Source organism: Ralstonia sp. VS2407 (genome assembly GCF_052950655.1).
Genome location: NZ_JBRFVG010000001.1, coordinates 1 through 454272 on the forward strand (window position 1 = coordinate 1; position 454272 = coordinate 454272).

The following is a 454272-nucleotide window of genomic DNA, read 5'->3' on the forward strand; positions in this document are numbered from 1 at the left end:
CAACTACATCGAGATGTTCTACAACCCAACACGGCGCCATTCGAGCGCCAACGGACTATCACCGGTAGAGTTCGAACAACGTCATTCCCAACGGCTCGGGGGTGTCTAGGAAAGTCGGGGCGATTCACTCTCAGCATCCAAGCGTGGAGCGCGAGGCCCAGACCGTGGAGTTCGAGTGTTGGAGAGTGAAGCTCGACTCGCGAACCGTGGAGGGCGATCTTCAGACAGTGACGCTCCACTGTGTGAGCTTCAGGCGCCAGTCTCAAACCGTCGAAGGGCCACGCTTTGACACTGACGCTCGACCCTCGAACGGTGGAACGCCAGTGTTTGACCCTGACGTTCGACTGTTTGAGGGTGACACTCCACTGTCTGAGAGTGGAGCGTGACCTTCCGACTGTCGCTGCCTGCGAATCAATAATCCAACTTTCGCCGCTGCCCCCATCGCTATAATCCATCCCGCTGCCGCACCAACGGAAGCCGGGTTTGGCGACCTGCATAGCAGTTCTTAGAGAGGCTATCGCGCAAGCGATGGTCCGCTCCTGCTCGCATGCGTTTTTTATGGCGGGCCGGGCGGGGAGACCTTCGGGTCTGCCGGTCGTTCTCTAAGGGCCGGTTCGCCAGCCCCGCCGTCAGGCCCGCCACCCCTCGTCTGGCGACGAATGGCGTGCCTCCACTGCAACTTAGAGAGGCCGACATGCCACCTGTCGAAAGCGGGCACCGCCCCGCGTCTTACCCATCTCCACCCGCACCACCCACGCCCACGTCATCCGACACAGGCAGGCTCACCAAAAACCGCACCTACCTGAACGGCGCCATCGCAGCGCAGGCGTATCTCAAGCGCACGCGCACCGCCATGTGCACACACGGCCAATGCCGGCCGGGCATGCTGCGTGAGCAGCTTCAGCACCTGTCCGCACATGCATTTCCGCCGGCCTTCATCAAAGGCTTTGTGGATGCGATTGATGCGTACGTATCAATGTCGCTCGGGGGCCGCGAAGTCGATCCGCAGACGTGGGACGTGCTAGCCGCCATAGAGCGGCGTGGCTACAGCCAATAACAACAGATTGACGCATTCCCGGGACGGGCGGGAATGCCCAGGCCAGCCGGGCGGAACCATCGTGTCAGTCGGGCAAGCACGTACGCAACGTTTGAGCGAGTCGGGCCGCTTCACCTGCATCGGCAATGTTGGCGAAGCCGATCACAAGACCGCGCGGCACATGGGGTGTCCGACCATTCGCGTACCAAATTGAAAGTGGCAGCACGGCGAGCCCGGCCTCACGCGCACGCGCGGCTACGGCAACATCGTCGACCGGCCCGTCTGCCCCGTCGGTGAAGTGCACCGCGAACTGGACGCCGCCGGGCGGCAATTCGACGCGCAATCGCGGGCCGAACGCATGCTCCATCGCGTGCGCGATCAGCATGCGGCGCTGCGCGTACAACGCACGCATGCGCTTTACATGGCGCGCGAAATGTCCTTCGTCCATGAAATCTGCAACGGCCGCCTGCAACAGCGTTGGCGAGCCGGCGTTCATGCTGCACGCCACCCGCCCGACGCGCTCGATGGCGCGCTCCGGCACGACCGCATACGCGAGCCGCAAACCGGGAAACATCATCTTGCTGAACGTGCCGCAATAGATAACGTGATCATGGCGGTCAAGGCTCTTCAATGCCGGCAATGGCCGGCCCTGATAACGGAACTCGCTGTCGTAGTCGTCTTCAACAATCCAGCGAGACCCTTTCTCGGCCCAATCCAGCAGCGCCATGCGTCTGGCGAGCGAAAGCGTGTGCCCCAGCGGGCTCTGATGAGACGGCGTCACCAACGCGAAGCGCGCTTGCGCGTCCAGTGCGATACCGCGTTCGACGTTGAGGCCTTCTTCATCCACCGGCACCGGCACAAGTTGGATGCCCGTTTCGGCAAGAAAGCTGCGCGCGAGCAGGTAGCCAGGGTCTTCAAACCATACGCGATCGTTCGGTTGCGCGAGACTGCGCAGCACGAGTTCCAGCGTTGCGCGATAGCCGCCGGTGACGAACACCTGCTCGGGCAAGCAGGTGACGCCGCGTGCCAGCCCGAGATAGGTGGCGATGTGTTCGCGCAGCGGCCGGTAGCCAGCCGGATCGGGGTACGCAAGCACGGCACGTTCGCCGCTGCGCGCGCGGCGCGATACGAGCCGATTCCATACCTTGCGCGGAAAGGCGTCCAGCGCGGGCAGGCCGGGTTGCAACGGGCGCGGCTCGCCGCTCATTGCGACGGCGATTGTCAATGGGCGCGCGGGGGTTTGCGGCATCCGATCTGACGCGTCGGACGTCTTTTGTGCGCGCGTTTTTCCCACGCCCCGCTTGCCGCTTGCATCTTCCGGCGCGGCCCGACGTGATGAGCGCACCACCGCGGCCGGCAGCGACGGCGACACAAACGTGCCGGCCGCCCCGCGCATCTGCAGGTAGCCTTCATCAACAAGGATCGTATAGGCCAACTCGACGGTGCCGCGCGCCGTGTTCAGTTGTGCCGCCAAGCCCCGCAATGCGGGCACGCGATCGCCGGGGCGCAGATGCCCAGCCGCGATCGCCGTCCTGAAGCGCTCGCAAATCTGCTGATAGACGGGCAATGCCTCTTGCCGATCGATTTCGATGGTCAGCGCGGGTGTGGGAGCGGTCATGGCGGCCTCGTCTGCAAGAGAGGTGGAAACGACTTGGACTAGTCATTTCGACAATTCTTGGCCCTTATTCATAGGGCGTGATTGTTCCACACTGGGTCTCAAGCGATGCGACGACAGCGACATGTTCGGACGGCGCCGCGCCCCCCCCCAGCGCCTCGGGCGTTCACTGACTCTTATCCGGAGAAGTTGCCATGAAGATTGTCGTCATCGGTGGTTCGGGCCTCATCGGCTCACGTGTTGTCACGCTGCTCAGCGAAGCAGGTCATGCGGTGCTTGCCGCCTCGCCGCGCAACGGCGTGAATTCGGTCACAGGCGAGGGCCTGAGCGACGCACTCACCGACGCGGATGTCGTTGTTGATGTGACGAATGCACCGTCGTGGGAGCCGCAAGCGGTGCTCGACTTCTTCCGCAGCTCGGCGCGCAATCTTGGCAAGGCAGAAGTTGCCGCGGGCGTGCGCCATCACGTCGCGCTGTCCATCGTCGGCACGGATCGGATGGCGGACAACGCCTATTTCACCGCCAAAGTCGCGCAGGAAGAGGCGATCGAAGCGGCCGGCGTGCCGTACACGATCGTGCGTGCGACGCAGTTCATGGAGTTCATCGGCGGCATTGCCGACTTCAGCACGGTCGCAGGCACGGTACGCGTGGGCGACGGCCTGTTCCAGCCGATCGCGGCGGACGATATTGCGGCAATCCTCGCGCAGGTGGCACTCGCGGCACCGCTGAACGGCACGGTCGACATTGCCGGACCGGACCGCGCGCCCTTCGCCCAGATCATCGCGCGCTATCTGGAATCCATTGGCGACGCACGCCAAGTGGTGACCGAGCCCGACGCGCGGTACTACGGCGGCCTGGTCGAGCAACTGTCGCTCGTGCCGCTCGGCGAGGCTCGGATCGGACGCACCGGTCTCGATCAATGGCTTGGCACGCAGGCAAAAGACCGTTGATCAGCGACTGACATATTCCACACAACAAGCCCAGGGCGGCCCATCTCGCCGTTGCCGGGCACGACCACTCGGTCTTCTCCACTGGAGCGCTTCATGACGCAACGCCTCAACTACTTTCAGCAATCCCCGGAACTGAGCAAGAAGCTCGTGGAACTCAACACGCTGCTTCAGAAAACCACAATCGAGACGCACATCCGTGAGCTTGTCGAACTGCGCGTGTCGCAAATCAACGGCTGCGCATTCTGCGTCGACATGCACGTCAAGATGGCGAAGATCCACGGCGAGCGTGAACTGCGCCTGTACCACGTGGCGATCTGGCGGGAGTCGACGCTGTTCTCGCCGCGCGAGCGTGCTGCGCTGGCGTGGGCTGAAGTGCTGACCCAGATTCCCGCCTTGGGCGTGTCGGACGACATTTACGACAGCGTGCGCGCGCAGTACTCCGAAAAGGAGCTGGCCGATCTCACGTTCCTGGTGGGCGCGATCAACAGCTGGAACCGGCTGAACGTGGCGTTCCGCATGGTGCCCGGTTCGTCGGACAAGGCATTTGGCCTGGACAAGGCCCACCTGGAGTAATGCCATGAAAAATCCAGTGTGCTTCGCTGCAGCCGTGGTGTGTTCGTGCCTGCTGATGGCGCAGTTGGTCAAGGCGGCGCCAGAAGCAAGCGTGACGCCGTTGCGCTCGGAATCGTTGCCCGAGTTCCCGGGCAAGGAGGCCGAGATGATCGTGGTGGACTATCCGCCGGGCGCGGTCGACCCCGTGCATCGTCATGACGCGCACGCCTTTGTCTATGTGCTCGAAGGCAGCATCGTCATGAGTTTGAACGGCGGCAAGGAGGTCACGCTCAAGGCCGGCGATACGTTCCACGAAGGTCCCAACGATATCCACACCGTCGGGCGCAACGCCAGCGCCACGCAGCCGGCCAAGTTTGTGGTGTTCCTGATCAAGAAGAAAGGCGCGCCGATTCTGACGCCGGTGAAGTAGGGCTGTCGCCTACGCGGGCCTTGGCGATCCAGGTGTCGGTTGTGGTGTCGCCCCCATGACAAATCGAATGGAGCGCGAATCTTGAGCTATCTCAACGGATAAGCAGAACAGCCGCCTAGCATGAAAGGGACGGCGTGCGTAACAAGCGCATGGCGCTCATCCACTGCTTGCATCGCGCTGGGAAGCAAGATGCAAGCGGGTTGCTCACGGAGATTGTCATGCGAGGCTGGCTTATCCCCATCATGCTTGCGGCGACGCTGAGCGGCTGCGCGTCTACCGAGTCCGTCAAGGCGTCGCAGCAAGAAAGTGTGCATCGGGTCTACGCGGCACCCTACAACTCGGTCTACGCTGCCACGCTTGCTGCCGCGAAAGCGCAGAAACTCGAACTCGTGGAAAGTGACCCGGCGGCAGGGCGCATTGTTGTCTCCCACGGCATCTCCTTGTGGAGCTGGGGCGAACGCATTGCGATATGGCTGCATCGGCTGAACGAGTCGAACACGGACGTGGCGATCGTGAGCAAGCCGATCCTCGCGCCGCTCAACTTTCCGCCGGACTGGACATCGAAGCTGTTCGAGCAGATCGCGACTGAGCTAAAGGCTCCGGCAACCTAGTAAGGTTGTGCTCCACCATCGTCCCGGCACCGTTCGGAAGTGGGACCGCTCTGCCGTATAAGTTCGCAGGGCCTTCTACGGTTGCGCTTGTAAAACCTCGGCGTTTGCGCCCATCTTTGGCAATGGGCGATGCGCAATCTCTTCGGCTTCTGTGTGGCTCAAGGCCAAGTGCTGGCCGTCAACAAGACGCAGATCAACGTGAAGCCGGTCGTCTTCAGCCTGAATGTTGGATACCGGTTCTAGTGGATCGAGAATGGAAGGCCAATAGCCAGCGTCGAAACTCTGCGGGCGGCATGCGGCCTTCAAACAGTCGCATTCCACTGTCTGAGCTCCAAATTTTCGACCTCCGGGGCGACTCAGGCCAGCCTGTTTCACGGTTGAATCCGTTTCGGCGTTTTTTTTGAAGAAGCGCCATCGCCAAAGCTCTCAGGTGTAGTGCGTTCGAGCCTTTAGCCGACTTGGTGTGATTTTTGCACGGCTCATACGACCTCAGCGCCATCAGCCCTTTACATAGCGCGGTCAGAACGTTCGACAAGTGGCATCGAGAGGGAATGGCACGAGGGCCGTCAAATCTCGTTGTTGCGGCAGTGTTTGGAAAACCGGGACGAGCGCTTCCCTGAGGTGAGGGAGGCACGTTTGGTCAAGGGGACAAATCATGACTTCCAAACATTGCGCGCCAGCGTGGGCATGCACGGGCCTGCTGGTAGCCGTGATCGGGCTTGTGGGGACAGCAGAGGCGGCGGGGCCGACAAGCGTACCCAACAATGCCGGCTTGAACCCGCCGCATATGCAGAACGGCAAGGTGGTTCCGCCGCCGCGCCCGAGTGTGCCGACGGTGATCGTGCCGGGCATGCCGCGTTCGCTCATGCGTGAGGCAGAGCACGGCCATAGCACGGGCGGCACGATCGCCTCTCCGGCGTCGGTACATCGCCAGGACGGCAAGGTCTGGGTCGACTAAGGGGCACGATCATGAAAAAAGTCATCCTGGCGTGCCTACTCGCGCTCAGTCTTCTTATCGTGTATCGGCCGATCACGATGCCATCGGCGCAGGCCGCAACGACCTTGAAGGTGCTGGTGCTGTATGACGCACCGCCAAACGACCCCTACAGCAATCTGGGGTTTGCCTACGCAATCATGCTGCGTAACCTGCTCGGGCACTGGAATACGACGGTCAGTCTGGTGCCGATCCAGAACTACACCGCTGGCTCGGTGCAAGCCAACCAGGCCACGTTCTATCTGGGCGATTACTACAACAACACCATCCCCGCCGCGTTCCTCAAGGACGTAATGTCGACCACCTCCACGGTGGTGTGGTTCAAGTACAACCTGTGGGAACTGGCTTGGGACACGGTCGATTACACCAATCCGACCTTCACCCAGAAATTCGGAATAGCCTTCGACCAGGTCTTCGGCTTCAACGGCAACGTCTATCCGTCGTCGAGCAATCCGAATCCGGGATTCTTCGATACCGTGACGTACAAGGGCATGTCGATGGTGAAGTACTACAGCTTCAATGCCACGACAGGTGCCGTCAGCGCTGACCCGGACATCGGCATCACGCAGGTGACGGACGCCACCAAAGCACAGGTGCTAGTGAACATCACTGACAGCCAGAGCGGGGCGGTTGCGCCCTATGTGGTTCGCTCGGGCAACTTCTGGTATTTCGCCGATCAACCGTTTTCATATATCGGCCCGCGTGACCGCTACCTGGCGTTTTGTGATCTGTTGCACGACATTCTGGGGGACAGCGCGTCAACGGCGTACACCCACCGGGCCATGGTGCGCTTTGAAGACATGAACGCTTATACGAGTACCAGTTCGATGAAGAAGCTCACGGACTATCTGTACAGCAAGCACATTCCGTTTTCGATGGCGACCATCCCCGTCTATACAGACCCGAACGGGTACTACAACAACGGCGTGCCGGAGACGATTACGCTCGCTAACGCGACCGGGTTGAAATCTGCAATCAACTACGCGCTCAAGCGCGGGGGTAAGGTGATGATGCACGGCTACACGCATCAGTACGAGAACATTCCCAATATCGACAACGCAGTGAGTGGCAATGATTTCGAGTTCTGGTATGCGACCGCCAATACCCCGACCGACGACGACTCACTTCAGTGGGCTGGAGGGCGGCTGGATGCGGGCCTCCAGCAGTTCACCAATAACGGTTACAAGCCGTTTGCGTGGGAAGCCCCACACTACGAATCGTCGCCGCTGTCGATCGCTGCAGTGCCGCCACGCTTCAACTCAACGTACCAGCGCGTGGTGTATTTCGCCTGCACCAATAACACCACGAGTAGCGTCACCAATACCAATACCATTTGTAGCAATGGCGATCTGTACACGCTCAATTCAACGGCCAACAACCATGCGTTTGCGGTCGGGCAGTTCTTTCCGTACGTGATCTATTCCGATTACTACGGCCAACGCATCATTCCTGAAAACCTGGGCAACATCGAATACAACATCTGCAATATCGATCCGTTCTCGTGCCTGACCTACACTTGGCAAGATATTTACCTGAATGCTCAATATGCTCGGGTGGTACGCGACGGTTTTGCCTCGTTCTTCTTTCACCCGTTCTGGCTGGACTCCGATATGTCAGGCACGGCTGCTTCCAACGCGTTCCAGGATTTCCAGAGCCTAGTGAGCGGCATTACTGGCCTGGGATACCAGTGGGCGGATGCAAGCACGCTTAAATAGGGTGCCTGGATGTAAACCGGCAAGGCGGCGGAGACCACACCACCGCCTTGCAGGGGCGCGAAAAGCCGTTGCTATAGCCAGTCCGCGAGTTTCACCGAGGCCGGTTTGCCGTCAATCATCGTTGCCGGTCGGTCGGGGCAATTGTCGGTGGTTAGTCGGGTATGGTTGTCGCTAGATGGTTGTCGGCGGCGCCCGGTCTGTTTGTCGCTGGCGGGGTGCTTCCAAGTATCTCGCGCCAGGAGTTCGAGACCTCCTGCATGCAAGACGTCATGCCGGGCCGCCTCGTTATCTGCAAAGACGAGGTGACCGAATCGGTGGACCCGGAAGCCTTCTAGCTGCGGCTGTGGAACATGTTCATCCAGCCGCTCCACTGCCTGCTTGAACTGCCGCAGATCGACCGCATCCGCTGGCACCTCTTTACCGATGTGCGCATCGTCAGCCGGCAAGGCAGCCCGTTTGAGGCGGATGACCGGTCGCGATGACCGGGCGGACGTTACGCCTTAGCAAGCCGCTCCTTGGCCAGTCTCGTGCCTTCTGCCAGCGCTTCCAGCTTGCGCCACGCCACGTCCCGCGCCATCGGCGCCAGGCCGCAGTTCGTGCACGGGAACAGTCGCTCCTTCGGCACGAACGCCAGCGCCCGGCCGATGGTGTCAGCCACTTCCTCAGGTGTCTCTACCACGTCGCTGGCCACATCGATCACGCCGACCAGCACGTCCTTGCCGACCAGCAACTTCATCAGGTCGGGCGGCACATGGGAGTGGATGCATTCCAGGCTCACCTGGTCGATGCGGCTGCGGGCAAGCGCGGGGAATACCGTCTCGTACTGACGCCATTCGTCGCCCAGGGTGCGCTTCCAGTCGGTATTGGCCTTGATGCCGTAGCCGTAGCAGATGTGCACCGCCGTCGTACAGGTCAAGCCCTGCGCCGCGCGCTCGAGCGCCTGCACGCCCCAGTCAGCGGCGTCCTTCATGTAGACATTGAACGCGGGTTCGTCGAACTGGATGATGTCCACGCCATCGGCTTGCAGTGCGAGCGCTTCCTGGTTGAGCAATTCCGCAAACGCGAAGGCCATCTTGACCTTGTCGCCGTAGAAGCGGTCTGCCACGGTGTCGACAATGGTCATGGGGCCGGGCAGCGTAAACTTCAGCTTCTTCTTCGTGTGGGCGCGCGCCAACTGGGCTTCGAAAGCGTGCACGCGGCCCTTCAGGCGCAGGGCAGCAACCACCTGCGGCACCATCGCGTCGTAGCGGTTGTCGCGGATGCCCATCTTCACCTTGTGCTCGAAGTCGATGCCCTCAACCTGCTCCAGGAAGCCGTGTACGAAGTGCTGGCGCGATTGCTCGCCGTCGCACACGATGTCCAGGCCTGCGTCTTCCTGGGCTTTGATCCACAGCAGCGTCGCGTCGGCCTTGGCCTGGAGCAGCGCATCGCCTTCAGCCTTCCACTGAGGCCAGAGTTTGTTGGTTTCAGCCAGCCAGGCAGGCTTCGGCAGGCTGCCGGCGATGGAGGTTTCAAACATCGGAGGATTCCTTTCAAGAAAGATGGGTGTGGCAAACGTGCTTCGGGACCGTTTTGCCAGAGCAGCCGCGGGATGGTGTGTTATGTGGGGCAGGACTGCCGGCAGCGCCGATGCGAGTGCCGCTAGACAGCGATATTCGCTTTGGCAAGCCTGGTCAACGAGATGTCGGAAGAGTGGCCTATGTATTTTGGCCAGTCAGAGCGCGAAATCGGTCGCCCATTGTTCAAGGACGCGCTTATAGGGCTTGATGAAATGCTCCTCTGCAAACTTCCCTTGTTTGACAGCCAGCTGGCTGCGTTCTTCCCGGTCATAGACAATCTGCGTCACCGAGTAATCCTGATGCTTCAGGCTCGGTTGATAGCGTTTTCCTGCTGCAGCATTGGCGTTATAAATTTCCGGACGATAAATCTTTTGAAAGGTCTCCATGGTGCTGATGGTGCCGATCAATTCGAGATTCGTGTAATCACCCAGCAGGTCGCCTTGAAAGTAGAAAGCCAAGGGTGCAACGCCATTCGGCGGCATGAAAAACCGAACCTGCATCCCCATCTTTGCGAAATACTGGTCAGTTGAGGACAGTGCATTCTGTTGGTACTCCACACCCAGTACGGGATGCTGGTTCCCGGTCCGCCGATAGGTCTTGCTGGTCGAGGCGCTGATGCAGATGACAGGCGGCTTGCTGAAGCGCTCCTTGTAAGCGCGCGAGTTGACAAATTGCTGGAACAGCTTGCCATGCAAGTCGCCAAAATCGTCTGGAGTGCTGAATTCCGCTCGATGGGCGTTGTACTCCGGAAGCAGGACGCTGAAGTCGTAATCGCGCACATAGGAAGAAAAATTGTTTCCCGCGATGCCGTCGATGCGCTTGTTCGTTGTCCTGTCGAGAATGCTGGTTTTCAGTATCTCGATCAGCGGAAATACATCGTTGCTGCTTTGGGCGTCAAGGTTCATCTCGACAGAGATGATCTCGAGTTCGACAGCGTAGCGATCTCCCGTGGGATTGTCCCAATGCGCCAAATCATTGAAGCGATTGTCAATCATCCGCAGTGTGTTGCGCAGGTTCTGCTGCCGATTCTTCCCACGGGCCAGGTTGGCAAAGTTTGTGGTGATGCGAGTGCTGTCCGATGGCTGATAGTTTTCATCGAAACAAATGCTTTTGAGGCTAAAGGTGAGTTCTTGGTTCATTGTGATCCCGTGACCTAATTTCGCAGAGAAAAGCCAATTCGTGTTTCAGGCCACAACCACCGCATCGGCCAGAGACGACCTGGCGTGGTGCGTCAATTCGACCAATGGCAATGCCCGTTGGACGGCCAGTCTTGCCCGCTCAATCAGGGCCTCGTCCTGCAGGCGGTAATCCACGAAATCCTTGTCGGTCGCATAGACGCCCAGCGGCAATGTGCGTGCTTGGAAAAAGCTGAACAGCGGCCGCAACTGGTGGTCGATCACCAGGGCATGGCGCTCACTGCCGCCGGTGGCTGCCAACAGAACGGGTTTGTCGATCAGGGCGTCCTGGTGGATGAAGTCGAAGAAATGCTTGAACAGCCCGGTGTAAGAGCCGCGGTAGACCGGCGTTGCCACCACCAGGACGTCAGCTTGCTCGACCGCCGCGAGCTCCCGCTCCACCGTATCGGGCAGTTGGGATCGCCAGACCGCGCCGGCAAGCCGTGGTGCGAGTTGGCCCAGTTCGATCAGGCGTTGTTGGCACGGAACTTCGTCGGCGATCAGATCCAGCAGGTGCTCTGCCAGGGCTGCAGCCTTGGAGGGGCGTTGCAGTCCGCCGGAAACCGCTACTACTCGAAGTGGACGTGTCATTTTTGCTTTCAGATGGCTGCGATCGAACAATCGGAACGCATGGTATTGATGTGGATCAATGAAGTAAAATGGTTTTATTTCACAAATTCATGAATAGGAATCATGTGAATGCTTGAGCGCATCCACCTCAGCATCGTTCAGCAAGTCGAGAAGCAAGGGTCGTTGACGGCCGCCGCCGGCGTACTGAACCTGACCCAGTCAGCCCTGAGCCACAGCATGAAGAAACTAGAGCTTCAGCTGGGCACCGACATTTGGCTGCGCGAAGGACGAAGCCTGCGCCTGACGCAGGCCGGCCAATATCTGTTGGCCGTGGCGAACCGGGTGCTGCCGCAACTGGACTTGGCCGAAGAGCGCCTCGGCCAATTCGCGCAGGGCGAGCGCGGGGCGCTGCGTATCGGCATGGAATGCCATCCCTGCTACCAGTGGCTGCTCAAAGTGGTGTCTCCCTATCTGGCCGCATGGCCCGACGTGGATGTGGACGTCAAGCAGAAGTTTCAGTTCGGCGGGATCGGTGCGTTGTTCGGCTATGAGATCGACCTGCTGGTCACGCCGGACCCGTTGTTCAAGCCGGGGCTGAAGTTCGAACCCGTATTCGACTACGAGCAGGTGCTGGTCGTGGCCCGGGGCCATGCCCTGGCTTCGGCGGCCTATGTGAAACCCCAGCAGTTGACCGGGGAAGTGCTCATCAGCTACCCCGTGGACATCGAGCGCCTGGACATATACAGCCAGTTCCTGTTGCCGGCCGGTGTAACGCCCAGGCGCCACAAAGCCATCGAAACCACCGACATCATGCTGCAGATGGTGGCCAGCGGCCGCGGCGTGGCCGCCCTGCCGCGCTGGCTGGTCGAGGAATACGCGGCCAAGATCGACGTGGTGCCCGTGCGGCTGGGCGCGCGCGGCATCGCCAAGCAAATCTTCCTGGGCGCACGCGAAGCGGACACCGCCATTGACTACGTGCGGGCCTTTATTGAACTGGCCCGCGAGCCAGCAATTGCTACCAACACTGCCATTGCCCAAGGAGCCAAGGGATGAGCACCGATCGGCAAGCTGGGTGGTCACCGGGCGCGCTTGCCGTCTGTCGAGATTCACGCAACCCTGAACCGGCAGGTCACGATTCATAGGCGTTTCCGGCGGAGGTGCTCTGCCAACTTTGAACTCTTGGTTCGCTTAACTTTGAACTATCCGCGTTTTGGTTCACGTAACTCTGAACTTTCCGGGAGCGCCGCACCGCAAGCGCAACACGCGATGCTTCCTGCACTCGGTTTGCGCATCAAAGGATGCCGACATCCTGCAGCGCCTTCCGAGTCGAGTCTAGGCAGTCCTGGGTTTCATCATCGGGTCCGTTGATCGGACTGGCCAGGATGACGTTGTTGAGCTCTAAGACGTGTTGTTGCCACTCAGGGTCCGCCCCGCCGGATTGCGTCATGTCGAGCAAGGCATCGAGCTTTGCGAGTATCAATTCGAAATAGTCATCGAAGTTACTGTTGCTTCGAGTGCGCCGCACGGCGACGAGTCGAGCGCGCGCACTGTACAGTGCGCTGTCAAAGGACTCGGCGTTACAGCACAACGGCAATCTCATCGACGTCTCGATCGTCGGCCGGCCTGTTGGGCAGTGTTCCAAACAAGCGTTCCAGTACCACATCCAGATTGTCGAGCACTTCGAACCGGCGTCGATGGACTACCCGATGGCCAGCTCGTAGCTGCTTGACGCCGGCGGAGGTTGCACGCGTATGCCGGGCGGGTGGGCCGTCCCTCAAGTCTGGTAGCGGTTCTCCTGGCCGGGCGCCAAGCCAGCGATAGGAGCGCAGGTTCAGAGCGTGGTCAACCACGATCCAAAGAACACAGCCGCTGGGCTTTTGCGCGAGCTTCAGATTGATAATGACACTGACCGCTTTGCCGCCGTCAACGATGGACTTGAGCTGCAGATGACGAACCACTGCGCCGCGACTCAACACCAGGTCGTATCCGCCGGCGTCGAACTCCGAACGCAGCACCTCCACATCGGTGACGCCGCGCTGCCACAATCGGCGAAGAACCTCACCCACAAAGACGTGTTCGACGATGCGCTCGCGCAGCACGGACCGGACAGAGTGCAGGTCTGCCTGTGACGTCATACGTTTGGAACTGGCGGGCGTTGCCATCCTGCGCCTTTCTTCTACGTCGTCTTGATATACGCGCCGACCTCGATGTCGGCGCTGTCGCATTGCGGGCAACGCGGCCGCTGGTCGTTCGGCGCGGCTCGCTTGCGGCCCGCCTCGGTAGCGCTTGGGGCGGCAGTGATAAAGCCGGGGTAGGTGGTCTCGCAGCGATTCCAATCATCGGATGACCGAATGCATTCGCCTTCGTGGCCACATGCACGGCAGATCGCCTTATAGTGGTTGTGTTCCCAGGACATGATGCGCTCCGCCAAAATATGCACTGGTGTATTCGGATACTAGTCGATTGCCGAGGGGCGTTCGAGCTGGAAATTGCCAAAGAATGCGTTCAGCAATTCTGGACTACTGGCGGTTCCATGCACTTGGCGCAGCTTGAATGCGCTGATGGACTGCTGCGATCTCAGCAACGTACGGAATGACTTCTTCAGAGAAGAACTCGCGCGCGTTGTTGAGTCGAAACGGTGCGAGCAGCTTGTGCAAAGCGCTTTCTAACAGGTCGTAGTTGTCAACCCGGTAGGATGCCAACTCTTCGAATTTGAACATGGCCCCTGTCGTATAGAGCTGGCGAATACGGGCGGCCAGATCTTGCGTGGTGTATCCGATCTTGACGATGTGCTTTCCGTCCTTGGTATAGACACCAGTCCCAAGCACGTACACGATGCCAGTCTCCTGCTCTGGATTCTCTCCAGCTTCTGCGTCGATGTTGTCATCTAGCTCTGTGCCGGCCTCCAAGGAAACCCGAAAAGGTTTCACGCTGCGGTCAATCACGTAGCGCTCATCCTTCTTGACCGCGGTGTAGATCGCAGCGAGCAATGCGTGCCCGATGTCGTTGTAATGCCCTGCCTCTACGCTTTTGTGTTGCGCCGAGGTGCCGTAGAGATAAGGGTATGCCACTTTGATCTGATCTCGCAGTTGTTGCGGTGTCATGCCGCCTACTGCTTGCGAAAGAAGACGAAAAATGGCTTCGGGCAGCTTGAATCGGAGTATCGGTTCCATGTCGCGTGTGGTGGTGAGGGTTGTCAGTCGGCATAGACCATCGTGATGCTGTCGGCGCGCGTGGCAAACAGGTTGTCGACCAACAGAGGCTAAAAATGAAAATTGCCGGGATTGCTCTCCTTCCACACCAGCATGCCTTCGTGCTCGCCGTCATGGCACCCGTGATGTCGCAGGCTGGCGAGAACGGTCAGGTCCAGGACGGTCAAATCCCAAGACACACCCCGACAGCACACCTTAGTTTCCTTCCTGTCGAGAAAGGGTAAAGCGAATGCCACTCGGGCCTGTCAGTGAAGCAGACGTTGATCCCAACGTCTCTTCGTTCCATGGTGATTGGACAGTATGCGTCCGCGTTCGAACTGATGCGTTCTCTGAGTCCTGTGACCTGACGCGAACACGTCGCTTTTCTCGCCGACTCTTGGCTCGTTTAACGATAAGTTGATCGGCTTGGTTGCGCGCTCCGCCTCGGTCCATATCGAGCACCTCGCGAGTAAAAGCAACCGTGTCGAAGGGTACTTCTAGCCTCAAAGAAGTCAGTCGCTGGTACACCTCCTCTCCCCCATTGAATGTTGGCTCAATAGGGTCCACCTCGATGGACCGATACTGGATAGCGCGTTGCCACGTCTGATCGGGCGCAGAAAATCCAGCGCGCGGCAATTCGTCAGCAATAACACTGCCGTCGGATTCCCGGTGGTCGCCAGGTTGTTTGCCTCCGTCAATGGAAGATGCTGTTTGCCACAGTCCTGCAGCCATCAGTTCTTTGGCGAAGGATATCCGGTAGATACCGGCCTCAATCACGTCGGGAGATAGAGTTTCCAGCTTTTGAATTCTCGAGTCTGGTTTAGGATCTATATACATTAACAAGGCGTCTTCTTTGCTTGCATGCTGAGGGACATAGATCCCTCCCACCATGCTCGATGTGAATATCGTTCCGTTGGAAAAATTGTTCTTCTGGTCGATACCCGTCTCGAGGGCCGTAATCAAATAGTCAGTTGAAGCTTGCGTACCTTTACATTCGAGCACATGCAATCGGCCTTTGGCATCGATGCCGATGAAATCTGGGCTTTTGGCAGGTCCTCGCTTACTCGGTCGCAGTGAGGAAACTCCGACGAGTGAATCTAGCAGATAGCTAGTATTCGCGAACGCTTGTATGCCGTGTTGTTCGGCCAAGTAGTGGCAAGCGAAACCCATGCCAAAATCATCGGACATCACGGACATTTGATGCGTATCAATTTCCGACCAGACAGGTTTGAGACGCAAGCCGGAATAGCGCTCCGAAATGGCACTGGCATACCTAAGCCATGCCCAGAAGGTAGACAGATCGATTCCTGTATACCGAGGGGGCGACGTCAATACTCCCACCCATAACAACGTCGTTAGGACATTGCATTGCCATGTGGCGGTGTAGGGAAGGCCCGGCAATAGCCCAGCGGAGCCGTATTTATGACTTACACGAACTTGAATTTCCTTTTGCATTAATCCGCCCTCGTTGCTACTTGCTTCATCAGGGGCCCGTTAACCTGGGCGTATAGATCAACCGCTGCACGAGTTTGGTCAGTGACCTTCAGCCGCTTTCTCAAATCGCGTCTGCTGGAATACCGTTTTCGCGCAGCCGCGCCTGCAATAGCGTGCTGCGATCTTGAGCTAGATTGAACAGCCGTGATGCGGTCGTCGGCTCAGATAGGATCTCCCGGTGCGAAAGACTGGGCTTTGTCCACGACGATCGGGGGTTGCCAATCCATTTCTTCAATGCGTGGCTGAGCGTTTGATCGTCATGTCCCGACGACAGCCCCAGCGCCGCAATGAGCGCGATGCAAGCAAGGCTATCCCACTCGTTCCGCGCGCAAACTGCCATTGCGGCGTGGCAATCGCCGCGCTCAACGAGCAGCGTCTTAACTTGCTCAAAAGGCACGAACGCTCCTAGCGCGCATAAGCGGGCGCCCAATTTTCGAACCCTCCGTATTGGATCGAACAGAGCGCGCAGTGCGATCTCGTCCTTCAGAGAAGGCGAAATTTTGACCTGCAAAGCCATGGCATGCGCACGGATATCTGAGCGTCTGTCTTTGGCGAACTGTGCTAGACGCGCGCCAACGTCAGGCGCGCGCCTCTCTACTAGGAGGGATAGCGCCGCTCGAATTTGCGTGCCGGACAACTGGCCAGATTCCAGCATCGCGACGCAGTGCGAGATGACATCTAGGCCCCTGTCGTGTAGCAATCTCGCCGCCGCCGAACGCAAACTCGCTTGGACATCAAAGATCGCGGGCCAAAGAAGCGGCTCAATATCAGCGTCCGACTGATTTTCTGCCACATGCATGAATGCCGCATGGCGAACGGGGCCAAAAGGAGAGGTGGCTGCCAGTGCAGTGCACAAGGGACGCTCCTGGCGTGGTATGCGGCCAAGCAAGGTAACTGCCCTTCTTGCGACCATGATGTCGCCAGATTTGAGGCCAATGGTTGCCAGTTCAGTGATTGGGAGGAGCTCGTGGTCTAGTGCGACAAAATATGCAGCACGCCTGAGTCGGAAATCAGCGCCCGCCATTGCGGCGATGATCGCAGTGGCGCCGCCGACCTGGACGAGTTGCTGTTCAAACTCGAGTAACCAGGAACGATGGTCCGTACGCGTAGCCGCTGCGAGGCTGCGAATTTTTGGAAGGAGCGAAACAAAATGCTCCGATGGGACTGTGAAAAGAAGTGCAAGCAGCCCTTGTCGCGCGATTTTGCGAACCTCCAGAACCCAGTCGTTCACACGCTCAATGATCAGTTCGAGGCAGGAGCTGCCGCCAAGATCAATCGCTCGTGTAATCGCAGCCTCTCTGACATAGCCTGAATAGTGGGATATGCATAGCGCGACAAATTGCCGATCCTCGCTGGCCGAGATCATTTCAACGGCCACACGCAATGGCATTGGCTCGCCGTGCCTCAGATAGACGGTGTGCGCAGGGAGGGCCCTCGACGGTGGGGTGCTGGAGGTGATCGAGACGGAGTGCATATTGGTAGTCAATGCCTAACCTGTGTGGGATGGACCCACGGTGACCATGCGGCCGTTTGACAGCGTGAGGCGGTTGCCCTTTTGCCGTCGACCGAAATCAGCATGCCAAGCTTTGCGAGTCAGAATCACTGGGCTAATCTGCCGGCAGCTCCGGTGGTGGTTCGGGCTGGTTCGTACCAGCGCTTTGCTCGATTGCTCGGCGGGCGCGGTGGCGGTTGCGCATTTCAGGAAACTCGACAAGGGTGACGAATAACAACACAGTCGTCAGAACCGCGATGCAGGAGCAGGACCGGCACTGCCAAGGCTCGCCATCCATCAGGTTCGCCACAGTTCGGACCGGCGCGCTGCAGGTCCTATAGACCCCGACCAGATTCTCGTGCGGCATCTGCTGGCTTCGTTCAGCGCAGCGCAGCGATAGCACATTCGCCATACGCCCTCGGGCATAGATGCTCCTTCTGCGCATAAGAATAGGGGTTCTGAAATCCTAGCGTGCCGTAGCAGCCTAGCGTTCGCCCTCAAGCACGTAGTGATTGACCGGGTGTGGGCTTGTTCTGTATTCGACCCAATTCACGTGATGTACATCCATGGATTCCCGATCGGCTTGCAGCGTGATATCGCGTGGATCTACTTCGCCGCTTGACGGGGTCATCAAAAACGGGGCTAGCCAGTAATCGATAGCCGCATTGGCCTCAGGTTCCAACTGGGGGGGGACGTGTTCCATCACTGAATAATCGCTCTCCCAGCCGTCCTCTGTGTCGTGGCCGCAATATGCGTCAAACTTTGTGCCTTTGAGCACCGGCAGTGTGTCCACCCGCGCTGCCTTTTGAAAGAGGACGACATTGCGCCCCCCTTTTGACTGAACCGATCTGAAGATGATCCCGTCCAGCAACGGCTCATTCTCTGTGGCCAGGAAATCAGCGATTGCCTGTGTTGCTAAATACTCGAATGCCTCATCGTCCGGCATGACGGGTTTTGTCATGCGTTGCCCGAGAGTTTGCAGGAATGCGACTCGTTCAAGGCGCTCTAGAAAGGTTGGATCGAAGATGCTCCCGGTGACGTGAACATCTTCAATGATGGTGAGATCCAGCAGGCATAGGGGCCGAACGATATTGAATTTTGCGACCACAACCTTGCTTCCGACAGGGGGTCTGACCTCTGCGATTGCGACCTTGGGCTGGGTTGCGCCATAGAAGACAGATATGCCACGAGCATTCATGCGTCCAGCATTCGCGAGTCTAGCGGGCGGTGATCCAATGTGAAGATCCGGACGACACAAGGCTTCTTCCAACTTATCGTCGGCCTGAAAAACGCGGGCGCGATATAGCTTGCTAAGTCTTGACTGCGGTCCCGCATGTGCTACCAATGAGCGCCCTCGCCTTGTTTTGAATTTGTCGATCCCACCAAAGATTGATGCTAAATGTTGCGCAGCTGATCGACTGAAGAACCTCGCTTCAGTCTGCAGCGATTGCTCAAAGGTGTTCCACTGCAAGTGCCAACCAAGCGTGCTCGCACCTCGCTCCTCATAGTAGGATTCAGCCGAAAACTCTGTTTCCTCCCCCATTGCCGCCCGCTCGATGTCCTCGTGTTGCGTATCCAGCACGGTTTGGACATCTTTGGCAGCTGCATGGGGTATCTGGGCAGCATCTTCGATTGCCTCGATGACAGGAGTGCCATCCCTTTCCCAGTCGTAGTCGGACTCTCGATCGCCAAGTAACGACTGCTGCCAAGCATTTGGCTGATCTGAAGTCCGGACATAATGCTGTTCGAACGCGATCTCGATGCGATTCGCGAGCTCGCCGATGGTGTGCGACTGTAATATCTGCTCGCAATACGAACACTGCGCGATGTGACCTGTCGCCCTGATCTCTGCTGCAAGATACTCTTCACCCACGCAGTCAAAGCAGATGTGTTTGATCTCAATGTCGTCGACATCGATGTCGTTCTGCACTGTGCCCCCGCCGTCCCGCAAGATTCGAACTCAAACCATCAAACACGCCTAAGCTGGATTTCTTACCACTGTTCGTGTACCCGCATGCCAAGAATATGTGCGAGCGAGTGCGGCAAGTGTTCTCGGCTTAAGCGCTCGCCGGTGGCTTACTACTGCGCCGCACCGTGCTTTTGGGAGCTGTCGCTTCCACAAAACGATCGACGAACTTGTCGTTCCCACGCTCACTACACCGGCGACACGCTCTCTGATAAAAGCGCAGAGAATGGAGTCGCTGTGGTTTCATCGTGGTGTTTCCGCTTCAGAGCGGGATGGAGCCAATATTCTTCTTCAGCAAGGCTTGCGTGCGTGGGCGCCCGGCTGCCGAGGTGTCGAAACCCAGCCCGTACCGATAAATTTCCGGTAGGAACAGCCGCTCCTCACCGAAGTTTCCGTCGCCGTCTTCATAGATTACGCCGATCTCCTGCAAGGCACCAAGAAGGCTCGCATTGAGCTGCGCCTGCTCCATGCTAAACGGCACTTTAAGGTTGCGAATGTGCTGCTGCTCCATCAGTTCCGTCCATCGTTTAAGAGGCGCGATCTCTGATTTAGCTTCGTTCACCTTCTCGACACTGCAGAAGGGGATAGCCTTGCGCATTGACTCTGGCGCAAGGATACGATCCGGCCACGTTTGTCCAGTTCGCGTTGACTCCAACTCCGCAGCGAACTTCAGGAAGCGAACCAAGTCACGCGCCTGCACATTGCCCTTCAAATCGCACAACGCCGCGTACACCCATCGCGCAGAGTGCGCCTCTTTGGATTTTTCGCCGCCGAGCTTTTTCCCCCAAACGCGCTCCAGCTCCATCTTCAGTTCCTCGACACGCAGGGATTCTGCTGACTTGGGTTCATTCGGATGAATGCTTGCCTGGCAGCTCAGCATGAAGGCTAGACGCAAGAAGCTCTCGGGATTCCATTGCAAACGAAATGGCTGGAAGCGCTGCAACCACTGGCCTAGGTTTTGGCGGATTGTTGCTTGCACGTAATCGGCTCGCGCAAACACTATGGCACCTACGTGCCGATTGTCGAGCTCGCTGATGCGATTAGGCAAACGAAGCAACGCGTGAATTGCCTCAGGGGCGTGTCCTTCATTCGCGTCTTTGAACGCATCCTCGATGCCGTCGAAGACGAACACGACGCGAGTGGAGCGTGTCGTCAGAAATTGATTCACTGCGCGCAGGCCGCCTTCCGTGATGCCGAGCTGCCGGGCGATGACGCTGTCCCAAAAGTCCTCCCAGTGGTCAGGAGGGGACTTGAGCGATTCCTCAATCAGCCGCCGCACCGCACTGGCACTAAGCAACAGCTGTTTGTCGCTTTGAGTCAGGTCAAGTGTGCGCCCTTGTGCCAACTTGATCTCCCCATTTGGCTTGTCCTCGATGTTGTCGGACCAAAGCACCGGAAAGATCGCCGCGTCGGTCGTGCTTGACGGCTTGAATCCCAACTTGTCCAAGAAGCGCTGCCATGACCCCACCCCCACCAATTGACGGAAGGTGAACGTCTTGCCAGCACCTTTGGCACCGATCATCAATAGGTTGGGCAACTCATTGGCGTAATGTTTGCCAAGATTGAGCAGTGGTTCCGTAGCGAGAATGGCGCTCGTGGTGCTGCTATCCGCAAACTCTGCCGCCTTGCAAACGTCATGCAGTTTCTTTGCTTGATCCTGCCTTGAGGAAGCTCCCGCGCCTACGTCGTCAATAGGTGCAGCCGGCACTGCCAATGTGCTTGTGGAGTAGAGGGCCTTAGCCCATTCGCTCGCACTGGAAAACAAGCGACTGGACTGAGGTAAGGCGTCCAACGCCTCGCGCACCGACCCGATAGACATCAGGGTACTCAGGAACTCGGCTTCCAGCCATTGCACTCCTGGGTTCAGCGCGTCATCCGATGGATAGGCTTCGCCCAATGCCTTCAAGGCCTGTTCATAGTGGGCCGCATCTCGCAACTCCTTGGTCAGCAGGCTCAGCACTACGGTGGGGCGCGCCTCCCCCTGTCGCTCTGACGGTAACTGTCGATTGACGGCATAGAGTCGGCGCAGCACCTCAGCCATCCCCTGCACCGACTGTGGCGCCACCGTACTGACAAAGAAGTGATCCACTCTCGGATCGAAGAGGATGGGACTTGCCAGTTCGCTTAAGCCTGCCCGCAGATCGATGAACACCGCGTCTACACCAAGACGCTGGCCCAGGGCATGCAAGTGATCCGACAATTGCCAGGGATTGGTCGGGTTGCGAGCTAGGTGTTCGGGCGTCACCGGCATGTCCTGAATCTCGGTCAGGTCCGAAGCCGCCGGCAACACAAACAATTCGCGCTGCAGCCCTCCCACGCTGAGCGATGTCTTGCGCAACTCTTGCGCGAAGAAGTCCAATGTGGTTTGAAGTCCAGCAGGCGGGTAGTGCAGTGCCTCCAGAAGCTTAACGAACGATACCGTGGGTCGATTGACATCATCCAGCCAGAAGCTAACGCCAGGGGCCTCAAGATCTGCATCCACCACGAGGATCTTCTTGGGGCCGGAACCAGGATCCTGCATGCAAGCAGCAACGTAGGTCATGAGCGCAGTCGTTCGCCCAACGCCACCTTTGAAGGAATGGAACGAGACCAAGTCTGGGCCTGTTCCCCATGCTGTCGGTGTGCTTGCTAAGCGGCGAACCAGGGGGTGCACGCCAGAAGGTTCTGTGACAGCCTCATCGGTAGGTAGGTAGGTGACATCGCGCCATAGGGGGTAGTTCTGCCCTACGGATACTGAAGCAGCTTCAGTGTCTAGCATCAACACCACTGGGTAGCTGCTCTCGCCGATGCGCAAGCCAATGGATCTATGCTCCCGTTGATATGCGGAGCCAAATATGTTGCTCAACCAGTCGTCGATCTTCTTGGCATCGGAAAAATAATGCACCTCCATGCCGTCGGCAAAGCAATCGACACTCAGTACTCCCTCGGGCAATTGAGTCCATAGCGCAGTGTGCTGCTTAATCAGGCGCTCAACGTCCAGCCAAGTCAGAAGACGCTCGACCGCATCTGCTTGTCGGCTCATTTGAGTTCTCCCTGAATCCACTTCAGTACCTGTTCCAACTGGTGTTCGCAATCGTTGTTTGTCGGGGCAGAGCAGTCTCCGCCGTAGCGCCACGCTTGATGCAGGATGCTGATGTCGCCGTTCCTAGGCTCTAGTGTGCCGTTGCGCATAACTGGCTTAAGTTGCAAATTTTCAGGTAGCGACAAATCTGTCCCTACCTTCAACTCTTTGAGCACCTGTCGCAGATTGTGCCCCGTCTTGTCGATGTCTTCTTGGTCGAACAGGCTACGGTTCTGGCGTTTAAGCCACACTGCCTTCAAGCCACACTCTACGGCATAAAACAACAGCAGGCGGTGTGGGTTCTTACGAGTATTGGCGGCTATTGGCATAGCGATGGCGGAGAGCTCTCGCCACGCATTCCTTAGTTCCCGGTCGGTAAATGGGATCGCGCTCATTGCCGCGCTTCCGGGATGAAGGGATCCAACGGGTGCCATACCGACCCGCCCGCCGGACTCTTGCCGAAGACCGCAAGAATTGGCATCAGATCGCGATTACCAACGATCGACAGCACATTTTGGTGAGGGTTCGCCCAATTCCAGACCGAACGCGACGTGTATTGCCTTTCGACCAATCGAGTCTCCATTTGCTCTATCAACAGGGGGCTATGCCCTCAGCAGGAGGATACTTTAAGCGATGGCTACTGCGCTCTGGGGTCATTGCAAGTCTTTGGCTGTCCCTACCACCTTGTCACGTACCAGCGTCATCCGATGGAGTGCTTGACGAGGCCGTCGTATCTTGCCGGCGTTAGGGTGAATCCTTGCATAGACTGCGGCGTCATCGAGCAATGATGGCGAGAGGAATGGATAGGCAGCATGTAGCGTTGCGAAAGGAATGCCGTCGGCCACCGCAGCAAGAGCGTTTCCAATTGGTAGCCGTGTTCCCTTGAAGCAGGCCGTGCCGCCTAGGATTCCTGGGTCCTCCACGATACGGCGCACCGCCCGGCGAGCTTGCAGCGCGTGCTTGATGGCAGCAAGCACGTATGGCGCCAGCGCTATTGTGATGCAGCCAAAGGACACCGACCAGTCAAACTTCGTCTTTCGCGACAGCCCGTTTAGAGCCAGGAATATCTGGCAATCGGAGTGTTCAAGTACCCTCCTGCACAACATAGCGATGGCATGTTTTCGCGCTACTGGAGTCAGCTCTTGGTGTGCCTGGAAATAGAACGCAGCAAAGGCTGCCGCCAGTGGCGCGAAGCGCCGATTCCGAGTGTCCACGACTAGCGCTCCTGGCAGTGCACCAATGCGAACCAAATTGTGAACTTGTTTTGTAGTCACGCCGGCTATGAAGGCGATCTCGGCCGCGGGGACGGTCTGCGCGTCTGTTGACATGACTTTCTCCGCAGGCGTTAGTCACTTGGAGCGTTGCTGGGCTTTTGGCTTTGACTTCTGGTCCAGTTCTCCGCGGTTCTTCACCTTTGGCGTCCTCAGCGGGTGCAGTGCACTGTATTTCACTGTGCGCTCGACCGGCTTCGGGGGCGGCGCCCATTGACGTCCTTTGAGACTGGCCTCAGTACACTTTTCCACCCACCTGTCCCACTCCGGGTTGCGTCGCTTCCGTGGCCGCTTGAGCAGCATCGTCAGGTCTATCTTGAATGATCGTTCCAGGCAGTACGCGCTGACTAGGCTGTCGACGCCATAGTGATCGCGTTCATGTCTCCGATACTCCGCGAACGACGCAAACACGAGCCGTCTGACCACTTCCGGGTTGGCTTTCAGCCATAGCAGGAATTCCACGCTCAAACCGTTGCGATACCCCTTCATACCAAACACTCCCCTTTGCGCCGCAGAGAGGAATGTCTGTTGGATGCGCAATCTGGTGGGAGACAGCCACACTTCGGGGTAATTTTCTGATGGGGTAGCCAGTGGGTGACGGCAGGCAGCACAGTGATCGATACCAAGCACCGTTTCGCCAGACATGCCAAGGCACGGCTCGGTAGCACGGATCTTTGCCTTGCAGGCAGGACAGCGCTCCAGCATCTTGACGCGATGGTCCGGACAGATCTTCCATTCCTTTACCCGCCACGACGTGCGCAGATACGGAATCCGATCTGTGACAAAACACTTCGGACAGAATCGATAGGCGGGGTTCTTTCCATCAAAATTGAGCAACTGCCTTATGGAAGGGCGAATGCGAGCGGCTTTGAATGAATCGGCGAGAGGTTCAATAACCTTGAACGGTATCCCGGTTCCCTCGGCGATCCGACACAGGTGCTTTCGAGTGGCGGTAAGGTCTGGATCAAAGCATCGCTTCATGCCGAGGGACGCGGCCAAGTCCTTGTATGTCACTCCGTGCAACTGACAAGTTCGCTGGATCCAAGACGCTGCAGACTCGTTGGGTAACGGATCCGGCACGATCATGATGCTAGAGCTATGGTTCATCGGCGACTCCAAACAGGGAAAGCTGTGGGTCAATGCAGGCCAGGCGATGTAGCTGCGGAGAGGGGAAGCGTTTTTGCAAGCGCGCGATCAGGCATCCGATGAATCGCACATCCGCGGTCGAGGTACATTCGTCGTAGAGAGCCTGTAGCGCAGGCATCGGAACGCGTAGAGGTTCCTTTGATGGCCGGTTCGCGATGACTGGGACGAGTCGATCAAAAGCGCGGCAGACGACGTCTGCGGCTTCAGCCGTTGGCAAACGACGACTCGCGCATCTGGGATGATCCTTTGACTGGCCGGGTCCAACGATGCCAAAGATCCAAAACAACCTCAGGAAGGTATCGACGGAAAGGCCCTCGAGGCCACAGGGAAGGAGCTTCGCCAGACACTGGCTGATCTGATTAGGTGCCGGCTCCAACAGAGAGGCAATCTGGCAGCTCACGGCAAGTTCACGTGGATCCGCTCTGGTGACTCTCTGCTCGGCTGTTCTCAGGCGTCGACCGCACTCGCAGGTGTCGAGCGCGGGCCGGCGCCAGCGTGTCGGGCGGCCACATTGACACCGATCCAGGAGTCGGTTGCCGTGCAGAGGACAGCTCGTGACGAGGCACACGGACCATATGGCCCGAGCGATGCGGTCTTCGGTGAGACAGGCCGGGCACACTTGCGGACTACCTTGCCTCAAGTGATAGGGCCGCAGAAAGCGGTGGCCAAGAAAATCCGCTGTTTGCGTTCCGCGGTGACATTGCCGTACCACGAAGGCATTCTTCAGCCGCGACGGAGTGCATCCGAACATGAAGGCGACGGTGTCGCTCGCATGCGCAGGAAGATAGAGGTGCCCGGGGGACGCCAAGTGCTCCGCCAACTCGCGGAAGGAAAGCCCGTTGGCCGTGGCCATACGCAAAGCAAATCCAACGCCATCCTCGTCCGGGGCAATTTCGTCCTGCCGCGGAAACGGCGTGGTTTCCGTGCGCAGCATCATGCGAACGGGTTGCCCCGGCTGGAGGCCGGCCCAACCAGGCGTTGAAACGCAAGGGAGAGGTGCTTTCGCTCGACTTTATTGTCATTGGCGTCCACCGCAATCATTGCGACTTCCATGATGAGCGTCTTCAGAGTTCGCATGACGCCCTGAGTGGCTTTGAAGATCAGGGTGGCGTACGCTGGAAGCTCCGACAGGTCTACGTCTTTGGCAGCAGCGACGTAGGTCGCAATCACTCCCCGCCAGTTCTCGTCGTTTGAAAAAACGGGTAGGCGGAAGATAGACGAAACTCGCGTCGTCACCTGAGAGTCTCCGTGTTCAAAGTTGTCTAGCAACTCTGTGCCGACTAACAGGACAGGCCGACATGTTTGGGTCATCAGACGTTTGACCCAGTCGTTAATACCGGAGTGAGCAACGCCATTCTTATCAGCGCGGAAGACATGCTGATACTCGTCGAGAGCGATCAGTTGAATGTCGTGCTGCTCGATTGCCCGAACCAGCATGCCAAAATGCGCCGCGTTGGTCCTCGTTCCAGCCTTTGGAGAGATGGCATAGTTGAAGTCGGCCAGTAGGTCCTGCTGGATTTGGCCAACCGTTGGGGCCTCTTTCAGGGATGCGACGAGCACGCTGTGGGGTCGCAGAAAGGGCCAGTTGCAGATGTTGCGTCGGACGGATTCGATTAAGAGGGATTTGCCAGCGCCACCGGGTGCAATCACGCAAGCGCCAAACGGATGCTGGAGACTGTTCCCCAACTGAATGACACGACCGATACCTTCCAACGTCTCCTTGAATGCTAGGTGGTTCACCCGTATCTGGTCGATGTTCTTGCCTACCTGGATCGCTTTCGCGCTGTAGCTCATAGCTCGTCCCTCATGAACACGTCGAAGGTCGGAATCGCGCCGATGCCGGGTTCCAGTGCGTCGGTATCTGCCACCAGGGCAGTTGCTCGCGCGCCTGCGGTCCGCTGGGGTGCGTTGATTCGCGATAGAGAGCTCACTCCTTGAAACAGAGCTAGCTCCCGGGAGCCGCGCTTTAGTTTTCGTCCGCCTCTTATGGCTTGCGACCAATGGTCTTGCAACTCCAGGCGAGTTCGCCTGAGGACGGGTTCGGCGTTCTTTTCCGTCAGCTTCTCGGTTGCTGCGCTTCGTATGAGCTTGTGCTGTGTTGCTGTTAGTCCGGAGGCATATTCTTGGTCGCGCGCTTCCACTGCCATCCACATACCGCTGCGGGGATGCTGCACGAAAACGCTGCCAAGGTCATACGGGTTGTACTTGATCGTCGTTTTGAACTTTGCGCCTACCTCTTTGCGCATCGACGCAAGGTCGTCGTTGGTATATCGAATCCACTTGTGAACGAGACCGCTGTGATCGATCGTGACCGAACCGTGCAGGCCAGCAATGACGTCAAGGCTGGTTGCATCATCGATGAGCGTAGGTGCAGGACAGGCATCGAGCCCTTCGAGAAAGAGGTCGATCGGTCGTGCCAGTTTCCGATCGTTGATCTCAAACGGATGAACATCGACCACCCACTTGAGGATGCCGGCACACAGATCACTGAAGGTGATGCACGCACTTTTGTTCGGATCGATCGGATCGGGTCCGGAGCCCGGCTTTTTGGGGCGCCCGGCGGCGGGGAGCTGTCGGGTGAGTTCACCAAGATGTCGTTCCACGCATGGCTTGAACCACGGCATGCGTACCGGGCAGTATTCGACATCCATGCAAAGTTCGCTTGCAACATGGCGCACTTGCCCGGCATGAAACGCCAAAGAATTGTCGAGTACGGCCGCTTCCCACGTTCCCATCGCATACCAAGGGTTCGACAGCCCTTGCCCGGCGGTAATGATGTCCTTGGGTTGCACGGCTACCTTGATACTCTGCACAACACGACCAATGGTCTCGCCTTCAAATGAAATAAAGAAGCCGAGGATGTAGCCGCTGAAGCTGCAGACGGCAAGGGTGATGACGGGCCGGCCTAGCGGTATGCCGAGTACGTCATCAAGGACCACGATATCCAGGATGGTGTGATCCATCTCGACTCGCTCAAGCGGACGAGTGGCGTAGCCTCCTGGCTTGGAAAATCGCCATTTAGCGCGTGCTTGCCCGGGCCCCAAGCGCGCTCTGTCCCGATCGAAAGGCGTTGTCTCATATGCGATTCGTCGAACGGTCGATAAGCTCACGGAGTCACAGGCTTCCGCGGCTGCGTTGTTCTGCGCCGCCCGTTCCAGTTCACGGAGGACCTTGTCATGTGCCTCACGCAACGTGCATCCGTTGCGGATGAAGTAGTAGCGCTTCAACACTTTGGTCACTGCGGCCATAACCTCCGACTGCAGTCGTCTTGGCGCGCGCCGCTTTACGTTGCGAGACAGCAAGCTGGTTGGGTTTTGCCCGGTCGTTTCATAGTCACGCATCCACCGCATGACCGCTGAGGAGCTGGGCGGGTACTCATCACCAAGAGTTATAGCGACAGAGGCGATGGCCTCGGAGATTCGTGTACGTTGCCCTTTGCTGATACCGCGCTTGCGCATTTGTCGGACATAGTCGTACACCCGTTCAAATTGGGCCTTGTGCTTTGGCGCCAAAGTGGCGGTGCACATGACCGAGTTGCTATTGGTCTGATGGCTCTCACGCGCCCCGCCTTCATTGGCCCTAACGACGGTCAGCTTGCCGCAAGCGATATCGCTGGCGAGCTTGCTTATCTTCATCTGACGCATGCCTGCAGTGGCTTGGTTTTCGAGTTGGACATGTTGAGCATCCAGTACTCGATGAAGTCGCCATTGCGCATCTCCGTTTTGTACGACGAGGTCGGTATCAAGCGTGTAGACGGACATCATCGCCTCCGCTCGGGTAGACCAATTGGTTGTCGTCAAAGTGGAGCGCACTATTGATGCGCAAGTGCCGGCGGCCAACCAGATGCAACACCGTCTCGATTGATGTCTGGGCCTCTGCAGCCAGCTTGCGAATTTGGATGCCCTCTGGAAGGGTGGAGGCGATCACGATGACTCGACTCGTTAGCTCGGCAGCGATTCGACTTCTGGCGTGCCTCAGTAGGATCGATGCGCGCACGTGGCGTTTGCCTTGATGCACGAGCTTGTCCGTGGCGACCATGAAATGAAAGCCCTGTTCTCGCAGCAGCCCTTGTGCGCGAGCCAACCGGGGCTTGTTCCTGGTGCTCCTGGCATGTTCTTCGGGCTTCACTTCAACAACGAGCCGCCGGTTGCGTCCCATCAAAAGGAAGTCCGGCACGTAGTTGCCGAGTTCTCCAAGATCCAGAGAAAAAGGTTGGTGGGAAATCGAGGAATTTTCTGGGTCTAGAAGCGCAAGACGCACGAAGTCTCGCTCAAGCAAGCTCTCGTACTCGATGACGTTTGGCTGAAACCACGGACATGCAATCAAGCCCACTCGTCGATGAGGCGAGCGGGTGACAACCTTTCTAGCGGCAGGCATGAGGACTCTCCAAGCGAAGGGGTTCCCTCTTCCCGAGAGGGAAGGCTTGAAGAGGACTTGACAGGTGGGATAGTGCGTTCGATACTGATCGTGCCATCGAGGTATCGAGAGATATCTCCACGCCGCCTAGTCCTCCTGGATTTAGGTGGCGTTTTTATTTTCTACATTGGTTTCTCCTCTGCGTCGGTCGACACGGGTCTCGTACAGCCCGGGAGGCGCTTGCCGCGTTGGAAGACATCCAGCATGGCCGACAAGGCCTTTGATTCGGCTGGCGAGAGCGTCGGAAGAATTTCGGAGAACTGGGCGCACAGCCTGTACGCGGCTGCTGGTGCACCGGGTGGAGGGAGGTTGAAGTGTCTCGATGCTTCGAAGGCTTCCTGCAAGCTTGCCTCGTCTGACGAGTCCAGATCCAAGGCATCGACGATCTTGCGCACCAACTCCGCTTCCTTTGGAAGCTTCGTGCCGCATTCGAGAGCTGAGACGTATGCCTGGCGATAGCCCAACCGAGCGGCGAATTCTCCCTGCGCGAGTTCGAACCGCGCGCGCAACGTTCGCAGAGCTATTGAGAACGGACTCATGGGAAAACGGCGAGAATGATCTCCGATGAGACTAAGAAACAATTTCTACGTTTTCAAGAATTATGTGAACTTTATTGCGTTAGTTAATTTTAATCATGATTTTTACATGGTATTCCATGATTTAAATTAAATTTGCGTAGCCCGGAGCCGGGTATTTTGCATTTGATGATGTAGTTGATGATTTTTTTATTCCTCGTTTACCGTCGCGAGCCTTTCACCAATCCGTCGCGGCCTGAGAGGTCGAGCGACGGCGCGATGGAGTTCAGAGTTGAGTGAACCGGTGCCCTAGGTTCTACGGGCCGTCCGGGCGAAGTCGCTCGGCCAACTTTGAACTCGTGGTTCGCTTAACTTTGAACTATCCGCGTTTGGGTCACGAACTCTGAACTTTCGCGGGTACCCGGTACGCCATGACTCATGGGACATCCTGGAGAACTGCTTTTCGGCGCGATCCGTCTCGCGGCCGACACCGGCCTTCACTCACATGGGCGGCACCGATCAGAGGCGTATGGTCGCAAGGGTCCCGATTGAGAATGGCGGCGCCACGCGGAAGACATGAACAACCGGGCTCACCACTACTTCTGCTACCAGCTGGGTCGGGTGTGCGAATCAATCACTGCGCTTCGCGATTTTTCCGACGATAACAACATCGCCGTCATGTCCGATTATGGAGAGCCGAGCGATTCGCATTTAGCCCCGGGAGGACGCCACGGAAACACCCGTCACCCCATGCCGCTGCAAGGCCTCCGCAACGAAGCCCAATTCCTTCATCGCTTCAACAAAGCCGGCGACATACGCCGCGGCTTCAGCGCCACGGCTTGTCGGCACGCCCATCGCCTGGCGGATCACCATGAATCGCTCGTCCAGCAGGCGCAACCCGGGCACGTGCGCGGCATCGGCTTCGAGCTGCTGCTTCACACCTGCCGCCACCTCGCACTGCGTCTCCAGGAAGGTCTTCACCACTGAGGGCGACGTCGGTGCGCGTACGATCTCCGCTTGCTGCAGCTCACGCGTGAGGAACAGGTCGTATGCGCTGCCTTTGCCCACGACGACGCGATTACCCGCGCGGTCCACATCGGCATTGGTGCGGACGGGCGAATCGTCACGCACAAGGTAGTAGCCCTCGATCAGCACGTAAGGTTCGGTGAACGAGATGCTTGCCGCGCGGCGCGGGTCGATAGCGAAGAAACCGATGTCGGCTTGTTCCTGCGACACCACGTCGACGGACTTGCCAGCCGCATCGACCACGACCAGTTCCAATTCGACGCCCAGCTTGTCCGCCAGCGAGCGCGCCAGATCAACCGACACGCCAATGGCCTGTCCTCGGGCGTCCAATCCGGCGAGGATCGGGTTGCCGGTGTTGATAGAAGCGCGCAGGACGCCCGTTGGGGCAAGTGCAGCAAGCAGCGTCGAATCGATGGACATGGTGCGTTCGTTGGCTAAGGGGTGAGGATGTTCGAGATCTTGGAAATGGCGTCGAGCGTGTGGCGCAGGTGCGCCCGCATCATGTTCGAGGCCTCTTCGTTGCGCTCGCGTTCGAGCAGTTCGAGGATGTAAAGGTGCTGCTTGGCGTGTTCGGGATAGCGCTCGCGATGCTGCATCGAACGATACGACAACAGGCGGCGCACGCGATTGACGCGACGGATGGTGTCGATGAAGAACGCGTTGCCCGAGGCCTCCACCAGCGATTCATGGAAGCGAACGCCACGGTCGTGGAGTTGGTCGGCGGTGTCGGTTTCGATGCCGCCGTCGAGCAGGTGGTTCTCTGCGGCACGCAGCCGTTCGATGACGCGTTCGTCCAGCCGATACGTCGGCTCCAGCAATGCCGCCGGCTCAAGTGCCAGGCGCAGGCGATACGACTGCAGCAGGCTGTCCGGCGTGGTCAGCATGGTTGAGAACTGCCAGCCGTAACCCGGCTTGCGCTCGGCCCACCCCTCCTGCGCGATGCGGCCGAGCACGCTGTTGAGCTGCGTGGTCGTCAGCCCATAGCGCGTGCGGATGGCCTGCTCGGCAAACTCATCGGGCAGCAGACCCTTGAGGCGGTCGTCGGCAATCTGGAAATACGCGCGGGTCACCACGTCGTCTTCATCCAGGCCCAGCTCGGTGGCGACCACCGAAGCCGGCGCCGTGACCGGCTTGGCGACAAAGTAGCCGCGGTTCTTCTCACGCGCGAGGATGCCCTTTTCATGTAGCAGCGCCAGCGCCTCGTTGACGGGCGAGCGCGACACGCGCAGCCGGTCGGCAATCATCTGCGCGGGCAGGTGCGAGCCGACCTCCATGCCCTCGGCCTGGATCAGATCGACGATTTGCGTAGCGATGGGGCGGTCGTGCTTCATGGCGTGTGGGGCATGGGGCACGGGCATCTGCGGATTACGCCGAGGCGGTCGCGTGTTGTCCCGCCAGCGTGTCCCCCAAGATAGAGGGGATCACGCCGCCACGACGGAGCAGCGCGGTTTCGAGCTGCGTTTCCACAGCGGCGGTCGCTTCGAACGTTTCCACACGGCCATCGGCGCGATGAATGCGGACCGGGACAGTGCAGCGCGGTTCGATCCGCCCGGGCGGCGCAGAGATGTGAACCGTATCGCCCGGCTGAATGGCCAGCGCCTGCGGATTCATCCCTACCGGAAACCGCAGCGGCAAGATGCCCATGCCAATCAAATTGGAACGGTGAATGCGCTCGAAGCTTACCGCAATGACCGCCCGGATACCGAGCAGCCGCTGCCCCTTGGCCGCCCAGTCGCGCGACGAGCCGGTGCCGTAGCGCGCACCCGCCAGGAGCACAACTGAAGCACCTTCATCGTGATAGCGCTGCGCGGCTTCGTGGATCGGCATGACATCGCCGCTGGGTGCGTGCACGGTGTGGGCGACAGGCGCACCAGGTGCCAGCAAGTTCACCAGCGTCTTGTTGTAAAACGCGGCGCGCACCATCACCTCCCAGTTGCCGCGGCGCGATGCGAAGACGTTCAAGTCGTTGCGATCGTCCCCGCGCTCCACAAGGAAATCGGCGACGAAGCTGTCCTTCGGAATCGCGCTGGCCGGCGAGATGTGGTCGGTCGTGATGTCGTCGCCCAGTACGAGCAGCGGGTGCGCGTCGAACTCGCCGAGCTGGCTGCCCGCGTCCAGCGCCGCGAACGGCGGGCGGCGCAGCGCGGTGGACTGCGCATCCCACGGGTAGCGTGCAGTCGTGGGGGCATCGATGGAGGCCCACATCGGGTTGCCGGTTGCAACGGCGAAAGCACGGCGGTAGTCCGCTGGCGATGTGCCAAGTTGGACCAGCGCGTCGATTTCCTCACGCGTCGGCCACAAGTCGCGCAGGTAGATAGGGGTGCCGTCTGCGGTGGTTTGCAACGGCTGCTCGTTCAGGTCGAGCGCGGCATCGCCCGCCAGCGCAAACGCAATCACCAGCGGCGGCGACATGATGAAGCCCAGGCTCAGATCCGGGTGCACGCGCCCCGGAAAGTTGCGGTTGCCCGACAGCACCGCAACTGGTGCGGTCTCGCCAAGAGCAATGGCCTGCTGGATGGGCGCCGTGAGTGAGCCGGAATTGCCGATGCAGGTCGTGCAGCCGAAGCCGACGATGTCGAAGCCGACCGCCGACAAATCCTCAATCAAGCCAGCGCGCTGCAGATACTCGGCCGCCGCAGGCGAACCCGGCCCGAGCGACGTCTTTACCCACGCCGGCACGCACAATCCACGTTCACGTGCACGGCGTGCGACCAGTCCTGCCGCAATCAACTGAGCAGGGTCCGACGTGTTGGTGCAACTCGTGATGGCCGCAATGGCGACAGGGTGCGCGGGCAGCGTTGCGCTCGGTTGCGCGTTCGCGGCGGCGGCGGACAACGCGCGCCCCGTCTGCGTATAAGGCAGTAGGTCCTGCGGCCGGCGCGGCCCCGCCACGTGCAGATGCACGGTGCTCAGGTCGATTTCGAGCACGCGGGTGTAGCGCGGTGTGTTGTCCGGGTCGAACCACAGACCGGAGCGGCGGTGTAGCGCCTCGATCTGTGCAATGGCGTCTTCCGATCGGCCAGTCGCGCGCAGGTACGCCAGCGTTTTTGCGTCCACAGGGAAGAAGCCCGTGGTCGCACCGTACTCGGGTGCCATGTTGGCGACGACGGAACGCTCGCCTGCCGTGAGCGTCGCCACGCCCGGCCCGAAGAACTCCACAAACTCGCCCGACACGCCGATGTCGCGCAGCGCCTTCGTCACCGTCAGCGCCAGATCGGTGGCCGATGAGCCCGCCGGCAGCGCGCCACGCAGCCGCACGCCAATCACATCCGGAATGCGCTGCATGACCGGCATGCCAAACATCACCGTCTGCGCTTCCAGCCCGCCCACGCCCCAGCCCAGCACGCCGATGCCGTTGATCATCGGGGTATGGCTGTCGGTGCCGATCAGGGTATCGGGCACCAGCCACTGCGCACCGTCGATGGTCTGCACGGTGGCCACCGTGGCCAACTGCTCCAGGTTGATGGTGTGCATGATCCCCGTGCCCGGCGGGTGGATGCGCACGCCGCGCAGTGTGTTCGATGCCCAGCGCAGGAAGTGGTAGCGCTCGGCATTGCGACGCATTTCGATCTGCAGGTTGCGCGTGGCGGCATCGGGTTGCGCGTAGGCCTCGACGGCCAGCGAGTGGTCGACCGACACATCCACAGGCAGCACAGGGTTGAGCGCGGCTGGGTCAGCGCCAGCTTCGGCCAGTGCGTCGCGCATTGCTGCGATGTCCACCAGCGCGGGCGTGCTCGTCGTGTCGTGCATTAGCACGCGGTTCGGCTGGAAGGCGATCTCTTCCTCGCTGGTGCCGGTGTCCAGCCAGCGCAGCACGCCGTTCACCGCGCGCTGGCGCTCTACACCTTGCGTGTTGCGGATGACGTTCTCGAGCAACAGGCGCAGCACGACCGGCAGCCGCGTGAGCACGCTACCGAACATCGTGGGCAGATCGACATAGCGATAAGTGGCGCCATCAACACTTACCGACGCTTCGGGTGGGGTGTAGGTGTTTTCCATGACTGTATTTTTGCACGTGTATACGAAAAAATGCAATCAAGTGGAAACCCGAATCACCATAACGACACACGGAGACAGCATGAAACCGGACCCCGCCCTTATTGCGCCTAGCCCTTCGCGACGGCGCCTGCTGCAGGCCGCGCTGTCGGGCGGCGCGCTGGCGTCCGTCGGCATGTCTGCCCGAAACGCCGCGGCCGACGCCACATCGCACCTCACCTCAACAACTTCGAAGCCCATGACTATGTATGCCTACGTTGGCTCGCGCACCACGCGCGAACGCAACGCCCGCGGCGACGGGATCAGCGTGTTCCGCGTCAACACGCACACGGCGGCGCTTGAGCCCGTGCAAATCGTTAAAGACCTGGTGAACCCGTCGTTCCTGGCGATTAACCGCTCGGGCGACCGCCTCTACACCGTGCATGGCGACCTGAGCGACATCAGCGCCTTTGCCGTCGACCGCGTTAGCGGCAAGCTCACCTTCATCAACAAACAAAGCACGCAGGGCAAGAACCCGGTGCACTTGGCGATCGACCCGTCGGGCCAGTTCATGGTGGTGACCAACCACATTGGCGCGAGCTTGGCGGTGCTGCCGATTGGCGGTGATGGTGCGCTGGGGGAGGTCACTCAACTGGTCAAGCTCGACGGTCCCATCGGCCCACACCGCGTCGAGCAGAAGCAGGCCAAGCCGCACTTCAACCCGTTTGACCCGACAGGCCGCTTTGTCATCGTGCCGGACAAGGGGCTGGACCGCACGTTCGCCTTCCGTTTTGCCGATGGCCGCCTCACGCCCGCCGCGCCCAGCTTTGTGGAAGCGCGCGAAGGCGCCGGCCCGCGCCACGTGGCGTTTCACCCCAACGGCCGCTTTGCCTACGTCGTCAACGAGCTGGATTCGACCGTCACCACTTACGGCTACGACGCCACCACCGCGACGTTCACACCGCGACAGGTGCTGTCATCCCTGCCGGACACCTTTACCGGCAACAGCCGTGCATCCGAGATCGAGGTCGACGCGGCCGGCCGCTTTGTCTACGCATCCAACCGCGGCGACGACAGCATCGCCGTATTCCGCATCGACTCCGCAACAGGGCTGCTGCATTTCGTGGCCGCTGACAAGACGAGCGGCCGCACGCCGCGCTTCTTCACCATCGCGCCGGGCGGCCGCTTCCTGTACGCGCTGAACGAAGACAGCGACACCATCGTTGCCTTCGGCATTGACCCACATAGCGGGCGCCTGCGCCCGACCGGCCACAGCGTGCAGAGCGGCAGCCCCGTCTGCATGGTGTTCTCGCATCCGGCTTGAAGAAGGTGAACAACGTGTCTAATCCCACTGTCTCAACACACGCCAACACGATGGCCACAGCACTGCCGGACGAACAGGCAATCGTGCGCAAGATCACCTGGCGCATCATTCCGTTCGTGTTCGTGCTGTACATCATTTCATATCTCGATCGCGCCAACATCGGCTATGCGGCGCTGCAGATGAATAAGGAACTGGCGCTCAGCAGCGAGGCTTTCGGCTTCGTCTCGGGCATCTTCTTCATCGGCTATTTCCTGTTCGAGGTCCCGAGCAACGTCATGCTGAACCGCTTCGGCGCGAGACGCTGGATCGCGCGCATCCTCGTCACGTGGGGCATCGTGGCGATGGCGTCCGCTTTTGTGCAAAGCGCGACGCAGTTGTACGTGCTGCGCTTTCTGCTGGGCGTGGCGGAAGCCGGCTTCTTCCCTGGCATCATCGTCTACCTGACGTACTGGTTCCGTGCGCGCGAGCTGGCGACCACCGTATCGCTCTTCACTGCCGCGATTCCCGTGTCGTACATCATCGGTGCGCCGCTTTCCACGTGGATCATGGACAACGTCCACTGGCTGCAATGGAGCGGCTGGCGCTGGATGCTGTTGCTCGAAGGCGCGCCCGCGGTGATTGGCGGCGTGCTGTGCTACCTGTACCTGGCCGACCGCCCGAAAGATGCGCGCTGGCTATCCGAAGCCGAACGCGACTGGCTGCTCGCTGAACTGGAGCGTGACAAAAAGGCCCGCCCCGCTGCCGCACACCTCGGCACGCTCCAGGTGATGTCGAATCCGAAGGTGCTGTACCTGTCGTTCATCTACTTCGTCTATCAGTGCGGCAGTCTTGGCATCGGTTACTGGATGCCGCAGATCATCAAGGGCTTCTCGGCCAAGCTGTCGCACACGCAGGTCGGGCTGATCGCAATGCTGCCGTATGTGGTTGCAACGGCCGCGATGATCTGGTGGTCGCGCCGCTCCGACAAGCGTGCCGAGCGTCGTCTGCATTCGGCCATTCCGCTGGGCGTGGCGGCGCTCGCGTTCGTGGGCGCGGGCTTCATCGGCAATCCCGTCATTGCCATGGTGATGATCTGCCTGAGCCTGGCGGGCCTGTATGCATTCAAGTCGCCGTTCTGGGCGCTGCCCACGCTGTTCCTCACGCGCTCCACCGCAGCCGTGTCGATTGCCGTCATCAACTCCATCGGCAACCTTGGCGGCTTTGTCGGGCCGTTCGCCATCGGCTACCTGAAAGGCCAGACGCATAGCACCACGACGGGACTGCTGTTCCTGTCAGCACTGCTAGCCATCTCCTTTGTCATGACGCTACTCGTGCGCGTGACGGAGGCGGCTTCGTCTCAGCCCTCGTAAGGCGGCAGAGCCCCCCGTCCTTTTTGTTGTTCTTCTCCGGCTTCCGGGCATCGAGCCGCCCGGCGGCCGGGTGCTGCCTGCTTACCTACAAATAGACCTAGGAGGAATCATGAAACGTCATCTGCAACTGGCCGCATTGGCCGTCGGCATGACCGCTGGCTTCGCGCACGCGCAATCGAGTGTCACGCTCTACGGCGTGGCCGACATCGGCATCGAGGTCATTAACAACGTGCCCAAAACAGGCGGCGGCAGCGCATCCGTCGTGCGCATGCAGCCAGGCAACCAGTCGGGCTCACGCTTCGGCCTGCGCGGCGTGGAGGACCTCGGCGGCGGTATGAAGGCGCTGTTCCTACTGGAGAACGGCACCAACCTCGACACGGGCACGCTCGCCAACGGCACCGGCAGCACTTCGCGCCTGTTCGGCCGCAGCGCCTATGTCGGGCTACAGGGCAGCGCCGGCACCGTCACGCTCGGCCGCCAGGATGCGCCTATCTATGACTTTGCCAAGACGTACGACCTGATGGGCGTTGCAGCGCGCTATTCGATTACGTCGATGGACCCGGTGTTTTCCCAGCGCATCGACAATTCCATCAAGTACCTCGGCCAGTTCGGCGGCCTGACGGTCGAAGCCACTTACAGCACGGGCTGGGATGCGGGCTTCGGCGGGGAAATCGCGGGCGCCAGCAAGGCCGGCCGAGAGATCGGCGGGCAACTCGCCTATGCCCTGGGCGCGACTAGCTTGGCCTTGGCGTATGACCAGACGCAGGGTTCCAGCGTCGCTTCACAGGACCTGTCCAACAAGAACCTCGCCTTTGGTGCAGCGACCGCACTGGGGCCGGTCAAATTGGTGGCGGGGTATCGCTGGGCGCGTTCGCAGTACGGTGGTTCGGCCGGTAGCACGGCCCTGACCACGGCGCTGCGATCCAACATGTACTGGCTCGGCGCCACGTACAACTTCACACCCGCCTGGTCTGTGACCGGCTCGGCCTACTACCTGGACATCCGTGCAAACAACCAGGACCCGTGGCTCTTCATCGTGCAGGCCGATTACGCGCTCTCCAAGCGCACCGACCTGTACTTCACTGCCGCCCGCGCGCTGAATCGGAACGGCTCGTCACTCGCGCTGGGCAGCGGCGGCACGGTGCTGGCCGGTATTGGCCAGACGGGCGCACTGATTGGCATGCGCCACAAGTTCTAGGGAGTAGACGTCCGGATTACAAAGGCGCCCTCAACGGAGTTGGGGGGCGCCTCATCCTATTACTCGCATCTCCGGACCAGCTATTTGGATACGAAAAACGGGGAGGTGAAGCGCTACCCACACGTTAAGCGTGCTTCCACAGCGAAGCCAAATAGAGGATAAGAAATATCGCTCCCAACAAGGCGAAGTACACAGCGGGGAAGGCGTATGTGTCCCACAACCGCAGAGGCTTGGGCTTACGAATGTGATCTATTTCCGGCATTGATTCCCTCCTAGTCTAAAATCGAACCGATCAGTTCGATTTTGAAGTGTACCATCGCTCGGGCAAAATCGAACTCATGAGTTCGACAAAGGGGGAGCAGTGCGGACTAAGACGGAACAGAAGCGGCTGCAGTTACTGAGCGCCGCCACGGAAGTGTTTTTCGAACAGGGTTATGAGCGAACCCTAATGTCCCACGTCAGCGAGCGCGCCAAGTGTTCCAAGGGCACGCTGTATAGCTACTTCGAGTCGAAGGAAGAGCTGTACTACGAAGTCATCATTGCCGCTACAGCACAGGAAACAGGCGGAGTTCTGGAACAGCTGGATGCCTCAGCAGAATGCATAGAAGACTTGTTGTTCGCGTTTGGAGTACGGTTGCTCCAAACGGTGTATTCGTCGCGCTTTCAGGCGCTTCGCAGGCTGGTCTTTTCCACCCCGGCCGATAGCAAGTTGGGGGCAACGATATATGCGCGGACAGTGAAGCCGTACATGGACCTGACAACGCAATTTCTGGCCTCGGCCATGGAAAGAGGGCAACTGCGTCGCGATGACCCTGAAGTGGCTGCTGCGCATCTGTGCGGGCTACTGGAGTCGGAGCTGTTACTGAAGTTTCTGCTGCATGCACTCGACAACGTGCCTCCAACCCAACTCGAATCTATCGCAAGGCGCGCTATGAAGGCATTCGTCGCTGCCTATCACGCATGAAAGGCCCAGCGCCCGCTTGGCTACACCAAACGGTGGGATGTCGTCCGGAAGCCGCAGTCAGAGTATTTCGGCTCCGCCATGCCCTTCGTCGGCACATAAGGGGCTCCAAGGTCGTCTCGCTGCAGTCGGCGTTAGGGCAGCAACTCGTGCAGTCACCGATGTGTTGCATCAACCGGTTGAACAGCAGCACTGCAGGCCGGACGTTCAGGCCTTCTAAGCGGCCGCCCGCAATGGAACGGACGCGGTGTGACTGGACGGTGGCGGCCCTAGAGCCCGCATGTTTATCCGAATGTCGACAGTCGCCCGGGACTGAACGTGCGGATATCCCTTTTTTGTGAATCATAATTCACATAGTTGATATCCCGGAAAGAGGTGCAAACTTGGGTGAGCTTGCTTTGTGGCGCGTTCCGCAGCGTTTTCGGCGCCCGGCATTTGTCTCGCCGCATCCAGCAACCTGTTGACGGAAAAGGGATTCTTCGAGGGCAGCCGGGCGGCGACGCGAGGGAGTTCATAGTTGAGTGAACAAAGTTCAGCGTTGAGTGAATCTCGACACCGTCATCGACATCTCGACATGAATTTCAGCGCCCGTTCTTGAAATCGTAATACCCCGTCCCTATAATTAGCACTCGCTGGGCAGGAGTGCTAACAACGCCTCCGGTCCCCGATGCTTTCCCGATGCGCCGCGTTCTGCGGCGCGTTTTGTGAATAAACACTCACTTTGCATTGAGGAGTTGTGTATGAACCTGCGTCCTTTGCACGACCGCGTGATCGTGAAGCGCCTGGACAACGAAACCAAGACCGCTTCGGGCATCGTCATTCCTGACGCCGCCGCTGAAAAGCCGGATCAAGGCGAAGTGCTGGCCGTCGGCCCGGGCAAGAAAGACGACAAGGGCAATGCGATCGCGCTGGACGTGAAGGTCGGCGACCGCGTGCTGTTCGGCAAGTACGCCGGCCAGGGCGTCAAGGTGGATGGTCAGGAAGTCCTGGTCATGCGCGAAGAAGACATCATGGCCGTGGTGCAAAAGTAAGCACGCGCTCTGTCGCATCGCTTACCTGTAACCCAATCCTCATTGCCGGCGCCGCTGACTGAGCGCGCGGGCAACATCCAAAGATTTCGGAGATTCTCAAGATGGCAGCTAAAGACGTAGTGTTCGGCGACGCCGCACGTGCCAAGATGGTCGAAGGCGTGAACATTCTCGCCAACGCAGTCAAGGTGACCCTGGGCCCGAAGGGCCGTAACGTGGTGCTGGAGCGCAGCTTCGGTGGCCCGACCGTGACCAAGGACGGTGTGTCGGTCGCCAAGGAAATCGAGCTGAAGGACAAGCTGCAGAACATGGGCGCGCAAATGGTCAAGGAAGTTGCTTCCAAGACCAGCGACAACGCCGGTGACGGCACCACCACCGCAACGGTGCTGGCCCAGTCGATCGTGCGCGAAGGCATGAAGTACGTTGCCGCCGGCATGAACCCGATGGACCTGAAGCGCGGCATCGACAAGGCTGTGACGGCCGCCGTCGAAGAGCTGAAGAAGATCAGCAAGCCGACGACCACCAGCAAGGAAATCGCTCAAGTTGGCGCCATCTCGGCCAACAGCGATGAATCCATCGGCCAGCGCATCGCTGAAGCCATGGACAAGGTTGGCAAGGAAGGCGTGATCACCGTGGAAGACGGCAAGTCGCTGGCCGACGAGCTGGACGTCGTGGAAGGCATGCAGTTCGACCGCGGCTACCTGTCGCCGTACTTCATCAACAACCCGGAAAAGCAAGTTGTCCAGCTGGACAACCCGTTCGTGCTGCTGTTCGACAAGAAGATCAGCAACATCCGCGACCTGCTGCCGGTGCTGGAGCAAGTGGCCAAGGCTGGCCGTCCGCTGCTGATCATCGCTGAAGACGTCGAAGGCGAAGCCCTGGCAACGCTGGTGGTCAACAACATCCGTGGCATCCTGAAGACCGCCGCCGTCAAGGCTCCGGGCTTCGGCGACCGCCGCAAGGCCATGCTGGAAGACATCGCCATCCTGACGGGCGGCCAAGTCATCGCTGAAGAAGTTGGCCTGACGCTGGAAAAGGCGACCCTGAACGACCTGGGCCAAGCCAAGCGCGTTGAAATCGGCAAGGAAAACACCACGATCATCGATGGCGCAGGCGACGCCCGCAACATCGAAGCCCGTGTGAAGCAAGTGCGTGCCCAGATCGAAGAAGCGACTTCGGACTACGACCGTGAGAAGCTGCAAGAGCGCGTGGCCAAGCTGGCCGGCGGTGTTGCCGTGATCAAGGTTGGCGCTGCCACCGAAGTCGAAATGAAGGAAAAGAAGGCTCGCGTGGAAGATGCGCTGCACGCAACGCGCGCTGCCGTGGAAGAAGGCATCGTGGCTGGCGGCGGTGTTGCACTGCTGCGCGCCCGTGCACTGATCTCCGGTCTGAAGGGTTCCAACCCTGATCAAGACGCCGGCATCAAGATCGTGCTGCGCGCCATGGAAGAGCCGCTGCGCCAGATCGTCACCAACGCTGGCGACGAGGCTTCGGTTGTGGTGTCGAAGGTGATCGAAGGCAAGGGCAACTACGGCTACAACGCCGCCACCGGCGAGTACGGTGACCTGGTGGAAATGGGCGTGCTGGACCCGACCAAGGTGACCCGCACCGCGCTGCAGAACGCCGCTTCGGTTGCTTCGCTGATGCTGACCACGGATTGCGCCGTGGCAGAACTGCCGAAGGACGATGCAGCTCCGGCAATGCCGGGCGGCATGGGTGGCATGGGCGGCATGGACGGCATGATGTAATTTGCCGCACCGGCCCTGGCCCGGCCATCCTCCAGGATGGCTGTTCCAAACAAAAAACCCCGTGGGTGCGAGCCCGCGGGGTTTTTTGTTGCCTGCTTTGTTAAGGCGACGTTAACGCTGCAACGCAGTGGGCTTGGCTACAATCGGCCCACCCGCGAGCCTCAGCGTCGTTGAATATCGATACGCGTCCTGAAGCGGGGCACGACAACAAATCAGGGAAGGGAAAAACAGATGAACGACATCGCACGCGAGTCCATCCTGGGCAGCGCCCCCGCTCCAGCAGCGCCGCAACCCTTGCGACTGCGCTTTATCGGCAGCGGCTCGGAATACTTCCGTATCTGGATCGTCAACCTGCTGCTGACCATCGTCACGCTGGGCGTCTACTCGGCATGGGCAAAGGTGCGCACGCTGCAGTATTTCTATCGCAACACCCAACTGGCCGGATCGAGCTTCGATTATCACGGCAGCCCGATTGCCATTCTCAAGGGTCGCGCGATCATTTTCGTGCTGGCGCTTGCGTTCAACCTGCTCGGCCATTCGTCAGCTGCGGTGGGGCTGGTACTGCTTGCGCTGATGGCCGCTGCGTTTCCGTGGCTGCTCGTACGGTCGCTGCGCTTTCGCATGGCCAACTCCAGCTACCGTGGGCTGCGCTTCGCCTTTACGGGCAAGGATGCCGAGGGCTATATGGTGTTCCTGGTGTGGCCGATCCTGAGCGTTTTCTCGCTCTACCTGTTGGCGCCGCTGGCGCATCAGCGCTTCAAGCGCTATCAGCACAAGAACACGCGCTTCGGTACCGCGCCGTTTGATTTCTCGGCCACGCCGGGCAACTTCTACGGTGTGTATCTGCGCACATTCGGCTTGGCAGTGCTGGCCGTTGTGGTGGCTGGTGTGCTGTCGCTGTTGCTGGGGGTGTCGTTCCATCGTGCGCCGGGCATCGGCCAGATCTTCGGCTTCATCGTCATCGGCTTGTTCATGTATGCGGCGATGCTGTTCCTGACGCCGTACGTCCTGTCGCGCCTGCAGAACCTGGTGTGGAGCAACACGACGCTTGGCGCGCACCGTTTTCAGAGCCATGTCGGTGCTGGCAAGCTGTTCTGGATCTTCGTGTCGAACGCGGTGATGATCGTGATCACCGTCGGCCTGTTCACGCCGTTTGCACGTGTGCGTACTGCACGCTACAAGCTCGAATCCGTGACGATGTTTGCATCGGGCTCACTCGACACCTTCGTGGCTGGCGAGACCACCAAGGTGAGCGCCCTGGGCGACGCCACCGTGGACTGGTACGACATCGATATCGCGCTGTAACCGCGCTGCAAGGCAAAGGCACCCGCTGTGATTCTCGCGACCTACTTCGACGGCCGTACCTCGCGTGCGCAACCGGTGCGCCTTGCTGTCGAGGCGGGCGAGGCGGTGTTGTTTGACCCCGAGGGCACGCCACTGCGCCGTGCACCGCTGTCTACGCTGCGGGTGTCGGAACGCGTCAAGCATGCACCGCGCCTGATTACGTTCGAAGACGGCGCGTTTTGCGAGATCACCGACCTTGCGGAGCAGACGTCGTTGAACGCGCTGCTGCATCGCACCGGCTATCGCGAGGGGTGGGTCGTGCTGGCGCAGAACAGCTGGAAGCTGGCGCTGGGCGCGCTGCTGGCCATGGTGGTGGTGCTGGCACTGGGGTATCGCTACGGCTTGCCATGGGGTGCCAAGGTGGTGGCCAACATGGTGCCGCAGCGCGCCGAAGCACAGCTCGGGCGCAGCACGCTCAAAGCTATGGATGAACGCTGGCTCCGGCCAAGCAAGTTGCCCGTCGCGCAGCAGGACCGCATCCGCGCACGGTTTGCCGCGCTGCACCGGCCCCCGCAGGCCACGCACACGTATCACATCGTCTTTCGGGATGCCGACATCGGCGCCAATGCCTTTGCGCTGCCGGGCGGGGACATTGTCGTGACCGATGCGCTGGTGAAGCTGGTGGGTGAGGGCGATGGTCTGACGGGTGTGCTGGCGCACGAGGCTGGTCACGTGGAATATCGCCATGGGCTGCGACAGGTGATTCAGTCGTCGGCCATTGGCGCAACGGCGGCGCTGTTGTTTGGCGATGTCTCGACGATCCTGTCGGGTGTGCCGGCGGCGCTGCTCACGCTGCGCTATTCGCGTGACTACGAGCGCGACGCCGACCGCTATGCCGCGCTGCTGCTGCAGGAGAACGGCTTGTCTGTCGGCGCGTTTGCCGACGTGCTGCAGGCGCTGGAAGACACGCATGGCGGTACGCGCAAGGCCGATGCCGCCAAGAAGGGCGACGCCGCCAGCGATGACGATGCTTCGGCGTTCTTCTCATCGCACCCGCTCACGCGCGAGCGCATCGACACGCTGCGCCGCTTTGACCGCACGCACGGCGGCAGTGACAGCGGCGACGCGGACTGAGGTGTCGCGCACTCCGCTCATCAAGCTCGTCCAATTCCTGACAGCTTCGTCATCCGTTTGATCGATTTCCCCCCTGCCTCGTGCCACCAAGAATGGTGACAGAGGGACGGGGGACATCATGCGACACGCTGAAACGGGCGTCATGAACGCATTGGCAGGTCTGCTGCCGCCAACGCTTGCGCAGCGGCTGCCGGACCGCATGATGGTGATCCGAGTGCTGCGCTTCGGGGTCTCGGGTGTTGCGGCCACCGGCATGCACGTTGCCATCGCCACCACGCTCATCAACGGCTTTTCTGCCTCCCAGGTGACGGCCAACGGCGTAGCGTTCGTCTGCGCCAACGTCTGCTCGTACCTGCTCAACGCGCTGTGGAGCTTCTCGGCCAAGCCGGGGCGCGCCAATTTCCTGCGCTTCTACGCCGTCTCACTGCTCTGCTTGGCGCTGACGCTTGCGATCTCGTGGCTGGCGCAGACGTTGGGCCTGAGCTACTGGGCCGGGCTTGCGGCCATTCTGTCGGTGGTGCCGCCGCTCACCTTTTTATTGCATCGGTTCTGGACGTTCCGCTAGCGGAGGGCAACATGGGCTGCCTGCACAAACCGCCCGCTATGCAAGCCACCAAGCGGCTTCGCGTTTCATCGCTGAATCATACCTACGGCCAGTTTCGGACTGCGTCCGTGGCGGCTACAACTGACGATAAGGGACGGGGAGATCTGCAAGCGACCGGCGAGCCGCGGCAGGTAGTCGATACAACGCCCGATAGCCATTCACACCGGCGGAGGCGAAGGCATATGCGCACGCATACCAAACAGAGAGAACGAGGGGCGGTGCTCCCGATGGTTGGCCTGATCCTTGCCGTGTTGCTGGGAATGGCAGGCCTGGTCATCGACTTGAGCGGCCTGTTCGTGGCCAAGACGGAGCTTCAGTCAGCGGTGGATAGCTGCGCCTTGTCGGCAGCGCAGGAACTGGACGGTGCATCAGATGCGCTGACCCGGGCAACGAATGCGGGGCTGACAGCGGGCAACGCCAACCGCGTCGTCTATCAAGCGTCGTCGGCGTCGTTGGCGAATGCGGATGTCACATTCAGCACGGCACTGAACGGTACCTACAGCGCAGCCGGCGTGGCGTCGAGTTCGTCGAGCTACGTCAAATGCACTCATACCAAGAGCGGGATCACGGCGCGTCTGATCAAGTTCGTTGGCGGCGCCACAAGCAATGCTGTTGCCGCACTGGCGGTGGCCACGCGTGTACATGCGCAGAGCACGTGCCCCATTCCCGTGGCCCTGGTCCCGAAAGCCGGTGGGACCGCCCCCAACTATGGCTTCCAGATTGGTGAGTGGGTCAGCATGCTGTATGCCGGTGGCTCCCCCACGCCTGGGGAGATGGGTTGGTACAACCTCGACGGCTCCACCAATGCCAACGAGACGAAAACCGAAATGGATCAGGGCTACTGCAATTCCAAGATCGGTGACCAGCTTGGTACACCGGGTGCGAAGGTGTCCGTTGACGACAACTGGAATGCACGCTTTGGCATCTACAAGAACAAGTCAAATGCATCGCAACTGCAGCCGGATTTCACGGGCTACTCCTATACATCGACCAACTGGACGAACGCAGTGCCGCAGAACGCCTACAGCGGCACACCAGCATCGGGCTCGGACACGAGCGCTGCAAATTTCAAGAACAAACGGCTTGCCTATGCCAACTACGACGATACCGGGACGAGTGTCACCGGCGGCGACAAGATCACCGGGCTCAACGTCAAGGGCGGCTACAAAAGTCTTGCGACAAGCGGAAGCAGCGGAGATCTTGCCACCTATGGGGCGAACCGGCGTGTCGTCCTGGTGCCCGTCATCTCCTCCGCGTCAAAGATCATCGACTACGCCTGCATGCTGATGTTGCAGCCCATTGACGGTGTCCACAATACGCCGCAGTTCGAGTTCCTCGGCAACGCAGGGTCCGCCAGCAGCCCGTGTTCACCCAGTGGTCTGGCTGGCGGCAGCAAGGGCCCCTTGGTTCCAGCATTGGTGCAGTAGGAGCGAACCATGAAGACACGACAACGACAACATGGTGTGGCGCTGGTCGAACTGGCCATCATGCTCAGCCTGCTGCTGGCCATCACCTTTGGGATAACGGAGTTCGGCCGGGCGATCTACACCTACAACACCCTGGCAAAGGCCACGCGAGACGCCACCCGTTACCTGAGCACGCAGGCCGCCGGCAACGCGACCTCCTATACGACGGCAACCAATCTGGCGGTCTACGGCACGCCGACTGTCGGCAGCACGCAAGCGCCCCTGGCACCAGGGCTGACGTCCAGCATGGTTTCCATTTGCGATGCGTCCAACACGAGCTGCACGTCCAACATCGCACAAGGGACCAACCCGGCCATCAATACCGTCACCGTCACGATCTCGGGCTACACGTTCAACCCGGTAATCGACATGATGGCGTTCCTGCGCTTCTATGCGGGCGGCAGCGGGTCGATCACCTCGTTCCCGTTTGGGAACATCTCAGTGACCATGAGGCAGTCCTATGAATAAGCATCAGAAAGGTACGACGGCGGTTGAGTTCGCCATTGTGGTGGCGCTCTTTCTGACGGTGCTGCTTGGCATCCTCGACTTTGGGCGCATTCTATTTACCTGGAACGCCGTGGGAGAAGCGACGCGCTGGGGCGCGCGACAGGCGGTGGTTTGCGGTCAGGGCTCGACATCTGTGTTGAGCAAGATGCAGACCATTCTGCCGACGCTCACGTCCGCGAATGTGTCGGTGCAGTGGTACGACACCAGTGGGGCGGTGAGCACCAGCTGTGATGCTACGAGCTGCGGTGGTGTTGCCGTCAGCGTGACCGGTATGACAGTGGCGCCTTATTCGCCTGCTACCTGGATTGGCTTTTCTCAACTCGCTGTGCCGGGGTTTTCGACTTACTTGCCGCGAGAGGTCATGGGGCAGGATCCAAATAGCAGTAGCGTTTGCTCTTGAGGGTACTTTTCTCGCTGCTGGTTGGATTCATTTTTTTTCTTGAGGGATGGGCTTTGGGGTCTGTCCCTTTTTCGTTTTCTGCAGGGGTGTTTTTTTGTTCTCGGTGCATCCCTAGTTTCATCCCCTGCCGGGGCTCAATCGCTTTCTCTGTCTTGCCAAAGAAGTAAGCAATGAAAGACACGCCCGAGATGGCGACTCCCTCCTAGGATTTTTGCCGCGGGGAGGGGGGTGAGCCAAACTCGCTTCGCTCAGACAAGGCTCCTTTCTTGATCCTCCTCGCAACGAAAATCGAAGGCGCCATCAAGGGCAGGAACATCAACGGCCACACCAACGGTGTGCTGGCCCAGGTGGCGCCTATTTTTGCTGTTGTTGCTCGCCTTGCTTCGCGTTGTGTTGTTGGTTCCTGCTGCGCCGGTGATCGATGGTTTGGCCTTTCCCTGCCCTATGCGGCGCCTTGATTTTCTGTGAGCGGGCGGAAAAAGGAAGGAGCCTTGTCTGAGCGCAGCGAGTTTGCCTCCTTCCCCGCGCGGTCACATAAATTCAAGGGGAAGTCGCTGCATCGGGCGTGCCTTTCTTTGCTTACGTCTTTGGCAAGACAAAGAAAGCGCGTCAGCCCCGGCAGGAAATGAAGCAGGGGTGGAACACAAAGGTCTGCACCGGCAGAGGATGCAAGGGAGGCAAACCACCGGGCTCAATCCCCAAGCAGAAGCACCACTAACCCCAACCGCTCGAGATACAAAGGAAAAAACCCGGCGCGCGTCCGGGAACTGGACCACCGCGCTAGCACATACGCCAGGTGATAGTCCGGGGGCCTTTACTACCAGCTATGGTTGCGCGCGCATGTCAGCCTCCCGAGCCTGTCATGGTCGGCAGCAGCACACGGTAGATCTGGATGAATGCAGGGCCGAGCAACACCAGCAGCAGCGTCGGGAAGATGAAGAAGATCAGCGGGAAGAGCAACTTCAGCGCGATCTTGGCGGCTTGTTCTTCCGCACGCATCCGGCGCTTGGTGCGCAGCATGTCGGACAACACGCGCAGCGAGTCGGCAAGGCTGGTACCGAAACGGTCTGCCTGGATCAGCATCGATGCAAACCGGTCGACGTCTTCCACACCGGTGCGCAGCGCCAGGTTGGTGAGTGCTTTTTCCTTGGGAAACCCCGAACGCAGTTCCAGCAGCGTGAGTTCCATTTCTTCAGCCATGACGGGGCAGCGCAGTGCGAGTTCGTCCGACACGCGCATCATGGCGGCGTCCAAGCCAAGCCCGGCTTCTACACACACCGTGAGCAGGTCGAGCATATCGGGAAACTCCTCAAACACATCGCGCTGACGATGCTCGACCTTGCGTGCCAGTGCCGCATTGGGCAGGTAATAGCCGATGGCGCTCAGTAGCCCCAGCACAGCGAGGACCACCTCTTGATCGTGATGTTCCGGCCGGCTGCTCAGCACCAGCAATGCCGTCAGCGGGAAGAGGATTGCCAGCACCGTCTTCACACCAAAGTACAGCGACGGCGCCCACGGTTGCCGCCAGCCGGCATTCATGAAGCGGGTGCGCAGTTGCGAGTTCTCCCAGCCGTCTTTGGGCAACGACAGTTGCGAGACCGGCTTGGCCCAGGTGGCCAGTTTCTCTACCCAGGCATGGTCCGGGCCGCCGGCCAGGTCTGTGCCCACGGTCTGGCCGCCGATCTGTTGCATCCGGCCGCGTGCGCGGTTCGGAGAGAACAGGTGCAGTAGCCCAAGTGCACCGCCAAAGGCGGCCACGAAGATCAGGACCAGGATGAAATATTGATTGGAATAGAGCGCTTGCATGATCGTCTCCCCCCAAGAAAACGAAATCACGTTGTCAGGTCAGGTCACCGTGCTGGATATCGCACGTCCGTCAGACCCGAATGCGGATGATCTTGCGCATCCAGATCAGCCCCATCACCATGTTGAACAGCGCCAGGCCGATCATCTTCAGGCCCATCGGGTCTGTCCATAGCACCTTCATGAAGTCCGGATTGACGAAGAGGATCATGCCGGCCGTGCCGAAGGGCAGCAGCCCGAGAATCCATGCCGACAAACGCCCTTCGGCTGAAAGCACGCGGATCTTGTCGTACAGCTTCAGGCGCTCGCGCACAAGGTTGCCGATGGTGTCGAGAATTTCCGCCAGGTTGCCGCCGCTCTCGCGCTGGATGAGCACGGCAATCACGAAGTAGCGAAGGTCATTGACGGGCACTCGCTTGGCGAGGTTGGTCAAGGCTTCATCGAGCGACACGCCGTAGTTGATCTCTTCGAATGTGGTGCGGAACTCGGGGCCCATCGGCTCCTTGATCTCCTGCCCGACCATGCCCAGCGCGCTGGCGAAGGAGTGGCCGGCGCGCAGTGCACGGGCGATCATGTCTACCGCGTCGGGAAGCTGTGCCTCCAGCTTCTTCAGGCGCTTGCGCCGCTGCGATGCGATGTGCAAGACCGGCAGCGCAGACAAGAGCAGCGCGCAGGCCGTCACGATGCCAAACGGGAACGGCAGCAACGCACCTACTGCCAGCACTCCAACGCCAATCAGGATGGTGTATCCCAGGAGCTGCGCGACAGACCAGGCGCTGCCGGATTGCTCCAGCCAACGGTCGATCGTGCTCACGCGAGGCAGATTCATCAACCAGCGCTGGAACTGCGGTGACTCGCTCAGCAGGCGTTTCTTGAGAATCGAGAGCTGTTCGGTGCCGATGTGTCCGCCCGCGGACAGTGCACGGATGCGGGCATCAACACGCTTGGCCTCGGGGCCGTGGTAGTTGTTCCACCACTGGTAGACCCCCTCGATGCAGAGTACGACGGCCGCGAACAGCAGGATTGCGAACGCGTAGAAGATTTCGTTCATTTAGGGTGCCCCCGTTTCTAGATCGCGCCTGGGCCACACTGGCGGTGGCTTTGGCTTCAAGCCTTTAGACCTCAAAGTGCCTTTGCGGGTCAAAGGTCTCGTCTGGCAAGCCCACCCCGAATACGCGCAGCCGCTCGGCAAATTTCGGATAGACCCCCGTGGCGCGGAAGTGCCCCTTGACGGATCCGTCTTGCGCGATGCCCGTGCGCTGGAAGGTGAAGATTTCCTGCATGTTGATGACATCACCTTCCATGCCGGTGATCTCCTGGATGCTGATGACTTTGCGGCGCCCATCCGTCAAACGCGCCACTTGAATGATCACGGTGATGGCCGAGGCGATCTGCTGCCGGATCGTCTTGGGTGGCAGGTTCAGGCCTGCCATGTTCACCATGTTTTCCATGCGCGTCAGCGCATCGCGCGGGGTGTTGGCGTGCACGGTAGTGAGTGACCCTTCGTGACCGGTATTCATGGCGTTCAGCATGTCCAGGGCCTCGCCGCCCCGCACTTCGCCCAGGAGGATGCGGTCTGGCCGCATGCGCAGGGCGTTGCGCACCAGTGCACGCTGCGTGATCTCGCCTTTACCCTCGATGTTGGGCGGGCGCGTTTCCAGGCGCAGCACGTGCGGTTGGCGCAGTTGCAGTTCTGCGGCATCTTCAATGGTGACCATCCGCTCGTCCGCCGGGATGAAGCCTGAAAGGATGTTCAGGAGTGTGGTTTTGCCGCTGCCCGTGCCGCCAGACACCAGCACGTTCACCTTGGCCTGTGCCAAGGCTTGCATCAGCTTGGCCATGGGGGGCGTGAGTGTCTTGAGATCAATCAGGTCCGACACCTGCAGCGGGTTGGTCGCAAACCGGCGGATCGAGAGCAGCGGACCATCGATGGCCGAGGGCGGAATGATGGCATTCACCCGCGAGCCGTCGGGCAGGCGCGCGTCCACCATCGGGCTGGTTTCATCAATGCGACGACCCACGCGCGAGACGATCTTCTCGATCACCTTCATCAGGTGTGCATCGTCGTAGAAGGTGACGTCGGTGAGCTCCAGCTTGCCACGCCGTTCGACGTAGACTTGCTTTGCCGTGTTGACCAGGATGTCAGACACGGTCGGGTCCTGCAGCAGCGGCTCGAGCGGGCCGAAGCCGAACATCTCGTCATACACATCGGTGGTCATCTGCCGGCGCTCGGTGTCGTTGAGCAGCAGCTTTTCCTCGTCGATGATGTTGTTGACCAGGGTGCCGATCTCGTGGCGCACCTGCTCGGTCGGGAAGCGGGCCAGCCGTTCCAGATCCACGCGGTCCAGGACCACTTCGTGCACGGTTTTCTTGAAGTCCCGATAGGCCGGATGGCCCGCCACCTTGTGGTGGTATGGCGCGTGCCCGTTCATGGACATCGGCGCGTGGTCCGGGCGGGAGAGTTGGTCGCGGATCGACATGATGGGCTCCGTCTGACTGGCGAAATGGACAGGAGAAACTCAGGCAATGTTCGGAGACGACGTCTTGGCCCGCGAGAAGAACTTGCTCAAGGAGAAGCCTTTCTCTTGCGATGCGTGACGATCGTTCTCGCGCGCTGTGGCGAAGACGTTGGCTAATGCCGTGAGTGCCTTGGCCATGGCGCTGCTGCGGTGATGCTGGGCAATGGGCATGCCCTGGCAGATGGAGTCATCCACCGAGGCCGCATCTTCGGGAAGCACATGGAAGAGCTTCTGTCCGAAGACTTGCTCCAGCGTGCTGCGCGGCAGCTCGTCGCGCTTGCCATGCCGGTTGACCAGGATGCGCAGCTTTTCGGCGGGGTAATGCAGGCCGTGCAGGATATCCAGCAGGCGCCGCCCCGTGCGGGCAAAGGCAATGGTCGGCTGGACCACGACGCAGATCTGGTCGCAGTGGTCGAGCACCGCAATCGACAGCGGGTTGATCGCCTGCCCGACGTCCACCAGGATGAAGTCGTAGATCGGTGACACCAGCGAGAGTACGTACTCGATCTTGTCCTTCTTGATCTCGCCCGCCTTGATGGGGTCGCTGGCGCCGGCCAGGACGTCAAAGTCCTTGGCCACGCGTGTCAGACACGCTTCCAGGAAGGCATCGTCCAGGCGGTCGACCTGTGCGCACACTTCGGACAGCGTGGCGGGTGGTGTCTTGTTGCTCACCAGAAAGTGCGTGTCGCTGAACTGCGTGTTCAGGTCGATCAACAGCACGCGCTTGTGTTCCTGTGCGGCCAGCGTGTAGCCGACGTTGCTGGCGATGAAGCTGGAACCGGCGCCGCCCTTGCTGGAGATGAAGGCAATCACGCGCGCTTCCTCGCGTGTTCTCGGGATGTGGTTGGTTTCCAGCCGCGTGAGCGCTGTCGTCAGTTGGGCGCGTTCCAGCGGCCAAGTCAGTATGTCGCTGACGCCGGCGCGCAGTGCGCGAATCAGGTCGTCGCGCTCCTGGGTTTGCGTGACGAGGATGCAGGGCAGGTCAGTGAACTGCTGCCGCAGCAGTTCGATGCTCAGCATCTGGCTCGGGCCACCGCTTGGCTGGTCGATGATGAGCGCATCCGCGCCGCGCAGTTGGCAGGCATGCGTGGACAGGCTGCCCGGTGCAGCATGCAGGTGCATGACCTGGTAGCTGCCGGCGGCGGCTACCAGGCGTGCAAGGTCCGCCAGGCGTTCACCGTCTTCGGAGGCAATCAAGATCTTGAGCATGGCAAAGCTCCCCGTTCGATCGTGTGTTCTGTATGTCGTTGCATCGCGCCGTGACAGGGCTGGCCTGGTATCAGGCTGGCGATGGCGGATGCTGTTTGGGCACCCGCCAAGTGCTGTCAGCGCGAGAAGCTGCCGGACATCCCGCTACCGCCGTACCCACTGCTGCCGAATCCGCCGTACCCACCGCTGCCCGTGCCAGTACCCCCAGCGGGGAAGCGGGTCATCGAACGGTCATAGTTGCTCATGGCGGCTACCGCGGCTTTGCCGTCATAGCCATTCAGCGCGGGCAACCCGGCAGGTGCGTCGGGATTGATCACCTGTGCTTGCTTGACGCTGGTGACGGCCTCACCGAAGTGCTTGTCCCAGTTGGGTGTCGTGGTCATGCAGGCAGTCAGGGCCTGGCAAGCCAGGATCGCGAGTGCGGCGCGTTGCAAGTATTTGAGATTGGTGTTCATGGCATTTCTCCACATGGTTCCCGGGTTAGCGTGTCTGCGGGGTTGTGGTCGTGTCGGCCACTGCCGTCTGCCGGCCCTGCGTCTTGGTTCTGGCCTGGGCCAGCCGTGCTGCGGTGGCTTCGATTCGGGCGACACGCGCGGCGTTGTCGTCCGTGGGCGCCGTGGCCGAGGTTGTGGCGGACGCGGGCTCCACAACCGGTTGCGTGGCCGCTGGTTTCTCGGGCATGGCGTTTGCCGGTTGCGTGGGCGGGGCGATGCTCACCTCAGTGCGTGGTGCAGGGGTGGCCGGGGCCACCGGGGCGGGCGCAACCGGAGCCGGCATCGGCGCCTGCGAGCTGGGCGCAGCGGGTGCGCTCGGTACCTGCGCAGGTGCCTGCGGTGCCGTTGCAGGTGCGGCAGCCGTTGCTGGTTTGGCCGTACGGTTCTTGGCGCCGGAGCCTTCCATGTTGCCCGTCAGGTAGACGGCAAGGTCGCTGGGCGTCGAGAAGCTGTCAGTCGGCAGCGGATACGAGGCTGTCTGCATTGGCTGCACCAGGCGCGGCGTGATGACGATGACCAGCTCCGTCAGATCATGCTGGAACTGCGTGCTGCGGAAGAGCGTGCCCAGGACGGGGATTTCACCCGCGCCAGGCAGTGCCTTCAGCGAGCCGCGTGCGTTGTCTTGCAGCAGCCCACCGATGGCGAAGCTCTCGCCGTCACGCATCTGCACGGTGGTGGAGGCGCGCCGCGTGGTAATGAGCGGCAGGATGGTCTGGCCATTCGTGTTGGCACCGGTAACAGTTGCGCCCGTGGGTGAGAGTTCCGACACCTCCGGTGCCACCTTGAGGTTGATGCGGCCATTGGCCATCACGGTCGGCGTGAACTTCAGGCCAACGCCGTATTCCTCCTCTTGCAGCGTGATGGTGGGTGCACCACCTGAGCTGCTGCTCTGCGCAACCGGGATGTAGATCTTGCCGCCTGCCAGGAAGCTGGCTTCCTGGCCACTGAGCGTGACGAGATTCGGCTCGGCAAGAATCTTCACCAGGCTATCGTTCTTTTGCGCATCCAACTCAACCTGGAAGGGCCGGTTGTTCGCCTTGTTGGCAAAGAGCGCGGTAGACGATCCGGTTAGCAGGGAGGTCAAGAGGCCGCCGCCCCAAGAGCCGAATCCGCCTTGGATATTGAGTGCCGAGCCCAGCTGGTTCAGCAGGGTCTTCGACACTTCCGCCACCTTCACTTCCAGCATGACCTGCTGCGGTGTATCTACGATCATCATGTTGATGACGCTGGCACCGCCGGCGGCACCACCACCGCCGAGTGCACCTGCCGCGCCGCCGCCCTTGTCCGCACCGCTTTGTGCAGAGGCTGCATAGGCGTGGGCGATTTCCATGGCTTGCTGTGCCGCCTGTGCGCTCGACACGTTGCCGGCCAGTACCAGGCTGTCTGCCGCGGTCATCACGCGAATCTTGCTTTCACTCGGCATCAGTTGCGCGAGCGAAGTCTGCAGGCCACCGGCATCGGCGTTGACCACCACATTGACGATGCTGCAGGCGCCGCTGCGACCCTGCACGATCATGTTGGTGGTGCCGACACTGCGGCCCAGCAGATACATGGATTGCGGCGACACCATGGTGGCTTGCACCACGGCTGGGTTGCCGAGGGTGCGATTGCGCACCGGCTCCGGCAGCGAGATGAGCGAAGACTTTCCAACAGGCACCACCACGCTGCTTTCGCCGCGCACGGCGCCTGTGCAGTTTGGGCCCCGTACGTCAGCGACCGGCGCGGTCGCCAGCGCCGGGTTCATGCTGATCGTCATCTGCACCGGCGCGATTGCCCCGGCACGAGACTGCACCACGACCGGTGCTGTGGTGGACTTGGCTACGGCGCCTGCTTCCATGGCCGTTTGTGCTGTCGCGTGCGTTGGCATGCAGAGCATGGCACCGGCGGCACTTGCCAGGACGAGCATGCGCGTGCTGCCGAGGATCTGTCCGCTACGTAGCGCGACAGTGGCGACATTGGTTTTTTGGTTCGTATTCATATCTCCCCCCCCGAGGGTCTGCTGCACAGGATGAAAATGCGGTTGATACGCTGTGGCTGGTTAACCTCTACGTTGCAATGCGTGTTGAAGGACTGTCAGGTGTAGCGGGTCAGAAGCACTCCATGCTGCCTTGCACGCCAGCCAGTACACCGATGCAGTCGCGTTGCCGGCTCGGACCCGAGGCAACGTGGCGCACCTTGGCGGTTGCACGCGTCGCGCTGACCATCACCACCTTGGGTGTGGGCTCGGCTGCGGGCGTGCCCAGCAACGTGCCCTTGGTGGCGCCGCCGGTTGCCGTGGCGGCCACGTCGACCTGATTGCGCAGCACCAGCGAGAGCGTTCCGACGCTGCGTGCCACATCGAGCTTCTCTGCCTGCTCGGGTGTGACCTCCAGCGTGACCGCGTTGACGACCTTGGGTTGCGTGTCGTCCCGGCTGACTTGCTGTGCGACTGCCAGCACCAGGATCTTTTCCAGCACGATCTTGGAGATGCTGTTGTTATTGTTGTTCGCGCTCTTCGCGTCTTCATTGGTGTTGACGATCACGTCGACCAGGTTGCCTGGCAATGCGAAGCCCGCTACGCCCACCACGTCATTCACACGCACGGTGATGGCGCGCTTGCCTTCGGCGATGACGGCGGAAAGGCCGCCCTTGGTACCGATGGGTGCGAGCTTGCTCTCCAGGATCGGTTCGCCTTTCTGCAGGCTCGCGCGCACCACGCGCCCTTGCAGCGCCTTGGGATCGTCAAACGTGCCCGGCGGCAAGCTGCCGGCAGGCCAACTGACCATGCGCAATTGCTCATTGCCCAGCGGTTGGCCAAGATCCATGTCGCTGGCGGCCACTGCGACTTGTTTGACGGAGCTGGATGACTGCTGAGACAGCCAGCGTGATGCAGAGACAACGGCCGCGATCCCTGCCACCAATGCGACGACCAGCATCACGATTGCACGCGCGTTTTTCATGATGAGTTCCCCCTTCTGAGATCAATAGAGCGGATCGGATCGGCAAGGCTCAGGTGCGAGCCTGCTTGTCCTGCCGCCAGCCCATGCCCGCACTCATGGAGTCGGTTGTCTTGAAATCTGTGTGCGAACAGAAGTAGATGTCCCACGCCCGGCGCAGTGCCTCTGGGGTTACCTCGGACGGCCCGCCGTGGTACTGGACGGCCGAGGCCACCAAGCGCAGCAGATCGCGTGGAATGCAGGCCAGCAATGGCTTGCCGCTGACTTCGTGCAGCGCTTCGCGCAGATAATCGAAGGCGGCATCTGCGTTCTCCAGGCCGAGTTCCTGCGCAGCGCGCAGATAAACCTCCCGGTAGTCGGCCACCGAGAGCGGGCCTACGTAAAGCTTGCTGCCGAGCCGGCGCAGGAAGGCGTCGTCGCCCAGCTGAGCCGGTTCAAGGTTGGTCGAGAAGATCGGCCAAACATCGAACGGCACGGAGAACCGCACGCCATTGCGCAGCGAGAACATGTCGACGCGGCGGTCCAGTGGCACGATCCATCGGTTGAGCAGCTCGCTCACGCCCACTTGCTGGCGGCCAAGGTCATCGACGATGTAGATGCCGCAGTTGGCCTTCATGTGAGGGGGCGCTTGATAGAAGCCGGTCGTGCCGTCATAGCGCAACTCGAGCATCTCCAGCGTCAGCTCGCCCCCGGAGAGCACTGCGGGCCGATGGCACATCTGCCAGCGGCGGTCCAGTGGACGTCGGGCCACGGGGCTCTGTTCATCTTCCTGCGCTACGTGCACGAGGGGGTCGAAGATCTGGATGATCTCGCCCGCGATCGTGATGGCGTGCGGCACTGGCACGGCGCCGGGCAGCAGCATCCCGAGGTGCTGGGCGAGATAGGTCTTGCCGCCGCCGGCAGGGCCGTAGAGCATCAGCGCGCGGCTCGTGTTCAGTGCGACGCCGACATCGTCGAGCAGGTCCGGCGGCATCACGAACGTGCTGAAGGCCGCGGTGACATCAGACTTGGACAACGAGGCGAACTGGATGGAGTGCCGTTGAACGGATTCAACATAGGCTTCCAGCGTGACGGGTGCGGCGCCGACATAGCTGCAGCGCGCGGTGAACTCAGCCGCGCGCACATAGCCGGCGTCGGTCAGGTGAAAGCGCACGTCCAGGTCGTTGGCGCCACGGTGGGCGACTTCCAGCATGCGCTCGCGCACGGCGTAGGCCGCCACTTCATTGATGACCATGGCGGGCAGCTTGATGGTGTCCATCAGCATGACCAGCGTGGCGCTGCGATGCAGGTAGGCCACTTTCATGAGCAGGCCGAGCAGCAACGAGATGTCCAGGCCCGTTTCGGCCACGGTGCGCGGCAGGATGTGCCAAGGGGCAGCGGGCTCGCGACGGGAGGCGTCCAGCCCGGTGGGCGATGGCACAGCTTCCAGCGAGCGCGGCGCATGTTGGACGCCCCCGAATTCTGTGTGCTCGATTTTTTGGTCCCCGATCATCTTCATCACCATTTGGCTGTGTGAATACGAAGTGCGTGCCCAGATGTGCAAATTGCGCGCATCAAGCCGATGCAAACAGGACTGCAATCGTGCCGGCGGCAATCGCAACGCCGTACGGCAACGTGCCCACCGACCAAGAGGCATCGGCTTGCGGCGTTGGTGCGCCGGCTTCCCTGCTGATCTGCCCCGACGTCAACAGGACGTCGCGCAGGTTGCGGCGCAACTGCGCCATGCGCTTATGTCGAAGGGTAAATACCAGCGCCCAGATGCCACCGATCACGAACGTGGCCATTGCAATCTCAAAAGCCATGAACGCACCAAGCCAGGCGCCCACGGCCGCCATGAGCTTCACGTCGCCCGCAGCCATGCCGCGCAGCAGATAGAAAGGAAGGAAGATCGCCAGGCCCGTAAGCCAGCCGCACGTCCACTCCAGGGCGCCGTTGCCGAAGCCATGGATTGCTACCTGCAACGGCAGCGCCGCAAGCCATGCACCGAAGGTCAGCCAGTTCGGGATGCGGCGATGCTGCGCGTCGATGGCCGCCGCTATCAGCGCTACGCCCATGGCAACGGGGCCAATCATTGACGAGAGCAGGGTGGCGTCGTTCATGGTGTCCTCGGGTTCTTTGGTGCGACTGCGTGTTCAGTTCAATGAGGTCGGGACTCGCAAGCGTTGTTGCTATTCGGTGCGGAGCAACATCACGGGATGGCCGCAGCGATCATTTCGTAGAGAGACTTCACACTGCTACCCAGCGCCACGACGGAGCCGAGAATGACGATCGCGATAAGTGAACCCAGCAGTGCGTACTCGATCGAGGTAACGCCTTGATCGTCGCGCAGCCACTTCCTGGGGTTGATTGGCTTATGCATGCTGGTCTCCTGCGTAGCGCTGGTAGCTGACCGTGTTGGCAGTCCGCTAGAGCGCGGCTGCAATGTTGGAAAACACCGTACTCAGGTTCGTGCCGACGAGTTGAACTGAGGCGATGATCACCACGGCGATCAATGCCGCGATCAGGCCATATTCGATTGCAGTGACGGCTTGTTCGTCGTACAGGAACTGCTGTAGAAGCGTGCTGTAGCGGTTCATGACAATCTCCCTTTGCCTAAGGCAGAAGTTCTGCCGGTTGTTGCTGGAGCGTGGGTTGCCACGTTCATGGCGACCCACGCTTGCACTTGCTTGGCATGCATTGCTGGGCAGCAATGCGGTGAGCCTCGCGTTTGCAACATCAGCGCGTTAAAGCGCGTTTGCGATGTTGTTGAACACGGTGCTCAGGTTGGTGCCGACCAGCTTGACCGAGGCGATGATCACGACAGCGATCAGGGCGGCGATCAGGCCGTATTCGATGGCGGTCACACCATCTTCGTCACGGGCGAATTGCTTGAGTGCGTTGAGGTAGTTCATGACAATCTCCTTCAGTGGAAAAAATGCGCGTTCGAAAAGCCAGAGTGAGGGAGGTCATGTCGGCGGCGCACAGATGGCACAAGCATGAAACGGCCAGCAGCCCTTGCTGCCGTCACCTGCCCGCAGGAACTCACGTGACACGCACCGGGCGGCGTCGCGCAGGGTGCTGTCCCGTATGGGCGATGTGAGCGTGTTGTTGGTCGGCATTTCTCTCGATCCCTTTTTCAATTCGTTGCTTTGAATTGGAGATTCCGTTTCGCTTCGCCGTCTGCTGTGAACTTGCTGCTCCCCGTTCAAGGCGGCGGTGACGATGTCCTGCGATCTGGCATAGGCAAAAGCCGGGCCACCCCCGTGCACTTCCATGTGCGACAAGGCTTTGCGGGCGATTGGCTGAATTCGAGGGCGCGTGCCTGACACTTGGTTCCGGCGTTCTCGGGGGCGGAGTTGCCAGGGGGAAACGCGTAGCGAGGCCCGTCGATTTGGATGAGGCTACGTAGGGATGACGCAGCGCAGGGGTGTCCTCATTCAAACGGACAGGTTGGGGGGTAGCGTAGTGGATGGTGGAAATCGCCGCTGGGTAGGCTGGGGGTCTGCGTGAGGCTCTTCGCCGCGCCCCAGTTGGCGGTGTGCCAATGGCCGGGCGACGTTTCCGGATGGAAACGTTGATGGATCCTCCTTGCGTAGCGCTTGGATGGTTGCGCGTAGCAAGGCCGCAGCAACAACGCATCGCGGGAAATGTCCCCGTGCTTCAGTGCTGAAACGTCGATGCAATTTCGACGCTTGGGCGGCGCTCAACACAGACCGCAGGCGCGTGCCGTCCCTTGCCTTATCCGAGTGAGCGAACAAGACTGGGCTCTAAGACCCGCACGCGGCGTGAAGCCGTCGCGCGCGTGACGAAGCCCCACTCAGCGCAGCGCAGACATCGTGTGCCGCGCATCACCCGGAACCGACGCGAGGAGCAGCATGAGCCAGAGATCTGTGCGTCTGCCAGCCACGCGCAGTGCCGCTGCAGCAATTCGTGCAACCGGTGAGGATGCTGCCGGCCACTGGATCGATCTGGCCCGAGTGCAGGCGTACAGCGGTGCGCTGCTGGTTCTGTTCTGCGTGCTGCTGCTTGGCTGGGCCTGGACGAGCAATGGCTTTACCGATGTGACGATGGCGCGTCCTGGAACGGATTTCTCGGCGTTCTGGGGGGCCTCCCATCTCGCGCTGACGCAGGGGCCCCTGCATGCATATGACGTGCGCGAACTGACTGCGGTGATTGCCGAGCATGGAACGTTGGGAAAGGGGGCTGAGCTGATCCTTCCCTGGCTCTATCCGCCGACCTTTCTGCTGATGGTCTTGCCGCTGTCGTTGTTGCCGCTGACTTTGAGCTACCTGCTGTTCCTGGCCGGCACGGGGCTCGTCTATTTCAAATCGATCGGCATGTTGACGCGGGCACAGCACCCCTGGCGCCAAGGGTTGTGGTTGCCTGTGCTGGCCGCTCCGGCAACGCTTATCACCATTCTTGCTGGCCAAAACGCGCTGTTGACAGCCGGTGTGGCAGGTGCTGCGATGTATCACCTGAACAAGCGCCCCGTACTTGCCGGTGTGCTGATCGGCTTGCTTGCCATCAAGCCGCAGCTGGCGCTGTTGTTCCCGCTGGCCCTGGTGATCTCGCGTGCATGGACGGCGCTGGCCAGCGCGCTGCTGACAACCGCGGCGTTTGCGAGTGTCAGCGTGCTGGTCTGCGGCTGGCGCACGGTGCCGGCGTTCCTTGCCAACGCGCAATGGGTGCGGGCGAGCTTCATCGAGGGCGGCGCCAACCTGTGGTGGGGCATGCCAACACCTATTGCAGCCGCCCGGCTGGCCGGGGCGAGCGTGAACGGTGCGTACGCCGTACAGGTGCTGACAGCGCTGACGATGGCCGCCGCGATGGCCTATGTCTGGCGGCGGACGACGGCGTTTGAGTTACGTGCTGCGGCGCTGGCGATTGCCACGCTGATGGTGTCGCCATATCTGCGTGACTACGAGTTGACATGGTTGGGGCTGGCCATTGCCGGTTTGGTTGGCGACGGTGTGCATGAGGACAGTGGCCATGGCCTGGCGAGCGGCGAGCGGGCGCTACTCGTTGTGGCCTGGCTGCTGCCGATCTATGAGCACGCCAATCCTTATCTGAAACTGCCGCAGATCGGGCCCCTGGTTCTGATCGCCATGATGGCGCTTGTTGTGCGGCGTGTGGCAAAGTGGGTGTGAGGGTGCCATGTCCATCGCCTTGAACCTTCTAAAGCACAGGGCGCCTGAGGTATCGGCGGCGTCTCCAGTGGCCGCCGCGGGTGCTCGCCACTGGTTGGGCGCGGACCGCCTGCGCGTGTACTCGATGGCTGCGCTGGCCTGCTACGTCGCGTACTTTGTAATCTGGGCCGTTCGCGCCAGTGTGTTGAGGGTCGCGGGTGTCTTTCCGCTTGGCGGCGATTTTCTGGTGTTCTGGAGCGCCGCGCAGTTGGTGCTGCAAGGGCACCCACTCGCTGCCTACGATGTGGCTGCGCTGCATAACGTGGAGCTGGCAACCGTCCCGCTGGTGGCGACAACCCAGGGGTTGTTGCCCTGGTTCTATCCGCCAACCTTTCTGCCCTTCGTCGCCCCCTTCGGGCTGCTGCCGTACTGGCTTGCCGTGCTCGTCTTCCTGAGTATGAGCGTCGGGTGCTTCCTGTGGGTTGTCGGCCGGATCGTGCCATTGCGGCAGGCATGGCTGCCGTGCGGGGCGTTTCCGGGGATTGCGGTCGTGCTTGCAACCGGGCAGAACGCGTTGCTCTTGGCGGCGTGTGCTGGTTTGGCGCTCACGTTGCTGCATTCCCCTCGCCCCAAGCGGCCCGCAAGCCCGATCGCCGCGGGCATGTTGCTGGCTCTGCTGACAGTGAAACCGCAATTGGCGGTGATGTTTCCGGTGGCGCTGATGTGCGCCAGAGCCTGGAAAGCGTTGATTGCAATGGCGCTGACCTCGCTCGCATTGGTAGTGCTGGCGCTGATGGCGTTCGGGCCGCAGTCGTTCATTGCCTTTCTTCAGAACGCGGCGTTTGCACGGTCGGCGGTGGAATCCGGTGCAGTCCATCTGGAGCGCATGCCCACCCTCTTTGCCATGGTCAAGATGCTGCACGGCAGCGTGATGCTGGCCTACGTGCTGCATCTGATGGGGGCCTTCACGGCCTGTGCCGCAGTCGCCTATGCCTGGAGTCGGCCTTGCAGCTTTGCACTGCGCGCTGCAGCCGTGCTGACGGCAAGCATGCTCGCCAGCCCCTACCTGTACGACTACGACTTGGCCTTCCTCGGTCTGGCCATTGCCTGGCTGGCCTCCTACGCGTTGCGGGATGGGTGGCTGCCCGGTGAACGTGAAGGGCTCATCCTGCTGTGGCTTCTGCCGCTGGGCGGAATGCTCTTGATTGACCGACTCGGCTTTCAACTGATGCCGCTTGTATTGCTGTTTGCACTCGCGCATATCGCGCGCCGTATTCATCTTGAGCGCACACGCAACGCGTCACGCAGCCGCGTGCCAAGGCGCCTTGGACGGGGAGAACAATGATGTTGGATTACAAGAGAAACCAACTCCTTTCGCTGGTCGTACCGTTCTATAACGAAGCCGAGGCGCTAGAGTCCTTCTTTGCACGGGTCGTGCCGATCCTGGAGTCGATCGAGTTCACGCAGTTCGAGATCGTGTGCGTGAACGACGGTAGCAAGGACGACACCCTGCAGAAGTTGATCGCCGTGTCACGCACGGACGAGCGTGTACGGGTGATCGATCTGACACGCAACTTCGGCAAGGAAGCCGCGTTGACGGCCGGCATTGACGAGGCACTTGGTGATGCCGTCATCCCAATCGATGCTGATCTGCAAGACCCGCCGGAACTGATTCCCACTCTGGTAGCGCACTGGCAGAAGGGGGCGGAAGTGGTCCTTGCACAGCGCGCCAGCCGTGCCTGCGACACCTTTCTCAAGCGGGTGACTGCCGCCGCGTATTACCGCGTCCACAACACGTTGTCCGACCTGAAGCTGCCGGAGAATGTTGGCGATTTCCGCTTGATGGATCGTGCGGTCGTCAATGCGCTCAAGCAGTTGCCCGAGCGGCACCGGTTTATGAAGGGCCTGTTTGCGTGGGTGGGTTTCAACACCGTGATCGTTCCGTACGAGCGCGAGGCACGCAGCGCAGGTCAGTCGAAGTTCTCCGGCTGGCGCCTGTGGAACTTCGCGCTGGAAGGCATCACCAGTTTCAGTACCTGGCCGCTGCGGAGCTGGACGTATATCGGTTTGGCCATTGCAAGCCTGGCATTCGTGTACGGCAGCTACATCATCGCTCGCACCATGGTCCTGGGTGTGGATGTGCCGGGCTATGCCTCGCTGCTGTCGCTGCTGCTGTTTTTTGGTGGCTTGCAATTGATCGGGCTGGGCGTGGTGGGCGAATACATTGGCCGTATCTACGACGAGGCCAAGGGGCGCCCGATCTACCTGGTGAAGCGCCGCTATCAGGAGCGCCGACTACGCAACCGGTTCACGGGTGAGCGGCGCGTCATTCAGATGGTGCGAGGTCAGCGCGGGTAGGCGTGTTCCAGCGAGAGAGGCGCGTCATGTCGGCAATGGATTCTGGGCGCCTGGCCCGTCGCCTGACCATCTACGCGATGGCAGCATTGGCGCTCCAGATCCTGGCGTTGATGATCTGGGGGATCCGGTTTTACCTGCTGCACGACTGGACAGCGCCAATGCTCGGCTACGACTTTTCGGTATTCTGGTCTGCCGCCCGGGTGACGATGGAGCACAACGCAACAGCCGTGTTTTCTGCGCAATGGATGCAGCCGCTGGAAGAGTCGTTGCGACACCAGATCGGCTACTCCCCATGGCCTTATCCGCCCACCTTCTTGCTGGCAGTCATTCTCTTCGGACTGCTGCCATTCGGGGCTGCCCTCATCCTTTACTTTGTGCTCGGCTTGTCCGCTTATGGCGCGATGCTTGTGCGTATCAATCGCAACGTCGACCGTGCATGGTCGCCTTGGTTCGCCGCGTTCCCGGGGGTGCCTGTCGCGCTGGGGTTGGGCCAAAACTCGCTTCTGACAGTGTCTGCAGCGGGTGCCGCGCTTGTCTTGCTTGAGGCAAACGCGGGCGTTGCCGGACTGTGTATCGCGATACTGGTGATCAAGCCGCAATTTGGCGTGCTGTTTCCGCTGGCGCTTGCGTGCGGTCGGCAATGGAAGGCGCTTGTTGTGGCGGGTCTGTGCACCTTGGCCTTCGTTGGAGGCAGCGTTGCCGTCTTCGGAGTTGACGCATGGCGCGCGTTTGCAGCGTATCTTCCCGAGTTCAGCCGGATCGCGGTCGAGCACGGCGGCCGTGAAATGTGGCTCGGCATGCCAACCGTGTTCGCCGTGAGCCGCAGCGTGGATCTACCCGTGAGCGTGGCTTATGTTGTGCATGGCTTGGTCGCTGCGCCTGCCGTGATCGTCATGACCTTCCTGTGGGCCAAGCGCGCGAGGTTCGAGCTTCGCGCAACGGCCTTCGTCGTGGCCACGCTATTGATGCAGCCCTACATCATGTTCTACGACCTGGTCTGGTTGATCCTGCCGATCGTCTTTCTGATGCGCGATGCCAAGGTCCAAGCGTTGAATCGTCTGGAGTGGATTCTGCTGATTGCGGCGTGGCTGGCACCTGTGCAGGGCGTTGTTGCGGCCTATGTCGGCCGCTATCTTCAGGTGCTTCCTGCGGTGCTGGTTGCGTTACTGCTGATGGTAATGCGGCGTCATTTTGCATCCATTGCAGGAAGCACGCATTCTGCTGACTGTCTTGCCGACCATGTGGCAGGCGTATCCCGCGTCGTTTAAGTGTTTGTTGCCGAGTAAGTTGCGCCCCCATGCGTTAGCGTTGCGGCACCTGCGATGACGTTGCACGCGAGAGCATTTGAGACCACGCATTGAACCGGTTACGAAACGGCAGCTCGACGTAGTTGTGCAGCACATGGGCGGCGGCAAACGCCCAGAAGAGAAACAGCGCGTAAGTGACAAGTTGATCCGCGAGCCCGACGTCCGCCGGCATGCTCACGACAAGCGGCAGCATGACGCCATGTGCCAGATACAGCGGATATGACACCTTGCCAAGATACTGCGCCGCTGGCGTTTGGAGGATGTGCGAGACGGGGCCGCGATCACTGATGAGCGCACCGATCAGCGCGCCGAACGTCAATGGCGCGGTCAGTGCAGACCCGGGAAGGGCATCTGCCGAAATGAGCAGGAACAGCGCTGCTGAAAATGCCGTCACCTGAAAGACGGGGCGGCTCGCCCAGGTAATAAGGCGATCTCGGAACTCATAAAGGAGGGCGCCGATGAAGAAGCCTGCAATACACCGCAGCCAGCCGAATTGGTGAACCAACTTACTGAGGCAGCCGCCCTGGAGAAGGCAGGCTCGGTCGATCTCGATCCAGGCGGCCAGCGCCCACGCGGTCAAGCCTAACGCTGCGAATACCACCCTGCGGGTGCGGCCGCGCATCAGGATGCAACCCGCACCGAACACAAAGTAGACGTACATTTCGTCGCTGGCGCTCCAGCTCACGGCGTTGCCGATGCCGGCCTGGAAGACGTTTAGGCCCTGCGACATGGTGGCGAGTGCCAGCGCCTCGCCAAACGCCGGCAGATGGCGGGCCACAATGAGGGCCAGGACCGTGGTTGCGATGTGCGTTGGCCACAGACGGCCAATGCGGCGGATCATGAACGTGCGCAGCGATGCAAGATTCGACAGCTGCGGGCCACACGCGCTGCTGATGACGAAGCCGCTCAAGACAAAGAAGAGGTCCACAGCAAGATAGGCGTTGGCAGAAAGCGGGTGCGGCCATGCGCAGAACATGTGATGCACAACGACAAACAAGGCCGCGATGCCGCGCAGGCCCTCAAAGCTTCTGTTCACGCCGTTGTCCCCTGCGCAGGGTTGGATGCGTGTGCGCCAATCGCGGCTGCGGGTGGTGTTGCAGCGTCAGAGCATTCGCGTCGTGCGATCACGCGTTGTGGTGCCCGCGCCCGCCGCACGATGATGGCGAGCAACGCCACCAGCACGATCGGCGCCCATTGCCCTGTCCGGTGCGAAAGCACGGCGAACAGGCCTTGTGCAGGTACCAGCCAGGCGGCAAGCAGCACCGCATTTTCGAAGCGGTTGCTGCTGTGGCGCACGAAATCGACCGCAAGCCAGGCCATCGGCAAAGCGAGCCAGGCGAGGTCGTAGTAGATGAGATAGGGCTGCACCATCAGCGTTGCAACGGGCAGTGAGGCAGCGCGCAACTCAAAGCGGCAGGCGCTGCGCCATAACCAAACGCAGACGGCAATCACGAGCATCGCCACGCCGGCGTGAGCCGCATATGACACCGTGGTCGAGCACCCGGCAGATCGCAGCGTGCCGAATACCGTCGGCGCGCCATACAGGATCACACCACCATTCTCGACAATGGCGTGGCGGAACATGGCCATGCTTCTTGCGGCGGCTACAAAGGTGGCTGTGCCAAATGCGAGCCAACTCACCGCCAAAGTCAGCACCGAGAAGAACGCTGCCGATGCAAGCGCGCGCCACTGGCGCTCGCAGAGCAGGTATAGCGGGAACAGGATGCCCAGTTGCGGTTTGATGCACAACATGGCGATGCAAGCACCTGCCGCCACCGGAGATCGCCGCAGCAGCACCAGCGCCGCACCCGCTGCCGCTGCGGTGAAGAGCGAATTCTGCCCCGTGACCAGCGTGACCCACACGCCTGGGAACGCAACCGCCGGAATGAGCCAGGGCAGCCGCAGCGAGTCTGGCACCGACCGCAGCGTTTTGTTGAGTATCCCCAGAAAAAGCGCAATGCCGCAGCCTGAGAAAACCACCGTGGCTGCACCAAACGACAACGCGCCAATCGGGTAGATCAGCAGCAGAAACGTTGGAGGATAGGAGAACGGCCCAAAGATGTCGGGCGGCAGGATGGCGGCTTCCGCAGCGCGCAACAACCCCCAGTCATAAGCTGCTGCCGCGCCGTGCGTGATGGCCAGGTTGGCGGCACTCCAGAAGACAGCCAGATCCCACCCCGGCGACGGAATGGTGGTGTTCTGCAGGATGTGGTGGCCCCACCACCACATGCCGAGCAGGAAGTACTCAAGGAAGAGCAGGGCCCCGCCATAAACATACAGCCGGCGGGACCCCTGCCAACTTCCCCCCCTCGCTCCCCTCGACTTCGGCGCTGGTTCAACCCGCGCCGTATCCTGCTGGCTGACTGACATGGTCCGCCCCTATTATTTTTTCTGCCCCCGCCTTTCCCCCTTGCCTTTACCCCTGTACGCACACCATCCCAAGTTCGCCCTTGCGGATCTGCAGTTTGTGCTCGCGCATCATCCGGAACAGCGTGACGCGTGAGATGCCGAGCTCTTCAGCTACGTCGATGAGCCGTTCATGATTGCGTTGCAGGGCTTCTTTTACGGCACAACGTTCGGCTGCTTCCCGGGCCTCAGCCAGGGTAGGCGGGCGCGACGGCTCGACGGGCGGCTGCAGGTCGAGATCGGCCGGCTTGATGATGCCGTCTTCGCACATGGCTGCGGCGTGCCGGATGCGGTTGATCAGCTCCCGCACATTGCCCGGCCATGTGTGCGCGCTGAGGGCGCGCAGCGCCGCTGGTGAAAACCCCTTGATGTGTTCGGGCGAATGGCTGCGCACGCTGTTGAGGATGTGTTCGGCCAGCAGCAGGATGTCGGTGTCGCGCTCGCGCAGTGCGGGTTGCTTGACGCGCAGCACGCACAGGCGGTGATAGAGATCGCCGCGAAAGCGTTCCGCCGCAATGGCTGCTTCCAGGTCGACATGCGTGGCTGAGATGACGCGCACGTCGACGGCAACCGACTCTGTGCCGCCCAGTCGTTCGATGCAGCCGGTTTCCAGAAAGCGCAGCAGGCTGGTCTGGCTTTCTAGCGGCATGTCGCCGATTTCATCCAGGAAGAGGGTGCCCCCGTGCGCCATCTCGATGCGGCCGAGTTTGCGCTTGACCGCGCCAGTGAAGGCACCGCGTTCATAGCCGAACAGCTCGGACATCAGCAGCGTGGGCGGAATCGCCGCGCAGTTGACGGCAATGAATGGCTGGCCGGCGCGCCGCGAGGCACAGTGGATTGCGCGTGCTGCGAGTTCTTTGCCTGTTCCCGATTCACCTGAGATCAGAACTGGGGTATCCCATTTCGAGACTTTCTCGATGCCGCGGAACAGGTTCTGCATGGCGGGACAGTTACCGATCATGCCATCGGGGCGCAGCGCATCGCGTGTGAGCGTTGCCGCCGGGCGCAGGCTTGCCATGCCGACTGCGTGCCCCAGTGCGTGTGCCAATTCGGCGCTGTCGCACGGGATGTTGTAGTAGTCGACAAAGTACAGGCCGAGCAGCTTGCGCATCGGGTCAGACAACATGTCGCCGTTGCCGACCACTCCGATCCAGCCAATGTTCTGCCGAGTAAGCCAGGGTTCCAGTTCTTCCAATTCGGCGTCGGAGTAACCGCAATCCAGATCCAGCAGACCGCCCAGGACGGGCTCATCGCACAGGTTCAGCGCTTCAAGGTCGCGGCGGTTGTTGGCGAAGAGCAGTTGCCAACCCTGTTGAGCCAGGTAGCGGCAACGCGTTGCATCGTGACGCAGTGAAACATAGAGCAATGGGCGGTTGATGTACGCGTTCATGTTTTCCCCCAACGTTTTTCTATGGGGCCGCGCATTGCTGTTGCGGCCACCAATGGACTGCCAAGTCAACCGTCGGACAAGGGCGGAAAGCCGTCCGTCCGCAAATGCAGTCTGGGGGAGGAACCTCTATGCACCATGCGGCTGTCGGCGTGCGGTGCATGCCTGGCAACCTGGCGGTCTCGTTTGTTCGAGACTGGCTTTGACGTCGGTTCGTACCGACGTTACCCCCGGACAACTTCTAATTCGACTTTCACTGCTACGAGTGGACTCCCCTCGCATTGCCCGAGGCCGTTATGAATGGCTGTATCAGGCGTGTTCTCGGGTGCTTGGCCATCTGGTGTGGCCGCTGCACCGCCTTTGTTCTGAGCTTCCCCTCGGAGTGCCGTTGGATTTGCACTCCGTCTTGAATCTGTCCTGCGGTCTCGGCGGCGGCGTTTCACGCTGCTCTGGTTTGATTGCCGAGCCTCCGGATCACTGGTTGGCCTTGCTGGCCCGGACAGTAGAGCGACGACCATGCCACGGCGGATAAACCGTTGAGCCACAACGATTCCAGCGCGAATCAAGGTATTTGCAGTGGCAGGCGCTGGTCGGATGTTTCGTATTGGATACGTGCCGGATACCGGCAGTGGGCACTGAAAATCGCCTCAGATGGAGGTGATTTGTGCGCGATACATCGCGCAAACGGACGCAAAAAGTGACGTTAAATTCCTGTTGCGGTGCAAAGGTTCGGGGGTAACCAGAGGGGCCCCGAATGGTTGCATTCATGAAACATGGGTCGCAAATCTGGCAATGCGGAGCCACCGTAGCAGGTGCCTTCGTATCGCACGACGCACATGTCCGTCGCGGAAAGGTGTAACGGCTTCTCGGCGATGTGGGTGACGGCACCGCAGAACATGAAGCAGACGCCTGAGGTGCAGCGCCCGTCAGGTCATCCTAAAAGATGAGGCGCCTGATTGCCTGGGCGTGTTGCTCATGCGTTCCATCGCGCGTGCGCTTTCGTACCAAAACTGAAACACGTGCGGTGGAGGTGCACGTGCAGTCGGATCTTTGCGAAACAACGCTACGGATGTGGCGGCAGATCCGGCTTGGGACGCTGCTTGGCAGCCTCACTCAACGTAGCGCCGTTACAGTACGACCGGCCGGTCGCTCAGCTCATTGGTGCGCGGCGTGCCATCGGAAGGCACGTGTGTGGCGAGGAGGTCGTTGATCTGCGCCAGCGCATCGAGCACCGGCGTCATGCTCACGCGCTGCGCGAAGCCGCGCGTGATGGTCTCGCAGATGGTGCGCCACGTGTGCGCGTCCACCTTGGCGGCGATCCCGTGGTCGGCCAGGATCTCAACCGCGTGGTCGGCCAGGTTGATGTAGAGCAGCACGCCCACGTGCTCGCGCGTGTTCCACACCTCCAGCAGCCCGAACAGCATCCGTGCCCGGTGACGCGGCGACACACCGGCCCACGCATCGCGCACCGGCAGCGAGCTTTCGATGACGACCCGCACTTCACCGCGATGGCGTTGTTCGCCTTCGCGCACGGCGGCTTCGAGTTTTTGCAGATCCGCCGGCGGAAACGCACGCCTGGCGTGCGACGACGTCGTCAGCAGGTGGGTGATGGCACGGCGAGCGCCGTGGGGGTGTCGGGTCGTGGATGCCATGGATGCGTTCACCGGTTACCAGTTGCCGGAGGCGCCACCGCCACCGAAATCACCACCGCCGCCACCGCCAAAGCCGCCGCCTCCACCGCCACCGAAGTCGCCCCGGTCGCGTCCCCATTCGCCGCCCAGGCCTCCGCCAAGGCCGCCAATCGTGCCCGGGCCCCAGCCGCGGTTGCCCATCATCACGCGCGAGCCCGGCCGCCCGGGCAGGCTGCCGGTCACGCGCCCGCCCGAGCGCATGGCCGCACTCAGCACGAAGAACACGATGATCGCCAGCGGAAACAGCACGGGCAGCCAGTCGCCGAAGCCGCCGCCGGATTGCTGATGCTTTGCCCGCTCAGCCGGCGGCAGGCTCTCTTGCGCAATGACAGTCTGGATGGCCGAGATGCCAGCCGACAGCCCGCCGTAAAAATCGCCCTGGCGGAAGTGCGGCGCCATCACGTCCTGCAGGACACGCTTGGACTGCGCATCCGTCAGCGCCCCTTCCAGCCCGCGCCCGACCTCGATACGCATCTTGCGCAGCGACGCCGGGTTGTCCTTGGCGATGAGGATGATCGCGCCGTCGTCCACGCCCTTGCGGCCGGCCTTCCACGCATCGGCCACACGAATGCCGTACGCCTCGATAGGCTCCGGCGCGGTGGACGGCACCATCAGCACGAAGATCTGGCTGCCGCGTTGCTGTTCGTAGTCGGCCAGCACCTGTTCGAGCGCGCTCTTCTGTTCGGCGCTGAGCGTGCCGGTCAGGTCGGTCACGCGTGCAGCCAGCGGCGGCACGGCCACCATGTCGCTTTGCGCGCGCGCGGGCAGCGCACTGGCCAGCCACAGGGCCGCAGTCAGCAGGAAGGCCAAGCAGGCACGCGCACGCATCGACATGATCGTCAGCTCGTCAGAACTTCACCGCCGGGGCGGTGGAAATACCTTTCTCATTCTCGACCGTGAAGTTCGGCTTGACCTGATAGCCCATCACCTTGGCCGTCAGGTTGGTCGGGAAGCTACGGGCCAGCACGTTGTACTCCTGCACTGATTTGATGTACCGCTGACGCGCTACCGTAATGCGGTTCTCGGTGCCTTCCAGCTGCGATTGCAGATCGCGGAACGACTGGTCAGCCTTGAGCTGCGGATAGTTCTCCGACACCGCCATCAAGCGCGACAGCGCGCTCGAAAGCTCGCCCTGCACCTGCTGGAATTTCTGGAACGCAACCGGATCGTTCAGCACCTCCGGCGTGATCTGGAAACTGGTGGCCGCGGCGCGGGCCTTGGTCACGGCTTCCAGCGTGTCCTTCTCGTGGGAGGCATAGCCCTTGACCGTATTCACCAGGTTCGGAATCAGGTCGGCACGGCGCTGGTATTGGTTGACCACCTCGGCCCAGGCAGCCTTGGTGGCTTCGTCCTTCGCCTGGAAATCGTTATAGCCGCACGCAGACAGGAACGGCGCAGCCAGCACGGCCAGCGACAGTGCCAGCCAGCGCAGCACCGAAAAACGCGTCGAACGGAAGGTCAGGGCAGGGGTCATGAAGTCCTCTAGATCTGAGTCTGAAAAGAATGTGGCATGAGACTGACATCGCCTCATGTCGATTCAGCGCACTTTAGCTTATGCGCTTGACGCTCCAGTCACACATCAGTACGGTATGGGGACTTTTTTGACAATTTCCATGCGCGCGATTTCCCGTTCCTCGTCGATCTGCTCGGCACCGGCATTCAGCCTGTCGGTCGTGTCGACGCTCGCGCGCGCCAAAAAAGCCACCAAACAGCCGCTCGTCTGACCGGAGCGCTGTTCCGTCAGATGAGCGACGGAGCAGCGGTTGACCGATACGTTAGACACGGTTGCCTCACACCCGCATCTCGCGGGGCCGCATTCCCGAAGCGCTCCTGACGGTTCTTGACCGGTCGTTGATTCGTCCAGGAGTGTTGTCGTGCTTGAAAATTCATCCACCAATTTGTCCACCAGCGAACGTCCGTCTTATGCGGGCATCTGGGTGCCCATCGTGACGCCGTTTGCCGATGATGCGGCGCGGTCCGTCGACTACGGCGCGCTGTATACATTAGTGGCGCGGTACCGAGCGTTGGGCGTCGCTGGCTTTGTTCCGTGCAGCAGCACCGGCGAGGCCATTGCGCTGTCCGAGCAGGAGCAGGCCGACGTGCTGGATACGGTACGTGCCGCCGCCGGTGGCCTGCCGGTGATGATGGGCTTGCCCGGCAGCATATTGACGCCGGTGCGCGAGCGCATGCTGCGGCTGGCCGAGCACAGCCCCACAGCGTTCCTGGTGTCGGCGCCTTCCTACATTCGTCCGTCGCAGCGCGGGATCATCGAATACTTCAGCGCATTGGCCGACGCCTCGCCCGTGCCCGTGCTGCTGTATGACATTCCGTATCGCACCGGCGCAAACATCGACACCGAAACGCTGCTTGCGCTGGCGGCGCATCCGAACATCCACGGCATCAAGGATTGTGGTGGCGATGCGGACAAGACGCAGCGCGTGATTGCCGATGGGCGGTTACAGGTGCTGGCCGGGGAGGACGCGCAGGTGTTCGGCACGCTATGCGCGGGCGGCGTCGGGGCGATCATTGCTGCCGCGCATGTCCGCACGGAGCTCTTTGTTGAGATGGCAAGGGCGGTGCAAGAGCAGCGGTTGAATGATGCGCGACGGTTGCATCATGCGCTGGCGCCGGTGATCCGGTTGCTGTTTGCCGAGACGAATCCGGGGCCCTTGAAGGCCTGGCTTGCCGCCGAGGGGCTGATTCGGAATGTGTTGCGGGCGCCGATGATGGCGGCTTCTGAGGGGTTGGGGCGGGAGTTGGGGGAAGTGGTTGGACGGGTTTGATTTTGTTGTTGTTGGTCCATCCCTGTTTCAGCCCCGGCAGGGGGTGAAACAGGGGACGCACCACTAACCCCCATCCCCAAAATACAAAAAAACTCAAACAGCCTTAAACGCCTTCCGAGCTGCCTCAAACGTCGCATCCAAAATCGCATCATCGTGCGTGGAAGACACAAATCCGGCCTCGAACGCTGACGGGGCCAGATACACACCCTGATCCAGCATTGCGTGGAAGAACGCATTGAAGCGCCCAACATCGCTCTTGGTCACTTCAGCAAAGCTCGTCGGCACGCCTTCGAGGAAGTAGATGCCGAACATGCCGCCCACGCTGTCAGCGGCAAAGGGCACACCAGCCTCCCGGGCGATGTCCGCCAGGCCATCGACCAGCTTGCGTGTCTGCGCCGCCAGTCGGTCATGGAACCCCTCCGCAGCGATCAGCCGCAGCGTGGTGAGCCCGGCCGCCACGGCCAGCGGATTTCCCGATAGGGTGCCCGCCTGGTACACGTTGCCCAGCGGTGCCAGGAACCCCATGATGTCTCGGCGGCCGCCAAACGCAGCGGCCGGCATGCCGCCGCCAATCACCTTGCCCAGGCACGTCAGATCCGGCTTGATGCCGTACAGCGCCTGCGCGCAACCGAGCGCCACGCGGAAGCCCGTCATCACCTCGTCAAAGATCAGTACGGCGCCGTGTTCGGTACAAAGGGCGCGCATGGCCTGATGGAATTCGGTGCTGCCACGCACGAGGTTCATGTTGCCGGCCACCGGCTCGACGATCACGGCGGCGATTTCCTTGCCGTGGCGGGCAAAGGCCTCGCGCAGCGCGGTGACGTCGTTATACGGCAGCACCATCGTGTGCTTGACCACGTCTTCCGGCACGCCGGCGGAAGAGGGCGCGTTCTGCGTCGTATCGGCAAACGTCAGCAGGCCCGAGCCGGCCTTGACCAGCAGGCTGTCGGCATGACCGTGGTAGCAGCCTTCGAACTTGACGATCAGGTCACGCCCGGTAAAGCCGCGCGCCAGACGCAGGGCGCTCATGGTGGCTTCGGTGCCCGACGACACGAGCCGCACCTGCTCGATCGACGGCACGAGCTTGCAGATTTCCTCGGCCATGACGACTTCGGCCTCGGTGGGCGCGCCGAACGAGAAGCTGTCGGCCGCCACTTCCTGCACGGCGCGGACGACATCCGGATCCGCGTGTCCAACGATCATCGGGCCCCAGGAGCCCACGTAGTCGATGTAGCGGGTGCCGTCGGCGTCCCACAGGTGCGGGCCAGCTGCCTTGGCAATGAAGCGCGGCGTGCCACCCACCGAGCGGAAGGCGCGTACCGGGGAGTTCACCCCACCTGGGATGGTCTTCTGGGCACGTTCAAACAGGGCAGCGCTGCGGGAGGGTGTCGACATGGATGCGGTTGAGAGCAATAGGCGCCGCGCAGAACGCCGCTGCGGCAAGGTTGAAAGGCACTTTTGAGGCGATTATGTGGTGGTTTGCCGCAGATACGGGTTGAATGCAATCAAACACCGTGTCTGCCCGGCGCGTGTTCTGGCGCACCCGGGCGTGATTCGGTACCATCTGGCCTGCCATTTTAATAGACGGAACCCACCGAAGCTTTGCCCTATGGAACAACAGATTGAATACAAGACGTGGATGTGCCTGATTTGCGGCTGGATCTACGACGAAGAACAAGGCGCCCCGGACGACGGCATTGCGCCCGGCACGAAGTGGGAAGACGTGCCCATCAACTGGACGTGCCCCGAGTGCGGCGCGCGCAAGGAAGACTTCGAAATGGTGCAGATCTGATCCGGATCTGACCTGTCTCCCGTCAGCAAGTGAGCGTTTGCCCTCTTGCTGACAGCCAAGTATCAGGAAGTGACGGTTCGATGAAATGGGCTCGTCGCTTCCATGCCACAAGCGCTCGGCGGACAGCCGACGCCATTGACGGCGAATAGGTGACTTGTCACACTTCGTCAAATTCTGAGCTTCACACTTCATAAGCGGGCCGGGGGGCGTAGTTTTGAAGTCGTCGCCAGCGTGGGCCTTTTCCGTTTGGAGGGCACGCTGCGTGGCGATTTGCCGCGATCCATCCGGTCAGAATGTCGTGGCGACCCGTGGTCGCGCACTGCGAGAACATGATGCAATCCGCGCGGGTGGAACAACTGGCTGACTCCCAACCGCTGGCGAACTCTCCGCTGGCGCATTCCCTGACAGGCTGCAAGGTGCTGGTAATCGACGATTCCAGCACCATTCGCCGTACCGCGCAGATTTTCCTCACCCAAGCCGGGTGCCAGGTCATGCTGGCCGAAGACGGCTTCGACGCACTGGCCAAGGTGGGTGACCTGAAGCCCGATCTCGTGTTCTGCGACATCCTGATGCCGAATCTCGACGGCTACCAGACCTGCTCGCTGATCAAGAAAAGCCCAAAGTTTCATGCCACGCCTGTGATCATGCTGTCTTCGCGCGACGGAATTTTCGACCGTGCGCGGGGCAAGTCGGTCGGGGCGGTGGACCACCTTGCCAAGCCGTTCTCGAAGGAAGCGCTGCTGGAGGCGGTCCAGACGCATTTGCCGGTGGCGCCAGCTGCCGCGCAGTGATGGCATCTCTCTTAACGAAGGACTGTTTGTATGGCAATCAAGAAAGTGTTGGTGGTCGATGATTCTCCGACCGAAGCGCTGCATCTGTCGGAGATCCTCGGCAAGAACGGTTTCAAGGTGACGGTCGCTGCCGATAGCGAGCAGGCCATGACCAAGCTCGAAGCCGAAACGTTCGACCTGATCCTGATGGACGTGGTGATGCCGGGCCAGAACGGCTACCAGGCGACCCGCGCCATCAAGAAGGACGAGCGCTTCCAGGGCATCCCCGTGATCATGTGCACGACCAAGGGCCTGGAGACCGATCGCGTGTGGGGCATGCGTCAGGGCGCATCGGACTACATCGTCAAGCCGGTCAAGGCCGAAGAGCTGCTCGAGAAGATCGCCAAGCTGGCGCAGTGATCCTGCGGCAGTTCGTTTAGAAGCGCGACGTCGAGACCGCGCGCAGCAAAGAACCAGCACCGGACATGAGCCAGACGTGAACGAACAGCGCACCAACCTGACCTCCCGCCAGCGCCTGCACGAATACCAGGCGATGCTGGCCCGCCGCCTGCAAGAGGCGCGCGCCAAGTCGTCGACGGAAGGCTTTCTGGGCGTGCAGATCGGCGAGCACCACTGGCTGCTGTCCCTGACGGAAACCGGCGAGGTGCTGGACTACCAGCCGCCCGCACGCGTGCCGCTCACGCAGCCGTGGTACCTCGGTCTCGTGAATGCGCGCGGCAACCTGCTGGGCGTGATCGATTTCGGCCTGTTCTGCGGTGAAGCGCCGACGGGTAGTGGCGCGGGCGCCAAGATCGTGGTGCTGTCCAAAGACCCGCAGCGGGCGTGCGCAATCGTTGTGCCGCGCGTGGCGGGGCTGCGCAGCCTGAGCGACCTGCAGCCTGCGGAAGCCACCGTGGAAGAGGGGCGTCCTTGGCTGGGCCGTGCCTGGCGCGACGTGCACGGCACGCAGTGGCGTGAACTGGACGTGCGGCAGTTGCTGGCCGATCCGGCGTTCCTGCAGGTTGGCCGCAGCCGCGCATAAAGCGATTGGGGAATCAGGCCGTAGAGCCGTAGAGCAAACAAGAAAAGATTGGGCACGCCGCAACGGGAGCGGGGTGCGCAGGGGCAAGAGGCGGTGCATGGCGCGCGCAACAGGGCGCGCCAGGTGGCCAAGTGTATTCACAGGCACCGCCGAAGGTGCGTACCACGCCGGTTAGAACAAGGCGCGGACGCGGACGGGAAATCCATGCGGCTGATCTCGATAGAACGAGACGGCAGCATCGACAAGACAAGAGGGTCCTATGGGGTTCAAGTGGTTCAACGCAGGTCGCCGTGCCGCAGAGGCAGGGGCGCCGGAGGTTGCAGTGGAGGGCGCATCGGCGGCTTCCGTGCAGTTGGCGCAGTTGGACAATGCGCCCCATACGGATGACGACAATCCCGCTGGGCCGCCCACGCAACTGGGCCGCTCGCCCATGGATGCCGTGGTTGGCTGGATGGAGCGCGTGCCGTTTGCCGCGCAGCAGCGTGTCTTCACGATCGGCCTGGTGGTTGGTCTGCTGGCCCTGCTGATCTCGGTGTACCTGGATAACCGCCAGGCCAACAACGGTTCGGTGCAGATTGAAATTGCCGGTGACACGCTGATGCACTCGCAGCGTCTGGCCAAGGCAGTGCCGGTGGCGCTGCTGGGTAACGCCAACGCATTCACCCAGCTCAAGGAGAGCCGTGCGCGCTTGCAGGAGAACCTCGAGGCGTTGAAGAACGGCAGCTCCGAGCGCGGCGTGCGCGCCTCGGGTGGCGAGGCCGAAGCGCTGCTCGACAAGTCGATCGAAGAGTGGAAGCGCAGCGACAAGAGTGCCCAGGCCATCCTGGCGCAGGAAAAGACGCTGGTGGCGGTGGGTAAGACGCTGAACGTGTTCAACGCGTCGAACCCCGAGCTGCTGGAAGAAGCCGAGCAGATCTCGTCGATGAAGCTGCAGACCAACGCGCCGGCCCGTGAAGTGGCCGCCTCGTCGCAGCTGGTGATGTTGACGCAGCGTCTGGGTAAGAACATGAACGAGTTCCTGGCCGGCGAAGGCGTGAACCCGGAAACGGCGTTCCTGCTCGGTAAGGACACCAACACCTTCCGCGAAACCCTGAACGGCCTGCTCAACGGCTCGGAAGCGCTGCGCCTGTCGGCCGCCACCGATGCCGAGACGAAGGGCTACCTGCAAGAGCTGTCGACCCGCTTCGACAACGTGCAGAAGACCACACAGATCATTCTTGAAAACCTGCCGGGCCTGATTGCCGCCAAGCGCGCCCAGCAGCAGATCTTCAACGACAACGAAAAGCTCCGTGCCGACCTGTCGGACCTGCAGTCGGCCTATGCCGGCAGCGTGCGCAGCCGTCCGGTGACGCTCGGTGCGGTGGTGCTGTCGGCCATTCTGACCGTGGTCTGCCTGGCCGGCCTAGCCGCCCTGTACCTGCGCGATTCGCGCGTGCGTACGATGGAAGCAGAAGCCCGTCAGCGTGAGGCTGAAGAGCGCCGGATGGTGGAAAAGCGCAACAACGATTCCACCCAGGCTGCAATTTTGCGTCTGATGAACGAGCTGCAGGACATTGCAGACGGTGACTTGACCAAGCAGGCCACCGTGTCGGAAGACATCACCGGCGCCATTGCCGACTCGGTGAACTACACCGTGGAAGAACTGCGCGAGCTGGTCGGCCGGGTGCAGCAGACGGCCGAGCAGGTGACGCAGGCATCGTCGGCGGTGCAGACCACGTCGGAAAGCCTGGTGGCCGCATCGGAAGAACAATCGCGCCAGATTCGCCAGACCGGCCAGTCGGTGGTGGAGATGGCAGACCGCATTACGCAGGTCTCGCGCGGCGCAGCCGAATCGGCCAACGTTGCACGCGCCTCGCTGGCCGCTGCCGAGCAAGGCCAGCAGGCCGTGCAGAACGCCATCACGGGCATGAACGACATCCGTGACCAGATTCAGGAAACCTCGAAGCGGATCAAGCGCCTGGGCGAATCGTCGCAGGAGATTGGTGAAATCGTTGAGCTGATCTCGGACATTACCGAGCAGACCAACGTGCTGGCACTGAACGCGGCCATCCAGGCGGCATCGGCGGGTGAAGCCGGTCGCGGCTTCTCGGTGGTGGCAGAGGAAGTGCAGCGCCTGGCAGAACGTTCGGCCGAGGCAGCCAAGCAGATCGGCGCGCTGATCCGCACGATTCAGACCGACACGCAAGACGCGGTGCACGCCATGGAGCGCAGCACGGCGGGTGTGGTGGAAGGGGCGAAACTGTCCGATAACGCCGGTGCCGCACTGGTGGAGATCGGCCGCGTGTCGCGCCAGCTTGCCGAACTGATTGAGAGCATTTCGCAGACGACGTCGCACGAAGCGACGCTGGCTTCGGACGTTGCGCAGAACATCGAACAGATCCTGCACATCACGGAACAGACGTCGACGGGTACGCGCCAGACCGCACAGTCGGTGCGCCAGCTCACGCAGCTTGCTGAAGAACTGCGTGACTCGGTGGCGCGGTTCCGCATCGCCTGATCTCGTCACCACTGGATTTCGGGCGGGAGCGCCGAAGGGGCCACCCCGGGGCAATCGCGGCAACCGCCACCTGCTTTTTGGAAGCACACATGCGTCATCAATCTGCCGCCGAGCCCGCCCAGTCCCATCCTGTCTCGCTTGAGGCGATCGGGGCCCCTGCGGTTCGTCCGAAAGCTGCCGTGCCCGCGCGTGACCTCTCCGCACTGGCGTGGGTCGCGCCCAACATGCGCGCTGCGCTGGACGATGCAGTGCGCGAGTTCGGCGAATACGCGGCCGAGGTCATCGCCAATCCGGAAGTCATCGGTGCGCGCGATACGACCTCGCTGCGTCTGGCTGGCCAGTATCTGCACCAGGCTGCCGGCGCGCTGCTGATCGTCGGCCTGCGTGGTGTCGACGTGTATTGCCAGGCCGCCAAGCGCCTGCTCGAAGCCGTTGATGCCGGCTCTGTAGCCGCCGATGTGCAGACGTTGGACGTGTTCTCGCGCGCGGTGCAGGCTTTGCAGGAATACGTGGCCGACCTGATGGCCGGCATGGCCGAAGAGCCGCTGCGCCTGTTCCAACCGTATCAAGCCGTGCTCGCCCGTCTGGGCGAAGAGCGCATCCACCCGGCTGACCTGTGGGCTGATGAACTGCGCCATCTCCCGGCGCTGCTGCTGCCCTCGCGCGATCTGCCAGGGCTGGCACGCCTGCGCCGCAAGTTCGAACTCGCGTTGCTGACCGCGCTGCGCGCACCGGCTTCCAACGCCGATGGTGCGCAGGTGGACCCGTCCGCCGCTGCTGCTGCCTATGCGCCGCTGGAAGAGCTGCTGCATGGCATTCGCGCGCTCGAGCGCGAGCCGCGCCGCACCGGAGATGATCTGCAGCGTGATCTGTGGCTGGTGCTTGCCCTGACCTTTGGCGCCTTGCGTGCCGGCCTGGTGCCGGCCGACATGACCGCCAAGCGTTTGGCGGCACGCGTCAACCTGCTGCTGCGCCAGTACTCGCACAACAACGTCCACCTGCCGCAAGGCCTGCTGACCGACGCGCTTTACCTGCTGGCCGGCATGGCCTACAGCAACGCGCCCGCAACGCCGGTGGGCGACGACACGCTCGGCCCGGATATCGTGGCCTGTGTTGAGGCCTTTGCGATTCCGCCCACGCACGCACCGGCTGGCGCACTGCATACGCGCCAGTATTACGCGCTGCTGCCGACGGACGCCAGCGACACGCTGCAACGCGTTGGCCGCTCGCTCGAAACGCTCAGTCAACAGCCCGCACCGGCTGCGGACGAACTCGATGCCGCGCTGCAGACGCTTGCGCTGCATGCCGATGCGCTCGGCCAGCCGGCCCTGTCTGACCTGTCGAACCGACTGACCGAGACTGCCGGGCAGGACGTTGCACCCACGCTGCAATTCCTCTCGCGCATGCTTGCACGCCCGTGGGCCGTGCATGGTGAATCCGGCGACTTGCGCAGCGCGTGGTTTGCCGCCCGCTGCAGCGAACTGGCCGAACGCACCCGCGCCACACAAGACGGTCACGCCGTGCCGGCACCCGCATGGCTCACGCTGCTGGCCGAAGAGGCCGCACAACGCCGCGTGCGCGCCGAGCAGGTTCGCGCACTGCAAACACTCCTGGCCTCTGCCGAAACGCACCTCGACGCGTTCGAGCGTGAGGGCGAAGAAAGCGGCGGCCTGCAAGAAGCCACGCGCCTGTTTGGCGAAATGCAAAGTGCGTTTGCCGCGCTCGACGCCTATGAGGCTGTGCACGCCACCGAAGCTGCGCAATCGACCATCAACGCGTTGCAGGCCGCGGGCGACGGCGCAACTGCCGATCGCGAACGCTACCTGGCTGCGCTGGCTGCCAACGTCAGTGGCCTGCAGGCATTGCTCGACGCGCTGTCGGCCGGCACGGAACTGACCGGCGGCCAGGTCGACGAGATCGTCATCGAAGGGCAGCTAACGCCGACCGAGCGCGAAACCGCATGGCGCGAGTTCGCCTTCGATACCGAATCCGGGATGCTGGCCCGGCGCGAGCCGCAATCCGAAACGCTTGCCGGCGCGGACGTGGCCAATGCCGATGCCGCATCGCCGCTGCAATCGCTGCTCGATCGTCTGCTGGCCAAGCAACCGGTCGACCCGACCGACCCGCTGGCTGCCGAGTTGCGCAGCGCGCTGCAGGAGGCGCGCGACGCCGCCGCCATCGACGACGATCCGGCTCGCCGCCGTCGCCTGGAAGAGGCGCTGGCCCAGTTCGATGCCTGGCAGGTCGGCAGTGCCGGCGCGCTGGAGCGCATGCAGGCTGCATTGGCGGCACCGGCTGCCGTGCCTGCCGCCGCAGCCGCCGCCGCGCCTGCAGCCGTGCGGGATACCCAATCCATCGATGCCGAGCTGCTCGACATCTTCCTGTCTGAGGCCGAAGAAGTGCTGGCCGGCGTGCGTGCCGATCTGCATGGCCTGCAGGCCGCTGCCGACATGGGCACGGGCGGTTTGGCTGCCGGCCCCGACCTGGACTTGCTTACGCAACTGCGCCGCGCGTTCCACACGCTCAAGGGCTCGGGCCGCATGGTTGGCCTCACGCGCTATGGCGAAGCCGCCTGGGCCATCGAGCAGGTGATGAACGTCTGGCTGGCCGAGAGCCGCGTGCCGACGCATGACCTGGCAGCGCTGCTCACGCGCGCTGAGTCGGAGCTGTCGACGTGGGCCGCCGCGATTGCGCAATCGCCGCAAGCCGATCACGCCATCGAACCGCTGGTCGCGGCCGCCGAGCGTGTGCGCCATGGCGGCCCGTTCGTGTGGCTGGAAGCCGTGCCTGAAGCGCAGGCCGCTCCCGAGCACGTTGAGCCGCAAACACCTGAAGCACCGGCTGCGGAACCCACATTGCAGGACACCCACGCGGTGCAGCCGATGGAGTCGGCTGCACCGGATGCGCCTGTTGCAGAAGCCGAAGAAGCCGTCGCGCTCACGTGGGATGACGAACCTGCACTGCCCGAAGTCGACGCGCCAATGCCCGAGGCCATCGCACCGGCGGTCGAGCATGAGGCAGTCGAGCCGGTCGCAGGGCACGTCGAAGCGTCCCATCAGGAAGCTGCCGCTGAACCGGTTGCCGCCGATGCCGATGCCGACGCCAAGGTGATCCCGTTCCCGTTCGCGCAGACCGGCGAACCGGAGGAAGCCCCGCACGACGACGGCGTGAAGGAGATTGGTCCGGTCCGCATCAGCGTGGCGCTGTACAACGTCTACCTGCAGGAAGCCGACGATCTGATTCGCCGCCTGGGCGTGGATTTCTCGGAGTGGCGCCATGAAGGCCGCACGCCGCCGAGCGAGCTGGCACTGCGCGCCGCGCACACGCTGCAAGGCAGCTCCGCCGTGGTCGAACTGGAGCCCGTGCGCCAGTTGGCTGGTGCGCTGGAGCAGGTGCTGCTGAACCTGAATAGCCGACCGGTGGCGATGCATCCGGGCGACTTCCGCCTGCTCGATCAATCCATCGAGCGCATGCGCGGCATGCTGCATCAATTCGCCGCCAGCCTCTGGCCGGAAGCTGACGAGGCGATGCGCCGCAGCCTCGACGAACTGTGCGAGCGCCTGCTCGTGCGTCCGCGCCTGCCGCTGGAGCCGGCGCCCGCCGCCTTTGCCGAAGCCGAACAGGCCGAGAACGAAACCGCTGGACTGGCCGGCGAGCCCGGGTTTGAGCCAGCGGAAGTCACACCGACGTTCGTGCGGTCTCTGGTGCCGGTGCACGAGTCGCCGGTTGCCGAGCCGGCCGTGGGTGAGCTGGTTCGCCAGGCACCGGCCGACGCGCTCGACCCGGCGCTGCTGGAAATCTTCCTGGAGGAAGCGCACGTTGCGCTGCCCGAGCTGGGCCAGCACCTGCGCGCGTGGGAAGCCGCGCCGCAGGACCGCAATGCCGCTGGCTTGCTGCTGCGCAATCTGCACACCGTCAAGGGCAGTGCGCGCATGGCCGGTGCCATGACGCTGGGTCAGGCCGCGCACGAAATGGAAAGCACCATTGAAGGCGGCCTGCGCCAGAACCGCGTGGACGACGCGCTGTTCCGCAAGCTCTACGTCTGGTTTGACCGCATTCAGGCGCACGTCGATGCACTGGGCGCGGGCAACCTGCTACCGCTCGATGCCGGCCTTGCCGACGCAGCCGATGCGCAGCAGACGGCCGCCGACGCGCAGGCATCGTCCTCCGCATCGATGCTGCCGGCGGTTGCGGTCTCGACGAGCGTGGATCTGACCGGCACGCGCAGCCCAGAAGCCGAAGCGCTGGAAGTGGCCGAACGCCAGCGCGCGATGGTGCGCGTGCAGGCGCGTGCGCTTGATTCGCTCATCAACGATGCGGGTGAAGTCGGTGCGGCGCGTGCGCGTCTGGAGTCGGAAGTCGATGCGCTCAAGACCTATCTGTCGGAACTGAACGACAACGTGGCGCGTTTGCGCTCGCAGGTGCGCGAGATCGAGATTCAGGCCGAAACGCAGATGGAGTCGCGCATTGCCGATGCGGCTGCCCACGACGAGTCGTTCGATCCGCTGGAGTTCGACCGATTCACGCGCTTGCAGGAACTCACGCGGATGATGGCCGAGTCCGTCAATGACGTGGCAACGGTGCAGCAGAACTTGTTCCGTGGTTTCGATCAGGCATCGCTCGATCTGGAAACGCAGGCGCGCCTCACGCGCGGCCTGCAGCGCAGCCTGATGCGCGCGCGCATGGTGCAGTTCGATACCGTGGCCGACCGTCTGTATCGCGTGGCCCGCCAGGCCGCGTCGGAAACCGGCAAGGAAGTCCGGCTGTTCATCAAGGGCGGTACGGTGGAACTGGATCGCAGCGTGCTGGATCGCATGGGCGGCCCGCTGGAACACATGATCCGCAACGCCGTCGCACATGGCATTGAATCCGCCGACGAGCGCCGCGCCAAGGGCAAGAATCCCGCTGGCGAACTGACGCTTGAAGTGCAGCAGGAAGGCAACGAAGTCGTGCTGCATTTCGTCGACGATGGTGCCGGGCTGAACCTCGACCGCATTCGCGCCCGCGCACTGGAGCGCCAGCTTCTGGCGCCCGACGAGGAGGCCAGCGACGCGCGCCTCACCGAGATGATCTTCACGCCGGGCTTCTCCACGGCGGATCAGGTGTCCGAGCTGGCCGGCCGTGGCGTCGGCATGGACGTGGTGCGTGCCGAAACCGTCGCCCTGGGCGGCCGGATTTCGTTGCAGACCACGCCGGAAGTCGGCACGCGTTTCACCATCCACTTGCCGCTGACCACTGCCATTACGCAGGTGCTGCTGGTGCGTGTGAGCGAGCGCGTGTATGCGATTCCGTCGGGCATGATCGACCACGTGCAGCAACTGCGTCCGCAGGCGCTGGCCGAGGCGTACAACGCAGCTGCATTGCAATTGCCGACCGGCCCCGTGCCGTTCCACTACTTTGGCGCGCTGCTCGAAGAAGCGAAGTCCGTCACGGGCGGGCGCAAGTACTCGCCGGCCGTGGTGGTGCGCAACGGTGCCGAGCGCGCCGCCGTGCACGTCGACGAAGTGATCGGCAACCGCGAAGTGGTGGTCAAGCACATCGGCCCGCACCTTGCGCGTCTGGAGGGTATTGCCGGTGCGACCACGCTGGGCGACGGCGAGATCGTGCTGATCTACAACCCCGTGGTGCTCACGCAGCGCTTCGAGCGCGAAGCCGCTGTGCGTGGCCTGTCCGATCAGGAAGCGACGGGCGCCGTAGCCGAGCTGCACCGCGACGGCAGCACCGACGCCGTGCCGGGCTTGGCCACACAGCCAATCGTCATGGTGGTCGACGATTCGCTCACGGTGCGCAAGGTCACGCAGCGTCTGCTCACGCGCTCCGGCTACCAGGCCGTGCTCGCGCGCGACGGTGTGGACGCGCTGCGCCAGTTGCAGGAGGTCACGCCCGACGCGATGCTCGTCGACATCGAAATGCCGCACATGGACGGCTTCGACCTTACGCGCAACGTGCGTGCGGACGAACGTATCGGCGCCACGCCGATCATCATGATCACCTCGCGTACTGCGGACAAACATCGCCGCTACGCCGCGGAGATTGGTGTGAACGTCTACCTGGGCAAGCCGTACAACGAAGAGGAATTGCTTCGGCATCTGCGCAACCTCATCGGCGAGCGTGCGCCGGCGGCCAACGCAGGCTGACGCGCATCGCAGAAACAATAACGGGCCGGTAGAACACCGGCCCGTTGTCGTTGGTGCGTGGCGATCTTCAATCGCCTTCGCTGTCTTTGCTCAGTGCCGCCGCCTCGGCGCCGGATGTGCGATGCACCTTGGTGACGGCATAGCGGTCGAGCGTCGCTGCGCGCGCGGCGGCATGATCGACGATCGGCAAGGGATACGTCTCGCCCAACGCAACGCCCGCGTCCCTCAGCACATTGGCGGGTGCCGTCCATGGCGCGTGGATGTACTTGTCAGGCAGCTTTGCCAGCTGCGGCAGGTACTTGCGGATGAAGCGGCCCTGCGGGTCGAACTTCTCCGATTGCGTGACGGGGTTGAAGATGCGGAACCACGGTTGTGCGTCACACCCGCTGGAGGCCGCCCATTGCCAGCCGCCGTTGTTGGCGGAGAAGTCGAAATCGTTGAGCACGTCGGCAAAATACTGCTCGCCGCGTCGCCAGTCGATGCCAAGGTCCTTGATGAGAAAACTGGCCGCCACCATGCGCAGGCGGTTGTGCATGTAGCCGCTCTGGAAGATTTGCAGCATGGCGGCGTCCACCAGCGGGTAACCGGTGCGCGCGGCCTTCCAGGCTTCGAAGCGCGCGTCGCCGGTGTCGCCGTCTACCCAGCGGATGCGATCGAATTCCGGGTGGAATGCGGCGCCGTCGGCCAAGTCCGGCCGGTGGTGCAGGATCATGAAATAGAAGTCGCGCCAGACCAGCTCCGACAGCCACGTCGCCGCCCCTCGGCTGCCGCGCAGCATGGCGGCGTGGGCACGCGCTGCCAGCGTGCGGATCGATACGGTGCCAAAGCGCAGATGCGTTGACAGATAGCTTGGGCCGCGCACGGCCGGAAAGTCGCGGCGCGCATGGTAGTCGTCCATGCGCTCCTCAAACTCGTCGAGCAAAGCCTGGCCGCCCGACATGCCGGTGGGCAGGGCAATCTCCGACAAATTGGTAGGCGCAAAGCCCATCGCTTCCAGCGCAGGCGTGGCGTACGCAAGCGCCTGCGGCGGCTTGGCCAGCGCACTGAAGTACGGCTCTGTCGGATACGCGCGCAAGTCGAACGGCGTCAGCGCGGCTAACCACGCGTTCTTGTAAGGCGTGAAAACGCCGTACGGTTTGCCTTGTCCGTTCAGGATTTCGTCGCGCTCGAAGATCACCTGATCCTTGAAGTCGAACCAGGCGCACGGCTGCTGGGCCAGCACTTTGCGCACGGCTTCATCGCGGGCCTGTGCGGAAGGCTCTTCATCGTGGTTAGCGAAGACGGCTTCGATATTGAGCTCGCGCGCGATCTCGGGAATCGCCTGGCGGGGGTGGTCATGCACGACGATGAGGTCGCCGCCGGCCTCGCGCAAGGCGCTGCGCAGTTCCTCGATGGACGCGCGGATGAACTCGATACGGCGGTCGGCCTTGAGCCCCCGCGCAAGCGGCGCGTCGAGGATGTCGCGGTCGAATACGAACACGCAATAGACTTCGCGGCAGTGGCGCAAGGCATAATGCAGCGCCGCGTGGTCGAAGTGCCGCAGATCGCGCCGGAACCACACCAGACCGCGCTGGAAGTGTGCTCCGATGTTGTACGGCTGGCGGATTGGGGCGGTGGAGGGCATCGGCTGGAATCGGTTGCTCTTTTGACCGGCCGAGCGTATCGCAAAAATCGCCCCTTTTTGTCTTGTTCACGTTGTTGTCATGGCTGATTCTTCTCGTCTTCCGCTGTATCGCATCCTGCAATCCCAGGGCTTCGGCACGCGCCGCTATTGCAAGGACCTCGTGCTCGCGGGGTTGGTATTCATCAACGGCGTCGAGATGGAAAGCCCTGACGCGCTCGTGGATACGGCTGGCTTGGTGCTGGATGTCGACGGCGAGCGCTGGGCATACCATGCCCGCGCCTATTTGATGCTCAACAAGCCGGCCGGCGTGGAGTGCTCGCAAAAGCCGAAACACCATCCGAGCGTGTACACGCTGCTGCCGGTGCCGCTGCGCGAGCGCGCTGTGCAATGCGTCGGGCGGCTTGACCAGGACACCACGGGCCTGCTGCTGCTCACCGACGACGGCCAGTTCGTTCACACCATCACGAGCCCGCGCCACCAGGTGCCCAAGGTGTACGAGATCACCACCGCCGAGCCCGTAGCCGATGCGCAGATCGCCCAGTTGTGCGCCGGCGTGCTGCTGGCTGACGAGAATGAAAACGTTGCCGCCGCCTGGGCGGAGCGTGTCGATACGCACCACCTGCGCATGGCGCTCACGCAAGGCAAATACCACCAAGTGAAACGCATGGTGGCGGCCGCCGGTAACCACGTGGCCGGATTGCACCGCAGCGCCATCGGCGGGTTGTCGCTGGGCGATCTGGCACCAGGTGAATGGCGCTGGCTGGAAGCCGCAGATCTGGAGGCGCTGAACACCACGCCGCCGCACGCAGGCGCGGCGAGTGCCTAAAGCGCCACAATGCGCACACGCAAAAAACCTTGCGCCGAGGGTCGATTCCTCCAAATGAGAGGGGCGGCGGCCGGGGGCTTTTGGTAAACTCCTCCCATGGCCTCGCCTGACGCACTTATCAATCTCACGAATCAGTTCCTGATCGCTATGCCCGGCATGGCGGATTCCACGTTTTCGGGCGCGGTCGTGTACATGTGCGAGCACAACGAGCGCGGTGCGCTCGGGCTCGTGATCAACCGCCCCATCGACATCGACCTGGCGACGCTGTTCGACAAGATCGATCTCAAGCTCGAAATCCATCCCCTCGCAGAGCAATCCGTGTATTACGGCGGCCCGGTGCAGACCGAGCGCGGCTTCGTGCTGCACGACGCCACGGGCGCGTATTCGTCGTCGCTGGCGGTGCCGGGCGGGCTGGAAATGACCACCTCCAAGGATGTCCTCGAAGCCGTCGCCCAAGGTGCCGGCCCGCACCGCTTCATCCTCACCCTCGGGTATGCCGGCTGGAGCGCCGGCCAACTGGAAGACGAAATCAGCCGCAACGGCTGGCTGACCGTCCAGGCGGATCCCGAGATCATCTTCAACGTGCCTGCCGAAGAGCGGTTTGCCGCGGCGCTGAACCTGCTCGGTATCAACCCCGCCATGCTGTCGGGCGAGGCCGGGCATGCCTGAGCCGGCGCGTCCGGCCACCCCTTCCGTGCCCGCAGAGGGCACCTTGCTGGCATTCGATTACGGCGAAAAACGCATCGGCGTGGCGCTGGGTAACTCCATCACGCGCTCTGCACGGGCGCTGGAAACCATTCCGAACCGCTCGATCGATTTCCGGTTCGCACAGATCAGCCGGCTGGTGGGCGAATGGCAGCCGGTTGGCTTCGTGGTCGGCATGCCTGTTCACCCCGACGGTGAAGAGCAGCCGATGATCAAGCTTGCCAAGCGCTTCGGCAATCAATTGCACGGCCGCTATGGCCTGCCGGTTACCTGGGTGGACGAGCGTTATTCGTCGATCGCCGCGCAGGACGCCGGTGCCTCCGACGATGTGCTCGACGCAGAAGCCGCGCGCATCATCCTCCAACAGTTTTTCGACGAACACGCATGACATCGCAACAGATCGATGCCGAGGCGCTGTACCAGAGCCTCGTTGCACAACTGCGCACGCGGCTGGCAGACGGCCATACCTGGTCGGTGGCCGGCATTGTCAGCGGCGGCGCCTGGATCGCCAAGCGGCTGGCACATGACCTTGGTCTGCCCGAATACGGCGTCGTCAACGTTGCGATGCACCGCGACGACTACGCCAAGAAGGGCCTGCACGCCAAGGCGCAGCCGACCACGCTGCCGTTCGACGTGAACGAGCGCCGCATCCTGCTGGTGGACGACGTGCTGGCCAGCGGCCGCACCATCCGCGCGGCCATCAACGAACTGTTCGACTACGGGCGTCCGGCGGCGGTCGAGCTGGCCGTGCTGGTCGATCGCGGTGAACGTCAACTGCCCGTTGCCCCCGATTACATCGGTGAACGCATCACGCTGCCGCCCGACGAATCGCTCGTGCTGAGCGAAACCGGCGAGGGCGCTTCCGCCCGCTTCACCTTCACGCGCGAGCCCAAGGGCGCTTGAGTTCGCGCCCCGCACCGCGCCCGCTTTGACCGGACCTGTACTGACCTCGTCGCCCTTCGTTTCTCATGCCCAAGACTTTTGCCAACCCGCAGCTCACGAAAAACGGCGAGCTCAAGCATCTGCTGTCGATCGAGGGGCTGTCGCGCGACATCCTCACGCACGTGCTGGACACCGCGCAGCAGTTCGTCTCCGTATCGGATTCCGACCGCGAAGTGAAGAAGGTGCCGCTGCTGCGCGGCAAGAGTGTGTTCAACCTGTTCTTCGAGAACTCCACGCGCACGCGCACCACGTTCGAGATCGCGGCCAAGCGGCTGTCGGCAGACGTGATCAACCTGAACATCAATGCGTCGTCCACCAGCAAGGGTGAATCGCTGCTCGACACGATCAACAATCTGTCGGCGATGCAGGCGGACATGTTTGTCGTCCGGCATGCCAGTTCGGGTGCGCCGTACCTGATCGCCGAGCACGTCGCACCGCACGTGCACGTCATCAATGCTGGCGATGGCCGTCATGCGCACCCCACGCAGGGGCTGCTCGACATGTACACCATCCGCCACTACAAGAAGGATTTCTCCAATCTGACGGTGGCGATCGTCGGCGACATCCTGCATTCGCGCGTCGCACGCTCCGACATCCATGCGTTGACGACGCTGGGCTGCGCGGAAGTGCGCGCCATCGGCCCGCGCACGCTGCTGCCGGGCGGGCTGGAGCACATGGGGGTGCGCGTCTTCCACAACATGGAAGAAGGCCTGAAGGGCGTGGACGTGGTCATCATGTTGCGCCTGCAGAACGAGCGCATGAGCGGTGCGCTGTTGCCCTCCGCGCACGAATACTTCAAGGCTTACGGTCTCACGCAGGACCGCCTGGCGCTGGCCAAGCCGGACGCCATCGTCATGCACCCTGGCCCGATGAACCGTGGCGTGGAGATCGACTCCGCCGTGGCAGACGGCGTGCAATCGGTGATCCTGAATCAGGTGACGTTCGGCATTGCGGTCCGTATGGCGGTCATGGGCATCGTGGCGGGCAACAACGACTGAGATCGATGAAAAACGATTCTGGCGGCCCGGCGCCGACTTGCCGTACTTTTTGTACTGTCTGCGTCGGCGCCGAACCGCCAGAACCGCTTCGCTTCGTTTTGCATCAATCTCAAAAAAACTTGAAACGATGAAACTGCATATCAAAGGCGGCCGCCTGATCGACCCGGCCAACGGTATCGACGCACAACAGGATCTGTACATCGCGGCGAGCAAGGTAGTCGGTGTCGGCCACGCGCCGGCGGATTTCCATGCCAACAAGACCATCGACGCGACGGGCCTGGTTGTTTGCCCAGGCCTGATTGACCTGTCCGCACGCCTGCGTGAGCCGGGCTTCGAATACAAAGCCACCCTCGAATCGGAGATGGCGGCGGCGATGGCCGGCGGCGTAACCTCGCTGGTGTGCCCGCCAGATACCGATCCGGTGCTGGACGAACCCGGCCTGGTGGAGATGCTGAAGTTTCGCGCGCGCAACCTGAACCAAGCGCACGTGTATCCGCTCGGCGCGCTGACCGTCGGCCTGAAGGGCGCGGTGCTGACCGAGATGGCCGAATTGACCGAATCGGGCTGCGTGGGCTTCTCGCAAGCCGACTCGCCGATCATCGATACGCAGGTGCTCATGCGTGCCATGCAGTACGCGCAGACCTTCGGCTTTACCGTCTGGCTGCGCCCGGAAGATCCGTATCTGGGCAAGGGTGGCGTGGCTGCAAGCGGCCCGCTGGCTTCGCGCCTGGGCCTGTCGGGGGTGCCGGTGATGGCCGAGACCGTACGCCTGCACACCATTTTTGAGCTGATGCGCAGCACGGGCGCGCGTGTGCATCTTTGCCGCCTGTCGTCGGCGGCCGGCATTGATCTCGTGCGCCGCGCCAAGGCCGAAGGTTTGCCGGTCACGTGTGACGTGAACGTCCACCATATCTCCCTGACCGACGTCGACATCGGCTACTTCAATTCGCAGATGCGCTTTGTGCCGCCGCTGCGCTCGGGCCGCGATCGTGATGGCATCGTACGTGCGCTCGCCGACGGCACCATCGACGCGATCTGCTCCGATCACACGCCCGTGGACGACGACGAAAAGCTGCTGCCGTTTGCCGAGGCCACCCCCGGCGCCACCGGCCTCGAAACCCTCCTGCCGCTCACGCTGCGCTGGGCTGCCGAGCACAAGGTGGATCTGCCGAAGGCGCTGGCGCGCATCACCAGCGAGCCCGCCCGCGTATTGGGCCTGCAGGCAGGCTCGCTGGAAGTGGGTGCGATGGCGGATGTGTGCGTGTTCGATCCGGATGCGACCTGGAAACTCGAGCCGCGCACCCTGCGCAGCCAAGGCAAGAACTCGCCGTACCTGGGCTTTGAGCTGGCCGGTCGCGTACGTGCCACGATGGTTGCTGGCCATCTCGCCTATGACGGGCATTGATCAGGACATGGCAGGCGTGCCCGCAGAGGGAAACGCGCCGCAGCGCAAGCATGTGCTGCGCAAGCTGCGATTGCTCGTGCATCTGGCAGAAGGTCTGATCACGTGCGCGCTACTGTTCTGGTGGGTCAAGCTTGAGACCAAGCAGAGGCTGATCCAGCGCTGGTCGCGCAAGCTGCTTGCGTTGTTCCGGGTCTCGCTCGTTGTGCATGGCGAGACGGTCGCCGGCAAGGAACTGGCGGGCTCCATGCTGGTGTCCAACCATGTCTCATGGATCGACATCTATGCGATCAACAGCTGGTATCCGCCGCGCTTCGTCGCCAAATCGGAGATTCGCAACTGGCCGGTGATTGGCTGGCTGTGTGCGCAGACCGGCGTGCTGTTCGTCGAGCGCGCCCGTAAGCGCGACGCGCATCGCATCATGCACGTCATTGCCGATGCGATGCGTTCGGGCGATGTCATTTGCGTGTTTCCCGAGGGCACGACGTCTGACGGGCTGCAGCTGCTGCCGTTCCACGCCAACCTGTTTCAGGCGCCCGTCAGTGCTGGCGCACCAATCCGCCCACTGGCGCTGCGGTATCGCATTGCCGAGACGGGCGCGTTGACGACCATTCCCGCGTACATCGGCGATCTATCGATGATGGACACGATCAACGCCATGCTGAACGGGCCGCCGTTGGTGGTCGAGGTATTCGTAGGCCCCGCCGTGGCTCCGGAGATGGACCGCCGTGCGCTGGCCGCACATAGCCACGACGCCGTTGCGACCCTGATCGCTCGCGCGGGCTAGGTCAAACGGCTACTTCTTTTTGTGCGCGAGCGGGTCCTGCGCCTGCTCGCAATCCACTTGGACCACGTCACGACCGGCCGGCGCCAACGACAGCTTCGCCGCTGTCAGCTTGCCCCCCCACACGCAGCCGGTGTCCAAGCCCATCACATCGTCGCGCATCACGAGCCCGCGTGTGGACCAATGCCCAAACACGATGGGTGTGCCGCGTGTGCGGCGGCCCGGCACGTCGAACCACGGCATGTGGCCATCCGGCGCGCCATCGGCATCCGTCGTTTCGAACTCCATCGTGCCATCTGGCTTGCAGAAGCGTAGGCGCGTGAGAGCATTGATGGTCAGACGCAGCCGATCCATGCCGACGAGATCGTTGCTCCACTTGGCCGGATGGTTGCCGAAGGCATCGGCCAGGAAGGTTTTCCAATGTGGGCTACGCAACTCGCGCTCCACCGCGCTGGCTAGCTCCAGCACATCGCCTGTTGTCCACTGAGGCAGGACGCCGGCGTGCACCATCAGGAAGCTGTTTTCGAAGATGGCCAGCGGCTGGTGTCGTAGCCAGGTGATGAGTTGGTCGCTATCGGGGGCGGAGAGGATGTCGGCGATGGTGTCTCGCTTGCCGGGTCTCCGTACGCCTGCCGCCACCGCAAGCAGATGGATGTCGTGGTTGCCGAGGACGGTGTGTGCGCGTCCTGATTCGCAAAGGGCGATGACCTGACGTAGCGTAGCCAGCGAGTCGGGGCCGCGGTTGATGAGGTCGCCGACGAAGCGGAGCGGGGCGTTGGCGGGGAGAGAGGCCAGCAGCGACTGGAGGGGGGAGCAGCAGCCTTGGAGGTCGCCGATGGCGTGGGGGGTGATAGACACTGTGCTTTTAGAGGCAGGTCACCGCCCAGCGAACCGCCGGGCCGAAGACTTCAATTGTGTTACAGCATGCTACAAAAAGATGACGCCTATCGGCGGGGCTTACCTTGGGGTCGGATAGAATACGGCACTTCCAATCGTCTGTAATATTCCGTGCCCTCCGATGGGGATATTGCGCGGAACGGCAATGCGCGTGGCTGGGCCCGCAACAAGGAGCACAGAGTTTTGTCTCACATCCTCGTCACCGGCGGTGCCGGTTTCATCGGCGGCAACTTTGTCCTGAATTGGCTGGCGAATCCTGACGCGGACGAAGTCGTGAATGTCGACAAGCTGACCTATGCGGCTACCCCCAAAACGCTGGCGTCGTTAGAAGGCGATCGGAGGCACGTGTTTTTGCAAGCGGACATATGCGATCGTTCCGCGCTCGATGGTCTTTTCGCGCAGTACAGACCGCGCGCCGTCGTCCATCTCGCGGCAGAGAGTCACGTGGACCGGTCAATCGATAGCCCAGGTGATTTCATCCGGACGAACGTAATCGGCACATTTAATCTGCTCGAAGCTGCCCGCACCTACTGGGTCGAGCTCGACGTCGCCAGCAAGGCTCAATTTCGGTTCTTGCACGTCTCGACTGACGAAGTCTTCGGCTCACTGGGACCCGGCGATCCGCCGTTTTCTGAAACCAGGCCGTATGCGCCCACAAATCCGTATTCAGCGTCCAAAGCGTCGGCAGATCATTTGGTGCGTGCGTGTCACCATACATATGGCTTGCCAATCCTGATAACGAACTGCTCCAACAACTTCGGTCCCTATCAGTTCCCGGAGAAGTTGGTGCCGCTGATGATTGCCAACGCGCTCGGAGGTAGACCGCTGCCGGTCTATGGGGACGGACAAAACGTGCGCGACTGGCTATATGTGGACGATCATTGTGCTGCCCTCCGCGGGGTGCTGGCGCGCGGCCGTGTAGGCGAGACGTATAACGTTGGAGGCTGGAACGAGAAGACCACTCTGGCAGTGGTTCAGGCACTGTGCGATCTGCTGGATCGCTTCAAACCGCGAGCTGCGGGCTCGTACCACGACCAGATCAAGTTTGTGAAGGACCGACCGGGCCACGATCGTCGCTACGCGGTCGACTGCCGCAAGCTGGAACGCGAAATCGGCTGGAAGCCCAGCGAGACGTTCGAAACCGGGCTCCGCAAGACGGTGCGGTGGTATCTGGATAACCAAGCCTGGGTGCAGGATGTGATGTCCGGTGAGTATCGAATCTGGATGGCGAAGCAATATGCATCTTAGTGGGGATGCCATTCCGAAGTTTCTGATCACAGGATCCGACGGCCAAGTCGGTTTTGAACTTCGCCGTAGTTTTGCTCCGCTGGGGGAGGTTATCGCGCTTGATCGGACGGGCTGTGATTTGAGCAAGCCCGACGTGCTGCGCCAATTGATTCGCGAGCATCGTCCCGGCGTGATCGTCAATGCGGCTGCTTATACTGCGGTGGACAGGGCAGAAAGTGATTCGGACGCTGCTTTCGCGGTCAACGGCGTAGCCGTAGGCATACTGGCCGAAGAGGCGCACGCCTTGGGCAGCTTGCTGGTGCATTACAGTACTGACCACGTTTTTGACGGTGCCAAAGCTGACGCCTATGTTGAGACAGATGCCGTCAATCCGTTGTCCGTCTACGGCAGAAGCAAGCTCGCAGGCGAGCGGGCGATTGCGGCTACGGGCGCCACCGCGTTGGTGCTGCGGACCTCGTGGGTGGCTGGCGCTCATGGCGACAATTTCGCCAAGACCATGTTGAGGCTCGGCCGCGAACAGAAAAATCTGCGTGTGATCTCTGATCATTTCGGTGCGCCGACCACTGCGGGACTGATCGCCGACGTGACGGCACAGATCGTCGCGCGCCGTTGGCTCGCAGCCGACCGATCGAGTTTCCCCTGCGGCACTTATCACTTAGCGGCTGGTGGCGAGACAACATGGTACGGCTATGCAACCGAAGTGCTGCGCTATGCGGCTATGCGGGGCGTCGAATTGAAAGTCGATATTTCGGACATCGAAGCCATTCCCTCATCCGCATATCCGCAGGCGGCCGTACGTCCGGCAAACTCGCGCCTGAATACGCATAAACTGCGCAAAGCATTTGATCTCTACCTTCCGGACTGGCACCTCGGCATCTGCCACTTGCTTGACCAACTTCTTTCTTGAATTAGAGATTGGTTAACTCACGGACCAAAGACGGACGGTATCAATACATATGCTTGCTGACGGGCGACGGAATTCTAGATGAAGGCGGTATCTACAGAAATCGACGGTGTACTGATTATTGAGCCTAAAGTCTTTGAGGACGCGCGCGGTTTCTTTTTTGAGAGTTTCAACCAGAGGATTTTTGGTGATCTCACTGGCGTCACGGAGTTATTCGTCCAAGACAATCATAGTCAAAGCGCTAAGGGTGTGCTGCGGGGCCTCCACTATCAAATTGAGCAACCGCAGGGAAAGCTTGTCCGAGTAATGCGAGGCGCTGTTTTTGACGTGGTCGTGGATATCCGAGTGGATTCTCCGACTCTGGGTCGCTGGGTTGCGACTGAACTCACCGAAGAGAATCGTCGTCAAGTATGGGCCCCTGCCGGCGTTGCACATGGTTATCTCGTTCTCTCTGAAATCGCCGATTTGATCTACAAGACTACCGACTACTACGCGCCCCAATTCGAGCGTTGCATTCGATGGGATGATATAAGTCTCGATATCGCCTGGCCGCTGCAAAAACATGGAATACTGGCTCCGCTGCTGTCGGAGAAAGATAAGAGAGGCTTGAGCTTCCTTGAACAGCTATCCGCGAGATGAATCCCCTTTTTTTTGGGGTGTGCCGCTATAGGGAAGAATCGATATGGCATAAGGCATGGTTTGATGATGATTGGGGGGGGAATTAGATGGAATTGCTCATGATGATTAAATTTGATTCGAGGGAAGGGTGATTAATTTAATTGTTGCTTTTGCGCTTTCTTTTGTTTGTACCATGATGCTGGTTCGGCATGCGCATCTTCATGAACATTTCTCCGCAGACTGGGATCTCGGAGGAGTGCAAAAGAATCATGCGCATCCGGTACCACGTGTTGGAGGGATTGGTATTTTCCTAGGCATTGTGAGCGCTATCGGAACCTGCCTAGTCCGAGGGCAGCCAGGTCTCGCTTGGGATATGGCGCTATTGGTGATATGCGCTTCAGTAGCCTTTCTTGCTGGACTGATAGAGGACTTAACGAAGAAAGTTTCGCCAAGAGAGAGGCTGCTCGCTACAATGGTTGCCGGCTTGCTGGCGAGCTGGTTGCTTCACGCATGGATTCCGCGTGTTGATATCGCATGGGTGGACGCTTATCTCGCGATTCCGATTGTGGCAATTGTTCTGACGTCCGTTGCCGTTGCTGGGCTTGCCAATGCAGTAAATATCATTGATGGGTTCAATGGACTCGCGTCGATGGTGGCAATGTTGATGCTGTTGTCGATAGCGTATGTTGCGTTTCAGGTTGGGGATGTGCTGGTTTTGACGATTGCGTTCGCAGTTGTTGGTGCTATTCTAGGATTCTTTATTTGGAACTATCCTGCCGGAACGATTTTCCTGGGGGATGGTGGGGCTTATCTCATTGGATTCATGATGGCGGAGCTCTCAGTTCTTGTAATTATGAGAAATCCGACGGTTTCTGCGTGGTATCCGGTGCTGATGTTCATTTACCCGATATTTGAGACCCTCTTTTCGATCTATCGGAGGCGAGTGTTGAGAGGGCGCCCTGCAGGGTATCCTGATGGGGTACATCTGCATACACTCGTGTACAAGAGACTGATGCGGTGGGCCATTGGAAGTCGAGATGCCAAACATCTGTTGCGGCGTAATTCGATGACAGCGCCATATTTGTGGCTTTTAAGTTTGTTGGCGGTCATTCCCGCGACGATTTTTTGGAATAACAGATTGGTATTGAACGTATTCACTTCGATGTTCGTTGTGGTCTATGTTTGGCTTTATTGGAGTATCGTTCGATTCAAATCTCCGCGATGGATGATTATTAAAAAGGGCCGGTGAGTCACACGCTGCACTGGCATGCACGCCGGGACGGCCTGCAACCATTGCATTGATATTGTGCGTGGACGCTGTGAGTGACCGGCCGCGCCGGGGAAACGCTTGGATGCGGCTTCCCCTCGAGTGGCCGTTCCCGTCTGCTGGGTTTGGTCGTGCGTTCGTGGTGCTGCGGACCGATCACAGGTGGTTATGCATCATTAATCGTCCCGGGTGCGCCGAAGAGCACTACCTTCTAAGTTGGTCATTGCGCGTCGCATAGGAAACGTCGGCAGTGCACCCGCTGATGCTGGGAGTTCAGCGATGCAGCACGCATTCGAACTAACGCGAAACATTCCGTAATTCGGTATAGACCCTGCAGTCTCGCGTTAGTACAATGTTCAAGTTCTTACAGAACCTTACTTTGTGGCCGCCGCCGCTTGTGGGGCGTGATGTGGCTCCATGATGGCGTGCCCGCAAATTTCCATCGCATCTTACAGAAGACGCTCGTCTATCTCATGACAAGTCGCCAAGCAAAACTGCAGGAAGACACCTATTTCCGGGTTATGCACATCCTGCAAGAAAACCCGGATATCACTCAGCGCGAATTGGCAGAGAGATTGGGAATCAGCGTTGGCGGACTGAACTACTGCCTCAAAGCCCTCACGGAGAAAGGGTTGGTGAAAATGAAGAATTTTGCCCATTCGAAAAACAAGTTTGGCTATGTCTATGTGCTGACGCCAAGTGGTTTGGCTGAAAAGGCAGCCATTACTCATCGCTTCCTGCAGCGTAAGATGGAAGAGTATGAGGCGTTGAGGGCGGAAATCGAGGCGCTCAAAAGCGAATTTGAGGCGAATTAAGATGCTTCTGTGCAGAATGGTGAGCCAGGCGATTTTTCCAAGTCAATAAAATCGAATAATTTCGGGCAGAAAAAGGACATCGATCATATGAAAACTGTTTTAGTTACCGGGGCTGACGGATTTATCGGATCTCATCTCACGGAGCTGCTTGTCACACAAGGCTACAAGGTCAAGGCTCTGTGTCAGTACAACTCCTTCAATTATTGGGGCTGGCTTGAAGATGTTAATTGCCGCGCCAAAATCGAGGTGTTAAACGGAGATGTACGTGACCCGCACTATTGTAAGTACATCACGAAAGGTGTTGACACCGTCTTTCACCTCGCTGCATTAATTGCTATCCCGTATTCCTATGTGGCGCCTGATAGCTACGTTGATACTAACGTTAAGGGAACGCTCAATATTTGCCAAGCGGCGCTGGAAAACGGGGTGAAGCGCGTAATTCACACATCAACTAGTGAAGTGTACGGCACGGCGCAGTACGTGCCTATAGATGAAAAGCATCCGTTGCAGCCGCAGTCACCTTACAGCGCCTCCAAGATCGGAGCTGACGCGATGGCAATGAGCTTCTTCAACGCGTTTGATCTGCCGCTGACCATTGCGCGGCCGTTTAACACCTATGGCCCGCGTCAGTCCGCACGCGCGGTGATTCCTACCATCATTACCCAGATCGCTAGCGGCAAGAAACAGATACAGCTTGGCGACGTAACCCCGACTCGCGATTTCAACTACGTGGCGGATACTTGTCGCGGCTTCGTATCGCTTGCAGCGTGTGATGAAGCGATCGGCCAGACCGTGAATATCGGCTCGAATTTCGAGATTTCAGTTGGCGATACCCTGAATCTGATCCGTGAACTCATGAACAGCGATGTGGAGTTTTTGACTGACGATCAGCGGATTCGTCCTGGCAAATCGGAAGTGTTTCGCTTGTGGTGTGATAACACGAAAATTCGCGAGCTGACAGGGTTCGAGCCCCAATACAGTATTCGCGATGGCCTTGCAGCGACGATCGCCTGGTTTACTCGTCCCGAGAATTTCGCTAAGTACAAGGCTGACATCTATAACGTTTGATTTCCGGCCCACACCATGTTTGACGCTCTCATTCACTTCATCCGTGAGCATTACCACAGCAACGACTTTATTCCGTTACACGCTCCGGTGTTTACTGGCCGTGAGCGAGAGTATGTTACGGAGACAATCGACTCGACATTCGTTTCGAGTGTCGGGGCGTTTGTGGACCGTTTCGAGTCGGACATGGCGAGCTATACGGGAAGCCAGCGGGCCGTTGCAACCGTCAACGGTACTGCAGCTCTACATGTCTCCCTATTGTTGGCTGGTGTGCAGCCTGGTGACTTGGTTGTTACTCAACCACTGACGTTTGTGGCCACGTGCAATGCGATAGCGTATTGCAATGCAGAACCTCTCTTTGTCGATGTTGATCGCCATACGCTTGGCTTGTCGCCGTCGGCTCTGGAGGGTTGGCTCGAGGAACATGCTTCTCGTGATGATATTGGAGTTTGCCGAGCAAAGAGTTCTGGGAAGGCGATCAGAGCCTGCGTGCCCATGCATACCTTTGGTCACCCCGTGGATCTCGACGGCCTGATGGCCGTCTGTTCCCGCTGGAATCTGGTTCTCGTCGAGGATGCGGCGGAATCCCTGGGCAGCTTCTACAAAGGTCGCCATACCGGCACTTTTGGTCGTCTTGGCACCCTCAGCTTTAATGGCAACAAGATCATCACCACCGGTGGTGGCGGCATGATCTTGGCGGATGACGAGCTTGGTGTTCGCGCCAAACACCTCACGACCACCGCCAAACGACCGCACCCTTACGAGTATGTCCACGACGAGGTGGGGTACAACTATCGATTGCCAAACATCAATGCAGCTCTTGGTTGCGCCCAGCTCGAACAGCTAGACGGGTTCGTTGCACTGAAGCGGCAGTTGGCAGCGCGCTATCAAGAGTTATTGAAGGACAGTGGTCTGCGGTTTGTCACTGAACCGGAGGGATGCCGTTCCAATTATTGGCTTAACGCCGTTATCTGTGATGATCGCGCGCAGCGCGATACCCTTCTCAAGACGACCAACGAGCAGGGTGTGATGACACGACCGATTTGGGCGTTGATGAGTCGGCTACCGGCCTACGCGCACTGTTGCAAGGGCGATCTGACCAATGCGGAATGGCTTGAAGCACGGGTGGTGAATTTGCCGAGCAGCGTCTTGTCGGAGAGCAAGCCGTGACGCGCCGGATTGCCGTTTTCACTGGGACACGAGCTGAATATGGCTTGCTGTACTGGCTGATGAAGGATATTCAGGCCAGCCCGTTGCTCGATTTGCAGGTCATTGTCAGCGGCATGCATCTTTCGCCTGAATTCGGCGAGACCTGGAAGCTTGTAGAGGCGGACGGTTTCCCGGTAGATGCGAAGGTGGAGATGCTTCTGTCTTCGGATACCTCGGTCGGCGTGGTCAAATCAATGGGTCTTGGCACGATCGGCTTTGCCGATGCGCTCGATCGCCTCAAGCCCGATATGCTGGTCGTTCTTGGTGACCGTTTCGAGGCCTTGGCTGTAGTCCAGGCTGCGCTCATCATGCGTGTGCCGGTCGCTCACTTGCACGGCGGGGAAATCACCGAAGGTGCCTATGATGACGCCATCAGGCATGCCATCACCAAGATGGCCAGTCTGCACTTCACCGCTGCAGAAGCATATCGGCGGCGCGTGATTCAGATGGGGGAGCTTCCCAGTACCGTTTTCAATGTTGGTGCGCTAGGACTTGATCATCTGGTTCGTACTCAGCCGATGAGTTGCGACGAACTGGTTGCGAGCTTGGGTTTTCCGTTGCATCAGCCCTATTTCCTGGTCACGTACCACCCGGTCACCCTTGCCGAAGAAGACCCCGTGGTGAGCTTCAAGGCCCTGTTGGCGGCGATTGATCATTTCCCCGATCATCACGTCATCCTTACCTATCCGAACGCGGATAACGGTGGCCGCGCCCTGATCCCGATTTTGGAGGATTATGCCCTTCGCCACCCTGACCGGGTCTTGGCAATCCCTTCACTGGGTTTTCGTCGCTATCAATCCGCGCTCAGTCGAGCCGCGGCCGTAATCGGCAATTCATCCAGTGGAATCATTGAAGCGCCGGCGTTTGGTGTGCCAACGGTGAATATCGGCGCCCGTCAGACTGGGCGCTTGGCAGCAGAGTCGGTGCTGAATTGTTCTCCTGACGTTCAGTCGATATGCCAAGCGATCTCCAGAGCGTTGTCAGTTGACTTTAAGGCAAGTTGCCATGGCGTCGCCAATCCCTATGGTGGGGGCAATGCTGCGCAGCAAGTCGTGCGTCTCCTAGAGGAGACACACGGTCCTTTCCATAAGCATTTCCATGACGTGGAGTTTCGGCCATGAGGGCAAACAGCGTTTATGTCATTGCCGAAGCCGGCGTCAACCATAACGGTCAGCGTGACTTGGCGTTTGCTCTTGTAGATGCTGCCGCCGAAGCCGGTGCTGACGCCGTCAAATTCCAGACATTCGATGCGGAGAAGCTCGCATCCAGAAGCGCCCCGAAGGCTGCGTATCAGAAGCAAACCACTGACGCCGCTGAAAGCCAGCTCGCCATGCTGAAGAAGCTTGAGCTACAGCGTGACTGGCATGTTGAGCTACAGGAGCACGCTCACAGCAAAGGGATTGATTTTCTGTCCACCGCGTTCGATCTGGATAGCCTCGCTTTTCTGGTCGAGCTCGGGATGCCTCTATTCAAGGTTCCATCCGGCGAACTGACCAATGGTCCATTGCTTTGGCATTTTGCGCGCACGGGCAAGCCGATCGTTTTGTCAACGGGTATGGCGACGCTTTCTGAAGTTGAGCAGGGGCTCGCCATTATTGCTCACGCCCTTCAGGCCGAAACTGAACCTGCTTGCATCGAAGACGTTTGGAAAGGCTGGGCCAATGCCAATTGGCGTACGCGGCTGCAGGGGCATGTCACAATTTTGCATTGCACGTCGCAGTACCCCACGCCTTTCAACGAGGTCAACCTTCGCGCAATGGATACATTGGCAGCGTCTTTCGGGTTGGAGGTGGGCTATTCCGATCATACGGAAGGCACCTTGATTCCGGTTGCTGCGGTGGCCCGCGGGGCTCGGCTGATCGAAAAGCACTTCACCCTGGACCGCACCCTTCCAGGACCGGACCACAAGGCATCTCTGGAGCCAGCGGAGCTGACCCAGATGGTGCGCGATATCCGCCTTCTGGAGGTCGCGCTGGGCGATGGCAGCAAGGCGCCGCAACCCAGTGAGTGGGACACGCGTCAAGCGGCTCGCCAGCAAGTGGTGGCTGCCCGCCCCATTGCCGCCGGTACCACGTTCGATCGGGCCGATCTGACCACATCCCGTTGTGGCCGTGGTCTGGGACCAAACGTCCTTTGGGAGCTCGTTGGCAAGCCCTGTCAGCGCGCGTATGAACTAGGGGAGATCATCGAAAGATGAGCGTTGCAGCCGTCATCGTGGTCGGGGCCGGCGGACATGCTGTGGTCGTAGCTGACGCATTGCTCGCGAGCGGCCGGTCGGTTGTGGGGTTTGTCGATCCTGCCCCCGGTATGCAAGGGCGTTCGATGTGCGGGCTACCCGTGCTGGGGGGCGATGAAATTCTGACTCAGCACAATCGTTCGGAGGTGGTGCTGGCGAATGGAATCGGGGGAGTCGGAGATTCGTCGGTGCGGAGGCGCGTGCAGCAGCGGCTGGTGGATTTAGGGTGGCGATTTGTCGGTGTGATACATCCTTCGGCAATCGTGTCGCCATTTGCAGCCATGGCAGCAGACACGCAGTTACTGGCACGAGCGGTGGTTCAGCCCAATGCGTCGATAGAGGAGGGCTGCATCGTAAATACGGGAGCCATCGTTGAACACGATGCCTTGCTGGGGGCTTGGTCCCACGCTGCGCCGGGATCGACGATCTGCGGTGGTGTGCAAGTGGGCGAGAGCTGCCATGTAGGAGCCGGGGCGGTGGTGATGCAAGGAATTCAACTGGGACCACGGACCATTGTGGGCGCAGGTGCCGCCGTGGTAAGAGATTTTGAAGGGTCTGGAACGTTGGTGGGCGTGCCGGCACGCAAGTTGGAGATCTGAATGAGGCAATGGGAACAGACACTGATTGGCCCGGAAAAGACGCTGCGGGAAGCGCTGGAGTGTATCGACCGCTGCGGTTGTCAAATGGCGCTAGTCGTAGATAGCGATCGGAAACTGTTAGGCATCCTGACCGACGGCGACGTTCGTCGAGGGCTTTTGAAGGGCATGTCACTTGAGGACGCTGTATTCGGTGCCATGAGGCCTAACCCGAACTGTGCCCGTGATGACGATGATCGCGCCACGATCCTCAGCATGATGCGCAAACTGGGCGTTCATCATATCCCGGTGCTCGACCGCAACGGCGTTCTTGTCGGCCTTGAAATGGTCGAAGATTTCCTGCTGCCGCGCCCCCGAGAAGAGTGGGTGATTGTGATGGCCGGTGGCCTGGGAACACGTCTAAAGGACCTGACCCGAGACACGCCCAAGCCGATGCTTAAGGTCGGATCGCGCCCCTTACTTGAGACTATTGTTCTTAATTATGCGGATCAAGGTTTTCGGAAGTTCTACTTCGCCGTGAACTACAAGGCTGAGCAGATCGAAAATTACTTTGGCGATGGAGCCGCTCTGGGTTTGGAAATTCGATATGTCAAAGAAACCAAGCGCATGGGAACTGCTGGAGCTCTTTCTCTTCTACCCGAGAGGCCCGATCACCCTGTGATTGTCACCAACGCCGATTTGCTGACCAAACAAGATTTTGGCCGGATGATGGATCTACATATCGAGTCCGGGGCTGATGCGACGGTTGGTGTTCGAGACTACGAAATGCAAGTCCCGTTCGGCGTGATTTCTGAGTCGGACGGACGCATGCAAGGTATTCAAGAGAAGCCTATTCATAGTTTTAACGTTAGTGCCGGGATCAATATCCTGTCTCCCAGTGCCCTCGACCTGGTTCCGAGAGAACAGTTTTTCGATATGCCGTCGCTATTCGAATCCATGCTGTGTCAGGGTATGCATGTCCGAGTACACAAGGTGGACGGCTATTGGCTGGATATCGGACGTTTGCACGACTACGAGAAAGCAAATTCCGACTTCCACAAGGAGTTTCCTTGAACATCGTTACTGAACCACGATGTGTGGTCGTTGGCTATGGCTCAATTGGATCTCGCCACACCCGTATCCTTCAGGAGCTGGGCTGCAACGTTGCCGTGGTCAGCCGGCGAGCGCTCGAAGGGTTTGTTGTCTACTCCAGCCTGGCCGAGGCAGTGCAACATCACAAGCCTGAATATGTCGTGATCGCCAATGAAACAGCGCTGCATCATGATGCGCTGTGCCAACTCGCTGCCGAGGGGTACCAAGGTGCGGTTTTGGTGGAAAAGCCACTGTTTGAATCCACATACGCTATGCCAGTGCATCGGTTTCGCTGCCTGAGCGTTGCTTACAACTTGCGGTTCCATCCTGTCATCGCGCGTTTGAAGGCTTTATTGGCGGATCAGCAGATTCTCTCAGTACATGGCTATGTCGGTCAGTATTTGCCAGACTGGCGACCGGGGACCGATTATAAAAACTCCTATTCGGCCAAGGCGGATATGGGGGGTGGCGTCTTGCTCGATTTGAGCCACGATCTGGATTATCTGGTGTGGATGTTCGGGGATTGGTTGCAGGTCACCGCCCTCGGCGGGCATCTGAGTCCCTTGGAAATAACCAGCGACGATAGTTTTACTTTGTTAATGAGCCTATCTCGCTGCCCAATCGCTGCGATTCAGCTTAATTATCTTGATCGCCGGGGGAGGCGCCGGCTGGTTGTCAACACCGCCAACCATACCTATGAGGCTGACCTGATACAGAACAGGCTCCTGATCGATCGGACGGAGGAGGTGTTTACGGTGGAACGCGATGACACTTACCGCTCAATGCATATGGCGATGCTGAAGGAAACGACCGACGCTTCTTGTTCTATCGACCAGGCGTTGTCGACCATGCGTCTCATTGACGCATCTCGCCGGTCAAATCAAAAGCGCGAATGGATAACGCAATGAAGCGAATCGGTTCTATCTGTGCCCGTGGTGGTTCCAAGGGCGTAAAGGGCAAGAATATCCGGCCGTTGCTCGGCAAGCCGCTGCTCGCATACAGCATTGAGCAGGCTCGGCAGTCGCGATTGTTCGATGCAATCGCGGTGAGCAGCGATTCGGAACACATACTGGAAACCGCACGACAGTATGGTGCCGACATCCTCGTGCAGCGCCCCGATGAGCTAGCCACAGATACGGCTGCAAAGCTGCCTGTGATCAGGCATTGTGTGGCAGAGTCGGAACGCATTTCGGGGTATGCGTTTGATGTCTGTGTCGACCTCGATGCCACGTCGCCGCTCCGCTCCGTCGACGATATCAGGCAGGCTGTTGCGCTTCTGGAATCCACGAGCGCGGGCAACGTCATTACGGCAATGCCAGCGCGGCGATCGCCCTATTTCAATCTGGTCGAGCTATCCGAAGAGGGGATCCCCCGATTGAGTAAGGTGTTGGAGCGACCCGTTGTAAGGCGGCAAGATGCTCCCGCTTGTTTTGACATGAATGCGTCCATTTATGTATGGACGCGTGCCGCCTTGTTTTCCGAACGCGGGCTGTTCAATCCGGACACGAGGCTGTATGTGATGCCTGAAGAGCGGTCGATCGACATCGACTCTGAGAACGACTTCGCGTTCGTCGAAGTGCTCATGCAGCGCGCGATTGCGCGCCCCAAAGGGGACGAGGAATGACCCAGATTCAGGAAAGGCCACAACTCAATGGGAAAGTAGTTGTGGTCACTGGTGGTGCAGGCTTGTTAGGCCGCACTTTCTGCCGCGCTATAGCCGCCGCTGGAGGTGTCGCTGTCATTGCGGACGTTGCGCTTGCAAACTCGCAAAGAGTTGCGGATGACATTTGTGCAACGTATTCTGGTGGTGCCCTTGCTGTAGAAATGGACATCACCAGCAAAGAGTCGATACACCAAGCAATCGAGATCATTCATCAGAAGTGCGGAATCATTGCCGCCATTGTGAACAATGCGTATCCCCGTAACGCCAATTACGGCCGCCGCGTTGAAGAAGTGACTTACGATGATTTTTGCCAAAACGTCGGCATGCACGCTGGAGGGTATTTTCTGGCAATGCAGCAGTTCTCCGCTTATTTTCGGGAGAACGGTGGAGGCAATATTATCAATATGTCGTCCATTTACGGCGTGATAGCGCCTCGCTTTGATGTATATCAAGATACGTCGATGACGATGCCCGTTGAGTATGCGGCTATCAAGGCTGGCGTGGTTCATCTCACAAAGTACTTTGCTCAGTATCTAAAGAGGCAAAATATCAGAGTGAATGCGATTAGCCCCGGGGGAATTCTGGATCGCCAGCCGACGGCATTCCTTGATAAATACCGAGAATATTGTGGTAGTAAGGGGATGATCGATAACGACGATGTGGTCGGGACATTGCTTTTCTTGTTGTCGGACTCTTCGCGCTATTTGACGGGTCAAAATATCGTCGTGGACGACGGATTTTCCCTATAAATTGATTTAAGAAGGCAGCATGTATTCTATTGCAGTAATTGGCGCGGGCCAGTTGGGCAGCCGACATCTTCAGGGACTGATTCGTCTGGATCTGGATAGCAAGATCTTTGTTGTCGACCCTTCGTCTGATTCCCTGAGGATCGCACAGAGCAGAGTGACGGAGATGGGCGCCCCAGGCGCCGCTGAGCGGGTTACGTATCACACTTCGCTCAGCGAACTGCCGGACCTTATTGACTATGGTGTGATCGCTACAGCCGCAGACGTGCGTCTCAGCGTACTGCAGAACTTGGTACGCGGTCGCTCAGTGCGGAATTTGCTGCTTGAGAAGGTGCTTTTCCAGCGTATTGGCGATTATCAGATCGCTTCGGATTTGCTCCAATGCACGGGAACGAAAGCATGGGTCAATTGCCCGCGGCGTGCTTTCCCCATTTATCACACAGTCCGGCAGTTCTTTGAAGGGCAGGTATTGCGCCATTTCCAGGTGCACGGTGGAAACTGGGGGCTGGGCTGCAATAGCATTCATTTCTTGGATCTACTGGGCTTCCTCACGGGCGAGGTTCCGCGAAATCTGTCGACTTCAGGCCTAGACCGGACGCTCACCGCCAGCAAAAGGGCAAACTTCTATGAGTTTACGGGAAGCTTGCGGGGCCAGTGCGGCGCTGCGGCTTTCAACATCACGTCAGTGCCCGAATCCAGTATGCGGTTGATGGTGACGATTCGCTCCGAAGGCCGCACCTGCTTTATCGACGAGGCTGGCGGCCAGGCTTTCTTCCATGATGGGGCTTTGCCAGAGCCGTGGTCCCAGCAGCGCTTCAGGAATCCGTTCGTGAGCGAGCAGAGCACTGCAATTGCATATGATGTCTTGGCCAATGGCCGGTCAGTGCTGACGACCTTCGCTGACTCTACTGCGTATCACCTGCCGCTAATCCAGGCGCTTGGCACCCACGCTGCTGACGTTCTCGGTACCCCCATCGACTTCTGCCCGATTACCTGAAATTCACACCGACTCATGAAATCTTCAAATATTTGGCTGATCGGCGCGGGTGCAATGGCCGTTGACTATGTCAAGGTTCTCACAGCGATGGACGCGACCGTTACCATCATCGGCCGCCGGGAAGAATCGGCGCTTCGCATGCAGGGGAAATGTGGCCTACCGGTGTTCACTGGCGGGCTGGATTCTTTCTTGGCAACGAATCCGGCCATGCCGGACGCGGCCATTGTTGCCGTAGGAGTCGAAGGTCTGGCATCGGTTGCGAAGCGATTGCTGGGTGCAGGGGTGAGGCGGGTGCTGTTGGAAAAGCCCGGAGCGCTGCATTACTCGGAGCTTCTGGCTTTACATGAACAGGCGCAATCTTCAAAGGCAGAAGTCGTTATTGGATACAACCGCAGAATGTACGCTGCGGTATTGGCTGCCCAGAAAATGATCGAGGAAGACGGTGGCGTTCAATCGATGCATTTTGAATTTACCGAATGGGGACATGTCATTGAGGGGCTATCAAAAGCTCCTGGCGTTAAGGAAGCGTGGCTGCTGGGTAATTCCACTCATGTGATTGATTTAGCATTTTATCTCGGCGGAAATCCGGTTGAGTTGCATGCTTTGAACAGCGGTAGCCTATCTTGGCATCCAACTTCAGCTGTGTTTGCGGGGTCGGGGCGCACTGACCGTGGCGTATTGTTCTCATATCAAGCCAACTGGGATGCACCTGGTCGTTGGGGTGTCGAGGTTCTGACGCGTCATCGGCGATTTATCTTCCGTCCAATGGAAGCGCTGCAGATCATGAAGCGAGGTTCAGTCGCAATCGAGACAGTTGCCATTGACGACGTCGAGGAAAAAGCCTTCAAGCCCGGCCTATACAGACAGGTGGAGAAATTCCTGGCAAAGGATGCCGATATCGGGCTTTGTTCGCTTGAAGAGCAGCTAGGTAAGTGGCCTATCTACGAAAAGATCGCAGGCTATAACTGCACGGATGGCATCGTTGCCTAACTCATTGTTCTATGAGAACGATTCGTCCTTACATCCTGTTGATTACTGACTCTTTGGCGTTTCCGCGCCGGGAGCCCGAGGTTGTTCGCTATGAGGAGACGTATATTTCGTTGCTCAAAGCGGAGTTTCCCGACTATGACTTCATTCATGTCGGGCGAGGCGGGGGCACGATTGTAGATCTCTATAAACACACAAGTTATTTTCATGCCACCGTCGAGCCGGCTCTTGTGCTGATGCAATGCGGTATTGTGGATTGTGCTCCCCGAACCCTCACAGTCGTTGAGCAACAAATCATCACGCGATTGCCAATTCTGGGGACCTTCATCGGAGCAATGGTAAAACGGTATGCCAAACACCTTCGTCGGTGGCGCGGGATCACCTATACGCCGTTGTCGACGTTTATTGAGTATATCAAGCGCTTCGAATCGCTATACAACGACGTTTACTGGATAGGGATCCTCCCGGCAGTACCGGAATATGAAGCTCACATCAACGGTATTGCTAAGAAAATTAACCAATACAACGACGCGCTTCGGCAATATCAATTCATCAGCACCGATGAATTTGTGGTCGATGACATCATGACTGATTTCCATCACCTCAACCGGTCTGGTCATCGGAAAATGTTTAAGAAACTGGCTGATCTAGTGCGTGCACAGCAAGCGGGCAATCACGTCTGCTCTGAGGAGAGTTCATTGTTACGCGCCAAAGAAGCTCAAGTCACCCACAACACCGAGGCCTAATTGAGCGGCGATTCAAAAAGTACACAGGCGCCTCAGAAGCAGGTCGTCAGCTCTGGTCGTGTAGGCAGGCAACTCCTGAATCAGCTTGGCGTTTCCGTTGTCAGTAAGCTGATTCCTCTTGCATCCATTTTTGTTTACAGCCGTTACATGAGCGTGGCGGATTATGGCGTACTTAATTTAAGCCAATCTTACTTGTGGATCTTTGTACTGGTTCTGTCTCTAAACTTACATGTGTCTGTTGGGCGCTATATCTACGAGCCCAATGCGGAAGAGGGGCCTTTTCTGGCAAGCACCGTGATAGCGGTGGGCGTGCTATTTTTGATTGGATCGATGGGGATATATTTCGCCTCGGATCGGCTAGTCAGTTGGCTCAATCTGCCTTTTTCAGCCATCATGTTAATGCTCGCTATCGTACTTGGCGCGCTGGCGGAGTCGTTGCTTACGCAGTTAGCAATTCATGATCATCGAGGCGGATTATTATTTATCTCTCTTGCTTCGAAAGCGTTACTTAGTTTCTTGGGCTGCGTAATTCTGCTACACGTTCTGACCGAAAAAAAATATATGGCCATTCTTCTTGCTGAATCATTCGCAAGCGTCGCCCTTTGTTTTTTTGTGGCATACCTGCTGCGGAAACGAATCGTCTGGAGGCCTCGTAAGGCTGACATGCTATATATGGCAAAATACGCGCTTCCTTTGATTCCGTACATGTTGTCCCTGACGCTGCAATCTCAGTTTGATCGCGTCTTACTGAATAAGTACTACGGAAACGAAGTCACGGGTTATTACAGCCTTGGATACAACATCGGTGCATTGTTGATGATGGCGGTAAGTGCTGCACTTAATGCACTCACCCCTGCATTCTTTGATGCACTAAATAAAGGGAATTCGACGCGCTTAAAGCACGATAGCGATGCAATTTTCAATTTCGCGGTGATCGCTACCGCGGCAATCGTGTTGTTTGGTCCGGATGTTGCCTCATTGATCCTTCCGCCGAGATATCAAGAGGGGTTCAGACTGATCCCGATCGTTGCGCTTGGGGGGCTATGTTCCGTAATTTTCCAGAGTTGGATTCGCGTTCTTGCCTTTGAACACCGCACTTTTTTAATCTCGGGAATTGCTGTACTAGGCGCGACTTTGAGCATTGGGCTCAACTTATGGTTGTTACCCAGAACTGGCTATCAGACTGCTGCGTACACCGCCTTGATGACTAGTCTGTCAATGAGCCTTATGTGTGTGGTTGCGGTTAACTGGGTCAGTTCCGTCTCTATCTCACTCTGGCGTGAAATGAAATGGATCGCCTTGATCGGGGTGCTGCTTCCTATGTCACACTTTCACCCCAGTCTTCCGCTGGCATTGCTTAAGTTGCTGCTGCTGCTAGGCTGTATCTGGTCATTTAGGGAAACTGTTCGAGCATTCGTGTTCCGGGGGGCGATGTGATCGTTAATCGGGCGCTCTGGGCAGTTTTGTATGCGGCAACGCTTCTGCTGCTCAATATAATGATGCTGACGCTGCCATGGGGTAGCGCGTATCTCTCTTTGATTATCGTCATAACTTACCTGATATTCAGGCCAGATCATATATTTCACCCGAATAATATGGTGTTTGCATCATATGGGTTGTATGTGGTTCTTTCTAGTACGTTGAATTTGATATTGGACCTGATCAACTGGGAATATGTCCTGCCGTGGGGGCAGACCGTTTTCTGGAACAAGATGTCGTTGTACTTGCTCTTTCAGGTCGAATTTACCTTCCTCGTCCTATTTTTTGCTTTTCGATATTTTTGTGGGCCCAAGTCTCCGCTGGCGTTCCCGCGAGCGGCCGATATTTCTGTTCGAAAGGAATTTGCGAATATCCTTTATGTTGTTTGCATTGGGCTGGTTCTTCTGTTTATGCAGTCTACTGCAGGTATCGGCGAGTGGATCAATAATTATAGCTATACCTATCTGACCAAGCGGGAGGGGCATGGCTTGTTGAATGTGATCATTATTGTGCTTGGAAATATTGCAGTCTTTCTTCTCGGGCTGCAAACAATGGGTGCTCAAAAAAAACTACCGCTGGTACTGAAGACCCTTATTCTTTGTGCTTTTCTTTCTTTTATTGGTGGCATAAAAAGTAGATTCATATTTCTTTTGATCGTCTATCTATCGCCGTATTTTTTGGGATTGAAGTTTAGGTTGCGGATCGTATTTTTGCTTGCTGTTGCTTTTTTTGTGCTTCTGTATTTTGGAACACTGTTGCGAACCGAATTTTTCTACGCATCTGGACCTTATTTTCTCGAAATGCTGATCGGCTATTTTAATGCATATCAGCTGCATGATTTGATTGTGGTTAGCCGCAGCCCCGATCTGTTTCAGACTGTTTGGCAAGTAGGTGTGAAGCCTTTGCAGATATTGGGGCTGATGCCGGAGGACGCAAATTTTGATATTAGCGTAATGCTAACCAGGGAATTCTTCCCCGAACAATGGGACAACGAACGCGCCACCCAACAATGGCCGCTTGAAACAGAGTTGTACTTGAATTACTACGGAATCTATTTTTCCTGGATTCCCTTGGCGTTGTATGCGGCAGTTTTGGGCAGGTTGTACCTAGTGGCTGTTGTTGGGCGAAATTATTGGTTACTCCTTATTTATGTTATGGAGTTTCAAAGAATTTTCAGCACCTTGCGCGGAACGCTGATCCCGTGGGAAACACCAATTTACATCGTGCAATATCTCGTAATCTATTTCCTCTGTAGATATGCAGTGCGGAGGACAACTATTTCGCCGCAATCGATGAATTCATCCGGAAATATGAAGCTTAGTCATTCATGAAACCCTTTCCTTATTCTAAGAATCGGTTGAAATGCGGCGCCGTAGTCAGCTTGATTATGGGGGCGCTGAGCAATGAGAGGGCTATTGATGTTCGATATCGGGAAATCGCCTCGCAGCAGGATTTTGATGGAGTGCCAAATTACAAGGTGATGAAGCAATTGGCGCTCCGAAGACGGTTCGGGCCGTTTTATCCTTTGTTGATTTTTCTTTCTCCATGGATTTCTGTTGCACTGTTTCCTTATCATTGGATTTTAGCGATATCGGGAAGTGTTGGTCGCCGGAAGGGGGGGGGGGCTCCTTGTGATTGCCGTATTCTGGCGACTACACAGCAGAACGTTGATTTGATTAAATCCGCACTCGATGTTGATGGCAGCACGTCTGAACTGAAACAGCAAAAGCAATCTCTATCCTGTTACGAATTAGGGCGCGAAATTGGCTTCGCCCTGGTGGTGCGCAGTATTTTTGCTCAGGTACGATTAATCTGCCTCTTGCTCGGATTTCCGGTAGGTGAACGTCGCGATATGATTTTGCATGCCCGGGACTCATTCGCGCTAATCATGATGGCATTCGATGTGTCGAGGGGGGCGAGTGTGGTTGTGACGGACGATCACTATCAACGTTGGAGTTACATACTTTCCCATTTGATAAAGGATTTTCGCGTTGTGCAACATGGGTTTCTTGATGCGAATATCCGCTTTCCTAATTCCTACGGAACGATTAGTAAACTCTATCTTCGGGATTCGCTGTTTCTAGAACAATTCGAGCGATATTATCGAGTGGAGTCCAGTCAGGTTTTTTCGCCGAAAACGACATTTGTGAAAACGGCGCTGTCTCAGGGCGGACTTTTTCTAGCATCATCGTTTCCTGCAATTGATTCCGAGATAGAGTTGCTGAGGGCTATTAAGCAGAAATGCCGTGTTCCGGTAATCGTAAAGTTTCACCCGGCGCATGCTTACGATGGGCGTAGGGCTATTCTGGCGGCATTGGCGGATATGGTTTTTGATGGAAATGGTAATCCGGCATGTAATATATTCGTCAGTTATAATTCATTTATGGAATTTGATTATAGGCAGGCCGGCGTTCAGACTGTCTCCATATCTCGCTCAGGTATCGGGTCGGCGTGCGCCCAGATCTTGGGGATGGCGAGAGCGGCTAAAGACGCGTCGACCTAGACGAATGGTGTTGGGGACTTAATATTTATATTTTCGGCTTGAAAAGTATGGATTCCAAAGATTCTAATAAAATGTGTTCGCGATGCATCATGGACACGTCGGACCCTAACATCACGTTCGATTCCAGAGGGTGGTGTGACTACTGCAATAACTTCGAATCGAATATCGAGCCGAATTGGTTGACGGATGATCGAGGAGCGAAACATCTCCAGCAGATGGCCGATATCATCCGCGCAGACGGGAAAGACAGGGATTTCGACTGCATCATCGGCCTGAGTGGGGGGCTTGATAGTTCATATGCCGCGTATGTCGCGAAAGAGAAGATGGGCTTGCGCCCGCTGCTCTTTCACGTCGACGCAGGATGGAACACCGACCAAGCGGTGGGCAATATTGAAAAACTTGTCGACGGGCTTGGGCTTGACCTCTACACCGAAGTGGTGAACTGGGAGGATGTCAAGCGGATGCAGGTGGCATTTTTGAAGGCAGGCATACCTGATCAGGATTTGGTTCAGGACGCCGCCTTTTTCTCCGGGCTGTATAAGTTTGCGCGGCGCTACAAGATCAAGCACATCGTCACGGGCTCCAATTTTTCGACCGAGTGTTGCCGTGAGCCGGAGGAGTGGGGTGGCTACCTTGGCATCGACAAAACACTGTTCTCTGACATTTGGAAAAAATGCGGAGATGGTCGGTCCATTGACGGGTTTCCTCTGGTAGACATTCTGGTGTACAAGCTGTGGTACCAGAAGATTCTGGGTATGAAAGTGCATCACCCACTCAATCTGGTTCCATACGTCAAGAAAGAGGCAGAGGACGAGTTGGAGCGTCGATTTGGATGGCAGCGCTTCCAGCACAAGCACCATGAGTCGCGCTTTACCCGTTTCTATGAAGACTATTGGCTGCCAAAGCGTTTCGGCTACGAGAAGCGTCGCGCCCATTTCTCCAGCTTGATTATGACAGGTCAGATGAAGCGCGATGAGGCGTTGGACCGTATTTCTCGACCGGAGATGGATGCGCATTTCTTGAAGCAAGAATTTGAGTACGTCGCGCACAAGCTTGGATTGACTGTGGCTGAGCTGGAAAAGCTCTTTGAACTGCCCAAGAAGACTTACCGCGATTACAAGAACAAGCGTTGGCTTATTGGCGTTGGCGCGAATGCTATGCGCTGGCTGGGACTGGAAAAGAGGTATTTCAGATGATCCGCATCGTCGACTACGGGGTGGGTAATATTCAAGCCTTCCTGAATCTCTTCAAGCGCTTGGGGGTGGAGGCGCAGCGCGCTGAAACGCCTGAGGCGTTGACAGGCGCTACCCGCTTAGTGCTGCCGGGTGTGGGGCATTTCGATCACGCCATGCAACGACTCAATGATTCTGGTTTGCGTCCTAGGCTTGAGGAGTTGGTGTTGGGCTCGAAGGTGCCAGTCGTGGGCGTATGTGTGGGTATGCAGATGCTGGCGGGTCGGTCGGACGAAGGGATGTTGCCCGGCCTGAACTGGGTACCCGGGCGGGTGCGCGCGTTTGCCGACAGCGCGAAGAGCGCGACCCTGCCTATGCCGCATATGGGATGGAATGAACTTCAGCCCAAAGCTGGCGCCGAGCTGTTTTCTAAAGGGTTTGACGGCACCCCACAGTTTTACTTCCTGCACTCGTACTACTTTGACGCTCAGGACAAGAGCGATGTCGCTGCCACTGCGCACTACGGAATGGACTTTGATGCCGTGGTCTCCAGAGGACACATTCATGGGGTTCAGTGCCACCCCGAGAAGAGTCATCATTGGGGCGAACAACTTCTAAAAAATTTTGTGGAGCTTTGACGAATGTTGCGACCCAGAATCATTCCTTGCCTGTTGGTGCATCGGGGAGGGTTGGTCAAGACCCAGGCTTTCAAGGATGCGAAATACGTGGGGGACCCCATCAACGCGGTCAGGATCTTCAACGAGAAAGAGGCCGATGAGTTGATGGTGCTGGACATTGACGCCACTGTCAAAAAAGTGGAGCCCGACTTTGGTCTTATTGCGAAACTGGCGGCCGAATGCCGGATGCCGCTTTGTTACGGTGGCGGGGTGACCACAGCCGAGCAGGCAGCGCGCATTATCGACATGGGTGTGGAAAAAGTCGCCGTGAGTGCAGCCGCAATTGCGAGCCCGGCGCTCCTGACCGAAATGGCCACGGCAGTTGGTCAGCAATCCGTTGTTGCTGTTCTGGACGTACGAAAGCGTACTGGCCTTTTTGGCAAGGGTTACGAAATCTGTACGCACAACGCAAAGATTGCCCATAAATTGGATCCGGTGAATCTGGCGAAGCAGCTGCAGGAAGCGGGCGCTGGTGAGATCGTCATCAATTCGGTGGACAGGGATGGCCTGATGCAGGGCTATGACCTTGACCTCGCTGCGCAAGTCAAGCAAGCGCTCAACGTGCCAGTGACGTTTCTGGGAGGCGCTGGGTCACTCGAGCACTTGGGTGAGCTAATCGGCCGGCTGGGGGTGGTTGGTGCAGCTGCGGGCAGCTTGTTTGTCTTCAAAGGAAAATACCGCGCTGTACTAATTAATTACCCAACGCCTACTCAAAAAATAGAACTCTGCAGAGACGCCTTGAAGATTTAAGGATCTAGATATCTTATGTTTACCGATAAAGTACTTTTGATAACCGGTGGGACCGGATCTTTCGGGAACGCTGTTTTGCGCCGGTTTATCGACTCCGACCTGCGGGAAATTCGCATCCTGAGTCGGGATGAGAAGAAACAGGACGACATGCGGAAAAAGTACAACAACCCCAAGCTGAAGTTCTACATTGGGGATGTACGTGATTACCAGTCGGTGATGAGTGCGGTGCGTGGTGTCGATTTTATCTACCATGCGGCGGCCTTGAAGCAAGTACCCTCTTGCGAATTTCACCCCATGGAGGCAGTGAAAACCAACGTACTGGGTACCGAGAACGTGCTCGAGGCGGCGATCACTTGCGGGGTGAAGCGTGTAGTGTGCCTGAGCACGGATAAGGCGGTCTATCCGATCAACGCCATGGGCATCAGCAAGGCAATGATGGAGAAGGTCATTGTTGCCAAGTCCCGCACTTCGTCGCAGACCATCATCTGCGCGACGAGATATGGCAACGTGATGGCTTCACGTGGTTCAGTGATTCCGTTGTTCACCAATCAGATTCGTGCAGGGCAGTCCATCACAATCACTGATCCGTCCATGACCCGTTTCATGATGACCTTGGACGACGCGGTGGACTTGGTGCTGTACGCTTTCGAGCGTGGCAATCCGGGTGAAATCTTTGTGCAGAAGGCGCCGGCAGCCACTATTGAGACCCTGGCCAAAGCGTTGACCGATTTGTTGGGCGTGCCTGAGCACCCCATCAATATTATTGGCACCCGTCACGGTGAAAAGCTATTTGAAGTGTTGTTGAGTCGGGAGGAGATGGTAGCTGCACGAGACCTCGGCGGTTATTACTGTGTCCCTCCTGATCTGCGCGATCTCAACTATGGCAAGTTCGTCGAACAAGGCGAAATTGAGATTTCAAAGGCTGTGGAATATAGTTCGCATAACACCATCCGTTTGGATGTGAATGGCATGCGGGAATTGCTGATGAAATTACGTTTCATGCAAGCGATTCTGCGCGGTGAGCATGTTGAACCCGAGGAATAAACCATGAAGGTCTTGGTTACCGGTGGAAACGGCTTTGTCGGCAAAAACTTACGGCTCCATCTGGCGGAGCGTAAGGATGTTGAGGTTCTCTGCTTTGAGCGGGGAAAAGACGAGCCCCATCTGATTGATTTGCTGGCAGATGTTGACTTTGTTTTCCATTTGGCAGGTGTTAATCGGCCGCAGGACCCGCAAGAGTTTACTTCCGGAAATAAGGAGTTGACAGAAAGCCTTTGCAACGCCATCGCTCGGACGGGGCGAAAGATTCCTGTCATCTACACGTCCTCTACTCAGGTAAATCGAGACAATCCTTACGGTTCGAGTAAGCGCGCTGCAGAGAAGGCACTTTTTAATCTGCAACGTGCGCAAGGTGTGCGTGTCCACGTATTTCGTTTGCCGAATGTCTTTGGCAAATGGTGCAAACCGAACTACAACTCCGCTGTAGCTACCTTTTGTCATAATATATCACGGGGATTACCGATTCAGGTCGACGATCGAGCAGCTTCTGTTACTTTGGTTTACGTGGATGATGTTGTCGAGCGGTTCATCCAATTGATGGATGAGGCGGAACCTAGCTTGGATGCGGAAGGGTTTGAGACGATAACCCCTCAATATACAACTACGGTAGGAGCGCTCGCTGACCAGATCGAAGCCTTCAAGAACAGTCGAGATACGTTACTGACTGAACGCGTGGGTGTTGGCCTGACTAGGGCGCTGTATTCGACCTACGTGAGCTATTTGCCTACGGAGACGTTCGCTTACCAGGTGCCTCAGCATGCGGACCAGCGCGGCGTTTTTGTGGAAATGCTTAAAACTCCGGACTGCGGACAGTTTTCTTATTTTACTGCACACCCTGGTGTTACACGGGGCGGGCATTATCACCACAGTAAAACGGAGAAATTTCTGGTCATCAAAGGGCAGGCGCGCTTCAAGTTTCGTCAAATGCATACGAACGAAACGTATGAACTTGTGACCGATGGCGAAAAAGCGGAGATCGTCGAGACCGTTCCGGGTTGGACGCATGACATCACGAATATCGGCAGTGATGAAATGGTTGTCATGCTTTGGGCCAATGAAGTGTTTGATCGGTCAAAACCCGATACGTTCGCATGCCCGTTGTGAGAGTTGAACAATGAAGAAACTTAAAGTCATGTCGGTTGTGGGGACGCGGCCGGAAATCATTCGGTTGTCATGCGTGTTAGCGGCGTTGGATCTGCACTGCGATCATGTGCTGGTACATACCGGCCAGAACTATGACTATGAACTCAACCAGGTATTTTTTGATGACCTTGGCGTACGCAAGCCGGACTTTTTCCTGAACAGCGCTGAAGGCAGCAAGAGCGCGGCCAACACTATCGGCAACCTCGTTACGGCGGTGGACGGCGTGCTCGCCGAAGTTCAGCCGGAAGCGATGTTGGTGCTGGGTGACACCAATAGTTGCTTGTCAGTGATTCCTGCCAAGCGGCGCAGAGTCCCGATCTTTCACATGGAGGCGGGAAATCGCTGCTTTGACCTTCGCGTACCGGAGGAAACCAACCGGCGTATTGTGGACCATACGGCAGATATCAATCTGACATACAGCACAATCGCAAGAGATTATTTGCTTCGCGAAGGGTTGCCACCGGAGCAGGTCATCAAAACGGGCAGCCCGATGTACGAAGTGCTGCATCACTACATGCCGCAGATCCGGTCCTCCGATGCACTGGAGCGTCTCGGGCTGGTCGCGGGGCAGTATTTTGTGGTGAGTGCGCATCGAGAGGAAAACATTGAGTCAGACCGCAGTTTTACCAAGTTGGTACAGGTCCTGAATGCGGTGGCGGAGGATTACGCCCTTCCCGTGGTGGTGTCGACGCATCCGCGTACACAGAAACGCGTGGATTTGACGGGTGCGAGGTTTCATCATCACGTCCGGCTGCTCAAGCCGCTGGGCTTTCACGACTACGTGAACCTGCAGATGCATGCCATGGCAGTGCTGTCGGATAGCGGAACGATCAGTGAAGAATCTTCCATCCTGAACTTTCCGGCGCTGAATCTGCGGGAAGCGCATGAGCGTCCTGAGGGCATGGAAGAGGCTGCGGTCATGATGGTGGGGCTAGAGGTTGACCGTGTGCGTCAGGGTCTTGCCATATTGCAGGGGCAGCCCAGAGGGACTGCGCGCAGTCTGCGCTTGGTTGCCGACTACAGCATGCCCAATGTGAGTGACAAGGTTGTACGCATCATCCACAGCTACACGGACTATGTGAAGCGAGTGGTCTGGAAGCAGTACTGAACTAATGGCCCAAACGCTACGAATCGCGCTTATCGCAGACACTTTTCCTCCTCTTCGCACCTCTGGCGCGGTGCAACTACGGGACTTATCACGTGAATTCGCTCGCCAGGGACACGAGCTTACCGTGATGCTGCCGGCAGCAGACCTTGAGACCTCATGGCAGATAGAAGAGATGGACGGTGTTCGAGTTCTGCGACTAAAGGCTCCCCGAACCAAAGACATCGATTATGTTCGTCGCACGATTGGCGAATTTCTCATGCCGTTTGCGATGCGTCGCCATCTCCGCCGGTGTCCGCTGGCCAATGAGCGTTGGGACGGTGTCGTCTGGTATGCACCGTCTATCTTCCATGGTCCACTTGCGAAGGCGCTCAAGAAGGCGAGTGGTTGTAAGGGCTACCTGATTGTTCGGGATATTTTTCCGGAATGGGCTGTTGACATGGGGCTGATGGGACGCGGCCTCCCATATCGGTTCTTTGACGCCGTAGCGCGTTATCAGTATTCGGTGGCTGACATGATCGGTGTGCAGACGCCTGGCAACCGTTCGTATTTTGAACGCTGGCAACAAATGCCCGGCCGTAAACTTGAGGTTTTGCAGAACTGGCTGGGCAAGCCGGCGAACGCCCGCTGTGGGATCCGCGTCAACAAGACATCACTGACGGGGCGCAAGGTGTTTGTGTACGCCGGCAACATGGGGGTGGCGCAAGGGATGGGCATTCTGCTCGATCTGGCAGAGAAGCTGTCGGAGCGCGCGGATGTTGGATTCTTATTTGTTGGTCGTGGTAGCGATGTACAGCGGCTGAGGCTAGATGCGCAGGCCCGTGGACTCACGAATGTCCTGTTTTTCGATGAGATCCATCCAGATGAGATTCCTGATCTCTACGCCCAATGCTCCATTGGCGTCGTTGCGTTGGATCCCCGGCACAAATCACATAATATTCCCGGTAAATTCCTGACCTACATGCAAAGTGGCTTACCGGTGTTGGCAAACGTAAATGCGGGCAACGATCTGGCGACCATGATTCGGGAAGAACGCGTTGGCGAGGTTTGTGAAAGCAACCAAGTTGATGAATTGCTTGAGTTGGCTGACCGGCTTCTGCGGCAAATCGATGGCGATGAGTCACTATCGCAGCGATGTCGAAGCCTTTTTGTACGTGAGTTCTCTTCGGAGCATGCGGTGCGCCAAATCGTCACCGCGTTAGCGAAATAGCAATGTTCAGAGCGAAATGAAAATATTTGCAAGTGACTATTTTGACCGGCTAACCGACCAAGCGAGATCTACGTCTCGCTTACGCCAACATCAGAATATTCATCGCAGCTACGACGAACCCTGTCAGCGATTTTTTAATGCCATTGAGCCTGGCAGTTACATTCGTCCTCACCGACACGCATCTGACCCACGTGACGAGCTACTTGTTGCTGTCCGTGGTTTGATGGCCTTGGTCACCTTTAGCGACAATGGCGAAATTGCGAGCACTATTCGATTGGCAACGGAGAGGTTCGGGGCCGATACATGCAATGCCGCAGAAGTCCCGTCTTGTGTATGGCATACGGTGATCGCGTTGGAGCCCGGAAGCGTTCTGCTCGAAATCAAGGCAGGGCCCTTCGATCCGCGCCAACCAAAAGACCTAGCCCCGTGGGCGCCTCAGGAGGGGGGCGCCGACGCTCTTCAATACTTGGCTTCAATGGAGGAGAAATTAGCCAATTTTCGGTGATGGCGGATCGATCCGGCTCGAATTTCGAGGGCAAAAATTGCTGCCGGCAGTCGCGCAATCGCTCTCGTGGAATCATCGGCATGGCACCCTCGGCACACGAGCCAATGGCGCGATATTGTTCCTACGCAATGATCTGGTCAGGAGCGCGGCGCGACTCCGCCAAATCGGTCGAACAACTTCCTCCAAAATTGCGCCCAGGATACTTTGTGCGGCGTTTGGCATTCCCTCGGTCACTGGACTGTGACGTAACGCTGCTTGTGGGGCGAGCACAGTGGAGATGGTCTCCAGAGAGGGAGGTGATGATCGGCATCGTCTCGTCTGGCTTGTAGCCGTATTGCCTTGGCCACACTCGCGCCACGACTACGCGTTGTCATGTGCTGCGGACCGAGTTCTTGAAGAGTGCGAGAGTGGCGCCAACCATCAGCCCAAGCGCGGCACCAGCAATGATGAAGATCGCGATGCCCGGCGTACTGGAGTGCGTTGGAACATACACAGGGGCCATCGCTTCAGTGGGATAGCTGCGTAGTGGATTCAACGCATCCTGATAGGCCACGACCTGTTGCTGCAATCCAAGAATCTGAGCACGGATCAGGGTTGCAGTGCTAGAGGCCAAGACTTCGCGTGTGCTGACGTTGGGAGCGCTTCGCGAGCTTGTCGCCGACTTCAACGTCTCATTGACGCGGGCATAGTCTTGCTGCGCGGCCGCAAGCTTGCTTTGCGTGCCGGCTAGATTGCTTTGCATGTTGCGGACTGTGTTGTCGAACAGCTTTCGATGCCCCGCTGAGAAGATTTCCAGTGACTTCTCAAGTGCTGCTGTAGCACTTTCTCGCGAATACGCCGAAACTTCGATGTTAATCACGTTAGGGCTTCGCCCGGCGGTTGCTTTCAACGAGTTAAAGATCAAGCTGGCATCTCGATTCCCAGCATCGGGACTGGGCAGTCCCAGCGCATTAAGTACTTGGAGGTGGACGCTGGGTTGATTGTATCTCTCGGTAGCGGTCAGTTGATTCTCAATCGGTTGAACGGCCGCAAGAGAACCCTTCGCATCAAGGCTGGCGACCTGCCCGAGGCGAACTGCCACCTTGGCGGTCCAGCGTGGATGCACCATCTGGAAGGCCGTCAGCCCAGCCACTGCTCCGATGATGCCCGCCAAAAGGATGACTCTGAATGACTTTGCCAGGAGGCGTACCGAATCTAGGATTGATGTTTGTGAATCGATGGAGGTGGCGGGCATATGTGGTACTGCGAGTGACTGTGGCTTGCGAGATTGTAACGTGGTTTCGGTCCTTCCTTTCTAGTGAGACGTTGGGCCGCCGTTCCGGCGTTGACGGCCGAATCCTTAAATCTTGAACCGCAAATGCAATGATCTTCCACCACAGCGAAAGGAAAGAGTGCTGCGTCGCACACGTCTGAGAAAATAGCGGGCGTTAGTACGAAGCGATGATTTCGGCGTTTACAATAAGCGGCGTTGCCCCTGTACACGCCTACGCACGAGCATGACCATTCCCACCATCTTCAAAGCCTACGACATCCGCGGCATCGTCGGAAAAACCGTCGATGCTGACACAGCACGCCTCATCGGCCGAGCCTTCGGCTCCGCAGCGCGCGCCAAGGGCGAATCCGCCGTCGTCATCGGCCGCGACGGCCGCCTGTCGGGCCCTGATCTCTTGGCAGCGCTGGCAGACGGCCTGCGCGCGAGCGGCGTCGATGTGATCGATCTGGGCCTTGTGGTCACGCCGATGGTCTACTTCGGTACGAACATCGAGCTGGCTGGCCGTCGCGCCACGTCGGGCGTGATGGTTACGGGCAGCCACAATCCGCCCGACTACAACGGCTTCAAGATGGTGCTGGCGGGCCAAGCCATCTACGGCGACCAAATCCAGGCTTTGCGCACGCGCATCGAGCAGGGCGATTTCACTGAAGGCGCCGGCGCCTACGTCCAAGTGGATATCCGCCAGCAGTACATCGACCGAATCGTCTCGGACGTCAAGCTGAGCCGCCCAATGAAGATTGCCGTGGACTGCGGCAACGGTGTGGCTGGTGCTTTTGCGCCGGAGCTGTTCCGCGCGATGGGCTGCGAGGTGACGGAGTTGTTTTGCGAGGTGGATGGCCATTTCCCGAACCACCATCCGGATCCGGCCCACGTCGAGAACCTGCGGGACCTCGTGCGCACGCTGCAAACGACCGACTGCGAGCTCGGCCTCGCCTTCGACGGCGACGGCGACCGCCTGGGCGTGGTGACCAAGGGCGGCCAGGTCATCTTCCCCGACCGCCAGTTGATGTTGTTCGCGCAAGAAGTCCTGTCGCGCAACCCGGGCGGCGAAATCATCTTCGACGTGAAGTGCACGGGCAAGTTGGCGCCATTCATTCGCGAGCACGGCGGCAAGGCCACGATGTGGAAGACGGGCCATTCGCTCGTCAAGGCCAAGCTCAAGGAAACGGGCGCTCCGCTGGCCGGTGAGATGAGCGGCCATATCTTCTTCAAGGACCGCTGGTACGGTTTCGATGACGGGCTTTACACGGGTGCGCGCCTGCTGGAGATCGTCTCGCGCCTGGCAGACCCGAGCGCTACGCTCAACGCGCTGCCGAACTCGCACTGCACGCCTGAGTTGCAACTGAAGTGTGCCGAGGGGGAATCCTTCGAGCTGCTCGACAAGATCAAGGCCAACGCCACGTTTGCCGGTGCGAAGGAAGTTAACCGCATCGATGGCGTGCGCGTGGAATACGAAGATGGCTTCGGCTTGGCACGTCCGTCCAACACCACGCCGGTGGTGGTCATGCGTTTCGAGGCCGACAACGATGCCGCGATGGCGCGCATCCAGGGCGAATTCCGCCGCGTGATCCTGGCCGAGAAGCCGGACGCGCAACTGCCGTTCTGATCGCACGGTCCGCACTCATGAAGTTGGGGGAAAGGGTGACGGCATGCGTGTGCTGATCGTCAAGGTATCGTCGCTTGGCGATGTGGTGCATTGCACGCCGGTCGTGGCCGATATTCTGCGTGCCCATCCGGATGCCGAGATCGACTGGGTGGTTGAAGAGGGCTTCGCGGGCATCGTCCGCATCGTGCGCGGCGTCCGGGGTGTGATTCCGTTTGCATTGCGACGTTGGCGCAAGTCGCTTGGTTCCGGCAGAACCTGGGGCGAGATGGCAGCGTTCCGCCGTGCGTTGCGCGCCAATACGTACGATGCTGTGCTGGACACGCAGGGGCTCATCAAGACTGCACTCATTGCCGTGCAGGCGAAGCTGACGCCGAACGGTTTTGTGGCGGGCCTCGGCAATCGTTCGGAAGGCGCTGGCTATGAGCCCGCCGCTAAGCTGTTCTATCAGCGCAAGATCGAGATGGAGCCGCGTGTGCACGTGGTCGAGCGCTCACGCCGCATGGTGGCGGAGGCGCTCGGTTACGCGCTGACCGATACCATCGATTTCGGTTTGCAGCCGCCTGCCGAGTTGCCGTTCAAGCTGCCGCGTCCATACGTGGCGCTGGTGCATGCGACTTCGCGCGCCGACAAAGGTTGGCCGCAGGCTGCGTGGGTTGAGGTCGCACGCGAGCTGCTTGCGCGCGACTACGCCGTTGCTCTGCCGTGGGGCAGCGAGACCGAGCGGCGCACAAGTGAATCGATCCGCGAAGCCATCGTCGCTGCGGTGCCCGGCTCGGTGGGGCGTGTGGTGATTCCGCCGCGCATGTCGCTGCCCGATGTGACGGCGTTTCTCGATCAGGCGACTGCGGTGGTAGGTGTGGACACCGGCCTTGTGCACATTGCCGCCGCGCTGTGCAAGCCGACCGTGGCGCTTTACAACTTCACGACGTCATGGCGCACGGGCGGTTATTGGACGCCCAACGTGCACGACCTTGGCAGTGCCGAGGCCCATCCCACCAGCGCGCAGGCGCTTGATGCGCTGCGTGCGCTGGGTGTGCTCTGATGCTGCGCGTTCTGTATCGCTGGTTGTGGCGCATTGCGTTGCCCTTTGCATTGCTGCGCCTGTGGTGGCGCGGCCGCAAGGAGCCCGGTTATCGTCAGCACGTTGGCGAGCGGCTTGGCTTCTATCCGCCCCGCCCGAATCCGGATCGCCCTTTGCTGTGGGTGCATGCCGTGTCCGTTGGCGAGACGCGCGCAGCGCAGCCGCTCATCGATGCGCTGCTTGCGCGCTTTCCTCACCACGCCGTGCTGCTCACGCACATGACGCCGACGGGCCGCCGCACCGGCGCTGAATTTGCGGCGCAACGCAACGGCCGCGTCATCCAGGCGTATCTGCCGTACGACTTGCCGAGTGCGGTCGACCGGTTCCTGCGCCACTTCCAGCCACGCCTTGGCTTGCTGATGGAGACCGAGATCTGGCCGGTACTGATCGAACGTGCCTATGCCGCTGGTGTGCCGATGGTGCTCGTCAATGGACGCCTGTCTGCGCGCAGCCACCGGCGTACCGCACGCCTCGGTGATGCAGCGCGCCAGACGTACGCACAACTCGCCGCCGTGCTGGCCCAGACGCCCGACGATGCCGATCGCTACCGCTCGCTCGGCGTGCCGCGCGTGCGCGTGACCGGCAACCTGAAGTTCGACATCACGCCGCATGTGGACCAGATCATGGCCGGCGGCGTGCTGCACGATGCGCTACGTGGCCGATCGGCATGGGTGGCGGCCAGCACGCGTGAGGGCGAAGAGGCCTTGCTGCTCGACGCTTGGCAGGCGCATCGCGCGCAGCATGTCGGGCGTCGGCATGCCTTGCTGATTCTCGTGCCGCGTCATCCGCAGCGTTTTGATGAAGTGGCCCAGGCGGCCGAACGCGCGGGTTTGCGCGTCGTGCGTCGCAGCGCATTGTCGGTGTCTGCGGCAGGCTTGGCGGACGCCGATGCGCTTGCCGATGCCGACGTCCTGCTCGGGGACTCGATGGGCGAGATGGCGTTGTACTACGCGGCCGGGGAAGCGGCGTTTATCGGCGGCAGTTTGCTTCCGCTTGGTGGGCAGAATTTGATCGAAGCCTGCGCGGTCGGCACGCCCGTGGTCATCGGTCCGCACACGTTCAACTTTGCGCAGGCGACACGCGATGCAGTGGCCGCGGGTGCCTGTGAGCAGGTGGAAGACGCTGCTGCAGTGATACGTGTGATCGACGCTTGGCTGTCGGATGCCGATGCGCGCGAAGCCGCATCACGCGCCGCGCTGGCCTTTGCTGCCACGCACGGCGGTGCAACCGCCCGGACGGTGGAGGCGGTGGCGTCTTTGGTATTGCCGACGCTGTAACGCAGTGCACCTTCGGCACGAAAAGTGCGAACTCATGGCGAGCCGGGCAGACTAACGGCTCTTCATGTGGTTTGCATTCCGTCATCGTTTACGACCCGTTCATGTCCCAACCGAATCGTCCCAAGCCGAGCCTGCTGCAAACGCCGCGCCGCGTGGTGCTGACCGCCGTGGCACTGGCCGCAGTCACCGCCGCCACCATCATCGGTGCCGGCTGCATGACGCCAACGCCTTCATCCGCGCCCGCGGCGGCCGCCCCCGCGGTGGCCTCAGCGCCGGCCGCTGAAACCAAACAGACACCCGCCAACGCAGCGCCCAACCCGGGCCAGGCGACGCTCGCGCAAGCGCAGGGCGAGGGCCGCTCGCGCTTCGTGCTCGTGCGTTGGCAAGAGCCGGGCGCCGCGCCCAAGGAATTGCCTTCCGCCGAGGGCGACGACGCCGACCCGGCTACGCAGCCGATCTCGATCGAATTCAGTGCTGGCCTGGAGGCGGCCAACGGCGTGGCGTCCGGCTACTCGGGCTGCAATCGCTTCTCGGGGCCGTATGAGAAGCTCGCCTCGGGCATGCGCTTTGGCAACCTGGTGTCGACGCGCATGGCGTGCGACCCGACGCGCATGGAGCTGGAGACGGCGTTCCTGGAGGCGCTCAAATCGCCACTGGCGACCGTCGGTATGCAGCCTTCGGCCAACGGCAAGCAGGGCCGCCAGGTCATCTGGAAAACCAGCGGCGGCGCGTTGCTGCAGTTTGCCGAGCGGCCGCTGCCGCCGCGTGGTCAGACCCACTAGTCAGTGTTTGGCCGATTTGCCGGCACGTTTCGCCAGTTCGGGTTTGGCGCTTGCCGGCGGCAACGCGGTGATATCGCTTGAGCCATTGGCCGTGAGCAGCGTGTTCACCTGGATCACGTCTGCCTCGCTTAACGAGCCGGCGGCGGACTTCAGCCGTAGCCCGTTGACGATGGTGTCGTAACGGGCGCGTGCCAGATCGCGCCGCGCTTGAAAGAGCTGCGCCTGCGAATTCAGCACGTCGGTGCCGATGCGCACGCCCACACCATAGGCGAGCTGGTTGGAGTCGTACGCTGTGCGCGCCGACAGCTCGGCCGCTTCCAACGCTTTGACCTGCGCCAGCCCAGCGATTACGCCGATGTACGCTTGCCGTGCGCCCTGCTCGGCAGAGCGGCGGGCGAATTCGAGGTCGTTTGCGGCCTTGGTTTCCAGCGCGATGTTTTCACGCACGCGCGACTGGATCGCACCGCCTGCAAAGATCGGAATCGACACCTGCACGCCAATCTGGGAGCTGTCAAAGCGCGCGCCGCCCGGCAGCGATGGCAGATATTGGTTACCGCTGGCATTGGTGTGACCAGTCTGCGCCACCAGATCGACCGAGGGCAGATGGCCTGCGGTCGCCTTCTTCACATCACGCTCTGCGCTTTGCAGGTTGTATTGCGCCAGCGCCACTTGCAGGTTGCTGCTGCGCGCTTGGTCCACCCAAGGCTCTGCTGAAGCCGGTTCAGGTTGGGGGATCGTAACGCCTGGGCGCACGCCGGCCAGCGTGCCAACGGGCTCTCCGATGATCTGCTTGAGCGCCGATTGCTTGATCTCGAAGTCGCTGCGTGCGGCGATGACGCTGGCGTCGATGGCATCGCGGCGTGCCTGCGCGTCGTTCGCGTCGGTGATGTTGGCGTTGCCGACGTCGAAGTTGCGGCGCGCCTGTTCGTATTGCTGCTGGATCGCATCGCGCTGCGCGGTGGCGAGCTGCAGCGTGTCCTGTGCGTTGAGCACGTCAAAGTACGCCTGCGCCGTACGCGTGATGAGATCGAGCTGCGCTTGCGCGAGCGAGGCCTCGGCGGCCTGCGCGGCAATTTCGCCTTGCTTGTAGGTTTCCCAGCGGTCCCAGCGGAAGAGCGGCTGCGACAGCGACAGCGTCCAGCCCGTCGATGAGAACGTCTTGTTGAATTCGGCTGGAGCGGTTTGATCGAAGATGACGCGCGTGGAACTCCAGGCGCCGCCAATCTGCGGCAGTAAGCCGGCGCGGCCTTGCGTGAGCTTCTCGCGTTGCGCGAGCGACTGCGCGCGGGCCGATGCGAATTGCGGATCGTTGGCCAGCGCGGCGCGATAGGCAGAGAGGAGGTCGGTCGCAGCCGGCGTGTTCGATTGGGACTGCGCCCACGCGAACATCGGCATCATCGAACAGCACAGCACAACAAGCGAACCGCGCGCGGCCATCCGCGTACGGCTACTGCGAGCAACAGGCATAAAGCCCCCGAGCGAGGAGGAAACGTTCGCGTTCGGAAGGCAGCGCGGGCGCGTCAGACCCTGTTCAGTGTCTGTGGAGCGTGAACAAGGTTTTGCCCGGCGGCGGCTTCCCCAATCAGTACGTCGCCATCTGCGGATCCACCTGGTGAGCCCAGGCATGGACGCCGCCTTGCAGGTTGTAGACACGCGCGGCATCAAAGCCACCTTGCGTGATCAGATACTGCGCAACCTGCGCGCTGCGTCCGCCGTGATGGCAGATGCAGACGATGTCTTGGTCAGCATTCAGCTCGCCGGCACGCGCCGGAATCTGGTCCATCGGAATGTGCGTAATGCCGGGAATGGCACAGATCTCCAACTCCTCCGTCCAGCGCACGTCGAGCAGGACGGGCTTCGCGCGCGATGCGTCGGCGAGCCATTGGGCGAGGGCGGTGGGAGCGAGCTGTTGCATGATGATTGGGGAGCCGAGATGGATCAGAAGCGGAAAAGCGACGGTGCGGGAACGCCCACCAGCGGCGCCACGTACGTCTCGAACAGGTTGCGCGTCTGATATTCGGTGTTCGAGATGCGCGTGATCAGTTGTGCTTCCATGACCGGTGCGCCACCCACGAAGATCGACAGGCGACCCCCAACTTTGAGCTGCTTGAGCAGCGCTTCAGGCACGGCGGGCACCGAGCCCGAGACGCAGATGACGTCATAGAGGCCATCGCCCCAGCCTTGTGCGCCGCTGGCTTCGACCACGTCGACGTTGGTGACGCCGTTGCGCGAAAGGTTGTCGCGAGCGAAGGCGACAAGCTCCGGCACGATGTCGAGCGTGGTGACCTGGCGGCCGCGATGGGCGAGCAGGGCAGCCATATAGCCAGAGCCCGCGCCGACTTCCAGCACGTCTTCGTGCTTGCGCACGGCCAGCTCTTGCAGCACGCGGGCTTCCACGCGCGGGGCCAGCATGTTCTGGCCGCCGGCCAGCGGGATTTCCATGTCGACGAAGGCCAGCGCGCGGTAGGCCTCGGGCACGTAGTGTTCGCGCTTGACGACGCTGAGCAGGTCGAGAACGTCGGTATCGAGCACGTCCCAAGGACGGATTTGCTGCTCGATCATGTTGAACCGGGATTTTTCGATGTCCATGGGCATGCCTTCCACGCGGAGCGAGTGATGCAAATGAGGGTTTGACGACAAACCCGGCATTTTAGCAAGTCCGGAGGACATTCCGGCAGACGTTGTCATGACGAGGCCCCTTTATCGGGGTTGCCGCCAGCTTCGGGTAGCGGTCGCCACGGTTGCGCAGTGAGCGCGGGGGGCGGCGGAATCACGGCGCCCGTCACCGGATTGCGCAGCACACCGTGCAGCAACAGCGACACGACGTGGGCGATGAACGCTTTGGGTTCCAGAGCCCGGTGCGAGCACGGGCCGAACGAGTGCTTCCACATCATCAGGAAGATCATCGGCGCCACCATGGTCAGCGTGGTGAGGTCGATGTCGACGTCGCGGAATTCGCCGCGGGCCATGCCGCGTTCGAGGATGCGCGCGAACAGGCGGTCGCAGCGCTCAATAACTTCCTCGTGGTAGTACTGCGCAAGGTCCGGAAAGTTGCCCGATTCGGCCATCAGCAGTTTGGTGAGGCCCGAAGCTGGCGATTCGCCGATCAGCTCCCACCAGCCCATCAGGATCTCGTGCAGCAGCGCTTCGCTGGTGCCGTCAAAGCTATCAATCAGGGCTTCGCCCTCGGCCAGCGCAGGCACCAGGTTTTCCTGCACGACGGCCTTGAACAGCTCTTCCTTGTTGGCGAAATACAGGTAGACCGTGCCCTTGGACACGCCGGCGGCCGATGCCACGTCTTCCAGGCGCGTGGCCGCATAGCCACGCGCCACGAACAGGTTCAGCGCGGCGGCGACCAGTTCCTGGGGGCGGGCCTCTTTGCGGCGCGTCCAGCGTTTGGAGGAAGACTCGGAATCTTGATCAGTCACGGCGGTAGGGCGCGGTCAGTGCGCACGGTCACTGACTCACAGATAACTTACTTTCCGGTCATTAATGTACGCATGCCGCAAGGGTGGGTCAAGCGGCATCGGCAATGTCAATCAGACTGGGCCTCGAATGTGCTGGTGCACAATAGCGGTTTCCGCCCGATTTCGTTGACTAGGACAGCATGGACTGTCGACCTCACTGCGGCGCGTGCTGCATCGCGCCTTCCATCTCCAGCCCCATTCCTGGCATGCCGAACGGCAAGCCGGCCGGCGTGCGCTGCGCGCAACTGGATGAGGCCAACGGTTGTCGTATCTTCGGCCAGCCGGAACGTCCGGCGGTGTGCAGCAGCCTTCAGCCCGAGCCCGACATGTGCGGGCGCTCGGCTGTGCACGCCATGCAGTTTTTGACCCGACTTGAAATCGCTACCGCAGCGCATTGATTCGTTATGACCGACTCCACGAAACCTGCTGCCCGCTCCAACCGCATCCGCTGGTGGTCGGGGGCTGCCGCCGTTGCCGTGGCCATTGCCGTCGCGCTCGTGGCTTGCATGCCGACCGGCTGGACCGGTGACGGCTACACCTTTTCCCGCGGCCAGATGCAAGACGCGCTTGCGCGCAAGTTTCCGTTCCAACGGCGCTTTCTCGGCTTCTTTGACGTGACGCTGTCCAATCCGCAGGTGTCGCTCGACCCCGCGCGCAACCGCATCGCCATCCAGGCGGACGCTGTGGTGCAGAGCGGCCTGTTCCGCCAGCCGCTGACGGGGCCGCTGGCCGTCTCCAGTGGCTTGCATTACGACTCGCCCACGCATTCGATTCGCCTGGATCAGCCCAGCGTCGATCGCTTCGATTTGCAGAACGTGCCCGGCGGCATCGGCCCGCAGATCAGTTCGATCGGTTCGTTGATTGCCGGCCAACTGCTCAGCGACTACGCCGTCTACACGTTCAAGCCCGAACAGCTGAAAGTGGCTGGCATTGCCGTGGAGCCCGGTACAATCACGGTTTTGCCCGAAGGCGTGCACGTTCAGGCCAAGCGGCCCTGAATTTCTGCTGCGCGCCCAGCGCTTCGTTTTCTTCTTCCTCTCTGCTTATTGCATGGATATCGCACTCGCCATCAAAGCGCTGATTCTCGGCATCGTCGAAGGCCTGACCGAGTTCCTCCCCATTTCCAGCACCGGCCATCTGATCCTCGCTGGCCAGCTGCTCGACTTCAATGACGAAAAGGGCAAGATCTTCGAGATCGTGATCCAGTTCGGCGCCATCCTGGCGGTGTGCTGGGAGTTCCGTCACAAGATCATCGACGTCATCAAGGGTCTGCCGAATGACCCGCGCCAGCAGCGTTTTGCGATCAACGTGATCGTGGCGACGATTCCCGCGATCACGCTTGCGCTGATCTTCGGCAAGGCCATCAAGGCGCATCTGTTCAACCCGATCGTGGTGGCATCGGCGTTCATCCTCGGGGGCTTCGTGATTTTGTGGGCCGAATGGCGCGAACGTCATCGCGGCGAGACGCATGACCCGCGCGCCAATGCGCTGCTCGAAGCTGCCAAGGCTGGTGCGCCGCGCATTGAGACGCTGGATGACCTGCGCATTTCCGATGCCATCAAGGTGGGCTTCGCGCAGTGCTTCGCGCTGATTCCGGGCACGTCGCGTTCGGGCGCGACCATTATCGGCGGCCTGCTGTTCGGGCTGTCGCGCAAGGTGGCGACGGAGTTCTCGTTCTTCCTGGCGATTCCCGTGATTTTTGGCGCGACGGTGTACGAGCTGTACAAGTCGCGCGCGCTGCTGTCGGCGGACGATCTGTCGATCTTCGCGGTCGGTTTTGTAGCCGCATTCATCTCGGCGTTCTTCTGCGTGCGCTGGCTGCTGAAGTTCATTGCCACGCATGATTTCCGCGGCTTTGCGTGGTACCGGATCATCTTCGGCATCATCGTCCTGGTGACGGCCTATACGCACCTCATCGCCTGGCAAGCCTAAGCCACCGGCGAGCATTTCCCTTTCTCGGTGCGAGGCTTTCGCACCGTCTGCACGATCGGGCGGATTCGGACACACTGGCGGTTTATTTAGCCAGCCGCTGACTGCCGAATCTCCCGATCATGAGTGCTCTCTTCCAGCCTTTCTCCCTGCGCGGTCTCACGCTTGAGAACCGCATCGTCATCTCGCCGATGTGCCAGTACTCGGCCGACAACGGCCAAGCCACGGCGTGGCATCACACGCATCTGGGCAGCCTGTCGCTTTCGGGCGCGGGGCTGTTGATGATCGAGGCGACCGCCGTGTCGCCGGAAGGCCGCATCACCAACGGCTGCCTGGGTTTGTGGGACGACACGACCGAAGCCGCGCTTGAGCGCACGCTGGCTGCCATTCGCCAGAACGCGCTGGTGCCGATCGGCATGCAGATCGCGCACGCGGGCCGCAAGGCTTCGAGCGCTCGGCCTTGGGAAGGCGGCGCATTGTTGGCGCTCGATGCCGGCGGCTGGGAAACGATGGGTCCGTCCGCGTTGCCGCAGCGCCCTGAAGAGCGCGCTCCGCGTGAGATGTCCGATGCGGACCTCGCCCGCGTGCGCGACCAGTTTGTCGACACCGCACGCCGCGCTGTGCGGCTTGGTCTATCGGCCATCGAGCTGCACGCCGCCCATGGCTATCTGCTGCACGAATTCCTGTCGCCGATCGCCAATCAGCGTACCGATGCCTATGGCGGTTCGCGTGAGAACCGCATGCGCTATCCGCTGGAGATCTTTGACGCGGTGCGCGCCGTGGTGCCGGACAACATTCCGGTTGGCGTACGCGTGTCTGCCACCGATTGGGTGGAGGGCGGTTGGACGCCGGAGGATTCGGTGGCTTTTGCGCAGGCACTGCGTGCCCGCGGCTGCGATTGGATCGATGCGTCGTCAGGCGGGGTGTCGCCGCTGCAGCAAATTCCGCTGTCGACCGGCTATCAGGTGCCGTTTGCCGAGAAGATCCGCCATGAAGCGGATATCCCCACCATCGCCGTCGGCCTCATCAACGAGGCGCATGAGGCGGAAGCCATCGTTGCGCAAGGGCGTGCGGACCTGGTCGCTGTCGGCCGGGCGTTCCTCTACAACCCGCACTGGGCTTGGGCGGCGGCCGCTGAATTGGGCGCGACGGTCAAGGCGCCGCCGCAATACTGGCGCGCCTTCCCGCGCCACGCCAAGAACCTCTTCGGCGATACGCATTTCGGCGCACGCTGACGCGCGCCAGCGTGCGCGGACGTGGTCAGGCCCGCTTGCGGAAGACCACGTCCCACACGCCGTGCCCGAGGCGCAGACCGCGTTTCTCGAACTTGGTGACGGGGCGATAGTCGGGGCGCGGCGCGAAGCCCTCGGCGGTGTTCTCCAGCGTCGGTTCTGCGGAAAGCACTTCCAGCATCTGGTGGGCGTATTCCTCCCAGTCCGTCGCGCAATGCAGATAGCCGCCGGGCTTCAGGTGGGCCGCCAGACGCGCCACGAAGGGGCTTTGGATGAGGCGTCGCTTGTTGTGGCGCTTCTTGTGCCACGGATCCGGGAAGAACACGTGAATCCCATCGAGCGTGCCTTCCGGAATCATGTGCGCCAGCACTTCCACGGCATCGTGCGAAACGATGCGGATGTTGCCGATCTCGCGTTCGCCGATCAGCTTGAGCAGCGCACCGACGCCCGGCTCATGCACTTCCACGCCTAGAAAATCGTCGTCCGGACGCAATTGCGCGATGTGCGCGGTGGTTTCGCCCATGCCGAAGCCGATCTCGAAGATGCGCTTGGCGCCGGTGCGGCCGAAGGCGGCGTCCCAGTCGAGCGGCTCGGTGGTGTAGGGCAACTGGAAGCGTGGGCCAAGCTCATCGATGGCGCGTTGCTGACCGGTCGACGTGCGGCCTGCGCGGCGCACGAAGGAGCGGATGCGGCGCGGGTGGCCGGTTTGCTCGCCAGTTTCAGCGTCTTCCGCGGTATTGGTGTCTTGCGATTCCGGCGTAATGTCGTCGGGGCCGGTGCCCGGCTGTTCGATGGGCTGCATGAAGATCCCGTGCCGGTTGCCCGTCGATGGAATGGCGGGCGAGCAGGCAACAAAAAAGCCGCCGAGGGCGGCTTCAGACTGTTCGGTGGAGCGGGCGATGGGAATCGAACCCACGGCTCTAGCTTGGGAAGCTAGGGTATTACCATTATACGACGCCCGCGTAGCCCACCATTTTATGCGGGGTTGTAGGGGTTGGGCAAGTGAGAACAACGCGGGCGGCGAATCTGAAGTGACGTACACGCCTTCCCGAGGTGATCACCTGAAGTCGGAGGCAACAACGACGTGCGCTGCGCCGATGAAATCCATGGCCGGCGTCAGGATTCTTTGTCGGTGGCATTACCGCGCCGATGGCTTTTCACGCCGCCGCGCAGTACTCCTCTTGTTCTCATCCCACGCAGGAAACACCGTCGAGCGCTTGACCACGCCATACGCGAAGCTCGTATCAATCGCAGCGATGCCCGGGATGGCATGCAATTGCCCGCGCACGAACTGTTCGTAGTCCTGCAGGCTTTCCACCAGCACGCGCAGCAGGTAATCCGCCTCGCCGGTCAGCACATAGCAATCGAGGATCGCGTCGATGGCGCGGATGCGGTTCTCGAACGTCGAGACCACCTCCCGCGAGTGCTGCTGCAGACGAATATGCACGAATGCCGTGACCGGCAGCCCGTATGCCTCTTCATCGACGATGGCCGTGTAACCGCGAATGATGCCCGCGTCCTCCAGCAACCGCAGCCGGCGCAGGCAGGGTGAGGGCGACAGGTTCACCCGCTCCGACAACTCCTGGTTGGTCAGTCGGCCTTCTTTTTGAAGGGCGGCGATGATCTGCCTGTCTTTCTTATCCATGTGATTTTTCCGGAGTGGCAGGTTCTGCCAAAGCAACGCTCAGCATTAGTGGAAATAGCAAGATACTACTTTTCATGCTAGGGCATTCTGTCTCCATCTGAAATCGAGGGTGGCGGCATGCGTGGTTCGACATTGACGGTGGGCGTGGGAGCGCAGGCGGGGCGAAACGCCTTCCAGACCAACCCGCTGATCGGGTATGCGGCGATGGTGGTGACGGTGCTCATCTGGGCCGGGTTCGCGCTGTCGATCCGGGCGATTGGCGCTTCGCCGCTGGCGCCTGCCGACGTGGCGCTCATCCGATTCGGCCTGCCGACCGTGTTGCTGTTGCCGTTCCTGCCGTCCCGCTGGCCGATGCTGCGGCGGGTGAAACCGCTCAGCGCGCTGATGGTGTTGGCGGGCGGTGGCGTGCCGTTTTTCTTCATGGCTTCGGCCGGCGGCAAGGTGACATCGGCCGCCCACGTGGCTGCGTTGATTGCGGGTACGACGCCGCTGTCGGTGGCGCTGATCGCGTATGTGGTGGACCGCCAGCGCATCGCGGCGGCACGCGGGCACGCCATCGCGATCATCCTCGCTGGCGTGCTGCTCCTGCTGGTATCGCAATCGCATGTGTCGCATGGCGCGTTTGTCGGCGGCGCCGCATTGCTGTTGCTGGCGAGTCTGCTCTGGGGCAGCTACACGCTGGGGCTGCGCCGGGCGGGGCTCGATGCCATCGGTTGCGCATTGCTGTTGAGCGTGCCGTCCTTCTTGCTGACGGCGCTGCTGGTGGGCCTGGGCGTGGTCGACAGCCATGTCGGGCACTTCACCGTGGCCAACGCCATGCCTTTCCTGCTGGCCCAGGGCTTGGGGGTTGGCGTGATTTCAAGTCTGTCCTACGCGCTGGCGATCCGTCATCTGGATACGCCGCGCTGTTCCGCCATCGGCTCGCTGGCGCCCGCGCTGGCTTGCCTCGGGGCGGTGCCTTTGCTCGGTGAATCGCTGACCCTGACCGTTGCCTGCGGCATTGCTGTGATCACCGCTGGCGTGATCCTCGCAAACCGCGCGTAGACCATCGCATCGTCCTTCCGGAGACCACGTCATGCTCGCAACCCTCGCCACCGTTGCCCCGGACCCGCTGTGGGGGCTGACTGCGGCTTTCCGCGCCGACCCCCGGCCTGACAAGGTTGATCTTGTGGTGGGTGTCTACCGCGATGACAGCGGGCAGACGCCGGTCATGGCGGCAGTGAAGGCCGCCGAGGAGCGCTTGGCCGCTGCGGGTGCCTCCAAGGCTTATCGCGGGTTGGCCGGCAACGCCGATTTCAATGCCGGGTTGGCGACGCTGCTGCTCGGCAACGACGTAGGTCGCCTGTCGCGCCAGCACACGATGCAGACCGTGGGCGGGACCGGCGCGCTCAGGTTGCTCGCCGACTTCATCGCCGTCGCTTCGCCCGGTGCTCGCGTCTGGGTGTCTGACCCTGGCTACGTCAACCACGTGCCCATCATGCGAGCGGCGGGGCTTGCAGTGGACCGCTACCGCTGGCGCGCCGAAGGCGGGGTGCTGGACGCGGATGCCATGTTCGCGGACCTGTGGGCCGCGCGTGCCGGCGATGTCGTGCTGCTGCATGGTTGCTGCCACAACCCGACGGGCATCGACATGAGCATGGAGGTCTGGCAAACCGTGGCGGAGCGCTGCGCGAAGCAGGGCCTGATCCCGCTGGTCGACATGGCGTATCTGGGTCTCGCCGATGGTCTGGAGCAGGACGCCGCGGGACTGCGGTTGCTCGTCGATGCGCTCGATACGGTGCTGGTGGCGGCAAGCTGCTCGAAGAGCATGGGCCTGTACTGCGAGCGCACCGGCGCGGCGATGGTAATCGGCAAGAGCAGGGCAGCCCTGCAGCCCGTTGGCGGCGTGCTGGAGCGCATTACACGTAGCAACTATTCGATGCCGCCGGACCATGGCGCTGCCATCGTGGCTGCCATCCTGGGTGATGCCGCATTGACGGCGTCTTGGCGTAACGAGTTGGAACACATGCGTCAGCGGATCGTTGGCAACCGGCGCCGCCTTGATGGCGCATTGGCCAGTCTGGGCGCTCCCGTTGCGCTACAGAATCTGTCGCGGCACAAGGGCATGTTTTCCATGCTGCCGTTGGATGCCGATGCCATGGAGCGTTTGCGCGCAGATCACGCCATCTATGGCACTCAGGGCGGCCGGATCAATATTGCAGGACTCGCACCGGAGCAGATTGACCGGGTTGCGGGCGCGCTCGTGGCCGTGGCCTTGGATATGGCGTGTGCGTTGGCCTGATCGACGCGGATGACTTCGCTTGAACGCAGGCAGTGTGCTCTGCACTGTCTCGGCGTAGTCCATGCTCACATTAGGCCGTGGCCTAACGCCGCCGCGCCATCGCCTGCATTGCCGCATCCACAAACTTCGCCGCGGCGTGCTCGCCGGCCGTCGGGGCTGCGGCCTTGGCGCACGCGGCCACCACGTCGCACAGCGATTGCGGATCTTCCTTGCAGGCGCGTAGCAGCGGCATGGCAGCACCTGCGGCTGAACCGAAGTGCTGCACAGCCAAACGCATCAACTCGACCTTGACCACGTTGGGCAGCACGTCGGCCAACTCCGGCGGCACGGCAGCCTGTGGCGCAGAAGAAGCCGAGACTGGCGCCGCACGCGGCTTGCCGGTGTCATTGGCGGCGGGCTCGTCGATGGGTGCTGCCACCGCTTGCAGGCCCAGCGTCATGCCGGTCAACGGTGGCAGTTCGTCGTAGATGAGCGACAGGGCGGCAGGTGCGCCCTCGGCTTGATCGTCAAGCAGCGGCCGGTTGAAGTGGGCGATGGGATCGAACGGTTCAGGGGCCGATGCGCTTTCACGCGGGATACCGGGCAGCACGTCGACCATGCCGGCCTGTTGCAGCCCCACGAGCAGTTCGTCCAGATCGGGCCAGTCGCTCAGCAGCTGATGCAGTTGCCCGACGGTACGGGCACCGTCGATGAGGATGAGCAGATGGCGCTGGCGCATCTGCATATCGTGGCGGCGCTCGGCCAAGGCTTCACGGCCGTCCTCCGTTTTGACCAGGACGTTCGACGTTGCAAGCATGGTGACTCCCCGTTAAGCAGCCCGCCCGGCATCTTGATGTGCCGGTGCAAGCTGTACGTTAGTCATCACATCCGGGCCTTGCCATCGTTCGATTGGCGGAGATTGTGAAACGAGGGGCCAACGATTGGTCTAGCTCCGCCACGATTCCAATGCTGGTACGGGTTCGCCCGGTGCATTCCCTTGCTGAAGCAGCGACCCGGCGTAGCTCGCATACCACGCCAGCACGTCCGGATTGGCCATCGCGTCTGGGTTGGCGATGCGCTCGACCGGTGCGCCAAGCAGCAGCTTTTTGATCGGCACCTCCATTTTTTTGCCCGAGAGCGTGCGCGGCACACCGGGCGCCTGCACAACCACGTTGGGCACATGCCGGGCCGATAGCCCTGCCTTGATGCGCGCGTTGATCGTGCTGCGCAGCGTGTCGTCGAGCGTCGCACCCTCGCGCAGCACGACGAACAGCGGCATGAACGATTCGCGGCCGAGAAATTCAAGATCGACGACGAGGCTGTCGAGCACTTCGGGCAGATCTTCCACCACGCGGTACAGCTCCGCCGTGCCCATGCGGATGCCATGGCGGTTGATCGTGGCGTCCGACCGGCCGTAGATGATGGCGCCGCCGCGCGGGGTGATCTTGATCCAGTCGCCATGACGCCACTGGCCCGGGTACATGTCGAAGTAGCTGTCGCGGTAGCGGCTGCCATCGGTGTCGCCCCAGAAGAACAGCGGCATCGATGGGATGGGTGCCGTGCAGACCAGTTCGCCCACTGCGTCGATGAGCGGCTGGCCGGCCTCGTCGAGCGCTTCCACGCGCGAACCGAGGTTGCGGCATTGCATCTCGCCCGCATAGACGGGCAGCGTGGCGACGCCGCCCACGAAGCAGCCGGCAAAGTCGGTGCCGCCAGAAATCGGGTTAAGCCAGACGTCGGCCTTCACGTGGCGGTAGATCCAGTCATACGCCTCGGCTGAGAGCGGCGAACCGGTGGAGCCGACCGCGCGCAGTTTCGACAGGTCGAAATCGCGACCGGGCTCGATGCCGGCCTTCAGGCAATTGGCGAAGAACGCCGCCCCGGCGCCAAAGAACGTCACGCCCGCATCCTGCGCAAAGCGCCACAGCGTATTGAGATCGGGCGTACCGGGATTGCCGTCGTAGATGGCGAGCGTGACGCCGCCGAGCAGGCCGCTGGCCTGCGAATTCCACATGACCCAGCCGGTGCTGCTGTACCAGTGGTAAACGTCGTCGGGACCCAGGTCGAGATGCAGCGCGCCCATCATCGTCTGCACCAGCAGCAGGCCGCCGTGGCCGTGCACGATGGGCTTGGGCATGCCGGTGGTGCCGGACGAATAGAGAATCCACAGCGGGTGGTCTGCAGCAACTGGCGTGACGACGAGCGGCACATCGTTGGCCGTGAGGTCGCGCCAGTCACGGGCCTCCGGGAAGCGTGCGCGGTTGATCTCGCCCAGCAACTGCGGCACGAGGACAAGGTGTTCGACCGAGGGCAGCGCGGCAACCATCTCGGCGACCACGTCGGCGCGGTCGAAAGCGCGCCCGCCGTAGTGATAGCCGTCCACCGCGATCAGCACCTTGGGCTCGATCTGTCGGAAGCGGTCGGTGACGGCCACCTGGCCCATGTCGGGTGCGCAGACGGACCAGATGGCACCGACGCTGGCCGTGGCGAGAAACGCGACGATGGCATCCGGCGTGTTCGAGAGATACGAGGCAACACGGTCGCCCGGCTCCACGCCCATCTTGCGCAGTGCATCGGCTAGCGAGGCAACCCGGCGGCGCAGTTCGCGCCACGATAGGTCGGCCAGCGGCTTGGTCTCGCTGGCGTAGCGGATGGCGGTGCGGTCGGGGTTGCCGCCTTCCTCCACATGGCGCATGACCTGATCGACGTAGTTCAGCCTTGCGCCGACGAGCCATTGCGCGCCCGGCATGGTGCGGTCGCCCAGCATTTGCGTGAAGGGCGTCGAGGCGCGCAGGTCGAGATAATCCCAGACGGACGTCCAGAACGCGTCCAGCTCGGTGGTCGACCACTCCCACAGTTGCGCGTAGCCCTCGGGCGTGGTGGCCGAGAAGCGCAGGCCGCGTTCGCGCGCGAGCCAGTCGAGGTAGTGGGTCAGGCGCGAGCGCGCGATGAAATCCGCCGATGGCGTCCACAGCAGGGCGCCTTCCTGGATGGTGCTCATGTGTCTCCTCCGCCGGTCAGGCAAGGGGGAAGGCCGCCCGCTCTATCGATGTGGCAGGTCGGCCGGTAGGGGATAACGGTTCAGATGCCGCCCATGCACAGATACTTGAGTTCGAGGTACTCGTCGATGCCGTAGACCGAACCTTCGCGGCCCAGCCCCGATTGCTTGATGCCGCCAAACGGCGCCACCTCGTTCGAAATGAGCCCCGTGTTGATGCCGACCATGCCGTACTCGAGCTGCTCGGCCACGCGCCAGATGCGGCCGATGTCGCGGCTGAAGAAGTACGAGGCCAGGCCAAATTCTGTGTCGTTGGCCAGGCGCACGACTTCCGCCTCGTCCTGGAACTTGAAGATGGCGGAAACGGGGCCGAAGGTTTCTTCGCGCGCGATCAGCATGTCGGGCGTGGCATCGGCCAGCACCGTGGGCTCGACGAAACGCTGCGAGCCGAAGCCCTGCATCAGCTTGCCGCCGGCGGTCAGGCGCGCGCCTTTCTGCGTCGCGTCGTCAATGTGGCGCTGCACTTTCTCCACGGCCTGGTCGTCGATCAGCGGGCCTTGCACCACGCCAGATTCGAAACCGTTTCCAACCTTGATGCCGCGCACCTTGGCCGAGAGCTTCTCGACAAACGCGTCGTACACCGAGGCATGCACGTAGAAGCGGTTCGTACACACGCAGGTCTGGCCCGCGTTGCGATATTTCGACTGCACTGCGCCTTCCACGGCGGCATCGATGTCGGCGTCGTCGAACACGATGAACGGCGCATGGCCGCCCAGCTCAAGCGCCACCTTCTTCACCGTCGGCGAGCACTGCTGCATCAGGATGCGGCCCACCGGCGTCGAGCCCGTGAACGACAGATGCCGCACGATCGGCGATTCGCACAGGGCCTTGCCGATGGCAATCGAGCGATCCGCGTCACCCGTCACGACGTTGACCACGCCCTTCGGAATGCCCGCGCGGTGTGCCAGTTCAGCCATTGCCAGAGCGGACAGCGGTGTCTGTTCGGCCGGCTTGATGACGATGGTGCAGCCTGCCGCCATGGCTGGCGCCACCTTGCGGGTGATCATCGCCAACGGGAAGTTCCACGGCGTGATGGACGCACACACGCCCACCGGCTGCTTGAGCACGACCATGCGCTTGTCGCGCCAAGTGCTGGCCATCACGTCGCCGGAGACGCGCTTGGCCTCTTCGGCAAACCATTCGATGAACGACGCGCCATAGACGATTTCGCCCTTGGCTTCGGCCAGCGGCTTGCCTTGTTCGGCGGTCATCAGCGCGGCGAGGTCGTCGGCATTGGCGATCAGCAGATCGAACCAGCGGCGCATCAGGCCGGCGCGCTCCTTGCCGGTCAGCTCGCGCCACGCGGGCCACGCCGCATTGGCTGCGTCGATGGCGCGCAGTGTTTCTGCGTGGCCGAGATTGGCGACGTCGGTCAGGTGTGCGTTGGTGGCAGGGTCGTAGACGGGGAAGGTCGTGCCGTCTGCTGCGTCGGTCCATGCGCCGTCCACGTAGGACTGCGTTTTGACGAGCGTGCGGTCTTTGATGCGCTCCAGCGAGTTCGCGGCGGTGCGGGAAGAGTCGAGTGCTTCGGCCATGGCGGTCTCCGAAAAGGAAGCAGGCAGACCGGAAGGCCTGCCTTTTAGATGCAGCAGTCGCTTAACTCGCTAAGAATAACCGAACGATCGTTCGCTCGCAGACTGGGCCGCCAGGCCTTGTGGTTATTGGAAGAGCGTGTCCCACATGGTGTCGACACGGGCCTTGACGGCGGCATCCATGACGATGGGTTGGCCCCATTCGCGGGTGGTTTCGCCCGGCCATTTGTTGGTGGCATCGATCCCCATCTTGGAGCCCAGGCCAGACACGGGCGACGCAAAGTCCAGATAGTCGATCGGCGTGTTTTCCACCATGACCGTGTCGCGCGCCGGGTCCACGCGGGTCGTGATCGCCCAGATCACTTCCTTCCAGTCGCGCAGATTCACATCGTCGTCCACCACCACGATGAACTTCGTATACATGAACTGCCGCAGGAAGCTCCACACGCCGAACATCACGCGTTTGGCGTGGCCGGCGTATTGCTTCTTCATGCTGACCAGCGCCATGCGGTAGCTGCAGCCCTCGGGCGGCAGATAGAAATCGGCGATCTCCGGAAACTGCTTCTGCAGCAGCGGCACGAACACTTCGTTGAGCGCCACGCCGAGCACGGCGGGTTCATCGGGCGGCTTGCCTGTATACGTGGAGTGATAGATCGGGTCGCGGCGCATCGTGATGCGCTCGACCGTGAACACCGGGAACCAGTCCTGCTCGTTGTAATAGCCGGTGTGATCGCCGAAGGGGCCCTCCAGCGCATGCTGATAGCCGCTCGGGTGCGTCGGATCCGGCTGGATGTGGCCTTCAAGGATGATTTCTGCGCTGGCCGGCACTTGCAACTGTGCCTGCGCGAGCGAAGGCGTCAGGCATGTCCCAAGCTCAGTCCGGCTGCCGCGCAGCAGCCCCGCAAACTGGTACTCGGATAACGTATCCGGCACCGGAGTCACTGCGCCGAGAATCGTGGCCGGGTCGGCACCCAGCGCCACCGCAATCGGAAACGGCTGGCCCGGATTGGCGATGGCGTGCTCGCGGAAATCCAGCGCGCCGCCCCGGTGCGCCAGCCAACGCATGATGAGCTGGTTGCGACTGATGACCTGCTGTCGGTAGATGCCGAGGTTCTGCCGCTTCTTGTGCGGCCCGCGCGTGATGACCAGTCCCCATGTGACAAGCGGCGCCGCATCGCCGGGCCAGCACGTCTGTACGGGAATGCGCGAGAGGTCGACGTCATTCCCTTCCCACACGACCTCTTGGCACGCTGGCGACGACACCTTGCGCGGCGCCATGTCCCACACGGCCTTGGCCATTGTCCACAGCTTGCCGGCTTCACGCAGACCGCGCGGCGGTTCGGGCTCCTTCAACGCAGAGAGGAGTCGGCCCACGTCACGCAGTTCATCAAGCGACTCCGCGCCCATGCCCAGCGCCACGCGGCGCGTGGTGCCAAACAAGTTAGCCAGCACCGGTATGTCGTACTTCTGTGCGCCGTCCACCGGTTGCTCAAAGACTACCGCCGGGCCTTCGGAGCGCAGCAGGCGGTCACAGACTTCGGTCATTTCCAGGCGCGGTGACACCGGCTGGCGCACGCGGCGCAGTTCGCCCGAGCGCTCAAGCTGGGCGAGAAAGTCACGTAAGTCCCTGTATTGCATGGAGATTTTGTAACCAAAGGTAAGGTGGATCGCCTGTCGCGCGGAGGGCTGGCCCCCCAAATGGTCGTCGGGGCGACATTTTTTTGGTGTAGGCGGGGTGGCCGCGATTGTACGGCCAAAACCGCGCGACCCCCTGATGACAGAACGCATCGCAGGTCAGCTAGTCCCAACAATGCGGGTCAAGTCATAACTTTTGGATATAAAAACTTACTTCTTTATGATTGACTTGGAATAACGCGCTTCCTACAATCCAATCCGATCTGGTAATTGTTGCAACGCAACATGTTTTCGGCTAATGCCATCGCCCAACTCTCCAACGTATGAGGGGCGACACCAGAACACATCAGCATCGCTGCGGGACGTGACCTCCCCAAGGACACGGCCCGCATTTCTCTGGGCACTAGGGGAGTGCCCCCAACAGATGCCGGCTGACTGCAACAGCGCGGCATCCTTACTAAAAACCGTTGCGATTCGAAACGCACGGCGCCATGCAAAAGAAAGGCGTCTACCGGATCTGCGCAGCGGACGGAGGTAAGTATGAACGGTTGGAAAACCCTTCATTCTTCCGGGATCGGATCGGCGCTGCAACGCCGGCTCGTCGCCCCGGTTGGCCGCCGCCTCGCGCGTGCAGGTCAAGTTGCGCTGCCTCGTAAGCTGCGCATGGAGTTGAACGCAGGGGGCGCTGCCGCGTCCCGCAATGAGTTGCATCCTGGCGTGCTGCTGGTGTTCCGCAGCGGGCATGTCGTGCTCAATAGCATCGGCTTGCTGGCTGTGGTTGCTGCAGTCGCACTCTCGCTCAATAGCGAGTGGCGTGCCGCGGTCGCTCAACGCGTGCTGCATTTCACACCGGGTGTCGACACAAGTGTTGCCTCGGCCAATCCGTCACCCGCGGTTGCGGCTGGCGTGCAGCCGGTCGCCTTTGCGCCCACTGCGCCGTCCGCCGGTACCGGGGCTGTTCAGGCTGTGGCCCCTGCTACGGCCCAGGGCGGCACGGTCGCGGCTGCCGGTTGGGACGCGCTCTCGAAGGTGCCGTCCGTGGCCGAGTTGGCTGCGCAGATCCCGAACACGCAAGTCGTCCGCGACGCGCGTGAGTCGGCAACCGCCGGTACCCCGCGAGAGCAGGCTGCGGTGGCGGAATACATTGCCCGTAAGTACCGCGTGGCAGCCACGGCCACTGGCCAGTTGGTGAAGGCGGCCTATCAGACCGGCAAGGAAGTCGGCCTGGATCCGCTGCTCATCCTGGGCGTGATGGCGATCGAGTCCAGCTTTAACCCGTTCGCCGAAAGCGGTATGGGGGCGCAGGGCCTGATGCAGGTCATGACCAAGGTCCACCAGGACAAGTACGAGGTGATGGGCGGCGTCGGTGCCGCGCTCAATCCGTACGCCAATATCAAGGTCGGTGCGCTTGTGCTGAAGGATTGCATCGCGCGTGCAGGATCGATTGAAGGCGGCCTGAAGCTGTATGTCGGTGCGGTCACGCAAGGCGACGGCGGCTACGGCGGCAAGGTGTTGCAAGAGCGTTCGCGCCTGCGCATGGTGGCTACCGGCCACCGTTCGCCGATGACGGCGGCGTCGGAGCGGGAACCGGTAAAACCGGTCGCGACGGCAACGCCCGTGACGCAAGCCGATGCGAAGACGCAAGCCGCCAAGGCGGCCGACAAGCAACCGGCTACAGGTCAGCAGGAAGAGGCGCGTCTGGACGACAAGTCCCAAGGCCAGGCCTGATCGACTTGCTTGGTTGCGCTATATAAGAAAGGCCGTCCTTCGCGGGACGGCCTTTTTGCTTGGACGAGGCGCGAAAGTCGTTTTACCGGCCGAACAGCTTGGCCAACCTTTCGACCGCTTCTTCCAGATGCGCCATCGACGTAGCGTAAGACAGTCGGATATAGTGCTGCGCCGTGTGCGGGCCAAAATCCAGCCCTGGCACCAGCACCACGCCGGCGTCATGCAGCATCGACTGGGTGAGGGCATCGGCATCGCCTGCATGCGGATGATTCACGCCGCGGCAATCGGCGTAAACATAAAACGCCCCGTCCGGCTTGACCGGTACCTTGAAGCCAAGTGATTCCAGCGCCGGCACGATGAAATCGCGGCGGCGACGGAATTCGGCCTTGCGCGCTTCGTAGATGGCCAACGCGTCCGGCTCAAAGCATGCGAGCGCCGCGTACTGCGCCACCGCCGACGCGCAAATGAACAGGTTCTGCGCGACCTTCTCGAACTCGGGCACCAGTTCGGCGGGCGCCACCAGCCAGCCAAGTCGCCAGCCGGTCATGTTGAAATACTTGGAAAAGCTGTTGATCGTGACGACATCGTCGCCGAACGACAGTGCTGAGACCGGTGCCTGGTCGTACGAGAGGCCTTGGTAGATCTCGTCGACGATGGAAAATCCGCCTCGCGCGCGTACCGTCTGCACGATGCGCTGCAGCTCGTCCGGCAGGATCGACGTGCCGGTCGGGTTGGATGGAGAGGCCAGCAACACGCCCTGCGTGCGTTCCCCCCAATGTGTCTCGACCTGTGCGGCCGTCAACTGGAAACGCTCTTCCGGCCCCGACGGTACTAGCTTTGCCTCGCCATTGAAGGCAGCCACGAAGTGACGGTTGCACGGATAACTCGGATCGGGCATCAGGACTTCGCCGCCAACCTCCACCAGCACCGCACACGCCAGCAGCAACGCCGCCGACGCGCCCGCCGTGACGATGATGCGCTCGGGGGCGATGTCGAGGCCGTAAACGGTGTGGTAGTAGCGGGCGATTGCCTGGCGCAGCGGGCGAATACCCAAGGCCCCGGTGTACTGCGTGACGCCGCGTCGCATGGCGTCGGTCGCGGCTTGCACGACGGGCTCGGCGGCGGTGAAGTCCGGCTCGCCGATGCCCATGTGGATGATGTTGCGTCCCGCCAGTTCCAGCTCGCGGGCCTGCTTGGCCAGCTCCATCACGTGAAAGGCGCGGATATTGGCCAGCCGGGCGGCTGTCTGCAGGCGGTGGGCGTCCATCTTGAAGCGAAGCGAAAAGGTAAAGCGAAGAGCAGACGCCGGATTACCGGCGGGCAGCGACCTCGACAGCGCGCACTTGCGCAGCCAGCTTGTCCAGCACGCCGTTGACGTACTTGTAGCCTTCCACGCCGCCGAAGGTCTTGGTCAGTTCAACCGCCTCGTTGATCACGACCTTGTACGGGATGTCAACGCAGTGCACCAGCTCGTACGCGCCGACCAGCAGGGCGGCACGTTCGACTGGTGACAGCTCGGCAACCGGGCGATCCAGGTACGGCGTGAATGCCTCGGTCAGCGTGGTCTCTTCGCGGATGGCACCGTGCAGCAGCGCATCGAAGTGCGCGCGGTCGGCCTTGTTGAAGCCTTGCGCGTCCTGCAGATGCGCCTCGACCACACCCGGGTCGTTGCGATTGAGCAGCCATTGATACAGACCTTGCAGCGCCAGTTCGCGCGCACGGCGGCGCGCGCTCTTGGCGGGCGCCTTGGCCTTGGCTTGGGAATTGTCTTGCGTCATGGGAAAAGCCTTTGCGCGAGGAAGCGCTTATTCGTTCTCGCCGTCGTCGTCTTGGCCGTGATCCTGCAGACCGTCGAGGTCGTTGGTCAGGTTGGCCATCTCAACAGCGGTGCGGGCGCAGTCGCGACCCTTTTCGCGGGTGCGGGCGTGGGCCTGTGCATCGGTGTCGGTGGTCAGGATGCCGTTGGCGATGGCGATGTTGAAGTCCAGGCCCACGCGCGTGATGCCGGCGCCCGATTCATTGGACACCAGTTCGAAGTGGTACGTCTCGCCGCGGATGACGGCGCCCAGCGCGATCAGCGCGTCGAACTGGCCCGATTCGGCCATCTTCTGCAGGGCCAGCGGGACTTCCAGCGCGCCCGGCACGGTCACCAGCAGCACGTCTTCGCCGGCCACGCCGAGTTGTTCGAGTTCAGCGACGCAAGCTTCGCGCAGCGCTTCGCACACGGGCTCGTTGAAACGCGCCTGGACGATGCCGATGCGCAGGCCTTCGCCGTTGAGATTGGTCGGGTAGAAGCCGTGGTCCATGGTGTATTCCGGTTGGGGTTGCCAGTCGGGCAACGTCAGAAAAAGAAAGCCGATGCGGCAGACTCGGCTGCCGCGGGAGATTCAATGCGTGGCAGTGGATGAAGCGGAAGTGACGTCAGGGGCATCTGCCATTGATTGATATGCCGTCACTTCCAAGTCGTAGCCGACCATGCTCGGCAGCTTCAACGGCGAGGCCAGCACGCGCATCTTGCCGACGCCCACTTCCTTCAGGATTTGCGCGCCGATACCGTAAATGCGCGGATCGGGTTTGGTACGCGGGCGCTCTTGCGGCGCGTCCAGCGCGGAGAACTGGGTGAACAACCGGTCTGCCGAATCGCCGCAATTGAGCAGCACGACCACGCCGGTCGGGGCAGCCTGCACGGCGCGCAGGGCGGCGGGCACGCTCCACGAGTGGGTCGTGCGCTGGCACTCCAGCAGGTCGAGTACAGACAGAGGCTCATGCACGCGCACCAGCGTTTCGGTGTCCGGCGTCGGCGTGCCCTTCACCAGCGCCAGATGGGCGCGGCCGGCCGCGCGATCGCGGAAGGCGACGGCGTGGAACGTGCCGAACTGCGTCTCCATCGTGCGTTCGCCGACCCGCTCGACGATGCTCTCGGTGCGGCTGCGGTATTGGATCATGTCGGCAATCGTGCCGATCTTCAGGCCGTGCTTCTTGGCGAATTCCACAAGGTCCGGCAAGCGCGCCATGGTGCCGTCGTCTTTCAGGATCTCGCAGATCACGGCGGCTGGGGTCAGGCCAGCCATTGCGGTCAGGTCGCAGCCAGCTTCGGTGTGTCCGGCGCGCATCAGCACGCCGCCCTTCTGGGCACGCAGCGGGAAGATGTGGCCCGGGTTCACCAGGTCCGACGGTTTCGCGTTCTTGGCAGCGGCCACCTGAATGGTGCGTGCGCGGTCGGCGGCGGAAATGCCGGTGGTCACGCCTTCAGCCGCTTCGATCGACACGGTGAAATTGGTGCCGAACTGCGTCCCGTTTCGGCTCGCCATCATGGGCAAGTCGAGCTGGTCGCAGTGTTCTTCGGTAAGCGTCAGGCACACCAAGCCGCGCGCGTGCGTGACCATGAAATTGATGGCTTCCGGCGTGACGAAATCGCTCGCCAGGATCAGGTCGCCTTCGTTCTCACGGTCTTCCTCGTCGACCAGGATGACCATCCGGCCGGCGCGGATTTCGGCAATGATTTCTTCGACTGTGGCGATCGACATGGCGTAGCAGGGGTGCGCGCCGCTGGCCAACGCCCGAAAATCGCTAATTTCGGGGGCCGTGCGACTGCGTAAATGGGAAGCCCGCTATTGTACGCCAAGGTGGCCCCAAGCCAGTGGGGCCAGCGGTTCAAACGGCTGCCAGAGGCTTGGCGCCCACGGGCAGGCCGATGGCGGCATGGGTGAGCATGCGTTCTACGTAGCGGGCGATCAGGTCGATCTCCAGGTTGACCTGGCTGCCGGCCTTCAGATGCTTGAGCGTGGTGACCGCCACCGTGTGTGGGATCAAATTGATCGAGAACTCGCAGCCGTCTGCGTCGTCGCGGACGGTATTGACCGTCAGCGACACGCCGTTGACCACCACGGAGCCCTTGTAGGCGAGATACTTGCCCAGCTCTGCCGGGGCCCGCACACGCAGTTCGTGCGATTCGTTGACCGGGGCGAAATGCGTGACCGTGCCGAGACCGTCCACGTGGCCCGACACGAGATGCCCGCCGATGTGGTCGGCCAGGCGCAGCGCCTTCTCCAGGTTCACCTCGCCCGGGCGTTCCAGCCCGACTGTCTTGGAGAGCGATTCGCGCGACACATCCACGTCGAAGTGGCTGTCAGTTTTGGCGACAACCGTCATGCACGCCCCCTGAATAGCGATCGAATCGCCCAACGCCACGTCCGCGAGCGGCAGACCGCCCGAGTCGATGGACAGGCGCACGCCTGCATCGGCGCTGTCGCCAAGCGGCGAGGCGGTTTCAATACGGCCAACTGCGGCGACGATTCCGGTAAACATAAGCAATCAATCCGTCGGGTTGCGGCGCGCCAGGATGCGGAGGTCGCCCCCGATGCGCGAAATGTCGTGAAAGAAGAATTCGGCCGCGCCTTCCAGCGTTTGCAGCGGCCCCATATTGAACATGCCTTGGCCCGAGCCGAGCACCTTGGGCGCCAGATAGACAAGGATCTCGTCAACCAGCCCTTCGCGCAGCAGCGAGCCGTTGAGCTTGAAGCCGGCCTCAACATGCAGCTCGTTGATCTCGCGGCGGCCCAGTTCGCGCAGGACTGCGGCCAGGTCGACCTTTCCATCAGCGTTTGGCAGGAGGATGACCTCCGCGCCGCGCTCGCTCAACGCACGCATGCGGCCGGCTTCGGGTTGGGCGGCGAAAATCAGCGTCGGCTCGTGGTGCCCATCTGCGGTGAGGATATGGGCGTCGAGCGGTACGTCCAGCGCCGAGTCGATCAGCACGCGGCGCGGCTGGCGTGGCGTATTGACGGCGCGCACGGTCAGCCGCGGATTGTCTTCGCGCACCGTGCCGATGCCGGTGAGGATGGCACAGGCGCGTGCGCGCCAGCGGTGGCCGTCGTTGCGCGCTTCAGTTTCGGTAATCCACTGGCTGATGCCATTGTCCAGCGCGGTGCGGCCGTCCAACGATGCGCCGACCTTCACGCGGACCCACGGTGTGCCGCGCGTCATGCGTGAAACGAAACCGATGTTCAGCTCATGCGCCTCCCGCTCCAACAGTCCGCAACGCACGTCCACGCCGGCATCGCGCAGCCTCTGCAAGCCCCGTCCGGAGACGGCGGGGTTGGGGTCCTCCATGGCTGCGACCACGCGCGCAATACCGGCTTCGACCAGTCGATCTGCGCAGGGTGGGGTGCGGCCAAAGTGGCTACAGGGCTCCAGCGTCACATATGCGGTGGCGCCGCGCACGTCCTGGCCGCGCGACTGGGCATCCTTGATGGCTTGGATTTCAGCGTGGTCCTGGCCGGCAGGTTGCGTATGGCCTTCGCCGATGACGGTGTCGTCACGCACGATCACGCATCCGACGCGCGGGTTGGGCGTGGTGGTGAACAAGCCTTTCTCGGCCAGCGCCAGGGCGCGCTGCATCATGGCGTGGTCGAAGTCGGAGAACATGGGAAAAAGCGGGAGTTTGGGTTAATCGTCGTTAGCTGAGGCGCCGGTGCCGCACGTTTTAGCGTCCTTGGCCGGATCGCAGATGCGGGCGCGGCCTGCCGAGTTGATGCGGACGCGCCGCACATGGGCTCCAGACCGGATGGTCAGCGTGCCGTAGAGCTGGCTGCCGTTGCGCTGTCGCGAGTATCCCACAGGTGCATAAGACAGGGTGTCGACATCCCGCTGCGACGGTGTGAACGTAAATTGGACCGGCGGCATCACTGGAGGCGAAACATGCACCAAGATAGCCTCGGTGTCCGGTTCCAGCGGCGTCGCCTGGGTTTGCGGCGAGGGCGTCATGTACAACGCCCATCCCGATGACCAGCCCTGCTGTGCGTTGAGTGGGCCGAGGTGAATCCATGCATGCTGACTGCGCGACATGGTCTGCGCCAGTGCGATCGCGCTGACAAAGCGGTCGGCCAGAACGACGACGGTCTCGCGTTGCCACCAATTCAAGCCGGCGGGCGCCGCGAACACCGCGAGGATCGCCATGACACTCAGGACGACAACGAGCTCAACCAGTGTGAACCCGGTCCGCAGGCGAGACACCTTCATGGCCAGCATACAGACGATGCCGGCAGCCGGTCGTTGCCGATCTGCGTGAATCGTTCGCCGGTGCTGCGCAGGATAAGCGCGCCGCAGTCGGTATCCGGGTGCACTGGTCGGGCGCTGACTTCAATGCAATGCGCCGAAGCGCGGCCGTTGCACGGGCTAGCGAGCAGGTTATAGCCGGGGACGTGTTGCGGAACGCCTGCAGGTATGGAGCCATTGCCTGTTTGCGCGTATTCGCGTTCCAATTCCACCATGGTTGACATTAGCGCCGCATGCGCCGCAGCCCGCCGCGCGCGCTCATGGTGTTCTGACCAGGTTTGTATGGCGGCGCCCGCCAACAGCGCTGCGATAGCCAATGCAATCGTGAGTTCGATAAGCGTGAATGCAGCAAGGCGATGCTTCATCGCAGGCCTTCCTCGATCAGTTCACGCCAGCTCAGGCGGCCTAGCAAGAAGGTTTGCGCGTGGGTGTCGATCGCGTCCTCCCGGTTGCTGATGGTGTAGACGAGTTGGGTCACCGTGCCATTGGAGTGAATGACAGGCGGTGCAGATTCAGTGGTGGACTGAGGCGTGGATGTGCTGCGCGGCATTCGTGGGCGGAAGACCGTCTGCAGCACGACGCTGACGGCAGGGTCGGCGCCAAATCCTGCGGCCGTGATCCGATACAACCAAGGCGTTGAGGTGCCATCGGGTGGCGTAGCCTGGCCGGGCCAACGGTCCGGAATCGGCTCAATGACGTACCGGGCAGCGCGGCCGGCAATGCGCTCGCTGCCCGGCAGGTGAGCATCGATCTCTATCGCCAAGGTGGGGGTTTCCAGCAGTTGCGCCAACGACCAGAGCGATTCGCCGGGTTGCGGCTGGCATAGCCCGAGCGTGGCGCCGCTGCCGCATGCCCCGGGCGAGAAACCGCGTCGCGAAACCGGATCGAGAGCGGTGATACGTTCCTGCGGCAAGGCAGCAACACATTCGAGATTCGTGGGCGTCTCGGTGGCGACGGACAGTTCGCACTCGGCCGCATTCAGCGCTACTTCTGCGGCGTACTTGGCCAAAGCGCGATCGGCGGTGAGAGACGTGCGGTGCCGCTGATCGATCACCAGATGGAAGGTCGCCATGGTCAGCAGGCCGAGCAACGCCGCCGCAGCCATCACGATGATCATCGAAAAACCACGCACCCTAGCGCTATCGCTCAACATACGTCCACGTCACAGGCGAGCGGATTGCGTAAGCGTACCGTCGCGGTGAAGACCGCACGGCGGCGTTGGGGTTGGGTGGGCGTGAATCGCAGGTCCTGTGCGTTGATGCCTTCGACTTGCTGGACCTTGGGAAATAGCGCAAGTGTGGGCATGGTCTGGTTGGCTGACCCGGGCGCGTTGTAGTCGCCGCGGACGACCAGCGCGATGTGCACCGCTTGAACCTGGCGCCATTGATCGGTGGTCAGCGAGCGCGCAGACATCGCGGTGGTCGAGGTGCCGCCAGCAGTGGGGACCACATACAGAAGCTGCATTGTTTCGACGCCGCGGACCATGCCATTAGATGTCCAGCGGCCCGCCACTGTCTGTCCGGCTTGATGCCTTCGCGAGCGGCACATGAGCTGTGGTTCTTGATCCGATGCACGGGTGAGGTAGAGCAGCATGGATCCCGCACGCTGCGCGTCGCTGCCGTTTTGGACGCGCTCAGCGACCCCGTAGCCGGAGCAATCGATGATGCTGTCGTCAGCTCGCTGCGGGTTGGCCAGCATGCTGCGACCAGCAAAGCGCACCAGTACGGCGTCGCTCCCGTGCACGTCACCGCTGTTGCAGTCGAGGGCTTCCGCTTCGCGAGGGGTGCAACTGTCCGAACCTTGAATCGACGGAGTTGCGTTCGCGTCTGGCCATCGGCGTTCTGGCGATGCTGCTGGCGTATCGGTGACCCATCCCGCTTGCTGCAGTGCCGTTGTCAGCAATTCCAGCGCTTGCGTGCCGCGACTTTCGATCAGGGCTTCGTCCGCAATGCGCTGATAGCTTGCACGTGCAAGGAGTGTCATTTGCAGCGTGATGCCGAGCACGATCAACCCGACCAGCATGCCAATCAGCAGCTCCACCAACGTCGCGCCCCGCTGAGCATGAGAGAGGCGGCACATGTCAGCGCACGTTCGCGGATTCGACGCGGGTGTTTTGCGTTCGGACGTCGGCCGATAGCTGACGCAGGCTTCGGCTGGTTGTCTCCATCCGCTCAAGTGCGGTTAGGGTGCCCGCTGCACACAAGGACAGTACTGCTAGTGCGACGAGGGATTCGAGCAGGATGGCGCCGTGTTGGCGCGGAGCAGGGCGGGTAATGTGACGGCGGTACTTAGGCATGGTCGGTAAAGGCGCATGGGGCGCCACAAGAACCGACCTACCTTAGGAGATATGCGGGGGTTTGACTGTTACGTTTGGTGGCAATCGCCGCTACTGTGTTGCCGTGGGCACGCAGGTGCTATCAACCGCGGGGTCACAGGTTCTGGCGCGGCCGAGTGCGTTGATGATGACAGCACGAGAAGGCGGTTTGCCATCCCTAAATGAGACGACAAAGGATGCGTTGACCTGCGCCACCTTAGTGGGTGTGGTGACTGTGTAGCCCACGGGCGAGTATGTCAGTGAGGTCTGGCTGGCGGTTGAACCCGAAATGTTCGCGGTGCTCTTGAACGCCACGTTCATGTTTGTCGGCATTGGGTCGTACTGACCAAGCAGCTTATCGGCGTTGGCGTCGTAAGTGCCATTCGGATTCTGGCCTTCAGAAAAGATTCGTACGCCGGTCTGCCACCCGGTGGTGGGGTCAATAGGCGCGATGGTGACGTAGCTGTTGGTGGCGATAGCGATGGAGCGCGCCTGACCGATTGCCGAAGTGATTGAGTCGACAGAAGTGACGACGCGCTGTTTGCGCATGAAGTCATTCAGGCTGGGCGCTGCCAGCATGAGTACGACGGCCGCCACCGTGATGGTGGCCATGAGTTCCAGCAGCGTGAAACCAGTGTGCCGGGAGCGTGAGGGGACGGGGGCGGCGCGCATGGCAATCACCAGCAGTTGGAGGTGCCAGTACCTGCGTTTATGGCTGTGGGTGCTCCGGGCGGCAGGTACAACTTCTCGCCAGTGCTCCGATAGATCAGTGAGCCACACGTGGTGTCGGCCTTGCCCGCCACAGGCGTGGCGGTTAGCTCGACACACTGGTCTGCCTGGGCGCCAACCGGGCTGCCCGCGCAGAGTGCTGCGCCGATCGTGTAGTTTGAGCTGCTCGGCGAGTCACCAGAATAAGTATTGAAACCCGTCCATGCTGTTGTGCTCCCCGGCGCCGGTGCATAGCTGTTGACCTGCGCGAAATGGCGCTCGAACAGTTGCATGGTGGACAGGAGCGCCGCCTTCGCCTCGGCTCGTCGCCCCTTCTGAACGAACTGGTTATAGCTAGGGTATCCAATGATGGCCAGGATGCCGACAATCGCGACCACGATCATCAGTTCGACCAGCGTGAAGCCACGCTGGCGAGAAAGGACGGAGCGTTGGAGTTGCATGTTGGCGCCTTCCATCAGTTCAGCGTGAAGTTGCGGACTTCGCGCCAGCCGGCACGGCCGCGTCGCTGCGTAATCTGCGTGACCGAGCCGCCCGACCCTCCTGAGCCATTTGAATTGCCCACCGTCAGACCCTGAGTACCCGATGAGAGCACGATCTTGGTCTTGGTTTCGACCGTGCCGCCCACCGAGTCGCGCGAAGCATTGGCGATGGAGATGACGATCAGCGACGGTGCACCGAGCAGGCCGGTAGACGACTGATAGCCTGTGGTCGTGCCACCCAGTGGCATACCGCTCAGCACATTCAACGCATAGCTGCGGCTGCTGCCGTTGTTGCCGCACGCATCGCCGCCGGTGAGCGAGTTGAAGTAGACGACCCCGTCGGAAGCCACGGCCGCTGTGACTTGCTTTTCCGTGTTGTCAGGGAAGTCGAGCACCCAGCCAGGCTTGCGGGGGCTGGTGTAGCCCACACCTGCGGCCCCCGTTGCGTACGCAATGGTGTATGACTTGCCATCCGAAGATGCCGTCGCTGTCAATTTGTTGAGCTTGCTGCGGTCCGTGATGTAGTTGGTGCTGCCGCCGTCATCGTAGATGCCGTAGAAGCTGTTGTACTGCGTCGGCGTTCCGGTATCGGACGTTTCGTAGTACTTGCCCGTCCCAAACAGGACCATGTAGCCGCCTGGCGCATAGACAATCTGCGGTGCCATGGTGATCGGTTGCTTCCGGCCCGGCGTGCTGTAGTTGTCGGTTGCAGCAAACAGCGGCTTCTTGATCGTGCCGCCGCCGTAGTTGGGCAGGGCGGTGGAGGTCTCATTCCAAGTGGTGCTGTCGCCGGAGAGTACAAACTTCCACAGGTTGCCTTGCAGGTCGCCTGCGTAGGCTGCCATGGCGCGGCCATTGACGGCGGGCACGATGGCAGGCGTCGACAGCCCATTGGCGGTCGTGTACGGCGGCGTGCCACCGGGGATCGGGGTGACGATCTTGAAGTAGTTGGTGTTGCGCTGCCAGGGAGTGCCAGCCGGCTTGTCCAACGACAGCAGGAACAGTGCCGCCGGCGCGTTCGCGTTGTAGCTGCTATCGACCGCGTTAGAGTTCAGGCCGTTGCCGACCATCACGAACCACTTGTAGATCGGCACATTTGGATTCTTCGACGTATCTGTGCCAGTTTGCAGCTTGACGACGAGCGGGGTGCCCATCACGTTGCCCATGTCGGCGTCGTCTTTGTCGGTGAACTCCCACAGCACGTTGGAACTCGTAAACGAGCCACCTTTGGACCCAGTGGGATCAGTCACGTCGAGGGCGTATACGCCTTGAGCTCCGCCACCGAAGCCGCCAGTCAAAACTGTCCGCCAGTTCCCGTTGACTTGCGCTTCGGCAGCGACCGGTGTGGCATCTACGAACAGGCGGTGTGCGTAGCCGGGGAATGTCAGTTGATTCAGGCTCGTGAAGTCTGCATTCGGTACATACGCGAAGACTTCGCTACCCGTGCTGGCATTGAAGCCATGCACCATGCCGTCGTTGGCACCCACGTAGATCATCGGCGTACGACCGTTGTAGGTGCCAGTGAAGGTTGCGTAGCCCGTGTCCGTGATAGCGCCCGAAGGGTCGCCCACATAGGTTGGCGCGGAGCCGATGATGTCGCCGAGCAGGCTATTGCGAGCGCGGAAGATGCCGCTGGAATTGCTCGTGGTGTTTTCCTTACTCTGATCGCCTCGCAGATAATTCAGGCGATCTTGGCCACTGCTGTCCGCTGCACCGTTGTCAGGATTGGTATTGAGCAATGCTTGCTGGCTTTGCGAGATATTCGCCCACGCGAAAGCCACACCCTTTCCTGTGTCCGAGTTCGTGGTGAACACGGAGCGGCCGGTGTATTTGGTCCCCGATGTGCCGCCGTACGCCGTCGTGAGTAAGGCACCCGCCTCCCATGTCGCCTGCGAACTGACTTGTACATTGGAGCCATTCAGCGTGAGCTGATACGCCGCAAGGCGGCCGTTCCACTTCTGGTCGAAGCCAGGGGCGTATACGTAAGTGTTGTTCCCCGAGTCACCGGTGATGCGCGCGCTCGACAGCGCAACACCCGACAGCGTGCCAGCGTACGAGACAATCTGCGCGAAGATATTCTTGATTGCGGCGATCATCGTGGCGGGTTGGCCACCCAGGAACCAGTTGTAAGGAATGTTCGAGCCAGTCGGAGCCGCTTCCCATTCGGTGTTGTTGTTGACGACTGTGATGCCGTCCGCGCCAAATGTCTTGAACGGATTGCCGTCGTTGTTGGCATCCTGGAAGCCGCCGTACTTCGCGGCTAAGAAGAATTGGCTCTGGCGCTGTGTGTCGCCGACGGTACCGTTGCCATTTTCGTTGACGTCAATGACGAACGTGGTGACACGCGCCGTCGGCATATCGGGACGAAAACCGTATGTGTGCGCCCAGTAGGCGACACCCGCTAGGTAATACGAGGCCCAGTGGGAAGTCGCGTGGTTGATGTCGCCCAGGTTGGTGAAGGAGGTGTCTAGTGGTCTGCCGTTGCCAGCCGCGGGCGTGTTTGTTTCGAGCGCCCCGACCCGGTTAGTCCAGTCTCGTACGTCGAAGTTGTCGTAGGTACTGACGGCCCGAGTCGGATCCCCTTGGTTGGATACTTGGTTGCCAGGGATGTAATGATCTTCGTGGGTATTGATGTCGCCGATCAGGAAGTCGTAGTTGCGCTGGCAGCCGCTCAGCATCGGGTCGGTATCCCAGGTGGTGTACACCGGGAAATTGTCCGAATACGTGGAGTCTGGCAGGCCAGCGATCGCTTCTGGCGTCGGTTTTTGCTTGAATTGCAGATAGCGAATGCTCTCGTAAAACATTTCGCTCACGGGGTCGTAGGTCTTGTAGTTGCCAGTAGGGTTGTCGGTCGGGCCTCCGAGATCGCCCATGTTTCGGCCTGACAACTTCACGCTGGTGCGGCCAAATTTATTCAGGTAGTTGATAACGCCGCTCGTGCCTTCGGCTGCCTTCAGGGGGTTTGTAGCGAATACCCCGGTTGAGGCATCGAATTCCGGTGCAGAGTTGGTGATCGCATTCAGGTTAGTGTCGACGGCCGTTGAGCCCACGTACTTCATGGGAGCCCGTAGGACGCCACCGTATCGCTCGTTTTGCGTTAGCTTTGTGTCATTTGTGCTGTCGTTCAGATAACCGAATGCCGCAAAGCGCATGCGGTCGGCGTTGAGCTGCATCTGACCGACCGGCTTGTAGTTGCCGTTGTAGTTCAGGCAGAGATCGGTGCGAGTCGAGCCTTCATTTGTGTCGCACACCTGTACCTGTACCCGGTACGACTGGCTAGCGTATTTGCCGGGGTTGCCGCATGAGGCTTTAGAGTCGTCTTGACTGGAGAAGAAGATATGGTTACCGCACGACGCGATGTAAAGCTTCGAAGAGGTGAACGGCGTGACCTTGCTGGGCGCACTTGCATTGCCAGAGCCATCGATGCTCTTGAGTGGGAAATATGAATTGCTCTTGAAGAAATCATCGCGCAGTACCGCACGCTGTAGCACGGTCTGGGTTTTTGTATCGATGACACGGTCGCCGCCGGTCATCGCCATGCGGAATTCATCGATAGCGGATGAAGCCGCCCAATTCATGAAATTGCCTGAGAAGGTGCCCGAGCATTCGAAGGATGAGTTCGTCGCACCCGAAATCGTGAAGTAACCGTTGGTAGAGTCGTAGGTGTAGCACTTGGTCGGATTGAAGTAACCAAGGAACGTCTGGGTCTTATCGTAGGCGCCACGATACGCTGCGCCCGTCGTCGGAAATTCCACCGACAGTGAGAGCATCAGGTTGGGGTGCACGTTCTGGCTGCGCCCATATAGCGGGACAGTGGAGATCGCCACGGTTGGCACGCTGTTGGCCGCGCCCATGACCGAAACCCAGCCCATTGCAAAGACGGCCAGCAAGCCGCGGATGATTTTCATGGTGTTCAGCCCCCCGAAAAGGCTTTGTTTTTTTGCCATGTTTGTCGTGTCGCCCAGTGCTGGTCAGCCCGGTGTATCCGTCTTGCGATAGACCGACTGCAGCATGACCTGTGCCCCGAGATTGGGCCCCCAACCGACTGCCGTGATGCGGTAGAGGAAAGTGGCCGGTCCCTGCACATTCCCGCCGATCGTTCTGTCTGGCAGGATCTCGATGATGTAGCGCGGCTTTTGTGCGGGCAGCAGGCCCGTCCCCGTGGGAAAGGTCCGGCCAGTGAAGTCGCCGAAACCCACCGTCTGTGGCGTGCCGGATGTGCTCCAACTCACCGTGTTCCAGACTGCGGTGGCGCCATCCGGAGCAGGTTGGCACAGCCCCTGATAGGGCGTCGTTGTGCCAGGGCCGCCGGTGTTGCAACCGCTGCCAGGAAAGCCAGTGGTTTTGGTTGGATCGAAGATTGCCGACCGCGTGTTGGTGGCAGTACCGTTGCCGGCCGATGCGTTTTGGATATCGTATTCAGCGTCGCGCAAGGCCGCCTCGGCCGCCTGGAAAGCGATGTCGGTGTCGCGCTGGTTTCGGCTCATCCGCTTGGAGTCGATCGCCAGCCGCGCGCCGCCGATTGCCAAGAGGGTGATGACGAGCAACATCACCAGTGCAGTGATCAACGCGAAGCCCATCGTACGCCCTGGAGCGCGAGTGGAGATCATCAGCATGACGGATCTCCCGAGAAGCAGGTCATGTAGTTGCGCGTTTGCACCGTGGCGGTAAAGAGTCGGCGCGCCATCTGCGTGTTTGCCGTGGCTTGGTAGGTACCGTCGACATAGGTGTATTGCTTGCCGAACAAGGTGAACTTCTGTGCGCCGCTGCCAACGTCTGCACTGGCGTTGTCGGCACGTACTACCAGTGCCACTTTGACTGCGTAGACGTTCTGCCAGTCGGTCGTCGACATGTCGGTGGCGCGTTTGAACACGTCCGGCACCGCGTCGCCGTCTACCGATACGCCATACAAGAACTGCAGCGACTCCACGCCCGGCACCAGCTGCTGGGTGGCGAACGTGGTCGTAGCGGCGCCTGTGCTGTCGCGCTGTCGGAACTTGCAGGCGAGGTACGAACCGGTGCTGTCCGTCTGAACGAAGAATATCGACAGGCCACGTTGGCTCGCTGCAAGGTCGATGCTGGTGGGCGAGGCGACGCCTTGGCCGGAGCAGTCGACCATCGAGTTATCCGGCACGGTCGGATTCGCAGCGGTGCCGGAGCCAAAAAAGCGGATCTCCAGAGCATCGTTGTTCTTGTCCACCATGGTGTTCTTGCACGATGCCGGCACCGTTTGCGAAAGCGATTCCACATCGGCTGGGTTATCGCAACCGTCCACCCCGCTGATCATGGGCGGGTCGCTTTGAGCAAGCTGGATCATTCCACCGCCCGACGTATTCGGCGGCGAAAACGCCGTTTGCCGAAGGGCCCGCGTGATGACGCCGAGGGCAAACTGTCCGCGCTCTTCTAGGTTCGAGCTGTCGTCGATGGTCGTGTAGGTCGAGCGCGTCATCAGATAGAACGACACGGTCGCAACTAGCACCAGCAACGAGATCACCAAGGCGACCATCAACTCGATCAGCGAGAAACCGCGTGCACGAGCCGCCGAGCGAAAGGGAGGGCGACGCATCACTGGCCTCCCGTATCTACAACAACAACCATCTGCGGATTTGGCGCCACCGAGCTGGCCGCATCTGCGGCGTTGGCCGCCGCCGCACTTGCTGACAAGTCCTTGTTGGTGAAGCGCGAAACCCAACCCATCTTGATCACTACCGGCGACGTGGCCGCCTTATCGCAGTTCCATCCGCTGAAACCGCCGGTAGTGGAGTAGGTCACGGTGTCACGGCAAACGACTGCGCGGCCGCCCGGTAGAGCGCCCTGAACGGCGCTTGCCCACTCGATGACATCGAATTGTGCGGCGGCGGCGGCGCATACGGCGCTACCCGACGTGCATCCACAGTTGGTCGCGCCGGTGGCGCAACTCTGTGCATAAAAATTGATGGCGGACGTTCCGCTGGCGCTTTGAGTATCGATGAAGTACGGCGAGCTGGCGGTGCCCAGGGTGCTGGAGTTGGCCCGCATCCGATCCGCCATATTCGACGCCAATTGCAGGGCCAGCGTGTCATACGCTCCCTGCTGCGTAAACCGATACGACTTGATTAAAAGATTGGCGACACTGAGCACGCCGACGGCCAAAATCAGCACGGCGATCAATGCTTCGAGCATAGTGAAGCCAAGCGCTTTCCCCGGCAAAGCGTGGCGCATGGTGACTCCCGCGAATTGTTCCGACCAACTATTTTTTTAATGCTTCTTTCGTCACTTATCCGGGCATGCTACGCCAAGATTGTGACAAAGTGCTACTTCTTTGCTTTGACAGCGGATTAAACCGAAATTTTGGTCGGAGCGCTAGTTCGGACAGCGGTGGAAAACAGGGCTTATTGGCGGAATTCGTCGAGCATGTCGCGAAATTCCGACACATCCTCAAAACTCCGGTACACCGATGCAAACCGGATGTACCCGATCTTGTCCAGCCGCTTGAGTTCGCGCATCACAAGCTCGCCGACGCGGTCGCTGCCGATTTCCTTCTCGCCGTGGCTGAGGAGCTTTTCTTCGATGCGGGCGATGGCCTCGTCGATGGCCTCGGCGGAAACGGGGCGCTTGCGCAGCGCAAGGCGCATGGAGTCCTTGACCTTGTTGCGGTCGTAATCAACGCGGCTGCCGTTCTTTTTGACGACGGCGGGAAAGAACAGCTCGATGCGTTCGTAGGTGGTGAAGCGGCGGTCGCAGGATTCGCAGCGGCGGCGGCGGCGCACGGTGTCGCCTTCTTCCGACATGCGGGTATCAATCACCTGGGTGGCCGCGTGGCCGCAAAAGGGGCATTTCATGCCGGTGGTCTCCTCGGCAACCTCAAAGAACGCACTGCGCTAAAAGAACAACGCCGCGATGGCCTGGGCAGGCACATCGCGGCAGGGTACTACGTGGCCGGGAGATCCGGCCATCAGCGGATGCCTTAGGCGTAGACCGGGAACCGCTTGGTCAGCTCGGCCACCTTGGCGCGCACGGCGGCGATGTTCGCTTCGTCGTGCGGGTTGTCCAGCACATCGGCAATCAGGTGGGCGACCGTCACGGCCTCGGCTTCCTTGAAGCCGCGCGTTGTCATGGCCGGTGAACCCAGGCGCACACCCGAGGTCACGAACGGCTTTTCCGGGTCATTCGGAATCGCATTCTTGTTGACGGTGATGTGTGCGTCCCCAAGCACTTTCTCGGCTTCCTTGCCGGTGATCTTCTTGGCGCGCAGGTCGACCAGCATCACGTGGCTTTCTGTGCGGCCCGACACGATGCGCAGGCCACGGGCCATCAGCGTTTCTGCCATGGCTGCCGCGTTCTTCACGACTTGTTGCTGGTAAGCCTTGAACTCCGGCGACAGCGCTTCCTTGAAGGCCACTGCCTTGCCGGCGATCACGTGCATCAGCGGGCCGCCCTGGATACCCGGGAAGATCGCCGAGTTGATGACCTTCTCGTGCTCAGCCTTCATCAGGATCACGCCGCCGCGCGGGCCGCGCAGGCTCTTGTGCGTAGTTGTCGTCACAAAGTCAGCGTGCGGCACCGGGTTCGGGTACACACCTGCGGCGATCAAGCCAGCGTAGTGCGCCATGTCGACCATGAAGTACGCGCCGATCGACTTGGCGATTTTGCCGATGCGCTCGAAATCGATGCGCAGCGCAAATGCCGATGCGCCGGCAATGATCAGCTTCGGCTTCTTCTCTTGCGCCAGGGCTTCGAGCGCGTCGTAATCGATGTCTTCCTGCGCGTTCAGGCCGTAGCTCACAACGTTGAACCACTTGCCGCTCATGTTGAGCGCCATGCCGTGCGTCAGGTGGCCGCCTTCGGCCAGGCTCATACCCATGATCGTGTCGCCCGGCTTGAGCACGGCGAAGAACACGCCCTGGTTGGCCTGCGAGCCCGAGTTCGGCTGCACGTTGGCGGCTTCCGCGCCAAAGAGCTGCTTCACGCGGTCGATGGCGAGCTGTTCCACCACGTCCACATATTCGCAACCGCCGTAGTAACGCTTGCCGGGGTAGCCCTCGGCGTACTTGTTGGTCAGTTGCGAGCCCTGCGCGGCCATCACGGCCGGCGAAGTGTAGTTCTCGGAGGCAATCAGCTCGATGTGGTCTTCCTGACGCTGATTTTCCTGCTGGATGGCGGCAAAGATTTCGGGATCGATCTGGTCGATCGTATAGCGGCTGCGTTCGAACATGGCGAGTGTCTGGTCTGAAACGAAACGGAAAAGGCGGAGATCGGGCGAGGCGTGGGGAAACATGCGCGCGGCTTGAACGACTGCGCTCGGTGTTGGCCGACTGCAGCGGGTGTCCAAGTCACCCTGTGCTTCCCATTCGCTGCCCAGGCGAGCGGCAGGCGCCGTTGTGCATGACGCCAGAAACCTTGCGCTTCCTCGTGGTCGCTGCCCACATGTCGAAGCTGCGCAAAGCAGCTTCAGGATTCGCCAGTCGCGCAAGGTGGAATGGTTGCCCGCGAGTGTACGACAGCCCCATGGTCGCCGCAAGAAGCGAGCGTGCAGACACGCACATTGCGGTGCAATGCGGTTCAAGGCTTCAGGTAAACTCTGATCTTTCGCTTTCTTAAGGTCCGGAGACACTTCCATGATCGTATTCGTGACCGGCGCAACCGCCGGGTTCGGCGCGGCCATCGCGCGGCGTTTCGTGCGAGAAGGCCATCGTGTGATCGCGGCAGGCCGCCGCCAGGACCGTCTCGACGCGCTCAAGGCTGAATTGGGCGACGCCGTGCTGCCGTTGGTGCTGGACGTGCTGGATGCCGATGCCGTTGCCGCGTTGCCGGGCACGCTGCCTGAGGGCTGGCGCGAAGTCGACGTGCTGGTCAACAACGCCGGTCTGGCCTTGGGCCTCGAACCCGCCCAGCGCGCTGATCTGTCCGACTGGGACCGCATGATCGGTACCAACTGCTCCGGACTGGTCCATATGACGCGTGCGTTGCTTCCCGCCATGGTCGAGCGCAACCGCGGTCACATTATCAATATCGGCTCCATTGCCGGGACGTACCCGTATCCGGGCGGCAACGTGTATGGCGCGACCAAGGCGTTCGTGCGCCAGTTCTCGTTGAACTTGCGCGCAGACCTGACCGGCACGCGCGTGCGCGTCTCGAACGTCGAGCCAGGTCTTTGCTCCGGCACAGAGTTTTCCAACGTGCGTTTCAAGGGCGACGATGCCCGCGTGGAGAAGGTCTACGAAGGCACGGAAGCCCTGACCGCCGACGACATCGCCGAGGCCGTCTACTGGATGGCGGCGCTTCCCGCGCACTTCAATGTCAACGCGATGGAGCTGATGCCCGTTTGCCAGTCATTCTCGGCCACCAGCGTGACGCGAGGCATGGCCTGAATCCCAGCGCAAGCCCTCGGCCGGTCGGTGGATGGCTGGCCGTCACTTGCGTCTTGGTAAAATTACCCGATGGCTTCTTTTGACTGGAACCTCCGCGTGTATTGGGAAGATACCGACGCGGGTGGCGTGGTGTTTTACGCCAACTATTTGAAATTTTTTGAGCGCGCCCGCACTGAATGGCTGCGCGCGCTTGGGGTCGACCAGCAGGCGCTGGCCGATACGACCGGGGCCATTTTTGTGGTGCGCAGCACCGCTGTGGATTACCGCGCGCCGGCGCGCCTGGACGACCTGCTGCAGATCCGTTCGCGTATGGAACGGGTCGGCCCCGCGTCGGTCCAATTCGCCCAGGAAGGCTGGCGCGGCGACATTTTGCTCGCATCAGGCACGATTCGTGTTGGATGTGTCGACCGGCTCACTTTCCGGCCGACCCCGATTCCCGCTCCCGTACTCGCAACCATCAAAGCCGCCGCATGAATCCCGTCGAGGTCACACAAGATCTGTCGATCGTCTCGCTGGTGCTGCACGCCAGCCTCCTGGTCCAATTCGTCATGGGCCTGCTGCTGGTGATGTCGCTGTTCTCCTGGACGTACATCTTCCGCAAAGCGTTTGCGCTGCGCGCCGCGCGCAGCCAGACAGAATCGTTCGAGCGCGATTTCTGGGCCGGCGGCGACCTGCAGGCGCTGTATCAGAGCGCTGCCAACAACCGCCACACGACGGGGGCGCTCGAGCGCATCTTTGAAGCCGGCATGCGCGAATACCTCAAGGCGCGCGAGCTGCAGCGCGGTGGCGGGGATCCGAGTGCCATTCTGGATGCTTCCCGCCGTGCCATGCGTGCGGCCTACCAGCGCGAGATGGATTCACTGGAATCGCATCTGCCGTTCCTGGCGTCCGTCGGCTCGGTTAGCCCGTACATCGGCCTGTTCGGGACCGTGTGGGGGATCATGAACGCCTTCCGCGGCCTGTCCAACGTGCAGCAGGCGACGTTGTCGGCCGTGGCGCCCGGTATTGCCGAAGCGCTGGTCGCTACGGCCATCGGCCTGTTTGCGGCCATTCCGGCGGTGATTGCCTACAACCGCTACGCCACCGAGATGGACCGCCTGGCCAACCGCTTCGAGAGCTTCATGGAAGAGTTCTCGAACATCCTCCAGCGCCAGACGCGCTAAGGAGCCGCGCTCATGGCTACCATCCAGCGAACGCGCCGCGCCCGACGGGCCAAGGCCGACATTAATGTCGTTCCGTACATCGACGTGATGCTGGTGCTGCTGGTCATCTTCATGGTGGCGGCGCCCGTGGTGAACCCGGGGGTGGTCAATCTGCCCTCGGTGGCCAATGCCACGCCGCAACAGACCCAGCCGCCGATCGTCGTGACCATCAAGGGTGACGGCACGATCCTTGCTCGCGTCAAAACAGGTTCGGGAGCAATCGAGCAGAAGCTCGCCAACAACAACGAGCTGCGCGCATTTGTGAAGCAGCGCACTGACGAAAACCCCGATCAGCCCGTCGTGATTGCCGCCGACAAGTCGGTCCAATACGACCGCGTGCTGACCGTAATGAGCGTGCTCAAGGGCGATGGCGTCAAGCGCGTCGGCCTGATGGTGAAATCGTCATGAGCACGTTGATGAACCGAGCGTTGACGAACCAAGGCGGGGCAACCTGAACGTCATGACTACGACGTCGTTGCATCGTTATGAGCCTGTGCGCGAGCGTGGCACGCTGCGCGCGTTCGGGCTGGCGGTCCTGACACACGTTCTGCTGATCATCTTTCTGTACTTTGGCGTGCAGTGGCAGAGCAGCACCCCGCGCGGCGAAGAGGCCGAGCTGTGGGACGAGGCTGCGGTTCAGCAGGCCGTGCAGCAGGCCGCGCCGGTGCCTGAGGTCAAGCCGGAACCGGTGATCAAGGCGCCGCCGGCCAAGGTGGAAGAGGAAGCCGATATCGCGCTGGAGCAGCAGAAGCGCAAGCGTGAGCAGGAGGCTGCTGCCGCCCGTGAGGCCGAGCTTGCCCGCCGAGCCGCGGAAGACCGCGCCGAAGCACAGCGTCAGGCCCGTCTGAAGGAAGAGCAACAGGCCCGCCAGGCGGAACTCCAACGTAAGGCCCTGGCCGAACAGCAGGCCAAGGAAAAGGCAGCTGAAAAGGCCGCGGCGGACGCGGCGCAGGCTCGCAAGAATGCGCAACTGCAAGCCCAGGCCGAAGCCAAAGCCAAGGCGGAAGCCGAAGCGAAGCAGAAGGAGTTGAAAGCGAAGGCCGCTGCAGAAGCCAAGGCCAAGGCCGATGCCGAGCGCAAGGCGAATGAATCGCGCGCCAATGCACAGCGTCAGGCACAGCTGGATCGGCTGCGCGCAATGGCGGGTGCGGGTGCGACTGGCACGGTGGCGGGCTCTGGCGGTGGTGTCGGCAATGCTCAGGGCACGGGTGGTACAGCATCGGCAGGGTATGCCGAGCGTGTGCGAGCCAAGGTCAAGCCGAACATCCTGTTCGATCCTTCGGCCGTCAATGGCAACCCATCGGCGGTCGTGTCGGTGCAGATGGCGCCGGACGGTTCGATCCTGTCCAAGCGGCTGACGAAATCGAGCGGCAACGGCGCCTATGACGAGGCTGTCATGCGCGCGGTCGAGCGCTCTGATCCGTTGCCTCGCGACACCAATGGCAAAGCGCCGTCGAGCGTCATCCTGACGTTCCGGCCGAAGGAATAACGGGTCGGTGCTCGCCTACGCGGCGTCGGCCAACGGTACTCAGATTCCGGATTTGATAGTAGGGAAGATGAACATGATGCGAACGATGTGGATCCCGATGTTCCGACGCGCAGCGCAGGCACTGCTGCTGACTGCGGCAAGCGCCGGCGTGGCCCATGCCCAGCTCAACGTGGAGATCTCGGGCGTCGGCGCCAGCCAGTACCCGATCGCGATCGCCAACTTCCAGGGTGAGGCACAGGCTCCGCAAAACCTTTCGGCGATTGTCCGGGCAGACCTGGTGCGCAGCGGCCGCTTCTCAAACGTCGATGTGGCCGGCGCCGTGGTGCCGGAAAGCCCGGCACCTGACCTGGGTGCATGGAAAGCCAAGGGCGCCGCAGCCTTCGTGGGCGGCACCGTGACCCGCAACGGCGATCGCTACGAAATCCGCTTCCGCCTGTACGACACGGCCAAGGGCGAAAGCCTGGGCGGTCTGTCGCTGACGCGCGGCCCTGGCCAACTGCGCTTAGCCGCGCACGAAATTGCCGATTACATCTATCAGAAGCTGATTGGCGAGCGCGGTATTTTTGCGACGCGGCTGTCGTACGTGTCCAAGGTCGGCCGCCGCTTCCAGCTGCAGATTTCCGACTCGGACGGCGCCAATCCGCAGATCGCATTGACGAGCAATGAGCCGATCATCTCGCCGTCGTGGTCGCCGGACGGCACCAAGGTCGCGTATGTCTCGTTCGAGAGCAAAAAGCCGGTGGTGTACGTGCATGATCTGGTGGCGGGCCGCCGCACGGTCATCTCGAACCAGAAGGGCAACAACTCGGCGCCGGCCTGGTCGCCGGACGGCCGCCACGTGGCGGTGTCGCTCTCGCGCGATGGCAACACGCAGGTCTATCTGGTCAACGCCGATGGCTCGGGCCTGCGCCGCCTGAGCCGCAGCAGCGCCATCGATACGGAGCCGTCGTTCTCGCCGGATGGCCGTTACATCTACTTCACGAGCGATCGTGGCGGCGCCCCGCAGATCTATCGCATGTCGGTTGACGGCGAAGAGGCGGGCGGTGCGCAGCGCGTGACGTTCAAGGGCAACTACAACACGAGCCCGCGTGTGTCGCCTGACGGCAAGCTGCTGGCGTACATCTCGCGTGTGGGCGGCGCGTTCCGCCTGTACACGCAGGACTTGTCCAACGGCGATGTGAATGCGCTGACGGATACATCGCACGATGAATCGCCGAGCTTCGCTGCCAACGGCAAGTTCATCCTGTATTCCACGCGCGTTGGCGGCAAATCGGTGTTGGCCGCCGTGTCGACCGATGGCCGTACGCGTCAGGTTCTTTCCCTCCAGGCCGGCGAAGTTCGTGAGCCGGCGTGGGGTCCTTTCATGCAATAACGAAGCTGTTCCACTAGGAGAAATCGGACATGTCGAAGTCCCAAACCATGATCAAACTCGCAGCCATTGCCGCGCTGCTGGCCCTGGGCGCTTGCAGCTCGGGCGTGAAGCTCGATGACACCGCCAAGAACGGTACGGGCGGTGCCGCCGGCACGGGCGCTGATGCCCGCACGGTGACCCCGGTGGACGTGGGCCGTGACGAGCTGACCGACCCGAACAGCCCGCTGGCCAAGCGCAGCATCTACTTCGATTTCGACAGCTACTCGGTCAAGCCGGAGTACCAGGGCCTGCTGGGTCAGCACTCGCGTTACCTGCAATCGCATAACCAGCGCAAGATCCTGATCCAGGGCAACACCGACGAGCGCGGCACGAGCGAATACAACCTCGCACTGGGCCAGAAGCGTGCAGAGGCCGTGCGTCGCGCCCTGTCGTCGATGGGGGTGCCTGACAGCCAGATGGAAGCCGTGAGCCTGGGTAAGGAAAAGCCGCAAGCGACCGGCCACGACGAAGACTCGTGGGCACAGAACCGCCGCGCCGACATCGTCTATTGATCGGTACGGTTTGAAGTGGAACGCGCCGGCTGCGAGGTTGCGGCCGGCGTTCTTACGTTGGCAATCACATGAATACGATGATGAAACAGCGCGCTTATGGGGCCACGCGTCGGGCCATCCTGATGGCGACGCTCGTCGCGGGTGGCGCCCTCACCATGGCCGGCCCGGCGGCAGCGGGGGTGTTTGACGACGATGAGGCGCGCCGCGCCATCATCGACATGCGCGACAAGTTCAACAACTTCCAGTCGACGGCGGCCCAGCGCATCGATCAGAACAGTAAGAACCTGATCGATGCGCAAAACCAGATCGAAACGCTCAAATCCGAAGTGGCGCGCCTGCGCGGGCAGAACGAAGTCCTGCAGAACAGCGTCGATACGCTGACCAAGCAGCAGAAGGATTACTACGCCGACCTGGATGCGCGCCTGAAGAAATTTGAGCCGCAGCAAGCGACGGTGGACGGCCGCGAAGGCATGGTCCAGCCGAACGAGAAGCCGGAATACGACGCCGCGCTCAAGGCGTTCCAGAGTGGCGACTTCAAAGGCGCGGGCAACCAGTTCTCGGCGTTCGTGAAGAAGTATCCGCAAAGCCCGTATCTGCCGCTGGCGCAGTTCTGGCTGGGCAATGCGCTCTATGCGCAGCGCGACTACAAGGGCTCGAGCTACGTGCTGGAGAACATGGCACGCAGCAACCCGCAGCATCCGAAGGCGCCCGATGCGTTGCTGCAGGTGGCGACCAACCAGGGTGAGTCGGGCCAGAAGGCGGCCGCACGCAAGACGCTGGAATCGGTGGTCTCGCAGTATCCCGGTACCGAGCAGGCCAAGACCGCGCAAAGCCGCCTGAAGACGATGCGCTGAACGGCAAGCTGCACGGCATATGAACAAACGCCCGCCCGTGGCTGCACCGGCGGGCGTTTTTCATGGGGCGCCGAATGGCGGGCATATGCCGCATCCGGCGCGGGCAGGGCGGCGGCACGCTAAAATGCGGACCTTCCCGATTTGCTTCGCAAGGCTTCGCCCATGAAAAAACGCGCCATCGTCCTGCTCTCCGGCGGGCTGGACTCTGCCACCGTGCTCGCCATGGCCAATGCCGATGGCTTTGAGACTTACGCGCTGTCGATGCGCTATGGCCAACGCCACTCCTCCGAGTTGGAAGCGGCCAAGAAAGTGGCGGCGACGCTGGGCGCAGTGCGCCATGAAATCGTCGATCTGGACCTGCGCAAGTTCGGGGGCTCCGCGTTGACGGACGATGCGCTCGATGTGCCGACCGACGGTGCGCAGTCGGGCATCCCGATCACGTATGTGCCGGCGCGCAACACGATCATGCTGTCGCTGGCGCTTGGCTGGGCCGAGGCGGTTGGCGCGCGTGACCTCTTCTTTGGCGCGAATGCCGTGGACTACTCCGGCTATCCGGATTGCCGCCCCGAATACGTTGCCGCTTACGAAACGCTCGCCAACCTCGCGACGAAGGCTGGCGTGGAAGGCGAGCGCATCCGCGTGAACGCACCCATCATCAACATGACCAAGGCGGAAATCATCCAGGCCGGCGTGCGGCTGGGCGTGGACTACGGCCTGACCGTGTCGTGCTACAAGGCCGACGACGAAGGCCGCGCGTGCGGCGTGTGCGATTCGTGCCGCATCCGCAAGGCCGGGTTTGAAGCCGCCGGCGTGCCCGACCCCACCCGCTACGTCTAACGCACCATGCCCGATATCGACCTCAACGCGTTGTCCCACACGGTGCTGTGGGCCACGTTCGCGCTTACGTTCGTGTTTGGCGCGATCCTGCAGCGCACACACTTCTGCACGATGGGTGCGGTGTCCGACGTCGTCAACATCGGCGACTGGAACCGGTTGCGCATGTGGGCGCTGGCCATCGGCGTGGCCATGATCGGCACGGGGTGCCTGAGCTGGCTTGGCCTGATCGATACAAGCAAGACGATCTACACGGCAAGCAAGCTGCTGTGGCTGTCTTCGCTCGTGGGCGGGCTGCTGTTCGGCTTCGGCATGGTGCTGGGCTCGGGCTGCGGCAGCAAGACGCTGGTGCGCATCGGCGGCGGCAATCTCAAGTCGGTCGTGGTGTTCGTGTTCCTGGGGCTGGCGGCATACATGACGCTCAAGGGCGTATTTGGCGTAGTGCGTGTGGCCACGGTGGATAGCGTTGCCATTGCGCTGCCGACGTCGCAGGATCTGCCCAGCGTGCTGAGCCACGCGTTCTCCGCCGATGTGCGCATGCTGCGCCTGGTGCTGGCGCTGGTGATGGGCGGGGCGCTGTCGCTGTGGGCGCTGCTCGCGCGTGATTTCCGCACGCGTGACAACCTGCTCGGCGGCATCGGCGTCGGGCTCATCATCGTCGGCATGTGGTATGTGTCGGGGCATCTCGGCTACGTGCAGGAAGATCCGAACACGCTGCAGGAAGCCTTTGTAGCGACCAACAGCGGCCGCATGGAAGCGCTCAGCTTCGTTGCGCCGGTGTCGTACACGCTGGAGTGGCTGATGTTCTTCAGCGATACGTCGAAGGTGCTGACGGTCGGCATCGTGAGCGTGCTGGGGGTGATTGCTGGCTCGGCGGTGGTGGCACTGGCCACGCGCACGTTCCGCTGGGAAGGCTTTGCCAATGCCGAGGACACGGGCAATCACATCATTGGCGGCATCCTGATGGGCATTGGGGGCGTCACGGCGCTGGGATGCACGATCGGGCAGGGCCTGTCGGGCGTGTCGACGTTGGCGATCGGCTCGTTCATCGCGCTGGCCGGTATCGTGATCGGTGCGGTGCTGGCGTTCCGCTACCAGATGTGGCGGATGGAGCGGCTTGTCTGACCGGAGGGGCGTTGACAGAGGCGCGGATATCTTCCTATAATCGCGGTCTTTGGGGTCTTTAGCTCAGTCGGTAGAGCAGTAGACTTTTAATCTATTGGTCGCGGGTTCGAATCCCGCAGGACCCACCAAAAATTCGAAGGGCTGACAGGCGACTGTCGGCCCTTTTTGTTTGGCTGTCCTTCCGCCCAACTTCGTCTCCTCGGGCGCTCTCTGCGTGGTCGAGCATCCACATCGATAGCACGGTGTGCCTTCCCGATAGCGTCATCACCTGACCGCCGCGTCGCTTTCCGCCCGCGCCGCTAGGGATTTCCTCTATAGCGCTCATCACCTGCAGCAACCACCATATCTTCCATTGGAACCGGTTCCATACGGAGAAAAGCGCACAAATGGCAGATATCGTGATCGTGGCGAGCGCGTTTGGCGCCGCCCACGTGCTCGAGCAGGGGCATCACGCCTATGTTCCCGTGGCCGCATCGGTCGGCGCGGCCGGCTTCGAGGTGCGGCGCGAACTCTTGCCCGCTGGGCTCGATGGCACGGTTTCGGCGCAGCTCCTCGCTGCCTTGGGCCGGCTGATTGCCGCGCATGGCCTCTGGGCGGTCTATTCGACGCCGGCCACGCTGTACACGGACGACGGCGCTCTGGATGCTGCCGCTATTCGCGGCGCGCTGGCGGAAGCGCAAACCTTGGGCGCGCGCATCGTGAAGTTCCAGCTTGGCGGGTTTGCCGGCGATGCGTCGGCAGAAGTGCTCGCCCAGCTGCTGCAAGGCTGGCGCCCCCGGGTGCTGGTTGAGAACGGTCAGCAGACGGTGGGCGGCTCCCTCGCGCAGTTCCGAGGGTTGTTCGACGCATTGGAAAGCGCGGGTGTGGCCGACATGCTGGGCATGACATTCGATGTTGGCAACTGGGAGTGGTCGGGTGAAGCGCCGCTGGCGTGTGCGCGAGCCCTGGCCCCCTATGTGGAATACATCCATTGCAAGAGCGTCGCGGGCGAGGGGGCACGCCGCTTTGCGGTGGCGCCAGCGGGCAGCGATGCGGGGTTCGCCGCTGTGTTGGCAGCATTGCCGGGCGATGTTCCGCGCGGCATCGAATTTCCGTTCGACGCGGTCGATCTCGCCGCCGATGCCCATCAGCATGTCACGTGGCTCAAGGCCGCCTGACTGTGACTCGACATCAAAGGAGCTTACGCATGTCACAGATGTTGGATGTCATCACCTACGGCGAAGCCATGGCGATGTTCGTAGCGACTGCGCCCGGGCCGCTGGCCCAGGCCACGCAATTCACCAAACGCATCGCGGGTGCCGATCTGAACGTGGCCATCGGCTTGAGCCGCCTCGGTTTTCGCGTCGGCTATGTGAGCCGAGTTGGGCAGGATTCGTTTGGTGAATACGTGCTGGAAACGCTGGCACGCGAACGGATCGATGCCTCGTGCGTGGTGGTGGACCCGCAATATCCGACCGGCTTCCAGCTGAAGTCGCGCACCGACGATGGCAGCGACCCGCGTGTGGAGTACTTCCGCAAGGGATCGGCCGCCAGCCGCCTCTCCTGCGCCGACTATGTGGCCGACTATGTGCTCGGTGCTCGCCATCTGCATCTCACGGGTGTGGCCCCCGCGATTTCCGCATCGTCGTGCGAACTTGCGTTCCACCTTGCACAAGAGATGCGCGCGGCCGGTAGATCAATCTCGTTCGATCCGAATCTGCGCCCAACGCTATGGCCTTCCGCTGCGGAGATGGTGAGCACGCTGAACGCGCTGGCGTCGCTTTCCGATTGGGTGCTGCCCGGCTTGACCGAGGGACAGCAACTGACGGGCTATGACACCCCGGCCGATATCGCGCGCTTCTACCTCGATCGAGGTGCGCGTGGTGTCGCCATCAAGCTGGGCGCTGCCGGCGCGTACTACCGGACCGCCGACGGAGCAGAAGGCATCGCCGAGGGTGTGCGTGTGGAGCGCGTTGTCGACACGGTGGGCGCGGGTGACGGCTTTGCCGTGGGCGTTGTCAGCGCTCTGCTCGAAGGGCAGTCACCCGAGTTGGCCGTTGCGCGCGGCAACCGTATCGGCGCGCTGGCGATCCAGGTGATCGGGGATTCCGAAGGCCTGCCGACTCGCGCTGAGCTTGATGTGCTTGAGCAAGCGGCCCGCATTGTGTGCGAGCCGGAACCCATTCCCAGCGTGTAACGCAGCGCTTCGACTGCCGCCCTTCGCGGGCAACGCAAACCATCAAAGGAGACACGAACATGGCAACGCAACTCGCGGCGCGGCGCTGGTGGATGATCATGCCGATCGTCTTTATCACGTACAGCCTGGCCTACCTCGATCGCGCGAACTACGGCTTCGCGGCAGCGGCCGGCATCAACCACGATCTGGGGATCAGCCAGGGGCTGTCATCGTTGATCGGCGCGCTGTTCTTTCTCGGCTATTTCTTCTTCCAGATTCCGGGCGCAATTTACGCAGAACGCCGCAGCGTGAAGAAGCTCGTGTTCATCAGCCTGGTGTTGTGGGGCTTGTGCGCGGCGCTGACGGGCGTCGTGAGTGACATTCCCTCGCTGCTGGCGATCCGGTTTGTGCTGGGTGTGGTCGAGGCGGCCGTCATGCCTGCGATGCTCATCTACATCAGCAACTGGTTTACCAAGCACGAGCGTTCGCGCGCGAATACGTTTCTGATTCTCGGTAATCCCGTGACGGTGCTTTGGATGTCGGTGGTGTCGGGCTACCTCGTGCGCGAGTTCGGCTGGCGCCATATGTTTATCGCCGAGGGCGTGCCCGCCATCATCTGGGCCGTGTGCTGGTGGTGCCTGGTGCAGGACAAGCCGGCGCAGGCATCGTGGCTGAGCACACAGGAAAAGCGCGACCTGGAACAGGCATTGGCGGCGGAGCAGGCGGCCATCAAGCCGATGCGCAACTATGGCGAGGCCTTCCGCTCGCCGGTCGTCATCAAGCTGTGCGCGCAGTACTTCTGCTGGAGCATCGGCGTCTATGGCTTCGTGCTGTGGCTGCCGTCCATCGTTAAGAATGGCTCGTCGCTCGGCATGGTCGAGACGGGCTGGCTGTCGGCGTTGCCGTATCTTGCTGCCACCATCGCGATGCTTGCGGCGTCGTGGGCGTCGGACAAGATCGGTTCGCGGCGCGGTTTCGTTTGGCCGTTCCTGCTGGTGGGCGCTGCGGCGTTTGCTGCATCGTTTGCACTCGGGTCAACGCACTTCTGGTTGTCGTACGCGCTGCTCGTCATTGCCGGCGCGGCGATGTATGCACCGTATGGTCCGTTCTTCGCCATCGTGCCGGAGCTGCTGCCGAAGAACGTCGCGGGCGGTGCGATGGCGCTGATCAACAGCATGGGCGCCCTCGGTTCGTTTGTCGGCTCGTACTTCGTCGGCTACCTGAACGGTGCCACCGGCTCGCCGCTGGCGTCGTACGCATTCATGAGCGCCGCACTTTTTGCGGCCGTGATCCTCACGCTCTGCGTCAAGCCGCAACCGCGCGATGCTTACGCGCTCGCGCATCCCCTGCCAGGAAAATGAATTGATGAAACCTCTCGTCGTTGCCTATAAGCCATTGCCCGACGATGTCGTCGCCCAATTGCGCGAGCATGTCGAACTCGTGCAGGTCGACGGCGCTGCGGCGTTGACCGAGGCGCTTGCCAACGCCGAGGGCGCGATCGGTGCGAGCCTGAAGATCACGCCGCAGATGCTCGACCGCGCGCCCCGGCTCAAGGCGTGGTCCACGATCTCCGTCGGTTATGACAATTTCGACGTGCCCGATCTCACGCACCGTGGCATTGCGCTGGCGCACACACCGGATGTGTTGACCGAGTCAACCGCCGATACCGTGTTTTCGCTGATTCTCGCGTCGGCCCGGCGCGTCGTTGAGCTGGCCGAGTGGGTCCGGGCAGGCAACTGGCAGCGCAGCATCGGGCCCGAGCTTTACGGCACGGATGTTCAGGGCAAGACGATTGGTATCGTCGGGCTGGGTCGCATCGGTGCGGCAGTGGCTCGCCGTGCTGCGCTAGGTTTCCGTATGCGTGTGCTGTACACGAACCGGCACCCGCATCCCGAGGCCGAAGCGCAGTACGGCGCGCGCCGCGTGACGCTCGACACGTTGCTGGCCGAAGCCGATTTTGTTTGCCTGCAGGTGCCGCTGACGCCTGAAACGCAGCACCTGATCGGCGCGGCAGAACTGGCGAAGATGAAGCGCAGCGCGATCCTGATCAATGCGTCGCGTGGGCCCGTCGTTGACGAGGCAGCGCTCATCCATGCATTGCACAACGGCACGATCCGCGGCGCTGGGTTGGACGTGTTCGAGCGCGAGCCGTTGGCCGCCGATTCGCCACTGCTGGCCATGAAGAACGTAGTTGCATTGCCCCATATCGGCTCTGCAACGCACGAGACGCGACACGCAATGGCCCGCTGCGCCGCCGACAACCTGGTCAAGGCGCTGGCTGGCACGTTGCGTGAGAACCTGGTCAATCCGCAGGTACTGGACCCCGCCCGCGCTTCATGAGTCGGGTACCGGGATTGCGCTATGATCCTCGCACCCTGGCTCCGGCCCCTCGCGCCGACGGACCGTTCTGAAGCGCATCGTGACTGATTCCCCATCCTCTTCCTCGCGCCCTGCGACCATCACCGATGTGGCCCGCGAAGCGGGAACCGGCAAGACCAGCGTGTCCCGCTATCTGAACGGCGAGATGCAGGTCCTTTCCGAAGATCTGCGGCAGCGCATCGAAGCCGCCATCCAGCGGTTGAACTACCGGCCCAACCAGATGGCGCGCGGTCTCAAGCGCGGCCGCAACCGTCTGCTCGGCATGCTGGTGGCTGACCTGACCAATCCTTATACGATCGAAGTGCTGCAAGGCGTGGAGGCAGCCTGCCACGCGCTGGGCTACATGCCGCTCATCTGCCACGCCGCAAATGAGATCGAGATGGAGCGCCGGTTCGTGCAGTTGCTGACGACGTACCGGGTCGAGGGATTGATCGTCAACGCGCTCGGTGCGGAAGAAGCCGTGCTGCGTCCGCTGCGGGGCGGCGGCATTCCTGCCGTGCTGGTGGATCGCACGGTCGAAGGGTTTGACGCCGACCTGGTGGGCCTCGATAACCGCGACGCCATCAGGTTGGGTGTGCAGCATTTGCTGGATCACGGTTTCGATTCCATCCAGTTCATCGTGCAGCCGTTTGAGCAGGTCAGTTCGCGGCGGGAGCGCGAACTCGCCTTCCGAGAAACGATGGCAGCGACAGGGCGTCCAGCGGAGCCGACCGTGGTGCTGGACCCAACCGATCCGGCCTCAGTCGAGCGTGCGCTGGCAGAGATCGATGCACGCATCGATGCAACGCACCAGCAGGGCGGAAAGCGACTGGCGCTGTTTATCGCCAACGCGCCGGTTGCGCTTGTCGTTGTGCGGCATCTGCGCACGCAATTTGGCCCAGCTTGGCAGGAGCGGACGGCGCTGCTGTCGATCGATGATCCGGAATGGGCGGAGTTGATCGGCATCACCACGATCCGGCAACCGACGTACGACATCGGCTACAAGGCCGTCGAATTCGTGCATGAGCGCATCGAAGGTGTGAGCGGCGACGCCCGTGTCGTGTTGCTACCGGGCACGCTCGTCGAACGTGCTTCCACGTTGCGTTCGCTGCAGGCCGCGTCATGACGTTGCGTCTCTACCTCGCCGGGCCGGACGTTTTTCGCCCCGAACCCATCGCGCATGGCGAAGCGCTTAAGGCGCTGTGCGCGGAGTTCGGCTTCATCGGCCTGTATCCGCTCGACAACGCGATCGCCCCGCAGGCTGATGGCTTTGCGACCGCCGCGGAGATCTACCGCCAGAACATCACACTAATCGACTCGGCCGACGCGGTGCTCGCCAACGTGGCGGATTTTCGCGGCCACGAGCCCGACTCCGGTACGTGTTTTGAAATCGGCTACGCCATCGCCCGCGGCAAAGACGTGTGGTGCTACAACGTGCCTGACGTGCCGCTGGTCGGTCAGGTGCCGAACACCAATGGCAACGATGCAGACGGCTGGGCCGTGGAAGATTTCGGCCTGCCGCGCAACCTCATGATCGCTTGCAGCTGCCGCCTCGTCGTGGGCGATGTGCGCGTGTGCCTGAAGCGTATGCGTGCGCACTACGCCTAGTCGCGAGCTGGATATGCGGTTGCGGATTGCTTCCCTCCGGGCAAACGAGGCCATCCACTTCGCGCCAGGCTGCCCCGACAAAGATCGGCGCACGTTGCATCGCACGAACTTTGAAGGTGACGTGCCGGTTTAGGGCCCGTTCGTCTACAGCCCGGCCTCGGCCAGGCGGGCATCAATACTCGCCAGCGTCAACGTCTGTGCAAACAGCCGCGTGAGCGATTGGCTCGCATACTGCGGCACCTCGTCCGCTGTGGTCCAGCGGTACGCATCCATCTCGGGGATGAGCCTGCCGGTGTGATAGCTGTTGAACATCGATGTGCACGTGAGCGTGTCGAGTGCAACTTCTGCGCGGCGCAGGCGCGTGGCGAACAGGTGCAGTTCCTTGTCGCGGCGATAGGGGAAACGGCCGAGTTCGATCAGTGCGTGGCTGTCGAGCACGAGGCCGGTTTCCTCGCGCGTCTCGCGCAGGGCGGCGTCGCGGTCGTTTTCGCCCGGGTCAGGGGCGCCTTTGGGGATGTCCCAGTGGCGCGTCTCGGTGGCATGGGCGAGGAGCACATCGCCATCTTCGTTGAGCAGGACGAGGCCGCAGGACAGGGCGATCGGCATGTCATTTCGCTCCGGAGCGTTGCGTGATGCGTGCGGTCAGCGATTGGTGCTCGCGGCTGAATAACCGGCGATAGGCCAGCAGCACAACCGCGACCGTGCCCAGCCCCGGAGATGCCGCCAGCAGGAACATGAGGATGAGCTGGTAGCGCACAGCCTCCTGGAGCAGCTCGTTTTCGCCCGCGCCTGAGGGGCCGGCCAGCGCAATGCGATCGCCGGCCTGCACGGCAAGCGTGGCAGGTTGCAGCAGCGTGACACTGGTGCGCGCATCGCGGCGTTGGAGATGGGAGGCGGCCAGCATGGTGGGGCGAGGGTGTTGCGTACAGTACGGCATCAATGCGCGGCTCTTATGCATTATGCATATGAGCGGAGGCTGGGCTCCTCCGCCGTAATCCTGACCTCGCCTGCGCAGGCACTGTACCGTCGCCGCGTCGTCACGCCATCCCCGTGCCATGCGGAATGCCCCCTAGCCCAAACGGAGCAGCCTGAATGCGCTGACCGGTGGCCGATGTCGGACGAATCCGACATGCCATTCAGCCACGGGCGGGTCGCCATTTGCACATACCGGGCATACGATCGAAACATCACTATAAGAAAAGGTGGAGGGCGGCATGGAGACCGACAAAGTGCAAGTGGCCCACCCGTGGTGGCAGCCGGGAGTTTTTGCATCTGCGCCAGCCATTTTTCTCTGGATCTGCGCTGAGTTGCCTCCCGATATGCTGGGCGCCATCTTCCACGCGGGTACGTCGCCCGACTCGCTTCGGCACGTGGGTGACACGCTGTTCGTGATCGGCTGGACCGCCAGCGGCGCGCTCATGTGGCATGGCCGGCGGCGCATCGGGCATGACGCGGACGTGACAGAGCAACCGGTTTCCGCGGCGGTGGAGGCGACGGAGCAGCCGCACGGGCTCGCTGGTTTGCGCCAGAACATGGCCCGGCGCTGGGAGCGCATGCGCCATCCGATTCCGCTGCACTGATATTGCGCTGCCGCAAACAAGAAAGGCCGGATTGCTCCGGCCTTTTTGACGCGCGGGAAGCCCTTTCAGGATGTGCTGCCCGGAATGATCTCGTTCGCATCGGCATTAGATGCAGACGTTGCCGTACTGACCGGCTCGCCTTGTGCATCTTGCCATTTCTTGTAACCCCACCAAGCCGCTCCGGCCACGATTCCGACCTTGCCGAGCTTGCGCGTGATCCGGCCGATGACGGTGCGGCGCAATCCTGCATACGCGAGCGACAGCGCGGTGCCCACCAGCGGATATTCACGCGCAATGCCGAGCGCTCGCATCAGGCCATTGGGGCGCGCGAGCGGGCGGATGACGCTGGGCAGCAACGCGCCGAGGCCGCCCAGGCTGAAGGTACGGCTGGCGGCGCGATGAACATCGTTGCGGGCTTGAGCGTAGTCGTAGCGCTCCAGCGCGGCGCGTGTCAGAAGCAGTTCCTTGCGGACGCTCAGTGGCAGGCGCGTTTCGGCGCCGCGGCGTGATGGCCGCACATGATGTCGCGCACTCGATGCGGGTTCGTTCATAGACGGGCCGGGCGACGGCGTTTGTTCGGTGGGATCGGTCATCGGCGCAGGATCTCCCGGTCTTTGTCGAGCTCGGCCAGCGTGGCCTCGAACAGCGGCGGGGCGTTACGCAGCAGCGAGCGTACCTTCCACAGGCACGCCGCCGCGCCCAGCGCATACAGCGCTGCCATTACGGCAAGGGACTGCCAGCGATACGTATCCCAGCAAAGGATGACCACCAGCGCCGTCAGTGTCATGATGGACAGGCCGATGAGGCTCACGGCCAACATGCCCAGGAAGGCGGTCCCGAGTAGCCGTTCTTTTTCTTCAGCCAGTTCGACGCTGGCCAGCTCGAGCCGCGTCTGCAGCATCGAGACGACCGTGCCGGCCAGTTTCTTCAAGGAAGCGAACAGCTTTGGGCTGGTGTCGTCGGTCATGAGGTGTGGAAAAGGTGCTAGGCCAATGGCGCCACTGCGGACCCAGCACGCGCCATGCCCGGAATGGAGCCCCCAAAATGCAACTGGCCGATGGCGCGATCCACAGGGCGCGCGCCATCGGCCAGAAAGGGTGCTGCGGGTTACTTGCGGTTGAGCAGCAGGCCGATCAGCAGGCCTACGCCGGCCGCCACGCCCACGGCTTGCCACGGATGATCATGGACGTAGTCATCGGTGGCGCGTGCGGCAGCCTTGCTCTTGTGGACGACCGCGTCTTGCAGATCCTGCGCCTTCTCCTTGGCTTGGCGGAGCATGCCCATGCCACGCTCGCGCAGTTCGGCGGCCTTTTCGCCGCTGCTGGAGGCAGCTTGTTTGAGCAGGGTTTCAGCGTCGGACAGTACAGTCTTCACGTCGGTCATCAGTTTCTCCTTATTGACGGAATCGGCCAGGTTGGGGGAAGTGTTCGTCATGGTCGGGTCCTCGGTGTCGGGGGGGTAGTTCAATCGTCAATCTGTCGATGCGCTTATTCGCTAGCATATGTGTGAGCACTGCGAAACTTCAAGCGCTCGCGTCGCGCGCACTGCGATGGATCAAGGCTTCGGTCATTGTCCGGCAATGTGCGCACGCCTTCCACCCTGTTGTCAGCAAATGCCGCGCCTAATGACGAAAAGTGATGTTGTTGTGAATTTATAGTCGTTTTGGTTGGATGGCAATCTGGCTATAGTGGTTCCCAATCTGTGTATGGAGGACACGATGTCTCTACGTTTGGGCGATATCGCCCCTGATTTCGAGCAGGATTCCAGTGAAGGCCGCATCAAGTTCCATGAGTGGCTGGGCAATAGTTGGGGCGTGCTTTTCTCGCACCCGGCCGATTACACGCCGGTCTGCACCACCGAACTGGGCCTGACCGCCAAGCTGAAGGACGAATTTGCCAAGCGCAATGTCAAGGCGATTGCGTTGTCGGTCGATTCGGTCGAGTCGCATAAGGGCTGGATCAACGACATCAACGAGACGCAGAACACCAGCGTCAACTTCCCGATCATTGCCGACCCCGATCGGAAGGTTTCACAGCTGTACGACATGATTCATCCGAATGCGAGCGAGACATTCACTGTGCGTTCGCTGTTCGTGATCGATCCGAACAAGAAGATTCGCCTGACGATTACGTATCCCGCTTCGACGGGGCGCAATTTCAATGAAGTGCTGCGCGTGATCGACTCGCTGCAGTTGACCGACAGCCACAGTGTGGCCACGCCGGGTAACTGGCAAGACGGCGACGACGTGGTCATCGTGCCGTCGTTGAAGGACGAGGAAGTCCTCAAGCAGAAATTCCCGAAGGGCTACAAGGCGGTGCGGCCGTATCTGCGCCTGACGCCGCAGCCCAACAAGTGACTGTCTCCTTGGTAGTGTGATTGCCGCCCGGCCTTGTGCCGGGCGTTTTTGCGTTGGAACCGGCTCGGGATCCTACTGGGCGGGCCGATCTTGGCCCTGTGATGCTCGCCGTACCCATGTAGGGCTGCGCTTCTCGGACCAACCTCGGCCCGCTCGCTACGGATCCTGATCCGGTTCTCAGGTAAAACAAAACCGGCCAGCCCTTTCGGGTCTGGCCGGTTTGTCTTTTGTGAAGACGGGTCAGTGTGCGATCAGATCGCCCAGCCGCCTGCGTAGAAGGCCACCAGCGCACCGGCAATCGCCACGGTGCCGATGTTCAGCTTGCGCCATTCGCCGGCCACCAGGCGGCCGATCACCAGCGTGCTGAAGCCGAGCATGATGCCGGTGACGATGTTGCAGGTCAGCACGATGAACACGGCACAGACCAGGCCAGACAGCGCGTCAACCATGTCGTCCATGTGCAGCTTGCTCACGCTGGAGAGCATCAGCAGGCCGACATACATCAGCGCCGGGGCCGTTGCGTACGACGGCACCAGGCCAGCCAGCGGCGAGAAGAACATCACCGCCAGGAACATCACGCCCACCACGACAGCCGTCAGGCCCGTCTTGCCGCCAGCTGCCACGCCAACCGTCGACTCGATGTAAGCCGCGGCCGGCGCACCGCCGAAGAACGCCGAGAAGATCGAGCTGATCGAATCGGCCGTGAGGGCGCGGCCGCCGTTGATGATGTGGCCCTTGTCGTTGAGCAGACCGGCTTGGCCGGCCACGGCGCGGATCGTGCCGGTGGCATCGAACACGGCAGTCATCACGAGCGCCAGCACGCTCGGCAGCACGGCGGCGGTGAGGGCACCGCGGATATCCATTGCGCCGATCAGCGAGGCATGACCTGCAGAGGCGAGTGAAGGCACGGCGAACACGCCCGTGAACTTCACGGCCGGGTCAAAGATCAGGCCCAGGATCGAGATGGCGATGATCACGATCAGGATGCCACCCGGCACGCGACGACGCTCCATACCGAAGATAGCGGCCAGACCCAGCACCGACATCATGACCGGGAAGGCGGTGACGTGGCCCAGTGCAACAGGCAGGCCCTCGCCGGCGTTTTTGACCACCAGACCGACGTCGTTGGAGGCGATCAGCAGCAGGAACAGGCCGATGCCGATGCCCGTGCCATGCGCCACGCCCGAGGGCAGATTGCGCAGGATCCAGGAGCGCACGCCCGTGGCCGAGATGGCCGTGAAGGCCACACCCATCAGAAACACCGCGCCCAGCGCGATTTCCGGCGTCAGCTTTTGCCCAAGCACCAGGCCGAAGGCCATGAACGCGGTCAGCGAAATTGCACAGCCGATGGCGATCGGCAGCTTCGCCCACAGGCCCATCAGCAGCGAACCAAAGGCGGTGGTCAGGCACACCGCGACAAAGACTGCGCTGGTATCAAAGCCGGCCTTGCCCAGCATGCCGGGCACTACAAACACGGCGTAGACCATTGCCATGAATGTGGTGATGCCGGCCACGACCTCGCGCTTTTGCGTGCTGCCGCGTGCAGAAATCTGGAAGTAGCGATCAATGGCACGCGCGTCGGCGATGCCAGCGGCGCCAAGTTCCGTCGACGACGGAATGGTCTGTTCAGCCATGGTGGGTTTGTCTCCTGGCAGGACTCCGCGCCGGCCGATCTTGGTCGTCCGCGTAGGGTGCCCTGTTCTGGTTTTGATATCGGTACGGGTGCCTGCGTACGCGCGCCGGCATTCTCCAGACCGTTGTCTCGCGATTGGTTTTGTCGCGTGGCGCTGCAATCTGCGTGTGGACCGCGCGCTCGTTCTATCGGTGTGAGGGGCGTGCGGCCCAACAATCCGCCGACACTTGGACCGAAGCATAGACGCGCGCTACCGCCGATTCATGCGGCGTGGCGTATCCCGGTCATTTGCAAATTGGTATATCGCGAGGGGAGGAGAACAACGGTGCCCAGGACGGGCGAGAGGTGCGGCAGCGGGTGTGGCGAGTGGTGCACGAGTGTGCCCCAACTCGCCGGAAAAACAAAGCGCAATCAGAAGAAAGCCTGAATGCCGGTTTGTGCGCGGCCCAGGATCAGCGCGTGGATATCGTGCGTGCCTTCGTACGTGTTCACCACTTCCAGATTCACCACGTGGCGGATCACGCCAAACTCGTCGGAGATGCCGTTGCCGCCCAGCATGTCGCGCGCCACGCGGGCGATATCGAGCGACTTGCCGCACGAGTTGCGCTTCATGATCGACGTGATTTCCACGGCGGCCGTGCCTTCGTCTTTCATGCGGCCCAGGCGCAGGCAGCCTTGCAGGCCGAGCGTGATTTCGGTCTGCATGTCGGCCAGCTTCTTCTGCACCAGTTGGTTGGCGGCCAGCGGGCGACCGAACTGCTTGCGATCGAGCACGTACTGGCGCGCGATGTGCCAGCAAGCTTCTGCAGCGCCCAGCGCGCCCCACGCAATGCCATAGCGCGCCGAGTTCAGGCACGTGAACGGGCCTTTGAGGCCGCGCACGCCCGGCATCAGGTTCTCTTCCGGTACGAACACTTCGTCCAGCACGATTTCACCGGTGATCGACGTACGCAGGCCGACCTTGCCGTGGATGGCAGGTGCCGTCAGACCCTTCCAGCCTTTCTCCAGGATGAAGCCGCGGATTTCGTCCTCGCCGTTGTCGTTCGGCAGCTTGCCCCATACGACAAACACATCGGCGATGGGCGAATTGGTGATCCACATCTTGGCGCCCGACAGCGAGTAGCCGCCGTCGACCTTCTTGGCGCGCGTGATCATCGAGGCCGGGTCGGAGCCGTGGTTCGGCTCGGTCAAGCCAAAGCAGCCGATCCACTCGCCGGTTGCCAGCTTGGGCAGGTACTTCTGCTTTTGCGCTTCGCTGCCGAATTCGTAGATCGGCACCATCACCAGCGACGACTGCACGCTCATCATCGAGCGATAGCCCGAATCCACCCGTTCGACTTCACGGGCAATCAGGCCGTAGCTGACGTAGTTCAGGCCGGGGCCGCCGTACTGCTCGGGAATCGTCGGGCCCAGCAAGCCCAGCTCGCCCATCTCACGAAAGATCGACGCGTCGGTCTTCTCATGCCGGAACGACTCCAGCACGCGCGGCATCAGCTTGTCGTGGCAGTACGACGCTGCGGCGTCGCGCACCATGCGCTCGTCGTCGGTCAGTTGTTGGTCGAGCAGCAGGGGGTCGGCCCAATTGAAGGCATTGCGAGCAGTCACAGCGGTAGTCTCCGAGTCTTTGTTGTTCCGACATACGGAACACAGTTTCGAAATTTAGAGCTATCATAGCGCAACCACCGACGATTTCCAGGGCTTTTTTGCCATGAGCACAACCCGTCTCCCCGATCCCGAATTCGACACCGCGCCCGCCGAGTCGAGCGATCCGAATTTCGTCACGGCGCTCGCGCGCGGACTGGAACTGCTGCGCGCATTCCGCCCTGGTGACACGCTGCTAGGCAACCAGGAATTCGTCCGGCGCACGGGCTTTCCCAAAGCCACCGTCAGCCGGTTGGCCGGCACGCTGGTGTCGCTCGGCTACCTGCGTTACGACGATGCGCTCGGCAAGTACGGGCTGGACGCCGGTGTCCTGGCGCTCGGATTTGCGTATCTGGCATCGAGCGACGTGATCCAGCTCGCGCGCCCGCACATGAGCGCGTTTGCACAGCGCTTTGGTGTATCGATTTCGCTGGGCAAGCGAGATCGGCTGGACATGGTGTACCTGGAGACGATCCGTCACGACAGCCCCTCGATGAGCGGGTCGTCGGGGCTGGGCGTGGGCTCGCGGCTGTCGCTGCTGTCGAGTTCGATGGGACGAGCCTATCTGGCTTCGTTGCCCGCAGCGCGGCGTGAGCGTCTGTACGAAGCATTGCGCACGCAACAGCCAGCGCAGTGGGCGGCAGAAGGTGCCGCTGCAGATGACGCAGTGAAAGCCGCCATACGCAATGGTTACGCCGTATCCCTGCGCGACTGGCATCCAGCCATCCACGCGTGTGCGGTGGCGTTTTTCGCGCCGAGCCAGCGCGAGCCTTACGTGGTGAGTTGCAGCGCGCCGTACACGGCCGCCGACGCAGAGCGCATTCGCGACGAGCTGGCCCCTGCGCTGAGAGAGTTCGCGGCAAGGCTCGGCCAAGTGGTCGAGCCAGCCTGAGCTGCGCAGGTCAAAGATCCGTGCGCAGCTTCCAAAGCTCCGGAAACAACACCACATCCAGCATCTTCCGCAGGTAACCGACGCCCTCGGTGCCACCCGTGCCACGCTTGAAGCCAATCACGCGCTCAACCGTGGTCACATGCCGGAAGCGCCATTGCCGGAACGCGTCTTCCAGATCGACGAACTTCTCGGCCAGTTCGTACAGCTCCCAGTGGTGCGTCGGGTCGCGGTAGACCTCCAGCCACGCTGCTTCCACCGAAGCGTTGTAGGTGACCGGGCGCGACCAGTCACGCTCGATGCAATCCGCGTCGAACGCAAAGCCGTGACGCGCCATGTAACGCACCGCCTCGTCGTACAGCGATGGCGCTTCCAACGCAGTCTTGACCTGCTCGTAATGCTCGGTGCGATGCGCGTGCGGCTTGAGCATCGCCGCGTTCTTGTTGCCGAGAATGAACTCGATCTCGCGATACTGATACGACTGGAAGCCCGATGATTGCCCCAGGTGCGGACGCATGGCGGAGTACTCCGGCGGCGTCATCGTTGCGAGCACGTTCCACGCCTGCACCAGCTGATCCATGATGCGCGACACGCGCGCCAGCATCTTGAATGCGGGCGGCAGGTTGTCATTGCGCACGCAATCCCGCGCGGCACGCAGCTCGTGCAACATCAGCTTCATCCACAGCTCTGTCGTCTGATGCTGGACGATGAACAGCATCTCGTTGTGATCGGGCGAGCGCGGGTGCTGCGCGTTCAGGATCTGGTCGAGTGCGAGGTAGTCGCCGTAGCTCATCGATTTCGAGAAATCGAGCTGGGCGTCATGCCAGCCTTCGCCCTGGGCGGCATGCATGGGGCAGCCCGATGCTGCGGGCTTGGTCGGTTCAATTGGGTTCGACATCTCAGGTCACCAGCGTACGTTCGTTGAATTGGGTCGATTTCCATGCGCTGGTTTCCAGCACATCGCGCAGAATTTCCACCGCATCCCACACATCGGCAAAGCTTGTGTACAGCGGCGTGAAACCGAAGCGCATGATGCGCGGCTCGCGGTAGTCACCGATCACGCCGCGCGCGATCAGTGCCTGCACCACGGCATAGCCGTTGGGGTGTTCGTAGCTGACGTGGCTGCCGCGGATGGCGTGGTCGCGCGGCGTGACGAGCGTGAGCGGAAAGCCTGCACAGCGCGTTTCCACCAGCGTGATGAAGAGATCGGTCAGCGCAAGCGATTTGGCGCGCAGGGCGGCCATCGACGTCTGCGCGAAGATGTCGAGCCCGCATTCCACCATCGCCATCGACGTGATCGGCTGCGTGCCGCACAGGAAGCGGCCGATGCCGGCGTCAGCGTCATAGCGCGACTCCATCGCAAAGGGCCGAGCATGGCCCCACCAGCCCGACAGCGGCTGCCAGAAGCGCTCGCGCAGTGCCGGTGCCACCCACACGAAGGCGGGCGAACCGGGGCCGCCGTTCAGGTATTTGTAGGTGCAGCCGATGGCGTAATCCGCGCCGCCTGCGTGGAGGTCGACGGGCACCGCGCCGGCCGAATGCGCCAGATCCCAGATGGCCAGCGCGCCGTGCTGGTGCGCCAGTGCCGAGACGGTGGCCATGTCGTACATGTGCCCGCTCTTGTAGTTCACGTGTGTGAGCATGGTGACCGCGACGTCGTCGCCGAGCGCCCCTTCCAGTTCTTCCGGCGAGTCGATCAGGCGCAGCTTGTAGCCGTCGCGCAGCAGGTCGGCCAGTCCTTCAGCGATGTACAGGTCGGTCGGGAAATTGTGCGTTTCCGACACGATGATCTTGCGGTCGGGCGCGTCTTCGCGCTGCACGCGAATCGCCGCAGCCAGCACCTTGAATAGGTTGATCGACGTGGTGTCTGTGACGACGACTTCGTCTTCGCGCGCACCGATCAGCGGGGCCAGTTTGTTGCCCAGGCGGCGCGGCAGTTCAAACCAGCCGGCCTGGTTCCAGCTGCGGATGAGGCCATCGCCCCATTCGCTGGCGACGACTTCCTGCGCGCGGGCAAGGGCAGCTTTCGGGCGTGCACCGAGCGAGTTGCCGTCCAGATAGATCACGCCGTCGGGCAGCGCAAAGGCGTCGCGCAGCGAGCCGATCGGATCGGCCGCGTCGCGTTCGAGGCAGGAGTTGCGGGTGATGGTCATGTGAATGCGGGGCGAAAAAAGCGGTTGGTGTTCTGTCGATGTATCGATCAGGGCAGGCTGCGCAGCACGGCGCGCACCGGGCTTGCATCGAGGGTGGCGAACTTGAGGGGCAGGGCGATCAGCTCGTAATCGCCGGCAGGGACGTCGTCGAGCACCAGTCCTTCCAGGATGGCGAGGCCGTGCTTGCCGACGGCGTGGTGCGCGTCCATGGTCTTGGAGGTTTGCGGGTCGAGCGAGGCGGTGTCGACGCCGATGAGCTTGACGCCGTGGGCAGCCAGCAGCGCGATGGTTTCGGGCGCGACGGCGGCAAAGTGGTCGTCCCACGCGGTCTGCGGCATGTGTGCGTACGTGCGCAACAGCACGCGCGGCGGAGTATCGGTCAGCGCTTCACGCACGTGTTCCGGCTCGACGCGCGCTACGCCAACGCAGTGGATGACGCGGCATGTGCCGAGGTAAGCGTCCAGCGACACGTGCCCGATGGCAGCGCCGTCGGCGCGGTAGTGCAGCGGCGCATCGGCATGCGCCCCCGTGTGCGGCGAGAGCGTGATGCGTCCGACGTTGACCGGGCAGTCGCCTTCCAACTTCCACGCAATTTCCTGCGAAAACGGCGTGTCGCCGGGCCAGGTGGGCGTGGCGGGCGAAAGCGCGGGGCTGATGTCCCACAAAGTGCGTTCCAAGGCGGCTCCAGGGCAAGAAGATCGGTGAATCCGTGCCGGAATGATAGGGAAATCCACGCGCAATGGGTTTGCATAATCGTGCGTGTGGTTCCGCTGTATTCGCATAAAATGCAACTTATTAAAGAAAGCACGCAAATAACGACGACAGATGCAACTCGATACCACCGATCTGCGCATTCTGCAGGTATTGCAGGAAGACGGCCGCATCAGTAACCAGGACCTGGCCGAGCGCGTGGCGCTGTCGCCGTCGGCCTGCCTGCGACGCGTGCGGATGCTGGAAGAGGGCGGCGCCATCACAGGCTATCGGGCGCAACTGGGGCGCGCGGCACTCGGGCTGGAACTGGAAGCCATCGTGCAGGTGTCGATGCGCCAGGACGTGACGGGCTGGCACGAGACCTTCATGGCTGCCGTGCAGAGCTGGCCCGAGATCGTGGCCGCCTACATCATCACCGGGGATTGCAACTACATCCTGCGGGTGCAGGCGCCAAACCTGCAGCACTACTCGGAGTTCATCATCGAGCGGCTGTACAAGACGCCCGGCGTGATGGACATCCGCTCGAATATCGTCCTGCGTACCATCAAGGACCGCGATGGCGGCTTGGCGCTGCTAATGGAAGCGCGTGGCGTGCGCCCGCTGGAGGGCGGGGCGGCGGGCAAGCGCGGGAAGGCAAAGTAGACGCTAGCGCCGGAGTTTCTGACGAGAATCAATCCCCTACTGCAAGCATGCGCGGATAGTGGCCCTGTGTTGCCGACCGGAGCGGGCCATGGCCAAGAAGTTTCCGCTGCATCCTGTGCACCCCGAGCGCATCTGCTGGGGCTGCGACAAGTATTGCTCCACCGACGCCCTTGGCTGCGGCAACGGCTCGGGCCGTACGCAGCACCCCGCTGAACTGCTGGGCGACGACTGGTACGAATTCGGGGATTGGGGCATCGAAGCGGAGGCGCCGCAGAAGGCAGCGACTTCCACGTGATGCGGGCGGGGCGTCAGTCGCCGATGTGCGTGAGCGACGAAAACGCGCCGCGATGGAACACCAGCGGCGCGCCATCCGCGTCGATCACGCCGCAGCGCTCGACTTCACCCACGAAGATGACGTGGTCGCCTTCGTCATATCGGCTGCGGTTATGGCACTCGAACCACGCCAGCGATTGCGCGAGAATCGGCAGACCGGTCGGGCTCAGGCGGTAGTCGATATTGGCAAAGCGGTCGCCCTTGAGCGTGGCGAAGCGCTTGCACAGGTCCAACTGCTCGGCCGCCAGGATATTGATGACGTAGTGCGAGCCGGCGTGGAACAGCGGAAATGAGTTGGCCTGCGTGCCCAGGCTCCACAGGACCAGCGGCGGGTCCAGCGACACCGAATTGAACGAGCTGGCCGTCACGCCGACGAACGCCGGCGTACCTGGCCGACCTTCCGAGCGCGTGGTGACCACCGTCACCCCAGTAGCAAACTGGGAGAGCGCACGCCGGAAGTGCGCGGCGTCAAAATCGGGCGGGGTGGCGCGGCCATGTGGGCGTCGATGTGACGACGCCTCGCGCGCTGAGGATTCCGGGGCGCGCGCATCCATGGGAATGGCTCCGTGTTGGTCCATGAAAACTACCGAAAGTAATAGTCAATTGTAACGGACGTCCGATAGGCCGCGTCGGGGTAGGGCTTTGCGTGGTTCTGCGATCACATGATGGTGCCTGTGTCAGGATGAGGGCCTTCGGCCGACCAATGGCAGCTCAATCAATTGCAGGAGAACTCGAATGACTGAACAACGCGCCCTTGAAACCGCCGTCCTGGGCGGAGGCTGCTTCTGGTGTCTGGAGGCTGTGTTCCAGCAGGTGCAAGGCGTGCACAGCGTGGTGTCCGGCTACGCCGGCGGCCATGTCGATCACCCAAGTTACCGTGCCGTATGCAACGGCAACACTGGTCACGCTGAAGTCGTAGCGGTGACATTCGACCCGGCCGTGATCCCATATCGCGAGATTCTCGACATCTTCTTCGCCATTCACGACCCGACCACCGTGGACCGCCAGGGCAACGATGTCGGCCCGCAATACCGTTCAGCCATCTTTGCCCAAACGGCCGGACAACTGGCGACGGCGCGGACGGCCGTTGCCGAACTCGGCGCCAGCGACATCTTTGAAGCGCCCATCGTGACGGAACTGGTGGATGCCGCTGACGGCAAGGTGACCTTCTGGCGCGCGGAAGATGAGCACCAGAATTACTTCCGCGATCACCCGGCGCAAGGCTACTGCGCGTTCGTGATCTCGCCCAAGGTGGCGAAGTTCCGCAAGCAGTTCGCGCACCGCCTGCAGGGCTAGGAGAGGGCGCCGAGGCTACGCTGCGTTCGCGGGAAGGCGCGCGGCAATGGCCTCGGCCAGCTTGATGCACGACAACGGGGACGATCCTTCCGCCTTGTTGCTGACCAGGATCGTCACCTTGCGCCCGGCCGCCAGCGCGGCGACTGCCATGTCGGCCAACGTTTCGCGCGAGAACGGGTCTTCATCGACGAGCTTGTTGAACGGTTTGTACGCCGCTTCGGCTTGTGCATAGCGATAGCGGCTGTTCAGGTTCCAGCGCACCACCAGCGGGCCGCCCGCGCCCTCATCCAGCAATGCAACGGCGGCGGCTTGCCGGTCCGCCGCCGGCATCCGCTCATGCAGGCCGACGCAATAACGCACGCCTGCTGCGCGCAGCATCTTGATCAAGCGTGGCGTGAGCAGCGTGGCGTCGCGCAATTCCACCGCGTAGACGGCATCGGGATTGAGTTGTGGATCGAGCGGCGGCAGGGCGGTCAGGAACGCCTCAAGCCGTTCCACAAAGCCGGCGGCATCTTCGGCCAGCGCGCCCAGCGGCGAGAGCTGAAACACCAGCGGCCCGCACCGCATGCCAAGCCCGCGGGTGGCGGGCTCGACAAAATCGCGAATCGCAAATTCAGCATTCAGGAAGGCGGGATTGGCCATGCGGCCGCGCCCGTCCGATTCCCGAATCCACGCATCGCATACGGCGGAAGTTGCCTTGACTGCAAAGCGGAAATCTTCCGGCACGCTGGCCGCATAGGCAACGTAGTCCGCGAGCGGAATCGGTGAATAGAAACCGCGATCAATGCTGACCGTGCGCAGCAGCGGGTGGCGGGCATAAGCAGCCAGGCCTTTGCGCGCGAGCATGGATTCGGAATATTCGCCCCCATACACCAGCCCGTCCCACCCCGGATACGACCACGACGAAGTGCCGATGCGCAGGCCGCGCGGCAGGCGTTGCGCCAGCTCGGCCACTTCGGGTGAGACCGTAGCTGGCAGCACGCCCTGGCGGGTGGGTGAACGTTTGGTTTTCGGAGCGGACTTGCCTGGTTCGGCGGCCACGCCATCGGTGGTTGCGGGTGGCGCGCCGAACAGATCGTCGATGGGGGAGCTGGCGGTCAAATGGTTACGCGTAGATATAGCGGCGCGACCACGGGATCGTCGTCGCCGACTTGCCGGCCTTCTGCAGCACGGTTTGGAAGATCGAGATTTCGTCGGCGTCGAAGGCGTGTGCGCAGCCGGCCAGGTAGACGCGCCAGATGCGGTATTTCTTTTCGCCCACCATCGCGCGGATGGTCTCGCCGTTGGTCTCGAACCGCTCGGCCCAGTGCTCGAGCGTGCGCGCATAGTGGCGGCGCAGGCTTTCAACGTCAAGCGCTTCCAGGCCGCCATCCTGCGCGGCGCTCAGTGCCAGCGAGATGTGCGGCAGCTCGCCTTGCGGAAAGACGTAGCGATCGATGAAATCGCCGCCGCCCATGGAGCTTTCGCCGCCGGCCGTGTCAGAAGACGTGATGCCGTGGTTCATGGCGATGCCGTCGTCGGCCAGCAGATCGTGTATGCGGCGGAAATACACAGGCAGGTTCTTGCGACCGACGTGCTCGAACATGCCGACGCTCGTGATGCGATCGAACTGGCCAGTGAGATCGCGGTAGTCCTGGATGCGGATCTCGATCTGGTCTTGCAGGCCGGCCGCGCGCACGCGTTCGGTGGCGAGCTCGTATTGGTTTTGCGACAGCGTCACGCCCAGGCAGCGCGCGCCGTACTTCTGCGCGGCGCGCAGCACGAGCGCACCCCAACCGCAGCCGATATCGAGCAGCGTTTGCCCCGGCTGCAAGCGGATCTTGGTAAGGATATGGTCGATTTTCTTGAGCTGCGCCTCGTCGAGCGTTTCATCGCCGTTTTCGAAGTAGGCGCAGGAGTAGACCATGTTCTGGTCCAGCCACAGCTTGTAGAAATCGTTGGAAACGTCGTAGTGGTACTGGATCGATTCCTTGTCGCCCTCCTTCGTATGGGCGAAGTGGCGCACCACGCGGGCCAACGCATTGCCGCTGCTGACCGCCGCCGCTGAAGCGAGGCTGTAGCCAACGTTGATGATGTCGGCCAGCTTGCCGTCCAGGTCGATCTTCTCCTGAACGTACGCCTCACCGAGGTTGTTGAGCGTCGGGGACAGCAGCAGCGGCAGAGCGCTCGCCTCGCGCACGGTGAGCGTGACGCGGGGCTGCTCGAAGCGGCCCAGTTCGTATTGGTCGCCGTTCCATAACCGCAGTCGTACGGGAAGGTTGGCAGACTCGCGGATGTCCTGGATCCACTGCTCGAGTTTGCGGTCAATCGCCTGTTGGAAAAACATGTCGACGCCTCCCTGATGTGCAGGTGTTCGAGGCGGCCATCGGATTGCAGCCCGAACGGATCACATTAGCTTACGACAAACTTTCCCATTGTGCTGTGCGGGTCTTAGGGGGCGCGTGCCGAGCCAATCCTCCGCAGCAAGCGCCGTGCCGGCATGACGCGATGCGCAATAACGTGTTGCGTCTCCACTCGCCCCGCTACGGGGCGAGGCGGACGATCTTCCAGCTGCCGTCAGCCTGTTTCCGGTACTCCAGCCGGTCGTGCAAGCGCGATGGGCGGCCTTGCCAGAATTCCAGCCGCTCCGGCACCAGACGGTAGCCGCCCCAGTGCGGCGGGCGCGGCGGAGCATCGCCAAAGCGTGCGCGATATTCGGCTTCGCGAGCCTCCAGCGTGGTGCGGTCGGGCACTTCGCTGCTCTGCTCCGACGCCCACGCCCCCAACCGCGAGCCCAGCGGGCGCGAATGGTAATAGGCGTCGCTCTCGGCGTCGCTCACTTTTTCGACAATGCCCTGGACGCGCACTTGCCGCTCCAACCCAATCCAGTGGAACAGCAGCGCAGCGCGCGGGTTTGCGGCCAGTTCTTCGCCCTTGTGGCTGGCGTAATTGGTGAAGAAGGTGAAGCCGCGTTCGTCCAGATTCTTGAGCAGCACGATGCGGGCCGAGGGCTGGCCGTGCGGATCTACGGTGGCGAGCGTCATGGCGTTGACTTCAGCCACCTCCGCCTTCAGGGCCTCGTCGAACCAGCGGCGGAACTGGCGCAAGGGGTTGGCGTCGACGTCGGCGATGTCGAGCGAAGCGCGGGCGTAATCGGTGCGGATATCGGCAATGGAGGTCATGAGCGTGGCGGATGCGGCATGCGAACGGCCCGAGTATAGACAAACGCCGCCCAATGTCCTTTGCTTGCGCGCAAGGGCTGGCACGGTTTGCGCTTGGGGCGGGGTGCTGGCGATCTGTCATGCGCCGCCTATATTGGCTAGTCAAGGGCGTCAGGCTGGCGGCGCCTGCCATCTTCCCCACAAAAATTTCAACAGGATGTCGAAATGGCCCCCCGTTCCCATTTTCCCGACACCGCTGCCGGCCTGACGCGACGTCAGTGGCTGCAGGGCACATTGGCGCTGGCCGCGGCCGGGCTGGCGGGCTCGCAGGTATTGCGTGCGGTCGCCCAAGCCCCGACTGAATCGCTCGATGCCTTCATGGCGTTGTCACAGGCGCTGACGGCGCGGCCTGCACTGGACCGCGCCGTTGGCACGCGATTGCTGGCGGCGCTGGGCAAATCCAGTGCCGATTTTGCCGCGCAATTGCGGCCGCTGGCGCAGGCGTTGGCGGCGGGCTCGCTTTCCGATGCGCAGCAGAAGACCGCGCTGCAGATTCTGGAAGCGTGGTACCTGGGTGTGGTCGACGGCAATGTCGTCACGTACGAGCAGGCACTGATGTACAGCGTGGTCTCCGACACGCTGGTCATCCGCACATACTGCCCCAACCAGCCCGGCTTCTGGGCCGAACCCCCTGTCGAGAGGCAAGCCTGATGGCCGATACCCAACAAGCCGATATCGTGGTGGTGGGCTCCGGCGTGGCCGGAGCGTTGGTAGCGTACGAGCTGGCGCGTGCGGGCAAGTCGGTGCTGATGCTCGAAGCCGGCCCGCGCCTGCCGCGCTGGGAGATCGTCGAGCGCTTCCGCAATCAGGCCGACAAGATGGATTTCATGGCGCCGTATCCGTCGACGCCATGGGCACCGCATCCGGAATATGGTCCGCCCAACAACTACCTCGTGCTCAAGGGCGAGCACCAGTTCAACTCGCAGTACATCCGGGCGGTGGGCGGCACGACGTGGCACTGGGCCGCATCGACGTGGCGCTTCTTGCCGAACGACTTCAAGCTGCGCAGTGTGTACGGCATCGCGCGCGACTGGCCGATCCAGTATCAGGATCTTGAACGCTATTACGGCCTGGCCGAAGAGGCCCTGGGCGTGTGGGGCCCGAACGACGAAGATCTGGGCTCGCCGCGCAGCCAGCCCTATCCCATGGCGCCGCTGCCGCTCTCGTTCAATGAGCGCACGATCAAGGAAGCGCTCAATGCGCACGACGCGAGCTTCCACGTGGTGACCGAGCCGGTGGCGCGCAACAGCCGCCCGTACGACGGCCGCCCGACCTGCTGCGGCAACAACAACTGCATGCCGATCTGCCCGATCGGCGCGATGTACAACGGCATCGTGCACGTGGAGAAAGCCGAGCAGGCCGGCGCCCGGCTGATCGAGAACGCCGTGGTCTTCAAGCTCGAAGTCGGCCCCAACAAGCGCATCGTGGCCGCGCGTTACAAGGACTCGAAAGGCGCCGAGCACCGCGTGGAAGGCAAGTGGTTCGTGCTGGCCGCCAACGGCATCGAAACGCCCAAGCTGATGCTGATGTCCACCAGCCAGGATTTTCCGAAGGGCGTGGGCAACAGCTCCGACATGGTGGGGCGCAACCTGATGGACCACCCTGGCACCGGCGTGAGTTTCTATGCCGACCGCAAGCTATGGCCGGGGCGCGGGCCACAGGAAATGACCTCGCTGATCGGCTTTCGCGATGGGCCGTTCCGTGCCACGCAGGCTGGCAAGAAACTGCACCTGTCGAGCATCTCGCGCATTGAGCAGGAGACGCAGCGCATCTTCAAGGAAGGCAAGCTCATCAAGCCCGTTGAACTGGATGCGCGCATCCGCGACCAGGCCGCGCGCTACGTGCAGTTCGACAGTTTTCACGAGATCCTGCCGCTGCCGGAGAACCGCATCGTGCCCAGCGCGACCGAGGTCGATGCCATCGGTATTCCGCGCCCCGAGATCACGTACCACATTGACGACTACGTCAAACGCAGCGCCGTGCATACGCGCGAGGTTTACGCCACGGCGGCGCAGGTGATGGGCGGCACCAATGTCGAGTTCCACGACGACTTCGCGCCCAACAACCACATCACCGGCGCAACCATCATGGGCGCCGATCCGAAAGACTCCGTGGTCGACAAGGATTGCCGGACGTTCGACCACCCGAACCTGTTCATCAGCAGCAGCTCCACCATGCCGACCGTGGGCACCGTCAACGTGACGCTGACCATCGCGGCACTGGCACTGCGCATTGCCGACCAACTGAAGAAGGAGGCGTGAGATGAAGACGATCGCTTCTTTCTCGCTGCTGTTGCTGACCGGCCTCGTGGCCAATGCCTGGGCCAAGGACACGCCCGCTGACACTGCGCAAATCAAGCGCGGCGAATACCTCGCCATTGCGGCGGACTGCGCGGCCTGCCATACGGCGCCCGGCGGCAAGCCCTTTGCCGGCGGCTTGCCGATGCAGATCCCGATGCTGGGCACCATTTACAGCAGCAACATCACGCCCGATGAAAAGACCGGCATCGGCAAATGGACGTACGAAGAATTCGAGCGTGCCGTACGCAAGGGCGTGGACGACGACGGCAACAACCTGTATCCGGCCATGCCGTATCCGTCGTTCGCGAAGATCAACGATGCGGACATGCGCGATCTCTATGCGTACTTCCGCAACGGCGTGACAGCGGTGCAGAACGATCCGCCACAAAGCACCATTCGCTGGCCGTTGAACATGCGCTGGCCGCTCAAGCTGTGGAACCTCATCTTCCTCAAGAGCGAACCGTACGTTCCGAAGGCCGACAAGTCGCCGACGTGGAATCGCGGTGCGTACCTCACGCAAGGCCTGGCGCACTGCGGGACGTGCCATACACCGCGCGGTTTCGCCATGCAGGAGAAAGCGCTGGACGAGCGCGGCAGCGGCTATCTGGCGGGCTCGACGCTCGCGGGCTGGACGGCGTTCAACATCACGTCGGACCCGACGAGCGGCATCGGCGCGTGGAAGCCTGAACAGCTCGTGCAATACCTGCGCACCGGCAGCGTGCCTGGCGTGGCGCAGGCCGCAGGGCCGATGGGCGAAGCGGTGCAGCACAGTTTTTCGCGGATGACGATGCAGGACGTCGAGTCCATCGCCGAATATCTGCGCACCGTCCCTGCCGTGAGCAACAACCTTGAGCGCGCACGGCAGGATTGGGGCAAGCCTGCCACCGATGTGACCGCGCTGCGCGGCAAGCCCATCGAAACCACGATCGACGCCGCGCGCCTGTACCTGGGCAATTGCGCCACGTGTCACCAGGCCGATGGACGTGGCACGCCCGATGGCTATTACCCGCCGCTGCTGCACAACTCCACGGTCGGCACGCGGGACACGACCAACCTCGTGCAAGTCATGTTGTTCGGCATTGAGCGCAAGGCGGGCGACAGGCATATCGGCATGCCGGCGTTTGGGCGTGACCTGTCCAACGAGCAGCTCGCCGCGCTGACGAACTACGTCACGCGCCAGTTTGGCGATCCGGCCACACCGGCGGTGACGGCCGAGGCCATCGCAAAGCGGCGCTCAGCAAAGTAGCGGGGATGATGCGGGCGGCAGGTCAGCCGCCGGTCGTGAGTGGGTCGCGCGACGCGGGTGCTGCGGGACGCTTCTGTGTAGCAGTCTTGCCCGAGTCCGGCTGCGTCGATTTCAAGTCGCCCTCCGGCGTGCGGCCAGGGTTCTTGCTGTGATACGTCTTGCCCGGCGGTGGCGCGGTCGGGCGCTGGCGCACATCGGCGAGCAGCTTGCCGCAGGCGCTTTCGGGGGCGGGCTTGAGCTCGAGCACCGGCAGTACCGCCGCCACCGGCGCCGTCAACGCCAGGGCCACTGCACCGCCTGCCCGCAGTGCTACGACGGCCGGGTTGATCGACACATCCGGATGCTTGTATGTGCCCTTCACATACAACGGCGTACGCAGCGAAAACACGCGCAGCCCCTTCGAATCCGGGTGAATGGTGAAGTCCAGGGCCTCCTGCTTGAAGCTCGTCGCGCCGGTCACGTCGATGACAGCATCCTGCGTATCCACCACGAACGTGCGCGCCTGCGCCAGGCCATTGCTCACGGCAAAGTCGCCGGCCGCGCAGTTGATGGTGACCTGCTTGTCGCCGAAAAGCTTGGTGAGGATCACGTTGCCGACGTTCAGCCCCATGGCTTCCAGGATGAACTTGCTGATGGTGCCTTGCTCCACCAGGATCTTCACCTCGCCGTTCGATGAACCGAGCAGAGCCGCCACCGAATTGCCCGTGGCCGAGAGACGCGCATCGCCGTTGATCTCGCCCACGCTGGCGCGCACCGATTCGATCTTCGGGAACAGTTGCTTGATCTTGAAGTGCCGTGCCGCCAGCGCCGCGCGCGCCTGCATGGGCGTAGCGTGTCCGTCGAGCTGGATGTTGGAGGAAAGCGTGCCGCCCGCAATGCCGAAGTTGAGCGGGTCGAGCGTCAGCACCGCGTCCTGCAGCTTGACGTGCGTGACGAGGTGATTGATCGGCAGATCTGCAGTGTGGACGATGCGCTCACCGGTGAACTTCACGTCGGCATCAATGGCGTTCCAGCGATCGGTACGGAAGGGCTCGACCGGCAGTACCTTGTCGGGGGGCTGGCGTACGGTTTTGCTGTCGCCTGGGTCGGCGCTCGGGTCGGCCCGCTTGGCCTTGCTGGCGTTGGAGTCGGCGCCGATGATTGGCGCGAGGTCGGCAAACAGCAATTGATGTGAGACCAGTTCGCCCGTCAATTGCGGACGCGGTTGGCGCATCGCAAAGGTGAGCGTGCCGCCCAAATCTGAACCACCCACGCGTCCCGTGAATTTTTCGTAGCGCCACGTCGAGCCTTGCCTGCGAAGTTCGCCGATCAGCCGGCCGCGGGTGTCGAACGGCGGCGTATCCGGCAGCACCACGCCGGTCAGCGGATACAACTGCGCCATGCTTGCGCCCGATAGGTGCAGGCGTAAGTCGATGGCCGTCAGGCTGGCGGGGTTGGTCAGCGTGCCTGCCAGGTCAATGCGTGTCTTGCCTACCGTGACGTCGGCCTGCAGCGGGTAGGGCCGTTGAGCATCTTGCAGGCGCAGCACGCCGCCGGCCTTGCCGCTGCCCTTGATGGTGGCGTTGTTGTAGGTGCCCTTGACCGTCCACGCGATGCCGTAAGGCTGCTGCGGATCCGGCACCGTCGGCGTCTGTGCGGCGCTATCGGATGCTGCCGCGCCGGACGCCGTCGGCACCGTGGCGGGCTGGTCCGCATTCCGGATGGCTGTGCCGTTGGCGGCGGTGTATAGCGTCTGGTTGTCGACGGTGTCGATCGTCGCTGTCAGGTGAACGCGCTTGATGTCATCGTCAAGGGCCAGCGAGCCTTTGCTGAAGGCGATCTCGCGCAGGTCCAGTTTCCAGTCCGACGGCTTCTTGTTGTCGCCCTCGCTGCCCGCCAGATCGAAGGTCCAGTTGTTGCGGTTCTGCTTGTCGCGCTCCAGCGCAATGGCGGGCGTGTCCAGCGTCACGCTCGGGATGACGATGCGGTGTGCCAGCAGCGGCAGGGCCTCCAGCACAAACGTGAGCTGATGGATGGTGGCCACGTGAGGCTGTTTCGCCCAGTCCGGATTGCCGACGGTGATGTCGTTGGCAATCAATCGCGGCCAGGGTACGTACGCGCGCCAGCCGGATTCGCCTTGGGGCTTCTTCCACGTGAGCATCAGGTCGCCGTTGATGGCGAAGGGGCGCCCGATGGCTTGCGAGACGCGATCATTCAGATACGGCTTGGCGCGGTTCCAGTCGAACGTCAGCACAAAGATGACCGCCGCTGCCACGATGACGACGGGTGTGATGACCAGTCCGAGGGCGAGTTTGCCGGATGTACGCATCGTCTTCTTGTTGGTATTGGCACAAAAATGCGACCGCGCACGTTGATATATAGTTCGGCGCAACCACGATTCCATTGTGTCATGAGCCAAGTAGCAATCAGCGCGCCAGCGCACCCGCCTATCCTCGATGATGAATACGCGCGCCGGTTTGGCGGTGTTGCCCGGTTGTACGGGCCACAGGCGCTTGAGCGTTTTGCGGCGGCGCACGTGTGCGTGATCGGCATCGGCGGTGTGGGGTCGTGGGTGGCCGAGGCCGTGGCGCGCTGCGGTGTTGGCAAGTTCACCCTGATCGACCTCGATCACATCGCTGTGTCGAACACCAACCGGCAGATTCACGCGCTGGGCGATGCGTATGGCATGGCCAAGGTCGACGCCATGGCCGAGCGCATCCTGCAGATCAATCCGCGCGCCGAGATCAGCCGCATTGATGATTTCGTGACGGTCGAGAACGTCGAGGCATTGCTCGGCCATCCGTTCGATTACGTGATCGACGCCATCGATGCGGTGAAGGTGAAGACGGCCATCATCGCGTTCTGCAAACGTACCGGCAAACGCGTCGTGACGTGCGGCGCGGCTGGCGGCCAACTGGACCCGACACGCATTCGCGTGACGGACCTCTCGCGCACGATTCAAGATCCGCTGCTTGCCAAGGTGCGCGGCAACCTGCGCCGCCAGCATGGCTTTCCGAAAAACCCGAAGTCACGCTTTGGTATCGACGCAGTCTTCTCGGATGAGCCGCTGCGCTACCCAGAACCTGAACAGCAGGCGTGCGATGTCGAGTTGCCGGTCGAGTCGAGCCACGCCGGTATCGACGATCTTGCAGCGGCTGGGGATATTGCCGTGGTCAATGCGCCGCCCGCTCCGCAGCCTGCGCAGCAGGGGCCGCAGGGCCTTGCGTGCGCGGGCTTTGGCTCGTCCGTATGCGTGACAGCGGTGTTCGGGATGGTGGCCGCGTCAACGGCGCTGCGCGCGATCGCCGGCGTATGACGGCCTGCTGCCTTAGCGCGGGATGACCTGATCGAGCTTCTCGCGGATGATGTCGGCATACACGCCCGACCATCCGTCTCGCGGCTGGCTGTTGGCAAAGACCACAAAACCAGGCATGACCGATACGCCGTATCGATCGGCGGTGTGCTGGTTTTCGTCGAAGTCCATTGTGACGAATGTGGCGCGTCCGGCGTAGCTTGATTCCATCTGTTCGAGGCTGGCCACGGCCGACTGGCTCGGGTGGCTCCACTCCGCGGCAAAGCACACCACCACCGGGTTGCGTTGCGAGGCGTCGATCACATCGGATTGAAACGAGGCATCGTTGACGATCTTCATGGGCGCTCCCAGCGTGGAGTGGACGCCCGCGCAACGAAGGCCAGCGGGCAGGGCCACTTTGACTCTAGGCAGCAGACCGCCGGTCGACAACCCGCGTTCAGTCGACGTGCTCGATGTTGCGCACGGTGTTGCCCACTTGCGCCAGGTACGTCGTCATCATGCGGTCCATCACGTCGACATGCTGGGCAAACCAGGCGGGCAATTCCGCCACAAGGCGTCGGCCCAAGTCCATCTCGCCCGCAGCGGCGCGCTTGCGCACTTCGCGGCACAGCGCCAGCACGTTGTCGTGCTCACCGCGGTGGCAGTGGCGCGGGGGGAAGTCCGCGGCGTCCATCCACGCGTTTTCTTCACCGAAATGGTGCTCGGTATGGTCGATGAAAGCGTCGAGCGCGGGAATGAACTCGGCGTCCGAAGCATCGGCAATGGCGTTGAGCAGGACGCAGAATTCGGCGTGGTTGGCGTCGGTGGCGGCGTCTCCGAGTTGGAGCGCCTCCGACCATTCGATCACGGGCATGGCAGGCTGAAGAATTGGATGGGCGAGGCGGTCAGCTTAAGCGACGGCCACCTCGCCACAGTTTGACGTCGGGCAAACGTGTTAGCCGGCGTCCGGTGCGGGATGCTGCTGCAGCACTTCTACCGCCCGTGTGTACAGCGCCACCGATGGCGCATAGCCACGCCCGATCTGGTACAGCGTGCCGCCTTGCTCGGCCAGCAGGCTGGGAAACCCGGTGATGCCCCAGCGGCGCGACAGGCGGAAGTCTTCGCGCGTTTCGTCGCGTAGCGCGTCCGTGTCGAATACGGCATCGAAGTGTTCCGCCTCCACGCCATTGGTGAGCGCAACGTCGCGCAGCACATCGGCTTGTGTGGTGTCGCGGCCTTGGGCGTAGAAGGCGTGCTGGATGGCATGGAAGACGATAAGCACGCGTTCGTCGTCCTCGGTCCAGTGTTCGCGCGCCATGACGACGGCGCGGCAGGCGGGTTCGGTGTCGTAGACGAAGTCGTCGCGGCGCATGGCCACTTCGGGCGACTGGTCGAACGGCATGCCGCTGCGTTCGGCCACGGTATGCCAGTGGTGGAGGATTTCTTCGCGCTTGTCTGCGGCCATCGGCTCCCGCTGGCCGGGGCGCAGGCCGCCGGTGATGAGCGTAACTGGAACCGGCGCGCCAAGGGTGTCGGCCAGCCGCTTGCGCAGGTCAGCCAACTGCGGGCCGAAGCCGTAGCACCAAGAACACATTGGATCGGCTACGTAGATCAGTCGCATGGCGGCTCCTCAGTTCAGTTTGGACGCAAGCTGCCGGCGCCAGTGCGAAACCGCCTGCGGCGCGTCGCGCATCATGTCAAATACCGAGACCATCGTTTTGCGAGCGACGTCGTCCCGGAATGTGCGATCCCGCTCGACGATGGCGAGCAATTGCTCCAGGGCCGCCTCGTAATCCTGGCCGGCGATGTACTGCTGCGCCAGATCAAGCCGCGCCTGCAGATTGCCGGGCTCCGCTTCCACGACCGTGCGCAGGGCGCCTGCATCGGGCAGCGTATCGGCCCGTTCAGTGGCCTTTAGCCGTGTTTCCAGCGGGGCATAGCGCTCGTCCTGCGGCGCCTTGGGGGAGAGCAATGCGAATTCGCCCTGCGCGGCATGCGCGTCGCCGCTATCCAGCAACAGGTTCACCAGTTCAAAGCGGGCAGCATCGAAGCCGGGGTCGAATGCCAGCGCGTTCTGGAACGCTTCGCGCGCATGGGCGGTTTCGCCGGCTTGGCTTGCGGCCAGCCCTTCGCGATACGCGATTTCTGCAGGCTGCGGAATCACCCGGTCCAGGAAGGCGCGCAATTGCGTTTCAGGCAAGACGCCAACGAACTGGTCGACCGGCTTGCCATTCACGAACGCCACCACGTACGGGATGCTGCGCACGTGGAACTGGGCGGAAAGCGCCGGGTTTTCGTCCGAGTTGATCTTGGCGAGCTTCCATTTGCCGGCGTACTCGGCTTCCAGCTTTTCCAGCATCGGACCCAATGTGCGGCACGGACCGCACCATGGCGCCCAGAAATCAACCAGCACCGGGACCTGGCGAGAGGTTTCGATCACTTCTTGCGCGAAATTCTGCGAGGTGATGTCGCTCATCGTCGGGATTCTCCTGAGGGGCGGTGGCGCCGGCACACGCGCCGGCGAGAGGTATCGTGCATTTTACTTGGGGGTGGAGCGGACCGTTTCCAGGAAGTCTGCCCGCCGTTTGTTCGCCGCAATAACGTATGTCAGGACAACGGTTGAAAATAGAACGATCGTTCGGATACCATCCGGTAAAAACAACACACAGATTTACGGAGACATGGCATGACACGACCGCACTTCCAGTTCTGGCCCCGACGTTTGCCGCACAACATCAGCTCGCCGCAAACGAGCCTTTGGTACAACCTGGAAGTGTCTGCCCGACGCTATCCGGACAAAGACGCGATCATCTTCTACGGTCGCCACACCACTTTCCGTGAGCTGCATGACGATGCAGTCGCCGTGGCGGGGTGGTTGCAGCAGGTGGCGGGAGTGCAGAAGGGCGACCGCGTGTTGCTGTACATGCAGAACTGTCCGCAATTCATGGCCGCGTATTACGGCATCCTGCGCGCCGACGCGGTGGTCGTGCCGGTCAACCCGATGAACCGGCCGGAAGAATTCAAGCATTACATCACCGATGCGGGCGCCGCCACGGTCATCTGCAGTGCAGATCTGGCCGTCAACGTGACCACCGCCAACGCCGATCTGCCGGAAGCGCAACGCACCAGGCACCTGCTGGTCACGTCGTACGCCGATGCACTGCCGGCCCAATACGAGTTTCCCGAGGACGCGCCGCCTGCGTGGATCACCGCGCAGCATCCGGCGCAGCCCGGCGCCGTTGCATGGAACGACGCACTCGCGCAGCGCCTCGTGCCGGGCCCGCACACCGCCGGGCCGGACGACCTGGCGGTGATGCCGTACACGTCGGGCACCACGGGTTTCCCGAAGGGTTGCATGCACCCGCACCGCACGGTGATGCACAACATCGTCGGTGGCTCGATGTGGTCGAACGGGACGAAGGAGGGCGTGAGCCTGTCGATCATCCCGTTGTTCCATGTGACCGGCATGCAGTACGGCATGAATGCGCCGATCTACATGGGCTCCACGGTCGTGATGCTGCCGCGCTGGGATCGCGAGGTGGCGGGGCGGCTGATCTCGCGCTACAAGATCACGCATTGGACGAACATCCCGACCATGGTGATCGACTTCCTGGCAAGCCCGCAGCTGGCGGAGTTCGACCTGTCGAGCCTGGCCTACATCGGCGGCGGCGGCGCGGCGATGCCGCAAGCCGTGGCCGAGCGCCTGCTGAAGGATTTCAACCTCGCGTATCAGGAAGGCTACGGCCTGTCGGAAACCATCGCGCCCACGCACAGCAACCCGGCCGATCGCGCCAAGCAGCAATGCCTGGGCATTCCCGTGTTCAACACCGACGCTCGCATCGTCGATCCGCAGACGCTGCAAGAACTGCCGATCGGCGAGGTGGGTGAAATCATCGTCAGCGGCCCCCAGGTCTTCCTGGGCTACTGGGGCAAGCCGCAGGCCAGCGCAGAAGTCTTCATCGAGTTCGAAGGCAAGCGCTTCTTCCGCACGGGCGACCTCGGCAGGATGGACGAAGACGGCTACTTCTTCCTGACCGACCGTCTGAAACGCATGATCAACGCCTCGGGCTTCAAGGTCTGGCCGGCCGAGGTGGAGAGCCTGCTGTACAAGCACCCCGACGTGCAGGAGGCCTGCATCATCGGCACGCGCGACGCGTATCGCGGCGAGTCGGTCAAGGCGGTGGTGGTGCTCAAGGCCCACGCCAAGGGCAAGACCACTGAAGACGACATCATCAACTGGGCGCGCGACAACATGGCCGCCTACAAGTACCCGCGCGTGGTGGAGTTTGTGGATGCGCTGCCCAAGTCCGGCACGGGCAAGGTGATGTGGCGCACGCTGCAGGAGCAGGAAAACGCAAGGAATGAGGCGGCCGAGAAACCGGCGGCGGCATAAACAGAAAGGGGCCTCAGAGGCCCCTTTTTCAATGTCCGCGCGCCTTGAACAGGAGCGCGCCGATGCCGTGGAAGCCCCGCTGACGCGCATGCCGCATCGGCGTGACGCCCCCGCGGTCGGCCAGGTTCGGGTCGGCGCCCCCGTCGAGCAGGAGTTGCACGGTCTTCTCGTATTTGTCGCTGCCATCGCCCAGGGCCACGGCTTCGATCAGCGCGGTCAGGCCCAGGTTGTTGGTGGCATCGGGCGGTACGCCCGCCTTCACGAGTTCGCTGACCACTTCCACGTAGCCACGGCGTGCAGCCGGGATGAGCGCAGTGTCGCCGTCAGCGTTGGTGGCGCGCAGGTTGGCACCGTGCGAGAGGGCCAAGCGCACCGTTTCCGCATCGCCCTGGATGGCAGCGAGCAGGAAGGCGCTGTTCTGCGTGTTGTCTTGCAGGTTGACGTCGGCGCCGGCCTGGATGAGCAAGCGTGCCGCCGCACCCATGTGCGCCATGACGGCGGCGATGAGCGCGGTGCGCCCGTCGGCATCACGCGCCTTGAGGCTGGCACCCTCGGCCAGCAACGACTGGATGGCCATCGTGTTTCCGGCCTGCGCGGCCAGGATCAGGTCGCGGTCACGCGTGGCCGGGTCGCTGCGGCGGACGGGGCGGGCGTCGGGCGCATGTGCCGCGCCGGGTGCCACTTTGGCGCTGGCGTTGGCTGCAACATGCACGATCGGCAGATGCTGCTCCTGCCACGCGTTCGCCATGTCGCCCACGGCCAGTGCCATCCCCAGCATGACGCCGATGAGCTGGTTGATCGCGGGGTGCGGAGCGATGAGCATGGCGGGCGGGTTCAGGCGCTGAGGTAGGGATCGGGCAGCGGCGCGGTGTCGGTTACGTCCATTGCGTCGGTTGCGTCGGTTGTTGCGGAGGGGGCGTTTGCTGCGTCGGTCTCCTGCAGGCGCGACCAGAGGCGATCCAGATACGGATCGTGCAGCCCATTGCTGGCCAGGCCGATCAGCGTGCGCTGCAGGTATTCGCGTGCCGGGCCGTACAGCCCGACCGCCTCGCGCAGGCAGCCGACCACGCGCTCGTCGGGCAGGCGGCCGGCATAGGCCTCGTGCGCGCGGTTCATGACAAACGCCAGCGCCAGGACGCGTTGGCCATTGATTTCGGTGGGCAGCCAGCGGGGGAGGTACGCGCCGGTCAGCATTTCGCGGCGCCAGAGCACCCGGAATTCATGCTCGGCATGCTCGCGCGGAACGCGGAAGGCCACGCCACGGCAGCTGCCGCCACGGTCCAGGCCGAGTACGAGCCCGGGGTTATCCCAGGTACCGCGGTTGATGCGGGAATAAAGATAGAAGCCGCGGTGATAGCCGTGCACCGTGGCGCGGGCGGCCTCGGTGTGGAAGATCATCGGGTTCCAGATGAGCGAGCCGTAGCCGAACACCCAGGCGTCCTGGCATTCGCCGTGCGCAGCAGACAACCGCGCGAGCGTCGATGCAAGCGACGCTTCCAGCGCAGTCTCGGTCAGCAACGACGACGCGACGGGCGAATCACCCAGGGCGGCGCGCAACCGGTTCTGTTCGAGATCCTCTCGGGTGACGGCCATGTCGCAAGCATAGAGCAATCGTTACGAGTGGTCACGCGGACGGACGGCCGATGGCCCGGAAACGGGGCGTTGCGAGGCTCGGGGGGCGTGTGACTATGGCGCGGCCGCAACGGTGGAGCATGCGCTGCCGGAAAACTGGAGGCGGGGGAACGGAATTGAACCGTCTTATACGGCTTTGCAAGCCGCAGCATTGACCACTCTGCCACCCCGCCGGGGGAGGCAGCTTGCGATGCGCCGTGTGACGCATCGCAAGCCGGGGCGGATTCTAGCGCAGGATCAGACTTCCAGCAGATCGACCTCAAAAAGCAACGTTGCGTTCGGGGGGATCACGCCGCCCGCGCCGCGTGCGCCGTAGCCCAGGGCCGCCGGGATGATCAGCTTGCGCGTGCCGCCGACCTTCATGCCTTGCACGCCTTCGTCCCAGCCCTTGATGACCATGCCGCCGCCCAGGTGGAAGGCGAAGGGGTCGTTACGGTCCTTGCTGGAATCGAACTTCTTGCCGGCCTGGCCGTTTTCGTAGAGCCAGCCGGTGTAGTGCACGGTGACGTATTTGCCGGCCGTGGCTTCAGCGCCGTCGCCGACGACGACATCCTCGTATTGCAGGCCGCTTGCGGTGGTTTCGATGGTCATGATGAGCCTCGTGGAGTGGCGTGGGTGATGAGGGGAAAGGGCTCAGGCGGCGTCCGCGGCCTTGAGCGTTTCAAGCTGGACGTGGACGTTGTCCGCGTCGTTGGCGATCCAGATATCGCCGTCCTGGATGGTGACCTGCAGACGCATGGTGCGTTCCACCATGGCGGCCAGCGCAGCCACGGTGTCCGCTGCAACTTCGTACACCGAGACGTTGGCAAAGCGCGTGATCTTGGTCTCGATTTGTTGCCACCACACGCGGCTCGCGTTGCCGCTATATGTATAGACGGCGACCTGCTCTGCGCGGTTGCTGGCCTTGCGGACGCGCGTGTCGTCGGGGTTGCCGAGGTCGATCCACAGCTCGATGGCGTCGGTCAGGTCGCGTTGCCAGAGTTCGGGCTCGTCGGGCTCCGACAGGCCGCGTGTGAAGGCCAACGTTTCGCTGGCGTGGCGGGCGAAGGCGAGCACGCGCACCATCATGCGTTCGTCGTTCTCGCTCGGGTGGCGGGCAACGGTCAACGCGTGGTTGGCGTAGTAGTGGCGATCCATGTCGGCGATCTGCAGATCGACCTTGTAGATCGTGGATTTCAGGGCCATGCGGGTGGTCGGTGGATGGGCCGTTTTTGGCAAAGCGCGCATTGTCGCACGGGCCGATGAACCTGACGGCATTGGCGGGCCGCATTCCCAACGGCGGCTGTTTGCGGTATACGAGCGGTGCGTGCGCTAGTCGGCGCACGTTTTTCCTATCCAAACCAGGACAATCAGAACGATGCGTTGGATATTCGGAATCGTGGGTCTGTTGCTCGGAGGCCTGTCGGGGGGCGTCGTCGGGGCGTTCTTTGGGGCGTTGATCGGTCTGGGACTGGCATCGCTGATTTTGTACATGGACAAGCGGGCCAGCGCGCAGTGGGCAAATCCGCCCGACGCGCCGGACGCAACCAGCGCTGCGCAGGGCTATGCGCCCGCGCAGGCTGCCATGTCGCCACAGCCGGCCACGCTGCAGGAGCGGGTGGCGCAGCTTGAGCACGAGGTAACGCTGCTGCGCCGGCAGATGGCTGAAATCAAAGGTGGAACGTTTGCAGTGCCTACCGCGGCTGAGCCTCCTGCCGTTGTGCTGCCGCCGACCGTGGCCGAGGCGTTGCCGCCTGTGGAGGCACCTGCCGCGCCTATGCCGACGCCGCAGGTGGCGGTTCCACAGCCAATCCCTCAGCCTGTTCCCCAGGCCGTGCCGGTTCTGGCGCCGCACGAGCCCGATTGGGTGGAGCGTGCCGTCGGCGCTGCCCGCGACTGGCTGCTGGGTGGCAACAGCGTGGTGCGGGTCGGCATCCTGATCCTGTTCTTCGGGGTGGCATTCCTGCTCAAGTACGCAGCGGATAACAGCCTGCTGCCGGTTGAGTTCCGGCTGGCGGGTGTGGCGGTCGGGGCGATTGTGCTGCTGGGCATCGGCTGGCGCCTGCGTGAGAAGCGTCCGGGCTATGCGCTGGTGCTTCAGGGCGGCGGGGTCGGGGTGTTGTATCTCACGGTGTTTGCCGCGACGCGCATGGTGCCGCTGCTCAGCCCGGGGATGGCGTTTCCGCTGCTGGTGCTGATCTGCGCGCTGGCCGCCGGACTGGCCGTCAAGCAGAACGCGCCGGCGCTGGCCTTTACAGGCAGCGCAGGCGGCTTCCTGGCGCCGATTCTGATCTCGACGGGCCAAGGCAGCCACGTGGCGCTGTTCAGCTATTACGCGCTGCTCAATGCGGGCATCTTCGCCATTGCGTGGTTCCGGGCGTGGCGGGCGCTGAATCTGCTGGGCTTCGTCTTTACGTTCGGGATTGCCACGGCGTGGGGCGTACTGCGTTACCAACCGTCGTTGCTGGCGAGCACCGAGCCGTTCCTGATCCTCTTCTTCCTGATGTATGTGGGCATTGCGCTGCTGACCGCGCTGCGTCGCCATATCAGTCTCACCAACTACGTTGACGGCACGCTGGTGTTCGGCACGCCGCTGGTGGCAATGGGGCTGCAGGCGGGGCTGGTGCACCACATTCCGTTTGCGATGGCGTGGAGCGCCACCGCGCTGGCCGCGTTCTATCTGGCGATTGCGGGCTGGCTGGCGCCCCGGCGTGCCAGCCTTGGTCTGCTGTACGAGGCGATGTTCGCGCTGGGCGTGATCTTCATCACGCTGGCGATTCCGCTTGCGTTCGATGGGCGCACCACCAGTGCGGTGTGGGCACTGGAAGGCGCCGCCGTGGTGTGGCTGGGCGTGCGCCAGCAGCGTCGGTTGGCGCTGGCGGCCGGCTTGCTCCTGCAGTTGGCAGCGGGCGCGGCATTCGCCGTGGATGCTGTGTTTGATTGGGCGCCGCAGCACGGCTGGGCCGTGCTCAATAGCCGCTATATCGGCGGCGTATTGATTGCGCTGGCGGGCGTGTTCAGCGGCTGGCGCCTGCATGGCAAGGCGGAGGCGGGGTCGTGGCTGAAGGCCGCGCCGGTGCTCGGCATTGTTGCGTCGGTGTGGGGCTTGCTGTGGTGGCTTGGCAGCGGCAGCAACGAGATCGACCGCTGGGCCTGGCGCATCGCCAGCAAGACCGTCGGCCGCCCGGATATTCCGCTGTACGCCGCCTTCGCCCTGCTGACGGCGTGGGCTGCGCACGGCCTGCGCCGCAAGCTCGATTGGGCACTGGCCGAATGGCCTGCGCTGGCGTTGTCGCCGGTGCTTGCGTTGACTTCTCTGGCTGCGATCGAGCACTGGGCACCGTCACCGCTGGCCGGCTGGGGCGGGCTGGTGTGGATTGCGGCCGTGGTGCTGGCCTTCGTGCTGCTGCGCCGCCAGGAACGCGACGTGAAGGACACCATCCTCGCGCCGCTGCATACCGTGCTGTTCTGGATGATCTGCGGCGTACTGGCGACGGAAGGCTACTGGCGCCTGGATGCCTACGTGCCCGAGGGCACCTGGAGCTTCGCAGCCTGGGCCTATGCCTACGGCGCGTTGCTTGCCCTGCTGGCTGGCGCAGGCTGGCGCATCCGCTGGCCCGTCGCCCGCTTTGAGCGCGCCTATCTGCTGTGGGGCGCTGCACCGCTGGCTGCCCTGCTGTGGTTGTGGAGCCTGGCGAGCGCCGCCAGCGACGGCAATGCCGCGCCGCTGTTCTACCTGCCGATTCTCAATCCGCTGGACGTGGCGCAACTGCTGGTATTCCTCGCTATCGCGCTGTGGATGCGCCGTGTGGCGCTGCAGAAGCTGGTGCCCGAGCCGATGGTGATCGGCTACGCCATCGGTGCGACGCTGTTCATCTGGGCCAACGCGGTGCTGCTGCGCACGCTGCATCATTGGGCCGATGTGCCGTACACGCTGGACGATCTGGGTGACTCGATGCTGGTGCAGGCGTCGCTGTCGATGTTCTGGACGGTGCTGGCGTTGGCGGTGATGGTGTTTGCCACGCGGCGCGCCAGCCGCGCGCTGTGGTTCACCGGCGGGGCGCTGCTGGGCGTGACGGTGGTCAAGCTGTTCCTGTTCGACCTGTCACGTGTCACGGGTGTGGAGCGCATCGTGTCATTCATCGGTATTGGCGTGCTGCTGTTGCTGATCGGCTATTGGTCACCGTTGCCGCCGAAGCCCAAAACCAGCGCCGATGCTGAAACCGGGGAGGTTCTGTGAAGAAGGTTGTTCTTGCGATGGCTGCGGCATCGCTGTTGTCTGCGCCGGCGTGGGCCGAACGCTTTGCGCTGACCGGCACGCCCGGCGCGCCTTACTACGCCGTCACGCTCACCGAAGACGTCTACGCCCATGCGCACGAGGCCAGCCTGGCCGATCTGCGCATCCTCAATGGCGACGGCGAGCCCGTGCCGTTCACCATCGACATCCCGCGCGATCCGCCGCCACAGGCACGCACGCTGCACGACGTGCACTGGTTCGCCACGCCCATCGACGATGCGCAGAAGCCGGGCGCCGCGGGTGTCGTGCTCGGTACCGATGGCGTGCTGCGTGCAACGGGCGTGCAGCTATCGCAGGCGTCTGTCCGTGCGTGGGTGGTCGACCTCAGCCAGCTTCGTGACACGGTGACGGCGCTGATCGTTGCGCTACCGGCCGCCGAATTCCAGAGCGGTGTGAGCGTGCAGGCAAGCGATGACTTGCAGCATTGGAGCCCAGTCGCCCAGGCCACGCTGTTCCGCCTGTCCAACCAGGGCAGCACGCTGGTGCAGGATCGCATCGAGTTCACGGGGCTGCGGGCGAAATACTTGCGCCTGACGTGGCAGGGCAAACCGCCTGTGCCGGATGCCGTGCGTGCAGAGTTGGCCGCCGGGGCTCCGGTTGCGCTTGCGGATAACGCCACCCAGTGGCGCTCGGGTCTGGCGCCGGTGCAAACGCCCGCCGCCGGCGATTACTACTTCGATACCGGCGGCGTGTTCCCGGTCGAACGCGTGAAGATTCATCTGCCGCAGGCCAACACCGTCGCGCAGGCGACGCTGTATGCGCGTGCCGACGCCCAGGCGCCGTGGCGACCGGTGACGTCCGCGCGCCTGTTCCGGCTGGCTGGGGCTGAGGGGAAAGGCGAGCAGGAAAACGCGGCCATCACCGTGCCCGCCACGGGCGAGCGCTACTGGCGTCTGCAGGTCGACACGCGCAGCGGTGGCCTGGGTGCCGGCGCGCCGCAGTTGGCGATCGGCTGGCGTCCGGCCACGGTCACGTATGCGGCGCGCGGCAATGTGCCGTTCATGCTGGCGGTGGCGGAAGTGGCGCGCGGCAATCCGGTCGCACGCGCGGATTTGCTCGCGGGTGCATCGCCCGCCATTGCGCAGGCACAACTTGGCGCGATGAGCGATTCGCCTGCCGATGCGCTCACAGCAGAGCCGCCCGGCGGCCGCAAGCGCCAGTGGATCCTGTGGGGCGCGCTGTTGGCAGCGGTGGCCGTGCTGGGCGGCATGGCCTGGCGGTTGTTCCGCGCGCCGTCCGTGCCGCCGGATGCATCGACGTAATCCGCATTGCCCAACAAAAACGGCGCCACCTGGGCGCCGTTTTTCGTTGAGCAATGCGGATGGTCAGTGCGCGAAGGCCGGTTGGACGAACAGCGCAACGCACAGGGCAAAGCCTGCAAACCACGTCAGCGAACGCAGTGGTGCCCAGTCGGCGAGATAGCACACCGTGTACAGCACGCGCGCCACGATGAATGCGATGGCCAGCAGGTTGATGCGGTCGATCACGCCGCCGCCCAGGATGGCCACCAGCACAGCCACCGCAAAGAACGGAAACGCTTCAAAGTGATTCTGCTGTGCGGCTGCGGCACGGGCCGCTACGCCGGTCTGCTGTGCGAGCCACCCGCGTGGGTTGCGGTTGTCGTACCGCGGGCCTTTGGCCTTGGCGATGCCGACAGACACGATCGGCAGCACCGCTGCCACCAGAACGCACCAGAGGGCGATCGGCATGGTCAGTCTCCTGGATGTGGATGGGTGTGAAGGTGACGCACCCTAGCACAAGGTGCGTTTTCAAACACCTGAGGCGCTAGTCGACACCCTGCACGGCAATGCGCACATCCCCGAGCATGACCACCTGGCCTGCGCGAATCTTGGCAGTCTTGCGCAGTTCCGGCTGGCCGTCGACCGTGACCGCTCCGTCGGCGACAACCGCCTTGCCGGCACCGCCGCTGTCCACCACGCCAGTCAGTTTGAGCAGCTTGTGCAGCTCGATGTATTCGGTGGTCAGGGCGAAATCGATATTGGGCATGAATGGATTACAGCGGTTGTTGCGAGGTTTATTGAGGCGTGGCTTCCACGCTGATGTCGAGGTCCACGCGGTCACCGACATCGGGCAGGAAACGTGTCATGCCGAACGCGCTGCGGGTGATGGCAAGATGGAAATCGCCGCCGCAAACGTGGCGCGTGCTGCCGGGCATCTTCTCGTCGCCACAACTGAAGCGGCGCACTTCCAGCCGCACAGGCTGCGTCACGCCGTGCAGTGTCAGCTTGGCCTCGATGGCGACCAGCTTGCCGCCTTCCACGACAAAGCGGTCGCTGCGCAGGCGGATGATCGGAAATTGCGCGGCGTCGAGAAACTGCTCCGATTTCAGCACACCGTCCAGCACCCGCAGGCGCGTGTTGACGGATGCAGCGTCGACGGTGAAATCGATGCCGCCCTGGTTGGTGGCTTCATCGAAATTGATGGCGCCGTCGATCTTGTCGAAGCGGCCGCGCATCGTGCTCCGAGCAAAATGCGATGCGCCGAAGTAGACCGATGTGTGCGCCAGATCCGGCGCAAATGATGTGGCAAAGGCGGGAGTGGTGAACAACCCCGCCAGCAATAGGATCCATGCACGCATGATGCCTCCGTTATCAGAGGCCCATGGCGTGCATGGGCCTGTGCTTACTTGCCCCAGCTGTCTTTCAGGCCGACCACGCGGTTGAACACGGGCTTGCCCGGTTGCGAATCGACGCGGTCTGCCACGAAGTAGCCGTGGCGCTCGAACTGGAAGCGGTCTTCCGCCTTGGCCGTTGCCAGCGTGGGCTCCAGATAGGCCGTGACAGTCTTCTTGGAGTCGGGGTTGAGCGCATCCAGGAAGTTCTTGTCGCCCGAATCCGGCTGCGGGTCGCTGAACAGGCGGTCGTACAGGCGCACTTCAGCTTCCAGCGCATGTGCGGCGCTCACCCAGTGGATGTTGCCCTTCACCTTGACGCTGTCAGCACCCGGCGTGCCACTCTTCGTATCCGGAACGATGTTGGCGTGCACGGCGGTGATGTTGCCGTCGGCATCCTTGTCGCAGCCGGTGCATTCGATCACATAGCCGTAGCGCAGGCGCACCTTGTTGCCCGGGAACAGGCGGAAGTAGCCCTTGGGCGGCGTCTCGGTAAAGTCCTCACGCTCGATCCACAGTTCACGTGTGAGGGGAAACTCGCGGCGGCCGAGTTCAGGCTGCTTGGGGTGCACAGGTGCGGAGCACGGCTCGTTGAAATCGGCCGGCACGTTGTCGAGCACCAGCTTGACCGGGTCCAGCACGGCCACCGAGCGCGGCGCACGCGCATCGAGGTCGTCGCGCACGGCGCCTTCCAGGATGCTCATGTCGATCCAGCTATCGGCTTTCGACACGCCAACGCGTTCGCAGAAGAGCTGGATCGATTCGGGCGTATAGCCGCGGCGGCGGATGCCAACGAGCGTCGGCATGCGCGGATCGTCCCAGCCATCGACGCGCTTTTCCGTCACCAGTTGCAGCAGCTTGCGCTTGCTGGTGATGGCGTACGTCAGGTGCAGTCGAGCGAATTCGTATTGATGCGGCAACGGTGCGGGCAGCACGCCGGCGTCGCGCAGGTGGTCGAGCACCCAGTCGTACAGCGGGCGGTTGTTTTCGAATTCCAGCGTGCACAGCGAATGCGTGATGTTCTCCAGCGCATCGGAAATGCAATGCGTGAAGTCGTACATCGGGTAAATGCACCATGCGTCGCCGGTGCGGTGGTGATGCGCATGGCGGATGCGGTACAGCACCGGGTCGCGCATCACGATGTTCGGCGCGGCCATGTCGATCTTGGCGCGCAGCACCAGTTCGCCGTCCTTGTACTTGCCGGCGCGCATGTCGCGGAACAGCGCCAGGTTTTCCTCCACCGAACGGTCACGGAACGGCGAGGGCGTGCCCGGCTTGGTGAAATCGCCCCGGTTGGCGGCAATCTGCTCGGCGCTTTGGCTGTCGACGTAGGCTGCGCCGCGCTGGATCAGCACTTCAGCAAAACCGTAAAGCTGCTCGAAGTAGTCGCTGGCGTAGTAGAGGTGCTCGCCGCCGGCGTCGTTCCACGAATAGCCGAGCCAGTGCACGGCGTCGATGATGGAATCGACGTATTCGGTGTCTTCCTTGACGGGGTTGGTGTCGTCAAAACGCAGGTGGCAGCGGCCGTTGTAATCGCGGGCCATGCCGAAGTTCACCCAGATGCTCTTGGCGTGACCAATGTGCAGGTAGCCATTGGGCTCCGGCGGGAAGCGGGTGACCACCGGCGGGATCGGCTGGCCGGTGGCGTCCTTGCGATCGGCATAGGTGCCTTGCGCGAGATCGCCATCAATGATCTGGCGCAGGAAGTTGGACGTGGGGGCGGCGGCAGTCGACCCGTTGGCGTTGGCGTTGTCTTGGCTCATGGGAGTGCGTGATTCGGCAATCCCGCGATTTTACAGTGCCGGGCGGTTTACGCCCCCGGACGCTATTTGCGTTGGGCCAGACCGTCGAGCGCCTGTGCGCGCAACAGCTCATTCGAGGCGGTGAAGGTCTGCTGCCGGAGTTGCGCGATTTGCGCTGCGCGGTCGGCTTCCGACAGGCCGGTAAAGGCGTTGATGCGATCGCGTTCGCGGGCGTAGGCGTCGTAGCGGCTGCGCCAGTCGGCTTCTTGCCGGTTGCCCTGGATCAGGCGGTCGGCCACGAGGCTGTCCACGCCGCGGGCTGACAGGCGCTGGCGCATCTCGGCTTCGCTCATGCCCTGCTTTGTCCATGTTTCCATGTCGCTGGCCAGCTTGAGCGGGGCGGAGGCGTCGCGGCGCGCCTGCTGTACCGATGGAGGCAGATTGGCATCGATGGCGGCGATCCTGGCAGCGCGCTGCTCCGGCGTGAGCGACGGGTCGGCCATCACGGCGAGGCGGTCGAGCGCGGCGGTGTCCATCGCGTCGTCATCGCCGTACCACGCCTGCGCGACGTCCGCGCCCAGGTATTGGCGGCGCAGCGCGGTGCGCTCGCTCAACTGCTGGCGGAGTGTGGCGATCAACTCCGGGCGTTGCTGGACTTGTTCGAGGCTCGGCTTGTTGCGGCCGGCTGTTCCGTTCGCAGCCGCTGCCTTGCGATAGGCCAGGTAGTGCTGCAGCAGAGATTGCGCTTCCGCCAGCGCCGGCGTGATCAGCTTGGCGCGCAGATGCGCCTCGGCCATCGACACACGCCGCGCTTCGGGCAGCGAGGCGGGCACGTCGAGGAAGTAGTCAAAAACCGCGCGGTTGGCGGCTTCGACGATGAGGTGGCCGCGCGTATCCACACGCAGTCCGTCCGGCGCCTGCGTATCGGCCAACTCGGGCGCGGGCGCAACGGTTGTCGACGGTTCGGCGCTGACACTGCCGATGAATGCGCCCTTGACCGCCTGCGGCGGCGATGCCGCAGGCGTTTCCGGTGCGTCCGACGTGTGCCACCAGTAGACCCCGCCCGCGACCGACACCGCCACCAGCACGGCCACAACAAACGTCATGGGCTGTATCGATGGCGATTGGGGTTTCATCGTGGCGTTCAGCGATTGGAGGGTTAGAGACCGGCCGTCTTCAGTCGATTGGCTTGCGTGCGGATCACCGCAACCGGGTCGGCCGCGCCCCAGCCGATCAGGCCGAGCAACTGGTTGACCTCATCCAGGTGGTTCCAGGCGTAATCCGTCGACAAGACCTGCCCGAACTTCGCGCTGCACACGGAGACGAGCCCATCGTTGGTTCCCGACCCCCGTGCCTGCATGACGCCGCCGCTGAACACCAGCACCGGATCAAACAGGTCGAGGAGGTTGGTGGCGGTGGAGCGGCCCGTCCACGAATACAGCTTCTGCACGTTGCCGTTGCGCACGTCGGTGGCGCTGCCGGTGTTGCATCCGCTCGCCAGCCCGGCGCTGGGGAACGCCTTGTTGAAATCAGCCGCGCCCGACGTCGACAGAATGTGCAGCGCCGCAAATCCATTCTGCGGATTGCTGTTGCCGTTGAACCAGCCGAGCACCGAGCCGAATACATCGGCGCCGAGGTTCACGAGCGCCTGGAACGGGGCCGGTGTCGACTCCACGAAGTCCGCAAACTCCGATCCCTTGTGGGGCGTGCCGATGGTGGTGACGGAGGCCACGAGGTCCGGTACGACGGCCGCCGCATAGCGCGAGGTCAGCCCGCCCTGGCTGTGTCCAATGAGGTTGACCTTGGCCGCGCCCGTGGTGGCGAGCACGCTGCGAATCTGGCTGACGAGCTGTTCGCCGCGCACGGTTTCATCGTTGAAGGCGGAAACGTCAGCCACGTAGACATTGGCGCCATTGGCGCGCAGGTCTTCGGGGATCTGGTACCAGTAGTCGACCACGCCGAGGAACTTGCTGGTGCCCGACAGGCCATGCACCAGCACGATCGGGTACTTGGTTGCGGCATAGGTGCTGGCGGCATGGGCCGGCACAGCGGCACCCAGGGTGAGGGCGGATGTGGCCAAGACGGCGGCTGCAGCGTGCGTGCGCAGGAAGCTGCGCGCTGATCCATACAGAGCATGGAGCAGGGAAGTCTGTGACATTCGGTTGTCTCCTGGACATTGGATAAGTGGTCGACCTCTTTGGGCCGATCGCCCTCCGTTATCCGAAGCGCCGTGTCCGACGTCAACTGAAGTGGAGGTTTGGCTCTAATGCTGCGCTGCCGCGTGCGCAAACAAAAACCGGAGGGCGAGCCTCCGGTTTGGTAGGGTGCGATGCAACAACATCGCTGGGCTTATTCCTCTTGAAACGCCTCCTCGCGTTTTCTGTTGATGGCGGGCAGCGCCACCAGCAAGACCAGGATGCCCGCCGCAATCAGCAGCCCAAGCGACAGCGGCCGCGTGACGAACGTGGAGAAATCCCCACGCGAGAGCAGCAGCGCGCGGCGGAAGTTTTCTTCCATCATCGGCCCCAGCACAAAACCGAGCAGCATGGGTGCCGGTTCACAGCGCAGCTTGACGAACATGTAGCCGATCAAGCCGAAGAGCGCCGTCTGGAAGATATCGAATGTCGTGTTGGACACCGAATACACGCCGATGCAGCAGAACACCAGAATGGCCGGATACAGGAAGCGATACGGCACCTTCAACAGGCGCACCCACACGCCGATCATTGGCAGGTTCAGCACGATCAGCATCAGGTTGCCGATCCACATCGAGGCGATCAGGCCCCAGAACAGCGCGGGGTTGCTGGTCATCACCTGCGGGCCGGGCTGGATGTTGTGGATGGTCATCGCGCCCACCATCAGTGCCATCACCGCATTGGGCGGAATGCCCAGCGTGAGCAGCGGGATGAACGATGTCTGCGCGGCCGCGTTGTTGGCCGATTCCGGGCCGGCCACACCCTCGATGGCGCCCTTGCCGAACTCGTGTGAATACTTCGACGTCTTCTTTTCCAGCGAATACGATGCGAACGACGCCAGCGTCGCGCCGCCGCCTGGCAGGATGCCCAGGACCGACCCGAGCGCCGTCCCGCGCAGCACGGCCGGGATCATGCGCTTGAAGTCTTCGCGGCTGGGCCAGAGGTTGCGCACGTGCTCGACAAAGGTTTCGCGGTGCTCCTTCTGTTCGAGGTTGGCGATGATCTCGGCAAAGCCAAACACGCCCATCGCCACCGACACGAAGTTCAGACCGTCGGCCAGCTCCGGCACGTCGAACGAATACCGCGCGGTGCCCGAGTTCACATCGGTGCCGACCAGGCCGAGCAGCAAGCCCAACACGATCATCGCTATTGCCTTGACGAGCGAGCCGGAAGCCAGCACCACCGCGCCGATCAGGCCCAGCACCATCAGCGCGAAATACTCGGCCGGACCGAAGTTGAACGCGAATTCGGACAGCGGCGTGGCAAACGCCGCCAGCACTAGCGTGGCCACGCAGCCAGCGAAGAACGAGCCGAGGCCGGCGGTTGCCAGCGCCACGCCGGCCCGCCCCCGCCGGGCCATCTGATAGCCGTCAATGGTTGTGACGACAGACGAGGATTCGCCCGGCAGATTGACGAGGATGGCCGTGGTGGAGCCGCCGTACTGCGCGCCGTAGTAAATGCCGGCCAACATGATCAGCGCGGCCACGGGGGGCAGTGCGTATGTGGCGGGCAGCAGCATCGCTATCGTGGCGATGGGGCCAAGGCCAGGCAACACGCCGATCAGCGTTCCGAGCACGCAGCCGATGAACGCGTAGATCAGGTTCTGTATGGAAAGCGCGGTGGAGAAACCGAGCGCGAGATTGGCAAAGAGATCCATGGTGTCGTCCGCGTCCCGCTCAATTGCCGATGAAGGCAGGCCACACCGGAAACTGCAGCTTGAGCCCGTAGACGAAGGCCCCGAGGCTCATCACCACCATCACGATGGCCGTACCGGCGGCGCCCTTGAGCGTGAACTCGTGGCTCGCCATGCTGGAGACCAGCACGAGCACCACAATGGATAGGACCAGCCCAAGCGGTTGCAGCAGCAGCCCGAACAGCACCACGGAGCCGAGCACCCACAGCAGCGTCTTGACGTCCCAGCGCGGAATGCGATCGGCCACACCCTTGCGCGACAACGATTGCACGACCACGACCACGCCCAGCAGCACGAGCACCACGCCCAGCCAGAACGGGAAGTAGCCCGGGCCCATGCTGCCTGCCGTACCCATGCGGTAGCTGCGCGCCAGAATGGCAAACGCCGCACCAGCGACGATGAACATGATGCCGGATGCAAAGTCCTGGTGACTGCGGATCACCGGACCACCTCGTCGATCGTTCTGCAAGTCGGGTCTCCTCGGAGTAGCGTGCTGCGCCGGGTGTGGCTGGCCGCCTTGTACCTTGTAAGGCGGCCAAGTTTGCACGCTAAGCAGACCGGCTTTCAAGCACCTTGCGGAGGGGAAGGCGGGCCTTCTCATGGCCCGGCGCGGCGCCTGGGCAAACGATTCAGGGTTTGTCCCTAGCGTTGCCTTGGGGAAACTTGGGGCCGCACAACGCGGTTGCGCGGCCCTGAGCGTTTACATGCCGATGCCGCGTGCCATCAACACAGCCGCCAGCGGAATGAAGATGATCAGGTGCGACTCGATCATGACCCAACGCCGCGTCTTGGCAATTTCCGCGGGCGTGGGTACGAAGTTGGGCAGCGTCTTGCCCTGCTTCTTCCATCGCAGGATCGTGACAGTCGGAATGATCGACATCAGCCCGATCAGGATGAACAGGCCAACCTTGACGTGGAATACCGGGTTGTGGACGTAGAACGCGTAGCCTTTGGCGCCGTAGAACACGCGCAGCAACCCCGTGATCAACACCGCGAGGGCGGCAAAGCCGAACACGGCGTCATAGCGCGCCAGGCGCTTGCACGTCTCGGGCGTCATGTCCGGGCGCAGCACCACGGCCTCGGCGGTGAGAAAGACGATCAGCGTGAAGATCGATATGTAATGCAGGTAGGCCAGCAACGCATCAAGCCACATGAGGACCTCGTCTTGGGTGGAAGAAGTTGCGATTAGATGACGCCTTGCACGCGCAGGGCTTCGATCTGCTCGGGCGAGAAGTCGAGCACGTCGCGCAGCACGGCGTCGGTGTGCTCGCCCAGCAGCGGCGGGTGGCTTGCGTCCTTGGGCGGCGTCGCGCTCATCTTGACCGGGCTGCCGACCAGCTTGACGGTACCGGCGCTCGGGTGAGGCAGGTCGACGCGCAGGCCGCGCGCCTGTACCTGCTCGTTGTCGAACACCTCGTCGAGCGAGTTGATCGGGCCGCACGGCACGCCGGCGGCTTCGAGCTTGTCGATCCATTCGCCTTTGCTGAAGCGCTTGACCATCTCGGCCAGAATCGGCACCAGCACGTCGCGGTTGGCCACGCGCTGCGGGTTGGTGGCAAAGCGCGGGTCGTCAGCCAGCTCGGGCATGCCGCCGGCATCCACAAAGCGGCGGAACTGCCCGTCATTGCCGACAGCCACGATGATCCAGCCATTGGACGCCTGGAACGTCTGATACGGCACGATGTTCGGGTGCGCGTTGCCCCAGCGCTTGGGCGCCTGGCCGCTGGCCAGATAGTTCGTGTTCATGTTCGCCAGCATCGCCACCTGCACGTCGAGCAACGCCATGTCGATGTACTGGCCCTCGCCGGTGCGGTCCCGATGGGCAAGAGCGGCCAGCACGGCCACGGTGGCGTACATGCCGGTCATCAAATCCGAAATGGCCACGCCGGCCTTCTGCGGGCCGCCGCCGGGCAGGTCGTCGCGCTCGCCGGTCAGGCTCATGAAGCCGCCCATGCCTTGTACGATGAAGTCATAGCCGGCGCGCGCGGCGTAGGGGCCGGTTTGGCCGAAGCCCGTGATGGAGCAGTAGATGAGGTCGGGCTTCACCGCCTTGAGCGATGCGTAGTCGAGCCCGTACTTCTTGAGCTGGCCGACCTTGTAGTTCTCGAGCACCACATCCGCATGCGCGGCGAGTTGGCGCACGATGTCCTGGCCCTCGGGCGTGCTGATGTCGACGGTGATCGAGCGCTTGTTGCGGTTGGCGGCCAGGTAATAGGCGGCTTCGGCGGTGTCCTGGCCGGCTTCGTCCTTGAGCCACGGCGGGCCCCATGTGCGCGTGTCGTCGCCGGCGCCGGGGCGTTCTACCTTGATGACGTCGGCGCCGAAATCGGCAAGATTCTGCGCGCACCAGGGGCCGGCAAGCACGCGGGTCAGGTCGAGAACACGAAGATGGCTCAGAGCGCCCATGGATTGACGAATCGACACAATTGGAACGGGTGCACTCTACACCACGCCCCGGAAGGGGCGCAGCCCCATGCAACCAGCCGGGGAAAATGCGGCGCAGAATGGACGCGACCCGGGCGCGAACCCCGTATAATCAATGGTTTGCACTAATCCAAGGCGCTAAGGAGCGGGATGCTCCAAGGCGCAATGCTGACTCCGGCACCCCGCGACATGAAAGCCTCCGATATCCGCCAAAAATTCCTGACCTTCTTTGAGGGCAAGGGCCACACCGTGGTGCGCTCCTCGCCGCTGGTGCCGGGCAACGACCCGACGCTGCTGTTCACCAACTCCGGCATGGTGCAGTTCAAGGATGTCTTCCTTGGTACCGACAAGCGCCCGTACGTGCGTGCGGCTTCCGTGCAGCGCTGCCTGCGCGCCGGCGGCAAGCACAACGACCTGGAAAACGTCGGCTACACCGCGCGCCACCACACGTTCTTCGAAATGCTGGGCAACTGGTCGTTCGGCGACTACTTCAAGCGCGACGCACTCGTGTGGGCGTGGGAGCTGCTGACGCAGGAATACAAGCTGCCGGCCGACAAGCTGTGGGCCACCGTCTACCAGACCGACGATGAGGCCTACGACATCTGGACCAAGGTCATCGGCCTGCCGCCCGAGCGCGTCGTGCGCATCGGCGACAACAAGGGCGCGCCGTACGCCTCCGACAACTTCTGGCAGATGGCCGAAACCGGCCCGTGCGGCCCGTGCTCGGAAATCTTCTACGACCACGGCCCGGACGTATGGGGCGGCCCCCCGGGAAGCCCGGAAGCCGACGGCGACCGCTACATCGAAATCTGGAACAACGTGTTCATGCAGTTCGATCGCCAGCTTGATCCGGCGACCGGCGAATACACGCTGACCCCGCTGCCCGCACCGTGCGTCGACACCGGCATGGGCATGGAGCGTCTGGCTGCGATCCTGCAGCACGTGCACAGCAACTACGAGATCGACCTGTTCCAGGCGCTCATCGCCGCCGCCGCGCGCGAGACCCACACCAAGGATCTGGCCAACAACTCGCTGCGCGTGATTGCCGACCACATCCGCGCGTGCTCGTTCCTGATTGTCGACGGCGTGATTCCGGGCAATGAAGGCCGCGGGTATGTGCTGCGCCGGATCATCCGCCGCGCCATCCGCCACGGTTACAAGCTCGGCTGCCGCGCAGCGTTCTTCCACAAGCTCGTGGACGACCTCGTCGCGCAGATGGGCGAAGCCTATCCGGAATTGCGCGAGGCACGCGACCGCGTGGTCGAGGTGCTGCGCACCGAAGAGGCCCGCTTCTTCGAGACCATCGAGCACGGCATGTCGATCCTCGACGGCGCGCTGGGCGAGCTCAAGGCGAACGGCGGCAAGATGCTCGACGGCGAACTCGCCTTCAAGCTGCACGACACCTTCGGTTTCCCGCTGGACCTGACGCAAGACGTCTGCCGCGAGAACGACGTGATCGTCGACGAAGCCGCCTTTGACGCCGCCATGAACCGCCAGCGCGAGCAGGCACGCGCGGCAGGCAAGTTCAAGATGGCTGCCGGCACGCTCGACTACACCGGCGACAAGACCACCTTCCACGGCTACGACCAACTCGTGCGCGAAACCGCGCGTGTGACGGCGCTGTTTGTGGATGGCGCATCGGTGCAGGAAATGCACCCGGGCCAGACCGGCGTCGTGGTGCTGGACCACACCCCGTTCTATGCGGAATCAGGTGGTCAGGTTGGCGACCAGGGCACGCTCAAGGCCGCGACCGTCTGGTTTGACGTGGCCGACACGCTCAAGGTGCAGCCGGAAGTGTTCGGCCATCACGGCGAGCTGCGCACCGGCGTGCTCAAGGTTGGCGACGCCGTGGCGGCGGAAGTGGACGCGGCGCGCCGCGCGCGCACCATGCGCAACCACTCGGCCACCCACCTGATGCACAAGGCGCTGCGTGAAGTGCTGGGCAGCCACGTGCAGCAGAAGGGCTCGCTGGTCGATGCGGAAAAGACGCGCTTCGACTTCTCGCACAACGCGCCGATGACGCCGCTGCAGATTCGCGAAGTGGAAGCGCGCGTCAACGCAGAAATTTTTGCCAACGCGGCCACGAGCGCGCAACTCATGGGCTTTGACGACGCGGTCAAGAACGGCGCGATGGCGCTCTTTGGCGAGAAGTACGGCGACGAAGTGCGCGTGCTGTCGATCGGTTCGTCGAAGGAGCTGTGTGGCGGCACGCACGTGGCGCGCACGGGCGACATCGGCCTGTTCAAGATCGTGAGCGAATCAGGCGTGGCAGCGGGCATCCGCCGCGTGGAAGCCATCACCGGCGACAACGTGCTGCACTACCTGCAGACGCTCGACACGCGCATCAACGAAGCGGCCGCCGCACTGCGTGCCCAGCCATCGGAACTGACGCAGCGTATCGGCCAGGTGCAGGATCAGGTCAAGACGCTGGAGAAGGAACTGGAGCGCCTGAAGTCGAAGCTGGCCGCAAGCCAGGGCGACGAACTCGTGAGCCAGGCCGTGGACGTTGCAGGCATCAAGGTGCTGGCTGCCAAGCTGGACGGCGCCGATGCCAAGACGCTGCGCCAGACCATGGACAAGCTCAAGGATAAGCTGCAGACCGCGGCCATCGTGCTGGGCAGCGTGACTGACGGCAAGGTGGCGCTCATTGCCGGCGTGACGGCTGACGCCACGGCCAAGGTCAAGGCCGGCGAGCTGGTCAATTTTGTCGCCCAGCAGGTCGGCGGCAAGGGCGGTGGCCGCCCGGACATGGCGCAGGCCGGCGGTACGGAGCCGGATAACCTGCCGCAGGCGCTGGCCGGTGTGGCAGCGTGGGTGCAGCAGAAGGTGTGATGTAACCCCTTCGTATCGGATGCGCTGAACGGCGCGCGTTCCCGGCAACGGGGCGCGCGCCGTTCGTTTTTTGGGCCCCATTCCGTGCGCCGCGCACGCTTCGCAGACTTGTATAGGCCTGTTTGACAAGTCGGCTGGCAAACGCCTGCCGCTGGAGACAGGCCCCGCCATGGCCTATACCGGGAAAACGTTGCCGATTGTGTAGGGATTGTGTGCCGCTTGGCAGGCAACTTGCATCGGTTGCGCGCGCTGTTCCCCACAGCGCGGGTTGATCCCATTCCTATCCCCAAATCCGAGGAGAACCATGAGCGTCCTATCTGACAAGGTCGACGCCCCGCCACCGCAGCCGCCGCATCGGCTGCTCGGGCGCAAAGGCAAACGATTGGCGCGTGCCGTCGCGGTTGGCGCCTTGCTGGCGGTCGGCGTCGGTGCGTCGACACAACCGGTTGCGCAACTTGCGCCGGAGTCGCACGCGCGCAAGGTCAAGGTGCTGATCATCAGCATGTTCGCGCCCGAGGCGCAGCCGTGGATCGACAAGCTCGGCCTCACGCAGGACGTGCCGGTGCCGGGGCTGTCGATCGATTACCCGAACGTGCATTGCAACGCCAGCGACGTTTGCCAGCTCACCACGGGCATGGGCAAGGCGAATGCCGCATCGTCGGTATCGGCGCTGATCTACAGCGGCAAGTTCGATCTGCAGCGCACGTACTTCCTCGTGGCGGGCATTGCGGGGATTGATCCGTCGCAGGGCACGCTCGGCAGCGCCGCGTGGGCGCGCTTCCTGGTCGACAGCGACATCGCATGGGAGATTGATGCGCGCGAGGTGCCCGCCAGCTGGCCCAACGGCTTCATCGGCATCAATACGCAGGGCCCGGGGCAGAAGCCGCCGCTGGATTACAAGACCGAAGTGTTTCGCGTGAACGAGGCGCTGCTGCAGAAGGCGCTGGCGCTTTCCAAGGGCGCGGTGCTGGACGACAACGCCACCGCGCGGGCCTACCGCGCCAACTACCCGAGCGCACCCGCTAACCAGCCGCCCGCCGTCGTGCAATGCGACACCGCTGCCGGCAACACGTACTGGCACGGCGCCAAGCTGGGCGAGCGTGAAGCAGCCTGGGTCAAGCTGCTGACGGACGGGCAGGGCACCTACTGCACCACGCAGCAGGAAGACAACGCCACCTTCGAGGCGCTCACGCGCGGTGCGAAGGCAGGCATGCTCGATCTGCAACGCGTGGCTGTGCTGCGTACCGCGTCCAACTTCGATCGGCCGTATCCGGGGCAGACGCCGTATGACTCGCTGGTCAACAGCAACTCGGGCGGGTTCGTGCCGTCGCTCAACAACCTCTATCTGGCGGGCGGTCCGCTGGTCAACGAGATCGTCACGCGCTGGAGCGTGTGGAAACACGGAGTGCCCTCGCCATGATCGATTCCCGACTCAAGACACCCATGCGATCCGTCGCCAAGCTGTGCGCCGTGGGCTTGGCAGCGTTGACCTTGAACAGTTGCGCGTATGACGGGGTGAAAGTCATCGTCATCAACATGTTCCAGGGCGAGGCCCAACCCTTTATCGACCGCTACGACCTGAAGGAGAAGGTCTACATCTCCGGCCTGTCGCCCGACGCGCCGAACATGCTGTGCAACTACGACGGCATCTGCCAGGTCACCACGGGCATGGGCTATGCGAATGCCGCATCGACGATTTCCGCGCTGCTCTATCGCAGCAAGCTGGACCTTTCGCACACCTACTTTGTGATTGCCGGCATTGCGGGCATCGACCCGGGGCAGGGGACGGTGGGCTCGGCGGCGTGGGCGCGGTATGCGGTCGATTACGGCCTCTCGCATGAGATCGATGCGCGCGAGATGCCGGCCGGCTGGCCGTACGGCTACTTCGGCATCGGCACCAAGGGCCCCGGCGAGAAGCCGCCGCTGGACTACCGCACCGAGGTGTTCCAGCTCAACGAGACGCTGCTGCAGAAGGCGTACACGTTGTCGAAATCGGCGACGCTGGAAGACAGCCCCGAGGCCATCGCCTTCCGCAAGAACTACGCGTATGCGCCGGCCAACCAGCCGCCCGCCGTCATCCAGTGCGACGTGGCTTCCGCCGACACATGGTGGGCCGGCCGCAACCTGGGCCAGCGGGCGCGTGACTGGGTGAAGACGATGACCGACAACAAGGGCACCTACTGCACGACGGCGCAGGAAGACAACGCCACGCTGGAAGTGCTGACGCGCGGCGCCCGTGCCGGCAAGGTCGACTTCAGCCGCGTGGCACTGCTGCGCGCCGGGTCCGACTTCGACCGTCCGTACGACGGCCAAAGCGCCTCCGATGGGCTCATCAACTACGCGCAGCAGGGCGGCTTCGTGCCGGCCACGCATAACCTCGTCAACGCGGCCAAGCCGTTGCTGGACGAGATCGTGCAGCACTGGCCCCAGTGGAAACAGGGGGTGCCGGCGAATTAACAGTTGCTGACATCACATTTCAATCTGTATAATGCGAATCATTCTCATTTGATGGGTGGCGACGGGCAACTTGCCTGACCGCTGGCCATCGCTTCTGCCGGGCGAGCCAGCGGGTTTCCACCTGCCAGCCAACGGATCGACGCGCCGCGTGAAGTTTTGCGGCGCGTTTTTTCATCCCCAACGCATGACTGCGTTGTCGCGCGTCTGGTTTTGCCACTTCTGATCGTCCCTTTGTCTGCGATGAACCGTCTTCTCGCGGCCCGCGCATTCTCCTGCGCGCTCGCCGCCATTCCTCTTGCCGTTTCCACGTTGGCCCATGCCGAAGAAAGCCAGCCCCGCGCAGATGCCGCCACGGTCGATCTGAATGAGACCACCGTCACGGCAGGCAGCCAGCGGGGTTTTGCAGCCAGCACGGCGGAGGTCGGAGCATTCCGCGGCATGGCGTTGCGCGATATTCCTGCGACCGTGAACGTGGTCACGCGCGAGGCGCTGGACGCGCAGCAAGACACGTCGCTGTACGACGCGCTGCGCAATACAGCCGGCGTGACGCGCCAGCAGCTCTCAGGCGAAACGTTCGACAACCTTGCCATCCGCGGCGTGACGCTGGAGAACCGCACCAATTTCCGCTTCAACGGCTCGATGCCGATTCCCGCGCTCACGGCAATGCCGCTTGAAGATAAGGAGCGCGTGGAGGTGCTCAAGGGCGTGTCGGCGCTGTATTACGGCTACACGACGCCAGGCGGCGTGGTGAACCTTGTTACGAAGCGCGCGGGCAACACGCCCGTCACCACGCTGGGCATGCAGTTCGACAGCAACGGCACCGCCGTCGGCACGCTCGACGTCGGGCGCCGCTTTGGTGAAGACAATCAATATGGCCTGCGCATCAACGCGGCGGGCGGCGCGCTGCAGTCGCCGACAAGCGGCATTGACGGTACGCGCCAGCTTGCCGCCGTGGCCTTCGACTGGAAGGTCAACAGCCGGCTGAGCTTGAAAGCCGACGTGGAATATTCGCGCAAGGTCATCACCGAACAGTCGATGGTGACGCTGCCCGCTGCCAAAAACGGCGTCATCACGTTGCCTGCCATGCCCGACCCGAGCAAACGCATTGCGCCGGGCTGGGCCGACTTTGATGGCAACAACACCAACGCGCTGCTGCGTGCGGACTATGCGCTCGCCGATGCGTGGCTGCTGACGGTGGAAGGCGGCTTGTCGGAGACGGCGCGCACGCGGGCGTTTTCGGAATTCAAGCTGACCAACGCGCTGACGGGCGCCGGCACGCTGTCCGGCCAGCGCCAGAGCGGCCGCTGGAATACGAGCCACGTGCGGGCCGATATCTCGGGCACCGAGAAAACGGGCGGGGTGACGCATGACCTGACCTTCGGCATTGCGCGGTCCGACATGCGCCAGGCAGCCGTGTATTCGGACCGCTTCTCAGGTGCGCAGAATCTGTACAACCCGGTCGACCTCGGCTGGTTGCCGACCACCGGCACGGGTTTCACAGCAGAGCAACGCGCCGTGGATACGGGCGTCTACGCGCTGGATCGCATGACGCTGTCGCAGCACTGGCAGGTGATCGCCGGCCTGCGCTACACGCGCTACACCAGCGAGCAGGCGCCCAACCGCTACGAGGCCAGCAAGACCACGCCGCTGGGGGCCGTCATCTACAAGTTCACGCCGGCGCTCTCGGCGTATGCGTCGTACGCGCAAGGGCTGGAAGCCGGCGCGCGGGCACCGAACACGGCCGCCAACGCCAATGTGGCCATGCCGCCGGCGCTGTCCGAACAGAAGGAAGTGGGCGTGCGCTACGAAACGCCGGCCGGCACGCAGCTTGCCGCTGCCGTGTACGACATCGACCGGGCAGCGAGCTACACCAACGACGCAAACGTCTTCGTGCAAGATGGCCGCGAGCGGATTCGCGGTATCGAGCTGACCGCGCAGGGCCGCGTCACCAAGGACCTGTCACTGCTGGCTTCCGCCGGCTGGACGGACGCGAAGTTCCGTGGTGTCGGTAATGGCCTCGACGGGAAAACCCCGGAGAACACGCCGCGCAGCACCGCCAGCCTCTTTGCCGAATACACGTTGCCGGTGCTGCGTTCTGTCTCATTCAACGCGGGCGCGTACTACCTCGGCCCGCGCCCGGTGAACGATGCCAATCAAGCTGAACTGGGTGGCACCACGCTCTTCAGTGCAGGCGTGCGCTATGTGACACGCATCTCGGGCAAACGGGCAACGCTGCAATTCAATGTCGACAACCTGACCGACAAGCGCTACTGGGCGGGCGCCGGCAACAACCGTCTGTCGATGGGCGCACCGCGCCTCTTCAAGCTCGGCATGAAGATTGATCTGTGATGCGTGTCAGCCGCCCGCCGCTTTCTTCGCTGCGCCCAGCACTTCCATCGGCAGCGGAAAGACAATCGTCGAGCTTTTGTCGCCGGCGATCTGCGTGAGCGTCTGCAGGTAGCGCAACTGGATTGCCTCGGGCTGCTGGGCCAGCATCCGTGCGGCTTCGAGCAGCTTTTCCGATGCCTGCAACTCGCCTTCCGCGTGGATGACCTTGGCGCGGCGTTCGCGTTCGGCCTCGGCCTGGCGGGCGATGGCGCGGATCATCGATTCGTTCAGGTCGACGTGCTTGATCTCCACGTTCGCGATCTTGATGCCCCAAGGGTCGGTCTGGATGTCGAGCACCTTCTGGATGTCGAGATTGAGCTTTTCTCGCTCGGCCAGCATCTCGTCCAGCTCGTGCTTGCCCAGGATGGCGCGCAGTGTCGTCTGCGCGAGCTGGCTTGTCGCTTCAAGATAGTTGGCCACCTGGATGATGGCGCGCTCGGGGTCGACCACACGGAAATACACCACCGCGTTGACCTTGACCGACACGTTGTCGTGCGAGATCACATCTTGCGGCGGCACGTCCATCACCACCGTGCGCAAGTCCACGCGCACCATCTGCTGGATGGCCGGCACGATGAGCACCAGCCCCGGCCCCTTCACGCGCCAGAAGCGGCCGAGCAGGAACACCACGCCGCGCTCGTATTCGCGCAGCACCCGGAACGACGAGATGACCAGCAGCACGGCCAGGAAGATCAGGCCGCCCGCGCTGACGAAGCCGTAAAGCATTTTTCTTCTCCTTATGAGGACGCGGCGAGGGGGGCGACGGGTTCGACCATCAGTGTCAGCCCATGCCGGGCGATTACACGCACCTGATCGCCACGCGCGATGCCGCCGTCACAGCGCACGCGCCAGCGCTCGCCATGGATGCGCGCCCAGCCATCGCTATCGGCATCGGCGTCCGGTGTATCGACGTCCACCACTTCGCCTGTCATGCCGATGAGCGTATCGCCGCCGGTCACGATCGGCCGCCGTCGCGCACGCACCGCCAGGCTGGAGAGCGCTAGAACAACAGTCAGGCTCACGAAGGCCAGTCCGATGATGAGCGGAAGCGGCACGCCAAAGCCAGGCGTTTGCGTATCGATCAGCATCACCGCGCCCAGCACGAACGCAACGATACCGCCCACGCCGAGCGCGCCGAACGTCGGCAGGAATGCTTCAGCCACCATACAACCCAGGCCAAGTGCGATGAGGGCGAGCCCCGCGTAGTTGATCGGCAGCATCTGCAGCCCGTAAAGCGCCACCACGATGCACACCGCGCCGAGGATGCCGGGCACGACCATGCCCGGCGTCGAGAACTCGAAGATCAGTGCATACACGCCCACCGTCAGCAGCAACAGCGCCAGGCTTGGGTCGGTAATGACGCCGAGGAAGTGGTTGCGCCAGTCGGGCTCCAGCGTGACGATCGTGGCCTCGGCTGTACGCAGCGTGATCACGCCGGCGGACGTGCGCACCGCACGGCCGTCGACTTGCTTGAGCAGATCAGGCAGGCTTGCCGCAACAAGGTCAATCACGTGCTGGCTGGCGGCCTCGGGTGCGTCGAGGCTGACCGCTTCGCGAACAGCGCGCTCGGCCCACTCGGCATTGCGACCGCGCAGCTGGGCCAGGCCGCGAATGTACGCCGCGGCGTCGTGCATCTGCTTGCGGGCCAGGGTGTCTTCATTGCTGGACGAGGCGGCTGGCGCGCTGGCCGGCTTGGCGCCTTCGCCGGGGCTGGGGGCGTGGCCGCCCATGCCGATCGCCACGGGAGAAGCTGCACCCAGATTCGTAGCAGGCGCCATCGCGGCAACGTGGCAGGCGTAGAGGATGTAGGTGCCCGCGCTCGCTGCCCGCGCGCCGCCGGGGGCCACGTAGCCTGCAACCGGCACGGGCGACGCAAGGATGGCTTGAATGATCTGGCGCATCGACGCATCGAGGCCGCCGGGCGTATCCATTTGCAGCACAACGAGCTGCGCTCCTTGATCACGCGCCCGCTGCAGGCCGCGGATCACGTAGGCTGCGCTTGCCGGCCCGATGGCACCCGTTACAGGCAACACCACGACCGGCGCGGCTGCCGCGGCAAGGCTGGTCCACACCGCGGCGATGACCGCCGGCAACCATCCCATCCAATGCCGCATCCGCAACGACGGTCGCATCTGCGCCTCCGTCCGTGATTGCTGCGCTCTGCCCGATCAGGCCGGCGGCGCAGTCCCGATATCCGCTTTCAGTTTAGGCGGCAATGGCTTCGCGTGCGATTGCACTTGCCGTTGGTTGCGGCTCGCTCAGCACCTGCAAGAGCGCCTGCAGGGCGGGGCCAGCCATGTCGCGATGCCAGGCTAGCAGTGTGTCGACACGGCCTGGCTTGTCCAGCGCGTGGATGCTGATTTCCGGCGCATTCGTGTACAGCTCGAGCACCGAGCGCGGCACCAGCGCCACGCCGATCCCGGCCGCCGCGCACGCGATGATGGCGTGGTACGAGCCAAGCTCCAGTACCCGCGACGGCACTACGCCATCTGCTGCAAACCAGTCTTCGATCAATTGCCGATAGGCGCAGCCGGGTTCGAACGCGAGCATGCCGGCGGTCTGCACGTCGGCGGCGCGGCGGATTGGCGGATGGGCGCGGTGAGCAATCAGCACCAGCTCTTCCGCAAACGCCGGCAGCGTGGTCATGGCGGCACGCGTGTTGTTCAGGCATGCCGTTTCGGCAACGAACGCGCAGTCGACTTCAAAGTTCGACAGCGCCTGGAGGGACTGGCGCGTGGTCATTGTCACGAGTTCAAGCTGCACGCGCGGCCAGCGTTGATGCAGCGTTGCCAGCAGGGCAGGAAGGCGGCTGGCCGCCGTGCTTTCCATCGAGGCAATGCGCAGGCGCCCGTGCGGCTCCCGCGGCTGCACGGCCTGGCGCGCTTCGGCGGCCAGGCGGAGGATGTCGTCGGCGTAGGTCAGCAGGGTCTGCCCGGCGGGCGTCAGCACCATGCGCTTGCTTTCGCGCACAAATAGCTGCACGCCGAGCGAAGCCTCCAGCTGGCGGATGCGTGTCGTCACATTCGACTGCACGCGATTGAGCTGCTGGGCCGCTCGGGTGACACCACCTTCCCGCACCACCGTCCGGAAGATCTCGAGCGAGGACAGATCCATGATGTATCTCAAATGCTAATGGGTTTGTTCAATATAATTCATTTTTCAGGATGAACGGCCTTGCGTACGATGAAGTGCCGATTTCCTCATCCAGGCCTTCTCATGGAGCACATCCTGTCGTCTCCCTCAGCCTTGTCCGCCGCGCGTTCCGAGCGGGCCACCGCATGGCGCGTGGCGATTGCGGGCATGGTGGCGCTGTCCGTGGCGATGGGCATCGGCCGCTTCGCCTTCACGCCGATCCTGCCGATGATGCTTCACGACGGCAGCCTGACGCTGGCGCAGGGCAGCTGGCTGGCAACCGGCAACTACCTGGGCTATTTCGTTGGCGCGCTGGCCTGCATGGCCGTGCGCGGCGACGCGGCGCGGCTCATCCGCACCGGTCTGGTTGCGACGGTGCTGCTGACCGCCGGAATGGGCGTCCTGCAAGGGCAGCCTGCGTGGCTTCTGCTGCGCTTTGCGGCCGGCATGGCCAGCGCGCTGGTGTTTGTCTTTACGGCGGGCTGGTGCCTCCATCGACTGACCGAGCTGGGCCATGCGGCGCTCGGCGGCATCATTTTCTGCGGGCCGGGACTTGGCATCGCCATTCCGGGCTTGGCGGCCAGCGGCATGGTGGCGCTCGGCTGGCACGCAACGTCAGCATGGATTGCTTTTGGCGTGCTGTCGGCGCTGCTTTCGGCGGCGGTGTGGTCGACCATCCGGCCCGAAGCGCATGCGCATGCCGCTCCGGCGCGGGCTGCATCCGGCACGGCACCCGGGCTGGATGCGCCCACCAGCGCGCTGACGCTTGCCTATGGCTTGGCTGGCTTCGGTTACATCATCACCGCCACCTTCCTGCCGGTGATTGCGCGCAAGGTGCTGCCTGCGGGTTCGGTCTGGCCCGATCTGTTCTGGCCGATGTTCGGTGCGGGGGTGGCACTCGGGGCGTTTCTTTCCACCCGGATCAGCCTGGCGCGCGATAACCGGTCGCTGCTGGCCACGGCCTACGCCATGCAGGCGGTTGCCGTGACCATCAGCATTGTGTGGCCCACGGTGGCGGGGCTGGCGCTTTCCAGCACGCTGCTCGGCCTGCCGTTCACGGCGATCACGCTGTTTGCCATGCGCGAGGCGCGCCGGCTCTGGCCGCATGCCGTGCCGCGTCTGATGGGTCTGATGACTGCCGCGTACGGCATCGGCCAGATTGCGGGGCCGCCGCTGGCGAACCGGCTGTTTGCAGCCACGGGCGGCTTCAATGCATCGCTGGCGGTGGCAGCGGTGTCGCTGGTGGCGGGTGTGGCGACCTTTCTTGCGGTCAAGCGGGCGGCCCCGGCGCGTGCGTGATGCGCGGCATGTGACGGCGCGTACAACGCGGTCCGCGCGCCCGTTCTAGAATGCCTCCTCCATTGGAGGAGCCCCATGTCTTTTGCCTTGCGCCCCGATGCCGTTGTGCCCGGCGGCGAGATCAGCCAGGCCGAGCGGGCGGTGCGCGTCGATCTTGCCGCCGCGTATCGTCTGGCCGCGCTCAACGGTTGGGACGACCTCGTCTACACCCATTTGTCGGCCACCGTGCCGGGCGAGCCGGATCACTTCCTGATCAACGCGTTCGGCCTGGCGTTCGACGAGATCACCGCATCCAACCTCGTCAAGATCAATGGCCGCGGCCAGCTTGTCGGCGATTGGCCCGATGCAGCGACGCGTCCGTCCGTCAACGTAACGGGTTTTGCACTGCACGCCGCCGTGCATGCCGCGCGGCCCGACGCGCACTGCGTGATCCATCTGCACAACACGGCGGGCATTGCGGTGTCGGCGCAGAGGCGGGGGCTGCTGACGCTGTCTCAGCATGCGCTACGGTTTCACCGGCGCATCGCGTATCACGATTACGAAGGCCTTGCGTTCACGCCGGAAGAGGGCGCACGCCTGACCGCATCGCTGGGCAACCGTTTCGCCATGCTGCTGCGCAACCACGGCACGCTGACCATCGGCCGGACCGTGGCCGAGGCGCACGTGCTGATGGCCACGCTCATCAAGGCATGCGAGATTCAGATCCAGGCGCTGGCCGGCGGCGAGGTCGTCTCGCCCGCACCGGAAGTGGCAGATCGCGCGGCCGAACAGCTTGAAGATGGCGGCGCCATTGAAGGCGTGATCGAGTGGCCGGCGCTCTTGCGCAAACTGGATAAAATCGACGCCTCATATCGTGACTGACGCGACTGACCCAACCGACGCGACCGTCAAAGCGACTCACTTAACAGGAGACACCATGCCGACTTTCCACATTGAGATGTTCGAGGGCCGCAGCGTTGAGCAGAAGAGGAAGCTCGTCGAAGAAGTGACGCGTGTCACGTGCGAATCGCTGGGCTGCGCGCCGGGCGCCGTCGACATCATCATCACCGACATCAAGCGCGAAAACTGGGCCACCGGCGGCGTGCTGTGGTCCGAACAGAAGTAACTCTCTTCCACTTCCATTTGCCGGCCCGCCATGCAGCCCAAGCAGCATTTCGCCTCAGACAACTACGCGGGCTTCTGCCCAGAGTCTCTGAAGTATTTTCTGGAGGCCAACGGCAGCGGCCACGAGCCGGCCTATGGCGATGATTCGTGGACGCAGCGCGTGTGCGATCGCATCCGCGATCTGTTCGAGACCGATTGCGAAGTCTTCTTCGTCTTCAACGGCACGGCCGCCAATTCGCTGGCGCTGTCGTCGCTGTGCCAGTCGTATCACTCGGTGATCTGCCACGAGCTGGCACACATCGAGACGGATGAATGCGGCGGTCCGGAGTTCTTCTCCAACGGCTCCAAGCTGCTGACCGCCAAGGGCGAGAACGGCAAGCTCACGCTGGACGCGGTCGAGGCGCTCGTCACGCGGCGCTCCGATATTCACTATCCAAAGCCGAAGGTCGTTTCGCTGACGCAGTCGACGGAAGTCGGCACCGTCTACACCGTGGACGAGGTGCGCGCCATTGCCGCGATTGCCAAGCGTCGCCAATTGCGCGTGCACATGGACGGCGCGCGTTTTGCGAATGCGGTGGCGTCGCTCGGCGTGCATCCGTCCGAGATCACGTGGCGCGCCGGCGTGGATGTGCTCTGCTTTGGCGGCACGAAGAACGGTCTGCCGGTCGGCGAGGCGGTTGTCTTCTTCGATCGCCGCCTGGCAGAAGACTTCGCCTATCGCGTCAAGCAGGCGGGGCAGCTGGCGTCGAAGATGCGCTTCATCTCGGCGCCGTGGCTGGGTCTGCTCGAGAACGATGTGTGGCTGCGCAATGCGCGTCACGGCAACGCGATGGCGCAGCTGCTGCATGCGCGCATTGCCGATGTGCCGGGCGTGCGCATCATGTTCCCGACCGAATCGAACGCGGTGTTTGCCGAGTTGCCGGTGCCTGCCATCGAGGCGCTGCGCGCACGCGGCTGGCGCTTCTATACGTTCATTGGCGCCGGCGGCTGCCGCCTGATGTGCTCGTGGGATGTGCAACCCGAGACGGTGGAAGCCTTCGCCGCCGATATTCGCGCAGCCTGCGCGCAGGCCACTTAATCGATCTGACTGCCATGAGCTTCGACTACCGCTTTTGTCCGCAATGCGCCACGCCGCTCGTCGAGCAGCACAATGCCGGCCGCTTGCGCATCGCGTGCCCAGCGCAGGACTGCGGCTTCGTGCACTGGAACAATCCGCTGCCCGTGCTGGCGGCGGTTGTCGAATATCGCGGGCAGATGTTCCTGGCGCGCAACGCGTTGTGGCCGGAAGGCATGTTCGCGCTCGTCACGGGCTTTCTCGAACGCGACGAGACGCCGGAAGAGGGCATTGCCCGCGAGCTGAAGGAAGAGACGAATCTCGACGCACAATCGATCTCGCTGATCGGCGTGTATGAGTTCATCCGCAAGAACGAACTGATCATCGCGTACCACGTGGTGGCCGATGGTGAGATCGCGTTGTCGGAAGAGTTGGTCGAGTACCGCTTGAAGCCGTTTGAGAAAGTCCGCCCTTGGACGGCCGGCACCGGCTATGCCGTCGCGGATTTCCTGATGGCACGCGGCCTGCCTGTCAGCTATATCGACATCCGAACCGGCGAACCGGCCGAGCCGCCGCCGCGCCAGAGGCAGCCGACGCGGCTCGTTACAATCACGGAATAACTGATGCGAGCGGCACCGCGCCGCTTGCCCGTACCACTGAGGAAGACATGGAGTTTCAGAAGGAAATCGACGCACGCGGCCTGAATTGCCCGCTGCCCATTCTGCGCACGAAGAAGGCGCTTGCCGACATGCAAAGCGGCGATGTGCTCAAGATTCTTGCCACCGACCCCGGCGCCACGCGAGACTTCCAGGCATTCGCCAAGCAGACCGGCAACGAGCTGCTGGAGCACAGCGAGCAGGACAAGGTGTTCACGTTCTACATGCGCCGCCGCTGATCTGGCAGCGCGTTCAATGACAACGGGGCGATCCGGTTTGGCCGGATCGCCCCGTTGTCATTTGGCGGCGAATCGCTTCGCGAATTCGTGTGGCTTACTTGCGTGCTTCCATCGCCATGCGCAGCGCCAGGCTGGTCAGCACGGTACCCATCAGGTAGCGCTGCACTGACAACCAGCTCGGCTTGCGCGAGAGGAACGCTGCGATGCTGCCCGCTGTGGCGGCGATCATCGAATTGACGGTCACGCTCACGCAGATCTGCGTGACTCCGAGGCAGACCGACTGCACCAGCACGCTGCCGTGCGCAGGCTCGATGAACTGCGGCAGCAATGACAGATACAGCACCGCCACTTTCGGATTGAGCATGCTGGTCAGCAAGCCCATCGTGTAGAGCTTGCGCGGGCTGTCCACCGGCAGTTCGCGCACCTGGAAGGGCGCCCGGCCGCCCGGTCGCACCGCCTGCCACGCGAGATACAGCAGATAGATCGCGCCACCAAAGCGCAGCGCATCGTAGGCAAACGGCACGGCCATCAGCAACGCTGTGATGCCGAAGGCGGCGCACAGCATGTAGAAGACGAAGCCCGTGGCAATGCCCGCCAGCGACACGAGCCCCGCGTTGCGCCCTTGGCAGATCGAGCGCGAGATCAGGTAGATCATGTTCGGGCCCGGCGTCAGCACCATGCCGAGCGCAACCAGGGCAAAGGTGAGCAGGTTGGTGAGGGTAGGCATGGCGGGCTCGATGTCAGCGGCAAGGATGAAGAGCTTGCAGGCTAGCACCCGTCGTCAATCGCCCGACAGGTACAGAAAAACACAAATTTCGGCAATTCTGTATCGGTCCCGGGTTGTAACGCACAGATGACGGCGACGCGTGTTTCATTTTTTGATGAGGGTAGCCGACAGGGCAGGGACGGCTTAGAGAATGCTGAACGATCGGTGGCCACATGCCATGCGTGCGTCATCGGCGTTGTTGAAGGTATGTCGACCCCATTTTTTGATCCCTCCATCCCCGTCCCCATGCATCTGCATTCCATCCTTTCCGCCATGTTTTTCATGGCGTTGCCGGCCCATGCCGAGTTGCTCATCAGCGAGTACGTCGAAGGCAGCTCGAACAACAAGGCCATCGAAATCTACAACCCGGACGGCGTGGAGGCCGATCTGTCGGTCTACAAGATCGAGCAGTACAACAATGGCGCCAGTACGCCCACCGCATCGTTTGTGCTCTCGGGCAAGCTGGCGCCGGGCGCCGTGCACGTGATGGCGCACAGCACGCTCGCCAGCGTGCTCGGCTCCCGCGTCAACCAGACGGCGGCGTTCTCCTTCAACGGCGACGATGCGCTGACGCTGACGCGTTCCGGCGTCGTTGTGGACCGCATCGGCCAGGTCGGCTATCAGCCGTCGTCAGGCTTCTGGGGTACGGCCAGCGCCGGCACGAAGGGCCACACGCTGCGCCGCAAAGGCGCGGTAAAGCAGGGTGATACGGCAGCGACGGCTGCTTTCGATCCGTCCGCGCAATGGGATGCGTTCAACGTCGACGACTTCTCCGACCTTGGTCTGTACAACGGGCAGGGCGCTGTCACGCTACCGCCTGCCGTTGCAATGTGCGGCGCACCGGTAACGCACCTTGCGGATGTGCAGGGCGCCGGGGCCACTTCGCCGCTGGCCGGCGGGAACGTCGAGATCGAAGCCGTCGTGACCGCCGACTACAGTGGCGCCACAGGCTTTAACGGCTTCTTCGTGCAGCAACCCGATGCACAGCGCCGTAGACTGCCGGGCGTGTCGGAAGGGTTGTTTGTCTACGCGCCGGGCGTCACCGCCCGCGCCGGTGATCTCGTGCATCTCGTCGGCAAGGTCGAGGAAAAGTACGGCCAGACGCAGTTGACGCTGGCCACCAACGGCATCGCCAGTTGTGCCAGCGGCAACAGCGTGACGCCAGTCGACGTGACACTGCCCGTGGGTGATGCCAGAGCGCTCTCGGCATATGAAGGGATGCTCGTGCGCCTGCCGCAGACGCTGACAGTGAGCGAAACCTACGAACTCGGACGCTACGGCAGTCTGCTGCTCAGCAACGGACGCCTACCGTTGCCTACCAACGTGGCTCGACCCGGAAACGCCGCCGCGGCGCAGGCTGCAAGCAACGTGCTGAACCGCATCGTGCTTGACGATGGTTCCAACCAGCAGAATCCTGCCAACGTGCGCTACCCGGCGCCGGACCTGTCTGCGGCGAACCCCGTGCGCGCCGGCTATACGGTGAGCGGTGTGCAGGGCGTGCTGGAAATGCGCTACAACGCCTGGCGCCTGCAGCCCGTGCCGGGTGCGGCTGCACCGGCTTTCAACGCGGCCACGAACCCGCGCGCCGGAGCACCTGCACGCCACGCGCAGGCGGATGTCCGAGTGGCCTCGTTCAACGTACTGAACTACTTCAACGGTAACGGCAAAGGCGCTGGTTTTGATGATCCAACCAACCGCGGCGCCAAGACACAGGCCGAGTTCGAGCGCCAGGAAGCCAAGATCGTCGCCGCCATCCGCGCCATCAATGCCGATGTGGTCGGCCTGATGGAAATCGAGAACGACGGCTACGGTGACCTCAGCGCCATCCGCCGCTTGACTACCCAGCTGGGCGCCGACTGGCGCTACGTCGATCCGGGTGTGCCGAAGCTCGGCAGTGACGCAATTACGGTGGCCATCCTTTACAACAGCCGCACCGTGGAGCCTGTGGGGGTGCCGGCCACGTTGGCCATCGACAACAAGAACCGCCAGCCGCTGGCGCGCAGCTTTCGAACCATCGGCGGCGCGCAGAACTTCACCGTGGTCGTCAATCACCTGAAGTCGAAGGGCTGCTCCGGCGCAACTGGTAAGGACGCCGACCAGGGCGATGGTCAGAGTTGCTGGAACCCCACCCGCGTGCGCGCTGCCGGCCTGATCGCCGACTGGCTGACGACCTCGCCGACCGGCGTGGCCGATGTCGGCAAGCTCCTCATCGGTGATCTCAACAGCTATGCCAAGGAAGATCCCGTTGCGCTCCTTGCCGACAAGGGCTATGCCGACATGGTGGCCAAGTTCATCGGCAAGGACGCTTACAGCTATGTGTATGGCGGCGAATCCGGCTACATCGACCATGCGCTTGCCACTTCAGGCCTTGCCGAGCACGTGCGCGCCGTGCACGAATGGCACATCAATGCCGATGAACCAGTCGCGCTGGAATATGCGTTCGCATACAAGAGCGCCGAGCAGCAACTGACGCTCTACGCGCCGGATGCGTACCGGTCTTCCGACCATGACCCGGTGCTGGTCGACTTCGCGCTGGATACACAGACCACAGGTGGCGGCACAAGTCCGGAAGGCGATGCGGCGGCGGGTGGGGCCACGGGCAGTCCAGGGGTGGGGGGTGCCGGTGCGGTGGATCCCATCCTTGGGCTCGCACTGGCGGCCGCTGCCGTAGCCCTGGCGCGGCGCCGCCCGTGTCTGGCTTGAGCGTCCGCGTTCTTCCTCGGGCGACGTGCTGCAGCTCCATCACCATTCGAATCGCATCCGTGTGTTTGCTGACCGTTCGACACGGCCTTAAGGCAGTTTCCGACCATCCGGTTCGGGACTGAATTAAGCTTGTGGACTGGCAGGTCGGCAATATCACGAACGCGACGTGCCGATGCAATCGATTCCGATATGGCGACTGGGGATGCTGTGAAGAATGTAGCGGCGATAGTGCGCACGCTGATCCTGGGTGCATGGCTGGCGCTGATGTCCGGGGGCGCCCACGCGGCCGCAACGTCGCTGTTCACGCCGGAAGAGCATGCCTGGATCGCCGCGCATCCGGTGGTGCGTACCTGCGTGAATGCACATTGGCGGCCATTCGAGTTTGTCGAAGGCGGCAAGGTGGTCGGCATCGTTCCGTCGTTCCTCGATGCGGTTTCGGAGCTGAGCGGGCTGCGCTTTGAATATGTCGATGGAGCGTGCTGGAAAGGCTCCATCGCAGCGTTGAAGTCCGGCAGCATCGACATGTTGCCCGACTGGAGCAAGAACTATGACACGGTGCCATACCGAGATGGCTTCATTGCGAGTACGCCGTACTACGTCGGCACAATCACAATCGTCACGGCCGAGCGTGAAAACCTGTTTGCCGGCTTCCCGCAGTTGGCCGGCAAGCGCATCGCAATCAAAGGCGGCGGCGGGCTCGAGCTTGCAATTCGCCACAGCGATGTACCCGTAACGTTGCTGACGTTTCAGGACGAGTCCGATGCGCTGGACGCCGTCGCAAATGACGAGGCGGACGCCGCCCTCGGGACTGACGCGTCGATCCTTCCGCAGTTGAATCGCCAGTTCAAGGGCCGACTGTTTCTCTCGGGCAGCATCTGGGACCGTCCATATGCGCTGACGATGGTCACGCGCGAAAACAATGCCGTGCTGGCGTCGATTCTCGATAAGTCGCTGACCGCAATTCCGGCATCCGATGCCGATGCCATCCGGCACCGCTGGCAAGAAACAACGGATTACGGCGCGCCGTCGCTTGCTTCGATCCTGCATTACCGCTGGCGGCAGGTCGCCCTTGTCGGCGGTGTTGTGCTGGCGTTCGCGGTGCTGGCGTACGTGCTGTGGCGCGCGCGCGTCGCCGCCGTACGCAGTGAGCGCGACAAGGCCATGTTCCTCGCGTTCATCAGCCACGAAATCCGCACACCCATGCACACCATTCTTGCGTCGCTGGAGTTGTTGCAGCGATCACGGCTGACTGGCGAGCAGGCAAACCGTGCGAATGCAGCGGTCTCGGCATCGGAAACCCTCCTGGCGCTGCTCGACGATGTTCTCGAATACTCGCGCCTCGAATCGCGCAGTGTGACACTCGTGCCTCGGTCAACCGAGATCGGGCCGTGGGCCGAGCAGACGCTCGACATGGTGCGTTGGCGTTCGGAAGAAAAAAAACTGGCGTTGTCCCTCGATCTTGCATGCGCCCGCGATTTCAGCGTAGAGATCGACCCCATGCGCGTGCGGCAGATCGTCCTGAACCTGTTGGTAAATGCGATCAAGTTCACCGCGGTTGGCAAGGTGGTTCTGCGCGTCGATTACCTGCCGCGCAAGCGTCATGGCAATGGCACGCTCGTACTCGAGGTCAGAGATACGGGCATGGGCATTCCCGCGGAGCGCCAGCGGAACATCTTCGAGCCTTACGCACGTGTGGAAAGCCCGGGTAATCGCGGCGCGAGCGGCAGTGGGCTCGGCTTGTCGATCTGCCGCGAACTGGTCGATCTGATGAGCGGCGTGATCACCGTCAGCAGCAGCCCCGAGGTCGGCACGGTATTCACTGTCATGTTGCCGGTGCGCGAGTCGCACCCGGAGTCCGCATCGCAGGGTGCACCGGCAGACTCGTCGGCCGGCGCGCAAGCGACATCTCTGCGTCGGCCCCACAAGCCGTTGATGCCGGAATCGAAGGATGGACCGCTAATCCTGGTCGTCGACGATCACGAGGCGGTGCAGCACGCGATCCAGCATCAGCTTGATGCGCTGGCTTGTCGCTCGGCCATTGCTGGTACGGGCGAAGCGGCGCTCGAACAGTTTGTGTCGACAGCGTTTGACATGGTGCTGCTCGACTGCAATCTGCCAGGCATCGACGGCTATACCGTTGCGCAGCGCATGCGCGAGATCGAACACCAGCGCGGCGCCGAGCGGACCCCGATCGTGGCCATTTCTGCCGCAGCTGACGATGCGCATCGCATGCGCTGTTTCGACAGCGGCATGGACGGTGTCCTCGGCAAGCCGCTGCGTCTGGCCGCATTGCGTGAGCTGATCGAACTTTGGTGTGGCCATGGCGATTCCCACTCCCACACGGTGCCGACGGAGCATGAGGTGGCGCCGACGGCGGACGTACTGGCAATCTATCGACAGACCATGAAAACCGACCTTGAGATGCTTGCCCAAGGCGTCGCACTTCGGAAGATCGACCAGGCACGTCGAGCGGCGCATCGCATTTCCGGCGCCGCCGCCGTTGTGGACGACCTGCAAACGCGTCAGGCGGCAAGCGAGTTGGAGCGGCATCTGTCGCAGGCGTCCAGTGACATCACCGCAGACGCGCACGCGCTTCTGGCGCAGCTTCAATCGCTCCACCCGACAGACGGCGCCGACACCTGAGCCTGCCCGCCCGAGCGAGCCTCGCTCCGATCCTACATCCCCACATATGCGTTGTGCGCCTCGCCTGAGGCGACACGGAGCCTCGTGCTGCTCCGACTTCTTGGTTCTACAGCGCACCTAGCGAGCCGCCGCGTTCGCAGCGAGAAAGCCTTCGCGCCCGATTGGCGTAAGGCGACGTGCCCGCAAAAGCACGAATCCCGACCGCTTTTTCAGAACAGTCTGATATGGCGCAGCCGCCACGCTTGGAATACTTGCGCCTGCCTTCTTCGATAGGCATTTGTTCTCGACCAAATCCAGCACGTTCGTGCCGCGGATTCAATCTAAGGGTAAGTCAATGAAAGCAAAACTGTTCCTGGCTGGCGTCGCCATGTCTACGCTGTCGGCCGCCGCAATGGCCCAAACGACGCCTACGTCGGTGGATGGCGTCATCAATTTCCAAGGCACGATCCTGAGCGACACCTGCAAGGTGTCCTCGCTCGCCGGCGATGCAGGCACCATCAACGTCGACATGGGCACCATTGCTGCCGATGACATCGGTACGCTGACCGCACCGAAGAACCTCGCCAACGGCGCTGGCTCGGCCAACATTGACGTGGTCTGCAAGACGGGCGCCAAGGTCAGCATGAAGTTCGCCGGCAAGACGGCTGAGCTGAGCGCAGACAAGAAGACGCTGCGCGTGAACAACGGCAACACCGCCGCAGGCTTCGCACAAGGCGTGAGCATTGCCGTGTACGAAGGTACGGGCGCCGGCGCAAACGCGTTCGACCTGAGCAATGGCGATCTGCTGGCGCAGACCACGGTGCCGTCGACCGGTGGCGCAGTCAACGTGCGCTTCGCCGCAGCCTATGTGGCTGCAGACCCGACGAAGATCAAGCCGGGTGTTGCAAACGCCAGCCTGCCGTTCACGCTCACCTACGAGTAAGCGTAAGACAAGCGCCAGCCAACACGGCTGGCTTCAATCGGCAGCGGTCATTACGCCGCTGCCGTCTATTTCTTCACAGGCTATTCCGGATATGAAAGCAAAACGATGCGCCGTTGGCGCGGCGTTGGCGTGCGCGTTGGCTGCGTCCGCGAGTCACGCCAGCATTTCCCTCAGCACCACGCGGCTGATCTTTGACGGCAAGAACAAGGAAACCTCCGTGGTCGTCAACAACGACGGTGGCGATGCATTGATCCAGGCGTGGCTTGATCCGCTTGATGAAGGCGCACACGGTCAACTGCCGTTTGCCATCACCCCGCCGCTGGCCAAGTTGGCTGCAAAGCAGCAGCAAATGCTGCGGGTGCTGTACGAAGGGGTGGGTATGCCGGCAGATCGTGAGTCGGCCTTCTGGTTGAATGTACAAGAGGTTCCGCAGACAGCCCACAACGACAACGTATTGCAACTGGCTGTCCGCCAGCGCATCAAGGTGTTCTATCGGCCGGCTGGTTTGAACGCGGACCCCCAGAAGGCTCCGGCCAGCCTGCAATGGCAACTCAACCAGGATGGGGGCAAGGCGATGCTGCGTTTGAGCAACCCGAGTCTCTACAACGTGACCGTGGTGGATGCAAAGGTACACAGCGGCAGCGCAGAAGAACCCGTCATCGACGCGAAGATGGTTGCCCCCGGCGCCACGGTGGCGTTGCCCGTGAAGTTGCCGGCCAGTACCGCCGTGCCGGAGCTGCGCTACGACGTCATCAATGACTATGGCGGCCGCCAAAGCTACCGCGTCACCTTGCACGGCAGTCAGCCGAGCACGCCGGTTTCCACCGGCAACTGACCGAGCCGGCTGCCAGCCGGTTCGATTGCGCCAGCCCGCCCGGGCTGGATAAGCCCGCGCCAACCGTAGCGGAGCTTGCCTATGTGACAGCCCCCCGATTCACCAAGCCAGAAGCGAGCATTGCGATGTCTACCCGCCAGACGACCAAAGCGGTCTCCATAAGGACCAATGGAAAAGCGGCTGCTGCACGCCCGAGCGCAACGCCGCTCTACCTGGCCGTGTGTCTCGCGATGATGAACAGCGCGCGGGCCGCCGAAGGGGAGACGCTCGTTGCGCAGGCAGATCCAATGCTGCTCGCGTACAACACGAGCTTTTTGCACGGCCAAGGGCGCCCGGCGGACCTGAGCGCCGTGCTCAGTTCCGGCAGCAGCGTGCCGCCTGGCACCTATCGGGTCGAGGTTGAAGTCAACGGCAATCTGGTGGGCCGCCGTGATATCGACTTTTATCAGGACAGTGAAAAAACGCAGCTCCGCCCATGCCTGACAGCCAAGATGCTGCACGACTTCGGCGTCAATCTGAGCAGCGTGACCCCGCCGCTGGACATCAATAGCCAGGCGTGCCTTGATCTGCCAAACGTGATGGATCAGGCCTCAGTCGATTTCGACGCCGGCCGACTGCAGCTGAATCTGAGCATTCCGCAGGCATTTCTCTCGCGTGCAGCACGTGGCTACGTGGACCCTGCTCTGTGGGACGAAGGCGTAACAGCTGGCTACGTCAATTACCAGTTCAGCGGCAACTACGGCCACACTCGAATTGGTCGCGACAGCAGCAGCTATTTCATTGGCCTGCAGAACGGCGTGAATATTGGCCGTTGGCGACTGAGAAACGAGTCCACGGTCAGTGGAAGCAACAGCGGCCAGACCCGCTTCAAGAGCAACCGCACGCTGGTGCAGCGCGACGTCGATGCCATCAAGGGCCAATTGAGTCTCGGCGAGCAGTACTCCGATTCAACGTTGTTCGACAGCGTGCGGTTTCGCGGCGTCCAAGTCGGCTCCGACGATGCCATGCTGCCCGACAGCGAGCGTGGTTACGCGCCGGTGGTGCGCGGACAAGCCGCTACCAATGCGGTGGTCGAGGTACGTCAGAGTGGCTATGTCCTCTATCGGGCCAATGTCCCGCCTGGCCCATTCCAACTCACCGATATTTTCCCGTCCGGCTCCAACGGCGATCTTGAGATCACCGTGATCGAAGCCGACGGCAGCAGGCGCGTCACGCACCAGGCGTTTTCAAGCCTGCCGTTGATGCTGCGCAAAGGGCGGCTCAAGTACAACTTTGCCGCCGGTAAATACGATGGCGAGCAGGGCCCGTCGCCCAATCTTGTCAGCGGTTCGCTCGTCTATGGACTGACTGATAACAGCACGGTAGCTGGGGGCCTGCAGGTATCAAAGGACTTCCAGGCAGTGAACGTGGGTGTCGGCACCAACACACCCATTGGCGCGCTTTCCGTCGATGTGACCCAATCCACCAGCCGGGTGCGCGGTAAGCGGGACACCGGGCAGAGTGTGCGGGTTCTGTACGCCAAGACATTTACCAGCACTAACACTAACTTCACGCTTGCTGCCTATCGGTATTCGACGTCCGGTTACCGCACCTTCAACGATCACGTCAATGATCTCAGTAGCACCGCAAGCAATGGTTGGGTCAACGGCCTCGGCTTTCAGTCCGGGCGCAGTCGCTCACGTATTGACCTGACGACCAGCCAGGACCTGGGTGGCGTGGACCGCCGATACGGCAGCGTTTACCTGAACGTCAGCCAGCAGACCTACTGGAACCAGCCCGGGTCGAGCCGCAGTCTTAGTGTGGGTTATGGCAACAACTGGAAACAGTTGAGCTACAACCTCAGCCTGAGCCAGACGAAGGACACCCGGTTTAGCGGAAACGGCAACAGCACGCAAATCATGCTGACTATGTCGATTCCGCTGGGTGGCAAGCTGCGTTCGGGCCGTGCGTATACCAATATCAGTAACAGTAACAACGGCGGTACCAACGTCCAGAGCGGTCTGAGCGGCTTTGTCAACGAGAAAACCTCGTATGCCATGCAGGCCGGTTACACCGGCAGTGGACGCGGCGCTACCGGGGGGGCGAGCATCACCCGAGACACCGACATGGGGCAGCTCAACGCCAACGTGAACGTTGCACGCGACTACCAGTCGACTAGCGTTGGCGCCACGGGCTCTGTGGTGGTCCATCGCGGCGGCGTCAACTTGAGCCGCACCGTGGGAGATACCTTCGCGCTGATGAAGGTGGAAGGGCTCAAGGGCGTGGACGTGAAGACCGATGCTGGCACCTCGGTCGGCCGCAACGGGTACGCAGTGATCACCTATGCGCAGCCGTATCGCCTGAATGCACTGAGCCCCGAGACGCATAACCTGGGTGCGGATGTGGAACTGGAGGACACCGTCAAGCAGGTGGTGCCGCGCCGCGGCGCGATCGTGCAGGCGACCTTCAAGGGTTACAGCGGCCAGCGCGCCCAGTTCGCACTCCAGCAGGCGAATGGGACGCCGGTGCCTTTTGGCGCGAGCGTGGAAGACGCACAAACCGGCAGGCACCTCGGCATCGCAGATCCGAACGGGAATGCATTTGTGCTGCTCAATCAGGAACAGGGCACCTTGTCGGTGAAGTGGAAAGACAACCAGTGTCAGGCGCCATATGCGTTGCGCCAGGCTGAACCCGGACGGAACTACCAGAGGCAGACGCTGCGCTGCCGATGAGGTCGGGCAGGCGTAACGTCATCGGTCTTGACGATCTTCAGTTGCCACCGCTGCCGGCCTCGACACTAAGTGCCGCAATTAAGGCAAGGCAAGGATGGGCACCGCGAATACGTCTGTCGTTTTTGCGATGAGCTATGACTGGCGCGGCGTGAGGCGGCTCGACTGGCTCGTCTGCCATGCATGTCTTGCAGTGAGCCGAAGCGGCTAGGTCGATCCTTCCGCGGGGCAGGTCCCGCAGGCGCGTGTGCCGAAAAGAAAAAACCCCAACCGAGAACGGTTGGGGTTTTGCATTTGGTGGAGCCGGCGGGAATCGAACCCGCGTCCGCAAGCCCTCCACAGAGAGTTCTACATACTTAGTTCTGTCATTTGATTTAACCGCCGCATCGCGGACGAACACGCTCTACGACGGCGATTCACTAAGTTTTCGTCTCTAGGCCCGTGACTCACCTAGAGCTTATCTGACGTAAATGACCTCGCTAGTCTTTCGACCCTAGCCCGTCAGCGAGCCAGTGCGAGGACGGCGGCCCTTAGGCTGCCAGTGCGTAACGTTCGTCGTTAGCAGTTATTGCATTCCCATTGATTAACGAGGTGACGGGTCCTCGGTATGCCCTCACTGCTTCGCAACCCACGTCGAAACCAGGTCGGCCCCAGAGAAGAAGAGAATTATCCCACAGATGGGTTACTTCAGCGCGAAATCAACCCGTGTCGTCTTACCTTTGTCCTTGATGCCATCGGCACTGAGCTTGGGCGCTACCACGAAGAGACGTCCAGGCTCCACACGTTCTGCCAGCGCCACATGGACGGCGTTGGCACGGCGCTGGGCGAGTTCCCGCAGGTCAGCATCCGTCACTTGCACGTTGGTTTCCATCAGCTTGCGCATCTCGTCGGGCGGCAACGATTTCGCAAGCCCGATCACGTTGCGCGGTTTGGGGAACTTGGCGGCCTTGTAGGCGCGTTCAAGATACTTGTTTTCCTCTTCCGGCTTGACCGTTGTGTCTGCCTCAGCAGCGTCGCCGGCGTCCTTGAGCTTCTGCTCGCGAATCTGGCGATTTACCGCCTCCCGACGCAGGCCGTCGCGGTCGAACTCCGGATCGACGCGGCCGATGATGTCGACCTTCAGTGCTGGGCGGTCCTTCAGCGCAGTGGCGAGCTTGTCGAGCTTGGCCGCCGATGCCTGGCTGATGTCCGACGTGCCCGGATCGAATTCGATGTAGCCGAGTTCTTCGCCGCCGCTGCCGCCGAACGCACTCGCCAGCAACGAGAACGGCGCCGTCACGGCACGTGCGATGAGGTTCACGAACGCGCGCAGGATGACGCCGCCGATGCTGAACTGCGGATCATCGAGCGAGCCTGACACCGGCACGCGCACGTCGATCTCGCCGCGCGAATTCTTCAGCAGGGCCACCGCCAGTCGCACGGGCAAATTGGTGGCGTCCTTGCTTTCTACACGGTCGCCGAAGGTCAACTGGTCGATGAAGATATGGTTGTCGGCGGTCAGCTTGCCCTGGTCGAGCAAGTAGTGCAGATCCATCGTCAGCTTGCCCTTGGTGATCGGGTAGCCGGCGTATTTGGCGGAGTAGGGCGTGAGGTTGGTCAGCTCCACGCCGTCGGCCTTGGCTGTGAGATCCACAAAGGCTGTGGGGGCGAGCGGGTTGACCTTGCCGTGGATGTCCACCGGTGCCGTGCCGTCGACACTGCCGCGCAGCGTCACGTCGGCGGGCGTCTGGTTGGCGGCGGTGCTGATCGTGCCAATGGAGCCGCCGATGGCGGTAAGGTTGGCGGTGTAGTTCGGTTTGACGAAGTTGTCAGTGAAGCGGATGTTCCCGTCCTGCAGCGTGATGGCGTCAACGCGCAGGTCTGCGCCGCCGGCCTTGGGTGCGGGCGCGGTGGCTGTTACGGTGACAGCCGATGCAGGCGCCGAAGCCACCACGGGTGCGGCTGCCGGGGCGGAAGCTGCAGCGCCCGATGCCGATGCAGGTTCGCTCTGGGTCAGCGAGCGTCGCTCCTCGGTCGGCTGCACGCGGATGTCCTGCAGGTTCAGGCGCCCATTCGGGTTGATGATGATCCGCGCGTAAAACGTCGATAGTGCCACCGCGCCCACACGCACATGCGGCGTGGCGCCGTCATAGTTGGCCTGGATGCGGTTGAGCGCGAGCGAGCGCCAGCGCAGGAAGTCGTCGGAACTCAAGCGATCTTGCAGGCGCACGTTGCCCAGCGTCGCGTTGCCCTGGTAGTTCACAGTCAACGCCTTGCCCTGGTTGAGGACGAGGCGCCCGTCCATCGATAGCAACGCGCTGGTAATCGCCGCGTTCAACGACTTGTCCAGATACGGGTCAAAACCCGCGAGCGACAGGTTCTGCGAGTTTACGCGCAGGTCGGCCTTCAGCGGCTGCGGTACTACCTCGCCGCGTACATCGAGCTTGCCCTTGGTACCCAGCCCCGCACCGATCTGCACGTTGACGGGTTTGCCCAGGTCGGAGGACGCGTTCTGCACGACCACGTTCAGCGGCTCGACACGTACCTTGACCGGGCGCGAATTGGATTGGTCTTCAAAGCCGACGGCACTGTTGTCCAGCTTCAGCGTTTGCACCGTCACAGCCCAGGGTTTTTCGGCCGGGGCGTTCGATTTTGCGCTGGACTTGGCCGGCGCCGCCGATTTGCCCGTTGTCGATTGCGGCCCATCGAGCAGCGTCAACGTGGTCGTACCGTCCTTCTTGCGCAGTGCGTCGATCTGCAGCCCGTCGGCGCGTACTTCGTTCAGTGCGATGGTGCGGGCGCTCAGGTCAAAGCTCTTTACATCCGCGCGCAGCAGCTTGGCGCGCAGCGCAGTGTCTTTGCCCGTGGATGGCGCCAGCGACAGATCGGCCAGGCTGGCGGTCAGCGGTTCCGCACGCACGTTGAATTTGTCCGGCCCGAAGTCGAGCGCCACCTTGCCGTCGGCCGACAGCGCGCCGTTCTGCAATTGCGGTGCGCCCGCCTGGCGCAGATACGGGCCGATGCCGGCCAGCTTCACGCCATCCAGTTTCAGCTCCAGCTCGCCGGTGCTTTTCTCCAGCAATATGCTGCCCTTAACATTGAGCGCGCCGCCTTGCGCCAGCTTGGCGCCCACATCAAGCGTGGTCGGGCCGCCCAACGTGCGCACGCCAAAGTCACCGTGGAGGTCTTCCAGTGTCAGGTCGGCAGCCGGCTGCGTGGTCGAATCTCGCCAATGGACCGTGCTGTTCGCCAGTTGCAGCTTGCTGACCACCACATCCAAGGGCTTCGGCTTGGCGGCCGGCGCAGGCTCTGCCTTGGCAGCATTCGCTTCGGCAGGTACGGGTTTGCCGCCGAGTTGCGCGAAATTGATCGCTCCATCTGTACCACGCGTGGCATCGACGCGTACGCCATCCAGCGTCAGCGTATCGAGGTGGAATACGTTGTCGAGCGGGCGCACGTCGGCAAGTGTTGCGCGCACCTGTTTGGCAGCCACCAGTGGCGCTTTCTTGGCATCCACCACTTCCAGGTTGTCGAGGCCGGCTGTGCCGTGCACGCGCAGTACCGGAGCACCGGCCTTCGGCTTCTGGAACTCGATCGTCAGATCGGTCGTCAGCTTGCCTTGCGGCACCGCCACCGGCAGTGGGCCGGGCACGTAGCCGAGGTAGCGGGGCAGATCGAGGCCATCGATCTTGACGTTGAGGTTGGATTCGAGCGAATCGGCAAATGGCTTTGTCTTGCCCGCAAAATGCAGCGGTGCGCCGTCGATGCGCGCTGCCAGCAGCGGTTGCACGAAGATGTCTACATCGGCTGGCAGGCTCGCCAGAAAAGGCACACCGATTTGCAGGCCATCCACCTTGTGTTCCGTACCGAGCGGCTGGTCGACAAAATCGATCGCGCCGTTGGCCAACTGCAGATTGGCAAAGACGAAACGCGCCGGCTCGTTCGACTTGGGCTTGGGTGGGTTCTCCGGCTGGCTGAGCCTCTCGACGATGTCGGAGAAGTTGAAGCGCTGTTCTGCGGTGCGCACGATACGCACCTGCGGCGCCTCGATGCTGAGCTCTTCAATGACGGGCGCGCGGCGGAAGATCGAACTCCACGACGCGTTCACATGCAGATGGCCGACGTCGACGAACGGCGTCTTGCCGTCGCGCTCGGCAATGTGGAGCTGGTCAACATCAAGCCGCAGCGTGTATGGGTTGATGCTGATCTTGCCGACCGAAACCGGCCGTTCCAGCAGCGTACTGAGTTGCTTTTGCGCCAGGTGTCGCAGCAGCGGCGGGCCACCGAATGCGCCCAGCAGCCCGAATGCCACCAAGAAGATCAGCACGCCGATCGCGGTGCGCTTGGTGCGTCGCGATGTGCCAACCTGAGCCGCGCGTTGCCAGCCTGCCGTACCGCGCACGCGATCAAGCCGCGCGCGCCAGCCATTGGTATTCGATTGCAGATCAGGGCGCGAATCGGGGGAGGTGCTCATGCTGGTGTCGGTCCGGCCATGGCGTGGCCTACTTCGTCAGTCGGTCGACCGCCACGTCCCCGATGGGAGGCGGCGGTCCTGAAAGGTGCGACGCCCAGGCATTCACCTGGGCATCGTGGTCAAGCGCGTTGCGATTCGAGCAACAGCGGAATCAGCTCGGCCGCGCTGGCAATCAGCGCATCGGCGCGCCATTCCACGGGCGATGGTCCATTACCACAATAGCCGTAACTGGCCGCAATGGTAGGCATGCCGGCAGCACGGCCGGCTTCGATATCGCGAAGGTCATCGCCCACGTAGACGATCTGCCGTGCATTGACGCCGATGGACTCGGCCGCATGGAGCAGCGGGGCGGGGTGGGGCTTGGCATGCGGCGTGGTGTCGCCCGCGACGACACAGGCCGGAGGCACCGGCAACGGCAACTGCGCAACCAGCGGAACCGTCAGTCGCCCCGACTTGTTGGTGACGATGCCCCAGGGAATGCCTGCGCGGCCCAGTTCCAGCAGCACGTCGGCCATGCCTGGAAACAACCGCGTGCGCACGCAGATCTCCGCCTCGTAGTTGGCGAGAAACGCCAGCCGTAGGGATTCGAATTCCGCATCCTCGGGCCCGACACCGAACGCCACGCCAATCAGCCCGCGGGCACCATGCGAGGCAACCGGGCGGAGCGCTTCGTAGTCCACCGGTTCGAGGCCGCGGTCGGTGCGCACCTTATTGGCCGCCGCGGCCAGATCAGGGGCCGTGTCAGCAAGCGTGCCGTCCAGGTCGAACAGCACCGCGCCCAGCGGATCGGGGAACTGGCGCACCGTCATGCCTCGGCCGGACGGCGCGTCGCCATCAGGTAGTTGACGCTGGTGTCCTGCGTAAGGGCGTAGCGGCCGGTGAGCGGGTTGTATTCCAGCCCGCGCATCTCTTGAGCCTGCAGCCCGGCCCCGCGTACGAACGCGCTCAGCTCTGAGGGGCGAATGAACTTGGCGTAATCATGCGTGCCGCGCGGCAGCATGTTGAGGACATACTCCGCGCCAATGACCGCCAGCAGATACGCCTTGGCGTTCCGGTGGATGGTCGAAAAAAATACGTAACCGCCTGGCTTCACCAATGTCGCGCACGCGCGAACAACGGATGCCGGATCCGGCACATGTTCGAGCATCTCCATGCAAGTAACGACATCGAAGCTACCCGGCTCGCGTGCGGCCAGCGCTTCCGCGGCGATCTCCTCGTAATCGACGGTAACGCCCGCCTCGAGGCTGTGCAGGTCTGCAACACGCAATGCTTTGCGGGACAGATCGATGCCTTTGACGTTAGCGCCGGCACGCGCCATGCTCTCTGAGAGGATGCCGCCGCCGCAACCGACGTCTACGACGCGCTTGCCAACCAGCGGCGCAATCGACTGAATCCAGTCAAGGCGCAGCGGATTGATTTCGTGGAGGGGTTTGAACTCGCTGTTCGGATCCCACCAGCGGTGGGCGAGTTCGCTGAATTTTTCGAGTTCGCCGGGATCGGCGTTCGCGTGAGTGGTCGTCATGTTGCGCTGCGCCAGGGCATATCGGCTAGGTGAGGAAATGTACCAAAAAGCGTCGCCCCGACCAAATCATGGGGTTCGCAAAAAGGTTTCACATTGAAACAGAGGTGAACAAATGCGCATGCACTTTCTCCAACTGTCACCTTCGCTCAAGGAGAGATCAATGAAATCCAAACATATTCTGATGGGACTGGGTGTTGCGGGCCTGACAGTGCTGGCGGGCTGCGCCGCGCCCGGTTACGGCGGTGGCTATAACGGTGGGTATGCTCAGCAGCCCGCCTATGGCCAACAACCGGCTTATAGCGGGCAACCGCAGCAAACGGGCGCCCTTTACGGCCGGGTCGAATCGATCCAGCCGATGCAGGCCCCGGCAAATAGCCCGGGCATTTTGGGCACGATCATCGGCGGCGTGGCCGGCGGCATTCTGGGTCATCAGGTTGGCGGCGGTACGGGCAACACAGTCGCGACTATTGGTGGCGCAGCACTCGGTGCCTATGCAGGCAACCAGGTCGAACAGCGCGCCGGAGCGGGTGGGCAAACGGTGTACCGGATCACCGTGCGCCTGGATGATGGTCGCGTTGCCACTGTCACCCAGCGAAACCCGAACAATCTGCGCGTTGGCGATCGCGCCATGGTTGCTAACGACCAGGCGACACCTTCCTATCAATAAGACGGGCTGTCATGAGAAGAGGGGCATCGGGTGCCCCAAACAAAAAAGCGATGGCGCATCTGGCGTCATCGCTTTTTTAGTGCCCCTTTCCGCAGCAGCCCAGAGGAGGGCGTTTGCCGGTGTACAGGCGAAAAAAAGCCCAGCTTTCGCTGGGCTTTTTCCCGGTGTGAACCGAATTACTGAGCCTTGCGGGTGCCGACCACTTCGACGTCCACGCGGCGGTTCGGTTGCTGGCAGGCGATTTGTGCCTTGCGCGAACCCTTGCACGACTTCGGATCAACCTTCAGCTGGCGCTTGCCCTTGCCTTCCGTGTAGACACGGTTGGCTTCGATGCCCTTGCTGACCAGGTAGCCCTTGACGGCTTCAGCACGACGGACCGACAGGCGGTCGTTGTACTTGTCCGAGCCGAACGAGTCGGTGTGGCCAACGGCGATCACGACTTCCAGGTTGATGCCCTTCAGCTTCGAGACCAGGTCGTCCAGCTTGGCCTTGCCTTCCGGCTTCAGCACAGCCTTGTCGAAATCGAACAGGGTGTCAGCAGCGAACGTAACCTTTTCGCTCGACACAACCGGGGCAGCCGGAGCAGCGGGAGCAGCCGTCGGGGCAGCAGCCGGAGCCAGAGCGCCGTCGCACTGAGCGTTGGCGGTTGCCGGCGTCCAGAAGCCATTGCGCCAGCACAGTTCGTTCGTGCCGTTCTTCCAGACCCACTCGCTCGTGCCGTTACCCCAGTTGTCGTTGACGGCCTTCTTTTCGTAGGGCACCGACTGAGCGTAAGCGGACGCAGCCATGGCTACCGCAGCTGCAGCGAACGCGAGCTTGGCAAATTTTTTCATATTTCTCCTCTCAGGATGAGATCACCGCAGAAGACTGCGAGCAGATGGGACGAAAACAAGTCATACATTCTTCGGAGTATAACATTCTCGGTGTGGTGAAGGCTCCACTTCGAACAATGTCTGCCTCTTCGCTGGGGGATTGTGCCACAAGCACGCACTCCTAAAAAGCAAATATAAGCGATTCGAACGGGGCACCACGGCCTTGTGGTGTGTACGCAACAAGGCAGGAAATGGCTCGCAAACCCTTATGGGGACTGGCTCGCCGGTTTTGTCCTCGCTCGCAGGGAACGTGCCTGGGGTTGACGATGCGTCGCTCGCGCGTATGAGGGGAGGGGGCTTGCGGCATGGTAAAATGTTCTGTTATTCGCGCAACCGCAGCGTCCCGCTGTGGGCACCACTGTGCTCACTAGGGGACCTCCCACCGTTCGCCCAATGGATCAATTCGCCAAAGAGACACTCCCGGTATCGCTCGAAGAAGAAATGCGCAGCTCGTACCTCGCTTACGCCATGAGCGTGATCGTAGGTCGCGCCCTTCCAGATGTGCGGGATGGTCTCAAGCCGGTGCATCGTCGTGCGTTGTACTCGATGCACGAGCTGAACAACGACTGGAACCGCCCCTATAAGAAGTCCGCCCGTATCGTCGGGGATGTGATCGGTAAGTATCACCCCCACGGCGACACTGCTGTATACGACACCATCGTGCGGATGGCGCAGAACTTCTCTCTGCGCTACATGCTGGTCGACGGCCAAGGCAACTTCGGCTCGGTCGACGGCGACAACGCCGCGGCGATGCGTTACACCGAAATCCGCCTGTCGAAGATCGCCCACGAACTGCTGGCCGACCTCGACAAGGAAACGGTCAATTTCGAGCCGAACTACGACGGCTCCGAAACTGAACCATCGGTTCTGCCGGCTCGCATTCCCAACCTGCTGATCAACGGGTCGTCCGGGATCGCGGTGGGTATGGCGACGAACATTCCGCCGCACAATCTGAATGAAGTCGTCGATGGTTGCCTGCACTTGTTGCGCAACCCGGAAGCGACCGTCGACGAGCTGATCGAGCTGATTCCGGCGCCGGATTTCCCGACGGCGGGCATCATCTACGGCATTTCGGGCGTCCGTGAGGGCTATCGCACCGGCCGCGGCCGCGTTGTGATGCGCGCCAAGACGCACTTCGAGGATATCGATCGCGGCCAGCGCCAAGCGATCATCGTCGACGAGCTGCCGTATCAAGTTAACAAGCGCACGCTGCTCGAGCGTATTGCCGAGCTGGTCACCGAAAAACGCATCGAAGGCATTTCCGACATTCGCGACGAGTCGGACAAGTCCGGCATGCGCGTGGTGATCGAACTCAAGCGCGGCGAAGTGCCGGAGGTTGTGCTCAACAACCTCTATAAGAATACGCAGCTGCAGGATACGTTCGGCATGAACATGGTGGCGCTGGTCGACGGCCAGCCGCGTCTGCTGAACCTGCGTCAGATGCTGGAGTGCTTCCTGCTGCACCGCCGCGAGGTGGTGACGCGCCGCACCGTATTTGATCTGCGCAAGGCGCGCGAGCGTGGCCACATCCTGGAAGGTCTGGCGGTTGCGCTGGCCAACATCGATGAGTTCATCGCAATCATCAAGGCTGCCCCGACCCCGCCGGTCGCCAAGGCTGAGTTGATGAACCGTAGCTGGGATTCGGGTCTTGTGCGCGACATGCTCGTTCGCGCGGAGAGCGAAACCTCCGGCGGCGGTGCTGCGTATCGCCCGGAAGGACTGTTGCCCGTCTTTGGTATGCAGGCCGATGGCCTGTACAAGCTGTCGGACACGCAAGCGCAGGAAATCCTGCAGATGCGCCTGCAACGCCTCACCGGGCTGGAACAGGACAAGATCGTCCAGGAATACCGCGAAGTGATGGCACAGATCGCCGATCTGCTGGACATCCTGGCGCGGCCAGAGCGCATTACCGCCATCATCGTCGAGGAACTCACCGCGATCCGCGCCGAGTTTGGGGATGAGCGTCGCTCGCAGATCGAGCACAATGCGACCGAGTTGGACACAGAAGACCTCATTACGCCGCAAGATCTCGTGGTGACGTTGTCACACAGCGGCTATATGAAGAGCCAGCCGATTTCCGAATACCGTGCGCAGAAGCGTGGCGGTCGTGGCAAGCAAGCTGCCGCGACGAAGGAAGACGACTGGATCGACACGCTATTTGTCGCCAACACGCACGACTACATCCTTTGCTTCTCGAATCGCGGCCGTCTGTATTGGCTGAAGGTCTGGGAGGTGCCGCAAGGCAGCCGTAACTCGCGCGGTCGTCCGATCGTCAATATGTTCCCGCTGTCGCCGGGCGAGAAGATCAACGTGATCCTTCCGGTGAAGCAGTTCGATGAGCAGCATTTCGTGTTCATGGCGACTTCCAAGGGGACAGTCAAGAAGACGGCGCTGACGGATTTCTCGAACCCGCGCAAGGCCGGCATCATCGCAGTGGATCTTGACGAGGGCGATTTCCTGATCGGCGCGGACATTACCGATGGTCAGCACGACGTGATGCTGTTCTCAGACGCTGGCAAGGCGGTGCGCTTCGATGAAAACGATGTGCGCCCGATGGGTCGCCAAGCGCGCGGCGTTCGCGGTATGAACCTGGAAGAGGGCCAGCAGGTGATTGCCATGCTGGTCGCGCCGGCAGAAACCGAGGGCGAAGGTGCCCAGTCGATTGTCGGTAGTGTGCTGACCGCCACCGAAAACGGCTACGGCAAGCGCACGCCGATCTCGGAATACACCCGACATGGTCGCGGTACGAAGGGCATGATCGCCATCCAGACCTCGGAGCGTAACGGCAAGGTGGTGGCCGCCGCGCTGGTGGCGCCGGAAGATGAAATCATGCTGATCACGACGGGCGGTGTGCTGATCCGCACGCGCGTGGACGAGATCCGGGAAATGGGTCGCGCCACGCAGGGCGTCACGCTCATCTCAGTGGGTGAGGGCAACAAGCTGTCCGGGCTGCAACGTGTGATGGAGTCCGATGCTGAAGGCGCAGATGGTGTCGAAGGCGCCGATGCGGCGGATGCCGCTCCCGGTGCCGATGCACCGGCGGATGACAGCAGCGAGACATAATTAGAAACATCTTTTGCTTGCCGTTAGGCGCAGTTCTGTCATGATGCCGGACCTGTGCGCGGCAAGGGCTTGGAACTTTTGCGTCACACGCCCGGCCTAAACGCAACGCTTATCTCAAGGGAGCAACAATGCACAAGAGTCTCAAACTCAAACATCTGATCGTGGTGGCCGGTTTCGCTCCGCTGTTTGCGTTCGCGCAGGCTGGCGACGCCGACAAGACGGCTGCCATCAAAGAGCTGCTGACGACGATGAACGTCGATGCAGCCATCAAGGGTCAGGGTGAAGTGTTGGCTAACGGCGCTAAGCAGGAAGCCCCGCTGGTGCTGGAGCAGGCACTGGTCGAGAACAAGACTCTGAACGACAAGCAGAAGCAAGCCGCTGTCGACAAGCTGAAGAAGAATGGCGCCGTGCAGCGCATGACGGACGGTGCTGGCAAGGACTTCGACACGGAAGCCTTCCGCAAGGATGCTCTGCAAGCTCACTATGATTCGCTGGGCAAGTACTACTCGACCCAGGAAATCAAGGACTTGACCACGTTCCTGAAGACGCCGAGCGGCCAGAAGTTCATGGCCAACCAGGGCAAGGCCATGCAGGAAGTGTGGGGCAACGTGATGCAGAAGTACGGTCCGCAAGTCGGCAAGAAGATGCGCGACATGGCTGACAAGGAAGTTGCCGCTGCTGCGAAGTAATTGAGCCGCATAGGCAGACGATGGGGGCGCAATCCCCCTCGGGCTGTCAGTTGGTAGATAATGGCTGTTTGGGTTTGCGCCCAGACAGCCATTTTTCTTTTGCCCTTCGCCCTATGAACCAAGCGGATCGAGCCCTTCAAGCCAGCCAGGCGCGTGTGTACAACTTTTCGGCAGGTCCGGCGGTGTTGCCGCTCGAGGTGCTGGAACAGGCGAAAGAGGAGATGGTCTCCTGGCACGGCAGCGGCATGAGCGTGATGGAAATGAGCCATCGTGGCCGCGAGTTTGAAAGCATCCTGGCAGCGGCGTTCGGCGATTTGCGGCAGTTGCTGGCGGTGCCGGACAACTACGAAATCCTCTTCCTGCAAGGGGGTGCCATCGCCGAGAATGCCATCGTGCCGCTGAACCTGATGCGTCGGCTGTCGGCGGATGCACCGAAGGCTGACTATGTGGTCACCGGCACGTGGTCGGTCAAGTCGCAGCAGGAAGCGCGCAAGTACGGCGAGGTGAACATCGCTGCAACCAGCGAGGCTGAGCGCTTCCACAAGATCCCGGACGTATCGAGCTGGAAGCTGTCGTCAGACGCGGCCTACGTGCACCTGTGCACGAACGAAACCATTGTTGGTGTCGAGTATCAGGAGACGCCGGACGTCGGCCAAGCGCACGGGCGTGTTGTGGTGTCCGACGTGTCGAGCCACATCCTCTCGCGGCCGATCGACTGGAACGGCTATCAGGTCCTGTACGGTGGCGCGCAGAAAAACATCGGCCCCGCTGGCTTGACGATTGCCATCGTGCGCAAAGACCTTCTCGGACACGCGCACCCGCTGTGCCCGTCGGCATTCAACTGGCGTCTCGTGGCCGAGAACGGCTCGATGTACAACACGCCGCCCACCTACGCCATCTACATCGCGGGGCTCGTGTTTCAGTGGATCAAGCGCCAGGGCGGGGTCGAGGCGCTGGAGACGCGCAACATCATCAAGTCGAAGATGCTGTACGACTTTATCGACGCCAGCAGCTTCTACCGCAACGAGATCCATCCGACGTGCCGGTCGCGCATGAACGTGCCGTTCTTCCTTAACGACGAATCCCGCAACGAGGCGTTCCTCACGCAGGCGCGCGAGCGCGGGTTGGTGCAGCTCAAGGGTCACAAGTCCGTGGGCGGCATGCGGGCGAGCATCTACAACGCGATGCCGCTGGAAGGTGTAGAGGCGCTGGTCGACTTCATGCGTGAGTTTGAGAGAGTGTCCGCGTAAGGCTGATCCTCGATCACGGCAGAACATTGCGCGAAGCGCCCGCTTCGCGCGGCAATTTGCAATCCGTTGCCGAACCCGATTCCTACAATGACCAGTCAGTCAGACGATACGAAGCAAAACAAGGACGCCGCATTGGCGGCGGAGCTTGCGCCGTTGCGCACGCAGATCGACGCCATCGACAATCAGCTGCTTACGCTGCTCTCGGACCGCGCCAGGGTGGCGCAGGAAGTGGGCGAGGTGAAGAAGCGCTATTCGTCGCCGGCGTTCCGGCCGGACCGCGAATTACAGGTCATCCGCAAGATGCAGTCGGGCAATCAAGGGCCTCTGCACGACGAGAGCATCGCTGCCATCTGGCGCGAGGTGATGTCCGCTTGCCGTGGTCTGGAACAGGCCCTGCGCATCGGCTACCTCGGCCCGGCGGGCACGTTCTCGGAGCAGGCGGTAATCGCGCATTTCGGCCACGAGATCCAGCCGATGCCGTGCCCGAGCATCGACGAAGTGTTTCGTGCGGCAGAGTCCGGCACGGTCGATTGCGGTGTGGTGCCGGTCGAAAATTCGACGGAAGGCGTGGTGTCGCGCACGCTCGATCTGTTCTTGCAGACGTCGTTGAAGATCAGCGGCGAGATTGCGCTGCGAGTGCACCATAACTTGTTGCACAAGACGGGCGACATGTCGCAGGTGAAGGTGGTGCGCGCGCACGCGCAGGCGCTGGCGCAGTGCCAACGGTGGTTGAACACCAACTATCCGAATCTGCCGCGTGAGGCCGTGTCGAGCAACGCCGAGGCAGCGCGCATGGCGGGGGAGGACGAAACCGTTGCCGCGCTGGCAAGCGTGCAGGCGGCAAACCGCTACGGCCTGCACGTGGTGCGTGCCAATGTGGAAGACGATCCGCATAACCGCACGCGCTTTGTCGTGATCGGCAACTACGAGACGGAGCCGAGTGGACGCGATCAGACATCGTTGATCCTGTCGGTGCCGAACGAGGCCGGCGCTGTCTACAAGCTGCTGGCGCCGTTGGCAGAGAACGGCGTGTCGATGTGTCGCTTCGAGTCGCGCCCGGCGCGCAGTGGGGCGTGGGAGTACTACTTCTACGTCGATGTGGAAGGCCATCAGCGTGACCCGCAGGTAGCGCGCGCGCTGGAAAAGCTGCGGCACGACGCGGCGTATTTCAAAGTGTTGGGGTCCTATCCCTCGGCACATTGAGGGATTCAAGGCGCTCTGCACGGGCAGGGCGCCGATAACAGAGGAGCACCCCATGTCTTTGCAGTTCGGCCCCGAGTATGTCCGCGCCATCGCCCCTTATGTGGCCGGCAAGCCGATTTCCGAAGTGGCACGCGAGTTCGGTCTGGATGCCGCGCGCATCGTCAAGCTGGCGTCCAACGAAAACCCGCTGGGCATGCCGCAGTCGGCCAAGAACGCGATGGCCTCGGCCATTGACGAACTGGCACGCTATCCGGACGCCAACGGCTTCAGCCTGAAGGCGGCGCTGCATGCCAAGTTTGGCGTGCCGGAAGCATGGATCACGCTCGGCAACGGCAGCAATGACATCCTCGAGCTGGCAGCTCGCGCGCTGGTATCGCCGGGGCAGGCTGTGATGTATGCGCAGCACTCTTTTGCCGTGTATGCGCTTGCGGCGCAGGAGGTCGGCGCGCGCGCCATCGAGGTGCCGGCCCGCGATTACGGCCACGATCTCGACGCGATGGCCGCTGCAATCACGCCGGACACGCGCCTGATCTACATCGCCAACCCGAACAACCCGACTGGCACATTCCTGTCGGCCGATGACATTGCGACGTTCCTCGCCAAGGTGCCGCCGACGGTCGTTGTCGTGCTGGACGAGGCGTACAACGAGTTCCTCAAACCGGAGCAGCAGTACGACTCCACTGCATGGGTGCGCCAGTATCCGAACCTGCTCGTGTCGCGGACGTTCTCCAAGGCTTACGGACTGGCAGGCTTGCGTGTCGGCTATGGCATTGCGCAGCCGCAGTTGACTGATCTGCTCAACCGCATCCGCCAGCCGTTCAACGTCAACAGCCTGGCGCAGGCCGCAGCTGTGGCGGCGCTCAATGACGCGCAATTCCTGCAGCAATCGGCTGAACTGAACGCCGCCGGCTACGTGCAGTTGACAGACGCATTCGATCGGTTGGGTCTTCAGTACGTGCCGTCCTCGGGCAATTTTGTGCTGGTGCGCGTGGGCGATGACACGGGCGCCGGTGCGCGCGTGAACGTTGCGTTGCTCAAGCAGGGCGTGATCGTGCGTCCGGTCGGCAACTACGGCTTGCCGCAGTGGCTGCGCATCAGCATCGGCTTGCCGGAAGAGAACGCCACATTCATCGACGCACTGGAGACGGTGCTGGCGCAGGAAAAAGCTGCCGCTTAACTTCCGTAGCAACCGCCGTAGCGCCCTGTTTCCGGCATCGGGCCCTGCGCACATCGGGCTACAATGCCGCTTTGCTTTTTTCTGGCAGGGCGGTGTTGTGGCCTCTTCTTTTTCCAGTTCCCGGTTGGTGATTGTCGGCGTCGGCCTGATTGGCGGTTCGCTGGCGCTGGGGTTGCGTCGTGCGGGTGTGGTTGGGCATGTCGTCGGCGTGGGGCGATCGGCCGCGTCGCTTGAGACGGCGGTCCGCCTGGGCGTGATCGACGAAGCCCTGCCGATGGAAGAGGCCGTGCGCGGTGCCGACATGGTTGTGCTGTGTGCACCCGTCGCGCAGACGCTGCCGTTGCTGCTCGCCATGCAACCGCACCTGGGCCCCGACACCATCGTCACGGATGCCGGTAGCACCAAGTCCGACGTCATCATGGCCGCCAAGACTGCGCTGGGCGACCAGGTCAGCCAGTTCGTGCCGGCCCATCCGATTGCCGGCCGTGAGTTGAACGGCGTGGAGGCTGCGCTGGCCGATCTCTATGTCGGCAAAAAGACCGTGCTGTGCCCCCTGCAGGAAAACCGCCGCAGCGATGTTGCCCGTGTGCAGGCGATGTGGGAAGCCGCGGGCGCGCATTGCCACATCATGTCGGCCGTGCAGCACGATGCCGTGTTCGCCGCCGTTAGCCACCTGCCGCACGTGCTGTCGTACGCACTGGTCGCGCAGATCATCAATGCCGAAGACGGTGCACTCAAACTCGATTTTGCCGGCGGTGGTTTCCGCGACTTCACGCGCATCGCTGCATCGTCACCCGAAATGTGGCGTGACATCTGCCTGTCGAATCGCGAAGCGCTGTTGCGTGAACTCACGACCTACGAGGCGGTGATCGGCCGCATGAAAGCAATGATTGCAGAGCGCGACGGCGCAGCGCTTGAGCGCGTGTTCCGCCGGGCCAGCGAAGCGCGCCTCGCGTGGCCGCAACGGGTCGCACCCGGCAATGCTGCGGATGCGCAATCCGAATAACGTTTTGTTTTGAACTGAGTGGATTCATGGAACATCTCGACGTCGGCCCCCTGAAGACGGCGCGCGGCACCATCAAGCTGCCGGGCTCGAAGAGCATCTCCAACCGTGTGCTGCTGCTGGCCGCTCTCGCGCAGGGCGAGACGGTGGTGCGCGACCTGCTCGACTCCGACGACACGCGCGTCATGCTTGATGCGCTTGGCAAGCTGGGCGTCTCAGTCGAAGGCCTGGGTGACAACGCGTATCGTGTCACCGGCACCGGCGGTCGCTTTCCGAACAAGTCGGCCGATCTGTTTATGGGCAATGCCGGCACCGCTATCCGCCCGTTGACGGCCGCGCTGGCACTGCAAGGCGGCGAGTACACGCTGCACGGCGTGCCGCGCATGCACGAGCGGCCGATCGGGGACTTGGTCGACGGCCTGCGCCAAGTGGGCGCACGCATCGACTACACGGGCAATGAGGGCTATCCGCCGCTGGCGATCCACGCAGCGCAGGTCAAGATCGATGCACCGATTCGCGTGCGGGGCGATGTATCGAGTCAGTTCCTGACGGCATTGCTGATGGCGCTGCCGCTGGTCGAGTCTGTCGGCAATGTCGCCATCGAAGTGGTTGGCGAGCTGATTTCCAAGCCTTACATCGAGATCACGCTGAACCTGATGGCGCGCTTCGGCGTGCAGGTCGCGCGCGATGGCTGGGCGTCGTTCACCGTGCCGACCGGCGTGGCCTACAAGGCGCCGGGCGAGATCTTTGTGGAAGGCGATGCTTCGTCTGCGTCGTACTTCCTGGCCGCGGGCGCGCTTGGCGGCGGGCCGGTGCGTGTGGAAGGTGTCGGCATGTCCAGCATCCAGGGCGACGTCCGCTTTGCCGACGCACTGAACCGCATGGGCGCCAACGTCATGGCCGGCGGCAACTGGATCGAAGTGCGCGGCGTCGAGCGCGACGACGGCAAGCTGCACGCCGTCGAGTTGGATTGCAATCACATTCCCGATGCGGCAATGACGCTGGCGGTGGCAGCGCTGTTTGCCGACGGCACAACCACGCTGACCAACATTGCGAGCTGGCGCGTCAAGGAGACCGACCGGCTGAGCGCCATGGCCACCGAACTGCGCAAGCTGGGGGCCGAGGTAGAAGAGGGGGCAGACTACATTCGTGTGACGCCCCCGTCGCAATGGACTCTGCCCGCCGGCGGCATCGACACCTACGATGACCATCGCATGGCGATGGCTTTCTCGCTGGCCGCGTTTGGCCCGGTGCCGGTGCGCATCAACGACCCCCGCTGCGTCGCCAAGACGTTCCCGGAATATTTCACTGCGTTCAGCGGCATTACCGCTTGAGCCGCAATTAACTGCCAGTCATCATCATGTCCGACACCGCTGCTTCCACGCCGTACCCGGTCATCACCATCGACGGTCCGACCGCATCCGGCAAGGGCACGGTCGCTCACCAGGTCGCGGATCTGCTCGGCTTTCATCTGCTGGATAGTGGGTCGCTGTACCGGTTGGTGGCGCTTGCCAGCATGCGCGAGAACATCGACGACCACGACGTCGAGAGCCTCGTGCGTATCGCCCGCGAACTCGATGTGCGCTTCAAGGCAGATCACATTTGGCTCAAAGGCGAGGATGTGAGCTTGGCGCTGCGGCATGAGTCCGTTGGCAACCAGGCTTCGGCCATCGCAGTACATGGTGCGGTGCGGGAGGCGTTGCATGCACGTCAGCGCGCGTTCCTGGAAGCGCCTGGCCTCGTGGCCGACGGCCGTGATATGGGCACAGTGGTTTTCCCCGAAGCAGTGCTCAAGGTGTTCCTGACGGCAAGCGTGCAGGCACGCGCCGAGCGGCGCTATAAACAATTGATTGCAAAGGGTTTTTCTGCTACAGTGGAAAGTCTTTCGCAGGACTTGGAGGCGCGTGATTTGCGGGATCGCACCCGCAGTGTCGCGCCGCTGCGTCCGGCGCAAGATGCGCGGCAACTGGACTCGTCCGACATGACGGTCGATGAAGTGGTCGCGCAGGTACTGGACTGGTACCGCCAGGTGCAGGGCGCCAACAAGGCGAACTGACTCGGCTGAACTGGTTCGATCGGTGCCGGTGGCATGTCGCTGCCGGCGGTTGTTCAACTTATAACCCCGCATGCGTGTCTTCGCCATTCCGTGCGAAAGCAATGCGAGGCATGTTCTGCGGATGTCTATTTTTTATGTCCCAAACTAACGAATCTTTTGCCGCCCTGTTCGAAGAGTCGATCGCCAAGTCCAATATGAAGGCTGGCGAAGTGATCTCTGCGGAAGTTGTGCGTATCGACCACAACTTCGTCGTTGTGAACGCGGGCCTGAAGTCTGAAGCTTTTGTTCCGGTCGAAGAATTCCTGAACGATCAGGGCGAACTGGAAGTGCAAGTCGGCGACTACGTTTCGGTCGCAATCGACGCGCTGGAAAACGGCTATGGCGACACCATCCTGTCGCGCGACAAGGCCAAGCGTCTGGCTTCGTGGCTGAACCTTGAAAAGGCACTGGAATCCGGCGAGATCATCTCCGGTACCGTGACTGGCAAGGTCAAGGGCGGCCTGACCGTCATGGTCAACGGTATTCGTGCATTCCTGCCGGGTTCGCTCGTCGACGTGCGTCCGATCAAGGACACCACGCCGTACGAAGGCAAGACCCTCGAATTCAAGGTCATCAAGCTGGACCGCAAGCGCAACAACGTTGTGCTGTCGCGCCGTGCCGTGGTTGAAGCCACGCTGGGCGAAGAGCGTCAGAAGCTGATGGAAACGCTCAAGGAAGGCGCGATCGTCAACGGTATCGTCAAGAACATCACCGACTACGGCGCGTTCGTGGATCTGGGTGGCATCGACGGTCTGCTGCACATCACCGACCTGGCATGGCGTCGTGTGCGTCACCCGAGCGAAGTGCTGTCGGTTGGCCAAGAAATCACCGCCAAGATCCTCAAGTTCGACCAAGAGAAGAACCGCGTTTCGCTGGGCGTCAAGCAACTGGGTGAAGATCCGTGGGTCGGCATCTCGCGCCGCTATCCGCAAGGCACCCGTCTGTTCGGCAAGGTGACGAACCTGACCGACTACGGCGCATTCGTCGAGATCGAAGCCGGTATCGAAGGCCTGGTCCACGTGTCGGAAATGGACTGGACCAACAAGAACGTGGCTCCGTCGAAGGTTGTCCAGCTGGGCGACGAAGTGGAAGTCATGGTTCTGGATATCGACGAAGACAAGCGTCGTATCAGCCTGGGCATGAAGCAGTGCAAGGCCAACCCGTGGGACGATTTCGCGCGTAACCAGAAGAAGGGCGACAAGCTGGCTGGCCAGATCAAGTCGATCACCGACTTCGGCGTGTTCATCGGTCTGCCGGGCGGCATCGACGGCCTGGTGCACTTGTCGGACCTGTCGTGGCAAGAGACGGGCGAAGAAGCTGTTCGCAAGTACAAGAAGGGCGACGAAGTGGAAGCCGTTGTGCTGGCCATCGACGTCGACAAGGAACGCATCTCGCTGGGTATCAAGCAACTGTCGGGCGACCCGTTCAACAACTTCATCTCGACCAACGACAAGGGTTCGATCGTGCAGGTCACGATCAAGGCCGTTGATCCGAAGGGTGCCGTGGTGCAGCTGGCTGACGACGTGGAAGGCTACCTGCGTGCCTCGGAAATCTCGAGCGACCGCGTGGAAGATGCCCGCAACGTGCTGAAGGAAGGCGAAACGATGACCGCGATGATCGTCAACATCGATCGCAAGTCGCGCAACATCAACGTCTCCATCAAGGCGAAGGACAGCGCCGACCAACAGGAAGCGATGCAGAAGTTCTCGGCGGATACCGGCGCAGCTGGTACCACGAACCTCGGCGCGCTGCTGAAGGCCAAGCTGAACGAAACCAATCAGTAAGCATCAACCGGGTCGACCCTAAAGAACGACGAGGACGCGCGCAAGATGCCCATGACCAAGTCCGAACTCGTGGAAAAGCTGGCCGCTCGCTTTCCGCAGCTGCTGCTGCGGGATGCCGATATCGCGGTCAAGACGATCCTGGATGCGATGTCCGACGCCCTGGCGGACGGCCACCGCATCGAGATCCGCGGATTCGGAAGCTTCGGTCTGAATCGTCGTCCGCCGCGTGTCGGTCGCAATCCCAAGTCTGGCGAGAAAGTGCTGGTACCCGAAAAGCGGGTGCCTCACTTCAAGGCGGGCAAGGAGTTGCGCGAACGGGTTGACCGCAGCCTGGAGCGGCAAGGCGAGCCTTCTTTGGAGGGCGAGCCTGCCGTGTCGCTCGCGACGGTAAAGGCTTCGAGACAGGCTGACAGCACCCGTCAGGCTGCTGGTTTTCCGGTAGACACGGCGGTGCCGCTGGCAATGTCGCGCTAAGCCTAGGTAGCATTTGGTAGCTTCAGGAACGCCCCGCTTGCCGGGGCGTTTTTTATTCCGGCGATGCTTGTCTGCCGCCAAGCCTGGCGTGGCTGGCCGCCATATGAATCCGCTACAATGCGGCACAACCCGGCAATCGCGCCGTTTCCGGCTGTTGCACCGCCGCCCGTTTCCGAATCCGCATGAAATTTCTCGTCTGGGTCATCCGCATTCTGTTGTTCGTGCTGCTCTTCGTGCTGGCACTGCACAACACGGCGGAAGTCTCGCTCGTGCTGCCGTTTGGCGTGGTCTGGCATGCACCGCTGATCCTGATCGCCTTGGCGTTCTTTGTCGCCGGCATCTTGTTGGCCATGCTGGCCATGGCTCCGCGTGTGATGCGACATCGCTTTACGGCAAGCCGCTTGCGCCGCCAGATCGGTCGCATGAAGAAGGCGGATGAGGTGACCGAGGTGCCCACGCCCGTTGTCGCCGATTCTCCGTATCACGTTCCCGGCCCCAAGGTCTGACGCATGGATTTTGATCTCTGGTGGCTGTTGGCCATCCCCCTGGTGTTTGGCTTGGGCTGGGTGGCTGCGCGGCTCGATGCCCGCCAGTTGCGCACCGAACAATCGTCGCTGCCGCGCTCGTACTTCAAGGGGCTCAATTTCCTGCTCAACGAGCAGCCGGACAAGGCTATCGACGCTTTCATTGAAGTTGCGCGTCTGGACCCGGAGACCACGGAGCTGCACTTTGCGCTCGGTAGCCTGTTCCGCCGCCGCGGTGAAACCGAGCGCGCCATCCGCGTTCACCAAAATCTCGTCAATCGCCCGGATCTTCCCCCCAATGAGCGCGATCACGCGCTGTTTGAACTGGGGCAGGATTTCCTGCGCGCCGGCCTGCTGGATCGCGCAGAGGAATCCCTGCGCATGCTGATGGAGGGCACATTCGCTGAGCCGGCCAAGCGCGTGCTGCTCGAGTTGTACGAGGTCGAAAAGGAGTGGCGCAAGGCCATTGAAGCAGCGCGTGAATTGCAGAAGCTGCAAGGCAAGGATTACGCCGTGCAGATCGCGCAGTTTTGCTGCGAAGTCGCCCAGGAAGCGCTGCAGCGCAAGGACGTACCGACCGCCGTCGAATGGCTGGAGCGTGCGCTGCAGGAGAATCCGAAGAACGTGCGCGCCACCATTCAGTTGGGCGACGTGGCGCAAGGGCAGGGCGATGTTGAAGGCGCCATCAAGCGTTGGCGCAGCATCGAACAGCAAAACACGGCCTTCTTGCCGTTGGTGGCTGAACGCCTGATGAAGGCGTACACGCAGCTTGGCCGCGCCGCCGAGGGACTCGCATGGCTGCGCTCCAAGATGGACGCGCGCCTGGGCCCCGAACTGCTCGATACGGTCTACAAGTACGAATTGGATGTGCACGGTATTGACGATGCCGTGGCGCTGATGCGCGATCAGATCCGTCGTCAGCCGTCGTTGATGGCGTTGACGCGGCTCGTGGAAGCCGAAGCAACCCGCGCGTCCGAGGCGGTTGGCAGTGAAGCACCCGCGGCGGCCGACGCCGCCGAAAGTGCGCTGGCAGACCCCGTTGAAGCGGGCAGCAATGCCGATATCCAGCGCGCGCAGGATCTCGGCGCCATTCGCGATTTGCTGCAAAGCCGTACGCGCAATCTGGCGCGCTATACCTGCCAGGAGTGCGGTTTCCGCGCGCGTCTGTTCTATTGGCAGTGCCCTGGCTGCAATCGTTGGGAAACGTATGCACCGCGCCGTACCGAGACGCTCGGCGGCAGCGGCGGTGCCAGCATGTAATTCAGTCCGGCGCGGCCTGCTTGTAGCGGCCGCGCTGGCGCTTTTTTAATCTTCAAGTGTTCGTATGAAAATCACCATCATCGGTAGCGGTTATGTCGGTCTGGTCACCGGCGCATGTTTGGCGGAGCTGGGCAACGATGTGTTCTGCCTCGACGTCGACCAGAAGAAGATCGACCTGCTCAACGCCGGCGGCGTGCCCATCTACGAACCGGGCCTGAAGGAGCTGATCGAGCGCAACCGCGCGGCCGGCCGCATCCAGTTTTCGACTGACGTGGCTGCCAGCGTGGCACACGGCGACGTGCAATTCATCGCCGTGGGCACGCCGCCCGATGAAGACGGCTCCGCCGACCTGAAGTACGTGCTGGCGGCCGCGCGCAACATCGCCCAGCACATGGCGGGCTTCAAGGTGATCGTCGACAAATCGACGGTGCCGGTGGGAACGGGCGACAAGGTGCGCGCCGCGGTTGGCGAAGTGCTGGCAACGCGCGGCAAGTCGGACATCGGCTTTTCGGTGGTGTCGAACCCCGAATTCCTGAAAGAAGGTGCTGCGGTGGACGACTTCATGCGCCCGGACCGCATCGTGCTCGGCACGTATGGCGATAACGATGGCCTGCGCGCAAAGGCCATCATGCGCACGTTGTACGCGCCGTTCAACCGCAACCATGAGCGCACGTTCTACATGGACGTGCGCTCCGCCGAGTTCACCAAATACGCGGCCAATTCGATGCTGGCCACGCGCATCTCGTTCATGAACGAGATGGCCAATCTGGCTGACAAGGTGGGGGCGGATATCGAACTCGTTCGCCTGGGCATCGGCTCCGACCCGCGTATCGGCTACAGCTTCCTCTACGCTGGCACCGGCTACGGCGGTTCGTGCTTCCCCAAGGACGTGCAGGCGCTGGTGCGCACGGCGCAGGAGTACGGCCAGACGCTGCACGTGCTCGAAGCCGTTGAAGCCGTCAATGACAAGCAGAAGGAAGTGCTGGTCGGCAAGATCGAAGACCGCATGGGCGCCGACCTGACCGGCCGCACGTTCGCCATCTGGGGCCTGGCTTTCAAGCCGAATACTGACGATATGCGCGAAGCACCGAGCCGCATCCTGATTGGCGCGCTGCTGGCGCGCGGTGCGCGCGTGCAAGTGTATGACCCGGTTGCGATGGAAGAAGCCCGCCATGCGCTGGCGCTCGATCTTTCTGCCGAGCAACTGGAACGCGTGACGTTCTGCGCCGGTCAGATGGACGCGCTCAAGAATGCCGATGCGCTGGTCATCGTGACCGAGTGGAAGGCATTCCGCAGCCCGGATTTCAACGCCGTAAAGGCCCTGTTGAAGACGCCGATGGTGTTCGACGGCCGCAATCTGTTCGAGCCGCAAGCCATGCGCGATGCGGGCTTTGAATACCAGGCCATCGGGCGCTCCACCCAATCGTAATCACCGAGACCCACCGGCCACTGCCGACGTCCAGACCCATGACCACGCTCGCTTCCGAACAGATCCACGCCGCCCGCATTCTCGTGGTCGGCGACATGATGCTCGACCGCTACTGGTTTGGAGACGTCGATCGGATTTCGCCGGAAGCACCGGTACCGGTCGTTCAGATCAAGCGCCAGGAAGAACGCCTTGGTGGTGCCGCCAACGTGGCGCGCAACGTGGCGGCACTGGGCGCACAGGCCACCATGCTCGGGGTGATTGGCGACGACGAACCGGGCCGCACCATCGAAACGCTGCTTGGCGAGAGCCACGTTACGGGTCACCTGCATCGCGATCCGGCGGTCAACACGACGATCAAGCTGCGCGTGCTGGCACGTCAGCAACAATTGATACGCGTTGACTTTGAAAATGCGCCCACGCACGAAGTGCTGATGTCGGTGCTCGATCGTTTCGCCATGCTGGTGCCGCAGCACGACGTGGTGGTGCTGTCGGACTACGGTAAGGGCGGTCTCACGCACGTCGGCAAGATGATCGAGATGTCGCGCCACGCCGGCCGCCGCGTGCTGGTCGACCCGAAGGGCGACGATTATTCGCGCTACAAGGGCGCAACCATGATTACGCCCAACCGCGCTGAAATGCGCCAGGTGGTGGGCTCGTGGAAATCCGAGCAGGACCTCACCATCCGTGCACAAAACCTGCGCCGCGAACTGCAGCTGGAGGCACTGCTGCTTACGCGCTCGGAAGAAGGCATGACGCTTTATACCGAGCACGAGGTGTTGCACGTGTCAGCGCAGGCACGGGAAGTGTTCGACGTCTCGGGCGCAGGCGATACCGTGATCGCCACGCTGGCCGCGTTGCTGGGCGCGGGCGCCAACATCAAGGAAGCCGTGCAGTACGCGAATCGCGCAGGCGGCATCGTCGTCGGCAAGCTGGGCACGGCTGTCGTCACGCACGCAGAACTCTTTAACTGATCATCCGATCAACAGATCATGACCATCATCGTCACCGGCGCGGCCGGCTTTATCGGCGCCAACATCGTTAAAGGCCTGAACGAGCGCGGCGAGACCGACATCATCGCCGTCGACAACCTCACGCGGGCCGACAAGTTCAAGAACATCGTCGACTGCCAGATCAGCGACTACCTGGACAAGACCGATTTTGTCGAACGCTTTGCGCGCGGCGAGTTCGGCAAAGTCCGCGCGATCTTCCATGAGGGCGCCTGCTCCGACACCATGGAGACCGATGGCCGCTACATGATGGACAACAATTACCGCTACTCGCTGGCAGTGATGCGCGCGTGCTTGGACCAAGGCGTGCAGTTTCTCTATGCCTCGTCGGCTGCCACGTACGGCGCGTCGGAAACGTTCCGCGAAGAGCCCGAGTTCGAGCGGCCGCTCAACGTGTATGGGTATTCCAAGCTGCTGTTCGACCAGATCGTGCGCCGTGTCATGCCGACGGCGCTGTCGCAGATCGTCGGCTTCCGCTACTTCAACGTCTACGGCCCGCGCGAGCAGCACAAGGGTCGCATGGCGTCGGTGGCATTCCACAACTTCAACCAGTTCCTCGCAGAAGGGACTGTCAAGCTGTTCGGCGAGTACAACGGCTACCCGCAGGGCGGTCAGATGCGCGATTTCGTGTCGGTGGAAGATGTGGTGAAGGTCAACCTGTTCTTCTTCGACAATCCGGACAAGTCTGGCATCTTCAATCTCGGCACGGGCCGTGCGCAGCCGTTCAACGACATCGCCACGACGGTCGTGAACACATTGCGCGCAGCGGAAGGCAAGCCTGCGCTTTCCACCGAAGAGCTGGCACAGGAAGGCCTGATCGAATACGTAAAATTTCCCGATGCGTTGCGTGGCAAGTACCAGTGCTTCACGCAGGCTGACCAGTCGCGCCTGCGCGCGGCAGGTTACACGGCACCGTTCCTGACGGTCCAGGAAGGCGTGGAGCGTTACTGCCAGTGGCTGTTGAAGCAGCCGGCCTGACCGCTCAGTCGTTTCAAGAATCAGACAGCGTGTGACTTTTTGTCCGCGCGCAGGGGCATCGCCAGGATGCTCTTTAAGATGTGCCGAAACCGCCGCTCACGTGGCGGTTTTTTATTCCCTATACCAAGGAGAAGCACATGTTGAAGAAGCTGTTGGCCACCGCCTTGATGTCGCTGTCGATGCTGTCCGCCTCGTGGGCTGCGGTAGACGTGAATACCGCAGATCACGCTGCGCTGGAAACGTTGTCCGGCATCGGCCCCAAGCGTTCCAAATCGATCATTGAAGAGCGCACCAAGAACGGCCCGTACAAAGACGCCACCGACTTCAAGGCTCGCGTGGCCGGCATTGGCGACAAGACGCTCGCCAAGCTGGAAAACGAAGGGCTGACTTTTGGAGCACCGGCACCGGTACCGACCACCGCCAAGAAGGACGGTAAGGACGCGAAGAAGAAGTAAGCGGGGCAGCCATCCTGCCGACAACGCCCCACCCCGAGCGGGGCGTTTTGCCATGTGCGGGGCAGGGATTTTGGCTGCATTACAATGGCTGGATTCCCGTCCCCCACGCATCATGGCCTATCTCACCATCGAAGACACCATCGGCAACACGCCGCTGGTTCAGCTCCAACGCATTCCCGGCGAAGGCAACGCGCGCCGCGGCAATGTCATCCTCGGCAAACTCGAGGGCAATAACCCGGCCGGCTCGGTCAAGGATCGCCCCGCGCTGTCCATGATCAAGCACGCCGAAGCGCGTGGCCGCATCAAGCCGGGTGACACGCTGATCGAGTCCACGTCCGGCAACACGGGCATTGCCCTGGCCATGGCCGCCGCCGTGCGTGGTTACAAGATGGTGCTGATCATGCCGGAAGATCTGTCGGTGGAACGCCGCCAGAGCATGGCTGCTTACGGCGCGGAGATCATTCTCACCCCCGTCAAGGGCGGCATGGAATACGCACGCGACCTGGCCGACGCGATGGAAAAGGAAGGCAAGGGCGTCATCCTCGATCAATTTGCCAACCCGGACAACCCGCTTGCGCATTACGAGACCACCGGGCCCGAACTGTGGCGCGACACCGAAGGCCGCATCACGCATTTCGTCTCGGCGATGGGGACGACGGGCACGATTACTGGTGTCTCGCGCTTCCTGAAAGAGAAGAACGCCGACATTCAGATCGTGGGCGCACAGCCGGAAGAAGGTTCGCGCATTCCGGGCATCCGCAAGTGGCCCGAGGCGTACATGCCAAAGATTTACGATCCGAAGTACATCGATCGTACCGAGTCGGTGAGCCAGTCCGACGCCGAACACATGGCACGTCGCATGGCTCGCGAAGAAGGCATTTTTTGTGGGATCTCTGCGGCGGGTGCGTTGTGCGTGGCGCTGCGTGTGGCAGAGGAAGTTGAAAACGCCACGATCGTTTTCGTGGTGTGCGACCGAGGCGATCGTTACCTGTCGACGGGCGTCTTCCCTGCCTGACGGTACGCCGCATCGCCAAATAAAAAGCGCAGCCGAAGCTGCGCTTTTTATTTGCACTGACGGCGGATCAACCCTGCATCGCCTGCCGTACGGCCTGGCCCAACTCGTACACCGCAGCCGCGTAGAAGAAGCTGCGGTTGTAGCGCGTGAGCACGTAGAAGTTGCGCAGGCCGACGCGGTACTCGGTCGGCTGACCCGGCGTGGGTAGATCGATCATCAGCACTTCGGTTTCCTGCTCGCGTGCGGCATCGACGCCCGGAGCCAGCGCCAGACCGGCGCGTGTGAGCCTGGACAGCGTCATGCCGGGATACGGTTGGCCGTCTGCCGCCGCCGCCGCGATGCCCTGGCTGTCGGCATCGCCAGCAATGTTCCACATCACGGGGCGGTTTGGTTCCCAGCCGTGCATCTGCAGGAAGCGCGCGACGCTGCCGATGGCGTCTACCGCGCTGTTGCGCAGATCGATGTGGCCGTCCCGGTCGTAATCGATGGCGTATTCGCGGATGCTGGTCGGCATGAATTGCGGAATGCCGACCGCGCCCGCATATGAGCCAAGGATCGAAAACGCATCCGCGCCCGTGTCTCGGCACCAGAGCAGGAAGTCCTTCAGCTGGTTGCGGAACATCGTGCTGCGGTCTTCGCGGTTGGGCGTGTCGGGGTAGTCGAAGGCCAGCGTGGACAGCGCGTCCATCACGCGGAAGTTGCCCATGTCTCGGCCGTAAATGGTCTCGACGCCCAGGATGCCCACGATCACGTCGGCCGGTACGCCGAATTCGTTCTCCGCGCGGCGCAGCGTGTCGCCGTATTGCTGCCAGAACCGTACGCCGGCGCCAATGCGGATCGGCTCGATGAAGCGGCCGCGATAGGCCGTCCAGCTGCGACGCGCGGGCGTGACCGGCGGCAGGATCAGGCGTGCCACGGTGGCGGAATAGGCCGTGCCCGCAAACAGCGTATCGAGCGATGTCCGGTCAAAGTTGTACTGAGCGACCAGCATGCCGATGAAGGCCTGCGTTTGCGGGTTGTTGCGATAACGATCGGGGTCGATCTCTTCTTCATGCACCGCGACGCGGCGCTTGGGCGATTTGGCGGCTTTCTTGGCAGCCAGCGAGAGCGCCGGGAAAGAGAGCGCGGAGAGCGCTGCGCCAGCCACCAGGGCGCGCAATACGGGACGACGGGAAGAAGGCGATTGGCTCATGGGCAGGCTTCATACGGGATCGGGGCATTGTAGCGGATGCGTCTGTTGGATCGCCCCGGGGCGTGCGGCGTTGTCGCACCGCCGTGCTAACGTAGCGGCTGGAGACACTGAAACACACCGGATCACAACAACATGGCGACCGGCCTCTACACGCATCCTGAATTCCTCCGGCACGAGATGGGGCCGCACCATCCCGAATGCCCGGACCGCCTGCGCGCGATCGAAGATCAACTCATCGCCAGCCGCATCGACGACCTGCTCGTTCCCTGCGAGGCGCCGCCCGCCACCGAAGCGCAGCTGTGCCGCGTCCATCGCAGCGAATACGTGCGCGAACTGGTGGCCAGCGTGCCGATTGCCGGCTATATGCCGATCGATCCCGACACCTCGATGAACCCGCACACCTATATGGCCGCGGTGCTCGCTGCAGGTGCCGCGGTGGATGCCACCGACAAGGTCATCGCCGGCGAGCTGGAAAACGCCTTCTGCAGCGTGCGCCCACCCGGCCACCATGCCGAGCCGGGGCGCGCAATGGGCTTCTGCTTCTTCAACAATGTGGCGGTCGCCGCGCGTCATGCGCTGGACCATCACGGCTTGCAGCGCGTGGCGATCGTCGACTTTGACGTGCACCACGGCAACGGCACCGAAGCAGCGTTCATCGATGAGCCGCGCGTGCTGATGTGCAGCATCTTCCAGCACCCGTTCTATCCGTATTCCGGCTCCGAGACGGTGGCGGCCAATATGGTGAACATCCCGCTGCCGGCATACACCAATGGCCTGACCGTGCGTGAGGTGGTGGAAACGATCTGGTTGCCGCGTCTGGAGGCGTTCCAGCCGGAGATGCTGTTCATTTCCGCCGGCTTCGATGCGCACCGCGAAGATGATCTGGGCCAGATGGGCCTGGTCGAGGCGGACTACGCGTGGATTACGAAGCAACTCATGCAAGTGGCGCGCACGCACGCCAAGGGCCGCATTGTCAGTTGCCTGGAGGGTGGCTACAACCTCAGTGCGCTGGGCCGCAGCGTGGTGGCGCACATCAAGGCGCTGGCGGAGCTTTAGGCCAGCGACGATGACGAATCGTTGATGACATTCGAAAAAGTAATAAAGACATCGTTAAAGAATCGTTCCTCGCATGTAGGGTCTGCCTTACACTAGCGCCTCATTCAAACAAAAAAGAGACGGCAACGGCCTAGGCACAGGGCGGTTGCCGTTTTTGTCTGTACGCATGATCAAACTCAAGGGGATATCGCAGCACTTTCGGGGAGCGGGCGGCCATGACGTCCAAGCGCTGCGCGACGTCGACCTGACCATCAATCGGGGCGAGATTTTCGGCATCATCGGCCGCAGCGGCGCGGGTAAGAGCACGCTGGTTCGCGTCATCAATCTGCTGAACCGGCCGACCTCCGGCACCGTCACCGTGGCGGGACAGGAGCTCACCGCACTCAATGCCGACGGCCTGCGCCAGGCGCGCCGCAAGATCGGCATGATCTTCCAGCACTTCAATTTGCTGTCGTCGCGCACCGTGTACGACAACGTGGCGTTGCCGCTGGAGTTGGCCGGCACATCGCGCGAACGCATCCGCGAGATCGTCTTGCCACTGCTGGAACTGGTGGGCCTGTCCGCGCATAAGGACCGCTACCCCGCGCAGATTTCCGGTGGTCAGAAGCAGCGCGTTGGCATCGCCCGCGCGCTGGCGAGCCAGCCGGATGTTCTGCTTTCCGACGAGGCGACCTCCGCGCTGGACCCGGAGACGACGCGCTCGATTCTTGACCTGCTGCGCAAGATCAACTGCGAATTGGGGTTGACCATCGTGCTGATCACGCACCAGATGGAAGTCATCAAGCAGGTGTGCGACCGCGTGGCGGTACTCGACGCCGGCCGGGTAGTGGAACTGGGCCGCGTGATCGACGTGTTCCTGAAGCCTGAGCATGACGTGACGCGCGCGCTCATCGGCGAGGTGATCTCGCAAGAGTTGCCGCCCTCCGTTCTGGCGCGCGTAGAAAGCCGCCTCACAGCACGCGAGCGAGGTGGCCGTGATCATCTGTTCCGTCTCGCCTTTACGGGCGCAGGCGTAGACCAGCCGGTGCTGGCGCAGGCGATCCGCAACTACGGGCTCGACTTCAACATCCTGCACGGCCATATCGACGAGATCCAGGGCCAGGCCTTCGGCTCGCTGGCGATCCTGGCGTCGGGCGAAACCGCTGACATCAACAACGCAATGAGTTTCCTGCGCGAGCAAGGCGTGGTGGTCGAGGAGATCAATCATGTGGTCTGACCTGACCGACCTGTTTCTGCCGGCCTTCTGGGAAACGCTCGCCATGGTCGGCGTGTCCGGTGGCATTGGTGCGCTGTTTGGCGTGCCGTTGGGCGTACTGCTGTATCTGACGACTTCGGGCGGCGTGCTGTCGGCGCCGGTGTTCAACCGCGTGGCAGGCCTCGTCGTCAATGCCGTGCGCTCGGTGCCGTTCATCATCCTGCTGGTCGCGGTGATTCCGTTCACCCGCCTGCTGGCGGGCTCGTCCATCGGCACCGCCGCGGCCATCGTGCCGCTCACGATTGCTGCGATTCCGTTTGTTGCGCGCTTGGTCGAGACTGCGCTGCGCGAAGTGGACCGTGGCCTGATCGAAGCCGCGCAGTCGATGGGCGCGACGACCGGCCAGCTCGTCTACAAGGTGTTGTTGCCCGAGGCGATGCCGGGCATCCTCGCCGGCCTGACGATCACCTTCGTCAGCCTCGTCGGCTACTCGGCCATGGCTGGCACCATCGGCGGCGGCGGCCTCGGGGATCTGGGCATCCGCTACGGTTATCAGCGCTATGAATCGGACATCATGCTGGCGGTGGTCGTCATCCTGATCGTCTTTGTGCAGGCGGTGCAATCGACGGGCGATTGGCTCGTGCGCCGCCTGAGCCACCGTTAATCACCCAATCGACAGACACAACGAGGAAACGCAATGAATCGCCGTCAACTGCTGCAATGGTCCGCGAGCCTTGGCGCCGCATTGGCACTGGTCGCAGGCAGCGCGCTCGCGCAAAGCAAGCCGATCAAGATCGGCGTGACCGCCGGCCCGCACGCCGAGATCATGGAAGAAGTGAAGAAGGTCGCCGAGAAGGACGGCCTGAAGCTCCAGATCGTCGAGTTCAACGATTACATCCAACCGAACGCGGCCTTGGCAGCCGGTGACCTGGATGCCAACAGCTATCAGCACCAGCCGTATCTGGACGACCAGATTGCCACGCGCGGCTATAAGTTCGTGAGTGTCGGTCAGACCATCACGTTCCCGATGGGGATCTACTCGAAGAAGATCAAGTCGCCGAAGGAACTGAAGGACGGTGCGCGCTTCGGCCTGCCGAACGACCCCACCAACGGCGGCCGCGCGCTGCTGCTGCTGCAATCGCAAGGCGTGATCAAGCTCAAGCCGAACGCGGGTTTCAAGGCCTCGCCGCGCGATGTGGCCGAGAACCCGAAGAAGCTGAAGTTTGTCGAGTTGGATGCCGCGCAACTGCCGCGCTCGCTGGATGATCTGGATGCCGCCGCCGTCAACGGTAACTACGCCGAGAAAGCCAACCTGGACCCGACCAAGGATGGCATCGCCATCGAAAGCCCCAAGGGCCCGTACGCCAATGTGATTGCCGTGCGTGCCGCTGACAAGGATCAGCCGTGGGTCGCCAAGCTGGTCAAGGCCTACCACTCGGATGCGGTGAAGGCGTTTGTGAAAGCCAAGTACAAAGACGCCGTGATCGTGGCTTGGTAAGCACTTTTACACACGGTTAGAGGGTTTCCCCCAACTCGTTGCCGGACGTTTGACTGGCGTCCGGCAAATTTTCGCGGTTAAAATAGCACGACCGTTCGGAAAAATTACGCGAGCGACCGGCCCCCCTTATAATGGCCGGCGTTTTGCAAAATCGTCTTATCAATTAGTGGAGTGAGCGCATGAAAGTCCTGGTCGCAGTCAAGCGCGTGATCGATTACAACGTGAAGGTTCGCGTGAAGACGGACGGCAGCGGTGTCGATCTTGCCAACGTCAAGATGAGCATGAACCCGTTCGACGAGATCGCCGTGGAAGAGGCGGTTCGCCTGAAGGAAGCGGGCGTCGCTACCGAAGTGATCGCCGTGTCGTGCGGCGTGACGCAGTGCCAGGAAACCCTGCGCACCGCCATGGCCATCGGTGCCGATCGCGGCATTTTGGTCGAAACCGCTGAAGAACTGCAGCCGCTGGCTGTGGCCAAGCTGCTGAAGGCGCTGGTCGACAAAGAGCAGCCGCAGTTGATCATTCTCGGCAAGCAGGCGATTGACGACGACGCAAACCAGACCGGCCAGATGCTGGCTGCGCTGGCCGGCCTGCCGCAAGCGACGTTTGCCTCGAAGGTGCAGATTGCCGACGGCAAGGCCTCGGTCACGCGTGAAGTGGACGGCGGCCTGGAAACCCTGTCGGTCAAGCTGCCGGCCGTGGTTACCACCGACCTGCGCCTGAACGAGCCGCGCTATGTGACGCTGCCGAACATCATGAAGGCGAAGAAAAAGCCGCTCGACACGGTCAAGCCCGAAGACCTGGGCGTGGACGTTGCCCCGCGCCTGAAGACGCTGAAGGTGGTTGAGCCCGCCAAGCGCAGCGCCGGCGTGATGGTGCCCGATGTGGCCACGCTGGTGTCCAAGCTCAAGACGGAAGCCAAGGTGCTGTAAGCGGTCACGCTACTTGCACGCAACTTCAAGCACACCGAATAGGCAGATCAAGATGACCGCACTCGTTATTGCTGAACACGACAATCAATCCATCAAGGCCGCGACGCTGAACACCGTGACGGCCGCCGCCCAATGCGGCGGTGACGTCCACGTGCTGGTGGCCGGCGCTGGCTGCGGCGCTGCTGCACAGGCCGCCGCGCAGATGGCTGGCGTGACCAAGGTGCTGGTGGCCGACGCGCCCCAGTTTGCCGATGGCCTGGCCGAGAACGTCGCCGAGCAGGCCCTGGCCATCGCCGGCAACTACAGCCACATCCTGGCGCCCGCCACAGCCTACGGCAAAAACATCCTGCCGCGCGTGGCCGCCAAGCTCGACGTGGCCCAACTGTCCGACATCACCAAGGTCGACGGTCCGGATACCTTCGAGCGCCCGATCTACGCCGGCAACGCGATTGCCACCGTGCAATCGGCCGACAAGGTGAAGGTGATCACCGTGCGTGGTACGGCCTTTGACCCGGCTGCCGCAACCGGTGGCTCCGCTGCAACCGAAAGCCTGACCGCCGTGGCAGACGCCGGCATCTCGCAATTCGTCTCGCGTGAAGTGACGAAGAGCGATCGCCCGGAACTGACCGCCGCGAAGATCATCGTGTCGGGCGGCCGCGGCGTGGGCTCGGGCGAGAACTACACCAAGGTACTGACGCCGCTGGCCGACAAGCTGGGCGCAGCGTTGGGCGCCTCGCGTGCCGCAGTGGACGCCGGCTTTGTGCCCAACGACTACCAGGTCGGCCAGACCGGCAAGATCGTGGCGCCGCAGCTGTACATCGCCGTCGGTATCTCGGGCGCGATCCAACACCTGGCCGGCATGAAGGATTCGAAGGTGATCGTGGCGATCAACAAGGATCCGGAAGCGCCGATCTTCCAGGTGGCTGACTACGGCCTCGTGGGCGATCTGAACGCTGTCGTGCCGGAGCTGGTGACCGCACTGGGCTGATTGCACTGCGCAGCGCGCTTCACTTGATGCGCGCTGCAACGCCCGACGCAAAGCCGTTTCCGACCTGTTTGGAAACGGCTTTTTTATACGTGAGCGCCATCAGGAGAGTGCGTCACGCACTCGATGAGGCACTGTCCTGATCGCGCTTCACAAGAGTTGGAGAGAGACATGACCTATCAAGCTCCCGTCAAGGACATGCTGTTCGTGATGAACGAGTTGGCCGGCCTGGACAACGTCGCCAAGCTGCCCGGCTTTGAAGACGCTACCGCCGATACGGCGCAGGCCGTGCTGGAAGAAAGCGCGCGCTTTACCGGTGAAGTGGTTGCGCCGCTGAATGTGGATGGCGACCGTAACCCGAGCAGCTGGAAGGACGGCGTCGTCACGGCCACGGCGGGCTTCAAGGAAGCGTTCGCCCAGTTCGGCCAAGGCGGCTGGCAGGGCGTGCAGCATCCGCTGGAATACGGCGGCCAGGGCCTGCCGAAGCTGATCGCCACGGCGTGTATCGAAATGCTGAACGCAGCCAACCTGTCGTTCGCACTGTGCCCGTTGTTGACGGACGGCGCCATCGAGGCATTGCTGACGGCTGGCACCGAAGAGCAGAAACAGCTTTTCGTCCCCAAGCTCATCTCGGGCGAATGGACGGGCACGATGAACCTGACCGAGCCGCAAGCCGGCTCCGACCTGGCACTCGTGCGCACGCGCGCCGAGCCGGTAGGCGACGGCACGTTCAAGATCTTCGGCACGAAGATCTTCATCACCTGGGGCGAGCACGACATGGCCGAGAACATCGTCCACCTTGTGCTGGCGCGCACGCCGGGCGCACCGGAGGGCGTGAAGGGCATCTCGCTGTTCGTGGTGCCGAAGTTCATGGTCAATGAAGACGGCTCGCTGGGTGCGCGCAACGATGCGCACTGCGTGTCGATCGAACACAAGCTCGGCATCAAGGCGAGCCCGACGGCCGTGCTGCAATTTGGCGACAACGGCGGCGCGATCGGCACGCTGGTCGGCGAAGAAAACCGCGGCCTGGAATACATGTTCATCATGATGAACGCGGCGCGTTATGCGGTGGGCATGCAGGGCATCGGCGTGTCGGAGCGCGCGTATCAGAAGGCTGTCGCCTATGCACGCGACCGCGTGCAGAGCCGCCCGGTAGATGGCTCTGCTGCCAAGGCCGTGCCCATCATTCACCACCCCGACGTCAAGCGCATGCTGCTGACGATGCGTGCCATGACCGAAGGCGCTCGCGCGCTGGCTTACGTGGCCGCCGCAGCGTGCGATGCTGGCCATCATGCTGCCGACGAAGCTGCACGCAAGCAGAACGCAGCGCTGTACGAATTCCTGGTGCCGATCGTGAAGGGCTGGAGCACGGAGATGTCGATTGACGTCACCAGCATGGGCGTGCAGGTGCACGGCGGCATGGGCTTTATCGAAGAGACGGGCGCAGCGCAGTTCTATCGTGATGCACGCATCCTGCCGATCTACGAAGGCACCACGGCCATCCAGGCCAACGACCTGATCGGCCGTAAGACGGTGCGTGACGGCGGCGCAGTGGCGTTGGGCATCTGCGCGGAAATCGCCAAGGTGGAAGCGGCCCTGGCGGCGAAGGTCGGTGCGCATTGCGACGCGATGCGTGTGCGTTTGGCAGCCGGCCGTGAGGCGCTTGAATCGGTGGTGCGCTTTGTGGTCGCGCAGACCAAGGCGCAGCCGAACGCCGTGTTCGCGGGCAGCGTGCCGTATCTGCGCCTGTGCGGCATCGTGCTGTCGGGCTGGCAGATGGCGCGTGCGCTGCTGGTGGCCATCGACCGCGAGAGCGAAGACCCGAACTTCTACGGCGCGAAGATCGCCACGGCGCGCGTGTTCGCTGACGTGTTGCTCACGCAGGCGCCGGGTATTGCGCAGAGCGTGCTGACGGGCGGCGAGACGATCGGTGCGGTGCCCGAAGCGCAGTTCTAAGCGGTGTCAGCGGGACAAAAAAGGGAGGCTTCGGCCTCCCTTTTTCATTGCCAACAGCGTAGGCGATCAGGCCAGCGCGGGCTTGGCCGCTGGCATCGGCGTGCCGCCCAGGTAGCGATACACCGACAGGTCATCCGAGCGGATGGCAGGCGAGCGGCCGGACACCAGATCCGACAGCAGCTTGCCCGAGCCGCATGCCATGGTCCACCCCAGCGTGCCGTGGCCCGTGTTGAGCCACAGGCCACGCACCGGCGTCTGGCCGACGATGGGCGTGCCGTCCGGCGTCATCGGGCGCAGGCCGGTCCAGAACGACGCGCGCGACACATCACCTGCACCCGGGAACAGATCGTTGACCACGAACTCCAGCGTCTTGCGCTTGCCCGGGTCGAGGCGCTTGTCGTAGCCGACGATCTGCGCCATGCCACCCACACGGATGCGGTCGTCAAAGCGCGTCACGGCTACTTTGTAGGTCTCGTCCAGGATGGTGGACACGGGGCTCTTCTCCGCATCCGTCATCGGTACGGTGATTGAGAAACCCTTGAGCGGGTAGACCGGCACGTTCACTAGGTTCTTCAGGAACGGCGTGCTGTAGCTGCCCAGCGCCACGACGACCAGGTCGGCGTCGATCGGCTGGCCGTCGACCAGCGCGCCACGCACGACGTCGTTCTTGAAGATGAGGCTGTTGATCGTGCTGTTGAAACGGAAGCGTACGCCGAGCTTTTCCGCCATCGCTGCCAGGCGCGTGGTGAAGAGCTGGCAATCGCCCGTTTCGTCATTGGGTAGGCGCAAGCCACCGGCCAGCTTGTGGCGGGTCGAGGCCAGGCCTGGTTCACTGCGCACGAGGTCGTCGCGCGAAAGCAGTTCGTAGGGCACACCAGCACGCTCGAGCACGGCGATGTCATTCGCGGCGCCGTCGAGCTGTTGCTGGGTGCGGAAGATTTGCAACGTGCCTTGCTGGCGGCCTTCGTAGGCGATGCCGGTGTCGGCGCGCAGGTCGCGGATGCAGTCGCGGCTGTACTCGGCCAGGCGGACCATGCGCTCTTTATTTTGCGCATAGCTGGCAGCGTCGCAGTTGCGCAGCATCTGCCACATCCACTTGAGCTGGAAGAGGGTGCCGTCGGGGCGGATGGAGAGCGGCGCGTGCTGCTGAAACATCCACTTGATGGCCTTGAGCGGTACGCCCGGGGCGGCCCACGGCGACGCGTAGCCCGGCGAGATCTGACCAGCGTTGGCAAAGCTCGTCTCCAGCGCCGGACCGGCTTCGCGGTCGACGACGGTGACTTCATGGCCCGCGCGGGCCAGGTAATAGGCGCTGCTGACGCCAATCACGCCGCTGCCAAGAACGAGCACGCGCATGGTGATACTCCCCGGAGATGCATTTGCGATAGATGTCGCTATCGTATTCGCACAACACTAGTAATTGTTTCTGTATATTTCAGGGAAACAGAAACAACTTCGATTTTGAGGCGTTTTCAACCATGCGAACCCAGCGCAAGCCTGTCCGGGCCCTCGATAAGCTCGATCGGCGCATCCTCGATCTGCTGCAAAAAGACGGAAGGCTGTCGATGAAGGAGCTGTCCGAGGCGGTCGGCCTGACCATCACGCCGTGCATCGAGCGCGTCAAACGGCTGGAGCGCGAGCATTTCATCCTGGGTTACTACGCGCGGCTCAATCCAGCCATGCTGGGTGCATCGCTGCTGGTGTTTGTGGAGATCAGCCTGGGCAGCAAATCCGGCAATATGTTCGAGCAGTTCCGGCGCGAGGTGCTGCGCATTCCCGAAGTGCTGGAGTGCCACCTCGTCTCCGGCGATTTCGACTACCTCATCAAGGCGCGCATTCGCGAGATGAGCGAATACCGCCGCTTGCTGGGCGACATCCTGCTGCAGTTGCCGGGCGCCGTGCAGTCCAAGAGTTACATCGTGATGGAGGAGATCAAGGAGACGCTCGCCATCGATGTGACAGAAGCGAGCGGGTGACGTAGCGTTGTCACGCAAACGCCTTAGGCTGGCCGGTATCTCATTAAAGACACCGGAGCCCGCATGTCCGACCAGCCGATCGTCAAGCCGACCCGCCGCACGCTGATCAAGGGTCTCGTTTCCGCCAGCGGTACCGCGTTGCTGGGCTCGCGTATTAGCGATGTGCTGGCGCAGGGCGTCGCGCCAGCTGCAGTGACGTCCGAGCGCCTGCGCCCCCAACTGCCTGGCGGTGTGATGAGCGGCGATATCACGGCTGACAGCGCCATCGTCTGGAGCCGCACCGACCGCCCTGCGCGCATGATCGTCGAATATTCGACAGACGCCGCCTTCAAGAATCTCGCGCGCCGCGTTGGCCCAGTAGCGCTCGAAAGCGGCGGCCTCACAGCCCGCGTTGACCCGACGGGCCTGCCTGCCGGCGCTGACCTGTTCTACCGCGTCCGCTTCCAGGATCTCGTGCACGACAAGGCGTTTAGCGAGCCAGTCACCGGCCGTTTTCGCACGGCGCCCGTGTCGGCCAATCGCCCGGTCTGCTTTGTCTTCTCTGGCGACGAGGCCGGCCAGGGCTGGGGCATCAACGAGCGTTTCGGCGGCTATCGTCTGTACGAAGCGATGCGTCGCGAATCGCCCGACTTCTTCATTCACTCCGGCGACCAGATCTATGCCGACGGCCCGATCCAGGCCGAGGTGAAACTGCCCGACGGCTCGCTGTGGACGAACCTCGTCACCGAGGCGAAGTCGCACGTTGCACAGACGCTCGACGACTACCGCGGCGCCTTCGCCTACAACCAGCTGGACAAGAACAAGCGCGCGTTTTCCGCCGAGGTGCCGTTCCTCGTGCAGTGGGACGACCACGAGGTGCGCAACAACTGGTACCCCGGCCAGCAGATCGGCCCGGAAGAGAAGCGCTACCAGGAGCGCAGTGCGTCGCTATTGGCCGCGCGTGCGAAGCAGGCGATGTTCGAGTACAACCCGTTCCGCTTCAATCCAATCGACCCAGAGCAGATCTACCGCGCGTTCCAGTACGGCCCGCTGCTCGACGTGTTCATGCTGGATGAGCGCAGCTACCGCGGGCGTAACTCGCCGAACCGCCAGTCTCGGCTGGATGCCGACTCGGCCTTCCTTGGTCCGGTACAGACGGCGTGGCTGAAGCAATCGCTCAAGCAGTCGAATGCGACGTGGAAGGTGATTGCCAGCGACATGCCGATCTCGCTGGTGGTGCCCGATCTGAACCCCGATGTGCCCAAAGGCACCTACGAAGCGTGGGCGAATGCGGATGACGGTGCGCCGTCGGGCCGCGAACTTGAGTTGGCCGAGATCCTGCGCTTCATCAATCAGGAGAACATCCAGAACGTGGTGTGGGTAACGGCTGACGTGCACTACGCACAGGCCACGTACTACCACCCGTCGCGCGCAAAGTTCACGGAGTTCAAACCGTTCTGGGAATTCGTCGGCGGGCCGATCAATGCAGGCACGTTCGGGCCGAACGTAGTGGACCCAACCTTTGGGCCGGACCTGCGTTACATCAGCATTCCCAAGGACAATCCGCAGAACCAGTCGCCTGCTGCCCTGCAGCAGTATTACGGCCGCGCCAAGATCGACCCGGCCACGCGCACGATGCACGTGTCGCTCCACGATCTCGACGGCAAATCGCTGTGGGAAGTGAAGCTCGATCCCGAGGCGTAGCCAGCGTCACCCGAAGCGCAGCGGGAGCGGATGCGATAGGATCATCAAGCCCCCGCATCCAATTTGTTTCCGCTGTGTCCGATATGTCCGATCGCCACGTCCCCCGCAAGGGACGCGGCGCCACTTCCAATCTGCAAGGCCGCTTCGAACGCGACGAACGCACGCGCGTCGACGATGGCTGGCAACCGCTCGTCGGGCATCTCGATCCGGACGACGCGCCGGCGCGCATCCAGACCTCCGTCTCCATCGAACGCGCCCGCTCGATCCTGAGCCATAACCAGTCGCCGGATATTCCGTTTGGGGTGTCGCTCAACCCGTATCGTGGCTGTGAACACGGTTGCGTGTATTGCTTTGCGCGGCCGACGCACGCGTACCTGGAGTTGTCGCCGGGTCTCGATTTCGAGACCAAGCTGTTCGCCAAGACCAATGCCGCCGAGGTGCTGCGCGAAACGCTGGCCAAGCCCAGCTACCGCTGCGAGGCAATTGCGCTGGGCGTGAACACCGATGCGTATCAGCCCATCGAGCGCGAGCTGCGCATCACGCGCGACGTGCTGCAGGTGCTGCACGATTGTGATCACCCGGTCGGGCTCATCACCAAGTCGACATTGATTGAGCGTGACATCGATCTGCTCGCACCGATGGCAGAAAAAAACCTCGTCGTAGCCGCCGTGACCATCACCACGCTCGACGCCGAGCTGGCGCGCAAGCTCGAGCCTCGCGCCGCCACGCCATCGCGCCGCTTGCGCACCATTCGCACGCTGGCCGAGGCGGGTATTCCGGTGGGTGTCAGCGTCGCGCCGATGATCCCCTTCATCACCGACGATCATATGGAGCAGATTCTGGAAGCCGCGCGCGAAGCGGGCGCCTCATACGCGAGCTACATCGTGTTGCGCTTGCCGAACGAGCTGAACGCGGTATTTCAGGATTGGCTGATGGCACATTTTCCCGACCGGGCGCAACGCGTGATGAACCGTATCCGCGACCTGCACGGCGGGCACGATTACAAGGCGGATTTCGCCACGCGCATGCGCGGCACCGGCATCTGGGCGGACTTATTGCGGCAGCGTTTCTACAAGACCGCCGACAGGCTCGGCTTCAGTTACCACCGGTACAACGAACTGGTGCTCGACACGTCGCAGTTCAAACCGCCCGCGCGCACCGTCAAGTCAAGCAAGCTCGTTGACGAACGCCAAGGCAGTCTGTTTTGACTACTGCGACAGCTCTTTCGCCGCCTGCACCTGCGTTTCGAAATACGTCTGGAAGGTGATGGCGAGGCCGGCCATCAGCAGGCCCGTGCCGATCATCAGCGTGAAGATGCTGAGCAGCACGACAGGCCAGCCCGAATGTGTGGGCGCGCCGTCGGCATTGAATTGCGCATCCCATTTTTCGTCGGGGCGCAGGCCGTAGACCAGCGCAGACAGATAGCCCGCGAGCACTGAAGATCCACCGATTATTGCGCAGACCCAACCCGGGACGCTCGCACGCTGCGTCGACCACAGCAGCGCCACGCCAATCGCACCGAGCACCATGGCAAGCACTTGCGACCAAGCCCAGAAATCGCGTTTGCCCTTGAGATAGAAGCGGTGCGCGCCCACGCTTCCGAACAGGAAGGCGAGCAGTACGGTCAGCAGCTTGGATTTTTTCTGAAGAGCGGTTGTAGGCATAGCGGGCGGTGAACACACGGCAAGAGCTGCGCCGCGCATTCTACGCCCAACATCAGCCGCGGCGCAGCCAAAATGGCGGCGCCGGGAGCGCGTCATAAAGACGTATCAGCAACTGGAAGAAGAGGCCGTCAGTTCGGCCGGACGCGCGCAGCGCTGCGAGGCGCTTGCGGCAGGAAGGGCAGAGTCACTAAATCGGAACCGGACGCAGCGACGGCACGCTCATCGACACCGTCGAGTCCTGCTGTAGCTGAGGTGTCTGATGGCGCGAGCCGACTTCACCGTAGAGCAGGTGGGCGAGCATCAGCATAAAGGCCGTGGTCCAGACCAGAGCGAGGATAAACCGCACATGGCGGTGGAGAGGAAATGACATTGGAGCACCTGTTGTCGTTGTGATTGGTGTGATGTCACGGGCACGCCAAACCTGTGCACGTGGCCTCCAATCCGACTCAGGTGCTCCCGCCAAGTTCCGGGATGCGAAATACGGCGGTGTGTGTCAGCCCCGGCGCGAGCCGCGCCAGTTACCTTGGTCGCCGTTGCCGCGTTCCTGGCGCATGCGTTCTTGCTGTTGCTGCCAGTCGCCGCGGCCGCCGCCGTCCCGAGGTTGAACCCGACCATTGAGGCGATCATCGGCGCGGGCGCGTGCTTCCATGCGCTCCATTTGCGCGCGGATGCGGGCGGCCTGCTCGCTACGCGTGTCGGCAAAGAATTGCGCCACCAACGGACGTTCCTGCGGCATCGTCTGTGCCGTTTGCGTCCAGACGGGCATGGCGGATTCTGCAAAGGCGACGGCGGCTCGACGCGCCGATGCGTTGCCAGCCACAGCGCCCGCAGAGGCGACGATCAGAACGCCTGCCGCCAAGGGGCGAAGCAATGCGCGAATCGGCATGGCTATCTCCTGTCGGGCAAGGATTCGAGAGGGCCACGCGCCGCGTGTTTCCGGTGTGTGCAACAGAGATCGACGGCGCGTGTTCATGCTTGTCAATGTAAGGCTTCACTCAGCAGGCATCCACTGTCCGAACGTTACCCGTGTAACGAGATGTTTCGTGCACGCTTTGCCATGGCGAGGGGCGACGCCTAGGTCATTTCCCGGTGTAGCGGATGCGATACACAGCGCCGGCTAGGTCGTCCGAAACGAGCAAGCTGCCGTCAGGTGCCACCAGCACATCGGCTGGACGTCCCCATGCCTGTTCGCCCTGCAGCCAGCCGTGAGCGAACGGTTCCTGCTTCGTCACATTGCCGGCAACGTCCAACGCGATGCGCATGACGCGGTAGCCCACCTTTGACGATCGGTTCCACGAGCCGTGCTCGGCAATGAAGATATTGTTTCGGTACTCCGCCGGAAAGCTGCCCCCCGCATAGAACCGCATGCCCAACGCCGCCACGTGCGCCCCGAGCCTGGCGACAGGCGGCACGTAGTTGCTGCACGGGTGCCCAGCGCCGAATTCTGGGTCTGGAATGTTGCCCGCGTGGCAGAACGGGTAGCCGAAGTGCGGATTGGGTTGAGTGATGCGGTTCAGCTCGTCGTCGGGCACGTCGTCACCCATCAGATCACGTCCGTTGTCGGTGAACCACAATTCGTGCGTAGTCGGGTGCCAGTCGAAGCCGACCGTGTTGCGAATGCCGCGCGCCACCAGTTCCAGTCCGCTGCCGTCGGCGTTCATGCGCATGATGTTGGCGTACCGGTTTTCATCGGGGCGGCAGATATTGCAGGGTGCGCCAACGGGCACATACAGTTTTCCGTCCGGCCCGAATGCGATGAATTTCCAACCGTGATGCGTTTCCGTTGGCAACTTGTCGTTGATGACCATCGGCTCGGGTGGATTGCTGAGTCGCTTGTCGATGCCATCGAGCCGCAACACACGCGAAACCGCAGAAACATAAAGGTTGCCGTCACGCCATGCCACGCCTACTGGGAGTTGCAGCCCTGACGCCACCACATGGATGGGCGCATTCGGCGTCTGCAACGACATCGCATAGACTTTGCCGGCGCGGCTCCCGACATAGAGAATGCCGGCTGGAGAAAGCGCCATTTCACGTGCGGCCGGCATCGCGTCCGTTAGCACCTCGACACGGAAGCCGGGGGGTACGTGGAGTGTCTCGATGGGGAGCTTGGCGAGCGCCGCAGTCACTGCACCAAGCCAAGCTGCGACCACAATGGCGGGCTTTACGTACCGTCCCTGCTGCGCGTGCCGCCCGGCATCTTTATTCGCTACGCCTAAGTGTTTGTTTGGTCGGAGAAATTGCGCTATACTTGCGTGTTTCTCTGTACGCATACCCAGTTTTTCAAGGAATAGATCCATGGTCGTGATCCGTCTGGCCCGCGGTGGCTCCAAGAAGCGCCCGTTCTTCAATATCGTTGCGACCGACTCGCGTAACCGCCGTGATGGCCGTTTCATCGAGCGCGTCGGTTTCTACAACCCGCTCGCCGGTGAAGGCGAAGAAGGTCTGCGCATCGTGCAAGACCGCCTGACCTACTGGGAAGGCGTGGGCGCACAACTGTCGCCGACGGTTGCCCGTCTGGTGAAGCAAAACGGCAAGAAAGCTGCTGCCTAAGTTTTAGCATGCGTCGATCGACGGTGCCGTCCGAGCACTTCCTGCTGTGACGCGCGCCGCATCGACACGGCCGGGTCCTGTGGCTGCTGCAACGCAGGCAACCTCGCAAAAGGTTGCTGAACGGCTGCAAGCCATGCGCCCGGGCGCGGGCACCAACCCGACGCTCCCCGACGATCTAGTCGAGGTGGGTTATGTCGGTGGAGCCTACGGTATTCGCGGTTGGATCAAGGTCCAGTTGCACGGCGATGCTGACGCGTTGCTGAATGCTCGCACCTGGTGGCTCAAGCCGGCTGCTGGCGCACTGGCAACCTTGGCAGACTGGCGGGTGTTTCCCGTCGGTACGTCGCGTGAGCATAGCGGCACGGTGGTGGCGGGTTCGCCTGCCGCGCCCGATCGAAATGTCGCCGAGGCACTGCGCGGCTATGCCGTGTGGGTCAGCCGGGCCGATTTTCCCGAGCCGGACGATGACGAGTTCTACTGGGTCGATTTGATCGGCGCGACGGTCGTCAACGAGCAACAAGAAACGCTTGGCACGGTGGGCGGCCTGATCGACAACGGTGCGCATCAAATCCTGCGTATCGTCGGTGAAGGCGGCGTCGAGCGGCTCGTGCCATTTGTCGAGGTTTACGTGAAGTCGGTGGATGTCGCAGGCAAGCGCATCGTCGTCGACTGGGGTCTGGATTACTGAACATGCGGCCGGAGAATTCGGCGATGCAGTTCGACGTCGTCTCGCTGTTTCCGGACATGTTCCGGGCGCTGACGGACTGGGGGATCACCAGCCGTGCAGCCAAGCAGCAGGTGTACACGTTGCGCACCTGGAACCCGCGCGATTTCACGACGGACAACTACCGCACCGTGGACGATCGCCCTTACGGCGGTGGTCCAGGCATGGTGATGTTGGCCAAACCGCTGGAAGCCGCGCTGGATGCGATTCACGAGGCGCAAGCGCCGGCGCCTGCGCATGTGGTGTTGCTGTCGCCGCAAGGCAAGCCGCTTACACACAAGCGGGTGATGGAGCTGGCGCAACTGCCGGCCCTCACGTTGCTGTGTGGCCGTTACGAAGCGATCGATCAACGTCTGGTCGACCGTCGCGTAGATGAAGAAATCAGCCTTGGCGATTTCGTTCTTTCCGGCGGAGAGCTTGCAGCGATGGCGATCATCGACGCCGTGGTCCGGCAGTTGCCCGGCGTGCTGGGCGATGCGCAGTCGGCGGTGCAAGACAGTTTCGTCAACGGTTTGCTGGATTGCCCGCACTACACGCGGCCGGAAGAGTACGAAGGTGTGCGTGTGCCCGATGTGCTGCTGGGTGGCCACCATGCCGAGATTGAGAAGTGGCGCCGCCAGCAGGCGCTGTTGAATACGATGCGCAAGCGGCCCGATCTGATCGAGGCGGCGCGCAAGCAGGGTTTGTTGTCCCGCAGCGATGAGGTTTTCCTCGCTGCCGCGGCGATAACGGCAAAGGGGTCAGAGGCTTCCATACCGGAAGGCTCGGCCAAGTGAAGTTCCCATCCTCTACCGGGGCCGCGGTCTACCGACTGGGCAAAACGCCGGCACGATGGTCAAGGAGAAAAAGATGAATCTCATCGAGCAAATCGAGCAGGAAGAAATCAAGCGCCTGACGGCCAACAAGACGATCCCCCCGTTCGCCCCTGGCGACACCGTGATCGTCAACGTGAACGTCGTTGAAGGCACCCGCAAGCGTGTGCAGGCGTATGAAGGCGTGGTGATTGCCAAGCGCAATCGTGGCCTGAATTCGTCGTTCATCGTTCGCAAGATCTCTTCTGGCGAAGGTGTGGAGCGTACGTTCCAGCTGTACTCGCCGCTGCTTGCCAGCATCGAAGTGAAGCGTCGCGGTGATGTGCGCCGTGCGAAGCTGTACTACCTGCGCCAACGCTCGGGCAAGTCGGCACGCATCAAGGAGAAGCTGACCTTCAAGCGCAAGGAAGCCGCAGCGGAGTAATCTGCACGCGTTGCGAAAAGGCACCTTCGGGTGCCTTTTTTCTCTTTTGCGGCGGAAGATTGACCGCATATATGTCGTCAGCCCATCACCATTCAGTCCCATCCGATGCGCCGTCCCGTGTTCGATCCTGAGCAGTTGCCGGTGGTGCCGACCGAGGCATCGTTGCCGGCGCTCGGGGTCGCGCGATTGACCGCCGAGTTCGTACGCGCGCGGCTGCAGATGCCGCCCGACTGGCAACCGGAGCAGACGGATGAATCCCGCTTGATCGATGCTTCGCTCAAATTGCGCGAGGCGGCGGTGTTGGTGCCGCTGGTGCAGCGCGAGGCAGGTCTGACGGTGCTGCTGACCCAACGCAATGCGTCGCTTAGCCAACATGCCGGCCAGGTCAGCTTTCCGGGCGGCGGGCGGGAAGACTTTGACCTCGACATGGTCGACACGGCGTTGCGCGAGACGATGGAAGAGGTCGGCATCAGTGCAAATCACATTGAGGTGATCGGTCGCCTGCCTGACTACATCACCGGGACGGGTTTCCACGTGAGCCCGATTGTCGGATTGCTGGCGCCCGATTTCACCCTTCAACCCGACCCTAGCGAAGTGGCCGAGGTGTTTGAGGTGCCGCTGGCCTTCTTGATGGACCCGGCCAACCACGAAGTGCGCGAGCTGCGGTGGGAAGACCGTGTGCGTCGTTTCTATGCGATGCCTTATCGACGATCCGGGCGATCTGACCAAGCCCCAGACGCTGGTTATCACTTCATCTGGGGTGCGACGGCCGGCATGCTGCGCAACCTGTATCACCTGCTGGCAGCGTAGTGTCGGCGCGAATATGGGCCCCAAGGTGCGCTGTTGCGCGCACGCTGTGTGCTATCGTCTTGCACATCGCATTCACGGCGTGATCCACGCCCTCGCAACGCCCTTCCAATGACTTTTTTCTCCGTACTCTGCGCGCTGATTCTTGAACAGTTCCGTGCGCTCAGCCGGGACAACCCGATCTACGACGTCGTGCGCGCACTGGCCGCGCGGGCAGAAGAATGGTTCGACACGGGCCATCGTCGCGATGCCGTGCTCGCCTGGTGCGTGGTTACGCTGCCGGCCGTGGTGGTCGTGGCGCTGGTGCACTACCTCCTGTCGTCGATCAGCCTTGGGCTGGCGTTCCTGTGGAATGTCCTGATGGTGTACCTGACGCTTGGCTTCCGCCAGTTCAGCCACTACTTCACCGATATCCACGAGGCGCTGCGCAGCGATGACGTTGTCACTGCGCGCCTGCTGCTCAACGAATGGTCGGGGCAGGACACGACCGACATGCCGGTCAACGAGATCGTCCGCCATACGCTCGAATGCGCGATCGTGGCGGCGCATCGTCACGTGTTTGGCGTGTTCTTCTGGTTCCTGGTTCCGATCGGTCCCGCCGGCGTAGTGTTGTACCGCGGCGCTGAATACCTCGCTCGCCACTGGAGCGATACGTCGATGGAGCGTAGCCCAGCGCTCGGTCTCTTTGCCCGTCAGGCATTCTTTGTCATCGATTACATCCCTGCGCGCCTGACTGCGATTGGCTTCTCCATCGTCGGCAACTTTGAAGATGCCGTGTACGCATGGCGCAACCGCGCTGCCAAGTGGAACGACGAAGTGAATGGCATCCTGCTGGCGGCCGGGGGCGGCGCACTCGGCGTGCGTCTTGGGACGCCCATTGCGCAACGTGATTCGGTCGACAGCATTGCCGACGAAGACGGCGCCTATCCGATGGAAGTGGGGCAGGAGCCGAATGTCCGCACGCTGCAGTCAGCTGTGGGACTCGTGTGGCGCGCGGTGGTGCTGTGGATGCTGCTGCTGGCGATGCTGTCGATTGCCGTCTGGCTGGGCTGATGCGGTACCACGATGCCTAGCCGCTGAACGATCAATCAGGCCGCATCCTCGCGGTCTTTGCCGCAGCGCCAGCACTGGGCGAACTGCGGCTCGTGACTTTCTGCGCAATGCGCGCAGCGCCAGGCTGGGCCGGTGGGCGGATGCCGTGCCTGATCGAGCAGCGCTTGCGCCTGCGCTTCCTGCGCCGGGTCCACCAGCCAGACTTGCGCCGCGCAATCCTGCGGCGGAATATCACCCGCCACGCTGCTCAGGTAGATGTTGCGCAGCTCGGTGCGGATGCCGGCGGCAGACAGCACGTTCTGCCAGTGCGCCGCCATGCCGAGCGATGAACTGCTGATCAGCAACTTCATCTCAGCCTCCCCGAACATGTTACGAAGCCGTTACCAAGGCTTCTGTTGCTCCGATTCGTGCAACAGTTGCGCGTAAAGCTGGTGCCGCCGTGGATCGATCTTGCCTTCGGCCATCGCCCCCAGAATGCCACAGCCAGGTTCCTGCAGGTGCCGGCAGTTATAAAAGCGGCACTCGGTCAGGCGCGGGCGGAATTCAGGGAAGGCGCGTTCCAGCATGCCCTCGCTCAGGTGATGCAGGCCGAATTCCTGGAAGCCCGGCGAGTCAATCAGCACGCCGCCCTTGCCCCATTCCGCGGGTAAGTGATAGAGCCGTGTGAACGTGGTTGTGTGCTTGCCGGAATCGAGCTTTTCGGAGATCTCGCGCGTTTGCGCATCCACGCCCGGAATCAGCAGATTCAGCAGTGACGACTTGCCCATGCCGGACTGCCCGATCAGGATCGAGGCGCGCCCAGCCACGTGAGGTTCAAGCGCTGCGTGCGCGGCGTCCGGCGCACCATGCACGGTCAGTTCGACGATGGCGTAACCCAGCTCCCGGTAGAGCGCCAGGCGTGAGCGAGCCGTCTCCAACCGGGCGGTCAAGTCGATCTTGTTGAGCAGGATCAGCGGGGTGATGCCGAGGGATTCTGCCGCGACAAGCGCGCGGCCAAGCAGGTCTTCCGAAAAGCTCGGCTCGGTGCCGAGCATGATGATGACCTGATCCAGGTTCGCGGCCAGCACCTTCGATTTGAACTGATCGGAGCGGTGGAGCAGGTTGCGGCGCTCGTCAACGCGTACGACGACGCCTTGGTCGACGGCAGTGGCTTCATAGACCACGCGATCGCCGACAGCGCATTCGCTGCGCTTGCCGCGCGGGAAACATTGCAGGAAGCCGCCGCCCTCGCGTTCTACCAGGTAATGGCGCCCGTGCGCGGCGATGACAAGCCCGTGTTCGCCGCTGGCTGCCTGCTTATGGGCGCGGTCCGGTTTGCCGCGCGTCATGCCGTGCGAGCCCGCACAAGGCGCTCCACGCGCTGCGATGCAGTCGGGTGCGAATAATAGAACGTTGAGTAGACCGGGTCCGGGGTGAGCGTCGATGCGTTGTCCTGGAACAGCTTGACCAGCGCCGAGACGAGTTGATTGGCGTCGGCGTGCTCGGCGGCAAAGGCATCCGCTTCGTACTCGTCCTTGCGCGACGACAGGCTTGCGAGCGGCGAGACGAAGAACGTGAACACCGGCAACACCAGGAAAAACAGCATCAGCGCCAGCGCGTGGTTGTCGGAGAACAGGTTGGGCGCGACGCCAAGGCCCAGGTAGAACCATGTGCGCGTCATAAGCCAGCCAAGGAGCGCCAGCGCACCCAGGCTCAGCACGAACGTCACGGCAATGCGCTTGGTGATGTGATGGCGCTTGAAATGCCCAAGTTCATGGGCGAGCACGGCTTCCATCTCGGACGGATTAAGCCGGGCGAGCAGCGTATCGAAGAAGACGATGCGCTTGGTTGCGCCAAAGCCGCTGAAGTAGGCGTTGCCGTGGGCGCTGCGTCGGCTGCCGTCCATCACGAACAGGCCCTTGCTGGCAAAGCCGCAGCGCTTGAGCAAGCTTTCGATGCGCGAGCGCATTTCCTCGTCCTGCAGCGGGGTGAACTTGTTGTAGAGCGGTGCGATGACGTTCGGGTAGATCGCCTGAACAAACAGCATGAACGCCATCCAGACGATCCAGGTGTAGAGCCACCAGTACGTGCCCATCTTGTCCATCAGCCAGAGCACCGCCAGCAGCAGCGGTAGACCCAGCACGGTGCCGATGGCCAAGCCCTTGAGGTTGTCAGCCAACCATAGCTTGAACGTCATGCGGTTGAAGCCGAATCGCTCTTCCACGACAAACTGCCCATACAGCGAAAACGGCAACTCAATCACGCTGCTGATCGCGATGACCGACGCGATCAGCGCCACGCCATACGCATAACCGGGGCCGAACACGCCCAGCCATGCCTGGTTGATCCAGTTCAGTCCACCCAGCAGCGTCAACGCAATCAGAAGGGCCGCCTGAACCGGTACTTCGAGCATCGCCAGACGGGTTCGGGCGATGGTGTAGTCGGCGGCCTTGCGGTGCATGTCCAGCGTGATGGACTCGGCAAACTGCGCCGGCACGGCATCGCGGTGACGCGCCACGTGACGGACTTGCCGCGCGGCCAGCCACAGGCGCGTGGCGGACATCAATGCAAGGGCGACCAGGAAGACAGCAGTAAAGGCGGGCATGTGGGGAAACACCTATCAGATATGCGAAAATTATAGCCTTCAGTCATTTTCTCAAGGCCCTTGAGTGAGCACCCCAGTGAGTCCCCCCGTTTCCCCGTCCGCCACATCCACCTCGACCTCCAACCGCGTTGCCGCTAAAAGCGATAACAACCTCGTTTGGCTAGACATGGAGATGACCGGCCTGAGCCCCGAAAACGACCGCATCATCGAAGTGGCCGTGGTGGTGACGGATTCGGAGTTGAACATCCTCGCTGAAGGCCCTGTGCTGGTGATTCATCAGTCCGACGAGTTGCTCGACGGCATGGACGCCTGGAACAAGGGCACGCACGGTCGGTCGGGCCTGATCGACAAGGTCAAGGCGTCGACCACGACCGAAGCGGAAGCGGAAGCTGAACTGCTGGCCTTCCTCAAGAAGTGGGTGCCGAAGAGCAAGTCGCCGATGTGCGGCAACTCCATCTGCCAGGACCGCCGTTTCATGGCGCGCTACATGCCCAAGCTCGAGGAGTACTTCCATTACCGCAACCTGGACGTCTCGACGCTCAAGGAGCTTTGCAAGCGCTGGCAGCCGGCCATTGCCAAGGGCTTTACGAAGCATCAGCGGCACACGGCATTCGCAGACATCATCGAGTCGATCGAAGAGCTGCGCTATTACCGCGAGCACTTCATCCGCGATGTACCGCAAACGCCGGATGCTGAAGCGCTGGCGTCTTCGGTCGCCCCGTAAGCGTTAAGCCTGCAGCGGTTTTGCGCGCACAGCGTGCTTGGGTCGCCAGGCCTTGACCACGCTGTCGTGCGTCTCGATATACGGGCCGCCGATCAAATCGATGCAGTAGGGCACGGCCGCAAAGATGCCCGGGACCGTGGCGCGGCCCTCCACATCCTTCAAGCCCTCCAGCGTTTCCCTGATGGCACGCGGTTGACCGGGCAGGTTGATGATCAGCGTCGCGCGCGACGGCGTCTCGCGGATTACCGCCACCTGACGCGACAGAATGGCCGTCGGCACGAAATGCAGGCTGATCTGGCGCATCTGCTCGCCGAAACCTGGCATTTCCTTGGTGGCGACGGCCAGCGTGGCCTCGGGCGTTACATCGCGGCGCGTGGGGCCGGTGCCGCCCGTGGTGAGCACCAAATCGCACCCGGCATGGTCGACGAGGTCGATCAGCGTTTCGGCAATCGTCGCTTGATCGTCCGGAATCAGCCGCTCCACCCCTTGCCACGGCGATGAGAGCGCGGTGCCAAACCAGTCCCGCAGCGCGGGAATCCCTTCATCCTGATACGTGCCGGCCGATGCACGATCCGAAATCGACACAAAACCGACGACCAGTTCGTCGGCGTGGCGACGGGTGATCGGCGCGGAGGGGGTAGGGGCTGTCATGCTTCGTCGTCTTCAGCTTCGGGTAGATCGGCGTCGTCTTCATCGCGGTCGTTGCCCGACAGGGCCTGCTTGACCATCTGGAACAGCTCGCGCGACGACTTGGGCGGCTTGGCCAACTGCGCCTCCTTGCGTGCATTGCGTACCAGCGTACGCAGCGCCTGCACGTCGGAATCCGGGTGCGCTGCAATGAACTCGGTGATGGCGTCGTCGCTGGCGATCAGGCGGTCGCGCCAGCGCTCGATGGCATGCAGGCGCGCAGTTTCCGCTTTCGAGGCGCCAACGAAGGTGGCCAGGACGCGGCGGATGGCCTCCACTTCCTCGTCGGTCAGGGCGCGCATCAGCTTGCCGATGTACTGCATCTGGCGGCGCTTGCCTTCGTGGGCGGTGGTGCGTTTGGCCTCGCGCAGGGCGTCGACCAGCTTTTCGGGCAGCGGCACCTTGGCGAGTTTGTCCTTTGGCAGCGCTTCCAGGGCCGTGCCCAGGTCTTGCAAGGCGTTGACCTCGCGTTTGCGCTGCGATTTGCTCTTGGGCGTATCCGGATCGTCCTCGTCACCGATGTCGGTGCGCACGACGGGTTGGAGATACGTGGGGTTGTGTCGGGATGCTCGGCTCATGGCGCGCATTGTATCTTGCTATGATGGGCACTTTCGCCAGTTCTTGCCCGCTTTTGGCAAAATCGCGGCACCCGTTTCTCCCCTCCATTGCCTATGTCTCAAACGCTCGATTCCAAGACCGCCCCTGTGTTTGCCTACCGCCGCGAACAGCTCGAGGAGATGGCCACCGATGTGCTGCGCATTGCACGCGAACTCGGTGCTTCCGATGCCGCAACGGAAATCTCCGAAGGCCAGGGCCTGTCGGTCACGGTGCGCAAGGGCGAGATCGAGACCATCGAGCAGAACCGCGACAAGATTGTTGGCGTGACAGTCATGCTCGGCAAGAAGCGCGGCAACGCCAGCACGTCGGACTTTTCGCCGGCGGCACTGCGGTCCACCGTCGAGGCCGCCTACAACATTGCGCGCTTCACGGCCGACGATGATTGCGCCGGCTTGGCAGAAGAAGAACTGCTGGAAAAGCACCCGCAAGACCTGCAGCTCTATCACCCCTGGATGATCGACGCCGAAGAGGCCGTGGAGATCGCACGCGCCGCGGAAGCCGCTGCCTTTGCCGTGAGCCCGAAAATCCGCAACAGCGATGGCTCCAGCATCTCGGCACAGCATTCGCACTTCGTACTGGCCACGTCGCGCGGTTTCATGGGCGGCTACCCATATTCGCGTCACTTCATTTCGGCCGCGCCGATCGCCGGTTCGGGCGCGCATATGCAGCGCGACGATTGGTACTCGTCGAAGCGCTCGCCGGATGATCTGGCTGCGCCCGAAGCGATCGGCAAGTACGCGGCGGAACGTGCGTTGGCGCGTTTGTCCGCGCGCCGGCTGACGACGCGCAAGTGCCCCGTGTTGTTCGAAGCGCCGCTCGCTGCGGGTTTGCTGGGCGCGTTCGTGCAGGCGGTATCGGGCGGCGCGTTGTATCGCAAGTCGACGTTCCTGCTCGATACGCTGGGCAAGGAAGTTTTTGCGCCGCACGTGCAGATCACGGAAGACCCGCACGTCCTCAACGGCATGGGCAGCGCGCCGTTCGACGAGGAAGGCGTGCGCACGCAGCGCCGCGATGTCGTAAAGAACGGCGTGGTGGAGGGCTACTTCCTGTCGACGTATTCCGCGCGCAAGCTCGGCATGCAAACCACAGGCAATGCCGGCGGCTCGCACAACCTGACGCTGTTCTCAGACAAGACCACGCCAGAAGACGACTTTGCCGGCATGCTGCGCCGCATGGGTACGGGCCTGCTGGTGACCGAACTGATGGGCCAGGGCGTGAACTACGTAACCGGGGACTACTCGCGCGGCGCATCGGGCTACTGGGTCGAGAACGGCGTGATCCAGTATCCGGTGGAAGAGATCACGATCGCCGGTAATCTGGGCGAGATGTTCCGCCAGATCGTCGCCATCGGTGCCGACGCGCTGGTGCGCGGTACGAAGGAAACCGGCTCCATTCTGATCGAACAGATGACGATTGCCGGCGAATAAATTGCCGTAGCCAGAATGAAAAACGCGCTCGAAACTGAGCGCGTTTTTTTGCCTGCTGTGGTTACTGCTCGTTCGATGGCGGACGTTCGTATGTAACGAACGCGTAGTCGAAATCGTTGGGCGCGGCCGCGTGGTGCGTCTCGCGTGCAACCTCGTGCCAGAGCTTTGGGTCCGGCGCGGGAAAGTGTGCATCGCCTTCGAAATCGGCGTCGATCTCCGTGACGATCAAGCGGTCTGCGCTCGGGAGGGCATCCGCATACAGTTGCGCGCCACCGATCAGGAAGATCTGCTCGGCGCCCACGCACAAGCGCTGGGCGTCTTCCATCGAATAGGCGATCTCACAGCCCGGAAGCTCAAGCTTGGCATTGCGCGTGACGACAATGTTGCGCCGGCCCGGCAGCGGACGGCCGATCGAATCGTACGTCTTGCGGCCCATCACGATGGGCGCACCCATGGTCGTGCGCTTGAAGTGCGCGAGATCTTCCGGCAGGTGCCAGGGCAGGGTGTTGTTGCGTCCAATCACGCCATTGCGGGCGCGGGCGACGATGAGCGTCAGGATGGTCATACGGTTACACGGCCACCGGTGCTTTGATCGCAGGGTGGCTCTGGTACCCGACAATCTCAAAATCTTCGTACTGGTAATCGAAGATGCTGTCGGGCTTGCGCTTGATGACCAGTTTCGGCAACGGCAGCGGTTCGCGTGCGAGTTGCGTCTCGACTTGTTCGAAGTGGTTGTTATAGAGGTGGCAGTCGCCGCCGGTCCAGACGAAATCGCCTACATCGAGGCCGGTCTGCTGCGCCACCATGTGCACGAGCAGCGCGTAGCTGGCGATATTGAAGGGCACGCCGAGGAAGATGTCGGCGCTGCGCTGGTAGAGCTGGCATGACAGCTTGCCGTCGGCCACGTAGAACTGGAAGAACGCGTGACAGGGGGGGAGCTTCATGCGCGGGATGTCCGCCACGTTCCAGGCCGAGACGATCAGCCGGCGCGAATCGGGGTTGCGCTTGATCTGTGCGATCAGCTCGGCGATCTGGTCAATGTGTTCGCCGTTAGGCGTCGGCCACGAACGCCATTGGGAGCCGTAGACGGGGCCCAGTTCGCCGTCGGCGTCGGCCCATTCGTCCCAGATCGTCACGCCGTTGTCTTGCAGCCACCGCACGTTAGTCGAGCCTTGGAGGAACCACAGCAGCTCATAGACGATGGATTTGATGTGGACCTTCTTGGTGGTCACCAGCGGAAAGCCGTCCTGCAGGTTGAAGCGCATCTGGTGGCCGAACACCGAGCGCGTGCCGGTGCCGGTGCGATCGGCTTTGTCGGTGCCATGTTCGTAGACATGGCGCATCAGGTCGAGATAAGGCTTCATGCGAGCGCGGGCGAAGAGGCGGGGCGTCGGGAAATCGAGTGAGCCGCATTGTAACGTGAGCGGCCCGGCGTCGACTGTACCGGCAGTGTCCGGAAACTGGCCCGTTCAGATGACCAGAACGGCTGGACCGGCAAAACGCAGGATTGTCGATGTTGTAAGGGGCGGCGGGGCTGGCAGGATGGCGCTATCGTTTCAACTGTCTGACGGAGAAAGATCATGTCGACCATTGTTACCTCCGCATCGCTGGACCGTGCCAATGAACTGCGCCATTTGCGCGCAGCGGCCAGCGTCGTCCATGCGGCGATTGCGCCGACCCCGCAATACTGCTGGCCGTTGCTCTCGCAAGCCATGGGTACCGAGGTGTGGGTGAAGCATGAGAACCACACCGAAGTGGGCGCGTTCAAGCTTCGGGGCGGGCTGACTTACCTGCATGCCTTGCGCCAGCGCGAGCCCCAAGTGCGCGGTGTGATCGCCGCCACGCGCGGCAATCATGGCCAGTCGATTGCATTGGCAGCGCGCCGCAACGGTATCGCCGTCACCATCGTCGTGCCACATGGCAATAGCGTGGAGAAAAATGCCGCCATGCGTGCACTTGGCGCAGAGCTTATTGAAGCGGGCGATGACTTCCAGGCAAGCCGCGAGTTCGCCGATCAACTGGCCGGTGAACGTGGCTTGCACTTTGTGCCCTCGTATCACGACGATCTGGTCGTCGGGGTGGCGAGCTACTGGCTGGAGTTTCTGGAGGCCACGCCTTTGGATGTGGTCTATGTGCCCATCGGCATGGGTTCCGGGATTTGCGCGGCTGTACGGGCGCGCGATGCGTTGGGACTGTCGACACGCATTGTCGGCGTGGTGTCGGCCCATGCTCGATGCTACGAGCAGTCGTTCGCAAGCGGTGCCGTGATGTCGGCGCCGGTGTCGACGCTGTTGGCCGACGGGCTTGCGTGTCGCACACCGGATGCCAAGGCACTTGAGGTGATCCGCGCCGGCGTCGACGAGATCATTGCGGTGACGGATGACGAGGTGGCGGAGGCCATTCGTTTGTATTTCTCCACGACGCACAACGTGGCCGAGGGCGCTGCCGCTGCGGCCCTGGCGGGGGCGTGGCAGCAGCGGGAGCAGATTGCCGGCCAGCGCGTCGGCCTGCCGCTGACCGGCGGCAACATCGATCGCGCCAAGCTGGCGCGCGTGCTCGCCGGCCAGCCGATCCTGGCTTAGGCGGGTTGCTGGCGGCGACGTTGCACCAGCCAACCGCCGCCCAGCACGACCACGAACACCACCACATACACTGCCCACTTGAGCGGCGGCTGCGCAGCAAAGAACGCCTTGAGAACCGGTTCGGCCACGATCATGTGGGCGGCCGTATAAGCCAGCACCGCGGCGCCGCCGTAGATGATGATCGGGAAGCGTTCGATCAGGCGCAGTACCACGCCGCTGCCCCACACGACGACCGGCACGCTGATCAGCAGGCCCAGCACCACCAGAAGGAAGCTGCCGTGCGATGCGCCGGCAATGGCGAGAACGTTGTCGATGCCCATCACCGCATCGGCGATGATGATGGTTTTCATGGCGCCCATCAGCGTGGTGCTGCCCGCGCCGTGTTCATCGCCGCCCTGGCCGTCGTCAGCCAGAAGCTTCCATGCGATCCACACCAGCGCCAGGCCGCCCACCAGCATCAGGCCCGGAATCTTCAGCAGCCACACCACCGCCAGCGTCATTAGCGCACGTACGACGATGGCGCCCGCGGCGCCCCACATGATCGCTTTCTTCTGTAGCTCGGGCGGCAGGTTGCGCGCAGCCAGCGCGATGAGGATGGCGTTATCGCCCGCAAGCACGAGGTCGATCACGATGATCGACGCCAGCGCGGCAGCAAACTGCATGGTGAAAATGTCAGACAACCATTCCATGGTGGCTCCAAGTCAAACAACAATAAAAATCGGTTGACCGGACTGCATGGAGTGCAGGGGCGAGACGCTTTGCAGACCATGAAATCCGGTTGCAAAGGTCTTGCTCGACACGAACAGGTTGGGAACCTGCTGGTGCCGGCACGACCGGAAGCGTGGGCTTCGTCATGACGATCGTGCCTGGGGCTGAAGAACCCCCGAGCTACTCCCCTTTGAGGAAGTCCGCATTATATCGCAGCAGGCCGATTGTGCGCTGCAAAAACGCAACATTGGCCTTGCAGCAAGGTGTGCGTGATTTTTTCAGCGGTGCAGGTGATTTTTACGATTGGCGCGATGCCGTGTTGTGACGGCCTCCGGCGAAAGAACGGTGGCGCTGTCACAAAGCGGCGTCTACGCTGCAATTTCATCCGCGCGCCATGGGCCTGCGGTGATGGCATGGGCGCGATGGCACATTTCTCGCTGTCGACAGCCCTCATGACCATGCAGCACTGTGCCGTTCCACCCACAACGGGAGACACCATGCAGGCCACCAAGCCGTCCGCCGATGCCTATGCCCGCCGCGCGCTGGCTCGACTGATCCAGCCCCAGCCCACGGTCGACGCCGTTGGCGCAGGCCTGACTTTCTACCAGCTCTTTACGGAAGACGACGCCGCGCTGCGTGCCGAGGCCGAAGCCGGCCTACTCGCACCCGCAGCCAGCATCAGCCCGAAGTTCTTCTACGACGCCCTTGGTTCGCGCCTGTTCGAAGCGATTACCGATCTGCCCGAGTACTACCCGACGCGCACCGAAGCCGCCATCTTCAGTCTGCACGCCGCCGAGATCGCGATGCGCGTGGGGCGCGGCGCCACGCTGATCGACTTGGGGGCCGGCAACTGCGAAAAGGCCGCACGGCTGTTCCGCACGCTCGCGCCGTCGCGTTATGTGGCGATCGATATCTCGGCGGATTTTCTACGCGATACGCTTCGTGGGCTTGCGCGTCAGCATCCCCAATTGCCGATGGTAGGCATCGGCGCCGATCTATGTGCGCCGCTGGTGTTGCCTGATGCCGTGGGCGATGGGCGCCGCGTGTGGTTCTATCCCGGTTCGAGCCTGGGCAACTTCACACCGGAAGAGGCGGGCGCATTTCTCTCGCGCCTGCGCGAAGCTTCCGCCCCGGGCGACAGCGTGCTGATCGGTATCGACCTCATCAAAGAGGCCGAACGCCTCGAGGCCGCTTACGACGATCCGCTCGGCGTGACGGCAGCGTTCAACCTGAACGTACTGCGCAACCTGAATCGCCTCCTGGGCGCAAATTTCGACGTGCGGGACTGGCGCCATGTCGCGCTGTACCGCTCAGAAGCCCATCGCGTTGAGATGCACCTAGAAGCTCGTCGCGACGTGACAGTGCGATGGGGCAAGCACGACCGCGCCTTTGCTGCCGGCGAACGCATGCACACCGAGAACTCCGTCAAATATGACCTGCCGAGCCTGCAAGCGATGTTTGCCGATGCCGGCTTCGAAGACCTGCATGCCTGGACCGACGCCAGCAGCGACTTTGCCGTCTGCCACGCGAGCGTAGGCCGCTAGGACGGGCGGCAGAACACCCGGCAGGCCGGTGCGATAATGGATCGATTCCCGCCCGAGGTGTGCCGCGATGGCTGAATTCTTCATGCTCCCCGATCCGACCTTCATCGGATCGCTTCCCGACTGGACCGACGGCCGTCGCCTGCCGCGCCAGGGCATCGCGCACAGCCTCGTCGATGCACGCAATCGCACGCTCGCGTTGTTGTCGGCGTTTGGCGATACGCAGCGCGGCTGGCAAATTGAACGCGTGGAGCATCACGCGCCGCCCCTCTGGACGCTGGGCCAGTTGGCCTGGTTTGCCGAGTTCTGGTGCCTGCGCGAGCCGCGTCGCAACGGCAGCGACACCATCGAAGACGGCGCCGGCACGGAGTGGGACCTGGCGCGCTGGCAAGCCACGCTGCCCGCCGCGCTTGACGGTGCCGACACGTTCTTCGACATGGACCGCATGCCGCCAGAGGCATGCTGGGACCTGACGCTGCCCGGCATTGCCGCGATCAAGCACTACGCGCATGGCGTGCTCGACCGCGTGCTCCGTAAGCTCGCCACGCTTGGCACCGACGACGATGCGGCGCTGGAGCCGTTTCGCTGGGCGGTATTCCACGAAGACCTGCGCGCCGAACATCTGCACGGCCTGCTGCAGGTACTGGGCCTGCAACCCGCTGGACAGCCTCCGCTGGCCGCTGTGGCCGTGCCGGCTGCCCAGACATTGGCGTTGTCCGGCGGCCGCTTCCAGATGGGCTGGCCGGACGCCGATGGCTTCTTCTTTGACAACGAGTGTCCGCCGTACCGCACCTATGTGCCCGCGTTCGAAATCGATGCGCAGCCGGTGACGAATGGCCAATACCTGGAGTTCATCGAAGACCGCGGCTACGACCATCCGCAGTGGTGGTCGCCGGCCGGCATGGAGTGGCTGATGATGCAGGAGCGTTCGGCGCCGCTGGGTTGGCAGCGCGATCCCGCCACGCGCACCTGGCAGGCACTGCGCTACGGTCAGGCGCGTACGATCAACCGGGATGAAGCCGTGCGTCATGTGAGCCTGTACGAAGCCCAGGCTTGGTGCCGCTGGGCCGGCCGTCGCCTACCGACCGAAGGCGAATGGGAGATGGCCGCGGTGCAGGGCCGGGCCGGCTTTCATTGGGGGCAGGTGTGGGAGTGGACGTCGTCGCCGTTCGAGCCGTATCCGGATTTTGTGCCGGGCATGCCGCGAGGCCGTGTGGCGAGCCTCTCGGCGCCGCACTTCGTGACGATGCAGGCGGTGAGGGGCGCCGCTGCACATACGCCGCAACGCACCCGTCACCCGCGTTTCCGGGGCTTCCTGCTGCCGGAGCGCGACGACATCTTTGTCGGCTTCCGAACCTGTGCGCTTTGACGGAAGCCGGTCGGGACAGGACCGGCAAGCCGAGCCGCGATTGACCGGCGTTGCCCAAGAAGCAAAAAACCCCACGCTGTTAGACGTGGGGTTTTTTGTTGGCTGTCTGCTAAGGCCATCCGGAAAAGATGGCCCCTCATCGGTCAACGATCGAAGTCGCGCGAACGGCCCTTGCTGCCGTAGCTGTCGCGGTTGCCGTCGCGATTACCATAGCTGCGACGCTGCGCGCCGTTGCCACCGTCGCCAAAGCGGCTACCGCCGTTGTTGTCGCCAAAGCGACGCGGGGCGCTCTCACGGTTGCCATAGCTCTCGCGATTGCCGTCACGATTGCCATAACCGCCACCGTTGCTGTTGCCGGCGCTGTTGCCATAGCCACGGTTGCTGTCTTGCGTGCCTTGCGTACGTGCCGGGCGTTGTTGCCAGTCGCCACGGTTTTGCTGGCCTTGGCCGTACGACTGACGCGGAGCGCGGTCGTCGCGGTTCCATTCGCGTTGGGCGCCTTGGTAGCCGCCGCCGTTGCTGTTGCTATTGCCGTTTCGATCGTCGCGGCGCGGAGCAAAGCCGTCGCGGTCGCCGCCAAAGCTGCGTTGGAAGCGGCCTTCGCTGTTACCGCCATTGCCACCGTTGCTGCCTTGGCGCGCGCCGTAGCCTTCACGCTGGCCGCGATAACCGCCGCCATTGCCACCGTTTCCCCGGTAGCCGCCCCGGTCGCCGCCGGCACGCGGGCCACCAGTGCGGGGCTTGGCCGAGCGCTTCGGCTCAAGGCCCTCGACAACCGATGCGTCGATGCGGCGATCAACGAAGCGCTCGATACGGCGCCATTGGAACGTGTCGTTGTGGTTCACCAGGTTGATGGCGATCCCGCTGCGGCCGGCACGGCCCGTACGGCCGATGCGGTGCACGTAGTCTTCGGCCTGCTTGGGCAGGTCGAAGTTGACCACGTGCGTGATGTCCGGCACGTCAATGCCGCGGGCGGCCACGTCGGTGGCCACCAGCACGCGCAACTGACCGCGGCGCAGTGCCGTCAGCGTACGGTTACGGGCGCCCTGGTGCATGTCGCCATGCAAGGCGCCGGCGGAGAAACCGTGCTCGGTCAGGCGCTCGGCCAGCGAGTCGGCATCACGCTTGGTCGCCGTGAAGACGATGGCTTGCTTGAGCGACGCGTCGCGCAGCAGGTGATCCAGCAGCTGCTGCTTGTGCGACATGTCGTCGGTGAAGTGCAGGCGCTCTTCGATATTGCTTTGGTCGATCTTCGCGGCGGCGATTTCGATACGCTGCGGCTCGCGCATCATGCGCTCGGCCAGTTGCTCGATGCGGCGGTCCATGGTGGCCGAGAACATCAGCATCTGGCGCGTCGCAGGCGTGGCACCGACGATGGCTTCGATGTCATCCGAGAAGCCCATATCCAGCATGCGGTCTGCTTCGTCAAAGACGAGCATGTCGAGTGCCGACAGGTCGATGCGGCCCGAATCGATGTGGTCAAGCAGGCGGCCCGGCGTGGCGATGATGATGTCCGGCATGCGTGCCAGCATGTCGAGCTGCTTCGGATAGGGCATGCCGCCCAGGATGCTCGCGCAGACGATGCGGCGCAGATGGCGGCCGTACTGTGCGGTAGCGGTGGTCACTTGCAGGGCCAGTTCACGCGTGGGCGTGAGCACCAGCAGCGACGGCTTGGCTGGTGCCGGGCGGGGGCGGCGCCCCTTCATGCGCTGCGGCGGGCCGTCCATGCGCGGGCGCTGCGGCTCGGGTTGCTCGCTGATGCGCTGGATGGCCGGCAGGATGAACGCGGCGGTCTTGCCCGAACCGGTCTGGCTCGTGACCAGCAGGTCGCGGCCCGACAGGCAAGCCGGAATGGCTTGCGCTTGAACCGGCGTCGGGGTGATGTAGTTCACTTCGCCCAGCGCACGGACGATGCGGTCGTCCAGGCCCAGCGCAGCAAAGGCGCTGGCACGGGTCGCGGCTTCGGCGATCAGGTTTTCGGTATTGGTGTTGCTGGCTTCAGCGTGCGCAATAGCGCCGCTGCCGTCTTGAGGCTGCGTCATGTCGAATAGGTAGTAAGGCTGCCGCGCCGCCGCATCAACGGATGCAGACGACGGAAATGGGATACGGCGACCGGTTAATCACGGGCGTCGGCGCCAATCGGATAAGGCCGGTTCGACAGACGGGCTGCAGAACGGACAGGCGGGGGAGTGGGCCGGCCTCAAGCTGAACAGGTCAGCGAGGTGGGGCGGCGGTCCCTTCGGCGTGATGCGGAATCCACGCGGGAGATCGGAGACGATGCCAAGCACAATGGCAATCGGCTGCGCATGCATGCAACGGGCGGGGATTTAGGCGATGCGCGCCGGTTTGAACCGGCACATCGGCCAACCGCGGACCGAAAAATACGGCAGTAAGCAGCCAAGCCACGAACTATAGCATGAATTTTTGCACTGCGCAAAAATGCCAACGGTGCGGAGCAGATGCCCCTGTCACCGCTTGCTGGATCGAACCTGCGGCCTATACTGAAAAAGGCCGGCTACGCTCACAGCCGGAAAGGGGCGGATGATGGAATTCCCGATGGCCTTCTCCAACCTGTATCTGTTGCTCGCCGTCTGTGTTGCGGGCGTGATCGGACTGGCCTCTGCGCCACTGGTGATCCGAGGTGCGCGGGTAGGGATCCGTGTGCTGCTGACGATTATCGGGGTGCTGATCGGGCTGCTCGTGCTCGAAGCGCTGCCGGTGCTGACCTAGATGGCCCGGGGCCATCCGCAGCCATAGGCCCGCCCACGTGTGGCGGGCCTCGTTGTTTTGTGCGGGCAAGAAAACAAAAGCCAGGCGTGTTGCCTGGCTTTGTTTATCTGCTGGTCCCGCCGACAGGAATCGAACCTGTATCTCACGCTTAGGAGGCGCGTGCACTATCCATTGTGCTACGGCGAGTGACCGACCCCCGGGTGACGCCAACGGCCGCCCGAGCGAGCCGCGATTCTACGCAATTTGCAGACCCAAGACCAGTCAACCTCGGGGACGCAGGGCGGCGTCGACAGCGGCTACTGATGTCATATGAAACGATGATGACGCCACGGGTTTTGTAGGTTGCGGCCCACAGTCCAAGCGCACTTGTGATGAAGCAAACGCTAAAGCGAACGAACGATCGGTCAAAGAATCAGATTTAAGTATTACGAACTTTGCACGATTGTTCACGGAAGTTATGCTTCATCACCCCTTTCAGAAACCCCTAGGCGACCAACATGCTGACATCCGAAGAACGGGACGATCCGTGGACGGTGGAGCCGTCGCTGGAAAGTCTGCTTCCCAAGCATCGGCCCGGGACGATTGATCGACCGATCTATTTCCGTCACACCGATACCCCCGACGGCCACGTCATCAAGCAATTTCCTGACGGCTCACGCCAACTGGTGCGCTTCGTCGGCTTGGAAGAGCAGGTCGTCAAACACTTCCTCTAAATTCCGCTTCCCCCGTCGGCGAACACCTCGGCACATGTCGTAAGACATGATGCGTTGTGTTTCCTGACGATGCACTGAGTTGGTAAGCGCTCTATCATTCGCAAATATTTACGTAAGCGATTGATAAGTTCATGGGAAGTATGCAAGGGTTTGCGCCCGCCGCACCGTCGGCGCGCAACCATCATTCCGGACAGCGAGCCGTCGCTGCGCCGCCCGCCATCGACATGGTCGTGCCGTGGCCGGTGCGCGAATGGGCGCCCGCCGTGACGTCTGATGAGGCGGCTGCCATGCGGTCTGCGCTGGAGCGCGGCAATGTGCTGCACTTCCCGGCGCTCGACTTCCCACTGGATGCCCGGGAGCAGCGCTTTCTCGATGCACGCTGGTCGGACGGCAAGACGAAGAACATCAACCTGCGTGCGAACGAATCCCGCGTGCGCGGTGCCGTCGGGCACCCTGCCGACCTGCGCGATCTCGCTACCCTGATCCGGCGTTACGCCGATGCTGCCGAGTGCCTCGTGCTGACGCTGTTTCCCGACTACGCCCCGTACTTGAGGCGGGCCGGCACGTCGTTGCGGCCGGCCGAGATTGCCGGGCGGCCGGTCAGTTGGCGCAAGGACGACACGCGCCTGCATGTCGACGCATTTCCGTCGAACCCGCTGCACGGCCAGCGCCTTTTGCGTGTGTTCCACAATGTCGATCCGGATGCCTCGCGCGTCTGGCGTATCGGCGAACCCTTTGCCGATTTCGCCCAGCGGTTTGTACCGAAAACGCGTGGGATGCTCCCAGGACAATCGTGGTTGATGCACAAGCTGCACGTCACCAAACGCCCACGCTCTGAATACGACCACCGCATGCTGCAGCTGCACGATCTTGCGAAAGTGGATCTGGCCTATCAGCGTGAGGCACCGCAACAGACGTTCGAATTCGCTCCGGGTTCGACGTGGGTGGTCTTCAGCGATCAGGCATTGCATGCCGCAATGCGTGGCCGCGCGATGATGGAGCAGACTTTCTATCTTGACCCGGCGGCCATTGCCGACCGCACCCATTCGCCCGAAGCTGTCCTGTCGCGCCTGCTCAACAAGCCGATGCTGCCGGCCCAGCGCTAATTGCGCAACGCAAAAGGCCGCCTGACTGGGCGGCGTTGCGCGATTACCCCGTTGCGCTCAATCGGCGACCTTGTCGCTCGGGTACTTGAACGAGTCGCGCAGCAGGAAGCTCATCGGGATATCCAGCTTCGCGCTGTGCGGCGGAATCGGTTGCTGGAACCACTTTTTGTAGAGCTTGTCGGCGTCGTAGTCGAGGATGATGTTGGTCATCGCGCGATCCACGAGGTGTTTGAACTCGGCGTCGTCCTTGCTGAGCATGATCGCGTAGGGCTCGACCGTCAGCATGTCGCCGACGACCGCGTAGTCGCTTGGCGTCTTGGTGTTGGCACGGAAGCCGTAGAGCAGCACGTCGTCCATCGCAAAGGCGTCAGCCTTGCCGGCTTCGACCATCGCAAACGATTCAGCGTGGTCCTTGGCTTCGAGAAACTTCATGTTCAGCACGCGCACGTCGTTCATCTTGCGCAATTCCGCGACGCTGGTGGTGCCCTTGGTGGTGACGACGGTCTTGCCGCGCAGGTCATCCCACCTGCGGATGCCCGACGACGTTTTGACAATCATGCGGATGCCCGCGATGTAATGCGGGATCGTGAATGCCACCTTCTCGCGGCGCTCGCGATTGTTGGTAGTCGAGCCGCATTCGAGGTCGGCTTTGCCTTCGATGATGGCCGGCATCCGTGTCGAAGGCGTGACCATCACGTATTGCACTTTCAGGTCGGGCCGCTTCAGGTCCGTGCGCAGCTTGTCGACCACGCGCAGGCACAGGTCGACGGCATAGCCGACGGGCTTTTTATCGGCGTCGTAGAACGAGAAGGGCACGGAGCTTTCGCGATAGGCGACACGGACGGTACCCGTATCACGGATGCGGTCGAGCACCGGTGTGGAAGAGGCCAGGGCAGTGCCCGGTACAAAACTGGATAGCGAAGCGAAGAGCAGCGCTGCAGCCGGCAGCGCGCGCGAGAAGAACGGCATGGTTGTATCCCCCGGAAAGAATCGGCGGCCCACGTTATCGTTATGCCCGGCTCGTGACCGGAGGGCCTGCCGCATGATACGGCGCGGCGATGCAACCTGCAGGCCTGTGCAATTGGGTGTTGTAAGCAGGCCGCACGACTGGATTCCGGCTTCTAAAAGTCGATGTATGGCGAGTGCCTTGCAGTGGTGCGTCGCGCACATGAGGCGTGCGTAATGCACCGTGCAGAGGGTTTGGCCGGCGCAATAGACTTGCTCCGGGTGCATGCTTGGCGCAGCGTGCGTTGCGGCAGTGCGAAGCCGCACCGGGCCTAGCGTTAGGCGTTTTTCCCTACCGGGTTTGTCCCGACTGCCCGAGACGGACCAGGGGCGCTATGCTCCGGCCATGTCTTGTTCGCAAGGCATCGAGGAGAGACTCTTCCGGCCCGCCGAAAGCGGGCCGTTTTCTTTGGCGCTTGCGCGTTCGAGCTCGCTTAGTTTTGATTCGGCAGCACGTTTCCCGGCTGGGACGACTGCCGCGGCCAGTTCGAGAACGCGAAAACCCACAGCGCCACCAGGTTCACCAGCGGCACCAGCACAAGCAGCGTCCACCACGGTGAAAAGCCAGTCCGCAGCAAAATCTGCCGCACCGGAATGCCTGCCACGATCAAGATGATCAACAGCCCGAAGAGTCCGCGCATCGTCATTTCCCCTTTGTAACGGTATGGATGGCGCGGCCGGAAAAAGCGAGTCCGGCGGCACAAGCGTTATAGCACCGGCATCTGCAAGCGCAATGCCGCCGATGGATGACGCGCGGGGCGACTACAATACGCGCCTTCCGGCCGCACACGGCCTGCATCCTTTTCACTCCAGCATGGCCCTGTTTTCCATTACCGATGCGCAACTGGCGTTCGGCCACGTGGCGCTGCTCGACCACACCGATTTCTCGCTGGAGGCCGGCGAGCGCGTTGGCCTGATCGGCCGCAATGGCACCGGCAAGTCGTCGCTGCTCAAGATCGTGGCGGGTACGACCTCGCCGGATGACGGCCTGATCGCCCGCCAGAGCGGCGTGACTTCGGCTTATGTGCCGCAAGAGCCCGAATTCGATCCGGAACAGACCGTGGCCGAAGCCGTGGCGATGGGGGTGCCGCAGGCCGCCGGCCTGCTTGCCGAATACGAAGCGCTGATCACGTCGATGGGGGATTCCCACGACGAAGACGCGCTGCACAAGCTGCAAGCGTTGCAATCCCAACTGGAAGCGGCCGATGCGTGGCAACTGCGTACGCGAGTGGAGACGACCATCGCCCAGCTGGGCTTGCAGCCCGGCGCGCGCATCGGTTCGTTGTCTGGCGGCTTGACCAAGCGTGTAGCGCTGGCGCAGGCGCTGGTGGGCGCGCCCGACATCCTGCTGCTGGACGAGCCGACCAACCACCTCGACTACGACTCCATCCGCTGGCTCGAAGACTTGCTGTTGGCGTTCCGCGGCAGCGTGTTGTTCATCACGCACGATCGCGCGTTTCTTGACCGCGTGGCCACGCGCATCATCGAACTCGATCGCGGCAAGCTGCGCTCGTACCCCGGCAATTTCACGGCGTATCAGACGCGCAAGGTGCAGGAGCTGGAAGCTGAAGCGCTGGAAAATGCACGCTTCGACAAGCTGCTCGCGCAGGAAGAGGTGTGGATCCGCAAGGGCGTGGAAGCGCGCCGCACCCGCAGCGTGGGCCGAGTTGCGCGGCTGGAACAAATGCGTGTGGAGCGCCAGGCGCGCCGCGAGGTGCAAGGCAACGTGAAGCTCGAAGTCTCGCAGGGCGACCGCTCCGGCAAGATCGTCGCCGAGCTGATCGACGTGACCAAGCGCTACGGCGACAAAACCGTCGTCGACAATTTCACCGCCACCATCATGCGCGGCGACAAGGTCGGGATTCTCGGCGCCAACGGCGTTGGCAAGACCACGCTGCTGAAGTTGATTCTCGGCGAATTGGCGCCCGATTCGGGCACGGTGCGCAATGGCACCAACCTCCAGGTGGCGTATTTCGACCAGATGCGCGCGCAGTTGGACCTGAACCGGTCGCTCGCCGACACCATCAGCCCGGGCAGCGACTGGATCGAAGTCAACGGCCAGCGCAAGCACGTGATGAGCTACCTGGGCGATTTCCTCTTCCCGCCCGAGCGTGCGCGCTCGCCGGTGGCGTCGCTCTCGGGCGGCGAGCGCAACCGGCTGTTGCTGGCACGACTGTTCGCCCGTCCGGCGAACGTGCTTGTGCTCGACGAGCCGACCAACGATCTGGACATCGACACGCTGGAACTGCTGGAAGAACTGCTGCAGGAATACAGCGGTACCGTTTTCCTCGTTTCACACGATCGCGCGTTCGTCGACAACGTCGTCACCTCGGTGATTGCGGCAGAGGGCGAGGGCCGTTGGCGCGAATACGTGGGCGGCTTCTCGGACTGGCAGACGCAATCGGCACGCGCGGCGCAGATGGCGCAAGCCGCCAAGCCCGTCGCCGAAGAGAAGAAACCTGAGGTGGTCAAGCCGCGCGAGCGCGCCACGGTCAAGCTCAGCTACAAGGAGCAGCGCGAACTGGACGCGCTGCCCGCCACCATCGAAGCGCTGGAGGCGGAGCAGAAGCAGGTCGGCGGCGAACTGGAAGACGGCACGATCTACGGCCGCGACCCGGAGCGCGCGCAAAAGCTTGCCGAGCGCCACGAAGCCATCGAACTGGAGCTGCTGGAGGCGCTGGAGCGCTGGGAAGCCCTGGAGGCAAAGCGCGCCGGCACGGTGTGACGCCGCAGTAACCACGCAATATGTCAGCGGGATGTCGGGCGAATGTGAGTTCCGGCTCGCGTCCCGACGCTGACGATCCCTCCGCATTGTTGAGGACAGCTTCCTTTACAATGCGCGCTGCATTCCCGGTGCTTGGGGACAGACCCAAGCCTGGTCAGTTTTTCCGCCTTCCATGAGCAAAACCTCCCAATACAGCGAATCGTCGATCAAGGTCCTCAAGGGCCTGGAACCGGTCAAGCAACGGCCGGGCATGTACACGCGCACCGACAATCCCCTGCACATCGTGCAGGAAGTCATCGACAACTCCGCTGACGAGGCGTTGGGCGGTTACGGCAAGCTGATTGCCGTGACGCTGCACAAGGACGGCAGCGTGAGCGTGGAAGACGATGCGCGCGGCATCCCCGTCGGCATCCACCCCGAAGAGGGCGTGCCGGTGGTCGAGATCGTCTACACGCGCCTGCATGCCGGTGGCAAGTTCGACAAGGGCCGCGGCGGCGCATATGCGTTCTCCGGCGGGCTGCACGGCGTGGGCGTGTCGGTCACGAACGCGCTGTCGACACGGCTGGAGGTGACCGTCTGGCGTGACGGCAATGTGTCGACGCTTGCGTTCTCCGGCGGCGACGTGATCGAGCCGCTCGCCACCCGCAAGGCCGAGCGCGGCGAGAAAAAGAGCGGCACACGCGTACGCGCGTGGCCGGACGCCAAGTATTTCGACTCCGAGAACATCCCCCAGGCCGAGCTGCAGCGCTTGCTGCGCAGCAAGGCCGTGCTGCTGCCGGGCGTGAAGGTCACGCTCACGCTGGAAAAAACCGGCGAGACGCTCGAATGGCAATACGACCAGGGCCTGCGCGGCTATCTGGTCGAATCGCTTGCGCAAGGCAGCGGCGCCGAGCCGGTGATTCCCCTGTTTGAAGGCGAACACTTTGCCGACCCCGACAAGCTCGGCGAAGAGGGTTTTGCATTCGGCGAGGGCGCTTCGTGGGTGGTGGCCTGGACGGAAGAGGGCTCGCCAGTGCGCGAGTCGTACGTCAACCTGATCCCGACACCCGCGGGCGGCACGCACGAATCCGGTTTGCGCGAAGGTCTGTTCCAGGCTGTGAAGAGCTTTGTCGAGATGCATGCGTTGCTGCCCAAGGGCGTCAAGCTGATGTCCGAAGACGTGTTTGCGCGCGCTTCGTTCGTGCTGTCGGCCAAGGTGCTCGACCCGCAGTTCCAGGGGCAGATCAAGGAGCGCCTGAACAGCCGCGATGCGGTGCGGCTGGTGTCGACCTTCAGCCGCCCGGCGTTGGAACTGTGGCTGAACCAGCACGTCGAGCACGGCAAGAAGCTCGCCGAACTCGTCATCAAACAAGCGCAGGCGCGCACACGCGCCGCGCAGAAGGTCGAGAAGAAGAAGGGCTCCGGCGTGGCCGTGCTGCCCGGCAAGCTGACCGACTGCGAATCCGACGACGTCAACCGCAACGAACTCTTCCTGGTGGAAGGCGACTCCGCTGGTGGCTCGGCCAAGATGGGCCGCGACAAGGAATTCCAGGCCATCCTGCCGTTGCGCGGCAAGGTGCTGAACACCTGGGAGACCGAGCGCGACCGCCTGTTCGCCAACAACGAAGTGCACGACATTGCGGTCGCCATCGGCGTCGACCCGCACGGTCCGAACGATGCGGTCGACCTGTCGGGCCTGCGCTACGGCAAGATCTGCATCCTGTCCGATGCTGACGTGGACGGCGCGCACATCCAGGTGCTGCTGCTCACGTTGTTCTTCAAGCACTTCCCGCAACTGATCGATCGCGGGAACGTATGCGTGGCCCGGCCGCCGCTGTATCGTGTCGATGCCCCCGCGCGCGGCAAGAAGCCCGCGCAAAAGCTCTACGCGCTGGACGACGGCGAGCTGGAAGCCATTGAAGACAAGCTGCGCAAGGACGGCGTGAAGGAAGGTGCCTGGCAGATTTCCCGCTTCAAGGGCCTGGGCGAAATGAGCGCCGAGCAGCTCTGGGAAACCACCATGAACCCCGACACGCGCCGCCTGCTGCCTGTGGCGCTGGGCGAGTTGGGCCAAGACCAGACCATCAACATGATGAACATGCTGATGGGCAAGGGCGAAGCCGGCGCGCGCCGCACATGGCTGGAAGCGCGCGGCAACGAAGTCGAAGCCGATATTTGATCGCTGACCGACAACGATGAAGCTGTTTGCACGTTTCGCACTCGCATTGACGGCGCTGGCCCTGGTGGCCAGCCAGCCGGCGCGCGCGGACGTCTACGGCTACATCGACGAAAACGGTCTCGCGCACTTTGCGGCGGAACGCCTGGACGATCGCTACGTGCTGTTCATGAAGGGTGCGGCGGTGGCGAGCAAGGGCGACGACAAGGCGAAGGACGACAGCGCCATCGCCCTGCCGGCCACTGAGCTGCCCGACGCCGATGCCTATCTCAATGCCAGCAAGCGCGATGCACTCGACAACGCCGCTGGCATGCGCCAGCGCCTGGTGCGCGCAGTGCTGCAGCATCCGAACGTACCGACGGTGGAACCGCTGATCCGCCAGGCCGCCAGTAAGCACGGTATCGACCCCGCGCTGGTGAAGGCCGTGATTGCCGCCGAATCCGGTTTCAACCCGCAGGCCGTGTCGCCCAAGGGCGCAATCGGGCTGATGCAGGTGATTCCGGACACCGGCGCGCGCTACGGGGTGACGGGCGACGCCCGCCGCACGGCCGCACAGAAGCTGGCCGACCCGAAAACGAACATCACCACCGGCGTGCGTTACCTGAGCGATCTGCTGCGCATGTTCTCGGGCAACCTTGAACTCGTATTGGCCGCCTACAACGCGGGCGAGGGCGCGGTGCAGAAGCACGGCAACGACATTCCGCCCTACGCCGAGACACAGAACTACGTGAAGACGGTGCTGCAGTTCTATCGCTACTACAACCCGGTCGCCGCCGTGCCTGGGCTGATGAACGTGAGTGCCAACGGCGTCATCGCCACGCGCAAGCCAGGCCGTACGGGCCGGCCTGCACGCATCGAACTCGTATTGGACCCGGCCACCGGCGTGGCCACGAACCTACCCCAACATTGATCCTGGCGGCGCCGCAACGTTGAAGCGCGCCGCTTTCGCTTGAGCCTCCATGGAACAACAAGACATCCTCTTCGACCCCAGCGAGCCGGCCGAAGCGCTCACGCTTGGCGCCTATGCCGAGCGCGCTTACCTCGACTACGCCATCAGCGTGGTCAAGGGCCGCGCGCTGCCCGAGGTGGCCGATGGCCAGAAGCCGGTGCAGCGCCGCATCCTGTTTGCGATGCACGAGATGGGCCTGCGCTCCGATGCCAAGCCGGTCAAATCGGCGCGCGTGGTGGGCGACGTGCTGGGTAAATACCACCCGCACGGCGATCAATCCGCCTACGACGCGCTGGTGCGCCTGGCGCAGGATTTCTCGCTGCGTTACCCGCTGATCGACGGCCAGGGCAACTTCGGCTCGCGCGATGGCGACGGCGCGGCGGCGATGCGCTACACCGAAGCGCGCCTCACACCCATCTCGCGTCTGCTGCTCGAAGAGCTGGACCAGGGCACGGTTGACTTCATCCCGAACTACGACGGTTCGATGGATGAGCCGAAGCTGCTGCCTGCGCGCCTGCCGTTCGTGCTGCTCAACGGCGCATCGGGCATCGCGGTGGGGATGGCCACGGAGATCCCGTCGCACAACCTGCGCGAAGTGGCGAGCGCCACCGTGGCGCTCATCCGGGACGACAAGCTCACCAGCACCGACCTGATGCAGTACATGCCGGGTCCGGATTTCCCGGGCGGCGGGCAGATCATCTCGTCTGCAGCCGACATTGCGCAGGTGTATGAGAGCGGTCGCGGCAGCCTGAAGGTGCGTGCGCGCTGGAAGATCGAAGAACTCGCGCGCGGCCAGTGGCAGCTCGTGGTGAACGAACTGCCGCCCAACACCTCATCGCAAAAGGTGCTGGAAGAGATTGAAGAGCTGACGAACCCGAAGGTGCGCACGGGCAAGAAGTCGCTGTCGCCGGATCAGCTCACCATGAAGCAGACCATGCTGGGGTTGCTCGACGCCGTGCGCGACGAGTCCGGCAAGGATGCCCCGGTGCGCCTCGTGTTCGAGCCCAAGAGCAAGAACATCGACCAGCAGGAATTTGCCAACACGCTGCTGGCGCATACGTCGCTGGAGTCGGGTGCGGCCATCAACCTGGTGATGATCGGCGCCGATGGCCGGCCGCGCCAGAAGGGCCTGGCCGAGATCCTGCGCGAGTGGATTACCTACCGCTTTGCCACCGTCACGCGCCGCACGCGCCATCGTCTGGGCAAGGTGGAAGACCGCATCCACATCCTCGAAGGCCGGCAACTGGTGCTGCTGCGCATCGAGGACGTCATCCGCATCATCCGCGAGAGCGAGGAACCCAAGGCGGCGCTGATCCAGGTCTTCAACCTGAGCGACCGCCAGGCCGAAGACATCCTGGAGATCCGCCTGCGCCAGTTGGCCCGCCTGGAGGCCATCAAGATCGAGCAGGAGCTGAAGAACCTGCGCGAAGAGCAGGGCGAGCTGGACGTGCTGCTGAAGTCCGAGACCATGATGCGCCGTCGCATCATCAAGGAGATCGAGACCGACGCGAAGCAATACGGCGACGACCGCCGCACCTTCATCCAGGAAGAGCGCCGCGCCGCTGCTGAAGTGAAGGTCGTCGATGAACCCGTCACGGTGATCGTCTCGCAGAAGGGCTGGGTACGCACGCGCCAGGGCCATGGCCACGACGCCACGCAATTCGGCTTCAAGGCAGGCGACACGCTGTACGACACGTTTGAATGCCGCACCACTGATGCGCTGCTGATCTTCGGCACGCGCGACGACAAGGGCACGGGCCGCGTCTATTCCGTGGCCGTGGCCAACCTGCCGGGCGGCCGTGGCGATGGTGTGCCGCTGACGACGCTGATCGAACTCGCGCCCGGCACGCACATCGCCCACACGTTCGCGGGCCACGCCGAACAGAATCTGGTGATTTCCACGCGCGGCGGCAACGGCTTCCTGGCCAAGGTGGGCGACATGGTCGGCCGCCAGAAGGCCGGCAAGGCGTTCCTGACGCTGGACGAAGGCGATCAACCGAACAAACCGGCGCCGGTGCCGGCTGACGCTTATGGCGTGGCGTGCCTGTCCGAAGGCGGCCGCATGCTGCTGTTCCAGATCAGCGAGTTGAAGACGCTCGCCAGCGGTGGCCGCGGCGTGATCCTGATGGAGCTGGAGAAGAACGAAACGCTGCTCCAGGCGCTGGCCTTCGGTGCAGCAGGCTTCGTGCTCTCGGGCAACGGCCCGCGCGGCGGCAAGGCGGTCGAACAGACCCTGACGACACGCGCGCAAGAGCCGTACGCAGGCAAGCGCGCACGCAAGGGCAAGACGCTGGAGCCCAAGCTGCGCGATCCGAAGCTCTCCCTGCCAAAACCGGCACCGGCAGCCGCCTGATCCGATGAGCGATCCGCACGCCCCGCCTGACGCGGTTTCGGCGACAGACGCAAACGTTCCCTCGTGCCGCAAGCTCTTCACAGAGTTTGCGCGCATGGGGCTGTCGGGCTTTGGCGGCGTGCTGCCCTTTGCGCGCGCCGGCATTGTGGATCGCAACCGCTGGCTCTCCAATACCGAGTTTGCCGAGCTGCTGAGTCTCGGGCAGGTGTTGCCCGGTCCGAATGTGGTCAACCTTTCCGTGATGCTCGGCTATCGGTATCACGGCGTGCGTGGCGCCGCGGCAGCAATGGGCGGCCTTGTGCTCACGCCTGCCGTGCTGCTGCTGTTGATCGTCATGCTGTACGACCAATTCAGCGCGCTGCCTTTGGTGCAGAACCTGCTCAAGGGCATGGCGGCGGTGGCGGCGGGGCTGGTGCTCTCAACGGCGGTCAAGCTGGCGCAGGGCCAGTCGCGCACCTGGCGTGCCGTCGGCATCGGTCTGGCGGTCGTCCTCACCATCGGCGTGCTGCAGTGGCCGCTGCTTCCCGTGATGCTGGTGCTGATACCGCTTGCCCTCCTGCTCGAATGGAGGGCGATGCGATGACCTACCTCACCACCGTCTTCGACCTGTTCTGGCACTTTCTCGTGCTGTCGTTTCTCTCCATTGGCGGGGCCAGCTCGACGCTGCCCGACATGCATCGTTTCCTGGTCGACACGCGGCACTACATGACGAGCGAGCAGTTGAGCGCCATGTATGCCATTTCCCAGGCGGCACCCGGGCCCAACGTGTTGTTTGTGGAATTGTTCGGCTGGCAGGCGGCGGGTCTGGGTGGGGCGATTGCCTCGATGGTTGGCATCTGCGGGCCGTCGTGCGTGATCGCCGCCGTCATCGCGCGCGTCATGGACCGCAAGCCCGATGCGCGCTGGATTGCGCTGGTCCGCCGTGGCCTTGCACCACTGACGATCGGCCTGCTGTTCTCCACCGGCTGGGTGCTGGCGCGCGGCGCAGACAGCAGCTTCAGCACCGTCGCGCTGACTGTGGCGACGGTCGTGGTGTGTTCCTTCACCCGCGTCCACCCGCTGGTGCTGGTGGGGCTGGGGGCATTGGTCGGCGGTATGGGCTGGGTATAGCGCTCGTACCGCACGGCCAGCGAAATTCAAGGCGGACACATGTCCGCCTTTTTCTTTGGGCGCGCTGCCGCACATGGGCGGGACTGTTCTTCGGGAATACCCCAATGCCATCCATAATGTATATACAACAACATATATGGATACGTGATGTTGTCTGTATATGTATTCGCATCCCACCGAGCCATGCGTCCAGCCTGGACCGGCCTCGCAGGCAACCTCGCCGACATAAAGAGGAGACAGTTTGGAACACCTTCAACGCAACCTGCGCGCGCGGCATATCCGCTTTCTCGCGCTCGGTTCGGCCATCGGCACGGGCCTTTTCTATGGCTCCGCTTCGGCCATCCAGCTGGCCGGACCGGCCGTGATCCTCGCGTACGTCATCGGCGGCGCGGCCGTCTATATGGTCATGCGCGCGCTCGGCGAGATGGCGGTGCGCCAGCCGGTTTCCGGCTCGTTCGGGCGCTATGCGCGCGACAACCTCGGCCCGCTCGCCGGCTTTCTCACCGGCTGGACGTACATCCTCGAGATGGTAATCGTCTGCCTGGCCGACGTGACCGCCTTCGGCATCTACATGGGCTTCTGGTTTCCCGAGGTGCCGCAATGGATCTGGGTGCTCGGCATCGTCATGCTCATCTGCGGCCTGAACCTCTGCAACGTCAAGGTGTTCGGCGAGATGGAATTCTGGCTCGCGCTCATCAAGATCGTGGCGATCGGCGCCATGATCGTCGGCGGCACCGTCATCCTGTTCCTTGGCGTGAAGATGAACGGCGAGCACGCGTCGGGCCTGAGCAATCTCTGGTCGCACGGCGGTTTCCTGCCGCACGGCGTGGGCGGCCTCGTGGCGTCGTTTGCCGTGGTGATGTTCGCGTATGGCGGCGTCGAGATCATCGGCATCACCGGCGGCGAGGCGCAGAACCCCGACAAGGTCATCCCCAAGGCCATCAACGCTGTGCCCGCACGCATCCTGCTGTTCTACGTGCTGACCATGTGCGTGCTGATGGCGATCTTCCCGTGGACAGGCATCGACGGCCAGGGCAGCCCGTTCGTGCAGATCTTCTCCGGGCTGGGCATCCGGTCTGCGGCGGCAATCCTCAACCTCATCGTCATCTCGGCAGCCATCTCGGCCATCAACAGCAACATCTTCGGCGCGGGCCGGATGATGTACGGCATGGCCGAACAGGGCCAGGCACCGCGCATCTTTGCGGCCACGTCGCGTCACGGTGTGCCCTGGGTGACGGTGCTGTTCATGGCCGGCGCACTGCTGTGCGGCGTGGTGCTGAACTACCTGATTCCCGAGAACGTCTTCGTGATCATCGCGTCGATTGCCACGTTCGCCACCGTGTGGGTCTGGCTGATGATCCTGCTCTCGCAGGTGGCGATGCGCCGTCGCCTGTCGGCCGAAGAAGTGCGTGCGCTCAAGTTCAAGGTGCCGCTGTGGCCCGTGGGGCCGGCCCTTGCCATCGCGTTCATGCTGTTCGTGATCGGCGTGCTGGGCTACATCGAAGACACCCGGGTGGCGCTGTACGTTGGCGCAGGCTGGGTGCTGCTCATGTCGGCAGCGTGGTATCTGCGCGTGAAGCCCAACGCCGCAGCCGTGCTGGCTGAAGAGGCCAGCGGGGCGTAAGCGCGGCCCGCCCGCAAACAAAAAGACGAGTTCCGGAGACACCCCATGTCGAACCACACCTCAGCGCCGTCGTACGCCGGCCGCGCCGGCGCGCAGGCGACCGTCCACGCGCAACCGCTCTCGCGCACGCGCGCCATTGCCGCCATTACCATCGGCAACGGCCTGGAGTTCTATGACTTCGTGGTCTACAGCTTCTTCGCCACGCTGATCGGCCGGCTGTACTTTCCCGTCGGCAACGCGACCGGCCAGTTGCTGATGTCGTTCGCCACGTTTGGCGTGGGTTTCCTGATGCGTCCGCTCGGCGGTCTGCTGATCGGCATGTACGCCGACCGCGCGGGGCGCAAGCCGGCCGTGGCGCTCACGCTGTGGCTGATGGGTTTGTCGTCGCTCGTATTCGTCGTCACGCCCACCTACGCCCAGATCGGCATCCTCGCGCCCATGCTCGTCGTGCTGGCGCGGCTTGTGCAGGGCTTTGCCATCGGCGGCGAAATGGGCGCTTCGACTGCGCTGCTGCTCGAATACGCCGATGACCGCTCGCGGGGCTTCTATACGAGCTGGCAACCGTTCAGCCAGGGGCTGGCCGCGCTGTTCGGTGCGCTGGTCGGCCTGCTGCTGAGCAACGTGCTGGCGCCTGCGGCGCTGGAGTCGTGGGGCTGGCGCCTGGCGTTCGTGATCGGCATTCTCGTCATCCCGGTCGGCCTGATCATCCGCCGCCGTCTGGAGGAAACTGCCGCACCGCCCAGCACGCGCGAAGCCGACGCCACGCTGCCGCTCCTGCGCGAACACCGTCGTGCGCTGGTCGCCAGCATCCTGCTGATGATCGGCGTGGCCTCGTCCACGTACATCATCGTCTACTACCTCAGCAACTATGCCGTGAGCATGCTGCACATGCCGCTGTCGCTGGGCATCTGGGCGGCGTGCATTGCCGCGCTGGTGCAGGTGGTGCTGTCGCCGTTCGCGGGCCGGCTGGCCGACCGCGTCGGGCGCCGCAAGGTCGTGCTGTGGTCGCGTGTTGCGCTGCTGGCGATGATCTATCCGGCCTTCGCGCTCATCAACGCAGACCCATCGCTTGCCCGGTTGCTGATCGTGGTCGGCTGCCTGTCGGTGCCGATGTCGATGACCTCGCCGGCCTCGATGGTGCTGGTGAGCGAGGTGCTGCCGCAGCGACTGCGCGCGACGGGGCTGTCGATTGCCTACTGCGTGGCCATTGCCATCTTCGGCGGCTTTGCGCAGTTCTTCTCGACCGAGCTGATCCACCTCACGGGCAACGCCAACGCACCGGCGTTCTACGTGATCGGCTGCGGCCTTGTCTCTCTGATCGGGCTGGCGATGGTGCCCGAGACGCTCGGCCGCCGCCTGTCGTAACGCTCAGTCCACTCCCACGAAACCGCCGGTCTGATGCGCCCACAGCCGCGCATACAGGCCGCCGTGTTCCAGCAGCTCTGCGTGCGTGCCGCTCTCGACAATGCGGCCGCCGTCGAGCACCACCAGCCGGTCCATGCGTGCGATGGTCGAAAGCCGGTGCGCAATGGCAATCACGGTCTTGCCCTGCATCAGCGTTTCCAGACTCTCCTGGATGGCCGCTTCCACTTCCGAATCCAGCGCTGACGTGGCTTCGTCCAGGATCAGGATCGGCGCGTCCTTGAGCAGCACACGCGCAATCGCAATGCGCTGTCGCTGACCGCCCGACAGCTTCACCCCGCGCTCACCGACCAGCGCGTCAAAGCCGCGTCGCCCCTGCACATCGGATAGCTGCGGGATGAACTCGTCGGCGCGCGCACGGCGCACGGCTTGCATCAGCTCCGCCTCGGTGCTGTCGGGTTTGCCGTAGCGCAGGTTGTCGCGAATGGACCGGTGCAGCAGCGATGTGTCCTGCGTGACCATGCCGATCTGCTCGCGCAGGCTCTCTTGCGTCACGGCCGCAATGTCCTGACCGTCGACGAGAATGCGGCCGCGCTCCACGTCGTACAGGCGCAGCAGCAGGTTGACCAGCGTCGATTTGCCCGCGCCCGACGGGCCGACCAGGCCGATGCGCTCACCGGGGCGCACCACCAAGTCCAGCCCTTCGATCACGCCGCTGCCCTTGCCGTAGTGAAAGCCAACGTGCTCGAAGCGCACTTCGCCCCGCGTTACGTGCAGCGGTTTGGCATCGGGCTGGTCGATCACGGCGCGCGGCAGCGCGATGGTCTGCATGCCGTCCTGCACCTGCCCGACGTTTTCAAAGATGCCGTTGACCACCCACATGATCCAGCCCGACATGTTGTTGATGCGGATCACCAGCCCCGTGGTCAGCGCGATGGTGCCGGCGCTCACACGGCCCTCGCTCCACAGCCACAGCGCGAGCGCCGACGTGCCAACGATCAGCAGGCCGTTCATGGCCGTGATGGTGAAATCCATGCCGCTGATCATGCGGCCGGACAGGCGCGTTTTGTCCGTCTGCTCGGCCATGGCGTCGCGCGCATAGCTTTCTTCATGTTGCGTATGCGCGAACAGCTTGAGCGTGGTGATGTTGGTGTAGCCGTCAACGATGCGGCCCATCAGCTTGGAGCGCGACTCCGTGGCGATGACCGATCGCGCCTTCACGCGCGGCACGAAATAGCTCAGGGCCGCGATGTAGCAGCCAATCCACACCAGCAGCGGCACCACGAGCCACCAGTCGGCCCGGGCAAACAGCACGATCGCACTGATCGCGTAGATCACGACATGCCAGAGCGCATCCACGGACTGCACCGCGGAATCGCGCAGTGAGAAACCGGTCTGCATGATGCGCTGGGCAATGCGGCCCGCAAAGTCGTTCTGGAAGAACGTCAGGCTCTGCTTGAGCACGTAGCGGTGGTTCTGCCAGCGGATCAGGTTCGACAGGTTCGGGTTGATGACCTGATGCACAAGCACGTCGTGCAAGCCGAAGATGACCGGCCGCGCGATCAGCGCCACAAAGGCCATCCACAGCAGCTCGTTGCGGTGGCGGCCGAAGAACGCCGGGCCAGGTGTCGCCTGGATCATGTCGACGATGCGGCCGAGGAAGTCGAACAGCGCGACTTCAATCAGCGCACCCAGCAACCCGACGACGAGCAGGAACGCGAACACGCCGCGCACTTCGCGCAGGAAGTAGGCGTAGAAGCGCCAGACATTGGCCGGAGGCTGGGTGTCAGGCAGCGGGCGGAACGGATCGATGAGCTTTTCCAGGCGGCGCAGCAGCATGTCGGGTCGGGGGGGGGAAGAGGTGACCGACGCCCCAGGGCGGGACGTGCGCGGAAGAGCCGCCCATGATACGCGCGTGAAAGCGCCCTTGTTGGTGGGGTGGCTTACGGAGTCCAGGGCTCGGCGAGTGGAGCTTTTTGCTCGACAGGTCGAGCTCAGAGCTCGGCGCGTGAGGCTTTTTGCTCGGCGGTTGGAGCTCAGAGCTCGGCGCGCGAGGCTTTTTGCTCGGCGATTGGAGCTCAGAGCTCGGCGCGCGAGGCTTTTTGCTCGGCGGGTGGAGTTCAGAGCTCGACGCGCGAGGCTTTTTGCTCGGCGGGTGGAGTTCAGAGCTCGGCGCGCGAGGCTTTTTGCTCGACAGGTGGAGTTCAGAGCTCGGCGTGTGAGGGTTTTTGCTCGGCGATTGGGGTTCAGAGCGTCAGCCGTGATCGGCGGGAGGCCCCGGGCTGTCCGCGAGACGCATCGCGCCATGAAAAAAGCCGCTCGGTTGAGCGGCTTTCTTGTTTATCCGGGCGAGGGCGCTCAGTGCACCACAATCCGCGTGAACGGCTCCACGTAAGCCTGCAGGGTGATCATCAGGCCCACCAGGAAGGCCAGCGCCAGCGAGTGGAAGAACACGTAGCGCAGGATGTCGCCCTCGTGGCCGTACCACTTGGTGGCGGTGGAGGCCACGACGATGGACTGCGCATCGATCATCTTGCCCATCACGCCGCCCGAGCTGTTGGCTGCCGCCATGAGGATTGGCGACAAGCCGAGTTGCGTGGCCGTGGTCTTCTGCAGGCCGCCGAACAGCACGTTCGAGGCCGTGTCCGACCCCGTGAGCGCCACGCCCAGCCAGCCCAGCATCGTGCCGAACAGCGGGTACAGCACGCCGGTGTGGGCGAAGGCCAGGCCCAGCGTTGCGTCCAGACCCGAATAGCGGGTGAGATAGCCGATGCCGAACATCGCGCAGATGGTCAGCAGCGAATAGCGCGTGAGCTTGATGGTGTTCCAGTATTCCTTGACCATGCGCGGCACCGAGTAGCCCATCAGCAGGCCGCCCACGATGGCCGAGACCAGGATGCCCGTGCCCGCCATCGACAGCACATTGAAGAGGAACACCGCGCCTTCGGCGGTCTCCTTCGCGACCACCGGCGGGCCCTTGAGCACCATCTTGTCCAGGCCGGGGATCGGGAACTTGAACTGCCACAGACCGTCGGCAAACGCCTTGAACTGCGGAATGCCCCAGATGAACACAAACACGGTCAGGATCACCCACGGCAGCCAGGCCTGCACGCGCGTGATCTTGGTATTGGCCTCAGCGCTGGTAGCGGCACGCGCCTCGGCGGCCGCTTCGGGATCGACGCTGGAGTTGTCCTCGCGGTTGCGCAGGGCGGTCGAGGTCCAGATCGTCTTGGGCTTCCATACCTTCAGGAACAGCGTGAGCGTGCCCATCGACACCAGCGCCGCAATCACGTCCACCAGCCACGGGCCGTGGAAGTTCGATACCAGGAACTGCGGAATGGCAAACGACACGCCCGCCACCAGGATCGCCGGCCAGATTTGCAGCATGCCGCGGAAGCCCGCGAACGCCCAGATCAGCCAGAACGGCACCAGCACCGAGAAGAACGGCAACTGGCGGCCAACCATGGCCGACAGCTTCAGCAAGTCCAGCCCCGTGACCGAGGCCAGCCCGATAAGCGGCGCGCCCAGTGCACCGTAGGCCACCGGGGCGGTGTTGGCGATCAGGGCCAGGCCAGAGGCGGCCAGCGGCGAGAAGCCCAGGCCGATCAGGATGGCGCCCGTGACAGCCACCGGCGTGCCGAAGCCCGCTGCGCCCTCAAAGAAGGCACCAAAGCTGAACGCCACCAGCAGCAGTTGCAGGCGGCGGTCTTCGGTAATGCCGGAAATCGAGCTCTGTAAGACCTTGAACGACCCGTTCAAGGTGGTGAGCCGGTGCAGGAAGATGATGTTCAGGACGATCCAGCCAATCGGGAACAGGCCTGAAATGATGCCCAGGCCTGCTGCCTTGCCGGCCATTGCGGTCGGCATGCCGAACACGAACGAGGCGATCCCCACCCCGACAATCAGCGCCAACCCGGCCGCCAGATGGGCCTGCATGTGGAAGAACGCCAGCGAGCACAGCAGCACGGCAACCGGTATCCCGGCCGCTAAGGTTGACCACACGGCGCTGCCGAGCGGGTCATAGACTTGATTCCACATCTTGATCTCCTCCTGTTTGGGCGTTTCGGTTCTTCTCGATACCGAACGTCTTCTGCTGCCCCTTTTTCGCAGGGGCGAACGCGGATTGTAGGAACAAGCGTGTCCGGGCCACCGCAATATTCTGTCACTTTCGCCCTGAAAAGTATTCATCGGCTGCGGGGCGAGGGTTGACGCGGCGCACGCAATCGCACCGGGTAAATCCGGGTTGTGGAATCATTGCGCCTGCAACGCAGACCACCACCCCATTTCGCCCCCTATCCATGGCTTCTCTGACGGCCTTTCCGATTCGCCGACGCGGCTCCCGATGGGCTGCCGCCGTGCTCACCGCGTTTGTGGCACTGGCGACGCTGTCACCCGCCGTGCATGGCCAGACCGCGGCAGCGCCCGCGCAGGCGAACACCGAATCGACGCGGCCGCGTATCGGCCTGGTGCTCTCGGGCGGCGGGGCGCGCGGCTATGCGCATATTGGCGTGCTCAAGATGCTGGAGCGCATGCGCATTCCCGTGGATGTGATTGCCGCGACGAGCATGGGCGCCGTGGTGGGCGGGCTGTACGCCAGCGGCATGCGTGCGGATGCGCTGGAGCAGAAGCTCTCGCAGGTCGACCTGAGCGACATCGCCTTCGACCGCAACGATCGCGCCAAGCTGCCGCAGTCGCTGCGCGAGGATGATTTCCAGTATCCGATCGGCTTGTCCGCCGGCTATGGCGACGGCAAGCTCAAGCTGCCCGCCGGGCTGGTGCAGGGCAACCGCCTGCTCGCGCTGCTCAAGAACTGGACAGCGGAGTGGCCAGACAACATCGCGTTCTCGCGCCTGCCGATTCCGTTCAAGGCCATGGCGACGGATCTGGCCACGGGCGACGGGGTGATTCTCGACCACGGCTCGCTGCCGCTGGCCATGCGGGCCAGCATGGCGGTGCCGGGTCTGTTCGCACCCATCGAAGTGGGCGGCCGCACGCTGGTGGATGGCGGCCTGGTGAGCAACCTGCCCGTGCAGCTCGCGCGCGACATGGGGGCTGACATCATCATCGCCGTCAACATCGGGTCGGACTTGCAGCGGCCGGAAGACCTCGCCTCGCCAGCGGCGGTGACGCAGCAGATGATCACCATCCTCGTCGGCCAGAACGTGCGGGCGCAAAAGGCGCTGCTGCGCGGCAAGGATGTGTTGATCGAGCCGCAGCTCTCGGAGCTTTCGTTTACTGATTTCGCCAAGGGCCCGCAGGGCGTGCGGCAGGGCGAGCGCGCGGCGCAGGCCGTTGAGACCAAGCTCGCGGCGTTGTCGCTGTCGCCGCAGGCGTATGCCGCGTACCGCGCTGCCCATGAGCCGCAAGGCACGCTGGTGGCAGGCGCACGCATCGACGCTATTGATGTGACCACCAGCGGCCGGGTGCCGCCGGCACGTGTGCGCCAGTTGATCAAGGTGCGCGAAGGCGATGCGTATGACGCCGAGGCGCTCAACCGCGAGCTGTCAGCGCTGGCCACCACGGGCGACTTCGAAACCGTCACGCAGCAGTTGGTGGAGGAGAACGGCGTGCATACGCTGAAGATCGACGCGCATGAAAAGTCGTGGGGCAACCAGTTCTTCCTGTTCGGGCTGGGCATGTCGACCAACTTCGACGGGCGTGGCGCGTTCAACGTCAACCTCGGCCACCGGTATCCGTGGCTCACGCAGAGCGGGCTGGAGTGGCGCAATGACATCGTGCTCGGCAGCAACCGGGCGAGCATCCATACCGAGTTGCGACAGCCGCTGTGGCAGGCGCGCGGGTTCTACGTGGCGCCGTATGCCGAGTACTCGCGCCGCAGATCGGATCTCTACTTTGACGATCAGCCGCCTACCCGGGACGCCAAGCCGTTCAACAACCTGACCATCGAGACGGCGCGCGCCGGCGTTGACCTGGGCATCCCGTTGGGTCGCAAGGGTGAACTGCGCCTGGGCGTGAACTACGTCAGGAAGGCAGCGACGTTCAATTACCTGGAGCTGATCGCGGACGAGTCCGGGAATATCGTGGATGCGACGGCCTTAGACACCTTGCGCGCCCAGCAGCCGGCCTTTCGCGCCCAGCTCACGCTGGACCAGCTCGACGATCCGCTGTTTCCGCGCAGCGGCTACTACTTTTACAGCAGCGTGGAGGCGGGCTTCGGTTCGCTCGACAAGAAGTTCAACACCGCCCAGGCCAAGAGCCTATGGGCGACGAGCCACGGCCGCCACACGTTCAATGTGGCGTTGGAAGGGGCGGGCCTGTTTGGCGTCAACAGTCCGACGCGCGAGAACGGCGGCAACACGGGCAACGGCGCCAACGAGGGCTTCTTCCTGGGTGGCTTCCAGCATCTCTCGGCCTATGCGCAGGATCAGTTCAACGGCCAGTACATGCTGTACGGGCGCCTGACCTATCTGTACGACCTTCGTATCGACGATCTGCTCGGCCTGCGCGCGCCGGTGTTCGGCGCCAGCGCGGAAGCCGGCAACGTCTGGCAGTTGCGCAACAACTTCGGGCGGGGTCCTTACCTGAAGAGCGGCAGCGTATTCGTGGGCGGCAACAGCCCGATCGGGCCGCTGTATTTCGGTTTTGCGGTGGCGCCGCAGGGCGTGTGGAACGTGTACCTGCAGCTCGGCCGCGTCTTCTGAAACAGCATCAAGCGGGAGGGCACCTGCCTGCACGCGCGGGCAGTGCCTGCTTCGTAAGGTCTTGATCAGATTGAAAAATCAATCGATCAGCTTGCGGCGGATGTGCGTGCTAGCCTTCCGCTTCGCTTTTTCAAGACCTCGGGCGCGGTCGCGCCCAGCCCCCTTTCCCATGATGTTCTGCGTGTTGTTCTGTCGTTCCCGTTCGTCCCGGTGGTTGCTGTGCGCGTGCGCGTTGGCTGTGTTGCAGGCGTGCGGCAAGCATGCTGATGAAGCCGCGAGGCCCGCTGGTCCGCCGGAGGTCGAGTTTGCCGTTGCACAACGCTCCGATGCGCCGCTGGTGACCGAACTGCCCGGCCGCCTGGAGCCGTATCGCACGGCGCAAGTGCGTGCGCGCGTCGACGGCATCGTCCTCAAGCGCGCCTACGAAGAAGGGCAGGTGGTCAAGGCCGGACAGGTGCTGTTCCGAATCGACCCGGCACCGCTCAAGGCGCAGGTGGACGCCGCACAAGGTGCGCTCGCCCGCGCGCAGGCGCAACTCGCCATCGCCCGCGACAAGGCTGCGCGCTACAAGGGCCTGGCCGCCACGCGCGCCGTGAGCGAGCTGGAATACGCTGAAGCGCAAGCCGCCGAACGTCAGGCCGCAGCGGACGTGGTGTCCGGCCGCGCTGCGCTGGAAACCGCGCAACTGCGCCTGGGCTATGCCACCGTCACCGCCCCGATTGGTGGCCGCTCGCGCCGCGCACAGGTGACCGAAGGCGCGCTGGTCAAGGAAGACGCTGCCACGCCGCTCACCACGGTCGAGCAGATCGACCCGATCTATGTCGACTTTGCTCAGCCCGCTGCCGAGGTCCTGGCCTTGCAGCGCGCGCAGAAGAAGGGCCAAGCCGCTGCATTGAGCGGTCAGGACGTCGGCGTTCAAGTCATCCTGAGCGATGGCGTGGCGTACGAGCGCCCGGGCAAGCTGCTGTTCTCGGATCTGGCGGTGGATCGTGCGACCGACAACGTCTCGATGCGCGCCGTGCTGCCCAACCCCGATGGCCTGCTGCTGCCCGGCATGTACGTGCGCGTGAAGCTCTCGCACGCCGTGCAGCAGGGCGCTGTGACCATTCCGAAGGGCGCGTTGCACCGTGATCGTCATGGCGCGACGGTGTTTGTGGTGCAGGCAGACAACACGCTGGCGGCTCGATCCGTTGCTGCGCAAACGTTGGCTGGCGATCAATGGCTGGTGACGGGCGGCCTGTCCGGAGGGGAGCGTGTTGCCATTCCAGGCATGCAGACACTGGAAGCGGGCATGGCGGTCAAGCCTGTGCCCACCGCCCCGAGTGCTGACACGAAGCCGAAGAAGGGCTGACCATGGCGCGCTTCTTTATCGACCGCCCGGTCTTTGCCTGGGTGATTGCGCTGGCCATCATCCTGGCCGGCGTGCTCGCGTTGCCCAAGCTGCCGGTGGCGCAGTATCCGAACATTGCGCCGCCCAATGTCAGCATCTCGGCCAACTATCCGGGCGCGTCCGCGCGCACGGTGGAGAGTGCCGTCACCGCCATCATCGAGCGCGAGATGAACGGTGCGCCGGGGCTGCTGTACATGTCGTCGTCGTCGGATGCGGCGGGCAATGTGTCGATCAACCTCGCGTTCACGCAGGGCACGAGCCCCGATCTTGCGGCGGTGGAGGTGCAGAACCGGCTGAAGATCGTCGAAGAACGCCTGCCCGAGGTCGTGCGCCGCAACGGCATCCGCATCGAGAAGGCGGCCGAGAACTACATGATGTATCTGTCGCTGACGGCCGAGCGCGGGCGCTTCGACGGCATCGACCTGGGCGACCTCGCGTCGTCTGATCTGATTCCGCAGTTGCGCCGCGTGCCGGGCGTGGGCACCGCGCAGTTGTTCGACGCGGAATACGCCATGCGCATCTGGCCCGATGCCGACAAGCTGACCGCATTGGGCCTGACCGCCGGCGACCTGAGCGACGCCGTGCGCCGCTACAACGCGCGCATCACCGTGGGCGAGATCGGCAGCGGAGCGGTGCCGGGCAGCGCGCCCATCAACGCGAGCGTGACCGGCGACGATGGGCTGACCACGCCGGACGCATTCGGCCAGATTCCCCTGCGTGCGGATGCGCAGGGCCGCATGGTGCTGCTGCGCGATGTGGCGCGCGTGGAGCTGGGCGGCAGCGATTACCTGTACCTCTCGCGCATGAACGGCAAGCCCGCCACGACCATCGGCATCAAGCTCGCCCCCGGCGCCAATGCCGTGGGTGTGGCCAAGCGCGTGCGTGCGGTGCTGGACGAAGCGCAGGCGCATTTCCCGCCCGGCGTGCGCTACGAGGTGGCGTACGACAGCTCGCGCTTTGTCGGCATCGCCATCGAGCAGGTGGTCAAGACGCTGCTCGAAGCCGTGGTGCTGGTGTTCCTCGTGATGATGCTGTTCATGCAGAACCTGCGCGCGACGCTGATCCCGACGCTGGTGGTGCCGATCGCGCTGCTGGGCACGTTTGCGGTGATGCTGCCGATGGGTTTTTCCATCAACGTGCTGACGTTGTTTGGCCTGGTGCTGGCCATCGGCATCCTCGTCGACGATGCCATCGTGGTGGTGGAGAACGTCGAACGCGTGATGCACGAAGACGGGCTCTCGCCGCGCGAGGCAACGGCCAAGGCGATGCGGCAGATCAGCGGGGCCATCGTGGGTATCTCGCTGGTTCTGACGGCGGTGTTCGTGCCGATGGCGTTCTTTGGCGGCGCGGTGGGCAATATCTACCGGCAGTTTTCGCTGTCGCTGGCGGTGTCGATGGTGTTCTCGGCATTCCTGGCGCTGACGCTCACGCCCGCGCTTTGCGCAACGCTGCTCAAGCCGGTGCGGGCCGGCCACGGTGCCGAGCGCAAGGGCTTCTTCGGCGCATTCAACCGGGGTTTTGCGCGGTTGACGTCGCGATATCAGAACGGTGTTGCCAAGCTGCTCAACCGCACGGGCCGCGCGCTGATTGCGTACGGCGCCGTCATCGGCGTGGTGGTGCTGCTGTTCACGCAACTGCCGACGGCCTTCCTGCCCGAAGAAGACACCGGCGAATTCATGACCGTCGTCATGCTCCCGACCGGCGCTACGCAGGCGCAGACGCTCGAGGTCGTGCAGCAGGCCGAGCAGCACTTCATGACGCAGGAGCCGGCGGTGGCGTCCACGCTGGCCATCACGGGCTTCAGCCTGTACGGCAACGGCCAGAACGCGGCCATGCTGTTCCTGACGCTCAAGGACTGGAAGCAACGCAAGGGCGCTGACCAGCACGTCGATGCCGTGGTCGAACGCGCCAACGCGGCGTTCGGCAAGATCAAGGGCGCGATGGTCATGGCGATGAACTCGCCCGCGCTGCCGGAGCTGGGCAGCAAGCCCGGCTTCGACCTGCGTCTGCAGGACCGCGGCGGCGCCGGCTACGAGCGCCTTGCGCAGGCACGCGACCGCATGCTGGCCGAAGCCGCCAAGCATCCGGCGCTGTCGGAAGTCACATTTGCGGGCCAGGGCGATGCCCCGCAGGTGCTGATCGATGTGGACCGCAAGAAGGCGCTGTCGATGGGCGTGTCGATTGAGGACATCAACCGCACGCTGGCCGTGATGTTCGGCTCCGACTACGCGGGTGATTTCGTCTACCGCAACCAGGTGCGTCGTGTGATCGTGCAGGCCGACGGCAAGCAGCGTGTCTCGGTCGAGCAGCTCGGCCGGATGCATGTGCGCAATGCGGCGGGGGCGATGGTGCCGCTCTCCGCGTTCACCACGACAAAGTGGATCGTCGGGCCGCTCAAGCTCGACCGCTACAACGGCTTTCCGGCCATGACGATCACTGGCTCGCCCGCGCCCGGTCATAGCTCCGGCGATGCGATGGCGGCGATGGCATCGATTGCGCGCGGCCTGCCCGAAGGCTTCGGCTACGAGTGGACGGGGCAGTCGTTCGAGGAGCGCCTGTCGGGCGCGCAGGCGCCGGCGCTGTTTGCGTTGTCGATCCTCGTCGTGTTTCTGTGCCTCGCGGCGTTGTACGAAAGCTGGTCGATTCCGCTGGCGGTCATGCTGGTGGTGCCGCTGGGGGTGCTGGGTGCGCTGCTGGGTGCCACGCTGCGTTTCCTGCCCAACGACATCTATTTCAAGGTCGGGCTCATTGCGACCATCGGCCTGTCGGCCAAGAACGCGATCCTGATCATCGAAGTGGCCAAGGATCTGGTGGCGCAAGGCATGGGGCTGATAGAAGCCACGCTGGAGGCCGCGCGTCTGCGCTTCCGGCCGATCGTGATGACGTCGCTGGCGTTTGCGTTTGGCGTCGTGCCGCTGGCAATTGCGACCGGCGCGGCATCGGCCAGCCAGCGTGCCATCGGCACGGGCGTGCTGGGCGGGATCATCACGGCGACGGTGCTGGCGGTGTTCCTGGTGCCGGTGTTCTTTGTGGTGGTGCGGCGCGTGTTCAAGGGCAGCGAGCGGCAGCGCCGGCTGGACGCGGCGCACGAGCACGAGACCGCAGGGCCGGCCGCCTGATCGGCGTCGTGATCAATCTGCGGCGGCTGGGCTCTTGCGCCTGGCCGCTGCAGGGTCGAAACCGAAGAAGCCGAGAACCTCTGCGGCGACCTGATCGCGGTCGTTGTCTACGCAGATCATGTGGTAGCTGTTCTCCAGCACCACGCTGCGCGCATGGGGCAGGGTGGCCTGCAGCGTTTCGGCGGAGCGCAGGCTGGTGAGCTCGTCTTCGCGCGAATGGATCACCAGCGTCTGGCATTGCGTGTCGGGCGCCCCCGCCAGTGCCCAGCGTCGCAGCCGGTCCACCTGCCGAATGCACGCCAGCGGCACCCACGGGTAGTGGAAGCTGTCGCCGCGTGCGAGCTTGGCTTTAATGATCCGCCGCAATAGCGGGTTCTTGATGCCGAACGGCTCGTCCTCTTCCACGCGCATGCGCGCCGCCATGCCCGGGATGCGATAGACCACGTAGCGCAGATCCCGATACCACGGCGTCGACCAGCCATCGATATGGATCGGCGTGGCCAGCAGCGCCAGCCTGTCCTGCGGGCGCGCAATGCCATGTCGAACCCGGTGCGCCAGCACCAGCGCCAGCAGCGCACCCATGCACATTCCGGCGATATGCACGGTGTCATGCTCGGCGGCGAGCCGTTCATACGTTTGCTTGAGCGTTTCAAGCCACGCCTCGGCGGGCATGTGGATCAGGTCTTCGGGGCGCGTGCCGTGGCCGGGCAAGGTTGGCACGTGCGTGACGGCGCCGGCGCTGCGCAGCGCTTTCTGTAGCACGCCCACGTCGTAGGCCGTACCGCCCAGACCATGGATCAGCAGCACGGCCGTGCTGCCGGACGCCGATGTCGTCACAGTGCGGTCTCGACCGACCAGGTGCCGGTGACGAGCGCCATGTTGCCGACGGCGTCCATCAGCGGGCCACCGGTATCCACCACGGTGTGCAGCGTGCCGTCGCGTGCTGTGATGCGCAGCGTCTGGCGGCGCGCGGGCATGGCGGCCCCGTCGTCCAGCGAGGTCTCCCCGAGCCAGCGCGCACGCAGCGCGTCGCGGTCATCCGGGTGCACCAGTTGCAGTACGGTGGAGATCGACGCCATGCTTGCGGGTTCGTGTCCGAACACGAGCACAACGTCGCCGCCCCAGTCGATGCGGCCGCTCGCCGGGTCGATGGTGTAGACGAGCTGGCCCGACGTCGCCAACGCCAGCTCCACGCGGTTCTGCCACTGCGCGCTTTGCTCGTGCAACTGTTCGCGCGTGGTCTTGAGCGCGCTCACCAGCAGCACCAGCAGCGCGGCAATGCCCAGGTACAGCTGCGCTTCCAGCAGCGACTGGCCATAGTGGTGGTCGAGCACGGCGAACGGGCCGTCGCCCTCGGCGGTTTGCGTGAGCGCCACCAGCGTGAGCAGCAGCACGGCCATCGAGCCGCCGCGGCCGCCCCACAGCAGGGCCACCACCACGGCAAAGAACAGCGGGACGTACGTCAGTGCAAAGCCGATGCCGTCGCCAAACTTGGCATCGCTGTTGCCGTCAAAGATGACGTACGCCGACAGCGCCAGCGCAATTGCGGCCGCCAGACCGAGCAGGAAATCCGTGCGGTCCGTGCCACCCGAGCGGAACGCGCGAAAGCGGGACCATGCCGCGAGCACCGGCGTGACGATCAGCACGCCCAGGAAATCCGACGCCGCCCAGATGCGCAGCACGTGCCCGAATGAGCCGCCTTGCGACCACGCAAACCATGCCGCCCCGAACAGCGCCCCGAGCAGTGCACTGACCGCGCCGGCCACCAGCATCGCGCGCACGAAATAGAGCCCCTCAAGCGGCACGCGCGCCAGCCGCACCAGCGCCACGGCCAGCGCTGCGCTGCCCGCCTCGTCGAGCACGAAGAGCATCGCGTGGGCCGGGTTGGTGTGTTCAATGGCGGCCAGCGCCAGTTGCGCCACGGCAAACGCTGCCCCCAGCCCCGGCCACTCGCGATAAGGCCGCAGCATGAATGCAGCCATGGTTACGCCTGCCGGCAGCCAGATGTAGCCCGTCATGTCGACCGGCCCATTCAGCCGGTGCGACACGATGGCGGCAACCAGGTAAAGCGCGCCCCAGAGGATCGTGGCGACGGTGGTGGAAGGTCGGTTCAATGGCATCCGGGTTTCCCTCGGTGAAAACAAAAAACCGCGCCGGCTTGGGTGCCGTGCGCGGTTGGTGATGCTACCGCAATCGGTTTCGGGCGGGCTTAGACCACGGGCAGCGCCAGGACTTCGCGCGCGGCGCGCCGGTCGCGCAGTTCGGCCATCCAGCGCTCGAGGTTCGGTCGCGCGGGGCGGTCCATCGGCAAGCCGAGCCAGCGGTGCGTGGCACAGCCGCAGGCAATGTCGGCCATGGTGAAACGCTGCCCCGCCACGTACGGTTGTTTGGCGAGCACGGCTTCGAGAATGGCGGTGCTGCGCTCCGCGGCCCGGCGCGAGCGTTCAATTCGCGCGGCGTCGCGCTGGTCTTCCGGCGTACGCACGAGCTGCAGGAACGCATCGACCATCGACGGGCCGTACGAGGTGGTCTGCCAATCCATCCAGCGGTCGGCATCGGCGCGCTCGTGGAGTTCGAGCGGGTAGAGATTGCCCGGGCCGTAGCGCGCCGAAAGATAGCGCACGATGGCGTTGGATTCCCACAGCACGAAGCGCGTATCGCCGGAATCGTTCAGGCCGTCTTCGATGACGGGGATCATGCCGTTCGGGTTCATCGCCTTGAATTCCGGCGTGTCGACGCCGCCGAAGGCGCCACCGACGTCGATGCGCTCATGGTCGAGCGATAACTCATGCGCGCACCAGACGACCTTCTGAACGTTGACCGAAGAGAGTCTTCCCCAGATCCGCAGCATCGACGACGGCTCCTTTCTTGAATGAAATGGATGGAATGGATCGTTAGGTAATTTAGGCGGCCTTGGGCGTGAGCGCAGCGATTTCTGCGCGGATCAACTCGCCCAGCACGGCAATGCCTTGCTCGATGCGCTCCGGCGCCACCGTCACGAACGCCAGCCGCAAGGTATTGCGACGCGGCGCATTGGCATAGAACGGCGCGCCCGGCACGAACGCCACACTGCGCGCGACGGCCTTTTCCAGCAGCGCCATCGTGTCGATGCCTTCCGGCACTTCCACCCAGATGAACATGCCGCCTTCCGGGCGGTTCCAGTGCACGCCGGCCGGCATATGGCGCGTGAGCGAGTCGAGCATCGCTTCGCATTGCTTGCCGTAGAGGGTTCGGATGCTCGGGATGTGCGTGTCGAGCAGCCCGGTCTTCAGCACCTCGTACGCCACGCGCTGCGTGAAGCTGGGCGTGTGCAGATCCGATGCCTGCTTGGCTTGCACGAGTTTGAAGTGGATGTGTTCGGGCGCAATGATGTAGCCCAGGCGCATGCCCGGTGCCAGGATCTTCGAGAACGAGCCCATGTAGATCACGCCGTCCGGATTGAGCGAGCGCAGCGAGGGCAAGGCGTCGCCGGTGTAGCTGAGTTCGCCGTACGGATCGTCTTCGACGAGCAGCACGCCGAGTTCCTTCGCGCGGGCCACCAGGGCCTGGCGGCGGTCCAGCGGCAGGCGGCGGCCGGTCGGGTTCTGGAAGTTCGGGATCGTGTAGAAGAAGCGCGCGCCGGCTGCCAGTTCCGGCGTCAACGCGTCGGGCAGCAGGCCCTTGTCGTCGGTGGCGATGGACGTATAGGTCGGCTCGAACAGCGAGAACGCTTGCAGCGCGCCGAGGTACGTCGGCGTTTCGACCAGCACCTTGCTTTGCGGGTCGATGAAGATCTTGCCGAGCAGGTCCAGCCCCTGCTGTGAGCCCGTGGTGATCAGCACGCGCGAGGCGGTGGTGCCATGACGCTGGGCAATCCATTCGCGCAGCACCGACAGGCCTTCGGTGGGCGTGTACTGCAGCGAGGCCTGCGGGTTGTCGGCAAACATGCGGGCGCACGCCGCCTGAATCGCTTCGACCGGGAAGGTGACCGGGGCGGGCAGGCCGCCGGCGAATGAAATGACCTCAGGACGTTCGGTGATCTTGAGGATTTCCCGGATCGCCGAGCTGGTCAGTTTCTGAGCGCGGCTGGAGAAGGTGCAGGCGGTGTGGTCCATGGTGTGGTCCTAGTGTTGCGGCGCCCACCTCGTGAGCGGGCGCCGTGGGTGGGCAAAGCGAAAAGAATAGCAGGCAACCAGCCCATCCAACATTGGGCCGTCACCTTAGAGACTGCGGGAAAAAGCGCCGCTCAGATCGCTCAGGCGACTTCGGCAATCAGCTCGATCTCGACGCATGCGCCGAACGGAATCTGCGCGACACCGAAGGCGCTGCGGGCGTGCTTGCCGGCGTCGCCAAACACGTCGGCGAACAGTTCCGATGCACCGTTGGTGACCAGGTGCTGCTCGGTGAACTCCTGCGTGGAGTTGACCAGGCTCATGACCTTGACGATGCGCTTGACGCGGCTGAGGTCACCGCCCAGGTGCGTGTTCAGCGTGGCCATCAGGTCAATGGCGATGGCGCGTGCGGCGGCCTTGCCTTGCTCGGTGGCCATGTCGGCGCCCAGCTTGCCGACCCACGGCTTGCCGTCTTTCTTGGCGATGTGGCCGGACAGGAAGACCTGGTTGCCGGTTTGCGCGGCCATGACGTAGGCGGCAGCGGGGGCGCCGGCGGCGGGCAGTTCGATGCCGAGTTGCTTGAGCTTGGCCTGGGCGTCGTGCGAGGCGGTCATGAAGACTCCTTGGTAAGTGTGTTCAACAAAAGAGGGAAGACGTTGCTATCGGCGGACCGACGTGCGCCGGCCGATGCCGACCACGGCAATGACGGCCAGCGCAAACAGCACGGTCGGCGCATCGAGCGATTCGCCCAGCAGCAGCCAGCCGCCGATCAACGTCATGAAAGGTTGCAGCAATTGTATCTGGCCGACCCGCGCAACACCGCCCGCTGCCAGGCCGGAATACCAGAACAGGAAGCCGATGAACATGGAAAAGGCCGATACATAAGCCAGCCCCATCCAGGCCCGGGACGACGCATGCGCCAGCGCCTCGGCCTGATGTGTGGACGGCAGCCATGCCAGCGCCCCGACCAGCGGCAGCAGCACGGGCAGGGAGACGACCAGCGCCCAGGCAATCGTCTGCGTGCCGCCCAGATCGCGTGCGAGCCTGCCGCCGGTCGCATAGCCGAGGGCGCCCGTCACCATGGCGGCGAAGAGAAGCCAATCGGCGCGGTGCAGGGCGCCCGCACCTTGCAGCAGCGCAAATGAAACAACAAGCACGCTACCAACGACCGCGCACAGCCAGAACCCGCTGGACGGCCGCTCGCGCCCGAACCACGCGGCAAAGATGGCCGTCGCAAGCGGCAGCAGGCCGGTGATGATGGCGCCATGGGCGGCCGGCACATCGCGCATCGCCAGCGACGAGAACAGCGGAAAGCCCACCACTACACCCATCGCCGTCACTGCCAGTTGCCACCATTGATTGCCGCGCGGGCGCTTGCCGGCCGAGAACGCGCCCGTGGCGGCGAGGAGCACCAACGCCAGCACGCTCGCCAGCACCGCCCGCGCCAGCGCCACGAAGGTGGCATCCAGCTCGGCCACGGCCATGCGCGTGAACGGCAGCGTCTGGCTGAAGATGGCCACGCCGATGAAACCGAGCAGCAGGCCGCGGCGTTCGGCGTGGTCAAGGGGTGCCACGGGCAGGGCGACGGACTTGTTCATGGGGGGCTCAATCTGCGAACGCTACGGCGACGCGCCGGTTCTGGCGGCTTTTCTTTTCGATCTTGGTGACGACCACGCGGCCGATTTCACCGGTGGCCCGTACATGGGTGCCGCCGCACGGTTGGCGGTCGATGCCATCGATGTGGATGATGCGGATGGCCGAGGCGCCTGCCGGCGGCGCCGCGCCGATGGTGCGCACGAGTTCGGGCTGGGCGGCCAGTTCTTCTGGCGTGATCAGGTCGATGCGCACCGGCGTGTTGCGGCCGATGAGTTCATTCAGCTGCGTGGTGAGCGTGTCGCGGTCGAGCGTCGATTCCGGCAGGTCGAAGTCGATGCGGCCGGCGTCCGGCGAGATGCCGCAGCCCGTGACGGGCACGGGAATCAGCGAACCCAGCAGGTGCAGGCACGTATGCAGCCGCATAAGCCGGTGGCGGCGGTCCCAGTCGATGGTGGCCGTGACCGGTGTGCCGGGCGCGAGCAGCGAGAGGTCTGCGCTATCGGCAGGCACATGGAGAACGGTTTGGCGATCGGTGCTGTAAACCGTGTCGGCAATCGCAATGGTTTGCCCATCTGCCCCGACCAGCGTGCCGGTGTCGCCGGCCTGGCCGCCGCTGCGGGCATAAAACACCGTGGCGTCCAGTTCAATCCCTTCCGGATGCACGGCGACGACGGTGGCGTCGCAAGCGGTGCGGTAGGCGTCTTCGTCAAAGCGTTTCAACGTTGGCATGGCGGCAGTCTCCGATTCGCTGGGGGCGGAATTCTGACCTTGATCCTACCGAACTGCCTCTGTACAGTACCTGTACACTTTGTCGTGGCGCTTTCTGTACAGTTTTCGGCGCGCTGAGCCTACCCCGTCATGAATCCCACCTCCCACATCATCAGCCTGGATGCCCGCCGCGCGGCCGCCCGCCCGGCGGCGGAGCAATTGCCCGACCCGATTCCTTCGGCGCAAATGACGCTGGTGGATCAGCTCACCGAATGGGCGCGGATGCGCATTGATGAGCGTGTGTTTCGGGCGGGCATGCGCATGCCGTCGATCCGGCAACTGGCCCAGGAGAAGAGCATTTCGCGGTTCACCGTGGTGGAGGCGTACGAGCGGCTGGTGGCGCAGGGGTATCTGGAGTCGCGCCGCGGTTCGGGCTTCTACGTGAAGGAGCGTCAAGCGCTGCTGCCCGAGGAGCCGGTCGCGCCGCCGCCGACCGCCGCACGCAAGATCGACGTGACCTGGCTGCTGCGGAACATGTTCCATTCTGCGGAGCCACGCAAGGCGCCGGGTGTGGGCTTCTTGCCCAACGGGTGGCTGGACGGCGAGCTGATCGCCAACGCGCTGCGCTCGCTGGGGCGACTGAACGGCAACCAATTTCTGTCGCTGGGCACGCCGCAGGGCTTCTTGCCGCTGCGCCAGCAACTGCAAACGCGGCTGGCCGAGCTGGAAATTGGTGCACGACCCGAGCAGATCGTGGTGACCTCGGGGATCACAGCCTCACTCGACCTGATTGCGCGTCAGTATGTGCAGCCGGGCGACACGGTCCTCGTGGGCGATCCGGCGTGGTTTCTGATGTTCGGCCGCTTTGCCGCCCAGGGTGCGCAGGTGATTGGTGTGCCCTATACCACCGAGGGGCCGGACCTGGTCGCGCTGGAAGGGTTGGTGCAGGCGCGTCGCCCCAAGCTGCTGGTCATCAACTCGATCCTGCACAACCCGACCGGTACGTCGCTCTCGGCTGCCAAGGCATTCCAGTTGTTGCGGTTGGCTGAGCAGTACGGCTTTCTGATCGTTGAAGACGACATTTATGGCGATCTTGCACCGCCCGGTTATCAGGCGACGCGGCTGGCAAGCCTGGATCAGTTGCGCCGGGTGATTTACCTGAACAGCTTTTCCAAAACGCTGGCGGTGAACTTGCGCGTGGGTTTCATTGCCTGCCATCCGGAACTGGCCAAGAACCTGACCGATGCCAAGCTGCTGACAGGGTTTGCTACGCCCGAGATCAACGAACGCGTGCTCTACAAGATCCTCACCGAAGGCCAATATCGCAAGCACGTTGAACGCGTGCGCGGCCGCCTGGACCGTGCGCGCGATGCCGTGCAGCGGAACCTAGAGCGCATGGGCCTGAAGCTGTTTGCGCAGCAGGGCGCGGGCATGTTCCTCTGGGCCGATACCGGGCAGGACACCAACGCCATTGCCCGGGCGGGGCACGAGCAAGGCTATGTGTTTGCGCCGGGGAGCTTGTTTTCGCCGTCGCAGATGCCATCGACGTGGATGCGCTTCAACATCGCGACCAGCGCCGATCCGGACATGCTGCGGTTCCTGGCGGAGCAGCTCGATCGCGGGTCTTGAAAACTGCGCGCCACGCCCTATCTAGCCTCACAAATTCATGCGGGCGCACGCGCTAGGTGTAGCCCGCTTCTCTTTCCACTTTCCAGACTTTTTATGCACACCATGAGCGCACCGCACGAGAAGATGGCTTTCCAGGCAGAAGTGAAGCAGCTTCTGCATCTGATGATCCACTCGCTGTACAGCAACAAGGAAATCTTCCTGCGGGAGCTGGTTTCCAATGCGTCGGATGCGGTGGACAAGCTGCGCTTTGAGGGCATCGCCAATCCGTCGCTGCTGGAAGGCGGCGGCGAGCTTGGCATCCGCATCGGCTTCGATGCCGCCGCGCGCACCATCACGATTGCCGACAACGGCATCGGCATGAGCCGCGATGAAGCCATCCGCAACCTCGGCACCATCGCCCGCTCGGGCACGCGCGAGTTCTTCAGCCAACTGTCAGGCGACCAGCAGAAGGATGCCGCGCTGATCGGTCAGTTTGGCGTGGGCTTCTACTCGGCGTTTATCGTGGCCGACCGCGTGACGGTGGAATCGCGCCGCGCCGGCGTGGGCGCCGATGAAGGCGTGCGCTGGGAAAGCACGGGCGACGGCGAATTCACCGTCGACACCATCGAACGCGGCGAGCGCGGCACCACCATCACGCTGCACCTGCGCGAGGGTGAGGACGATTTCCTCTCCGCCTGGCGCGTCAAGTCGGTCGTGCAGAAGTACTCGGACCATATCTCCCTGCCGATCCAGATGCGCAAGGAAGCGTGGGACGAAGAGAAGAAAGCGATGGTGGCCCAGGACGAGTGGGAAACCATCAACCAGGGCAGCGCGCTGTGGGCCCGCCCGCGCGCAGACGTGACGGACGATCAGTACATCGCGTTCTACCAGCACATCGCCCACGAAAATGGCAAGCCGCTCGCCTGGACGCACAACCGTGTGGAGGGCCGCAGCGAATACACGCAACTGCTGTACATCCCGACCAACGCGCCGTTCGACCTGTGGGACCGCGAGCGCCGCAGCGGCCTGAAGCTTTACGTCAAGCGCGTCTTCATCATGGACGACGCCGAGCAACTGCTGCCCGGCTACCAGCGCTTCGTGAAGGGCGTGATCGATTCGGCTGACTTGCCGCTGAACGTCTCGCGCGAAATCCTGCAGGAAAGCCGCGACGTAAAAGCAATTCGCGAGGGCTCGACCAAGCGCGTGCTGGGCATGCTCGAATCGATGGCCGAGTCGGATGACGCGGCCGAGAAGGAAAAGTACGCCACGTTCTGGCAGAACTTCGGCCAGGTGCTCAAGGAAGGTATCGGCGAAGACCACGCCAACAAGGATCGCATTGCCAAGCTGCTGCGCTTTGCTTCCACACACAACGAAGACAGCGCCCAGACCGTCTCGCTGGCGGATTACATCGGCCGCATGAAGGAAGGCCAGGACAAGATCTACTACGTGACCGCGGAAAACTGGACGGCCGCCAAGTCGAGCCCGCATCTGGAAATCTTCCGCAAGAAGGGCGTGGAAGTGCTGCTGCTGACCGACCGCGTGGACGAGTGGATGCTGTCGTTCCTGCACGAGTTCGAAGAGAAGGAACTGGTGTCGGTGGCGCGCGGCGATCTCGACCTGGGCGCCTTGGAAGACGAGGCCGAGAAGGCCGAGCACGCCAAGGTGGAAGGCGAATTCAAGCCGCTGGTCGAGCGCGCCAAGGCGGTGCTGGGCGACAAGGCCAAGGACGTGCGGATCACGCATCGCCTGACCGATTCGCCGTCGTGCCTGGTAGCCGATGAAGGCGACATCAGCGGTACGCTGGCGCGTCTGCTCAAGCAGGCCGGCCAACAAGCGCCCGACAGCAAGCCCGTGCTGGAGCTGAACCCGACGCACCCGCTCGTGCGCAAGCTCGCGCTGCTGGAAACCGTGACCGGCAACGAAGCCGACCGCGCGGCGTTCGAGGATCGCATTCACGTGTTGTTCGATCAGGCACTGCTGGCTGAAGGTGGCGCGCTGACCGACCCGGCGGCTTACGTGCAACGCGTGAACCGTCTGCTGGCCTGACGACGAGCGTGACGCTCAAGCGGTGCTTCCCACCCGTGGTCGACGCGCACACGCGCGTGCTGATCCTCGGCAGCCTCCCCGGCGAAGCATCGCTTGCGCAATCACAGTACTACGCTTACAAGCACAACCAGTTCTGGCGCCTCGCCGGTGAGGTGATCGGCGAGGACTTGCCAGGCATGGAATACACCGCGCGCCTGCAAGCGCTGCTCGCGCATCGCATTGGCCTCTGGGATGTGGTGGCCGAAGCCAAGCGCGAGGGCAGCCTCGACAGCAAGATCCGCGACCATGCCGGCAACGACCTTGCCGGTCTGATTGCTTCATTACCCGAGCTGAAAGTGATCGCCTTCAACGGCGGTACCGCCGCGCGCATCGGCATGAAGGCGTTGGGCGAGATCGGCGACCGGCACACCATCCTCAAGCTCCCTTCCAGCAGCCCGGCTTATGCGGCTGTGCCGTACGCCCAAAAGTTGTCCGCGTGGCATGCGCTGCGTGAGTGGCTGTCGTAGCGCTCTGCTATCTGGGCAGCCCCTCGTACAGGCCCGTTACGTCATCCATCACCTCAAGAATGCGCTCGCTGGTTGTCGCAACGTTGCGCAGCTGTTCTGCGCGCGTGCCTTCTGTCTGCTTGAGCGCCTCGGCAAAGAACAGCCACTGCGTGCTGGCGAGTTGTAGCGCATTGTTGATCGCCCCGGAGTTCTGCGGCGCAGACGTCAGGAATGCTTGAGCGGCCGTAAATTCCTTCATTGCCGAATCGAGATCCTGGGTCATCTGCGCAGAGGTAATGTCCCACGCGCGGAACATGCTCAGCTTGGCAATGCGCTGCGAGAGCATCCGCTGACGGCCGGCCACGTTGATCAGCTTGCCCGTTGGCGTGCCCGATTGTTTCTCCAGCAGCGCTGTGCCCTGTTGCGCGAGCTTCAGCACGTCGTCGCTGGCTTGGGCGATCTTCTTCGCGTTGTTGATGTTGGGCTCGCTGCCTGTCAGCAACTGCCTGTAGACGAGCCACGTCTGTTCAAGTTTGGCGTAGGTGTCCTTGATCTCGGGCGTGGGTGCGAATGCCTTCAATTCCGTGAGTTGCCGATCGAAGAGCGCGACGGACTGCTCGAGAATTTTCTTCGATCGTTCGACCTCCACGCCCAGGCCGATCTGGCAATACGCCTTGGCCATGCGCTGCGACAGCATGCGCTGGCGGCCCGCCTTGTTGATGGCCGCGTTGATCGTCAGCGGTTGCGCGCACGCGTTCCCGACCAGGCCTGACAGCAGGGCGGAGCACACAAGCAAGCGGATGAATTGCAGGTAGGGTTTCAAGCGGTTCTCCGTCTCATGATCAACGCAGTGACATGTGCCCGAACGTGCGCGATGCCGGGGTCGATGGCCGGCGTGCGCCCGCACCGGGCTGCGAGGCATCGTCGGTTCCGACGACATTGCGGATCAACTGGTCCATCTCCTGAATGATGTCTGCGAGCACCGTCGTAATGACGGAGAATTCACGCCCGTACGGCCCCGCACGCGCCGCCGAGACGCGCGCGTTCATGGCGACGATGTTGGCCTGCATCGAGATGCGTCCGAGGTGCGCGGCGATTTCTGCCTGGCGTTTGCGCAGTGCGACTTCGCACAGGTGCATCTCTTCTTGATAGGCCTGCGTGATGGTCTGCAGCAGTTCCAGCATGGGCGTGGCTTGCGCCACGAGCGCATCAAGAGACGGGTTGCGTTGGGCCGTGCTGGTCGACAAGGTGTCGATGGCGCTTTTGACCAGAACGATGAACTCGCGGACGCGCGCGTCACCACGCAGCTTGCCGAAGTACAGCTGACGCAGCGCTTCCGAGAATGCCCCGGGCAGGCGCGCATTGCCCTCGACAAGATCGGTGTGTGCCGACGCGAATGTCGCCAGGCATGAGCGCGCGATGTCGAGCGCAGCGGCGTGCCCCTGCGCGGCCAACACCATTTGCAGCACGATCCGCTGCGACAGCATGCGTTGCCGTCCGGACAGGTTGATCAGCTCGCCAATGGTCTCGACGGACACATCGGCCGTGGGGGCCGGGGTGGTGGAAGCGTTCATGTCGTGCCTTGCTCGTGGTGTTGAGGTTGACGCAGCCGCGAAGGCAAAAAAAAGCGCTCCGAAGCGAGCTGGCGACGCACCGGTTGCCCGGGTCGTGCCGTGTCGCCTCGGAGCGCCGTTGCCCCGAACGCTCCCTGCGGAGCGTGCCATCGCGATGTGCCAAGTTGGTTCGAGGCCGCCGTTGGCCCTGTCCTTGCCAATGCAATAGCCATGCCACGCGAGAGACGCAGGCGGCACCGTCGATCAGCACACGTCAGGAAGATCCGCCGCACTAATCTCGTGCCAAATGCCTCATGACGAAGCGTGCGGGTGCGTTATGCAGCGGCCGAATCGCTGGCCTACACTGTGCCCTGCGCAAGAAAGCGCGGCGCCGACGGATCGTGCAAAAGATCGTCGGGGGGCACAACGATGGATACCGAGGAAATCACTTCCATGACCACACCTTCGATGTACGAGTTTCTGGTCCCGACCGTGAACCGCATGCTGGGTAACCTGTCGGCCCTGCTCGACAAGGCGGCTGCCCACGCAGAAGCGAAGAAGTTCGACCCAGCCAACCTGATGAGCGCGCGTCTGGCGCCGGACATGCATCCGTTCACGCGGCAGGTGCAGATTGCCTGTGACCAGGCCAAGGGCGGTGCGGCCCGACTGTCGGGCAATGAGGTGCCGTCGTACCCGGATGTGGAGACGACCATTCCAGAGCTGAAGGCGCGCATTGCCAAGACCCTGGAGTTCGTCAACAGCATCGACCCTGCGGCATTTGCCGGCAGCGAAGATCGCCAGATCACGCTCAAGAGCCCGACGCGCGAGCTGCAGTTCACGGGCATCGATTACCTGCGCGGCTTCGTGCTGCCGAACCTGTATTTCCACATCACCACCGCTTATGCGCTGCTACGCCATAACGGCGTGGAGATCGGCAAGCTGGATTTCCTCGGTCGCCCCTAAGAAGCGCCTTGTTTGAAAGACAACGCCGGCTGCCTGACGACAGGCGCCGGCGTTTGTTGATGGGTCGGCTCCATGCGCGTTCGGGGGGTGTCAATGCACAAACGTTAAGGGTGCGTCACACCGGTGCCGCAGCGCATCTGTCACAATCGCGCCCGTGGCCGACGCGGGGGGTGTCGGTGCATTTCACTATCGGGCCTTCACATGCCGTTTCTCGGAATCGGGTTTCACGTCATCGTTGCGCTGTTTTTTGCGGTGCACGTGGTGCGCAACAACCAGAACATGTACTGGTTGTTCATCCTCTTTGCGTTTCCATTGCTGGGCAGCGTGGTGTACTTCTTCGCCATCTATCTGCCCGAGATGCGCCACTCACGCGGTGCGCGCGTCGCCGGCCGCGCGGTGACGCAACTGATCGACCCGAACCGCGCCGTGCGCGAGGCGCGCAATGATTTCGATCGTGCCCCGACCGTGCAACACCGCCTGCGCTTGGGCGAAGCCCTGCTGGAGGCCGGCAATGCCAAAGAGGCGCGCGAGCATTTCGAGCAGGCGGCTACGGGGCCGTTTGCCGGCGACCCGGCCGTGCTGCTGGGCTTGGCCCGTGCGCAGTTCGCCACGGGCGATGCGGCACTTGCCAAGGGCACGCTCGACACACTGTTCGAAGCGCATCGGGTGACGCGCCAGCAGCCTGATCCGACATTGCTGTACGCACGCGCATTGGCCGCGACGAACGCACCGAGCACGCGCCAGGCATTCGAGCAAGCCCTGACCTGCGCGAACGACGCAGCGGCCCGTTGCCTCTTCGGCGAATGGCTGCTCGCGCAGAACAACGATGCCGACAAGCAGCGCGCCCAGGCCCTGTTTGAAGAGATCCTGCGCGACGCCAAGCATTGGACGCGCTATGCCAAAGACCACAATCGCGAGTGGCTGCAGCGCGCAGCTGCCGCTCAGTCTTCTTCCCGTTGATCCGCTTTATGACGCTGTTGAAACGTAAATCCATCGAGGCCGTCGCCTCGCGCCGCCCCGCACGCGCCAAGCGGGACGACCACCTGGACCACGATGACGAACCGAAGCGCATGGCCCCGCGCTTTGCGCCCGTCACGTTCTCTGAACTGGCCGGCGTGCGCTATCTGCACTTTGGTACCGAATGGGTGCAGGGCGCCATGCGCTTGTCCAAGCCCGATGCCATCGAACTGGAATACGCGCAGCAGATGATGGCGTGGCTGCTGTTTCTCGATCCGGCCGCACGGCCGGATTTCCACGTTGTGCAACTCGGTCTCGGTGCTGCTGCGCTGACCAAGTTCTGCCACCGCCAACTTGCGCCCGCGCAGGTGACGGCGGTGGAGTTGAACCCGTCCGTGATCGTCGCGGCGCGCAGCATGTTCGGCATGCCGTTTGACGACGCGCGCCTGAGCGTGCTCGAGCAGGATGCCTACGACTGGGTGATGGACGCCAGCCACCACGGCACCGTCGATGCACTGCAGATCGACCTGTATGACGCCACCGCGCGCGGCCCCGTGCTCGATACGCCGGCCTTCTACAAGGCTTGCCGCCAGGTGCTGCGCTCGCCGGGCGTGATGACGATCAACCTGTTTGGCGACCACACGAGCTTCCCGCGCAATATCGAGCGCATTTGCGACGCGTTCGACAACCGCGTGCTGGTGTTCCCGGAAGTGCACGACGGCAACGTGATTGCGCTGGCGTTCAATGGCCCGCCGCTGCACGTGAGTTGGGAAGCCGTGCAGGCGCGTGCCGCCGCGCTGCAGGCTTCGCTCAAGCTGCCGACCAAAGGCTGGGCAGAAGGACTGCGCAGTGCCAATGCCGGCCAGGAAGACGCGCTGTCCATCTGAACTTTGCATGCCTCAATGCAAAACGCCCCGGCATTTCGGGGCGTTTGCTTTTTGTGCAGTGGCGCGCTCAGGCGGCGTCGCCCATGCCGGGCATCTGGTCGATGAAGCCGATCACCGCGTGCATGCGGGCATCTTCAATGCGCACAAAGTCGGTGCCCTTGACCAGCGCCTGGCCCTCGGGGCCGAGCGTCCAGCGGAAGCGGATCGTGTCCTGCACAACATCCACGCCGCCGTCGCGCGCAAAGCGGAAACCGGGGAACTTGGCCTGCACGCCGGCAATGAGCGCGTCGATACCGCTATGCCCGGTGCCTTGCATGAGCGGATCGACGTACGTGGCACCTTCTGTCCAGGTCTGCGCGACGAGCGCGCGGCGTTGAGCAGCGTCCGTCGCGTTCCACGCGGCAATATAACGATCGACCAGCGCATCGGCGAGCGTGTCGTTGGCGGCGAGTTGGGTGGCAGTCATGGCGTTTCTCCGTTCGAAGAGGGGTGGCGAAATCGGGAAGCTCTGCGGCACGGTGATGCGCTTCCGTGCTGCATGGCTTCATCTTCGATGTCGGCGTGGATGGTGTCGATTACGCGGCAGGTAATCACCACTCTCCTGAACAGGAATACGCAGGGCACTGCATCTTCATCCAGTTTCGTCGCCTGACCCCGTCTTTCGCATGAGAGGCCAGATCGACAGGCCGACTCCGGTAGCCTTCGACCTCCGATTGGAGGTCCGGCATGCATAAGAAAATCACAGGCGAGCTATCGCGCAGTCTCCCACCGCTGCCATCGTCTGTCTCCCCCACAGACCGCACGGCGCCGGGAGCGACAACGCAACCGGCGATGCGTTCGCGTTCCCCAGCCTTTGCGGATCTGCCCGCCTCGCGTACCGGCGGGGCGGCCCGGGTTTCGGCCGGGCCCGCCAAGATTTCAGATGCGGAGTTGTCACTCGCCGTGTACCTGCTTGCACGTGCAGTAGACGGCCGCCCTGTGGCTGGGTCGGAGATATCCCGCCTCCGGTTGGCGAATGCCAGCGTGAACGAAACCCGCCAGTTGCTTAAGCATGGCCGGGGCAACGTCGACGTGGACGTGCGTGCAACCAACAATGAAAGTACTTGGCGAACGAAGGCGGCGCGTACTTTCAGGCTGGAACGTGAACGGAAAGCGAACGTCCCCTGGAACGCATTCGAGCAGCGGGCGCCTTTTTCCGCCGCGGCGGCGTCGGTATTCGGCGCAGGAAACTGTGGCGAGCACACGAGCACGACGAGCGTATATCACAGCCGCCGGTTGGCGCCTGGCGAAGAAGTGCATTACGTGAGTGATCCGGCCGCAGGGCACACTTGGGCGGAAGGCCGGGTGCCAGACGCGGCTGCAGCCGAACAGCCGGAGCGGACGGTCGTCATGGATGCCTGGCTCGCCGGGTCCGCAGTGCTCGCATCCGATGCCCGCTTCGCCAAGCGCCGTACCGGGCTGGAAACTACGCTGCGCTTCAATGCGGAGACGGGTCGTGACGCTCGCATTACGGCGAACGATCTGGTTCTTGAGGCACGTTCCCGTGGCCCTGCGGAAATCGCCCGGCGTGTGCAAAGCGAAGCCGGACCTACCGCCCGCTTCGCAGCCTTTATCGATTCGGTCCTACCAAGCGGTATTGGCCACTGGCGAGAGCAGCACGTTCTTGACCGCAACTTCTCGCAACGGGTCAAAGGCAAACTCGCCGCTCCCGCGGATCAGGCTCAAATTCTTGGATTGGCCGTGCGTGTTGCAGAACAGCTTGGCGTGCCGCCTCAGCAGCGTTCAGCAGAGGCGCAACGAATCGTCGAGGCCGCCCACGCCATGTTGCCGGACCGGTGAAGTCGACGCGGCCGGCATCCCAAATACATTTACTTGGACAACAATCGCATCGCCGATTCCAACCCGGCAATCGTCACCGGATACATCCGCGTCTTCACGATCTGATTGATGACTGAGATGGACTGCCGGTACTCCCACAGGCCCTCCGGCTCGGGGTTCAGCCAGACGAACTTTGGAAACTGTTCGATCAGGCGCTTGAGCCACGTGGCGCCGGCTTCGGCGTTGTTGTATTCGACCGAGCCGCCTGCCTGCAGGATTTCGTACGGGCTCATGGTCGCATCGCCCACGAAGATCAACTTGTAGTCGGGCGGGTATTTGCGGATGACGTCCCAGGTGGAGAAGCGCTCCGCATGGCGGCGCCGGTTGTTCTTCCACAGCCATTCGTACACGCAGTTGTGGAAGTAGTAATACTCGAGGTGCTTGAACTCGGTCTTGGCGGCGGAGAAGAGTTCTTCCACGCGTTTGATGTGGTCGTCCATCGAGCCGCCCACGTCCATCAGCATCAGCACCTTGACGTTGTTGTGCCGCTCGGGGCGCATCTTGATGTCGAGCAGTCCGGCCTTGGCGGCGGTGGAGTGGATCGTGTCGTCCAGGTCCAGCTCGATATCGGCCCCGTCACGCGCGAACTTGCGCAGGCGGCGCAGCGCCACCTTGATGTTGCGCGTGCCGAGTTCGACGGTGTCGTCGTAGTCCTTGTAGGCACGTGCTTCCCACACCTTGACTGCTGTGCGGTTGCCCTTCGATGGCCCGCCGATGCGAATGCCCTCCGGGTTGTAGCCGCCGTGCCCGAACGGCGATGTACCGCCTGTGCCTATCCACTTGCTGCCACCCTCATGCCGCTCGTGCTGCTCGTTCAGCAGTTCCTTCAGGCGCTCCATGAGCTTGTCGAGACCGCCCATGGCTTCGATCTTGGCCTTTTCCTCGGGCGACAGCTCGCGCTCCAGCTTCTTGGTGAGCCAATCCAGCGGAATGTCCGCGCGCCAATCCACCGCGCCTTCCACGCCCTTGAAGTAGGCGCCGAACGCCTGGTCAAACTTGTCGAAGTGTTTCTCGTCCTTCACCAGCGTCATGCGCGCCAGGAAGTAGAACTCGTCGAGCGACGGCGCGATGACCTGCTGCTTGAGCCCTTCGAGCAGCGTCAGGTATTCCTTGACCGAGACCGGCAGCTTGGCGTGCCGCAGCGTAAAGAAGAAATCGATGAGCATGGTGGTCCTCCGGCGCTCAGGCGCGCGGTTGCTCGAGCTTGTATTGCAGATGGCGTTTCACGGTCAGCCATTCCGATTCGATGATCGAAAACACGACCGTGTCGCGGAAGCTGCCATCCGGCATGCGTTGGTGATTGCGCAACACGCCGTCCTGCTTGGCGCCGAGCCGAGCGATGGCCGCGCGGCTCTGATGGTTCATCCAGTGCGTGCGGAATTCGACCGCAATGCAGCGCAGTGTTTCGAACGCGTGCGTGAGCAGCAACAGCTTGCTTTCCGTGTTGACGGCCGTGCGCTGGACGGATTTTGCGTACCACGTATGGCCAATTTCCAGCCGGCGGTTGGCCTCGTCCACGTTGAAAAAGCGCGTTGCTCCAACCACATTGCCGGGCTGCCCATCGTGCATCTCGCGAACGACGAAGGGCATGGCGCCCAGCCGCTCCCGCATGTCCAGTGCGACGGCCAACCAGTCACCAGTCTTGTCGGGCGAGGGCACGGACGTGTACCAGAGCTTCCACAGCTCGCCATCGGCGGCCGCGGCGCGCACGTCATCTACATGTTCTGGCCCGAGCGGTTCCAGCCAGGCGTGCTGGCCGGACAGCGTGACGGGCTCGATCAGGCGCGGCATGGTCGGATTCGCTCAGCGGTTGGCGCGGTTCATGAACACCAGGCGCTCGAACAGGTGCACGTCCTGTTCGTTCTTGAGCAACGCGCCGTGCAGCGGCGGAATCGCGGCGTTCTTGTCCTGACTGCGCAGCGATTCCGGCGGAATGTCTTCGGCCAGCAGCAGCTTGAGCCAGTCGATCAGCTCAGATGTCGACGGCTTTTTCTTCAGCCCCGGCAGGTTGCGCATCTCGTAGAACGCATCCAGTGCGGCCTTCACGAGCGCTGGCTTGATGCCCGGGTAGTGCACGTCGACGATGGCCTGCATCGTCTCGGCATCCGGAAACTTGATGTAGTGGAAGAAGCAGCGGCGCAGGAACGCATCGGGCAACTCCTTCTCGTTGTTCGAGGTGATGATCACCAGCGGGCGGTGCTTGGCGCGGATGGTTTCGCGCGTTTCGTACACGTAGAACTCCATGCGATCCAGCTCGCGCAGCAGGTCGTTGGGGAATTCGATGTCGGCCTTGTCGATCTCGTCGATCAGCAGCACCACCGGTTCGTCCGCCTCGAAGGCCTGCCACAGCACGCCCTTGACGATGTAGTTGCGGATGTCGTGGACCCGGTTGCTACTTTCCTTGTCGCCTAGCTGCGAGTCGCGCAGGCGGGAGACGGCGTCGTATTCGTACAGGCCCTGCTGCGCCTTGGTGGTCGATTTCACGTGCCACTGCAGCAGCGGCATGCCCAGTGCGGCGGCCACTTCCTCGGCCAGCATGGTCTTGCCGGTGCCCGGCTCGCCCTTGATGAGCAGCGGGCGCTGGAGCGTCATGGACGCATTGACGGCGAGCTTGAGATCGTCGGTGGCGACGTACTGATCGGAGCCTTCAAAGCGCGAGCGCTGGTCGGATGGGGCAGGCGAGGTGGTGGTGTTCATCGTGCAAGCCTACTGAGCGGTAAAAGATTTGGAAACGGCCAGTATAAGAGCATTTGCGTGTTTGACGCCGGGCGACACCAGGGCGGGCGCGCCGTGCCATTCCTTGCTGTCAAGTCACGGGAGCCCTAACTGGACTGGCAAAAAAGCGGTGCGGTACAATGCGCCGGTTTGACGCACCTCAAATGACCGTCTTCTGGCTTGTTGCCAACGGCGGGTGAATGCGCCCAGCGAGACAGCCGGCTGAGACGAGCCAAGCCGGCAGGGCGAGCAGGATTCTGAAACTCCACGCTTAAGAACGAGATGAAAAAGATCCTCACCATGGTGGCCGCCTTGGGCACATTAGGCGCACTGTCCGCCGCAGCCAACAGCGCTGCCGCAGCCGACGTTCAGGGCAACGCTGCCGCCGCCGAAAACAAGGTCGCCATGTGTATCGGCTGCCATGCCATCCCCGACTACAAGACGTCGTTCCCCGAGGTGTATCGCGTGCCCTATCTTGGCGGCCAGAACGCCAAGTACATCGAAAGCGCGCTGCATGCGTACCAGAAGGGTGACCGCAAGCACCCGACCATGCGCGCCATCGCTGGCTCCCTGACCGACCAGGACATCGCCAACCTCGCCGCGTATTACTCGCAGCAGACGGCCGCTACCCAGAACAACCCCCAGAAGTGACGAGGAAGAACATGAAGAAGATCTCGCTCGCAATCTCGTTCAATCTGGGCGCGCTGATGCTGGCTGCGGCCGTGTCGGCACAGGCCGCCGATATTGAAAAGGGCAAGCAACTGGTGGAGAAGGGCGCCTGCGTGGCCTGCCACGGTGCCGGCCTGAACGCACCGATCTCACCGGACTATCCGAAGCTCGCTGGCCAGCACGGCGACTACATCTACCACGCGCTGCTGGCCTATCAGACCAGCAACAACCCGCTGGTGGGCCGCAGCAACGCCATCATGGCGGGTCAGGTCAACAGCAACCCTGCCACGATCGGTGCCGACGGCAAGCCGCGTCCGTTCACGCAGGCGGAGCTGAAGGATATTGCCGCGTACATCGAATCGCTGCCGGGCTCGCTGGTACTCAAGAAGTAACGCGGCATCGCCGGTAAAGAAAAACCGCTCTTCGGAGCGGTTTTTTGTTGGCGTCAGGGCGTCAGATTCAGCGGGCGGTGGCGCGCTTGCGCACGCATTCGATGTAGGCATCGCCGTCGGGCGGCAAGCCGGTGCGCTGCGCCGTCCACAGCATCTGGCCCAGGCATTCCATCACCTGATGCTGCGCCTCGTGCGGCGAGTCGAGCCGCTGGGCAAGAGCTTCATACGCAGCCCGAATGCCGCGCGGCTGGTCCACTGACACCTGCTCGCTGATCGACAGGTGCATCGACAGGTGGAGGAACGGGTTGCTCTGGCCGCTTTCAGGCGTGTAGTCGCGGGCGAGGGCTTCTTCGCCGGCTTCCAGGGTGTCCTGGTATTCGGGATGCTGCAGCATCCAGTCGAGCGCCATGGCTTCGAGCGGCGTGAGGATTTCTGCCTGGCGGTGCTTGCGCCACGCGCCGCAGAAGAATTGACGGACTTCGTCGCGGGAGGGATTGAACATGATCCCGGCATTGTACCGGCGCGCCTCGATACCTGCCGGGTCGCTTCACGAGACCGCAACGCTACAATGGCGCCCCGCACCTGCAGACGGCGAACCCAAACAAAAACGCCGCACTTCATGAGACAAGCCACCGATTCCTCCCTCGCAGCACGCGCCGCCGACAAGCTCCTCGGCGTGCTGCTGATCGCCGTGTCCGCCGCATCCTTCGGCGCGATGGCGATCTTCACGCACTACGCCTATGCGAGCGGTGCCAATGTGGTCGGGCTGCTGATCGTGCGCTTCGTGATCGCGGCGGCGGCTCTGATGGTGGTGATGCGCGTTCGTCGCATCGGCATACCGCCGTGGTCACGCGTGGCGGGGCTGGCGGCAATGGGCGGCATCGGCTATGCCGGGCAGTCGTTCGCGTTTTTTACGGCGTTGAATTACGCGCCGGCCAGCCTGGTGGCGCTGCTGCTGTATCTGTATCCGATGTTCGTGACGGTGCTGGCGGCGATTTTCTTGCGCGAGCAGTTGACCACCACGGCGATCATCGCGCTGGTGCTGTGCTCGGTCGGGGCGGGGCTGACGGTGGGTGGAGCAGGCCTGTCGGGCGGCAGCCTCCTCGGCATTGGGTTGGGTGTGGCCTCCGCGGTCATTTACTCGATCTACATCACGGTCGGTGCACGGGTCACGCGCGGGTTGGATCCTCTGGCATGTACGACCGTCATCTGTACTGCCGCGGCCGTCGTGTATACGGGGATGGCGTTGCTCGGCGCGCCGGCGCATCTGCCCGGCACGTTTGGTGGCTGGGTAGCGGCACTGGCCATCGCCGGCTTGTCGACGGTGGTGGCAATCCTGACGTTCTTCGCCGGCTTGCAGAAGTTAGGGGCCGCGCAGGCGTCGATGCTGTCGACGCTGGAGCCGGTGGTGACGGTGCTCCTGGCGGCATTGCTGCTCGGCGAGTCGATCGCGCCCATGCAGATGACCGGCGGCGCGCTGATCCTGGCGGGCGTGCTGTGGCTCACGCGTGCGGACGCGAAGCCTGCCGATCACGGCGTGGATGACATGGCCTGAAGCCGAATCCTCGCTCCAACAAAAAACCGCCCAGCGTGAACTGGGCGGTTTTGCTTTCTGCCTTGAGGCGATTACTTCTTCTGCCCCGCCGGCAGGCGTTGCAGGCTCTGCACCCGCATCAGGGCCGGACGATCAGCCATCACGCCATCGTAGAACGAAGCCAGGTCACCCTTGAGCGCGGTGCGCGACGCATCGTTCAGATAGATCATGTGGCCCGACGGGTAATTCTTGATCGTCAGGTTCTTCGCCTTGAGCGTCGGGTCGAGCGGCATTTGCGCCAGCGTCAGCTCGGTCTGGTGGAACGGTGTGACCGCGTCGAAGTAACCGCTGGCCTGCAGCACTTTCAGGTCGGGGTTCAGGCTCATCGTCGAGGCGAGGTCGCCGGCGGTGTACAGCGTGTTGCCGCCGCCCTTGTTGGCACCCGTCGGGTCGATGTGGCTGAAGTCCCAGTTGTTGAACACGGCGTCGTTCAGGTCCACGAACGACGAGGTCGACGTGTACTTGAGCTGGGTGTTCAGGTAGCTGTTCCACAGCACCGTATACGCGCCACCGATGTTCGAGATCGACGGATCGTTGCTGCCCGAGTTCGGCAGGATGAACGGCGCGATGCCCTGGCCCGTGTAGTTGGCGCGGCCGTCATACTGGCCGATCTGGATGCCTGGGTTGAGCGTCAGGAAGAACGTGTACGGCGGATTGTTGTTCTGCGACGGCACGTTGCCCAGCGCTGCCGGATTGCCGAACGTCTGGATCAGCGAGACCGGGTCGGTGCCGATGTACGAGCCCATCGTCTGTGCCGTCGCCAGATTCAGGTTCAGGCGCACGTTGACGAAGCCGCCGTCCGCGGCGCTTGGCGCTTGTGCCAGCGGTGCCAGCGTGTTGTCGGCGTAGTTGCGGGCCTGGGCCATGTAGCTGTCGAGGTCGGTCGGTGCCGGATTGAGCGTCGTCTTCTTCCAGTAGAACGCGTCGGCGGCCAGCGTCGGGAAGGTGCCCACGGCCGAGAGCGCATTCGCGTAGTCGAGGATCGACGATTGCAGCGTGATCCCGTTCAGCTCGATGCCGTCTTCATGCAGCACCCACGACAGCACCGCACTGCGCGCCGTGCCGTACGACTCGCCGTACAGGAACTTGGGCGAGTTCCAGCGCGAGTTCTTGGTCAGATAACGCTGAATGAAACGATCGATGGAGTGCGCGTCCTGGTCGGTGCCCCAGAAGTCCTTGTTCTTGGCCGGTGCAATGGCGGCAGAGTATCCGGTGCCCACGGGGTTGATGAACACGAGATCGGACCGATCGAGCAGGCTGTCCGGGTTATCGGGCAGCTTGTACGGCGCCGGCGGCGTGAAGTTCGGGAACGATGACTGAAGCCGCTTCGGCCCGAACGAGCCCAGCAGCAGGAACACTGACGACGAGCCCGGCCCGCCGTTATAGAAGAACGTCACCGGACGCGGCTTGGATGGGTCCGGATTGTCCTGCGTGTACGCCACGTAGAACATCGTCGCGTTCGATTGCGACGTGACGGGGTCGATGGTCGTCAGGTGCCCGGCGGTGGCCGTGTAGGCGATGCTCTTGCCGCCGATCGTCACCGTGTGGTGCGTGATGGCTGCACTTTCGCCGGGGTCGGCGGCCAGAGCGTCGTTCGGCCCGGTGCCGTAGACGTTCGGGTCGACGTAAGGTTGGTCGGGCGGCACGGCGGCCGTCACCGGTTGCGTGGTTGCGTTGCCGGCGTTGGTGGCAACGCCGCTGGGGTTGGCCGCGGCGGACGAGTCGCCGCCGCCGCAACCCACCAGCAGCACGGCGGACAGCGCTGCGGCCGCAAACGATACACCAAGGGTCCGGGACAATCCTGCAAAATCACTGGTCGATAACCTGGATTTTTTCATGGCGATAATGGCCTTCTTCAGGGTGACGAACGCCATCACTTAAAACGAATGGTTTTAAGTGGGCTCCATATTCGATTTGCGTTTTGTAATTTCGGTGCGACGCGAACCAAATATTATGATTTCCCGCCTTGTCAGCGGAAGCTAATTCAACTGGTTTTTATTTGGTAAAAGAAGCCCCTGAAATCCGATTGGATTTCAAAAAGAAACGACGTTGGGTTCAGGCCCGTAGGGTGTTTGCGCAAAGTCTGGCAAGGGCTGTGCGAAAACGTGGGGATGATTGCAGTCGCGCGCCTGGTTTAAAACAAGGCGCGAATCCGATACGTCCAACCCTGCGGGTAATACAATGACGAACAAAAAAGTAGTTCGTAAGCAAACCGTTGTAAAGGGCTCTTTTTCATTGCGCGCGATGCGGTGTAAAAATGACCATGCCAATACCATGGCGCATCGCAATAGGTGCGATTAAATACAAACAAGGCATGCCGATTTTTATAGAGTCTGTGTGCGGCTGACGGGTGCCGGATGTCCATTCGGTGTGTGCAGGTGTCCCGCGCGCGCGGAACCGGCGCATTACAATGCGCTCCTCAACTCTTTCCGGAGCACCCCGCAATGCCGATGCTTGAACCGTCCGCGCTGGACCAACTGTTCCACGCAGCCCGTACCCACAACGTGTGGCTGGACAAGCCGGTCGACGACGAACTGCTGCACACGCTGTACGACACCGTGAAGTACGGCCCGACCGCCGCGAACAGCACGCCGGCCCGCTTCGTGTTCGTCAAGAGCGCGGCCGCCAAGGAGCGCCTGATTCCGTGCATGTCGCCGGGCAATCAGGAAAAGACCCGCCAGGCGCCCGTGGCCGTGATCGTCGCGTACGACACGCAATTCCATGAACAACTGCCCAAGCTGTTCCCGCACACCGATGCGCGTTCGTGGTACGCGGGTGACCAGGCGAAGATCAACGCAGCCGCGCTCATGAACGGCTCGCTGCAGGGCGGCTACCTGGTGCTCGCCGCGCGTGCCCTGGGCCTGGACTGTGGCCCGATGGCCGGCTTCGATGCCGACAAGGTGAATGAGACGTTCTTCCCCGACGGCCAGTGGAAGGTGAACTTCATCATGAACATCGGCTACGGCGACGCGGAAAAGCTGCATCCGCGAAACCCGCGCCTGTCGTTCGAAGAGGCGTGCAAGATCGTTTGATCGACAACTGGTCGCGCAAAGAAAACGGGGACTCGCATCAGAAGCTGCGGTCCCCGTTTTTTATTCCTTCGGTGCCGGTGTCTTCGGCCTGAATTCGCACAGTGGCTCGATGGCGCAATGCCAGCACTCGGGCTTGCGAGCCTTGCACACGTAGCGCCCATGCAGGATCAGCCAGTGGTGCGCATCCTGCCGAAACTCTTCCGGCACCACCTTCAGCAGCTTCAACTCGACTTCCAGCACGTTTTTACCCGGTGCCAGCCCAGTCCGATTGGCCACGCGAAAGATGTGCGTGTCGACCGCAATCGTCGGCTCACCAAAAGCCGTGTTCATCACCACGTTGGCCGTCTTGCGGCCCACCCCTGGTAGTGCTTCCAGCGCAGCGCGGTCACGAGGCACTTCTCCGCCGTACTGGTCGAGCAGGATGCGACACGTCTGCAGAATGTGCTTGCACTTGGTGCGATACAGCCCGATGGTCTTGATGTATTCCGTGATGCCTTCTTCGCCCAGCGCCAGCAGCTTGGCGGGCGTATTGGCCACTGGAAACAGCTTGCGCGTCGCTTTGTTCACGCCCACGTCGGTCGCCTGCGCCGAGAGCAGCACCGCAATCAGCAACTCGAACGGTGTGGTGTATTCCAGTTCGGTGGTCGGCGTTGGGTTGTTCTCGCGCAGGGTCTCGAAGATGGCGTGGCGCTTGGCGGAATTCATCGTCGGGGCAGGATTCAGTGGGTGTCTGCGTCGGGTTTGGTGCTGTGTTCGATCTGACTGGCGATGCGCTTGCGGCGGGCTTCGGCTTCGTCAATCTGGGCTTGCACATCCGCCGACACGTTGGTCACATTGCGCGGACCTTGCCCTCGCGCGGCCATCTCGGCCTGCTTCTGACGCGCCCGTTCAATCGCAGCCTGGATGATCGCCTTCTTGCGCGCCTGCGCGGCGAGTTCGGCATCGTCGGCTGGTTGTTCGGCGCTGACTGCAGCGAGCTTGGCCGCGGCCTTGGCGGCGAGCCGCGCCTCGTTCTCGGCTTGTTCACGCTTGAGGCGTGCGTTGCGGAAGACGTAGCGGTCCCGCGCGACATCGGCTTGCTGCTGGCTCCAGGCATCCCAGCCCGTGCGTTCGCCGGTGACGGGGACCATGTCGATGCAATCGACAGGGCAGGGCGGCACGCAGAGGTCGCAACCGGTGCACCAGTCTTCAAGCACCGTGTGCATCGCCTTGGGTGCACCGACGATGGCATCGACGGGGCACGCCTGAATGCACAGCGTGCAGCCGATGCAGCGTCCGGGGTCGATGACGGCGATGGCGCGAGGCTGTTCGATGCCGTTGGACGGCTCAAGCGGCAGCAGCGCACCCGTGCGGCCGAGTGCGTCGGATAGCCGGCGAATGCCTTCCGCGCCGCCGGGCGGGCAGCGATTGGGCAGGGCCTCGCCGTTGGCCATGGCTTCTGCGTAAGGGCGGCAGCCGTTGTAGCCGCACTTGGTGCATTGCGTTTGCGGCAGGAGGTTTTCGAGCCGGTCGGCCAAGGATGCGGCCACTGCGGAGACCAAGGAAACCACGATGGGACTTGTTGTTTGAATAGCTTGCCATTATCGCCGATTTGGGCCCCGCGCAAGGCGTGCATGCCCTGACGTGGCATACGGCGGGCATGTATCAACCCTATGACATAATTCCTGCGTTCTAAACGGACCGAGGTGCCATGCCGTCTCACCAAGCCGCACCAATCGCCGACATCGAAGCTGATGCTCATGGCGAATCCGCCGCACCCCGCACGCGTCGCGACCCCGCCGGCACGCGCCGACGCATCCTTGCTGCAGCCATCGAGGAGTTCTCGCGGGGCGGTTTTGCCGGTGCCCGCGTCGACGCCATCGCCCGCCGTGCCGAGACCAACGAGCGCATGCTGTATTACTACTACGGCAGCAAGGAAAAGCTCTTCCTGACCGTGCTCGAGCATATGTATTTCCGCTTCAAGGAGGCGGAAGAGCAAGTGCAGATCGAGTCGTCGGACCCGCGCGAGGCGGTCGTCCAGCTTGCCCGTTTCGTCTGGGACTTCTATTACGAGAACCCCGAGTTCATCCGTCTGCTCAATAGCGAAAACCTGCACGAGGCGCGGCATCTGAAGACGTCGCCGCATCTGGTTGAGCTGGTCAATCCGGTCATCGAGGTGCTGCGCGGCGTGGTGGAGCGGGGCCAGCGCAGCGGCATCTTTCGTGACGACGTTGATGTGTCGCGCCTGTATCTGACGATCTCGGCGCTGGGTTATTACGTCCTGTCCAATCGCTACACGATCAGCGCGGTGGTGGGCCGCGACATTGCCTCGGCTGATGAACATGAGGCGTTCGCACAACTGCATATCAAGATGCTGCTGGCGTATCTGGATCGGCCCAAGGACTGATCGGCTGAAACGTCGCCGCGCAACAAAAAAGCCTCGCGGTTGCGAGGCTTTTTTTCTTGGTGCGTCGGGCTTAGGCGACAGCCTTGATGCGCGGAGTGTTCTCGTCGTAGCGGCGAATGAAATCACGCAACTGCGGATACACCTGCTCGCGCCAGCGGCGGCCCGAGAAGATGCCGTAGTGGCCGCATTTGGGCGCCGTCAGGTGCTGCCTGCGCGCGTTCGGGATGCCGGTGCACAGGCCATGCGCGGCTTCGGTCTGACCGCTGCCTGAGATATCGTCCAGTTCGCCTTCGATGGTGAAAAGCGCGGTGCTCTTGATGTCCTGCGGACGCACCGGCTTGCCTTCCACCACCCACGTGCCGTTGGCCAGATGGAATTCCTGGAACACGTCGCGGATGGTTTCCAGGTAATACTCGGCGGCCATATCCAGCACGGCGTTGTACTCGTCGTAGAAGCGCACGTGGGCTTCAGCGTCTTCCGTGTCGCCCTCGATCAGGTTCAGGTAGTAGTCGTAGTGGGATGACAGGTGACGGTCCGGGTTCATCGCCACGAAGCCGGCGTGCTGAAGGAAGCCTGGATACACTCTGCGACCGTGGCCCGGATAGTTCGCAGGCACCGTGTAGATCACGTTGTTCTCGAACCAACTGTGCGACTTGTTGGTGGCCAGCGAGTTGACGGCGGTCGGGCTCTTACGGGCGTCGATCGGGCCGCCCATCATGGTCATGGTGCGCGGCGTCTTCTCGCCGTCCGAAGCCATCAGCGAGATGGCGGCCAGCACGGGCACGGTCGGCTGACACACTGAGATCACGTGCAGCTTGTCGGCGCCAATGTGATTGATGAACTCGCGGATGTAGTTGATGTAGTCCGACAGGTGGAAGGCACCTTCTTCGGTCGGCACCATGCGGGCGTCGATCCAGTCGGTCACATACACCTTGTGGTCCTGCAGCAGCGTGCGCACGGTGTCACGCAGCAGCGTGGAGTGGTGGCCCGACAGCGGCGCACACACCAGCACGATCGGCTCATCCTTGAGCAGCTTGATGGTCTCGGCGTCGTCGGCGTAGCGCTTGAAGCGGATCAGACGGCAGAACGGCTTCTCGATGATCGTCTGTTCGACGATGGGAATGTCGCGGCCGTTGGACTTGACGGAGCGGATGCCGAATTCCGGCTTCTCATACTCCTTGCCCAGGCGGTACAGCAGCTCGTAGCCTGCAGCGTAGCGTTGCGCGCCGGGCATCAGGGAGAGCGGACTCAGTGGGTTGGTGAAGGTCTTGGCGGTCGCTTGGGCCCAAGCCGTCATGGGGCTGAGCAGGGCGCGCTGGAATTCGTGAAGCTGGTAAAGCATGGCTGGACCGGTCCGTGGTGGCGAGGGCGACGCAAATGATTATGCACCTAGGTGCAGATTACTGCGATGCAGCATAAACCCTGATAACAGAGTGTTGCACGGCTTCTATGATGCGCCCGTGTCAGTCTAGCCCCATGCAGCAAAAAAGCGGCCGAAGCCGCTTTTCTTTTTGCAATTGCACCTAAGGCGTGACGCCTACGGCACCTTACAGAACGTCGGCGATGGCATTCACCACGGCGTCGATGTTGTGCGTGTTCAGCGCGGCCACGCAGATGCGGCCGGTCGACACGGCGTAGATGCCGTGCTCGTTGCGCAGGCGATCCACTTGAGCGGAGGTCAGACCCGAATACGAGAACATGCCGCGCTGGGCCTTCACGAACGAGAAGTCGGTCTTCACGCCCTTGGCGGCCAGCTTGTCGACGAGTGCGTTGCGCATCGATTTGATGCGGTCGCGCATTTCGCCCAGTTCCTGTTCCCACATCGCGCGCAGCTCGGGGCTCGTCAGCACGCTGGCGACGATCGTGCCACCGTGCGTCGGCGGGTTCGAGTAGTTCGTGCGGATCACGCGCTTGACTTGCGACAGCACGCGGGTGGCTTCGTCCTTGCTGGTCGTCACGATCGACAGCGCCCCGACGCGCTCGCCGTACAGCGAGAACGACTTCGAGAACGAGCTGGAGACGAAGAACGGCAGGCCGGATTCGGCAAACAGGCGCACGGCCAGGCCATCTTGCTGGATGCCGTCGGCAAAGCCTTGGTAGGCCATGTCCAGGAACGGAATCAGGTTCTTGGCCTTGATGACTTCCACGACCTGCTTCCACTGCTCGGTGGTCATGTCCACGCCGGTCGGGTTGTGGCAGCAGGCGTGCAGCACGACGATCGTGTTCGGCGCGTAGCTGTTGAGCGAATCCATCATGCCGGCGAAGTTCAGGCCGTGCGACGGGGCATCGTAGTACGCGTAGTTGACGACTTCGAAGCCGGCCGACTCGAACAGGGCGCGGTGGTTTTCCCAGCTCGGGTCGGAAATTGCGACCTTGGCGTCCGGGTACAGGCGCTTGAGGAAGTCGGCACCGATCTTCAGTGCGCCGGTGCCGCCCAGGGCTTGTGCGGTGACCACGCGGCCTTCAGCGATCAGGGGCGATTCAGCGCCAAACAGCAGCTTCTGCACGGCCTGGTCGTAGGCAGCGATGCCTTCGATCGGCAGGTAGCCACGCGGGGCAGCGGCGGCCAGGCGGGCCTTCTCGGCTTCCTGCACGGCGCGCAGCACCGGAATTTTCCCTTCGTCGGTGAAGTACACGCCCACGCCCAGATTCACTTTGGTGCTGCGGGTATCGGCGTTGAAAGCTTCATTCAGGCCCAGGATGGGATCGCGCGGAGCCAGTTCGACGGCAGAGAAAAGCGACATGAGATGTCTCGATCGGTTGGTTCGGAATTCGGTGGGATCTTGCAGGCGGTGCGGCGCGGACTCCGGGGCGGGTCGCCCGGCGCCAGATGTACAACGAGGCGCGCACGAGGATGGATTGTACCGAATACAGGCTCTAATCGCCTGAAAAATCCTTGCAGAACAGGCGCCTAAAGCGTTTGAACGGCCAGTACAGATGTGCGGGCCCCGCCGTCCAAACGATTGCTCGGGCTGCACGCTACACTAGACGATTGGTTGCAATTGCCGCTGCCGCCCTCATTTTCCGAGGGCGTGCGAGTCACTTTGTCGACTTCCCGCGCTGCCATCCTACCCGCCGCCATGACCGATCTGAGCCAAGTCCCCAGCCCGCACGATGAGTCGAAGTTCGTGACTTTCGAGGGCTCGCCATTCCAGTTGTACCAGCCGTATCCGCCGGCCGGCGACCAGCCGGAGGCGATTCGCCAGCTCGTGGAGAACATTGGCGACGGCCTGTCGTACCAGACGCTGCTGGGTGTTACGGGCTCGGGCAAGACGTTCACCATGGCCAATGTGATCGCGCAGGTGGGGCGGCCGGCCATTGTGTTTGCGCCGAACAAGACGCTTGCAGCGCAGCTGTATTCGGAGTTCCGCGAGTTCTTCCCGCGCAATGCAGTCGAATACTTCGTCTCGTACTACGACTATTACCAGCCTGAGGCCTATGTGCCGCAGCGCGACCTGTTCATCGAGAAGGACTCGTCGATCAACGAGCACATCGAGCAGATGCGGCTGTCGGCCACCAAGAGCCTGCTGGAGCGCCGCGATGTGGTGATCGTGGCCACCGTTTCGGCCATCTACGGTATCGGCAACCCGAGCGAATACCACCAGATGATCCTGACGCTGCGCGCGGGCGACAAGGTCAGCCAGCGTGACGTGATCGCGCGCCTGATCGCCATGCAGTACACGCGCAACGAGACGGATTTCCAGCGCGGCACCTTCCGCGTGCGCGGCGACACGGTCGACATCTTCCCCGCCGAGCACGCAGAAATGGCCGTGCGCCTGGAGTTGTTCGACGACGAGGTTGAGTCGCTGCAGTTGTTCGATCCGCTGACCGGCCGCGTGCGGCAGAAGATCCCACGCTTCACCGTCTACCCGTCGAGCCACTATGTAACGCCGCGCGAGACCGTGTTGAAGGCCATCGAGACCATCAAGGTGGAACTGCGTGAGCGGCTCGATTTCTTCTACAAGGAAAACAAGCTGGTGGAAGCGCAGCGGCTGGAACAGCGCACGCGCTTTGATCTGGAGATGTTGCAGGAGCTCGGCTTCTGCAAGGGCATCGAGAACTACTCGCGGCATCTGTCGGGGGCGGCACCGGGCGAGGCGCCGCCGACGTTGGTCGACTACCTGCCGCCCGATGCGCTGATGTTCCTCGATGAATCGCATGTGCTGATCGGTCAGCTCAACGGCATGTACAACGGCGACCGCGCGCGCAAGGAAACGTTGGCCGAATACGGCTTCCGGCTGCCTTCCGCGCTCGACAACCGGCCGCTCAAATTTGCCGAGTTCGAGACCAAGATGCGGCAGGTGACGTTCGTGTCCGCCACGCCGGGGGATTACGAAAAGAAGACGGCGGGCACGGAAGTCGTCGAGCAGGTTGTGCGCCCGACCGGCCTCGTCGACCCGATCATCGAGGTGCGGCCGGCCACGACGCAGGTCGACGATCTGCTGTCTGAAATCCATGTGCGCGTCGAGGCTGGCGAGCGCGTGCTGGTGACGACGCTTACCAAGCGCATGGCCGAGCAGTTAACTGAGTTCCTGTCGGAGAACGGCATCAAGGTCCGCTACCTGCATTCGGACATCGATACCGTCGAACGCGTGGAAATCATCCGCGACCTGCGCCTGGGCACGTTCGACGTGCTGGTCGGTATCAACCTGCTGCGTGAGGGTTTGGATATTCCCGAAGTGTCGCTCGTGGCGATCCTGGATGCGGACAAGGAAGGCTTCCTGCGCGCCGAGCGCTCGCTCATCCAGACCATCGGCCGCGCCGCGCGGAACGTGAACGGTACCGCCATCCTGTATGCGGATCGCATGACCGATTCGATGAAGAAGGCGATTGGCGAGACCGAACGCCGCCGCGCAAAGCAGATTGCCCACAACGAGGCGCATGGCATTACGCCGCGCGGCGTCGTCAAGCGTATCAAGGACATCATCGACGGCGTGTACAACGTCGACGACGCGCGCGCGGAACTGAAGGCCGCGCAAGAGGCTGCCAAGTACGAGGACATGAGCGAGAAGCAGGCGTCCAAGGAAATCAAGCGCCTGGAAAAACAGATGCTCGATCACGCCAAGAATCTCGAATTCGAAAAGGCGGCGGCGGTGCGCGATCAGCTTGCCAAGCTCAAGTCGCAGCTCTTTGGCGCGAGCGGCGAAGACCATATCGTTCCGGCCGCCTGAACTGCGCGGCCACGTGCATTGTCAGAGGCCCGCTGTCTTGTACAGGGCAGGCGGCGGGTGACTGGAGACACCATTTCAAATCAAGCTCGGGCGCTGCGCGTCGCCTGACTGGGGAACCGGCACGTGCTGCAGCGCTCGACTGCACGCGTTCGCCATCAAGGGAGTTCGATGTTCGATTTTTTGCTCAACCCATGGCGCAAGTGGCGCGCTTCGCGGCACGCCAGCCATCAGCTCGATGCCATCCTTGCCCAGTTCGAGCCGACGCGCAGCCTGGCCGAACGCAATGAATGGCTGATCGAGCTGGGCTACTGGCTGCGCCGCGCGGACCGGCCAGCGGGTGCGGCGTCTGAGTCCTGGCGTTATGCCCGCCTGCGTTATCTGCTGCAGGTGCTGGAGAACAATCCGGCCCTGGCCGAACGCGTCGGGCAGACATTGCGCAGCATCGTGCAGGACAACGATCCCGTATCGCTGCTGTGCGATACGGGGTTGTCTTCACGCTCGGGCTTCTGGAGCGAGCTGCTTGACCGCTGGCAGGCGCGCCTGCTGCCGCCTGCACCAAACCAGCCCCAGCTCGCCACATTGTTTGCACTGCTGTTTGTGGGGCCGACTGATGCACAGTGGGTCGACGGCCTGGACGACGAACTGGTCACGCGCCTTTACGCGCTGTTCCGCGCGGGGATGACGGATGCCGATCACGCAGCCGGCCAGACAAGACTTGAGCGCAGCCTTGGCATCGGCATCCAGATCCTGATCAGCCAAGTCCGTGCGGCGGGTCTGTCGCGCGGTATCCGCAGCCGCATGGACCACGCGGAACTCACCGATTCTCCGTTCTATCTGCTGGCCGACGCTGCAAACGCGATCTTCCTGGAACGCCCCAATACGGAGCTGGCGAGCCCCGAGCGGTTCCTGCAGGAGCTGAACTATTTCCGCGCCGTGCTTGACCGCTGCCGAACGGCGACGGCCAGCGTGTACCAGCATCTGGATGAGAACGGCGTCTCGGTGGAGGTCGTCTTCCAGGTCGAGCGCATGAAGGCGTGGCTGGGCCGCATCGATTTGCTGCTGACGGCGTGGGCGGACACGCAGGGCTCGCGTCGCTTCGTGCATATGACGGCCGAGCTGGTATCGGCCAGCCAGCATCGCCGCAGCGTGGGGTATCTCGTCCGTTCCACGTTTGCCGATCTGGCGCGCAAGGTGGTCGAGCGCTCCGCGGAAAGCGGCGAGCACTACATCACCCGCGACGGCAAGGAATACGGCGCGATGGTCAAGGCAGCAGCCGGCGGCGGCGTCATTACGGCGGCCACGGTGTACATCAAGTTCTTCATCACCGGGGCGCATTTGTCGCGCTTTACCGAAGGGTTGTTCGCGTCGATCAACTATGCGGTCAGCTTTCTCGGCATCCATTTCGCGCATTTCACGCTGGCCACCAAGCAACCCGCCATGACGGCGCCCGCACTGGCGCATCGGCTCGATCAGGTGGGTCGCCAGGAAGGGCTGGACCGCTTTGTCGACGACACAGTTGCCATGATCCGCTCCAACGCGGCGGCGATCGCCGGCAACCTGGTGGCCGTTGCGCCGGTGGCTTTCCTCGTGCAATGGCTGGCCGGGCGGTTCTTCCATGCCGATCTGATTTCGGCCGCGAAGGCGATGGCGACCATCGATTCGTTTTCGATTCTCGGGCCGACGCCGCTGTACGCGATCTTCACGGGTGTGCTGCTGTGGGCCTCAAGCCTGGCGGCGGGGTGGGCCGACAACTGGTTTGCGCTGCACCGAGTGCATGACGTGATTGCCTACCACCGGCGCCTGCGGTTCATGGTGGGCACGCAGGGGGCGCAGCGCATTGCCAGCTTCTGGAAACGCAATCTTTCGGGCATTGTCGCCAACGTATCGCTGGGCTTCATGCTCGGGCTGGGGCCCGAGATCCTGTCGTTTTTCGGCCCGCATATGGAAGTGCGCCACGTCACGCTGTCGACTGGTGCGGTGGCAACTGCCGTGGGCGTGCTTGGCCCCGACGTGATGCATACGGCGCCGTTCTGGCTGGCGGTGGCGGGCATTGCGCTGATGGGGGTGCTGAACGTGCTGGTGTCGTTCGCACTGGCCTTCAATATGGCGATGCGCTCACGCAACCTGCGTGGGGTCGATCGCAAACGCGTGACGGGTGCCGTGTGGCGGCGCATCTTACGGGACCCGCTGTGCCTGCTGGTGCCGCGCGCCCCGACTGCGAGCACGCCGCCCAGCACCAGCACGCCGGCCTAGGTCTAGTGGTCTAGTGGGTTGCGGGCGCGGCAGGCGCGCCCAACTCGCTGCGGAACGGGATGGACGGCTGCGCGCCGAGCCGCGTGACAGACACTGCCGCAGCGGCCTGCCCAAATTCGATGGCTGCAACGGGCATCGCACCCTCTGCCAGCGCCGCGGCCAGCGCGCCGACAAACGTATCGCCGGCAGCGGTGGTGTCGATGGCGTGCGCGGTGGGGGCCGCCATCAGCACGCGCGAATGGGCATCCACGTAGGCAACGCCGCGCGCACCCAGCGTGACAATCACGTGCCGCGCACCTTGCGCATGGAGATCAGCAGCCGCATCCAGCGCAGCTTCGGGCGAATCGACAGTCCGCGCTGTCAGCAGCGCGGCTTCGGTCTCGTTCGGGATCAGGTAATCGCAGGCGGCGATCCATGGCGTGGGCAGTGGGCCGAGGGCAGGTGCCGGGTTCAGGATGACCGTCTTGCCAAGCCGCTGGCCCAGTTTGAGCGCGCATTCCACCGCATCGGGCGGAGATTCCAACTGACAGACGATCACGCGCGCGCGTTCGAACGCGGCACGCTGCGCTTCGATCATCGTTGGCGTCAGCAATTCGTTGGCGCCGGCCACGATGACGATGGTGTTCTGGCCGCTGTTGGCCACGGTCACGCAGGCGATGCCGGTGGCCGCCCCGGCGTGCACCGACACCATCGACGTGTCCACGCCTTCGCGGCGCAGGCCGTCGCGTAGTGCGGTGCCGTATGCGTCGTCACCCACGCAGCCGAGCATGGCGACACGGGCGCCCAGACGCGCGGCTGCTACGGCCTGGTTGGCGCCCTTGCCGCCCGGGATGGTTTCCAGCGCAGGGGCAGCAACCGTTTGCCCGGGCCGCGGCAAGCGTGGCGTGCGGATCACGAGATCCATATTCAAGCTGCCGACGATCAATACGTCGGCAGCGGGGTGCGCAGAAGAGGCGGAAGGGCGCTTGGCCACCATGGCGGGACTACGTTGAAAGCGTGAAAGGAATGCGAGCTCAGGCGGCGCGGGCCGGGCGCTCGGGTTCGGCGGTCGATTCGCGCAAAGACAGGCGCGGCGGCAGCACGATGCGGCGCGCACGCGGCTCTTCCACGGGGTGGCGCAAGGCGTTGTCGCCGAGGTGTTCAAGCAGCGTCTGCGCGGTGGTCTCGCCCAACTGGCGGATCGATTGGCCAACGGTGGACAGGGCCGGATAGACGTAGCGGCTCAGTTCGATGTCGTCAAAGCCCATCACGGACAGCGCCTTCGGGACGGGAATGCCCAGCTCGGCCGCAGCGCGCAGCGCGCCGATGCCCATCAGGTCATTGCCGGCGAAGATGGCCGTGGGCATCTCTCCTTCGGTCAGCAACTGGCGCGCGGCGCGATAGCCGCCGGGGCTGGTGAAATCGCCTTCGGCAATGCGGGCGGCCGCTTCCGGCACGCCGGCTTCGCGCAGAGCGCGGTGGAAACCGGCCAGGCGCTCTGCCGTCACGCTCAGTGACGACGGCCCACTGATGCAGGCGATGCGGCGGTGGCCGAGGTCCAGCAGATGTTTGGTCGCCATGTACGCGCCTTCTTCGTGATCGACCTGCACCTGATCGGCCTGGATGCCTTCGGTCGGGCGGTCGACCATCACGATGGGCAGGGCGGATTCACCAAGCGCTTCCACCAATGCCGTGTCCGGCCCGGCACTGCTGACGATGATGCCGTCGACACGTTTTTCCATCAGCACGCGCAGGTAGTCGCGCTGCTTGCGGGGGTCGTCGTCGGAGTTGCAGAGGATGACGCTGTAGCCGGCGGCAGCGCACACGTCTTCAATGCCGCGTGCCAACTCCGCAAAGTACGGGTTGGTGGCGGTGGGTACGAGCACACCGATGGTGCGTGTAGTGCGATGCTTGAGCGAGCGCGCCACGGCGCTGGGCACATAGCGCGTGGCGCGAATGGCTTCTTCCACGCGCTTGCGTGTCTCGGCGTTGACCGGTCTTGTGTTGTTGATGACGTGCGAGACGGTGGTGAACGAAACTCCGGCCAGTGCGGCCACGTCCTTGATGGTTGCCATGACGATCTCCTCTGTCTCTCAATGTTGCTTGCTGCGGTTGCGCTTGCTGCGATAGGTATCCATGACCACGGCCGCGACGATGACCGCGCCCGTGATGATTCGTTTGGTGGGCTCCGATGCGCCGATCTGCGCAAGGCCCGATTCGAGCACCGAGATGATCAGCACGCCAAACAGCGTGCGCACGACCGAACCGCGCCCGCCCATCAGGCTCGTGCCGCCGATCACCACGGCCGCGATCACTTGCAGTTCCATGCCCACCCCGGCGTTCGGATCAGCCGCTTCCAGGCGCGACACCTGGAACAGCGCGGCCAGGCCCGAGAGCAGCCCCATCAACGCGAACACCGCAATCTTGTAGGGGCGCGGATTCACGCCCGCCAGCCGTACGGCTTCTTCATTCGTGCCGATAGCCACCAGGTAGCGGCCGAACACCGTGCGCACCAGCACGATCTGGCCAACGATCGTGATGACAATCGCAATCAGGAAAGATGGCGCAATGCCCAGTGCGATGGGATTGGCCAGCCAGTCGACCGCGCTGCCGATGTACACCGTGCGCGAATCTGTGAGGCTGTAGGCGAGGCCGCGCGCCATCTCCAACACGCCCAGTGACACGATGAACGACGGGATACCCCAATGCACGGTGACCGCCCCGGTCAACATGCCGGCCGCCGTGGCCAGCACTACGCCCGCCAACGCGGCCGGCAACAAGCCCCAGCCGAACTGGGTCATGGCAACAGACAGTACCGAAGCCGCCAGCGCCAGCACCGAGCCCACCGACAGATCGATCCCTCCGATCATCAGGATGAACGTCATCCCCACGGCCATCACCAGCAGGTCGGGGATCTCGTTGGCAATGGTTGTGAACGTGGGCAGCGAGAAGAACGTCGGTGACAGCGTGCCGAACAACACCAGCATGGCGATCAGCGCAGCGAGCAACCCGCCGATGGTCCCAAGCGACATGCCCAGCGCTGCGCGCGTGCCGGCAGCCGCTGCGGGCGGCGTGGGGGGCAGGGTGGAATCAGAGCGCATCTGCGGTCTCCGAGGGCGATTGAGGTGCACGTGAGTCGGAGTCTCCCGATTCACCGAAAGCGGCGGCGAGCAGGGCATCCTGGCTCCAGCCGTCGCGTTGGAAGATGTGTGTCAGCCGCCCGGCGCGCATGACGCCAATGCGGTCGCACAGTTGCATGAGTTCGCGCAGATCGCTCGACACCACGACCAGCGCCTTGCCTCGCGCGGCCAGCGCGTCGAGCAGCGTATAGATGTCGAACTTGGCGCCGACATCCACGCCTCGCGTGGGCTCATCGAATAGCAGCACGGGGGTGTCGCGCTCCAGCCAGCGCGCAATCGCCACCTTCTGCTGATTGCCGCCTGAAAGTTCACCCACCGGTTGCTCAGGCCCAGCGCAACGGACGCGCAATGCGCCGATGTGTCGCTGCGCCAGCGCACGCTCGCGCGCCGGTTGCAGCCAGCCGCGGCTCGTGACGCTTGGCATGTTGCCCAGCGCGATGTTGGTCGCGATGGGCAGGCTCAGCATCAGGCCTTCGTCCTTGCGGTCTTCAGTGAGCAGGCTGATGCCGTGACGCACCGCGTCGCCAGGCGAGTGGATGCGCGCAGGCGCCAGCGGCGTACCGACTTCGACGGTGCCTGCATCCGCGCGGTCCGCCCCGAAGATCAGCCGCAGCAATTCCGTGCGGCCCGCACCGACCAGACCGGCGATGCCGAAGATCTCTCCTGGCGCCACGTCGAAGCTCACATCGCGCACGGCCGGCGCACGCGTCAGGCCGGTCACCCGCAGCGCAGGTGAGCCGTCGCCGACCCACGGCTCGCGGGCGGCCCGTTGCGATTCGGATGAGGCGGCCACGTCGCGGCCGACCATCGCCTGGATCAGCGCATCCTGCGTGACCGTGGCCGCCGGTGCGTCGGTGACCAGCTTGCCGTCACGCAGCACGACGATGCGATCGGCAATGCGCGCCAGTTCGTCCAGGCGGTGGGAGATATAGACGATCGCCACGCCTTCGCGGCGCAGCGCGTCGATGCGCTCGAACAGCGTGGCGCTCTCGTGCGCGCTCAGCATTGCCGTCGGCTCGTCGAGGATCAGCACCCGGCATGCGCTGGCCAGCGCGCGGGCAATTTCGATCATCTGCCGGTGGCCGATGCCGAGCGTGTGTACGGGCGTCCAGGGATCGAGGTCCAGCCCCACGCGCGCAAGCGCCTGTTCGGCCCGACGGCGCAGCGCAGAACGATCGACAAAACCCAGCCGCCGGGGCAGTTCGCCGAGGAACAGGTTCTCGGCCACCGTCAGCGTCGGCACCATGCTCAGCTCCTGCAGCACCATGCGCACGCCCAGCGCTTCGGCAGCGCTGCGCGAATCGGGTGCGTACAGTGTGCCGCCCAGCGTCATCGAACCCGAGGTCGCCGTCTCCAGCCCGCAGAGGATCTTGGAGAGCGTGCTCTTGCCGGCGCCGTTCTCCCCCGTGAGTGCAAGCACCTCGCCCGCGTGCAGGTCGAGATCGATATCTCGTAGCACGGGGGCGGCGTAGTGCTTGCTGACGGCGGAGACGCGCAGCAGCGGCGGGCGCGGTTCGTAAGCGGCAGACATGGCTGGCGGCGGCTTGCCGGTCTGTGGCGTTACGTGCGCGTGACGAGGTTGACTGGTGTCTCGACGACACCCGACAGCTTCGCCTGCGGCGTCTTGGCGGCCAGCGCCTTCAGGGCCGTCTCGATGCCGTAGACGGCTTGCTGATCGGCGTGCTGATCCGCAGTGGCAGCGACGCGTCCGTCAGCCAGCATGGCCTTGATGGCTTCGATGTTGTCATAGCCGCCAATCATCACCTTGCCCAGCTTGCCCGCTGCGCGCACCGCCGATACGGCGCCGATGGCCATGTTGTCGTTGCCGCACAGCAGCGCCTTCAGGTCAGGCTCGGAGCGCAGCATGGCGGCCGCCACCTTGTTGCCCTTGTCGATTTCCCATTCGCCCGATTGCACCCCCGCGATCTTTAGCTTGGCGGCTTCGGCCGCGTCCTTGAAGCCGGCGGTGCGCTGCTGCGCGTTCGTGGTGGTCGGAATGCCTTCGATGATGCCCACGGCATCGCCGGGCTTGAGCGACTTGGCAACGAAGTCGCCCACGAGTCGCGCACCTTTGCGGTTGTCCGGCCCCACGAAAGGCACGTTCAGCCCTTTCTCCTTGAGCGCCGCCGGGTCCAGCCGGTTGTCGATGTTGATGACGAGAATGCCCGCGTCGACGGCCTTCTTGACCACCGGCACCAATGCCTTGGAGTCGGCTGGCGCCAGCACCAGCGCATCCACACGCGCGACGATCATCTGCTCGACCAGGCGGATCTGCCCGGCCGTGTCGGTTTCGTCGCGAATGCCGTTGGTCAGCAGCGAGTACTCCGACGCATGGTCCTTCTGATGCTTACGGGCGCCGTTCTCCATGGTCAGGAAGAACTCATTGGCGAGCGACTTCATCACCAGTGCCACTTTGGGCGGCTGGTTGGCGGCGTACGCCAGCGAAAACGGGAACGGCAGAGCAGCAGCTACGGCAGAGCCCACGCCCATTTTCAGGGCGCGGCGACGGCGGATATCCATGGTGTCTCCTCCAGGAAGAGGCCTGTCTGGGGCGGGTGGATGCGGGCGTCGTTGCCGCTTCATGCCGTAAGGCATTCCTAAGGGCAATCGCGCCTCGCTCTTCGCAAACGTTTGCGTATCTGACAGTCTCGGCTACCGCGTAACAGAAGTCAACAGAATTGCGCTTTACACCGCATAAGGAAAAACCCGTAGTGACGCCGCCTGCGCGCTTTGCGCGCCAGTTGCATTGCGGGAGTGGCGTGATAGCCCTATCGAACGTGGTTGATTGTTTTAGTCCACAATACGGCCTGCCGCGTGGTCACCCCGTTTTTCGGGCGCCGCAAATCCCCTTGCTGCGACGCGGAATCCCCCGACGCCTTAGTTGACCGATTTTGTCGGGTTCCTTTATACTTGAGCAAAACGATCAGGTATTTCCCCGACGCCATGAGATTGACCACCAAAGGCCGCTTCGCGGTCACCGCCATGATTGACTTGGCGCTGCGCCAAGAGCAGGGTCCGGTCACGCTGGCTGGCATCAGCCAGCGTCAGAAGATTTCGCTGTCGTATCTGGAGCAGCTGTTCGGCAAACTGCGCCGCCACGAAATCGTGGAAAGTGTGCGCGGGCCGGGCGGCGGCTACAGCCTCGCGCGCCGTGCCGGCGACGTGACCGTTGCCGACATCATCATCGCCGTGGACGAGCCGCTGGACGCCACCCAGTGTGGCGGAAAGGGCAACTGCGGCGGCGAAGAGCATGTCGGCGGTCACACGGGCCGCTGCATGACACACGACCTGTGGGCCACGCTCAATCAGAAGATGGTCGAGTATCTCGATTCGGTGTCGCTGCAGAACCTGGTCGATCAGCAACGCGAACGTCAGCCGGAAGTGATCCAGGACATGCGTGAAGCGCGTCCGGCGCGCCGCGAACGTGCGCCGACACGCGCACGCGCGGTCGATACGCCCGCCGCCACGTCGGTGGCCGCAGAGCCGGTCAAGCGAGCGCCGCTGGTCAACTCCGTTTTCAGCCTGGCGCAGTCGTGATTGCGTCGGCGTGAGGCTGGCCAAGACGCCAGCCCACACAAGAACATCGCCCCCCACACAAGGCAGACAAGATATGAGCACCCCGCAACTTCCCATCTACATGGACTATTCCGCGACGACGCCGGTGGATCCGCGCGTGGTCGACAAGATGATCCCGTACCTGCGTGAGAGCTTCGGCAACCCTGCTTCGCGCAGCCACCCGTTTGGGTGGGAAGCAGAGAAGGCTGTCGAGACCGCGCGCGAGCAGGTTGCAGCGCTGGTGAACGCCGACCCGCGCGAAATCGTCTGGACGTCCGGTGCTACCGAGTCCGACAACCTCGCCATCAAGGGCGCTGCCAACTTCTACAGCAGCAAGGGCAAACACATCATCACCGTGAAGACCGAGCACAAGGCTGTGCTGGACACGACGCGTGAGCTGGAGCGCCAGGGTTTCGAAGTGACGTATCTGGACGTGAAGGACAACGGCCTGATCGATATCGAAGTCTTCAAGCAAGCCATTCGTCCCGACACCATTCTTGCGTCGGTGATGATGGTGAACAACGAAATCGGCGTCATTCAGGACATCGAGCAGCTTGGCGAGATCTGCCGCGAGAAAGGCGTGATCTTCCACGTCGATGCCGCGCAGGCGACGGGCAAGGTGGGCATCGACCTGCAGAAACTGAAGGTCGACCTGATGTCGTTCTCGGCGCATAAGACGTATGGGCCGAAGGGCATCGGTGCCCTGTACGTGCGCCGCAAGCCGCGTATCCGCATCGAAGCGCAGATGCACGGTGGTGGCCACGAGCGCGGCATGCGTTCGGGCACGCTGGCCACGCACCAGATCGTAGGCATGGGCGAAGCCTTCCGCATCGCCAAGGAAGAAATGGCGACCGAGAACGAGCGCATTCGCATGCTGCGTGATCGCCTGTATCGCGGCCTGAACACGATGGAAGAGGTGTACGTGAACGGCGACATGGAAGCCCGTGTACCGCACAACCTCAACATCAGCTTCAACTTTGTCGAAGGCGAGTCGCTGATCATGGCCATCAAGGACGTCGCCGTGTCGTCGGGCTCGGCCTGTACGTCGGCATCGCTGGAGCCGTCGTACGTGCTGCGCGCCCTGGGCCGCAACGACGAACTGGCGCACAGTTCGATCCGTTTCACGGTTGGCCGCTTCACCACGGAAGAAGAAGTGGACTACGTGGTCGAACTGCTCAAGAACAAGATCGGCAAGCTGCGCGACCTGTCTCCGCTGTGGGAGATGTACAAGGACGGCGTGGATCTGAACAGCATTCAATGGGCGGCGCACTGAGCGCGGCGTTTGACGAAAAATGGGCGCCCCCGCGCCAGCCAACGATTGAAAGAGGTGTGAAATGTCTTACAGCAACCAAGTTCTGGACCATTACGAAAACCCCCGCAACGTCGGTTCGTTCGAGAAGGGCGACGACACGGTCGGCACCGGCATGGTGGGCGCGCCGGCTTGCGGCGACGTGATGAAGCTGCAGATCAAGGTCAACGAGCAGGGCGTGATTGAAGACGCAAAGTTCAAGACCTATGGCTGCGGTTCGGCCATCGCTTCGTCGTCGCTGGTGACGGAGTGGGTGAAGGGCAAGACGCTGGACCAAGCGCTGGAGATCCGCAACACGGCCATCGCTGAAGAGCTGGCCCTGCCGCCCGTGAAGATCCACTGCTCGATCCTGGCCGAAGACGCCATCAAGGCGGCTGTGGCCGACTACAAGGAAAAGCACGGTTCGGCCGAGCAGAAGGCTGCTTGAGCCCGTTTGGATAGAAAGGACGCAGCATGATCACCCTGACCGACAAGGCCGCGCAGCACGTTTCCCGCTACCTTACCCGCCGCGGCAAGGGCGTGGGCCTGCGCGTGGGCGTGAAGACCACGGGCTGTTCGGGCTTGGCATACAAGCTCGAATATGCGGATGACATCGCCGCCGAAGACCAGGTCTTCGAATCCAACGGCGTCAAGGTGATCGTCGATCCGAAGAGCCTTCCGTACATCGACGGCACCGAGCTGGACTATGCACGCGAGGGCCTGAACGAAGGGTTCCGCTTCAACAACCCGAACGTGAAGGACGAGTGCGGCTGCGGCGAGTCGTTCCGCGTTTGAGCGGGGCACATTGAAGCAGGCGATTGTCGGTTTCGAGCGGGACGAGGAGGGCCACTGGGTCGCCCGTCTCGCTTGCGGACACGGGCAGCACATGCGCCACGATCCGCCTTGGCAGTTGCGGCCCTGGACAGAAAACGAAGCCGGGCGCGCCAGCAAGATCGGCGTGGTTGTGGAGTGCCTGAAGTGCGATCGGGGTGAACCGGTCGAATGAGGATCACGAGGCGGCGCTGCCGCTTTTTTTATTCATGAATTCCGGCTTGTCAGCGAACACGACGCATTTTTCCCTCTTCGGTCTGCCCGAGCACTTCGAGGTCGACGACGACGCGCTGAACGCCGCCTATCGCACCGTGCAGTCGCAGGCGCATCCCGATCGCTATGCCCACGCAGGCGATGCCGAACGCCGCGTCGCCATGCAATGGGCCACGCGCGCCAATGAGGCATATCAGACGCTGCGTGACCCGCTCAAACGGGCGACGTATCTGCTGCACCTGCGTGGTGTCGATGTGCAGGCCGAAAACAACACGGCTATGCCGCCCGCGTTCCTGATGCAGCAAATGGAATGGCGCGAAGCGCTGGGCGACGCCAAGGTGGAGCGCAACGTCGATGCGCTGGACGATCTGCTTGGCATGCTGCGCAAGGAAAAACGCGCGCGTTATCAGGCGCTGTCCGGCCTGCTCAATGGCGAGGGCAACACCGCAGCCGCGGCGGATGCCGTGCGCCAATTGATGTTCATCGAAAAGATCGAACGCGATACCGCCGAGGCCATCGACCGGCTGGAAGACTAGAACCCAGAATTTGCGACAATGTTGGGTTTGCCTCGGCAGGCAGCCCATTCGCGCAATCGAGACATCCCCATGGCTTTACTGCAGATTTCCGAACCTGGCGAATCGCCCGCACCTCACCAGCGCCGTCTGGCGGTGGGCATCGACCTGGGCACGACCAACTCGCTGGTGGCTTCGGTGCGCAGCAGCGTGCCGGAAGTGCTGCCCGATGATCAGGGCCGCCCGCTGCTGCCCTCCGTGGTGCGCTATCTGGCCACGGGCGGTGCGCATATTGGCTATAAGGCCCAGGCCGAAGCCGTGCGTGACCCGAAGAACACCATCATCTCGGTCAAGCGTTTCATGGGGCGGGGCCTGAAGGATGTCGCCCACATCGAGAATACGCCGTACGACTTTGTCGACGCGCCAGGCATGGTGCAGTTGAAGACCGTGGCCGGCGTGAAGAGCCCGGTGGAAGTGTCGGCGGAGATTCTCGCCACGCTGCGCCAGCGCGCCGAAGACACGCTCGGCGACGAGCTCGTCGGCGCCGTCATCACCGTACCCGCGTACTTTGACGATGCGCAGCGCCAAGCTACCAAGGACGCCGCCAAGCTGGCCGGCCTGAACGTACTGCGCCTGCTGAACGAACCGACCGCCGCGGCCATCGCCTATGGCCTGGACAATGGCTCCGAAGGCATCTACGCGGTCTACGATCTCGGTGGCGGCACGTTCGACATCTCCGTGCTCAAGCTCACCAAGGGCGTGTTCGAGGTGATGTCGACGGGTGGCGACTCCGCGCTCGGCGGGGACGATTTCGACCAGCGCATCGTCTGCTGGATCGTCGAGCAAGCCGGTCTGCAACCGCTGTCTGCCGAAGACACGCGCCTGCTGCTGAACAAGGCACGCGCTGCCAAGGAGTGGCTCTCCACCGCCGACAGCACCGAGATTGACGCGATGCTCTCCACCGGCGAGACCGTGCACCTCGTGCTGACTGCAGAGGCCTTTGCCGACCTGACGGCCAACCTCGTGCAGAAGACGCTGTCGCCGGTGCGCCGCGCACTCCGCGACGCGGGCGTGACGGTCGACGAAGTGAAGGGCGTGGTGCTGGTCGGGGGTGCGACGCGCATGCCGATCATCCGCCGTGCAGTCGGCCAACTGTTTGGTCAGACGCCGCTCACGAACCTCGATCCCGACCAGGTGGTCGCCATTGGTGCGGCCATGCAGGCCAACCTGCTGGCCGGTAACCGTGCGCCGGGCGAAGACTGGCTGCTGCTCGACGTGATCCCGCTGTCGCTGGGCGTTGAGACGATGGGCGGCCTCGTCGAGAAGATCATCCCGCGCAACAGCACGATTCCCGTCGCGCGCGCACAGGAATTCACCACGTTCAAGGACGGTCAGACGGCCATGGCGATCCACGTGCTGCAAGGCGAGCGCGAACTGGCGAGCGATTGCCGTTCGCTGGCGCGTTTCGAGTTGCGCGGCATCCCTGCAATGGTGGCCGGTGCCGCGCGTATTCGCGTGACGTATCAGGTGGATGCTGACGGTTTGCTGTCGGTGTCGGCACGCGAGACGGTGTCGGGCGTGGAAGCGTCGATAGCAGTGAAGCCGTCGTACGGTCTGGCCGATGACGACGTCGCCCGCATGCTGCAGGAAGGTTTCCAATCTGCCGAAGACGACATGCGCCGTCGTGCGCTGGCCGAAGAGCGCGTTGAGGGCGAGCGCTTGCTCGAGGCGCTGTCGCAGGCGCTGGCGGCCGATGGCGATCTGCTGTCGCCCGAAGAGCGCGCCGCCATCGACACCGAAATTGCCACGCTGCGCACCACCATGCAGGGCGAAGACCACCGCGCCATCAAGGACGCCGTGGATGCCCTGTCGCATGGCACTGACGAATTCGCTGCGCGCCGCATGGACCGCGGCATTCGCAAGGCGCTCGCCGGCAAACGTATCGAGGAGCTCGGCTGATCGCCGATCGCATCCCCTAAAACACCCTTATCGATCGAGTTTTTTCATGCCACACATCGTCGTTCTTCCTCACGTCGAATACTGCCCGGAAGGGGCCGTGATCGAAGCCAAGCCCGGCACGACCATCTGCGACGCGCTGTTGGGCGCCGACATCGAGATCGAGCACGCATGCGAGAAGTCGTGCGCCTGCACGACCTGTCACGTGATCGTGCGAGAGGGTTTCAATTCGCTGGAAGAGGCGACCGAGAAGGAAGAGGATCTGCTTGACAAGGCCTGGGGCCTGGAGCCGAACTCGCGCCTGTCCTGCCAAGCCAAGGTGGCGGATACGGACCTGACCGTCGAGATCCCGAAGTACACGATCAACCACGCCAAGGAAAACCACTGAGCCAAGCGGCCAGCGGAGGAGGGAGCCCATCATGAAATGGAACGACATCCAGCGGATCGCGGAAGCGCTGTACGACAAGTACCCCGACGTCGATCCGACGCGGCTGAACTTTGTTGACCTGCATAACAAGGTTGTCACGCTGGAAGGCTTTGACGACGACCACAAGCGTGGCGGCGAAAAGTTTCTCGAGGCCATCCAGCAGGCGTGGATCGACGAAGCGGAATAAACGCGTAGCCTCCAACGCGTACGCATGAAAAAACCGGCCCGAGGGCCGGTTTTTCTTTTGGGTCGAAGGCGACGGCGGATTAGCCAGCCACCAGCGTACCGTTCTCGATATGGACGCGTTCGCCTGCCTGGAAGCCCGGTGCAGCCTTGTACGTGAAGCTGCGGTTCGTACCGTTGTCCATGCGCACGTTCACACGGTATTGGGTGTCGCGGCTGTAGTAGTTCTCCGCCACATGGCCACCGTAACCGCCTGCCACCGCGCCGCCGACCGTCGCAAGCGTACGGCCATTGCCGCGCCCAATCTGGTTACCCAGCAGCCCGCCCACCACCGCGCCACCGATCATGCCGAGGCCTGTTTCCTTGCCTTGCGTTGTGATCGGCGTGACCGACGTCACATGGCCGGCATAGGGGCTGGCCGACTGGCGCGGCTGTGTTTGCGCGTAGCTGGGGCTGGTGGACGGCGCGCGTTCAGCGTACGACGGTTCACGGGCTCGCGCCGGAGCAGGCGCAACGTTCTGTGCCGGATACGGAGCGGCCTGATTCGGCTGCGTCGTCTGGCCCGGTGCGGCCAACGCCATCGGGGCCGAAGCGCCCGGCATGGCGGCTGCAGATTGCGCAGCCACATTCGGGTCGGTGCTGCCCTGCGTAGCCTTCGATGTCGGCAGCACGCCGGTGATGGCGGCCACAGCGGTCAGGCTTGCGATGATCACGGCCACGGCCGCCGTGGTCATCAGCGGATGCATCCGTCGTGACGACGACGGCACCTGACCCGGCGATGCGCCACCGTATTGTTGACCTTGGTTCGGTTGGATGTTGTTCGTCATCTTCGTTCTCCTACGGCCCGTGATTGGTTCGTTGTTCGGCCCTTCGACGATCACAGTGTGGTCCATCGCCCAAACGGATGCCGTTTTAATTTGTAAGCATCTGTACTCAGATTTTTCCCTTAAAAATCAGGCGCTTGGCGGACTTTGATACACAGTGTGGAAGCGCAACGATGTTACAAATAGCGGGGTGGGCGCGCGTTTTGCGCCGGCGCGGGCAATAAAAAAACGCCCTGAAAGGGCGTTTTTCCAAGGCGATCGTCCGAGCCGATCAATCTTCGCGGCGCAGGTGCGGGAAAAGGATCACGTCGCGGATGTTCGGGCTGTCGGTGAGCAGCATCACCAGGCGGTCGATGCCGATGCCGCAGCCGCCGGTCGGAGGCATGCCGTATTCCAATGCGCGGATGTAGTCGGCGTCATAGAACATGGCTTCTTCGTCGCCGGCGTCCTTCTGTTCGACCTGCTTGCGGAAGCGCTCGGCCTGGTCTTCCGGGTCATTCAGTTCGGAGAAGCCGTTGGCGATTTCGCGGCCGGTGATGAACAGCTCGAAGCGCTCGGTGATGCCGGGCAGCGTGTCGGAGCCCCGTGCCAGCGGCGACACTTCGACCGGGTAGTCGATGATGAACGTCGGCTCCCACAGTTGCGATTCGGCGGTTTCTTCAAACAGCACGAGCTGCAGCGTGCCAACGCCGGCGTTCAGGAATTGCGGCGCGTTCGTGTCGATCTTGAACTTCTTCAGCTCGGCGCGCAGGAAGTCGACATCGGCAAGTTGCGCGTCGGTGTATTGCGGCGCGTACTTCTGGATCGCTTGGCAGATGGTCAGGCGATGGAACGGCTTGGCCAGATCCAGCTCGCGGCCTTGATAGGTGAGCGTGGCGGTGCCCGAGGCGTCGATGGCGGCCTGGCGGATCAGTTGCTCGGTAAAGTCCATCAGCCAGCGGTAGTCCGTGTAGGCCGCGTAGAACTCCATCATCGTGAACTCGGGGTTGTGTCGCGGAGACACGCCCTCGTTACGGAAGTTGCGGTTGATCTCGTACACACGCTCGAAACCGCCCACGATCAGGCGCTTGAGGTACAGCTCCGGCGCGATGCGCAGGAACATCTGCATGTCCAGCGCATTGTGGTGCGTGATGAACGGCTTGGCTGCCGCGCCGCCCGGGATCGGATGCAGCATCGGCGTCTCGACTTCCATGAAACCGTTGCCGGCCATGAAGTTGCGCAGCGAGGCCATGGCCTTGGTGCGGGCGCGGAACGTGTCGCGCGTTTCCTTCGAGACGATGAGATCGACGTAGCGCTGGCGGTACTTCTGTTCCTGGTCGGCCAGGCCGTAGTAGTCGCCCGGCAGCGGGCGCAGGCTCTTCGAGAGCAGGCGCAGCTCCGTCACCGCCACCGACAGTTCGCCGGTCTTCGTCTTCATCAGCGTGCCGCGCGCAGCCACGATATCGCCCAGGTCCCACTTCTTGAAGCTGGCGTAGACGTCTTCGCCCACGGCGTCGCGGCTGATGTAGAACTGGATGCGGTCGGTGGCGTCCTGCACAGTGGCAAAGCTGGCCTTGCCCATCACGCGCTTGAGCATCATGCGGCCGGCGATGGCCACCTGCACCGGTTCGGCTTCGAACGCAGCCTGTTCCAACTCGCGGTATTTCGCTTGCAGATCACCGGCATGGTGCGTCGGGCGGAAATCATTGGGAAACGCGACGCCTTGCTGGCGGATCTCGGCAAGCTTCTCGCGGCGCTCGGCGATGATCTTGTTGTCGTCCTGCGCCGGCATGGCGGCCGCGGTGTTCGATTCGGCCGGGTTGTTCTGTTCGGTCATGATGGTGATGAGAGGAATGTCGGTTCAGGCGATGTTGCGCAGGTCGTCCAGCTCGGTCGCGCCAAAGTCGGGGCGGACGAGGTAGGCGGCGATGCGCGCAGCGGCGTCTTGCGGCGAGACCAGCTCGCCATGCGCGTGCAGATCGCGGAAGCGCTGCACGCCGGCAAAGTCGGCGCCACGGATGGTGCGTTGCATGTCGGTGTCGATCACGCCCGGGGCAAGCGCCACGGCGCGCACACTGGCGTCGCCATCGGCGTTGATGGCGCGCACAAACATGTCGAGCCCTGCCTTACCCGTGCAATACGCGGCCCAGCCGGCGATCGGCCGGCGCGCTGCGCCCGACGAGATCGCCAGCACACGGCGCTGCGCGTTCCACGCGGCGGTGCCGCGCAGCAGGGCAGCGGTCAGCGCCATCGGGCCGGCCAGGTTCAGCTGCAGGTGCGGCAGCAGCGTATCGGCACGCAGCGTGTCGATGGTGCCGATCGGCTCGACCGCGCCGGCGTTGAGCACCAGCGTCACGTTGGCAAAGGCGGGCAGGGCGGCAAGCGTCTTGGTCATCCACGCCTCGGCGGCATGCGCGTCGGACAGGTCGACCTGGTGCCAGTCGAGTGTCACGCCGGCGGCTGCCGCCTGCGCGCGCAATTCGGCGTTATCGCCGCGTGCCACGCAGATCAGGCGGCGACCGGGCTGCATCAGCGCCTGGGTCAGCGCGGCGCCCAGGCCGCGCGAGGCACCGGTCAGGATGAACAGGGACGTGTCGGACATGGCAGTCGCTCGGGTTTGGCTCGGATCAGACGCCTTGCTTCAGGCTGGCCTGAATAAACGGGTCGAGGTCGCCGTCCAGCACCTTCTGCGTGTTGGAGATTTCCACGTTCGTGCGCAGATCCTTGATGCGGCTTTGGTCCAGCACGTAAGAGCGGATTTGATGGCCCCAGCCCACGTCCGTCTTGGCGGCTTCCTGTGCGTCGGCAGCGGCCTGACGCTTGCGCAGTTCGTGCTCGTACAGGCGCGACTTCAGCATCGTCATCGCTTCGGCACGGTTGCGGTGCTGCGACCGGTCGTTCTGGCACTGCACGACGATGCCGGTCGGGATGTGCGTAATCCGCACGGCCGAGTCGGTCTTGTTGATGTGCTGACCGCCCGCGCCCGAGGCGCGATACGTGTCGACACGCAGATCGGCCGGGTTGACCTCGATCTCGATCGAATCATCGACTTCCGGATACACGAAGATCGACGAGAACGACGTGTGGCGCCCGCCCGCCGAGTCGAACGGCGACTTGCGCACCAGGCGGTGCACGCCGGTCTCGGTGCGCAGGAAGCCAAACGCGTATTCGCCCTCGACCTTGATCGATGCGCTCTTGATGCCGGCCACGTCGCCTTCGGACTCTTCCAGCACTTCGGTCTTGAAGCCCTTGCGCTCGCAATACTTCAGGTACTGGCGCAGCAGCATCGACGCCCAGTCGCACGCTTCGGTGCCGCCGGCGCCGGCCTGGATGTCGATGAAGCAGTTGGCAGCGTCCATCGGGCCGGAGAACATGCGGCGGAATTCCATGTCTTCGACAATGGCGCGCATGCCCGCGGTGTCAGCCTCGATGGCTTCGATGGTGTCGTCGTCACCCTCCTCGCGGGCCAGCTCGAACAGCTCGGCGCCGCCGGTGAGGTCTTCGTCGAGCTTGGTCAGGGCCAGTACGACGGTTTCAAGCGACTTCTTTTCGCGACCCAGCTCCTGGGCGCGTTTGGGATCGTTCCAGACCTCGGGGTTCTCGAGTTCCTTGTCGACTTCAACTAGACGTTCAGATTTGACGTCGTAGTCAAAGATACCTCCGAAGGTCGTCGGCGCGCGACTTCAGGTCGGCCAACGTGTTCTGGACGGCATTGAGGCGTTCTGCTTCCATGGTGCAAAAATCCGGTCGGAAACCGGAAATTATAGCGGAATCAAGGGGTTTTCCGTCCGGTTGGAACCTCAAAACGGCCATTTTCCGGGCCGTGGACCGGGATTTGTGTGAGTGCCGCAGGCGTACCGCGTGGCTTCGGTTAGCATGACGGGCAGTTCATATGGCTTTTGGCGCCGTCCGATGATCATCCGCTCGCTGCTCGATACCGATCTGTACAAGTTCACGATGATGCAGGTGGTTCTGCATCACTTTCCCGGTGCGCACGTTGAATACCGCTTCAAGTGCCGTAACGCGGGCGTCGATCTGGTGCCGTTCATTGACGAGATTCGCACGGAAATCCGCCACCTGTGCACCCTGCGCTTTACCGATGCCGAGCTCGATTACCTGCGCGGCATGCGCTTCATCAAGAGCGATTTCGTCGATTTTCTCGGCCTGTTCCATCTCAACGAGAAGTACATCGACGTGCGCCCGGCTGCCAGCAACGACGGGCAAATCGAGATCGTCATCGCGGGGCCGTGGCTGCACACGATCATGTTTGAAGTGCCGGTCCTGGCCATCGTCAACGAGGTGTTCTTCAGCCGCACGCAGACGCACCCGCAATGGGAGGAGGGCAAACGCCGCCTGACCGACAAGCTGGCGTCGCTCAAGCGCCCCGGCCTGGAAGAATGCCGCATTGCCGACTACGGCACCCGCCGCCGCTTCTCACACACCTGGCACGAGCATGTGCTGCTGGAGACGCGTGCGCAGCTCGGCGCCCAATACGCGGGCACCAGCAACGTCTACTTCGCCATGAAGCACGGCATGACGCCGCTTGGCACCATGGCGCATGAGTATCTGCAGGCCTGTCAGGCACTCGGCCCGCGCCTGCGCGATTCCCAGACCTTTGCGCTGGAAACCTGGGCCAAGGAATATCGCGGCGACCTCGGTATCGCGCTGTCGGATACCTACGGCTTTGACGCCTTTCTGCGCGATTTCGACATGTTCTTCTGCAAGCTCTTCGACGGCGTTCGGCACGATTCCGGCGATCCGTTCGAGTGGGGCGAGCGCATGCTCAAACATTACGAGGACATGCGCGCCGAGCCGAAGTCCAAGGCGCTGATCTTCTCCGACAGTCTCGACATGCCCAAGGTCATCGGCCTGTATGAGCGCTTCCACGGCCGATGCAAGCTGGCGTTTGGCGTGGGGACCAATCTGACAAACGACCTGGGCTACACGCCGCTGCAGATCGTCATCAAGATGGTCCGCTGCAACGGCCAGCCGGTGGCCAAACTGTCGGATGCGCCTGAGAAGACCATGTGCGACGATCCGGCCTACCTCACGTATCTGAAGCAAGTGTTTGGTGTGCAATAAGGCTCACGCCCGCGCCGAATAAGTTTCAACGGCGTAGGCGGATCGTGCTGAAAGCGGCTCGTATAATCGACCGATCTTTCGGAGCCGCCATGGAATCACAACCGGACACCCCCGTCGATCCGCTCGACACCAGCCGCGCACGCGATGCCATCTTTGCGCGCATCCGCAACGCGCAGCATCGTCCCGCGAAACCGACGCAGGGTGAGCGCGACGCCGTGGCGGACTACCTCGCGCGCCATCCTGCCGGCCCGCGCCCGCCAATGCCTGAGGATCTCGCCGCGCATTTCGCTGAGCAGGCACTGAAGATGGCCTCGACGCTGGATACGGTGGACGCGCTATCCGACGTGCCGGGCGCTGTGGCTTGCTATCTGGCCGGCCTTAGCCTCAAGCCTCAGGCGGTGGCCTGGACCACCTTGCAATCGCTGGACTGGGCGGCTGCGGGCATCGACATCGAATTCCGACCGCCCGTGCGTGAGGCCCAAGCCGATCTGGAACACGGCGATCTCGTTGGCATTACGGGTTGCTTCTGCGCGATTGCCGAGACGGGCTCGCTGATGCTGCTGTCGGGGCCGGAGAACGTCGCCTCCACGGCGCTGCTGCCCGAGACGCATATCGCCGTGGTGCCGCAGTCGCGCATCGTCGCCAATCTGGAAGACGCCTATACGCTGATGCGTGCGGAGCGGGGCGAGCTGCCGCGCGCCACCAACGTCATCAGCGGCCCATCGCGCACGGGCGATATTGAGCAGACCATCGTGCTCGGCGCACACGGCCCGTATCGCGTGCACGTGATTGTGGTGACGGCTGCCTGAGACAGCGTTCGGGGCTCCTTGCTGCATCAAACCTCTGTGGATGTTTGGGGGCCGACAGACCTCTGGCGTTTACACTGGCGTCTTTGTTTGTGTGGCGCGGCCGCATTTGCGGTGTGCGCCCGCGATTAGGAGAACGCCTACGTGAAACGCCTCTGGCCCCTTGTCTTCCTGTTTGTCTGTGGCCTGGCGCGCGCCGCTGATGTGAGCGGTGCTGAGTTGCATCTGTTATGGGGTGTGCCGTTTGCGGGCATCCTGCTCTCGATTGCCATTGCACCGCTCGTCGTGCCCAAGCTATGGCACGACCATTACGGCAAGATCGCGGCGGCGTGGGCCTTGGCGCTTCTGGTGCCGTTCGGTATCGTGTTCGGCTCTGACGCGGCCATCGCTTCCGTCAATCATGCCGCCCTGGCTGAATACATTCCCTTCATCGCGCTGATCGCCGCTTTGTACGTTGTTGCAGGCGGTATCTGCATTCGCGGCAACCTGCACGCTACGCCAAAGCTCAATACGGGCTTGATCGCGCTTGGCACGGCCCTGGCCAGCATCATGGGGACCACCGGTGCAGCCATGCTTTTGATCCGGCCATTGCTGCGCGCCAACGAGGCACGCCGGCATCGCGCACACGTCGTCGTGTTCTTCATCTTTCTGGTGGCCAATGCCGGTGGGGCGCTTACGCCGCTGGGCGATCCGCCTCTGTTCCTGGGCTTCTTGCAGGGCGTCGAGTTTTTCTGGACCGCGCAACATCTGTGGCGCCAGACGTTGACGATGTGGGTGCTGCTGCTGGCGATCTTCTTCGTCATCGACAGCTACTTCTATCACACGGGCAAGGAAGAACTGCCCAACATCACTGATGCCACGCCGGATGATGCGGGCCCGTTGCGCTTCGAGGGCAACGTCAACTTTGTGCTGCTGGCGGGCATTCTTGGACTTGTGCTGATGAGCGGGCTGTGGAAGCCCGGCATCGTCTTCTACGTGATGGGCACCGAGGTGCTGTTGCTGAACGTGGTGCGTGACATCGGGTTGGTGGCCATCGCGCTGCTTTCGTTGTGGCTAACCCCGACAAGCGCACGCGCCGGCAATGAGTTCAACTGGGAGCCCATCTTGGAAGTCGCCAAGCTGTTCGCCGGCATCTTCATCACGATCGGGCCGGTGATCGCCATGCTCAAGGCCGGCGTGGACGGCCCGTTCGCGGGCATCGTCCATCTCGTCAACGACAGCGCGGGTCAGCCGAACAACGCGATGTACTTCTGGGCGACGGGGTTGCTGTCTTCGTTCCTCGACAATGCGCCGACGTATCTTGTGTTCTTCAATACCGCCGGCGGCGACGCGCGCATGCTGATGAGCGAGGGCGCCTCCACGCTGGCCGCCATTTCCGCCGCGGCCGTGTTCATGGGCGCCAACACTTACATCGGCAACGCGCCCAACCTGATGGTCAAGGCCATCGCCGAAAGTCGCGGCCTGCGGATGCCGAGCTTCTTTGGGTACATGCTGTGGTCCATTTGCATTCTCGTGCCGATTTTCGTTCTGATGACCTTCGTCTTCTTCCGCTAACCAAACGTGTGTTGAACGTATGAAACCCGGAATCCTTGTCACCCGCGCGATGTTTCCCGAAGTGCTTGAGCGCTTGCGCGAGACCTTCGACGTGATCGACAACCAGGCGGACGTTGCTTATCCGCCCGAAGCGCTGGCCGAGCGTCTGCAAGGTCGCGTTGGCCTGCTGTCCAATGCCGCCGACACGATCAACGCTGATCTGATCAGCCGCGTGCCGACGCTGCGTGCGGTGTGCAACATGGCCGTCGGCTACAACAACTTTGACCTCGCGGCGATGACGCGTGCAGGCATCCTGGCGACCAACACGCCCGACATCCTGACCGAGACCACCGCCGATTTCGGCTGGGCCTTGCTGATGGCCGCCGCACGCCGCGTGTCCGAATCCGAACGCTGGCTACGTGAGGGGCATTGGAAGCGCTGGACTTACGATGCCTTCCTCGGGGCCGAGGTGTATGGCAGCACGCTGGGCATTCTTGGCATGGGCCGCATTGGCCAGGCGCTGGCGCGGCGTGCAAGCGGCTTCTCGATGCGCGTGATCTATCACAACCGCAGCCGCCTTTCGCCCGAAGTCGAACAGGAGACGCGCGCCACGTACGTCAGCAAGGACGCGCTGCTGAAACAGGCGGATCACCTCGTGCTGGTGCTGCCGTATTCCAAGGAAAGCCACCATGCTATCGGCGCCGCTGAGCTGGCACAGATGAAGCCGACCGCTACGCTGGTCAACCTCGCGCGCGGCGGCATCGTGGATGACGCGGCATTGGCGCAGGCGCTGGCGGACAAGCGCATCTTCGCGGCCGGCCTAGATGTGTACGAGGGCGAGCCGAAGGTGCATCCGGCGTTGCTGGACGCCGAGCACGTTGCGCTCACGCCGCACATTGCCAGTGCCACCTTGGGCACGCGCCTGGGCATGGCCAACCTGGCGGCTGACAACCTGATCGCTGCACTCGGCTTCGGCCCGCACGCAGGGCAACCGCCCAACTTGTTGAACCCGGATGCGCTGGCGCAGCGCGCGTCCTCCTGACCGAACGCAGATATGGACTGGCTGGCTTTACTGACGTTGCTGGGCGTGGCCGTGGTGGCTGTGCTGTGTGTGTTGATCTGGCGCGGCGTGTCTCGCCCGGCGGAAAACGATATGTCGCCGATGCTCGCGGCACTGCAAGATGGGCTCATGCGGGAACTCACGCGCGGTAATGAACGCATCGAGCGCGAACTGCGCGGCGAAATTGCCGAGACGGCCCGCATCGGCCGCAGCGACGTCACCCAACAACTGGGGCAGTTTCAGCAGGTGCTGGCTACGCAGCTCACCAGCGTTGCCACGCTGCAGAACAACCAGATCGACACGTTCGCGCAGCAGCTCACCAAGCTGACTGAGACGAACACGCAGCAACTGGAGGCCGTGCGCCAGAACCTGCAGCAGCAAGCCCAGCAGGCACGCGACGAGCAGGGCAACGCGCTGCGCCGCTTTGGCGAGACGATGCAGCAGCAGCTCGCGCAATTGGGTGAGGGCAACGAGCGCCGTCTGGCCGAGGTACGCGCCACGCTGGAACAGAAGCTCAAGGACATCGAGGCGAACAACGCGACCAAGCTCGACGAGATGCGCCGCACGGTCGACGAAAAGCTGCACGCCACGCTGGAGCAGCGGCTGGGCGAATCGTTCAAGCTGGTGTCGGATCGGCTGGAACAGGTGCATCGCGGTCTGGGCGAAATGCAGGCGCTGGCCCAGGGTGTGGGCGACCTGAAGAAGGTGCTGACCAATGTGAAGACGCGCGGCACCTGGGGCGAAGTTCAGCTTGAGATGCTGCTGGAGCAGATGCTCACGCCCGAGCAGTACGACAAGAACGTCGAAACCGTGCACGGCACCGGCGCGCGCGTGGAATTTGCCATACGCCTGCCCGGCAAAACCGATGCCGATCACGATGCAACGGTCTGGCTGCCGATCGATGCCAAGTTCCCGAAGGAGCAGTACGAACGCCTGCTCGACGCACAGGAACGTGCCGATGCCGAAGCTGCTGCCAGCGCCAGCCGCGAGCTGGAAGTCGCAGTACGCAAGGAGGCGCAGACCATCCACGAGAAGTACATCGCGCCGCCGGCCACGACCGACTTCGCCATCCTTTTCCTGCCGACCGAGGGCCTCTACGCTGAAGTGCTGCGCCGTCCGGGCCTGACGGACGAATTGCAGCGCAAGTTCCGCGTAACGGTGGCGGGTCCGACCACGCTTACGGCCATCCTCAACAGCCTGCAGATGGGCTTCCGAACGCTGGCGCTGGAAAAGCGCTCCAGCGAAGTCTGGCAAGTGCTCGGTGCAGTGAAGAGCGAGTTCGGAAAATTTGGCGACGTGCTGGCCGCGACGAAGAAAACGCTGGAGCGGGCCGTCAGCAACATCGAGCAGGCCGAGGTGCGGACGCGCCAGATGAACCGCAAGCTCAAGGCGGTGGAGGCGCTGCCGAGCGATTCCGCCCAGAGCGTGCTGGGGTTGGAAACCACCGTGCCCCAGGACGACGAAACCGAGGCCGAATAAGGCAGCGCCCAACAGAACGTTGGCATCAGCAAAAGAAAAGGGGCGGATATTTCCGCCCCTTCTTCTTGAACCGCGCAGAAGCGATCAGGCTTCTTCCGGCACGTCGCGCAACAGGATCTCGATACCGCCAAAGCGCTCGGCGACCCAGTTGTAGGCATGGCAGGCCAGCCACAGCGCACCAAAACCAACCAAGGCATTGAGGATCAGGCCGCTGAGCACAACAATCGTCGGCAGTTCACCGTAGCGGACGAAGCCGACGAAGAAGAACAGCCCTACGACCGGCAGCGAGAAACAGAGATACACCAGCACCAGCGCGCGTGCGGTGTGGGCCGGGTGAAGATACGCAATCTCCTTGGTCATCATGGCAGTGCTCAAGCTCAAATCCGAAACAATCAAACTGGCGCAGAGTGTAGCGAATCGACCGATGCGCCGATACCCGCAGCCCGCAGGTGACGCAAAAAACCGACAGCATGCCGTGTTGCAGCCAGCGCAAGAGCCGCTGCCGCCACGCCGCTCAGACGAGGCCGTCGAACAGCAGGACCTGCACGGCGTCGCCGGCGTTGACCTGGCCTTGTTCGTGGGCGAGCACGACGAAGCAGTTTGCTTCGCTCATGGAACGCAGCACGCCCGAGCCTTGCTGGCCGGTGAGGCGGACTTCGAGCTGGCCCCTGTCATTCAGGGCGGCGATCGCGCGCTGATATTCCGTGCGGCCCGGGCGCTTGCGGATCGGGGCGGCGCTCACGGCCGGCACCAACGGCGCGCCCGCGTCGGTGGCGCCCATCATGCGCAGCAGCGCGCCGCGCACGAAGTGATAGAACGTCACCATCACTGCCACCGGGTTTCCGGGTAATCCAAAGAGGAACGCGCTGCGGCCATTTGACGCGATGCGCCCGAACGCCATCGGCCGGCCCGGGCGCATGGCGATCTTCCAGAACGTCACGTCACCGAGCTTGGCCATCATCTGTTTGGTGAAGTCTGCTTCGCCGACGGAGACGCCGCCCGACGTGATGATCGCATCGGCATTTTCGGCGGCGGTGCGGAAGGCGGCTTCGAGCGCCGCCGGGTCATCGCGCACGACGCCCATGTCGAGCAGTTCCACCCCCAGGCGCGAGAGCATGCCGTGCAGCGTGTAGCGGTTGGAGTCGTACACGCAGCCGGCGTCGAGCGGTTCACCAATGGAGCGCAGCTCGTCGCCGGTCGAGAAGAACGCCACGCGCAGCTTGCGGCGCACAGAGACTTCGGCGATGCCGAGCGAGGCGAGCAGGCCGATATCGGCAGGGCGCAGCGTACGGCCGGCGGACAGCGCGGCGCTGCCATGCGCGAGATCTTCACCACGCAGACGACGGTTGTCGCCGGCGCGCACGGCATCGCGGGCAAAGCGGACGGTATTGGCATCGCCTTGCGTGAATTCCTGCGGGATGACCGTATCGCAGCCCGTCGGCATGACGGCGCCTGTCATCACGCGCACGGCCTCGCCTGCGCTGGGCACGCCGTCAAAGGCGACGCCCGCGTACGCCGTGCTGATCACGCGCAATGAGACTTCGCCTGCGTCGCCGGCCAGTTCCGCGCTGGCAAAGGCGAAACCGTCCATCGCCGAGTTGTCGTGCGCCGGCACGTCGATGGACGACAGCACGTCTTCGGCCAGCACGCGATCCAGCGCGCTGCGAATGGGCACGCGGGCAACGCCCGTCACCGGCTGGACGAAGTCGCGCATGATGGCTTGCGCTTGCGCGACGGGCAGGGCGTTCGGATCGTAATCGGACAGGCACGAAACGACAGAGGCGAGGGTGGTCATGACGTCGATGAGGGATCGGATGGTGTTGGCGCTCTAGCGGCGCTCGGCCAAATGGTGCAGCTCTTCCAGCGTGTTGATGTTGGCGAAGGCGGTGCTGTCGTCAAACAACACGTCCACCGTCGCGTGGCGCGCGGTCCAGGTTTCGATCTTGCGGCCGCCGCCTTGCAGATAGGCGATCAGGTCGTCGGCCAGCAACGTATCGATCAGACAGAATACCGGCTGCACTTGCCGGCGCGGTTGACCTTGCGCATCCGGCTCCATCGTCACCGGCATGGCGATGCGCGCGTTGGCCTCGTCCATTGCCTGCGAGAGCTTGGCGGCGAGGTCGGTCGGCACGAACGGCGAATCGCAAGGCGCAGTCAGCAGGTAGCGCGTTTGGCATTGTTCCAGCCCGGCCAGGATGCCTGCCAAGGGGCCGGCAAAGTCCGGCACCGAATCCGCCACCACCGGCACGCCAAACGATTCGTACGCGGCGAGGTTGCGATTGGCGTTGACCAGCATGTGACCTACCTGCGGCGACAGGCGCATCAACGTGTGCATCGCCATTGGCGCGCCGCGAAACGTCTGCAGGCCTTTGTCGACGCCGCCCATGCGGCTGCCCCGGCCGCCGGCCAGGATCAGGCCGGTGATGTCGGATGTTGGAATCATGTCGTTGAACGCTGGCGGATTCAGCCGCCGATGTAGGACATTTCGATGCGCCGGCCGACCGGCTGGGCCTTGCCGCTGGCACGCAGTTCGGAGTAGCGGTCGGTGCGGCCCTGCCAGACCGTGCGGATCGCATTGGAGAGTTCAAGATCGGTCGCGCCGCCGCGCAATAGCGCGCGCAGGTCGAAGCCTTCTGTGGCGAACAGGCACAGATACAGCTTGCCTTCGGTCGATAACCGGGCGCGCGTGCAATCGTGGCAGAACGCCTGTGTCACGCTGGAAATCACGCCGATCTCGCCTGTGCCATCAACGTAGCGCCAGCGCTCGGCGGTCTCGCCGCTGTAGTTGGCCGACACGGGCTCAATCGCAAACTCCGAAGACAAACGCTTCACGACCTCCGCCGAGGGCACGACAGAGCGCATTTCCCAGTGGTTGGTCGTACCCACGTCCATGTATTCGATAAAGCGGACGATGATCCCGCTGCCACGGAAGTGGCGCGCCATCGGCACGATCTGGTCATCGTTGTCGCCTTTCTTGACGACCATGTTGACCTTGATCGGTGCCAGGCCGACCTTGTGCGCTACTTCAATGCCATGCAGCACCTCGCCCACCGCAAAATCGACGTCGTTCATGCGGCGGAAAGTCGCATCGTCGATGCCGTCAAGGCTGACCGTCACGCGGCTGAGACCAGCATCCTTGAGCGACTGCGCCTTGCGTGCGAGCAGGGCGCCGTTGGTCGTGAGCGTCAGGTCCAGCGGCTTGCCTTCGGCTGTGGTCAGGCGCGCGAGCATTTCGACCAGGCGTTCGATGTCCTTGCGCAGCAGGGGCTCGCCGCCGGTTAACCGGATCTTCTCCACGCCGTGCTCGATGAACAGCCGCGCCATGCGTTCGATCTCCTCGAACGAGAGCAGCTCGGAATGCCTCAGGAAGCGGTAGTCCTTGTCGAACACGTCTTTCGGCATGCAATAGACGCAGCGGAAGTTGCAGCGGTCCGTCACCGAGATGCGCAGATCGTGCAGCCGGCGGCCCCGCGTGTCCGTCAGCCTGCCCTCTGCCGGGACGAGCACATTGGGCACGCTGGGTACCGTGGCGCGATGGTGCTGACCATCACGCAGATCGTAGAGGGGGATGACGGTTTCGGTCATGGCGTGGTGCGGTGCGTCAATCCACGAAGCGGGGACGGTTGCATCCGATACAGCTTCGAGTGTAGCGCAGCCCCTGTTCCGCGCGGGCGGTGGGGTTTCATACTCGACATAACGCGCACAGGAAAAAGGGCGGCCGAAGCCGCCCTCAAGTATTTGCCCCGGCGGTTACCCGCCGGTGTGCTGCTTACTGCTGGTCTGCACCACCCGCCGGGCGATTGGTCTCGACCAGCACCATCGGGCCGTGCTGAACTGGCGGCAGCGGTTTGCGCTCGCGCGGCACACGCGGTGCCGTAACGGTGCGCGCAGCTTCTTCCTGCGAAGCACGCAGCTTCTGACCGTCAGTGTGGACCCATGTCATGCCGGCGTTGTCCAGCACGCTCTGCAGGGTCTCGATCGGCAACGGCGAAGCCTGGGCAATCGTGCTGACCGGAGCCGGCACTTCGGCAAACGCCGTCACGATGGCTTCTTGAGGTGCTGCCACCGTGGCTTCCGGGGCGGGTGCTGCGGTAGCCGTTGCCAGCGCGGGCTCCGTCGGCTGCACTTGCGGCAGGGCCGACACAGGCGCCACGGCTTCCGCAGCATGCACCGGCTCTTGCACCACCGGAGCCGGGTTCTCAACCGGAGCGAACGACGTCGTCTGTACCGGTTCCGTCACGGTCGCGGGCAGTACCGGCTCGGCATGCATTTCGGCGACGGCTTCGTCTGCGCTTTCAGCGCCTTCGTTTTCGCCTTCACCTTCCGCACGGACGCCTTCCGCACCCTCGCGGTCGCGGCGATAGCGGTTGCGGCCACGGCGGCCACGGCGGCGGCGCTCTTCACCTTCACCGTTGCCTTCCACGCCCGGAGTCACGCCTTCGCCCACGAAGCCTTCTGCCGGAGCCGCGGTGTCCAGCAGCGGTTGCGGCACTTGCGATGCGGAAGTCTGGTCGACCAGAGCTTCGGTGGCCACGGCTGCGGCTTCCTTGGCTTGTTGGTCGCGCTCGCCGCGGCTTTCGCGCGGCTCGCGGTTTTCACGTGCCTCGCGCGGTTCACGACCTTCGCGGGCTTCCCGGCCCTCACGCGGCTGGCGCTCGCGGCGTTCCTGATTGCGTTCGCGGCGGCCTTGGCCCTGGTTCTGGCCCTCGCCACGCACTTCCTGGCCTTGCTGCGGCTGACGGGCTTCAGCCGTCTCGCGAACAGCGCCTTCGACCTGGGCCGGTTGACGGTTGCGATCGCGGTTGCCGCGCTGACCGTCACGTTGGCCTTCGCGCTGGACTTGTTGCTGACCTTCGCGGGCTTCGTTGCGCTCACGGCCCTGGCGGTTGCCATCACGGCCGTTCTGGCCCTGACCTTGGCGCTCACCACGTTCGCCGCGCTGGCCACGGCCGCCGCGGTCCTGACGATTGCCACGGCCTTGGCGGTTGCCTTCTTCCGCACGTTGCTTCGGCGTTTCGACGGGCGCGGCCACCACCGGCTCGGCCGGTTTGGCGCCAAACAGCGATTTCAGCCACGAAACAAAACCACCCTGGGCAGGTACCGGAGCCGGAGCCTGCGGTGCCGGAGCAGCTTCAGTACGAGCCGGACGCTCAGCACGCGGCACCGACACCGGCGCCGGTTGGTCCGGCGTGATGCCCTTGACGGCGGCTTCCTGGCGCGGCTTGGCAGCTTCCTTGCGGGTGCTGTACGCGGTGTCGGCTTCCAGTTCCTTGGCGGCCTCTTCGGCCATCTTGTAGCTGGCCTTGTCGTCGTCCAGGCGCGGATCGTCGTGGCGCAGGCGCTCCAGCTTGTAGTGCGGCGTCTCCAGATGCTTGTTCGGGATCAGCAGCACGTTGACTTTGAAGCGCGTCTCGATCAGGTTGATGTCCGGGCGCTTCTCGTTGAGCAGGAACGCAGCCACTTCCACCGGCACTTGGCAGTGGATCGCGGCGGTGTTTTCCTTCATCGCCTCTTCCTGGATGATGCGCAGCACCTGCAGGGCAGACGATTCGGTATCGCGAATGTGGCCCGTGCCGTTACAGCGCGGGCAAGTGACGTGCGAGCCTTCCGACAGCGACGGACGCAGGCGCTGGCGTGACAGCTCCATCAGGCCGAAACGGCTGATCTTGCCCATCTGCACGCGGGCGCGGTCGTGGCGCAGCGCGTCTTTCAGGCGCGTTTCGACGTCCTTCTGGGCCTTGCTCGACTCCATGTCGATGAAGTCGATCACGATCAGACCACCCAAGTCACGCAGGCGGAGCTGGCGAGCGATTTCGTCGGCAGCCTCAAGGTTGGTGCGCGCGGCGGTTTCCTCGATATCGGCGCCCTTGGTGGCACGCGCCGAGTTCACATCAATGGCGACCAGCGCCTCTGTGTGGTCGATCACGATGGCGCCACCCGAGGGCAGCATGACCATGCGCGAGTACGCCGATTCAATCTGGTGTTCGATCTGGAAGCGCGAGAACAGGGGAACGTCGTCGCGGTACTTCTTCACCCGATTCATGTTGTCGGGCATCACCACGCTCATGAAAGCGCGGGCCTGATCGTAGATGTCGTCCGTATCGATCAGGATTTCACCGATATCCGGCTGGAAGTAATCGCGAATCGCGCGGATCACCAGGCTGGATTCGAGATAGATCAGCAGCGGGGCCTTGTTGTCGACGGCAGCGCCATCAACGGCCTTCCACAGCTGCATCAGGTAGTTCAAGTCCCACTGCAGCTCTTCAGCCGAGCGGCCGATGCCGGCGGTGCGGGCGATGATGCTCATGCCGTCCGGCACTTGCAGTTGCGCCATCGTCTCGCGCAGTTCCTGGCGGTCTTCGCCCTCGATGCGGCGCGACACACCGCCGCCGCGCGGGTTGTTCGGCATCAGCACCAGGTAGCGGCCGGCCAGCGAGATGAACGTGGTCAGGGCTGCGCCCTTGTTGCCGCGTTCTTCCTTTTCAACCTGGACGATCAGTTCCTGGCCTTCGGACAGGGCGTCCTGGATGCGCGCACCGCGCACGTCCACCCCATCCTTGAAATAGGCGCGGGCGACTTCCTTGAAGGGGAGGAAACCGTGCCGCTCTTCGCCGTAATTGACGAAGCACGCTTCCAGCGACGGCTCGATACGGGTGATGACACCCTTGTAGATATTGCCTTTGCGCTGTTCGCGGCCGGCGGTCTCGATGTCGATGTCGATCAGTTTCTGACCATCGACAATGGCGACGCGCAGTTCTTCTTGCTGCGTCGCATTGAACAACATGCGTTTCATTGCAACCTCACTCCAATGCCGTGCAAGCACGGCGCTTCATGGAGCACGCAAAGGCGGAGCGGGTGGTCAACGAATTGCCAAGGTGTCGGCCAACAAAAAAGGCGCGACGGGGCACGGGCGAAAGAAATGAGGGCATTCCACGCGTCATCATGGATGGCAGGGCGGAGTCCGCGGACGCGGTTGGCGTCCAGTTGCGCGTCCTGTCACTCGTGCCACGGGCCCGATGCATGTGCAGGCGGGCCGGCGGCGGCGAGTCGCGTGAAGCGACCACAAAGAGCGAATTGACGGACGGCCTGTCCGGACGAAACCCGCGGCGGGGCAAATCGGGCGGCGTGCTGCTTTTTGGAGTTTTGCCGCCGGACCGCCATGGCAACGCGGTAACCGGATGTTCAGCCGGCCGGCACCAATCTGGTGCGGCAAGGGCTTCTTTCACCAAGCGGGCGCCGTATGGATGACCATGTGGCGCCCGCCTTTGAATTCTGTTCTACCAGCTGCTCGTTCTACGCTGGCCGACGTTGCCGACGTGATCTTTGGTTCACGTCCTGCGCGGTGGGACAGCGGTGCGTGCTGCTTTCGTGCCGATTAGTCGGCCACGTGATTAGCTTTGTAACACAAGTGGGCGAGAGATCGGCGCGTTCCGGATCGAAACGGTGGCTGTGTACAATACCTGTTGTTTCGTTCCGACCGGCTGTTGCTGGCGCCTTAACGACTGTCCAGCGAGAAAATTATATTGAAAATGAATGAGTTACGCCATCCATTTGATGGCCGCATTCAACAGGCCGGACGTGGCTCACTCGGCGATGCACTCGACGGCAAGTCGGTCGCCTATGTTGAAATCGGCGAGGACGCAGAAGGGCAGCGCATCGATAATTTCTTGATGCGCGTGGCCAAGGGCGTGCCCAAAAGCCATATTTACCGCATCCTGCGTTCCGGCGAGGTGCGCGTTAACAAAGGCCGTATTGACGCGGAATACCGTCTGAAGCTCGGTGATCTGGTCCGCATTCCGCCACTTCGGATCGCCCAGCAGGCCGAAGCCCCGCGCGCGGTCCCGGCGGCCGAATTCAAGATCCTTCACGAAGATACACACCTGTTGGTGATCGATAAGCCCGCCGGGGTGGCCGTTCACGGCGGCTCCGGGGTGGCGTTCGGGGTGATCGAGCAATTTCGCCAATCGCGCCCGGAGGCGAAGTTTCTGGAGTTGGTGCACCGCCTCGACCGCGAAACGTCGGGGGTTTTGCTGCTCGCCAAAAAGCGGTCTGCGCTGGTGGCGCTGCATGAGCAGATCCGTGAAGGTCAATTGGATAAACGGTACTTTGCGGCCGTGAAAGGCGTCTGGCCCCACAAGCGCCAACACATCAAGTCGCCGCTGCACAAATACACCACCCCGGAAGGCGAGCGCCGCGTGCGCGTGCAGGCCGATGGGCAGGCGTCGCACACGATCTTCAACAAGGTCGGCGTGTTTGGCCCATACACCTTGCTGGAGGCTGAACTGAAGACGGGGCGCACGCACCAGATTCGTGTGCATCTTGCGCATGCCGGTTTTCCGATTTTAGGCGACGACAAGTACGGCGATTTCGCCCTGAACAAGGCGCTGTCACGTGCGAATGCTTCGCCACGACTGGCGCGGATGTTCTTGCATGCGCATCGCCTGCAGCTGACGCATCCGCAAAGCGGTGAAACCGTCACGTTCAATGCGCCGTTGCCCTCCGAGTGCGCCGATTTCCTCAACGCTTTCCAGAGCCCCGATTCCGATGCCGCAGCAGCGCTTTGATCTGATCGTGTTCGATTGGGATGGCACGTTGATGGACTCGACATCGGCCATCACCCGATCGATCCAGCTCGCATGCCGGGATCTTGATCTGCCGGTGCCCGACGATACACGGGCGAGCCACGTGATTGGCCTGGGCCTGCGGGATGCCCTCGAATATGCCGTCCCGACGCTCGATCCTGCCGATTACGGCAAGCTGGCGGACCGGTATCGCTTCCATTACCTCAGCCGAGACGCCCACCTTGTGCTGTTTCCCGGCGTGCGTGAAATGCTGGAGGGACTGCGCAGCCAGAACTATCTGCTGGCTGTGGCGACGGGCAAATCCCGCGTTGGCCTGCAACGTGCGATGGAAGCGACGAATCTGACGGGCGTGTTCGACAACACGCGGTGCGCCGATGAGACGTTCTCCAAGCCGCACCCCGCGATGCTGCTCGAACTGACGCGCGACCTCGGCATGGAGGTCGAGCGCACCGTGATGATTGGCGACACGACGCACGACCTGCAGATGGCCGCCAATGCAGGCGCCGCTGGCGTCGCCGTCACATACGGCGCGCATCCTGCTGATGTGCTGGATTCGCTTGCACCGCTGTATAGCGCCAAGTCGGTCCCCGATTTACACAACTGGCTGACGCAACATGCCTGAGATGGCTGAACAGATTCGCGTGTGCGAAAGCGCTGCGCTGGAAGATGGAGGCCTGGGTGTCCGATTTCAGGTGGAGGTGCGCGGACGGCTCATCAGCGCGTTTGTTGTCCGTTATGCGGGCGGCGTTCACGGTTATCTGAACCAATGCGCGCACGTGCCGATGGAAATGGACTGGCAGGAAGGCCAGTTCTTTGAAAGCTCGGGCCTGTATCTAATGTGCGCGACGCATGGCGCCATTTACGAGCCAGATACTGGTCGGTGCGTCGGCGGACCTTGCCGGGGCTCGCATTTGTCCAAGCTTGAGGTGGCTGAGCGCGACGGCGCAGTCTGGTGGCAGCCGGATGCGCTATTCCGCGCGCCCGTGTCCGCGCCGGAACCAACACCTTCTGCCTAGTAGCGCAGTTCTCCTTCTCGACCGTTTTTCTCCTTGTCTATGACCGACTCGATTCCGCCGAAAGGGCCCGACGACGCCCCCAACGAGGGTGCAGGCAAACCAGAAGCGCTGGAAGTCACGCAGCACGCTGATCATCCGCTCGAAGCCGAATTGCGCAACTCGCCTGCATGCAAGTCCGCATCGGCATCTGGGCCAGCTGCATCTGCACAGGCCGGTGGCTGGGAGCGCGAGGTGCTCGAAAAGGTATTGATGGCAACTGTCCGTGAGCAGCGCGCCGCGCGCCGCTGGCGCATCTTTTTCCGCTTCGTGACGCTGGGTCTGATCGGGGTGCTTATTTACGCATTCGCCAGTCTCGAAGGCGAAACCGTCAGCACGGGCCGCCACACGGCGGTTGTCACGCTCGACGGCGAAATTGCAGCCAACACAAACGCCAGCGCTGAAAACATCAATGCATCGTTGCAGGCTGCGTTTGCAGACGACAACACCGTCGGTGTGATCCTGAAGATCAATTCGCCGGGCGGCTCGCCAGTGCAGGCGGGCATGATCAACGATGAAATTCGCCGTCTTCGCGCCAAGTACAAGAAGATTCCGCTGTACGTCGTTGTCGAAGAGATGTGCGCGTCAGGCGGTTATTACGTGGCCGCCGCTGCTGACAGAATCTATGTCGATAAGGCCAGCATTGTCGGCTCGATCGGCGTGCTGATGGACGGCTTCGGCTTTACCGGTCTGATGGACAAGGTGGGTGTGGAGCGCCGCTTGCTCACGGCCGGTTCGAACAAGGGCATGCTTGATCCGTTCTCGCCCGTGTCGCCCCAGCAGAAACAGTATGCGCAGGAGATGCTGGACCAGGTGCACCAGCAGTTCATCGATGTGGTGAAACAGGGGCGCGGCAACCGTTTGAAGGACGACCCGACGTTGTTCACCGGCCTGTTCTGGACGGGCGCCAAGGCTGTGGATCTCGGCCTGGCTGATGCGATCGGCAGCTCGGATTTCGTTGCTCGCAACGTCATCAAAGCGCCGGACGTGGTCGACTACACCGTCAAGGAAAACTTCGCCTCGCGCGTGGCACGCAAGCTTGGCACGGCGATGGGCGCGGGCGCTGTGAAGGCGCTGGCCGCTACGGGCCAGCTCAAGCTCTTGATGAAGGAATAAGCGCGCTATCGCGCGAGCAGCGAGAAGATTGCCGGCCGCTTGTGCAGGTTCATGCGGTCGGCGCGCCAGTCGCTCACCGGCAGTGTGACGACTTGCTCCTCGGGCAGCGTCAGGTCCACCGCGATCGAGAGCAGCGTGCTTGGCGCGCAGCCGGCCTGAATGGCCTCGAGCAACGCGCCATTCCGGTAAGGCGTTTCGATAAACACCTGTGTTTGGCCTGCGGAGCGTGAAAGCTGCTCCAGCGCGCGCAGCCTGGTCTTTCGCTCCGCGGCATCGACGGGCAAATAGCCGTTGAACGCAAAGCTCTGGCCGTTCAAGCCGGACGCCATCACCGCCAGCAGAATCGAACTCGGCCCCACCAGCGGCTTTACGCGCACGCCGCGTCGGTGCGCAAGTCGCACAAGATTCGCGCCGGGATCGGCCACCGCCGGCACACCGGCCTCCGACATCAGCCCCGCGTCCTGGCCGGCAACCACCGGCGCCAGCAGTGCTTCCAGTTCCGACTCGGGCGTTTTGACGTTCAGTTCGCGGATTGTGATTTCCTGCAGTGGGCGCGTCAGCGGCGTGGTCTCGGCCAGCTTCTTCAGCAGCGCGCGTGCGGTCTTGGCATGCTCGGCGACGAAATAATCGAGTCGCGCGGTGATTTGCTGAACGCCGGCCGGAATCACGTCAGGCAGCGGGTCAGTTGCATCGCGCGAGCCCAGCGTATTTGGAATGAGGTAAAGCGTACCGGCCATGGTTCAGGCGAAGAGCGGGTAGTGAACGTTGCGCAGCATGCCGGTCAGGGCGATCAGCGGCAGACCAACCAGCGCGGTCGGGTCCGACGACTCTACGCGTTCGAGCAGCGCGATGCCCAAGCCCTCTGATTTGGCGCTTCCCGCAACGTCGTATGGGTGTTCCAGATGCAAGTAGGCGTCCAATTCCTCATCGGAAAGATCGCGGAAGGTCGCCAGCGTGCGGATGTCCTCGCTCTGGTGTTGCCCGGTTCGCCCGTCGTACAGGCACAACGCTGAATGAAATGTGACGGTGCGTCCACGCATCCAGTGCAATTGCGCCAGTGCGCGGGCGTGATCACCGGGTTTGCCGACTTGCTTGCCGTCCAGCGTGGCGACCTGATCGGAGCCAATGACCAGCGCACCGGGATGGTCTGCTGCGACCTTCTCCGCCTTTTGCCGAGCCAGGCGCAGGGCGGTCTGATCGGGCGATTCGTCCGGGGCGGGGGTCTCGTCAATGTTCGGCACCACAATCTCAAACGGCAGGCGCAAGCGTTCAAGCAATTCCCGCCGATATGGCGAGCTGGAGGCGAGAATCAACGGCGGACGCGATGCAGAAGTCATAAGTGCTTGAAGATGCAGTGGATTTTGAGCAAAACCTTTTGACGCCAGAGGTTTCTGCCCGCTATAATCCCGCGTTTCGCGGTTTGGCCGCGCAGTGTCGCAAACCGAGCGCCCAGGCGCAAGGTGTCGGGCGCTGCAGGGCGGTCAATCCGGTTCGCGCACCAACAGCAACGCGTATAGCAGGTTCGATTCGTGGATTTTCGTGCATTCGATCTTTTCGCGTTCATTCGCGCGGGTGAGTCAGCAAGCGGCACGGTCCATCTGACCGATATGCCCCGCCTGCTGGCCGAGCAAGCCGCCGATGCCCCGGCTGACGCCAACACGCAGTTCCGTTGGCACCTGCAGGGTCTGGTGCGCGAGGAGGCTACCGCCGGCCAGTTGCCCCGCCAGCGTCTCTTCGTGGATCTGGAAGTGGATGGGGTGGTCTGGCTGCAATGCCAGCGCTGCCTCAAAGCCTACGAGCAACCTCTGCCGGTGCGCACGCGCCTTGAGGTCATGCGCTCGGAAGCCGAGGCCGACGCTGCTCCGCTGGATGACGATGAGGCCGATGTCATCGTCGGCTCGCGCAGCTTTGATCTGATCACGCAGATCGAAGATGAGTTGTTGCTGACGTTGCCGGTGTCGCCGCGTCATACAGTCTGCCCGGATGAGGTGCTGCCGGAAGAGGCTGAAGCTGAAAAGAAGCCATCGCCGTTCGCGGTGCTGGCCAATCTGAAGACCAAACATTAGGCGTGCGCGAACATTCGCGCGCGCTGATGGCAGTACGTTTCACACGCCTACCGGAATGGCTACGCTCCGGCTCCGTGTGATGTGATAAAATTGATCAAATTGCTTAGGAGTCAGTCATGGCTGTTCAACAAAACAAGAAGTCGCCGTCCAAGCGCGGCATGCATCGTTCGCACGATTTCCTGACGACGGCCCCGATCGCTGTCGAGCCGACCACCGGCGAAGTGCACCTGCGTCACCACGTGAGCCCGAACGGCTACTATCGCGGCCGCAAGGTTGTGAAGACCAAGAACGACTGATGCGATTTGCCAGTTTTCTGGCAAGCGTGTTGGGCTGGTCTGAACGCACAGGTTCATGATGCAAGCGAAAAAGCGGCAAGCCAATTTGCCGCTTTTTTGTTGAGCGAAATTCGGCAATGCGTGTACGGGTTTGTGTACCATACGCGCGCCAACGGCCGGAGCCGCACGTGAAACCGCAACTCAGACTCGCATGACCATCAAGCTTGCCATCGACTGCATGGGTGGTGATCACGGCGTTGGCGTGACAATCCCTGCAGCGATCCATTTTCTCGCTGCGCACGAAGACGTCGAAATGCTGCTCGTCGGGCAGTCCGATGCCATCGCGGCGCAACTCAAGCGACTCCACGCTACCGCGAACCCGCGTGTTCACATCGTTCCCGCCTCCGAGGTGGTGTCGATGGGCGATCCGGTCGAGGTGGCGCTGCGCAAGAAGAAAGATTCTTCAATGCGCGTGGCCATCAATCAACTCAAGGAAGGCGCAGCTCAGGCGTGCGTTTCCGCTGGTAATACCGGCGCATTGATGGCGGTGTCGCGTTACGTTCTCAAGACGCTGGACGGCATTGACCGCCCGGCCATCGCTACCGCCATCCCGAACGAGAAAGGTGCCGGCACCACCGTGCTGGACCTTGGCGCCAACGCCGACTGCGAGCCCGAGCACCTGCTGCAGTTCGCGCAGATGGCCTCGGCGATGGTGTCGGTGGTTGAGCAGAAGCCTCGCCCGACGGTCGGGCTGTTGAACATCGGCGAAGAAGTCATCAAGGGCAACGAGGTCGTGAAGCAGGCGGGCGAGCTACTACGAGCTTCCGACCTGAACTTCTTCGGCAACGTTGAAGGCAACGACATCTTCAAGGGCACGACCGACATTGTCGTCTGCGACGGCTTTGTCGGAAACGTGGCGCTCAAGAGCACCGAAGGCCTAGCCAAAATGATCGGTGAGATGCTGCGCCAGGAGTTCAGCCGCTCGTGGTTCACGAAGCTGCTCGCCGTCGTGGCGCTGCCGGTATTGACGCGTTTCAAACGACGCGTGGACCATCGGCGCTACAATGGCGCCGCGCTGCTCGGCCTGCGTGGTTTGGTCATCAAGAGCCACGGCTCGGCCGATGCCTACGCGTTCGAGTGGGCCATCAAGCGTGCCTACGACGCTGCGGCTAACGGCGTGATCGCCCGCATTGCGCAGGCGTTCGAATCGCACCATGACGCAGCGGGCGCTGCGCCGGTCTCCACTTCCACTCCGGCTGCTGACGCTGCTTGAACGCGTCGCTCCCGAGAGAGATTTACCCCACCGCACATGACACGTTTCGCAAGGATCATCGGTACGGGCAGCTACCTGCCGCCCAAGCGGGTCACCAATGACGAACTGGCTGCCCAATTGGCCGAGAAGGGTATTGAGACGAGCGACGAATGGATCGTCTCGCGCAGCGGCATCAGGGCGCGTCATTTCGCCGAACCTGATGTTACGTGCAGTGACCTCGCAGTAAAGGCAGCTGAGCGTGCGATCGAAGCCGCCGGTATCGATCGTTCCGAGCTCGACTTGATCCTGGTGGCGACATCCACCCCGGATTTCGTGTTCCCGAGCACAGCTTGCCTGGTGCAGCAAAAGCTCGGCATCACCAACGGCTGCCCTGCGTTCGACGTGCAGGCCGTGTGTTCCGGCTTCGTTTACGCGCTGGCGATCGCCGACAAATTTATCCGCTCGGGTGCGTACCGCAACGTCCTCGTGATTGGCTCGGAAGTCTTCTCGCGCATCATCGACTTCAGCGACCGCACCACTTGCGTGCTGTTTGGCGATGGCGCTGGCGCCGTGGTGCTGCAGGCTTCTGAGGAGCCGGGCATCCTGTCGACTGCGCTGCATGCTGACGGTAGCCACGCCAACATCCTGTGCGTGCCGGGCAACGTTGCGGCAGGTGCAATTCAAGGCAGCGCCTTCCTGTACATGGATGGTCAAGCTGTCTTCAAGCTGGCCGTCACGGTGCTCGACAAGGTTGCCCGTGAAGCACTGGCGGCAGCGGAGCTCGATGCCTCGGAAGTCGATTGGTTGATCCCGCACCAGGCGAACATCCGCATCATGCAGGGCACGACCAAGAAGCTAGGCCTCTCGAACGAGCGCCTGATCGTGACCGTCGACGAGCACGGCAACACATCGGCTGCCTCGATTCCCCTGGCGCTCGACGTTGCTGTGCGCGACGGCCGTATCCAGCGCGGTCAGCACGTGATGCTCGAAGGCGTGGGCGGCGGCTTTACCTGGGGCGCCGCGCTGCTGCGCTTCTGATCGACGAATTTCCAGAACGAACAATACGAGCCATGACATTCGCTTTCGTCTTCCCCGGCCAGGGTTCGCAATCGGTCGGCATGCTCAATGCGTTTGCCGATCATCCCGCCGTGGCGGCCACGCTGGCCGAGGCGTCCGACGCGCTGGGCCAGGACATCGGCAAACTGATCGCCGAAGGACCGGCAGAAGAACTCAACCTGACGGCCAACACGCAGCCCGTCATGCTGACGGCAGCGGTTGCCGTCTATCGTGCATGGCAGGCTGCCGGCGGCCCAACGCCGACCGTCGTGGCCGGCCATAGCCTTGGCGAGTATTCGGCGCTGGTCGCCGCTGGCGCCATCGCGTTCAAAGACGCTGTACCGCTGGTGCGTTTCCGCGCCAAGGCGATGCAAGAAGCCGTGCCGGTGGGCGAGGGCGGCATGGCTGCGATTCTCGGTCTGTCGGACGACGACGTGCGCGCAGCATGCGCCGAAGCTTCCGTCGCGGGTGTGGTCGAAGCCGTGAACTTCAACGCGCCTGCCCAGGTGGTGATCGCCGGTGCCAAGGCGGCCGTCGAGAAGGCTTGTGAAATCGCCAAGGCCAAGGGCGCCAAGCGGGCGCTGCCGCTGCCGGTGTCGGCGCCGTTCCACTCTTCGCTGCTCAAGCCGGCGTCGGATCGTTTGCGCGAGTATCTCGCCAGCGTGACGGTCAATGCCCCGGTGATCCCCGTCATCAATAACGTGGATGTGGCTGTGCTGAACGACCCCGCCGCCATCAAGGATGCGCTGGTGCGCCAGGCAGCATCGCCGGTACGCTGGGTTGAGACGGTCCAGAAGATGAAGGCCGACGGCATTTCCCGCGTGGTCGAGTGCGGGCCGGGCAAGGTGCTGGCCGGTCTGGTCAAACGTATCGATGGCGAGATTGTCGGCGACGCGATCTTCGATGCGGCGTCGCTGGAAGCCGTGCTGGGCCAACTCAAATAATCAACGGGATTCGTATGACCCAAGCATTGAACAATCAGGTTGCTCTCGTCACCGGTGCTTCGCGCGGCATCGGCCGCGCCATTGCGCTGGAACTGGCGCGCCAAGGTGCGACGGTGGTCGGTACGGCCACGTCGGAAGCCGGCGCGCAAGCCATCACCGCGTACTTTGCCGAAGCCGGCGTGAAGGGTTCGGGTGTGGTGCTCAACGTGAATGATGCGGCGCGCTGCGAGGCGGTCATCGACGAAACCATCAAAACGCATGGTGGCCTGAACATCCTCGTCAACAATGCCGGCATCACGCAGGACAACCTTGCGATGCGTATGAAGGACGAAGAGTGGGTGTCGGTCATCGACACGAACCTCTCGGCTGTGTTCCGACTGTCGCGCGCCGTGTTGCGCCCGATGATGAAGGCGCGCGGTGGCCGCATCATCAACATCACTTCGGTCGTCGGCTCTGCCGGCAACCCGGGGCAGGCGAACTACGCAGCGGCCAAGGCTGGCGTGGAAGGTATGGCTCGAGCGCTGGCCCGCGAGATCGGTAGCCGGAACATCACGGTCAACTGCATCGCTCCGGGCTTTATCGATACCGACATGACGAAGGTCCTGTCGGAAGAGCAACATACCGCGCTGAAGGCGCAGATTCCGCTGGGCCGCCTCGGCGCGCCCGAGGACATCGCCAGCGCGGTTGCCTTCCTGGCGTCACCGGCGGCGGGCTACATTACGGGCTCGACGCTGCACGTCAATGGCGGCATGTACATGGGATAAGGAAGCCGTCCCGGCGGCGGGTGTGCGGGCTTTGCGTATGTACAAAATCCCGCGCGATCGCCGATTTAACTGGCTTTTAGCATCATGTTGGGCGCATTTTTTGCATGGATTCCGGCGCGGTTTTTCGCCGCGCAAACCTGCTAGAATGCGCGCACTTTTTGTCGAATACTTCCCTGGAGGGTTAAATGGACAACATCGACGCACGCGTTAAGAAGATCGTTGCAGAGCAACTCGGCGTGGCCGAAGCAGACATCAAGAACGAATCGTCGTTCGTGAACGATCTGGGCGCGGATTCGCTCGATACGGTTGAGCTGGTGATGGCTCTGGAAGACGAGTTCGGTATGGAAATCCCGGACGAAGAAGCCGAGAAGATCACCACGGTGCAGCAAGCCATCGATTACGCGACCGCCCACGTCAAGGCGTAAGCGTCAATCGATCTCTTGACATCGCGGGCCACAGAAAGGGCGGTTGTCCGGTTTGACCGGGTGGCGCGTTTTCTGTGGCCTTTGTCGCTGATACAGAGTTGCAGGAAAGCATAGTGAGCCGTCGTCGCGTAGTGGTAACCGGCCTGGGGCTGGTCTCTCCGGTAGGGAACTCGGTCGCCGAGGGGTGGGCCAATCTGGTCGCCGGCAAGTCCGGGATCGCCACCGTCACCAAATTCGATCCGTCGAACCTGGCCGTGCATTTCGCGGGTGAGGTGAAGGGCTTCAACGCTGAGGATTACATCCCGGCCAAGGAAGCCCGCAACATGGATACCTTCATCCATTACGGCATCGCTGCCGGCGTGCAAGCGCTGAAGGACAGCGGGCTGGAAGTGACTGAAGCCAATGCGGAGCGCATCGGTGTGCTGGTGGGTTCGGGTATCGGCGGTTTGCCGATGATCGAAGAAACGCACCAGACCTACGTTGATCGTGGCCCGCGCCGGATTTCGCCGTTCTTTGTGCCGGGTTCGATCATCAACATGATCTCTGGCCATCTGAGCATCATGTTCGGCTTGAAGGGCCCGAACCTGGCAGCCGTCACCGCTTGCACGACGGGTCTGCACAGCATTGGCCTGGCCGCGCGCCTGATCCAGGCCGGCGATGCTGACGCGATGGTCGCCGGCGGTGCCGAATCGACCGTGTCGCCGCTCGGCATCGGCGGCTTTGCCGCAGCCCGTGCGCTGTCCACGCGCAATGAGGATCCGGCTACTGCGTCGCGCCCCTGGGACAAGGACCGTGATGGCTTCGTCCTGGGCGAGGGTGCGGGTGTGATGGTGCTGGAGGAGTACGAATCGGCCAAGGCACGCGGCGCCACGATCTACGCGGAAGTCGCAGGCTTCGGCATGAGCGGGGACGCGTTCCACATGACGGCGCCGAACATGGACGGCCCACGTCGTTGCATGCTTAATGCACTGCGTGATGCAGGCATGAATGCGGATCAGGTCCATTATCTGAATGCGCACGGCACGTCCACGCCGCTGGGCGATAAGAACGAGTCCGAAGCCATCAAGGCGGCATTCGGTGATCATGCAAGCAAGGTTGTCGTGAATTCCACCAAATCCATGACCGGCCACTTGCTGGGTGGGGCGGGCGGTCTGGAGTCGGTGTTCACGGTTCTGGCGCTGCACAATCAGGTGTCGCCGCCGACCATCAACATCTTCAACCAGGATCCCGAGTGCGATCTCGATTACTGCGCCAACACCGCGCGTGACATGAAGATCGACGTGGCCGTGAAGAACAACTTCGGCTTCGGCGGGACGAACGGTACGCTGGTGTTCAAGCGCCCATAAGGCAGAGCGGCACGTAGCCTTACGGCGCGTGCCGCTTCGTTTTTTCCCTTGGTTGTCCAGCACATTGTCTTTCCAGCGTCGTATCGGCGATTGTGCGCGATCACTCGATTTGGCATGGCTGCCCTTGTCTGCTCGGTTGTTTGCTGGGCGATCAAAACGTGGGGCGCCGCATTGCCTTGGATTACATGGGGCGTCATCAGCGGGTTGGCGATGGCAGCTTGCCTTCCTTTGATGGTGAACCGTTCGCCGCTTGCGATGGAACTGATGTGGCGCGCTCGTCTCAAACAAGACGGAGAGCCCGGCCAAGCTGTATGGCAAGTCCGATTGAAAGCGCCAGAAGCGATCCAAAATGCGCCTCTGTTATGGTCGTGGCCACTCGGAGAGCGCATCTTGGTCCTTGGTGTCGCGCGTCGGGGGTGGTGTCCGCAGATTTTTGTGCTGATGCCGCCGTGGTTTTCCGCCAGGACGCTACGTCGTATGCGAAGTCTGTTGCGCCTGGGGCCTCCGCGGGTGGCCTCCCAGGTGTCCGGTGTGTCGTAGGTAAAATACAACGTTTCCAAGTCACAAAAACTCAAGGCGATACACTGCAGGTGAAGAATCCGTGAGCGAACGCGAAGCCGACCAGATCCTCGTCGAGCGCGTCCAGCAAGGCGACAAGCGAGCGTTTGAGCTGCTGGTGGTCAAGTACCACCGGAAGATCATTCGGCTCGTCTCTCGCCTGATCCGTGACCCGGCCGAAGTCGAGGATGTGGCACAGGATGCCTTTATCAAGGCATACCGTGCGTTGCCCCAATTTCGGGGGGAATCCGCGTTCTATACGTGGCTGTATCGCATCGCCGTCAATACGGCCAAGAACTACCTGGCGACTCAGGGACGGCGCCCGGAATCGTCCAGCGACATCGACACCGAAGAGGCTGAAACTTTTGCCGACGGTGAGCTACTAAGGGATATCAATACGCCGGACTCCATGCTGCACACCAAGCAGGTGGCCGAAACGGTCAACCGTGCGATGGAAGCGCTGCCCGAGGAATTGCGGACCGCAATAACACTCCGGGAGATCGAGGGTCTGAGCTATGAGGAAATCGCTGAAGCGATGGAGTGCCCGATCGGCACGGTCCGGTCCCGCATCTTCCGGGCGCGCGAGGCGATTGCCGAGAAATTGCGCCCCCTGCTGGGAACAGTGGAGGGCAAACGGTGGTAGCCAGCCGATATGACAAGCCGGCGGCCGCATGCGGCTGCGAACGGTGAAACCTCGGGAAGTCTTCTCTCGGATCGTTGATTGGACGTTGGAGTTTTTGGGGTCGGGAAATGGGTCAGGCTCAATTGCAAACGGCAGAAGCGGAGTTCGCACAACGCATCTCTGCCTTGATGGACGGTGAAGTCGCTGCGCACGAGGCGTCGGCTGCCGTGGAACTTGCCAAGGATGGCGAGGGCGCGGGGCATTGGCGCGAATATCAACTGATCGGCGATGTGCTCCGGTCGGAAGATCTGCTGAACACGCGTTCCTCTGAAGATTTCCTCAGCCGGTTCTCGGCCAAGCTCGACGCCGAACCGCATCTGCTGGTGCCGGCGGTGGCGCAGCGCGCCAAAACTCAAGAGAGGCACCGCTTCCTGGTCAGCCCTGCTTGGGTCCGCCGGATCATGCCTACGACCGCCGTGGCAGCGGCGGTGGCGGCCGTTAGCTGGGTCGTCGTGCCGCAATTGCGCGGTCCTGCTGATGGCGCAGACGGCTCTCCCGCTTTGGTCGCCAAAGCGACGCAAGCTGCTGGTGCACAGGCACTGACGGTTGCGGCAACTGACAATACGCCGATGATTCGCGACGCCCGTCTGGATGAGTACCTGAGCGCCCACCGGCAATCAGCGACCAACGGTATGGTGGTTCCGTATCTGCGTGCAGTGGCCAATGGGGTGGCGAACACCCAGGACTCCAATCAGGAATAATGCGGGCATCCATGTCGAAGGTGTGGCACCCCGTTGCCGGGGCAGGCGCCCGCAAGCTTCAGGCCGTTCGTCGGTCGATTTTTCTTCTTCTGTGTGTTTCGGCGCTGGCGACAGCTGCGCAGCCGCAGCCCGATCCCATGCCGCGCAAGGAGGCCGCCTCCTGGCTAGCAAAAATCCATCGCGCAGCGCTCAAGCAGAACTATGTCGGCACGCTGACGTATCAGCGCGGCAACGGCATGCATTCCACCCGCATCCAGCATTACGCTGATCTTTTCAACAACGAGTACGAGCGCGTCGAAGCGCTGGACGGCAAGCAGCGAGAAATGCTGCGCCACAATGACGTCGTCCGGAATCTGATTTACGACGTCAAACTCGTTGTGACCGAGAAGCAGGAGCACAAGGACAGCTTTCCCGCGTTGCTCGCCACCACCAATGGCGATGTGCTTGATCAATACGACATGCGCCACCTGCAGGCCGAGCGTGTCGCAGGCATGGATTGCGAAGTCTTCCAGCTCGATCCGAAGGACGGCTACCGTTATGCCTACCGAATCTGGGCCGAGCGCAACAGTGGTTTATTGATGCGCGCTCAGACCATTGGTGAAGACGGCAAGGTGCTTGAACAGGTTGCCTTCTCGCAAGTTGAGTTGGGTGTGCCGTCGGAAAAGCAGAAGATCGTCAATGCGCTCAAGAACCTGAGCGGCTGGAATCAATATGAGATCGTGACCCAGCCGACCAACCTGGCCGAGCAAGGTTGGACGATTGGCAACCCCGTCAAGGGTTTTCAGAAGATCCGTGAGGTGCGTCGTCCGCTGGGCGATATTGCGCCGGCTGGCAAGCACGGCTCCGGTTTCGAAGTCCAGCAGGTCGTGTTTAGTGACGGGTTGGCAGGCCTGTCGCTCTTTATCGAGCCGGTCTCTGAAAAGCGTACGCGCCGCGAAGGCTTTATCTCGCAGGGCGCTACCCATGTGATGGTGCGACGTGTTGCCGATTTCTGGCTGACGGTCGTGGGCGAAGTCCCATTTGCTACCATCAAGCAGTTTGGCGCAGCAGTCGACTACAAGCCGGTGTCTGCCAACGCGACCAACAAGCCGGCAAGCTCGCCGCAGTAGCCACAGAGCCGGCGTCTGTCTTGGATGCGCGACGTGATCGCGCAATGCCATTTCTCTATCTGTTCTTGTTCCGGGGAGCTTTCATGCGTACCGCTCGATCCGTTCACGCCTTGCGTCTTTTGTGCGTTGCCGCTGCTGTGGCGGTTGGGAGCGCACTGGCGCCGGCCCACGCACAGAACGCCACGGGTAGCGTGGCTACGGGCACGTATGGCCTCCCCGATTTTGCCGATCTGGTCGAGAAGGTGAGCCCCGCTGTCGTCAACATTCGGACAACCGAGAAGGTCCGTATGCAGCAGGGTGGTCCGAACGATGACGACATGGCCGAATTTTTCCGCCGCTTCTTCGGGGTACCGATGCCGGGCATGCCTGGGCAGGGCCAGAAGCGCCGCAACGCGCCGCCGCAACAGGAAGAAGAGCAAAGCCGTGGTGTTGGGTCTGGCTTCATCATCTCGGGCGATGGCTACATCCTGACCAACGCGCATGTAGTGGAAGGTGCGGAAACCATCTATGTCACGCTAATCGACAAGCGCGAGTACAAGGCCCGGCTGATTGGCCTGGACAAGCGTACCGATGTGGCACTCGTCAAGGTTGAAGCGGGCGGTCTGCCGAGCCTGAAGCTCGGTGATTCCGACAAGGTGCGCGTGGGCGAGTGGGTGCTCGCAATCGGTTCGCCGTTCGGTCTGGACAATACGGTGACGGCCGGCATTGTGTCCGCCAAGGGGCGCGATACGGGCGATTACCTGCCGTTCATCCAATCTGACGTGGCCGTCAACCCAGGTAACTCGGGCGGCCCGCTGATCAACCTGCGAGGCGAGGTGATCGGTATCAACAACCAAATTTATAGCCAAAGCGGCGGCTACATGGGCATCTCGTTCTCGATTCCGATCGACGAAGCGATGCGTGTGGCTGAGCAGTTGAAGGCGACAGGGCGCGTGACACGTGGCCGCATCGGTGTAGCAATCGACAACGTGCCGAAGGACGCAGCGGAGTCGCTGGGTCTGGGCCGTGCGCGCGGCGCCTATGTCGGCAATGTCGAATCGGGCGGTCCGGCGGACAAGGCCGGTATCGAGGCCGGTGACATCGTCTTGAAGTACAACGGCCGCGATGTCGAGAAGGCCGGAGACTTGCAGCGCCAAGTCGGCGAGACCAAGCCGGGCACGCGCGCTACGGTGCAGGTCTGGCGCAAGGGCGCGACGCGTGATCTGACTGTGACGGTCGCCGAGTTGCAGGCCGATACCAAGGTGGCGCAGCGCACCAAGGGCGCGCAGCCTGATAACAGCCAGCAGGGCCCGGGGAAGCCGAATGCGCTGGGACTGGTGGTGGCCGACTTGTCTGACGGCGCGCGTCGCGAGTTCAAGACGAAGAGCGGCGTTGAAGTGCAGGTCTCTGAAGGGCCGGCGGCGCGTGTCGGCATTCGACCGGGTGACCTGATTCTGCGCGTCGGTGATACCGATGTGTCTAGCGCCAAGCAGTTCAACGAGGTGGTCGCCAAGCTCGACAAAAACCGCATGATTGCGGTGTTTGTACGCCGTGGCGATGCGACCCAGGTGGTGACGCTGCGCCCGAGTGCGGCCCGTTCAGGTAGCGGCCAGTGATTGAGTTGACGCTCTACGGGCGCACGTATTGCCATTTGTGCGACGACATGAAGAACGCGCTGGAACTGCTCCGGCGCGGTTTTTCTTTTGTGGTGCACGAGGTGGACGTCGACAGCGATCCAGCGCTGGAAGCGCGGTTTGACGAGCTGGTCCCCGTGCTGATGACGGGTGCCCCAGAGGCAACGCCCGAAGACGCGCGTGAGCTGTGTCACTACTTTCTCGATGTGCCTGCAGTGCAGGCGTGGCTTGCAGCACAGACGGCGCCGACCTGACGCAACGCCGCTGCCGCAAAAAGAGGCGCGGGAAGCCCTCTGAAATCCGGTAAAATCGCCTGTTAGCGCCGATTTTTGCATTGCACGATTTTTGTGCCGCAGCCTCGGCTTGGAACCCCAATACCTCCCGCCGGCGCAGCCAACGCGCGTCGGCCATGCCGGAACCGCTCGCGCTCCCGGCAGACGCGCCCGGGACGGGCGCTTTTCGACGCATTCGATGGACAATATCCGCAATTTCTCGATCATCGCCCACATCGACCACGGCAAATCGACGCTGGCCGATCGCATCATCCAGTTGTGTGGCGGGCTCTCCGACCGCGAGATGGAAGCCCAAGTGCTGGACTCGATGGACATCGAGAAGGAGCGCGGCATCACCATCAAGGCCCAGACCGCAGCGCTGTCCTACAAGGCGCGCGACGGCAAGGTCTATAACCTCAACCTGATCGACACCCCGGGGCATGTTGACTTCAGCTACGAAGTCAGCCGCTCGCTGTCTGCATGCGAAGGTGCTTTGCTGGTGGTCGATGCTTCCCAAGGTGTGGAAGCGCAAACCGTCGCCAACTGTTACACCGCCATCGAGCTGGGCGTGGAAGTTGTGCCGGTGCTCAACAAAATCGACCTGCCTGCGGCCGATCCGGACAACGCGATCCAGGAAATTGAAGACGTCATCGGCATCGACGCGACCGACGCTACGCGCTGCTCCGCCAAGACCGGCGTAGGCGTGGCCGACGTGCTGGAAGCGCTGATCGCCAAGGTGCCGGCGCCCAAGGGTGACCCGGCCGCGCCGCTGCAAGCGCTGATCATCGACTCGTGGTTCGACAACTATGTCGGCGTGGTGATGCTGGTGCGCGTGGTGAATGGCACGCTGCGCGCCAAAGACAAAGTCCTGCTGATGGCAACCGGTGCGCAGCACTTGGTGGAGCAGGTGGGCGTGTTCTCGCCGAAGTCGGTGCCGCGCGAATCCTTGTCTGCCGGGCAGGTAGGCTTTGTCATCGCGGGCATCAAGGAACTGAAGGCTGCCAAGGTGGGTGACACCATTACCCACGTTGCACCGCGCAAGGCCGAGGCGCCGCTGCCGGGCTTCAAGGAAGTCAAGCCGCAGGTGTTTGCCGGCCTGTATCCAGTGGAAGCCAACCAGTACGAAGCGCTGCGCGAATCGCTGGAAAAGCTCAAGCTCAACGACGCGTCGCTGCAGTACGAGCCGGAAGTGTCGCAGGCGCTGGGTTTCGGCTTCCGCTGCGGCTTCCTTGGCCTGTTGCACATGGAGATCGTGCAGGAGCGTCTGGAGCGCGAGTTCGACATGGATCTGATCACCACCGCGCCCACGGTGGTCTATCAGGTGCAACTGCGCGACGGCACGATGGTGCAGGTGGAAAACCCCGCCAAGATGCCCGCGGACCCGAGCAAGATCGAGGCGATTCTCGAGCCGATCGTCACGGTCAATCTGTACATGCCGCAGGATTACGTGGGTGCCGTGATTACGCTGTGCGAGCAGAAGCGCGGCTCGCAGATCAACATGAGCTACCACGGCCGCCAAGTCCAGCTCACGTATGAGATCCCGATGGGCGAGATCGTGCTGGACTTCTTCGATCGGCTGAAATCCGTTTCGCGCGGTTATGCGTCGATGGATTACGAGTTCAAGGAATACCGCGTGTCGGACGTGGTCAAGGTCGACATCCTGATCAACGGCGACAAGGTCGATGCGCTGTCCATCATCGTCCACCGTTCGAACGCCACATATCGTGGCCGTGAAGTGGCCGCCAAGATGCGCGAGATCATTCCGCGCCAGATGTACGACGTGGCCATCCAGGCAGCCATTGGCGCCAACGTGATCGCCCGCGAAAACGTCAAGGCATTGCGCAAGAATGTGCTGGCCAAGTGCTACGGCGGTGATATCTCGCGCAAGAAGAAGCTCCTCGAAAAGCAGAAAGAGGGCAAGAAGCGCATGAAGCAGGTTGGTACCGTTGAAATTCCGCAAGAGGCCTTCCTGGCCATCCTGCGCGTCGAAGAAAAATAATCCAGACATAGCTCGGACGATCTCTCATCCATGAACTTCGCCCTGATTCTGTTTGTTCTCGTCGTCCTCACCGGTATTGCGTGGGTGGCTGACAAGCTTGTGTTTCAGCGCCAGCGTCAGGCGGCTGCGGCCGCGGCACTGGCTGAATTTGATGCGCGTGCGCAGGTGCAAGCGCAGTACGGCGGCGGTGGTGACATCGGTGCCGCGCGTTTGCAACTGGCTGAAGACAAGCTGCGCCAGCCCTGGTGGCTGGAGTACACCGCCAGTTTCTTCCCGGTGATTGCCGCAGTGTTCCTGCTGCGCTCGTTCGTGATCGAGCCATTCAAGATTCCGTCGGGTTCGATGATTCCCACGCTGCAGATTGGCGATTTCATCCTCGTCAACAAGTACACGTATGGCATTCGTTTGCCCATCGTGAACAAGAAGATCGTCGAGTTGAATCAACCGCAACGCGGCGACGTGATGGTCTTTCGCTATCCGAAGGACGAGTCGATGGACTACATCAAGCGCGTGATCGGCGTGCCCGGCGACGTGGTCAAGTACGACAACAAGCGCCTGACCGTGAACGGCCAGCCGGCCACCTACGCACCGCAATCCGATTACCTCGATGGCGAGCGCTTGACGTACTCGAAGCAGTATCAGGAGACGCTGGGCAACGTGACCCACAACATCCTGAATGACGCCGACCGGCCAGCTTATGTCTCGGGGCCGGACGATTTTCCCTTCCGCGAGAACTGCACTTACAATCAGACCGGCTTCACTTGCAAGGTACCTGCAGGTCACTATTTCATGATGGGTGATAATCGCGACAACAGCGCGGACTCCCGCTATTGGGGCTTCGTGCCGGACAAGAACATCGTCGGGAAAGCGTTCTTTATTTGGATGAACCTGGGTGACCTGAAGCGGATCGGTGCTTTCCATTGATCCGATAAGTGACGCAAAAAGCTCTTATGAAAACTCGGCGATTGCAAAACGGGGGAAATGCAATGCGAATTCGTCAGGCCGGTCTGAAACGCCCGTCGCGCGGGATTACGATGTTCGGCATCCTGATCGGCATCATTGTGCTGATCACGTTTGTGTTGCCGGCCATTCGATCCGTCCCAAGCCTGATGGAATACCAGGCCATCACGCGCGCTGTGAAGCAGGCGCGTGAGCGTGCAAGCACGCGCGAGGAAGTGGCCAATGCCTTTGACAAGCAAGCCGCGATTGACGACATCACGTCGATCAAGGGTGAAGATCTGGAAGTGCTGGACGGGGGCGGCTCCATCCAGGCGGTGCGTTTCTCGTACAAGCGCGAGATCCCGTTATATGGCCCCATCGGTCTGGTGATCACCTATTCGGGGACCCAGCGTTGACATGAGTCTGGATGCACTACAGCAACGTCTTGGCTACCGCTTCAGCAAACCAGAGTTGCTGCAGCAGGCGCTCACCCATCGCAGCCACAGTGCGATGCATAACGAGCGCCTGGAATTTCTTGGCGATTCAATCCTGAATTGCGCCGTCGCCGACATGCTCTACGGCATGTTCGGCAAGCTGGACGAGGGCGATCTCTCGCGCGTGCGGGCCAATCTGGTCAAGCAACAGGCGCTGTATGAGATTGCACAGATGTTGCAGTTGCCCGATGCCCTGCGTTTGGGCGAAGGTGAATTGAAAAGCGGTGGTTTCCGCCGGCCTTCCATCCTGGCTGATGCGCTCGAAGCGATTTTCGGGGCGGTGTTCCTCGACGGCGGCTTCGATGCTGCCCGCACGCTGATCCGCAAGCTCTACATCCCGATCCTTGAACAAGTTGATCCGCGCACGCTGGGCAAGGATGCCAAGACGCTGTTGCAGGAGTACCTCCAAGGTCACAAGATTGCGTTGCCCTTGTACACGGTGGTTGCCACCCACGGCGCGGCGCATAATCAGCAATTCGAGGTCGAGTGCTCGATCCCGAAGCTGGAGATTCGCGTCTCCGGCAGCGGGGCATCGCGGCGCGCGGCCGAACAATCGGCGGCCAAGCTGGCCCTGGATGAAGCGCATCGCCTGGTGCCGCAGCTCGTCAAGCGCAGTCGCGCCGAGCGCACCGGCAAGACGCGCAAGCAGGCTACGCCGCCCGATCCGCAGTTGTCTCTCAGGTTGAAGGAATAATCAGGTAAATGAGCGACACCCCCTTGCAGCCTCCGCAGCCAGAATCTGGTGTGCCGGAGGGGTTCCGCTGCGGCATGGTCGCCATTGTTGGGCGGCCGAACGTCGGCAAATCCACGCTGATGAATGCCCTGGTGGGCCAGAAAGTCAGCATCACGTCGCGCAAGGCGCAGACGACGCGCCACCGCATCACCGGCATTCAGACGACGGATGACGCGCAGTTCGTCTTCGTCGATACGCCGGGCTTCCAGACGCGTCACGCCACGGCGCTGAATCGCTCGCTGAACCGCGCGGTCACCTCCACGCTTACGTCGGTGGATGCCGTGTTGTTCGTGGTTGAAGCGGGCCGCTATGGCCCGGACGACGAGAAGGTGCTCTCGCTGCTGCCGCGCGAGACGCCTGTGATCCTGATCGTCAACAAGGTCGACCGGCTCGACGCTTACACGCGCGCCGAGATGGTCGCCGTGTTCCTGCAGGACATGGCACAGGTGTTTCCGTTTGCCGAAATCGTGCCGATGTCGGCCAAGAACCGCGACGACATCGACCGCTTGCTCGGCATCGTGCGCCCGTACCTGCCGGAAGGCGAACCCATGTACGACCCGGAGGCGCTGACCGATCGGAGCGAGCGCTTCCTGGCCGCAGAAATCGTTCGCGAGAAGGTGTTCCGCTGGACTGGCGACGAGCTGCCGTATTCCAGCACGGTCATCGTCGACAAATTCGAGACCGAAGGCCGCCTGCGCCGCGTATTCGTGACCATCCTCGTCGATCGCGACGCGCACAAGGCGATGATCATTGGCGCGAAGGGCGCCAAGCTCAAGCAGATCTCCACCGAAGCCCGCATGGACATGGAAAAACTGTTCGACGGCAAGGTGTATCTCGAGGTCTGGATCAAGGTCAAGAGCGGTTGGGCCGACAACGAAGCCGGCCTGCGCGCCTACGGCTACGAGTAACCGCCTAACCGGGCCACTCTACACACGCTCGATGGCGGGACGATCCGATCCGATTCCGGACGAAGCCGCGGAATGGCTCGCCGAGGAAAGCGTAGCCGGCGCCGCGCCGCGCAAAAGCTTTCCTGCCGGGCGTTCCGAAACACGCGTTGCTGCGCAGCCGGCCTTCGTGCTGCACAGTTACCCGTATCGGGAGACCAGCCTCATCATCGATGTCTTCACGCCGGACTATGGGCGCATGGCCCTGGTCGCCAAGGGGGCCAAGCGACCGCATTCGGCCCTGCGTGCGGTGTTGCAGACGTTCCAGCCGCTGTCGCTCTCCTGGAGCGGGCGCGGTGATGTGCGCACGCTGACCCGTGCCGAGTGGGTGGGCGGCATGCTGCCGCTGGGCGGGGAGGGGCTGCTATCCGGTTTCTATCTGAACGAACTGCTCGTCAAATTCGTCGCCCGCGAAGACGGGCACCCGGTACTGTTCGCACATTACGTCGAAACGCTCAATAAGCTGGCCCATGGTGAACCTGCTGCCTTCACGCTGCGCGCGTTCGAACGTGTGCTATTGAGGGAGACTGGCTTTGCCGCGCAGCTCGACCGCTGCATCGACGGTGAGCCCGTGCAGGCCGACGCCGAATATGTCTATCACCCGGAGCGCGGCATTCGGCGGACACTGCAGAGCGATCCATCGTCCTGGCCTGTTTTGCGGGGCCAGACGCTGATCGACATGGAGCGCGACGATTACGCCTCACGTCCAACGACCGCGCAGCAAAGCCGCAGCCTGATGCGTTTCCTGCTGCATTATCATTTGCATGGCACGCCGCTTTCGACGCGCCAGATCCTGATCGACTTGCAGAAACTATGATCTTTCATGCCTCGCCGGGAATCATCGACCTGGGCATCAACATCGACCACGTCGCCACGCTGCGCAACGCGCGCGGCACCACTTACCCGGACCCGATCGCCGCGGCGCTGCTGGCTGAAGAAGCCGGCGCTGATCTCATCACGCTGCACCTGCGCGAAGATCGCCGCCACATCAAGGATGCCGATGTGCGCGCGCTGCGGCCGCAGCTGCGCACGCGCATGAACCTGGAGTGCGCCGTCACGCAGGAGATGCTCGACATCGCGTGCGACATCGGCCCACAGGATGTCTGCCTCGTGCCCGAGCGCCGTCAGGAAGTCACCACCGAGGGCGGTCTGGATGTGGTGGGCGGTTTTGCCAAGGTGCAGGCTGCCTGCAAGCAACTGGCCGATGCAGGCATCCGCGTGTCGCTGTTCATCGATCCGGATGCCGCACAGATCGAGGCTGCAGCCGCTGCCGGTGCGCCCGTCATCGAACTGCACACGGGCCGCTATGCCGAAGCGACGGACGACGCCGAGTTGCGGGCGGAACTCGTCCGCATCGAAACGGCGGTGGAAGAGGGCATCCGCTGGGGCGTGCGCGTGAACGCCGGCCACGGCCTCCACTACACGAACGTGCAGCCGATTGCGGCCCTTGCTGGCATTCACGAACTCAACATCGGCCACGCCGTCGTTGCGCATGCGGTGTTTGCCGGCTGGCAGAACGCAGTGCGTGAGATGAAGGCGATCATGGTTGCGGCCCGGCTGTCGTCCACGACGCCGGCGGCCGCTCACCCCGGCGTGCCCGTATGAACGAACGCGCCGCCGCCGCGGCGTCCGGTGCGATTTACGGCATCGGCACCGACATCATCCAGATCGAACGCGTCGAAGGCGTGATGCAGCGGACCCACGGCCGCTTCGCCGAAAAGGTGCTGGGGCCCGATGAGCTGCGCGTCTACCATGCCCGCAAGGCGCGCTCGGAGCGCCGCGGGCTCGCGTTTCTTGCCACGCGCTTTGCCGCCAAAGAGGCCGTGTCCAAGGCCATCGGCCTCGGCATGCGCTGGCCGATGACGTGGCGGGCGGTACAGACGCTCAACTTGCCATCCGGCCAGCCGGTCGTGCGCTATAGCGGCGAACTGGCCGACTGGATTGCGCAGCACGGCCTTCATATCCAGATCAGCGTGACGGACGAACGCGACTACGCGGTCGCCTTCGCCGTCGCCGAGTTGCAAACCAAATCCTCCGCATGACTCAAACCAAGAAGCAGAAGCACCCCGGCCCAATCGTTCTGGATGTTGCCGGCCTTGAACTTGGCCCCGACGATGTTCGCCGCATTGCCCATCCGTTGACGGGTGGCGTGATCCTGTTCGCGCGCAACTTCGAATCGCGCGCGCAATTGACCGCGCTGACGCAGGCCATTCGCGCGATTCGGAGCGACGTGCTCATTTGCATCGACCACGAAGGCGGACGCGTGCAGCGCGCCAAGACCGACGGCTTTACGCACCTGCCCGCCATGGGCGCGCTGGGCAAGCTCTGGGACACCGACGTGCTGGCCGCCACGCGCGCTGCCACGGCTTGCGGCTACGTGCTGGCCGCCGAACTGCGCGCGTGCGATATCGACCTGAGCTTCACGCCCGTGCTCGATCTCGACTATGGCAGCAGCAGTGTGATCGGCGATCGCGCGTTCCATCGCGACCCGCGCGTGGTAACCATGCTGGCCAACCACTTGACGCTGGGCCTGCGCTTGGCCGGCATGTCGAACTGCGGCAAGCATTTCCCCGGCCACGGCTACGTCCAGGCGGATTCGCATATCGCTGTACCGGTGGACGAGCGCCCGCTGGAGGCCATTCTCGCTGACGACGCGCAGCCGTACGGGTGGATGGGAATCGGTCTGCAGTCGGTGATGCCGGCGCACGTGATTTACTCGGCCGTTGATCCGAATCCAGCGGGCTTCTCTCGCTTTTGGCTGCAGGACATGCTGCGCGCGCATTTCAACTTCGACGGCGTGATCTTCAGCGATGACCTGAGCATGGAAGGCGCGAGCGTAGCCGGCACGGTCGTCGACGGCGCGCGAGCGGCGCTCACGGCCGGCTGCGACATGGTGCTGATCTGCAATGCGCCGGAAAAGGCCGATCAACTGCTCGGCGAGTTGGATGTGCCGATGGGCAAGGCGTCGCAGCGGCGCGTGCGTCGGCTGTTTGGCGGTCGTGCCGTGAAGGACTGGACGAAGCTACAACAGCAATCGGCTTACCGGCAGGCGCTGCGTACGTTGCGCGAGGCGAAACTCATCAAGTAGCGTCGAAACGCCAAGAAGATTGATCGCAAAAGAAAAGGCTCCCGAGGGAGCCTTTCTTCTTGCTGCGACGCCAGCTTACTTGGCGCGGCTACGGTACTCGTCGGTACGCGTGTCGATTTCGATCTTCTCGCCGATGTTGCAGAACAGCGGGACCATGATCGTGAATTCTTCGTTGTCGTTGATGCGAGCCGCCTTCAGAACCTTGCCCGACGACGTGTCGCCCTTGACGGCGGGTTCGGTGTAGACGATTTCGCGGACAACCGTGGTCGGCAGTTCCACCGAGATGGCGTTCTCGTTGTAGAACGTCACTTCCACCTTCATGCCGTCTTGCAGGTAGTTCAGTGCGCTGCCCATGGCGGCGGGCTCAACGTTGTACTGTTCGTACGTGACCGGGTCCATGAACACGTACATCGTGCCGTCGAAGTAGGAGTACTCGGCTTCCTTCTTCTCCAGGATGACTTGGTCCATCTTGTCGTCGGCGTTGAACACCGACTCGCCGCCTGCGCCCGTCAGCAGGTTCTTGTACTTCATCTTGACGACGGCGCCCGAACGGCCCGAACGGCTGTACTCGGTCTTGAGCACGACCATCGCGTCGTTGCCGATCATGAACACGTTGCCAGCGCGGAGTTCTTGCGCGATTTTCAAAGCCATTTCAAATTTCCTGAGAGTAAGAGGGTTCGATGCGCGCCAAGCAACGAAGCACCGCGCGATACCCTCCGGGCCGCGCGAACCAGGTCAGAGCCGGGGGTCGCATACAGATCAGCCCGCTATTTTACCTGTTTTTCGCAAAATGCCACCAAATTCGCGGCGAGATCGCCTAGTTGCATCAAGCTTTGCTCCCACGTGACGGCTCGTGCGCGCAGGTGCTCTGCGGTGGCAGCAAAGTCCGCCCAGTTGAGTGACGCCGGCGCACCATTCCAGGCGTGCCAGAAGGCGATCAGCGCTTTGGCATCGGCCTCTGCCAGGGCGGGGGTATAGCGGGCCAGAAATGCGTCCAGCTTCGTGAGGTGCACGTCGTCGCTTTGCGGGTAGATGTGCCAGACAAAGGGCTTCAGCGCCCATTGAGCCCGTACGAACGAGTCTTCCCCGCGCACGAAGTTGATGTCGCAAGCCCAGAGCAGCGGGTCGTAATGCTCCTGCGGCACGAATGGCACGACGGCTACGCTCAGGTTGCCGCGCGTCCAGCGAGCACCTGTCTTGGCGCCACCGGCGTCACCCAGGAGCTCGGCGATCTGCTGGGCGGCCAAGCCCTCCGGGACCAAGCAGATCACCAGTTGGGGCGATGCTTCCCATTGAGCGACCAGCATTGGCAGCGCCGGGTTGGCATAGGCGAACAGGCTCACTCGCAGGGCGTCAGGGTTGTCGCGTATCACGTCGTCGACGCCGAGGCGGTGCCACAACGCCTGGTGGGCGGCGGGGCTTGCCTCGAACGTCTTGCGTTGGGCGCCAAGATGCGATTCTCGCAGTACGCCGCCGGTGTTGCGCGCAAAACCGGGGAAGAAGAAGTGTTTGACGAGCGGCAGTCGCAGATGTGGCGACTGCATCGCGTGATGCTCGGCCACCCAGTTCTCGGCGCTCAGGTATTCCAGGTTGATCCAAACCGGTGCCGTGCCTTGGGATGCCCGCTCGGCCATGAGCGTCAGCACTGGCTCCGGGACAGCGCATGCGAACGCGCCAATCACCACGTCGTGCAAGGCGGGGTGTGCATCAGCGGCAAGAAGGTTACCCACTTGCGCATCGTCAGTCCATTGGCGGATATCAACGCCCGAGACGCGCTGCGCGTCGGCTTGAGCGTCGACTGCGGGGCAGATCCTTTCGAATGAGCGGAGATCGTCGACCCACAGTCGGACCGTATGGCCGTGCTCCTGTACGAGCTGGCGGGCCAGGCGCCAGCAGACGCCGATGTCGCCGTAATTGTCGACGACGCGGCAGAAGAGATCCCAGGATGTGATGGTGCGCATGCAGGAAGGCCAGCAGGGCAGCGAGGAAGATGGGCCGACATTGTAGTCGGCGGCTTGTTCTACACTGACGGCCTCTGATCCCGCGAACGCCATGTCGTCCGACCCCACGCAACCCCAGCCCCCTGAGACGCCCGAGAGCGTTGAGCCCAGCGCGCCCGCAACTGCGCCCGAATTCGACGCGAAAGCGCACATCGCGCGCCTGCCGAACCTGCCGGGCGTGTATCGCTACTTTGATGCGCAGGGCAACGTGCTCTATGTGGGCAAGGCACGCGACCTCAAGAAGCGCGTGTCGAGCTACTTCAACAAAACGCTGCTTTCGCCGCGCATCGCGATGATGGTGGCGAAGATCGCGCGCATCGACACCACCGTGGTGCGCAGCGAGGCTGAAGCGCTGCTGCTCGAGAACAACCTCATCAAGGCGCTGGCGCCGCGCTACAACATCCTGTTTCGCGACGACAAGTCGTATCCGTATCTGAAGCTCACGCAGCACGCATATCCGCGCATGGCGTATTACCGCGGCGCGACCGATCGCAAGCACCAGTACTTCGGGCCATTCCCGAGTGCGCATGCCGTGCGCGAGAGCATGCAAATCCTGCAGAAGGTGTTCCAGCTCCGCACGTGCGAAGACACGGTCTTCAACAACCGCACGCGGCCGTGCCTGCTGCATCAGATCCATCGCTGCAGCGGCCCGTGCGTGCAAGCGATCAGCGCAGAGGATTACGCGCGTGACGTCGCCAATGCGGCCGGCTTCCTGCAAGGCCGTCAGGACGAGGTCATGCAGACGCTGCAGGACAAGATGCAGCGCTACGCCGAGTCGCTGGCGTTCGAGCAGGCCGCTATCGTGCGCGACCAGATCGGCGCGTTGTCGACGGTGCTCAAGCAGCAGTCTGTGGAAGAAGTCGGCCACGCCAGCGACATCGACATCCTGGCCGTTGCCATCAAGGGCGGCCACGCCTGCGTGAACCTCGCGATGGTGCGCGGCGGGCGCCACCTGGGTGACAAGGCTTACTTTCCAACGCACGTGGAAGAGGGTGCCGCGATTGTCGGCGTGGATGTGGAAGCCGACGGCGAGCCGGCGGCAGAAGCGCCGCGCGATGCCGAACGCATGGCCAGCGACATCCTCGAAGCCTTCGTTGCGCAGCACTATCTCGATCAGTTTGTGCCGCCGGTGCTGGTGGTCAGTCATCAGATTCACGCAACCGAGCTGATCGACGCGTTGGCCGAGCAGGCCGGGCGCCGCGTTTCGGTTGTGCGCCAGCCGCAGGGCGGGCGCCGCGCATGGCTCGAGATGGCGGAGAAGGGCGCTGAGCTGTCGCTGATGCGCCGGCTTTCCGAGCAAGGCAGCCAGCAGGCCCGCACGCTCGCGCTGGCCGAGACCATCGGCATTGATCTCGAAGACCTTGCTGCGCTGCGGGTCGAGTGCTTCGACATCAGCCACACCGCTGGCGAAGCCACGCAGGCCTCGTGCGTGGTCTTTCACAGCCACGCCATGCAAAACAGCGAATACCGCCGCTACAACATCCAGGACATCACCCCCGGTGACGACTACGCGGCCATGCGGCAAGTTCTCACGCGCCGCTACCAGAAGATCGTCGAGCAAGCTGGCGAGGACGCCCCCAACATGCCGAGCATCGTGCTGATCGACGGCGGCAAGGGGCAGGTGGAAGTCGCGCGACAGGTCTTTGAAGAGCTGGGGCTGGATATTGGATTGCTCGTCGGCGTGGCCAAGGGCGAGGGACGCAAGGTCGGCCTGGAAACGCTCATCTTTGCCGATGGCCGTCCGTCACTGGAGCTGGGGCAGGGCAGTGCCGCGCTGATGCTCGTCGCGCAGATTCGCGATGAAGCGCACCGCTTTGCCATCACCGGCATGCGCGCCAAGCGGGCCAAGGCGCGCAACACGTCACGGCTGGAAGAGATCGAAGGCATTGGCGCAAAGCGTCGGCAGCGTTTGCTGGCGCGCTTTGGTGGCCTGCGTGGCGTGATGGCGGCGAGCGTCGATGAACTTGCCACGGTGGAAGGCATCTCGCGGACCCTGGCCGAAGAAATCTACCGTCAGCTGCATTGATCGGCGACAATGCCCCATCTTGTCGCGTGGGTCCGAGCTCGCGCGGCGGTTGTCCTCTCGATTTGCCATGCCTTTCAACTTCCCGATCCTCCTGACCTGGTTGCGTGTGGCCATGATCCCGCTGGTGGTGGGCGTGTTCTACGTGCCGGACACCTGGATGGCACTGCCTGCCAAGAACCTGACGGCTGCGGTGTTTTTCATCGTCGCAAGCCTCACCGATTGGTTCGACGGCTTTCTTGCTCGCCGCTGGAACCAGACCTCCGCCTTCGGGGCCTTCCTCGATCCCGTGGCCGACAAGCTGATGGTGGCCGCGGCCCTGCTGGTGCTGCTGTCATTGGGCCGCGTGTCAGACGTCATCGCGCTCGTCATCATCGGCCGCGAGATCACCATCTCTGCCCTACGTGAGTGGATGGCCCAAATTGGCGCGTCGAAGAGCGTGGCCGTGAACTTCCTCGGCAAGCTGAAGACGACCTTCCAGATGATTGCGATTCCGTTGCTGCTGTTCGAGGGCCGCCTGTTCGACATGATCGACGCGCAGGTGTGGGGCACGTGGCTGATTTACGTGGCGGCGGTGCTTACGCTGTGGTCGATGGCGTACTACATGAAGCTCGCCTGGCCGCAGATTCGCGAGCGCGCAAAATGAGGCTGTAAAAACTCTTGCGCAAAACTGTTGACGAGGACGATTCTTCTTTGCCATAATCTCGTTCTCGCGTTGCAGTGATGTGACGCAAACGGTCTGGCAGCACAAAGGTTGTACGGCAGTGCTGGTAGCCAAAATGCGGGAATAGCTCAGTTGGTAGAGCGCAACCTTGCCAAGGTTGAGGTCGCGAGTTCGAGCCTCGTTTCCCGCTCCAGTTTGAAATATGTGGCCGTGTTGATGTGATGGCGCGGCGGCATAACCGGTTACGCGGGAATAGCTCAGTTGGTAGAGCGCAACCTTGCCAAGGTTGAGGTCGCGAGTTCGAGCCTCGTTTCCCGCTCCAATCCCGAAGGGAAGCCTTGCTTCCCTTTTTCTTTATCGGCACGGCAAGCACGCGGTTCTCCACGAATTGCTACAATGCGGTGCTGAGCCCCTGGCGGGGTAGCAAAGTGGTTATGCAGCGGCCTGCAAAGCCGTGTACGCCGGTTCGATTCCGGCCTCCGCCTCCAGAACGCAAAAAAAAAGCCCCGACTGGTTCGGGGCTTTTTGTTTTTGCATCGTGCGCGATGCGCGTGCTTCGGGCTGAGCGTTCCTCGCCGTGCATTCTTCTGTTTGGACAGCGCACACCTCAGCGTTGATGCAGCCGCCATCGGTGTCGCCAGCCAATCCCTTCAGCCAAGTGGTTGCATAAGAAAACCAGGTTGCCTAGACTCAAGTGGTTTTAAATTAAAACCAAATGAGGTAGCAGATGCCCCCTGATTGTGTTGCCGAGCATTCGTCTACCGGGCGTGCCAGTCCCTCCCGGGTGTTGCCGCACGCGTGGGTTGCCATGCTGGCGCTTTGCGCAGCGGCTAGCGTATCGAACGTCTACTTTGCCCAGCCGCTGCTCGAACCGCTGGCCCGTGACTTTGCGCTCAGCGATGTCTGGGCCGGCGGCATCATCGGTGCAACGCAGGCTGGCTGCGCACTTGCCCTGGCGCTAGTCGTGCCGTTAGGGGATCGCTGGCCGCGCAAGCCGCTGCTTCTGGTGCAGCTCGTCTTGCTCACACTGGCGTTGCTCGCGGTAGCACTTGCACCGGTGCGCTGCTGGTTGCTGCTTGGCATGTTTTCCGTTGGTTTGCTGGGCACAGCGATGACGCAAGGACTGATCGCCTGCGCCGCCGCGTTGGCGCAATCGGCGGAGCGCGGGCGTATGGTAGGTGCGGTGCAGGGTGGGGTCGTGATCGGTCTCTTGCTGGCGCGCGCCGTGGCGGGCTTGATTGCGGATGCCGCAGGCTGGCGTGCCGTCTATATGGTGTCAGCCGGTCTTTCGGCAGCGATGCTGTTTATGCTCTGGCGCTCACTACCGGCACCGCCGACTGCGCTTTCGTCAATGAGATATACGGCGCTCCTGCGCTCGATGTGGCAACTTCTGATGACCGAACGTGTGTTGCAGGCGCGCGGCCTGATCGGTTTGTTGATGTTCGCGGCGTTCAATGTCTTCTGGAGCGCGATGGCGCTGGCTCTGAGTGCGCCGCCCTATGCGTTCTCGCCGGCAGGCATTGGAGCATTCGGTTTGGTCGGTGCGATTGGTGCGGTGGCTGCCGCGCGAGCCGGGCATCTGGCGGACCGTGGTTGGGCGCAGATGGCGACGGGCGTCGCCTTGGGTTTGTTGCTGCTCGCGTGGTGGCCGCTCGGTCTCGGATTGCAGCATCTGGCGTGGTTGATCGCCGGCGTGATTCTGTTGGACCTGGGTGGGCAAGCGGTGCACGTGCTCAACCAGAGTCTGATTTTTCGCTTGCAGCCAGAGGCGCACAGCCGGCTGGTGGGCGCCTACATGCTGTTCTATGCGGCGGGCAGTGGGTTCGGAGCGGTGACTTCGACGCTGGTGTATGCGTCGGCCGGCTGGTCAGGGGTGTGTGTTCTGGGGGCCGCTCTCAGCTTGGCGGCGCTGGTGTTCTGGGCGGCGACCGCGGCTTGGACGCGCAAGCGAGACAGCTAGCGGCAGGTTCTGCAACGAGGACCTGGAGGCAGCGTATACCAGGTAGGGCCTCCAGCCCGTTGGTCGGCTCCTATACTTCCTGAGACCTCGCACCTTGTAATGGCGCGATAAAAAATGATAGAACGCCAGGGAAACCCGGCTCTGCGCTTAGCTTTTCACAATTGTTTGCAATATGACAGAGGCGGCCTTTTAGCATGAGCTGGGCTCAAGCCGGCGTGCCACACATGCTGGCGGGGCGTGGGTAAGGTCTTGCGCGGCGGACACGTGCCGCGCCGATGGTGGCTGGTGGATCGAACAACGATGCGCCGGTCCGGGACCCCGATCACAACGACGAACGGAGTGAGCCGGCATTTCGCGTAGCGATGCCGGACCCGAAACGGGGAAAGGCAATCCAGATGGCGATACGAATTGCCTCGGTAGAAGACAACCAGGCGCAGTCCGATTTGATCCGAGAGATCCTGGTTTCGTCCGGATACGAATGCGAGTGTTTCAGTAACGGAGATGCCTTCGTCAAGGCGCTGCGGGATCGGACCTTCGACCTGCTGCTGCTCGACTGGCAGTTGCCCGATATCAGTGGCATCCAGCTTGTGAGCTGGGTGCGGCAGACGGTCGGCCCAGCCCTGCCGGTGCTGTTTCTGACCAACCGGTCGCTCGAAGACGACGTGGTGCGCGGGCTGGCCGCCGGCGCCGATGATTACGTCGTCAAGCCGGTGCGCCGCGCCGAATTGGTGGCGCGCGTCGGTGCGCTGCTGCGCCGCGCCGCGCCTCGCACGAGCGAATCGCTCGAACGCATTCGCGTCGGCCCGTACGCGGTGGACCCGGTCGGGCGCGTGCTGACGTTGAATGGCTCGCAGGTTGAGCTGTCGCCGCGCGAGTTTGATCTTGGGCTGTACCTGTTCCGCAATGTCGGCAAGCTGGTGCCGCGAGAACTGATTGAGCAGGCAGTCTGGGGTCGCAGCATTGGCCCGGATTCGCGCACGCTCGCCACGCATATTTCAAAGCTTCGGCTCAAACTCGATCTCAATCAGAAGAATGGCGTGCGACTGGTCTCGGTGTACTCGCATGGCTATCGGCTCGAAACCACGCAGGAAGATGGTGAAGCAAGCTGACGCAATTTGGAGTGGTTTGATTGGGCGCGCCGCGTTTGTCGGCGCGTTCGTTCTTTTTGGCGGCGTGTGGCAAGCGGCCAGGGCCCAGCCTTCCGGCGCCGACGGCAGCGATTTCCTCTATCGCGTGCGGCAGGGCGATACGTTGATCAACCTCGCGGGACGTTACATGGACAGCGTCGATGGCTGGCGCCTGCTGCAGCAGCGCAACCATGTCGCCGATCCGTATCGGCTGAAACCCGGCTCGCTGCTGCGCATTCCGTTCGATCGCATTCCGGTGGTGCCCGCCACGGCGCAGGTCGTGTTTGCGCGCGATGCAACGACCGGCGGCAAGCCGCTGCAAACGGGCATGAGGCTCGCAGAAGCGTCGCAGATTGATACCGGCGACAAGGGCGCCGTGACGCTGGCATTTGATGACGGCACGCGCGTGACGGTCCCGCCGGGCAGCCACGTGGCGCTGTCGCGTGTGCGCGCGTTTGCGCGTGCCGGGCTGATCGATGTGCGTGTGCACGTGAAGCAGGGCGAGGCCGAATCCAACGTCTCGCCCAGAAAAACCGGCGTGGGCCGGTACGAGATTTCCACGCCGGCGCTGGTGACAGGTGTGCGCGGTACGCGTTTCCGCGTGCAGGCAAGCGACGCCGTGTCGACGAGTTCCGTGCTCGAAGGTGAGGTGGCCACGCGCGCCGGTCGTCAGAAGCAGGCGGTCAAGGCCGGCTTTGGCGTGCAGGCATCGGCTGGGCACCTCAAGCGCGCAGCGCTGCCTGCTGCGCCAATTCTCGACGCCATTCCCCAGCTTGTGCAGACGCCGTGCCTGCGCGCGACGTGGCAGCCGGTCAAGGGCGCGGTCGGCTATCGCGCTGCCGTGGCACTCGATACCGCGCTGACCGAACTCAGCGCCTACCAATCGAGCAAGACGCCCGCAGTAACGCTCTGCGGCGATGAGGACGGCGACTACACGCTCGTCGTGCAAAGCATCGATGCGCTCGGGCTGACAAGCGAGTCGGCCACGCGGCCGTTCACCGTCCGCCTGCACCCCGAAGCGCCCTATACGATCCAGCCCGCCAGCGGCCGGACCTACCGCAGCGGCGACGTGGCATTCGCATGGGCTGCCGTGTCCGATGCCGGCAGCTACGACATGGAAGTCGCCGGCACCGAAACCTTCACCTCGCCTGCCGTCCAGCAACATGGCAAAGATGTGCGTCTGACCAAGCCACTGACGGCCGGCACATGGTGGTGGCGTGTGCGCTCTGTGGCCGCAGACGGTAAAACTGGCCCGTGGAGCGATGCGCTGCGTTTTCGCGTGCTCGACATTCCGCCAGATGCCGTACCGACAGCCGCAGTGGAAGCCGGCAATGATGGCAAGCTGCATGCCCACTGGTCTGCGCTGTCGCCCGAGCTGGCCGCATCTGGTGCGCGCACGCGTGTGCAACTGGCGGGTGACACAAGCTTCGCCAAGCCCATCGCCGACATCGTGAGCGAAGGCAACGAGGCCATCATTCCGCGGCCGCCGTCGGGCGTGTATTACATCCGCACTGGCGTAGATCTCGGCGATGCGGCATCGGTGGTCTACGCCAAGCCGCAGCGCATTGACGTCGGCACCTTCGTCGGTGATTCCGCTCGCAGCCCGGTGCAGAGCGGCGGCGGCAATCTGCTTCTCAATGACTGAACCCGTGCCCGCCAAATCGGACGTGCGCAGCCTTGGGCGGCGCGCGCTGGTGGAGTGGGTCGTGCTGGTGGCGCTGGCTGCGCTGCTGACGTTGGGTGCGGTGCGCTGGAGCGTGGTCGGGCGGCTCGATGCGGCGCTGTACGACACCGCCGTCACGCTGCACGGGCATGCGCCGCGCGACGATATCGTCATCGTTGCCATTGATGACCAAAGTCTCGATGCAGTGGGGCGCTGGCCCTGGCCGCGCGCCCGGCTGGCCGATCTGATTGCGCGCGTGGGGCAGGCGCAGCCACGTGCCATCGGTGTCGATATTCTGCTGATCGAACCCGATCTTGTGCAGCCCGAAGGCGATCGGGCATTGACCGCCGCCATCGAGCAGGCCGGACACGTCATCCTGCCGGCGCTACCCGAGCGCACGGAGCACGGGCGCGTATATCACTATCCGTTCCTCGGTATCAACGCATCTGTCGCGCATATCAATGCTGCCCCCGATGCGGATAGCGTCGTGCGTGGCATGTATCTGGTCGAGGGTCCGCGTGCGCATGTGCTGGACCATCTTGCCGTGCAGCTCGCGCGACAGGCGCTCCAACCGCCGCCCTCCATATCGGCGCTGCCTGATGTAGAGATCGACGCCAGCGGCTGGACGCGCCGTGCGCATATCCGCCTGAATTTTGCGGGGCCGGCCGGTACATACCGGCATGTGCCGGCTGTGGACGTGCTTAACGGCCACGTGCCGCCTGAGGCGCTTGCCGGCAAGCTGGTGCTGATCGGGGCAACGGCATCCGGCGTATCCGATATTTTTGCGACGCCCCCGTCGCGCACGATGAGCGGTGTGGAGGTGCTGGCCAATGCCACGCAGACCGTACTCGACGGCAGTGCCATCCTGCCGGCGCCACCCGGCGTGTTCTGGGCGATGACGCTGCTTCCCTTGCTGATGACCGCGTTTGCGGTGCGTTGGCTCACGCCGAGGATGGCGCTTGCCGTGGCGGTGGCGAGTGCCGCCGTGTTGTTGTTGAGCGCGATCGGCGCGCTGGTGTTCGGCAATCGCTGGCTGCCACCGTTTGCCGCGTTGGTCGGCCCGCTGGTGTTGTATCCGCTGTGGAGCTGGCGCCAGCAGGAAGCCGCGTTGCGCTTTCTGCGTGACGAGATGCAGCGTCTGGCGCGCGAGCCCGGCCTGCTGGCCGATGCTGCGCCGCTCGCCCGCACAGGTCGCACCCTCGGTGCGCACATGGATGCCGTCGCCTCGCTCACCGATAAGCTGCGCGGGCTGCGCCGCTTCCTGGCCGATGCGCTCGAGAGCCTGCCCGATGCCACCGTCGTTTGCACGCGCGATGGCACGATCCGCCTGGCGAATGGCCGCAGTGCAGATCTGGCCGGCCAGCTGCAGACGCCCGGTCAGAATCGCGCGGCCGCGCTGCGTGACCTGCCGACGCTGTTGGCGCGTGCGTTTCCCGACCCCGCCGCCGGCGAGCACTACTGGGCACGCTGGCTGGCCAATCCCATCGGGCTCGAACCCGTCGAGCTGCAAACGCACGACGGCCGCTCGATGTTGATGCACGCCGCCGCGTTGCGGGACGAAGCGGGCCGCCCCGTCGACATCATCGTCAGTTTTGCCGACATCACCCCCGTGCGTCAGGCCGAGCGTCATCGCGAAGAAGCGCTGCGGTTCATTTCGCACGACATGCGTTCGCCGCAGAGCGCCATCCTCGCGCTGATCGAACTGCAGCGCGACGCGTCGCGCGCGTTGGATCGCGAAGCGCTGCTCGCGCGCATCGGGCAGTTGTCGTCGCGCACGCTTGAACTGGCCGATGCCTTTATCGATCTGGCGCGCGCCGAATCGCAAACACTCAAGCTGGTGGAGGTGGATCTGATCGGCCTCGTGCTCGATGCCGCCGATGAGGTCTGGCCGCTCGCGAATCGTCACCAGGTGGAAGTGCGCGTGGTGGCCGACATCGAAGCGGCCGTGCGGGGCGAGCCACGCTTGCTGGTGCGCGCGCTGGTGAATCTGCTAAACAACGCCATCAAGTTCAGCGCGGCGGGTTCAGTCGTCACTGTGTCGGTCAAACAGGACGAGGCGATGTTCTCGGTGGCCGTGGCCGACCAGGGCGCGGGCATTGCCCTGGACGATCAGCCGCGGTTGTTCCAGCCGTTCCACCGCTTGCATGAGGGCGCGGCCAATGCGCCGTCCGGCAGTGGACTGGGTCTTGTATTCGTGAAGACAGTGGTCGACCGCCACGGCGGCCGGATTGCCGTGCAGAGCGCGCCGGGGCTCGGTTCCACCTTCACGCTGTGGCTGCCGCGCGCGGCGCATCGCCACGACGCCTGAGGCCATCGCGGTCTCGTGTGGCCTTTGCCACATTTCCTTTTCAATCATTTGCATTTCTGCACTGCGGCGGCCCTACAGTTCATTGGCCGACCCGCACAGCATGCGCCGGTGACACACCGGTCGAGAGACGACGGCACCTTGGAAAACCGAGCACAGACACGCCCGAGGCGCCACGAATGTTGAGCCAGACTGCAACCGATGTTTTGAGCGAATGCGATTACGAACGCGTTCGCGCCCAACTGCATCAAGCCCTGCGGGCGACGGGAACCCGCCGCAGGTCGAACGCTTCTGGCTGGCTGGTCGGCATGTATCCATGTGGCGCGGCGGCGGTTGCGACGGCAGCAATGCACAAGACCATCGCCGCACCGCCGCCTGACCGCGCCGCACGCAGTCAACCTCGAAACCGAGCCATGAAAATCGGTCTGATCGACACGCACCTCGCCCGCCAGCAGGCGATCCACTCCGCGCTGCAGCCCACGCGCTTCGAATGTGTGCCGCTGTTTCTCTCCCGCCAAGTTTTTGAAGCCATTGATGTGCACGGCATCAACCTGTTGATGGTCGGCGCGCATGCGCACGACATGCCGGGCCTCTCGCTGGTGCGCACCGTGCGCGAGCGTGTGGGCCCCGGTATGGCAATCGTCTACCTTGCCGACGGCCAGGCCGATACCGAAACCGCAGACGCGCTCAATCACGGCGCTGACCTGTGCTTCCAAGGTGATATCCGTCCGCCTGAGTTGCTCGCGCGGCTGGATGCCTTGATCCGCCGCTTTGCCGTGAGCCGGGCGGTGAGAGCGTCGGAGATTCAGTTGGGCCCGTACACGCTGGACCGGCAAAATCGTTCCATCCGGTTGCGCGATGTTTCGGTGTCGGTGCATGCGCGTGAATTTGAGCTGGCGTTGCTGTTGTTCGCAAATGCGGGGCGCGTTCTCTCGCGCGCCGACATCGAACTTGCGCTCTGGGGCCGTGAGCTGAGCCCGTATTCACGCACGCTCGATACGCATGTCTCGCGCTTGCGCAAGAAGTTGCTGCTCGGCACGGAGAATGGCTTGCGCCTGCGCGCAATCTACGGGCAGGGCTTCTGCCTGGAGCGCGTGATGGATGCGGCGGCAACGCACTGACAGGCGCAACCCACGGAGCCACTGCCATGCAACTGCTCTGTCTCACCATCCTCATCGGCTTTCTGGCCGGTCTTGTGTCCAGGTGGATCACGCCAGGACGAGGCGTCAGCGGTTTCCTGCTCACGATCATGGTCGGCATTGCCGGTGCGCTGGCAGCCGCCTTTCTCGGCCAGTTGATGCGCTGGTATGAGCCGGGCCAATTGGCGGGATTTGTCGGTTCGGTGGCCGGCGCCGTCATCCTGCTCGCCGGCTATCACCTGATGGCGCGCGATCGCTGAGTGCGGCGCTTGAAAACAAAAATGCCCCGCGAGTCGGGGCTTTTTTATTGGGCCGGGGGAAGGGCGGATTGAGTGGCGGGCCCAAAAAGAAACGCCCTGACACTCGGGACAGCAGCATCAGGGCCAAGAAGGCCGCGGCTCTCTCTTCCGCGACCGGAGCGCACCCACGAGGGGTCGGTGCAAGCTCAGGTTACGTGGCTGAGAGCGAGGGAATGCAAATCTTTATCAACAGCGCCAACGCCATGGGGGCGCGATGATAGTCGGCGTCGAGTAATAGGACGTCGTACAACTCGACGGCCCGGGCATCAACTCAGCCTGCCGTTGCCGCCGTTTGCGCGCCGGCCGCTTCATGTGCGCGGCGCAGGCGTTCCCGGCTGTTTGAGAGGTGCATGCGCATGGCAGCGCGCGCGGCTTCGGGGTCTTTGCGGGCGATGGCCTCGAAGACGCTGTGGTGCTCGCGGTTGACCGTGGCACGCAGTTCCGGCGCATTCAGATAACCCACTTGGGCCAGCCCCATCCGCGTGCGAGGGATGAGTGTTTTGCCGAGCTGGGCGAGGGCGCCAACAAAGTGTTCATTGCCCGTGGCGCGCGCGATGCTCAGGTGAAATTGCAGGTCGGAGGTGGCGCTGTCGTTGCCGTCCGCCTGGTCCTGCTCGATGGCTTCGAGCGCCAGGCGCAGGGTGTCGATTTCGGCAGGAGAGATGCGCTGGGCGGCCAAGCCTGCGCACTCCGTTTCAATGGCCACGCGCAGCTCCAGCATGCTCAAGATGTCGTGCAGTGTGGACGCATCGCCCAGCGGGATGCTGTTATCTGCGCGCGGCGGCAGGACAAAACTGCCGATGCCGTGACGCGTTTCGATCAGCCCTTTGGCCTGCAGGCGCGAAATGGCTTCGCGTATTACCGTGCGGCTCACGCCGAGCGCTTCCATCAACGCGGACTCTGTCGGCAGCTTGTCGCCAACGCGCAGGGATTCATTGGCGATGCGCCCCTTGATATGGTCCACCACCACGTCCGCCAGGCTTTGGGTGCGGCGCACAAGCGTTGCGGGCAGGTGGGTGGTGGGCATGCAATCTCCGGAGGGGGCGGGTTTACCAGGGGTGGTTCAGCAGGAATGTGTCAATTATAGTCCCGTTTCATGTTGTACGACGACTGATGACATACGTGATAACCATGAATCACCAAGCTTCCGAAACCTCACTGCACACGCCGCGCGTCACGCGCCTCCAGGTCATTCCCGTGGCCGGCCGAGACAGCATGTTGCTGAACCTGAGCGGCGCCCACAGCCCGTTCTTCACCCGCAACATCGTCATTCTGGAAGACTCCGAGGGTCATACCGGCGTGGGCGAGGTGCCGGGCGGCGAGTCCATCCGCAAGACCATCGAGGACGCGACGCCGCTGGTTGTCGGACAACCCATCGGTGCGTACAACAACGTGCTCAACAGCGTGCGCCGCCAATTTGCCGATCGCGACGCCGGCGGCCGCGGGTTGCAGACCTTCGACCTGCGCACCACCGTGCATGCGGTGACGGCGCTGGAAAGCGCGCTGCTCGACTTGCTCGGCCAGCATCTCGGCGTGCCCGTGGCGGCGCTGTTGGGGCAGGGGCAACAGCGCGCCAAGGTGCCGGTGCTCGGCTACCTGTTCTTTGTGGGCGACCGAAAGCGTACCGACCTGGACTACGCCGACGGCAGCGACGCCACTGACGACTGGACCCGCGTGCGCCACGAAGAAGCGCTCACGCCGGAAGCGGTGGTGCGCCTGGCCAAGGCGGCCCACGCACGCTACGGCTTCAAGGATTTCAAGCTCAAGGGTGGCGTGCTGAGCGGCGATGACGAAATGGTCGTCACGACCGCGCTGGCTGAAGCCTTTCCGGAAGCGCGCGTCACGCTGGACCCGAACGGCGCGTGGTCGCTGGCGGAGGCCATTCGCCTGTGCCGCGACAAGCACGACGTGCTGGCCTACGCCGAAGACCCGTGCGGTGCAGAAGGCGGTTACTCCGGCCGCGAGGTGATGGCCGAATTCCGCCGCGCCACGGGTCTGCCGACGGCCACCAACATGATCGCCACCGACTGGCGCCAAATGGGGCACGCCATTCAGCTGCACTCGGTCGACATTCCGCTGGCCGATCCGCATTTCTGGACCATGCAGGGCTCGGTGCGGGTGGCGCAGATGTGCGACGACTGGGGCCTGACTTGGGGCTCGCACTCCAACAACCACTTCGACATTTCGCTGGCGATGTTTACGCATGTTGCTGCTGCCGCGCCGGGCAACATCACCGCCATCGATACGCACTGGATCTGGCAAGACGGCCAGCGGCTGACGCGCGAACCGTTCCAGATCGTCGGCGGCGAGATTGATGTGCCGGCCGCACCGGGCCTGGGTGTCACGCTCGACATGGAACAACTGGAAAAGGCCCACGCGCTGTACAAGCAGCACGGCCTGGGCGCACGCGACGACGCAATCGCCATGCGCCAACTGATTCCCAACTGGCAGTTCGATAACAAGCGCCCCTGCATGGTGCGCTGACCGCTACGGCGGCACCCCGGGACGGCGCCAGTTGTATCGCGCCGTCCCGTAAGTCAATCACGAATAAGAAGACATCGGAGACAACACCGTGAAGACCATCAAGGGCTTGCGCTGGTGGATCATCGTGCTGGTGTGCCTGGGCACGATCGTCAACTATCTGGCGCGCAACTCGCTGGGCGTGCTGGCGCCCACGCTCAAGGATGAGCTGGGGATGAGCACCCAGCAGTATTCCTACGTGGTGGCTGCGTTCCAGGTCGGCTACACGGTCATGCAGCCCGTCTGCGGCTTCATCGTCGACCTTGTCGGCTTGCGTATCGGCTTTGCGTTGTTTGGTGTGTTGTGGTCGTTTGCTGGCGTGCTGCATGCGGGCGCAAGTGGTTGGCTGTCGTTGGCGGGCTTTCGTGCCCTGATGGGGCTGACCGAAGCCGCTGCCATTCCGTCGGGCATGAAGGCGGTGGCGGAATGGTTTCCGGACAAGGAAAAATCCGTTGCCGTCGGCTGGTTCAACTCGGGTACGTCGCTCGGTGCGATGTTGGCGCCGCCGCTGGTGGTTTTCCTGCACCTGCGTTACGGCTGGCAGTCGGCGTTTGTCGTGACTGGCGCCCTCGGCTTCTTGTGGGCCGCGTTGTGGTTCGCGTTCTATCGTTCGCCGAAAGACCATGCCGCGTTGTCCGATGCCGAGCGCGAAAAGATCATCGGCGGGCAGCTTCGCCCTGTGAGCGCCGAGCGCGGCAAGCGCCCGGTCAAGGATGTTGTGACGTCGCGCCGCTTCTGGGCGATTGCGCTGGCGCGCTTCTTTGCCGAGCCGGCCTGGCAAACGTTCAGCTTCTGGATTCCGCTTTATTTCGTCAACGAGCGCCACCTCGATCTGAAGGAGATCGCCATGTTTGCGTGGCTGCCGTTCCTGGCGGCGGACCTGGGCGGGCTGGCGGGCGGCTACCTGTCGCCGTTCCTGATCAAGCGTTTCCGCATTCCGCTGGTGTGGTCGCGTGTGTGCGGCGTTGTGCTGGGTGCATTCATGATGATTGGTCCGGCGTGCGTCGGGCTCGTGGCGTCTCCCTATACGGCCATTGCGTTGTTCTGCGTGGGCGGCTTTGCGCACCAGATGATTTCTGGCCTGGTCAACACGCTGTCTGCGGACGTGTTCGACCCGGAAGAAGTGGGTACCGCCAGCGGCTTTGCCGGCATGGCTGCGTGGATCGGCGGCCTGGGCTTCTCGCTGCTGGTGGGGGCGCTAGCCGACAAGGTTGGCTATGGCCCGCTGTTCGGCATGCTGGGCGCGTTCGATCTGATCGGCGCGGTGCTGCTGATCGTGTTGATTCGCGGGCAATCGCAGGAAGAGCGCGCCGCGCGTCAGATGAGTCTCTCTGCTTCACACTGAGTTGAAACCGATGTCCATGTTGCATCCCCCTCGATTCGAACTCCAGGCGCACGAAGGCAACCGGCTGCGCCTGGCCAGCAGTGCCGGCGCTGCGATTGAACTCTTCGTGCTGGAAGAAGACATCATTCGCGTGCTTGTGCTGCCGCAGGGCGACCTGCGCGGCCCCGCCACGTGGTCGATTGCACCGGGCGTTGACGACACGCCGCTCGAAGGGCGCGACCGCCGCGACCTGAGCGGCTTCTCGCTGCCCGCTTTTGCGCTGCACACCGATGCCGACACGCTGCGCGTGGAAACCAGCAAGATTCGCCTGAGCGTCGCCCTGGCCGGCGGCTTCTGCACATGGCAGATTCGCGGCGCCGGCGAATGGCAGACCGTACTGAACGATCGCCCCACGCAGGCCTACAACTTTGGCTACTGGGACGAGCAGGTCTACCACTACGTGCGCCGCGAACCCGGCGAGATGTACTTCGGCCTTGGCGAGCGCGCTGGCGACATGAACCGTGCGCACCAGCGTTATGAGATGCGCAACATCGACGCGATGGGCTACAGCGCGCGCACGACTGATCCGCTGTACAAGCACATCCCGTTCTACGTGACGTGGCAACCGGAAAATCGCACCGGCTTCGGCCTGTTCTACGACACGCTGTCCGATTGCAGCTTCGACATGGGTCGCGAGCTGGACAACTATCACGGGCACTATCGTTACTTTGTGGCGCCGCACGGCGATCTCGATTACTACTTCATCGCCTCGCCGGACACGCCGCTCGACGCCACGCGCCGCTTTACGTGGATGACCGGCCGCCCCGCGTGGATGCCGAAGTGGGGCCTCGGTTACTCCGGCTCGACCATGACGTATACCGACGCGCCCAACGCGCAAGAACAGATGGCCGAGTTCATCAAGGGATGCCGTGAGCACGACATCCTGTGCGATTCGTTCCATCTGTCGTCGGGCTATACGTCGATCGGACCGAAGCGCTACGTCTTCAACTGGAACACCGACAAGTTTCCGGATGCGCGCGGCTTCGTCCAAAGCTACTTGGATGCGGGTATTCGCCTGTGCCCGAACATCAAGCCGTGCCTGCTGCGCGATCACCCGAAGTTTGAAGAAGCAAGAGAAGCCGGCCTGCTGATTTGCGATGCAAAGGGCGAGCCGGCCTGGGTGCAATTCTGGGACGAGGTCGGCGCGTATCTCGACTTCACCAACCCGGAAACGCTCGACTGGTGGAAGGCCAACGTCAAGAGCGCGCTGCTCGAATACGGCATGGCGTCCACCTGGAACGACAACAACGAATTCGAAGTCTGGACGCCCGATGCTTTCGCCCACGGGTTCGGCAAGAAGGCGCCCATCCGCGAAGCCAAGGTGCTGCACACGATGCTGATGATGCGCGCCTCGCGCGAAGCACAGCTTGAGTTCGCGCCGCAGCGTCGGCCCTTCCTGGTGTCGCGCTCGGGCGGTGTCGGCATGCAGCGCTATGTGCAGACGTGGTCCGGCGACAACTACACGTCGTGGGAAACACTGCGCTACAACCTGAAGATGGGTTTGGGGCTCGCGCTATCGGGGGTCTCGAACATCGGCCACGACATTGGCGGGTTTGCGGGACCTGCGCCGTCGCCGGAGCTGCTGGTGCGCTGGGTGGCGTTTGGCGTGTTCATGCCGCGCTTCTCCATCCATTCGTGGAACGACGACAAGACCGTCAACGAGCCGTGGATGTATCCGCAGGTCACCGCGCAAATCGCCTCGCTGATCAAGCTGCGCTATCGGCTGATTCCGTATCTGTACGAACTGCTGTGGCAATCCACGCAGGCCTACGAGCCGGTGCTGCGCCCGACGTTTGCCGAGTTCCCGAACGACCGCCGCTGCTACGCCGAGTGCGATGACATGATGCTCGGCACTTCGCTGCTGGTGGCGCCGACGGTGGACGAGGGGCAGACCGAGCGCACCGTCTATCTACCGGCGGGCACCCGCTGGGTGTCGTACTGGAGTGGCGAGGCCTTCGACGGCGGACAGACCATCACGCTGCCTTCGCCGTGGGACCAGCCGGTCATGCTCATTCGCGAAGGCGGCGTGATCGCGTTGAACGTGGCGGAGCAGCATTTCGACCAGCGCGCCGATCACCGCGGTTTCCTCGTCGTGCCCATGCACGGCGTTGGCGAGGCCACTGGCGGCTGCATTGAAGACGATGGTGAGACCGAAGCGTGGCGCAATGGGGAGCAGGGCCGCTGGAGCGTGCGCGCGGTGTCTGACGCGCAATCCATCACGCTGCACGTATCGCGCGAAGGCAAGATGCCGACGCAGGCCGACACGGTCGAAATTTACCTGCCCGCCGGTGATGCGCGACAGGTACAGACGCCGCATGCCTGCGTGCTGGAAACCGATGTTGCGGGTGGCTGGCGCCGCCTGACGTTGCAATTGCTGGCCTAGTGCCGCATCCTCGCTGCGCATCACGTTCCGGGTCCGCAGAGGCCCTGTGATGCGCGGTGTTCCCTTGGTGCAGGAGATTTCCGAGATAACAACGATGAAAGCCACACGAGCCAAACGTTCCCGTTCCCTCACGCCGGTCTATGCGTCGGTTGCGCTGCTTTGCGCGGGCGCTTCGATGCACGCCGCGGCGCAAACGTCGGTCACGCTGTATGGCGTGGTCGATAACGCCTTTGCCTATTCGAGCAACCAGGGCGGCCACTCCAACACCTACATCAATTCGGGCGCCTTGCTGGCCAGCAAGTTCGGCCTGTATGGCACGGAAGACCTGGGCGGTGGCAACACGGCGCTGTTCCGGCTGGAGAGCGGCTTCAATGCCGACACAGGGCAGCAAGCCCAGGCTGGCTATATCTTCAACCGCCAGGCCTACGTCGGCCTGAGCAACGCTAACTACGGCCAGGTCACGCTCGGTCGTGCGTACACGCCGTACTTCCAGTACGTCGCATCGCTGGGCCCGACCAACGTGCTGACGGGTGCCACCGGCGCGCACCCCGGCGACGTCGATGCGTTGGATACCACGCTGCGCTTCAACAACTCCATCACCTACACCACGCCGGTGTGGGGTGGTCTGCAAGCGGGCGTGCAATACGGCTTTGGCGAGCAAGCCGGCAGCGTTTCCAACGGCAGCAGTGTGAGCACGGCGTTGCGCTATGACTATCAGGCTTTCTCGTGGGGCGTCGGCTATACGCGGCTGAAGAACGTGTCGAGCGGCACGACGGCCGGCAACTTCAGCAACGTCGGGACGTTCGCCAACAACTCGCCCGTCAACTCCGGCTATGCCACGGCCGACTCCGCGCAGCTCATCGCCACGGCCGCGCGCTATACGTTCGGCAAGCTGATGGTCGGCTTGAACTACTCGAACGTTCAGTACAAGCCGGGCGCACTGTCGCTGTTCACGCAGTCGGCCACGTTCAATACGGTGGGCGCGATTGCCACTTACGATCTGACGCCGGCATTGCGGCTCGCCTTCGGCTACAGCTACACGGCTGAGAAGGCGCGCAACGGTATCAGCTCGCCGGCCAAGTACAACCAGTTCTCGATGGAGCAGTTGTATTCGCTGTCCAAGCGCACGGCGTTCTATGCGATCCAGGCGTACCAGCGCGCCAACGGCCAGACGCTGCGCGCTTCGGGGACGAGCACGTCCATCGTGGATGCGGTGGCGTCGGTAGGCGATTCGCAGAACGGCACGCCGTCGAACGGGCGCAGCCAGTTCGTGGGCATGGTCGGCATCCGGCATTCGTTCTGATGGATAGCAAGACCAAGACTTGGCTTGCGCCGGGGCCAATACATACGCTGCAGGCCGGTGCGCTGACGATGGATGTCGCGCCGGCGGCAGGTGGCCGCATTGCCTCGCTGGCTTCGACCAGCGAGGGCGGCCGGCGGGTCGACTGGTTGGCGCCGATGTCGCCCGATTGTCTGCGCGGCGGTTTCGACGGGCTGGCGTGGCCCAAAGCCGGGTGCTATCCGCTGCTGCCGTTCTCCAACCGCATCCGCGATGGACGCTTCCATTGGGTCGGCCGCGAGGTCCGTCTTGCACCGCATCCGGGCCAGGCGCATGCCATGCACGGGTTGGCGCACGCACGTGCCTGGACAGTGAAGCAGGTCACGGCGTCGTCGATCGAACTCGGTTTGCGCTACGTGCCCGAGGCAGACAACTGGCCCTGGCCGTTCACTGCCACCCAAACGCTGGTGCTGAGCGAATCCGGCCTGGATGCCGTCATGACCCTGCGCAATGACGGCGACAGCAGCATGCCGGCCGGTGGCGGCTTTCATCCGTACTTTGCGCGCACGCCCGATACGCGCGTGCAGTTCGATGCTGCGACGATGTGGCCAACGGATGCCGGTGAAGTTGCCGTCCGCCGCGAGGCGATTACGGCGCGGGAAGATTTCCGCCACGCCCGCGCATTGCCGGACGCAGCGCTCAGTGTCTATTACAGCGAATGGCGGCAGTGTGCCGTGGTGTCGTGCGCGGGTGGGGTGCTTACGCTCAGCGCCGATGACCCGCTCGACCACTTCATCCTGCACGCGCCGCACGCGCAGCCATATTTCTGCCTGGAGCCTATTTCGCACGTGGCTGACGCGATCAACCTGGCGGCACAAGGATGGGAAGGCACGGGCCTGCGTGCTTTGGCGCCCGGAGAGACGCTGCAGATGCGCATGCAATTGCGCATCGAATCCACGGCCTGAAATGCGTCGCCGCGCTAGCGGCGCTCGCTGGCCCACAGCGCCTCTTTGTCGAACCGCGCCGTCAGGAAGCCGGTGAATGCGCTCACCTTGGCAGGCAGGTGGGCGCGTTGCGGTTACACCGCGAAGATGTCCGCCGCGGGCAGCGGCGGGGGAGAGGACTCTGCGGATCGATCGGCCGGCGCCACAAGCGTCGGCCGCTTTGTTTTCTGCGCACTGAAGCAAAAGCGCATCGCAAATTGCGCAAATGAAAAAGGCCCGACAGTTGCCTGTCGGGCCTTTCATATTCTGGTGGGGCGTGAGTGACTCGAACACTCGACCTACGGATTAAGAGTCCGCTGCTCTACCAACTGAGCTAACGCCCCGCGAAGAAGTGAGACTATATCAACCTTTTTCGGATCGCGCTAGTCTTCTGCGCGAATTTTTTTCGAATCGGTTGTGTGACCGCGCAGCACGTCGATGAATTGCGTGAGCCCGTGTGTCGGATGCTTGTCGCGATGCCGCACGATCAGCAGCGGCCGGGCGATACGCGGCAGGCCGCTGTCGACCACGACCAGCCGGCCGTCGCGCAAGGCGTCGGCCACCACGTGGCGCGACAGGCAACTGATGCCGTAGCCTGCCGCCACCGTGCGCTGAATGGCCTCGGAGTGGCCGAGTTCAAGCGCCACATGCAGCGGCCCGACCACCGAAGCGATGCGGCTGTCGATCAGTTCGCGCGTGCCGGAGCCGGGTTCGCGCATCAGCCAGCCCGCTTCGCGCAGCGCCGCGTGTGAGACGGGCCCCGTTCCTCGCGTGAGTGGATGCCCCGGCGCGGCCACGATCACCATCTCATCGTCGATCCACGTTTCGATTTCCAGCGCTTCGCCGCGGCAGGTGCCCTCAATCAGGCCGATGTCGACCTCGAAACGCTGCACGGCATCGACCACGTCCTGCGTATTGCCGATCAGCACATCGAGCTGGCTGTCGGGTGCGATCTCGTGCCGGAAGCCCGCGAGCAGGGCGGGCAGCACGTAGTTGCCGATCGTGCTGCTGGCCGCGAGCTTCAGGCGCACGTTCGGCTGGGCGGTCGCGTGTTCCAGCGCATCGGCGTGATCGAGCAGCGCCTGTGCCTGGGGCAGAAGCTGTCGGCCCAGCGCATTCAGATGCAGACGGCGCGCATGCCGGTCAAACAGCGGATGTCCGAGGGTGGATTCCAGTTCCGCCAGCGCCGCGCTGACGGCCGATTGCGACAGGCCAAGAGCTTCACCGGCCGCAGTGGTCGTTTCACTGCGTGCGATGGCGGCGAAGACAGCCCATTGCCGCAACGTGACGCGAGGCGCCTTATTATCCATAAAAGTGGTTGGAATTACGAAAATTACCTATTTTACATGTTATCACGATCCGCATATCGTTATGCGTATAGCGAATAAGCAAGGCGAATGTGATGACGATTGCACAGAAGCAGTTGGCGCCCCAGGGCGTGACAGCAGGATTCGACGGCCGGACGCTCGTCAGCGTGGGGGTGTTGTTCGGGTGTGCGGGGATTGCGGTGGCGCTCGGGGCCATGCCGTGGGCAGGGCATCTGGGCTTGAGCGCACTGACGCTTGCCATCCTGCTCGGCATGGCCATCGGTCATGTGCCGGGGCATCAGCGTTGGCTGACCCCAGGGGCAATCCAGCTTGCGCGCCATACACTGCTGCGCGCGGGCGTGATTCTCTACGGCGCCCGGCTGACGCTGGCGCAGATCCACGATCTGGGGACTTCGGGCGTGGTGATTCCTCTGCTGGTATTGGCCGCGACGATGCTGGCCGGCACGTGGATCGGCACGCGTTGGTTTCGCCTCACGCGCTCACAAGCTGTGCTGGTGGCAGCTGGCAGTGCGGTGTGTGGGGCGGCGGCCGTACTGGCCGTTGCGCCAGCGGTGAAGGCCTCACCACGCGAAACGACCGTCGCGATCGCTAGCGTGGTGCTGTTCGGCACGATCGGCATCTTTCTGTACCCGTGGCTGTACGCGCTCGTGGCGCATGCCGGGGTGGCCGTCACACCGGAGCATTTTGGCGTCTACATCGGTTCGACGATGCACGAAGTTGCGCAGGTGATTGCCGCAGCGCGTCCGCTCGGCGACGACGCCACCAACGCGGCGGTCGTCAGCAAGATGGTGCGTGTGCTGGCGCTGGCCCCGTTGCTGGTGGTGCTGGCGTGCACAACCCCCAGTGAAGCTCAGGGTCCTGCTTCGGCGTCTCCGGAGAAAGCGCTTCGCAAAGCCGCCGGCCACGCCTGGAAAGCCATGCCCTGGTTTGCGGTGGGGCTGCTGATTGTGACGCTGCTCAATTCCGCCGGTGCGATCCCTGCTGCATGGCATGCCCCCATCGACGCCATCGACACTGCCATGCTGGCCTGTGCGATGTTTGCTATCGGCACGCAAACGCATGTGCCGATGCTGCTGAAGTCCGGTGTGCGACCGCTGCTGTGCGCTGCTGTGTTGTGGGTCGGGCTGGTAGGCGGCGGCGCGCTTATCAACGTGGGCGTGCGCTGGTTGGTGGGCTGATCCGGCACCTGAAGTTGCATGTGCAGAGACGGCTGATTCTCTTCGATGGCGCGCAAGTCGCATCCGGGTGGCGACTTGCGCGCCGCGGCTTTTCATTCGAGTGAGGCCGCCTAGTATGAAGTCCTGAGTCTTAGACAAAGGGGCGATCATGCAAACGCATCCCGTGGTTTCAAGAGATGAATGGCTCATCGAACGCCGAGCGTTGCTGGCGCGCGAGAAAGAGGCCATCCATCTGCGCGACGCCGTCAACGCCGAGCGCCAGGCGCTGCCGTGGGTCAAGGTCGACACGGAATACGTATTTGAATCATCGGAAGGCAAGAAGACGCTGGCCGAGTTGTTCGACGGCCGTAGCCAGTTGGTGGTCTACCACTTCATGTTCGGGCCCGACTGGGATGCGGGCTGCCCAGGGTGCTCCTTCTTCTCCGACCATGTTGGCGGCATGCTCACGCATCTGAATCACCATGACGTGACGTTCGTCGCCGTGTCGCGCGCGCCGATGGACAAAATCGCCGCCTACAAGAAGCGCATGGGCTGGCAATTCCCGTGGGTCTCGTCGTTCGGCACAACGTTCAACCACGACTATCGCGTGAGCTTCTCGCAAGACGAACTCGCTAGCGGTTCGGTCGACTACAACTACACCGCTACGCCTCGCGAAGAAGCTCATGACGAGCTGCCCGGATTGAGCGCGTTTTACAAGGACGAGGCGGGCGATGTCTTCCACACGTATTCGACCTATGCGCGCGGCTTGGAAGACATGGTGGGTACGCTGCTACTGCTCGATCGCGCGCCGCTCGGCCGCAACGAAACCGGCCCCTTGTCATGGGTGCGCCGTCACGACGAATACGAAGAAGCACCTAAGGCGCATGCGTGCTGCGCATCGTAAGACGCTGGAGGGGAAGGGTGTGAGGGGAGGCGAAGAAAGGATTGGTGCCCGAGGCCGGGATCGAACCGGCACGCGCCGATTAGGGCGCAGCGGATTTTAAGTCCGCGGTGTCTACCAATTTCACCACTCGGGCTTGAGGCGGGTGCAAACAATACACGAGACCGACGCCACAAATGAAAACGCCCCGCACGAAGCGAGGCGTTTTGTTATTTTGGCTCCCCGACCTGGGCTCGAACCAGGGACCTACGGATTAACAGTCCGGCGCTCTACCGACTGAGCTATCGGGGAATCGCTGCAACAGCGAAGAAATGAATTCTAGCTAGTTTCTGATCTGCCCGTCAACACCTTTTTTGCGATGCACTACAAAAAGTGTGTCGGGCAAGTGCGCTCAATCGCGTTCAGCCGCGGTCGAGATACTGCTCCTTGTCCTTCACGTCCTTCCAGTCGTCCGCGTCGGGCAGGGGTTGCTTGGTCTTGGTGATGGAAGGCCAGCCGGCTTGAGCCAGCTCGACATTGATGGCGATCCACTTCTGCTGATCAGCGGGCACGTCTTCTTCCGCATAGATGGCGTTGACCGGGCATTCGGCCACGCAGACGGCGCAGTCGATGCACTCGTCCGGATCAATCGTCAGGAAGTTCGGGCCTTCACGGAAGCAGTCGACGGGGCAGACGTCCACGCAGTCGGTGTACTTGCAGCGGACACAGCTTTCGGTAACGACGTGAGTCATTTCGCTTGGAAGTTGAAGCTAGGAATTCGTGGGGCGCGCGACCATGGAGGCTTACGCGCCTCCATGCCGGCAATCCCGCATTGTAACGCACCGACCGTGCCCGACTGCTGCGTCATTGGTGCGCCGTCAGACAGTTTTCGCATGTGTTTATGCGTTGGCGCAAGGTTTGACCCATCCGCTATTGCGCATGCTCGATCACCATCTGGACGCGCGTGATGCCGTTGAAGGTGTTGTTGTCGAGCCGGTAGGCCACATACGCCGAGGCGCCGAGCGGCTCCGCGTGGTTGAACCAGATCGCGTCGAAATGCTGCTTGCCGCGGCCGAGCTTGAGCTTCAGGTGCTTGTCTTTCAGCACGGCCTGCGACAGCACATCGAACTCGCCGCAGAAGCTTGGTGCCGGAAAGCCCTGACCCCAGACCTGGGTTTCGAGCAGCTCGACGAACTGCGGTGTGAAGCATTCGGGGTCGGCCTCGCCATCGGTCTCGAGCACGCGTGAGAGCAGCGCCTCGGTCAGCCATTCGCGGCCGACGGCCTCGAAGGTGGTGACGAATGCATCGAAACCGTCTTCGCGCAGCGTGAGCCCAGCCGCCATGGCATGGCCGCCGAACTTCACGATAAGCCCCGGGCTGCGCTTGTGTACGGCGTCCAGTGCATCACGGAGGTGGAAGCCGGGAATCGAGCGGCCCGAGCCCTTGATGACGCCGTCGTCGCCGGGTGCGAAGGTGAAGACCGGGCGGTGGAATTTGTCCTTGATACGCGAGGCGACGATGCCGATCACGCCCTGGTGCCACGTTTCGTTGTAGACCGCGATGGTGTGCCGACCGGCGCCATCGAGGGCGTTCATGCTGTCGAGGATGGCGAGGGCTTCCTGCTGCATGCCGGCTTCGATCTCGCGGCGCTCGCGGTTCATGCCGTCAAGTTCGGCGGCGATGGACATGGCGCGGTCGTAGTCGTCGGTGAGCAGGCATTCGATGCCGAGCGACATGTCGGCCAACCGCCCCGCGGCGTT

Annotated in this window: 420 protein-coding genes, 10 tRNA genes, 1 other RNA gene, 3 pseudogenes and 1 riboswitch (1 of these 435 only partly in view); of the genes and pseudogenes, 252 read left to right on the top strand and 182 right to left on the bottom strand. The window is 62.5% G+C overall.

The window, feature by feature from the left end; all coding sequences use genetic code 11:
* Positions 1 to 109: IS3 family transposase (locus ACU8YE_RS00005; protein WP_322018241.1), on the top strand; the 109-nt coding region annotated here is incomplete at its 5' end.
* 585 nt (positions 110 to 694) lie between these two features.
* Entirely contained in the window at positions 695 to 1057 is a 363-nt protein-coding gene (locus tag ACU8YE_RS00010) for a hypothetical protein (protein WP_446927837.1), read from the top strand.
* 64 nt (positions 1058 to 1121) lie between these two features.
* On the opposite strand, the gene pdxR is transcribed toward ACU8YE_RS00010, so the two are convergent.
* Complete coding sequence (gene pdxR, locus ACU8YE_RS00015; RefSeq protein WP_446927838.1) at positions 1122 to 2654, bottom strand: MocR-like pyridoxine biosynthesis transcription factor PdxR; 1533 nt, start codon at positions 2652 to 2654, stop codon at positions 1122 to 1124.
* A 191-nt stretch (positions 2655 to 2845) separates the two neighbouring features.
* On the opposite strand from pdxR, the gene ACU8YE_RS00020 reads away from it, so the two are divergent.
* From ACU8YE_RS00020 to ACU8YE_RS00050, 7 genes are all read left to right on the top strand, one after another.
* Positions 2846 to 3601 (top strand): SDR family oxidoreductase, encoded by a 756-nt coding sequence (locus ACU8YE_RS00020; protein ID WP_446927839.1) that lies wholly within the window; start codon positions 2846 to 2848, stop codon positions 3599 to 3601.
* A gap of 93 nt (positions 3602 to 3694) precedes the next feature.
* The gene (locus ACU8YE_RS00025) at positions 3695 to 4174 is read left to right on the top strand and encodes a carboxymuconolactone decarboxylase family protein (RefSeq protein ID WP_232042116.1); all 480 of its coding nucleotides are present in this window, start codon (positions 3695 to 3697) and stop codon (positions 4172 to 4174) included.
* A gap of 4 nt (positions 4175 to 4178) precedes the next feature.
* Entirely contained in the window at positions 4179 to 4583 is a 405-nt protein-coding gene (locus tag ACU8YE_RS00030; protein ID WP_232042117.1) for a cupin domain-containing protein, read from the top strand.
* 218 nt (positions 4584 to 4801) lie between these two features.
* On the top strand, positions 4802 to 5194 hold the full coding sequence (locus ACU8YE_RS00035; protein ID WP_446927840.1) for a hypothetical protein: 393 nt from the start codon (positions 4802 to 4804) through the stop codon (positions 5192 to 5194).
* Between the two features lie 655 nt (positions 5195 to 5849).
* Complete coding sequence (locus ACU8YE_RS00040) at positions 5850 to 6152, top strand: hypothetical protein (RefSeq protein ID WP_294868013.1); 303 nt, start codon at positions 5850 to 5852, stop codon at positions 6150 to 6152.
* 11 nt (positions 6153 to 6163) lie between these two features.
* Entirely contained in the window at positions 6164 to 7903 is a 1740-nt protein-coding gene (locus tag ACU8YE_RS00045; RefSeq protein ID WP_440838528.1) for a DUF2334 domain-containing protein, read from the top strand.
* A gap of 350 nt (positions 7904 to 8253) precedes the next feature.
* Positions 8254 to 8385 (top strand): hypothetical protein, encoded by a 132-nt coding sequence (locus ACU8YE_RS00050; RefSeq protein WP_414560254.1) that lies wholly within the window; start codon positions 8254 to 8256, stop codon positions 8383 to 8385.
* A gap of 11 nt (positions 8386 to 8396) precedes the next feature.
* Here ACU8YE_RS00050 and ACU8YE_RS00055 read toward each other — a convergent pair whose 3' ends face one another.
* The 3 genes from ACU8YE_RS00055 to msuE all read right to left on the bottom strand — a co-directional run bounded on the left by ACU8YE_RS00055 (position 8397) and on the right by msuE (position 11228).
* Entirely contained in the window at positions 8397 to 9422 is a 1026-nt protein-coding gene (locus tag ACU8YE_RS00055) for a methionine synthase (RefSeq protein ID WP_446927841.1), read from the bottom strand.
* Between the two features lie 195 nt (positions 9423 to 9617).
* The gene (locus ACU8YE_RS00060; protein ID WP_316868443.1) at positions 9618 to 10601 is read right to left on the bottom strand and encodes a DUF1852 domain-containing protein; all 984 of its coding nucleotides are present in this window, start codon (positions 10599 to 10601) and stop codon (positions 9618 to 9620) included.
* 45 nt (positions 10602 to 10646) lie between these two features.
* On the bottom strand, positions 10647 to 11228 hold the full coding sequence (msuE, locus tag ACU8YE_RS00065) for an FMN reductase (RefSeq protein ID WP_446928067.1): 582 nt from the start codon (positions 11226 to 11228) through the stop codon (positions 10647 to 10649).
* 108 nt (positions 11229 to 11336) lie between these two features.
* On the opposite strand from msuE, the gene ACU8YE_RS00070 reads away from it, so the two are divergent.
* Complete coding sequence (locus ACU8YE_RS00070; protein WP_316868445.1) at positions 11337 to 12260, top strand: LysR family transcriptional regulator; 924 nt, start codon at positions 11337 to 11339, stop codon at positions 12258 to 12260.
* A gap of 238 nt (positions 12261 to 12498) precedes the next feature.
* On the opposite strand, the gene ACU8YE_RS00075 is transcribed toward ACU8YE_RS00070, so the two are convergent.
* From ACU8YE_RS00075 to acnA, 19 genes are all read right to left on the bottom strand, one after another.
* Positions 12499 to 12807 (bottom strand): hypothetical protein, encoded by a 309-nt coding sequence (locus ACU8YE_RS00075; protein WP_316868446.1) that lies wholly within the window; start codon positions 12805 to 12807, stop codon positions 12499 to 12501.
* Positions 12785 to 13369 carry a hypothetical protein gene (locus ACU8YE_RS00080; protein ID WP_254610808.1) on the bottom strand — a complete coding sequence of 195 codons (585 nt, stop codon included), beginning with the start codon at positions 13367 to 13369 and terminating at the stop codon, positions 12785 to 12787. Before ACU8YE_RS00080 ends, ACU8YE_RS00075 begins: the two co-directional genes overlap by 23 nt.
* A 14-nt stretch (positions 13370 to 13383) precedes the next feature.
* Positions 13384 to 13623: a hypothetical protein gene (locus ACU8YE_RS00085; RefSeq protein ID WP_173940811.1), complete on the bottom strand. Its 240-nt coding sequence runs from the start codon at positions 13621 to 13623 to the stop codon at positions 13384 to 13386.
* A 103-nt stretch (positions 13624 to 13726) separates the two neighbouring features.
* Positions 13727 to 14380: a GIY-YIG nuclease family protein gene (locus ACU8YE_RS00090; RefSeq protein WP_446927842.1), complete on the bottom strand. Its 654-nt coding sequence runs from the start codon at positions 14378 to 14380 to the stop codon at positions 13727 to 13729.
* A gap of 234 nt (positions 14381 to 14614) precedes the next feature.
* A complete protein-coding gene (locus ACU8YE_RS00095; RefSeq protein ID WP_446927843.1) occupies positions 14615 to 15853 on the bottom strand; it encodes a hypothetical protein in 1239 nt (412 codons plus the stop codon).
* 100 nt (positions 15854 to 15953) lie between these two features.
* Complete coding sequence (locus ACU8YE_RS00100) at positions 15954 to 17282, bottom strand: hypothetical protein (protein ID WP_446927844.1); 1329 nt, start codon at positions 17280 to 17282, stop codon at positions 15954 to 15956.
* Positions 17283 to 17868: 586 nt separating this feature from the next.
* Positions 17869 to 19314 carry an RES family NAD+ phosphorylase gene (locus tag ACU8YE_RS00105; RefSeq protein WP_446927845.1) on the bottom strand — a complete coding sequence of 482 codons (1446 nt, stop codon included), beginning with the start codon at positions 19312 to 19314 and terminating at the stop codon, positions 17869 to 17871.
* Positions 19315 to 19612: 298 nt separating this feature from the next.
* On the bottom strand, positions 19613 to 22372 hold the full coding sequence (locus ACU8YE_RS00110; RefSeq protein WP_446927846.1) for a KGGVGR-motif variant AAA ATPase: 2760 nt from the start codon (positions 22370 to 22372) through the stop codon (positions 19613 to 19615).
* The gene (locus tag ACU8YE_RS00115; RefSeq protein ID WP_446927847.1) at positions 22369 to 22806 is read right to left on the bottom strand and encodes a hypothetical protein; all 438 of its coding nucleotides are present in this window, start codon (positions 22804 to 22806) and stop codon (positions 22369 to 22371) included. The genes ACU8YE_RS00110 and ACU8YE_RS00115 overlap by 4 nt, the downstream gene beginning before the upstream one ends.
* 258 nt (positions 22807 to 23064) lie before the next feature.
* Positions 23065 to 23739 (bottom strand): DUF433 domain-containing protein, encoded by a 675-nt coding sequence (locus tag ACU8YE_RS00120; protein WP_446927848.1) that lies wholly within the window; start codon positions 23737 to 23739, stop codon positions 23065 to 23067.
* 21 nt (positions 23740 to 23760) lie between these two features.
* Positions 23761 to 24789 (bottom strand): TniQ family protein, encoded by a 1029-nt coding sequence (locus tag ACU8YE_RS00125; RefSeq protein WP_446927849.1) that lies wholly within the window; start codon positions 24787 to 24789, stop codon positions 23761 to 23763.
* Positions 24779 to 25765 carry a TniQ family protein gene (locus ACU8YE_RS00130; RefSeq protein ID WP_446927850.1) on the bottom strand — a complete coding sequence of 329 codons (987 nt, stop codon included), beginning with the start codon at positions 25763 to 25765 and terminating at the stop codon, positions 24779 to 24781. Before ACU8YE_RS00130 ends, ACU8YE_RS00125 begins: the two co-directional genes overlap by 11 nt.
* Positions 25762 to 26622 carry a TniB family NTP-binding protein gene (locus ACU8YE_RS00135; RefSeq protein WP_446927851.1) on the bottom strand — a complete coding sequence of 287 codons (861 nt, stop codon included), beginning with the start codon at positions 26620 to 26622 and terminating at the stop codon, positions 25762 to 25764. Before ACU8YE_RS00135 ends, ACU8YE_RS00130 begins: the two co-directional genes overlap by 4 nt.
* On the bottom strand, positions 26619 to 28592 hold the full coding sequence (locus ACU8YE_RS00140; RefSeq protein ID WP_446927852.1) for a Mu transposase C-terminal domain-containing protein: 1974 nt from the start codon (positions 28590 to 28592) through the stop codon (positions 26619 to 26621). Before ACU8YE_RS00140 ends, ACU8YE_RS00135 begins: the two co-directional genes overlap by 4 nt.
* Positions 28570 to 29205, bottom strand: a complete 636-nt coding sequence (locus ACU8YE_RS00145) for a Tn7 transposase TnsA N-terminal domain-containing protein (protein ID WP_446927853.1) — start codon at positions 29203 to 29205, stop codon at positions 28570 to 28572. Before ACU8YE_RS00145 ends, ACU8YE_RS00140 begins: the two co-directional genes overlap by 23 nt.
* 161 nt (positions 29206 to 29366) lie before the next feature.
* The gene (locus ACU8YE_RS00150; protein ID WP_446927854.1) at positions 29367 to 29783 is read right to left on the bottom strand and encodes a helix-turn-helix domain-containing protein; all 417 of its coding nucleotides are present in this window, start codon (positions 29781 to 29783) and stop codon (positions 29367 to 29369) included.
* A 687-nt stretch (positions 29784 to 30470) separates the two neighbouring features.
* Positions 30471 to 31205 carry an ABC transporter substrate-binding protein gene (locus ACU8YE_RS00155; RefSeq protein ID WP_446927855.1) on the bottom strand — a complete coding sequence of 245 codons (735 nt, stop codon included), beginning with the start codon at positions 31203 to 31205 and terminating at the stop codon, positions 30471 to 30473.
* Between the two features lie 14 nt (positions 31206 to 31219).
* Positions 31220 to 32116, bottom strand: a complete 897-nt coding sequence (locus tag ACU8YE_RS00160) for a GntR family transcriptional regulator (protein WP_440818572.1) — start codon at positions 32114 to 32116, stop codon at positions 31220 to 31222.
* 34 nt (positions 32117 to 32150) lie between these two features.
* Positions 32151 to 34784: an aconitate hydratase AcnA gene (gene acnA / locus ACU8YE_RS00165; RefSeq protein WP_446927856.1), complete on the bottom strand. Its 2634-nt coding sequence runs from the start codon at positions 34782 to 34784 to the stop codon at positions 32151 to 32153.
* Positions 34785 to 35025: 241 nt separating this feature from the next.
* On the opposite strand from acnA, the gene ACU8YE_RS00170 reads away from it, so the two are divergent.
* The 13 genes from ACU8YE_RS00170 (at position 35026) to ACU8YE_RS00230 (ending at position 48221) form a co-directional block, all read left to right on the top strand.
* Positions 35026 to 36084, top strand: coding sequence for a lactonase family protein (locus tag ACU8YE_RS00170; protein WP_446928068.1), 1059 nt, complete (start codon positions 35026 to 35028; stop codon positions 36082 to 36084).
* A 50-nt stretch (positions 36085 to 36134) separates the two neighbouring features.
* Complete coding sequence (locus ACU8YE_RS00175; RefSeq protein WP_446928069.1) at positions 36135 to 37433, top strand: MFS transporter; 1299 nt, start codon at positions 36135 to 36137, stop codon at positions 37431 to 37433.
* Positions 37434 to 37542: 109 nt separating this feature from the next.
* Positions 37543 to 38631, top strand: coding sequence for a porin (locus ACU8YE_RS00180; protein ID WP_446927857.1), 1089 nt, complete (start codon positions 37543 to 37545; stop codon positions 38629 to 38631).
* 361 nt (positions 38632 to 38992) lie between these two features.
* Entirely contained in the window at positions 38993 to 39595 is a 603-nt protein-coding gene (locus ACU8YE_RS00185; protein WP_446927858.1) for a TetR/AcrR family transcriptional regulator C-terminal domain-containing protein, read from the top strand.
* Positions 39596 to 40332: 737 nt separating this feature from the next.
* The gene (gene groES, locus ACU8YE_RS00190) at positions 40333 to 40623 is read left to right on the top strand and encodes a co-chaperone GroES (RefSeq protein WP_009238929.1); all 291 of its coding nucleotides are present in this window, start codon (positions 40333 to 40335) and stop codon (positions 40621 to 40623) included.
* 101 nt (positions 40624 to 40724) lie between these two features.
* Positions 40725 to 42368, top strand: coding sequence for a chaperonin GroEL (gene groL / locus ACU8YE_RS00195; protein ID WP_232042130.1), 1644 nt, complete (start codon positions 40725 to 40727; stop codon positions 42366 to 42368).
* Between the two features lie 231 nt (positions 42369 to 42599).
* Positions 42600 to 43673, top strand: coding sequence for a YjgN family protein (locus ACU8YE_RS00200; protein ID WP_446927859.1), 1074 nt, complete (start codon positions 42600 to 42602; stop codon positions 43671 to 43673).
* 27 nt (positions 43674 to 43700) lie between these two features.
* A complete protein-coding gene (locus ACU8YE_RS00205) occupies positions 43701 to 44786 on the top strand; it encodes a M48 family metallopeptidase (RefSeq protein ID WP_322019002.1) in 1086 nt (361 codons plus the stop codon).
* Positions 44787 to 44904: 118 nt separating this feature from the next.
* The gene (locus ACU8YE_RS00210; protein ID WP_260802930.1) at positions 44905 to 45351 is read left to right on the top strand and encodes a GtrA family protein; all 447 of its coding nucleotides are present in this window, start codon (positions 44905 to 44907) and stop codon (positions 45349 to 45351) included.
* 221 nt (positions 45352 to 45572) lie between these two features.
* Positions 45573 to 46817: a pilus assembly protein TadG-related protein gene (locus ACU8YE_RS00215; RefSeq protein ID WP_414561388.1), complete on the top strand. Its 1245-nt coding sequence runs from the start codon at positions 45573 to 45575 to the stop codon at positions 46815 to 46817.
* Between the two features lie 9 nt (positions 46818 to 46826).
* Positions 46827 to 47324, top strand: coding sequence for a TadE/TadG family type IV pilus assembly protein (locus ACU8YE_RS00220; protein WP_232042135.1), 498 nt, complete (start codon positions 46827 to 46829; stop codon positions 47322 to 47324).
* The gene (locus ACU8YE_RS00225) at positions 47317 to 47763 is read left to right on the top strand and encodes a TadE/TadG family type IV pilus assembly protein (protein ID WP_045203584.1); all 447 of its coding nucleotides are present in this window, start codon (positions 47317 to 47319) and stop codon (positions 47761 to 47763) included. Before ACU8YE_RS00220 ends, ACU8YE_RS00225 begins: the two co-directional genes overlap by 8 nt.
* Before the next feature lie 266 nt (positions 47764 to 48029).
* Complete coding sequence (locus ACU8YE_RS00230; RefSeq protein WP_440076723.1) at positions 48030 to 48221, top strand: hypothetical protein; 192 nt, start codon at positions 48030 to 48032, stop codon at positions 48219 to 48221.
* A 385-nt stretch (positions 48222 to 48606) separates the two neighbouring features.
* On the opposite strand, the gene ACU8YE_RS00235 is transcribed toward ACU8YE_RS00230, so the two are convergent.
* The 12 genes from ACU8YE_RS00235 to ACU8YE_RS00290 all read right to left on the bottom strand — a co-directional run bounded on the left by ACU8YE_RS00235 (position 48607) and on the right by ACU8YE_RS00290 (position 59615).
* A complete protein-coding gene (locus tag ACU8YE_RS00235) occupies positions 48607 to 49569 on the bottom strand; it encodes a type II secretion system F family protein (RefSeq protein ID WP_232042137.1) in 963 nt (320 codons plus the stop codon).
* Between the two features lie 70 nt (positions 49570 to 49639).
* Complete coding sequence (locus tag ACU8YE_RS00240) at positions 49640 to 50617, bottom strand: type II secretion system F family protein (protein WP_414560262.1); 978 nt, start codon at positions 50615 to 50617, stop codon at positions 49640 to 49642.
* Between the two features lie 64 nt (positions 50618 to 50681).
* Positions 50682 to 52046: a CpaF family protein gene (locus tag ACU8YE_RS00245; protein ID WP_373407659.1), complete on the bottom strand. Its 1365-nt coding sequence runs from the start codon at positions 52044 to 52046 to the stop codon at positions 50682 to 50684.
* 39 nt (positions 52047 to 52085) lie between these two features.
* Entirely contained in the window at positions 52086 to 53294 is a 1209-nt protein-coding gene (locus ACU8YE_RS00250; RefSeq protein ID WP_343620004.1) for an AAA family ATPase, read from the bottom strand.
* 116 nt (positions 53295 to 53410) lie between these two features.
* Positions 53411 to 53749, bottom strand: coding sequence for a hypothetical protein (locus tag ACU8YE_RS00255; protein ID WP_232042140.1), 339 nt, complete (start codon positions 53747 to 53749; stop codon positions 53411 to 53413).
* A gap of 25 nt (positions 53750 to 53774) precedes the next feature.
* Positions 53775 to 55766 carry a type II and III secretion system protein family protein gene (locus ACU8YE_RS00260; protein WP_446927860.1) on the bottom strand — a complete coding sequence of 664 codons (1992 nt, stop codon included), beginning with the start codon at positions 55764 to 55766 and terminating at the stop codon, positions 53775 to 53777.
* Between the two features lie 109 nt (positions 55767 to 55875).
* Positions 55876 to 56727: a Flp pilus assembly protein CpaB gene (gene cpaB / locus ACU8YE_RS00265; RefSeq protein WP_260802925.1), complete on the bottom strand. Its 852-nt coding sequence runs from the start codon at positions 56725 to 56727 to the stop codon at positions 55876 to 55878.
* Positions 56728 to 56776: 49 nt separating this feature from the next.
* Positions 56777 to 58216: an ATP-binding protein gene (locus ACU8YE_RS00270; protein ID WP_232042143.1), complete on the bottom strand. Its 1440-nt coding sequence runs from the start codon at positions 58214 to 58216 to the stop codon at positions 56777 to 56779.
* Positions 58217 to 58277: 61 nt separating this feature from the next.
* Complete coding sequence (locus ACU8YE_RS00275; protein ID WP_232042144.1) at positions 58278 to 58823, bottom strand: A24 family peptidase; 546 nt, start codon at positions 58821 to 58823, stop codon at positions 58278 to 58280.
* An 89-nt stretch (positions 58824 to 58912) separates the two neighbouring features.
* Positions 58913 to 59083 (bottom strand): Flp family type IVb pilin, encoded by a 171-nt coding sequence (locus ACU8YE_RS00280; RefSeq protein WP_024976443.1) that lies wholly within the window; start codon positions 59081 to 59083, stop codon positions 58913 to 58915.
* A 46-nt stretch (positions 59084 to 59129) separates the two neighbouring features.
* Positions 59130 to 59300 carry a Flp family type IVb pilin gene (locus tag ACU8YE_RS00285; protein ID WP_004629689.1) on the bottom strand — a complete coding sequence of 57 codons (171 nt, stop codon included), beginning with the start codon at positions 59298 to 59300 and terminating at the stop codon, positions 59130 to 59132.
* A gap of 147 nt (positions 59301 to 59447) precedes the next feature.
* Positions 59448 to 59615, bottom strand: a complete 168-nt coding sequence (locus ACU8YE_RS00290; RefSeq protein WP_039600933.1) for a Flp family type IVb pilin — start codon at positions 59613 to 59615, stop codon at positions 59448 to 59450.
* Positions 59616 to 60578: 963 nt separating this feature from the next.
* Here ACU8YE_RS00290 and ACU8YE_RS00295 point away from each other — a divergent pair.
* The 4 genes from ACU8YE_RS00295 to ACU8YE_RS00310 all read left to right on the top strand — a co-directional run bounded on the left by ACU8YE_RS00295 (position 60579) and on the right by ACU8YE_RS00310 (position 65455).
* Positions 60579 to 61850, top strand: coding sequence for a glycosyltransferase family 87 protein (locus ACU8YE_RS00295; protein WP_446927861.1), 1272 nt, complete (start codon positions 60579 to 60581; stop codon positions 61848 to 61850).
* A gap of 67 nt (positions 61851 to 61917) precedes the next feature.
* Positions 61918 to 63174, top strand: coding sequence for a glycosyltransferase family 87 protein (locus ACU8YE_RS00300; protein WP_446927862.1), 1257 nt, complete (start codon positions 61918 to 61920; stop codon positions 63172 to 63174).
* A complete protein-coding gene (locus ACU8YE_RS00305) occupies positions 63174 to 64187 on the top strand; it encodes a glycosyltransferase family 2 protein (RefSeq protein ID WP_260803129.1) in 1014 nt (337 codons plus the stop codon). Before ACU8YE_RS00300 ends, ACU8YE_RS00305 begins: the two co-directional genes overlap by 1 nt.
* Before the next feature lie 26 nt (positions 64188 to 64213).
* Positions 64214 to 65455, top strand: coding sequence for a glycosyltransferase family 87 protein (locus ACU8YE_RS00310; protein WP_446927863.1), 1242 nt, complete (start codon positions 64214 to 64216; stop codon positions 65453 to 65455).
* Positions 65456 to 65489: 34 nt separating this feature from the next.
* Here ACU8YE_RS00310 and ACU8YE_RS00315 read toward each other — a convergent pair whose 3' ends face one another.
* The 7 genes from ACU8YE_RS00315 to ACU8YE_RS00345 form a co-directional block, all read right to left on the bottom strand.
* The gene (locus ACU8YE_RS00315; RefSeq protein ID WP_414560270.1) at positions 65490 to 66530 is read right to left on the bottom strand and encodes an acyltransferase family protein; all 1041 of its coding nucleotides are present in this window, start codon (positions 66528 to 66530) and stop codon (positions 65490 to 65492) included.
* On the bottom strand, positions 66527 to 67864 hold the full coding sequence (locus ACU8YE_RS00320; RefSeq protein WP_446927864.1) for a glycosyltransferase family 87 protein: 1338 nt from the start codon (positions 67862 to 67864) through the stop codon (positions 66527 to 66529). Before ACU8YE_RS00320 ends, ACU8YE_RS00315 begins: the two co-directional genes overlap by 4 nt.
* Before the next feature lie 46 nt (positions 67865 to 67910).
* Positions 67911 to 69290 (bottom strand): sigma-54 dependent transcriptional regulator, encoded by a 1380-nt coding sequence (locus ACU8YE_RS00325; protein WP_414560271.1) that lies wholly within the window; start codon positions 69288 to 69290, stop codon positions 67911 to 67913.
* Positions 69291 to 70414: 1124 nt separating this feature from the next.
* Positions 70415 to 70939, bottom strand: a complete 525-nt coding sequence (locus ACU8YE_RS00330; RefSeq protein WP_232042151.1) for a TPM domain-containing protein — start codon at positions 70937 to 70939, stop codon at positions 70415 to 70417.
* A gap of 15 nt (positions 70940 to 70954) precedes the next feature.
* Entirely contained in the window at positions 70955 to 71812 is an 858-nt protein-coding gene (locus ACU8YE_RS00335; protein WP_446927865.1) for a TPM domain-containing protein, read from the bottom strand.
* A 13-nt stretch (positions 71813 to 71825) separates the two neighbouring features.
* Complete coding sequence (locus tag ACU8YE_RS00340; RefSeq protein ID WP_260802917.1) at positions 71826 to 72452, bottom strand: LemA family protein; 627 nt, start codon at positions 72450 to 72452, stop codon at positions 71826 to 71828.
* A gap of 105 nt (positions 72453 to 72557) precedes the next feature.
* Positions 72558 to 72761 (bottom strand): hypothetical protein, encoded by a 204-nt coding sequence (locus tag ACU8YE_RS00345; protein ID WP_232042154.1) that lies wholly within the window; start codon positions 72759 to 72761, stop codon positions 72558 to 72560.
* A gap of 91 nt (positions 72762 to 72852) precedes the next feature.
* On the opposite strand from ACU8YE_RS00345, the gene dapA reads away from it, so the two are divergent.
* Positions 72853 to 73761 (top strand): 4-hydroxy-tetrahydrodipicolinate synthase, encoded by a 909-nt coding sequence (dapA, locus tag ACU8YE_RS00350; RefSeq protein ID WP_446927866.1) that lies wholly within the window; start codon positions 72853 to 72855, stop codon positions 73759 to 73761.
* A 93-nt stretch (positions 73762 to 73854) separates the two neighbouring features.
* On the opposite strand, the gene hemL is transcribed toward dapA, so the two are convergent.
* On the bottom strand, positions 73855 to 75156 hold the full coding sequence (gene hemL / locus ACU8YE_RS00355) for a glutamate-1-semialdehyde 2,1-aminomutase (RefSeq protein ID WP_446927867.1): 1302 nt from the start codon (positions 75154 to 75156) through the stop codon (positions 73855 to 73857).
* Positions 75157 to 75370: 214 nt separating this feature from the next.
* Here hemL and ACU8YE_RS00360 point away from each other — a divergent pair, with 214 nt between their 5' ends.
* The 6 genes from ACU8YE_RS00360 to ACU8YE_RS00385 all read left to right on the top strand — a co-directional run bounded on the left by ACU8YE_RS00360 (position 75371) and on the right by ACU8YE_RS00385 (position 85999).
* Positions 75371 to 75553 carry a rubredoxin gene (locus ACU8YE_RS00360; RefSeq protein ID WP_003261842.1) on the top strand — a complete coding sequence of 61 codons (183 nt, stop codon included), beginning with the start codon at positions 75371 to 75373 and terminating at the stop codon, positions 75551 to 75553.
* A 293-nt stretch (positions 75554 to 75846) separates the two neighbouring features.
* A complete protein-coding gene (locus ACU8YE_RS00365) occupies positions 75847 to 76344 on the top strand; it encodes a response regulator (RefSeq protein WP_045204650.1) in 498 nt (165 codons plus the stop codon).
* A 30-nt stretch (positions 76345 to 76374) separates the two neighbouring features.
* Entirely contained in the window at positions 76375 to 76743 is a 369-nt protein-coding gene (locus ACU8YE_RS00370) for a response regulator (RefSeq protein ID WP_004629647.1), read from the top strand.
* A gap of 76 nt (positions 76744 to 76819) precedes the next feature.
* Entirely contained in the window at positions 76820 to 77365 is a 546-nt protein-coding gene (locus ACU8YE_RS00375; RefSeq protein ID WP_446927868.1) for a chemotaxis protein CheW, read from the top strand.
* Positions 77366 to 77624: 259 nt separating this feature from the next.
* A complete protein-coding gene (locus ACU8YE_RS00380; RefSeq protein ID WP_316868510.1) occupies positions 77625 to 79862 on the top strand; it encodes a methyl-accepting chemotaxis protein in 2238 nt (745 codons plus the stop codon).
* Positions 79863 to 79951: 89 nt separating this feature from the next.
* Positions 79952 to 85999 (top strand): Hpt domain-containing protein, encoded by a 6048-nt coding sequence (locus ACU8YE_RS00385; protein ID WP_446927869.1) that lies wholly within the window; start codon positions 79952 to 79954, stop codon positions 85997 to 85999.
* 67 nt (positions 86000 to 86066) lie between these two features.
* Here ACU8YE_RS00385 and ACU8YE_RS00390 read toward each other — a convergent pair whose 3' ends face one another.
* On the bottom strand, positions 86067 to 87623 hold the full coding sequence (locus ACU8YE_RS00390) for a cryptochrome/photolyase family protein (RefSeq protein WP_446927870.1): 1557 nt from the start codon (positions 87621 to 87623) through the stop codon (positions 86067 to 86069).
* A gap of 79 nt (positions 87624 to 87702) precedes the next feature.
* Between ACU8YE_RS00390 and ACU8YE_RS00395 the strand changes: the two genes are divergently transcribed.
* The 7 genes from ACU8YE_RS00395 (at position 87703) to ACU8YE_RS00425 (ending at position 93283) form a co-directional block, all read left to right on the top strand.
* A complete protein-coding gene (locus tag ACU8YE_RS00395; RefSeq protein WP_316878212.1) occupies positions 87703 to 88449 on the top strand; it encodes a pseudouridine synthase in 747 nt (248 codons plus the stop codon).
* 96 nt (positions 88450 to 88545) lie between these two features.
* Positions 88546 to 89118: a YqgE/AlgH family protein gene (locus ACU8YE_RS00400; RefSeq protein WP_232042161.1), complete on the top strand. Its 573-nt coding sequence runs from the start codon at positions 88546 to 88548 to the stop codon at positions 89116 to 89118.
* Complete coding sequence (gene ruvX, locus ACU8YE_RS00405) at positions 89111 to 89542, top strand: Holliday junction resolvase RuvX (RefSeq protein ID WP_260802910.1); 432 nt, start codon at positions 89111 to 89113, stop codon at positions 89540 to 89542. Before ACU8YE_RS00400 ends, ruvX begins: the two co-directional genes overlap by 8 nt.
* Positions 89539 to 90057: a bifunctional pyr operon transcriptional regulator/uracil phosphoribosyltransferase PyrR gene (pyrR, locus tag ACU8YE_RS00410; RefSeq protein ID WP_446927871.1), complete on the top strand. Its 519-nt coding sequence runs from the start codon at positions 89539 to 89541 to the stop codon at positions 90055 to 90057. Before ruvX ends, pyrR begins: the two co-directional genes overlap by 4 nt.
* A gap of 65 nt (positions 90058 to 90122) precedes the next feature.
* Positions 90123 to 91094, top strand: coding sequence for an aspartate carbamoyltransferase catalytic subunit (locus tag ACU8YE_RS00415; protein ID WP_446927872.1), 972 nt, complete (start codon positions 90123 to 90125; stop codon positions 91092 to 91094).
* A 127-nt stretch (positions 91095 to 91221) separates the two neighbouring features.
* On the top strand, positions 91222 to 92499 hold the full coding sequence (locus tag ACU8YE_RS00420) for a dihydroorotase (protein ID WP_232042164.1): 1278 nt from the start codon (positions 91222 to 91224) through the stop codon (positions 92497 to 92499).
* Positions 92486 to 93283, top strand: coding sequence for a lysophospholipid acyltransferase family protein (locus ACU8YE_RS00425; RefSeq protein ID WP_446927873.1), 798 nt, complete (start codon positions 92486 to 92488; stop codon positions 93281 to 93283). The genes ACU8YE_RS00420 and ACU8YE_RS00425 overlap by 14 nt, the downstream gene beginning before the upstream one ends.
* 9 nt (positions 93284 to 93292) lie before the next feature.
* Here ACU8YE_RS00425 and ACU8YE_RS00430 read toward each other — a convergent pair whose 3' ends face one another.
* Complete coding sequence (locus ACU8YE_RS00430; RefSeq protein ID WP_446927874.1) at positions 93293 to 94138, bottom strand: symmetrical bis(5'-nucleosyl)-tetraphosphatase; 846 nt, start codon at positions 94136 to 94138, stop codon at positions 93293 to 93295.
* Positions 94139 to 94360: 222 nt separating this feature from the next.
* Here ACU8YE_RS00430 and rfbB point away from each other — a divergent pair, with 222 nt between their 5' ends.
* From rfbB to ACU8YE_RS00570, 28 genes are all read left to right on the top strand, one after another.
* Entirely contained in the window at positions 94361 to 95425 is a 1065-nt protein-coding gene (gene rfbB, locus ACU8YE_RS00435; protein ID WP_446927875.1) for a dTDP-glucose 4,6-dehydratase, read from the top strand.
* Positions 95415 to 96332 carry a dTDP-4-dehydrorhamnose reductase gene (gene rfbD, locus ACU8YE_RS00440; protein WP_316878528.1) on the top strand — a complete coding sequence of 306 codons (918 nt, stop codon included), beginning with the start codon at positions 95415 to 95417 and terminating at the stop codon, positions 96330 to 96332. The genes rfbB and rfbD overlap by 11 nt, the downstream gene beginning before the upstream one ends.
* A 78-nt stretch (positions 96333 to 96410) precedes the next feature.
* Entirely contained in the window at positions 96411 to 96968 is a 558-nt protein-coding gene (gene rfbC / locus ACU8YE_RS00445) for a dTDP-4-dehydrorhamnose 3,5-epimerase (RefSeq protein ID WP_446927876.1), read from the top strand.
* Positions 96969 to 97095: 127 nt separating this feature from the next.
* Positions 97096 to 98196: an MraY family glycosyltransferase gene (locus tag ACU8YE_RS00450; RefSeq protein WP_446927877.1), complete on the top strand. Its 1101-nt coding sequence runs from the start codon at positions 97096 to 97098 to the stop codon at positions 98194 to 98196.
* 425 nt (positions 98197 to 98621) lie between these two features.
* Positions 98622 to 99029 carry a MarR family EPS-associated transcriptional regulator gene (locus ACU8YE_RS00455; protein WP_446927878.1) on the top strand — a complete coding sequence of 136 codons (408 nt, stop codon included), beginning with the start codon at positions 98622 to 98624 and terminating at the stop codon, positions 99027 to 99029.
* An 87-nt stretch (positions 99030 to 99116) separates the two neighbouring features.
* Entirely contained in the window at positions 99117 to 100097 is a 981-nt protein-coding gene (locus ACU8YE_RS00460; RefSeq protein WP_446927879.1) for an NAD-dependent 4,6-dehydratase LegB, read from the top strand.
* 15 nt (positions 100098 to 100112) lie between these two features.
* On the top strand, positions 100113 to 101264 hold the full coding sequence (locus ACU8YE_RS00465; RefSeq protein WP_446927880.1) for a LegC family aminotransferase: 1152 nt from the start codon (positions 100113 to 100115) through the stop codon (positions 101262 to 101264).
* The gene (gene neuC, locus ACU8YE_RS00470) at positions 101261 to 102424 is read left to right on the top strand and encodes a UDP-N-acetylglucosamine 2-epimerase (RefSeq protein WP_446927881.1); all 1164 of its coding nucleotides are present in this window, start codon (positions 101261 to 101263) and stop codon (positions 102422 to 102424) included. The genes ACU8YE_RS00465 and neuC overlap by 4 nt, the downstream gene beginning before the upstream one ends.
* Positions 102421 to 103500 (top strand): N-acetylneuraminate synthase, encoded by a 1080-nt coding sequence (gene neuB, locus ACU8YE_RS00475; RefSeq protein ID WP_446927882.1) that lies wholly within the window; start codon positions 102421 to 102423, stop codon positions 103498 to 103500. The genes neuC and neuB overlap by 4 nt, the downstream gene beginning before the upstream one ends.
* Entirely contained in the window at positions 103497 to 104138 is a 642-nt protein-coding gene (locus ACU8YE_RS00480; protein ID WP_446927883.1) for an acetyltransferase, read from the top strand. Before neuB ends, ACU8YE_RS00480 begins: the two co-directional genes overlap by 4 nt.
* Positions 104139 to 105188 (top strand): nucleotidyltransferase family protein, encoded by a 1050-nt coding sequence (locus ACU8YE_RS00485; RefSeq protein ID WP_446927884.1) that lies wholly within the window; start codon positions 104139 to 104141, stop codon positions 105186 to 105188.
* On the top strand, positions 105185 to 106114 hold the full coding sequence (locus ACU8YE_RS00490) for a Gfo/Idh/MocA family protein (protein WP_446927885.1): 930 nt from the start codon (positions 105185 to 105187) through the stop codon (positions 106112 to 106114). The genes ACU8YE_RS00485 and ACU8YE_RS00490 overlap by 4 nt, the downstream gene beginning before the upstream one ends.
* A complete protein-coding gene (locus ACU8YE_RS00495; protein WP_316878191.1) occupies positions 106111 to 106830 on the top strand; it encodes an acylneuraminate cytidylyltransferase family protein in 720 nt (239 codons plus the stop codon). Before ACU8YE_RS00490 ends, ACU8YE_RS00495 begins: the two co-directional genes overlap by 4 nt.
* Positions 106827 to 107618, top strand: coding sequence for an oxidoreductase (locus ACU8YE_RS00500; protein WP_446927886.1), 792 nt, complete (start codon positions 106827 to 106829; stop codon positions 107616 to 107618). The genes ACU8YE_RS00495 and ACU8YE_RS00500 overlap by 4 nt, the downstream gene beginning before the upstream one ends.
* 19 nt (positions 107619 to 107637) lie before the next feature.
* A complete protein-coding gene (locus ACU8YE_RS00505; protein ID WP_446927887.1) occupies positions 107638 to 108612 on the top strand; it encodes a hypothetical protein in 975 nt (324 codons plus the stop codon).
* Between the two features lie 15 nt (positions 108613 to 108627).
* On the top strand, positions 108628 to 109602 hold the full coding sequence (locus ACU8YE_RS00510; RefSeq protein ID WP_446927888.1) for a Gfo/Idh/MocA family protein: 975 nt from the start codon (positions 108628 to 108630) through the stop codon (positions 109600 to 109602).
* An 11-nt stretch (positions 109603 to 109613) separates the two neighbouring features.
* On the top strand, positions 109614 to 110345 hold the full coding sequence (locus ACU8YE_RS00515; RefSeq protein ID WP_446927889.1) for an SGNH/GDSL hydrolase family protein: 732 nt from the start codon (positions 109614 to 109616) through the stop codon (positions 110343 to 110345).
* Positions 110346 to 111782: a lipopolysaccharide biosynthesis protein gene (locus ACU8YE_RS00520; protein WP_446927890.1), complete on the top strand. Its 1437-nt coding sequence runs from the start codon at positions 110346 to 110348 to the stop codon at positions 111780 to 111782.
* Positions 111783 to 111997: 215 nt separating this feature from the next.
* The gene (locus ACU8YE_RS00525; RefSeq protein ID WP_446927891.1) at positions 111998 to 113155 is read left to right on the top strand and encodes a hypothetical protein; all 1158 of its coding nucleotides are present in this window, start codon (positions 111998 to 112000) and stop codon (positions 113153 to 113155) included.
* Positions 113152 to 114327 carry a hypothetical protein gene (locus ACU8YE_RS00530; RefSeq protein ID WP_446927892.1) on the top strand — a complete coding sequence of 392 codons (1176 nt, stop codon included), beginning with the start codon at positions 113152 to 113154 and terminating at the stop codon, positions 114325 to 114327. The genes ACU8YE_RS00525 and ACU8YE_RS00530 overlap by 4 nt, the downstream gene beginning before the upstream one ends.
* 71 nt (positions 114328 to 114398) lie before the next feature.
* Complete coding sequence (locus ACU8YE_RS00535; protein ID WP_446928070.1) at positions 114399 to 115523, top strand: N-acetyl sugar amidotransferase; 1125 nt, start codon at positions 114399 to 114401, stop codon at positions 115521 to 115523.
* Positions 115520 to 116137: an imidazole glycerol phosphate synthase subunit HisH gene (hisH, locus tag ACU8YE_RS00540; RefSeq protein ID WP_316878178.1), complete on the top strand. Its 618-nt coding sequence runs from the start codon at positions 115520 to 115522 to the stop codon at positions 116135 to 116137. The genes ACU8YE_RS00535 and hisH overlap by 4 nt, the downstream gene beginning before the upstream one ends.
* A 3-nt stretch (positions 116138 to 116140) precedes the next feature.
* On the top strand, positions 116141 to 116926 hold the full coding sequence (locus ACU8YE_RS00545; RefSeq protein WP_446927893.1) for an AglZ/HisF2 family acetamidino modification protein: 786 nt from the start codon (positions 116141 to 116143) through the stop codon (positions 116924 to 116926).
* 15 nt (positions 116927 to 116941) lie between these two features.
* Complete coding sequence (locus ACU8YE_RS00550; RefSeq protein ID WP_446927894.1) at positions 116942 to 117970, top strand: polysaccharide biosynthesis protein; 1029 nt, start codon at positions 116942 to 116944, stop codon at positions 117968 to 117970.
* 3 nt (positions 117971 to 117973) lie between these two features.
* Positions 117974 to 119089, top strand: coding sequence for a UDP-2-acetamido-2,6-beta-L-arabino-hexul-4-ose reductase (gene wbjC, locus ACU8YE_RS00555; RefSeq protein ID WP_446927895.1), 1116 nt, complete (start codon positions 117974 to 117976; stop codon positions 119087 to 119089).
* A gap of 10 nt (positions 119090 to 119099) precedes the next feature.
* On the top strand, positions 119100 to 120236 hold the full coding sequence (wecB, locus tag ACU8YE_RS00560) for a non-hydrolyzing UDP-N-acetylglucosamine 2-epimerase (protein WP_446927896.1): 1137 nt from the start codon (positions 119100 to 119102) through the stop codon (positions 120234 to 120236).
* Between the two features lie 4 nt (positions 120237 to 120240).
* On the top strand, positions 120241 to 121443 hold the full coding sequence (locus ACU8YE_RS00565) for a glycosyltransferase family 4 protein (protein WP_446927897.1): 1203 nt from the start codon (positions 120241 to 120243) through the stop codon (positions 121441 to 121443).
* A 16-nt stretch (positions 121444 to 121459) separates the two neighbouring features.
* Positions 121460 to 121948 (top strand): WbuC family cupin fold metalloprotein, encoded by a 489-nt coding sequence (locus tag ACU8YE_RS00570; protein WP_446927898.1) that lies wholly within the window; start codon positions 121460 to 121462, stop codon positions 121946 to 121948.
* Between the two features lie 370 nt (positions 121949 to 122318).
* Here the strand turns inward: ACU8YE_RS00570 and ACU8YE_RS00575 are convergent, their stop codons facing one another.
* On the bottom strand, positions 122319 to 123182 hold the full coding sequence (locus ACU8YE_RS00575) for a hypothetical protein (RefSeq protein WP_446927899.1): 864 nt from the start codon (positions 123180 to 123182) through the stop codon (positions 122319 to 122321).
* 262 nt (positions 123183 to 123444) lie between these two features.
* On the opposite strand from ACU8YE_RS00575, the gene ACU8YE_RS00580 reads away from it, so the two are divergent.
* The 4 genes from ACU8YE_RS00580 (at position 123445) to ACU8YE_RS00595 (ending at position 127967) form a co-directional block, all read left to right on the top strand.
* Positions 123445 to 124827, top strand: a complete 1383-nt coding sequence (locus tag ACU8YE_RS00580; protein ID WP_446927900.1) for a phosphomannomutase/phosphoglucomutase — start codon at positions 123445 to 123447, stop codon at positions 124825 to 124827.
* Between the two features lie 43 nt (positions 124828 to 124870).
* Positions 124871 to 125869, top strand: coding sequence for a lipopolysaccharide heptosyltransferase I (gene waaC, locus ACU8YE_RS00585; protein WP_446927901.1), 999 nt, complete (start codon positions 124871 to 124873; stop codon positions 125867 to 125869).
* Positions 125869 to 127185: a lipid IV(A) 3-deoxy-D-manno-octulosonic acid transferase gene (waaA, locus tag ACU8YE_RS00590; RefSeq protein ID WP_322016274.1), complete on the top strand. Its 1317-nt coding sequence runs from the start codon at positions 125869 to 125871 to the stop codon at positions 127183 to 127185. The genes waaC and waaA overlap by 1 nt, the downstream gene beginning before the upstream one ends.
* A gap of 101 nt (positions 127186 to 127286) precedes the next feature.
* Positions 127287 to 127967, top strand: coding sequence for an META domain-containing protein (locus ACU8YE_RS00595; RefSeq protein ID WP_232042184.1), 681 nt, complete (start codon positions 127287 to 127289; stop codon positions 127965 to 127967).
* On the opposite strand, the gene ACU8YE_RS00600 is transcribed toward ACU8YE_RS00595, so the two are convergent.
* The 4 genes from ACU8YE_RS00600 to ACU8YE_RS00615 all read right to left on the bottom strand — a co-directional run bounded on the left by ACU8YE_RS00600 (position 127968) and on the right by ACU8YE_RS00615 (position 131395).
* On the bottom strand, positions 127968 to 129404 hold the full coding sequence (locus tag ACU8YE_RS00600) for a TolC family outer membrane protein (protein WP_343618300.1): 1437 nt from the start codon (positions 129402 to 129404) through the stop codon (positions 127968 to 127970).
* A gap of 145 nt (positions 129405 to 129549) precedes the next feature.
* Complete coding sequence (locus ACU8YE_RS00605) at positions 129550 to 129882, bottom strand: rhodanese-like domain-containing protein (protein WP_232042186.1); 333 nt, start codon at positions 129880 to 129882, stop codon at positions 129550 to 129552.
* 23 nt (positions 129883 to 129905) lie between these two features.
* The gene (locus ACU8YE_RS00610; RefSeq protein WP_232042187.1) at positions 129906 to 130556 is read right to left on the bottom strand and encodes a protein-L-isoaspartate O-methyltransferase family protein; all 651 of its coding nucleotides are present in this window, start codon (positions 130554 to 130556) and stop codon (positions 129906 to 129908) included.
* A 95-nt stretch (positions 130557 to 130651) separates the two neighbouring features.
* The gene (locus ACU8YE_RS00615; protein ID WP_446927902.1) at positions 130652 to 131395 is read right to left on the bottom strand and encodes a TetR/AcrR family transcriptional regulator; all 744 of its coding nucleotides are present in this window, start codon (positions 131393 to 131395) and stop codon (positions 130652 to 130654) included.
* Between the two features lie 179 nt (positions 131396 to 131574).
* Between ACU8YE_RS00615 and ACU8YE_RS00620 the strand changes: the two genes are divergently transcribed.
* The 4 genes from ACU8YE_RS00620 (at position 131575) to ACU8YE_RS00635 (ending at position 134598) form a co-directional block, all read left to right on the top strand.
* Entirely contained in the window at positions 131575 to 131832 is a 258-nt protein-coding gene (locus tag ACU8YE_RS00620; protein ID WP_260802896.1) for a YkgJ family cysteine cluster protein, read from the top strand.
* Between the two features lie 6 nt (positions 131833 to 131838).
* Positions 131839 to 132432 (top strand): DUF1439 domain-containing protein, encoded by a 594-nt coding sequence (locus ACU8YE_RS00625; protein WP_260802895.1) that lies wholly within the window; start codon positions 131839 to 131841, stop codon positions 132430 to 132432.
* Positions 132433 to 132484: 52 nt separating this feature from the next.
* Complete coding sequence (locus tag ACU8YE_RS00630) at positions 132485 to 133366, top strand: undecaprenyl-diphosphate phosphatase (RefSeq protein ID WP_316663429.1); 882 nt, start codon at positions 132485 to 132487, stop codon at positions 133364 to 133366.
* Positions 133367 to 133485: 119 nt separating this feature from the next.
* A complete protein-coding gene (locus ACU8YE_RS00635; protein WP_440816402.1) occupies positions 133486 to 134598 on the top strand; it encodes an NADH:flavin oxidoreductase/NADH oxidase in 1113 nt (370 codons plus the stop codon).
* A gap of 25 nt (positions 134599 to 134623) precedes the next feature.
* Here ACU8YE_RS00635 and trmB read toward each other — a convergent pair whose 3' ends face one another.
* The 3 genes from trmB to ACU8YE_RS00650 form a co-directional block, all read right to left on the bottom strand.
* Positions 134624 to 135397: a tRNA (guanosine(46)-N7)-methyltransferase TrmB gene (gene trmB, locus ACU8YE_RS00640; protein ID WP_232042192.1), complete on the bottom strand. Its 774-nt coding sequence runs from the start codon at positions 135395 to 135397 to the stop codon at positions 134624 to 134626.
* An 86-nt stretch (positions 135398 to 135483) separates the two neighbouring features.
* A tRNA-Gly gene (locus ACU8YE_RS00645) sits at positions 135484 to 135557 on the bottom strand.
* A 176-nt stretch (positions 135558 to 135733) separates the two neighbouring features.
* Positions 135734 to 136240 (bottom strand): Lrp/AsnC family transcriptional regulator, encoded by a 507-nt coding sequence (locus ACU8YE_RS00650; RefSeq protein ID WP_232042193.1) that lies wholly within the window; start codon positions 136238 to 136240, stop codon positions 135734 to 135736.
* Between the two features lie 117 nt (positions 136241 to 136357).
* Here ACU8YE_RS00650 and ACU8YE_RS00655 point away from each other — a divergent pair, with 117 nt between their 5' ends.
* Both ACU8YE_RS00655 and ACU8YE_RS00660 read left to right on the top strand, forming a co-directional pair.
* Positions 136358 to 137284 (top strand): DMT family transporter, encoded by a 927-nt coding sequence (locus ACU8YE_RS00655; protein WP_260802891.1) that lies wholly within the window; start codon positions 136358 to 136360, stop codon positions 137282 to 137284.
* Between the two features lie 31 nt (positions 137285 to 137315).
* Positions 137316 to 138521 carry an amino acid aminotransferase gene (locus ACU8YE_RS00660; protein ID WP_414560302.1) on the top strand — a complete coding sequence of 402 codons (1206 nt, stop codon included), beginning with the start codon at positions 137316 to 137318 and terminating at the stop codon, positions 138519 to 138521.
* 82 nt (positions 138522 to 138603) lie between these two features.
* Here ACU8YE_RS00660 and ACU8YE_RS00665 read toward each other — a convergent pair whose 3' ends face one another.
* The 4 genes from ACU8YE_RS00665 to ubiD form a co-directional block, all read right to left on the bottom strand.
* Entirely contained in the window at positions 138604 to 139317 is a 714-nt protein-coding gene (locus ACU8YE_RS00665) for a hypothetical protein (RefSeq protein ID WP_260802889.1), read from the bottom strand.
* Positions 139318 to 139446: 129 nt separating this feature from the next.
* Positions 139447 to 141501 (bottom strand): acetoacetate--CoA ligase, encoded by a 2055-nt coding sequence (locus ACU8YE_RS00670; RefSeq protein ID WP_260802888.1) that lies wholly within the window; start codon positions 141499 to 141501, stop codon positions 139447 to 139449.
* Between the two features lie 80 nt (positions 141502 to 141581).
* Positions 141582 to 143093 (bottom strand): NAD-dependent succinate-semialdehyde dehydrogenase, encoded by a 1512-nt coding sequence (locus tag ACU8YE_RS00675; protein WP_260802887.1) that lies wholly within the window; start codon positions 143091 to 143093, stop codon positions 141582 to 141584.
* A 123-nt stretch (positions 143094 to 143216) separates the two neighbouring features.
* A complete protein-coding gene (gene ubiD, locus ACU8YE_RS00680; RefSeq protein WP_446927903.1) occupies positions 143217 to 144728 on the bottom strand; it encodes a 4-hydroxy-3-polyprenylbenzoate decarboxylase in 1512 nt (503 codons plus the stop codon).
* A 537-nt stretch (positions 144729 to 145265) separates the two neighbouring features.
* Here ubiD and ACU8YE_RS00685 point away from each other — a divergent pair.
* On the top strand, positions 145266 to 146453 hold the full coding sequence (locus ACU8YE_RS00685; protein WP_232042200.1) for a lytic transglycosylase domain-containing protein: 1188 nt from the start codon (positions 145266 to 145268) through the stop codon (positions 146451 to 146453).
* 82 nt (positions 146454 to 146535) lie between these two features.
* On the opposite strand, the gene ACU8YE_RS00690 is transcribed toward ACU8YE_RS00685, so the two are convergent.
* The 18 genes from ACU8YE_RS00690 to glyA all read right to left on the bottom strand — a co-directional run bounded on the left by ACU8YE_RS00690 (position 146536) and on the right by glyA (position 164226).
* Entirely contained in the window at positions 146536 to 147720 is a 1185-nt protein-coding gene (locus tag ACU8YE_RS00690; RefSeq protein WP_446927904.1) for a pyridoxal phosphate-dependent aminotransferase, read from the bottom strand.
* Between the two features lie 43 nt (positions 147721 to 147763).
* Complete coding sequence (nusB, locus tag ACU8YE_RS00695) at positions 147764 to 148231, bottom strand: transcription antitermination factor NusB (RefSeq protein WP_009238860.1); 468 nt, start codon at positions 148229 to 148231, stop codon at positions 147764 to 147766.
* Between the two features lie 27 nt (positions 148232 to 148258).
* Entirely contained in the window at positions 148259 to 148759 is a 501-nt protein-coding gene (gene ribH, locus ACU8YE_RS00700) for a 6,7-dimethyl-8-ribityllumazine synthase (protein WP_004629552.1), read from the bottom strand.
* Positions 148760 to 148840: 81 nt separating this feature from the next.
* On the bottom strand, positions 148841 to 149980 hold the full coding sequence (gene ribBA, locus ACU8YE_RS00705; protein ID WP_260802884.1) for a bifunctional 3,4-dihydroxy-2-butanone-4-phosphate synthase/GTP cyclohydrolase II: 1140 nt from the start codon (positions 149978 to 149980) through the stop codon (positions 148841 to 148843).
* Positions 149981 to 150107: 127 nt separating this feature from the next.
* Entirely contained in the window at positions 150108 to 150761 is a 654-nt protein-coding gene (locus ACU8YE_RS00710; RefSeq protein ID WP_446927905.1) for a riboflavin synthase, read from the bottom strand.
* 6 nt (positions 150762 to 150767) lie between these two features.
* On the bottom strand, positions 150768 to 151880 hold the full coding sequence (ribD, locus tag ACU8YE_RS00715; protein WP_446927906.1) for a bifunctional diaminohydroxyphosphoribosylaminopyrimidine deaminase/5-amino-6-(5-phosphoribosylamino)uracil reductase RibD: 1113 nt from the start codon (positions 151878 to 151880) through the stop codon (positions 150768 to 150770).
* Positions 151881 to 151901: 21 nt separating this feature from the next.
* A complete protein-coding gene (locus ACU8YE_RS00720; protein WP_446927907.1) occupies positions 151902 to 152483 on the bottom strand; it encodes a GspH/FimT family protein in 582 nt (193 codons plus the stop codon).
* Entirely contained in the window at positions 152471 to 152875 is a 405-nt protein-coding gene (locus tag ACU8YE_RS00725; protein WP_446927908.1) for a prepilin-type N-terminal cleavage/methylation domain-containing protein, read from the bottom strand. The genes ACU8YE_RS00720 and ACU8YE_RS00725 overlap by 13 nt, the downstream gene beginning before the upstream one ends.
* On the bottom strand, positions 152872 to 153627 hold the full coding sequence (locus ACU8YE_RS00730) for a pilus assembly protein (RefSeq protein ID WP_446927909.1): 756 nt from the start codon (positions 153625 to 153627) through the stop codon (positions 152872 to 152874). Before ACU8YE_RS00730 ends, ACU8YE_RS00725 begins: the two co-directional genes overlap by 4 nt.
* A 29-nt stretch (positions 153628 to 153656) precedes the next feature.
* Positions 153657 to 154589 (bottom strand): PilW family protein, encoded by a 933-nt coding sequence (locus ACU8YE_RS00735; RefSeq protein ID WP_446928071.1) that lies wholly within the window; start codon positions 154587 to 154589, stop codon positions 153657 to 153659.
* Between the two features lie 307 nt (positions 154590 to 154896).
* Complete coding sequence (locus tag ACU8YE_RS00740) at positions 154897 to 155496, bottom strand: GspH/FimT family pseudopilin (RefSeq protein ID WP_446927910.1); 600 nt, start codon at positions 155494 to 155496, stop codon at positions 154897 to 154899.
* A 5-nt stretch (positions 155497 to 155501) separates the two neighbouring features.
* Positions 155502 to 155993 (bottom strand): type IV pilin protein, encoded by a 492-nt coding sequence (locus ACU8YE_RS00745; protein WP_446927911.1) that lies wholly within the window; start codon positions 155991 to 155993, stop codon positions 155502 to 155504.
* A 14-nt stretch (positions 155994 to 156007) separates the two neighbouring features.
* Complete coding sequence (locus ACU8YE_RS00750; protein ID WP_446928072.1) at positions 156008 to 159940, bottom strand: pilus assembly protein; 3933 nt, start codon at positions 159938 to 159940, stop codon at positions 156008 to 156010.
* Between the two features lie 63 nt (positions 159941 to 160003).
* The gene (locus ACU8YE_RS00755) at positions 160004 to 160648 is read right to left on the bottom strand and encodes a pilus assembly PilX family protein (protein ID WP_446927912.1); all 645 of its coding nucleotides are present in this window, start codon (positions 160646 to 160648) and stop codon (positions 160004 to 160006) included.
* On the bottom strand, positions 160642 to 161598 hold the full coding sequence (locus ACU8YE_RS00760) for a PilW family protein (protein ID WP_440838481.1): 957 nt from the start codon (positions 161596 to 161598) through the stop codon (positions 160642 to 160644). The genes ACU8YE_RS00755 and ACU8YE_RS00760 overlap by 7 nt, the downstream gene beginning before the upstream one ends.
* The gene (gene pilV / locus ACU8YE_RS00765; protein WP_316878136.1) at positions 161598 to 162233 is read right to left on the bottom strand and encodes a type IV pilus modification protein PilV; all 636 of its coding nucleotides are present in this window, start codon (positions 162231 to 162233) and stop codon (positions 161598 to 161600) included. The genes ACU8YE_RS00760 and pilV overlap by 1 nt, the downstream gene beginning before the upstream one ends.
* A 170-nt stretch (positions 162234 to 162403) precedes the next feature.
* Complete coding sequence (nrdR, locus tag ACU8YE_RS00770) at positions 162404 to 162853, bottom strand: transcriptional regulator NrdR (protein WP_027677963.1); 450 nt, start codon at positions 162851 to 162853, stop codon at positions 162404 to 162406.
* A gap of 125 nt (positions 162854 to 162978) precedes the next feature.
* Positions 162979 to 164226, bottom strand: a complete 1248-nt coding sequence (gene glyA, locus ACU8YE_RS00775) for a serine hydroxymethyltransferase (protein ID WP_446927913.1) — start codon at positions 164224 to 164226, stop codon at positions 162979 to 162981.
* Positions 164227 to 164360: 134 nt separating this feature from the next.
* Positions 164361 to 164490: riboswitch (ZMP/ZTP riboswitch) on the bottom strand.
* Positions 164491 to 164629: 139 nt separating this feature from the next.
* Here glyA and ydfG point away from each other — a divergent pair.
* From ydfG to ACU8YE_RS00860, 17 genes are all read left to right on the top strand, one after another.
* A complete protein-coding gene (gene ydfG / locus ACU8YE_RS00780) occupies positions 164630 to 165382 on the top strand; it encodes a bifunctional NADP-dependent 3-hydroxy acid dehydrogenase/3-hydroxypropionate dehydrogenase YdfG (protein ID WP_440076776.1) in 753 nt (250 codons plus the stop codon).
* Positions 165383 to 165451: 69 nt separating this feature from the next.
* A complete protein-coding gene (ybgC, locus tag ACU8YE_RS00785) occupies positions 165452 to 165856 on the top strand; it encodes a tol-pal system-associated acyl-CoA thioesterase (protein WP_253536597.1) in 405 nt (134 codons plus the stop codon).
* A complete protein-coding gene (gene tolQ, locus ACU8YE_RS00790; RefSeq protein ID WP_004629517.1) occupies positions 165853 to 166545 on the top strand; it encodes a protein TolQ in 693 nt (230 codons plus the stop codon). The genes ybgC and tolQ overlap by 4 nt, the downstream gene beginning before the upstream one ends.
* Positions 166546 to 166557: 12 nt before the next feature.
* On the top strand, positions 166558 to 166992 hold the full coding sequence (tolR, locus tag ACU8YE_RS00795) for a protein TolR (protein ID WP_092971767.1): 435 nt from the start codon (positions 166558 to 166560) through the stop codon (positions 166990 to 166992).
* 52 nt (positions 166993 to 167044) lie between these two features.
* Positions 167045 to 168073: a cell envelope integrity protein TolA gene (gene tolA, locus ACU8YE_RS00800; protein ID WP_260802873.1), complete on the top strand. Its 1029-nt coding sequence runs from the start codon at positions 167045 to 167047 to the stop codon at positions 168071 to 168073.
* 67 nt (positions 168074 to 168140) lie between these two features.
* A complete protein-coding gene (gene tolB / locus ACU8YE_RS00805) occupies positions 168141 to 169445 on the top strand; it encodes a Tol-Pal system beta propeller repeat protein TolB (RefSeq protein ID WP_232042218.1) in 1305 nt (434 codons plus the stop codon).
* A 29-nt stretch (positions 169446 to 169474) separates the two neighbouring features.
* The gene (pal, locus tag ACU8YE_RS00810) at positions 169475 to 169996 is read left to right on the top strand and encodes a peptidoglycan-associated lipoprotein Pal (protein WP_232042219.1); all 522 of its coding nucleotides are present in this window, start codon (positions 169475 to 169477) and stop codon (positions 169994 to 169996) included.
* A 68-nt stretch (positions 169997 to 170064) separates the two neighbouring features.
* A complete protein-coding gene (gene ybgF, locus ACU8YE_RS00815; RefSeq protein WP_316868565.1) occupies positions 170065 to 170850 on the top strand; it encodes a tol-pal system protein YbgF in 786 nt (261 codons plus the stop codon).
* A 162-nt stretch (positions 170851 to 171012) separates the two neighbouring features.
* The gene (gene queC, locus ACU8YE_RS00820; protein ID WP_260802872.1) at positions 171013 to 171687 is read left to right on the top strand and encodes a 7-cyano-7-deazaguanine synthase QueC; all 675 of its coding nucleotides are present in this window, start codon (positions 171013 to 171015) and stop codon (positions 171685 to 171687) included.
* Positions 171688 to 171693: 6 nt separating this feature from the next.
* The gene (locus ACU8YE_RS00825) at positions 171694 to 172809 is read left to right on the top strand and encodes a YeeE/YedE family protein (RefSeq protein ID WP_446927914.1); all 1116 of its coding nucleotides are present in this window, start codon (positions 171694 to 171696) and stop codon (positions 172807 to 172809) included.
* Positions 172810 to 172861: 52 nt separating this feature from the next.
* Positions 172862 to 172937 (top strand) — tRNA-Lys (locus ACU8YE_RS00830).
* 258 nt (positions 172938 to 173195) lie between these two features.
* A complete protein-coding gene (locus tag ACU8YE_RS00835; RefSeq protein ID WP_446927915.1) occupies positions 173196 to 173966 on the top strand; it encodes a sugar phosphate isomerase/epimerase family protein in 771 nt (256 codons plus the stop codon).
* 29 nt (positions 173967 to 173995) lie between these two features.
* Positions 173996 to 174985, top strand: a complete 990-nt coding sequence (locus tag ACU8YE_RS00840) for a sugar kinase (RefSeq protein ID WP_446927916.1) — start codon at positions 173996 to 173998, stop codon at positions 174983 to 174985.
* Between the two features lie 59 nt (positions 174986 to 175044).
* On the top strand, positions 175045 to 176325 hold the full coding sequence (locus ACU8YE_RS00845) for an MFS transporter (protein WP_446927917.1): 1281 nt from the start codon (positions 175045 to 175047) through the stop codon (positions 176323 to 176325).
* A 4-nt stretch (positions 176326 to 176329) separates the two neighbouring features.
* Entirely contained in the window at positions 176330 to 177304 is a 975-nt protein-coding gene (locus tag ACU8YE_RS00850; RefSeq protein WP_446927918.1) for an NAD(P)-dependent oxidoreductase, read from the top strand.
* Positions 177305 to 177383: 79 nt separating this feature from the next.
* On the top strand, positions 177384 to 178448 hold the full coding sequence (locus tag ACU8YE_RS00855) for a LacI family DNA-binding transcriptional regulator (RefSeq protein ID WP_343619196.1): 1065 nt from the start codon (positions 177384 to 177386) through the stop codon (positions 178446 to 178448).
* On the top strand, positions 178445 to 178930 hold the full coding sequence (locus tag ACU8YE_RS00860; protein WP_232042227.1) for a nucleoside 2-deoxyribosyltransferase: 486 nt from the start codon (positions 178445 to 178447) through the stop codon (positions 178928 to 178930). The genes ACU8YE_RS00855 and ACU8YE_RS00860 overlap by 4 nt, the downstream gene beginning before the upstream one ends.
* Positions 178931 to 179074: 144 nt before the next feature.
* Here the strand turns inward: ACU8YE_RS00860 and ACU8YE_RS00865 are convergent, their stop codons facing one another.
* Both ACU8YE_RS00865 and ACU8YE_RS00870 read right to left on the bottom strand, forming a co-directional pair.
* The gene (locus ACU8YE_RS00865; RefSeq protein WP_232042228.1) at positions 179075 to 179536 is read right to left on the bottom strand and encodes an NUDIX domain-containing protein; all 462 of its coding nucleotides are present in this window, start codon (positions 179534 to 179536) and stop codon (positions 179075 to 179077) included.
* A 1-nt stretch (position 179537) separates the two neighbouring features.
* Positions 179538 to 179693 (bottom strand): annotated as a pseudogene (locus ACU8YE_RS00870) (ABC transporter permease); the annotation flags it as partial.
* Between the two features lie 451 nt (positions 179694 to 180144).
* On the opposite strand from ACU8YE_RS00870, the gene ACU8YE_RS00875 reads away from it, so the two are divergent.
* Positions 180145 to 180510, top strand: a complete 366-nt coding sequence (locus ACU8YE_RS00875; RefSeq protein WP_446927919.1) for a hypothetical protein — start codon at positions 180145 to 180147, stop codon at positions 180508 to 180510.
* Positions 180511 to 180575: 65 nt separating this feature from the next.
* Here ACU8YE_RS00875 and ACU8YE_RS00880 read toward each other — a convergent pair whose 3' ends face one another.
* The 3 genes from ACU8YE_RS00880 to ACU8YE_RS00890 form a co-directional block, all read right to left on the bottom strand.
* Positions 180576 to 181103 carry a DUF3318 domain-containing protein gene (locus tag ACU8YE_RS00880; RefSeq protein ID WP_316868576.1) on the bottom strand — a complete coding sequence of 176 codons (528 nt, stop codon included), beginning with the start codon at positions 181101 to 181103 and terminating at the stop codon, positions 180576 to 180578.
* Positions 181100 to 181477, bottom strand: a complete 378-nt coding sequence (locus ACU8YE_RS00885; protein WP_024976342.1) for a phage holin family protein — start codon at positions 181475 to 181477, stop codon at positions 181100 to 181102. Before ACU8YE_RS00885 ends, ACU8YE_RS00880 begins: the two co-directional genes overlap by 4 nt.
* A 140-nt stretch (positions 181478 to 181617) precedes the next feature.
* Entirely contained in the window at positions 181618 to 181944 is a 327-nt protein-coding gene (locus tag ACU8YE_RS00890) for a DUF883 family protein (RefSeq protein ID WP_009238780.1), read from the bottom strand.
* Positions 181945 to 182227: 283 nt separating this feature from the next.
* Between ACU8YE_RS00890 and ACU8YE_RS00895 the strand changes: the two genes are divergently transcribed.
* Complete coding sequence (locus ACU8YE_RS00895) at positions 182228 to 182866, top strand: peroxiredoxin (protein WP_024976341.1); 639 nt, start codon at positions 182228 to 182230, stop codon at positions 182864 to 182866.
* Between the two features lie 251 nt (positions 182867 to 183117).
* Here the strand turns inward: ACU8YE_RS00895 and ACU8YE_RS00900 are convergent, their stop codons facing one another.
* Positions 183118 to 184500 carry an NCS2 family permease gene (locus tag ACU8YE_RS00900; protein WP_446927920.1) on the bottom strand — a complete coding sequence of 461 codons (1383 nt, stop codon included), beginning with the start codon at positions 184498 to 184500 and terminating at the stop codon, positions 183118 to 183120.
* A gap of 410 nt (positions 184501 to 184910) precedes the next feature.
* On the bottom strand, positions 184911 to 186104 hold the full coding sequence (locus tag ACU8YE_RS00905; protein ID WP_446927921.1) for an acyl-CoA dehydrogenase: 1194 nt from the start codon (positions 186102 to 186104) through the stop codon (positions 184911 to 184913).
* Between the two features lie 103 nt (positions 186105 to 186207).
* On the opposite strand from ACU8YE_RS00905, the gene ACU8YE_RS00910 reads away from it, so the two are divergent.
* Positions 186208 to 187032, top strand: coding sequence for an IclR family transcriptional regulator (locus tag ACU8YE_RS00910; RefSeq protein ID WP_260802861.1), 825 nt, complete (start codon positions 186208 to 186210; stop codon positions 187030 to 187032).
* 10 nt (positions 187033 to 187042) lie between these two features.
* Here ACU8YE_RS00910 and kynA read toward each other — a convergent pair whose 3' ends face one another.
* From kynA to kynB, 3 genes are read right to left on the bottom strand one after another with little or no spacing between them, the layout of a single operon-like run.
* Complete coding sequence (gene kynA / locus ACU8YE_RS00915) at positions 187043 to 187927, bottom strand: tryptophan 2,3-dioxygenase (RefSeq protein WP_446927922.1); 885 nt, start codon at positions 187925 to 187927, stop codon at positions 187043 to 187045.
* Position 187928: 1 nt separating this feature from the next.
* On the bottom strand, positions 187929 to 189182 hold the full coding sequence (gene kynU / locus ACU8YE_RS00920; protein WP_446927923.1) for a kynureninase: 1254 nt from the start codon (positions 189180 to 189182) through the stop codon (positions 187929 to 187931).
* Between the two features lie 47 nt (positions 189183 to 189229).
* Positions 189230 to 189859, bottom strand: a complete 630-nt coding sequence (gene kynB / locus ACU8YE_RS00925; RefSeq protein WP_232042236.1) for an arylformamidase — start codon at positions 189857 to 189859, stop codon at positions 189230 to 189232.
* Between the two features lie 148 nt (positions 189860 to 190007).
* On the opposite strand from kynB, the gene ACU8YE_RS00930 reads away from it, so the two are divergent.
* Both ACU8YE_RS00930 and ACU8YE_RS00935 read left to right on the top strand, forming a co-directional pair.
* Positions 190008 to 190535, top strand: coding sequence for an Lrp/AsnC family transcriptional regulator (locus tag ACU8YE_RS00930; protein WP_112185510.1), 528 nt, complete (start codon positions 190008 to 190010; stop codon positions 190533 to 190535).
* Between the two features lie 88 nt (positions 190536 to 190623).
* Positions 190624 to 190830, top strand: coding sequence for a DUF3079 domain-containing protein (locus ACU8YE_RS00935; RefSeq protein ID WP_024976333.1), 207 nt, complete (start codon positions 190624 to 190626; stop codon positions 190828 to 190830).
* A 13-nt stretch (positions 190831 to 190843) separates the two neighbouring features.
* On the opposite strand, the gene ACU8YE_RS00940 is transcribed toward ACU8YE_RS00935, so the two are convergent.
* Entirely contained in the window at positions 190844 to 191422 is a 579-nt protein-coding gene (locus ACU8YE_RS00940; RefSeq protein ID WP_232042981.1) for a flavin reductase family protein, read from the bottom strand.
* A 181-nt stretch (positions 191423 to 191603) separates the two neighbouring features.
* Here ACU8YE_RS00940 and msrA point away from each other — a divergent pair, with 181 nt between their 5' ends.
* A complete protein-coding gene (msrA, locus tag ACU8YE_RS00945; protein WP_322016311.1) occupies positions 191604 to 192164 on the top strand; it encodes a peptide-methionine (S)-S-oxide reductase MsrA in 561 nt (186 codons plus the stop codon).
* A gap of 15 nt (positions 192165 to 192179) precedes the next feature.
* Here msrA and ACU8YE_RS00950 read toward each other — a convergent pair whose 3' ends face one another.
* From ACU8YE_RS00950 to pdxH, 3 genes are all read right to left on the bottom strand, one after another.
* Positions 192180 to 193265 (bottom strand): DUF72 domain-containing protein, encoded by a 1086-nt coding sequence (locus tag ACU8YE_RS00950; RefSeq protein ID WP_446927924.1) that lies wholly within the window; start codon positions 193263 to 193265, stop codon positions 192180 to 192182.
* A gap of 4 nt (positions 193266 to 193269) precedes the next feature.
* On the bottom strand, positions 193270 to 194490 hold the full coding sequence (locus tag ACU8YE_RS00955; RefSeq protein WP_232042240.1) for an SAM-dependent methyltransferase: 1221 nt from the start codon (positions 194488 to 194490) through the stop codon (positions 193270 to 193272).
* A gap of 196 nt (positions 194491 to 194686) precedes the next feature.
* The gene (pdxH, locus tag ACU8YE_RS00960; protein WP_446927925.1) at positions 194687 to 195325 is read right to left on the bottom strand and encodes a pyridoxamine 5'-phosphate oxidase; all 639 of its coding nucleotides are present in this window, start codon (positions 195323 to 195325) and stop codon (positions 194687 to 194689) included.
* Positions 195326 to 195529: 204 nt separating this feature from the next.
* On the opposite strand from pdxH, the gene ACU8YE_RS00965 reads away from it, so the two are divergent.
* The 3 genes from ACU8YE_RS00965 to ACU8YE_RS00975 are packed head-to-tail and all read left to right on the top strand — an operon-like array spanning position 195530 to position 198910.
* Positions 195530 to 196015, top strand: a complete 486-nt coding sequence (locus tag ACU8YE_RS00965; protein ID WP_316658301.1) for a sugar dehydrogenase complex small subunit — start codon at positions 195530 to 195532, stop codon at positions 196013 to 196015.
* On the top strand, positions 196015 to 197625 hold the full coding sequence (locus tag ACU8YE_RS00970) for a GMC family oxidoreductase (protein ID WP_446927926.1): 1611 nt from the start codon (positions 196015 to 196017) through the stop codon (positions 197623 to 197625). The genes ACU8YE_RS00965 and ACU8YE_RS00970 overlap by 1 nt, the downstream gene beginning before the upstream one ends.
* 1 nt (position 197626) lies before the next feature.
* Positions 197627 to 198910: a cytochrome c gene (locus ACU8YE_RS00975; protein ID WP_440076785.1), complete on the top strand. Its 1284-nt coding sequence runs from the start codon at positions 197627 to 197629 to the stop codon at positions 198908 to 198910.
* Between the two features lie 22 nt (positions 198911 to 198932).
* Here ACU8YE_RS00975 and ACU8YE_RS00980 read toward each other — a convergent pair whose 3' ends face one another.
* Positions 198933 to 201218 (bottom strand): AsmA family protein, encoded by a 2286-nt coding sequence (locus tag ACU8YE_RS00980; RefSeq protein WP_446927927.1) that lies wholly within the window; start codon positions 201216 to 201218, stop codon positions 198933 to 198935.
* Positions 201219 to 201299: 81 nt separating this feature from the next.
* Between ACU8YE_RS00980 and tcdA the strand changes: the two genes are divergently transcribed.
* The gene (gene tcdA / locus ACU8YE_RS00985; protein WP_260802850.1) at positions 201300 to 202205 is read left to right on the top strand and encodes a tRNA cyclic N6-threonylcarbamoyladenosine(37) synthase TcdA; all 906 of its coding nucleotides are present in this window, start codon (positions 201300 to 201302) and stop codon (positions 202203 to 202205) included.
* Between the two features lie 12 nt (positions 202206 to 202217).
* Here tcdA and ACU8YE_RS00990 read toward each other — a convergent pair whose 3' ends face one another.
* The 4 genes from ACU8YE_RS00990 to trxA all read right to left on the bottom strand — a co-directional run bounded on the left by ACU8YE_RS00990 (position 202218) and on the right by trxA (position 204657).
* Entirely contained in the window at positions 202218 to 202541 is a 324-nt protein-coding gene (locus ACU8YE_RS00990) for a thioredoxin family protein (RefSeq protein WP_260802849.1), read from the bottom strand.
* 97 nt (positions 202542 to 202638) lie between these two features.
* Complete coding sequence (locus tag ACU8YE_RS00995) at positions 202639 to 203055, bottom strand: bacteriohemerythrin (RefSeq protein WP_260802848.1); 417 nt, start codon at positions 203053 to 203055, stop codon at positions 202639 to 202641.
* Positions 203056 to 203136: 81 nt separating this feature from the next.
* Positions 203137 to 203802 carry a DsbA family protein gene (locus ACU8YE_RS01000; RefSeq protein WP_446927928.1) on the bottom strand — a complete coding sequence of 222 codons (666 nt, stop codon included), beginning with the start codon at positions 203800 to 203802 and terminating at the stop codon, positions 203137 to 203139.
* A gap of 9 nt (positions 203803 to 203811) precedes the next feature.
* Positions 203812 to 204657: a thioredoxin gene (gene trxA, locus ACU8YE_RS01005; RefSeq protein ID WP_446927929.1), complete on the bottom strand. Its 846-nt coding sequence runs from the start codon at positions 204655 to 204657 to the stop codon at positions 203812 to 203814.
* A gap of 210 nt (positions 204658 to 204867) precedes the next feature.
* Here trxA and ACU8YE_RS01010 point away from each other — a divergent pair, with 210 nt between their 5' ends.
* On the top strand, positions 204868 to 206574 hold the full coding sequence (locus tag ACU8YE_RS01010) for a long-chain fatty acid--CoA ligase (RefSeq protein ID WP_232042251.1): 1707 nt from the start codon (positions 204868 to 204870) through the stop codon (positions 206572 to 206574).
* A gap of 28 nt (positions 206575 to 206602) precedes the next feature.
* Here ACU8YE_RS01010 and ACU8YE_RS01015 read toward each other — a convergent pair whose 3' ends face one another.
* The 5 genes from ACU8YE_RS01015 to ACU8YE_RS01035 form a co-directional block, all read right to left on the bottom strand.
* On the bottom strand, positions 206603 to 207397 hold the full coding sequence (locus ACU8YE_RS01015; protein ID WP_232042252.1) for an ankyrin repeat domain-containing protein: 795 nt from the start codon (positions 207395 to 207397) through the stop codon (positions 206603 to 206605).
* An 11-nt stretch (positions 207398 to 207408) separates the two neighbouring features.
* On the bottom strand, positions 207409 to 208167 hold the full coding sequence (locus ACU8YE_RS01020) for a gamma-glutamylcyclotransferase (RefSeq protein ID WP_260802845.1): 759 nt from the start codon (positions 208165 to 208167) through the stop codon (positions 207409 to 207411).
* Positions 208168 to 208303: 136 nt separating this feature from the next.
* A tRNA-Cys gene (locus tag ACU8YE_RS01025) sits at positions 208304 to 208379 on the bottom strand.
* 64 nt (positions 208380 to 208443) lie between these two features.
* Positions 208444 to 208797 carry an FKBP-type peptidyl-prolyl cis-trans isomerase gene (locus tag ACU8YE_RS01030; RefSeq protein WP_012761517.1) on the bottom strand — a complete coding sequence of 118 codons (354 nt, stop codon included), beginning with the start codon at positions 208795 to 208797 and terminating at the stop codon, positions 208444 to 208446.
* Between the two features lie 42 nt (positions 208798 to 208839).
* Positions 208840 to 209391 carry a YaeQ family protein gene (locus tag ACU8YE_RS01035; protein ID WP_446927930.1) on the bottom strand — a complete coding sequence of 184 codons (552 nt, stop codon included), beginning with the start codon at positions 209389 to 209391 and terminating at the stop codon, positions 208840 to 208842.
* Positions 209392 to 209563: 172 nt separating this feature from the next.
* Between ACU8YE_RS01035 and ACU8YE_RS01040 the strand changes: the two genes are divergently transcribed.
* Together ACU8YE_RS01040 and ACU8YE_RS01045 are read left to right on the top strand one after the other, a co-directional pair.
* A complete protein-coding gene (locus ACU8YE_RS01040; RefSeq protein ID WP_446927931.1) occupies positions 209564 to 212425 on the top strand; it encodes a DUF2339 domain-containing protein in 2862 nt (953 codons plus the stop codon).
* Positions 212422 to 213744, top strand: coding sequence for a DUF3999 domain-containing protein (locus ACU8YE_RS01045; protein ID WP_232042255.1), 1323 nt, complete (start codon positions 212422 to 212424; stop codon positions 213742 to 213744). Before ACU8YE_RS01040 ends, ACU8YE_RS01045 begins: the two co-directional genes overlap by 4 nt.
* A 63-nt stretch (positions 213745 to 213807) precedes the next feature.
* Here the strand turns inward: ACU8YE_RS01045 and ACU8YE_RS01050 are convergent, their stop codons facing one another.
* From ACU8YE_RS01050 to ACU8YE_RS01095, 10 genes are all read right to left on the bottom strand, one after another.
* Positions 213808 to 214191, bottom strand: coding sequence for an MAPEG family protein (locus tag ACU8YE_RS01050; RefSeq protein ID WP_232042256.1), 384 nt, complete (start codon positions 214189 to 214191; stop codon positions 213808 to 213810).
* 76 nt (positions 214192 to 214267) lie between these two features.
* Positions 214268 to 214489, bottom strand: a complete 222-nt coding sequence (locus ACU8YE_RS01055) for an RNA-binding S4 domain-containing protein (protein ID WP_024976310.1) — start codon at positions 214487 to 214489, stop codon at positions 214268 to 214270.
* A gap of 28 nt (positions 214490 to 214517) precedes the next feature.
* A complete protein-coding gene (locus ACU8YE_RS01060) occupies positions 214518 to 215081 on the bottom strand; it encodes a YceI family protein (RefSeq protein ID WP_322016326.1) in 564 nt (187 codons plus the stop codon).
* Between the two features lie 44 nt (positions 215082 to 215125).
* Positions 215126 to 216877, bottom strand: coding sequence for a glutamine--tRNA ligase/YqeY domain fusion protein (locus ACU8YE_RS01065; protein ID WP_446927932.1), 1752 nt, complete (start codon positions 216875 to 216877; stop codon positions 215126 to 215128).
* 62 nt (positions 216878 to 216939) lie between these two features.
* Positions 216940 to 217962, bottom strand: a complete 1023-nt coding sequence (locus ACU8YE_RS01070) for a lipase secretion chaperone (RefSeq protein WP_446927933.1) — start codon at positions 217960 to 217962, stop codon at positions 216940 to 216942.
* Positions 217963 to 218015: 53 nt separating this feature from the next.
* Positions 218016 to 219014: a lipase family alpha/beta hydrolase gene (locus ACU8YE_RS01075; protein WP_414560339.1), complete on the bottom strand. Its 999-nt coding sequence runs from the start codon at positions 219012 to 219014 to the stop codon at positions 218016 to 218018.
* 191 nt (positions 219015 to 219205) lie between these two features.
* Positions 219206 to 220708 carry a tripartite tricarboxylate transporter permease gene (locus ACU8YE_RS01080; RefSeq protein WP_232042261.1) on the bottom strand — a complete coding sequence of 501 codons (1503 nt, stop codon included), beginning with the start codon at positions 220706 to 220708 and terminating at the stop codon, positions 219206 to 219208.
* Between the two features lie 19 nt (positions 220709 to 220727).
* The gene (locus ACU8YE_RS01085) at positions 220728 to 221150 is read right to left on the bottom strand and encodes a tripartite tricarboxylate transporter TctB family protein (protein WP_232042982.1); all 423 of its coding nucleotides are present in this window, start codon (positions 221148 to 221150) and stop codon (positions 220728 to 220730) included.
* Between the two features lie 294 nt (positions 221151 to 221444).
* Positions 221445 to 221897 (bottom strand): DUF2214 family protein, encoded by a 453-nt coding sequence (locus tag ACU8YE_RS01090; RefSeq protein WP_045204537.1) that lies wholly within the window; start codon positions 221895 to 221897, stop codon positions 221445 to 221447.
* A 32-nt stretch (positions 221898 to 221929) separates the two neighbouring features.
* Positions 221930 to 223150, bottom strand: coding sequence for a CaiB/BaiF CoA transferase family protein (locus ACU8YE_RS01095; RefSeq protein WP_446927934.1), 1221 nt, complete (start codon positions 223148 to 223150; stop codon positions 221930 to 221932).
* A 207-nt stretch (positions 223151 to 223357) separates the two neighbouring features.
* Between ACU8YE_RS01095 and alaS the strand changes: the two genes are divergently transcribed.
* From alaS to ACU8YE_RS01115, 4 genes are all read left to right on the top strand, one after another.
* Positions 223358 to 226000, top strand: a complete 2643-nt coding sequence (gene alaS / locus ACU8YE_RS01100; protein ID WP_446927935.1) for an alanine--tRNA ligase — start codon at positions 223358 to 223360, stop codon at positions 225998 to 226000.
* 304 nt (positions 226001 to 226304) lie between these two features.
* Positions 226305 to 227420, top strand: a complete 1116-nt coding sequence (locus ACU8YE_RS01105) for a purine-nucleoside phosphorylase (protein ID WP_446927936.1) — start codon at positions 226305 to 226307, stop codon at positions 227418 to 227420.
* Complete coding sequence (locus tag ACU8YE_RS01110; RefSeq protein WP_440475613.1) at positions 227417 to 228457, top strand: purine-nucleoside phosphorylase; 1041 nt, start codon at positions 227417 to 227419, stop codon at positions 228455 to 228457. The genes ACU8YE_RS01105 and ACU8YE_RS01110 overlap by 4 nt, the downstream gene beginning before the upstream one ends.
* 240 nt (positions 228458 to 228697) lie before the next feature.
* On the top strand, positions 228698 to 230806 hold the full coding sequence (locus ACU8YE_RS01115; RefSeq protein ID WP_446927937.1) for a TonB-dependent siderophore receptor: 2109 nt from the start codon (positions 228698 to 228700) through the stop codon (positions 230804 to 230806).
* 6 nt (positions 230807 to 230812) lie between these two features.
* On the opposite strand, the gene ACU8YE_RS01120 is transcribed toward ACU8YE_RS01115, so the two are convergent.
* From ACU8YE_RS01120 to ACU8YE_RS01130, 3 genes are all read right to left on the bottom strand, one after another.
* The gene (locus ACU8YE_RS01120; RefSeq protein WP_446927938.1) at positions 230813 to 231571 is read right to left on the bottom strand and encodes a slipin family protein; all 759 of its coding nucleotides are present in this window, start codon (positions 231569 to 231571) and stop codon (positions 230813 to 230815) included.
* 11 nt (positions 231572 to 231582) lie between these two features.
* Positions 231583 to 232977, bottom strand: a complete 1395-nt coding sequence (locus ACU8YE_RS01125) for an NfeD family protein (RefSeq protein ID WP_433866645.1) — start codon at positions 232975 to 232977, stop codon at positions 231583 to 231585.
* 73 nt (positions 232978 to 233050) lie between these two features.
* The gene (locus ACU8YE_RS01130; RefSeq protein WP_446927939.1) at positions 233051 to 233959 is read right to left on the bottom strand and encodes a LysR family transcriptional regulator; all 909 of its coding nucleotides are present in this window, start codon (positions 233957 to 233959) and stop codon (positions 233051 to 233053) included.
* Positions 233960 to 234061: 102 nt separating this feature from the next.
* Between ACU8YE_RS01130 and ACU8YE_RS01135 the strand changes: the two genes are divergently transcribed.
* The 6 genes from ACU8YE_RS01135 to ACU8YE_RS01160 all read left to right on the top strand — a co-directional run bounded on the left by ACU8YE_RS01135 (position 234062) and on the right by ACU8YE_RS01160 (position 238329).
* Positions 234062 to 235276 carry a YbfB/YjiJ family MFS transporter gene (locus ACU8YE_RS01135; protein WP_446927940.1) on the top strand — a complete coding sequence of 405 codons (1215 nt, stop codon included), beginning with the start codon at positions 234062 to 234064 and terminating at the stop codon, positions 235274 to 235276.
* A 75-nt stretch (positions 235277 to 235351) separates the two neighbouring features.
* Positions 235352 to 236137: a class II aldolase/adducin family protein gene (locus tag ACU8YE_RS01140; RefSeq protein WP_343620229.1), complete on the top strand. Its 786-nt coding sequence runs from the start codon at positions 235352 to 235354 to the stop codon at positions 236135 to 236137.
* A gap of 55 nt (positions 236138 to 236192) precedes the next feature.
* Positions 236193 to 236381: a 4-oxalocrotonate tautomerase gene (locus ACU8YE_RS01145; RefSeq protein WP_004629375.1), complete on the top strand. Its 189-nt coding sequence runs from the start codon at positions 236193 to 236195 to the stop codon at positions 236379 to 236381.
* Between the two features lie 30 nt (positions 236382 to 236411).
* Entirely contained in the window at positions 236412 to 237458 is a 1047-nt protein-coding gene (locus tag ACU8YE_RS01150; RefSeq protein WP_446927941.1) for a threonine aldolase family protein, read from the top strand.
* Positions 237459 to 237472: 14 nt separating this feature from the next.
* On the top strand, positions 237473 to 238054 hold the full coding sequence (locus ACU8YE_RS01155; protein WP_446927942.1) for an NUDIX domain-containing protein: 582 nt from the start codon (positions 237473 to 237475) through the stop codon (positions 238052 to 238054).
* A gap of 47 nt (positions 238055 to 238101) precedes the next feature.
* Positions 238102 to 238329 carry a sulfurtransferase TusA family protein gene (locus ACU8YE_RS01160; protein ID WP_024976289.1) on the top strand — a complete coding sequence of 76 codons (228 nt, stop codon included), beginning with the start codon at positions 238102 to 238104 and terminating at the stop codon, positions 238327 to 238329.
* 94 nt (positions 238330 to 238423) lie between these two features.
* Here the strand turns inward: ACU8YE_RS01160 and ACU8YE_RS01165 are convergent, their stop codons facing one another.
* Positions 238424 to 239056, bottom strand: a complete 633-nt coding sequence (locus tag ACU8YE_RS01165; RefSeq protein WP_252693189.1) for a LysE family translocator — start codon at positions 239054 to 239056, stop codon at positions 238424 to 238426.
* Positions 239057 to 239341: 285 nt separating this feature from the next.
* Between ACU8YE_RS01165 and ACU8YE_RS01170 the strand changes: the two genes are divergently transcribed.
* The 5 genes from ACU8YE_RS01170 to ACU8YE_RS01190 all read left to right on the top strand — a co-directional run bounded on the left by ACU8YE_RS01170 (position 239342) and on the right by ACU8YE_RS01190 (position 248909).
* On the top strand, positions 239342 to 241798 hold the full coding sequence (locus ACU8YE_RS01170) for an ExeM/NucH family extracellular endonuclease (protein WP_446927943.1): 2457 nt from the start codon (positions 239342 to 239344) through the stop codon (positions 241796 to 241798).
* 189 nt (positions 241799 to 241987) lie between these two features.
* The gene (locus ACU8YE_RS01175; protein WP_446927944.1) at positions 241988 to 244441 is read left to right on the top strand and encodes an ATP-binding protein; all 2454 of its coding nucleotides are present in this window, start codon (positions 241988 to 241990) and stop codon (positions 244439 to 244441) included.
* Between the two features lie 334 nt (positions 244442 to 244775).
* Complete coding sequence (locus tag ACU8YE_RS01180) at positions 244776 to 245363, top strand: fimbrial protein (RefSeq protein ID WP_232042276.1); 588 nt, start codon at positions 244776 to 244778, stop codon at positions 245361 to 245363.
* Between the two features lie 91 nt (positions 245364 to 245454).
* Positions 245455 to 246198, top strand: coding sequence for a fimbrial biogenesis chaperone (locus tag ACU8YE_RS01185; RefSeq protein WP_446927945.1), 744 nt, complete (start codon positions 245455 to 245457; stop codon positions 246196 to 246198).
* 125 nt (positions 246199 to 246323) lie between these two features.
* Entirely contained in the window at positions 246324 to 248909 is a 2586-nt protein-coding gene (locus tag ACU8YE_RS01190) for a fimbria/pilus outer membrane usher protein (RefSeq protein ID WP_446927946.1), read from the top strand.
* Between the two features lie 292 nt (positions 248910 to 249201).
* On the opposite strand, the gene ssrA is transcribed toward ACU8YE_RS01190, so the two are convergent.
* From ssrA to ubiG, 4 genes are all read right to left on the bottom strand, one after another.
* Positions 249202 to 249558, bottom strand: a transfer-messenger RNA (tmRNA) gene (gene ssrA, locus ACU8YE_RS01195).
* Positions 249559 to 249588: 30 nt separating this feature from the next.
* On the bottom strand, positions 249589 to 253359 hold the full coding sequence (locus tag ACU8YE_RS01200) for a DUF748 domain-containing protein (protein ID WP_446927947.1): 3771 nt from the start codon (positions 253357 to 253359) through the stop codon (positions 249589 to 249591).
* 119 nt (positions 253360 to 253478) lie between these two features.
* Positions 253479 to 254168, bottom strand: a complete 690-nt coding sequence (locus tag ACU8YE_RS01205) for an HAD-IA family hydrolase (RefSeq protein ID WP_440838448.1) — start codon at positions 254166 to 254168, stop codon at positions 253479 to 253481.
* Complete coding sequence (gene ubiG, locus ACU8YE_RS01210; RefSeq protein WP_232042282.1) at positions 254165 to 254881, bottom strand: bifunctional 2-polyprenyl-6-hydroxyphenol methylase/3-demethylubiquinol 3-O-methyltransferase UbiG; 717 nt, start codon at positions 254879 to 254881, stop codon at positions 254165 to 254167. The genes ACU8YE_RS01205 and ubiG overlap by 4 nt, the downstream gene beginning before the upstream one ends.
* A 160-nt stretch (positions 254882 to 255041) precedes the next feature.
* On the opposite strand from ubiG, the gene ACU8YE_RS01215 reads away from it, so the two are divergent.
* A complete protein-coding gene (locus ACU8YE_RS01215) occupies positions 255042 to 255548 on the top strand; it encodes an outer membrane lipoprotein (protein WP_316868984.1) in 507 nt (168 codons plus the stop codon).
* A 176-nt stretch (positions 255549 to 255724) separates the two neighbouring features.
* Here ACU8YE_RS01215 and ompA read toward each other — a convergent pair whose 3' ends face one another.
* A complete protein-coding gene (gene ompA, locus ACU8YE_RS01220) occupies positions 255725 to 256381 on the bottom strand; it encodes an outer membrane protein OmpA (protein WP_232042283.1) in 657 nt (218 codons plus the stop codon).
* A 432-nt stretch (positions 256382 to 256813) separates the two neighbouring features.
* On the opposite strand from ompA, the gene gyrA reads away from it, so the two are divergent.
* The 17 genes from gyrA to cysM all read left to right on the top strand — a co-directional run bounded on the left by gyrA (position 256814) and on the right by cysM (position 275826).
* Positions 256814 to 259483 carry a DNA gyrase subunit A gene (gene gyrA / locus ACU8YE_RS01225; RefSeq protein WP_446927948.1) on the top strand — a complete coding sequence of 890 codons (2670 nt, stop codon included), beginning with the start codon at positions 256814 to 256816 and terminating at the stop codon, positions 259481 to 259483.
* Positions 259484 to 259611: 128 nt separating this feature from the next.
* Entirely contained in the window at positions 259612 to 260172 is a 561-nt protein-coding gene (locus ACU8YE_RS01230) for a DUF2059 domain-containing protein (protein ID WP_232042285.1), read from the top strand.
* Between the two features lie 113 nt (positions 260173 to 260285).
* Entirely contained in the window at positions 260286 to 261422 is a 1137-nt protein-coding gene (gene serC / locus ACU8YE_RS01235; protein WP_232042286.1) for a 3-phosphoserine/phosphohydroxythreonine transaminase, read from the top strand.
* An 87-nt stretch (positions 261423 to 261509) separates the two neighbouring features.
* The gene (gene pheA / locus ACU8YE_RS01240; protein ID WP_232042287.1) at positions 261510 to 262625 is read left to right on the top strand and encodes a prephenate dehydratase; all 1116 of its coding nucleotides are present in this window, start codon (positions 261510 to 261512) and stop codon (positions 262623 to 262625) included.
* Between the two features lie 52 nt (positions 262626 to 262677).
* Positions 262678 to 263802: a histidinol-phosphate transaminase gene (gene hisC / locus ACU8YE_RS01245; protein ID WP_446927949.1), complete on the top strand. Its 1125-nt coding sequence runs from the start codon at positions 262678 to 262680 to the stop codon at positions 263800 to 263802.
* 97 nt (positions 263803 to 263899) lie between these two features.
* The gene (locus tag ACU8YE_RS01250) at positions 263900 to 264808 is read left to right on the top strand and encodes a prephenate dehydrogenase (RefSeq protein WP_232042289.1); all 909 of its coding nucleotides are present in this window, start codon (positions 263900 to 263902) and stop codon (positions 264806 to 264808) included.
* 26 nt (positions 264809 to 264834) lie between these two features.
* Complete coding sequence (aroA, locus tag ACU8YE_RS01255; RefSeq protein WP_316868617.1) at positions 264835 to 266139, top strand: 3-phosphoshikimate 1-carboxyvinyltransferase; 1305 nt, start codon at positions 264835 to 264837, stop codon at positions 266137 to 266139.
* A 26-nt stretch (positions 266140 to 266165) separates the two neighbouring features.
* On the top strand, positions 266166 to 266861 hold the full coding sequence (gene cmk, locus ACU8YE_RS01260) for a (d)CMP kinase (protein ID WP_260802812.1): 696 nt from the start codon (positions 266166 to 266168) through the stop codon (positions 266859 to 266861).
* A 134-nt stretch (positions 266862 to 266995) separates the two neighbouring features.
* The gene (gene rpsA, locus ACU8YE_RS01265; protein ID WP_004629196.1) at positions 266996 to 268684 is read left to right on the top strand and encodes a 30S ribosomal protein S1; all 1689 of its coding nucleotides are present in this window, start codon (positions 266996 to 266998) and stop codon (positions 268682 to 268684) included.
* 45 nt (positions 268685 to 268729) lie between these two features.
* Positions 268730 to 269158, top strand: a complete 429-nt coding sequence (locus ACU8YE_RS01270) for an integration host factor subunit beta (RefSeq protein ID WP_045204506.1) — start codon at positions 268730 to 268732, stop codon at positions 269156 to 269158.
* 182 nt (positions 269159 to 269340) lie between these two features.
* A complete protein-coding gene (locus tag ACU8YE_RS01275) occupies positions 269341 to 269664 on the top strand; it encodes a LapA family protein (protein WP_232042292.1) in 324 nt (107 codons plus the stop codon).
* Positions 269665 to 269667: 3 nt separating this feature from the next.
* On the top strand, positions 269668 to 270942 hold the full coding sequence (gene lapB / locus ACU8YE_RS01280; protein WP_232042293.1) for a lipopolysaccharide assembly protein LapB: 1275 nt from the start codon (positions 269668 to 269670) through the stop codon (positions 270940 to 270942).
* Between the two features lie 64 nt (positions 270943 to 271006).
* The gene (locus ACU8YE_RS01285; RefSeq protein ID WP_232042294.1) at positions 271007 to 272371 is read left to right on the top strand and encodes a UDP-glucose dehydrogenase family protein; all 1365 of its coding nucleotides are present in this window, start codon (positions 271007 to 271009) and stop codon (positions 272369 to 272371) included.
* A gap of 38 nt (positions 272372 to 272409) precedes the next feature.
* Positions 272410 to 273342, top strand: coding sequence for a D-glycero-beta-D-manno-heptose-7-phosphate kinase (gene rfaE1 / locus ACU8YE_RS01290; protein WP_260802809.1), 933 nt, complete (start codon positions 272410 to 272412; stop codon positions 273340 to 273342).
* 18 nt (positions 273343 to 273360) lie between these two features.
* Positions 273361 to 274356 carry an ADP-glyceromanno-heptose 6-epimerase gene (gene rfaD / locus ACU8YE_RS01295; protein ID WP_446927950.1) on the top strand — a complete coding sequence of 332 codons (996 nt, stop codon included), beginning with the start codon at positions 273361 to 273363 and terminating at the stop codon, positions 274354 to 274356.
* A gap of 137 nt (positions 274357 to 274493) precedes the next feature.
* Positions 274494 to 274811: a ComEA family DNA-binding protein gene (locus ACU8YE_RS01300; protein ID WP_260802808.1), complete on the top strand. Its 318-nt coding sequence runs from the start codon at positions 274494 to 274496 to the stop codon at positions 274809 to 274811.
* A 112-nt stretch (positions 274812 to 274923) separates the two neighbouring features.
* The gene (gene cysM / locus ACU8YE_RS01305; protein WP_260802807.1) at positions 274924 to 275826 is read left to right on the top strand and encodes a cysteine synthase CysM; all 903 of its coding nucleotides are present in this window, start codon (positions 274924 to 274926) and stop codon (positions 275824 to 275826) included.
* 67 nt (positions 275827 to 275893) lie between these two features.
* Here the strand turns inward: cysM and mltB are convergent, their stop codons facing one another.
* The gene (gene mltB, locus ACU8YE_RS01310) at positions 275894 to 277018 is read right to left on the bottom strand and encodes a lytic murein transglycosylase B (RefSeq protein WP_446927951.1); all 1125 of its coding nucleotides are present in this window, start codon (positions 277016 to 277018) and stop codon (positions 275894 to 275896) included.
* A 132-nt stretch (positions 277019 to 277150) separates the two neighbouring features.
* Between mltB and ACU8YE_RS01315 the strand changes: the two genes are divergently transcribed.
* The 7 genes from ACU8YE_RS01315 (at position 277151) to ACU8YE_RS01345 (ending at position 284637) form a co-directional block, all read left to right on the top strand.
* The gene (locus ACU8YE_RS01315; RefSeq protein ID WP_322016365.1) at positions 277151 to 278074 is read left to right on the top strand and encodes a histone deacetylase family protein; all 924 of its coding nucleotides are present in this window, start codon (positions 277151 to 277153) and stop codon (positions 278072 to 278074) included.
* 166 nt (positions 278075 to 278240) lie between these two features.
* Positions 278241 to 279290: a methionine ABC transporter ATP-binding protein gene (locus ACU8YE_RS01320; RefSeq protein WP_446927952.1), complete on the top strand. Its 1050-nt coding sequence runs from the start codon at positions 278241 to 278243 to the stop codon at positions 279288 to 279290.
* On the top strand, positions 279280 to 279933 hold the full coding sequence (locus ACU8YE_RS01325; RefSeq protein ID WP_012761567.1) for a methionine ABC transporter permease: 654 nt from the start codon (positions 279280 to 279282) through the stop codon (positions 279931 to 279933). The genes ACU8YE_RS01320 and ACU8YE_RS01325 overlap by 11 nt, the downstream gene beginning before the upstream one ends.
* Positions 279934 to 279966: 33 nt before the next feature.
* Complete coding sequence (locus ACU8YE_RS01330; RefSeq protein WP_446927953.1) at positions 279967 to 280767, top strand: MetQ/NlpA family ABC transporter substrate-binding protein; 801 nt, start codon at positions 279967 to 279969, stop codon at positions 280765 to 280767.
* 179 nt (positions 280768 to 280946) lie between these two features.
* Positions 280947 to 281696: an electron transfer flavoprotein subunit beta/FixA family protein gene (locus ACU8YE_RS01335; RefSeq protein WP_260802802.1), complete on the top strand. Its 750-nt coding sequence runs from the start codon at positions 280947 to 280949 to the stop codon at positions 281694 to 281696.
* Positions 281697 to 281748: 52 nt separating this feature from the next.
* Entirely contained in the window at positions 281749 to 282684 is a 936-nt protein-coding gene (locus ACU8YE_RS01340; RefSeq protein WP_446927954.1) for an electron transfer flavoprotein subunit alpha/FixB family protein, read from the top strand.
* Positions 282685 to 282852: 168 nt separating this feature from the next.
* Positions 282853 to 284637, top strand: a complete 1785-nt coding sequence (locus tag ACU8YE_RS01345; RefSeq protein ID WP_446927955.1) for an acyl-CoA dehydrogenase — start codon at positions 282853 to 282855, stop codon at positions 284635 to 284637.
* A 66-nt stretch (positions 284638 to 284703) separates the two neighbouring features.
* On the opposite strand, the gene ACU8YE_RS01350 is transcribed toward ACU8YE_RS01345, so the two are convergent.
* Positions 284704 to 285993, bottom strand: a complete 1290-nt coding sequence (locus tag ACU8YE_RS01350; protein ID WP_446927956.1) for a D-amino acid dehydrogenase — start codon at positions 285991 to 285993, stop codon at positions 284704 to 284706.
* Positions 285994 to 286115: 122 nt separating this feature from the next.
* On the opposite strand from ACU8YE_RS01350, the gene ACU8YE_RS01355 reads away from it, so the two are divergent.
* The 3 genes from ACU8YE_RS01355 to ACU8YE_RS01365 all read left to right on the top strand — a co-directional run bounded on the left by ACU8YE_RS01355 (position 286116) and on the right by ACU8YE_RS01365 (position 289504).
* The gene (locus ACU8YE_RS01355) at positions 286116 to 286613 is read left to right on the top strand and encodes an Lrp/AsnC ligand binding domain-containing protein (RefSeq protein WP_232042307.1); all 498 of its coding nucleotides are present in this window, start codon (positions 286116 to 286118) and stop codon (positions 286611 to 286613) included.
* A 63-nt stretch (positions 286614 to 286676) separates the two neighbouring features.
* Positions 286677 to 288296, top strand: a complete 1620-nt coding sequence (locus ACU8YE_RS01360) for an alkaline phosphatase D family protein (protein WP_446927957.1) — start codon at positions 286677 to 286679, stop codon at positions 288294 to 288296.
* Between the two features lie 83 nt (positions 288297 to 288379).
* Positions 288380 to 289504: a PA0069 family radical SAM protein gene (locus ACU8YE_RS01365; RefSeq protein WP_446927958.1), complete on the top strand. Its 1125-nt coding sequence runs from the start codon at positions 288380 to 288382 to the stop codon at positions 289502 to 289504.
* On the opposite strand, the gene ACU8YE_RS01370 is transcribed toward ACU8YE_RS01365, so the two are convergent.
* The 4 genes from ACU8YE_RS01370 to ACU8YE_RS01385 form a co-directional block, all read right to left on the bottom strand.
* Positions 289505 to 289960: a TM2 domain-containing protein gene (locus ACU8YE_RS01370; protein ID WP_260802795.1), complete on the bottom strand. Its 456-nt coding sequence runs from the start codon at positions 289958 to 289960 to the stop codon at positions 289505 to 289507.
* Between the two features lie 187 nt (positions 289961 to 290147).
* Positions 290148 to 290330 (bottom strand): hypothetical protein, encoded by a 183-nt coding sequence (locus ACU8YE_RS01375; protein ID WP_446927959.1) that lies wholly within the window; start codon positions 290328 to 290330, stop codon positions 290148 to 290150.
* A gap of 123 nt (positions 290331 to 290453) precedes the next feature.
* Entirely contained in the window at positions 290454 to 290846 is a 393-nt protein-coding gene (locus ACU8YE_RS01380) for a hypothetical protein (protein ID WP_446927960.1), read from the bottom strand.
* A 193-nt stretch (positions 290847 to 291039) separates the two neighbouring features.
* Positions 291040 to 292113, bottom strand: coding sequence for a PQQ-dependent sugar dehydrogenase (locus tag ACU8YE_RS01385; RefSeq protein WP_414561393.1), 1074 nt, complete (start codon positions 292111 to 292113; stop codon positions 291040 to 291042).
* Positions 292114 to 292258: 145 nt separating this feature from the next.
* On the opposite strand from ACU8YE_RS01385, the gene rpsP reads away from it, so the two are divergent.
* The 6 genes from rpsP to ACU8YE_RS01415 all read left to right on the top strand — a co-directional run bounded on the left by rpsP (position 292259) and on the right by ACU8YE_RS01415 (position 296333).
* Positions 292259 to 292513 carry a 30S ribosomal protein S16 gene (rpsP, locus tag ACU8YE_RS01390; RefSeq protein WP_024976244.1) on the top strand — a complete coding sequence of 85 codons (255 nt, stop codon included), beginning with the start codon at positions 292259 to 292261 and terminating at the stop codon, positions 292511 to 292513.
* A 133-nt stretch (positions 292514 to 292646) separates the two neighbouring features.
* Entirely contained in the window at positions 292647 to 293201 is a 555-nt protein-coding gene (gene rimM, locus ACU8YE_RS01395) for a ribosome maturation factor RimM (protein WP_260803121.1), read from the top strand.
* A gap of 23 nt (positions 293202 to 293224) precedes the next feature.
* Positions 293225 to 294013 carry a tRNA (guanosine(37)-N1)-methyltransferase TrmD gene (trmD, locus tag ACU8YE_RS01400; RefSeq protein ID WP_440076815.1) on the top strand — a complete coding sequence of 263 codons (789 nt, stop codon included), beginning with the start codon at positions 293225 to 293227 and terminating at the stop codon, positions 294011 to 294013.
* A 73-nt stretch (positions 294014 to 294086) separates the two neighbouring features.
* A complete protein-coding gene (gene rplS / locus ACU8YE_RS01405) occupies positions 294087 to 294473 on the top strand; it encodes a 50S ribosomal protein L19 (protein ID WP_004629138.1) in 387 nt (128 codons plus the stop codon).
* Between the two features lie 105 nt (positions 294474 to 294578).
* Positions 294579 to 295283: a CoA pyrophosphatase gene (locus ACU8YE_RS01410; protein ID WP_316878041.1), complete on the top strand. Its 705-nt coding sequence runs from the start codon at positions 294579 to 294581 to the stop codon at positions 295281 to 295283.
* Between the two features lie 108 nt (positions 295284 to 295391).
* The gene (locus ACU8YE_RS01415) at positions 295392 to 296333 is read left to right on the top strand and encodes a CobD/CbiB family protein (RefSeq protein WP_232042315.1); all 942 of its coding nucleotides are present in this window, start codon (positions 295392 to 295394) and stop codon (positions 296331 to 296333) included.
* A 35-nt stretch (positions 296334 to 296368) separates the two neighbouring features.
* On the opposite strand, the gene ACU8YE_RS01420 is transcribed toward ACU8YE_RS01415, so the two are convergent.
* From ACU8YE_RS01420 to ACU8YE_RS01430, 3 genes are read right to left on the bottom strand one after another with little or no spacing between them, the layout of a single operon-like run.
* The gene (locus ACU8YE_RS01420) at positions 296369 to 296683 is read right to left on the bottom strand and encodes a DUF2007 domain-containing protein (protein WP_232042316.1); all 315 of its coding nucleotides are present in this window, start codon (positions 296681 to 296683) and stop codon (positions 296369 to 296371) included.
* 30 nt (positions 296684 to 296713) lie between these two features.
* A complete protein-coding gene (gene rsgA, locus ACU8YE_RS01425) occupies positions 296714 to 297661 on the bottom strand; it encodes a ribosome small subunit-dependent GTPase A (protein WP_446927961.1) in 948 nt (315 codons plus the stop codon).
* The gene (locus tag ACU8YE_RS01430; RefSeq protein ID WP_446927962.1) at positions 297658 to 298917 is read right to left on the bottom strand and encodes a M48 family metallopeptidase; all 1260 of its coding nucleotides are present in this window, start codon (positions 298915 to 298917) and stop codon (positions 297658 to 297660) included. Before ACU8YE_RS01430 ends, rsgA begins: the two co-directional genes overlap by 4 nt.
* Before the next feature lie 76 nt (positions 298918 to 298993).
* Here ACU8YE_RS01430 and orn point away from each other — a divergent pair, with 76 nt between their 5' ends.
* Positions 298994 to 299641 (top strand): oligoribonuclease, encoded by a 648-nt coding sequence (gene orn / locus ACU8YE_RS01435; RefSeq protein ID WP_373407656.1) that lies wholly within the window; start codon positions 298994 to 298996, stop codon positions 299639 to 299641.
* A 3-nt stretch (positions 299642 to 299644) separates the two neighbouring features.
* Here the strand turns inward: orn and mog are convergent, their stop codons facing one another.
* Both mog and yjgA read right to left on the bottom strand, forming a co-directional pair.
* A complete protein-coding gene (gene mog, locus ACU8YE_RS01440; protein ID WP_232042320.1) occupies positions 299645 to 300292 on the bottom strand; it encodes a molybdopterin adenylyltransferase in 648 nt (215 codons plus the stop codon).
* Positions 300289 to 300906 carry a ribosome biogenesis factor YjgA gene (gene yjgA, locus ACU8YE_RS01445; protein ID WP_280928274.1) on the bottom strand — a complete coding sequence of 206 codons (618 nt, stop codon included), beginning with the start codon at positions 300904 to 300906 and terminating at the stop codon, positions 300289 to 300291. Before yjgA ends, mog begins: the two co-directional genes overlap by 4 nt.
* Positions 300907 to 300999: 93 nt before the next feature.
* Between yjgA and pmbA the strand changes: the two genes are divergently transcribed.
* Entirely contained in the window at positions 301000 to 302373 is a 1374-nt protein-coding gene (gene pmbA / locus ACU8YE_RS01450) for a metalloprotease PmbA (RefSeq protein WP_232042322.1), read from the top strand.
* A 61-nt stretch (positions 302374 to 302434) separates the two neighbouring features.
* On the opposite strand, the gene ACU8YE_RS01455 is transcribed toward pmbA, so the two are convergent.
* Together ACU8YE_RS01455 and ACU8YE_RS01460 are read right to left on the bottom strand one after the other, a co-directional pair.
* Entirely contained in the window at positions 302435 to 302938 is a 504-nt protein-coding gene (locus tag ACU8YE_RS01455) for a dihydrofolate reductase (RefSeq protein WP_446927963.1), read from the bottom strand.
* 4 nt (positions 302939 to 302942) lie between these two features.
* Positions 302943 to 303737, bottom strand: a complete 795-nt coding sequence (locus ACU8YE_RS01460; protein ID WP_232042324.1) for a thymidylate synthase — start codon at positions 303735 to 303737, stop codon at positions 302943 to 302945.
* A gap of 216 nt (positions 303738 to 303953) precedes the next feature.
* Between ACU8YE_RS01460 and ACU8YE_RS01465 the strand changes: the two genes are divergently transcribed.
* Positions 303954 to 304955 (top strand): threonine dehydratase, encoded by a 1002-nt coding sequence (locus ACU8YE_RS01465; RefSeq protein ID WP_446927964.1) that lies wholly within the window; start codon positions 303954 to 303956, stop codon positions 304953 to 304955.
* Here the strand turns inward: ACU8YE_RS01465 and ACU8YE_RS01470 are convergent.
* On the bottom strand, positions 304952 to 305644 hold the full coding sequence (locus ACU8YE_RS01470) for a TerC family protein (RefSeq protein ID WP_232042326.1): 693 nt from the start codon (positions 305642 to 305644) through the stop codon (positions 304952 to 304954). The genes ACU8YE_RS01465 and ACU8YE_RS01470 overlap by 4 nt on opposite strands.
* Positions 305645 to 306160: 516 nt before the next feature.
* Here ACU8YE_RS01470 and egtD point away from each other — a divergent pair.
* Both egtD and ACU8YE_RS01480 read left to right on the top strand, forming a co-directional pair.
* Positions 306161 to 307207 carry an L-histidine N(alpha)-methyltransferase gene (gene egtD, locus ACU8YE_RS01475; RefSeq protein ID WP_322016892.1) on the top strand — a complete coding sequence of 349 codons (1047 nt, stop codon included), beginning with the start codon at positions 306161 to 306163 and terminating at the stop codon, positions 307205 to 307207.
* Positions 307208 to 307274: 67 nt separating this feature from the next.
* Entirely contained in the window at positions 307275 to 308573 is a 1299-nt protein-coding gene (locus tag ACU8YE_RS01480) for an SUMF1/EgtB/PvdO family nonheme iron enzyme (protein WP_446927965.1), read from the top strand.
* A 143-nt stretch (positions 308574 to 308716) separates the two neighbouring features.
* On the opposite strand, the gene ACU8YE_RS01485 is transcribed toward ACU8YE_RS01480, so the two are convergent.
* Positions 308717 to 310615 carry a DEAD/DEAH box helicase gene (locus ACU8YE_RS01485; protein WP_260802761.1) on the bottom strand — a complete coding sequence of 633 codons (1899 nt, stop codon included), beginning with the start codon at positions 310613 to 310615 and terminating at the stop codon, positions 308717 to 308719.
* Positions 310616 to 311114: 499 nt separating this feature from the next.
* Between ACU8YE_RS01485 and ACU8YE_RS01490 the strand changes: the two genes are divergently transcribed.
* Positions 311115 to 311303: a hypothetical protein gene (locus ACU8YE_RS01490; protein ID WP_012435166.1), complete on the top strand. Its 189-nt coding sequence runs from the start codon at positions 311115 to 311117 to the stop codon at positions 311301 to 311303.
* Positions 311304 to 311414: 111 nt separating this feature from the next.
* Here ACU8YE_RS01490 and ACU8YE_RS01495 read toward each other — a convergent pair.
* Positions 311415 to 311489, bottom strand: a tRNA-Arg gene (locus tag ACU8YE_RS01495).
* 311 nt (positions 311490 to 311800) lie between these two features.
* Between ACU8YE_RS01495 and ACU8YE_RS01500 the strand changes: the two genes are divergently transcribed.
* On the top strand, positions 311801 to 312016 hold the full coding sequence (locus tag ACU8YE_RS01500; protein WP_024976225.1) for a hypothetical protein: 216 nt from the start codon (positions 311801 to 311803) through the stop codon (positions 312014 to 312016).
* Between the two features lie 131 nt (positions 312017 to 312147).
* Positions 312148 to 313122 (top strand): Kdo hydroxylase family protein, encoded by a 975-nt coding sequence (locus ACU8YE_RS01505; RefSeq protein WP_446927966.1) that lies wholly within the window; start codon positions 312148 to 312150, stop codon positions 313120 to 313122.
* A gap of 57 nt (positions 313123 to 313179) precedes the next feature.
* Here ACU8YE_RS01505 and ACU8YE_RS01510 read toward each other — a convergent pair whose 3' ends face one another.
* Both ACU8YE_RS01510 and ACU8YE_RS01515 read right to left on the bottom strand, forming a co-directional pair.
* Positions 313180 to 314091 carry an amino acid ABC transporter substrate-binding protein gene (locus tag ACU8YE_RS01510; RefSeq protein WP_232042331.1) on the bottom strand — a complete coding sequence of 304 codons (912 nt, stop codon included), beginning with the start codon at positions 314089 to 314091 and terminating at the stop codon, positions 313180 to 313182.
* Positions 314092 to 314561: 470 nt separating this feature from the next.
* Entirely contained in the window at positions 314562 to 314768 is a 207-nt protein-coding gene (locus ACU8YE_RS01515; protein WP_147214153.1) for a hypothetical protein, read from the bottom strand.
* A 173-nt stretch (positions 314769 to 314941) separates the two neighbouring features.
* On the opposite strand from ACU8YE_RS01515, the pseudogene ACU8YE_RS01520 reads away from it, so the two are divergent.
* The 10 genes and pseudogenes from ACU8YE_RS01520 to ACU8YE_RS01565 form a co-directional block, all read left to right on the top strand.
* Positions 314942 to 315775 (top strand): annotated as a pseudogene (locus ACU8YE_RS01520) (ABC-F family ATP-binding cassette domain-containing protein); the annotation flags it as partial.
* Positions 315776 to 315976: 201 nt separating this feature from the next.
* Positions 315977 to 316288: pseudogene (locus ACU8YE_RS01525) on the top strand (ATP-binding cassette domain-containing protein); the annotation flags it as partial.
* 258 nt (positions 316289 to 316546) lie between these two features.
* Positions 316547 to 316852, top strand: a complete 306-nt coding sequence (locus ACU8YE_RS01530) for a hypothetical protein (RefSeq protein ID WP_408733876.1) — start codon at positions 316547 to 316549, stop codon at positions 316850 to 316852.
* 172 nt (positions 316853 to 317024) lie between these two features.
* Complete coding sequence (locus ACU8YE_RS01535) at positions 317025 to 319010, top strand: DNA topoisomerase IV subunit B (protein WP_446927967.1); 1986 nt, start codon at positions 317025 to 317027, stop codon at positions 319008 to 319010.
* 16 nt (positions 319011 to 319026) lie between these two features.
* Positions 319027 to 319917 (top strand): lytic transglycosylase domain-containing protein, encoded by an 891-nt coding sequence (locus tag ACU8YE_RS01540; RefSeq protein WP_252693082.1) that lies wholly within the window; start codon positions 319027 to 319029, stop codon positions 319915 to 319917.
* Between the two features lie 49 nt (positions 319918 to 319966).
* Positions 319967 to 322309 (top strand): DNA topoisomerase IV subunit A, encoded by a 2343-nt coding sequence (gene parC, locus ACU8YE_RS01545; RefSeq protein ID WP_446927968.1) that lies wholly within the window; start codon positions 319967 to 319969, stop codon positions 322307 to 322309.
* 4 nt (positions 322310 to 322313) lie between these two features.
* Positions 322314 to 322892 (top strand): chromate transporter, encoded by a 579-nt coding sequence (locus ACU8YE_RS01550; RefSeq protein ID WP_045204464.1) that lies wholly within the window; start codon positions 322314 to 322316, stop codon positions 322890 to 322892.
* The gene (locus tag ACU8YE_RS01555) at positions 322874 to 323419 is read left to right on the top strand and encodes a chromate transporter (RefSeq protein ID WP_260802754.1); all 546 of its coding nucleotides are present in this window, start codon (positions 322874 to 322876) and stop codon (positions 323417 to 323419) included. The genes ACU8YE_RS01550 and ACU8YE_RS01555 overlap by 19 nt, the downstream gene beginning before the upstream one ends.
* 241 nt (positions 323420 to 323660) lie before the next feature.
* Complete coding sequence (locus ACU8YE_RS01560; RefSeq protein ID WP_446927969.1) at positions 323661 to 325043, top strand: amino acid permease; 1383 nt, start codon at positions 323661 to 323663, stop codon at positions 325041 to 325043.
* Between the two features lie 45 nt (positions 325044 to 325088).
* Positions 325089 to 326408, top strand: coding sequence for an MFS transporter (locus ACU8YE_RS01565; RefSeq protein ID WP_414560378.1), 1320 nt, complete (start codon positions 325089 to 325091; stop codon positions 326406 to 326408).
* A 3-nt stretch (positions 326409 to 326411) separates the two neighbouring features.
* Here ACU8YE_RS01565 and ACU8YE_RS01570 read toward each other — a convergent pair whose 3' ends face one another.
* Both ACU8YE_RS01570 and ACU8YE_RS01575 read right to left on the bottom strand, forming a co-directional pair.
* Complete coding sequence (locus ACU8YE_RS01570) at positions 326412 to 328244, bottom strand: ABC transporter ATP-binding protein (protein WP_446927970.1); 1833 nt, start codon at positions 328242 to 328244, stop codon at positions 326412 to 326414.
* Between the two features lie 519 nt (positions 328245 to 328763).
* Complete coding sequence (locus ACU8YE_RS01575) at positions 328764 to 330443, bottom strand: L-lactate permease (RefSeq protein ID WP_232042341.1); 1680 nt, start codon at positions 330441 to 330443, stop codon at positions 328764 to 328766.
* 260 nt (positions 330444 to 330703) lie between these two features.
* On the opposite strand from ACU8YE_RS01575, the gene ACU8YE_RS01580 reads away from it, so the two are divergent.
* The 3 genes from ACU8YE_RS01580 (at position 330704) to ACU8YE_RS01590 (ending at position 337576) form a co-directional block, all read left to right on the top strand.
* Complete coding sequence (locus ACU8YE_RS01580; RefSeq protein ID WP_446927971.1) at positions 330704 to 333067, top strand: patatin-like phospholipase family protein; 2364 nt, start codon at positions 330704 to 330706, stop codon at positions 333065 to 333067.
* A gap of 169 nt (positions 333068 to 333236) precedes the next feature.
* On the top strand, positions 333237 to 334418 hold the full coding sequence (locus ACU8YE_RS01585; protein WP_446927972.1) for an efflux RND transporter periplasmic adaptor subunit: 1182 nt from the start codon (positions 333237 to 333239) through the stop codon (positions 334416 to 334418).
* A gap of 2 nt (positions 334419 to 334420) precedes the next feature.
* Positions 334421 to 337576 (top strand): multidrug efflux RND transporter permease subunit, encoded by a 3156-nt coding sequence (locus ACU8YE_RS01590; RefSeq protein ID WP_446927973.1) that lies wholly within the window; start codon positions 334421 to 334423, stop codon positions 337574 to 337576.
* Between the two features lie 12 nt (positions 337577 to 337588).
* Here the strand turns inward: ACU8YE_RS01590 and ACU8YE_RS01595 are convergent, their stop codons facing one another.
* From ACU8YE_RS01595 to ACU8YE_RS01625, 7 genes are all read right to left on the bottom strand, one after another.
* Positions 337589 to 338413, bottom strand: coding sequence for an alpha/beta hydrolase (locus tag ACU8YE_RS01595; RefSeq protein WP_316868664.1), 825 nt, complete (start codon positions 338411 to 338413; stop codon positions 337589 to 337591).
* Positions 338410 to 339696: an MASE1 domain-containing protein gene (locus ACU8YE_RS01600; protein ID WP_414560382.1), complete on the bottom strand. Its 1287-nt coding sequence runs from the start codon at positions 339694 to 339696 to the stop codon at positions 338410 to 338412. The genes ACU8YE_RS01595 and ACU8YE_RS01600 overlap by 4 nt, the downstream gene beginning before the upstream one ends.
* 89 nt (positions 339697 to 339785) lie before the next feature.
* The gene (locus tag ACU8YE_RS01605; RefSeq protein ID WP_446927974.1) at positions 339786 to 340427 is read right to left on the bottom strand and encodes a glutathione S-transferase family protein; all 642 of its coding nucleotides are present in this window, start codon (positions 340425 to 340427) and stop codon (positions 339786 to 339788) included.
* A 52-nt stretch (positions 340428 to 340479) separates the two neighbouring features.
* On the bottom strand, positions 340480 to 341670 hold the full coding sequence (locus ACU8YE_RS01610) for an aminotransferase-like domain-containing protein (protein WP_446927975.1): 1191 nt from the start codon (positions 341668 to 341670) through the stop codon (positions 340480 to 340482).
* A 140-nt stretch (positions 341671 to 341810) separates the two neighbouring features.
* On the bottom strand, positions 341811 to 342281 hold the full coding sequence (locus ACU8YE_RS01615; RefSeq protein ID WP_440816651.1) for a RidA family protein: 471 nt from the start codon (positions 342279 to 342281) through the stop codon (positions 341811 to 341813).
* Positions 342282 to 342326: 45 nt separating this feature from the next.
* Positions 342327 to 343265, bottom strand: coding sequence for an EamA family transporter (locus ACU8YE_RS01620; RefSeq protein ID WP_440476896.1), 939 nt, complete (start codon positions 343263 to 343265; stop codon positions 342327 to 342329).
* Between the two features lie 7 nt (positions 343266 to 343272).
* Complete coding sequence (locus ACU8YE_RS01625; RefSeq protein ID WP_440476897.1) at positions 343273 to 343992, bottom strand: alanine--tRNA ligase-related protein; 720 nt, start codon at positions 343990 to 343992, stop codon at positions 343273 to 343275.
* Between the two features lie 129 nt (positions 343993 to 344121).
* Between ACU8YE_RS01625 and ACU8YE_RS01630 the strand changes: the two genes are divergently transcribed.
* From ACU8YE_RS01630 to ACU8YE_RS01640, 3 genes are all read left to right on the top strand, one after another.
* Positions 344122 to 345600 carry an aminotransferase-like domain-containing protein gene (locus ACU8YE_RS01630; protein ID WP_232042350.1) on the top strand — a complete coding sequence of 493 codons (1479 nt, stop codon included), beginning with the start codon at positions 344122 to 344124 and terminating at the stop codon, positions 345598 to 345600.
* A 102-nt stretch (positions 345601 to 345702) separates the two neighbouring features.
* Positions 345703 to 347625, top strand: coding sequence for a molecular chaperone HtpG (gene htpG, locus ACU8YE_RS01635; protein WP_414561395.1), 1923 nt, complete (start codon positions 345703 to 345705; stop codon positions 347623 to 347625).
* A gap of 8 nt (positions 347626 to 347633) precedes the next feature.
* On the top strand, positions 347634 to 348131 hold the full coding sequence (locus tag ACU8YE_RS01640; protein WP_440076836.1) for a DNA-deoxyinosine glycosylase: 498 nt from the start codon (positions 347634 to 347636) through the stop codon (positions 348129 to 348131).
* A gap of 7 nt (positions 348132 to 348138) precedes the next feature.
* Here ACU8YE_RS01640 and ACU8YE_RS01645 read toward each other — a convergent pair whose 3' ends face one another.
* Complete coding sequence (locus tag ACU8YE_RS01645) at positions 348139 to 348933, bottom strand: type IV pili methyl-accepting chemotaxis transducer N-terminal domain-containing protein (protein ID WP_440076837.1); 795 nt, start codon at positions 348931 to 348933, stop codon at positions 348139 to 348141.
* A gap of 19 nt (positions 348934 to 348952) precedes the next feature.
* Positions 348953 to 349684 carry a type IV pili methyl-accepting chemotaxis transducer N-terminal domain-containing protein gene (locus tag ACU8YE_RS01650; protein ID WP_260802740.1) on the bottom strand — a complete coding sequence of 244 codons (732 nt, stop codon included), beginning with the start codon at positions 349682 to 349684 and terminating at the stop codon, positions 348953 to 348955.
* Between the two features lie 432 nt (positions 349685 to 350116).
* On the opposite strand from ACU8YE_RS01650, the gene ACU8YE_RS01655 reads away from it, so the two are divergent.
* From ACU8YE_RS01655 to ACU8YE_RS01665, 3 genes are all read left to right on the top strand, one after another.
* Positions 350117 to 350626, top strand: coding sequence for a DUF1993 domain-containing protein (locus ACU8YE_RS01655; protein ID WP_433866732.1), 510 nt, complete (start codon positions 350117 to 350119; stop codon positions 350624 to 350626).
* 201 nt (positions 350627 to 350827) lie between these two features.
* Positions 350828 to 351586: a tetratricopeptide repeat protein gene (locus ACU8YE_RS01660; RefSeq protein WP_316877980.1), complete on the top strand. Its 759-nt coding sequence runs from the start codon at positions 350828 to 350830 to the stop codon at positions 351584 to 351586.
* A gap of 8 nt (positions 351587 to 351594) precedes the next feature.
* Positions 351595 to 352470: a spermidine synthase gene (locus ACU8YE_RS01665; RefSeq protein ID WP_446927976.1), complete on the top strand. Its 876-nt coding sequence runs from the start codon at positions 351595 to 351597 to the stop codon at positions 352468 to 352470.
* Between the two features lie 67 nt (positions 352471 to 352537).
* Here the strand turns inward: ACU8YE_RS01665 and ACU8YE_RS01670 are convergent, their stop codons facing one another.
* Positions 352538 to 352936: a nuclear transport factor 2 family protein gene (locus tag ACU8YE_RS01670; RefSeq protein ID WP_446927977.1), complete on the bottom strand. Its 399-nt coding sequence runs from the start codon at positions 352934 to 352936 to the stop codon at positions 352538 to 352540.
* Positions 352937 to 353493: 557 nt separating this feature from the next.
* Between ACU8YE_RS01670 and ACU8YE_RS01675 the strand changes: the two genes are divergently transcribed.
* On the top strand, positions 353494 to 354309 hold the full coding sequence (locus ACU8YE_RS01675) for a hypothetical protein (RefSeq protein WP_446927978.1): 816 nt from the start codon (positions 353494 to 353496) through the stop codon (positions 354307 to 354309).
* A gap of 29 nt (positions 354310 to 354338) precedes the next feature.
* Here the strand turns inward: ACU8YE_RS01675 and ACU8YE_RS01680 are convergent, their stop codons facing one another.
* From ACU8YE_RS01680 to ACU8YE_RS01690, 3 genes are read right to left on the bottom strand one after another with little or no spacing between them, the layout of a single operon-like run.
* The gene (locus ACU8YE_RS01680; protein ID WP_446927979.1) at positions 354339 to 355514 is read right to left on the bottom strand and encodes a vWA domain-containing protein; all 1176 of its coding nucleotides are present in this window, start codon (positions 355512 to 355514) and stop codon (positions 354339 to 354341) included.
* Between the two features lie 16 nt (positions 355515 to 355530).
* Entirely contained in the window at positions 355531 to 356139 is a 609-nt protein-coding gene (locus tag ACU8YE_RS01685; protein WP_232042360.1) for a GNAT family N-acetyltransferase, read from the bottom strand.
* Positions 356140 to 356151: 12 nt separating this feature from the next.
* The gene (locus ACU8YE_RS01690) at positions 356152 to 357045 is read right to left on the bottom strand and encodes an AAA family ATPase (RefSeq protein ID WP_316868676.1); all 894 of its coding nucleotides are present in this window, start codon (positions 357043 to 357045) and stop codon (positions 356152 to 356154) included.
* A gap of 300 nt (positions 357046 to 357345) precedes the next feature.
* Between ACU8YE_RS01690 and ACU8YE_RS01695 the strand changes: the two genes are divergently transcribed.
* Complete coding sequence (locus ACU8YE_RS01695; RefSeq protein WP_316877973.1) at positions 357346 to 357714, top strand: c-type cytochrome; 369 nt, start codon at positions 357346 to 357348, stop codon at positions 357712 to 357714.
* 11 nt (positions 357715 to 357725) lie between these two features.
* Positions 357726 to 358124, top strand: a complete 399-nt coding sequence (locus ACU8YE_RS01700; protein ID WP_009238577.1) for a c-type cytochrome — start codon at positions 357726 to 357728, stop codon at positions 358122 to 358124.
* 67 nt (positions 358125 to 358191) lie between these two features.
* Here the strand turns inward: ACU8YE_RS01700 and ACU8YE_RS01705 are convergent, their stop codons facing one another.
* The gene (locus ACU8YE_RS01705) at positions 358192 to 358626 is read right to left on the bottom strand and encodes a DUF1841 family protein (RefSeq protein WP_232042362.1); all 435 of its coding nucleotides are present in this window, start codon (positions 358624 to 358626) and stop codon (positions 358192 to 358194) included.
* Positions 358627 to 358743: 117 nt separating this feature from the next.
* Here ACU8YE_RS01705 and ACU8YE_RS01710 point away from each other — a divergent pair, with 117 nt between their 5' ends.
* Entirely contained in the window at positions 358744 to 359679 is a 936-nt protein-coding gene (locus ACU8YE_RS01710) for a DMT family transporter (protein ID WP_446927980.1), read from the top strand.
* 71 nt (positions 359680 to 359750) lie between these two features.
* On the opposite strand, the gene ACU8YE_RS01715 is transcribed toward ACU8YE_RS01710, so the two are convergent.
* Positions 359751 to 361556: a S10 family peptidase gene (locus ACU8YE_RS01715; RefSeq protein ID WP_446928073.1), complete on the bottom strand. Its 1806-nt coding sequence runs from the start codon at positions 361554 to 361556 to the stop codon at positions 359751 to 359753.
* 606 nt (positions 361557 to 362162) lie between these two features.
* Between ACU8YE_RS01715 and ACU8YE_RS01720 the strand changes: the two genes are divergently transcribed.
* Positions 362163 to 362750, top strand: a complete 588-nt coding sequence (locus ACU8YE_RS01720; RefSeq protein ID WP_232042364.1) for a malonic semialdehyde reductase — start codon at positions 362163 to 362165, stop codon at positions 362748 to 362750.
* 60 nt (positions 362751 to 362810) lie between these two features.
* On the opposite strand, the gene nth is transcribed toward ACU8YE_RS01720, so the two are convergent.
* Together nth and rsxB are read right to left on the bottom strand one after the other, a co-directional pair.
* Positions 362811 to 363455 (bottom strand): endonuclease III, encoded by a 645-nt coding sequence (gene nth, locus ACU8YE_RS01725; RefSeq protein ID WP_322016425.1) that lies wholly within the window; start codon positions 363453 to 363455, stop codon positions 362811 to 362813.
* Between the two features lie 14 nt (positions 363456 to 363469).
* On the bottom strand, positions 363470 to 364300 hold the full coding sequence (rsxB, locus tag ACU8YE_RS01730; RefSeq protein ID WP_446927981.1) for an electron transport complex subunit RsxB: 831 nt from the start codon (positions 364298 to 364300) through the stop codon (positions 363470 to 363472).
* A 140-nt stretch (positions 364301 to 364440) separates the two neighbouring features.
* On the opposite strand from rsxB, the gene ACU8YE_RS01735 reads away from it, so the two are divergent.
* Positions 364441 to 365136: a TetR/AcrR family transcriptional regulator gene (locus tag ACU8YE_RS01735; protein WP_232042367.1), complete on the top strand. Its 696-nt coding sequence runs from the start codon at positions 364441 to 364443 to the stop codon at positions 365134 to 365136.
* Positions 365137 to 365206: 70 nt separating this feature from the next.
* Here ACU8YE_RS01735 and ACU8YE_RS01740 read toward each other — a convergent pair whose 3' ends face one another.
* Positions 365207 to 366478, bottom strand: a complete 1272-nt coding sequence (locus ACU8YE_RS01740) for a polyhydroxyalkanoate depolymerase (RefSeq protein WP_232042368.1) — start codon at positions 366476 to 366478, stop codon at positions 365207 to 365209.
* Positions 366479 to 366683: 205 nt separating this feature from the next.
* Positions 366684 to 367880, bottom strand: a complete 1197-nt coding sequence (locus ACU8YE_RS01745) for an amino acid aminotransferase (RefSeq protein WP_232042369.1) — start codon at positions 367878 to 367880, stop codon at positions 366684 to 366686.
* A 336-nt stretch (positions 367881 to 368216) separates the two neighbouring features.
* Between ACU8YE_RS01745 and uvrB the strand changes: the two genes are divergently transcribed.
* Positions 368217 to 370307: an excinuclease ABC subunit UvrB gene (gene uvrB / locus ACU8YE_RS01750; RefSeq protein WP_232042370.1), complete on the top strand. Its 2091-nt coding sequence runs from the start codon at positions 368217 to 368219 to the stop codon at positions 370305 to 370307.
* Positions 370308 to 370475: 168 nt separating this feature from the next.
* Positions 370476 to 372560: a site-specific recombinase gene (locus ACU8YE_RS01755; protein WP_446927982.1), complete on the top strand. Its 2085-nt coding sequence runs from the start codon at positions 370476 to 370478 to the stop codon at positions 372558 to 372560.
* Between the two features lie 10 nt (positions 372561 to 372570).
* Here the strand turns inward: ACU8YE_RS01755 and rbsK are convergent, their stop codons facing one another.
* The 5 genes from rbsK to ACU8YE_RS01780 are packed head-to-tail and all read right to left on the bottom strand — an operon-like array spanning position 372571 to position 378199.
* Complete coding sequence (gene rbsK, locus ACU8YE_RS01760; RefSeq protein WP_446927983.1) at positions 372571 to 373536, bottom strand: ribokinase; 966 nt, start codon at positions 373534 to 373536, stop codon at positions 372571 to 372573.
* Between the two features lie 37 nt (positions 373537 to 373573).
* Entirely contained in the window at positions 373574 to 374614 is a 1041-nt protein-coding gene (locus ACU8YE_RS01765) for a LacI family DNA-binding transcriptional regulator (protein ID WP_316868684.1), read from the bottom strand.
* A gap of 18 nt (positions 374615 to 374632) precedes the next feature.
* On the bottom strand, positions 374633 to 375640 hold the full coding sequence (locus ACU8YE_RS01770) for an ABC transporter permease (RefSeq protein ID WP_232042374.1): 1008 nt from the start codon (positions 375638 to 375640) through the stop codon (positions 374633 to 374635).
* Positions 375630 to 377210, bottom strand: coding sequence for a sugar ABC transporter ATP-binding protein (locus tag ACU8YE_RS01775; protein ID WP_446927984.1), 1581 nt, complete (start codon positions 377208 to 377210; stop codon positions 375630 to 375632). Before ACU8YE_RS01775 ends, ACU8YE_RS01770 begins: the two co-directional genes overlap by 11 nt.
* A gap of 29 nt (positions 377211 to 377239) precedes the next feature.
* Entirely contained in the window at positions 377240 to 378199 is a 960-nt protein-coding gene (locus ACU8YE_RS01780; protein ID WP_316868687.1) for a sugar ABC transporter substrate-binding protein, read from the bottom strand.
* 423 nt (positions 378200 to 378622) lie between these two features.
* On the opposite strand from ACU8YE_RS01780, the gene iscR reads away from it, so the two are divergent.
* The 9 genes from iscR to iscX all read left to right on the top strand — a co-directional run bounded on the left by iscR (position 378623) and on the right by iscX (position 384648).
* Positions 378623 to 379216: a Fe-S cluster assembly transcriptional regulator IscR gene (gene iscR, locus ACU8YE_RS01785; protein ID WP_232042377.1), complete on the top strand. Its 594-nt coding sequence runs from the start codon at positions 378623 to 378625 to the stop codon at positions 379214 to 379216.
* Between the two features lie 73 nt (positions 379217 to 379289).
* On the top strand, positions 379290 to 380507 hold the full coding sequence (locus ACU8YE_RS01790; RefSeq protein ID WP_232042378.1) for an IscS subfamily cysteine desulfurase: 1218 nt from the start codon (positions 379290 to 379292) through the stop codon (positions 380505 to 380507).
* A gap of 61 nt (positions 380508 to 380568) precedes the next feature.
* Positions 380569 to 380970 (top strand): Fe-S cluster assembly scaffold IscU, encoded by a 402-nt coding sequence (gene iscU / locus ACU8YE_RS01795; RefSeq protein ID WP_004635709.1) that lies wholly within the window; start codon positions 380569 to 380571, stop codon positions 380968 to 380970.
* Between the two features lie 26 nt (positions 380971 to 380996).
* Positions 380997 to 381317 carry an iron-sulfur cluster assembly protein IscA gene (gene iscA, locus ACU8YE_RS01800; protein WP_045204421.1) on the top strand — a complete coding sequence of 107 codons (321 nt, stop codon included), beginning with the start codon at positions 380997 to 380999 and terminating at the stop codon, positions 381315 to 381317.
* A 10-nt stretch (positions 381318 to 381327) separates the two neighbouring features.
* Positions 381328 to 381528, top strand: a complete 201-nt coding sequence (locus ACU8YE_RS01805; protein WP_446927985.1) for a DUF3565 domain-containing protein — start codon at positions 381328 to 381330, stop codon at positions 381526 to 381528.
* Between the two features lie 34 nt (positions 381529 to 381562).
* Positions 381563 to 382102 (top strand): Fe-S protein assembly co-chaperone HscB, encoded by a 540-nt coding sequence (gene hscB / locus ACU8YE_RS01810; protein WP_446927986.1) that lies wholly within the window; start codon positions 381563 to 381565, stop codon positions 382100 to 382102.
* Between the two features lie 69 nt (positions 382103 to 382171).
* On the top strand, positions 382172 to 384037 hold the full coding sequence (hscA, locus tag ACU8YE_RS01815; RefSeq protein WP_446927987.1) for a Fe-S protein assembly chaperone HscA: 1866 nt from the start codon (positions 382172 to 382174) through the stop codon (positions 384035 to 384037).
* A 46-nt stretch (positions 384038 to 384083) separates the two neighbouring features.
* Complete coding sequence (gene fdx / locus ACU8YE_RS01820) at positions 384084 to 384422, top strand: ISC system 2Fe-2S type ferredoxin (RefSeq protein ID WP_024976131.1); 339 nt, start codon at positions 384084 to 384086, stop codon at positions 384420 to 384422.
* 31 nt (positions 384423 to 384453) lie between these two features.
* Positions 384454 to 384648: a Fe-S cluster assembly protein IscX gene (gene iscX, locus ACU8YE_RS01825; RefSeq protein WP_446927988.1), complete on the top strand. Its 195-nt coding sequence runs from the start codon at positions 384454 to 384456 to the stop codon at positions 384646 to 384648.
* A gap of 79 nt (positions 384649 to 384727) precedes the next feature.
* Here the strand turns inward: iscX and ACU8YE_RS01830 are convergent, their stop codons facing one another.
* From ACU8YE_RS01830 to prfB, 4 genes are all read right to left on the bottom strand, one after another.
* Positions 384728 to 385471, bottom strand: coding sequence for a glycine zipper 2TM domain-containing protein (locus ACU8YE_RS01830; RefSeq protein ID WP_440076856.1), 744 nt, complete (start codon positions 385469 to 385471; stop codon positions 384728 to 384730).
* A 268-nt stretch (positions 385472 to 385739) separates the two neighbouring features.
* Complete coding sequence (lysS, locus tag ACU8YE_RS01835; protein WP_316868692.1) at positions 385740 to 387284, bottom strand: lysine--tRNA ligase; 1545 nt, start codon at positions 387282 to 387284, stop codon at positions 385740 to 385742.
* A 24-nt stretch (positions 387285 to 387308) separates the two neighbouring features.
* Complete coding sequence (locus ACU8YE_RS01840; protein WP_446927989.1) at positions 387309 to 388049, bottom strand: SDR family oxidoreductase; 741 nt, start codon at positions 388047 to 388049, stop codon at positions 387309 to 387311.
* Between the two features lie 25 nt (positions 388050 to 388074).
* Positions 388075 to 389179 (bottom strand): peptide chain release factor 2 gene (gene prfB / locus ACU8YE_RS01845; RefSeq protein WP_139219361.1). Its coding sequence is split into 2 segments (ribosomal slippage): positions 388075 to 389097 and positions 389099 to 389179, totalling 1104 coding nucleotides; the frame shifts between segments, so codons are not numbered across the junction.
* Between the two features lie 180 nt (positions 389180 to 389359).
* Here prfB and pncB point away from each other — a divergent pair.
* From pncB to rmuC, 5 genes are all read left to right on the top strand, one after another.
* Entirely contained in the window at positions 389360 to 390529 is a 1170-nt protein-coding gene (gene pncB, locus ACU8YE_RS01850) for a nicotinate phosphoribosyltransferase (RefSeq protein ID WP_260804258.1), read from the top strand.
* Between the two features lie 89 nt (positions 390530 to 390618).
* Complete coding sequence (locus ACU8YE_RS01855) at positions 390619 to 391338, top strand: LUD domain-containing protein (RefSeq protein WP_440816717.1); 720 nt, start codon at positions 390619 to 390621, stop codon at positions 391336 to 391338.
* A gap of 141 nt (positions 391339 to 391479) precedes the next feature.
* A complete protein-coding gene (locus tag ACU8YE_RS01860; protein WP_446927990.1) occupies positions 391480 to 392889 on the top strand; it encodes a sodium:proton antiporter in 1410 nt (469 codons plus the stop codon).
* A gap of 19 nt (positions 392890 to 392908) precedes the next feature.
* Positions 392909 to 393910, top strand: coding sequence for a 2-hydroxyacid dehydrogenase (locus tag ACU8YE_RS01865; protein WP_260804256.1), 1002 nt, complete (start codon positions 392909 to 392911; stop codon positions 393908 to 393910).
* Positions 393911 to 393922: 12 nt separating this feature from the next.
* Positions 393923 to 395407 (top strand): DNA recombination protein RmuC, encoded by a 1485-nt coding sequence (rmuC, locus tag ACU8YE_RS01870; protein ID WP_343619086.1) that lies wholly within the window; start codon positions 393923 to 393925, stop codon positions 395405 to 395407.
* Between the two features lie 84 nt (positions 395408 to 395491).
* On the opposite strand, the gene ACU8YE_RS01875 is transcribed toward rmuC, so the two are convergent.
* The 5 genes from ACU8YE_RS01875 to ACU8YE_RS01895 all read right to left on the bottom strand — a co-directional run bounded on the left by ACU8YE_RS01875 (position 395492) and on the right by ACU8YE_RS01895 (position 402200).
* Positions 395492 to 395770, bottom strand: a complete 279-nt coding sequence (locus tag ACU8YE_RS01875) for a hypothetical protein (RefSeq protein ID WP_004635681.1) — start codon at positions 395768 to 395770, stop codon at positions 395492 to 395494.
* 151 nt (positions 395771 to 395921) lie between these two features.
* Complete coding sequence (gene moeA / locus ACU8YE_RS01880; RefSeq protein WP_446927991.1) at positions 395922 to 397202, bottom strand: molybdopterin molybdotransferase MoeA; 1281 nt, start codon at positions 397200 to 397202, stop codon at positions 395922 to 395924.
* A gap of 33 nt (positions 397203 to 397235) precedes the next feature.
* Positions 397236 to 397850 carry a molybdenum cofactor guanylyltransferase MobA gene (mobA, locus tag ACU8YE_RS01885; RefSeq protein WP_232042391.1) on the bottom strand — a complete coding sequence of 205 codons (615 nt, stop codon included), beginning with the start codon at positions 397848 to 397850 and terminating at the stop codon, positions 397236 to 397238.
* Positions 397851 to 397870: 20 nt separating this feature from the next.
* Positions 397871 to 398992, bottom strand: a complete 1122-nt coding sequence (gene moaA, locus ACU8YE_RS01890) for a GTP 3',8-cyclase MoaA (protein ID WP_446927992.1) — start codon at positions 398990 to 398992, stop codon at positions 397871 to 397873.
* A 184-nt stretch (positions 398993 to 399176) separates the two neighbouring features.
* Positions 399177 to 402200, bottom strand: coding sequence for an Rne/Rng family ribonuclease (locus ACU8YE_RS01895; protein ID WP_446927993.1), 3024 nt, complete (start codon positions 402198 to 402200; stop codon positions 399177 to 399179).
* A gap of 736 nt (positions 402201 to 402936) precedes the next feature.
* On the opposite strand from ACU8YE_RS01895, the gene ACU8YE_RS01900 reads away from it, so the two are divergent.
* The 4 genes from ACU8YE_RS01900 to ACU8YE_RS01915 are packed head-to-tail and all read left to right on the top strand — an operon-like array spanning position 402937 to position 406157.
* A complete protein-coding gene (locus ACU8YE_RS01900; RefSeq protein ID WP_446928074.1) occupies positions 402937 to 403971 on the top strand; it encodes an RluA family pseudouridine synthase in 1035 nt (344 codons plus the stop codon).
* Positions 403952 to 404611 carry an HAD-IA family hydrolase gene (locus ACU8YE_RS01905; RefSeq protein WP_322016455.1) on the top strand — a complete coding sequence of 220 codons (660 nt, stop codon included), beginning with the start codon at positions 403952 to 403954 and terminating at the stop codon, positions 404609 to 404611. The genes ACU8YE_RS01900 and ACU8YE_RS01905 overlap by 20 nt, the downstream gene beginning before the upstream one ends.
* On the top strand, positions 404604 to 405005 hold the full coding sequence (locus ACU8YE_RS01910) for a Rieske (2Fe-2S) protein (protein ID WP_260804251.1): 402 nt from the start codon (positions 404604 to 404606) through the stop codon (positions 405003 to 405005). The genes ACU8YE_RS01905 and ACU8YE_RS01910 overlap by 8 nt, the downstream gene beginning before the upstream one ends.
* A gap of 39 nt (positions 405006 to 405044) precedes the next feature.
* The gene (locus tag ACU8YE_RS01915; RefSeq protein ID WP_446928075.1) at positions 405045 to 406157 is read left to right on the top strand and encodes a S49 family peptidase; all 1113 of its coding nucleotides are present in this window, start codon (positions 405045 to 405047) and stop codon (positions 406155 to 406157) included.
* A gap of 5 nt (positions 406158 to 406162) precedes the next feature.
* Here the strand turns inward: ACU8YE_RS01915 and ACU8YE_RS01920 are convergent, their stop codons facing one another.
* Together ACU8YE_RS01920 and ACU8YE_RS01925 are read right to left on the bottom strand one after the other, a co-directional pair.
* Positions 406163 to 406894: an SAM-dependent methyltransferase gene (locus tag ACU8YE_RS01920; protein ID WP_316877933.1), complete on the bottom strand. Its 732-nt coding sequence runs from the start codon at positions 406892 to 406894 to the stop codon at positions 406163 to 406165.
* 3 nt (positions 406895 to 406897) lie between these two features.
* The gene (locus ACU8YE_RS01925) at positions 406898 to 407494 is read right to left on the bottom strand and encodes a Maf-like protein (RefSeq protein ID WP_260804249.1); all 597 of its coding nucleotides are present in this window, start codon (positions 407492 to 407494) and stop codon (positions 406898 to 406900) included.
* A 192-nt stretch (positions 407495 to 407686) separates the two neighbouring features.
* Between ACU8YE_RS01925 and ACU8YE_RS01930 the strand changes: the two genes are divergently transcribed.
* From ACU8YE_RS01930 to nagZ, 22 genes are all read left to right on the top strand, one after another.
* Positions 407687 to 408223, top strand: a complete 537-nt coding sequence (locus ACU8YE_RS01930; protein WP_440816735.1) for a YceD family protein — start codon at positions 407687 to 407689, stop codon at positions 408221 to 408223.
* A gap of 116 nt (positions 408224 to 408339) precedes the next feature.
* Complete coding sequence (gene rpmF, locus ACU8YE_RS01935) at positions 408340 to 408519, top strand: 50S ribosomal protein L32 (protein ID WP_003268823.1); 180 nt, start codon at positions 408340 to 408342, stop codon at positions 408517 to 408519.
* A gap of 190 nt (positions 408520 to 408709) precedes the next feature.
* A complete protein-coding gene (plsX, locus tag ACU8YE_RS01940; protein ID WP_446927994.1) occupies positions 408710 to 409771 on the top strand; it encodes a phosphate acyltransferase PlsX in 1062 nt (353 codons plus the stop codon).
* Positions 409772 to 409807: 36 nt separating this feature from the next.
* Positions 409808 to 410788, top strand: coding sequence for a beta-ketoacyl-ACP synthase III (locus ACU8YE_RS01945; RefSeq protein ID WP_446927995.1), 981 nt, complete (start codon positions 409808 to 409810; stop codon positions 410786 to 410788).
* Positions 410789 to 410820: 32 nt separating this feature from the next.
* Entirely contained in the window at positions 410821 to 411750 is a 930-nt protein-coding gene (gene fabD / locus ACU8YE_RS01950) for an ACP S-malonyltransferase (protein WP_446927996.1), read from the top strand.
* Positions 411751 to 411764: 14 nt separating this feature from the next.
* Positions 411765 to 412514: a 3-oxoacyl-ACP reductase FabG gene (fabG, locus tag ACU8YE_RS01955; protein WP_045204394.1), complete on the top strand. Its 750-nt coding sequence runs from the start codon at positions 411765 to 411767 to the stop codon at positions 412512 to 412514.
* 185 nt (positions 412515 to 412699) lie between these two features.
* The gene (acpP, locus tag ACU8YE_RS01960; protein WP_004635650.1) at positions 412700 to 412939 is read left to right on the top strand and encodes an acyl carrier protein; all 240 of its coding nucleotides are present in this window, start codon (positions 412700 to 412702) and stop codon (positions 412937 to 412939) included.
* A 113-nt stretch (positions 412940 to 413052) separates the two neighbouring features.
* Positions 413053 to 414285 (top strand): beta-ketoacyl-ACP synthase II, encoded by a 1233-nt coding sequence (fabF, locus tag ACU8YE_RS01965; protein ID WP_232042402.1) that lies wholly within the window; start codon positions 413053 to 413055, stop codon positions 414283 to 414285.
* 601 nt (positions 414286 to 414886) lie between these two features.
* Entirely contained in the window at positions 414887 to 415486 is a 600-nt protein-coding gene (gene rpoE / locus ACU8YE_RS01970; RefSeq protein WP_004635646.1) for an RNA polymerase sigma factor RpoE, read from the top strand.
* A 107-nt stretch (positions 415487 to 415593) separates the two neighbouring features.
* The gene (locus ACU8YE_RS01975) at positions 415594 to 416226 is read left to right on the top strand and encodes a sigma-E factor negative regulatory protein (RefSeq protein ID WP_232042403.1); all 633 of its coding nucleotides are present in this window, start codon (positions 415594 to 415596) and stop codon (positions 416224 to 416226) included.
* Positions 416227 to 416237: 11 nt separating this feature from the next.
* Positions 416238 to 417335 (top strand): MucB/RseB C-terminal domain-containing protein, encoded by a 1098-nt coding sequence (locus ACU8YE_RS01980; protein ID WP_316868712.1) that lies wholly within the window; start codon positions 416238 to 416240, stop codon positions 417333 to 417335.
* Between the two features lie 83 nt (positions 417336 to 417418).
* Positions 417419 to 418930, top strand: coding sequence for a DegQ family serine endoprotease (locus ACU8YE_RS01985; protein WP_316868713.1), 1512 nt, complete (start codon positions 417419 to 417421; stop codon positions 418928 to 418930).
* Positions 418927 to 419202, top strand: coding sequence for a glutaredoxin family protein (locus ACU8YE_RS01990; protein ID WP_446927997.1), 276 nt, complete (start codon positions 418927 to 418929; stop codon positions 419200 to 419202). Before ACU8YE_RS01985 ends, ACU8YE_RS01990 begins: the two co-directional genes overlap by 4 nt.
* Before the next feature lie 217 nt (positions 419203 to 419419).
* Positions 419420 to 421219, top strand: a complete 1800-nt coding sequence (gene lepA, locus ACU8YE_RS01995; protein WP_232042407.1) for a translation elongation factor 4 — start codon at positions 419420 to 419422, stop codon at positions 421217 to 421219.
* Between the two features lie 30 nt (positions 421220 to 421249).
* Positions 421250 to 422143: a signal peptidase I gene (gene lepB, locus ACU8YE_RS02000; RefSeq protein ID WP_027677750.1), complete on the top strand. Its 894-nt coding sequence runs from the start codon at positions 421250 to 421252 to the stop codon at positions 422141 to 422143.
* A gap of 62 nt (positions 422144 to 422205) precedes the next feature.
* Positions 422206 to 422574: a DUF4845 domain-containing protein gene (locus ACU8YE_RS02005; RefSeq protein ID WP_092971570.1), complete on the top strand. Its 369-nt coding sequence runs from the start codon at positions 422206 to 422208 to the stop codon at positions 422572 to 422574.
* A 1-nt stretch (position 422575) separates the two neighbouring features.
* A complete protein-coding gene (rnc, locus tag ACU8YE_RS02010; RefSeq protein ID WP_004635630.1) occupies positions 422576 to 423346 on the top strand; it encodes a ribonuclease III in 771 nt (256 codons plus the stop codon).
* Between the two features lie 8 nt (positions 423347 to 423354).
* A complete protein-coding gene (era, locus tag ACU8YE_RS02015) occupies positions 423355 to 424293 on the top strand; it encodes a GTPase Era (protein WP_004635627.1) in 939 nt (312 codons plus the stop codon).
* 31 nt (positions 424294 to 424324) lie between these two features.
* Positions 424325 to 425146 carry a DNA repair protein RecO gene (gene recO / locus ACU8YE_RS02020; RefSeq protein WP_446927998.1) on the top strand — a complete coding sequence of 274 codons (822 nt, stop codon included), beginning with the start codon at positions 424325 to 424327 and terminating at the stop codon, positions 425144 to 425146.
* Positions 425143 to 425934 carry a pyridoxine 5'-phosphate synthase gene (gene pdxJ / locus ACU8YE_RS02025; RefSeq protein ID WP_232042410.1) on the top strand — a complete coding sequence of 264 codons (792 nt, stop codon included), beginning with the start codon at positions 425143 to 425145 and terminating at the stop codon, positions 425932 to 425934. The genes recO and pdxJ overlap by 4 nt, the downstream gene beginning before the upstream one ends.
* Entirely contained in the window at positions 425931 to 426371 is a 441-nt protein-coding gene (gene acpS, locus ACU8YE_RS02030; protein ID WP_316868719.1) for a holo-ACP synthase, read from the top strand. The genes pdxJ and acpS overlap by 4 nt, the downstream gene beginning before the upstream one ends.
* Positions 426368 to 427417: a beta-N-acetylhexosaminidase gene (nagZ, locus tag ACU8YE_RS02035; protein WP_316868720.1), complete on the top strand. Its 1050-nt coding sequence runs from the start codon at positions 426368 to 426370 to the stop codon at positions 427415 to 427417. The genes acpS and nagZ overlap by 4 nt, the downstream gene beginning before the upstream one ends.
* Positions 427418 to 427492: 75 nt before the next feature.
* On the opposite strand, the gene efp is transcribed toward nagZ, so the two are convergent.
* Positions 427493 to 428062, bottom strand: a complete 570-nt coding sequence (gene efp / locus ACU8YE_RS02040) for an elongation factor P (protein WP_024542043.1) — start codon at positions 428060 to 428062, stop codon at positions 427493 to 427495.
* 122 nt (positions 428063 to 428184) lie between these two features.
* The gene (gene earP / locus ACU8YE_RS02045) at positions 428185 to 429378 is read right to left on the bottom strand and encodes an elongation factor P maturation arginine rhamnosyltransferase EarP (RefSeq protein ID WP_446927999.1); all 1194 of its coding nucleotides are present in this window, start codon (positions 429376 to 429378) and stop codon (positions 428185 to 428187) included.
* Between the two features lie 91 nt (positions 429379 to 429469).
* Between earP and uvrC the strand changes: the two genes are divergently transcribed.
* The 11 genes from uvrC (at position 429470) to ACU8YE_RS02100 (ending at position 440558) form a co-directional block, all read left to right on the top strand.
* Entirely contained in the window at positions 429470 to 431443 is a 1974-nt protein-coding gene (uvrC, locus tag ACU8YE_RS02050) for an excinuclease ABC subunit UvrC (protein WP_446928000.1), read from the top strand.
* A 67-nt stretch (positions 431444 to 431510) separates the two neighbouring features.
* Positions 431511 to 432086 carry a CDP-diacylglycerol--glycerol-3-phosphate 3-phosphatidyltransferase gene (gene pgsA / locus ACU8YE_RS02055; protein ID WP_232042414.1) on the top strand — a complete coding sequence of 192 codons (576 nt, stop codon included), beginning with the start codon at positions 431511 to 431513 and terminating at the stop codon, positions 432084 to 432086.
* A gap of 135 nt (positions 432087 to 432221) precedes the next feature.
* Positions 432222 to 432297: transfer RNA gene (locus ACU8YE_RS02060), tRNA-Gly, on the top strand.
* Positions 432298 to 432350: 53 nt separating this feature from the next.
* Positions 432351 to 432426 (top strand) — tRNA-Gly (locus ACU8YE_RS02065).
* 92 nt (positions 432427 to 432518) lie between these two features.
* Positions 432519 to 432592: transfer RNA gene (locus ACU8YE_RS02070), tRNA-Cys, on the top strand.
* A 239-nt stretch (positions 432593 to 432831) separates the two neighbouring features.
* Positions 432832 to 434064, top strand: a complete 1233-nt coding sequence (locus ACU8YE_RS02075; RefSeq protein WP_446928001.1) for an MFS transporter — start codon at positions 432832 to 432834, stop codon at positions 434062 to 434064.
* A gap of 395 nt (positions 434065 to 434459) precedes the next feature.
* Positions 434460 to 435173 carry a response regulator transcription factor gene (locus ACU8YE_RS02080; RefSeq protein ID WP_045204378.1) on the top strand — a complete coding sequence of 238 codons (714 nt, stop codon included), beginning with the start codon at positions 434460 to 434462 and terminating at the stop codon, positions 435171 to 435173.
* The gene (locus ACU8YE_RS02085; protein WP_446928002.1) at positions 435157 to 436836 is read left to right on the top strand and encodes a FecR domain-containing protein; all 1680 of its coding nucleotides are present in this window, start codon (positions 435157 to 435159) and stop codon (positions 436834 to 436836) included. Before ACU8YE_RS02080 ends, ACU8YE_RS02085 begins: the two co-directional genes overlap by 17 nt.
* Positions 436829 to 439162: a CHASE2 domain-containing protein gene (locus tag ACU8YE_RS02090; RefSeq protein ID WP_446928003.1), complete on the top strand. Its 2334-nt coding sequence runs from the start codon at positions 436829 to 436831 to the stop codon at positions 439160 to 439162. Before ACU8YE_RS02085 ends, ACU8YE_RS02090 begins: the two co-directional genes overlap by 8 nt.
* Positions 439163 to 439572: 410 nt before the next feature.
* On the top strand, positions 439573 to 440280 hold the full coding sequence (locus ACU8YE_RS02095) for a response regulator transcription factor (RefSeq protein ID WP_232042420.1): 708 nt from the start codon (positions 439573 to 439575) through the stop codon (positions 440278 to 440280).
* Between the two features lie 26 nt (positions 440281 to 440306).
* Entirely contained in the window at positions 440307 to 440558 is a 252-nt protein-coding gene (locus tag ACU8YE_RS02100; protein ID WP_232042421.1) for a GlsB/YeaQ/YmgE family stress response membrane protein, read from the top strand.
* A gap of 310 nt (positions 440559 to 440868) precedes the next feature.
* On the opposite strand, the gene ACU8YE_RS02105 is transcribed toward ACU8YE_RS02100, so the two are convergent.
* Positions 440869 to 441624 (bottom strand): FadR/GntR family transcriptional regulator, encoded by a 756-nt coding sequence (locus tag ACU8YE_RS02105; protein ID WP_446928004.1) that lies wholly within the window; start codon positions 441622 to 441624, stop codon positions 440869 to 440871.
* Positions 441625 to 441710: 86 nt separating this feature from the next.
* Here ACU8YE_RS02105 and gudD point away from each other — a divergent pair, with 86 nt between their 5' ends.
* The 5 genes from gudD to ACU8YE_RS02130 all read left to right on the top strand — a co-directional run bounded on the left by gudD (position 441711) and on the right by ACU8YE_RS02130 (position 449128).
* Positions 441711 to 443081 (top strand): glucarate dehydratase, encoded by a 1371-nt coding sequence (gudD, locus tag ACU8YE_RS02110; RefSeq protein WP_446928005.1) that lies wholly within the window; start codon positions 441711 to 441713, stop codon positions 443079 to 443081.
* 88 nt (positions 443082 to 443169) lie between these two features.
* Positions 443170 to 444462 (top strand): MFS transporter, encoded by a 1293-nt coding sequence (locus ACU8YE_RS02115; protein WP_232042424.1) that lies wholly within the window; start codon positions 443170 to 443172, stop codon positions 444460 to 444462.
* A gap of 10 nt (positions 444463 to 444472) precedes the next feature.
* On the top strand, positions 444473 to 446884 hold the full coding sequence (locus tag ACU8YE_RS02120) for a TIM-barrel domain-containing protein (protein ID WP_446928006.1): 2412 nt from the start codon (positions 444473 to 444475) through the stop codon (positions 446882 to 446884).
* A gap of 94 nt (positions 446885 to 446978) precedes the next feature.
* The gene (locus ACU8YE_RS02125; RefSeq protein ID WP_446928007.1) at positions 446979 to 448187 is read left to right on the top strand and encodes a porin; all 1209 of its coding nucleotides are present in this window, start codon (positions 446979 to 446981) and stop codon (positions 448185 to 448187) included.
* Positions 448187 to 449128, top strand: coding sequence for an aldose 1-epimerase (locus ACU8YE_RS02130; RefSeq protein WP_446928008.1), 942 nt, complete (start codon positions 448187 to 448189; stop codon positions 449126 to 449128). The genes ACU8YE_RS02125 and ACU8YE_RS02130 overlap by 1 nt, the downstream gene beginning before the upstream one ends.
* A gap of 286 nt (positions 449129 to 449414) precedes the next feature.
* On the opposite strand, the gene ACU8YE_RS02135 is transcribed toward ACU8YE_RS02130, so the two are convergent.
* Positions 449415 to 449490, bottom strand: a tRNA-Lys gene (locus ACU8YE_RS02135).
* Positions 449491 to 449529: 39 nt separating this feature from the next.
* Positions 449530 to 450456: a LysR family transcriptional regulator gene (locus ACU8YE_RS02140; RefSeq protein WP_433866798.1), complete on the bottom strand. Its 927-nt coding sequence runs from the start codon at positions 450454 to 450456 to the stop codon at positions 449530 to 449532.
* Positions 450457 to 450548: 92 nt separating this feature from the next.
* Here ACU8YE_RS02140 and ACU8YE_RS02145 point away from each other — a divergent pair, with 92 nt between their 5' ends.
* Together ACU8YE_RS02145 and ACU8YE_RS02150 are read left to right on the top strand one after the other, a co-directional pair.
* Complete coding sequence (locus ACU8YE_RS02145) at positions 450549 to 451652, top strand: YeiH family protein (protein ID WP_446928009.1); 1104 nt, start codon at positions 450549 to 450551, stop codon at positions 451650 to 451652.
* A 148-nt stretch (positions 451653 to 451800) separates the two neighbouring features.
* Complete coding sequence (locus ACU8YE_RS02150) at positions 451801 to 452535, top strand: DUF899 domain-containing protein (RefSeq protein ID WP_446928010.1); 735 nt, start codon at positions 451801 to 451803, stop codon at positions 452533 to 452535.
* Positions 452536 to 452577: 42 nt separating this feature from the next.
* Here the strand turns inward: ACU8YE_RS02150 and ACU8YE_RS02155 are convergent.
* The 4 genes from ACU8YE_RS02155 to recJ form a co-directional block, all read right to left on the bottom strand.
* Positions 452578 to 452668, bottom strand: a tRNA-Leu gene (locus tag ACU8YE_RS02155).
* 79 nt (positions 452669 to 452747) lie between these two features.
* Positions 452748 to 452823 (bottom strand) — tRNA-Asn (locus ACU8YE_RS02160).
* Between the two features lie 110 nt (positions 452824 to 452933).
* A complete protein-coding gene (fdxA, locus tag ACU8YE_RS02165) occupies positions 452934 to 453263 on the bottom strand; it encodes a ferredoxin FdxA (protein WP_004626101.1) in 330 nt (109 codons plus the stop codon).
* A 178-nt stretch (positions 453264 to 453441) separates the two neighbouring features.
* On the bottom strand, positions 453442 to 454272 hold the final stretch of the coding sequence (gene recJ / locus ACU8YE_RS02170; protein ID WP_260802709.1) for a single-stranded-DNA-specific exonuclease RecJ. It continues 864 nt past the right edge of the window; 831 of the gene's 1695 nt are visible here — the last part of the coding sequence; the start codon falls outside the window, past its right edge; its stop codon occupies positions 453442 to 453444.

Bases quoted from the DNA above. Each gene is read 5' to 3' on its own strand.
- ACU8YE_RS00010 (WP_446927837.1), top strand. From the start codon at position 695: ATGCCACCTGTCGAAAGCGGGCACCGCCCCGCGTCTTACCCATCTCCA.
- pdxR (WP_446927838.1), bottom strand. From the start codon at position 2,654: ATGACCGCTCCCACACCCGCGCTGACCATCGAAATCGATCGGCAAGAG.
- ACU8YE_RS00020 (WP_446927839.1), top strand. From the start codon at position 2,846: ATGAAGATTGTCGTCATCGGTGGTTCGGGCCTCATCGGCTCACGTGTT.
- ACU8YE_RS00025 (WP_232042116.1), top strand. From the start codon at position 3,695: ATGACGCAACGCCTCAACTACTTTCAGCAATCCCCGGAACTGAGCAAG.
- ACU8YE_RS00030 (WP_232042117.1), top strand. From the start codon at position 4,179: ATGAAAAATCCAGTGTGCTTCGCTGCAGCCGTGGTGTGTTCGTGCCTG.
- ACU8YE_RS00035 (WP_446927840.1), top strand. From the start codon at position 4,802: ATGCGAGGCTGGCTTATCCCCATCATGCTTGCGGCGACGCTGAGCGGC.
- ACU8YE_RS00040 (WP_294868013.1), top strand. From the start codon at position 5,850: ATGACTTCCAAACATTGCGCGCCAGCGTGGGCATGCACGGGCCTGCTG.
- ACU8YE_RS00045 (WP_440838528.1), top strand. From the start codon at position 6,164: ATGAAAAAAGTCATCCTGGCGTGCCTACTCGCGCTCAGTCTTCTTATC.
- ACU8YE_RS00050 (WP_414560254.1), top strand. From the start codon at position 8,254: ATGTTCATCCAGCCGCTCCACTGCCTGCTTGAACTGCCGCAGATCGAC.
- ACU8YE_RS00055 (WP_446927841.1), bottom strand. From the start codon at position 9,422: ATGTTTGAAACCTCCATCGCCGGCAGCCTGCCGAAGCCTGCCTGGCTG.
- ACU8YE_RS00060 (WP_316868443.1), bottom strand. From the start codon at position 10,601: ATGAACCAAGAACTCACCTTTAGCCTCAAAAGCATTTGTTTCGATGAA.
- msuE (WP_446928067.1), bottom strand. From the start codon at position 11,228: ATGACACGTCCACTTCGAGTAGTAGCGGTTTCCGGCGGACTGCAACGC.
- ACU8YE_RS00070 (WP_316868445.1), top strand. From the start codon at position 11,337: ATGCTTGAGCGCATCCACCTCAGCATCGTTCAGCAAGTCGAGAAGCAA.
- ACU8YE_RS00075 (WP_316868446.1), bottom strand. From the start codon at position 12,807: ATGAGATTGCCGTTGTGCTGTAACGCCGAGTCCTTTGACAGCGCACTG.
- ACU8YE_RS00080 (WP_254610808.1), bottom strand. From the start codon at position 13,369: ATGGCAACGCCCGCCAGTTCCAAACGTATGACGTCACAGGCAGACCTG.
- ACU8YE_RS00085 (WP_173940811.1), bottom strand. From the start codon at position 13,623: ATGTCCTGGGAACACAACCACTATAAGGCGATCTGCCGTGCATGTGGC.
- ACU8YE_RS00090 (WP_446927842.1), bottom strand. From the start codon at position 14,380: ATGGAACCGATACTCCGATTCAAGCTGCCCGAAGCCATTTTTCGTCTT.
- ACU8YE_RS00095 (WP_446927843.1), bottom strand. From the start codon at position 15,853: ATGCAAAAGGAAATTCAAGTTCGTGTAAGTCATAAATACGGCTCCGCT.
- ACU8YE_RS00100 (WP_446927844.1), bottom strand. From the start codon at position 17,282: ATGCCATTGCGTGTGGCCGTTGAAATGATCTCGGCCAGCGAGGATCGG.
- ACU8YE_RS00110 (WP_446927846.1), bottom strand. From the start codon at position 22,372: ATGAGCCGACAAGCAGATGCGGTCGAGCGTCTTCTGACTTGGCTGGAC.
- ACU8YE_RS00115 (WP_446927847.1), bottom strand. From the start codon at position 22,806: ATGAGCGCGATCCCATTTACCGACCGGGAACTAAGGAATGCGTGGCGA.
- ACU8YE_RS00120 (WP_446927848.1), bottom strand. From the start codon at position 23,739: ATGTCAACAGACGCGCAGACCGTCCCCGCGGCCGAGATCGCCTTCATA.
- ACU8YE_RS00125 (WP_446927849.1), bottom strand. From the start codon at position 24,789: ATGAACCATAGCTCTAGCATCATGATCGTGCCGGATCCGTTACCCAAC.
- ACU8YE_RS00130 (WP_446927850.1), bottom strand. From the start codon at position 25,765: ATGATGCTGCGCACGGAAACCACGCCGTTTCCGCGGCAGGACGAAATT.
- ACU8YE_RS00135 (WP_446927851.1), bottom strand. From the start codon at position 26,622: ATGAGCTACAGCGCGAAAGCGATCCAGGTAGGCAAGAACATCGACCAG.
- ACU8YE_RS00140 (WP_446927852.1), bottom strand. From the start codon at position 28,592: ATGATGTCCGTCTACACGCTTGATACCGACCTCGTCGTACAAAACGGA.
- ACU8YE_RS00145 (WP_446927853.1), bottom strand. From the start codon at position 29,205: ATGCCTGCCGCTAGAAAGGTTGTCACCCGCTCGCCTCATCGACGAGTG.
- ACU8YE_RS00150 (WP_446927854.1), bottom strand. From the start codon at position 29,783: ATGAGTCCGTTCTCAATAGCTCTGCGAACGTTGCGCGCGCGGTTCGAA.
- ACU8YE_RS00155 (WP_446927855.1), bottom strand. From the start codon at position 31,205: ATGTCCATCGATTCGACGCTGCTTGCTGCACTTGCCCCAACGGGCGTC.
- ACU8YE_RS00160 (WP_440818572.1), bottom strand. From the start codon at position 32,116: ATGAAGCACGACCGCCCCATCGCTACGCAAATCGTCGATCTGATCCAG.
- acnA (WP_446927856.1), bottom strand. From the start codon at position 34,784: ATGGAAAACACCTACACCCCACCCGAAGCGTCGGTAAGTGTTGATGGC.
- ACU8YE_RS00170 (WP_446928068.1), top strand. From the start codon at position 35,026: ATGTATGCCTACGTTGGCTCGCGCACCACGCGCGAACGCAACGCCCGC.
- ACU8YE_RS00175 (WP_446928069.1), top strand. From the start codon at position 36,135: ATGGCCACAGCACTGCCGGACGAACAGGCAATCGTGCGCAAGATCACC.
- ACU8YE_RS00180 (WP_446927857.1), top strand. From the start codon at position 37,543: ATGAAACGTCATCTGCAACTGGCCGCATTGGCCGTCGGCATGACCGCT.
- groES (WP_009238929.1), top strand. From the start codon at position 40,333: ATGAACCTGCGTCCTTTGCACGACCGCGTGATCGTGAAGCGCCTGGAC.
- groL (WP_232042130.1), top strand. From the start codon at position 40,725: ATGGCAGCTAAAGACGTAGTGTTCGGCGACGCCGCACGTGCCAAGATG.
- ACU8YE_RS00200 (WP_446927859.1), top strand. From the start codon at position 42,600: ATGAACGACATCGCACGCGAGTCCATCCTGGGCAGCGCCCCCGCTCCA.
- ACU8YE_RS00210 (WP_260802930.1), top strand. From the start codon at position 44,905: ATGCGACACGCTGAAACGGGCGTCATGAACGCATTGGCAGGTCTGCTG.
- ACU8YE_RS00215 (WP_414561388.1), top strand. From the start codon at position 45,573: ATGCGCACGCATACCAAACAGAGAGAACGAGGGGCGGTGCTCCCGATG.
- ACU8YE_RS00220 (WP_232042135.1), top strand. From the start codon at position 46,827: ATGAAGACACGACAACGACAACATGGTGTGGCGCTGGTCGAACTGGCC.
- ACU8YE_RS00225 (WP_045203584.1), top strand. From the start codon at position 47,317: ATGAATAAGCATCAGAAAGGTACGACGGCGGTTGAGTTCGCCATTGTG.
- ACU8YE_RS00235 (WP_232042137.1), bottom strand. From the start codon at position 49,569: ATGCAAGCGCTCTATTCCAATCAATATTTCATCCTGGTCCTGATCTTC.
- ACU8YE_RS00240 (WP_414560262.1), bottom strand. From the start codon at position 50,617: ATGAACGAAATCTTCTACGCGTTCGCAATCCTGCTGTTCGCGGCCGTC.
- ACU8YE_RS00245 (WP_373407659.1), bottom strand. From the start codon at position 52,046: ATGTCGATCCGCGACCAACTCTCCCGCCCGGACCACGCGCCGATGTCC.
- ACU8YE_RS00250 (WP_343620004.1), bottom strand. From the start codon at position 53,294: ATGCTCAAGATCTTGATTGCCTCCGAAGACGGTGAACGCCTGGCGGAC.
- ACU8YE_RS00255 (WP_232042140.1), bottom strand. From the start codon at position 53,749: ATGAACACCAATCTCAAATACTTGCAACGCGCCGCACTCGCGATCCTG.
- ACU8YE_RS00260 (WP_446927860.1), bottom strand. From the start codon at position 55,766: ATGAATACGAACCAAAAAACCAATGTCGCCACTGTCGCGCTACGTAGC.
- cpaB (WP_260802925.1), bottom strand. From the start codon at position 56,727: ATGAAAAACGCGCGTGCAATCGTGATGCTGGTCGTCGCATTGGTGGCA.
- ACU8YE_RS00270 (WP_232042143.1), bottom strand. From the start codon at position 58,216: ATGATCGGGGACCAAAAAATCGAGCACACAGAATTCGGGGGCGTCCAA.
- ACU8YE_RS00275 (WP_232042144.1), bottom strand. From the start codon at position 58,823: ATGAACGACGCCACCCTGCTCTCGTCAATGATTGGCCCCGTTGCCATG.
- ACU8YE_RS00280 (WP_024976443.1), bottom strand. From the start codon at position 59,083: ATGCATAAGCCAATCAACCCCAGGAAGTGGCTGCGCGACGATCAAGGC.
- ACU8YE_RS00285 (WP_004629689.1), bottom strand. From the start codon at position 59,300: ATGAACCGCTACAGCACGCTTCTACAGCAGTTCCTGTACGACGAACAA.
- ACU8YE_RS00290 (WP_039600933.1), bottom strand. From the start codon at position 59,615: ATGAACTACCTCAACGCACTCAAGCAATTCGCCCGTGACGAAGATGGT.
- ACU8YE_RS00295 (WP_446927861.1), top strand. From the start codon at position 60,579: ATGAGCCAGAGATCTGTGCGTCTGCCAGCCACGCGCAGTGCCGCTGCA.
- ACU8YE_RS00305 (WP_260803129.1), top strand. From the start codon at position 63,174: ATGTTGGATTACAAGAGAAACCAACTCCTTTCGCTGGTCGTACCGTTC.
- ACU8YE_RS00310 (WP_446927863.1), top strand. From the start codon at position 64,214: ATGTCGGCAATGGATTCTGGGCGCCTGGCCCGTCGCCTGACCATCTAC.
- ACU8YE_RS00320 (WP_446927864.1), bottom strand. From the start codon at position 67,864: ATGTCAGTCAGCCAGCAGGATACGGCGCGGGTTGAACCAGCGCCGAAG.
- ACU8YE_RS00325 (WP_414560271.1), bottom strand. From the start codon at position 69,290: ATGAACGCGTACATCAACCGCCCATTGCTCTATGTTTCACTGCGTCAC.
- ACU8YE_RS00330 (WP_232042151.1), bottom strand. From the start codon at position 70,939: ATGGCATCCACGACCCGACACCCCCACGGCGCTCGCCGTGCCATCACC.
- ACU8YE_RS00335 (WP_446927865.1), bottom strand. From the start codon at position 71,812: ATGTCGATGCGTGCGCGTGCCTGCTTGGCCTTCCTGCTGACTGCGGCC.
- ACU8YE_RS00340 (WP_260802917.1), bottom strand. From the start codon at position 72,452: ATGACCCCTGCCCTGACCTTCCGTTCGACGCGTTTTTCGGTGCTGCGC.
- hemL (WP_446927867.1), bottom strand. From the start codon at position 75,156: ATGTCGACACCCTCCCGCAGCGCTGCCCTGTTTGAACGTGCCCAGAAG.
- ACU8YE_RS00360 (WP_003261842.1), top strand. From the start codon at position 75,371: ATGGAACAACAGATTGAATACAAGACGTGGATGTGCCTGATTTGCGGC.
- ACU8YE_RS00365 (WP_045204650.1), top strand. From the start codon at position 75,847: ATGTCGTGGCGACCCGTGGTCGCGCACTGCGAGAACATGATGCAATCC.
- ACU8YE_RS00370 (WP_004629647.1), top strand. From the start codon at position 76,375: ATGGCAATCAAGAAAGTGTTGGTGGTCGATGATTCTCCGACCGAAGCG.
- ACU8YE_RS00380 (WP_316868510.1), top strand. From the start codon at position 77,625: ATGGGGTTCAAGTGGTTCAACGCAGGTCGCCGTGCCGCAGAGGCAGGG.
- ACU8YE_RS00385 (WP_446927869.1), top strand. From the start codon at position 79,952: ATGCGTCATCAATCTGCCGCCGAGCCCGCCCAGTCCCATCCTGTCTCG.
- ACU8YE_RS00390 (WP_446927870.1), bottom strand. From the start codon at position 87,623: ATGCCCTCCACCGCCCCAATCCGCCAGCCGTACAACATCGGAGCACAC.
- ACU8YE_RS00395 (WP_316878212.1), top strand. From the start codon at position 87,703: ATGGCTGATTCTTCTCGTCTTCCGCTGTATCGCATCCTGCAATCCCAG.
- ACU8YE_RS00400 (WP_232042161.1), top strand. From the start codon at position 88,546: ATGGCCTCGCCTGACGCACTTATCAATCTCACGAATCAGTTCCTGATC.
- ruvX (WP_260802910.1), top strand. From the start codon at position 89,111: ATGCCTGAGCCGGCGCGTCCGGCCACCCCTTCCGTGCCCGCAGAGGGC.
- pyrR (WP_446927871.1), top strand. From the start codon at position 89,539: ATGACATCGCAACAGATCGATGCCGAGGCGCTGTACCAGAGCCTCGTT.
- ACU8YE_RS00415 (WP_446927872.1), top strand. From the start codon at position 90,123: ATGCCCAAGACTTTTGCCAACCCGCAGCTCACGAAAAACGGCGAGCTC.
- ACU8YE_RS00420 (WP_232042164.1), top strand. From the start codon at position 91,222: ATGAAACTGCATATCAAAGGCGGCCGCCTGATCGACCCGGCCAACGGT.
- ACU8YE_RS00425 (WP_446927873.1), top strand. From the start codon at position 92,486: ATGACGGGCATTGATCAGGACATGGCAGGCGTGCCCGCAGAGGGAAAC.
- rfbD (WP_316878528.1), top strand. From the start codon at position 95,415: ATGCATCTTAGTGGGGATGCCATTCCGAAGTTTCTGATCACAGGATCC.
- rfbC (WP_446927876.1), top strand. From the start codon at position 96,411: ATGAAGGCGGTATCTACAGAAATCGACGGTGTACTGATTATTGAGCCT.
- ACU8YE_RS00455 (WP_446927878.1), top strand. From the start codon at position 98,622: ATGTGGCTCCATGATGGCGTGCCCGCAAATTTCCATCGCATCTTACAG.
- ACU8YE_RS00460 (WP_446927879.1), top strand. From the start codon at position 99,117: ATGAAAACTGTTTTAGTTACCGGGGCTGACGGATTTATCGGATCTCAT.
- ACU8YE_RS00465 (WP_446927880.1), top strand. From the start codon at position 100,113: ATGTTTGACGCTCTCATTCACTTCATCCGTGAGCATTACCACAGCAAC.
- neuB (WP_446927882.1), top strand. From the start codon at position 102,421: ATGAGGGCAAACAGCGTTTATGTCATTGCCGAAGCCGGCGTCAACCAT.
- ACU8YE_RS00480 (WP_446927883.1), top strand. From the start codon at position 103,497: ATGAGCGTTGCAGCCGTCATCGTGGTCGGGGCCGGCGGACATGCTGTG.
- ACU8YE_RS00485 (WP_446927884.1), top strand. From the start codon at position 104,139: ATGAGGCAATGGGAACAGACACTGATTGGCCCGGAAAAGACGCTGCGG.
- ACU8YE_RS00495 (WP_316878191.1), top strand. From the start codon at position 106,111: ATGAAGCGAATCGGTTCTATCTGTGCCCGTGGTGGTTCCAAGGGCGTA.
- ACU8YE_RS00500 (WP_446927886.1), top strand. From the start codon at position 106,827: ATGACCCAGATTCAGGAAAGGCCACAACTCAATGGGAAAGTAGTTGTG.
- ACU8YE_RS00505 (WP_446927887.1), top strand. From the start codon at position 107,638: ATGTATTCTATTGCAGTAATTGGCGCGGGCCAGTTGGGCAGCCGACAT.
- ACU8YE_RS00510 (WP_446927888.1), top strand. From the start codon at position 108,628: ATGAAATCTTCAAATATTTGGCTGATCGGCGCGGGTGCAATGGCCGTT.
- ACU8YE_RS00515 (WP_446927889.1), top strand. From the start codon at position 109,614: ATGAGAACGATTCGTCCTTACATCCTGTTGATTACTGACTCTTTGGCG.
- ACU8YE_RS00530 (WP_446927892.1), top strand. From the start codon at position 113,152: ATGAAACCCTTTCCTTATTCTAAGAATCGGTTGAAATGCGGCGCCGTA.
- ACU8YE_RS00535 (WP_446928070.1), top strand. From the start codon at position 114,399: ATGTGTTCGCGATGCATCATGGACACGTCGGACCCTAACATCACGTTC.
- hisH (WP_316878178.1), top strand. From the start codon at position 115,520: ATGATCCGCATCGTCGACTACGGGGTGGGTAATATTCAAGCCTTCCTG.
- ACU8YE_RS00545 (WP_446927893.1), top strand. From the start codon at position 116,141: ATGTTGCGACCCAGAATCATTCCTTGCCTGTTGGTGCATCGGGGAGGG.
- ACU8YE_RS00550 (WP_446927894.1), top strand. From the start codon at position 116,942: ATGTTTACCGATAAAGTACTTTTGATAACCGGTGGGACCGGATCTTTC.
- wbjC (WP_446927895.1), top strand. From the start codon at position 117,974: ATGAAGGTCTTGGTTACCGGTGGAAACGGCTTTGTCGGCAAAAACTTA.
- wecB (WP_446927896.1), top strand. From the start codon at position 119,100: ATGAAGAAACTTAAAGTCATGTCGGTTGTGGGGACGCGGCCGGAAATC.
- ACU8YE_RS00565 (WP_446927897.1), top strand. From the start codon at position 120,241: ATGGCCCAAACGCTACGAATCGCGCTTATCGCAGACACTTTTCCTCCT.
- ACU8YE_RS00570 (WP_446927898.1), top strand. From the start codon at position 121,460: ATGAAAATATTTGCAAGTGACTATTTTGACCGGCTAACCGACCAAGCG.
- ACU8YE_RS00575 (WP_446927899.1), bottom strand. From the start codon at position 123,182: ATGCCCGCCACCTCCATCGATTCACAAACATCAATCCTAGATTCGGTA.
- ACU8YE_RS00580 (WP_446927900.1), top strand. From the start codon at position 123,445: ATGACCATTCCCACCATCTTCAAAGCCTACGACATCCGCGGCATCGTC.
- waaC (WP_446927901.1), top strand. From the start codon at position 124,871: ATGCGTGTGCTGATCGTCAAGGTATCGTCGCTTGGCGATGTGGTGCAT.
- waaA (WP_322016274.1), top strand. From the start codon at position 125,869: ATGCTGCGCGTTCTGTATCGCTGGTTGTGGCGCATTGCGTTGCCCTTT.
- ACU8YE_RS00595 (WP_232042184.1), top strand. From the start codon at position 127,287: ATGTCCCAACCGAATCGTCCCAAGCCGAGCCTGCTGCAAACGCCGCGC.
- ACU8YE_RS00600 (WP_343618300.1), bottom strand. From the start codon at position 129,404: ATGGCCGCGCGCGGTTCGCTTGTTGTGCTGTGCTGTTCGATGATGCCG.
- ACU8YE_RS00605 (WP_232042186.1), bottom strand. From the start codon at position 129,882: ATGCAACAGCTCGCTCCCACCGCCCTCGCCCAATGGCTCGCCGACGCA.
- ACU8YE_RS00610 (WP_232042187.1), bottom strand. From the start codon at position 130,556: ATGGACATCGAAAAATCCCGGTTCAACATGATCGAGCAGCAAATCCGT.
- ACU8YE_RS00620 (WP_260802896.1), top strand. From the start codon at position 131,575: ATGGACTGTCGACCTCACTGCGGCGCGTGCTGCATCGCGCCTTCCATC.
- ACU8YE_RS00625 (WP_260802895.1), top strand. From the start codon at position 131,839: ATGACCGACTCCACGAAACCTGCTGCCCGCTCCAACCGCATCCGCTGG.
- ACU8YE_RS00630 (WP_316663429.1), top strand. From the start codon at position 132,485: ATGGATATCGCACTCGCCATCAAAGCGCTGATTCTCGGCATCGTCGAA.
- ACU8YE_RS00635 (WP_440816402.1), top strand. From the start codon at position 133,486: ATGAGTGCTCTCTTCCAGCCTTTCTCCCTGCGCGGTCTCACGCTTGAG.
- trmB (WP_232042192.1), bottom strand. From the start codon at position 135,397: ATGCAGCCCATCGAACAGCCGGGCACCGGCCCCGACGACATTACGCCG.
- ACU8YE_RS00650 (WP_232042193.1), bottom strand. From the start codon at position 136,240: ATGGATAAGAAAGACAGGCAGATCATCGCCGCCCTTCAAAAAGAAGGC.
- ACU8YE_RS00655 (WP_260802891.1), top strand. From the start codon at position 136,358: ATGCGTGGTTCGACATTGACGGTGGGCGTGGGAGCGCAGGCGGGGCGA.
- ACU8YE_RS00660 (WP_414560302.1), top strand. From the start codon at position 137,316: ATGCTCGCAACCCTCGCCACCGTTGCCCCGGACCCGCTGTGGGGGCTG.
- ACU8YE_RS00665 (WP_260802889.1), bottom strand. From the start codon at position 139,317: ATGCTTGCAACGTCGAACGTCCTGGTCAAAACGGAGGACGGCCGTGAA.
- ACU8YE_RS00670 (WP_260802888.1), bottom strand. From the start codon at position 141,501: ATGAGCACCATCCAGGAAGGCGCCCTGCTGTGGACGCCATCGGCGGAT.
- ACU8YE_RS00675 (WP_260802887.1), bottom strand. From the start codon at position 143,093: ATGGCCGAAGCACTCGACTCTTCCCGCACCGCCGCGAACTCGCTGGAG.
- ubiD (WP_446927903.1), bottom strand. From the start codon at position 144,728: ATGCAATACAGGGACTTACGTGACTTTCTCGCCCAGCTTGAGCGCTCG.
- ACU8YE_RS00685 (WP_232042200.1), top strand. From the start codon at position 145,266: ATGAACGGTTGGAAAACCCTTCATTCTTCCGGGATCGGATCGGCGCTG.
- ACU8YE_RS00690 (WP_446927904.1), bottom strand. From the start codon at position 147,720: ATGGACGCCCACCGCCTGCAGACAGCCGCCCGGCTGGCCAATATCCGC.
- nusB (WP_009238860.1), bottom strand. From the start codon at position 148,231: ATGACGCAAGACAATTCCCAAGCCAAGGCCAAGGCGCCCGCCAAGAGC.
- ribH (WP_004629552.1), bottom strand. From the start codon at position 148,759: ATGGACCACGGCTTCTACCCGACCAATCTCAACGGCGAAGGCCTGCGC.
- ribBA (WP_260802884.1), bottom strand. From the start codon at position 149,980: ATGTCGATCGCCACAGTCGAAGAAATCATTGCCGAAATCCGCGCCGGC.
- ACU8YE_RS00710 (WP_446927905.1), bottom strand. From the start codon at position 150,761: ATGTTTACCGGAATCGTCGCCGCAGTTGGCCGTATTGAAACCGCCTCG.
- ribD (WP_446927906.1), bottom strand. From the start codon at position 151,880: ATGTTCTCCGACTTCGACCACGCCATGATGCAGCGCGCCCTGGCGCTG.
- ACU8YE_RS00720 (WP_446927907.1), bottom strand. From the start codon at position 152,483: ATGCTGGCCATGAAGGTGTCTCGCCTGCGGACCGGGTTCACACTGGTT.
- ACU8YE_RS00725 (WP_446927908.1), bottom strand. From the start codon at position 152,875: ATGAAGCATCGCCTTGCTGCATTCACGCTTATCGAACTCACGATTGCA.
- ACU8YE_RS00730 (WP_446927909.1), bottom strand. From the start codon at position 153,627: ATGATCATCGTGATGGCTGCGGCGGCGTTGCTCGGCCTGCTGACCATG.
- ACU8YE_RS00735 (WP_446928071.1), bottom strand. From the start codon at position 154,589: ATGTGCCGCCTCTCTCATGCTCAGCGGGGCGCGACGTTGGTGGAGCTG.
- ACU8YE_RS00740 (WP_446927910.1), bottom strand. From the start codon at position 155,496: ATGCGCGCCGCCCCCGTCCCCTCACGCTCCCGGCACACTGGTTTCACG.
- ACU8YE_RS00745 (WP_446927911.1), bottom strand. From the start codon at position 155,993: ATGCAACTCCAACGCTCCGTCCTTTCTCGCCAGCGTGGCTTCACGCTG.
- ACU8YE_RS00750 (WP_446928072.1), bottom strand. From the start codon at position 159,940: ATGAAAATCATCCGCGGCTTGCTGGCCGTCTTTGCAATGGGCTGGGTT.
- ACU8YE_RS00755 (WP_446927912.1), bottom strand. From the start codon at position 160,648: ATGCTGATGATCTCCACTCGCGCTCCAGGGCGTACGATGGGCTTCGCG.
- ACU8YE_RS00760 (WP_440838481.1), bottom strand. From the start codon at position 161,598: ATGCGTCGCCCTCCCTTTCGCTCGGCGGCTCGTGCACGCGGTTTCTCG.
- pilV (WP_316878136.1), bottom strand. From the start codon at position 162,233: ATGCGCCACGCTTTGCCGGGGAAAGCGCTTGGCTTCACTATGCTCGAA.
- nrdR (WP_027677963.1), bottom strand. From the start codon at position 162,853: ATGAAATGCCCCTTTTGCGGCCACGCGGCCACCCAGGTGATTGATACC.
- glyA (WP_446927913.1), bottom strand. From the start codon at position 164,226: ATGTTCGAACGCAGCCGCTATACGATCGACCAGATCGATCCCGAAATC.
- ydfG (WP_440076776.1), top strand. From the start codon at position 164,630: ATGATCGTATTCGTGACCGGCGCAACCGCCGGGTTCGGCGCGGCCATC.
- ybgC (WP_253536597.1), top strand. From the start codon at position 165,452: ATGGCTTCTTTTGACTGGAACCTCCGCGTGTATTGGGAAGATACCGAC.
- tolQ (WP_004629517.1), top strand. From the start codon at position 165,853: ATGAATCCCGTCGAGGTCACACAAGATCTGTCGATCGTCTCGCTGGTG.
- tolR (WP_092971767.1), top strand. From the start codon at position 166,558: ATGGCTACCATCCAGCGAACGCGCCGCGCCCGACGGGCCAAGGCCGAC.
- tolA (WP_260802873.1), top strand. From the start codon at position 167,045: ATGACTACGACGTCGTTGCATCGTTATGAGCCTGTGCGCGAGCGTGGC.
- tolB (WP_232042218.1), top strand. From the start codon at position 168,141: ATGAACATGATGCGAACGATGTGGATCCCGATGTTCCGACGCGCAGCG.
- pal (WP_232042219.1), top strand. From the start codon at position 169,475: ATGTCGAAGTCCCAAACCATGATCAAACTCGCAGCCATTGCCGCGCTG.
- ybgF (WP_316868565.1), top strand. From the start codon at position 170,065: ATGAATACGATGATGAAACAGCGCGCTTATGGGGCCACGCGTCGGGCC.
- queC (WP_260802872.1), top strand. From the start codon at position 171,013: ATGAAAAAACGCGCCATCGTCCTGCTCTCCGGCGGGCTGGACTCTGCC.
- ACU8YE_RS00825 (WP_446927914.1), top strand. From the start codon at position 171,694: ATGCCCGATATCGACCTCAACGCGTTGTCCCACACGGTGCTGTGGGCC.
- ACU8YE_RS00835 (WP_446927915.1), top strand. From the start codon at position 173,196: ATGGCAGATATCGTGATCGTGGCGAGCGCGTTTGGCGCCGCCCACGTG.
- ACU8YE_RS00840 (WP_446927916.1), top strand. From the start codon at position 173,996: ATGTCACAGATGTTGGATGTCATCACCTACGGCGAAGCCATGGCGATG.
- ACU8YE_RS00845 (WP_446927917.1), top strand. From the start codon at position 175,045: ATGGCAACGCAACTCGCGGCGCGGCGCTGGTGGATGATCATGCCGATC.
- ACU8YE_RS00850 (WP_446927918.1), top strand. From the start codon at position 176,330: ATGAAACCTCTCGTCGTTGCCTATAAGCCATTGCCCGACGATGTCGTC.
- ACU8YE_RS00860 (WP_232042227.1), top strand. From the start codon at position 178,445: ATGACGTTGCGTCTCTACCTCGCCGGGCCGGACGTTTTTCGCCCCGAA.
- ACU8YE_RS00865 (WP_232042228.1), bottom strand. From the start codon at position 179,536: ATGCCGATCGCCCTGTCCTGCGGCCTCGTCCTGCTCAACGAAGATGGC.
- ACU8YE_RS00875 (WP_446927919.1), top strand. From the start codon at position 180,145: ATGGAGACCGACAAAGTGCAAGTGGCCCACCCGTGGTGGCAGCCGGGA.
- ACU8YE_RS00880 (WP_316868576.1), bottom strand. From the start codon at position 181,103: ATGACCGATCCCACCGAACAAACGCCGTCGCCCGGCCCGTCTATGAAC.
- ACU8YE_RS00885 (WP_024976342.1), bottom strand. From the start codon at position 181,477: ATGACCGACGACACCAGCCCAAAGCTGTTCGCTTCCTTGAAGAAACTG.
- ACU8YE_RS00890 (WP_009238780.1), bottom strand. From the start codon at position 181,944: ATGACGAACACTTCCCCCAACCTGGCCGATTCCGTCAATAAGGAGAAA.
- ACU8YE_RS00895 (WP_024976341.1), top strand. From the start codon at position 182,228: ATGTCTCTACGTTTGGGCGATATCGCCCCTGATTTCGAGCAGGATTCC.
- ACU8YE_RS00900 (WP_446927920.1), bottom strand. From the start codon at position 184,500: ATGGCTGAACAGACCATTCCGTCGTCGACGGAACTTGGCGCCGCTGGC.
- ACU8YE_RS00910 (WP_260802861.1), top strand. From the start codon at position 186,208: ATGAGCACAACCCGTCTCCCCGATCCCGAATTCGACACCGCGCCCGCC.
- kynA (WP_446927922.1), bottom strand. From the start codon at position 187,927: ATGTCGAACCCAATTGAACCGACCAAGCCCGCAGCATCGGGCTGCCCC.
- kynU (WP_446927923.1), bottom strand. From the start codon at position 189,182: ATGACCATCACCCGCAACTCCTGCCTCGAACGCGACGCGGCCGATCCG.
- ACU8YE_RS00930 (WP_112185510.1), top strand. From the start codon at position 190,008: ATGCAACTCGATACCACCGATCTGCGCATTCTGCAGGTATTGCAGGAA.
- ACU8YE_RS00935 (WP_024976333.1), top strand. From the start codon at position 190,624: ATGGCCAAGAAGTTTCCGCTGCATCCTGTGCACCCCGAGCGCATCTGC.
- ACU8YE_RS00940 (WP_232042981.1), bottom strand. From the start codon at position 191,422: ATGGATGCGCGCGCCCCGGAATCCTCAGCGCGCGAGGCGTCGTCACAT.
- msrA (WP_322016311.1), top strand. From the start codon at position 191,604: ATGACTGAACAACGCGCCCTTGAAACCGCCGTCCTGGGCGGAGGCTGC.
- ACU8YE_RS00955 (WP_232042240.1), bottom strand. From the start codon at position 194,490: ATGTTTTTCCAACAGGCGATTGACCGCAAACTCGAGCAGTGGATCCAG.
- pdxH (WP_446927925.1), bottom strand. From the start codon at position 195,325: ATGACCTCCATTGCCGATATCCGCACCGATTACGCCCGCGCTTCGCTC.
- ACU8YE_RS00965 (WP_316658301.1), top strand. From the start codon at position 195,530: ATGGCCCCCCGTTCCCATTTTCCCGACACCGCTGCCGGCCTGACGCGA.
- ACU8YE_RS00970 (WP_446927926.1), top strand. From the start codon at position 196,015: ATGGCCGATACCCAACAAGCCGATATCGTGGTGGTGGGCTCCGGCGTG.
- ACU8YE_RS00975 (WP_440076785.1), top strand. From the start codon at position 197,627: ATGAAGACGATCGCTTCTTTCTCGCTGCTGTTGCTGACCGGCCTCGTG.
- ACU8YE_RS00980 (WP_446927927.1), bottom strand. From the start codon at position 201,218: ATGCGTACATCCGGCAAACTCGCCCTCGGACTGGTCATCACACCCGTC.
- tcdA (WP_260802850.1), top strand. From the start codon at position 201,300: ATGAGCCAAGTAGCAATCAGCGCGCCAGCGCACCCGCCTATCCTCGAT.
- ACU8YE_RS00990 (WP_260802849.1), bottom strand. From the start codon at position 202,541: ATGAAGATCGTCAACGATGCCTCGTTTCAATCCGATGTGATCGACGCC.
- ACU8YE_RS00995 (WP_260802848.1), bottom strand. From the start codon at position 203,055: ATGCCCGTGATCGAATGGTCGGAGGCGCTCCAACTCGGAGACGCCGCC.
- ACU8YE_RS01000 (WP_446927928.1), bottom strand. From the start codon at position 203,802: ATGCGACTGATCTACGTAGCCGATCCAATGTGTTCTTGGTGCTACGGC.
- trxA (WP_446927929.1), bottom strand. From the start codon at position 204,657: ATGAGCGACATCACCTCGCAGAATTTCGCGCAAGAAGTGATCGAAACC.
- ACU8YE_RS01010 (WP_232042251.1), top strand. From the start codon at position 204,868: ATGACACGACCGCACTTCCAGTTCTGGCCCCGACGTTTGCCGCACAAC.
- ACU8YE_RS01015 (WP_232042252.1), bottom strand. From the start codon at position 207,397: ATGCTCATCGCTCCGCACCCCGCGATCAACCAGCTCATCGGCGTCATG.
- ACU8YE_RS01020 (WP_260802845.1), bottom strand. From the start codon at position 208,167: ATGGCCGTCACCCGAGAGGATCTCGAACAGAACCGGTTGCGCGCCGCC.
- ACU8YE_RS01030 (WP_012761517.1), bottom strand. From the start codon at position 208,797: ATGACCATCGAAACCACCGCAAGCGGCCTGCAATACGAGGATGTCGTC.
- ACU8YE_RS01035 (WP_446927930.1), bottom strand. From the start codon at position 209,391: ATGGCCCTGAAATCCACGATCTACAAGGTCGATCTGCAGATCGCCGAC.
- ACU8YE_RS01040 (WP_446927931.1), top strand. From the start codon at position 209,564: ATGCGTTGGATATTCGGAATCGTGGGTCTGTTGCTCGGAGGCCTGTCG.
- ACU8YE_RS01050 (WP_232042256.1), bottom strand. From the start codon at position 214,191: ATGCCGATCGCCCTCTGGTGCGTTCTGGTGGCAGCGGTGCTGCCGATC.
- ACU8YE_RS01055 (WP_024976310.1), bottom strand. From the start codon at position 214,489: ATGCCCAATATCGATTTCGCCCTGACCACCGAATACATCGAGCTGCAC.
- ACU8YE_RS01060 (WP_322016326.1), bottom strand. From the start codon at position 215,081: ATGCGTGCATGGATCCTATTGCTGGCGGGGTTGTTCACCACTCCCGCC.
- ACU8YE_RS01065 (WP_446927932.1), bottom strand. From the start codon at position 216,877: ATGAGCCAAGACAACGCCAACGCCAACGGGTCGACTGCCGCCGCCCCC.
- ACU8YE_RS01070 (WP_446927933.1), bottom strand. From the start codon at position 217,962: ATGACGTTTGTTGTGGCCGTGCTGGTGGCGGTGTCGGTCGCGGGCGGG.
- ACU8YE_RS01075 (WP_414560339.1), bottom strand. From the start codon at position 219,014: ATGTCACAGACTTCCCTGCTCCATGCTCTGTATGGATCAGCGCGCAGC.
- ACU8YE_RS01080 (WP_232042261.1), bottom strand. From the start codon at position 220,708: ATGGATCTCTTTGCCAATCTCGCGCTCGGTTTCTCCACCGCGCTTTCC.
- ACU8YE_RS01085 (WP_232042982.1), bottom strand. From the start codon at position 221,150: ATGTTCATCGTCGCTGGTGCGGCGTTTGCCATTCTGGCGCGCAGCTAC.
- ACU8YE_RS01090 (WP_045204537.1), bottom strand. From the start codon at position 221,897: ATGTGGCTTGATGCGTTGCTGGCCTACCTGCATTACATATCGATCTTC.
- ACU8YE_RS01095 (WP_446927934.1), bottom strand. From the start codon at position 223,150: ATGGGCGCTCTGAGCCATCTTCGTGTTCTCGACCTGACCCGCGTGCTT.
- alaS (WP_446927935.1), top strand. From the start codon at position 223,358: ATGAAAGCCTCCGATATCCGCCAAAAATTCCTGACCTTCTTTGAGGGC.
- ACU8YE_RS01105 (WP_446927936.1), top strand. From the start codon at position 226,305: ATGAGCGTCCTATCTGACAAGGTCGACGCCCCGCCACCGCAGCCGCCG.
- ACU8YE_RS01110 (WP_440475613.1), top strand. From the start codon at position 227,417: ATGATCGATTCCCGACTCAAGACACCCATGCGATCCGTCGCCAAGCTG.
- ACU8YE_RS01115 (WP_446927937.1), top strand. From the start codon at position 228,698: ATGAACCGTCTTCTCGCGGCCCGCGCATTCTCCTGCGCGCTCGCCGCC.
- ACU8YE_RS01120 (WP_446927938.1), bottom strand. From the start codon at position 231,571: ATGCTTTACGGCTTCGTCAGCGCGGGCGGCCTGATCTTCCTGGCCGTG.
- ACU8YE_RS01125 (WP_433866645.1), bottom strand. From the start codon at position 232,977: ATGCGACCGTCGTTGCGGATGCGGCATTGGATGGGATGGTTGCCGGCG.
- ACU8YE_RS01130 (WP_446927939.1), bottom strand. From the start codon at position 233,959: ATGGATCTGTCCTCGCTCGAGATCTTCCGGACGGTGGTGCGGGAAGGT.
- ACU8YE_RS01135 (WP_446927940.1), top strand. From the start codon at position 234,062: ATGGAGCACATCCTGTCGTCTCCCTCAGCCTTGTCCGCCGCGCGTTCC.
- ACU8YE_RS01140 (WP_343620229.1), top strand. From the start codon at position 235,352: ATGTCTTTTGCCTTGCGCCCCGATGCCGTTGTGCCCGGCGGCGAGATC.
- ACU8YE_RS01145 (WP_004629375.1), top strand. From the start codon at position 236,193: ATGCCGACTTTCCACATTGAGATGTTCGAGGGCCGCAGCGTTGAGCAG.
- ACU8YE_RS01150 (WP_446927941.1), top strand. From the start codon at position 236,412: ATGCAGCCCAAGCAGCATTTCGCCTCAGACAACTACGCGGGCTTCTGC.
- ACU8YE_RS01155 (WP_446927942.1), top strand. From the start codon at position 237,473: ATGAGCTTCGACTACCGCTTTTGTCCGCAATGCGCCACGCCGCTCGTC.
- ACU8YE_RS01160 (WP_024976289.1), top strand. From the start codon at position 238,102: ATGGAGTTTCAGAAGGAAATCGACGCACGCGGCCTGAATTGCCCGCTG.
- ACU8YE_RS01165 (WP_252693189.1), bottom strand. From the start codon at position 239,056: ATGCCTACCCTCACCAACCTGCTCACCTTTGCCCTGGTTGCGCTCGGC.
- ACU8YE_RS01170 (WP_446927943.1), top strand. From the start codon at position 239,342: ATGCATCTGCATTCCATCCTTTCCGCCATGTTTTTCATGGCGTTGCCG.
- ACU8YE_RS01175 (WP_446927944.1), top strand. From the start codon at position 241,988: ATGGCGACTGGGGATGCTGTGAAGAATGTAGCGGCGATAGTGCGCACG.
- ACU8YE_RS01180 (WP_232042276.1), top strand. From the start codon at position 244,776: ATGAAAGCAAAACTGTTCCTGGCTGGCGTCGCCATGTCTACGCTGTCG.
- ACU8YE_RS01185 (WP_446927945.1), top strand. From the start codon at position 245,455: ATGAAAGCAAAACGATGCGCCGTTGGCGCGGCGTTGGCGTGCGCGTTG.
- ACU8YE_RS01190 (WP_446927946.1), top strand. From the start codon at position 246,324: ATGTCTACCCGCCAGACGACCAAAGCGGTCTCCATAAGGACCAATGGA.
- ACU8YE_RS01200 (WP_446927947.1), bottom strand. From the start codon at position 253,359: ATGAGCACCTCCCCCGATTCGCGCCCTGATCTGCAATCGAATACCAAT.
- ACU8YE_RS01205 (WP_440838448.1), bottom strand. From the start codon at position 254,168: ATGACGGTGCGCCAGTTCCCCGATCCGCTGGGCGCGGTGCTGTTCGAC.
- ubiG (WP_232042282.1), bottom strand. From the start codon at position 254,881: ATGACGACCACTCACGCGAACGCCGATCCCGGCGAACTCGAAAAATTC.
- ACU8YE_RS01215 (WP_316868984.1), top strand. From the start codon at position 255,042: ATGAAATCCAAACATATTCTGATGGGACTGGGTGTTGCGGGCCTGACA.
- ompA (WP_232042283.1), bottom strand. From the start codon at position 256,381: ATGAAAAAATTTGCCAAGCTCGCGTTCGCTGCAGCTGCGGTAGCCATG.
- gyrA (WP_446927948.1), top strand. From the start codon at position 256,814: ATGGATCAATTCGCCAAAGAGACACTCCCGGTATCGCTCGAAGAAGAA.
- ACU8YE_RS01230 (WP_232042285.1), top strand. From the start codon at position 259,612: ATGCACAAGAGTCTCAAACTCAAACATCTGATCGTGGTGGCCGGTTTC.
- serC (WP_232042286.1), top strand. From the start codon at position 260,286: ATGAACCAAGCGGATCGAGCCCTTCAAGCCAGCCAGGCGCGTGTGTAC.
- pheA (WP_232042287.1), top strand. From the start codon at position 261,510: ATGACCAGTCAGTCAGACGATACGAAGCAAAACAAGGACGCCGCATTG.
- hisC (WP_446927949.1), top strand. From the start codon at position 262,678: ATGTCTTTGCAGTTCGGCCCCGAGTATGTCCGCGCCATCGCCCCTTAT.
- aroA (WP_316868617.1), top strand. From the start codon at position 264,835: ATGGAACATCTCGACGTCGGCCCCCTGAAGACGGCGCGCGGCACCATC.
- cmk (WP_260802812.1), top strand. From the start codon at position 266,166: ATGTCCGACACCGCTGCTTCCACGCCGTACCCGGTCATCACCATCGAC.
- rpsA (WP_004629196.1), top strand. From the start codon at position 266,996: ATGTCCCAAACTAACGAATCTTTTGCCGCCCTGTTCGAAGAGTCGATC.
- ACU8YE_RS01270 (WP_045204506.1), top strand. From the start codon at position 268,730: ATGCCCATGACCAAGTCCGAACTCGTGGAAAAGCTGGCCGCTCGCTTT.
- ACU8YE_RS01275 (WP_232042292.1), top strand. From the start codon at position 269,341: ATGAAATTTCTCGTCTGGGTCATCCGCATTCTGTTGTTCGTGCTGCTC.
- lapB (WP_232042293.1), top strand. From the start codon at position 269,668: ATGGATTTTGATCTCTGGTGGCTGTTGGCCATCCCCCTGGTGTTTGGC.
- ACU8YE_RS01285 (WP_232042294.1), top strand. From the start codon at position 271,007: ATGAAAATCACCATCATCGGTAGCGGTTATGTCGGTCTGGTCACCGGC.
- rfaE1 (WP_260802809.1), top strand. From the start codon at position 272,410: ATGACCACGCTCGCTTCCGAACAGATCCACGCCGCCCGCATTCTCGTG.
- rfaD (WP_446927950.1), top strand. From the start codon at position 273,361: ATGACCATCATCGTCACCGGCGCGGCCGGCTTTATCGGCGCCAACATC.
- ACU8YE_RS01300 (WP_260802808.1), top strand. From the start codon at position 274,494: ATGTTGAAGAAGCTGTTGGCCACCGCCTTGATGTCGCTGTCGATGCTG.
- cysM (WP_260802807.1), top strand. From the start codon at position 274,924: ATGGCCTATCTCACCATCGAAGACACCATCGGCAACACGCCGCTGGTT.
- mltB (WP_446927951.1), bottom strand. From the start codon at position 277,018: ATGAGCCAATCGCCTTCTTCCCGTCGTCCCGTATTGCGCGCCCTGGTG.
- ACU8YE_RS01315 (WP_322016365.1), top strand. From the start codon at position 277,151: ATGGCGACCGGCCTCTACACGCATCCTGAATTCCTCCGGCACGAGATG.
- ACU8YE_RS01320 (WP_446927952.1), top strand. From the start codon at position 278,241: ATGATCAAACTCAAGGGGATATCGCAGCACTTTCGGGGAGCGGGCGGC.
- ACU8YE_RS01325 (WP_012761567.1), top strand. From the start codon at position 279,280: ATGTGGTCTGACCTGACCGACCTGTTTCTGCCGGCCTTCTGGGAAACG.
- ACU8YE_RS01330 (WP_446927953.1), top strand. From the start codon at position 279,967: ATGAATCGCCGTCAACTGCTGCAATGGTCCGCGAGCCTTGGCGCCGCA.
- ACU8YE_RS01335 (WP_260802802.1), top strand. From the start codon at position 280,947: ATGAAAGTCCTGGTCGCAGTCAAGCGCGTGATCGATTACAACGTGAAG.
- ACU8YE_RS01340 (WP_446927954.1), top strand. From the start codon at position 281,749: ATGACCGCACTCGTTATTGCTGAACACGACAATCAATCCATCAAGGCC.
- ACU8YE_RS01345 (WP_446927955.1), top strand. From the start codon at position 282,853: ATGACCTATCAAGCTCCCGTCAAGGACATGCTGTTCGTGATGAACGAG.
- ACU8YE_RS01350 (WP_446927956.1), bottom strand. From the start codon at position 285,993: ATGCGCGTGCTCGTTCTTGGCAGCGGCGTGATTGGCGTCAGCAGCGCC.
- ACU8YE_RS01355 (WP_232042307.1), top strand. From the start codon at position 286,116: ATGCGAACCCAGCGCAAGCCTGTCCGGGCCCTCGATAAGCTCGATCGG.
- ACU8YE_RS01360 (WP_446927957.1), top strand. From the start codon at position 286,677: ATGTCCGACCAGCCGATCGTCAAGCCGACCCGCCGCACGCTGATCAAG.
- ACU8YE_RS01365 (WP_446927958.1), top strand. From the start codon at position 288,380: ATGTCCGATCGCCACGTCCCCCGCAAGGGACGCGGCGCCACTTCCAAT.
- ACU8YE_RS01370 (WP_260802795.1), bottom strand. From the start codon at position 289,960: ATGCCTACAACCGCTCTTCAGAAAAAATCCAAGCTGCTGACCGTACTG.
- ACU8YE_RS01375 (WP_446927959.1), bottom strand. From the start codon at position 290,330: ATGTCATTTCCTCTCCACCGCCATGTGCGGTTTATCCTCGCTCTGGTC.
- ACU8YE_RS01380 (WP_446927960.1), bottom strand. From the start codon at position 290,846: ATGCCGATTCGCGCATTGCTTCGCCCCTTGGCGGCAGGCGTTCTGATC.
- rpsP (WP_024976244.1), top strand. From the start codon at position 292,259: ATGGTCGTGATCCGTCTGGCCCGCGGTGGCTCCAAGAAGCGCCCGTTC.
- rimM (WP_260803121.1), top strand. From the start codon at position 292,647: ATGCGCCCGGGCGCGGGCACCAACCCGACGCTCCCCGACGATCTAGTC.
- trmD (WP_440076815.1), top strand. From the start codon at position 293,225: ATGCAGTTCGACGTCGTCTCGCTGTTTCCGGACATGTTCCGGGCGCTG.
- rplS (WP_004629138.1), top strand. From the start codon at position 294,087: ATGAATCTCATCGAGCAAATCGAGCAGGAAGAAATCAAGCGCCTGACG.
- ACU8YE_RS01410 (WP_316878041.1), top strand. From the start codon at position 294,579: ATGCGCCGTCCCGTGTTCGATCCTGAGCAGTTGCCGGTGGTGCCGACC.
- ACU8YE_RS01415 (WP_232042315.1), top strand. From the start codon at position 295,392: ATGACTTTTTTCTCCGTACTCTGCGCGCTGATTCTTGAACAGTTCCGT.
- ACU8YE_RS01420 (WP_232042316.1), bottom strand. From the start codon at position 296,683: ATGAAGTTGCTGATCAGCAGTTCATCGCTCGGCATGGCGGCGCACTGG.
- rsgA (WP_446927961.1), bottom strand. From the start codon at position 297,661: ATGACGCGCGGCAAACCGGACCGCGCCCATAAGCAGGCAGCCAGCGGC.
- ACU8YE_RS01430 (WP_446927962.1), bottom strand. From the start codon at position 298,917: ATGCCCGCCTTTACTGCTGTCTTCCTGGTCGCCCTTGCATTGATGTCC.
- mog (WP_232042320.1), bottom strand. From the start codon at position 300,292: ATGACAGCCCCTACCCCCTCCGCGCCGATCACCCGTCGCCACGCCGAC.
- yjgA (WP_280928274.1), bottom strand. From the start codon at position 300,906: ATGAGCCGAGCATCCCGACACAACCCCACGTATCTCCAACCCGTCGTG.
- pmbA (WP_232042322.1), top strand. From the start codon at position 301,000: ATGTCTCAAACGCTCGATTCCAAGACCGCCCCTGTGTTTGCCTACCGC.
- ACU8YE_RS01455 (WP_446927963.1), bottom strand. From the start codon at position 302,938: ATGACCATCCTGACGCTCATCGTCGCCCGCGCCCGCAATGGCGTGATT.
- ACU8YE_RS01460 (WP_232042324.1), bottom strand. From the start codon at position 303,737: ATGAAGCCTTATCTCGACCTGATGCGCCATGTCTACGAACATGGCACC.
- ACU8YE_RS01465 (WP_446927964.1), top strand. From the start codon at position 303,954: ATGTCGACCATTGTTACCTCCGCATCGCTGGACCGTGCCAATGAACTG.
- ACU8YE_RS01470 (WP_232042326.1), bottom strand. From the start codon at position 305,644: ATGGAATGGTTGTCTGACATTTTCACCATGCAGTTTGCTGCCGCGCTG.
- egtD (WP_322016892.1), top strand. From the start codon at position 306,161: ATGCAGGCCACCAAGCCGTCCGCCGATGCCTATGCCCGCCGCGCGCTG.
- ACU8YE_RS01480 (WP_446927965.1), top strand. From the start codon at position 307,275: ATGGCTGAATTCTTCATGCTCCCCGATCCGACCTTCATCGGATCGCTT.
- ACU8YE_RS01485 (WP_260802761.1), bottom strand. From the start codon at position 310,615: ATGACGCAGCCTCAAGACGGCAGCGGCGCTATTGCGCACGCTGAAGCC.
- ACU8YE_RS01490 (WP_012435166.1), top strand. From the start codon at position 311,115: ATGATGGAATTCCCGATGGCCTTCTCCAACCTGTATCTGTTGCTCGCC.
- ACU8YE_RS01500 (WP_024976225.1), top strand. From the start codon at position 311,801: ATGCTGACATCCGAAGAACGGGACGATCCGTGGACGGTGGAGCCGTCG.
- ACU8YE_RS01505 (WP_446927966.1), top strand. From the start codon at position 312,148: ATGGGAAGTATGCAAGGGTTTGCGCCCGCCGCACCGTCGGCGCGCAAC.
- ACU8YE_RS01510 (WP_232042331.1), bottom strand. From the start codon at position 314,091: ATGCCGTTCTTCTCGCGCGCGCTGCCGGCTGCAGCGCTGCTCTTCGCT.
- ACU8YE_RS01515 (WP_147214153.1), bottom strand. From the start codon at position 314,768: ATGCGCGGACTCTTCGGGCTGTTGATCATCTTGATCGTGGCAGGCATT.
- ACU8YE_RS01530 (WP_408733876.1), top strand. From the start codon at position 316,547: ATGGCGCAAGCCGCCAAGCCCGTCGCCGAAGAGAAGAAACCTGAGGTG.
- ACU8YE_RS01535 (WP_446927967.1), top strand. From the start codon at position 317,025: ATGAGCAAAACCTCCCAATACAGCGAATCGTCGATCAAGGTCCTCAAG.
- ACU8YE_RS01540 (WP_252693082.1), top strand. From the start codon at position 319,027: ATGAAGCTGTTTGCACGTTTCGCACTCGCATTGACGGCGCTGGCCCTG.
- parC (WP_446927968.1), top strand. From the start codon at position 319,967: ATGGAACAACAAGACATCCTCTTCGACCCCAGCGAGCCGGCCGAAGCG.
- ACU8YE_RS01550 (WP_045204464.1), top strand. From the start codon at position 322,314: ATGAGCGATCCGCACGCCCCGCCTGACGCGGTTTCGGCGACAGACGCA.
- ACU8YE_RS01555 (WP_260802754.1), top strand. From the start codon at position 322,874: ATGGAGGGCGATGCGATGACCTACCTCACCACCGTCTTCGACCTGTTC.
- ACU8YE_RS01565 (WP_414560378.1), top strand. From the start codon at position 325,089: ATGTCGAACCACACCTCAGCGCCGTCGTACGCCGGCCGCGCCGGCGCG.
- ACU8YE_RS01570 (WP_446927970.1), bottom strand. From the start codon at position 328,244: ATGCTGCTGCGCCGCCTGGAAAAGCTCATCGATCCGTTCCGCCCGCTG.
- ACU8YE_RS01575 (WP_232042341.1), bottom strand. From the start codon at position 330,443: ATGTGGAATCAAGTCTATGACCCGCTCGGCAGCGCCGTGTGGTCAACC.
- ACU8YE_RS01580 (WP_446927971.1), top strand. From the start codon at position 330,704: ATGGCTTCTCTGACGGCCTTTCCGATTCGCCGACGCGGCTCCCGATGG.
- ACU8YE_RS01585 (WP_446927972.1), top strand. From the start codon at position 333,237: ATGATGTTCTGCGTGTTGTTCTGTCGTTCCCGTTCGTCCCGGTGGTTG.
- ACU8YE_RS01590 (WP_446927973.1), top strand. From the start codon at position 334,421: ATGGCGCGCTTCTTTATCGACCGCCCGGTCTTTGCCTGGGTGATTGCG.
- ACU8YE_RS01600 (WP_414560382.1), bottom strand. From the start codon at position 339,696: ATGCCATTGAACCGACCTTCCACCACCGTCGCCACGATCCTCTGGGGC.
- ACU8YE_RS01605 (WP_446927974.1), bottom strand. From the start codon at position 340,427: ATGCTGCGGATCTGGGGAAGACTCTCTTCGGTCAACGTTCAGAAGGTC.
- ACU8YE_RS01610 (WP_446927975.1), bottom strand. From the start codon at position 341,670: ATGGACCACACCGCCTGCACCTTCTCCAGCCGCGCTCAGAAACTGACC.
- ACU8YE_RS01615 (WP_440816651.1), bottom strand. From the start codon at position 342,281: ATGACCGCCTCGCACGACGCCCAGGCCAAGCTCAAGCAACTCGGCATC.
- ACU8YE_RS01620 (WP_440476896.1), bottom strand. From the start codon at position 343,265: ATGAACAAGTCCGTCGCCCTGCCCGTGGCACCCCTTGACCACGCCGAA.
- ACU8YE_RS01625 (WP_440476897.1), bottom strand. From the start codon at position 343,992: ATGCCAACGTTGAAACGCTTTGACGAAGACGCCTACCGCACCGCTTGC.
- ACU8YE_RS01630 (WP_232042350.1), top strand. From the start codon at position 344,122: ATGAATCCCACCTCCCACATCATCAGCCTGGATGCCCGCCGCGCGGCC.
- htpG (WP_414561395.1), top strand. From the start codon at position 345,703: ATGAGCGCACCGCACGAGAAGATGGCTTTCCAGGCAGAAGTGAAGCAG.
- ACU8YE_RS01650 (WP_260802740.1), bottom strand. From the start codon at position 349,684: ATGAACGCTTCCACCACCCCGGCCCCCACGGCCGATGTGTCCGTCGAG.
- ACU8YE_RS01655 (WP_433866732.1), top strand. From the start codon at position 350,117: ATGACCACACCTTCGATGTACGAGTTTCTGGTCCCGACCGTGAACCGC.
- ACU8YE_RS01660 (WP_316877980.1), top strand. From the start codon at position 350,828: ATGCCGTTTCTCGGAATCGGGTTTCACGTCATCGTTGCGCTGTTTTTT.
- ACU8YE_RS01665 (WP_446927976.1), top strand. From the start codon at position 351,595: ATGACGCTGTTGAAACGTAAATCCATCGAGGCCGTCGCCTCGCGCCGC.
- ACU8YE_RS01670 (WP_446927977.1), bottom strand. From the start codon at position 352,936: ATGACTGCCACCCAACTCGCCGCCAACGACACGCTCGCCGATGCGCTG.
- ACU8YE_RS01680 (WP_446927979.1), bottom strand. From the start codon at position 355,514: ATGCTCATCGATTTCTTCTTTACGCTGCGGCACGCCAAGCTGCCGGTC.
- ACU8YE_RS01685 (WP_232042360.1), bottom strand. From the start codon at position 356,139: ATGCCGCGCCTGATCGAGCCCGTCACGCTGTCCGGCCAGCACGCCTGG.
- ACU8YE_RS01690 (WP_316868676.1), bottom strand. From the start codon at position 357,045: ATGAACACCACCACCTCGCCTGCCCCATCCGACCAGCGCTCGCGCTTT.
- ACU8YE_RS01695 (WP_316877973.1), top strand. From the start codon at position 357,346: ATGAAAAAGATCCTCACCATGGTGGCCGCCTTGGGCACATTAGGCGCA.
- ACU8YE_RS01700 (WP_009238577.1), top strand. From the start codon at position 357,726: ATGAAGAAGATCTCGCTCGCAATCTCGTTCAATCTGGGCGCGCTGATG.
- ACU8YE_RS01705 (WP_232042362.1), bottom strand. From the start codon at position 358,626: ATGTTCAATCCCTCCCGCGACGAAGTCCGTCAATTCTTCTGCGGCGCG.
- ACU8YE_RS01710 (WP_446927980.1), top strand. From the start codon at position 358,744: ATGAGACAAGCCACCGATTCCTCCCTCGCAGCACGCGCCGCCGACAAG.
- ACU8YE_RS01715 (WP_446928073.1), bottom strand. From the start codon at position 361,556: ATGAAAAAATCCAGGTTATCGACCAGTGATTTTGCAGGATTGTCCCGG.
- ACU8YE_RS01720 (WP_232042364.1), top strand. From the start codon at position 362,163: ATGCCGATGCTTGAACCGTCCGCGCTGGACCAACTGTTCCACGCAGCC.
- nth (WP_322016425.1), bottom strand. From the start codon at position 363,455: ATGAATTCCGCCAAGCGCCACGCCATCTTCGAGACCCTGCGCGAGAAC.
- ACU8YE_RS01735 (WP_232042367.1), top strand. From the start codon at position 364,441: ATGCCGTCTCACCAAGCCGCACCAATCGCCGACATCGAAGCTGATGCT.
- ACU8YE_RS01740 (WP_232042368.1), bottom strand. From the start codon at position 366,478: ATGCTTTACCAGCTTCACGAATTCCAGCGCGCCCTGCTCAGCCCCATG.
- ACU8YE_RS01745 (WP_232042369.1), bottom strand. From the start codon at position 367,880: ATGTCGCTTTTCTCTGCCGTCGAACTGGCTCCGCGCGATCCCATCCTG.
- uvrB (WP_232042370.1), top strand. From the start codon at position 368,217: ATGACCGATCTGAGCCAAGTCCCCAGCCCGCACGATGAGTCGAAGTTC.
- ACU8YE_RS01755 (WP_446927982.1), top strand. From the start codon at position 370,476: ATGTTCGATTTTTTGCTCAACCCATGGCGCAAGTGGCGCGCTTCGCGG.
- rbsK (WP_446927983.1), bottom strand. From the start codon at position 373,536: ATGGTGGCCAAGCGCCCTTCCGCCTCTTCTGCGCACCCCGCTGCCGAC.
- ACU8YE_RS01765 (WP_316868684.1), bottom strand. From the start codon at position 374,614: ATGGCAACCATCAAGGACGTGGCCGCACTGGCCGGAGTTTCGTTCACC.
- ACU8YE_RS01770 (WP_232042374.1), bottom strand. From the start codon at position 375,640: ATGCGCTCTGATTCCACCCTGCCCCCCACGCCGCCCGCAGCGGCTGCC.
- ACU8YE_RS01775 (WP_446927984.1), bottom strand. From the start codon at position 377,210: ATGTCTGCCGCTTACGAACCGCGCCCGCCGCTGCTGCGCGTCTCCGCC.
- ACU8YE_RS01780 (WP_316868687.1), bottom strand. From the start codon at position 378,199: ATGGATATCCGCCGTCGCCGCGCCCTGAAAATGGGCGTGGGCTCTGCC.
- iscR (WP_232042377.1), top strand. From the start codon at position 378,623: ATGAGATTGACCACCAAAGGCCGCTTCGCGGTCACCGCCATGATTGAC.
- ACU8YE_RS01790 (WP_232042378.1), top strand. From the start codon at position 379,290: ATGAGCACCCCGCAACTTCCCATCTACATGGACTATTCCGCGACGACG.
- iscU (WP_004635709.1), top strand. From the start codon at position 380,569: ATGTCTTACAGCAACCAAGTTCTGGACCATTACGAAAACCCCCGCAAC.
- iscA (WP_045204421.1), top strand. From the start codon at position 380,997: ATGATCACCCTGACCGACAAGGCCGCGCAGCACGTTTCCCGCTACCTT.
- hscB (WP_446927986.1), top strand. From the start codon at position 381,563: ATGAATTCCGGCTTGTCAGCGAACACGACGCATTTTTCCCTCTTCGGT.
- hscA (WP_446927987.1), top strand. From the start codon at position 382,172: ATGGCTTTACTGCAGATTTCCGAACCTGGCGAATCGCCCGCACCTCAC.
- fdx (WP_024976131.1), top strand. From the start codon at position 384,084: ATGCCACACATCGTCGTTCTTCCTCACGTCGAATACTGCCCGGAAGGG.
- iscX (WP_446927988.1), top strand. From the start codon at position 384,454: ATGAAATGGAACGACATCCAGCGGATCGCGGAAGCGCTGTACGACAAG.
- ACU8YE_RS01830 (WP_440076856.1), bottom strand. From the start codon at position 385,471: ATGACGAACAACATCCAACCGAACCAAGGTCAACAATACGGTGGCGCA.
- lysS (WP_316868692.1), bottom strand. From the start codon at position 387,284: ATGACCGAACAGAACAACCCGGCCGAATCGAACACCGCGGCCGCCATG.
- ACU8YE_RS01840 (WP_446927989.1), bottom strand. From the start codon at position 388,049: ATGTCCGACACGTCCCTGTTCATCCTGACCGGTGCCTCGCGCGGCCTG.
- pncB (WP_260804258.1), top strand. From the start codon at position 389,360: ATGATCATCCGCTCGCTGCTCGATACCGATCTGTACAAGTTCACGATG.
- ACU8YE_RS01855 (WP_440816717.1), top strand. From the start codon at position 390,619: ATGGAATCACAACCGGACACCCCCGTCGATCCGCTCGACACCAGCCGC.
- ACU8YE_RS01865 (WP_260804256.1), top strand. From the start codon at position 392,909: ATGAAACCCGGAATCCTTGTCACCCGCGCGATGTTTCCCGAAGTGCTT.
- rmuC (WP_343619086.1), top strand. From the start codon at position 393,923: ATGGACTGGCTGGCTTTACTGACGTTGCTGGGCGTGGCCGTGGTGGCT.
- ACU8YE_RS01875 (WP_004635681.1), bottom strand. From the start codon at position 395,770: ATGATGACCAAGGAGATTGCGTATCTTCACCCGGCCCACACCGCACGC.
- moeA (WP_446927991.1), bottom strand. From the start codon at position 397,202: ATGACCACCCTCGCCTCTGTCGTTTCGTGCCTGTCCGATTACGATCCG.
- mobA (WP_232042391.1), bottom strand. From the start codon at position 397,850: ATGATTCCAACATCCGACATCACCGGCCTGATCCTGGCCGGCGGCCGG.
- moaA (WP_446927992.1), bottom strand. From the start codon at position 398,992: ATGACCGAAACCGTCATCCCCCTCTACGATCTGCGTGATGGTCAGCAC.
- ACU8YE_RS01895 (WP_446927993.1), bottom strand. From the start codon at position 402,200: ATGAAACGCATGTTGTTCAATGCGACGCAGCAAGAAGAACTGCGCGTC.
- ACU8YE_RS01900 (WP_446928074.1), top strand. From the start codon at position 402,937: ATGAATGAGTTACGCCATCCATTTGATGGCCGCATTCAACAGGCCGGA.
- ACU8YE_RS01905 (WP_322016455.1), top strand. From the start codon at position 403,952: ATGCCGCAGCAGCGCTTTGATCTGATCGTGTTCGATTGGGATGGCACG.
- ACU8YE_RS01910 (WP_260804251.1), top strand. From the start codon at position 404,604: ATGCCTGAGATGGCTGAACAGATTCGCGTGTGCGAAAGCGCTGCGCTG.
- ACU8YE_RS01915 (WP_446928075.1), top strand. From the start codon at position 405,045: ATGACCGACTCGATTCCGCCGAAAGGGCCCGACGACGCCCCCAACGAG.
- ACU8YE_RS01920 (WP_316877933.1), bottom strand. From the start codon at position 406,894: ATGGCCGGTACGCTTTACCTCATTCCAAATACGCTGGGCTCGCGCGAT.
- ACU8YE_RS01925 (WP_260804249.1), bottom strand. From the start codon at position 407,494: ATGACTTCTGCATCGCGTCCGCCGTTGATTCTCGCCTCCAGCTCGCCA.
- rpmF (WP_003268823.1), top strand. From the start codon at position 408,340: ATGGCTGTTCAACAAAACAAGAAGTCGCCGTCCAAGCGCGGCATGCAT.
- plsX (WP_446927994.1), top strand. From the start codon at position 408,710: ATGACCATCAAGCTTGCCATCGACTGCATGGGTGGTGATCACGGCGTT.
- ACU8YE_RS01945 (WP_446927995.1), top strand. From the start codon at position 409,808: ATGACACGTTTCGCAAGGATCATCGGTACGGGCAGCTACCTGCCGCCC.
- fabD (WP_446927996.1), top strand. From the start codon at position 410,821: ATGACATTCGCTTTCGTCTTCCCCGGCCAGGGTTCGCAATCGGTCGGC.
- fabG (WP_045204394.1), top strand. From the start codon at position 411,765: ATGACCCAAGCATTGAACAATCAGGTTGCTCTCGTCACCGGTGCTTCG.
- acpP (WP_004635650.1), top strand. From the start codon at position 412,700: ATGGACAACATCGACGCACGCGTTAAGAAGATCGTTGCAGAGCAACTC.
- ACU8YE_RS01975 (WP_232042403.1), top strand. From the start codon at position 415,594: ATGGGTCAGGCTCAATTGCAAACGGCAGAAGCGGAGTTCGCACAACGC.
- ACU8YE_RS01980 (WP_316868712.1), top strand. From the start codon at position 416,238: ATGTCGAAGGTGTGGCACCCCGTTGCCGGGGCAGGCGCCCGCAAGCTT.
- ACU8YE_RS01985 (WP_316868713.1), top strand. From the start codon at position 417,419: ATGCGTACCGCTCGATCCGTTCACGCCTTGCGTCTTTTGTGCGTTGCC.
- lepA (WP_232042407.1), top strand. From the start codon at position 419,420: ATGGACAATATCCGCAATTTCTCGATCATCGCCCACATCGACCACGGC.
- lepB (WP_027677750.1), top strand. From the start codon at position 421,250: ATGAACTTCGCCCTGATTCTGTTTGTTCTCGTCGTCCTCACCGGTATT.
- ACU8YE_RS02005 (WP_092971570.1), top strand. From the start codon at position 422,206: ATGCGAATTCGTCAGGCCGGTCTGAAACGCCCGTCGCGCGGGATTACG.
- rnc (WP_004635630.1), top strand. From the start codon at position 422,576: ATGAGTCTGGATGCACTACAGCAACGTCTTGGCTACCGCTTCAGCAAA.
- era (WP_004635627.1), top strand. From the start codon at position 423,355: ATGAGCGACACCCCCTTGCAGCCTCCGCAGCCAGAATCTGGTGTGCCG.
- recO (WP_446927998.1), top strand. From the start codon at position 424,325: ATGGCGGGACGATCCGATCCGATTCCGGACGAAGCCGCGGAATGGCTC.
- pdxJ (WP_232042410.1), top strand. From the start codon at position 425,143: ATGATCTTTCATGCCTCGCCGGGAATCATCGACCTGGGCATCAACATC.
- acpS (WP_316868719.1), top strand. From the start codon at position 425,931: ATGAACGAACGCGCCGCCGCCGCGGCGTCCGGTGCGATTTACGGCATC.
- nagZ (WP_316868720.1), top strand. From the start codon at position 426,368: ATGACTCAAACCAAGAAGCAGAAGCACCCCGGCCCAATCGTTCTGGAT.
- earP (WP_446927999.1), bottom strand. From the start codon at position 429,378: ATGCGCACCATCACATCCTGGGATCTCTTCTGCCGCGTCGTCGACAAT.
- uvrC (WP_446928000.1), top strand. From the start codon at position 429,470: ATGTCGTCCGACCCCACGCAACCCCAGCCCCCTGAGACGCCCGAGAGC.
- pgsA (WP_232042414.1), top strand. From the start codon at position 431,511: ATGCCTTTCAACTTCCCGATCCTCCTGACCTGGTTGCGTGTGGCCATG.
- ACU8YE_RS02075 (WP_446928001.1), top strand. From the start codon at position 432,832: ATGCCCCCTGATTGTGTTGCCGAGCATTCGTCTACCGGGCGTGCCAGT.
- ACU8YE_RS02080 (WP_045204378.1), top strand. From the start codon at position 434,460: ATGGCGATACGAATTGCCTCGGTAGAAGACAACCAGGCGCAGTCCGAT.
- ACU8YE_RS02085 (WP_446928002.1), top strand. From the start codon at position 435,157: ATGGTGAAGCAAGCTGACGCAATTTGGAGTGGTTTGATTGGGCGCGCC.
- ACU8YE_RS02090 (WP_446928003.1), top strand. From the start codon at position 436,829: ATGACTGAACCCGTGCCCGCCAAATCGGACGTGCGCAGCCTTGGGCGG.
- ACU8YE_RS02095 (WP_232042420.1), top strand. From the start codon at position 439,573: ATGAAAATCGGTCTGATCGACACGCACCTCGCCCGCCAGCAGGCGATC.
- ACU8YE_RS02100 (WP_232042421.1), top strand. From the start codon at position 440,307: ATGCAACTGCTCTGTCTCACCATCCTCATCGGCTTTCTGGCCGGTCTT.
- ACU8YE_RS02105 (WP_446928004.1), bottom strand. From the start codon at position 441,624: ATGCCCACCACCCACCTGCCCGCAACGCTTGTGCGCCGCACCCAAAGC.
- gudD (WP_446928005.1), top strand. From the start codon at position 441,711: ATGACATACGTGATAACCATGAATCACCAAGCTTCCGAAACCTCACTG.
- ACU8YE_RS02120 (WP_446928006.1), top strand. From the start codon at position 444,473: ATGTCCATGTTGCATCCCCCTCGATTCGAACTCCAGGCGCACGAAGGC.
- ACU8YE_RS02125 (WP_446928007.1), top strand. From the start codon at position 446,979: ATGAAAGCCACACGAGCCAAACGTTCCCGTTCCCTCACGCCGGTCTAT.
- ACU8YE_RS02130 (WP_446928008.1), top strand. From the start codon at position 448,187: ATGGATAGCAAGACCAAGACTTGGCTTGCGCCGGGGCCAATACATACG.
- ACU8YE_RS02140 (WP_433866798.1), bottom strand. From the start codon at position 450,456: ATGGATAATAAGGCGCCTCGCGTCACGTTGCGGCAATGGGCTGTCTTC.
- ACU8YE_RS02145 (WP_446928009.1), top strand. From the start codon at position 450,549: ATGACGATTGCACAGAAGCAGTTGGCGCCCCAGGGCGTGACAGCAGGA.
- ACU8YE_RS02150 (WP_446928010.1), top strand. From the start codon at position 451,801: ATGCAAACGCATCCCGTGGTTTCAAGAGATGAATGGCTCATCGAACGC.
- fdxA (WP_004626101.1), bottom strand. From the start codon at position 453,263: ATGACTCACGTCGTTACCGAAAGCTGTGTCCGCTGCAAGTACACCGAC.